The sequence below is a fragment of the Streptomyces sp. AHU1 genome, assembly GCF_045343905.1.
In the GTDB taxonomy this organism is placed as follows: Bacteria; Actinomycetota; Actinomycetes; order Streptomycetales; family Streptomycetaceae; genus Streptomyces; species Streptomyces triticiradicis.
Window position 1 is genome coordinate 5,248,346 of sequence record NZ_CP174283.1, and the last position, 456,777, is coordinate 5,705,122.

Genomic DNA, 456,777 nt, shown 5'->3' on the forward strand with positions numbered 1-456,777 from the left:
CGATCAATTGGGTGGCGAAGCATCCCCGAGCATCAGGTATCGTTTACGTCGTTGCCAGGGAGCACCGCGAAAGCGAGGCTCAGAGGCAGCAAACCCGGCGGTGTGCCCGAGCGGCCAAAGGGAGCAGACTGTAAATCTGCCGGCTTCGCCTTCCCAGGTTCGAATCCTGGCGCCGCCACATGAAGGTAGACCCCCTCCGATCTGCGGAAACGTAGATCGGAGGGGGTCTCTTTTTGTTCGAGCCGTCGTGGGCGGAGTGTGGGCGCGTCTCGACTCGTTCCGCCCCTGAGTCGAGCCGAGCCGGGTGGCCGGGGCGGGGCATGATCGCGACGGATAGGCTGCCGCCTCTTGCAACGGCATCCTTCCGAAGAGGTGTGAATGAAGACAGGCAGACGAACCGTCGCGGTGGCCACGCTCGTGGGGGCGCTGGGGTTCTCGGTGCTGAACGCGCCGGCCGCCCGGGCGGCGGACACCGGTGTCACCGTGTCGGACATCGTCATCAACAACGGCAAGCCGATCGTCGTCGGCACGTCGAAGGAGGTGGAGCCGCCCATCAGGTTCAACATCGCGCTGCCTTCCGGGTACAGCACCGCCGATCCCTCGCGCTACACCGCGTACCCCTTCCTCTACCGCGGCAGCATCAACACGGCGGCCGACACCGGAGAGAACTTCATCCAGCCGGGTAGCTACACCTGCTACGAGATCGACTCCAAGCACGCCCGCTGCGAGGGCAACCTCTACATCGACCCGCACCCGAGCCAGGAGCACGTCGACTCCAACAGTGACGCCACGACCTGGAAGGTCGGCGTCTCGCTGCGGCTGTGGAAGGCCGACGGCGGCCTCAAGGCCGAGGAGCGGGAGACGCGGTCCACGACCGCCCAGCTCAAGCGCGCGGCCAAGGCCACCACCAACGCCTCGCCGGAGCCGGTCACCAAGGGCAGGACGATCACCGTCACGGGCACGGTGACCCGGGCCAACTGGAGCACGAAGAAGTACGACGCCTACAGCGGCCGTACGGTCAGCCTCCAGTTCCGGGCCAAGGGCGCCGACACCTTCAAGACGGTCAAGAAGGCCACCACCAGCAGCACCGGGGGCCTGAAGACCACGGTCACCGCCTCGGTCGACGGCTCCTACCGCTGGGTGTACTACGGCAACTCGACGACCGGCGCCGCCACCAGCGCGGCCGACTACGTCGACGTGCGCTGACGCCTTGGGCGCGGGGCCGGGACCTCGCCGTCCTCGGCCCCGGCCCACGGAAAACGATCCGGCGACCGGAAATTCCAGGCCGAAAATAGCTGGTTCCGAGTCGGGCGATGTCGGCAGGTTTTCTCCCGTGATCAGGGCTCCCGAATGTCCTCGCTCGTGAAAGGGTAAATTGGGAATCGCGCGGCGTCGTCCGCGCGGGTACCGAAGGAGGACCATGTTCGGGGGAATGGCGGGTTTCATCGCGGCCGGAATCGCGATCGCGATCTGCGTGGCCGGTGATCGGGCCGCGAAGAGGCGGGAGAGGGTGTTCCGGGACAGGTACGGATCCTTCGAGGGGTTCCGCGGCCAGGTCGACCCGGAACGCATCCGTGGGGTCCGCAGGCGGAGCGGCGACGTCGCGGCCATCAAGGCGGTCCGCGAGGAGCACCCCTGCGTCTCTCTCCTGACGGCGAAGCGCTACGTGGACGAACTGCCCGTCTGAGAGCGGGAGTCGCGGTCGGACGGACCTCGGACCCGGTGTCGGTATCGATGTCGGTGACGGTCCTGGTGCCGGTGACGGTCCCGGCGATCGGTTCGGCCGGTCGGCGCGACACCGGTCCGGTGGACGAGCGGTCCAAGACGGCATTCGTGTCCTGATCCCGCTGACCACGGCAGGGCGGTGCTGATTCCGGCCGGTGTTCGGCGATCGTCCTGAGCCGGTGTCTCGCGCGCGGCCGCCCCGGAATCCGGGGCGGCCGCGCGCTTTTCCGTTCCGCTCCGTTCCGCTTTGTTCCGCTCCGTTTTCGTGCGTCGAATTCGCCGTGTGGGAAACGCTCCACCCGGTGGCGGCCGGAGCAATGCGGTGAATCATTTCTCGTCGTCGGCTCGTCGGCTCGTCGGCTCGTCTGTCGACGGCGACGGACGGGAGCAGGACCCCGGGCCCGCGGGGCACACTGATCCCATGTCATCGCGTCGCAGGAACTGCCCCGAGTGCCGTCGGGAGATCGCCGTCGTCGCGGGGCGGTTCGCCCGGCACGATCCCCCTGGCGCGCGAGGGAGCGCACGGGGGAGCGGGGAACTGGTCTCGTGTTCCGGTTCACGCCGGGAGGCGTTCATCGGGGCGGCGCAGCCCACGCTGGACGGGTACGCCGTCCCCGAGTTCCCCGGCCAGCTCCCGCTCTTCTGAACCGGACCAGGGGCGGATCGAGCAGGGGCGAACCGACTACTAGTTGCCCGCCACCGACTTCACCGCGACCGAGATCGGTGTCGAGCCGCTGATGGCCTCCAGGGTCAGACCGGTCGTCGCCGGTGTGTCGACCAGTTCCGCGAGGATCGCAGCGACGTCGTCGCGGGGGATCATGCCGCGGCCGGTCGAGGCCTCCAGACGTACGAGACCGGTTCCGGCGTCGTCGATCAGGCTGCCGGGACGCAGGATCGTCCAGTCCAGACCCGCGCGACCGCGCACGTACTCGTCGGCCTCGCCCTTGGCGCGCAGGTACGCGTCGAAGACGTCGTCGCCCGGGTGGGCCGGGTCCGCGCCCATGGAGGAGACGACCACGTGCCGGCGTACGCCCGCGCGCTCGGCCGCGTCCGCGAACAGGATCGCGGCGCCCTTGTCCACCGTCTGCTTGCGGTCCGCACCGCTGCCCGGCCCCGCGCCCGCCGCGAAGACGGCCGCGTCCGCGCCCTGCAGATGCGCGGCGACCTCCTCCACCGACGCCGACTCCAGATCGCACAGGACCGGCTCGGCGCCGGCCGCCCGCAGATCGTCCCCCTGTTCGGCACGGCGGATGATCCCCGCGACCTCGTCCCCGCGCGCGGAGAGCAGCCGCTCCAGCCGCAGCGCGATCTGACCATGACCACCAGCGATGACAATGCGCATGTCTCCGACCGTACGCCCGGACGGCCGCGTTCGCGCGCAACCCTGTGGGCAACTCGTGAGTCACATGGGTGATCACTGTGAATGCGTGGGTGACCGCCGCGAGAACGCGTCGGAACGAGTGAACACGCGAACGAGGGAACGCCGTGCGGGTCCGTGCGGCGTCGTGGAGGAGACCATCATCACCGTCATACGCAAGACAGCCACCGCGGTCGGCTGCACCGCTGTCCTCCTCACCGCGGCGGCCGCCTGCGGCACGGTCCAGAACCTCACCGCCGGGCAGAAGGTGGACCACGCCGTGGACCGCCTCGGCGAACAGAAGTCTCTCGCCTTCCAGTTGGACCTGGACGCCGACGCGGACGCGATCAACGCTCTCGCGGCCGAGGACGGTTCCGACGAATCGCTTCCGCCGGAGGCCGCGAAGTTCATCAGCGCGCTGCGTGTCGACGTCTCCGTCAAGTCCAGGAAGAAGCTGGCGGATTCGGGCGAGAAGGACCTCATCGGGACGAGCGTGAAGATCACGGGGACCGGCGGTGTCCTGGCCGAGTACCGGGTCATCGGCGATTTCATGTACTACCGCAGCAACATGAAGGCCGTCGGTGAGGCGATGGGCGTTCCCATGCCGTCGGCCGACGATCTCCCCCCGAGCCAGAAGGAGTTCAAGAAGCTCCTCGAGGGCGACTGGGTGAAGGTCGACATCAAGGAGCTGGAGTGGAAGTCCACCGGGGGTGCCTCGAAGGGGACCGCCGATTCCGGGGACGTCGACGCGAAGACCCAGAAGAAGGCTCTCGACGCCGTACGGGCCGTCATCGGCCGTGAGGTCCAGTTCCGGACCAAGGGCGGTGCCGACGGGACCGAGCACGTCATCGCCACGGGCAACTTCCGCGACCTGATCACCGGTGTCGTCGACAAGCTCCGTCCGCTGCAGGACGACCTCCCGGCAGGCGCGGAACTCCCCACCGCCAAGGACCTCAAGGACGCGCCGGACAAGAAGGTCGCCGTTGACTTCACCCTGAAGAACGGCGACCTCTGGCAGATCAGGACGGACCTGGCCGTCCTCTCCGACAGCCCGGGGAAGACCAAGCTGCCCCTCGTCCTGAAGTTCTCCGAGGCGGGTGACGTCAGCGCGCCGTCCGGAGCCACCGAGTTCCCCGTGGACAAGGTTCCCGGGGGGAGCCCGCTGGGTCGCGCGTTCGTGGGCGGCGGGTTCTAGACCGCCGACGCCCGCCGCCGACGCCGGCCGCTGACGCCCGCCGCTGACGCCCGCCGCCGGCCTCGGCAGCCGCCCGCGGGACGACGTGGCACGCGGGCCGCCCCGGCCGCCTTCACGCGCGCGTGGAGCGTTCTCGCCTCACGCGCGCGTGGCCGCCGTGGTGCCCGCCCCGGCTAGGACGGCTCTTCCCGTCCCTGCCGGGGCAGTTCCAGCCCGGACTCGGCCGCCGAGTCGCAGTACTCCCGCACCGCGCTGGTCCGCGCCACCACGCGCCCGCGGTGGATCACGACCCGGCTGTACGCGAGGGACAGGACCCCCGAAAGCCGGTCCCCGCGCACGGCGAGCAACTCGGCCGGGAACCCCGCCTCCACCCGCACCTCGGGCAGTCCGAGGGCGGCCCTGGCGGTACGGCTCACCATGTCGTACGCGTCCTCGGGGCGCAGCCCGCACCGGGAGGCCAGCAGGTACGCGGCCTCCAGGGGGTCCCCGCGTCCCACCGGGTTGGACACGTCGCGCAGGGCACCGCTGCCCGCCGTGACCCGTACCCCGGCCGCCCGCAACAGCCGTACGGGAGCGGTGCCGCGCCGGTCGGCCGAGCCGCAGCCGCCCTGCGGGAGGCACACCACCGTCACCCCGGCCGCGGCGAGCCGGTCCGCGGCGCGGGAGGCCACCTCGGAAGGCAGTCGGCCGAGGCCGCCGCACGGGCCGAGGGTCACCCCGGGCCGCAGCCCGCCCGCCATGGCGGCGAGCCGGGCGAGCCGGGCGGGATCGGCGGCGTCCGTGTGCAGGTCGACCGGACAGCCGTGTTCGGAGGCGAGTTCCAGGACGGCCTCGACGTACCCGGTCGGATCGGGGTCCGCGTCCGGGCAGCCGCCCACCACGGAAGCGCCCATCTTCAGGGCGTCCCGCAGCATCGCGAGCCCGTCGGCACCGGCCGCCCCGGTCAGCACCCGGGGCATCGCCACCGTCGCCAGTTCGACGAGCCCCCGCAAGGACCGCCGAGCCTCGAGCACCGCGGTCAGCGCGTCCAGTCCCTGCACGTCGCCGACGCGCACATGGGACCGCAAAGCGGTGGCGCCGTGCCCGAGTTGGAGCAGTGCCGCCTCTGTGGCCCGGCGCTGGACCGCCCGGTCGTCGTACGCGAGGGGCCCCTGGCCGTCGGCCGCCAGGGCCGTGTCGCCGTGCGCGTGGACCTCGGCCGGGGCCGGCAGGAGGAGGTAGCCGTCGAGGTCCACCTTCGCGGCGCGAGCCCCCGAGGCACCCGCCGCCAGGCTTCCCGCGGTGCCGACCGCCTCGATACGGCCGCCACCCAGCCGCACGTCCACGGTCCGGCCGTCGGTGAGCCGCGCCCCGCACAGCAGGAGAGCGGCCGTGTCGGTCTGTCCCGGGGCGGAATGACCCGAGGCGGAATGGGGCGGCTGCTGCTGGCTGTCGGGCATCGCACTCCTGTGGCTCGGGGACGGCTGCGGGAGGGACGACTGCGGAGCGTGGGGGCACAAGATCACGCAGCGTGAGTCGAGCCTAGGGCGGAGACCCGTCGACGTCAGGGAGGAGCGCAATAGTCGTACCGGCGTGGTCCGTCGACCGGTCGGGGACCGGCCACCTTCGGGACCGGTCCCCGACCGGCCGTCCCGGATCACCGTCCGGGACCGGCCGTCCCGGGCCACCGTCCAGGACCGGCCCGCGCCCACCCGCCCGTCTCCGGCCCGTCCCGCTCGCATGCCCGCCCTCGACCTCTCCCGCCCCGGTCGCGGCGCCTCGGCCGCCGCCGCGTCCAGGCGGCCCCGCACAGGGCGTGACGGAGCCCGGCCGCCCCTCGCGGGCCCACGACCGCACCCGGTCACCCCGAGCCGACCGCGATCGCGCCACAGGCGGCCGGAGAGCCCTCGCCCCGCGTGGTTCAAGGGCCCCGAGGGGCGGGTGAAGGCTCCGGGAACACCCGGGGAAACGTCGGAGATCAGGCCGGGGCGGGTGCCGCGAAACGGATTTGGGCGATCGGCGGAGGACCGTGTAATGTCTTCATCGCTCGCCCCAATAGCTCAGTCGGCAGAGCGTCTCCATGGTAAGGAGAAGGTCTACGGTTCGATTCCGTATTGGGGCTCTGGTGTGAAAGGTTCCCGTCGCAAGACGGGGCCCGATCGCATCTCAGCGGTGTAGCTCAGTCGGTAGAGCAAGCGGCTCATAATCGCTGTGTCACCGGTTCAAGTCCGGTCACCGCTACAGACAGTAGCCGATTGTGGGGTCGGTCCTTCGATCGGCTACTCTTCTATGCGTTAATGTCCCATCCGTTCGTCAAGGAGCACTCCTGTGGCTGCCACCGACGTCCGCCCGAAGATCACGCTGGCCTGCGTGGAGTGCAAGGAGCGGAACTACATCACCAAGAAGAACCGGCGTAACAACCCGGACCGACTGGAGATGAAGAAGCACTGCCCGCGTTGCAACGCGCACACCGCGCACCGCGAAACGCGATAATTCAGGCTCGTACACGAGGCCGTCCCCCTCACGGGGGGCGGCCTCGTGTCGTTGTGGAACCGGTGCCCGGTGCCCGGCGTGTATCCGGCGCATAGGCGGTACCGGAGTTTTCGAGCGAAGATGGGCCGTCCGGTCAGAACGGCCGGTCCCGTTGCGGCAGCCGTGACGACCGTCGCCATGAGGCGACCGGCACGGTGAAGGCATCCGGCGCGGTGAAGAGGCCGGGCGCAGCGAGGACGACAGCGCAGCGAAAACAACCAGGAGGTGCCGAGCCCATGGCGCTCGACCAGTCCTTCGTGGGGCGGTCCTACCCGCCCACCGACCCCTACGAGGTCGGTCGGGAGAAGATCCGCGAGTTCGCGGAGGCCGTGGGGGACAGCAACCCTGCGTACACGGACCCCGAGGCCGCACGTGCTCTCGGTCACCCGGATGTGATCGCCCCGCCCACCTTTGTGTTCGCCATCACGTTCAAGGCCGCGGGCCAGGTCATCCAGGACCCGCAGCTGGGTCTCGACTACAGCCGCGTGGTGCACGGCGACCAGAAGTTCGCGTACACCCGCCCGGTGCGCGCGGGCGACCGGCTCACGGTCACCTCGACCATCGAGTCGATCAAGTCCCTCGCGGGCAACGACATCCTGGACGTCCGTGGCGAGGTCCACGACGAGGCGGGCGAGCACGTCGTGACGGCTGTCACGAAGCTCGTGGCCCGCGCGGCGGAGGTGGGCTGACATGGCGGCGAAGATCTCTTACGCGGACGTCGAGGTCGGCACCGAGCTGCCGGCCCAGACGTTCTCCGTGACGCGCGCCACGCTCGTGCAGTACGCGGGGGCCTCCGGGGACTTCAACCCGATCCACTGGAACGAGAAGTTCGCGGTCGAGGTGGGCCTTCCCGACGTCATCGCGCACGGCATGTTCACCATGGCCGAGGCGATCCGTGTGGTGACCGACTGGGCGGGTGACCCGGGCGCCGTCGTCGAGTACGGCGTCCGCTTCACCAAGCCCGTGGTCGTCCCGAACGACGACAAGGGCGCCACCGTCGAGGTCAGCGGCAAGGTCGCCGCCAAGCTCGACGACAACACCGTCCGCGTGGACCTCACGGCGACCAGCGCCGGACAGAAGGTGCTGGGCATGTCGCGAGCGGTCGTACGACTGGCCTGACCTCGGGGTTCGGGGGCGTCCCCGACCGTGGGATCCAGAAGCGTTCCTGACCTCGGGGTCCGGAAGCGTCCGGGGCTGCCGGGCGTCCGCGCTTCGGCCGTCCGGTAAGGGGTGCCCGTCCATGACGGGCGCCCCTTACGCGTTTCCGGCCCCCGCTCACCCTTGACGTAGTTAGTGATTGAGTACTAACTTGGCCGCATGGTCAGGATGAGTGCGGAGGAGAGGCGCGAGAGCGTCGTCCGTGCGGCGATGAGCGAGTTCGCCCGCGGTGGCTACCACGGCACGTCCACCGAGGCGATCGCCCGGCGCGTGGGTGTCTCGCAGCCGTATCTCTTCAGGCTCTTCCCGGGCAAGAAGGCGATCTTCCTGGCGGCCGCCGAGCGCTGCATGGAGCTGGCCCGGCAGACGATGGTGGGGGCCGCCGAAGGACTGGAGGGCGAGGAAGCCCTGCACGCCATGGCCAACGCCTACGTCAAGGTCATCTCGGAGCACCCGGAGCGGCTGCTCATGCAGATGCAGACGTACGTCGCGGTCGCGGCGGCCGAGGAGGAGGGCGATCACGAGTTCGGCGAGACGGTCCGGGCCGGCTGGATGCGGCTCTGGGACGCCGTCCACGTGCCGCTCGGGGCCGACCCCGACGAGACGTCGACCTTCATGGCGTACGGGATGCTCATCAACTGCATGGTGGCGATGGGGTTCCCGCCCGAGCACCGGGTCTGGGAAGGGCTCTACCCGTCGGCGCGGATCACGGGCCGGCTGGAGAAGTAGCGCGAGAGGGCGCGAGAGGGAATGCGGAGCTCCGCGCCTTTTCGTGCCCGCAGAAGTTAGTCATCAATAACTAACGTCAATGGCGATCACATCACGCTCAGGGGGAGCGATGTCTCAGCGAACGACGAAGGCAACGGCAAAGGCAACGGCAAAGACAGCGGATGCGGCACCGGAACCGACCCCGCGTCGCGGTGGAGCCGGGTGGGCCCTCCTCATCACGAGCGTCGCCGGATTCATGGCGGCCCTCGACAATCTCGTCGTCACCACCGCCCTGCCCTCCATCCGCGAGGATCTCGGGGGAGCCCTGGGCGACCTGGAATGGACCGTGAGCGCCTACACGCTCACCTTCGCCGTCCTGCTGATGTTCGGTGCGGCGCTCGGTGACCGGTTCGGTCGCCGCAGGCTCTTCATGGTCGGTCTGACCGTCTTCACCGGGGCCTCCGCCGCCGCGGCCATGGCCCCCGGCATCGACTCCCTGATCGCCGCCCGCGCGGTCCAGGGCGTCGGCGCGGCGATCATGATGCCGCTCACCCTGACCCTGCTGACGGCCGCGGTCCCCGCCGCCAAGCGCGGGATGGCGTACGGGATCTGGGGCGCCGTCAACGGGCTCGCGGTCGCGTCGGGCCCCCTCATCGGCGGCAGCCTCACCGAACACGTCTCCTGGCACTGGATCTTCTGGCTGAACGTTCCGCTGGGTCTCGCGGTGCTCCCGCTCGCCCGGCTGCGCCTGTCCGAGTCGTTCGGCGCCGGTGCCCGGCTCGACTTCCCCGGCACGCTGCTCGCCAGCGGCGGTCTCTTCGGGATCGTCTACGGACTGGTCCGCGGTCCCTCCGACGGCTGGACCGGCGCGCTCGTCCTGACCGGTCTGATCGCCGGTACCGCCCTGCTCGCCGGCTTCGTCGTCCACGGCACCCGGGCGAAGAACCCGATGCTCCCGATGCGTCTCTTCCGCTCCCGCGCCTTCGCCGGGATCAACGCGGCCAGCCTGCTGATGTTCCTCGGGATGTTCGGCTCGATCTTCCTGCTCAGCCAGTACATGCAGGGCGTGCTCGGCTACTCGCCGACCGAGGCGGGACTGCGGATGCTCCCCTGGACCGGCATGCCGATGCTCGTCGCGCCCGTCGCCGGCTACCTGTCCGACCGCGTGGGCGGGCGTCCCGTCGTCGCCACCGGGCTCTTCCTCCAGGCCGCCGGGCTCGCGTACTACGCCTTCGTGGTCGCCGCCGACGCCTCGTACTCCTCCCAGCTGCCCGCGCTGATCATCAGCGGTATCGGGATGTCGCTCTACTTCGCCCCGGCCTCCAACCTGGTCATGTCCAGCGTCCGGCCGCAGGAGCAGGGCATCGCCTCCGGCGCCAACAACGCGCTGCGCGAGGTGGGCGGCGCGCTCGGCATCGCGGTGATGTCCTCGATCTTCTCGGCGCAGGGCGGCTACGCGACCGCCGAGACCTTCATCGACGGACTGCGGCCCGCGCTCGTGGTCGGTGCCTTCGTCGTGGCCCTCGCGGGGATCGCGGCCCTGGTCGTCCCGTCCGCGCGGCGCACGGCGCACACCGGGACGCCCGAGGACCCGGAGCGCGTCCTGGACGCCGGCCCGACGGCCGCACTGGAGACCACTTCTCCGGAGAGCGCCCCTGCCGGAACCGCCCGCCTGGAAGCCGCCTCCCGCTGACGCGCGGAACGAGGACGGCGGCACCCGGCCCGGCCCCGGGATCCCCCGGCCGTCCGGTCGGACCACCGGGAGAGCCGCCCCGGCCGAGCGCCCGGGCACGGACGGTCCCGCCCCCTTTGGGCGGGACCGTCCGCACGTCCGGAGCGCACCGGTGGCCGGGCGCCCCCGCCCCTTCTCGTACTCTTGGGCCCGTGCAGGAACTCCACGATGCCCCGCTCGCCCCGCTGACCACCTTCCGGCTCGGTGGCCCGGCCGCCCGGCTGATCACCGCCACGACCGACGCCGAGGTGATCGCCGCCGTGCGCGAGGCCGACGACGCCGGTACGCCGCTGCTGCTCATCGGCGGCGGATCGAACCTCGTCATCGGCGACAAGGGCTTCGACGGGACCGCCCTGCGCATCGCCACGAAGGGCTTCTCCCTCGACGGTACGAACCTGGAGCTGGCCGCGGGCGAGGTGTGGACCGACGCGGTCGCGCGCACCGTGGAGGCCGGGCTCGCCGGGATCGAGTGCCTCGCCGGCATCCCCGGGTCCGCCGGTGCGACGCCGATCCAGAACGTGGGCGCGTACGGCCAGGAAGTGTCGTCGACGATCACCGAAGTGATCGCCTACGACCGGAAGACGCGCGAGACGGTCACGCTGACCAATGCCGAGTGCGCGTTCTCGTACCGCCACAGCCGTTTCAAGGCCGACCCCGAGCGCCATGTGGTGCTCCGGGTGCGCTTCGGCCTGGAGGACGCGCAGGGACTGTCGGCGCCGCTCAAGTACCCGGAGACGGCCCGCGCGCTCGGTGTGGAGGCCGGGGACCGCGTGCCCCTCGACGCCGCCCGCGAGACCGTCCTGAAGCTGCGTGCGGGGAAGGGCATGGTGCTCGACCCCGAGGACCACGACACCTGGTCGGCCGGGTCGTTCTTCACCAACCCGATCCTCACGGACGAGGCGTTCGCCGCGTTCCACGCGCGCGTGCGGGAGCGGCTCGGCGCCGACGCCGTGCCCCCGGCGTACGCGGCGGGCGACGGCCACACCAAGACGTCGGCGGCCTGGCTCATCGACAAGGCCGGCTTCACCAAGGGCTACGGCACCGGCCCGGCCCGCATCTCCACCAAGCACACCCTCGCCCTGACCAACCGGGGCGCGGCGACCACCGAGGACCTGCTCGCGCTGGCCCGCGAGGTCGTCGCCGGGGTCCACGAGGCCTTCGGGATCACGCTCGTCAACGAGCCGGTGACGGTGAACGCGAGCCTCTGAGCGGCTTATGGGCGCGCCCTAGGCCCTGTCGTCAAATTCCCGCCTGCCCCGCGACGCCCGGCACGCACTCTCGCCGCACCGGGCGAAAGCCCAAGTACGTCCAGTACGAGGACTTCCGCCCGGCACGCCGAGAGCACGCACCGGACGCCGCAGGGCCGCCCTTCGGGCGACGACGGGAATTTGACGACAGGGCCTAGTAGGCGACCCCCACCCCCTGCTTCACGGTCGCCGGATCGTCGATCATCGCGAGCATCGCGTGGGCCACGTCGGCGCGCGCGATGAAGCGGCCCCGGGGCGGGGAGCCTCCGACGACCGTGCGGTACGAGCCGGTCAGCGGCTTGTTCTGGAGCCGGGGCGGCCGCACCGCGGTCCAGTCCGTGGCGCTGGCCGCCAGCGCGCCCTCCATCTCCCGCAGGTCGGCGTAGACGTCCTTCAGCAGCGCGGAGATCAGCCGCAGCATCGCGCGGTCGAGAAGGGTGTCGTCCTGCGCGGCGGGTCCGACCGGGGCCGCGCTGACGACCAGCAGCCGCCGGGTCTGTTCCGCCTCCATGGCGGCCAGCACCGTACGGGTGAGCCGGGCCGCGACCCCGGCGTCCTTGCGGCTGCGCGCGCCGAGGCCGGACAGGACCGCGTCCCGGCCCGCGACGGCGGGGCGCAGCGGTCCCGGGTCGGTGAGATCCGCGCGCACGACCTCCAGGCCCGCGCCCGTGACGGTGAACCGCGCGGGATCGCGGACGACCGCCGTGACCTGATGGCCCGCGCCCAGGGCCTGGCGGACGATCTCCTGGCCGATGCCTCCGGTGGCACCCAGAACGGTGAGTTTCATGACCTGCTCCGCAACGCATGAGAGGGGAGATGGGGGGACGGAGGACGGAACGCCGGGAAGGCCGTCGATCCGTCCGGCCCCCGTTCGACCGGCTTCCGTCCGGGTGGGTGAGTGTTCACTCACCCCTGCTTCTTCTAGAGTGAGTAAGTACTCACCCACTCGTCAACCCCAAAGGGCGGGTCATGGAATCCTTGGGCCCCATGCAGCAGAAATCCGCCACGGAGACCACGCCGTCCGAGCCGTCGAAGCCGACCCGGATCCGCATCCTCGACGCGGCGCACGAGCTCATGCTCACGCTCGGCCTCTCCCGGACCACCACCAAGGAGATCGCCAGGGCGGCCGGCTGCTCCGAGGCGGCGCTCTACAAGTACTTCGCGAGCAAGGAGGAGCTGTTCATCCGGGTCCTCCACGAGCGGCTGCCCCGGCTGGGCCCCCTCCTGGAGCGGCTGACGGCCGAGCCGCGGGAGCACTCCCTGGAGGAGAACCTCACGCAGATCGCCCGCCAGGCGGCCCTCTTCTACGAACAGAGCTTCCCGATCGCCGCCTCGCTGTACGCGGACCCGCAGCTCAAGCGCCGCCACGACGAGACCGTGCGGGCCATGGGCGCGGGGCCGCATATGCCGATCCGGGGCGTCGCCGCCTATCTGCTGGCGGAGCAGCGGGCCGGGCGCGTCCAGCCGGACGCCGACACCTACGCGGCGGCCTCCCTGCTCCTCGGGGCCTGTGCGCAGCGCGCCTTCGCCTACGACGCCACCGAGGAGGGCACGCCGCCGCCCCTGGACACCTTCGCCCCGGCGCTGGCCCGCACCCTGCTCGCAGGGATCGCGCCCCGGGACACGGGTGCCGCGGCCGCCGGCGCGCGGTAGGCAGGCCGGACCGGTCGGCGGGGTCGGCGGGGGCGGGCTGCCCTCAGGCGGCCAGCCAGTCGTCGACGCCGGCCAGCAGCTTTCTCCGGACGTCCTCGGGCGCGGCCGAGGCGCGGACGGACTGCCGGGCCAGCTCGGCCAGCTCCTGGTCCGTGAAGGCGTGGTGGCGGCGGGCGATCTCGTACTGGGCGGCGAGCCGGGAGCCGAAGAGCAGCGGGTCGTCGGCGCCGAGGGCCATCGGCACCCCGGCTTCGAACAGAGTGCGCAGGGGGACGTCGGCGTGCTTCTCGTAGACGCCCAGGGCGACGTTCGAGGTGGGGCAGACCTCGCAGGTCACCCCGCGGTCCGCGAGGCGCTTCAGCAGCCGCGGGTCCTCGGCGGCCCGCACCCCGTGGCCGATCCGGGAGGCGTGCAGGTCGTCCAGGCAGTCGCGGACCGAGGCGGGGCCGGTCAGCTCGCCGCCGTGGGGGGCGGACAGCAGCCCGCCCTCGCGCGCGATGGCGAAGGCCCGGTCGAAGTCGCGCGCCATGCCCCGCCGCTCGTCGTTGGAGAGCCCGAAACCGACGATCCCCCGGTCCGCGTACCGCACGGCGAGCCGGGCCAGTGTGCGGGCGTCCAGGGGGTGCTTCATCCGGTTGGCGGCCACCAGGACGCGCATTCCGAGCCCGGTGTCCCGCACGGTCGAGTCGACCGCGTCCAGGATGACCTCCAGGGCCGGGATCAGACCGCCCAGGCGCGGGGCGTACGACGTCGGGTCGACCTGGATCTCCAGCCAGCCCGAGCCGTCCTTCAGGTCCTCCTCGGCGGCCTCGCGCACCAGCCGCTGGATGTCCTCGGGCTCCCTCAGGCAGGACCGCGCCGCGTCGTACAGGCGCTGGAAGCGGAACCAGCCGCGTTCGTCGGTCGCCCGCAGTTTCGGCGGTTCCCCGCTGGTCAGCGCCTCGGTCAGCGTCTCGGGCAGCCGTACGCCGTACTTGTCGGCGAGCTCCAGAACGGTGCCGGGCCGCATCGACCCGGTGAAGTGCAGGTGCAGATGGGCCTTCGGAAGTTGACTGACATCACGTACGCGCTCCATCCAGAGATCCTGCCGCACCCGGACGCCGTGCCGGTAGGGCTTTCCCTGATCGGGCGCTTGCTCGAACGGACGAACGGGGGCCGGCCACTCCGCGGAGAGTGGCCGGCCCCCGTACGCGCGCGTGGAGCGCGGTGACGTCACCGGTGCCCCGGAGGGCGGGCGAGGACGCCGGAGGTCAGTCCGTGGCCTCGGCCAGCAGCTTCTGGATCCGGCTGACGCCCTCGACGAGGTCCTCGTCACCGAGCGCGTACGACAGCCGCAGGTAGCCCGGCGTGCCGAAGGCCTCACCCGGGACGACCGCGACCTCGGCCTCCTCCAGGATGAGCGCGGCCAGCTCGACGGTGTCCGCGGGGCGCTTGCCGCGGATCTCCTTGCCGAGCAGTTCCTTGACCGAGGGGTACGCGTAGAAGGCGCCCTCGGGCTCGGGGCAGAGCACGCCGTCGATCTCGTTCAGCATGCGCACGATGGTCTTGCGGCGGCGGTCGAAGGCCTCGCGCATCTTCGCGACGGCCTCGAGGTCGCCGGAGACGGCGGCGAGCGCGGCGACCTGGGCCACGTTCGAGACGTTCGAGGTGGCGTGCGACTGGAGGTTGGTCGCGGCCTTGATCACGTCCTTCGGGCCGATGACCCAGCCCACGCGCCAGCCGGTCATCGCGTACGTCTTGGCGACGCCGTTGACGACGATGCACTTGTCGCGCAGCTCGGGGACCACCACGGGCAGCGAGTGGAACTCGGCGTCGCCGTAGACCAGGTGCTCGTAGATCTCGTCGGTCAGGACCCACAGGCCCTTCTCGGCGGCCCAGCGGCCGATCTCCTCGATCTGCTCGCGGGTGTAGACCGCGCCCGTCGGGTTGGACGGGGAGACGAAGAGCAGCACCTTGGTGTTCTCGGTGCGGGCGGCCTCCAGCTGCTCCACCGAGACGCGGTAGCCGGTGGTCTCGTCGGCGACGACCTCCACCGGGACGCCGCCGGCCAGGCGGATGGACTCCGGGTAGGTCGTCCAGTACGGCGCCGGGACGATGACCTCGTCGCCCGGGTCGAGGATCGCGGCGAAGGCCTCGTAGATGGCCTGCTTGCCGCCGTTGGTGACGAGGACCTCGGCGGCCTCCACCTCGAAGCCGGAGTCGCGCAGCGTCTTCGCGGCGATCGCGGCCTTCAGCTCGGGAAGCCCGCCGGCCGGCGTGTAGCGGTGGTACTTGGGGTTCGAGCAGGCCTCGATGGCGGCCTGGACGATGTAGTCCGGGGTCGGGAAGTCGGGCTCACCGGCGCCGAAGCCGATCACCGGACGTCCGGCGGCCTTGAGGGCCTTGGCCTTGGCGTCCACGGCGAGGGTGGCGGATTCGGAGATCGCGCCGACTCGGGCGGAGACCCGGCGCTCAGTGGGAGGGGTTGCAGGGCTCATGACCCCTATCGTTTCAGACCGGAATCGCCCCCGGCACATTGGTTTCACGGACTGGGCGAGGGCAGAACATCCGTACGGATCCGTGCGGTCCACCAGTGGATCTTCAGTGCGGCGGGCCCCTGCCGACACTTTCTGTTCGACGCCCGGCTCCGGACCACGTACACTCTCACCTCGTTGGCCTTCACCGGCCGCGCCCCACCGGTGCACACCGAGCACCCGGTCGGATGCGGTACGTTGGGGAAGACAAAGGGTCGTAGCTCAATTGGTAGAGCACCGGTCTCCAAAACCGGCGGTTGGGGGTTCAAGTCCCTCCGGCCCTGCTACACACACCGCCAGGATGTGTGCGCATGTACGTACTGCAATGCACCGCCGTGCGGCTCCACCGGGCGCGGCACGGTCACGACCCGGGAATCAGGTGAGGACGAGTGACGGACGCCGTGGGCTCCATCGACATGCCTGATGCCGAGGCGCCGGAGTCCAAGAAGAAGGCCCGCAAGGGCGGTAAGCGTGCCAAGAAGGGCCCGCTGAAGCGCCTCGCCACCTTCTACCGCCAGATCATCGCGGAACTCCGCAAGGTCGTCTGGCCGACTCGCCATCAGCTGACGACTTACACCACAGTGGTGATTGTGTTCGTCGTCATCATGATCGGCCTGGTGACCGTGATTGACTATGGGCTCAACCACGCCGCCAAGTACGTCTTCGGCTGAGCCGAGAGCGAAGGGCGCCGACATCGGCGCCCCTTTCGCGCGTTCCACCCCCATGTATCCAGGAAGAAGCAGCCACCGTGTCTGACCCGAACCTGAACGATGCCTCCGAGTCGGTCGAGTCCGTTGACGACGAGCTCGAGACCGTCGAGGGAGCGGACGTCGAGGACGAGTTCGAGGCTGCCGATGCCGCCGCCGGCGAGAGCGCCGAGGACGAGGCACTGCACGTCGAGGACGAGTCCGGTGAGGACGACGAGGACGCGGCCGCCGAGGCCGAGGCCGAAGAAGAGGCCGAGCCCGTCGACCCCGTGACCGCCCTGCGCGAGGAACTGCGTCTGCTCCCCGGCGAGTGGTACGTCATCCACACCTACGCCGGTTACGAGAACCGCGTGAAGACCAACCTCGAGCAGCGTGCCGTCTCGCTGAACGTCGAGGACTTCATCTTCCAGGCCGAGGTGCCGCAGGAAGAGGTCGCGCAGATCAAGAACGGCGAGCGCAAGACGATCAAGCAGAACAAGCTCCCGGGCTACGTCCTGGTCCGCATGGACCTGACGAACGAGTCCTGGGGTGTCGTCCGCAACACGCCCGGCGTCACCGGCTTCGTGGGCAACGCCTACGACCCGTACCCGCTGACCCTGGACGAGATCGTCAAGATGCTCGCCCCGGAGGCCGAGGAGAAGGCCGCCCGCGAGGCCGCCGAGGCCGAGGGCAAGCCCGCTCCGCAGCGCAAGGTCGAGGTCCAGGTGCTGGACTTCGAGGTCGGCGACTCGGTCACCGTCACCGACGGCCCGTTCGCCACGCTGCAGGCCACCATCAACGAGATCAACGCCGACTCGAAGAAGGTCAAGGGCCTCGTCGAGATCTTCGGCCGCGAGACCCCGGTCGAGCTCTCCTTCGACCAGATCCAGAAGAACTAGCACCTTCTGGACGTACGTCTTCCGATCAGGTCAGACGGGCTGTCACAGCCGGTCTGACCTGCTCGGTTTTTAGCCGCGCACAGATACCCGTTATCGTTGTGCGGTATGCCTCCATCCGGATCATTTCCTCGGTTGTGGGGCAGCCGTCCGGGGCGACTCGGACGTAGGAAGGCGAAAACGAAAGAGGACCCGGAATGCCTCCCAAGAAGAAGAAGGTCACGGGGCTCATCAAGCTCCAGATCAACGCCGGTGCGGCGAACCCGGCCCCGCCGGTCGGCCCCGCGCTCGGTCAGCACGGCGTCAACATCATGGAGTTCTGCAAGGCCTACAACGCGGCGACCGAGTCGCAGCGTGGCTGGGTCATCCCGGTGGAGATCACGGTCTACGAGGACCGCTCCTTCACCTTCGTGACCAAGACTCCGCCGGCCGCCAAGATGATCCTCAAGGCCGCGGGTGTCGAGAAGGGCTCCGGCGAGCCGCACAAGACCAAGGTCGCCAAGATCACCGAGGCGCAGGTCCGCGAGATCGCCACGACCAAGATGCCCGACCTCAACGCCAACGACCTGGACGCCGCCGCGAAGATCATCGCCGGCACCGCCCGTTCCATGGGCATCACGGTCGAGGGCTGACACCCACCTTCGTAGGAACCCTGCGGCCGCGGCCGCACGTGGCGGGGCCTGCTCGGCCCGTACCACGACTCCTCAGAACACACCAGGAGCAGTAGTGAGCAAGCGCAGCAAGTCCCTCCGGGCTGCGGACGCCAAGGTCGACCGGGACAAGCTCTACGCCCCGCTCGAGGCCGTCCGTCTCGCCAAGGAGACCTCCACCAGCAAGTTCGACGGCACCGTCGAGGTCGCCTTCCGCCTGGGTGTCGACCCGCGCAAGGCCGACCAGATGGTCCGTGGCACCGTGAACCTGCCGCACGGCACCGGCAAGACCGCCCGGGTCCTGGTCTTCGCGACCGGTGACCGTGCTGCGGCCGCGGAGGCCGCGGGCGCCGACATCGTCGGCTCCGACGAACTGATCGACGAGGTCGCGAAGGGCCGTCTGGACTTCGACGCCGTCGTCGCCACCCCGGACCTCATGGGCAAGGTCGGCCGCCTCGGCCGCGTGCTCGGTCCCCGTGGTCTCATGCCGAACCCCAAGACCGGCACCGTGACCCCCGACGTCGCCAAGGCTGTCACCGACATCAAGGGCGGCAAGATCGAGTTCCGCGTCGACAAGCACTCGAACCTGCACTTCATCATCGGCAAGGTGTCCTTCGACGACACCAAGCTGGTGGAGAACTACGGTGCGGCGCTCGACGAGATCCTCCGTCTGAAGCCGTCGGCCGCCAAGGGCCGCTACGTCAAGAAGGCCGCGATCAGCACCACGATCGGCCCCGGCATTCCTGTCGACCCGAACCGCACCCGCAACCTCCTCGTCGAGGAGGACCCGGCCGCCGTCTGAGCCCTTCGCTCACCCCGGTGACCGCGTCGCGCACGCGTATCTGAGCGGGCCCCGCAACCTTTCGAGGTGCGGGGCCCGTCCTCATGTGCGGAGGCCTTCGCGGACGCTGTCCGGAACCTTCCCGGGGCGGCCGCCCCGGCCGGAAATCCGGGTACGAGTGTCAGTGGGGCGCGCTAGCGTGCGGTTCACAGATTTCACATAGGGGTGGGACGAATGAACAGCACCATGGTGCGCCGTGTGACTCTCTCGATCGCGTTAACGACCGTGCTGGCGGGGGTGGCGGCCTGCAACTCCTCGGGTTCCTCCGGGAGTTCGGGCAGCGGCGACAAGGCGGGCCACAAGAGCGCCACACGCGTCAGCCCCATCGCGGCCCTGCGCTCCGCGGAGAGGTCCACCGACGGCGCCGACTCCGCGCGGATCGAGTCCACGACGACCCTGGGCACGCTGATGTCCATGAAGTCGGGCGGCGTCATGGCCTGGGGCGACGGCTTCACCGGCGACATGAAGATCACGTACACCGGCGGCACGATGGCCGACACGATGCGCCAGACGGGCAGCGACTCCATGGAGGCCCGCTACCTGTCCGACGCCTACTACGCGAAGATGGGCGACGCCTTCGCCCGGCAGGCGGGCGGCAAGCACTGGATCCGGTACGGGTACGACGACCTGGCGAAGTTCGGGGGCGGCTCCGGCGCGCTCCTGAAGGACCAGATGCAGAACAGCTCGCCGAACCAGTCGGTGAAGCTCCTGCTGGCGTCCGGTGACGTCAAGAAGGTCGGCGAGGAGACGGTCCGAGGCAAGAGGACCACGCACTACGCGGGCACGGTGGACGTGAGCGACCTCGCGGCCCGCAGCTCCCACCTCACCGCGAGCCAACTGGCCGACATGAAGAAGCAGTTCACCACGGCCGGCATCACGACGGAGGACGTGGACATCTGGGTCGACGCCGAGGACCTGCTCATCAAGGCGGTCTCCGAGGCGGCGATGACCAGCGGCACGATGTCCTCCACGACGTACTACAGCGACTACGGGGTGAAGGTCTCCGCCGAAGCGCCCCCGGCCGGTGACACCACGGACTTCAAGGACCTCCTGTCGAAGCAGGGCGTGACACCGGGCAGCGGCGACACGGCGACCGGCTCCAGCACCGGCTCTGCCTCCTGAGCCTCCGCCGCCCCTCCCCGGGCATCCCCGAAGTCCGTCTCGAGCAGCTGAGTTGCGTGAAAACCCAGGTGATCGTCCGGGCCCCCTGGGCTACGCTCGCGCCGAATCTGTGAATCGAGCACCTGTTCCTTGGGGGGAACCTTGAAGCTTTCTGTGAGCAACTCGGTACGGCACCGGGCGACCGGGGCGGCACTCGCGGCACTGGTCCTCGGCGGGGGCGCGGTGGGCTGTACGAAGGGCGCGCAGGAGGAGTCGCCCGCGCTCACGCCCGCCGCGGCCGTGGCGAAGGCGGCGAAGAAGACCGGCGACATCACCTCCTTCCGCTACCGGATGTCCGGCAAGGTCCCGATGGAGGGCCGGATCAGCGCCGAGGCGGCGATGAGCGTGAAGCCGCTGGCCATGAGCATGAAGATGACGGGCGGGAAGCAGGCGTCCACCGGCCCGTTCGAGATCCGGCTCGTGGGCAAGGCGATGTACGTCGACGGCGGCACCCGGACCGCCAAGGACATGGACGGCAAGCGCTGGATGAAATTTGACATGTCCGTGCTGGGTGCGAAGGGGCAGCCGAACACGGGCCAGGCCGGTGACTGGCAGGCGGACAAGAACCCGGCGACCGAGTCGGCCTTCCTCGACGGCTCCAAGGACCTGAAGAAGGTCGGGGCCGAGACCGTCGACGGCGTGAAGACCACGCACTACAAGGGGACGGTCCCCTTCGACGAGTACCGCAAGTCCCTCAAGAGCCAGGACAAGACCACCCGCGAGAAGCGGGAGAAGGCCCTCGACCAGTACGAGAAGATGGGCATCGACAAGGTCACGATGGACATGTGGATCGACGGCGACGACCGCGCCAAGCAGCTCCGCATGCGGGGGGCCGCCCACTACGGTCCGCTCGACCTGACCATCACCTTCCTGGACTACAACAAGCCCGTGACCGTGACCGCCCCGCCGGCCAAGGACACCGTCGACCTCGCCGAGATGATGAAGGGTGTCCAGCAGCAGGGCTGACCGCCGCCGGAGCCGCGGGCGCGGCCGGCGGCCGGGCCGTTCGGCCGGATTTGCTTGACGCCGTCCCCTTCACGTACTCTCCTCGAGAAGCCAAAGACCGCTGGTCGTTGCCCCGCGCTCGCAAGAGGGTGTGGTGACCGAAGGATCCGCTGAACTGCGGACGACCCGCGCAGGTGATCGTGGATGTGTTCCCGGAGTCCGTACGCCCAGCGTGCGGAGGAATCCGGTCGAGCTACGCCCCGTGCGCCTGCGCCGGGGCGTTTTGTTTTGTCGGCCCCTTCTGAGCGGTCCTCATCACCCGGAAGGAGGCCACGCTTATGGCAAGGCCCGACAAGGCTGCCGCGGTAGCCGAGCTCGCGGACCAGTTCCGCAGCTCGAACGCCGCCGTGCTGACCGAGTACCGGGGTCTCACCGTGGCGCAGCTCAAGACGCTGCGTCGTTCGCTCGGTGAAGACGCCCAGTACGCCGTGGTGAAGAACACGCTGACCAAGATCGCGGCCAACGAGGCCGGGATCTCCACGCTCGACGACCTGTTCAACGGTCCGACGGCGGTCGCCTTCATCTCCGGTGACCCGGTGGTGTCGGCGAAGGGTCTTCGTGACTTCGCCAAGGACAACCCGAACCTCGTCATCAAGGGCGGTGTCCTTGACGGCAAGGCGCTGTCCGCCGACGAGATCAAGAAGCTTGCGGACCTCGAGTCCCGCGAGGTTCTGCTCGCCAAGCTGGCGGGTGCCTTCAAGGGCAAGCAGACCCAGACTGCTCGCCTCTTCCAGGCCCTGCCCTCGAAGTTCGTCCGCACCGCGGAGGCGCTTCGTGTCAAGCAGGCCGAGCAGGGCGGTGCCGAGTAATTCGGCTCGCGCATTGACCGCCGCCTGAGGCGACGGTCGTAGCGGGCCGAACGTACGCCCGCCTCACCAGTACATCCGGCACCTGCCGAATTAGTGGAAGGACGCCATCATGGCGAAGCTGTCCCAGGAAGAGCTGCTCGAGCAGTTCGAGAACCTCACCCTCATCGAGCTCGCCGAGTTCGTGAAGGCCTTCGAGGAGAAGTTCGACGTCACCGCCGCCGCGGCCGTCGCCGTTGCCGCCGGTCCGGCCCAGGGTGGTGGCGAGACCGCCGCCGCCGAGGAGCAGGACGAGTTCGACGTCATCCTCACGGGTGCCGGCGAGAAGAAGATCCAGGTCATCAAGGTCGTGCGCGAGCTCACCTCCCTGGGTCTCAAGGAGGCCAAGGACCTCGTCGACGGCGCCCCGAAGCCCGTCCTCGAGAAGGTCGCCAAGGACGCCGCGGACAAGGCCGCCGAGGCCCTCAAGGGCGCCGGCGCCTCCGTCGAGGTCAAGTAACTCGACGAGTCCCCCGAGGACTCCTGCGAAGCCGGCGCAGTCGCTCCCGTAGCGCTGTAACGCTGACGCACTGAAGAGCGATCACCCAACTGGGTGGTCGCTCTTCGGCGTTCAGGGGATCCTTCCGGGGGCCTGAAGCGGCAGCCTTGCGCTGTGGGCCGCGACGAGTATGGTGATCTTCGTTGTGCCTCCGGCCACCCTGTGACAGGCAGAGGGACGGGTTGCAAGACGGGCCGCACGTGACGATCGCGGCACTTGCTTTGGGCATGGGGGGCCTTGACGAACCGCACGCAGCGCGCAATTCTCAGGACGCGTCGTCACAACGATCCGTATCCGAGGCATGGATCGCTGACGGAGAGGGCAGTATCGATGTGCATTGAGGGCGTGGCTTGCCACAGGTGTTGAGAACAGTGAGAGTCTCAAAAAACAGGGACTGGACATCAGTGAGCCGAGTGGCTACACTGACCCTTTGCGCTGCCTGTTAGCTGCCTCCTGCCCGTCACCAGGGGCATGCCCGTGTTTGAGCATCGACTGTTGGACCACCTCTGACCTGGCCTTTATCGGCCGGATCGGGAACGGCCCGACGCCATGTCCGACATGGGACCGGTACGCGCGTAGTGAGTCCGAGCCCTCGGAAGGACCCCCTCTTGGCCGCCTCGCGCACTGCCTCGACCGCGAATACGAACAACGGCGCCAGCACCGCCCCGCTGCGCATCTCCTTTGCAAAGATCAAGGAGCCCCTCGAGGTTCCGAACCTTCTTGCGCTGCAGACCGAGAGCTTCGACTGGCTGCTCGGCAACGACGCGTGGAAGGCTCGTGTCGAGGCGGCTCTGGACAGCGGACAGGACGTCCCCACCAAGTCCGGTCTGGAGGAGATCTTCGAGGAGATCTCCCCGATCGAGGACTTCAGCGGGTCGATGTCCCTGACGTTCCGCGACCACCGTTTCGAGCCGCCGAAGAACTCCATCGACGAGTGCAAGGACCGCGACTTCACGTACGCGGCCCCGCTCTTCGTCACCGCCGAGTTCACCAACAACGAGACCGGCGAGATCAAGTCCCAGACGGTCTTCATGGGCGACTTCCCGCTCATGACCAACAAGGGCACCTTCGTCATCAACGGCACCGAGCGTGTCGTCGTGTCGCAGCTGGTCCGCTCGCCGGGTGTCTACTTCGACTCCTCCATCGACAAGACGTCCGACAAGGACATCTTCTCGGCCAAGGTCATCCCCTCCCGGGGTGCCTGGCTGGAGATGGAGATCGACAAGCGCGACATGGTCGGTGTCCGCATCGACCGCAAGCGCAAGCAGTCCGTCACCGTCCTCCTGAAGGCTCTCGGCTGGACCACCGAGCAGATCCTCGAGGAGTTCGGCGAGTACGAGTCCATGCGCGCCACCCTGGAGAAGGACCACACCCAGGGCCAGGACGACGCGCTGCTGGACATCTACCGCAAGCTGCGTCCGGGCGAGCCGCCGACGCGCGAGGCCGCGCAGACGCTTCTGGAGAACCTCTACTTCAACCCGAAGCGCTACGACCTCGCCAAGGTCGGCCGTTACAAGGTCAACAAGAAGCTGGGCGGCGACGCCCCGCTCGACGCCGGCATCCTGACCGTCGAGGACATCATCTCGACGATCAAGTACCTGGTGAAGCTGCACGCGGGCGAGACCGAGACGGTCGGCGACAACGGCACCTCGATCGTCGTCGAGACCGACGACATCGACCACTTCGGCAACCGTCGTCTGCGCAACGTCGGCGAGCTCATCCAGAACCAGGTCCGCACGGGTCTGGCTCGTATGGAGCGCGTCGTGCGCGAGCGCATGACGACCCAGGACGTCGAGGCGATCACGCCGCAGACGCTGATCAACATCCGGCCGGTCGTCGCCTCCATCAAGGAGTTCTTCGGCACCAGCCAGCTGTCGCAGTTCATGGACCAGAACAACCCGCTGTCGGGTCTCACCCACAAGCGCCGTCTGTCGGCCCTTGGCCCGGGTGGTCTCTCCCGTGAGCGGGCCGGCTTCGAGGTCCGTGACGTGCACCCGTCGCACTACGGCCGCATGTGCCCGATCGAGACCCCTGAAGGCCCGAACATCGGTCTGATCGGCTCGCTCGCCTCCTACGGCCGCGTGAACGCGTTCGGTTTCGTCGAGACGCCCTACCGCCGGGTCACCGACGGTGTCGTCACCGACGAGGTCGACTACCTCACGGCCGACGAGGAGGACCGCTTCGTCATCGCGCAGGCCAACGCGCCGCTGACGGACGAGCTCCGCTTCGAGGAGTCCCGCGTCCTGGTCCGCCGTCGTGGCGGCGAGGTCGACTACGTCCCCGGCGACGACGTCGACTACATGGACGTCTCCCCGCGCCAGATGGTGTCGGTCGCGACCGCGATGATCCCGTTCCTGGAGCACGACGACGCCAACCGTGCCCTCATGGGCGCGAACATGATGCGCCAGGCCGTGCCCCTCATCAAGTCCGAGGCGCCGCTGGTCGGCACCGGCATGGAGTACCGCTGCGCGGTCGACGCCGGTGACGTCCTGAAGTCGGAGAAGGACGGTGTGGTCCAGGAGGTCTCCGCGGACTACATCACCACCGCCAACGACGACGGCACGTACACCACGTACCGCCTGCACAAGTTCTCCCGGTCGAACCAGGGCACCTCCGTCAACCAGAAGGTTGTCGTGGACGAGGGCGCCCGCGTGATCGAGGGCCAGGTCCTGGCCGACGGTCCCGCGACCGAGGACGGCGAGATGGCCCTCGGCAAGAACCTGCTCGTGGCGTTCATGCCGTGGGAGGGTCACAACTACGAGGACGCGATCATCCTGTCGCAGCGCCTCGTGCAGGACGACGTCCTCTCCTCGATCCACATCGAGGAGCACGAGGTCGACGCCCGTGACACCAAGCTCGGCCCCGAGGAGATCACCCGGGACATCCCGAACGTCTCCGAGGAGGTCCTCGCCGACCTCGACGAGCGCGGCATCATCCGTATCGGTGCCGAGGTCGTCGCCGGCGACATCCTCGTCGGCAAGGTCACGCCCAAGGGTGAGACCGAGCTGACGCCCGAGGAGCGCCTGCTGCGCGCGATCTTCGGTGAGAAGGCCCGTGAGGTCCGTGACACCTCGCTGAAGGTCCCGCACGGCGAGATCGGCAAGGTCATCGGCGTCCGCGTCTTCGACCGCGAAGAGGGCGACGAGCTGCCCCCGGGCGTGAACCAGCTCGTCCGCGTCTACGTCGCGCAGAAGCGCAAGATCACCGACGGTGACAAGCTCGCTGGCCGCCACGGCAACAAGGGTGTCATCTCGAAGATCCTGCCGATCGAGGACATGCCGTTCCTGGAGGACGGCACCCCGGTCGACATCATCCTCAACCCGCTCGGTGTCCCGTCCCGAATGAACCCGGGACAGGTGCTGGAGATCCACCTCGGCTGGCTCGCCAGCCGCGGCTGGGACGTCTCCGGCCTCGCGGACGACTGGGCCAAGCGCCTCCAGGCCATCGGTGCCGACCAGGTCCCGCCGCGGACGAACGTCGCCACCCCGGTCTTCGACGGTGCGCGCGAGGACGAGCTCGCGGGTCTGTTCGAGCACACCCTGCCCAACCGCGACGGTGACCGCCTGGTCCTCCCGTCCGGCAAGGCGAGGCTGTTCGACGGCCGCTCCGGCGAGCCGTTCCCGGACCCGATCTCGGTCGGGTACATGTACATCCTCAAGCTGCACCACCTGGTCGACGACAAGCTGCACGCCCGCTCGACCGGTCCGTACTCGATGATCACCCAGCAGCCGCTGGGTGGTAAGGCTCAGTTCGGTGGCCAGCGCTTCGGTGAGATGGAGGTGTGGGCGCTGGAGGCGTACGGCGCCGCTTACGCCCTCCAGGAGCTGCTGACGATCAAGTCCGACGACGTGACCGGCCGCGTGAAGGTCTACGAGGCCATCGTCAAGGGCGAGAACATCCCCGAGCCCGGCATCCCCGAGTCCTTCAAGGTGCTCATCAAGGAGATGCAGTCCCTGTGCCTCAACGTGGAGGTGCTGTCCTCGGACGGCATGTCCATCGAGATGCGCGACACCGACGAGGACGTCTTCCGCGCGGCGGAGGAGCTCGGCATCGACCTGTCCCGGCGCGAGCCGAGCAGCGTCGAAGAGGTCTGACGGGAGTCCGGCCGGGCCTTGGCACCTGTGGAAAAGGTGACCAGGGCCCGCCGGCCCCAGGACCCCCGTATCAGACCCCTAAGACTTACAACCCTGAGAGGGATTGACGCATAGTGCTCGACGTCAACTTCTTCGATGAGCTCCGGATCGGTCTGGCCACCGCTGACGACATCCGTCAGTGGAGCCACGGCGAGGTCAAGAAGCCCGAGACCATCAACTACCGCACCCTCAAGCCCGAAAAGGACGGACTCTTCTGCGAGAAGATCTTCGGTCCGACCCGGGACTGGGAGTGCTACTGCGGCAAGTACAAGCGTGTCCGCTTCAAGGGCATCATCTGTGAGCGCTGTGGCGTCGAGGTCACTCGCGCCAAGGTGCGCCGTGAGCGGATGGGCCACATCGAGCTGGCCGCTCCCGTCACCCACATCTGGTACTTCAAGGGCGTTCCGTCGCGTCTGGGCTACCTGCTCGACCTCGCCCCGAAGGACCTCGAGAAGGTCATCTACTTCGCCGCGTACATGATCACGTACGTGGACGAGGAGCGCCGTACGCGCGACCTGCCCTCGCTGGAGGCCCACGTCTCCGTCGAGCGCCAGCAGGTCGAGAACCGCCGCGACGCCGACCTGGAGGCCCGCGCCAAGAAGCTCGAGACCGACCTGGCCGAGCTGGAGGCCGAGGGCGCCAAGGCCGACGTGCGCCGCAAGGTGCGCGAGGGCGCCGAGCGCGAGATGAAGCAGCTGCGCGACCGCGCGCAGCGCGAGATCGACCGTCTCGACGAGGTGTGGACCCGCTTCAAGAACCTCAAGGTCCAGGACCTGGAGGGCGACGAGCTCCTCTACCGCGAGCTGCGTGACCGCTTCGGCACGTACTTCGACGGTTCGATGGGTGCCGCGGCGCTGCAGAAGCGCCTGGAGTCCTTCGACCTCGACGAGGAGGCCGAGCGCCTCCGCGAGATCATCCGCACCGGCAAGGGCCAGAAGAAGACCCGCGCGCTCAAGCGCCTCAAGGTCGTCTCCGCGTTCCTGCAGACCAGCAACAGCCCCAAGGGCATGGTGCTCGACTGCGTGCCGGTCATCCCGCCGGACCTCCGTCCGATGGTGCAGCTCGACGGTGGCCGCTTCGCGACCTCCGACCTGAACGACCTGTACCGCCGCGTGATCAACCGCAACAACCGCCTGAAGCGGCTTCTCGACCTCGGCGCGCCCGAGATCATCGTGAACAACGAGAAGCGCATGCTCCAGGAGGCCGTCGACGCGCTCTTCGACAACGGCCGTCGTGGTCGCCCGGTGACGGGCCCCGGCAACCGTCCGCTGAAGTCGCTGTCCGACATGCTCAAGGGCAAGCAGGGTCGATTCCGTCAGAACCTGCTCGGCAAGCGCGTGGACTACTCCGCGCGTTCCGTCATCGTCGTCGGTCCGCAGCTGAAGCTGCACCAGTGCGGTCTGCCCAAGGCCATGGCGCTGGAGCTCTTCAAGCCGTTCGTGATGAAGCGCCTGGTCGACCTGAACCACGCGCAGAACATCAAGAGCGCCAAGCGGATGGTCGAGCGCGGCCGCACGGTCGTGTACGACGTCCTCGAAGAGGTCATCGCCGAGCACCCGGTCCTGCTGAACCGTGCGCCCACGCTGCACCGCCTCGGCATCCAGGCCTTCGAGCCGCAGCTCGTCGAGGGCAAGGCCATCCAGATCCACCCGCTCGTCTGCACCGCGTTCAACGCGGACTTCGACGGTGACCAGATGGCCGTGCACCTGCCGCTGTCCGCGGAGGCGCAGGCCGAGGCCCGCATCCTGATGCTGTCCTCGAACAACATCCTCAAGCCCGCCGACGGCCGCCCGGTCACGATGCCGACCCAGGACATGGTCCTCGGTCTGTTCTTCCTGACCACCGACGGCGAGCTGCGTGACGTCAAGGGCGAGGAGCGCTCCTTCGCGTCCGTCGCCGAGGCGATCATGGCGTTCGACGCCGGCGAGCTCTCGCTGCAGTCGCGCGTGGACATCCGCTTCCCGGTGGGCACCATCCCGCCGCGCGGCTGGACCCCGCCGGCGCAGGAGGAGGGCGAGCCGGAGTGGCAGCAGGGTGACACCTTCCGCCTGCGGACGACCCTGGGCCGCGCGCTCTTCAACGAGCTGCTGCCCGAGGACTACCCGTTCGTCGACTACGAGGTGGGCAAGAAGCAGCTCTCCGAGATCGTCAACGACCTCGCCGAGCGCTACCCCAAGGTCATCGTGGCGGCGACGCTCGACAACCTGAAGTCCGCGGGCTTCTACTGGGCGACCCGTTCCGGTGTCACCGTGGCCATCTCCGACATCGTCGTTCCCGACGCCAAGCGCGGGATCGTCAAGGGCTACGAGGACCTGGACGAGAAGGTCCAGAAGCAGTACGAGCGTGGTCTGATCACCAAGGAAGAGCGCACTCAGGAGCTCATCGCGATCTGGACCAAGGCGACCAACGAGGTCGCCGAGGCGATGAACGAGAACTTCCCGAAGACCAACCCGGTCTCGATGATGGTGAACTCGGGCGCCCGAGGCAACATGATGCAGATGCGTCAGATCGCCGGTATGCGTGGTCTGGTGTCGAACGCCAAGAACGAGACCATCCCGCGTCCCATCAAGGCCTCGTTCCGTGAGGGCCTGTCCGTGCTGGAGTACTTCATCTCCACGCACGGTGCCCGTAAGGGTCTGGCGGACACCGCCCTGCGTACCGCCGACTCGGGTTACCTCACCCGTCGTCTGGTGGACGTCTCGCAGGACGTCATCATCCGCGAGGAGGACTGCGGCACCGACCGCGGTCTGCGTCTGGCCATCGCCCAGCGCGGCGAGGACGGCGTGCTGCGCAAGACGGAGAACGTCGAGACCAGCGTGTACGCCCGTGCGCTGGCCGAGGACATCACCGTCGACGGCAAGGTGCTGGCCCCGGCCAACACCGACCTCGGCGACGTCCTCATCGACGAGCTGGTCCGCCACGGCATCGAGGAGGTCAAGACCCGTTCGGTCCTGACCTGTGAGTCCGCCGTCGGCACCTGCGCCATGTGCTACGGCCGCTCGCTGGCCACCGGCAAGCTGGTCGACATCGGTGAGGCGGTCGGCATCATCGCCGCCCAGTCCATCGGTGAGCCCGGTACCCAGCTGACGATGCGTACCTTCCACACCGGTGGTGTGGCCGGTGACGACATCACCCAGGGTCTGCCCCGTGTCGTCGAGCTCTTCGAGGCCCGTACCCCGAAGGGTGTCGCCCCGATCTCCGAGGCCTCCGGCCGCGTGCGGATCGAGGAGACCGAGAAGACCAAGAAGATCGTCGTCACCCCGGACGACGGCAGCGACGAGACGGCGTTCCCGATCTCGAAGCGCGCCCGTCTCCTGGTGTCCGAGGGCGAGCACGTCGAGGTGGGCCAGAAGCTCACCGTGGGTGCCACCAACCCGCACGACGTGCTGCGCATCCTGGGCCAGCGTGCCGTCCAGGTCCACCTGGTCGGCGAGGTCCAGAAGGTCTACAACTCGCAGGGCGTGTCGATCCACGACAAGCACATCGAGATCATCATCCGGCAGATGCTGCGCCGTGTGACGATCATCGAGTCGGGCGACGCGGAGCTGCTGCCCGGCGAGCTGGTCGAGCGCTCGAAGTTCGAGACCGAGAACCGTCGTGTGGTCCAGGAGGGTGGTCACCCGGCTTCGGGTCGTCCGCAGCTCATGGGTATCACCAAGGCCTCGCTGGCGACGGAGTCCTGGCTGTCGGCCGCCTCCTTCCAGGAGACGACCCGAGTCCTGACGGACGCGGCGATCAACGCCAAGTCCGACAGCCTCATCGGCCTCAAGGAGAACGTCATCATCGGTAAGCTCATCCCGGCCGGTACGGGTCTGTCCCGCTACCGCAACATCCGGGTCGAGCCGACCGAAGAGGCCAAGGCCGCGATGTACTCGGCCGTCGGCTACGACGACATCGACTACTCGCCGTTCGGCACGGGCTCCGGCCAGGCCGTCCCGCTGGAGGACTACGACTACGGTCCGTACAACCAGTAAGCGGTAGTACGAAGGGCGGTCACCCCCGATCGGGGGTGACCGCCCTTCGGCGTTCCCGGTCTCAGCGCGGGAGCTGGAGGTACGGCTCCAGGGCGCGCAGCCGGGTGTAGTTGTCGGGGTGGGTGGACAGCAGTCTGGCGAGTCCGGTGGGCTCATGGAGCTTCTTGCCCTGGGCGGCGGCGGCCGACTTCGCCGCGTCCTCCTCGGCCTGGAAGTGGCGCAGGACCTCGGCCATCTCGGGCGCGAAGCCGAGGGCGGCGGACTGCTGGTCGGCGCGCAGTTCGCCGAGGCGGCCCGCCCAGGCGAGGAGGTAGGGCGCCACGACCAGGGGGACGGTGATGTACCAGGCGACGAGGAAACCGGCGACCACGAACATCCCCATGAAGAGGATCAGCAGCCCGGTCGCGGCCGCGGAGAAGACCCCGGCGACGGCGAGCGCGATCCTGGCCATCCCGCGGGTGAAGGCCCAGGCGAGCCGGCCGGGCAGCGAGTACCAGTAGCCGAGGAGACCGGCCCAGGCGTGACCGCCGGTGTGGTGGCCGAGCTCGTGGGCGAGCACGGCGGCCAGGTTGCTGCTGGGGATCTTGTTGAGGGAGTAGGTGGTGACGCCGACGACGTGGCCGGCGACCGCGACCGCGTTCAGGTCGTCGCTGTTCTCCACCATCAGCTCGTAGGTGTTCGCCTCGATCCCGGCCCGTGCGGTGACCTCGCGCCAGATCGGCTCCAGCCGGGCGCGTTCCTCGGCCAGCGGCTCCCGCAGTTTGAGCACGTGCCGGGCGAAGCGCAGCTCGGTGGGCCGGTGGAAGACGAGCGCTCCGGAGGCCACCCAGGCCACGACGACCAGCCAGCCCACGACCGTGCCGCAGATCCCCAGCGCGAGGGCCGACACCACGGCGAGGCTCACCAGGGCGCCGGGGATCTGCGTGGCCAGCTGCCCGATGGCGGTGGCGTCGGCGCCCCGCTGATGGCTCGCCAGATGGACGCGTGAGCCCTGGTGGCGGTAGTCGAGGTCGTCGGGCGCGACGGCGGGCCGCGGGATGAACGGCTTCGGCTCCGGCTGCTGCCCCGCGGACCGCGGGTCGGCTCCCTGGTACTGCGGACCAGGGCCCGCCGCCCCGGGGTACTGCGGCCCGGGACCGCCGGGTCCGGGGTTCCCGGGGTACTGGGGGGCCTGGTTCCCCGCCCCCGGGTACTGGGGGGCCTGGCCGGCCGTTCCCGGGTACGGCGGCGCGGTGCTTCCGGCCGCCGCCCCGGGGTACTGCGGCCCCGGCCCGCCGGGCCCGGGACTCCCGGGGTACTGAGGGGGAGCGGCCGCGGCCCCCGGGTACTGCGGTGCGGGGCTTCCGGCTCCCGGGTACTGCGGCGCCGCACCCGCCCCCGCTCCCGGGTACTGGGGCACGGCACTTGCGGCCGCCGTTCCCGGGTACTGCGGTGCGGGGCTTCCGGCTCCCGGCCCCGGGTACTGCGGTCCCGGTCCGCCGGGGCCGGGTCCCCCGGGGTACTGCGGCGGGGGAGCGGAGGCTCCGGGGTATTCGGGCGGCGGGGTCGCGGCTCCCGGGTACGGGGGCCCGGGGTACGAGGGCTCGTGGGCCGGGCCTGGAGGCTGGGACATGACGGCTCCTTACGGTGCGGCTGGTGGCTGTGCGGGGGTGGTCACGCGGGCTCGCCGTCCGGCAGGGCGGGAGGCACGGCGGCCCGGGCGCCGTCGGGGAGGCCGGGCACCGGGGGCACGGCCGGGGCGGGCCCGGCCGCCGGGTAGGGCGTCGTGGAGGGCGGTCCGTACGGGGCCGGGGGACTGCCGGGCTGTCCGGGCACCACGGGGGACCCGGCGCCCGCACCGCCGGTGTACGGCGGCCGGTCGCCCGCGTGAGGGGGCTGCCCGGCGTACGGCGCCTGCCCGCCCGTGTCACCCGTGCCGCCCGCGTACGAGGGCTGCCCGGCGTACGGCGCCTGCCCGCCCGTGTCACCCGTGCCGCCCGCGTACGAGGGCTGCCCGCCCGCATACGGGGGCTGTCCGGCGTACGGGGGCGGGCCCGCGTACGGGGGCTGTCCCATGTACGGCGGCTGGGGAGAGGGGCCGGGATAGGGGGACTGGCCCGGATACGGCCGCTGGGGCGGCGTCTGCGGCTGTCCGGGCGCCGCCCCGGCGGGCAGCGCCCCCTGCGCCGGAGGCGTCTGCTGCTGGATCAGCTCGTCGACGGCCCGCAGGGTCGAACGCGCCGACTCCGCCTTCTGGAAGTCCTCCATGCTGTCCCCGGCGATGGCCTGCAGTTGGCCCCTGATGATGGACAGCTGGTCCTTCTGGATGGACCCGACGACCATTTTGGTGTCCTCGGGGTGCTGGGACAGGTGCAGGGCCCAGGCGGCGACGCCTCCGTGCTGGAGGTGGTACTGGTAGAAGTTGATCTTCTCGGCGATCAGATGGTGGTCCTGCTGCTGGCGCAGCATCTCCAGCTCGTGCTGCTGCCGGGCCAGCCGGAGCCGGAACTCGTGCTCGGGGTCGAGCATGTCGGACTCGTAGCGCAGGCTCCGCTGCCGCCGCCGGTGCGCGATGGCCTCGTCGTCCAGCCGCAGCCGTACGGCGCAGGTCACGGCGAGCCCGATGCCCGCCGCGAAACCGCCCTCCTCCACGGCCCGCTGGACCGCGCGCTCGGCGGCCGGGCTGTCCTCGATGGAGAAGGCGCGGCTCACCGGCCGCGCGAGCTGGTGCAGCTCACGGGTGAGCCGCGTCGGCACGTCGCGCTCGCCGCTCGCCACGTACGCGATCGGGTCCGCGACCCGCCAGGTCAGATCGGCCGTGGCGCCGAAGGAGAACGCGTCGTCGTCGCTCGGCATCTCCAGCGCGAGCTGGACGGGGTGGCTGCCCATGTCCACCTCGTAGACGGAGGTGTAGCGGCGGGTGGCCGCGTCCGAGCGGCTGGGCCGGTGCGGCGGGATGTAGACGTCGTACTCACCCTTCGTGGTGGCGAAGACCAGGGCGTGGTCGATCGCGGTGACCGCGCGGCGGACGGTGTAGTCGAAGCGCGCGATCGGCCGCACGGTGAGCACCGGGTCGATGAGCGCGGTGTGCCGGTTGGCGTCCTGCTGCCACTCCGGCTGACGGCGGAACTCCGCCATGGTTCAACTCCTCGATGGATCTCTCGACGGATCTGGGGTGGAGGGGGTCAGGAGGCCGAGCAGGCGGTCGGCCACGGGTGGGCGCGGGCCGCCGTCCGGGGCGCGCAGGTTGACCAGTTCGTGGCTCAGCCGTTTGCGGTCGTCTGCGGTGACGACCAGCGCGGGCAGCAGCAGTTCCAGGGCCTGCGCGACGTCCGCCCGGCGTTCGGCCAGCCGTACCCAGGTCTGCAGGGCGGTCAGGGCGCCACGGGTGTGTCCGCGGTCGCCGAGCGCGGTCCGCCAGAGGGTGGCCAGGTCGCGGGCCGAGTCCAGCTCGTACATGCCGGTGTCGGCGTACCACTCGACGAGCGCGCCCTCCTCCGCGTTGTCGCAGGCGCGCACGAACGCGGCCAGCGCGAGCGCCCGGACCGAGGCCGTGTCGTGGTGGAGCAGGCGCACCAGCTCGGAGAGCATCTCGCCGCGCCGCGCGCCCACCGAGAGGAGCAGGGCCGTGGAGTCGACCAGGTTGTTCGACTCGGTCCTGTTGCTGCCTCCGGCACGGGCGCGGGCGGCGAGCGCGCTCAGCGCCGGGCCCGCGAGGTCGGGGCGCAGCGGGGTGAGCAGGCCGAAGGCGCGGATCGCGGTCCAGCGGCGGCCCCAGTGGGTGTCCGTGCACCACTGGGTGAGCAGGCGCAGGACGACGGGCGCGTCGAGGAGCTGGGCGAGCGTGAGGGTGTTCGCGGCGGTGACGCGGGGACCGAAGGCCTTGGACACCGCCCAGCCGTCGATCAGCAGCGCCATCGCCGAGGGCAGGTCGGCGCGGGCCAGCAGCGCGGTGGCAGCGGCGGCCCGGGTCCGGACGACCGGACGGCTGTCGCGGGCCAGGTCCCTGAGCCAGGCGACCAGCGCGGGACGGGCCGACGGATGGCCCGTCCAGACCTCGCCGAGCAGCACCCGGGGGGTGTTCTCCTTCTTGAAGCGGGCCGTGAACTGCGGGACCGGTCCCCAGTCGGTGTCCTCGTTGCGTAACTCGCCCTCGGCGCGTGCCCGCTCCAGCCTGGTCTCGGCGGGCAGTCCGAACACCGGGATCTCCGGCGGCTGCTCGGGGTGCTGGAGCCGCTGGAAGTGCACGTACAGCTTGTCGGCGAGTTCGGCGGCGAGCACGTAGGGCGCCTGGTCGAAGACGGCGAGCGAGATGAGGAAGGCCTTGTCGCGCAGGGTGGACTCGGGGTCGCCGAGCCACTCCCGGCACTGCTGTTCGACCGCCGCGTGCCCGAAGTCGGCGAGGCGGGCCGCCGCCTGTTCGCCGCCGTCGTAACGGGCGACCTCGACGGCGAACCGGGCCACCTCGGCGGGGCGGTGGGCGCCGCGCGCGAGGAAGTCGCGGACGGGGCCGAGGGCGAGCAGGCCGGAGCCGTCCTCGGTGTCCTTCCGCAGGTCGGCCAGGTGGGCGCGCAGTACCGCGGCCGCTTCCGGGGGCTCCCAGACGCAGGGGGTGACCCCCAGCAGGAAGGGGGAGTTCTCCAGGGTCACGACCAGGTAGCCGTCGTTCTTCGCGAGCCGGTCGCGGGCCGCGTACAGATGGGTGTCGCGCAGCGGACGGTTGCGGCTCAGCGGCAGGTCGCGCAGGACGTGGCCGCCGGGTGCGGTGAGCTGGACGCCCAGGTTCGCCGGGCCGGTCTCGGCGGACAGCGCGTGCACGGCGGGCACGCCCAGGTGGTGCAGGAGCATGAGGGCCGCGGAGTGGCGGCCGGTGGAGTGGGCGCCGGCGAGGACCAGGACGCGCTCGTCGCGCAGCCGGGCCAGGGCGGCGGCGAAGGAGGGGCCCTCGACGAAGACCGCGGCGAGCGCGTCGAGCCGCTGCCGGGGGATCTCGCCGGAGACGTACGCCGCCGACGCGGAGGCCGCGTGGTGGTGGATCTCCGTCTTGCCGCCCATGAACACATCACGGGCCGAGCCGCCCGCCGACACCCCGTGCTGGGCCCCGCCGACCAGGCTGCCGCCGAAGGAGGCGGCCTCGCTGAAGATGAACCCCGGGGTGTGCGCGACGAGTTCGCGCTGTGCGGCCCTGGCCTCCTGGGTCTCCTCCTCGGGCCCGCCCGCCTCGGTGCCCGCCTCCGGATCCGGGTGCGGTCCGGGCGGCCGGGGCGCGTCCGGCGGCGGTACGTCGTCGAAGCCGTCCCGTGCGGGCGCTGGCGCCGTCACGCGGGCTCACCCCCGCTCCTGCCCAGGTGGACGTCCCCGGTGACCTGCCCGCCGGACACCCCGTGCTGGTCCCCCGCGACGAGGCTCCCGCCGAAGCTGGGGGATCCGGAGCCGAAGTTGAAGACGACGCCCGCGGGCGGCGCGGCGGTCGCCGCGGGCTGCCGCGCGGGCTCCTCGGCCGACTCGGACCTCTCGGCCGACTCGGATCCCTCGGGCTGCCCGGCCGGTTCGGACCCCTCGGGCTGCTCGGCCGACTCGGACCTCTCGGGCTGCTCGGATCGGGCGGACTCGCGCGGTTCGCGCGGCCCGGAGGCGGCAGCCGCCGATTCGGCCGCCCTCGATCCGGCCGCCCCCGGCGCCGGGCTCTCCCCCGAGCAGTCCGGCGCCGGGGCTCCCCCTCTTTCACCGTGGTCGTCCGCCCCGCGCGGAACCGGGCCGTGCAGCCAGGCCCGCAGGGGTCCGTTCTTGCTGTCCACCGTCACCGGGTGGAAGCCGTCCGCCGGGATGCCCGGGTGGTCGTGCCGCACGATCCCGGAGTGCACGTTCTCCGAGACGCACAGGGCGAAGTCGTCCGGCCGCTCCCGCAGGGCCGCGCGCAGCAGGTGGGCGTCGAGGAGCCGGCAGGCGTGGTTGAGGTCGGAGCCGACCCAGCCGTCGCGCTCGTCGACGGCGACGTATCCGGTGGCGACGACACCGCGCAGCCGGATCTGGGCCGAGCTGGACGCCGTCCGGTTGACCGAGCGGAGCAGCTCGGGCACCTCGGCGAGCAGGGTGCGCAGCAGTGCCGTGACGGAGGCGTTGGCGTCGATCAGCTCCATCACCGAGTCGCCGCGGTCCGCCCGCAGGCGCAGCCGTTCGTCGATGCCGGCGCTCTCCAGCGCGCGGTCCGTGATGTCGTACAGCATCCGGCGCAGATAGGCCTGTTCCACGTCGTCCCGGTCGCTGTACTTCTCGATGTCCAGCAGGAGGATCGTCCGGCTCACGGGATCGGTCATGGTCGCCTTTCGGTGGGGGACTCGCCTGGCAAGCAGGTTGGCGTCACCGGTGGGGCGGGTGTGAGGGCGGATGTCCCACTCGGAGTGTGACCGTGTGCACAGAAGCGGTCCGCCGTCACGGGAGCCCCGGCGGTCGGCGACCGCCCGTCGGGCCACAGAGCCGTGGGCGTGACCCGGCACGGGCGGTCGGCGCGGGGAGGGGGCGTGGGCCTGCGGCGCGACGGACCGCCGCCGGGCGAAGTCGTGAGAGTGACCCGGCACGGGCAGGTGGTGCGGGGCGTGAGCGTGCCTCGGGGCCGGCTGTCGGTGCGGGGAGCGGAGTCGTGGCCGCGCCCGGGCGGGAGCCGTCGGTTCATCCCCGGGCGATCCGCCGCAGGACGTCCATGCGCAGGATCACCATCGTCCGGCGCCCCGTCAGCACCGCGTCCCGCTCGCGGAGTTCCTTCAGGAGCCGCTGGACCATCTCCCGGGACGCCCCCACCGAACCCGCCAGCTCCTGCTTGCTCAGCGGGACGGAGAGCTCGATGCCCTCCTCGGTGCGGCGGCCGTTCGTGCGGGCCAGGTCGAGCAGGAGCGCCGCGAAGCGCTCGCGGACGCTCATGGAGGCGAACTCCAGGCGGCGGCGGTCGGCGGCGCGGGTGCGGTCGGAGGTGAGGCCGAGGAGGGCGAAGGAGACCGCGGGGGAGCGGGCGAGGAAGTCCCGGAAGTGTTCGCGCACGAGGGCGACGGTGCGGACCGGTTCCAGGGCCGTCACCGTCGCGGAGCGCGGCCGGCCGGTGAGGGCGGCGGACTCCCCGACGATGTCGCCGGGGCCGCGCAGCGCGAGCAGTGCCTCGTAGCCGTTGGCGGCGGCCGCCGTCACCTTCGTCCAGCCGTGCGTCACGATCAGCACGTGCGACGAGGGCTCGCTCTGGCGCAGGAGCACCGTCCGGGTCGTGAAGGACAGCTCGCGGCCGAGGGAGAGCAGCGCGGAGCGGTCCTCGCTCTCCAGTCGCGCCAGGAACGGCACCCGGTCGTCCAGGCTCTCGTCCCCGCCTAAGGATCCAGCCGTCACGAGTCCATCCCCCGTCCCCCGATCGGCCCCGTCGGCCGACGCACGGTGACCGATGCGCGGCAACGGGTCAACGTACTCACCCAGTGTGTGCGCCGCGGACGAATCACGGACTTTCATCGCGGAACCGGTGACAAGCTGCGCCAAGTGTGAAGTACCCCGAGAATGGATCGGGAGAAGTCCGGCGTGTCGGGCACCACGGCATTTGTTTTGACCGAAGTCCGTGAGGTAGGTACGCTCATACCTTGTGCCTGGGGTGTGCCCTGGCTCTCGTGCGTGCCTTCAGACCGCAAGGGGAGCCGTAAGCGGTCACCGCGATCTGCGCCCTTTTCGCCTTGCGGCGAGGGGTCTGCAGCATTCGACACACCCGACCGCGTGGGTCGGTGGCGTTCCAGGTTAGCTTCACCATTCGGCACACAGAAACCGGAGAAGTAGTGCCTACGATCCAGCAGCTGGTCCGGAAGGGCCGGCAGGACAAGGTCGAGAAGAACAAGACGCCCGCACTCGAGGGTTCGCCCCAGCGTCGCGGCGTCTGCACGCGTGTGTTCACGACCACCCCGAAGAAGCCGAACTCGGCCCTGCGTAAGGTCGCGCGTGTGCGTCTGACCAGCGGCATCGAGGTCACGGCCTACATTCCGGGTGAGGGACACAACCTGCAGGAGCACTCCATCGTGCTCGTGCGCGGCGGCCGTGTGAAGGACCTGCCGGGTGTTCGTTACAAGATCATCCGCGGCTCCCTCGACACCCAGGGTGTCAAGAACCGCAAGCAGGCCCGCAGCCGCTACGGCGCCAAGAAGGAGAAGTAAGAATGCCTCGTAAGGGCCCCGCCCCGAAGCGCCCGGTCATCATCGACCCGGTCTACGGCTCTCCTCTGGTGACCTCCCTCATCAACAAGGTGCTGCTGAACGGCAAGCGCTCCACCGCCGAGCGCATCGTCTACGGCGCCATGGAGGGTCTGCGTGAGAAGACGGGCAACGACCCGATCATCACGCTGAAGCGCGCGCTGGAGAACATCAAGCCGACCCTCGAGGTCAAGTCCCGCCGTGTCGGTGGTGCGACGTACCAGGTTCCGATCGAGGTCAAGCCCGGTCGTGCCAACACGCTCGCGCTGCGCTGGCTCGTCGGTTACTCCCGCGCACGTCGCGAGAAGACCATGACCGAGCGTCTGCTCAACGAGCTTCTCGACGCCTCCAACGGCCTCGGTGCCGCTGTGAAGAAGCGCGAGGACACCCACAAGATGGCCGAGTCCAACAAGGCCTTCGCGCACTACCGCTGGTAGTCGCTACCCCCATCGAGACCGAGAGAAGACTGAAGCCTCATGGCTACCACTTCACTTGACCTGGCCAGGGTCCGCAACATCGGGATCATGGCCCACATCGACGCGGGCAAGACGACCACCACCGAGCGGATCCTCTTCTACACCGGCGTCAGCTACAAGATCGGTGAGGTCCACGACGGCGCTGCCACCATGGACTGGATGGAGCAGGAGCAGGAGCGTGGCATCACGATCACCTCTGCTGCCACCACCTGTCACTGGCCGCTCGAGGACAACGACTACACGATCAACATCATCGACACCCCCGGGCACGTCGACTTCACGGTCGAGGTGGAGCGTTCGCTCCGCGTGCTCGACGGTGCCGTCACGGTGTTCGACGGTGTCGCGGGTGTCGAGCCGCAGTCCGAGACGGTGTGGCGTCAGGCCGACCGTTACGGCGTGCCGCGCATCTGCTTCGTGAACAAGCTGGACCGCACCGGCGCCGAGTTCCACCGCTGCGTGGACATGATCGAGAACCGCCTCGGCGCGGTCCCGATCGTCATGCAGCTCCCGATCGGTGCCGAGATGGACTTCAAGGGCGTTGTGGACCTGGTCCGCATGAAGGCGCTCGTGTGGTCCGCCGAGGCGGCCAAGGGCGAGATGTACGACGTCGTCGACATCCCGGCCACGCACACCGAGGCCGCCGAGGAGTGGCGCGGCAAGCTGGTCGAGACCGTCGCGGAGAACGACGAAGAGATCATGGAGCTGTACCTGGAGGGCCAGGAGCCCACCGAGGAGCAGCTGTACGCCGCGATCCGTCGCATCACCATCGCGTCCGGCAAGTCCGACGGCGTCACGGTCACCCCGGTGTTCTGTGGCACCGCGTTCAAGAACAAGGGCGTTCAGCCCCTGCTCGACGCGGTCGTGCGCTACCTCCCCACTCCGCTTGACGTCGAGGCCATCGAGGGCCACGCCGTCAACAACCCGGAGGAGGTCGTCAAGCGCAAGCCGTCCGACGAGGAGCCGCTGTCCGCGCTGGCGTTCAAGATCATGAGCGACCCGCACCTCGGCAAGCTCACCTTCGTCCGGGTCTACTCGGGCCGCCTGGAGTCCGGCACCGCCGTGCTGAACTCCGTCAAGGGCAAGAAGGAGCGCATCGGCAAGATCTACCGCATGCACGCGAACAAGCGTGAGGAGATCGAGTCGGTGGGCGCCGGCGACATCGTCGCCGTCATGGGCCTGAAGCAGACCACCACCGGTGAGACGCTGTCCGACGACAAGAGCCCGGTGATCCTGGAGTCCATGGACTTCCCGGCTCCGGTCATCCAGGTCGCCATCGAGCCCAAGTCCAAGGGTGACCAGGAGAAGCTGGGTGTCGCCATCCAGCGTCTCGCGGAGGAGGACCCCTCCTTCCAGGTTCACTCGGACGAGGAGACCGGCCAGACCATCATCGGTGGTATGGGCGAGCTGCACCTCGAGGTGCTGGTCGACCGTATGCGCCGTGAGTTCAAGGTCGAGGCCAACGTCGGCAAGCCGCAGGTCGCGTACCGCGAGACGATCCGTCAGGCCGTCGAGCGTCACGACTACACGCACAAGAAGCAGACCGGTGGTACCGGTCAGTTCGCCAAGGTGCAGATCGCGATCGAGCCGATCGAGGGCGGCGACGCCTCGTACGAGTTCGTGAACAAGGTCACCGGTGGCCGCATCCCGAAGGAGTACATCCCTTCGGTCGACGCGGGTGCGCAGGAGGCCATGCAGTTCGGCATCCTGGCCGGCTACGAGATGACGGGCGTCCGCGTCATTCTTCTCGACGGTGGCTACCACGAGGTCGACTCCTCCGAGCTCGCCTTCAAGATCGCCGGTTCGCAGGCCTTCAAGGAGGCCGCGCGCAAGGCCAAGCCCGTGCTCCTCGAGCCGATGATGGCCGTCGAGGTCACCACGCCCGAGGACTACATGGGTGAGGTCATCGGCGACATCAACTCCCGCCGTGGCCAGATCCAGGCCATGGAGGAGCGCATGGGCGCCCGGATCGTCAAGGGTCTGGTCCCGCTCTCGGAGATGTTCGGCTACGTCGGAGACCTCCGCAGCAAGACGTCGGGTCGCGCGAGCTACTCGATGCAGTTCGACTCCTACGCCGAGGTTCCGCGGAACGTCGCCGAGGAGATCATCGCGAAGGCCAAGGGCGAGTAACACACCTCGTTTACACGCTTTAGGCTTGACACCGACCGCCGGGGTTTTACCGGCAAGGGACAACCCCGGCGGGCGGCACCCCAGCAAAGATCACCTGGCGCCGATGAGTAAGGCGTACAGAACCACTCCGTAGGAGGACCCCAGTGGCGAAGGCGAAGTTCGAGCGGACTAAGCCGCACGTCAACATCGGCACCATCGGTCACATCGACCACGGTAAGACGACCCTCACGGCCGCCATTACCAAGGTGCTGCACGACGCGTACCCGGACCTGAACGAGGCCTCGGCCTTCGACCAGATCGACAAGGCTCCCGAGGAGCGCCAGCGCGGTATCACGATCTCGATCGCGCACGTCGAGTACCAGACGGAGGGCCGTCACTACGCCCACGTCGACTGCCCCGGTCACGCTGACTACATCAAGAACATGATCACGGGTGCGGCGCAGATGGACGGCGCCATCCTCGTTGTCGCCGCCACCGACGGCCCGATGCCGCAGACCAAGGAGCACGTGCTCCTGGCCCGCCAGGTCGGCGTTCCGTACATCGTCGTCGCCCTGAACAAGGCCGACATGGTGGACGACGAGGAGATCCTGGAGCTCGTCGAGCTCGAGGTCCGTGAGCTCCTCTCCGAGTACGAGTTCCCGGGCGACGACCTGCCGGTCGTCAAGGTCTCGGCGCTCAAGGCGCTCGAGGGCGACAAGGAGTGGGGCCAGACCGTTCTGGACCTCATGGCCGCCGTCGACGAGTCCATCCCGACCCCGGCTCGTGACGTCGACAAGCCGTTCCTCATGCCCGTCGAGGACGTCTTCACGATCACCGGTCGCGGTACGGTCGTCACCGGCCGTATCGAGCGTGGTGTCCTGAAGGTCAACGAGACCGTCGACATCATCGGCATCAAGACCGAGAAGACCACCACCACGGTCACCGGCATCGAGATGTTCCGCAAGCTGCTCGACGAGGGCCAGGCCGGTGAGAACGTCGGTCTGCTCCTCCGTGGCATCAAGCGCGAGGACGTCGAGCGCGGCCAGGTCATCATCAAGCCGGGTTCGGTCACCCCGCACACCGAGTTCGAGGCCCAGGCCTACATCCTGTCCAAGGACGAGGGTGGCCGCCACACGCCGTTCTTCAACAACTACCGTCCGCAGTTCTACTTCCGTACGACGGACGTGACGGGCGTTGTGACCCTCCCCGAGGGCACCGAGATGGTCATGCCGGGCGACAACACCGAGATGTCCGTCCAGCTCATCCAGCCGGTCGCCATGGAAGAGGGCCTGAAGTTCGCCATCCGTGAGGGTGGCCGGACCGTGGGCGCCGGCCAGGTCACCAAGATCACGAAGTGACCTTGTGCCTGACCCGGTAGCTTCAGCCTGAGCTGAGCTCCACGAAGGGGCCCGTACGACTTCGGTCGTACGGGCCCCTTTCGCATGCCCACCCCTCCCGGGCAGCGGTCGTACATGTATACGAAGTGTGAACCCCCTGGTGGCGGCGGGGTGATTCCCGCAGGTGAAACGATTCTTGGCGGATGTCGAAAGAATCACGTAACGCGTCCGTAATGGAGGAGGAAGACTGTAGGGACGGTCTCCCGCCTCCGGACGGGGGCCGACTGCTCCGTGCACGAATGCCGCCGGAACCGACCTGTCGAACCGAACCCGGTCGGCCGTTCCGGCACCCCCGTCTGAAGGGACCCCAGGTGACCCGTCCTGACACGAAGAGCCGTATCGCCTCCTTGCTGGCCGACATCGAGCGGCGCAATCCGGCGCAGCCCGAGTTCCTCCAGGCCGCGCACGAGGTGCTCGAGACCCTGGCCCCGGTCCTGACGCAGCGCCCGGAGTTCGGGGACGCGGCCCTCGTCGAGCGCCTGGTGGAGCCCGAGCGGCAGATCGTCTTCCGTGTCCCGTGGCAGGACGACCACGGCAAGGTCCAGGTCAACCGGGGCTACCGCGTGGAGTTCAACAGCGCGCTCGGCCCGTACAAGGGCGGTCTGCGCTTCCACCCGTCGGTGAACCTCGGCATCGTGAAGTTCCTCGGCTTCGAGCAGATCTTCAAGAACGCCCTGACCGGTCTCGGCATCGGCGGCGGCAAGGGCGGCAGCGACTTCGACCCGCGCGGGAAGTCGGACTCCGAGGTCATGCGGTTCTGCCAGTCGTTCATGACGGAGCTGTACCGGCACATCGGTGAGCACACGGACGTGCCGGCGGGCGACATCGGCGTGGGCGGCCGGGAGATCGGCTACATGTTCGGCCAGTACCGCCGCATCACCAACCGCTGGGAGGCCGGTGTCCTGACCGGCAAGGGCACGCACTGGGGCGGCTCGCTGATCCGGCCCGAGGCGACCGGCTACGGCAACGTCCTGTTCGCCGCCGCCATGCTGCGGGAGCGCGGCGAGGACCTGGAGGGCCAGACCGCGGTCGTCTCCGGCTCCGGGAACGTCGCGACCTACACCATCGAGAAGCTCGCCGCCCTCGGCGCCAACGCGGTGACCTGTTCCGACTCGACCGGCTACGTCGTCGACGACAAGGGCATCGACCTCGAACTGCTCAAGCAGGTCAAGGAGGTCGAGCGCGGCCGGGTCTCCGACTACGCGGCACGGCGCGGCGCGTCGGCGCGGTTCGTCGCGGGCGGCAGCGTCTGGGACGTTCCGGGCGATGTCGCGCTGCCCTCGGCCACGCAGAACGAGCTGGACGCGACCGCGGCGGCCACCCTGATCGGCAACGGCGTCAAGGCGGTCTCCGAGGGCGCCAACATGCCCACCACCCCCGAGGCGGTCCGCCTCTTCCAGAAGGCGGGCGTCGCCTTCGGCCCCGGCAAGGCGGCCAACGCCGGCGGTGTCGCGGTCAGCGCGCTGGAGATGAGCCAGAACCACGCCCGCACCTCGTGGTCGCGCGAGCGGGTCGAGGACGAGCTGACGGGCATCATGAACGGCATCCACGCCATCTGCCACGAGACCGCCGAACGCTACGGCGTCCCGGGCGACTACGTCAGCGGCGCGAACATCGCGGGCTTCGAGCGGGTCGCTTCCGCGATGCTGGAGCAGGGCGTGATCTGACGGATCCGGACTCCGGAAAGGGCCCGTACGGCATCGGCCGGTACGGGCCCTTTCCGTGTCCCGCGCGGGTTCAGGCGGCCTCGGGCACGGGCTGGGGCCCGATCGCCATGACGGCGAGGACCGTCAGACGCATGACGGCGCCGCCCGCCAGGGCCGTCAGGAAGCCGTCCACGTGGACGCCGTAGTCCATCTGGGAGCCGATCCACGAAACGAGGAGCCAGAGCAGCGTGTCCTGGACGATCCCGATCGCGGCGAGGACGAGCAGCGCGACCGGGGGAGCGGTGCGGACGGAGCTCGGGTAGCAGTGGATCAGCTGGTTCACGACGAGGAAGACGGCACCACACAGGATCAGTTCCCACGGGGAGTCGTCGAGGACCAGCGAGATGCCGGGCAGCGCGGCGACGGCGAGGGCCGCTCCGAGATACGTGCCCACTATGCGTCTTCGTCTGTACATGAACCGGATCATGAAACGGGCCCGGCGGCCTGACAAGCCCTTGACGGGCAGGGGAAGCGGAAGCCTTCTTGTACGTTCCGCGGCTTCGGAGGGCGGGCCGAGGCCGGGTCAGGTGCTCGGGTGGAGCGGCAGGTCCGTCGTGGAGATGGTCCGGTCGGCGATGGTCACGTCCTCGCCGTGGACGAAGTCCTTACGGGGCGCGTACCGGGGGCCGTCCGGGGGGATGGTGTCATGGCACACTCCGCCCAGACGGTCTTGCGTGGGGGCGGTCCTGGTGTCACGCCCCAGCGGTCCGCGAACGCGTCCACCAGGAGCAGGCCGCGGCCCGACTCGATGTCGGCCTCCGGCGCGCAGAGCCGGGGAAGCCGGTCACCCATGGTGTCCGTCACCTCGATGCGGAGGGTGTCGCCGACGACGTACAGCGTGAGGCGGAAGTCCCGTCCCGGTACGCGGCCGTGCGTCGCCGCGTTGTTCGCGAGCTCCGCGACGATCTGGTCGGCCGGGCTCAACGGGATTCCCCAGGAGCGGAGTTGTTCGGTCGCGAGCAGCCTGGCCAGACGGGCACCGCGTGACGTGGGGGACAGCAGCACGCTGAAGTTGCGGACGGGCTCGACGCGTTGGGCTTCGCACCCGGCGGTTTCCTGATTCACGTCACTCAGCGTGGCCGACGTTGCCTACTGTGAGCTGCGATGACATCGGTACGTACCGGGACTGTCCGGTCGTTGTCCTGATCTGTCCCGGCTGTCCCGGGTGCCGTACGAGGACGGTTCGCGTTGGAGGTGGGTGGGTGTGAGCAGCGAGAGTGCGGACGAGCCGGGGTGGGACGTCAGCCCCGAGGACGAGGTCGCCCCGGTCGTCGAGGCGACCGGCCGCCAGGTCAGGCTCTGGCGGGAGGCGGCCGGGATGCGGGTGGTCGAGTTCGGGCGGGCCATCGGGTACGGGGAGGACCTGGTCCGCAAGGTGGAGCGCGGCGCCCGGATCCCCCGGGCGGACTTCCTGGACCGCGCGGACGACGTCCTGAACGCCGGCGGGCGTCTCCGGGCCTTCAAGGAGGACATGGAGAAGGCCCGGTACCCGAAGAAGGTGCGCGAGCTGAAGATGCTGGAGGAGCGGGCGGTCGAGTTGCTCCTGTACAGCAACCACAACATTCATGGGTTGTTGCAGACGGAGGAGTACGCGCGGGCGCTCTTCGGTACGTGGCGGCCCACGCTGTCACGGGACGAGCTGGAGCGCGCAGTGGCCGCGCGTATGGCCAGGGGGTCGATTTTCACCCGATCACCCGTACCTGAACTCAGCTTCGTACAGGAAGAGGTGACCCTGCGCCGTCCCGTGGGAGGCGAGTTGGTGCACCGCTGTCAGCTCGAACATCTGCTGGAGATGGCAGAGTTGGCACAGGTCGAGTTCCAGGTGATGCCCACTGCGCGTGCTGAACACCCCGGCGCGGCTGGGCGGATCCAGGTGTTGAAGTTCGGAGACGGCACGGCAGTGGGGCGGACCGACGACGAGTTCAATGGGCGTCCGGTCTCCGACCCGAGACAGCTCAGGATTCTCGAACTGAGGTACGGCATCATCAGGGCCCAAGCTCTCTCGCCGGGGGAGTCGCTGGCCTTCATCGAGCAACTGCTGGGAGAGACATGACCCACGTGACCTCCCCCGAGGACGCCTCGGGGCTGATGTGGTCCAAGAGCAGCTACAGCGACAGCAGTAACCCCAGTGACTGCGTCGAGATAGCCCCCACCCCCACCGCGATCCACGTCCGTGACTCCAAGAACCCGGGTGGTGCCCGCCTGGCGATGGCCCCCGCGGCCTGGGCGGCGTTCGTCGCCTTCGCGGCTCAGGGCTGATCGGGGGAGCGGAGATCCACCCGCAGAGCCACGCCCGTACCGTCTTCGCGGCCCTCGGCGGAGTCGTCGAGATCGGCGCGGTGAACCACACCCGCACCTGGGATCTGGCCGATGTCTCGGTGGGGGACTTCCTGGCTCCCAGGGGCGAGGAGGTCGCGCGGATCATGGCGGCGGTCCGGGCGATCGGCCGGTTCGACGACCCCGTCATGGCCGTCGCGGACGAGCTGGGGTATCTGCGCGAGCACCCGGTGACCCCGGAGTTCCTGCTGCTCTGGTCGGCGGGTGTCGCCTGGGTCCCGGAGTCGGCGGAGGACCCCGCGTACCTGAGGGACCCGGAGGTGGTGCGCCGGATGTGCCGCATGGGCGCCGACCTCCAACTGGCCGAGCTGCTGGACGCCTTGGTGACCGCCGGAGTCGCGGCAGGGGTGGACGCCGGGGAGGGTGGGCGCCTGGCCGCCGAGGTCGTGCGCATCGCCTGTGACCTCGTGGGCGATGCCGGCCGCAGCACTCCGGAGGGCGTGTTCCGGACGTGGCGGGTGGCGAACCTGCCCGACGTCCTGCGCCCGGACGCCGGTGCGCCGGAGCACGGCAAGGCGGGTTACAGGGCGTACGACGCGGAACTGGAGCGGCTGCTCGCGCCCGGGTGAGACCCGCCCCGCCCCCGGGAACGGTCACTGCATGTTCTGGACGTGCGGATGGTCGTACGACGCCACGCACACATAGATCTGCAGGTTGTAGCCCCGGCCGATGGTGAGCTTCGTGGCGCAGGCCGGGCCGAGGAAGTGCAGGCCGTCGTAGTCGGCGTCCTCCAGGGGGCGCCAGCTGCCGCTGCCGCCGTCCCATTCGGAGCCGTCGATCGTCAGCAGCGGGCGGACGTCCGAGCCGCACGCGGAGCAGGACATCGGGAACGGGTCGCTGAAGCTCCAGGGCGCGTGGCCGCCGAGCTTGCAGCCGGGGGCGACGCTGAGGTCGTACTGGTAGCCGACGACGTTCTCCTCGCCCTCGCCCTCGCCCTCGTCCTCGTCGTCCAGGTCCTGCTCGTCCTCCCAGGCGTGGATCCGGTCCGCCAGTTCCTCGGGCAGCTCGTGCGGGGCCGGGTACTCGGTGACCGTCTCGGGGTGGAGGAGACAGGGCTCGGGCAGGTAGTCGTCGTTGCCGATCACCGAGGGCTCGGGGGCCGAGGGGAGCGGGTCGGTGACGTCGGCGGAGGACCGCCAGTACAGCTCCACGGCGGGGAGGTAGTCCTCGTCGTGGTCGAACGGGCACCAGAGGACCTGCAGCAGGTCCGTGCCGGCCGGGCGGGGCAGCTCCGGGACGTCGGCCGCGTAGAGCTGGGCCACGGGGACGAGCGGGACCGGGCCGTCCTGCGGTATCCGCCTCTCGTCGTCGGCGCGGTCGACGATCTCCCGCTCCTCGGGGGTGAGCAGGTCGGCTCCCTCCGCGCGCGGCCGGGTCCAGGCCTCGGCGAGGATGCGCCGCTGCCGCCGTACGTCACCGGGGACCACACCGAGATGCGCGGGCGCGTCGTGGTCCGGGCAGGTGGGCCAGGGCTCGTCGGCGGGCCACAGCAGCGGACCGCCGATCGAACTGTCCTTGACCGTAGGGGTACTTGGGCGCGGATGCAGCCGGACGGCGGTGCGGGCCAGGGGCGCGAGCTCGGGGAAGAGGGAGGTGACGTCGAGGGGGCGCGGGGGAGTGGTGCGGGACATGGGGGCGAGGCTACGGGCCCACCGGCGGTCGCGATCGAGGGAGACGAGCCGGAACCCGATCGGACGGGGGCGCCGGAGGCGGAGTGGGTGATCGCTCCCGGGCGGTCCCCGGGGCGCTTCCGGGCAGGTCGGACGCCGTTCGGGCGGGCGTCGGGGTTCGGGTGCGGCGCGGGCGGGGCGGACCGCCCGGAAGGGACTCTTCGGGCAAGTCCCCCGTTCCCGTCGGGCCGGGTTTGATCTGCGTCACCTTAGGGGTACGATCCTCGGCTCGATTGGCCAGGGGGGCGTCCGGTATGGCAGACTAACGGGGTTGCTCGGTCGAGTGCCGATGCTGCGCGCCTCCCGTCGGGAGGACTGGAAGCGAGTCCCACAGTACTCGTCGCCCAACCTGTCGCGAGGCAGCACTGGGGCGGACGTACGGGAATCTTCCGGGAAGTGTCAGCGGGGTGCAGGCCAGGCGCCCGGTGGGTGTTCTCGCTCCCGGTCATGCGGTTGCTCTAGGGCTGAGCCGTGTCCCTGGTAGGGAAATCCGTGACGGATATCCCTGTCGCCAGGAGCGCGACACACCCGACCGCGTGGGTCGGAGAACGAGGCGCGAACCCCCGAGTGCCAGAGCGTTTAAATCGAGACAAAGGACTACTGAGTAGCCATGGCGGGACAGAAGATCCGCATCCGGCTCAAGGCCTACGACCACGAGGTCATCGACTCCTCGGCGAAGAAGATCGTCGAGACGGTGACCCGCACTGGTGCGTCGGTCGCGGGCCCGGTGCCGCTGCCCACTGAGAAGAACGTGTACTGCGTCATCAAGTCGCCGCACAAGTACAAGGACTCTCGCGAGCACTTCGAGATGCGCACCCACAAGCGCCTCATCGACATCCTCGACCCCACGCCCAAGACCGTTGACTCTCTGATGCGACTCGACCTCCCGGCCGGTGTCGACATCGAGATCAAGCTCTAGGGATCGGTGATCTGAGAATGGCTAAGCAGATCAAGGGCATCCTCGGCGAGAAGCTCGGCATGACGCAGGTGTGGGACGAGAACAACCGTGTTGTTCCGGTCACCGTCGTCAAGGCCGGCCCGAACGTCGTGACCCAGGTTCGTACGAACGACGTCGACGGCTACGAGTCCGTCCAGATCGCGTTCGGCGAGATCGACCCGCGCAAGGTGAACAAGCCCCTCAAGGGCCACTTCGCGAAGGCCGACGTCACCCCCCGCCGCCACCTCGTCGAGATCCGTACCGCTGACGCCAGCGAGTACACCCTCGGCCAGGAGATCACCGCTGAGGTGTTCGAGGCCGGCATCAAGGTGGACGTGACCGGCAAGAGCAAGGGCAAGGGCTTCGCCGGTGTCATGAAGCGTCACAACTTCAAGGGCCTCGGCGCCGGACACGGCACCCAGCGCAAGCACCGCTCCCCCGGTTCCATCGGTGGCTGCGCCACCCCGGGCCGTGTGTTCAAGGGCCTCCGCATGGCGGGTCGCATGGGCAACGAGCGGGTCACCACCCAGAACCTGACCGTTCACGCCGTTGACGCGGAGAAGGGCCTGCTCCTCATCAAGGGCGCGGTTCCTGGTCCGAACGGCGGCCTCGTCCTGGTCCGCACCGCGGCCAAGGGGGCCTGAGGACTATGACCACCATTGACATTCTGTCGCCCTCCGGCGACAACGCCGGGACCGTCGAGCTCCCGGCCGAGATCTTCGACGTCGAGAAGATCAGCATTCCGCTGCTTCACCAGGTCGTCGTCGCGCAGCTGGCCGCCGCCCGTCAGGGCACGCACAAGGTCAAGCGTCGTGGCGAGGTCCGCGGTGGCGGTAAGAAGCCTTACCGCCAGAAGGGCACCGGCCGCGCGCGCCAGGGTTCGACCCGTGCGCCGCAGTTCGCCGGCGGTGGCGTCGTCCACGGCCCCACCCCGCGTGACTACTCGCAGCGGACCCCGAAGAAGATGAAGGCCGCGGCCCTGCGCCACGCCCTCACCGACCGGGCCCGTAACGCTCGCATCCACGTCATCACCGGCGTGATCGAGGGCGAGACCCCCTCCACCAAGGCCGCCAAGAGCTTCCTCGGCAAGGTCAGCGAGCGCAAGAACGTGCTCCTGGTCATCGAGCGCTCCGACGAGGCCGCGCTGCTCTCCGCGCGCAACCTGCCCCAGGTCCACATCCTGGAGCCGGGCCAGCTGAACACGTACGACGTTCTCGTCTCGGACGACGTGGTCTTCACCCAGGCCGCTTTCGAGTCCTTCGTGTCTGGCCCCCAGGCCGCTGACACCGAAGGGAGCGAAGCCTGATGGCTACGCGTCACCCGAGCATTGCCTCCAAGGCGGCCAAGGCCGCCAAGGCCGCGCGCGTCGCCAAGGCGAAGCGCCACGAGGCCGAGGGCAAGAACACCGTCGAGACCCCGCTGAGCAAGTCCTTCACGGACCCCCGTGACGTGCTCCTCAAGCCGGTCGTCTCGGAGAAGAGCTACGCGCTGCTCGACGAGGGCAAGTACACCTTCGTCGTGGACCCGCGGGCCAACAAGACCCAGATCAAGCAGGCCGTCCAGGCGGTCTTCTCGGTCAAGGTCACCGGGGTCAACACGATCAACCGTCAGGGCAAGCGCAAGCGGACCAAGACGGGCTTCGGCAAGCGTGCTGACAGCAAGCGCGCGATCGTGACCCTCGCTGAGGGCGACCGTATCGACATCTTCGGCCAGGCCTCCTAACGGAGCGCCCTGGTCCGAATATCGGACGAGGACTGAGAAATGGGAATCCGCAAGTACAAGCCGACTACGCCGGGCCGTCGTGGCTCCAGCGTCGCCGACTTCGTCGAGGTCACGCGGTCCACGCCGGAGAAGTCGCTGGTCCGCCCGCTGCACAGCAAGGGCGGCCGTAACAACGCCGGTCGTGTGACCGTTCGCCACCAGGGTGGCGGACACAAGCGCGCCTACCGCGTGATCGACTTCCGTCGTCACGACAAGGACGGCGTGCCGGCGAAGGTCGCGCACATCGAGTACGACCCCAACCGCACCGCGCGCATCGCGCTGCTTCACTACGCGGACGGCGAGAAGCGCTACATCCTCGCCCCCCGCAACCTGTCGCAGGGTGACCGCGTCGAGAACGGTCCCGGGGCCGACATCAAGCCGGGCAACAACCTGGCGATCCGCAACATCCCGGTCGGTACCACGATCCACGCGATCGAGATCCGTCCCGGTGGCGGCGCCAAGTTCGCCCGCTCCGCCGGTGCCTCGGTGCAGCTGCTCGCGAAGGAGGGCTCCATGGCCCACCTCCGCATGCCTTCCGGTGAGATCCGCCTGGTCGACCAGCGCTGCCGCGCCACGGTCGGCGAGGTCGGCAACGCCGAGCAGAGCAACATCAACTGGGGTAAGGCCGGCCGCAAGCGCTGGCTGGGCGTCCGCCCGACCGTCCGCGGTGTGGCGATGAACCCGGTTGACCACCCGCACGGTGGTGGTGAGGGCAAGACCTCCGGTGGTCGTCACCCGGTCTCGCCGTGGGGTCAGAAGGAGGGTCGTACTCGTTCGCCGAAGAAGGCTTCGAACAAGTACATCGTCCGCCGCCGCAAGACGAACAAGAAGCGCTAGGAGCGGGTTTAGATGCCGCGCAGTCTCAAGAAGGGACCCTTCGTCGACGGCCACCTCGTCAAGAAGGTGGACGCCCAGAACGAAGCCGGTACCAAGAACGTCATCAAGACCTGGTCCCGTCGCTCGATGATCATCCCGGCCATGCTCGGCCACACGATCGCGGTGCACAACGGCAAGACCCACATTCCGGTGTTTGTCACCGAGTCGATGGTCGGCCACAAGCTCGGCGAGTTCTCGCCGACGCGCACCTTCCGGGGTCACGTCAAGGACGACCGGAAGTCGAAGCGCCGCTAGTAGCGGGGTGGAATGACCATGACAGACACTGGAAGGACAACCATGGAAGCCAGGGCCCAGGCGCGGTACATCCGCGTTACGCCCATGAAGGCCCGCCGCGTGGTGGACCTTATCCGTGGCATGGATGCCACGGAGGCTCAGGCGGTCCTGCGTTTCGCCCCGCAGGCCGCGAGCGTGCCGGTCGGCAAGGTGCTTGACAGCGCCATTGCCAACGCCGCGCACAACTACGACCACACCGACGCCGACAGCCTCTACATCTCCGAGGCGTACGTCGACGAGGGTCCGACCCTGAAGCGGTTCCGTCCGCGCGCCCAGGGCCGTGCCTACCGGATCCGCAAGCGGACCAGCCACATCACCGTGGTCGTCAGCAGCAAGGAAGGAACCCGGTAATGGGCCAGAAGGTTAACCCGCATGGGTTCCGGCTCGGCATCACCACGGACTTCAAGTCCCGCTGGTACGCCGACAAGCTGTACAAGGACTACGTCAAGGAAGACGTCGCCATCCGTCGGATGATGACGTCCGGCATGGAGCGCGCCGGCATCTCGAAGGTTGAGATCGAGCGCACCCGTGACCGCGTGCGTGTGGACATCCACACCGCCCGTCCCGGCATCGTCATCGGCCGTCGTGGCGCCGAGGCCGACCGCATCCGCGGCGACCTCGAGAAGCTCACGGGCAAGCAGGTCCAGCTGAACATCCTCGAGGTCAAGAACCCCGAGACGGACGCTCAGCTGGTTGCTCAGGCCGTCGCCGAGCAGCTCTCCTCCCGCGTCTCCTTCCGTCGGGCCATGCGCAAGAGCATGCAGTCCGCCATGAAGGCCGGCGCCAAGGGCATCAAGATCCAGTGCGGTGGCCGCCTCGGTGGCGCCGAGATGTCCCGCTCGGAGTTCTACCGCGAGGGCCGTGTGCCCCTGCACACGCTCCGCGCGAACGTGGACTACGGCTTCTTCGAGGCCAAGACGACCTTCGGCCGCATCGGCGTGAAGGTCTGGATCTACAAGGGCGACGTCAAGAACATCGCCGAGGTCCGCGCCGAGAACGCTGCTGCCCGCGCGGGCAACCGCCCGGCCCGTGGCGGCGCCGACCGCCCGGCCGGCCGTGGTGGCCGCGGTGGCGAGCGTGGCGGTCGCGGTCGTAAGCCGCAGCAGGCTCCGGCTGCCGAGGCCCCCAAGGCCGAGGCTCCCGCCGCCGCTCCGGCTGAGAGCACCGGAACGGAGGCCTGACCGACATGCTGATCCCCCGTAGGGTCAAGCACCGCAAGCAGCACCACCCGAAGCGCCGTGGTATGGCCAAGGGCGGTACGACTGTTGCGTTCGGCGAGTACGGCATTCAGGCCCTCACGCCGGCGTACGTGACCAACCGCCAGATCGAGGCGGCTCGTATCGCGATGACCCGCCACATCAAGCGTGGCGGCAAGGTCTGGATCAACATCTACCCGGACCGCCCGCTCACGAAGAAGCCTGCCGAGACCCGCATGGGTTCCGGTAAGGGTTCCCCGGAGTGGTGGATCGCGAACGTGCACCCGGGCCGGGTCATGTTCGAACTGTCCTACCCCAACGAGAAGATCGCCCGTGAGGCCCTCACTCGCGCAGCCCACAAGCTGCCGATGAAGTGCCGGATCGTCAAGCGCGAGGCAGGTGAAGCGTGATGTCGGCCGGTACCAAGGCGTCCGAGCTGCGCGAACTGGGTGACGAGGAGCTTCTCGCGAAGCTCCGCGAAGCCAAGGAAGAGCTGTTCAACCTCCGCTTCCAGGCGGCGACCGGTCAGCTCGAGAACCACGGTCGGCTGAAGGCCGTCCGCAAGGACATCGCGCGGATCTACACCCTGATGCGTGAGCGCGAGCTGGGCATCGAGACGGTGGAGAGCGCCTGATGAGCGAGAGCAACGTGACTGAGCAGAAGACCGAGCGCGGCTTCCGCAAGACCCGTGAGGGTCTGGTCGTCAGCGACAAGATGGACAAGACCGTCGTCGTCGCCGTCGAGGACCGCGTCAAGCACGCGCTGTACGGCAAGGTCATCCGCCGTACGAGCAAGCTCAAGGCCCACGACGAGCAGAACGCCGCCGGCGTCGGCGACCGCGTCCTCCTCATGGAGACCCGGCCGCTGTCCGCGACGAAGCGCTGGCGCATCGTCGAGATCCTCGAGAAGGCCAAGTAATTACCTGAGGGGTTTCCCTCAGGTTCGTTCCGCCAGGCTCGGGGCGGGACCGTCCTAGACGGCCCCGCCCCGGGAACCGGCAGACAATCAGGAGATAGACGTGATCCAGCAGGAGTCGCGACTGCGTGTCGCCGACAACACTGGTGCGAAGGAAATCCTTTGCATCCGTGTGCTCGGTGGCTCCGGTCGCCGCTACGCGGGCATCGGTGACGTCATCGTCGCCACCGTCAAGGACGCGATCCCCGGCGGCAACGTGAAGAAGGGTGACGTCGTCAAGGCCGTCATCGTTCGCACCGTCAAGGAGCGCCGCCGTCCGGACGGCTCGTACATCCGCTTCGACGAGAACGCCGCCGTCATTCTGAAGAACGACGGCGACCCTCGTGGCACCCGTATCTTCGGCCCCGTCGGCCGTGAGCTGCGCGAGAAGAAGTTCATGAAGATCATCTCGCTCGCGCCGGAGGTGCTGTAAGCATGAAGATCAAGAAGGGCGACCTGGTCCAGGTCATCACCGGTAAGGACAAGGGCAAGCAGGGCAAGGTCATCGCGGCCTTCCCCCGCGAGGACCGCGTCCTGGTCGAGGGTGTCAACCGGGTCAAGAAGCACACGAAGGCCGGCCCCACCGCCAAGGGTTCGCAGGCCGGCGGCATCGTCACGACCGAGGCGCCCGTCCACGTCTCCAACGTCCAGCTGGTCGTTGAGAAGGACGGCAACAAGGTCGTCACGCGCGTCGGTTACCGCTTCGACGAAGAGGGCAACAAGATCCGCGTTGCCAAGCGGACGGGTGAGGACATCTGATGGCTACCACCACTCCGCGTCTCAAGACGAAGTACCGCGAGGAGATCGCGGCGAAGCTGCAGGAAGAGTTCTCCTACGAGAACGTCATGCAGACGCCGGGCCTCGTGAAGATCGTGGTCAACATGGGTGTCGGCGACGCCGCCCGTGACTCGAAGCTCATGGACGGTGCCGTCCGTGACCTCACCACGATCACCGGTCAGAAGCCGGCCATCACCAAGGCCCGCAAGTCCATCGCGCAGTTCAAGCTGCGTGAGGGTCAGCCGATCGGTGCCCACGTCACGCTCCGTGGCGACCGCATGTGGGAGTTCCTGGACCGCACCCTGTCGCTCGCGCTCCCGCGCATCCGCGACTTCCGTGGTCTGTCCCCCAAGCAGTTCGACGGCCGTGGCAACTACACCTTCGGTCTCACGGAGCAGGTCATGTTCCACGAGATCGACCAGGACAAGATCGACCGTACCCGGGGCATGGACATCACCGTGGTGACCACGGCGACCAACGACGCTGAGGGCCGTGCCCTTCTCCGTCACCTCGGCTTCCCCTTCAAGGAGGCGTAAGCGAGATGGCGAAGAAGGCTCTGATTGCCAAGGCTGCTCGTAAGCCCAAGTTCGGTGTGCGTGGCTACACGCGCTGCCAGCGCTGCGGTCGTCCGCACTCCGTGTACCGCAAGTTCGGCCTGTGCCGCGTGTGCCTTCGTGAGATGGCTCACCGTGGCGAGCTGCCGGGCGTGACCAAGAGCTCCTGGTAGTCCCCGTAATTCTGGGATTCCAGGGCTCTCGGTAAGCAACGGGCTCTGTCGGGTGCCCAGCTCTCCATGGCTTAGGCTAGGAGGGTTGGGCGCCTGACGCCCACACGACTTACTACGCCGTAGGTCCCCGCACCGCACCCGTCCCGCCCATGAGTGGGGAGAGGGATGGCGCATACAGGAAACCCCGGCGAGAGAGGCCGAAGGCCAATTCATGACCATGACTGATCCGATCGCAGACATGCTTACGCGTCTGCGTAACGCGAACTCGGCGTACCACGACACCGTGGGTATGCCGCACAGCAAGATCAAGTCGCACATCGCGGAGATCCTCCAGCAGGAGGGCTTCATCACGGGCTGGAAGGTCGAGGACGCCGAGGTCGGCAAGAACCTCGTTCTCGAGCTGAAGTTCGGCCCGAACCGTGAGCGCTCCATCGCGGGCATCAAGCGGATCTCCAAGCCCGGTCTCCGGGTTTACGCGAAGTCCACCAACCTGCCCAAGGTGCTGGGCGGCCTCGGCGTGGCGATCATCTCCACGTCGCACGGGCTCCTCACCGACAAGCAGGCCGGCAAGAAGGGCGTAGGCGGAGAAGTCCTCGCCTACGTCTGGTAGCGGAAGGGAACGGAGGAAACAGCTATGTCGCGTATTGGCAAGCTCCCCATCACGGTTCCCGCCGGCGTGGACGTCACCATCGACGGCCAGACGGTTTCGGTCAAGGGCCCCAAGGGCTCGCTGACCCACACCGTCGTGGCGCCGATCGAGATCGCCAAGGGTGAGGACGGCGTTCTGAACGTCACCCGCCCCAACGACGAGCGTCAGAGCAAGGCCCTCCACGGCCTGTCCCGCACGCTGGTGGCGAACATGATCACCGGCGTGACCGAGGGTTACGTGAAGAAGCTCGAGATCAGCGGTGTCGGTTACCGCGTCCTGGCGAAGGGCTCCGACCTGGAGTTCTCGCTCGGTTACAGCCACTCGATCACTGTCGAGGCCCCCGAGGGCATCACCTTCAAGGTGGAGACCCCGACCCGTTTCTCGGTCGAGGGCATCGACAAGCAGAAGGTCGGCGAGGTTGCGGCCAACATCCGCAAGCTGCGCAAGCCCGACCCGTACAAGGCCAAGGGCGTCAAGTACGAAGGCGAAGTCATCCGCCGCAAGGTCGGAAAGGCGGGTAAGTAAGCCATGGCATACGGTGTCAAGATTGCTAAGGGCGACGCTTACAAGCGTGCTGCCATCAAGCGTCGTCACATCCGCATCCGTAAGCACATCTCGGGTACGGCTGAGCGTCCGCGCCTGGTCGTGACGCGCTCCAACCGCCACATCGTGGCCCAGGTCATCGACGACGTTAAGGGTCACACCCTCGCGTCGGCGTCGACCCTGGACACCACGATCCGTGGTGGCGAGGGCGACAAGTCCGCGCAGGCCAAGTCGGTCGGCGCCCTGGTCGCCGAGCGCGCCAAGGCCGCCGGTGTCGAGGCTGTCGTATTCGACCGTGGTGGAAACCAGTACGCCGGGCGCATCGCCGCCCTGGCGGACGCCGCCCGCGAAGCCGGGCTCAAGTTCTGAGCCGCTTCCGTAGCTAGCGGAAAGAGAGAGGTAATCCAATGGCTGGACCCCAGCGCCGTGGAAGCGGTGCCGGTGGCGGCGAGCGGCGGGACCGGAAGGGCCGTGACGGCGGCGCTGCTGCCGCCGAGAAGACCGCGTACGTTGAGCGCGTCGTCGCGATCAACCGCGTCGCCAAGGTTGTGAAGGGTGGTCGTCGCTTCAGCTTCACCGCGCTGGTCGTGGTGGGCGATGGTGACGGCACCGTCGGTGTCGGTTACGGCAAGGCCAAGGAGGTGCCGGCCGCGATCGCCAAGGGTGTTGAAGAGGCCAAGAAGCACTTCTTCAAGGTCCCCCGTATCCAGGGCACCATCCCGCACCCGATCACGGGCGAGAAGGCCGCGGGCGTCGTCCTGCTCAAGCCTGCTTCCCCCGGTACCGGTGTTATCGCCGGTGGTCCCGTGCGTGCAGTGCTCGAGTGCGCCGGCGTTCACGACATCCTGTCGAAGTCGCTCGGTTCTTCGAACGCGATCAACATCGTGCACGCGACCGTGGCGGCCCTCAAGGGCCTGCAGCGTCCCGAGGAGATCGCGGCCCGCCGTGGTCTGCCCCTCGAGGACGTCGCCCCCGCGGCTCTGCTTCGTGCGCGTGCAGGGGCGGGTGCGTAATGGCTCGCCTCAAGGTCACGCAGACGAAGTCGTACATCGGCAGCAAGCAGAACCACCGTGACACCCTGCGCTCCCTTGGTCTCAAGGGCATCAACACGCAGGTCGTCAAGGAGGACCGCCCCGAGTTCCGCGGAATGGTTCACACCGTCCGCCACCTCGTGACGGTCGAGGAGGTCGACTGATCATGGCGGAGAACAACCCGCTCAAGATCCACAACCTCCGTCCCGCCCCGGGCGCCAAGACCGCCAAGACCCGTGTGGGTCGTGGTGAGGCGTCGAAGGGTAAGACGGCCGGTCGTGGTACCAAGGGCACGAAGGCCCGCTACCAGGTTCCGGAGCGCTTCGAGGGTGGCCAGATGCCCCTCCACATGCGCCTCCCGAAGCTGAAGGGCTTCAAGAACCCGTTCAAGACCGAGTTCCAGGTCGTGAACCTCGACAAGCTGGCCGCGCTGTACCCGGAGGGTGGCGAGGTCACCGTCGAGGGTCTCGTCGCCAAGGGTGCCGTTCGCAAGAACAGCCTCGTCAAGGTCCTCGGCCAGGGCGAGATCTCCGTGGCGCTGCAGGTGACGGTCGACGCCGTCTCCGGCTCCGCCAAGGAGAAGATCACCGCCGCCGGCGGTACCGTCACCGAGCTCGTCTGATTTCAGCAGGCGTCTCGATGACCTGAACGATCCCGACCGGGGGTGCCCACAAAAGGGGCATCCCCGGTTGGTCGTTCCTAGGGGGGCAGTGTCGCCGGTAAGGTGGCCTGCACTGTTAATTTTCGCCCGGTGTGCCTCACGGGAACTCCGGGCGGTCTTTGGCTGTTGGTTAGCTGTCAGTCATCCGTCGAACCTCAAGACCGTCACCCTCAGGCGCAGTAGCGCGGGGGTCGCAGGAGGCACCGTGCTCACCGCGTTCGCCCGGGCGTTCAGGACGCCCGACCTGCGCAAGAAGCTGCTCTTCACGCTCGGCATCATCGTGGTCTACCGGGTCGGTACCCACATCCCGATTCCCGGCGTGGACTACAAGAACGTCCAGACGTGCATCGACGCGGCCAATTCCGACCGCGGGCTGTTCAGTCTGATCAACATGTTCAGTGGCGGCGCGCTGCTCCAGATCACCGTCTTCGCGCTCGGCATCATGCCGTACATCACCGCGAGCATCATCCTGCAGCTGCTGACGGTGGTGATCCCGCGACTGGAGGCCCTCAAGAAGGAGGGCTCGGCCGGTACGGCGAAGATCACGCAGTACACCCGCTACCTGACGGTCGCCCTGGCGATCCTCCAGGGCACCGGCCTGGTCGCGACCGCCCGCAGCGGGGCGCTGTTCGGTACCTGCCCGGTCGGCAACCAGATCGTGCCGGACCAGTCGATCTTCACCACCATCACGATGGTCGTCACGATGACGGCCGGCACCTGTGTCGTCATGTGGCTCGGTGAGCTGATCACCGACCGCGGCATCGGCAACGGCATGTCGATCCTGATGTTCATCTCGATCGCCGCGACCTTCCCGAGCGCCCTGTGGACGGTCAAGGTCCAGGGCAAGCTGGCCGGCGGCTGGATCGAGTTCGGCACGGTCATCGCGGTCGGTCTGGCCATGGTCGCCCTGGTGGTCTTCGTCGAGCAGGCGCAGCGCCGGATTCCGGTCCAGTACGCGAAGCGCATGATCGGTCGCCGTTCCTACGGCGGAACCTCGACCTACATTCCGCTGAAGGTCAACCAGGCAGGTGTGATTCCTGTCATCTTCGCGTCGTCGCTGCTCTACATTCCGAGCCTGATCGCCCAGTTCTCGAAGGGCAACTCCGGATGGAAAACCTGGGTCACACAGAACCTGACCAAGGGTGACCACCCGATTTACATCACCTTGTACTTCCTTCTGATCGTGTTCTTCGCGTTCTTCTACGTGGCGATCTCGTTCAACCCCGAGGAAGTCGCCGACAACATGAAGAAGTATGGTGGCTTCATCCCGGGCATCCGGGCTGGCCGGCCGACCGCTGAGTACCTCAGCTACGTACTCAACCGGATCACCTGGCCGGGTTCGCTGTATCTGGGGCTGATCGCTCTCGTGCCGACGGTGGCGTTGGTTGGTTTCGGGGCAAACCAGAACTTCCCGTTCGGTGGCACCAGCATCCTCATCATCGTGGGTGTGGGCCTCGAGACGGTGAAGCAGATCGAGAGTCAGCTTCAGCAGCGCAATTACGAAGGGTTCCTCCGCTGATGCGAATCGTCCTCGTCGGGCCGCCCGGTGCCGGGAAGGGAACGCAGGCCGCGTTCCTCGCCAAGAATCTGGCGATCCCGCACATCTCAACGGGCGACCTGTTCCGTGCCAACATCTCTCAGCAGACGGAACTCGGCAAGCTGGCGAAGTCCTACATGGACAAGGGCGAACTGGTACCGGACGAGGTCACCATCGCCATGGCCAAGGACCGCATGGAGCAGCCCGACGCGGCGAACGGCTTCCTGCTCGACGGCTTCCCGCGCAACGTCTCGCAGGCCGAGGCGCTGGACGAGATGCTGAGCACCGAGGGCATGAAGCTGGACGCGGTGCTGGACCTGGAGGTTCCCGAGGAAGAGGTCGTCAAGCGGATCGCCGGCCGGCGCATCTGCCGCAACGACTCCTCGCACGTCTTCCACGTGTCGTACAAGGCGCCGAAGCAGGAAGGCGTCTGCGACATCTGCGGCGGCGAGCTGTACCAGCGTGACGACGACTCCGAGGAGACGGTCCGCACGCGGCTGGAGGTCTACCACACGCAGACCGAGCCGATCATCGACTACTACAAGGCCCAGGGCCTGGTCGTCACGATCCCGGCGCTCGGCAAGGTGGAAGAGGTCACGGCGCGCGCGATGGAGGCGTTGGCCCGCGAGGACGCCTAGTCCGTGCGGTCCGCCCCGTGGTACGCGCGTACCGCGGGGAGCGTGAAGATCTACGTCGCATCGGCCGCGGCACCCTCACCGGGTGCCGCGGCCGACGTGCGAGCCGGGCAGGGCACGGGCCCTGTCCGGGACGGGGTCCCCCGACCCCGGGCGGGGTGGGTCGAGTCCCCCGTATCGTTGGAAAAGTCCGTAGTTCCGGTCCAGAAAGGCCGCAGCCACCATGGTGCAGATCAAGACCCCCGAGCAGATCGCCAAGATGCGTGAGGCGGGGCTGGTCGTCGCGGCGATCCATGCGGCCACGCGGGAAGCCGCGGTGCCCGGCGCGACCACCCGGGACCTGGACGAGGTCGCGCGCAAGGTGCTCGAGGAGCACGGCGCCAAGTCGAACTTCCTCGGCTACGGCGGTTTCCCCGCGACCATCTGCACCTCGGCCAACGAGGTCGTCGTCCACGGCATCCCGGACGACAAGACCGTCCTGAAGGACGGCGACATCATCTCCATCGACTGCGGCGCGGTCGTGGACGGCTGGCACGGCGACGCCGCGTTCACCGCGTTCGTGGGCTCGGGCCACGCCCCGGAACTGATCGAGCTCTCCCGGGTGACCGAGGAGTCGATGTGGGCGGGCATCGCGGCCATGAAGGTGGGCAACCGCCTGGTCGACATCTCCCGGGCGATCGAGACCTACATCCGCCGCCAGCCCAAGCCGGGCGGCGGCAAGTACGGGATCGTCGAGGACTACGGCGGCCACGGCATCGGCACCGAGATGCACATGGACCCGCACCTGCTGAACTACGTCGAGCGCAAGCGGGGGAAGGGGCCGAAGCTGGTTCCCGGTCTGTGCCTCGCGATCGAGCCGATGGTGTCGCTCGGCACACCGCGGACCGAGGTGCTGGAGGACGACTGGACCGTGGTCACCACGGACGGCACCTGGTCCTCGCACTGGGAGCACTCGGTGGCGCTGACCGCGGAGGGACCGCTGGTCCTCACGGCCCCCGACGGCGGCCGGGCGAAGCTCGCCGAGTACGGGATCACTGCGGCGCCCGACCCGCTCGCGGGCTGAGGCGCCGCCGGCGCGGAAGTGCGCTGCGGCGTGTGACCTTCGCCGCGGAAGCGTCGCGGCGAAGGTCACAGGCGGCGAGTTCACAGGATCGCAAGATCACTTAATATCGATCTCGCGTTCGATATTGCACGGTGCATTTCCGTCCGTCCCATTCCCTGTCGGCCTCGCGAATCGGCCAGCCCCGCCCCTCGCGCATACCGCGCCGACGGGTGGGGCATCGTCATGAGTGGCGGGGGAGGGCGGCGGCGAATTCGTCTTTCCGGGAGCCCTGACGTAGACTGACTCGTCGGCTCTCGTGCACCCGCATGTCTGCATGCGCTCGCACGAAGTCGATCAAGGTAGTCGATTCGAAGGGCGAAGCGTGGCCAAGAAGCAAGGTGCCATCGAGATCGAGGGCACTGTCGTCGAGTCTCTTCCGAACGCCATGTTCAAGGTCGAGCTCCAGAACGGCCACCAGGTCCTGGCACACATCAGCGGCAAGATGCGTATGCACTACATCCGCATCCTCCCTGACGACCGGGTCGTGGTGGAGCTGTCTCCGTACGACCTGACGCGTGGCCGGATCGTCTACCGCTACAAGTAGATCTTGCCCTGCTCCGTGTTCCCGGTCCCGGGACGCGGGGGGTGGCACTGACCCGGAGAACCTCACCTAATGAAGGTCAAGCCGAGCGTCAAGAAGATCTGCGACAAGTGCAGGGTGATCCGCCGTCACGGTCGGGTCATGGTCATCTGCGAAAACCCGCGCCACAAGCAGCGCCAGGGCTGACGCACGACCGCACCTTCTGCACCCGCAGATATTTCGCGCGACGCAAGCAGTACATGTTCATACGCAGGATCCAGGGCTGAGTCTCATCAGGCCTGACACCCCCGGTCGGAGGCCGGGGACCCGGTTCGTACCGAATGCTCGATCCATCGGATCAGAGGACGACGGCGGGCGGGATCCGGTTCTGCGGAAGACCTCCGAACGACAACTGGAGCCATTGAATGGCACGCGTTTCCGGTGTTGACATCCCGCGCGAAAAGCGTGTGGAGGTCGCCCTCACCTACGTGTTCGGCATCGGCCGGACCCTTTCCCAGCAGACGCTGGCCGAGACTGGCGTGAACCCCAACACGCGCGTTCGTGACCTCTCCGAGGAGGAGCTGGTCAAGATCCGCGAGTACGTGGACGCCAACATCAAGACCGAGGGTGACCTCCGTCGCGAGATTCAGGCCGACATCCGCCGCAAGGTGGAGATCGGTTGCTACCAGGGTCTGCGCCACCGTCGTGGCCTGCCCGTCCACGGTCAGCGCACCAGCACGAACGCTCGTACCCGCAAGGGCCCGCGTCGCGCCATCGCCGGTAAGAAGAAGCCGGGCAAGAAGTAGTCCTCAGCGGACAACGCTTCATCAGCGGTCTTCGCTGTAGGACCGACCACCTCCCCGTAGGAGAAACAGATGCCCCCCAAGGGTCGTCAGGGCGCCGCCAAGAAGGTGCGCCGCAAGGAAAAGAAGAACGTCGCTCACGGCCACGCGCACATCAAGAGCACGTTCAACAACACGATCGTCTCGATCACGGACCCCTCGGGCAACGTGATCTCCTGGGCCTCCGCCGGCCACGTCGGCTTCAAGGGCTCGCGCAAGTCCACCCCCTTCGCCGCGCAGATGGCCGCCGAGTCGGCCGCCCGCCGCGCGCAGGAGCACGGCATGCGCAAGGTCGACGTCTTCGTCAAGGGTCCCGGCTCCGGCCGTGAGACCGCGATCCGCTCCCTCCAGGCCACCGGCCTCGAGGTCGGCTCGATCCAGGACGTCACCCCCACCCCGCACAACGGCTGCCGTCCGCCGAAGCGCCGCCGCGTCTGACGCACGGCCGCTCGGTCGTCGATCTCGACGGCCCTGTGCTGGTTAGAAGGTTTTCGGGCGGTACGGCTCCGTAAAAGGGCCGTATCGCCCGTACCCTTGCTGTACCCGGCCTCCTCGGAGGCCCGGTTCTGTCGGGCGTCAAATAGCGGGCGTCCACGAATGAAGGATCTGATCACCACATGCTGATCGCTCAGCGTCCCTCGTTGACCGAAGAGGTCGTCGACGAATTCCGCTCCCGGTTCGTGATCGAGCCGCTGGAGCCGGGCTTCGGCTACACCCTCGGCAACTCCCTGCGCCGCACCCTCCTCTCGTCGATCCCCGGCGCTGCTGTCACCAGCATCCGCATCGACGGTGTCCTGCACGAGTTCACCACCGTGCCGGGCGTCAAGGAGGACGTCACCGACCTGATCCTCAACATCAAGCAGCTGGTCGTCTCCTCGGAGCACGACGAGCCGGTCGTGATGTACCTGCGCAAGCAGGGCCCGGGTCTGGTCACCGCCGCCGACATCGCGCCCCCGGCCGGTGTCGAGGTCCACAACCCCGACCTCGTCCTCGCCACGCTCAACGGCAAGGGCAAGCTGGAGATGGAGCTGACCGTCGAGCGCGGTCGCGGCTACGTCTCCGCCGTTCAGAACAAGCAGGTCGGTCAGGAGATCGGGCGCATCCCGGTCGACTCGATCTACTCGCCGGTGCTGAAGGTCACGTACAAGGTCGAGGCGACCCGTGTCGAGCAGCGCACCGACTTCGACAAGCTGATCGTCGACGTCGAGACCAAGCAGGCCATGCGTCCCCGTGACGCCATGGCGTCGGCCGGCAAGACCCTGGTCGAGCTGTTCGGTCTGGCCCGCGAGCTCAACATCGACGCCGAGGGCATCGACATGGGCCCGTCCCCCACGGACGCCGCCCTCGCCGCCGACCTCGCGCTGCCGATCGAGGAGCTGGAGCTCACGGTCCGCTCGTACAACTGCCTCAAGCGTGAGGGCATCCACTCCGTGGGTGAGCTCGTCGCCCGCTCCGAGGCCGACCTCCTGGACATCCGCAACTTCGGTGCGAAGTCCATCGACGAGGTCAAGGCGAAGCTGGCCGGCATGGGCCTGGCCCTCAAGGACAGCCCGCCCGGATTCGACCCGACCGCCGCCGCCGACGCCTTCGGCGCCGACGACGACGCGGACGCGGGCTTCGTCGAGACCGAGCAGTACTGATCGCCTCCGGCGGGACAGCCGTCTTCGGGCGGTGGTCCCGCCGGGTTCGATCTCGGCTGCCGGCCGGCTGTGGCTGGTCGCGCACCTGCGACGGAGTCGCATGTCGACTCCGTCCCGCGCCCCTTCGGGGCGCGGGTCCTCCGGCGCCTTGAAAAAGGTGCCGGATCTTCGACGGGCAATCGCCCGCTCGGACACTGACCCCGGTACCTGATACGGCCGGGGCAGACACCTAGGAGAAACACCATGCCGAAGCCCACCAAGGGTGCCCGTCTGGGCGGCAGCGCCGCGCACGAGAAGCTGCTCCTCGCGAACCTCGCGAAGTCGCTCTTCGAGCACGGCCGCATCACCACCACCGAGGCCAAGGCCCGCCGCCTGCGTCCCTACGCGGAGCGTCTGGTCACCAAGGCGAAGAAGGGCGACCTTCACAACCGCCGTCAGGTGCTCTCGGTGATCACGGACAAGAGCGTCGTGCACACGCTCTTCACCGAGATCGGCCCGCGCTACGAGAACCGCCCGGGTGGTTACACCCGTATCACCAAGATCGGTAACCGCCGTGGCGACAACGCGCCCATGGCCGTCATCGAGCTGGTGGAGGCCCTGACCGTGGCCCAGCAGGCCACCGGTGAGGCCGAGGCCGCCACCAAGCGTGCCGCCAAGGACGCCGAGGCTCCGGCCAAGGTCGAGGAGACCAAGGTCGAGGACGCCGCCGAGGCTCCCGCCGAGGAGTCGAAGGACGCCTGAGGCACTGCCTTGCTGTGAGCGGGTCCGTCCCTTTCGGGGCGGGCCCGCTCTCGCGTTTTCCGGGGAGGAGCCCGGGCTTGAGAGGATCTAGGTGTGAGTGACGAAGCGGAGCCCGGGTACGTCCGGGTGCGGTTGGACCTGTCGTACGACGGGACCGAGTTCTCCGGGTGGGCGCGGCAGGCCTCCGGACGCAGGACCGTGCAGGGCGAGATCGAGGACGCGCTGCGGACGGTGACGCGGACGAGGGACACCACGTACGAGCTGACCGTGGCCGGGCGGACGGACGCCGGGGTGCACGCGCGCGGCCAGGTGGCCCATGTCGACCTGCCCGAGGAACTGTGGGCCGAGCACCGGGAGAAGCTGCTGAAGCGGCTGGCCGGACGGCTGTCGAAGGACGTGCGGGTGTGGTCGCTCACCGAGGCGCCGGCCGGCTTCAACGCGCGGTTCTCGGCGATCTGGCGGCGCTACGCCTATCGCGTGACCGACGAACCGGGCGGTGTCGACCCGCTGCTGCGCAGTCATGTCCTGTGGCACGACTGGCCGTTGGACGTGGACGCCATGAACCGGGCCGCCGAACGGCTGCTGGGGGAGCACGACTTCGCCGCCTACTGCAAGAAGCGCGAGGGCGCCACGACCATCCGCACGCTCCAGCAACTGAGCCTGGTGCGGGGCGAGGACGGCGTCATCACGGCCACCGTGCGAGCCGACGCCTTCTGCCACAACATGGTGCGGTCGCTGATCGGGGCCCTGCTGTTCGTGGGGGACGGGCACCGCGGGCCCGACTGGCCGGGCGAGGTGCTCGCCGCCGGAGTGCGGGACTCGGCCGTTCACGTCGTACGGCCGCACGGGCTGACGCTGGAGGAAGTCGGTTATCCGGCCGACGAGTTGCTGGCCGCGCGGAACAAGGAGGCGCGGAACAAGCGGACGTTGCCGGGGGCGGCCGGGTGCGAGACCTGCTGACGCCCGTGCGCCGGGGCGGGACCGCGGGCGACGGGGCGGTCTGAGCGACCGTCAACTCCCCTGTGCGGGAGTCCGGTCGGGGATCCGCCGGGTGTCGTGGAGGACCACGGCCGGTCCGGAGGGGCAGGGGCAGGGGCAGGGGTAGGGGCGGGGCGGCGGCCGGTGATGTCGGCCGCCGCCCGGAACCGCTACTGGTTGGCCGCGGCCGAGGCCTGGGCCTGGCCCCGCCGGCTGATCTGGCGGAACGCGAACTCCGCGAGGTCGTCGCCGGTCGTGAACACCGCGGTGTCCTTCGTCGTCACGTCCTTGCCGTTGGTGAAACCGGCGAGGGTGAAGTAGCCGTACCGGCCGTAGGCGTTGCGGGTCGAACGGCAGACGGCCGAGTTGCAGAACGCCTTGATGCCGTTGCCGGCGAGCGAGGCGATGATGCTCTTGTCGTTCGTCTCGGCCTTGGCCTTGCTCGCCTGCGCCTCGGTGTCGAAGACCGCGACGCCGACCGTCACCGCCACCCCGTCCTTGACGTAGGTGACGCGCATGAAGCGGGTGCAGCCGTTCTTGGTGAGGACCGGCGGCAGCGTGTCCTTCGCGGCCGAGGCGCAGTTCTTCGTGTCGGCCGTCGGGCCCTTGCGGTACACGCGGTTGCCCATGGTGAGCTGCGTGCCGGGGAAGAGGATGTCCGGGCTCAGCGGCGCGGTGTCCTTCTGCGCGCTGGCTATGAACTGCTTCGGGTCCAGCGGCGGCGGAGCCGAGGTCGGCTCGAAGGACGGTGCCGGTGTCGTGGCACCGGGGATGTCCGCGCTGGCGGGCAGTTTGGACGGCTGGTTCGCGGCCTCGTTGTTCCCGTTCGCGCCCGCGACGCCCATGGCCACGGCAGCACCGACCCCGATGGTGGCCAGCGCCCCGCCCACGATGAACAGCACTTTGCGGCGCTTGTTGCGCGTTTCGGAAGCCTCCGCCATGGCGGCCCAGTCGGGATTCCCGGTGGAACGCTGGTTGTTCCACTGAGGCGTTTGCTGAGACCCCGGCTTCCAGGGGTCCCACGGGGGCTGCCCCTGCCCACCCTGCCCATAACTCATGCGCCGCATCTTAGACGGGGGTTGGGGGGTGCCGGTCAGGTCCACCGGGCACTTGATTTCCTAGTGTGATCTGAGTGCGCGAGGGCAAAAGTGACATCTCCGGGTGGTTGGTGCGTAGGGCCTCCCGGCGTGCGTGAGCGGCCTCGGGGGCGGTGCTCGCGGCGGTGCCGCGGGCGTCGCTCCCGGCGCGGCTGCCCCGGGGTGCTCGGACCCGCCGGGCTCGTGCACGGTTCCGCGTCCTTCGGGCGCGTGGTCCCGCCCGGCGACGGGACCGCGACCGTCGCCGCGGCCTCGCCCTGAAGCCGCTGCTCGCGTCCGGGGTGCCCCTCTCCCTCCCCTCCCTCCCTCTCCTTCTCCTTCTCCTTCTCCCTCTCTTCCTCTCTTCCTCTCCTTCTTCTGCGCGCTCCGCCGACGCCCGGTCCTGCGGTGTTCGTCACACGGAGGCCGTCGTTCCGGCGGGGTGTCGGCGAGGGGTCACGGCGGCTTCGTCCGCCTCCACGGGGCCTCTTCCGGAGGTCGTGCCGCCCCGGGTCCGGAAGCGGCGATCCGGCGCTCCTGCCGGGACTGCTCTACCCTGTGTGTACCGACTGCATCGGTGGCGCTCCGGCGTCGCCGTCATCTGCCGCTCGTCGGTCCGGACCACTCGCCGCCCAGCGGCGGGGGGCGACGGGCCGCGAGGGCGTGGGCGCTCGCGTTTTGACCCTTGCGGGCCACCGCGGGTAAGCTTGCAGTTCGTTATGTGTATTGGCTTGCTCATTCTCACGTGAGGGGCCCTTACACCGGTCCACCGGGGCCGATGACCAGCGACCAGCACGCGGTATGCGTCACCGCAGTGCGGTCAGGGCTGTCGTGATCGTCCGTGGTGGCCATGTCAGGACCCACTCACTGAAGAAGCGAAGGCTACGACCGTGCGTACGTACAGCCCCAAGCCCGGCGACATCACTCGCCAGTGGTACGTCATCGACGCCCAGGATGTCGTCCTGGGCCGTCTGGCGACCACCGCCGCGAACATTCTGCGGGGCAAGCACAAGCCGATCTACGCGCCCCACGTCGACGCTGGTGACTTCGTCATCATCATCAACGCCGACAAGGTGCACCTCTCCGGCAACAAGAAGACCCAGAAGCTGGCGTACCGCCACTCCGGTTACCCGGGTGGTCTGCGCTCCGTCCGTTACGACGAGCTGCTGGCGAAGAACCCCGAGAAGGCCGTCGAGAAGGCCATCAAGGGCATGGTTCCCAAGAACTCCCTGGGCCGTCAGGTGCTCTCGAAGCTGAAGGTCTACGCGGGCGAGAACCACCCGCACGCTGCGCAGCAGCCGGTCCCGTTCGAGATCACCCAGGTCGCGCAGTAGTTCCGGCCACCCCCTAAGACGAAAAAGAATCTGAGGAGAATCGTGGCCGAGACCACCGTTGAGCAGCCGGTCGACGAGACTGAGCTCGTCGACATCGAGAACTACACCACCGAGTCCGAGGTCCCCCTCGAGGGCGAGTACACCTCGGAGTCGCTCGCGGGCCGCTTCGGCGACCCGCAGCCGGCCGCCGGCCTGGGCCGTCGCAAGAACGCCATCGCCCGCGTCCGGATCGTCCCGGGCACCGGCAAGTGGAAGATCAACGGTCGCACCCTTGAGGACTACTTCCCCAACAAGGTGCACCAGCAGGAAGTCAACGAGCCCTTCAAGGTGCTCGAGCTCGACGGCCGCTACGACGTCATCGCCCGCATCGCGGGTGGCGGTGTCTCCGGTCAGGCCGGTGCCCTGCGCCTCGGCGTGGCCCGTGCGCTGAACGAGGCCGACGTGGACAACAACCGCGGCGCCCTCAAGAAGGCCGGCTTCCTCAAGCGCGACGACCGTGCGGTCGAGCGCAAGAAGGCCGGTCTCAAGAAGGCCCGTAAGGCCCCGCAGTACAGCAAGCGTTAATCTTCGCTGCTTGCTTCTGCGCGTCAGTACGCGTAGCTCCGAACGCCCCGGCGGCACGTCATTGTGCTGCCGGGGCGTTCGTTTATCACAATGGTTGGGCGTATAACGGCACAAGGTGCTCATAGGCTCATGGGATCGGATGACTCCGTATCCTCGGGGGACTTCCGTACTCTGCAGCTTTCTCAGGAGGACAAGTGGGACGACTCTTCGGCACGGACGGCGTGCGTGGTGTCGCCAACGCGGATCTGACGGCCGAGCTCGCCATGGGGCTCTCCGTGGCGGCGGCGCACGTACTCGCCGAGGCGGGCACGTTCGAAGGTCACCGGCCCGTGGCGGTGGTCGGGCGGGATCCGCGCGCGTCCGGGGAGTTCCTGGAGGCCGCCGTGGTCGCCGGCCTCGCCAGCGCCGGTGTGGACGTCCTGCGCGTCGGCGTGCTGCCGACCCCGGCGGTCGCCCACCTCACCGGGGCGCTCGGCGCCGACCTCGGCGTGATGCTCTCGGCCAGCCACAACGCCATGCCCGACAACGGCATCAAGTTCTTCGCCCGTGGCGGCCACAAGCTCGCCGACGAGCTGGAGGACCGGATCGAGGGCGTCTACGAGGAGCACCGCACCGGCGCTCCCTGGGACCGCCCGACCGGCTCCGGCGTCGGCCGGGTGAACTCCTACGAGCAGGGCTTCGACCAGTACGTCGCCCACCTCATCGGTGTTCTCCCCCACCGCCTCGACGGTCTGAAGGTCGTCCTCGACGAGGCGCACGGCGCCGCCGCCCGGGTCTCCCCGGCGGCCTTCGAGCAGGCCGGTGCCGAGATCGTCACCATCGGTGCGGAGCCGGACGGGCTCAACATCAACGACGGCTGCGGCTCCACCCACCTGGAGCTGCTCAAGGCCGCCGTCGTCGAGCACGGCGCCGACCTCGGCATCGCGCACGACGGCGACGCCGACCGCTGCCTCGCCGTGGACCACACCGGCCAGGAGATCGACGGCGACCAGATACTGGCCGTTCTCGCGCTGGCGATGCGGGAGCGTTCCGTACTGCGCGCCGACACCGTTGTCGCGACGGTCATGTCCAACCTGGGCTTCAAGCTCGCCATGGAGCGCGAGGGCGTCGCGCTCGTCCAGACGGCGGTCGGCGACCGCTACGTCCTGGAGGAGATGAAGCGGCACGGCTACGCGCTCGGCGGCGAGCAGTCCGGGCACGTCATCGTCCTGGACCACGCCACCACCGGCGACGGCACGCTCACCGGCCTGCTGCTCGCCGCCCGGGTCGCCCAGACCGGCCGTACGCTCCAGGACCTCGCCTCGGTCATGGAACGGCTGCCGCAGGTCCTGATCAACGTCCCCGACGTCGACAGGACGCGGGTGAAGACCTCGGCCGAGCTCGCCGCCGCGGTCGCCGACGCCGAGCAGGAGCTCGGCACCACCGGACGGGTGCTGCTGCGCCCCTCCGGCACCGAGCCGCTCGTCCGCGTCATGGTCGAGGCCGCCGACATCGACCACGCCCGGTCGGTGGCCGCGCGCCTCGCCGACGCCGTGAAGTCGGCGCTCGGCTAGTCCTTGTACGCGGTCGTGAGGCCCGGCACCCTCGGGGTGCCGGGCCTCACGACCGCGCGGGGACGGACGGCTCACGGCGCCGTCCTCCCGCCGGACCGCCTCCGCTACGCGGGCCGCGGCTCGCGCCGCGTCGCCCAGAACCACTTCTGGGCCATGAGCGTGAGCGTGCCGGCGAGAACGATGCCGAGCAGGTTGAACAGCAACTGCTTGGTGGAGCCCCACGTCTGGCTCATGTCGCCGTAGCTCAGGGCCACCGCGGCGTTCGCGGCGGCCGGGACCGTCGTCACGGAGATCGCGACACCGACCAGGGCCCCGGACTTCGCCGAGGTCAGGGACAGCACGCCGGCGGTGCCGGCGAGCACCGCGACGACGAAGGAGAACCAGTCCGGGGCGTAGACGAACCCCGTGTTGGGGCGCGGCCCCTCCAGCTGCGCCTCGCTGAACAGGCCCACCCCGTCCATGAACAGGCTGAAGAGCACCGTCACCGCCATGGCGATCGCGAAGCCGGCCAGCAGTGCCGTCAGGGAGCGCAGGGCGAGGCGTCCGCCACGTTGCACGATCGCCGTGCACAGACCGGCCAGCGGGCCGAACTCCGGCCCCACGGCCATGGCGCCCACGATCAGTACCGCGTTGTCGAGCACCACACCGCAGGCCGCGATCATCGTGGCGATCGTGATGAACGCGACGTAGGTGACCGACAGCGTCGACTCCTCGTGCGTGGCCTCCTCCAGGTGCTCCCACAGCACCGCGTCGACACCCTCGCCCGGGGCTTCCTCCTCGGCCTCGTCGGCCCGTTTCGACAGGGACAGGTCGATGTCCTCGACCGCGATCGAGCCCGTGCGGTCGATGCCCCTCTCGCGCAGGCCGCGGATGAGTTCGTCACCCGCCTCGCGGGCGACGTCGCACATGACGACGTCGCCCGCCGGGTTGCGGGCGGCGCCGGGAAGGACGACGAGGTGCGTGGTGCCGACCGTCTCCTCGATCAGGCGTACGACGTCATCGGTCCGGTCGGCGGGAGTGATCAGGCGCAGGTGCAGCATGGCCGCAGGGTAGCCGTCACGTACGAGGAGGCGTCCGCCGGACTACAGCTTGCGCAGGCTCAGGCGTTGCACCTTGTGGTCCGCGCCCTTGCGCACGACGAGGGTCGCCCGGCCGCGGGTGGGGGCCACGTTCTCCAGCAGGTTCGGCTTGTTGATGGTGCGCCAGGTCGTGCGGGCGTAGTCGAGGGCCTCCTCCTCGGAGACCTGGGTGTACTTGCGGAAGTACGAGTCGGGCTTCTGGAAGGCCGTCGCGCGCAGCTTGCGGAAGCGGTTCAGGTACCAGCGCTCGATGTCCTCGGGGCGGGCGTCGACGTACACGCTGAAGTCGAAGTAGTCCGCGAGGCCGACCCGGGTGCGGCCGTCCTTGCCGGGCAGCGCGGGCTGCAGCACGTTCAGGCCCTCGACGATGAGGATGTCGGGGCGGCGGACGGTGAGCCGCTCGCCGGGCACGATGTCGTAGATCAGGTGCGAGTAGACGGGCGCCGTCACCTCGTCCTTGCCCGCCTTGATGTCCGCGACGAACCGGGTCAGGGCCCGGCGGTCGTACGACTCGGGGAAGCCCTTGCGGGACATCAGCCCGCGCGCCTCCAGCTCCTTGGTGGGGAGCAGGAAGCCGTCCGTGGTGACCAGCTCGACGCGGGGGTGCTCGGGCCAGCGGGAGAGCAGGGCCTGGAGCAGTCGGGCGACGGTGGACTTGCCGACGGCCACGGAACCGGCGACGCCTATGACGAACGGGGTGCCGGACTGCGAGCCCTTCTCACCCAGGAAGGTGTTCAGGGCGCCCCGGAGCCCGTCGGTGGCGCCGATGTACAGGTTCAGCAGCCGTGACAGCGGCAGATAGATGTCCCGGACCTCGTCGAGGTCGATGACATCGCCCAGACCGCGCAGCTTCTCGACCTCCGCGGCGTTCAGCGGGAGCGGCGTCTTCTCACGCAGCGCGCTCCACTCGGCACGGGTGAGGTCGACGTAGGGAGTCGCCTCCGGCTTCGGCCGGTGGGCGCTCCGCGGCGACAGGGAGACCGGAGAGATCACAGTCCATTGTTAACGGAATTTGAACGGGGCGGCGGGTGGGGTGTGTCACGTCGCCCCGTTCGACCTGCGTCGTGCGGTGTGTCAGTCGTTGATGAGGGACACCTGGCGCGAGCCCTGGAGGACGGTGCCGAACTGCGGTATGCCGTGCGTGTCCACTCCGACCTGGCCGGGCTCGATCAGGGCGGCCCTGGTGGTGCCGATCGTCTTCCCCCCGCCGGGCGCCGTAGTGGAGGGCAGCACGGTGACCGTTCCGTCGCCGTTGGCCGCCCACGGGGCGCCGGCGAGCAGATCGGTCCCGCCGTCGTGGTCGAGGTCGGACATCAGCACGGCGGTGCCGAACTGCTGTCCGCCGTTCGGGGCGCCAGGGACCCCGTGGTTGCCCTGGTAGAAGTACTGCGGCGCCGTGGTGGTGTCGACACCGGCCGAGGTCCCGCGCAGCACGGTGACCGTGCCCAGGTGGTAGCGCATGGTGCCCCAGAGCCGCATGTTCTCGTCCGGGGCGCCGATGGCGAGGTCCTGCCTGCCGTCGCCGTCGACGTCCCCGAGGGCGACCGACGCCCCGAACTTGTCCCAGTCCTCGGAGTCCCCCGGAACGGTGCCGGACTCCTGGGTGATCGTCTGGACGCGGGACGAGGGGCCGGCGGCCGAGCCGTAGGCGACCAGGACCTTGCCGCCGATGGGCCCGTCGGCGGTGGTGCGGCCCCAGTACACACCGGTGACGACGTCCCCGTAGCCGTCCCCGTCGATGTCGCCGATGGCACCGCTGACGCCACCGGGCATCCGCTGGGCGACGGTGCGCGACGGACCGGCCGAGGTGCCCGGCACGTAGTAGTTGACGTTGTAGTACTTGTGGTCGGTGGCGGAGGGGGTGCGGTACAGCCCGTCGACCACCAGGTCCGCGCGGCCGTCCTTGTTCACGTCCCCGGCGGTGAGGTTGATGATCCCCGCGTCCGGCGCGCCGTGCAGCGGCAGGGAGCGCTTGGACACCGCACCGGCCCTCCCGCTCTTCGCGATGCCCGCGCGGAAGGTGTAGAGGGTGGACGAGCTGGTGCCGACGGCCAGGTCGGTCCTGCCGTCCCCGTCGAAGTCGCCCGCGGCGAGCGAGGCACCGAACCGGTCGTGTTCGGCGGGTGCGGGGTCGGGCACGGTGGAGCCGCCGACCAGGCCCCTCGCCGAACCCCAGAGGATCTGCACCACCCCGCCGTTGGTGTCCCTGCCCACGTCCTCCAGCGGACTGGAGACCGCGAGGTCGCTGTAACCGTCCGAGTCGAAGTCCCCGGACGCGGTCGCCGCACCGAAGAGGTCCCCGTTCTCGGCGGCGCCGGGGACACCGGGCGAGTCCTGGTCGAAGGTGGTGTGGTTCGCGGCCGAGACGCCGTGCGCGGATCCGTAGAGCGCGGTGACGGACCCGACCCGCCACTTCCCCTGCCGCCACGCGGCGGGCGCGGTGACCGCCGCGTCCCCGAAACCGTCACCGTTGAAGTCGGTCTTGACCGGCTTCGCGACGGCCGGTGCCGCGGCCGCGGTGCCGGTCAGAGCGCCCGTCAGCCCGCCGGCCAGGGCGGCGGCGACTGCGGCTGCTAGGACCGTGCGATGACTGCGCTTCATCCGTGTGTCTCCTGATGTTCGGTCAAGAACTGTCGCGGAGGAGACCGCCGTGGGGTACGGAGGGTTGTACGAGCCGTGGGAATCGGCGAGCGAAACCGGGCGGAGATTTCCGATTCCGGGCACGGAGAGGCCCGTTGGGACACTCGTCTGCCCGTAGGCTGCCGCGCATGTGCGGAATCGTGGGTTATGTGGGGTCGCAGCCGGCGCTCGACGTGGTGATGGCCGGACTGAAGCGGCTCGAGTACCGGGGGTACGACTCGGCGGGTGTCGCCGTCGTCGCGGACGGGGGACTCGCCGTCGCGAAGAAGGCCGGGAAACTGGTCAACCTGGAGAAGGAACTGGCCGCCCGGCCGCTGCCGGCCGGGACGACGGGGATCGGGCACACCCGCTGGGCCACCCACGGAGGCCCCACGGACGCCAACGCCCATCCGCACCTCGACAACGCGGGCCGGGTCGCCGTCGTCCACAACGGCATCATCGAGAACTTCGCCGTGCTGCGCGCCGAGCTGGCCGGGCGGGGGCACGACCTGCTCTCCGAGACGGACACCGAGGTGGTCGCCCACCTGCTCGCCGAGGAGTACTCCTCGTGCGCGGACCTGGCGGAGGCGATGCGGCTGGTGTGCCGGCGCCTGGAGGGCGCGTTCACGCTGGTCGCGGTGGACGCCGACGAACCGGACGTGGTCGTCGGCGCGCGCCGCAACTCACCGCTGGTGGTCGGTGTCGGGGAGGGCGAGGCCTTCCTCGCCTCGGACGTCGCCGCGTTCATCGCCCACACCCGCTCGGCGATCGAACTGGGGCAGGACCAGGTGGTCGAGCTGCGCCGCGACGGAGTGACCGTCACCGGGTTCGACGGCGATCCCGCCGAGGTCCGCTCGTACCACGTCGACTGGGACGCGTCGGCGGCGGAGAAGGGCGGCTACGACTACTTCATGCTCAAGGAGATCGCCGAGCAGCCCAAGGCGGTCGCCGACACCCTGCTGGGGCGGATCGACGCGGCCGGCTCGCTGACCCTGGACGAGGTCCGCATCGGCGCCGCAGAACTGCGCGAGGTCGACAAGGTCGTCATCGTCGCCTGCGGTACGGCCTTCCACGCGGGCCTGATCGCCAAGTACGCCATCGAGCACTGGACGCGCATCCCGTGCGAGGTGGAACTGGCCAGCGAGTTCCGCTACCGGGACCCGATCCTGGACCGGCAGACGCTCGTCGTCGCGATCTCGCAGTCCGGCGAGACCATGGACACGCTGATGGCGCTGCGGCACGCCCGCGAGCAGGGCGCCAGGGTGCTGGCGATCTGCAACACCAACGGTTCGACGATCCCGCGCGAGTCCGACGCGGTCCTGTACACGCACGCCGGCCCCGAGGTCGCCGTCGCCTCCACCAAGGCGTTCCTCACCCAGCTCGTGGCCTGCTACCTGGTGGCGCTGTACCTGGGCCAGGTGCGCGGCACCAAGTGGGGCGACGAGATCCGGGACGTCGTCCGGGAGCTGTCGCGCATCTCCCGCGAGGTCGAGCGGGTCCTGGAGACCATGGAGCCGGTACGGGAGCTCGCGCGCTCCCTCGCGGACAAGGACACCGTGCTGTTCCTCGGCCGGCACGTGGGCTATCCGGTCGCGCTGGAGGGCGCCCTGAAGCTCAAGGAGCTGGCGTACATGCACGCCGAGGGCTTCGCGGCGGGGGAGCTCAAGCACGGTCCGATCGCGCTGATCGAGGAGGACATGCCGGTCGTGGTCGTGGCCCCGTCGCCGCGCGGGCGCTCGGTCCTGCACGACAAGATCGTCTCCAACATCCAGGAGATCCGGGCCAGGGGCGCCCGCACGATCGTCGTCGCGGAGGAGGGCGACGAGGCGGTCGTCCCGTACGCCGACCACCTGATCCGCATCCCGGCCACCCCCACCCTGCTCCAGCCGCTGGTGTCGACGGTCCCGCTCCAGGTGTTCGCCTGCGAACTGGCCACGGCCCGCGGCAACGAGGTGGACCAGCCGCGCAACCTGGCCAAGTCGGTGACGGTGGAGTGAGCGGCACGGTCCTGTGAGACCCCGGGGCGGCCCCGCCCTCTAGGCCCTGTCGTCAAATTCCCGTCGTCCGCCCGAAGGGCGGGCCCTGCGGCGTCAGGTGCGTGCTCTCGGCGTGCCGGGCGCAGGCCCTCGTACTGGATGTACTTGGGTCTTCGCCCGGTGCGTCGAGTGGGGGTGCCCCCTGCTCGAAGAGCTCGGGGGAGCGTGCATGGCGTCGCGGGGCAGACGGGAATTTGACGACAGGGCCTAGGGTGCGGACATGAGCATCATCGGGGTCGGTATCGACGTGGCCGAGATCGACCGGTTCCGGGCGTCGCTGGAGCGGACGCCCGGACTGGCCGAACGCCTTTTCGTGGAGAGCGAGTTGCTGCTGCCGAGCGGCGAACGGAGGGGCATCGCCTCGCTCGCGGCCCGCTTCGCGGCGAAGGAGGCGCTGGCCAAGGCGCTGGGCGCCCCGGCGGGGCTGTACTGGACGGACGCCGAGGTCTACGTGGAGGACAGCGGGCAGCCGCGGCTGCGCGTGAAGGGCACGGTGGCGGCCCGCGCGGCCGAACTGGGCGTCTCCTCCTGGCACGTGTCGCTCAGTCACGACGCCGGGGTGGCCTCGGCGGTGGTGGTGGCGGAGGGGTAGCCGGGGGCGTTCCCGCCGGGCCGGGATCGCAGGGGCGTCCGGTGCGGGGGCGCGCACCGGGTGGCCCGGTGGGGGAGACTCGACGGCATGCGTACTGCGTACAGCGTGGAGACCGTGAGGGCCGCCGAGCGGGAGCTGATGGCACGGCTCCCCGAGGGGGCGTTGATGCAGCGGGCGGCCGCGGGGCTCGCCGCCGCCTGCGCGGACCTGCTGGGCCGGGTGTACGGCCGCCGGGTGGTGCTGCTGGTGGGCAGCGGGGACAACGGCGGTGACGCCCTGTACGCCGGGGCGCGGCTCGCCCGGCGCGGGGCCGGCGTCACCGCGGTGCTGCTCGCCCCCGGGAGGACCCATCCGGGGGGACTGGCGGCGCTGCTGCGCGCCGGGGGCACCTCGGCCTCCCCCTCCGCCGCCGAACCCCTCCTGCGGCGGGCCGACCTCGTGCTCGACGGCATCGTCGGGATCGGCGGCAAGGGCGGTCTGCGCCCCGAGGCCGCGCGACTCGCCGGCCTCGCGGACGCGTCCCGGGCCGCCGTCGTCGCCGTCGACCTCCCGAGCGGGGTCGAGGCCGACACCGGCGAGGTCCTCGGCGCCGCCGTCCGCGCCGACCTCACCGTCACCTTCGGCACCCACAAGCCGGGGCTGCTCATCGAACCGGCGCGCGGGTACGCCGGTTCCGTACGCCTCGTCGACATCGGTCTCGACCTGCCGGAGCCGGCCGATCTGGAGGCGCTCCAGCACACCGACGTCGCGGCCCGGCTGCCCTTCCCGGGCGCGGAGAGCGACAAGTACCGGCGCGGTGTCGTCGGGATCGCCGCCGGGTCCGCCCGCTACCCGGGGGCCGCGGTGCTCGCCGTGGCCGGGGCGCTGCGCGGCGGGGCCGGGGCGGTGCGCTACGTCGGGCCCGCCGCGGACGCCGTCATCGCCCGCTTCCCCGAGACGCTGGTGTCCGACACGGGGCCCTCGAAGGCGGGCCGGGTGCAGGCCTGGGTGGTGGGACCCGGTGCCGGGGACGACGCCTCGGCGGTCGCGGAGGTGCTGGACGCGGACGTGCCGGTGCTGGTGGACGCGGACGGGCTGCGGCTCGCCGACCGGGAGGCCGTGCGGGCCCGTACCGCGCCGACGCTGATGACCCCGCACGCCGGGGAGGCCGCCGCGCTGCTCGGGGTCGCCCGGGAGGCGGTCGAGGAGGCCCGGCTGGCCTCCGTGCGGGAGCTGGCCGGGCTGTACGGGGCGACGGTCCTGCTCAAGGGCGCGACGACCCTGGTCGCCGGTCCCACGGGCGGTGCGGTACGGGTGAACGCCACCGGGACGGCGTGGCTGGCCACCGCGGGGAGCGGGGACGTGCTGTCGGGTCTGGCGGGGTCGCTGCTCGCCTCGGGGCTCTCCGCGCTCGACGCGGGGAGCGTCGCCGCGTACCTGCACGGGCTCGCCGGGCGCTTCGCGGCGGACGGCGCGCCCGCCGGCGCCCACGACGTGGCCGCCGCGATCCCGGAGGCCTGGCGAGACACCCTCACCTGACCGACCCCACCCCACCAGGCCCCGACCCCGACCCACTCGGCTCGGTGGTCCGGCCCACCCGGCCCGACGGTCCGGCCGTCCGGCCTGTCCGGTTCGGCAGCCCGGTCTGCCCGGCCGGATCCGGGCCCGTGCGGCTCGGCCCGACAGGTCCGGTTCGCCTGGTTCCCGGGGGTGGCCCCCGCCGGTCCCTCCGGTTCGCGGGGCCTTCGGGACCGGTGCCGGAGGCGTTGCCCAGATCGGGGGACCCTTTGCGTGTGGCGTGGCCCGGGGGCGGGTGACGTTGCGTATGTCTGTTCGTGTGACGAGCAGACGAAGCATGGGCCGGGGGATCGCGGTGCTGCTGGCGGTGGTGACGGCCGTGCCCGTGGGGACGGTGGCAGCCGCCTCCACGCCGCTGCCACCCGCCTCCGGGCGGGTCGCCGAACCGTGGCCCGGCGAGGCGAGAGGACCCGGTCCGTCCTGGCCCGGTGGCGCCCCGGGCGGCCGGACGCTGTCGGAGGTCACGGAGGCCATGGGCGTGCCCGCCGCGGGGCGGAGCCCGCGCGGCACCCCCGAGGGCATGGACACTCCGGTCGGGTTCGGGCGCGTCGGTCCTGGAGGGGCTGGGGCCGGACGGGTCACGTCCGGCCGGGTCGGGCATGGCCGGGTCGGGCATGGTCGGATCGAGTCGGGTCGGGCCGGGGCTGGTCCAGGTGGGCCTGGACGGGTCGGGTCCGGGCCGGGCGAGTCCGGACGGGTCGGGGCTGGACGGGTCGGGTCCGGGCCGGGCGAGTCCGGACGGGTCGGGGCTGGACGCGTTGGGTCCGGGCCGGGAACGTCTGGTCGGGGTGAGTCCGGGCGGGGTGGGCCTGGTCGGTCCGGGGCCGGGTGGAGTGGGTCCGGTGCTGGTGGCCCGGGGCGGGGCGGGTCAGGGGTGGGCGCGACTGCGGCGGGTACGGCCGGGCGGGGCGGTGGCCCGGGGCGCGGCGGGTCCGGGGTGAGTGCGGCTGCGTCGGGTACGGCCGGGCGTGGTGGGTCCGGGGTGGGCGAGTCCGGGTCTGGTGAGGGTGTGCCGGGCGCGTCCGGGCGAGGAGGGGCCGGTCGGTCCGGGGCGGTGTGCGGGGGGCGTGGGGGGAGGTATCAGCGGCAGGTCGAGCGGTGGCTGAAGCTGAGGGCGGACGGGAAGCAGTCGGCGGCCGACTGCCGGGCCATCCGCGCCTTCCAGAGGAAGCACGGCGTCGAGCCCGCCACGGGGACCGCCGGAGCGGCGACCTGGGCCCGCATGCGGATGCTGTCGGCCCACGGCGCCCCGGGCACCCGCGCACCCCGCGGCTGCCCGGCCCGCTCCTACCGGGTCGCCTGCGTCGACCTCGACCGCCAGCGCACCTGGGTGCAGCAGCGGGGCCGGATCCTGTTCGGCCCCGTGCCGATGCGCAGCGGCGGGGTCAGGCACCCCACCCGCACCGGCTGGTTCAGGATCTTCTGGAGGCACCGCCACCACTGGTCGACCCTGTACGGCAGCCCCATGCCGTACGCCCAGTTCTTCAGCGGCGGACAGGCCTTCCACGCCGTCCGCGGCAGCATCCGTACGGTCGGCGGCTCGATGGGCTGCGTGAACCTGCGGCCCGCCGACGCCCGCGGACTCTGGAAGGTGCTCAGGACGGGCGACCGCGTCTACGTGTGGGGCCGAAGGCCCCGCCGCTAGAGGCCGGGCGCCGACCCGGGCGCCGACCCGGGCGCCCACCCCGGGCCGGTTCCCGGGCCCGTCCCGGGGACCGGTGCCGGAAGGCCGCCGCGCGCCTCTGAGAGACTGGGGCGCGATGACAGAGACAGCACACCCACGGACCGCGCCCCTGCGCGCCCGCGCCGAGATCGATCTGGCCGCCCTGCGGGCCAACGTGCGGACCCTGCGCGCCCACGCGCCGACCGCGGCCCTGATGGCCGTGGTCAAGTCCGACGCGTACGGCCACGGCGCGGTCCAGTGCGCCCGCGCCGCGCGCGAGGCGGGCGCCACCTGGCTCGGCACGGCCACCCCGGAGGAGGCGCTCGCCCTGCGGGCCGCCGGTCTGCCGGGCCGCGTCATGTGCTGGCTCTGGACCCCGGGCGGCCCCTGGGCCGAGGCGATCGAGGCCGACATCGACGTGTCGGTCAGCGGGATGTGGGCGCTGCGGGAGGCCGTGGCGGCCGCCGAGGCCGTCGGGACGCGTGCCAGGGTGCAGCTCAAGGCCGACACCGGCCTCGGGCGCGCCGGCTGCCAGCCCGCCGACTGGGCGGAGCTCGTGGCCGGGGCCCTCGCCGCCGAGGCGCGCGGCCTGATCACCGTCACCGGACTGTGGTCCCACTTCGCCTGCGCCGACGAGCCGGGCCACCCCTCGATCCAGGCCCAGCTCGCGCTCTTCCGCGAGATGGTCGCGTACGCCGAGGAACAGGGCGTCCGCCCCGAGGTGCGGCACATCGCCAACTCGCCCGCGACCCTGACCCTCCCCGAGAGCCACTTCGATCTCGTGCGGACCGGGATCGCGGTCTACGGGATCTCGCCGAGCCCCGAGATCGGCACCCCCGCCGACTTCGGACTGCGCCCGGTGATGACGCTGAGCGCGTCGCTCGCGCTGGTCAAGCACGTACCGGCCGGCCACGGCGTGAGCTACGGCCATCACTACGTCACCCCGGGCGAGACCACCCTCGGCCTCGTCCCCGTCGGCTACGCGGACGGTGTCCCGCGGCACGCCTCGGGCACCGGCCCCGTCCTGGTCGGCGGCAAGTGGCGCACCGTCGCGGGCCGGGTCGCCATGGACCAGTTCGTCGTCGACCTCGGCGGCGACGAGCCGGAGCCCGGCGCCCCCGCGGTCCTGTTCGGGCCCGGCGACGGAGGTGAGCCCACCGCCGAGGACTGGGCGCGCGCGGCGGGCACGATCGCGTACGAAATCGTGACCCGCATCGGAACCCGCGTTCCGCGCGTCTACGTGAAAGTGAAAGAGGAACAAGGCGGGTAACACCCCTTAGCCGAACAGGCGCGCGGGGCCCGGCGAGCGAGGATCGGCGGGCGGCACACGGCGGACCAGGCCGTACCGGCGCGCGCACAGCCCAGAGCCGACAGCGGACAGCCGAGAGCCGGAGCGAAGAGGAGCGGTACGTGAGCGAGACCAGTGCGGAGGCCGTCGTGAGCGCGGCCTCGGCCGCCTCCTCCGCCGGGAACTGGCGCAAGGCCGGCGTCGCGGGTGCCGCGATAGGCGTGGTCGCGGCGGGCGCCGCGGCCGGAGTCGCCATCGAACGGCTCACGGTCGGGCGCGGCATGCGCAAGAAGGCGCGCCTCGCCCTCGACTCGACCGGCCCGTACGGCACCCTGCGCGGTACGCCCGGCAAGGCCTTCTCGGACGACGGCACCGAGCTGTACTACGAGGTCGACGAGGCCGAACCGGAGGCCTCGCTCGCCCCGCGCCGGCGCCGGCTCTTCGGCCGCAAGGCCCCCGCCCCCGTCACCGTCGTCTTCAGCCACGGCTACTGCCTGAGCCAGGACTCCTGGCACTTCCAGCGCGCCGCGCTGCGCGGTGTCGTGCGCACGGTGCACTGGGACCAGCGCAGCCACGGGCGCTCCGGGCGGGGCGTGGCCCAGCTGGAGGACCGCAAGCCGGTCACCATCGACCAGCTCGGCCGCGACCTGCTGGCCGTCATCGAGGCGGCGGTGCCCGAGGGCCCGATCGTGCTCGTGGGGCACTCCATGGGCGGCATGACCGTCATGGCGCTCGCCGAGCAGTTCCCCGAGCTGATCCGCGACCGGGTCGTCGGCGTCGCCCTGGTCGGCACGTCGTCGGGGCGGCTCGGCGAGGTCAACTTCGGGCTGCCCGTCGCGGGCGTCGCCGCCGTGCGGCGCGTGCTCCCCGGGGTGCTGAAGGCGCTCGGGCAGCAGGCGGCCCTGGTGGAGCGGGGACGGCGGGCCACGGCCGACCTGTTCGCCGGGATCATCAAGCGGTACTCGTTCGCGAGCCGGGACGTCGATCCGGCCGTCGTGCGGTTCGCCGAACGGATGATCGAGGGAACGCCGATCGACGTGGTCGCCGAGTTCTACCCGGCGTTCACCGAGCACGACAAGACCGCCGCGCTGGCCCGTTTCGCCGAGCTGCCCGTCCTCGTCCTCGCCGGGGTCAAGGACCTGGTGACGCCGAGCGAGCACAGCGAGGCGATCGCCGATCTGCTGCCGGACGCCGAGCTGGTCCTCGTCCCCGACGCGGGACACCTGGTCATGCTGGAGCACCCCGAGGTCGTCATAGACCGCCTCGCGGACCTCCTCGTGCGGGCGGGAGCCGTGCCGGCAGGGGCTACCGTGGGCCCTTATGGAAGCACCAGCAGCAGCGCACAACCCGGCTGAGCCCGCCCAGGACGGCGTCGGCGCGCAGATCACCGTCAACTCTCCTGAACAGATGCAGGAGTTGGGCCGCAGACTGGCCAAGCTGCTGCGCGCGGGCGACCTCGTGATGCTGAACGGCGAGCTCGGCGCGGGCAAGACCACGCTGACCCGCGGACTCGGCGAGGGGCTCGGCGTCCGCGGCGCCGTCACCTCGCCGACCTTCGTCATCGCCCGTGTGCACCCCTCCCTCGGCGACGGTCCTCCGCTCGTGCACGTGGACGCGTACCGCCTCGGCGGCGGGCTCGACGAGATGGAGGACCTCGACCTCGACGTCTCGCTCTCCGACTCCGTGATCGTCGTGGAGTGGGGCGAGGGCAAGGTCGAGGAGCTGACCGACGACCGCCTGCACGTGGTCATCCACCGGGCCGTCGGCGACACCACCGACGAGGTGCGGCACGTGACGGTGACGGGGCTGGGGCGGCGCTGGGCCTCCGCCGACCTGACGGTGCTCGCGGCCTGAGCGGGGCGGGCGCGCACCGCTCGCGCATGGCGCACACCGCTCGTACGTTCGGCCAACGTTTCCGACAGGCCGTCGGCAAAACATTGCGTTCGGCGTCCCGGCCGTGGTCACATGGACATCAGTACGTGGTTAGGTCTACCTAACCACGCCTGCCCCCGAAGCCCGAGGAGGCGTCCATGTCGGCATCAGAGTCGGCTGCAGTGCCGGCTTCAGAGCATGACGTGCCGGCCGCGCCGCGCGCGGTGGCCGGGGTGTCGATGCGGGAGCTGCTGGCGGCGTGCGCCGCGGCCGAGGCGGTCTCCAGGCCGCCCCTCGCGCCTCTGCGCGAACCCGGCGCGGAGCGCCCGTCCAGGGCCGCCTGACGCCGGGGCGGGGCCGCCCGCGACGGGCGCCGCGGGGCGCTCCCGCCTGATTCACGACTGCCGGATCACGATCGCCGGATCACGATCACCGGCGCACGGCTATCGGACGACGACGACCTTCGCGCCCACGGTGGCGAAGGCCCACATCGCGTCGCCGTCGGCGCGCGAGGAGCGGATGCCGCCGAGCTTCTTCTCGGGGTCGGGAGCCTCCGTGGAGCCGTTCACCGCGGCGCTGAAGCCGATGGCGATGCCGTCGGACAGCGTGAACCGCACGATGTGCTCGATCTGCGTCCCGTCGGACCCGGGGGCCGAGCCCGTCCGCGACGTGACGGCGTAGGTGCCGGCGGCCGGGTCGACCGTGCCCGGGGTGACCGCGAAGGTGCGCTTCACCTTGCCGCCCGCGCCGACGAGCCACACCCGGTCGGCGCCGAGCGAGTAGACGACCCGCACACCGGTGCCGGACGGGGCCGGCAGCGCGTTCGGGTCCTTCTTGGCCTTGGGTGCCTTGGGCGCCTTCGGTGCGGAGGACTTGGCCGGCACGCTCACGCTCGGCTTGTCGCCCAGGGTGTCCGGAACGTTCGCGGATGCCTGGAAGGCGAGGAAGCCGACTGCGGCGAGCGCCGCCACGGTGAGCCCGGCCACGATTCCCGAGCTGCTCCTAGCCACCTTGTGTGTCCACCTCTCGACCTTCGTACGTCCTTGCTGTTGACGGTAGCAGCCGGGGGACGGGAGTCCCGGGCGGCCTTGCTCCGGGCTCCGGCGCCGTACGCTGTTCGCGTGCTCTTGCTCGCTCTGGATACCGCCACCCCCGCCGTGACCGTCGCCCTGCACGACGGCACGTCCGTCATCGCCTCGTCGAGCCAGGTGGACGCGCGCCGGCACGGAGAGCTGCTGCTGCCGGCCGTGGACCGGGTGCTCGCCGAGGCAGGCCTCAGGCTGGACGCCGTCACCGGCATCGTCGTGGGCGTCGGCCCCGGCCCGTACACGGGGCTGCGCGTCGGCCTCATGACCGCGGACACCTTCTCGCTCGCGCTCGGCGTGCCCGTGCACGGCGTGTGCACCCTCGACGGGCTCGCGTACGCGGCCGACGTGGAGGGACCGTTCGTCGTCGCCACGGACGCCCGCCGCAAGGAGGTCTACTGGGCCCGGTACGCCGACCGCCGCACCCGGCTGTCGGAGCCCGCCGTGGACCGCCCCGCCGAGATCGACGGGGAGGTCGCCGCGCTGCCCGCCGTCGGCGCGGGCGCCCTCCTTTACCCCGACACCTTCGCGGACGCCCGCGCGCCCGAGAACGTCTCGGCCGCGGCCCTGGCCTCCCTGGCCGCCGAGAGGCTGGCCGCCGACGAGGAGCTGGAGCCGCCCAGACCGCTGTACCTGCGCCGCCCGGACGCGCAGGTGCCCAAGAACTACAAGGTGGTCACCCCCAAGTGACCGTCGTGCTGCGCGAGATGCGCTGGTGGGACATCGATCCCGTCCTGGAGCTGGAGAAGGAACTGTTCCCCGTGGACGCCTGGTCCCGGGGCATGTTCTGGTCCGAACTGGCCCACGCCCGCGGGCCCGAGGCGACCCGCCGCTACCTGGTCGCCTGCGACGGCGACCGGCTCGTCGGGTACGCCGGGCTCGCCGCCTCGGGGGACCTGGGCGACGTGCAGACGATCGCGGTGCGGCGGGACCAGTGGGGCACCGGCCTCGGGGGCCGGCTGCTCACCGAACTGCTGCGGGCCGCGACCGACTTCGACTGCGCCGAGGTGATGCTGGAGTGCCGCGTGGACAACGTCCGCGCGCAGAAGCTCTACGAGCGCTTCGGCTTCGAGCCCATCGGCTTCCGGCGCGGCTACTACCAGCCGGGGAACGTGGACGCCCTGGTGATGCGCCTGCAGGACCCATCGACCTCCGTACAAGGAACAGAGACCCATGGCTGACGAACCGCTCGTCCTCGGCATCGAGACCTCCTGCGACGAGACCGGCGTCGGCATCGTCCGCGGCCACACCCTGCTCGCCGACGCCATCGCGTCGAGCGTCGACGAGCACGCGCGCTTCGGCGGGGTCGTGCCCGAGGTCGCGTCCCGGGCGCACCTGGAGGCGATGGTCCCGACGATCGAGCGGGCGCTGAAGGAGGCGGGGGTCTCGGCCAGGGACCTGGACGGCATCGCGGTCACCGCGGGGCCCGGACTCGCCGGGGCGCTGCTCGTCGGGGTCTCGGCCGCGAAGGCGTACGCGTACGCGCTCGGCAAGCCGCTGTACGGCGTGAACCACCTCGCCTCCCACATCTGCGTGGACCAGCTGGAGCACGGCGCGCTGCCGGAGCCGACGATGGCCCTGCTGGTGTCCGGCGGCCACTCCTCGCTGCTGCTGTCCACCGACATCACCTCCGACGTACGGCCGATGGGCGCGACCATCGACGACGCGGCGGGCGAGGCCTTCGACAAGATCGCGCGGGTGCTGAACCTCGGCTTCCCCGGCGGTCCGGTCATCGACCGGTACGCCAAGGAGGGCGACCCGGACGCCATCACGTTCCCGCGCGGTCTCACCGGACCGCGCGACCCCGCCTACGACTTCTCCTTCTCCGGGCTGAAGACCGCCGTGGCCCGCTGGATCGAGGCCAAGCGGGCGGCGGGGGAGGAGGTGCCGGTGCGCGACGTGGCCGCGTCCTTCCAGGAGGCCGTGGTGGACGTGCTCACCCGCAAGGCCGTCCGCGCGTGCAAGGACGAGGGCGTCGACCACCTCATGATCGGCGGTGGCGTGGCCGCGAACTCGCGGCTGCGGGCGCTCGCCCAGGAGCGCTGCGAGGCCGCCGGCATCCGGCTGCGGGTGCCGCGTCCCAAGCTGTGCACGGACAACGGCGCGATGGTCGCGGCGCTGGGCGCCGAGATGGTCGCCCGGAACCGGGCCGCCTCCGACTGGGACCTGTCGGCGGACTCGTCGCTGCCGGTGACGGACCCGCACGTGCCGGGGAACGGACACGCGCACACGCACGATCACGTGCACGAGACCGCGAAGGAGAACCTGTACCCGTGACCGTCGCGCTGATGTGGGAGGCACGGGCCGTCGCCGGCCGGGGCGAGGACCTGCTCGCCTGGGTACGGGGGCAGGAGGTCCCCGGGGAGCCGGTGCGGCAGGAGGTCCTGCGGGCGCCCCAGGACCGGGTCCTCGTCATCACCTGGTGGGACGCGGAGTACCACGCCGAGCTTCCCGAACTGCCGGATCCGGACGGGGACCTGGTGTCCCGGCCGGTGCACAGGTGGCGTTTCGAGCAGGTGGACCGATGAGGGCGGCCGGGGTCCCGTCCCGGTGACCCGGGCCCGCGCCGGACGCGCGGACCCGGCCCACCGGTGCCCGGCCCACGGGGGCCGGGCCCTCCTCCCCCCGGATCAGGACACCTGCCGGATCAGGACACCCGCTCGACCTCGGTCTCGCAGCGCAGGTGCCGGTCCGTGCCCGGCCGGCGCACCGGGCCCGTCAGGTTCAGCCGGGCCGTGTGCCGTACGTCCGCGCTGGAGGCGGCGAGCCGCAGCTCCAGGGCGCCCGGTTCGACGATCCGGGTGCCGGTGCGGTCGGTGAACGCCGCGAGGTCCGCGTGGAAGCGGAAGGTCACCCGGCCGGCCTCACCCGGCGCCAGCTCCAGGCGCCGGTAGCCGATCAGCCGCACGTCCGGACGGGTCACCGAGGCCACCGGGTCGTGCAGGTAGAGCTGGACGACCTCGGCGCCCGCGCGCCCACCGGTGTTGCGGACGGTCACCGACACGTCGTACGAACCGTCGGTGCCGATCTCCGCCTCGGGCAGCTCGGCCGACTCCCAGGCGAACGACGTGTACGAGCGGCCGTGGCCGAACGGGTACAGCGGCGTCGGGTCCAGGTTGCTGACCTCGTTCTGCAGGCCCAGCGGCGGCTGGAGGTAGGTCCACGGCTGGCCGCCCGCCTCGCGCGGCACGCTCACCGGCAGCCTGCCGGACGGACCGACCCGGCCGGACAGCACGCCCGCCACCGCGGGGCCGCCCTCCTCGCCCGGGAAGAACGCCTGGACGACACCGCCGAGGCGGTCCGCCCAGCGGCCCAGGGCGTAGGGGCGGCCGGTGAGCAGTACCAGGACCACCGGGACCCCCGTGGCGACCAGGGCGTCGAGCAGTTCGCCCTGCACGCCCGGCAGGCCGAGGTCGGCCACGTCGCAGCCCTCGCCGGAGGTGCCCCGGCCGAACAGCCCGGCACGGTCGCCGAGCACCGCCACGCACACGTCGGCCTCCGCGGCCCGTGCCACCGCCTCCTCGAAACCGGACCGGTCCGGCTCCGAGACCCCGCAGCCCTCGGAGAACGTCACCTTGGCGTCCGGCAGTTCGGCGCGCAGCGCGTCGAGCACGGTCGGGATGTCCACCCCGGTGGGCACCTCGGGGTGGTGCGTGAGCACGTGCGAGGGGAACGAGTAGCAGCCGAGCATCGCCAGGGGGTCGTCCGCGCGCGGGCCGACCACCGCGATCCGGGTGTCCGGGGCCAGCGGGAGCACGCCGTCCGCGTTGTCCAGCAGGACCACCGACTCCTCGGCGAGCCTGCGGGCGAGCGCCCGGTTGCCCGCGGAGTCCAGGTCGACGGGGCGGCCGGTCTCCGGCCGCCAGTCCTCGTCCAGCAGGCCGAGCTCGCACTTCTGGAGCAGCACCCGGCGGGCCGCCCGGTCGACCAGCGACTCGGGGACGGTGCCCGCGCGGACGGCGGCCACCAGCGGCTCGCCGTAGCACTTCAGCGTGGGCAGCTCGACGTCGATGCCGGCCTCCAGCGCCTTGTGCGCCGCCTCGGCCTCGCTGCCGGCCACCCGGTGCAGGCTCTGGAGGAAGCCGACGCCGAAGTAGTCCGAGACCACCGTGCCGGTGAAGCCCCACGCGTCGCGCAGCAGCTCGGTCAGCAGGTACGGGTCGGCCGACGCGGGGACGCCGTCGATGTCGTTGTAGGCGGCCATCACCGAACGGGCGCCGCCCTCGCGCAGCGCCATCTCGAACGGCGGCAGCGTGATGTCGGAGAGTTCGCGCCCGCCCGCCCGCACCGGCGCCAGGTTCCGGGCTCCGGCCGAGGCCGCGTACCCGGCGAAGTGCTTGAGCGTGGCCACGATCCCGGCCGACTCCAGGCCGCGTACGTAGGCGGTGGCGACGGTGGCGACCAGGTACGGGTCCTCGCCGATCGTCTCCTCCACCCGGCCCCAGCGCAGGTCGCGGACCACGTCCAGGACCGGGGCCAGGCCCTGGTGGACGCCGACCGAGCGCAGGTCGTCGCCGATGCGCCGGCCCAGCTCCTCCACCAGCTCCGGGTCGAAGGCGGCGCCCCAGGCCAGCGGGACCGGGTAGGCCGTCGCCCGCCAGGCGGTGAAGCCCGCCAGGCACTCCTCGTGGGCGATGGCGGGGATGCCGAAGCGGCCTGCCTCGGCGATCCGGCGCTGGGCGCGGGCCAGTGCCTGCGCGCCCAGCGCCGGGTCCACGGGGGCGGTGCCGAAGGAGCGGGTGAGCTGGCCGAGCCCGCGGGTGACCAGCTCGTCCCAGTCGTGGTCGGAGGCCATCTCGCTCTGGAGCGGGGCGACTCCGCCGCCGTCCGTGTCGGCGCCCACCCACACGCCGTAGAGCTGGGCGGTCTTCTCCTCCAGGGTCATCCGGGAGAGCAGGTCGTCGACCCGGGCCGCGGCGGGCAGGGCGGGGTCGCGCCAGGGAGCGGTGGTCATGGAACTCCTGTCGGGGAAAGGGGGGTTAGGGCCTGTCGTTTGGATCAGGTTGCAGGGCATCGACGGGACTGCTCAGCTCCGCTGAGCGGGGTCTGGTGCGTGCAGATGCAAGGCGGAGGAGGGAGTCAACGCGGAGCGTTGGCGACCGACGACAACGCCGCAGATGTGCGTGCCAGACCCCGCGTCTGCGAACTGATCCGAACGGCAGGTCCTAAGCCGCCCCTGGTCGTACACGTTCACTTGCCGCCCACACCCATGAGGCCGCCGACCAGCGCGCGGCGCGCCACCAGGTACACGACGAAGATCGGGACGCCGGAGAGGACGACGGAGGCGAGGATCGCGGGGATGTTCACGCCGAACTCGCTCACGTAGTCGAACAGGCCGAGGGTCAGTACCCGGGGCCCGTCGGACTGGGTGAAGATCAGCGGGAAGAGGAGGCCGTTCCAGGCCTGCAGCGCCGAGAAGATGACGACGGTGCTGATGCCGCCCTTGGACATCGGGATGACGAGCTGGAACAGCATCCGGGTGGTGGAGGCGCCGTCCAGCGCCATCGCCTCGTACATCTCCTCCGAGATGTCCCGCAGCGTGCCGGTGAGGATCAGCACCGACACCGGCATGGCGAACGCGGCGGTCGGCAGGACGATCGCGAGCAGGCTGTCGTAGAGGTCCAGCTTGACGATCATCAGGTAGAGCGGCACCACGACGGCCTGTGCGGGGATCGCCACGCCCAGCAGGAACAGCCGGAACGCGGCCCCCGACCAGACGCTCCGGGTCCGTACGGCCACGTAGGACAGCGGGACGCACAGCACCAGGACGATCAGGACGACCCCGGCCGCCGCGAGCAGGGTGTTCCACAGCAGGTGGCCGAAGCCGTTGTGCAGGACGGTGCCGTAGTTGTCCAGGGTCGGATGGGACGGCGGCTTCAGGGCGTTGTGCCCCAGCGCCTCGTCCTGGTGGGTGAGCGAGGCCGAGATCATCGCGTAGATCGGGATGATCACGACGGCCAGCCAGATCAGCGTTCCGGCGCCGGCGAGCGGGTTGGCGCGCCGGGTCCAGTGCGTGCGGCGGGGCGCGGGCCGCTCGGCGGCCGGTGCGGGGTCCGTCTTCACGGGACGGGGCAGTGTGTCGTGTGACATGCCGTCACATCCCTTCCCGGGTGCTGCGCATCGCGCCGAAGCCGGACAGCTTCACCATCAGCAGGGACAGCGCGGTCGCCGCGAGCACCAGGAAGGAGGCGACGGCGCTCGCGTAGCCGAAGTCGTAGCTCTTGAAGCCCGCCTGGTACATCAGGTACGGCAGGATCGCCGTGTCGGTGCCCGGACCGCCCTGGGTGAGGATCAGGACCGTCTCGAAGTACGTCAGCGAACCGACGATCATCAGCACGCTCGACGTCGTCGCGGTGTTGCGGAGCTGCGGGAGCGTGATCGAGAAGAACTGGCGATAGCGGCCGGCGCCGTCGATCGCGGCCGCCTGGTAGAGCACTTCGGGGATCTGCCGTGCCCCGCCCTGGTAGATCAGGGTGTGGAAGGGGATGAACTGCCAGCCGCCGACGAACACGATCGCGAGGAACGCGCCGCTGGTCGTGCCGAGGGTGTCCTTGTGGATGATGCCGAAGTTCGGGTCGAGCAGCGCGTAGAACAGCAGCGAGATCGCCGTCGACGACAGCAGGAACGGTACGAAGAAGACCGCCGAGAGCACCGCGCGGTTGCGCTGGCGGCCCGCCGCCCACACGCCCAGCAGGAGCGAGACCACCGTCTGGAACGCCCAGCTCACCACGGTCAGCGAGACGGTGACCGTCAGCGACTGGGTCAGCCGGTCGTCGCCCAGCAGCTTGCGCCAGTTGGCCAGACCGGCCGGCTCCGGGTCGCCCAGGCCGTTCCACTTGGTGAACGACAGGTAGAAGGCCAGGGCCATCGGGGCGAGGGCGAAGAACGCGAAGAACAGGACGCCGGGGACGGCCAGCGCCGCGCTCGGGCGGCCGGTCCTGTTGTGTCCGCCGGAGCGGGGGCGGCCCGCGTCGCCGCGCGGACCGCCCTTGAGCTGTGTGGGGCTCACTTCAGCTCCTTGAGTGCCGACACGAACTGCGTCGGCGAGGACTTGCCCACGAACAGCTTGTTGACCTCGGTGAGCATCGGCGTCGCCACGTTCGGGTCGACCGCCTGGTCCCAGCTCAGCGTGAACGCCGGGGCCTTCTGCACCATCTCGTACTGGAACTTGGCGAACTCCGGGTTCGGCGAGGCGTCCAGGAGGGTCGCCGCGTTCGAGGTCGCCGGGACGTCGCCGTTGGCGATGAGTTCCTTGGTGTACGCCAGGGAGGCGGAGTCCCGCAGGAAGGCGATCGCCGCGTCCTTGTTGGAGGTGTGGGCGTTCACCGACCAGTAGTTGGTGGGGTTGCCGACCACGTTGCGGATGTCGCCGGCGCCGCCCTCGATCTGCGGGAAGGCGCACCAGCCCAGGTTCTTCTTGGCGAAGTCGGGGAACTTGCCGAGCTGCGTGGAGTACTCCCACGAACCCATCAGGTGCATCGCCGCCTTGCCCTTGGCGAAGACCGCGGGCGCTCCGCCGTTGCCGTAGCCCACCGAGCTGTAGCCCTTGCCGAAGGCGCCGTCGTCGATCAGCTCCTTGACCGTCTGGGCGGCCTTGAGGACGGCCGGGTCGCCCCAGGCGGAGGCGTCACCGTTCTTGATCTTCTCGAAGACCTGGGGGCCGCCGATCCGGTCGACCAGGTACTCCAGCCACATCAGTTCGGGCCAGATGTCCGCGCCGCCCAGCGCGAACGGGGTGATCTTCGCCTTCTTCAGCTTGGCGTTGATGTCCAGCAACTGGTCCCAGGTGGTGGGCGGCTGGAACTTGTGCTCCTCGAAGACCGTCTTGTTGTAGAAGAGGATCACGGGCTGCATGCCGCGCATGGGCACGCCGTAGTTCTTGCCGTCCAGCCCGCCCGCCGCCAGCACCGACGGCAGGAAGCCGCTCTTGAGCACCGGGTCGGACGCGATGACGTCGGTCAGGTCGACCAGTTGGCCGGCCTCGCGGTAGGCCTTGATGGAGCCGCCGCCCCAGTTGAAGAACACGTCGGGGGCGTTGGGCGAGCCCATCGCCGTGCGCAGCTTGGCCGGGTAGTCGGTCGCGGGCACCTTCTGCAGCTTGATGCTGCCCTTGGCCTTCTTCGCCGCGGCCGACGCGTTGAACCGGTTGACGGACTTGACCTGGATCTTCGCCGCGTCGTCGCCGTAGACGAACGCGGTGAGCGTCCCGTCGGCGCCGGAACCGCCGCTGGAGCCGCAGGCGGTGAGCCCGCCGACAGAGGCCAGTGCGGCCGTGCCCGCGCCGAGGAACCAACGTCTGCTGTAGGACTCCATGGACGGCACCTCTCGGTCAGCGCGAGGGATCGCCGATGATCTCTCGCGAATGTTTCGAGTTATATTTCGAATGTTCCGGGAAGGTAAGACGATCCGATGGGTCCGTCAAGGGGTCGCGCAGAGATACGATCGCCGCCATGAAGCCTGGGAAGTCCGCAGAACCACAGACGGCGACGCTGGCCGAGATCGCTCGGGAGGCCGGCGTGTCGGCTCCGACTGTTTCGAAAGTCCTCAACGGCCGCGCCGATGTCGCCCCCGCGACCCGCTCCCGCGTCGAGGAGCTGCTGCACGCCTACGGCTACCGGCGCCGCCGGGCCGAGGCTTCCCGCTCGCCGCTGATCGACCTGGTCTTCCACGAGCTGGAGAGCGCCTGGGCGATGGAGGTCATCCGGGGCGTGGAGAACGTCGCCAGGGAGGCCGGCCTCAGCGTCGTGCTCTCCGAGTCGGCCGGGCGGCTCACCCCCGGCCGGACCTGGGCCGACCAGGTCGCCGCCCGCCGCCCGCACGGCGTGGTCCTCGTCCTGTCGGGCCTCGACGGCTCCCAGCGCGCCCTGCTGAACAGCAGGTCCATCCCGTTCGTGGTGATGGACCCGGCGGGCGACCCCGGCGTCGACGTGCCCTCCATCGGCGCCACCAACTGGCAGGGCGGCCTCGCCGCCACCCGCCACCTCGTCGAACTCGGCCACACCCGGATCGGCGCCATCAGCGGGCCGTCCCGGATGATGTGCAGCCGGGCCCGGGTCGACGGCTACCGCGCTGCGCTGGAGACGGCCGGGCTGCCCGTCGACCCCTCGCTGATCGTCGCCGGCGACTTCCACCACGAGGCCGGGTACCGGATCGGGCTCGACCTGCTGCGCCGCCCCGACCGGCCCACGGCCGTCTTCGCCGGCAACGACCTCCAGGCGCTCGGCCTCTACGAGGCGGCCCGTGAGCTGGGGCTGCGCATTCCCGAGGACCTGAGCGTCGTCGGCTTCGACGACCTGCCGGTGGCGCGCTGGGTGGGGCCGCCGCTGACGACCGTGCGGCAGCCGCTGACGGAGATGGCCGAGGCGGCGGCGAAGCTGGTGCTCGACCTGAGCCGCCAGGAGAGGCCCTCGGCCGGGACGCGGATGGAGCTCGCCACGAGCCTGGTCGTCCGCAGCAGCACGGGGGCGCCTCCGGCGGGGGCCAGCTGACGTCGTGGGGTCTGTCCGGTGGGTGGGTCGGGGCCGTGCCGGTACATCCGCCCGCATCCGAACGGATCCCACCGGGGTTGTGAAGTGCGGGCAGGTTCTGATCCGTCCGGCCTGCGGGCATTCGATGTACCGGCACGTCCCCTCCCGTGCGTCGCCGGGTGCGGGTGCTTCGTGGTGGCCGTTCCAGCCCCGGTCGGCGAAAGTTTCAGCCCCTCCGGCGTTTGAGGAGCGGGGGTCTGGGGGCGGAGCCCCCGGGTTCGGGTCGGGTAGGGGCGGAGGGGGCGAAAAAGCAGGGGGTGGGGTCACCAGGGGGGCAGGTCGGTCCTGCGGGGCGGGGGAGGGCGTATTGACGGGTGGGGCGTCCGCCTCCACACTCCTGCGAAGTCAATCGGTTGTACGGCCGAAACTTTCGGAGGCACCCGCCATGAGAACCTCCCGAACCCGCTCCTTCAGAATCCGTCCCTTACGCCGCCGCGTCGCCGCCCTGCTCGCCGGGGCCGCGGCGGTGGCCGCCCTGCTCGCGGCCGGTACGACGGCGCACGCCGCCGGCACCCCGCTGCGCGACCTCGCCGCCGCCAAGGGCAAGGTCATCGGCACCGCCGTCACCGGCTCCAAGCTGACCGGCACGTACGGCGACATCGCCGGGGGCCAGTTCAACTCGCTGACCCCGGGCAACGCGATGAAGTGGGGCAGCGTCGAGCCCACCCGGGGCAGTTTCAACTGGGCCGAGGCCGACCAGATCGTCGCGTTCGCGCAGGCCCACGACCAGCAGGTGCGCGGCCACACCCTGGTCTGGCACAGCCAGAACCCGAGCTGGCTGACCGACGGCACCTGGACCACTGCCGAGCTGAGCGGTCTGCTCCAGGACCACATCACCACCGAAGTCACCCGCTACAAGGGGAAACTGGCCGCCTGGGACGTGGTCAACGAACCCTTCAACGAGGACGGCACCTACCGCTCGACCCTCTGGTACAACGGCCTCGGCGCCGACTACATCGCCCAGGCGCTGACCTGGGCGCACGCCGCCGACCCGAGCGCCAAGCTCTACATCAACGACTACAACGTCGAGGGCGTCAACGCCAAGAGCACCGCCCTGTACAACCTGGTCAAGTCCCTGAAGGCGCGCGGCGTCCCGATCGACGGCGTCGGCCTGCAGGCCCACCTCATCCTCGGCCAGGTCCCCGGCACCCTCCAGCAGAACATCCAGCGCTTCGCCGACCTCGGCGTCGACGTCGCGGTCACGGAGCTGGACGTCCGGATGCAGCTCCCCTCCGACAGCACCGATCTGGCGCAGCAGGCCGCCGACTACAAGGCGGTGTTCGACGCCTGCGTCGCCGTGACCCGCTGCTACGGCGTGACCGTCTGGGGCTTCACCGACTCCGACTCCTGGATCCCGGACGTCTTCTCGGGCTACGGCGCGGCGACACCGTACGACGAGAACTACGCGCCCAAACCGGCGTACGACGCCATCGCGGCCTCGCTCGGCGGGACCACCACACCGCCGCCCACCGGCGCGTGCACGGCGACGTACAGCGTGCAGAGCCAGTGGAACACCGGGTTCACGGGGCAGGTGCGCATCGCGTGCTCCGGGGCCGCGCTCTCCTCGTGGAAGGTGAACTGGGCGTACGGCGCGGGCCAGCGGATCACCCAGGCCTGGAACGCGACCTGCACCCAGAGCGGCGCGGCGGTGAGCTGCGCCAACGCCTCCTACAACGGGTCCGTCCCGGACGGCGGTTCGGTGACGTTGGGGTTCAACGCCTCCTGGAGCGGCAGCAATCCGGTGCCCACGGTGACGCTGGGCTGAGACGGGCCGGGGCACCGTGAGGCGCTGAGTCCGCACTGAGAACGATGAGATTCTCCGAAGAAAACCGTTCCGCGCCTCTTTCCCTAACAGTCCCCTAATAATGCGGTCCTACGTTCCTGACCGTGATCGGACACGACGAGAGCGGCGACGAGGTCGGACGGCGGGGCCGGCGGCCGAAGGTGCTGAAGGCCGCCGGTCTCGCCCTGGCGGGACTGCTGGTGCTGGGCACCGGGACCGCGGGCTGGGCGTACTGGCATCTGAACCGGAACATCAGGAGCGTCGACATCGACAGCGCGCTCGGCGACGATCGCCCGGCGAAGGCGGTGGCGACGCCCTCGTCCCCGGCGTCCGCCTCCGCCTCGGCGTCCCCGGCGCCGCTGCCGACCGAGGCCCTCAACATCCTGGTCCTCGGCTCCGACTCGCGCAGCGGCACGGCGAACGCGAAGCTCGGCGGCGGGGACAGTTCCGGCGCGCGCTCCGACACGGCGATGGTCGTGCACATCGACGCGGGACGCACCCGGGCCACGGTCGTCAGCATCCCGCGGGACACGCTCGTCACCCGTCCGTCCTGCCCGCTGCCGTCCGGGGGCTCGACGGCGGTGGCGTACGGCGCGATGTTCAACAGCGCCTACGCGGTGGGCGGACCGGTGTGCGCGGTGAAGACGGCCGAGTCGGTCACGGGCGTCCGGATGGACCACTACATCGAGATCGACTTCTCGGGCTTCGCGAAGCTGGTGAACGCCCTCGGCGGGGTCACCGTCACCACCGATCAGGACATCGACGACGACAGGAGCCACCTGCACCTGGCCGCGGGCACCCACCACCTGAACGGCAAGCAGGCCCTGGCCCTGGCCCGCACCCGCCACGGCATAGGCGACGGCAGCGACCTGGGCCGCATAGGCCTGCAGCAGAAGCTGGTCAAGGCGCTGCTGGCGCGGATCGCCACCACCGACCTGCTCACCGACCCGGCCAGGCTCTACGGCGTCGCGAACGCGGTGACCGGCAGCCTGACGACGGACACCGGGCTGGACTCGCTCGCCGAACTGTCGGGACTCGGCCGGAGCCTGGAGGGCCTGTCCTCGGACGACGTGAGGACGGTGATGATGCCGGTGACCACGGCGCCGTCCGACCCCAACCGGGTGGTCGCGGACGAGCCGGAGGCGAGTGACCTGTGGGACTCGCTCGGATGACCGGATGACCGGATGAACGGGGCGCGGTCCGCGGGGAGAGCCGTCCGGCCCCGTCCCGGGAAAGTTCTCGAAGAAATCCGGGGAGGGTGTCGAAACCGGTGTCCGCCGTTCGACGCACAGGTGAGAGGCGGGGAGAAGCCCCGCCGCCGAGGCGCCGAAGACACCACAGGCACCACAGACACGAGGAGTCACCATGCCCCGCTACCTCTCCCTGGTCCAGATCGACGAGCGCACCGCGCCCGCCGAAGGTCCCAGCCCCGAACTGATGCAGCGGATGGGCGAGCTCATCGAGGAGATCACCAAGGCCGGCGTCATGCTCCAGACCGAGGGCCTCACCCCCAGCGCGCAGGGCAAGCGCGTCCACTACGCGGGCGGGGAGCTGTCCGTCACCGACGGGCCCTTCACCGAGTCCAAGGAGGTCGTCGGCGGCTACGCGATCATGCAGTGCAAGGACATGGCCGAGGCCGTGGAGTGGACCAAGCGGTTCCTGAAGGTCCACGAGGAGCACTGGACGGTCACCTGCGAGGTGCGGGAGATCGCCGAGGGCTGAGCGGGCTCCTTGGCCGGACGCCGCGGTGGGTGTCTCATGGTGGGTTGTGGAACAGCAGCCCGCACCAGCACCCGCCGGCGGCGTCGACACCGCCGTCGAGACCATCTTCCGCATCGAGTCCCCCCGCATCATCGCGAGCGCGGCCCGGATCGTCCGTGACGTCGGCATCGCCGAGGAACTGGCGCAGGACGCCCTGGTCGCGGCGTTGGAGCAGTGGCCGCGCGACGGCGTGCCGGACAACCCGGGCGCCTGGCTGACGGCCGCGGCCAAGCACCGGGCGATCGACCTCGTACGCCGCCGCGAGAACTACGCGCGCAAGCTGGAGGAGGTCGGGCGGGACCTCTCGCTGTCCGCGCCGTACCACGTCGACGAACCCGCCGACCCGGACGACATCGACGACGACCTGCTCCGGCTGGTCTTCACCGCCTGCCACCCCGTCCTGTCCGCCGAGGCCCGCATCGCGCTCACTCTGCGGCTCCTCGGCGGCCTGACGACGTCCGAGATCGCCCGCGCCTTCCTCGTCCCGGAGGCGACGGTCGCCCAGCGCATCGTGCGGGCCAAGCGGACGCTGGCGACGAAGGGGGTCGCCTTCGAGGTCCCCTACGGGCCCGAGCGCGAAGCCCGGCTCGGATCCGTGCTGGAGGTCATCTACCTCGTCTTCAACGAGGGGTACGCGGCCACGGCGGGCGACGACCTGCTGCGTCCCGCGCTGTGCGAGGACGCGCTGCGGCTGGCCCGGGTGCTCGCCGAACTGATGCCCAAGGAGAGCGAGGTGCACGCGCTCGCCGCCCTGCTGGAACTCCAGGAGTCCCGGGCGGCCGCCCGCACCGGACCCGGCGGCGAGCCCGTGCTCCTCAAGGACCAGCAGCGCCGGCGCTGGAACCGCATGCTGATCGGCCGCGGCTTCACCGCGCTGGGCCGCGCCGACGCCGTGGCCACCGGCGGCCCGGGGCCGTACGCCCTCCAGGCCGCCATCGCCGCCTGCCACGCGCGGGCCCACACCTACGAGGACACCGACTGGCACCAGATCGCCGCCCTGTACGGCCTGCTGGCGGCCCGCGCCCCCTCCCCGGTCGTCGAACTCAACCGCGCCGTGGCCGTCTCCATGGCCGAGGGCCCGGAACCCGCCCTGGAGATCGTCGACGCCCTCGTCGGTGAACCCGCCCTGCGCGGATACCACTTGCTGCCGAGCGTGCGTGGCGACCTGCTCGCCCGGCTCGGACGCACGGAGCAGGCGCGCGCGGAGTTCGAACGGGCCGCCGCGCTGGCGCGCAACGAGCGGGAGCGGGAACTGCTGGAGGAGCGGGCGCGTGAGCTGCGCGGTCGTGAGGCTCCCGGCCGGTGACTCCGTGGGGACGCCGTCTCAGAGCGTCCGCAGCAGGCAGTCGACGAAGACGGCGGCCACCCCCGTGGCCAGGGCGCCGGCGAAGAGCCGGCGCCTGAGGCAGTCATAGCGGTGCTGGTACTCCCGGCGGAGCTGCAACGCACGCTCGGCCGTGCGGGTGATCATCGTCCGGGAGAGGGCGAGCTGACGACCGGTGAAGAGGTCGACCACCTCTTCCCGCTGGGCGGTCGTCAGCCAGTCGAGCTGATCGGCGAAGGACTCGGCCTCCGCGTGGGCCCGCTCGATCTCCCCCTGCCACAGCAGGTAGCCCTCCATCCTGGCGATGCCGTCCCGGACCGAACCGCCGTCCAGCGGCTTCTCGGCGCTCACGGCGGACCCCTCAGCCCTGTGGTCCGGAGGGTCGGCCGGACCGCCCCTCGGGGCCGGGCTTCCTCATGCCCAGCTCCTGGTGGCTCTCCACGCTGCCGAGCGCGGCGATCTGCGGGTGGTGCAGGTCGAAGGCCGGGGATTCACTGCGGATCCGCGGCAGGGTGAGGAAGTTGTGCCGCGGCGGCGGGCAGGAGGTCGCCCACTCCAGCGAACGGCCGTAGCCCCACGGGTCGTCGACCTCGACCTTCTTGCCGTACTTGGCCGTCTTCCACACGTTGTAGAGGAACGGCAGGATCGACAGGCCGAGCAGGAACGCGCTGATCGTCGAGACCGTGTTCAGCGCGGTGAAGCCGTCGGCCGCGAGGTAGTCGGCGTAACGGCGGGGCATGCCCTCGGCACCCAGCCAGTGCTGCACCAGGAACGTGCCGTGGAAGCCCACGAACAGGGTCCAGAAGGTGACCTTGCCGAGACGCTCGTCGAGCATCTTGCCGGTCATCTTCGGCCACCAGAAGTGGAAGCCGGAGAACATCGCGAAGACGACCGTGCCGAACACCACGTAGTGGAAGTGCGCCACCACGAAGTACGAGTCCGAGACGTGGAAGTCCATCGGCGGCGAGGCCAGGATGACGCCGGTCAGACCACCGAAGAGGAAGGTGACCAGGAAGCCGACGGCCCAGAGCATCGGTGTCTCGAAGGACAGCGAGCCCTTCCACATCGTTCCGATCCAGTTGAAGAACTTCACGCCGGTCGGCACGGCGATGAGGAACGTCATGAAGGAGAAGAACGGGAGCAGCACGCCACCGGTGACGTACATGTGGTGCGCCCACACCGTGATGGACAGGCCCGAGATCGCGATGGTCGCGCCGATCAGGCCCATGTAGCCGAACATCGGCTTGCGCGAGAACACCGGGATCACCTCGGAGACGATCCCGAAGAACGGCAGCGCGATGATGTACACCTCCGGATGGCCGAAGAACCAGAAGAGGTGTTGCCACAGCAGGGCTCCGCCGTTGGCCGCGTCGAACACGTGCGCACCGAACTTGCGGTCCACCTCCAGGGTGAAGAGGGCCGCCGCCAGGACCGGGAAGGCGAACAGGACCAGGACGCCGGTCAGCAGCACGTTCCAGCAGAAGATCGGCATGCGGAACATCGTCATGCCGGGAGCGCGCATGCAGATGATCGTGGTGATGAAGTTGACCGAGCCGAGGATCGTGCCGAAGCCGGAGAAGGCCAGACCCATGATTCCCATGTCGGCGCCGATGGTCGGCGTGTGGTACGCGTCCGACAGGGGCACGTACATGAACCAGCCGAAGTCGGGGGCGCCCTGCGGGGTGAGGAAGCTGGCCGCCGCGAGCGTCGAGCCGAAGAGGTACAGCCAGTAGGCCAGCATGTTCAGCCGCGGGAACGCCACGTCGGGCGCCCCGATCTGCAGCGGCATGATCCAGTTGGCGAAACCGGCGAACAACGGCGTCGCGAACATCAGCAGCATGACCAGGCCGTGCATCGTGAACGCCTGGTTGTACTGCTCGTTCGACAGGATCTGCAGACCCGGGCGGGCCAGCTCGGCGCGCATGAGCAGCGCCATGATGCCGCCGACCACGAAGAACGCGAACGACGACACCAGATAGAGCGTGCCGATCGTCTTGTGGTCGGTGGTGGTGAGCCACTTGACCACGACGCTGCCGGGCCGCTTGCGCCGCACCGGCAGTTCGTCCTCGTACGATTCGTCAACCGCTGCGGCGGCGGCATGGGGCCCTTTGGGGATGCTCACGGTTCGTTCGTCTCCGAGTTTTCCGGTCCGGACCGGTCTGCTCAAGGCCCGACGGGTCGACGCCGAAGCCGGGACGGCGGCTTCGTTCCGACGCAACGCTACGGAAATTCAGGCGGATATCCACTGGAAGTGGACGCTTTCGCCGAATTTCACCCGTTCACTCGGTTTTTGGTGTCGGTCCGCCGCCGGACCGTGCCTCGCTCAGAACGCGTCGCCGGCGGTGGCCGGCCGCGCGGGTGCCCCCACCAGCATGGTCGGGGCTCCCGCCACCCGGGTGAGGAACACGGTCGCGGAGTGCGGGCCCTGCGGCTTCACCTTGCGGCGCAGTTCCTCCGGTTCGACGGCCGACCCGCGCTTCTTCACGGTCAGGACGCCGACCTCCCGCTCCCGGAGCAGGGCCTTCAACTTCTTCACGTTGAAGGGGAGTCGATCGGTGATCTCGTACGCGGCGGCGTACGGGGTGGGGCGCAGCTCGTCCGCGGTGACGTAGGCGATCGTCTCGTCGACCAGTCCGCCGTCCAGGTCCTCGGCCACCTCGGCGACCAGGTGCGCGCGGATGACGGCGCCGTCCGGCTCGTACAGATAGCGTCCGACCGTCCTGACCGCCGGATCCGGCAGGCCGCGGCCGCGCAGCTCGCGCGGGCCCGGCAGCAGGGTGGCGCGCACCAGGCCCGGCTCCGTGCCGAACCAGAGCACCGCCTCCTTCACGTCCCCGCCGTCCGAGATCCACTCGGCCTCCGCCTCGGCGGGGACCGCCTCGTGCGGGATGCCGGGAGCGATCTTCAGCGCGGCGACCGGGGACTTGAGGGCCGCCGCGACCGCCCAGGACAGCGGCGGCGAGTAGGCCTCCGGGTCGAAGATCCGGCCCCGGCCGCCCCGGCGCGCGGGGTCCACGAAGACGGCGTCGTACGAGGCGGTGTCCACCTCGGTGACGTCCGCCTCGCGCACCTCGATCAGGTCCGCGAGCCCCAGCGCGTCGGCGTTCGCGCGGGCGGCGGCGGCCGTCAGCGGGTCGCGGTCGACGGCCAGGACGCGGATTCCGGCGCGGGCCAGCGCGATGGCGTCGCCGCCGATGCCGCAGCACAGGTCGGCGACGGAACGGACTCCCAGCACGCGCAGCCGCTCGGCGCGGTGCACGGCCACGCTCGTACGGGTGGACTGCTCGACCCCGTTCGGGGTGAAGAACATCCGTCCGGCGTCCTCGGCCCCGAACTTCGCCACCGCCCGCTGCCGCAGCCGCGCCTGTCCGAGGGCCGCGGAGACCAGTTCGGCGGGGTGCTTGCGGCGCAGTCGGGTGGCGACGGCCAGTTCCTGCGCCGGTTCGGTGGCGCGGACCTCGTCGAGCAGGGCGCGGCCCTCGGCGGTGAGGAGGGGGGCGAAGGAGACGTCGTTCACCCGGCCATTGTGGGCCAGTCGGTGGACGGTGTGCTTCCGGCGGCGGTGTCGAGGCCCTGGCGAGGCCGGTGAGCTGGGAGGATCCGGCTCCATGCGACCCGTACGACAAAATGATAAAACCGGCGCAAACGGGGCTGGTGCGCGTCGGGGGGTCGGCGTGCTCGCCCTCGTCCTCCTCACCTCCGGCTGCGCCGGGACCGGAGCGGCTCCCGCCGAGGGGTGCGCGGTCGCATGCCCGGAGGGCTCCCCGTGAGGGCGAGGGTGTCGGCCGCCGGGCTGCTCGTGGCGCTCCTGCTCGGCGGCTGCGCGCAGTCCGTCGACCCCATCGAGCGCCTCGGCAAGAAGGCGGCCCAGCGGGTCCACCCGACGGAGTCGGTGTACCGCCGCTGGGGTCTCTCCACCCCGCTCGCGCCGGCGCCGGAAGTCCCCGCCCGGGCCACCGCGCGCACCGCCGACACGGAACTGCCGCCCGTCGTCGACCAGGTGCGCACCCGCGACAAGGTGGTCTTCCTGACGTACGACGACGGGGCGGAGCGCGATCCCCGGTTCGCCGACATGGTCCGTGAACTGCGCCTGCCGGTCAGCGTGTTCCTCACGGACCGGGTCGCCGGGCCCGGGTACGGGCGCTTCGCCCGGCTGCGCGCGGTCGGCGCGAGCGTCCAGAACCACACCCTCGACCACGCCGTCCTGCGCGGTCTGCCCTACGCCGGCCAGCGTGCCGAGATCTGCGGACAACAGGACAAGCTCGCCCGGCGCTTCGGCGTCCGGCCCCGGCTGCTGCGGCCCCCGTACGGCAGGTACGACGAGACCACCCTGCGCGCCGCCGCCGACTGCGGGGTCACCGCGCTCGTCCTCGGCAGGACGGCCGACGCGCACCGGCTCCGTCCGGGTGACATCCTCTCCGGCCCGGGCGAACCCGGCCTCACGGACGCCACGCTCGGGCTGCTCCGGAGGATCCAGCGCGAGGGCTTCACCGTGGCGCGACTGGAGAACTACCTCTAGGGACACCGGCCGGAGAGCGGTCCCCGGACGCGCCCGTCCGGGGCGGTCCGGGGCCTTCCGGGCCACGCCACGCCGGACGGCTTTGGCACTCCGCTTGACCGAGTGCTAATCACAGTCATAGTCTCAGGTCTGGCACTCCCCCCTGGAGAGTGCCAACAGCGACGGGCAGGTCCGGCACCCGCGACGACGGATCGACCTGGTCGCCACCTCAGACAGTTAACCCCGTGAGATCTCCGAAGGGGGAGGTCGGATCGTGACGACCGCCAGCTCCAAGGTTGCCATCAAGCCGCTCGAGGACCGCATCGTGGTCCAGCCGCTCGACGCCGAGCAGACCACGGCCTCCGGCCTGGTCATTCCCGACACGGCGAAGGAGAAGCCCCAGGAGGGCGTCGTCCTGGCCGTGGGCCCGGGCCGCATCGAGGACGGCAAGCGTGTCGAGCTCGACGTCGCCGTCGGCGACATCGTTCTCTACAGCAAGTACGGCGGCACCGAGGTGAAGTACAACGGCGAGGAGTACCTCGTCCTCTCGGCTCGCGACGTGCTCGCGATCATCGAGAAGTAATTCACCCGGTAAGGGAGTTCGGGACCTTCCCCCGGACGACCCCGCACCAAGCATCGCAGTGAACTGCGCCCCTGGCCCCCGCGACCATCAACAGCCGGGCGCCGGGGGCGCAGTTCGTTTCTCCATCATTTTCCGAGAGGGCTGAACCGCTCCCATGGCGAAGATCCTGAAGTTCGACGAGGACGCCCGTCGCGCCCTTGAGCGCGGCGTCAACAAGCTTGCCGACACGGTGAAGGTGACGATCGGCCCCAAGGGCCGCAACGTCGTCATCGACAAGAAGTTCGGCGCTCCCACCATCACCAACGACGGTGTGACCATCGCCCGTGAGGTCGAGGTCGAGGACGCGTTCGAGAACCTCGGCGCCCAGCTGGTGAAGGAGGTGGCGACCAAGACCAACGACATCGCGGGTGACGGTACGACCACCGCCACCGTGCTCGCCCAGGCGCTCGTGCGCGAGGGCCTGCGCAACGTCGCCGCGGGTGCCTCCCCGGCGCTGCTGAAGAAGGGCATCGACGCGGCCGTCAAGGCGGTCTCCGACGAGCTCCTCGCCACCGCGCGCCCGATCGACGAGAAGTCCGACATCGCCGCCGTCGCCGGTCTGTCCGCCCAGGACCCGCAGGTCGGCGAGCTCATCGCCGAGGCGATGGACAAGGTCGGCAAGGACGGTGTCATCACCGTCGAGGAGTCCAACACCTTCGGCCTGGAGCTCGACTTCACCGAGGGCATGGCCTTCGACAAGGGCTACCTGTCCCCGTACATGGTGTCCGACCAGGAGCGTATGGAGGCCGTCCTCGACGACCCGTACATCCTCATCCACCAGGGCAAGATCAGCTCCATCCAGGACCTGCTGCCGTTGCTGGAGAAGGTCATCCAGTCGAACGCCTCCAAGCCGCTGCTGATCATCGCCGAGGACGTCGAGGGCGAGGCCCTGTCGACCCTGGTCGTGAACAAGATCCGCGGCACGTTCAACGCCGTCGCCGTGAAGGCCCCCGGCTTCGGTGACCGCCGCAAGGCCATGCTCGGCGACATCGCCACCCTCACCGGTGGTCAGGTCATCGCCGAGGAGGTCGGCCTCAAGCTCGACCAGGTCGGTCTGGACGTGCTCGGCAGCGCCCGCCGCGTGACCATCACCAAGGACGACACCACCATCGTCGACGGTGCCGGCAGCGCGGACGAGGTCGCCGGCCGCGTCAACCAGATCAAGGCCGAGATCGAGAACACGGACTCCGACTGGGACCGCGAGAAGCTCCAGGAGCGCCTCGCGAAGCTGGCCGGCGGCGTGTGCGTGATCAAGGTCGGCGCCGCCACCGAGGTGGAGCTGAAGGAGAAGAAGCACCGTCTGGAGGACGCCATCTCCGCGACCCGCGCCGCGGTCGAGGAGGGCATCGTCTCCGGTGGTGGCTCCGCGCTCGTCCACGCCGTCAAGGTCCTCGAGGGCAACCTCGACAAGACCGGCGACGAGGCCACGGGTGTCGCGGTCGTCCGCCGCGCCGCCGTCGAGCCGCTGCGCTGGATCGCCGAGAACGCCGGCCTGGAGGGCTACGTCATCACCTCCAAGGTCGCTGACCTCGACAAGGGCCAGGGCTTCAACGCCGCCACCGGTGAGTACGGCGACCTGGTCAAGGCCGGCGTCATCGACCCGGTGAAGGTCACCCGCTCCGCCCTGGAGAACGCCGCCTCCATCGCCTCCCTGCTCCTCACGACCGAGACCCTGGTCGTCGAGAAGCCGGCCGAGGAAGAGGCCGACGCCGGTCACGGCGGTCACGGCCACTCCCACTGACGCACACCGGAGCCGGCGCCGAGCCCCTGCCCGGGGCCCCGGCGCCGAACCGGCCCGCGTGACGTCGCCCCGCCGTTCCCACGGCGGGGCGAAGTGCTGTCCGGCGGACGCCGCCCGATGCGTTCTCGACGTCCGCGTCGCCGCGCCCGCCGTCAGGGCTTGTGCCGCAGCAGGAACCTGACGGGTTCCGCGAGCGCGGCCCTGGCCCCTTCCTCGTCCGCCAGCCGCGCCGCGAGGGTGGCCTCCGCCAGGCGCTGGGGAAGGGACTCGGCGAACTTCAGGCCGCGTACGGCTTGGACGTCGACCTCAGGCAGGGTGAGTCCTGCCTCGGTGTCCGCCACAGCCGCCCGCCAGGTCTGGGGAGTCAGGTCGTCGCGCAGCCGGATGAAGCGGTCGTCGATCTGCCGGTGCCTCAGGTCGACGGAGGAAAGGGACGCGGCGAGCGTGGCGTTCGCCCGGTGCCCGGCCCAGGTCCACCACCGCACGTCACCGTCGTCCCGCCGCGTGATGACGGTTCCGGCCGGGTGCACCACGTCCAGATGCGTCACCCGCGCTTCCGCGAGCCTCGCCTGCGCACGGCGGGTGAGGAGCACCGGAGGATCGCTGCCGAGCAGCACCTCACGGGCGGCCCGGGTCAGTACGTAGGAACGGACACGGACCGCCCCGAACCCGCTCCATTTGGCTCGCCCGCCCTCGTCCACGGGTTCCACGAAGCAGCGCCTGCGCCGCCAGTCGATGTACGTCACCAGCCAACTGCGGCCCGCCAGAAGCAGTTTCCGGGGGCCGTCGACGTCCTCGGTGAGCAGGTCCGGGTCCGTACGGCCGATCTCGGTGCGACCGCTGAGCACGGTGAACTCGGGGGGCGCGGTGAACGACGCCGTCAGGTTCATGAAGTGCCGGTGGCCGAAGCGGCGTTCGGCCTCGGGCCCGATGAACAGCGTGCCACTGTCCCGCTCCAGGTAACCCTGCTCCAACAGATGCCTCACGATGGGCTCGGCAGCGCTCCCGAACTGTCCGAGGCCGCCCCACCACTCCTGCCAGAGGTTCTCGCCGACCCGGTGCTCCTGAAGACACAGGGCGAGGATCTGCTGGGCGACGAGGTGACGCGGTTCGGGCGGCGCGGTGACCGGCTCCACCCAGCCGCGTGACCAGGCCAGCAACAAGGCGGCGGTGGACAGGAACCCCGTGTCGGTGAGGGCCAGGAACAGACAGTTGCGCGTGGTGCCGGGCCGCCGTCCGGTGCGTCCGAGGCGTTGCAGGAACGAGGCCACCGTGGCCGGTGCGTCGAGCTGGATCACCCGATCCAGGTCCCCGACGTCGATGCCCAGTTCCAGCGTGCTGGTCGAGACGATCACGCAGTCCCGGGCTTCGGCGAAGGCCTCCTCGGCGCGCCGCCGTTCGTCGGTGGAGAGCGAGGCGTGGGAGAGGAATGTGGTGACACCGCGGAGCCGGAGCTGCTCGCCCAGCTCCTCGACGGTGCGTCGGGTCTCGCAGAACACCAGGCGCTTCTCGCCCCGGTGCAGAGCGGAGATGACCGTTGCCGCGTTGGCGACGGAACCGACGTAGTCCAGCTCGATGTCGCCCGGTGGCGCGCTCGCTCCTGCCGTGGACGGGGTGGTCTCGGGGCCGGGGAGTGACACACCGGGCGCGATGACCTGCCCCGGTCGTCGCCCGCGGCCGGAGCCCTGGAGCCAGTCGAGCAGTTCGTGCGGATTGCCGACGGTGGCGGACAGACCGACCCGCTGAACCGGCCGCTCCACGATCTTCTGGAGCCGCTCCAGTACGGCGAGCAGATGCCAGCCGCGGTCGTCGCCCGCGAAGGCGTGTACCTCGTCGATCACCACGCTGTGCACGCCGGAGAAGAACGTCCGGTGGTCCACATTCGTACTGACCAGCATGGCCTCCAGCGACTCGGGCGTGGTGAGCAGCAGATCCGGACGCTGGGTGAGGATACGGCGGCGGCGCGTCGAGGCGATGTCGCCGTGCCACAGTTCCGCCGTCCGTCCCACCCAGCCCGCGTACGTCTCCAAGCGGGGGTGCAGGTTGTTGAGGAGGGCTTTCAGCGGGGTCACGTACAGGATGCCGGTGCCCTTCCACCCGTGCCGCTGGGCGCGGGTGAGCAAGGGGAAGGCGGCGGCCTCGGTCTTGCCTCCGGCGGTGGGTGCCAGCAGTACGGCGTCCTGCCCGGACAGCAGTGGACCGATCGCCTCCTCCTGGAGCGGCCGCAGGGAGCGCCAGCCCAGAGAGTTGACGATGTGATGGGTGAGGATCGGATCGAGCAGGTCCAGCGCGTCGGCGCTCACGGCAGCTCCAGTTCCCCGTTGCTCGTGCTCACGGCAGTTCCAGCTCCACGTCACCGGCGTTCGCGGCCGCGTTGCGCTCCACCTCGTCGAGTTCCGAGGCGTTCACCGTGAGCGTGTAGTGGACGCGGGGGTCGAAGTCGTCGAACGTGTCGATCCGGTCGAGGACGTCGGCCACCAGTTTCCGCAGGTACAACCGTGGAGCGATGCCGGCCTTGCCGCCGAGTGAACCGGTGACCGCCCGCGCCAGGTCGTCGAGGTAGGTGTCGTCGGCACGGGCGGCGATCCGATCGGGGTTCTTGGCCGTGGCCTCGTACACCCCGCGCACGTTGCGGCCCAGTCGGCCGAGGGACGCCAGGTCGAATCCGGGAAGCCGCAGCTGGACCGCGCGCGGGGAGTCGAAGCGCGGGTCGGTCGTGAAGTCGGTGGCCAGCCGCTGGGCGAGTGGCGCCAGACGCTGCACACCTTGCTGACCGTCGTAGAAGGCGGGGGTTCCGGTGACGACGAGGAACAGGCCGGGGAACCGCCCCGCGTCGATCTCGTCGAGGAGCTGGCGCAGCGCGTTCAGGGACTTCTCGCGTACGTCACCGCGCACCCGCTGGAGTGTCTCGACCTCGTCCAGGACCAGCAGCAGCCCGGGGTGCCCGCAGTCGCGCAGCACGGTCAGCAGCCCCTGGAGGAATCCGAGCGCTGCGAAGTGGTCGAGGTCACCGCGTACTCCGGCGGCGCGCTTGGCGGACGCCGCCACGGACCTCTGTCCGCCGAGCCACGCGATCAGCGCTTCGGCGTGGGCGGAGTCACCGGCGGCCACCGCCTCGCGGTAGCCGCGCAGCGCGGCGGAGAATGCGGGGGTCGTGCGGGCCACGTCCGTGAGCCGCAGCTCCAGGAGCTCGTCCACGGCTCGGGCGAGCTGGGCCTCGTCGTTCTCGTCGACGTCTCCCGAGTCGAGGACCTCCTCCTCCAGCGCGTAGAACCAGGAGTCGATCACGGCACGCAGAGCGGAAGGCGGATGCGTGGACGTCGTCAGCCGTTCCGTGAGCCGCCGGTAGACGGTCTCCAGACGGTGCAGCGGGGTCTCCGTCTCGGAGATCTGCACTTCGCTGACGGCCATGCCGCGGCGCTTCGCCCGCTCGGCCAGCCAACGGGCGAAGAACGTCTTGCCCGAGCCGTACTCGCCGCGCAGCGCGTGGAAGGCGGAGCCGCCGCGGGCGACGGTGGCGAGGTCGTCGTCGAGGGCGTCCGCGAACCGGTCCAGGCCGACGGCGAACAGCCCGAGCCCCTGCTGCGGCACGGTGCCGCGGCGCAGTGCGTCGATGACGTCCCGGGCACGGGCTGGACTGATGTCGGGGGCTGCGGGGCCGGCCGGGGTGTTCACGAGGGGGCGCCTTCCGGGAACTGTTGCCGCAGGAGTTCCCTGTCGAGGTGGACGGTGCGTCCGGACTCCACCAGTTGGAGGACGGGGTAGCCGTCGATGTTGAGCAGCCGTTCGAGCATGGTGACGAACCGCTGGGGGTTGCGCTCCGACTTGCCGGTGGCGGCCTGGGCGGCCGAGGCGACGGCGGCCGGGGAGAGTTTGCCGCCGGCCGCGAGCAGGGCGTCGAGCGCGGCGGCGACGGCCGTGTTGTTGGGCGCGTTCCGCACGAACTCGCGCTGCGTCTCGTACGGCTTGCTGCGCACCGTCTGCTCGCCGTGCGTGCCGTGCCCCTTCTGCGGGAACAGCCCTTCGGCCTGGGGCGGTGGTTTGCGGCTGCCCTTGCCACGGGGCGTCGAAGCGGTCTCCTGGGGTTCCGCCGCCTCGGTACCGCCCCGCCACCACCCGGGGGCGGTGTCCTCGCCGGGCAGTGCCGTCCACCCGGCGGGGATCTCGCTGTCGGACGGGACGAACGCGAGGACGGGCACGGTGACCTCGGCGAGGGAGGCCCCGCCGTGGTACCCGGCCTGACGGGCGGTGTACCGCAGGTCGTCGCGCCAGGCGGCGGTGATGCGCCCGCCATCGGCCCGGACCCGTGGTCCGGCGAGTTCCACCTCTCCGGGCTGGGCGGGCCCGGTGCGCCAGCGGGCGCCCTGGACGCCGTCCGCCGCGGTGGGACCGGCCTCGCGCGGGCTGCGGTCCAGGACGTGCCCGTGGTCCGAGACGAGCAGGACCGGCCGACCTTGGTTGCGGGCGGCGCCCAGCAGGTCGGCCAGCTTGGCGATGTCCCCTATGCGCCAGCGGGCGCGCCCGTTCTCGCGTCCGTCGTCGAGTGCGTCGTCGATCGTGTTGACGATCACGCCGACGATCGCCTTCTGGTCGGCGAGTGCGTCGAGGAGTTCGGGCGCGAGCCGGTGTCCGGCCGTCCCTTCGTAGCCGCCCTTGTGGAAGAGCACCGCCTCGCGGCGCCGCTTCTTCCAGAAGGACGTGAACCCGGTGCGCTCCACGTCCTGCCCGCCCTCGGCGGCGCCTCCGCTCAGCAGCGAGGCCCGGCTGATCTTGGTGAGGGTGGGCAGCATGGCGACGGCGGCGAGCCGGCCGGGACGGCTTCCCGCCGGTGCGGTGGGGACGACCTCGGTCCAGGCGCGCCGGTCGAGCCCGGCGGCCAGGTCGACGGCGACGTCGGCGCTCATTCCGTCGAGGACGAGGACGAGCGGTCGGCCGCCGTCCCGGGCGAGCGGCGCGGCGGCTTCGGCGAGCACGTCCTCGATGAGCAGGGCGCCGTGCGGCGCCTGCTGGGAGGCGGCCTCCGCCCAGGTGGCCAGGGTCGCCGCGAACTGCTCGTCCAGCTGTCGGCGCCGGTCCCGGACCCGGCCGATCAGCCGGTGGTAGGCCTCTCCGATCTCGCTGTCGCGCGAGGCGTCGCCCTCGGCGAGGATCCCGGTCGCCAGGTCCACCCAGCCGGTGGATTCGACGTGGTGGCGTACGCCCTTGCCGACCGACTCCGGGGTGAACTCCGGGGAGTCCAGCCAGCGCAGCAGGCGTACGGCGGTGCGGGCGCGTTCGGTGGAGTCCGCGAGCAGCTTGTCGAGCTGGTGGTCGGCGAGGTCGCGCAGTGCGGTCTGGGCGGGACCGGGCCGGCCGTCGAGCGAGGAGGCGAGGGTCCGCAGCCGTGTCCGGTACCCGGAGGGCAGCAGCCGGTCCCCTGCGAGCAGCCCGGTCAGGCGCGCGGTCCCGGCGAGCTGGTCGGCGCGTTCCAGCACGGTCAGGACGCGGACGCGGGCTTCCGCGCCCGCGCTCCCGCCCGCTTCCGCCTGCGCGATCCACCGGGTGAGGACACCGGTGGCGGCCGTCGCGTACGGGGCGAGTGCGTCGAACGAGCCGAGCGCCCGGCCGAAGAGCGTGCCGAGCGCGAAGCCCGCGTCGGCGGCGGCCGGGCAGCCGAGGGCGGCCGAGGCGAGCGCGCCGAGCGGCAGCGCGTCGGTGCCACGGCCGTCCGCAGCCAGCGCCAGCAGGGTGGGCGCGGCGGGTCCGGTCACTTCCGCCAGCCAGGCGGTGAGGCCCGCCCGTTCCTGTTCGCCCAGTTCGGCGAAGCGCCTCGGGCCGGTGGAGGTACGGCTCCAGTCGAACAACGTGTCGGCGTCCAGGTCCAGCGAGTCCTCACGGGTGTCGCCGAGCCCGGTACGGGCGGCGAGCAGTGCCCGCACCGCCCGGTCACGGGTGAGGACGGAGCCGGCCCGGGGCCAGCCGCCCGTGGGTTCGGCCTCCAGGAGCGCGTCCAGCAGCCAGGTCTCGCGCACCATCCGGGTGTCCAGGTCGCCGGTTCCGAACAGCTGCCTGACGATGTCGGCCCGTTCGACGGCCAGCGGCCGACGGCGTACGGCGTGGCCGCGCAGGTCCCAGCCGAGCTGGTCGGCGGGGACCTTGCCGGTGACGACGAGGACGCTGTCCCCGCCCGGGTCGGTGTCGGTGGTGTGGCGCCGCCAGGCGTCGGCGATGCCGAGCGGTGAGTCCTGATCGGTGACGTGCACGCGACGGGCGGTGCCCTCCACCTGGACGGTGAACTCCCGTTCCGTGTCGCCGCCCGCCCACACCGCGTCGACCAGCACGAGCCGCCGCCCTTCGGCGTACGGCAGCTCGGCCTCCAGCAGTACCTCGATGGCACGCCGTCCGGCGGCGGGCCGGGCCGCCATCAGCGGGTCCCTTCGCCGGAGTCGTCGGAGGCGGTGGGCTCGCCGGACCCGACCGGCCTCCAGCTGAGCTCGACGGTGGCGTCGGGATGAGCGGCGAGGAAGGCACGGATGTCGTCCCGGACGCCCGCCAGTTCGCCGGCCAGCCGCTCCTCCAGCGGAGTCGCTCCGGTGACGGCGATGAGCCGTCGCCCGGCCCGGGGGGTCAGGGCTTCGCCGCCCGCCGTTCCGGCCTCCTCGACGGGAGCGGGCTCGGTCTGCGAGTGAGTCGCACCGGTCGGGGGCTGCGGATGCCGGGTCGCCACCTCCGGCTCGGTCACCCGTACGTCCTGCGCTCCCGGAGCCGGCTCCTGTCGCTGCACGAACACGCTCTCCACCTGGAGCGCCGCGTTGATGATCGCGTTGGCCCGCTCGCCGGCCGCGTCGAGCACCGGCACCAGCGACCGCTCGAACTCCGAGGCACGCGCGGCCAGCGCGATCTCGTCGAAGAGCCGCCGGGCCCGGTCGCCCACGCCGTCCTCACGGGTGATCAGCCCGCGTACGTTGGTGAGAGCCGGCCAGGCGGCGTCGTCCAGGGCCTGGAGGACCTCGCCCGCACTGCCCATGGCGGTGTTCAGGTCCCGCTCGGTCGCCGTGTAGGAGGCGGAGGCCAGCTCGCGCACCAGCGCGGTGGCGTCGCTGCCGTGCCGGGTCAGCCGGGCGAGCAGACCGGCGGCCTCGCGCAGGATCGCGGTACGGGGCGCGGCCTCGCCCTCACCGTCGAGGCCGAGCAGCGCGGAGTGCCGCTCCAGCGAGGCCCGCACCCCGGCGACGTCCTTCTCCCAGGCCTCCGCCTTGGTTCGGAGGTCCTCGGCGAGCCGGTTGACGTTGCGCGCGTACATGTTCGGCTTGGCGGAGACGCCGAACAGCCGGGCCGCCCGGTCGCGTGCCGCCGCGTACTGCTCCTCGCTGGGCAGCGGCTGCGAGCGCAGCGACCAGCCGGGGCCGATCTCGTGCAGGGCGGGTGCCTCCCGCTCCGGTCCGCCCTGGTACGCCCAGGCCCGGTCGTCGAGCAGCGCGTAGGCCGCGATGAGGAGGTTCCCGGTGAGTTTGTCGAGGCCGCCGTAGCCGAGGTCCTGGGAGATCCAGAGGCGGATGTCCTCGACGGCGAGGTCGCCGCGCTGCTTGTGCGCGGAGGCGGCCTGGTTGATGCGGGAGCGCCAGTCCTGTCGCATGACCAGCGGACCGTCGTGGACGGTGCCGAGCTCCAGCGGCTCCACGATCCGCTTGACGGTCTTCAGGTGGTGGCTGTCGACGTTCTGGGCCCGTCCGCCGTCGTCCATGGCCCGGGTGATCCACTCCAGGGCGGTGCGCAGCTCGGCGGGTGTCACCGCCTTGCGCTGTCCCTTGCCGTCCGGGCCGAAGTCGGGGTGCTTGGCGTACAGGGCGGAGAACATGCCGTCGGCCAGGTGCTGCACGTTCTTCTCGAAGCCCTTGCCGCCTTCCTCGCGGGGGTGCGCGAACTCCGGCTGGAGCGAGAGCACGTGCCGTCCGTCCGGCACCTCGGGGCCCGGGTTGGAGTCGGTCGGCTGCGCCAGCCCGTACACCTCGGCGAGCGCTCCGGTGAGCTGGTCGGTGAGGGTGTCGCGGGCCACCTCGAGCTGCCGCTTGACCTTGGCGCGGTCGTCGGGCGGGAAGTTCCCGGTGTAGTCGGCGAGCCGGTCGCGCTCCAGCAGGAAGCCGATCCGCATCAGCCGGCCGAGCTGGGCCCTGCGCTGGTCGGAAAAGAAGTCGGTGAGCCACACCAGGGTCGGCGCGGTCACCCCGTCCTTCTTCAGCTGCTCGACGCGGTGGAAGTCGTCGCTCGGGTAGTGGTCGCCGTCGTCGAAGGGGTAGTCGACGACGAACCGCACGTTGCCCGCGGTGGAGGGCGTGAACTGCTCGTCGGGCAGGTCCGCGCGGTCCCGTACGTTGCCGAAGACGAACTCGGCGACCCGCCGGGTACCGCGCCAGACGATCTCCTTCTCGGCGACGAACTGGCCGTCGCGCACGCCGACGGCCTCCCACAGCCGGTCGCGCAGCCACACCCGGCGCACGCCCGCCTTGTCCTCCTCGGCGACGGCGTCGAGCAGCGGCTCGATGTCCAGGTCGGACAGGTGCAGCGAGAACACCGGGTCGGCCTCGCCGTCCGAGCGCACCTCGGACGGGAACGCGGCCTGGAGGTCCCGCATCCGCCGTACGACGACGTCACCGGCGGGCACGGTCCGGGAGCGCACCGAGCCGTGGTTCAGCCCGGCGAGCCGTGCGCCCGTCAGTCGCCGCAGTGCGGGCACGTCCGGCGCGAGCGCTCCGAGCAGCAGGGTCTTCACGAACCGGTCGTCGGCCTGGAAGTCCGCGTGCTCGTCCGAGCCGTACTTCTCCAGCAGGTGGGCGCGCGCCTTGGCGTGGAACTTCACGGCGGCCTCGGACTCGCGCTTCAGCTTGTCGGTGAAGGCGGCGCCGGTGCCGTCGAGGAGCACGTCCCACAGATCGCCCAGCGGGATCAGCCGTCCGACGGCGGCACCCGCGTTCCGCTCCAGCAGCAGCTGGACGAGCTTCAGACCGGTCCGCTCGCGCTGGAGGGCGCCGGAGAGGGCGACGAGGACGTTGAGCAGCGCCGGGGACAGCGGGTAGACGGCCCGGAAGTCGGTCCAGTCGGCGTGGGTGGCACCGCCGCCGTCCAGCAGGATGTCCTTGACCTGCTGGTTGGACCGGTCGATCCCGCCGAACGCGTTCTCCAGCACCGCCTCCTTGCCGGGGAGCGGCTTCAGCACCCGCTCCTTGATGATCTCCGGCAGGTTGCGGTCCTCCAGGTCGACCGTGTCGAACCGCTCGTTGAGGTATTCGAGGGCCTGCTCCATCGCCTTGACGTCGGCGCCGAGCACGTCGGAGCCGACGAGCTGGGACAGGTCGCGCTGGCGGGAGATGAACGACACGATCGGCACGGGCCGGTCGGCGTCCCCCGACTCGATCAGCTTCACCAGCTTCTGGATCTCGCTGTTGACGAAGGTCCGGTCCCGCATGTGCGCCTGGAGCCACAGCACCAGCTCGTCGAGGAACAGCACCACACCGTCGTACTCCAGCGCGCGGGCGTGCCGGCTGATCGCGGCCAGCCCGTTCTCCAGCGGTACGTACTTGGCGGCGTCCCCGCGGGCGCTCTCCGCGTACGACCGCATCGGCCCGGTGAGCAGCGCGGACACCAGCCGCTCGCGCCGCGGGTCCCCGGCGGGCGCGTCGAAGGCGTCGTCCAGCTCACTGGAGGTCCAGGTCCCGCCGGCGCCGATGACCTGGAGCTCTTCGTCATCGTCGTCGTCCCCGGCCGTGGCGCCGCCGCTCTCCGCGGGAAGCAGCCGGACGAACGCGTCGTCGCCGAGCTGCTCCCGCATCCGCCGGGCGTCGGCGAGCATCGCGTCGGAGCGGAACACGGTCGGCGTGGGCGCGTCCGGGTGCTGCTCGCGTACGGCCCGTACGTATCCGCCGAGCAGCGCCTCGTCCAGGTTGGCCGCGCCCACCAGGTGGTAGGGCACCATGAGGAACCGCTTGCCGCGCAGCCACTCGTCGTGCTCGGCGATGACCTCGCGCAGCCGCGGCTTGGCCCGCGCCGAGGCGTCCCCGTTGAGCACGGCGTGCAGCACGGTCAGGAAGTGGCTCTTACCCGCACCGAAGGAACCGTGCAGGTAGGCCGCGTACGAGGTGTTCTTGCGGACCGCGCCGCGCACCAGCTTCAGGGCCTTGCCGAACTCCTCCTGGAGCTGCGGCGTGACGACGTACTCCTCGACCCGTCCGGCCGTGTCGCCCTTGAACCCCTGGGACAGCTCGACCTTGAAGTCGCCGGCGTACACGTCCTCCTTGATGTCGAGGACGTCCTTCAGTACGACGGTGTCGCCACCCCTGGCCATCGGCTGCTCCCGCTCCCCTTGGTGTCCCTCACAACTTCTCCTCATCCTGCCAGGTCACCCCGGGGCGCCGGAGGGGGCCGACGGGATCGGGCAGTGCCGATCGGAGGAGATCAGGTCCGGACCTTGCCCGAAGGAGTGACGGCGGGTGCGGGGCGGAGGGCCGGGCCGGTCGCGACGAGGGCCCACACGGTCTTGCCGGGACCGCCGGGCCGTTCGGTGACGCCCCACTCCTCGGCCAGCGCCCCGACGAGAACGAGCCCGCGCCCGCGGTCCGCGAGGGGCGTTCGGCCGTCCGCCGCGGGGAGCGGCAGCCGTTCCCCGCGTACGTCGCTCACCTCCACCCGGACGAGCCCCTCGCCGTCCTGCCGGTGGAGGCGCAGTTCGGCGTCCCGGCCGGGGACCCTGCCGTGGGTGACGGCGTTCGCGGCCAGCTCGGCGACGACCAGCTCGACGGTGTCGTGCACCGGGCTGCCGTAGGCCCAGCCCCAGAGGTCCATCTGGTGCGATGCGAGACGGCGGGCCAGACGGGCGCCGCGCGGGGTGGGGCTGAAGCGGAGGACGAAGGTGGTCATGACCCGAAGATCCCGCCCCTGGGAGGTCTCCGACCAGGTGTGACGGTCCTACGGACACCTTCTGTAGGGGTGGCCCCGGGGTTTGTGGGGGTTGTGGGTGCCGACTCGTGGAAGGGACACCCGGGCGGTGGCATCGGCCGGGCACACATCGGTGCTCCGGACTCGCCGTGCTGCGGCCTGCGCCGCACCCGCAGGTGTACTACGCCATCGGCGACGCGGCGATGCGGCTGCGATGGCGTCGAAGCGCGCCGCTGACGGGAGCCGGGGCGTGCCGACGAGGTCGGTGGGATTCTCCGACGGGAGGGGAGGCGCCGAGGCGGCGGCTGCGCGGTCCGGGCGTTCACGCCACCTCTGGGACGGTCCTGTAACGAGCAGGCCACAGGACCGCATATGTCCGGTATTCCGCAGTGGTCACTGTTGCTCCTGTGTCACCATCAACTTTCCTTTGTCACGGGAAGGTTGGTTATATGGCGGGCTGGACCAATGATCACAAAGTGAAGATCTTTGTCGGTGTCATTGGGGCGCTGGCAGTGATCATCGCCGCGGTCGTCACCGGTCTCATGAAGTCGGACGGCACCAGGGTGGACCAGAAGACCGGCCGGGACGGCACCGTCTGCATCGGATCGAAGTGCTAGGCAGTGGGGATCGTGTGGGACGGCGGGGAATCGTCCGCGCGGCGGCGTTGGTGACGCTGTCGGTGCTCGCGGTCACTTCGTGCAAGGACGTCACGATCAACCAGGAGGCCGGCGGTGACGCCGAGGCCTGTGTTCAGGGCTCCACGTGTCCTGAGGACGACTCGGCGGACGCCCCGTCCACCCCGTCCGCCCCGTCCGCAGAGAGCTCCTCGGAGACGTCTCCCCCCGACGTGGAGAAGCCGGGAGGCGGCGGCACGGGCGGCACGGCCCCTGACAGGGGGAGCGGGAGCGGTGGCGGTGCGGACGGCGGTGCCGGACGGGAGGAGGGCGGCACCGGGTCCGTGGAGGGGGGATCCGTCCCGGTCAGCGTCGAGTTGTCGGGCGGGAACCTCCCGGAGGGCCTGCGGGATTCCGCGGACGGCTGCGTGACGGGCACCTGCACGACATGGAACTCCAAGGACGTGACCGTCGGAGGGAAGTCGTTCGGCACCGCATTCGTCGTCGGGTGCACGATCGCCTGCGGGGAGAACGAGAGCGGGTATTTCCAGGTGAAGCTGGCGGGCAATTACTCGAAACTCGATGCGACGTTCGGGATCGCCGCCAATTCCCCGGGAAACGACAAGACGGAGACGCTGAGGGTGAACCTGGTCAACCAGGGCACAGGGAAGGTCCTGTACTCGGAGACGCTCGAGTACGGCAGGAGCTACACGCTCAAGGGCCTCGACGTCTCGAACGTCGGGCTGCTGAGAATGTCCTTCGACGGGGCGCTCGGCAGGGCCTATGGGGCAGTGGGCGCCCCGGTGGTCCGCAGGTGACCGAGGCGGGGGGCGTGCGAGCCTGGAAACGAGCGGCCCGTGGTTCCGTTCTCCTGTGCGTGCTGGTGTCCGTGACCGCGGGCTGCGGGGCCACCAACAACATCAGTCAACATGCCGGACGGGACGGCAAGGTCTGTGTGAACGCCGACTGCCCCGAGGGCCCGGAGCAGTCCCGGACGCCGGAGACTCCCACGGACTCGCCTTCGGCTCGGACGAGCCCCGACGATTCCGCTTCGGAGGGCACGAGCGACCAGGACCAAGGAGCCACTGCTCGCTCCGATCCCGGCGGCGACGTGGAGGAACCGACGGCCGAAGTCCGGACCGACGTGCAGGTGCGCTACCTGACTGATGACGGGCCCATCGGGGGATACGGGAACGATGAGAGAGAGGACGCCGTGCTGCTCGGTGATGTCCCGTTCCAGAAGAGCATCGTCTTCTCGCCGGGGGTCTTCGGCAAAGAGGTCAAGCCCCTTTCCTTCAACGTTCCTGCCGGCCTGACCGTCTTCAAGGCGAAAGTCGGGCTGGACAAGGACACCCTGCCCGACTACGAGGCGGTGGTCGGCATCACTCGACGCGACGGATCGACGGTCAAGAGCCTCACCCTTCGAACGGGCGAGGTGCTCGACGTGACGGAGGACGTGACCGGGGCCGGTGCGATCACGATCGACGTCTCCATCGTGAAGTGGGCGCCGGACGCGATCAACAGCAGACCGGGTGTCGTCGTGGGCGACGGCAGGTTCGTGAAGTAGTTGCGGTGTGCGTCCGGCCTGGGCACCGGTCCGTGCGGTGGTGGCATCTCGGGCGGCGGCACCGCCGGGCACATATCGGTTCTCCGGACTGGTACCGGATTCTTGTACCAGTTGAGTGGTACCGTGATTCCGTACCACTTCTTGGGAGGACGAGTCCATGGCCATCACCGCCAGCGAGGCCCGAGCCAGGCTGTTTCCGCTCATCCAGCAGGTCAACGACGATCACGAGCCGGTCGAGATCACCTCCAAGGGCGGCAACGCCATACTGATGTCGGCCGACGACTTCCGCTCCTGGCAGGAGACCATCTATCTGCTCCGCAGCCCTGCCAACGCCGCCCGCCTCATGGCGGCCGTCACCGAGGACAAGGCCGCCGAGACACCGTTGATCACCAGGTCCATGGATGAGCTGGCGGCCATGGCGGAGGACGGGGAGTGAGGGACGTACGGTTCCGTCCGACCGGATGGGAGGACCTCCTCTACTGGCAGTCCGCCGACAAGAAGCTGTTCGGCAAGCTGGTCCGCCTGATCGGGGAGATCCAGCGCGACCCCTTCACGGGGATCGGTAAACCCGAACCGCTGAAGGGCGAACTGTCGGGGTACTGGTCGCGCCGGATCGACGACGAGCACCGGCTGGTCTACCGGGCCACCGAGAAGGAAATCGTGATCATCAAGGCTCGGTACCACTACTGACGGGCCGTCCCGCGAAGGCGCGTGTTCGCCGTACGTCGGGAGCCGGGCGGTGGGTACTTTACGTGACGGTAGCTGTTCGTCTGGTAGCGCAACCATTGTTGCGCTAGTGTGGAGATCTATTCCCCTGCTCGTCGCGGCGAGCAGGCGCGAGGCCCACCAAGGATTCGGTGGGCCTCTGCTTTTTGCTGCGGGAGTGCCCCTCAGGCCCACTCCTTGGGTCGGCGCACCTCCTTGCCGTCACCCAGGAGCACCGGATCGGGCAACTGCGAGGCGCGTACGACGCCTTCCCGGATCGGCTTCATGAACGCCGGCTGGAGCCGGCTGAGCCAGTGGCTCGGCTTGTCGAACGGGTTGAGGATGCCGATGTCGACGCCGAGCTCCTCCTTGACCATCCGCAGCGGTTCGCACAGGTCGCTGTCGTTGCTGACGAGGACCATCAGGTCGCAGTCCTTGCGGAAGGCGTCGAGCAGCATGTGCGAGGCGATGTGGACGTCGGTCCCCTTCTCCTCCGTCTTGACCACCTCGACCGTGTTCGGGCCGCCGGGCGGTGGCTGGGCCAGCCGCATGCGCGGGGTGGTCTGCAGGAACCTCCCGTAGTGGACGGATACTTGAGGCAGCGTGCCGAGCGCCCGCAGGTAGGCGTCCTGGCGCTGTGGCCCGCCTGGATCGTCCGGGCGTGGCTTGATTCTCGCCGTGAAGTACCGCACCCGTTTGATCTGTTGACCCGCCGGGACGAGCTTGGCGCACAGGGAGACCGGGTCGAGCCACTTGAGCTCGGGGTTCTTCTTGAGGCGGCCGTAGTAGAGGTTGAAGCCGTCGATGTAGACGTTGGTAGTCATGCGATTACGGTACGGCAGCTACGAGTTGAAGTGCGGTCAGCCGGAGCAGCGCGGGCAGAGCGTCTCGTCGTGGACCGGCCGGAACAGGGTCGCTTGTACGTGCCTGCCCTCGCACTCGCGCAGGGCGGCCAGCCGTGGGGAGAGGCTGGTGACGGCTGGGGCGTGCTGTTGCGGGGCATGCGGGGGAGCGTCGGGAGGAGCGACGGGCGTGGGCGCGGGTGGGGGCGGTACGTCCCGGAGGAGGTGGCGGAGCAGGCCGCCGGGGCGGTGGACGGGGGTGCCGTCGTCGGGGAGGTTGCGGAGGATGTGGGTGCGGATGGCGGCGGGCGGGTGGCCGGCCTCCAGCCAGTGGGAGGTGAGGCGGGCCAGCTCGGCGTGCATGGGGCGGGGGACGTGGCGGAGGGCGGGGTCCAGGTCGCGGTAGGAGGCGGCGAGGGTGCGGGCCTCTTCGAGGTGGGGGTTCGGAGGGACTGGACCGGGCCTGCCGTCCTCGTCGCCCTCGCGGTTCTCATGGCCCTCGTGACCTTCAGGGCTTCCGCGGTCTACCTGGGCCTGCGGGGCTTTCGGGGCTGGCGAGGGGTGCGCGGCTTCGGAGGCTTCGGCGGGTGCGGGGGCATCGGGTGTCTCCTCGGGGGGTTTGGGGGGACGGTTGCGGGTGTTCCCATGGGTGTCGCCATAGGGAAGACCGTCGGCGGGCCGACCGGTCCGTGCACCGACCACCGGATTGCGGGCACTCGGTGCGACCTGGGGCGACACGGGCATCTGTGCGAGGAGCTTAGCGGCCTCGGCGGGGCTCAACGGCACGTTGGAGACAAGCTGTTGGGTCGTCCAGTGACCGCCGGGTCCTTGGACGCGCCGCTCGTGCACGAATCCCTCGTCCTTCAGCTGGCGCTTGGCGCGGGTGAACGCGGTTGCTCCGATACGGGCGCGTTCGGCGGTGCGCGAGAGGGGCTCGCGCGCCCCCTCGGGCAGAGGAGAGCTGCCAGGTGGTGATGAGGCCGACCTTGAGCAGGTGCGGCAACCCGGAGTCGACGGTGGTCGCTCGATGGCGGCCGATGATCGGGCGGGTCGGTAGCCGGGGTGGTCACTCGCACGGGTGATGTCGGTCGATGGTGTGCCCGGTCGGGGAACGTGCTGGCTAGGTTCGCGGTCATGGCACGGTTTCGGATGTATCCGACGAGCGAGCAGGCGGATGTCATGCTCGGCCACTGCGCGCACGCCCGGTACGTCTGGAACCTCGCTGTCGAGCAGCACGCACACTGGTACCGGGGCCGCAGGGCGGCGCCCGGCTTCGCCGAGCAGTGCCGCCAGCTCACCGAGGCCCGGCGCGACAACGCATGGCTGGCCACAGGCAATGCCGATGTACAGCAGCAGGCCCTGAAGGACTTCGCCACAGCGAAGAACGCCCGCTTCGTGTCCGGGTTCGGTGAGCCGACCTGGCGCAGGAAGCACGTGCACGAGGGCTTCCGCGTCATCGGCACCGACCGCATCGGGGAGTTCGAGTCGGACGGTTCACCGAAGCTCAACACAAAGACCGGCAAGCAGGTCATGGGCCGCTCGGTTGTCGTACACAAGCTCAACCGGCGGTGGGCGCGGGTGAAGGTGCCTGGCTGCGGCTGGGTCCGCTTCCGGCTCAGCCGCAAGGGCAAGGGCTCTGAACTGCCCAAGGCGAAGACGTTCCGTGTCACCTGTCGCAACGGCCGGTGGCACATCGCGTTCGCCGTCGTCCCCGCCCCGGTCGAGGGGCCCGGCACGGGCGAGGTCATCGGCATCGACCGGGGCGTGGCCATCACGGCTGCTCTCTCGGACGGGCGGAAACTGAACTGCCCGCAGCTCACCGTCAGGGAACGCGCCCGGATCCGCAAGCACCAGCGCCGGGCCGCCCGCGCCCCCAAGGGAAGCGAGCGCAAGAGCGCCGAGTACGCTAAGGCGGCCAGGCTCAAGGCCCGCGAAGCGAACCGGCGCAAGGACTGGTGCGAGAAGACCAGCACGATGCTCGCCCGCGGCTACGACCTGGTGCGGTTCGAGAAGCTGAACATCAAGAACATGACCCGCTCGGCCAGGGGCACCGTGGCAGAACCCGGCCGGAAGGTCGCACAGAAGGCCGGCCTGAACCGTGCGATCCTCGCCCAGGGCTGGGGCCTGCTCCGCCAGCGCACCGGGCACAAGGCCCCGGGCCGCGTCGAGGACGTCCCCGCCCCCTACACCAGTCTGCGCTGCAGCCTCTGCGGTTGGATCGACAAGAACTCGCGCAAGAGCCAAGCCGAGTTCGTCTGCTCCTCCTGCGGCTTCACCTGCAACGCCGATGAGAACGCAGCGAACAATGTCGCGGCAGGACAGGGCGGGTTTCCCCGCCCCCGGCGAACAGCCGGTGCCGGAGGGGTGACAACGGCCACCGGCCGTTCGAACACCCGTGAACCCCAGCCCGTAAGGGTTGGAATCCCTCTCTTTCAAGAGGGGGAGGATGTCAATGGTGGTTCAGGCCCTCGCGAACGGTTCTAGTTGTTGCGGGGGGCGTATTTGTGCTGACCGCACTGCATGGAGAGTGCGTGAATGGACGCGTTGAGTGAAGAATGCTTTCGCCGGGTATTCACTCACACGAACCAACTTGCCTGGCTGTGCGCTTGGTTGATGCATGGGCGTCCTAGCCTGCGGCTACGGAGCGTGGAGGCGGCAGGGGGCGAGCGGGATGGACGCGGGTGCGGAACCGGACTCGGACGTCGAGTTCCTGCGGTGCTTCGGGCGCCAGGTGAAGTTGTTGCGGGAGCTGGCCGGGCTCACCCAGGCGCAGTTGGGGGAGCGGGTCGGGTACGGCGAGGCGCAGATCGCGGCGGTGGAGCAGGGGCGGCGGATCCCGAAGCCCGAGCTGATCGATGCGGTGGACCGGGCGGTGGGGGCGCGGGGGGTGCTGGCGGCCATGAAGGAGGAGGTGGCCAGGGCTCGATATCCGGGGTTCTTCCGGAAGTTCGTGAGCTACGAGGCCGAGGCAGCCGAGTTGCACGCCTACGACGCGCACTTGGTCAACGGCCTGTTGCAGTGCGAGGAGTACATGCGTGCTGTCTTCGAGATGTGGCGTCCGTTGCTGGATGCGGAAACGGTGAAGCAGCGAGTGTGTGCACGTCTGGATCGGCAGAAGTTGCTTTCGCGTCGGTCCAGGTCGCTCCTGAGCTTCGTCATCGAGGAGCACGTTCTCCTACGACCGCTCGGCGGCAGGGAAGTTCATCGAGCCCAACTGGAACACCTCCTGCTGCTGGGACATGACCGGCACATCGAAGTCCAGGTCATGCCGACAGATCGCGACGAGCATGCTGGAGTCGCCGGGCCGTTCACGTTGATCCTCACGTGCTCGGGGCGCAGGATGGCCTATACGGAGGTGCAGAGTCACAGCACCCTGTACACGGAGCCGGCGAAGGTCCAGGGGTTCGAGTCCACGTACGGCGTCCTGCGGGCGCAAGCCAGGACCCCCAAGGAATCGCTGGCCTGGATCGAGAAGCTCTTGGGAGAGTTGTGAAGGCCAACGCCGAGCGGACAGCCGGACTGACGTGGGTGAAGAGCAGCTACAGCGCAGGGGACGGCGGTCAGTGTGTTGAGGTCGCCGTAGCGGGGCCTGTCGTGTTCGTCCGCGACTCGAAGCGGCGAGACGAAACGGTTCTTGATGTGAGCGCCGACCAATGGACTCTGTTCCTGCGGATGGCCGCGCGCGGTTGATGTGAGGGAGGGGCGGTCGGTTGCCGACCGCCCCTCGTCACCTACTCGCTCTTCTTCTGCCGACCCCGCGTCTTCTTCTCGGGACGCCAGTTGGCGAGGTCGTTCTCCGACAACTCCGCATCCGCGCGGCCCGTTTCGAGGGCGGCCTGGAACTCCTCGGCGGGGTTGCCCTCCCACTCCTCGTCGTACTCGCTGTACCACTGGTGCACCCAGGGCAGGACTTCCCGCAGTCCCGCGAGCAGCGGCGCGAGCCGGGGGTCCTTCTTGTCCCAGCCGCCGTCTTCGATGCGGTTGCGGACGAGTCCGACGAGAGCGTCGGCCTGGTCGCGGTGGTTCCAGCCGGCCCAGCCGAGGAGCAGGGAGGTGTCTGATTCGACGGAGGCCCCGGGGTAGGAGATGAAGCGCTCCTTGGGCACGTCGAGCTTGCCGCGGTTGGACCAGTAGGAGTGCTTGAGGAAGTCCGCGCCGGTGTACTTCGGCGGCACCTTGATGTCGAGCCGCTGCCCGGTCCGGTCCTCCTCGCGCTGCTGCTTCCAGACCTGCTCCCACTGAGTGCGCTTGCGCAGGCCGGTGTCCTTGTAGCGGAGGGCGGCGAGGTAGGGCACGTGCTCGGCCTCGATGACGGCGGCCAGGACGGTGGCGAGGGAGGCGTCACGCTTGCCGAGGTGATCGGCGGCGTACAGCTCGGCGACGGCCTGGATGTCCTTGTCGTGGCGGAGGGCGTCGGCGAGCTGGTTGACGGTGAGGGGGCGAGGGACGGTGAACTCGCCGTTCTCCTCGAACCAGATGTCCTTGCGCTCGGCGGCGTCGAGCAGCCAGTTCCGGAGGGCGGCGGCTTCCCGTTTCTCCCAGGACTCGGTGGACCAGCGCCGCTTGAACTCGGGGCGCTCGATGAGCCGGATGTCCTTGTTGGCCTCGATGATGTCGATACGTGCCTGGACGACTTCGCGGTATGCCTCGGGCCAGTGGGCGGGGATCTCGGTGACCGGGGTGGAGCCATGGCGCGTGAACCAGGCGGTCTCGGTTTCACCAGCGGCGACCTTGCGAGCGAGAACGATCTCGAACGCACGCTGGCCGAGTGCGACTTCGGGGAAGTCAGCGGCGGTGGTACGGGCAACCCCCTCGGGGCTGAGTAGGCCGTACGCGCCGTAGACGGTCCAGTCCAGCTCCTCTTGGAGAGCGATCATCCGTGCGCGTGTCTGTTCCTGGGCGTGACGAGCTTCGTCCAGGGCTTCACGAGTGGGTACGGCAGCGTTGGTGAGCGCGGAGGGTTCATGCTCGGCCGACGTCTGGCCGAGAGTGTCGAGTTCTTGACTTAGAGCGACGGGGAGTTGCTGTGGAAGCGGGAACTCCTGCAGCTTGGTGCCGGTGAACTCGTACCGGTCGATCCAAGCTTCAGGCGTCCATCGGTTTCCGCCGCCGCTGGAATTGTCGGCGCCACCCTTGGCTTGGCTTACCTGCTTGAGCCAGAAACAAGCAGTCGAAGAATTCAGCACCCCCAGCAACTCCAGATGCCGCTCCTCGCTCGCCCCCTCTGGCAACTTGATCACCGGCGCAGAACGGTTGAACACCTTCCCGCCCCGGTCCAGCACGAAGTGGTTGTGCGTGGCCACGAACGCGAACGTGAGTGACAGCGGTGTCCGATACCGCTCGCTGACCCACCGGTACCACGTCCACCACGGCTCATCCGACTCAGCACGGGTCTGGCCGCCGAACCCCGTTGTCGAACCGAGCGTCGCTCGCATGGTCCACAGGTGGCGCCCCCAGTCGGAGCCGGACTCGTAAGGAAGGGGCTTCTGCGCAGCGTCGTACGGCACGAGGGCCGGCTCATTCGCGGCGATGTCCCAGTCGCGTACGACGTCTCCCGTGATCAGGGCACGTTTCAGCGATGCGGCATCCGGGCGTTGCGCGAACCACGACTCGGACAGGAAGAACACCTCGTCCTGTCCCGGGAAGCTGGCGAACCCAATGGCACGGTCGAGACGGTTGCCCAGAGGGGTGGTGCCGTTCCCCAGCGTCGCCATGACATCCGAAGCTCCGCCGCCGGACAGACTCCAGGGGAAATCGGCGAACGTCGAGCGCGCGGCGTCGGTGGAAGTCACCCACTCCGACTCGCTCCCAGGCCGCCCCACCTGCCCGGTGATCGCACTCCACACGAGCCCCTTCGCCGGATCCTCCGGCTGGTTCGGCTCACCCCGGACGCCGAGCACGGCGCGGATCGTATTGGCCTGCCGGGCCTGATGGTTGCGCCCGGCGAGGATCACCGTCGGGGTGCCGTGCCCCGGAATGAATGCGCCGGACGTGTCGATGACATGGGTGAGCGTGACGCCCGCGAAATCCCGCTTGCGTCCGGTGCTGGGGTCCTTGAACTCCCGGCCCCCGTGGAAGTAAGCCTCGATGAGGACCTTTCCGAACTCCCGCTTCATGAAGGAGTTCGACGTGATCTGCCCGGTGAAGCCCCCGTCCTTCTGGTCCCCCTCGGCACGAATGGCCAAATCAAAGATGCGCTGGGCGAACGGCACCGACAACGCGTACTTCCCAGCGCAAGAGAAGTAGGCCTTCCGGTAGTTCTGGCTCTCCTGGCTGTCCTTGACCGTGATGTATGGAGGGTTCCCCACCACCACGTGGTAGGTCCCACGCCCGAGCAGGTCCACCTGGCGGACGTAGTCCTCCACGTCCTCCGTCCGGTAGTAGAAGGGCTCGTCCTCCGCGAACAGGGTGTCGAGTGTCTCCGTCACCGTGTCCAGGTTCCGCCCATGCAGCAGCGAATCCGCCACAGCCACTCGAATGGGCAACCCAGGAGCCGCGCTCAACTCCCGCACCCCGCCCGCTTTCAGGGCAGCCACGAGCAACCGGAACCGCGCGATGGCCACAGCGAACGGGTTCTTGTCGGCCCCGTGCACGGACTCCAGTGCCCGCCGTACCAGCACCCATGGCTCGGTCCCGGGCTCGGCGGCGCGCCACTTCTCCAGCAGCCGCTCGAACATGCCGAGCAGGAAGTGCCCGGAGCCGCAGGCGGGGTCGATGCAGCGCAGCCCCCGTACGACCTCCTCGCCGTCGGGCCCCTCCGGGAACGTCTCGCCGTCCCAGCCGCCCGGCCGCTGCTTCCACGCCGGCGTGAGCCCGAACTCCTCCACCGCCGGTTCCAGCGTCAGGTCGAGGATGAACTCCTCCACGAACACCGGGGTCTGGAGCAGCGCGTACGTCTTGCGGGCGTGCTCGGACAGGTCCTGGTACAGGTCACCGAGGAAACGGGTGTCCAGCTCGGCGTCGGTGAAGTCGTGCACGATCTCGCCGTCGGCGCCCCGCTGACGCCAGAACGCGAGCAGCGCCGTGGCCGCCTCGTACGACGGCGTCACCTCGTACAACGGGTTGTGCGTGGAGTCGAACAGCCCCGCTACCGTCCGGTGCGACTTGGCGAGGAAATCGAAGGAGTCCAGCAGCCAGTCCCGGTCATTCCTCGCGGGGTTGTCCCGGAAGTACGCGTCGTGCCGGTCCTGTGCCTCGGCCAGCCGATCCCCCGGCCCGGACAGCCACGGGTCCGAGATCAGCCCGTTGTCCTCGCTGAACCGCACGAACACGCACGCCAGGACCCACGCGGCGGCGATCTGCACGACCCGCTCGTCACGCCACGTCTCGTACATGGCCGCCGTGCGCTCCGCCATGACGGCCTTGTCGTACTCCACCCGCAGCGCGTTCCGGAACTCCGGCTCGGCCTCGGCCCGCTCCCGGAGGTCGTCCTCAAGGAGCCGTGCCTGTGCCTGGAGATCCTTCAGCAGCCGTGTGCGATCGAGCGAGGCCCCCGTCCCCTGCGTCCCCTCAGCCGTCACGGTCACAGCCGCACCTCTCATCCTGCTCACGGCACCGCGATCACCACGGATGCGCACATTTCACGGCGAACCGCCCCAGGCTCGCCGTCCCATCCTGCCAGCCCGGCGTCAATGGCCGTAGACATCGGCCGATCGTCCCCCGCGCACTGCCCGCGCGTGACATCGGTCGCCCGCCTCCGCGGGCAGCCGGCCGCCGCGCCTCCCGGCGCGGCGAGACGTCACTCCGGGCCCTCCACATACGGCCGGGCCAGCCGGCGCAGCGGCGACGTCCTGTCCCACACGTGCCAGCGCGCCCCGCACACCGGATCGGTCGCGTACGTCACCTCGGCCGGGAAGCCGTCGGCCTTGACCCGCTCGGCCGGTGGGTCGGCGAGACGCCTGCCGCAGTGCGGACAGTGGTCCGGCGTACGCATCGGGTACATGCCCATCACTCGTGTCCCCCCCCCCGCCTCGACGGCCGCCCGCCCCCGGGAATCGGCCCTCTCGGACACCGCCCATCCGCTCACCGCGGCGGCGTCGGTGTCGCACGCCAGGACGCGCCACGCGTCGGGGGTCCAGGCGAAGACCGCGTCCTGGCCGAAGCGGCGGCCCAGGTCGCGCGCGGCGGTGTCGCTCAGACCGGTGACCGCGAGGCTCTCCTCGCGGTGCGTCCCGGACATGTCGCCGCCTATCGCGGGCCACCAGGTGAGATTGCGGTGGCGGACCTCGGCGAGCAGCAGGTGGTGGGCGTGGGCGTTGGCCTCGGGGGACGCGTCACGGCCGAGGGGGTTCCACGCGGTGATCACATGGATGGTGGCGCCGCCGGCCGGTGCGGGGAAGGAACCCCCGGCCGTGCCCGGGGAGCGCGGTTCGACGCGGACGATCCGGTCCCGGAACCGGATGTCGACGACCGCTGCCCGGTACAGGTCCCAGTTGCGGGGCGTGCCGGTTGCGTCGACGGCGTGCACAAGGCCTCCTCGGAACGAAGACCCCCTTACGGACAGTGCAGGGAGATCGGTGCTCGCCCGCGGCCGGGATCGACCGGGGCTACCAGGCCGCAAGATTTCATGATCGCGACCTCGGCGGCAAGGGTTTGTGAAGATCTTGCGGAAGGCCGGTGCCGGTGTTAGCTTCCCGCTCGGTCGTGTGATCCGGCGTCAGCCTCCTGAGGTGCTGGACGAGATCACGCCCGGGCGCGCGACGCCCGGGGTGACGACCGGCCCGCGCGAGGTGCGCGGGCGGTGCGGATCACCGGGGCGCGGCAGCGCGTTACCGGGGTCATCGGACTCCGGAAGGCTGCTCGACATGCCCGTACCGCCCCATGTGGACTCCGACGACTGTGACGGCACGCCCGGTCTCTGTTGGTGCTGCGAGCCGGACAAGGAGCGCCGTGCAGAGATCAGCAGCGGTCGGTACGACGAGTACGACCCGTACGACGGCGACGACGAAGACCGCGAAGACCACGAGGACGACGACCGGTGGATCCTCGGACTCGTGAACGCCTACCCCGGAGGGATGGGGGAGGAGCCCGCTTTCGATCTGAGCGACGAGCTCCCGCCCGGCTTCCAGGCGCACTCGATCCAGGCACTCACCCTCCTCACCGAAGTCGCCCGCAGGAGGCTGGACACGGAAGGGTGGGAGAACTTCGGTCCTTGGGGTCTGGACTGGGTCTCTTGCGAGGGGGTCGTCACCGGGCTCCGCGGCGAAGGCGAGGACGTCGACTGCTCCGGTGACGCGTCGGACCGGGAGCCGGTCGCCCTCCGGCGCCTGGCCTCGATCACGAACGATGACGCCGGACCCACGCTCCAGGTCGTCGAGACGGGCATGGGGATACGGCGCACGCCGTACCGCGAGCGCGTGTCCGGATGTCCGGGCGAGTCCCCGGACACCGACACCCTGGACGAACTGCGGGACTTCCTGGCACGGGCGACCGAGCGGTTGGGCGAGGCCGGTTACGAGACGGACGGCGAGTGGACGGTCAACTGGTCGCGCTGTCACGTCCAGTTGGACGACAACTGAGATCACGGACGACGGGCCACGACGCCCGGCGACGAGTGAGAGGTGGAGGTGTGATGGGCAACGGTACGACTCCCCGGACCGGAAAGCCGACAGTCAAAGGCGGGGCCAAGCCGAGCGCTGCCGCCGAGCGGCTCTCCAAGCGGGAAGCGGAGCTCCGGCGCAGACGCGCGTTGCTGGACGCGGAGTTCGCCCGGGACGCCGAGCGGCGGCGCAACGGACTGGGGGCCGCTCCTGTCAGGGCGGAGAAGCCGGTTCCGGCCGCACCGGGAAAGCAGGGCATGTTCGGCAAGCGGGCGAAGAAGCGCCCGACCCGCGGCCTCTCGGCGACTCCCGCCGTCCGGTCCGCCGCCCGGGCCGTCCCCGTCGCGGACAGGGGCGTGGACCGACAGCAGAAACTCCCCAGGATCGCGCCCGCGTACATGCTGTTGAGCACGACGGATCTGCAACGCGAACGGCGGATGGAGCAGACCCGGAAGCAGCAGCAGGCGGAACGGTTGCAGGCGAAACGGAGGGCGCGGGCCACCAAGAAGGCCGGGACAGCCGGAGCGGTCCCCCGCCGGGCGAAGGCGAGCGGAACGGGCTCGCAGGAGACCAAGCCTCGTACCGCGTAGAAGGCCGTGGCCGTACAACTCACGGACCTCGCACTACTGCGGCGCGCCGTAAGTCATTCGCCAGCTGCGATCGTGCGATTCCGTTGACTGACGTAGTCGGTGAGGTGGATGAGGGTGGCGGTGGCCAAGACGTGGAGGAGCCTTCGACGGTTCGCCCGGACCGCACGTCTCTCACCCACCGCCATCGCCGACCGGAAAGGGCTTTGCGGCGCGCTGCACCAGATCTGCGCGTGGCAACGGCGTCGGGACTCAGATGATCGACTTGATGGTCTTGTCCGCGTACCGCAGCGTCTCGTCGACGGCCTTGTCCATCTCGCGCAAATCATCGGGCTCTGCCGTGAGGAGAGCAGGGACGTTGATGATGCTCGCGGCGAGGAAGCATCCCGTTACGGTGAGGAACCCCTTGTACCGTTCCCGCCCCTCGTGCCCGAGTGAATCCCAGTCCCGTGGCTCTGGCGGCAGACTCACCCTCCACTTCTCAAGGGCGTGGGTGCCGTGGACTTCGACGTACTCCATGATGGCCGTGGCGCGATCCAGCACGTCGATCATCACGTCGAAGCCTTGCTGTGACTGATCCAGAGCAGCCTCCGCCGCCTCGACCTCGGTCCGGAGACGCTCCTCCTCCTTCTTGTTCCGGCGCTTCCGCAGGACGTAGAAGCCAGCGGCCGCCAGTGCTGCCGCCGGGGCGGCGACCATGCCCGTGAGCAGGAGAACTCCACCCGCCATGCCCGCACCGCCCGCGGCCAGTGTGCCTCCCCCCAGGAGGGCCAGAGTCGCGTTGGTCGCGGCAGCCCCGGCCAGCGTCGAAATAGCCGTTCCGGTGGAGGCGGTCCCGAACATCGCGGCAGCGGTGAACGCACCGTAGGCCGCGGCACCGCCGACCGCCGCCCCGGCCGCACCTCCGGCGGCGGCACCACGAATCGCGTTGGCGATCCCGGCGGACATGGCCTCGATACGTATCGCCGTAGGGGTCTCGCTCGTGCTCTCGGTCTCCTCCTCACCCGGCTTCTCCGGCTCGGGCGCCCCGCTGATGCTCTCGGCCAGTTCCACGAACCTCATGAAGAACTCGTCGCGGACGGCATCATGGGCACGGTTGAAGGCTTCCCCGTGCTCTTGGGTGATCTTCGACCGCTGGGCGACCTTCTCGTTGACCTCGGCGTGGCGTTTCTTCGTCTCCGCGACTTGGTCGCGCAGCTTCACCTGCCGTTGGCCCCGCTGACGAGCGAGAGACCTGGTTCGGGCTTCCGCCTCCTGCTTGATCTGCGCGGGTGTCAGTCGGAGCGCGAGGGCGATGGCGGCCAGACGGTGCTCCCCGGGACTCACGAGACCGCGCTCGATACGGGAGATCGAGACCGCGCCGCCCTTACCGTAATCGGCCCGCTCAGCCAACTCTTCCTGGGTCATCGAGGGTTCCTGCGCCTGGCGGTGTTCGCGGATCACGAGGCCCATCGCCTCTGCACTGAAATCATTCATCGATTCCGACCTCTTTGGCCAGCGGGCTGTGGCGGCGCCAGGAGGACCGAACCTCACGTGCCAGCGCACCACCGGAGCGGAAAGCCTGGGTGCTGTCTTCCTTGAACTGCTTGGCCGCCTTGACGACGGCCGGGTCACGACGGACTTTGTCGGCGGTCTCGATGTTCTGGGCGGCAACGAGGGCCAGTTGAGCGAGATCGAGGCGAGACATGACAGTGGGCCTTTCGTCGCTGATGGTGTCTGCGCGTGTGCAACGTAGCGTCACCTAGTGTTCAGCGTCCGCACTATGGCGAAGCTGACTGCAACGGCGACACACCCAGCGCCTGGACCGCAGGGGCTGGTGCAGTGCGTCGAAGAGTCTTTGCCGATTGCCGATTGCCGGCGACAGTGGAAGGACTTGCGGCGCGCCGTACTACATCCCTCGCTCGTGCTCTCGGACGTAGGTGTAGCCGCGGGGCAGTACGTGAGGTCCCGCCAGACCGGCTCGTGCGTGATCCTCTCGGTAGGCGGCTTTCGCTTCTGCGCTCGCCCCCTTGCCGAGGTGCCCGATGCGCATCAGATGGCCCGCCACGCGGTGAGCGCTCATCCCGTGTCCGGCGCCGGCCTCGTTCCGTAGATCCTCACGTTCCGCGGCCCGAAGCGTCGGCGCGTAGCAGAGCAGCGGAACCGGTGTCTCTCCACGCCGTGCCGGATAGCGCAGCGCGCCCGAAGCGTTGATGCTGCCCTGCTCCCATGTGAGCATTCCGCGGGAAAGGAGACGCGCGATCGCCGCGTCGATCTTTTTCCTCGCCGGAGGCTGAGGACGCGCGCGCTCGACGGTGTTACGGATCAACGCTTCCTGAGGAAGCAGGGCCCTGCCCTTCTCGTCGAGGTACCCCAGCTCCCGCAGCGCGATCAGCACGAGTTCCTCGACCCGGTCCACACGAGCGTCGAAGGCCGCCAGCTCACGGGTCATGATTCTCGGGTCGTAGGCGTAGCGCACGACCGTGCCGCCGAAGACCACGGGCGCGTCGAGCGGGGTGTAGGCCAGGCGGAGCGATTTCCAGGTGTCCCACCGCACCGAGACGTATGTCCCGGGAAGGACGAAGGGCTGCCACGTCAGTCCGGTCAGGAGCGCCTCGTCACCCTGCACCCGGAGTCTGACTCCCTTCTGCTCGTCAAGGGTCCGGATGCGGTGGCGGCCGCGCAGAAAGGTGAGCTCCAGCGGCTCTTGAGGGGCGGCTCGGTCGGCCATCTCGGGCGGAACGGGGCACGTGCCGTGCAGCAGATGCTCGGCCCGCACGGAGAACTTCCACTCGATGGTGAGACCGGTGTTGACCACCGAATGGGGAAGCCCGCCATCGAGTTCCGCCACGACGATCCGCGCGAGATCGTCCGTGACGTTCTCAAGCGGCTTCTGGTCGTGCGCCGGTGGCGATGCCTGAAGGCGTCCGTAGCAGCCGTTGCAGAGGAGTTTCTTGTGGCGCACGGCGATGGAACGCGCCGTCTTCGTCCGAGTGCACTGCGAGCAGGTGAAGAGGGCGACCGCCTCCAACCGGACGAGCTGCGCGTCTCCCCGAGGCGGGTTGATCTTGACGATGCTCTTGCCGAGAAGTCGTTCCCCGACTTTCATGACAGCCCCCGGACGCCACGCCCTTGCGGAAAAGAAGATCAGCGTATGGTTCCCGACTTGACCGGACAAGGTCTGACGATCCGCCTGCGGGAAGATCCCCTGAAACCCTGTCCAAGGAACAGGCGGCGACCTACCCTGATCAGGGAGTTCCGCCGTGATCACCGGAGACGGGGAGCGCGGCGGGAGGAGGGGAACAGCAGGTCGGGGAGGGGACGCCCGTACGCTGCCGGGGAGCGTGCCCATGCCGCGCCACCCCGCCGCGTGCCGGGCCGCGCCACCCCTGCCGGGGGAGGGCCATGAACCACTGGGTCGGCATCGTGTCACTGCGGGAGACCGCACCGCCCACGCCCGTGCACCGCATCGCCCTCGCGATCGAGGCGGCCCGCAAGCGCACGTCGTACACGCTCGGCAGTCGGCAGGTCCCGTACGAGCGCATGCGCGCGGCCCTGCGCGGGCTCGCCCAGGAGTACGCGAACCGCTACGAGTGGGACCACTGGCAGTACTGCGTCGATCTGGCCGGCGCGTTCTTCAACGGCGGCCAACCTCCGAGAGGGCTGCCCGGCTGGCTCGTCGCCGACCTGCGCTTCACCCTCGACCGGGGCGCTGTCGTGCCGAAGAAGGCGCACGAGCGGAACGCGTCCCCGCGGCAGGCGACCTTCAGCCACAGCCCGGACCGTCGCCGGCCGGAACCGCCGTCCCGCCGCAAGCCCGCACCCGTCCGTGAGACCAGGGGCGGGGACGACCGCCGGCCGTCCGCCGAACCCGTACGCCGTGCCCCCCGCCCCCACCGGCAGCTCGCCTCCCGTGACATCACGTATCCGCCGCTGGTCGCCCCACCCGCGGAACTGGTCGCCGCATCCGGCGTCGAGGTGGTCGCCGCCGTACGGCAGACCGCCGGAGACTGGGAGACCACCCCGGAGGCGACCGCATGGCTCGGGCTGGCCGCCGAGCACCGCAGCCACCTCTACGAGAGCCGCCAGGCCGAGCACGTCACCCCGCACGTCCTCGGCCTCCTGGACCGGCTCGGCGCCACCACTCTCGACGTGATCCTCCTCGACGCCTATGCGCGGTGGGCCCGGCCGCAGAAGTCCGGTGAGCAGTCGGCCGATCATGCCCGGCGGCGGCGTGCCGCGGAACTGGCCATGGGCGAATGGGCCACCGACGGCCGTCTGCCGCGTATGGGAACGGGTGAGGCACAGAAGCCGGCCCCGTCCGTGGGCGAGAGCGTCGCCCGCCAGATCCTCGGCGTGCTCAGCCTGACCGGCGCGCACGACACGGCACGTCGGCTCGTCACAGCCGTGTGGCCCGATCTCGACCGGCCGTCGGCGGAGACGGGGCCCGATCCGGTGGCCAAAGCCCAGTCGGTCTTCGGGAAAGAGGGGCTGACCTACGGCGACGACGGCGAGGAGGGGCCCGCCCACCAGAAGCTCTTCCGGGTCGTCGCCCGTACCGGTACCGGACGGAACGCTCTCGGCGTCGGGCGCTCGAAGAAGGCCGCCCGCGCTGCTGCGGCCCGCGCTCTGATGGACAAGTACCCGCAGGTGGTGAAGGCCGCCGCCCCGGCGGCCCCGCCGACCGGGGCCAGGGCCGTGCCTCCTCAGCCGTACCGTCTCCCGGACCCCGGGCACCGTGACGCCGTCACCGACCTGGCAACCACGTTCGAGCTCGGGCACCGGGCGGACGGACTGCTCGCCCAAGCACTCACGCACGCGTCCTGGACCTACGAGAACAAGGCCGCGGCCACCGCCGTCCACCAGCGGGCCAACGATCTCCTTGCCCATCACGGCTCGTTCGTCATCGATCACCTGGCGGCCCACACCAGGGCCCACACCGCGTTCGCCCGCGATCTGCGGCTGGACGAGGACGACACCCGTCTCCTCCCGTCGTCCGAGGAGGACATCGCCCGGCTCGGCGGCGTGCTGGCCGTCGGCGACGGGCTGCTGACCGGTCACGGGGAGCGAGGGGAAGGGCGTGCGGCGATCTCCGACGCGGTCCAGGCCGTGCTCGCCGCGGCCTGGCGCACCCGCGGCCCGGAACTCCTGCGGCGCCGACCCGTCGTGCTGGACGAATGGCTCACCGCGCTCGACCACCGACACGACCCGGTGACAGTGCTCAACGCCCTGACAGGCGTGTACGGCATGACGTACGAGTTCGAGGAGCAGACCTCGGGACCGGACCACCTCAAGAGCTTCACCGTCACCGCCGTCCTGCGGGACAGCCGAGGGCGGGTGCACCGGTGGACCGCCCGGCCCGACGGCCACACGGGAAAACAGGAGGCGAAGAAGGCGACCGCCCAGGAAGTCCTCGACGTCCTCGCCGCCCCTGCTTCCGACGACGCCCTCGACGCCCTCACCCTCCGCCGCCGCGACCTGCTGACCGACCTGCTCCGTGCCCAGCTCGACGGGCTCGGTGCCCCGACCGAGCGACAGCGCACCCGCATCATCGCCCGTGGTGACCTCGGCACCGATCTCCTCGCCACCGGGGACACCGAGGCGTTCCAGGCATGGGCAGGCCGTGTCCAGGGGCTGCTCACCCCCGAGGGCGGCGGGCACGTGCCCGCCGCGCTGCGCGACCTCTACCGGAAGGTCGTGGACGACACTCGGCGCGGCCCCCGCTCCCTGCTGCGGCGGATGGCCGCTGACCCGGGCACCGACGGCGCGAGCGTGGTCCGGCGGCACGCGGCCGACGCGGTACTGCGCGCCGTGAACACCGGACCGTGGGAGAAGACCGTCCGCGACATCGTCCAGGACTGGTGGCGCGACCAGGCACCCGACACCGGCGTCACGGTCCGCGACCTCATGCGCCGGGAATCCTTCGAGCCCCTGCGCGTCCAACTGGGCGCGCTGCACGAGACGCTGAAGTGGTGCGGCGAGGCCGCGGACGCGGCCGGGACCTCGGTCGACGTCGAACTGACCGTCCAGGACGGCACGCTGCACGTCTGGATCGGTCTGCACAGCGTCGACGTCAGGGCGGCCTGCGACGACTTCGCCCAACTCCTGTCCCGCACCCTGCCGTACACCGACTGCCTGGTCGACGACGACCACGTACTGCTGCGCCTGCACGGCCACCCCGACCCGAGCACCCTCTCCCCGCTCGCGGCGGCCGGAGTGGACGCCTATCTCGGATGACTGATGCCAGGCCCGTACCGGCTTCGCGGTGCCGGGGCGATCACAGGCTGGCCGGAGAAGCCGGCGCCGACGGAGGGAAGCCGACCTTCCTCACCAGCTCAGGCCTGGCGGTGCGCGGGGACGATCTGGCGCACAAGGCGCCACATTCCGGTCGACGGGTTCTCCTTGTGCTCGTCACCCGCCTTCGCCAGAGCCCGCGCGCGGTCCACGGCCTCGGGCCAGGTCTCGCGGTAGTGACTGAAGTCGAACCTGTCCGACGTCTTGCTGTAGCCGGGATGGTGGGGAAGCAGGTGTCGCAAGGCTTGCCGGAAGCCGTCGACCGACGCGCGGTGATCACGGAAGTGGAGCAGCAGCCACAGTTCGAAACACGGATTGGACAGGGCGATCTCGATATCCTCGGCACGGGCCAGCCGCAGCGCCTCGCCGAGGTGGGTGAAATCGTCCACGTCCAGCACACACCAGGTGTGGGAGTAGTGGCCTCTCGCCCGCGTACGTTCGCCCACCGCGTGCCGGACCACGGACACCGGATCCTGCGGGCAGATCTTGACCCGCACGTCGACAGCGCGATTGTCCACGGCCCTCAACAGGCCCTTCACATAATCCGGTTCGGTATTACGCGCTCCGCACACCACCAGGATCGACGGTAACTCCTCCCGATAAGCCGGTCTGCGGCGCAGCGTGGACTCATGCCTCGGAGTCTTCCGACCGTCCCGCTTCGGATCCCTCGCCATCCGTCTCCCCCCGCCCGGCGATCGCCAGCGTGAACGTGTCGTCGACCATGGGTACCGCGCCGTAACTTCCGTTCAGATAGCGCCGTTCCCGGTTCTCCTCCTGACGCGGCCGGAAGTCCGAGAGCGGATACAACGAGCTCTCCCCGAACTCGTTCTTCGTCACGAACCAGATCTGGTCGCGCTTGAGGATGTCCTCTCCTGCTCTGCGTCCCAGCAGACTCACGTCATGGCTGGTGAACAGCAGTTGGGCGCCGTGCGGATTTCGCACCGGATCCTGGAAGAGGGTGACGAGGAACGCGCTGAGCCTGGGGTGCAGACTGCTGCCCAGTTCGTCCACGACCAGCGTGCCGCCACGACGGGCCACCCCTTCGAGTGTGAATGCGTACTCGACCAGTGCCTGGGTGCCGGCGGACTCCGCGGCCAGCGGCACTTCGAACGGACCGTTCCTGCCCGCGTGCTTCAGTAACAGTTCGTGGCGTGTCCGCCGGTGCGACCTCGGCATGTCGAAGAGCATGTCCTTGCCGGCGGACGGAGGCGCGGTCCGGGAAACGTACAACTCCTCCTCGACGCTCTGCACACGGAAGTCCTCGATCCCGAGATCCGCGACGCGCAGGACATCACGCAGATGGACCGGTTCACCCTGGGTGCCGAGCCTGCGAGCGAGGTTCCTGAGCATCAGGGAACGCGACATGGGACCGCCCGACACGGTGCCGCCGAACACCAGATCGCTCCTGAACCAGCGGTACACGGGGTGGACGACCTCCATGGTCGCCTTCGACCGGGCCGCCATGGAGAGGAACAGCGCGTTGGGGGCCGTCACGTCCGCGACCGTACGCAGTTCCTTGCTCCGGTCCTGCGAGCTGCCTACGCGGAAATCGTCGCCGTCCCGCTCGAAGACCACCCGCTTACGTGCTTCCGGGTAGGCGTACAACCACTCGCTGACGACCTGCTCGTCGTCGATCTCGAACCCATAGACATAGCGCACGCCGCGTACCAGAAGGTCAGCGACATACCACGACGAGTCCGTGTTCAGAGTGTCCGAAAGGAAGGGCTGTCTGCTCATGCCCTCACCGTCCTCCGCGAGGAGATGAGAGCGGGTCACCATCTCCGCCATACAACGCAATGCGTCTATGACGTTCGACTTGCCGGCCGCGTTGGAACCGAAGATCCCCGCGACCGGTACCGCCTCCCAGGCGGTACCAGTCGGCCGGTCTCCCCCGTACACAGGCTGAAGCTGCCATTCCAGCTCGTCGCGAATGGAGCGGTGGTTGGCCACCCTGAAGTTCAAGAGCATGAGCACCCCCTTCCAAAGGCTAGTTTCACCGCACTTCGTGCAAGTGAATCGCCGGTAAAGGGAGTTGGCAAGCAATTCCAGGCAATCAGGGAGCAGAACAAGCCTCCTGGGTGCATGCCGTCACACGCCGACGGACCGCAGGTCCTTCAGGAACAGCCCGTCCAGTACCTCCCACTCCGTGACCCGGTCCACCACCTCCACCGTGCGCCCGTCCAAGGTGGGCGTGGCGCGCGGGTCCTCCACCGGCAGCAGCATCCACAGGCCGTGCGGTGTGTCGGCGGGGCGCCGAGCCGACTGCTGCACCGTGGCCAGCAGTTCACGGCCGCCCGCCTCCCAGTACCGGGCGGTCAGACCGGCCTCATGGACGAGCAGCACCGCACGAGGGCCGGACGCCTCCGCGAGCTCCACGATCCGCTGCCGCACCCGCTCGGCGGCCAGCCGCGTGTACGAGGCGAGCGCCGCGCCCAGAGTGCCGGTCGCCGCGAACTTGGCGTCCGCCTTCAGCAGGGCCTCCCAGCGCACCGACTGCTCCTCGGACAGGCTCTTGAGCGCGTCCAGGAACAGGGCGTTCAACGGTACGGCGGTAGTGTCGTACCGCTTCGCCAGCGCCTCGGCGACACCCGGCAGATCGGCGCCCTTCAGCGTCAGTGCCAGGAAGCCGCCCCGGCGGCGAGCCTCCGTGAGCCGTGCGGACAGCACCTCGCGCGGGTCCTTGCCCTCGGCGATACGGCCCTGGGCGGCGGCGTAGAGGGAACCGGTGCTGGTCAGCACGGAGGAGGACAGGTTCAGACGGCTGGCCGTACCCCCGTCGGCCCGGGGGAAGAAGCGGCGCCGCTGCTGGTCGTGGTCCAGAGGGAAGCCGGACTCGGTGAGGGCCTCGGCCAGCTCCACATAGGTCGTCTCGTCCAGTACCGACAGTCCGGGGAACCGCGCCCGGACCCGGGCGAGCAGGTCCGCGGTGGTGATGCCGGTGTCGGGACGGACCCCAGCCGGAGCCTGCGAGATGCGCAGGGCTCGGGCCAGGCTGAGGTCGAGGGGGAACAGCTCCAGCCGCGGGGAGAAGGCGACGCCACCCGCCATCGACGCCGCCAGCTCCACCAGCCGGGTGTCGGCGAGCGGGGCCATGCCCTCGGGCGCGGGCACCGCACGCAGTTCCCGGAGCACGGTGGCACGGCCGGGCAGCGGCTCGCGCCCGGCCAGATCGGCGGCCTGTTCGCCGAGCGCCGCCGCGTAGTCGGCGAGTTCGGCCGGCGTCGGGTCGTCCGTGCCCGGCTGGTCCTCCAGCGCGATGACCACCCGGCCGCCGCGCCGCTGCACGGCCAGCCGGGCCAGGGCTTCGGAGGTCGTGGTGGACTCGCTGTCGGAGCGGTCGTCGTCCCGCTTGCGGATCTCCGCCTCGACCGCTGCCCGCACCACGGCCAGGGCCTTCGCCTGTGCCTCCGCCGGCTCGCTGGCACCCGCGCCGTGCCGGGCACGCAGCTCCGACGCCAGTTCCTCGACCGTGGACACCCGGTCCCGGTCGGTCAGGATCCCCAGGAGCTCGTCACGGATCCTGCCGAGCCACGGAAGCCGCGCCCACTCGTCGACCGCGGCCTGCTGGTTCCCGGAAACGGTCGGCTGGCTGATGCCCAGCGCCTTCGCGATCACGCTCTGGGCCGGCCACGGTTCCAGCGCCTCACCGGCCTCCAGCACGCCCGGGAGCTGAAGCGTCGCACGGACGACATCGGACCGGGGCCTGGTGCGGCGCTTGCCCTCGGGCGGGGTGAGGCGCGCGGCCAGCGTGTCGATCGACTCCAGCACCTCCTCCGGCGCGTCCGGCTCCAGGGCGACCGGCTTCTTCACCGTCGCGCGACGGCGCAGCGTCTGCGTCCACTGACGGTGGCGGCGGTTCAGCTCCTTGCGGATCGCGTTGCCCGCGCCGCGGGCCCGGGAGATGTGGTGCGGCGGAATGTCCAGAAGCTGCTCGACGGTGTGTGCCTTCAGGCCCTCGGCGACCGACACCGCCCTCGGTGACAGGCCGGCCGCCGCGAGCGGAGTCTTCAGGCGTGCGGCCTCGGCGGCCTGCTCGCGGATGTCCTCCAGGTCGTCCGCGCTCGCCCCGACGGTGGCGGGCGTCGTCGCGGGCCGGGCCGCGTCGGCCTTGCGGAAGACCTGCCGCCACGCTTCCTGCAACTGCCCCAGAGTGTCGTGGCGCTGTTCGACGTCCCGGTGCAGGGCTCGCTCGAAGAACTCCTTCAGACCCTCGCTGAGGGCCTGGGGGAACAGCTCGGCCGACACGTGCAGGGACGCGTCGGCGACCATCCGCGGGTCGCCCTGGCCGTCACCCCACACGGGCCGCTCACCGGAAGCCATCTCGTGCAGGGTGACCGCGGCGGCGTACCACTCCGCGTGGTCGTCGTAGCGCGAACGGCCGGCACCACCGAGAAAGGGATCGAGGTACCCGCGGGTGCCCGCGTGCACGTCCTGGTCGGGGGCGTCGGCGAGAGAGAAGTCGAACAGCATCAACTGCCAGGAGCCGTCGTTGCGCTTGAACAGGCCGAGGTTGTCCGGCTTGATGTCCCGATGCCGCACCCCGCGTGCCGCCAGGGAGTCCAGGGCCTCGAACAGGTCGTTGCCGAACCTCTCCAACTGGTCGTACCCCAGCGGACCCTGGTCGCGCAGCCGGGAACCGAGGCTCACCGGTTCACGGTCGTCCTCCGCGCGGAAACCGCCCGCGTACTCGATCTCCAGGACCGTGTGCTGCGCCAGCTCACGAGGTTCAGCGAGCAGCTTGACGATGCGCCCGCCGCCCACCTCCTTCAGCGCCTTCGCCTCCGCGAGCAGACGGGCGTCCTTCTCCTGGTCCAGGGCGACCTTGAAGACACGGACGGGCACCTCTTCGTCCCCGGAATCGGTCCGCCGGACCAGCAGCGCGCGAGCCGTGGCGCCCGTGCCGAGTACCCGGAGCACCGTCCAGTCGTCGTCCAGCGACTGGCCGGGCTGCACGGTGAGGGGATCGGCGGCGCGTACGCCGGTCGGCTGCGGGGCTGCCGCGTCCGCCTCGGCCGAGGCCAGCAGGTTCAGGAACTCGTCCACCGACGCGAGCCGGTCCCGTACGTCCGCGGCCGTGGCACGGAAGACGAGGGTGTCGAGAGCCGCCGAGACGGAGTCGGAGACCGCGTAGGGGTGCAGACCGGTGTCGCTCTGCAGCCGCTCCAGCAGGGCGCTCCGACGATCCGCGGGCGGACGGCCGGTGAGCAGGAGATAGGTGAGCGAGCCGAGACCGAAGACATCCAGGTCGACCGGGTCGGCGAACTCCTGGTCGGTCTCCGGAGCCAGATACACCTGTGCCGTGTCCGCGATCAGCCCCCCGTCAAGAGGGGTGTCACCGAGCGACCTGTGCAAGGTCGTCTCGAAGTCACGGGCCGCCGTCTGCCAGTCGGCGATCCTGAGAACGGGCTCGCTGCCGTCCTCACGCGCCGAGACGTAGACCGACCGTGCGGACAGCGCGCGGTGGTACAGGGACCGGTTGTGCGCGTAGCGCACCGCCTCGGCGAGCTGTCGCACCAGATCGACACGCCCGGCGGGGGTGAGGTGACCACCGTAGGCGTCGAGGTAGGCGTCCAGCCGGAGGTCCGACTCGCGGTGCCGGAACAGGATCGCCGGACCGCCCTGGTGCTCGCGGATCTGTGCCGCCTGCACGATGCCGCGGTGGTTGATGCCCTGGAGCACCTGATACTCACGACGGGCGGCCCGGTCCACCTTCGCGCGCTGCTCCTCGGAGGCGGCGGCGCCGGCCAGGTATATACGGACGCGACCGCTCTCCTGCACGAGCCCGTCGTCGCGCACCGCCAGCCGGTCCTCCCAGCCGGGGCCCGCGTCGAGGGCACGGGGTTCGAGCTTCCAGTCGTCCCCGAAGCGCAGATGGGCGGTGGAGTGGCTGATGCCGATCTTCTGCATCAGCCGTTCCAGGCGCTCGCTGATCACCGGTGTGATCCGCCAGCTCTCCCGCTCCGGCGGGCGGCCCAGCAGGTCGTCCCAGATCTTCGGCAGACCGCTCGCACCGTCGTTGAGGCCGTAGACCGCGGTTCGCTGGAACTCGTCCAGACTGCTCACGAGCCCGGGATCGTGGAGGAAGACCGCCGGCTTGATGAACGGAACGTCCCGGGGAGGCAGGCCGAGCGTCCGGGCCGCCCGCTCCAACTGCCCCTTCAGCTCCTTGGCCTTGAGGTCGGTCAGATGGAGGGGGTTGCGCAAGGTGCGTACACGGTCGCTGTGGAACTGCCAGGTGTCGCCGTGGTTCACCACCCTGCCGGGGTGTCCCTTCAGCTCCAGCAGGTAGAGCCCGCCCGGCACGGCGATCAGCACGTCACACTCGTTGATCCGGCCGGACGCCGCCGTGAACTGGAACGTGGCCCACGCCCGGTAGGGCTCGGTCTTCGGCATCAGCTCGCGGAGATGGTCAAGACCGGCCTGTTCCCAGCCGAACACGGACTGTTGCGGCTGGAACCAACGCTTCCGCGGGGCGGGAGCCGTCGGCTTGGGGACAGCGGGCACCGAGCACCTCCGGAACGGCGGTAGGAGAGGGGAAGGACGCTGTCGCAGGCGTCCAAGTCCTCTCTTTACAGCAGGTCCGAAATCCTAGCCGTCTCCTGTGACAGTTGATCCGCCGCGGTGCTCGGCGAGACGGGCAGCGAGCCGACGGCCGGCGAAGCCTCCGCTTCAGGCGTCCGGGACCGGAGGCTTCGCTGCGGGTGGCTGGAACCCGGTGGGATCGATCAGTCCTCCACCCCCTCCAGCGCCCCGAGATCCGCCATCAGGCCCAGCCGGTCGTACTCCCACCAGCCCTCGGCGATCTTTCCGTTCTCGCCGCACCGGAAGATGGTCGTGCCGGTCATGGAGACCTTCTTCCCGGAGGCCGGGATCCCCATGAAGTCGCCCGTGTGCGTGCCGCTCCAGGTCCACCGTGTGCAGACGCGGTCGCCCTCGGTGATCTGGTCCTCGATGCTGAAGTCGAAGTCGAAGGCGCCGCGCCACATCTCCATCTCGCGCCGGATCGCGTCGAGTCCCATGGTGTCCTGCTCGTTGGCGGGATCGTGGTCGTGGTAGTTCTCCGCCATCAGCCCGTCGAGCGGCGGCAGCTCACCCGGAGCTCCCATCGTCTCGAAGAGCGTCCGGACGGTCGCCGCGTGGAGCCGCTCGTCGCGCACCACGTCCAGGTCCGTGAAGGTCGGCATCTCGTCGCAGAGCGCCACCATCTCCTGGAAGATCTTGTCGGTCTCGGGCAGGTTCGAGTTCCGCATCGCGTCCTCGTACGACGGGAACTCCACGATCTCTATGAAGTGCGACGAGTCGGACCGGTCCTTGGCGATGATGCCGTGCGTCGCGGTCCGCTTGCCCTTGGTCTGCTCGACCCATGTGTCCATCAGCTGGTTCATCCGGTCGAACTGGCTGGTCCTGCAGTCGATGAGCTGGACGAATGTCATGCTGCCGCCTCCGATCCCTGGGTCCCCCGGGTCCGGCTCTGCCATGCCCATTTTCCCACCGGAAGGGCGCGATGCCCTGCGCTCACGCGGTCCGCCGCCAGATCCTGGCCGGGCGGTGCGCGCGGCCCGCGCGGGCCCAGGCGGCGGGCCGGACGACATCGGCGGGCAGGTCCCCCACCCGCTGGTGCGCCAGGGAGCGCAGGACGACCAGGACGGCGGCGAGCTCCTCGGGCGTCGGTTCGCCGGACACGACGCGGATGCCGTCGGCGCCGATCATGCCGGCTGGTTCCCGTGCTTGCGGTGCGGCAGCGGCGCGCTCTTCGTGCCCAGCATCCGCAGTCCCGAGGCGAGGACGGCCCGCGTGGACTGCGGGGCGATGACGTCGTCGACGAGGCCGCGCTCGGCGGCGTAGTAAGGGTGCATGAGTGCCTCGCGGTACTCGGCCACACGCCGGCCCCGGGCCGCCTCCGGATCGTCGGCCGCGGCGATCTCGCGGCGGAAGATGACGTTCGCGGCGCCCTCCGCGCCCATCACGGCGATCTCGTTGGCGGGCCACGCGTACGACAGGTCCGCGCCGATGGAGCGCGAGTCCATGACGATGTACGCCCCGCCGTACGCCTTGCGCACGATCATCTGGATCCGGGGGACGGTCGCGTTGCAGTACGCGTACAGGAGCTTGGCGCCGTGCCGGATGATGCCGCCGTGCTCCTGGTCCACGCCGGGCAGGAAGCCGGGCACGTCGACCAGCGACACCACCGGGATGTTGAAGGCGTCGCACAGCTGCACGAACCGCGCGGCCTTTTCGCTGGCGTGGATGTCGAGCACCCCGGCCAGCACCATGGGCTGGTTGGCCACGATGCCGACGGGGCGGCCCTCGATGCGGCCGAGCGCGCAGATGACGTTGGCCGCCCAGCGCTCCTGGACCTCCAGGAACTCGCCGTCGTCCACCACCTCCTCGACCACCCGGCGCATGTCGTACGGCTGGGCCGGATCCGCGGGCACGATGTCCAGCAGCTCGGTGCAGGGCCGGTCGGCCGGGTCGTCGCAGGGCGCCTCGGGCGGTGTCTCGGTGCTGTTCTGGGGGAGCAGGGACAGCAGGTAGCGGACCTCTTCGAGGCAGGTCCGCTCGTCGTCGTGGGCGAAGTGCGCGACACCCGACGTCTCGGCGTGCACGTCCGCGCCGCCGAGCCCGTTCTGGGTGACCCGCTCGCCGGTGACGGCCTGGATGACGTCGGGGCCGGTGATGAACATCTGGGACGTCTCGCGGACCATGAAGACGAAGTCGGTCAGGGCGGGCGAGTAGGCGGCGCCGCCCGCGCACGGGCCGAGCATCACGCTGATCTGCGGAATGACCCCGCTGGCCCTCGTGTTGCGCTGGAAGATGCCGCCGTAGCCCGCGAGCGCGGTGACGCCCTCCTGGATGCGGGCGCCCGCGCCGTCGTTGAGGGACACCAGGGGGGCGCCCGCGGCGAGGGCCAGGTCCATGATCTTGTGGATCTTCTGGGCGTGGGCCTCGCCCAGCGCGCCGCCGAAGATCCGGAAGTCGTGCGCGTACACGAAGACCGTACGGCCGTGGACCGTGCCCCAGCCGCCGATCACGCCGTCCGTGTGCGGACGTTTGTCCTCCATGCCGAAGCCGGTCGCCCGGTGCCGGCGCAGTGGCTCCAGTTCGCTGAACGTGTCCGGATCCAGCAGGAGTTCTATGCGCTCCCGGGCCGTCAGCTTGCCCTTGGCGTGCTGCCGGCCGGTGGCGGCGGCGTCACCCGCGGCCACGCCCGCGCGCAGTCCCTCCAGTTCGGCGGTACGGGCCCGCAATGACGGCGGGGCGGGCGGGGCCGCGAACTCCTCTTCCAGTTCCGCCAGTTGACTGCTGCTCAGGGTCTGCACCGACATGGCCGGTCTCCTTTCGGTACGGGTCTTCGGTGGTGCCGGGTCACAGGCGCAGGCCGCGGTAGCGGCGGGGCCAGATGCCGTGACTGCCGGGGGCCAGCACGCCCGCCGGGTCGAGCGCGTCCTTGACCCGTTCGCCGAGCCGCCGGAGCGCGTGCCCGTGGAAGGCGTACGTCTCCGCGACCTGGTCCATCAGGGCCGGATGCGCGTGCCGTACGCCGAGCCCGGCCGCCGCCGCGTCCCCCACCAGGCGTTCGCACAGGGCCAGGGTGCGGGCCCGGTCGTCCGGGTCGCGGATGTCGAACGCGACCGGCACGTGGTGGTGCAGCACCCGCCGGCCCACCACGAACGAGCCCAGGTAGTCCTTGCCGGCCGCTCGCACGAGCTCCCGCACCCGCGTGTACTGCGCCAGCGCGTCCGCGCCGGTGCCCGGCAGCACGGGCGTGACGGAGAGGTGCCCGCCGCGCTCCAGCCAGCCGTCGGCCGCGTCGCCCCACAGGCCGGGTGTGTCCCGGCCGTCGTCCGGGTCGCCGAGCCGGCAGCGCGCCCCGGCGATCGGCGCCAGGGCCGTGCGCACGGCGTCCCACTGGGCGCGCACGACGGGACGGCTGCCCGCCACGGCGCCGTACGCGTTCCAGCGGCCGAGTCGCAGGTCGGCCATGACGGGGGCGTGGTCGCCGTCGGGCACCGGGCCCGGAGCGCCGGGGAGGGCCTCGCGGCACCGGCCCGCGGCCGCCGCGTCCAGGAGCAGGCTGCGCACGGTGGGCGACTCGGGGAGCGTCCCGTCGGCGCGCAGCGTCCGCAGGGCGTCGACGAGCGGGCCGAGGTCCTCCGCACGCGGAACGGAGACGGTGAAGGTGCGGCGGTGCGGGGGCGTAGTGCGGAGCCGGACGCCGAGTTTGGTGACGACCCCCAGGTTCGACGGCGCGAACATCATGTCGAAGGAGGGGCCGAAGCCGTAGGGCCACAGATGGGCGCAGCGCGAGGCGCGCAGGCCGCCCATCCCGGTGCGCACCAGGTCGCCGTCCGGCAGCACGACCTCCATCCCGCACCACAGCGCGGGCTCGTCCTCGTAGGGCGTGAGGCCGCCGGTGGCCAGGGCGTGGCCGACGACGCTGTCCCAGCCCAGGCCCACGGGATCGACCCGGTACGGCAGCCCGCGCGCGGAGAGGTGGGCGGCGAGGTCGACGAAGGTGACGCCGGGTTCGACGACGGCGTACCCGAAGGTCTCGTCGACCTCCAGCACCCGGTTCATCCGGCTGAGGTCGAGGACGACGGCGCCGGGCAGCCGGGGTGCCGCGCCGCCGAGCCCGGTGTTGCGGCCGGGCAGGGCGGGGGCGAGCGGCACCCCGAAGGTCCTGGCGACGTCCAGTACGCGCCGTACGTCGTCGACCGAGCCGGCCAGCAGCGCAGCGCTGGGGACGAAGTGTCCGGGGCCGAGCACCGGTTGCGGGTCGTCGTAGCCGAGGAGGGCGATGTCCTCCTCGGTCAGGACCCGGGAGTCGCCGAGCACCGCGCGGAACGCGGCGAGCGCCTCGGCGAACTCCCGGGGGCCGACGCCGTGCGGGAGCCGGGGACGGCCGCTCACGGATGTCACGGCCGTCCTTCCGGGGCCCGTGCGGCCTCCTCCGTGAGCCGCACAGGGGAGCGCTGCGAGGGAGTGAACGCCTGGATGTCGATGCGTTCCCAGACGCCCGAGACGGCGAACGGGTCGGTGAGGACGTACTCCTCCACCTGCTTCCGGTTCGCGGCCTCGACCATGATCAGGCTGCCGACCGCGGTGGTGCCGTCGGCGTCGACCAGGGGCCCGTAGAGGACCGGCCGTACCGGTGTGGCGTGCAGCCGGGCCGAGTGCGCGGGCCGCTGGGCGGCCCGCAGTTCGGCGGTGCCCGGCGCGTCGAGGCAGTGGATCGCCCACAGCATCTGTCTCTCCTCGGGTCGTGGGGGCAGGGGTTGCAGGGGCAGGGATCGTCGGGACAGGGATCGTCGGGACGGGAGTGCGGGGAGACGAGCGGTGGCGTGCGGCGGGCGTCAGGCCGCCCGGTCGCCGCTCATCGCCGGCGCGGCCTGGTCGCGCAGCCGGGTCAGCTCCGCGACCACGGCCTGGCGGGCCGCGATCTTCTCCTGCTTGACGCTGAACTGCTCGGGGATCACCCGGTACTCGGCGTCGATCACGCTGGCGAGCGTGTCCCCGTGGTGGATCGAGATCCGGCACTTGAAGACCGGTCCCACCGGGGTGCGGGTCAGCTCCAGCAGCTCGTACTGCAGCGTCGCGGCGAGCGGGAAGACGAAGCTGTGGAACGTGGAGCCGACCGAGCCGATGACGAACCGGGTGCGGTCCGGTCCGGTGACGTAGAACTGCTCGGTGACCACGGTCCAGAACTGCCGGGCGGCCTCCAGGAGCGTGATGGCCGGGATGTGCTGGCCGGTGAGGTGGTCCTCCAGGACCTCGACGCGCTGGTCGAGCACCAGGTCGGCGGCGAAACGGTGCTCGCCGGTCTGGCCGACCGGCCCGATCAGTACGTTCTTGGCGTCGTGCTTGTGGGTGAGCCGCTGCTGGGCCCGCTCGGGAATCCCGGGCTTGGCGACCGTGACCGCCGGCCCGAGCCGGTCGGTCAGGGCGCGTATCTCCGCCAGCTGCTCGTCGCTCAGGCCCTGTCCGATGCCGACCGCCAGGCCTTCCGGCACGTCGCCGGAGCGCAGCCGGGCCAGCAGGGCGGAGACGGGGACGGTGCCGCGGTTGACGAGGAAGTCCTCGAAGCGGTCGCCGACCGCGATGACGGCGTCGGGCGACGCGGACTGTGCCGTGGGTCGTGACATGGTCGGTCCTCCGGTAGTGGTGGTGGACGGGACGGACTCAGACGGAGGCCGCGGCCAGGTTCGCCAGCGTCTCGACGTAGGCGTCGGCCAGCGCGCCCACCGTCCGCACGTCGGAGATCACGTAGTCCTCCTCGAACGGGTCGACGCCGAACTCCGTCTCCAGCTGGATGATCAGCCGGGCCAGGAGCAGCGAGTTGAGCCCTATCCGGGCCAGGGGCTCGTCCCCGGTGAGCAGGCGCACGGGCTTGTCGGCCTCCTTCAGCAGGGCGTTGATCTGCTCGTGGACGGTCGAGGTGATGTCGGTCGTGGTCAGCATGTGATTCCTCCGTCGACGACGATGGTCTGCCCCGTGATGAACGAGGCGTCGGGTGAGATGAGGTAGAGGACGGCGTCGGCGATCTCGTGGATGTCGCCGAGCCGGCCGAGCGGCGTGCGCCGCTGGATGCGTTCCCGGTTCTGCTCCGTGACGTCGGACGTCATGTCGCTGTCGAAGAAGCCGGGGACGATCGAGTTGACCCGGATGCCGAAGGCGCCGAGCTCCCGGGCGAGGCTCCGGCTGAATCCGTCGAGCCCCGCCTTGGCGGCGGAGTAGACGGCGACACCGCGGTAGCCGCGGATGGCGTTGATGGACGAGACGTTGAGGATCTGGCCGCCGCCCTGCCGCGTCATCGAGCGGGCGCAGGCGTGCGCGAGCGTGATCGGGGCGAGCAGGTTGGCGGCGATCAGCGTCGAGGTCTGCTTCGCGGACGTGGTCAGGAACAGCTCCTGGTGCAGCACTCCCGCGTTGTTGATCAGCAGGTCCACGCGGCCGAAGCGGCGCCGCACCGTCCGTACGAACTCGCGCAGCGAGTCGGGGTCGGTGAGGTCGGCGGCCTCCCACAGGAAGCGGTCCTCCGCGGCGACCTGGAGCTCCTTGACGAACTCGTTGGCCGACCTGCTGAACGTCGCCACCCGCCAGCCGTCCGTGAGCAGCCGCTCGACGAGGAGCCGGCCGAGTCCCTTGCTGCCGCCGCTGATCACGGCGACGCGGTCGCCGGCGTCGGCCGAGGCTCCCGTCCCGGCGGCCCGCTCGCGGGCGCTCACGCCACGCTCCGGATCTTCTTGTAGCGGTCGGAGTGCAGGGGCGCGGCGGCGATCTCGACCAGGGCCGGCACCTTGTACGGCTCCAGGCGCTGCGCGCAGAACTCCCGCACCCTGCGCGTGACGTCACGCCGGTCCTCGTCCTCGACCAACTGCACGGTGGCCTTGACGACCATGCCGGTCACCGGGCTGGGCCGGCCGCTGACGGTGGCCTCGGCGATGTTGTCCAGCTGGAGCAGGACGCTCTCGACCTCGCTCGGGTAGACCTTCTCGCCGCCCACGTTGATGATCTCCGAGTTGCGGCCCAGGATCCGCACCCAGTCGCCGTCGACCTCGACGACGTCCTGTGTGTTGAAGTAGCCCTCCTCGTCGAAGGGGGCCGGGGCGTTGAGGTAGCCCAGCATCGCCATCTCCGAGCGGATCCACAGGACGTTGTCGATGATCTTGTGGTCGAACCCGGAGTCGCCGAGCTTCACCCACAGCGTGTCGTCACCCCGGGAGCGGGTGGGCAGGATGCCCAGCTCGGACAGGCCGTACGTCTGCTTCAGCCGGACCCTCGGGAGCGCCCGGGCCAGACGCTGCAGCGTCTGCAGGGGCATCGGCTCGGTGCCGTAGGTGACGAGCCGGAGGGAGTCGGTGGCGTGCCGCTCGTGGGCTCCAGAGATCAGCACCATGTTCAGGAAGGTCGGCGTGGTGGGCAGGATCTCCACCCGGTGCTCGTCGACCGCCCGGAACACGGAGTCCGGCGTGCGCTCGGCCACCGTGATCACGGTGCCGCCCTGGCTCAGCGTGTGCAGCAGGGTGTTGACGCCGCCGATGTGGTCCAGGCTGAGGAAGGAGAGGATGCGACCCGGCCGGGTCGGCGCGCCGTAGCGGCCGAGCACCTTCTCGAAGTCCAGCACCGACGCCTTGCTGCGGCCCGTCGTACCGGAGCTGAACAGGACCAGACCCGGATGCCCGGTGGCGCGCAGTTCCCCGTACAGCTCGTGCGTCGCCTCGCGTCCGGTGCGCTCGGCCCGGTGAGCACCGCCGTTCGCGTCGACCTCGATCACCACCTCCACCTGCGCGACGTCCAGGAACTCCGCGCGCTTGGCGGCCGGGATCGCACTGAGCGGAACGACGACCGCGCCGCGCTCGATCAGCGCGAGCAGGCCGGCGCAGGCCTCCGGGGAGTAGGCGCCCTCGAGCGTGACGACCTCGCCCGCGGCCACCTGGTGGCGGTCCAGGAAGCCGCGCCAGTCGTCGACGAGGCGCAGCAGCTCGTCGTAGCCGTGGGAACGGCCCTCGAAGACGACGGCCTCGGTGTCGCCAAAGGTTTTCAGCCGGTCCAGAAAAGGATGGGACATCGATTTCTCCCGTTATTCGTCCGCATTGCTCTACGGCGTTTTCAGGTCGCGTTGTTCGGGTCGCGTCGTTCGGGTCGCGAATTCCCTTGTCCTCTTTCGATGAGAAAACTCTAGGGCGGTGTTGTTCCGGGTTTCAATCTGCCTTTTCCGGGACCTCGTACGGAGTGGCCGAACCGACGTGGCCGTCCGGTCAGAATTCCTGGGCATGCCCGAACGGCTATGTGCTCGAACGGCTATGTAGCGGAAGGGGCATCGGGCACGGCACCATCGGGACAGCGATTTGCTGCCACGACCTTGTCCTGGGATGGCAGTGGCCCGCCGTGTCCGGCGGGCCCCGGTGCGCCTTTTCGCGGCGCCTTTCATCCCAGGAGAAGAAGTGATTCAGCAGATACTTCCGCCTGCCGTCGCCGTCGCCGACACCACGGCAGATCTGCTCGACTCCCCGGTGTTCCCGGAGGAGGAGCCGTATCTGGCGGACTCCGTGGAGCACCGCCGGCGTGAATTCGTGACCACCCGGCGGTGCGCCCGTACGGCGATGACCGCGCTCGGAGTGCCGCCGGCCGCGGTCGGCTCGGGTCCCAAAGGGGAGCCGGAATGGCCTGCCGGGGTGACGGGCAGCATGACGCACTGCGACGGCTACCGGGCGGCAGCCCTGTCGCACAGCCGTGAGTTCCACTCCATCGGGATCGACGCCGAGCGCCACGAGCCGCTCCCGGACGAGCTCGTCACGTACATCACCGGTCCGGACGAGCGGGCCCACCTGCGCGAACTGGAGCGCGGCCACCCCGCGGTGCACTGGGCGACCGTGTTGTTCAGCGCGAAGGAGACGGTCTACAAGGCCTGGTACCCGCTGGCCCGGCGCTGGCTCGGTTTCCGTGACGCCCGGCTCACCTTCGACCCTGACGCCGGAACGTACACGGCGCGCCTGCTGGTACCCGGGCCGGTGGTGGACGGAGTCCGTGTCGCCTGGTTCACCGGCCACTGGGCGGTGCGTGACGGGCTCGTCCTCACCGCGATCGCGGTGCGGCGCGCCCGCTGAGGGAACGGCGGCCGGCCACGACGGCGCCGCGGGGGCCGCCGGCACGTCGTGGCTCTTCCGGTGGAGCGCTCAGCGCCGGTCGGCCGCGGTCAGCAGCCGCGCGGGCGAGGCGTCCGGGGACGGCAGGTGCCCGGGGGTCGCGGGCAGGACGGGCCAGTCGAGGCGCTGGGCGTGCTCCAGCAGCACCCGGTCGCCGCCGACGACCACCGGGTTGCCCACCGCACCGAGCATGTCCAGGTCACTGGAGTGATCGCCGTAGCAGCTGCAGTCCGCGGCGGTCAGGCCGAGCTCCGCGACGGTCTCGCGCACGGCGTCGGCCTTGACCGAGCCGATCATCGGCCGTGCGACCTCGCCGGTCAGCCGGCCGCCGGCGTCCACCAGAGGTTCGGAGCACAGGATGCGGTGCGCGCCGAGATCCTCGGCGAGCGGTTCCAGACAGCCCCGGAACGACCCGGAGACGAGGACCACCAGATGGCCCGCCTTGCGGTGCCGGGTGGCCGCGGCCCAGGCCGGGACGACGACGGCGTCGGATCCTCGGCGGTACTCCCGCCACCATTCCCGTCCGGCCTCCAGCAGGGCTTCGTACGGTACGCCGGCGAAGCGCCGGTAGTAGGCCCGGTTGATCTCCGAGCGGTGCACGCCGGAGGCCGCTGCCCGGTGCACGCCGGCCATGACGGTGTCGTAGCCGCTGCCGTCGTCGCCCTGCCGGGCCATCCAGAAGCGCAGGAAGTGGAACATGCTTTTCGTGTTGACCAGGGTCTCGTCGACATCGAAGAAGGCGGCGGGAGCGATGGGGGCGTTCATGGAGAGGGTCACCAGCCGTTCGTGAGGGATGAGGCAACCGCCTGGCCGGTGGCCGACGGGACGGGGCGGACGTCGCCGCCCGGAGAGGAGTGGTGGGCGGGGCGGCCGGCGGGGTGAGCCGCCACCGGGGCGCACAGGCCCTCGCGCAGCGCGCGGACCGTCGCCAGCGTGCGGTTCGGGCAGTTGAGCTTGGCGAGGATGCTGGCGACGAGGCGCTTCACGCCGTGCTCGGAGATGTGCAGCCGACGGGCGATCTGCTTGTTGCTGAGGCCCTCGACGAGGTGCCCGAGCGCCTCGCGCTCCCGCGGTGTCAGCCGGGGCGGCGCGGGGGCGGCGGCCTGCCGGTCGCCGAGTCCGCGCCCCGCGAGCTGGAGCAGGGCGCGGGTGAGCGCGGCCGGTATGTGCACCTCGCCCTCGCCCATCGCGACGAGCACCTGCTGCAGGGTCTCGACCTGGAGACCCTCCGAGCAGAGCAGCGACGCACCGGACAGGGACGCCACCCGGTTCAGGTCCACGGAGTCCAGGTCGGGCAGGAGCAGCAGGACGCGTACGCCGTAGGCGGCCACGCGGTGCAGTACGGAGTCGGGGTCCAGGTCCGTGCCCCCGGGGGCCACGATCAGCAGGTCGGTCGCCGGGGCGCGCACGGCGTCCACGGCGGACGTGAGGTCGGCGAAGGGATGGCAGTCGGCGACCTCGCGGAGGGACCTCAGCATGCCTTCGAGTCCGTAGCGCTGCAGGTCGTCGCGGATGGAGAGAACGATGTTCAAGGACGGGGTGGCGACTGCGTCGAGAGCAGCGCGGTGCGGTGGCATGGTGGCCTTACCTCCATGGGTCCTCTGGGTCCTCGGCGGTGCCCCCGTGGGCCTTCCATGCCGCAGACGCTAGAGCCGCCGGGGCCCGTGCAGGGGGCCACTGCCTCCAAGACGGGGGGCGGGCGGACCGAAAGTGGCAATCGGATGCCTCGGTCGCCGGATCCCCTGGCCACGGACCGGGCCGGATGAGCCCCCTGACCGGGGGTGGGGCTGCGGGGGGCTGCGGCGCGGCGGCGCCGACGCGGAGCTCCGAGCGCGGCCGGGCGCGGCAAGCGGGGGAAACCGGCCCTGGAGCAGGGGCGGGCGCGCAAACCCGGGCGGGGCCGGGCCGTCGGGCGAAACCGTGCCGGGAACGACGGACGTGGCCGGAACCGCTCCCCGGCCTGCGGCCTGCGGCCTGCGGCCTGCGGCGGGCGTCCGGCGGCGGTGAGCAGCCGGGTCGTGCGGGTGCGCTGCGCCGGCGGTCGCGGGTCGGGTCCGGTGGGTGGGTCGGGGCCGTGCCGGTACATCCGCCCGCATCCGAACGGATCCCAGCGGGGTTTCCAGGTGGGCGTGGGTACTGATCCGTCCGGCCTGCGGGCATTCGATGTACCGGCACGGCCCCTCCCGCCGGATCCCGACTGCGGTGCGTCGTGGTGGCCGTTCGGCCTTTCCCGCCGGATCCCGACCGCGGTGCGTCGTGGTGGCCGTTCGGCCATTCCCGCCGGATCCCGGCCACGGGTGCGTGGTGGTCAGGGGTGGCGGGGCTTCTCGGCCGGGTCGCCGGTGCGGGGGTCCGGCCCCTGGCCCCGGCCCCGGCTCCCGCTTTCCTGTCCTCGGGTCTCGGGTCTCGGGCCTCGCGCCCCGGGCCTTGGCCTCGGACCTGGACCCCGGAGCCTCGGAACCCCGGGCCCGGGGCCCCTCCTCTCAGGCCTCGGCCCGTGCCGCGACAGCCCGCCTCGCGAACTCCACCACGTGCTCGCGCAGATCCGTCCCGGGCGCGGCCGGGTCCAGGATCAACCGCGCCATCTGCGGCACCGCGTGCGGCCACACGGCCAGGCCGATCAGGGTCAGCAGCACGGGAGCGACCTCGGCGGACGCCTCCTCGCCCAGGGCCTGGGAGAACCCCAGGGTCCCCGCGAGCGCGGCGATCTTGTCCTCGTAGTGACCGCGCCGGCTGTCCTCGCCCGGCAGCACCTCGTTGCTGTAGTGGAGGCCCTCCCACAGCAGGAGCCGCACGAGCACGGGGTTGTCGCGGTGGAAGTCGTAGACCCGCCCGACGTACTCGGCCGGATCGTCCCCGCTGTGGAGCGGCACGGCCTCGGCGACCTCGTCGAGGGCGCGACCCACGACCGCGTCGAAGAGCTTCTGCTTGTTGCCGAAGTAGCCGTAGATGCGCTCCTTGTTGACTCCCGCGCTCGCGGCGATGCGGTCGACGCGCGCGCCGGCAATCCCGTGAGCTGCGAATTCTTCCGTCGCGGCGGCGAGCAGCCGCTCTTTGGTGAGGCCCGGATCCCGTGTCATGACTCCAGGCTAGGGCGCACGCCCCCGATTGCCAACCAACTGGATGGTTGACATCCAACTGGTTGGTTGATTTAGTTCTGGTGTCGCCGGGACAGCGCACCGCGGTCCCGGCCCCAGGACTCAGCAACACCCCGCGCCGTCCGGCTGCACGGCCGGCGGAGCGGCCCAGTGACCCAGATCTTCAGCAGCGCAGACGCCGACCGGATTGGAATACGCCATGACCACCGTCGCTCCCGGCACCACCGAGGCCATCGCCGCCACCACGACGACTGCCGCCCCCGGGCCCTCGGCGCGGGTCCAGGCCGCGCCCCCGGCGGCGCTGCCCTCCATCCACACCCGGTTCCTGTTCACCTGGCTGTCGGTCTTCTCGGCCCTGACCGTCGCGCAGCTCCTGATCGGCCCCTACGTCATGGGTCTCCCGGTGCTGCTGCGCAACCTGATCGTCACCGGAGTGGTCGTCCCGGCCGTGGTCTACGCCCTGGTCCCCACGCTCCTGAAGGCGCGTGCCGCGGTGCTCGGCCGCCGCTCGTGACGTCCGCGCGCATGCCCGGGCATGCGCGCGGACCCACCGAGAAGCCATCCCCCCGACAGGCCCGGCAGTCCCCCGCTGCCGGGCCTGTTTTCGTCGGCCATCCAGTTGCTTTTTCAAGTGAATTCCGAAGGGGTTCTTTTACGCCACTTTCTGCCGAACCTCTGCCGGTTGGCTTACTCTGCACCCGGATCAGACGCTGACGGGGGTGGCTCTGGGCCACGGGGGAGGAGGGCGTTTTGAGCGAATTAACGGGCAGCCGAAGCGGTGGCAGCGCCGACCGTATCGGCGCCGGAAGTGTTTCCGTGCACCACTTCAGGTCCTACGAGGACGCGGCCGTCGCCGCCTATGCGGCGCGCTTGCGCGCCATCAGCAGCCCGCTCGTCGGCGAGCCCCGGGCATGGCAGCAATGCGAGCTGCAGGCACGTCGAATTTTCGCCGATTGTGCCGAGAGCCTCGCGCTCGGACGGACCACGGTCACCGACAGCCAGATCGCCGAGGTGGTCGACCTGGGCGCGATCCGCGTCCAGCAGAGCATCCACCTCACCCACTCGGTGCGCGCCGGTGTCATCCTCTTCGACACGGTGCTCGAATACCTGCTCAAGAGCATCGAGGACATGGGCGAGAAGGATTCCGGGCGCGTCAGCGGGTACACCGTCGCCGTCCGCGCCCTGCAGCAGGGCATCGGCCGCCGCCTCGAGGTCGGCTCGATCGCGTACGACTCCTTCATGCTCGGCCGGGTCCGTGAGGTGCACGAACAGGGCCACCGCAAACTGGCCCGCGAGATACACGACCAGGTCGGCAACTCGCTGAGCCTGGCCATGCGCCAACTGGAGCTGTACGAGGTCGAGCTGGGCCGGCAGGGCGGCGACATGCCCCCGACCGTGCAGGCCGCCCAGGCGGCCATCCTGGAGACGCTCGCGCGGACCAGGGAACTCGTCACCGAACTGCGCCGCCCGTCCGTCTCCGGCTGCCTGGAGGAGGCGATCAACCAGTTCGTGGCCTCGATGGGCGACTCGGTGGCCCCGGTCCGGGTGTGGGTGCGCGGCCTGGACGAATGGATTCCGCAGTCGGTGTCCGAGGAGCTGTTCATCATGGTCCGCGAATGCCTGCGCAACGCCTTCCGGCACGCGGAGGCGGGCAACATCGTGGTCCACATCGACATCGCGCCGCACGAGATCCAGACCGAGATCATCGACGACGGCCTCGGCTTCGACACCGCGAAGACCCGTGCGGGCGGCCGCGCCAACGGTCTGACCGGGCTGCAGGAGCGGGCCGACCTCGTCGCCGGCACCCTCCACATCGATTCGGCGCGCGGTCGCGGGACCCACGTCACCATCTGGATACCCATCAAGGAAGGCCACGGCGTCCGGTGAACGAGCACGACGAGCCCGGGGCGGGCGGCGAACACGGCGGTACCGTCCGCATCCTCGTGGCGGACGACCACACCCTGCTGCGCGAGGCCCTGTGCGATCTGCTGCGCACCGAGCCCGGATTCCAGGTGGTGGCCCAGGCGGGCAACGGCGAGGACGCAGTCCGGCTCGCCGCCGAACACCGTCCCGATGTCGTCCTGCTCGACATCGAGATGCCCCGCAACGACCCGCCGATGACCGTTCGCAGGCTCCTGGAGCGGGACCCCGGCCTGCGCATCATCGTGCTCAGCATGTACGACGGCCAGCAGCTGGTGCAGGAGCTGCTGCGGCTCGGGGTCAGCGGATACCTGCACAAGAGCGCCGGCCGCGAGACGCTGGTCTCCGCCGTACGCGACGGCGACGGCGGCAGCGGGCGCACGGTCACGGTCTCCGTCTCGCCCGCGAGCCTGCGCGCCGAACCGGCCACGCCCGAGGGCACCCTCTCCGAACGCGAGGTCGAGGTCCTCGGCCTGGTCGCACAAGCCATGAGCAACCGTCAGATCGCCGTGCGGCTCGGGATCGCCGAGGGCACCATCAAGCGCCACATGCGCAACATCTTCGCCAAGCTCGACGCCGTCTCCCGCATCGACGCCGTCAACAAGGCGGTCGAACGCCGGCTGATCCCCGCTCCGGGCCGCGTCCCCGCCGAACCCCGCTTCGGAGCCGGTTCGCGCCGCGGGTCCTGAGGGCGGCCCGGCGGCCCGGCACGTCCGTGTCCCCCGGGGAGCCCGGGGGACACGTGCGCACCAGGCCGCGGGGCGGGCGGGCCGGAACGGCGAGGACCTACGGCGTCGGCCAGACGAGCCTCGCGAAGATCGCCAGATGCACCAGGTACTGCGTCACCATGAAGGCGCGGTACGGAGCGCGCGCCCTGGCCTCGTCCCCCCGGGTCGTACGGCACAGGACCGCCACCGCGACCGCGCCGCAGAGCAGCACGGCGGCCGCCGGTCCCAGCAGCGCGGGACGGTGCGCGGCCACGGTCGCGAACCCCCCGGCCACCACGAGCGCCCCGGCGGCCGCGACGAGCCGCGCCGTCCCGTCGCCCCAGGCGGTGACCGAGCTGCGCCGCCCGGCCGCCGCGTCACCGGCCACGTGCGAGAAGTCCTTGGTGACCGCGCCCACCGCGGCCATCCACAGCGACATCGTGCACGCGACGGCGAGGTCCGGCCCGGTGGGCAGCGTCGAGCCGGCGGCCGTCCACCCCGCGGCGTAGGTCAGCAGCCCCATCAGGAGCACCGAACCGGAGGCTCCCGCGGCGGTCCGCTTCAACTGGAGCGGGGCCGCGGAGTAGGCGTATCCGAGCAGCAGGAACAGCAGGTCGTACGTGATGAGCAAGGGGCTGCCGGTCGACAGCATCACGATCACGGAGCCGGCCGCGCAGAGCCAGGTCCACACCGCCGCGGTCCCGGGCGGCAGTTCCCCCCGCGCGATGGGGCGGCCCGTCTTGTTGACCAGGTCCTCGTGCACGTCGCACACCCCGTTGATCCCGTACGTGAACAGCGTCGCGAGTGTCCAGCCGATTCCCGTCACGAACACGGACGCCCCGAGACCGGAGAACCGTCCGCCGGCCGCGAGGACCGCGCCGGCCAGGAAACGCATCAGGAAGATGAGCTGGACGCCGGGGCGTGCCTCCTCGACGAAGAGACGGAGGCCGAGGTTCTTTCGTGGAGCGTCCGAGGCACCGGTGAGGTGCGTGCGGCCGGTGCCGCCCGTCCCGCGGGCCGGGTGCCGGGCGGTGTCGAAGGCACCGGGAGGAGCGATCTCCGTGCCGGTCCGGGTGAGCTGAGCGCTGAGTCGTGCGGTGTGTACCCCCATGGCCGAGGACGCTAATGAACGCCGGACCGGGCACACATCCCCCATCGGCGGTCCTTCCGGTACTCCCTTTGGGGAAGGAGGAGTATCGGAAGGACCGCCGACGGGGGTGCCGGTCACCGGCTGGTTCACTGCTCCTGCTGCGCCCCGGTCACCGAGGGGAGATTGACCAGGAGCGCGGCCAGCAGACCGATGATCAGGCCGGTGAAGTGGACCTGCTGCGCGGCGCCGATGTAGATCCAGTAACCGAACCACATGCCGCCCGACAGGAAGAGCAGGAAGAGGCCGACGAACGCGCCCAGCGCCAGGTTGGTGTGCCGCGTGGTGGTGATGTCGGCCTGGAGGCCGCGTGCCCGGCGCACCTGCAGCGCCGCGGCCCGGGCGAGCAGGGCGACCGTGAGGATCTCGTAGACGATGACGCCGATCAGGGTGGGTGCCGCCATCGAGTCCGGCAGCGCCCGCCACTGCAGGCCGTTGCCGCGCACCGGATCGTGGACCAGGTCGGTCATGGTCAGCATGCGGCTGATCAGCGCCCGGTTGGTGCCGAAGTCGTTCAGGTTGTTCAGGGTCACCAGGCCGAGCCACAGGGTGAGCCCGCTGAGCAGGAAGGCGTTGAACGCGGCGAGGCGCGAGCGCACCGCGAGGTCGGAACGGCCCGCGGACGTGGTGGACGCGCCGCTGTGGGCCGTCCGGGCGGCAGTGAGCGCCATGGGAGTCTCCTCGGTGATCGGGACGGAGCGTGGGGAGCCGTGAAATCCCGGGCGCCTCACCAGCGGGCCGCCCGGTGCTTCCGACCCCTTCAGCCTGTCGCTCCCCGCCCGGCCCCGACAGATCCCTCTTCGACCTGCCCGTCCGGCCTCACCGCCCGGCCCCGCACGCGGCGAAGTCCGCTGCCGGAGGGCCTCCCACGCGGCGAAGTCCGTTACCGGAGGGCCTCCCACGCGGCCTACCGGGGCCCGTACTTCCGCCCGGTCCTCGACGAGATCCCGCCCAGCAGCGCGTTCGGCGTCACCTTCACCACGCCCATCAGCACCTTGTAGCGCGGGTCGGGGACGGACAGGGTCTTCCCGCGCGCCAGGTCGGCGAGCGCCGCCGCGACCAGCTTGTCGGCGTCCAGCCACATCCAGTTCGGGATGTTGTCCGTGCCCATGCCGGCCCGCTCGTGGAACTCGGTGCGCACGAAGCCGGGGGCCAGCGCCATCAGCCGTACCCCGCTGCCCGCGAGATCCTTCGCCGCGCCCTGCGTGAACTGCACGACCCACGCCTTCGACGCCCCGTACGTGCCCCGCGGCACGAACGCGGCCACCGACGCCACGTTGACGACGCCGCCCCGGCCGCGCTCCCGCATCGCCTCGGTCGCCGCCGACGTCAGCCGGAGCACCGCCTCGCAGTGCACCTTGAGCATCTTCAGCTCGTCCGCCATCGACACGTCCAGATAGCGGCCCTTGTTGCCGAAGCCGGCGTTGTTGACCAGCAGGTCGACCGGGTTCTTGCGGTCGGACAGACGGGCGGCGACCTCCTCGATGCCCTCGTCCGTCGCCAGGTCCGCCGTGAGCACCTCCGCCTCGACGCCGTGCCGGTCGTGCAGCTCGGTCGCCTGCTCCCGCAGCCGCTTCGTGTCCCGCGCCACCAGCACGAGGTCGTGCCCGTCCGCCGCCAGCCGCCGCGCGAAGGCGGCACCGATCCCCGCGGTCGATCCCGTAATCAGAGCCGTTGTCATGGCGCAAGGTTAGTGACCGGCCGCGCCCCCCGGCCCCCGGTGCCGGACACCTCCGTCCGCCCTATCCGCCGTACTTCGCCGCGTACTCCCGCGCCGCCGCCAGCGCCTCCGGGTGCAGTGCCCCGCCCGCCGCCAACAATCGCGGCAGCAGCTTCCGTTCGATCGTCGAGGCGCGGAACTGGAGGGCGACGGTGACGTCGTGGCCGGGCCGGTGCACGATCTCGACCGGGTCCCCGGCACGGATCTCGCCGGGCTCGATCACCCGCAGGTACGCGCCCGGCGCCCCCCGCCGCGTGAACCGCTTCACCCAGCGCTCCTCGCCGAGGTGCTCCTGGAAGGTGCGGCACGGGATGCGCCCGCAGGTGACCTCCAGGACGAGGCCGGAGCCCACGCGCCAGCGTTCACCGATCAGCGCGCCGGACACGTCGAGCCCCAGCGTCGTGAGGTTCTCGCCGAACACGCCGTTCGGCAGCGTCCGGCCGAGCTCGCGCTCCCAGTCGTCGAGGTCCTCGCGCGCGACCGCGTACACCGCCTGGTCGTCACCGCCGTGGTGCCGCAGGTCGCAGACCGCGTCCCCGGCGAGCCCGCTTCCGCCGGTCCCCTTGGGCCCCGGCGCCGTCACCCGGACCGGCCCGTCGACCGGCCGCTTGTCGATGCCGGTCAGACCCTCCGGCTGGTCCGTGTACTCGACGGCCCGCGCCCGGCCCAGGTTCAGTGACAGAAGCCTCATGGGACCAAGTTAGGCGATAGGGGCCAAAGCGTCGACGCGATATCGGGCGCCGTACCCAAGAAACGCTTATGCTCGGAAGGTGATCGAGGCTCGTCATCTCCGCGTCCTGCGCGCCGTCGCCACCACCGGGTCCTTCTCGGCGGCGGGACGCGAACTGGGCTGCACCCAGCCCGCCGTGAGCCAGCAGATGAAGGCCCTGGAGTCGTCCGTGGGCACCCCGCTGCTCGTCAGGACGGGGCGCGAGATGCGTCTGACCCAGGCGGGCGAGGCCCTGGTCAAGCACGCGGCGAGCATCCTGTCCGGCCTCACCGCGGCGGAGGAGGAGGTCGCCGCGATCGCCGGTCTGCGCGCGGGCCGCGTCCGCCTGGTCTCCTTCCCCAGCGGCAGCTCCACCCTCGTGCCCACGGCCCTCGCCTCGCTGCGCGCCGCCCACCCCGGCACGCGTGTCTCCCTGGAGGAGGCCGAGCCGCCCGAGTCCGTCGAGAAGCTCCGGGACGGCGACTGCGACATCGCGCTCACCTTCCGCTACGAGAGCGCTCCGGGCGTCGAGGAGTGGGACGACCTGGTCGTACGGCCCCTGCTGATGGACCGTCTGGTCGGCCTGGTGCCCGAGGGGCACCCGCTCGCGCGCGCGGAGTCCGTCGCGATCGGCGAGTTCGCGGGCGAGTCGTGGATCGCGGGCTGCCCGCGCTGCCGGGGCCAGCTCGTCGAGGTCTGCCGCGGCGCCGGTTTCGAGCCCCGCATCGACTTCGCCACCGACGACTATCCGGCGGTGGTCGGGCTCGTGGGCGCGGGGCTCGGCGTCGCCGTCCTGCCGGAGCTGGCGATCGAGTCCGTACGTCCGAAGGGGGCACGGACCGTGACGGTGGAGCCCGCGGTGCGCCGCGAGATCGTCGCCCTCACCCTCCCGGATCTCGCCGGGGTGCCGGCGGTGGCCGCGACGCTGGACCGGCTGGCACGGGCGGCGGCCCGCTAGCGCTCTGCCCGCGAGGGAGCCGGGCCGACAGGCGTATCTCTACGTACTTTCAGGACAGAAACGTTCCTTCAGCTGTTCGAGGCGGGAGTGTTTCCGGGGGCCGCCGCCGAGACCAGTCGGTTGCGTGCCCGTCCCATGAGCTCTTCGCGCTCGTCCTCGGTCAGTCCGCCCCACACGCCGTACGGTTCGCGCACCGCCAGCGCGTGTGCCGCGCACTCCGCACGGACCGGGCATCTCATGCAGACCTCTTTGGCCGAGTTCTCACGAGCGCTCCGTGCCGCACCACGCTCGCCCTCCGGGTGGAAGAAGAGCGAGCTGTCGACCCCTCGGCAGGCCGCGAGGAGCTGCCAGTCCCAGAGGTCCGCGTTCGGACCGGGAAGGCGGGAGAAATCTGCCATTGCGTGTCCCCTTGTTGCCGTTCTGGGCTGCTCTGTGCCCACCGACCGTACATCTACGATCTAAGGAGATGAAAATATGACTCATTGCGAATCTAGCCTCAGACACCGGCAAATGGGAAGAAAACAGGCTAAATGGGGCACGGCTTGTGATGAAACGTTGAGGGTCGGCGCGCATGTCTGCACCGTGTCCGTGCCCTCACGTACAGTGCCGATGACGGCCGACTGCCCCGTAACTCTTTCGAGTGACCATCGTTGAGATGGCTGAGGCGGTTGAAGGAACAAGCGCTCGGGTAGGCGGTCATATCCGCCTGCGAGTGTCGACCGCACAGGTGACGATTCGTAACAGCCTGGAGGCTCAAGGTGACGCGCATCAGCTGCGGAGGACGGTCATGACATCCGTCCTCGTCTGCGACGACTCCCCGCTTGCCCGAGAGGCGCTCCGCCGCGCGGTCGCGACCGTGCCCGGTGTCGAGCGCGTGACGACGGCGGCCAACGGCGAGGAAGTCCTCCGCCGCTGGGGGGCCGACCGTTCGGATTTGATTCTGATGGACGTACGTATGCCCGGTCTGGGCGGCGTGGAGACGGTCAGGCGGCTGCTGTCCGCCGACCCCGGTGCGCGCATCATCATGCTCACCGTGGCCGAGGACCTGGACGGGGTGGCGCTCGCCGTCGCCGCCGGGGCCCGCGGTTATCTGCACAAGGACGCCTCGCGGGCGGAGCTGCGCGCCACCGTGACGCAGGCGCTCGCCGACCCGACCTGGCGGCTCGCCCCGCGCAGACTGCGTTCGGCGGAGATGGGCGCCGCGCCCACGCTCACCGCGCGCGAGATCCAGGTCCTCGAAGGAATGAGCCACGGCCGCTCGAACGCGGAGATCGGCCGTGAGCTGTTCCTCTCCGAGGACACGGTCAAGACCCACGCCCGGCGGCTCTTCAAGAAGCTCGGCGCCTCGGACCGGGCGCACGCGGTCGCGCTCGGATTCCGGTGGGGCCTGGTCCGCTAGGGCGTGTTTCGAAAGGAGCGCCGTCCGCCCGGAGGGCGGGGCTCGCGGCGTCCGGTGCCGGGGGTACCTCCCACGCCTTTCGGGCCGTGGGGGCGCATCGCGAGGCGGAGGGTCGCCCGCGTACCGGGCGTAATCGGGTGATCCCGACACCGCGGCGAGGCGTCGTGCCGGGCGTCGCGAGCCAGGCGGGACTTTCGAAACACGCCCTGGGCGAGCCGCCTCGCGGGTATGACGGTGGGAGCACCCGTCCGCCGGACGGCGGACGGGGCCGGGCCCTCGGGGAGGGCCTCTTCGGTGTCCGATCCCCGTTTCCCGGCGGATGCCGCATCCTTGAGGTGTGGAGTTCCTTGGGGACGAGTCGGTCGAGCGGAAGGGGAGGGCGCAGGAGATGAGTTCCGGCGCACCTGCTCATAACGCTTCGGTGCACAACTACGGACGCGGTGCCACGGACAGGACGACGCCGAGGCACCATGGACCGATGCGTGAAGACGAGACGACGGGGATCGGTGCGCTCGTCCTTCGCGCGGTCGACGGCGACGGGCAGGCCACGCACGACCTGCTCGCCCACGTACATCCGCTCGCGCTGCGTTACTGCCGCGCCCGTCTGTCCCGGCTGCCGGGGGACGCGCGGCACTTCGTCGAGGACCTCGCGCAGGAGGTCTGTGTCGCGGTGCTCCTCGCGCTGCCGCGCTACAAGGACACCGGGCGCCCCTTCGAGGCGTTTGTCTTCGCGATCGCCGCGCACAAGGTCGCCGACCTCCAGCGTGCCGCCATGCGTCACCCGGGGTCCACGGCCGTCCCGTCCGACGAGATGCCGGAGCGGCCCGACGACTCTCTCGGACCCGAGGAACGCGCGCTGCTCAGCAGCGACGCCGAGTGGGCCAAGAAACTCCTGGCCAACCTCCCCGAGAACCAGCGCGAGCTGCTCCTGCTGCGGATCGCGGTGGGCCTCACGGCCGAGGAGACGGGCCAGATGCTGGGAATGTCGCCGGGTGCCGTCCGGGTGGCCCAGCACCGGGCGCTGAGCCGGCTGCGGGCCCTGGCGGAACAGTAGGAGTCCGGAGGGATCCGGGTCCGGTCGCGGTGACGTGGCCGGGGCGGACCGGCCGGAGCGGGGCGGTCCGGTCGCTCCGACGTCGGTCGCGCCCGGATGGAATGACATGTTCCGGTGTTTTCGGTCACGCCCGTCAGGGGGTGCCGCACCGGGCGAGGGGACGCCGGAGTTCTTCCCCTCCGCAAATTGCAGGCAAAAGGTGGCGGCCCCGACGGCGCCGGACCGGCCCGTGGTGACGGGGTGCGCCGCCCCTCGTCACACCGGCGGGCGCCGGTGGACGAGGGCCCGCCGGGGCGGCCCGGCCGGGCTCGGGACCCTCCTCCGGGCGCGGGTCTGAACGGGAACGACCGTGATCCCGTACGAACATACGAAGCCGAAGCCCACCCTCAACCGTGGAATGAGAGAGCCATGCTTCCCGTTAGCATGGACATCCGCACCGATCAAGGCCATTTGGGGAAGGTGTCATGACTGCCAACGTCGACGGAGTGCCCGCCAAATTCGCGACACTCGGGCTGACCTACGACGACGTGCTGCTGCTGCCGGGCGCGTCGGACATGGCGCCCGACCAGATCGACACCGCCTCGTACATCTCGAAGAACGTCCGGGTCAACATCCCGCTGCTCTCCGCCGCCATGGACAAGGTCACCGAATCGCGCATGGCGATCGCGATGGCCCGTCAGGGCGGCGTCGGTGTCCTGCACCGCAACCTGTCCATCGAGGACCAGGCCAACCAGGTCGACCTGGTGAAGCGCTCCGAGTCCGGCATGGTGACCGACCCGATCACCGTGCGCCCGGACGCCACGCTCGTCGAGGCCGACGCGATCTGCGCCAAGTTCCGCATCTCCGGTGTGCCGGTCACCGACGGCGGAGGCAAGCTGCTCGGCATCGTCACCAACCGCGACATGGCCTTCGAGACCGACCGCTCGCAGCAGGTGCGCGACGTCATGACGCCGATGCCGCTGGTCACGGGCAAGGTCGGCATCTCCGGCCACGACGCGATGCAGCTCCTGCGCCGTCACAAGATCGAGAAGCTTCCGCTGGTCGACGACGCGGGCGTCCTCAAGGGCCTCATCACCGTCAAGGACTTCGTCAAGGCCGAGAAGTACCCGAACGCCGCCAAGGACGCCGAGGGGCGTCTGCTGGTCGGCGCGGCCGTCGGTGTCGCGGGCGACGCCTTCGAGCGCGCCCAGGCGCTGATCGAGGCGGGCGTCGACTTCATCGTCGTCGACACCGCGCACGGCCACTCCCGTCTGGTCGGCGACATGGTCGCCAAGATCAAGTCGAACTCCTCGGGCGTGGACGTCATCGGCGGCAACATCGCCACGCGTGACGGCGCGCAGGCGCTGATCGACGCGGGCGTCGACGGCATCAAGGTCGGTGTCGGACCCGGTTCCATCTGCACCACCCGCGTCGTCGCCGGCATCGGCGTCCCGCAGGTCACGGCCATCTACGAAGCGTCGCTCGCCGCGAAGCAGGCCGGTGTCCCGGTCATCGGCGACGGTGGCCTCCAGTACTCCGGCGACATCGCCAAGGCCCTGGTCGCGGGCGCCGACACGGTGATGCTCGGCTCGCTGCTCGCGGGCTGCGAGGAGTCCCCGGGCGAGCTGCTCTTCATCAACGGCAAGCAGTTCAAGTCGTACCGCGGCATGGGCTCCCTGGGCGCCATGCAGTCCCGTGGCGAGCAGCGCTCCTTCTCCAAGGACCGCTACTTCCAGGAGGGCGTCGCCTCCGACGAGAAGCTCGTCCCCGAGGGCATCGAGGGCCAGGTTCCCTACCGCGGCCCGCTCGCCGCGGTCGTCCACCAGCTGGTCGGCGGTCTGCGCCAGTCGATGTTCTACGTCGGCGGCCGCACCGTGCCCGAGCTCCAGGAGCGCGGCCGGTTCGTCCGCATCACCTCGGCGGGCCTCAAGGAGAGCCACCCGCACGACATCCAGATGACGGTCGAGGCGCCGAACTACAGCCGCCTCAAGTAGTCACCCGTACAGCTGAACGGGCTCGCACGCGCGCGTGTGGAGCCCGCCACGAGGGCGGTCCCGGAGGTTCCGGGGCCGCCCTCGTCGTGGGAGTCGGGGATACTGGGAGGCGCAGAAGCGAAGAGGGAAAGGCCACAACGTGACTGAGATCGAGATCGGGCGCGGCAAGCGCGGCCGCCGGGCGTACGCCTTCGACGACATCGCCGTCGTCCCGAGCCGCCGTACGCGGGACCCGAAGGAGGTCTCGATCGCCTGGCAGATCGACGCGTACCGCTTCGAGCTGCCCTTCCTGGCCGCCCCCATGGACTCGGTCGTCTCCCCGGCCACCGCGATCCGTATCGGCGAGCTGGGCGGCCTGGGCGTCCTGAACCTGGAAGGCCTCTGGACGCGGTACGACGACCCGCAGCCGCTGCTCGACGAGGTCGTCGGACTGGACTCGGAGACCGCGACCCGCCGCCTCCAGGAGATCTACGCGGCTCCCATCAAGGAGGAGCTGATCGGGCAGCGCATCAAGGAGGTGCGCGACTCCGGGGTCGTCACCGCCGCCGCCCTCTCCCCGCAGCGCACGGCGCAGTTCTCCAAGGCCGTCGTCGACGCGGGCGTGGACATCTTCGTCATCCGCGGTACGACGGTGTCGGCCGAGCACGTCTCCGGTGCCGCCGAACCGCTGAACCTGAAGCAGTTCATCTACGAACTCGACGTCCCGGTGATCGTCGGTGGCTGCGCCACGTACACCGCGGCCCTGCACCTGATGCGCACCGGCGCCGCCGGTGTCCTGGTCGGTTTCGGCGGCGGCGCCGCGCACACCACGCGCAACGTGCTGGGCATCCAGGTCCCGATGGCCACCGCCGTCGCGGACGTCGCCGCGGCCCGCCGTGACTACATGGACGAGTCCGGCGGCCGGTACGTGCACGTCATCGCCGACGGCGGCGTGGGCTGGTCCGGCGACCTCCCCAAGGCCATCGCCTGCGGTGCCGACTCCGTGATGATGGGCTCCCCGCTCGCGCGCGCCACCGACGCGCCCGGCCGCGGCCACCACTGGGGCATGGAGGCGGTGAACGAGGAGCTGCCGCGCGGCAAGAAGGTCGACCTCGGCACCGTCGGGACCATAGAGGAGATCCTCACCGGTCCGTCGCACATCCCGGACGGCTCGATGAACATCTTCGGTGCCCTCCGCCGCGCCATGGCCACCACCGGCTACAGCGAGCTCAAGGAGTTCCAGCGCGTCGAGGTGACGGTCGCGGACTCGCAGCACAAGCGGTAGTCCTCGCGGTTCCACCGGCGCTCACGCCCGTACGTGAGAAGGGCCCCCACCGAGTCGGTGGGGGCCCTTCTCACGCGTCCGGGTCCGGTCGGCCGTTCATGAGCGAGAACGGCCGGACCGGCATCTCAGTGACCGTGCCCGGCCTTGCGGGCGCTCTGGAACGCCACGTAGGCCGCGACCGCGAAGAAGACGAAGGTCAGCGGGTCGGCCTCGTCCTTCCAAGCCGCCTGGACCACGTCGAAGTGGTCGAAGAAGACCGTGCTGAAGCTGACGCCGATCTCCTTGGCGCCGATCATGGCCTCGCCGATGAGCTGGCCGAGGTAGACCGCGGCGACGGAGACGATCACGCTGACGACCGGGAGCGTCTGGCTGCGGCCGCCGACGCGGCCCGCCGCGATGCCGACGAGGAAGCCGACACCGACGGCGGCGTAGCCGATCTCGTGCTTGGTGAGGCCGATGACCAGGCCGTACAGGATCGCGGAGACCACGCCGGCGCCGATGGAGGCGGCGAGGCCGAGCGGGAAGTTGTCGCGCGCCGGGGCGGCCGGGGCGACGGGCGCGACCGGGAAGCCCGGCTGGGGCGCGCCCTGCGGCGGGACGGGCGGCTGGCCTGCGGGTGCGGCGGGCGTGTTCGCGTACGGGTTGGCGTCGACCGGTGGACCGGACGGCGGCGTCGACTGGCTCATGTGGTTCCCCCCAGGGAAGCGGGCGCACCGAGGGGTGCGCGTGGGACGTCGCCGCACACGTGTCGGCGCCCGGGGCAGGGGCGCATAGGTGTGCGAGAGCTGCCGCAGGTTAGCAGGGGGGAACGACAGTGGGTGAGGTGTTTTCTCCGGCTCAGAGCCGGTGGGCCGCCCCCGTCGGGGTCGCTCCCCGGGTGTCCAGGAGGAGTTGGGCCTTCACGGACAGTCCTTGCAGGTCGTAGGTGCGGTGCTGCTGGAGCAGGATCGTCAGGTCGGCCTCGGCCGCGGCCTCGTAGAGGGAGTCCGCGCGCGGCACGGGCCGGCCGAGGACGCTCCAGGCCGGTACGTAGGGGTCGTGATAGCTGACGGAGGCGCCGAGTTCCATGAGCCGTACGGCGATCTCGTGGGCGGGGGAGCCCTGCTGGTCGGCGATGTCCGCCTTGTAGGTGACGCCGAGGAGGAGCACCCGCGCGGCACGGGCGGACTTGCCGTGCTCGTTGAGCAGCGCGGCGGCGCGCTGGATGACGTACCGGGGCATGTGGTCGTTGACCTGCCGGGCCAGTTCGACCATCCGCAGGGGGCGTCCGGTGGGGCCGCCGAGGTCCTGGGCGATCCCGTGCCCGCCGACTCCCGGGCCGGGCCGGAACGCCTGGAACCCGAACGGCTTGGTCTCCGCGCAGCGGATGACGTCCCACAGGTCGACGCCCAGGTCGTGGCAGAGGACGGCCATCTCGTTGACGAGCGCGATGTTGACGTGCCGGAAATTGGTCTCCAGGACCTGCACGGTCTCCGCCTCGCGGGGGCCGCGCGCGCGTACGACCTTGTCGGTGAGCCGTCCGTAGAAGGCGGCGGCCGACTCGGTGCACGCGGGGGTGAGACCGCCGATGACCTTCGGCGTTCCGGCGGGGGTGAAGTCGCGGTTGCCGGGGTCGACCCGGCTGGGCGAGTAGGCGAGATGGAAATCGCGCCCCGCGCGCAGTCCGGAACCGGTTTCGAGCAGCGGGCGCAGGAAACCCTCCGTGGTGCCGGGGTGCACGGGCGATTCCAGGATCACCGTGGTGTGCGGGCGCAGCCGGGAGGCCAGGATGCGGGCCGCCGACTCGACCTGGCCGAGGTCCAGGGCGCCGTCCGCGCCCCGTGGGGTCGGTGCGCAGATGACGGCGGTGCGTACGCGGCCCAGCTCGGCCGGGTTCGTGGCGGGCCGGAAGCCCCCCGAGAGCATCCGGCGCAGCTCCGCGGGGCTGAGGGAGCCGCCCTCGGGGCCTGTTCTGTAGCCGAGGGTGGGGATGCCGGCGGCGACGGCGGCCTGGGCCAGGGGCAGGCCGAGGTGACCGAGTCCGATGACGGCGAGGTCTGCGGGCATGGAGTGGGCCGTCCTTCCCAATAACCGATGCGGGACAGGTGCGCAAGCCCTGTGGACAGGATGGGCGAGAGCAATGTCAGACTAGGAGTAAATATGACCGATTTATGGGATTGGTTGATCAAGATTCCTCGCGCGTCGCCGAGAGTTGTCCACAGGCTCCGGACGGACGGTGGCCGATGAGGGGAGAGACGGTCAGACTTTGGGGCAGGAGGATGCGAACCGGGCGCCGCCGGACAGGAGCGGCCGGAGCGACCTACAGCGGGAGGCAGCGGTGAGGACAGCGACACTGGGGCCGGCCGAGCGTGCCGAGTCACTGGCGGGAATGGCCGAGCGTGAGCTGGACGTGCTGGTCGTGGGCGCGGGTGTGGTCGGCGCGGGCACCGCGCTGGACGCCGTGACGCGAGGTCTGTCCACCGGCCTGGTCGAGGCGCGTGACTGGGCGTCGGGCACGTCGAGCAGATCCAGCAAGCTGATCCACGGCGGCCTGCGCTATCTGGAGATGCTCGACTTCGCGCTCGTCCGCGAGGCGCTGAAGGAGCGCGGCCTGCTCCTGGAACGGCTCGCGCCGCACCTGGTGAAGCCCGTCCCGTTCCTCTATCCCCTCCAGCACAAGGGCTGGGAGCGGCTGTACGCGGGATCCGGCGTCGCGCTGTACGACGCCATGTCGATGGCCCGCGGCCACGGCCGGGGCCTGCCCACCCACCGCCATCTGAGCCGCCGACACGCCCTGCGCGTCGCACCGGCCTTGAAGAAGGACGCGCTGATCGGCGCCCTGCAGTACTACGACGCCCAGATGGACGACGCCCGTTATGTGGCGACCCTGGTGCGCACGGCCGCCTCGTACGGGGCGAAGGTCGCCAACCGCGCGCGGGTCACCGGGTTCCTGCGCGAGGGCGAGCGGGTGGTCGGGGCCAAGGTGCGCGACATCGAGGGCGGCGCCGAGTACGCGGTCCGCGCCCGGCAGATCGTCAACGCCACGGGCGTGTGGACCGACGACACCCAGGCCATGGTCGGGGAGCGGGGCCAGTTCCACGTCCGCGCGTCCAAGGGCATCCACCTGGTCGTGCCGAAGGACCGGATCAACTCCTCGACGGGGCTGATCCTGCGCACCGAGAAGTCCGTGCTGTTCGTGATCCCGTGGGGCCGCCACTGGATCATCGGCACCACGGACACCGACTGGGACCTCGACAAGGCGCACCCGGCGGCGTCCAGCGCGGACATCGACTACCTCCTGGAGCACGTGAACTCGGTGCTCTCCGTGCCGCTCTCCCGCGACGACGTCGAGGGGGTGTACGCGGGGCTGCGTCCGCTGCTGGCCGGGGAGTCGGACGCCACCAGCAAGCTGTCGCGCGAGCACACCGTGGCGCATCCGGTGCCCGGCCTCGTGGTCGTGGCCGGCGGCAAGTACACGACCTACCGGGTGATGGCCAAGGACGCGGTGGACGAGGCGGTGCACGGCCTCGACCAGCGCGTCGCCGAATGCGTCACCGAGGACATCCCGCTGCTGGGCGCCGAGGGGTACCGCGCGCTGTGGAACGCGCGGGCGCGGATCGCGGCGCGCACCGGCATACACGTGGTGCGGGTGGAGCACCTGCTGAACCGGTACGGGGCGCTCGCCGAGGAGCTCCTCGACCTCATCGCGGCGGACCCCTCCCTCGGTGAGCCCCTGCCGGCCGCCGAGGACTACCTCCGCGCCGAGATCGTCTACGCCGCCTCGCACGAGGGCGCCCGCCACCTGGACGACATCCTGACCCGGCGCACCCGCATCTCCATCGAGACCTTCGACCGGGGCACCCGCAGCGCCCGCGAGGCCGCCGAACTGGTGGCACCGGTGCTCGGTTGGGACAAGGGCCAGATCGAGCGCGAGGTCGAGCACTACGAGAAGCGGGTCGAGGCCGAGCGGGAGTCTCAGCGCCAGCCGGACGACCTGACGGCGGACGCCGCCCGGCTGGGGGCACCGGACATCGTGCAGTTCTGACCGCCGCTTCCCGCCCGTATCACCCGAACGGGTGCGGTGAGCCGGGATCCTGGCCCGGGGCCCGGCCGTTCTACGGGGTGCGGGGACGGAATTCGGCGGCGAGCGGGGCGGGTTCGAGCGCCGGGACCTGTTCGGCGGCCACGCCGAGCGATACGCAATGGGTGTTCGAGCAGGCGTGGCGGCCACGGCTGACGGGGGACGGGTGAGTGCGATGCGCGGGACCTGAGGAGGAGCCACGGGGGCGGCGCCCCGGGCCGTCCGGGTGAAGTCACCGAGGCTGCCGGTGTGGTGGGGCGGCGAGCGCGGCGTGACGCGGCGGCCGTCGTCGCCCGCGCCGCGCCAGACCGGGCGGAGGACCGTCGACGGAGCCGGACAGGGGCGGCCGGTGTTCGTCGGCGGAGTTGGACGGGGGTGGCCGGTGTTCGTCGGCGAGTTGCGGGACGACCGTCGCGATGAACGACTCGGGGACACTCCCGGCGCGGAAATGATTGGAATTAGCCATTCCGTTTCCGGTGTTCGCGACATGTGATCCGGACCCGCCGTCGGCGAGCAGGGCGACGGCGGGGAGTGCCGCCGCGGGGCGCGAGGCGGACGGGCGCGGCCTTCGAGGTCCGGGCGGCGGGTGTCCGTGCGGCGACCGGAGCCCGCCCCGGCAGGCCGTCCCGGACCATGGCGAGCGGCGCCAGGGGCACGGATATGGCCGGAAGTATCCGAGGTGTCCGGGCTGTTGGATCGCGGATCCTTCCTTGTCGCGGACCGTCATGAGGCATGTTTCCGTGCCCGGGCCGTGGCTGGATCCGGACCCCGGACCGGGTGCGGCGGACCCGTCGGGCCCTGGTCGCGGGGCGGCGGGCGGGTGCGGGGCGCGGCCGCGGGCGGTCCGCCGACGGGTTCCGGACGTCCTGCTGGCCGAGTTGTTGCGGTTCCAGGGGCCCCCAGGGCGCTGGGCACTTGTCGGGTGAGGGACAATGGAGGCTCTGTCAGGGCGGGTTGCATGAGGGGACGCATGTCGGAGGCGGAGCGGGCGGGAGAATCCCGTCAGGACAAGAGCGAACGTCTCCTCGCCGGGCGGTACCGGCTGGGGGATGTTCTCGGCCGCGGCGGCATGGGCACGGTGTGGCGCGCCGAGGACGAGACCCTGGGCCGTACGGTCGCCGTGAAGGAGCTGCGGTTCCCGTCGGCCATCGACGAGGAGGAGAAGCGCCGGCTGATCACGCGCACGCTGCGGGAGGCCAAGGCCATCGCGCGGATCCGCAACAACGGCGCCGTGACGGTTTTCGACGTGGTCGACGAGGACAACCGCCCGTGGATCGTGATGGAGCTCATCGAGGGCAAGTCCCTCGCCGAGGCCATCCGCGAGGACGGGGTGCTCACGCCCAGGCGCGCCGCCGAGGTGGGCCTGGCCATCCTCGACGTGCTGCAGGCGGCGCACCGCGAGGGCATCCTGCACCGTGACGTGAAGCCGTCGAACGTGCTGATCTCCGGCGACGACGGCCGGGTCGTGCTGACCGACTTCGGCATCGCCCAGGTGGAGGGCGACCCGTCCATCACCTCGACCGGCATGCTCGTCGGCGCGCCCTCCTACATCTCCCCGGAGCGGGCGCGCGGCCACAAGCCCGGCCCCGCCGCCGACCTGTGGTCGCTGGGCGGTCTGCTGTACGCGTCGGTGGAAGGCGTGCCGCCGTACGACAAGGGCTCCGCGATCGCGACGCTCACCGCGGTGATGACCGAGCCGGTCGAACAGCCCAAGAACGCGGGCCCGCTGGAGAACGTGATCTACGGCCTGCTCGCCAAGGACCCCGAGCAGCGGCTCGACGACGCGGGCGCGCGGGCGATGCTCACCGAGGTGCTGCGCAAGACGGAGCCCGAGGGGAACGCGCCGGAGCCGCCGGACGCGACGAAGGTCGTGGCCATGCCGCCGCTGCCGAAGGACGAGGAGCCCTCGGAGCGGCTGCGCGGAGCCCTGCGTTCGGTGCGCAAGGCCGCGACCGCGGCCGGGGCCGCCACGGCGGCGGCCACCTCGGCGGCCCGCGCCAAGACGGCCGGTGGCCCGGATTCCTCCCGGGCGGAAGGGGCCGCCAGGACGGCCTCCCCGCAGACGGGTCCGAAGTCCGCCGCGGACGCGGGCCAGGGCGGCGCCTCCGCGCCGGCCACCACCGCGAACGCGTCCGTCCCGGGACAGCCGGGCGGCTCCGACGGCAAGCGCGGCGGCTCGGGTTCCGGGTGGCCGACGGCCCCCGAGCGCCCGGCACGCCCGGCGCCGAAGGCCTCGCTGACGGATGTCGTGCCGCTGCGGACGCTGGTGATCATCGTGGTCGTCGTGGCGCTGGCCGTGGTCGGCACCGTGCTGGCCATCACCATCGGTGGCGGGGACGACGACGGCGCCAAGGGCGGCAGCGGCGGCACCAAGGCGACCGCTTCCACCGGAGCGACCTCCGGCAGCGGGAAGAGCGGCGGCGACGACAAGGGCGGCAAGAGCGGGAGCGACTCCGCCCACACCGACAGCGACGGCAAGTCGGGCTCCGACTCCGGTTCGGACGACTCCGCGAACACCTCGTCGGACCCGGACACGGACGCGAGCGCGTCCGACGGTTCGAGCGGTGACGGCAAGGAGTCGGGCTCGGGTTCCACGGCCGTGAAGACGTACAAGAGCAGTCAGGGCTTCACGATCGGGCTGCCGAAGGGGTGGAAGTACCAGTCCCAGGACGCCGCGGGAGCCCGGTTCACCGGCCCCGACGAGCAGAAGCTCCTCGTCGGCTGGACGTCGACGCCCAAGGACGACCCGGTCGCGGACTGGGAGAACCAGGAGCGCTACATGGTGCGCTCCCAGTACAAGAAGATCCACATAGAGAGCGTGAGCTACCGCGGCTGGAACACCGCGGACTGGGAGTTCACCTATGTGGACGGCGGCACGAAGTTCCACTCGATCGACCGGGGTTTCGTGGTGAACGCGCATCAGGGCTACGCGCTGATGTACACCGCCAAGGACTCCGCGTGGGACAGCGCGCTGCGCAAGAGCACGTGGGCCACGCTGACGGGGACGTTCCAGCCGAAGTCGTGACGTACCGCTCGGCGAGGTGACGTTCCGCGACGGACGATGCCCGAGATCTCGCATCCCCGCTCTGCGGGTTGCCTCGGGCACGTATCGTGAGTGGTTGCGGACCGAACGAAGCCACAACGGAACGCACGGCGAACGGAATTGACCAACCGGTCGGCTGGGGGAGCATCGTGGACGACTACGCGGGACGGGTACTCGCCGACCGCTACCGCCTGCCCCTGCCGCCGTCCGACGAGTACGAACTCGCCGAGAGCCGGGCCTTCGACACCTACAGCGGGCAGGAAGTCCTGGTGCGCCAGGTGCCGTTGCCCGAGGTGGTCGAGGCCGAGGTGCTCGACGCGGACGGGCTGCCCGACGGGTTCGTGGCCCGGGACGGCGGGGTGCGACGGGCGTCGGCCCGCACCGGCCGGCGGACCGCCGAACCGGCGGTGCTGCGCGCGATCGACGCGGCGCAGGCGGCCGCGCGGATTCCCGACCACCCCCGGCTCGACCAGGTCTTCGACGTGTTCGCCGAGGGCGGGTCGCTGTGGATCGTCAGCGAGTTGGTGCCCGCGAGACCGCTGGCCGCCCTGCTCGCGGAGAAACCGCTCACCCCCTACCGCGCCGCGGAGGTCGCCGCCGACGTCCTGACCGCGCTGCGGGTCCTGCACGCGCACGGCTGGGTGCACCGGAACATCACCGCGCGCACGGTGCTCGTCTGCGACGACGGCCGTGTCCTGCTCACCGGACTGGCGGCCGGGGCCGCCGAAGAGGCGCTGTGCGGGTACGACCCGGTGCCGGCGCCGGAGGACGACCACACGACCGGTCACGGCTTCGGCCCCCGTGCCGGACAGCCCGGTGGCGGCGGTCCGGCCGGGGCGGGCGCTCCACCGGGCGCCGCCGGAGGCGGGCAGGGCGCCGTGGGCGGCCGGGCTCCCGTCGGCGGCGCGCGCGGTGTCGCCGTGGCGGCCACGAGCGGAGCCGACGCGGAAGCGGCCCGGCGGGCGGCGATCGAGGCCCGCGCGGGGCAGGGAACGCCGGTTCCCGGGACACCGGTCCCCGGGGCACCCGTGGCGGGCAGGGGGCCGCGCGCGCTCGAAGCGGGCGGTCCGGCGGGTCCGGGCCGCCCGACGGGAGCGTCCGGGCCGGACGGCGGACCGGGGACGGGCGGGCGCGCGGAGGACGCCGGGGACGAGATCCGCGCCGCGCGCGCCGGAGCCATCGCCGCCTACCGCGCCGGAGCGCGTGCCGCCGCCCGTGTGCAGGGGGAGCGCCGGGGAGACCCGCTCGCCCTTCCGTCGCCCCGGTCCTCCGCCTCCGGCGAGCAGACCGGCCAGGACGGTCGGCACGCCGACTCCCCGCACGCTCCGGGGCCCCAGGCCTCCACCCCGTCGTCCCGCCTCCCGGGCCAGGACAGCCGGTACGGCGCTTCGTCGCACGCTCCGGGGTACCAGGCCCCCGCCCCGCCGGACCTGCCCGGTCAGGAAGGGCGGCCGCAGTCGCACGGCACACCGCCGGGGCAGATAGCCGACCCGTACGGAGTCGGCGGAACCAGCAGGTACGGAGTCCAGCCGCGCCCCGCCGGAACTTTCGGCGGGGATCAGGGCCAGACGCGTCCGACCCTCCCCTCGGCACCGGGCGGGGTGTCGGCGGGCGGTGACACGGCGTACGGCCGTTCCGCGCTCACGCCCGGGCAGGCCCCCTACGGCACCGGACAGGGCCGCCGTCCCGGCGTCCCGGCCCCCGGCGGCACCCACGTCCCCGTACCGCCCGGCGGATTCACCGACGCCGGGCACATCCGGGCGTCCGGCACCCCGCAGGGACTCGCCCCCGCCCCGCCCCCCTCCGGCCGCCCGGGCGGCGGCTGGGGTGAGCCGGCCGCCGGGGCACCGCCGCGCCGGGGCCCGGCCACCGCGCTCGCGGCCGAGCGGGCCCGGCAGGCGCGGATGGCCGTGGTCGGACCGGTCACCGAGCGCTGGGCGCCGGAGCAGGCCGGACCGGTGCACGAGAACTGGCAGCTGGCGGCCCCGATCGGTCCGGCGACCGACCTGTGGGCGCTCGGCGCGCTGCTCTTCCGCGCCGTGCAGGGACACGCCCCGTACCCGGAGGAGAACACCGCCGAGCTGGTCCAGCTGGTGTGCGCGGAGCCGCCCGCCTTCGCCGAGGAGTGCGGACCGCTGCGGCCCGTCGTCGAGTCGCTGCTGCGCCAGGACCCCACCGAGCGGCTCGACTTCGAGGAACTGCGCGGCTGGCTGCGGTCCCTGGTGCGGTCCGCGCCGGAGCCCGAGGCCGGGACGCACGTCGTGCCGGTGCCGCCCGCCGACCCGAGCCGGCTGCCGATCGTGCGGCGCCGGGGCGAACTCGTCCGCAGGCGTCGCGCCGGGCTGCCCGCCACCAGCCCGCACGCCCGCCACAAGCGGGCCAGACGGGAGAGCGCCCCGCCCCGCAGGCTGGGCCGGAACCTGGTCCTGCTGGTCCTGCTCCTGCTGGCCGCGGCGGTCGCGTACGCGGTCGTCTTCATGCCCAAGGCGGACCGGAGCGGCACCGACGAGGGACGGACCGGCAACGCCGGACAGGCCGGCCCCGTCACGCGGTCCGGCGGCGACCCGACGGAGAGCAGCGCGCCCACCTCCGACCGGACGTCGCCCGATCCCGGCAGGAGTCCCTCGGCGGGGGCCGGTTCGACCTCCTCGCACGCCACCGCCGATTCCGGCGTCGCCCAGGGGTTCACCCTGCGCAAGGACCCGGAGGGATTCCAGGTCGCGGTGGCGAGCGGCTGGACCCGCTCGCCCAGGAACGGCAGCGGCCAGGTCGTCTACTCCCAGGGCGACTTCAAGCTCATCGTCGTGCCCGGCCGGGACGGCACCGCCACGTTCGGCGGCGACCCGATGACCTACCAGCGCGAGAGCGAGAAGGAGTTGCAGCCCTTCCGGGACTCGACCTGGGCCACCTCCAGCGGGATGCGGCGGATCGACGTGGGCGGCAGGGCGATGGCCGAGGGCCAGTTCACCTGGCAGGACTCCGCGGGACACTCGCTCTACGTGCGCAACCTCGCGATCCTGATCGCCGGGCACTACCACGTGGTGCAGGTGCGCGGCCCGGACGCCGAGCGCGACGAGGTGACGCGGCTGTACGAGCAGGCGTCGTCGACGTACCAAGTCACCCGCTGAGCAACCGTCTTGTCGTCACGCGCCGTGTTCGGGCAGGTGGGAGCTGCTGAACACCGAACGGTTCCCTCCCGTACAAGGAAGCGACAACCGTCACAGTGCGGTCTCCGTACGACCCCGCTTGTTCCCTGGGTGGGCACCGCTCTTTAGTCTGACCCTGTCAAGACCATTGCGGGGAAACGTGAATCAGATGCAGGGCCTGCTCCTCGCGGGCCGCTACCGGCTTGTCGAATCCATCGGCAGCGGTGGCATGGGCCGGGTTTGGCGCGCCCATGATGAGGTGCTGCACCGCGCCGTCGCGGTCAAGGAGCTGACCGCCGCGCTGTACGTCGCCGAGAGTGAGCAGAGCGTCCTGCTGGCCCGCACCCGTGCCGAGGCCCGCGCCGCCGCGCGCATCAACCACTCCGCCGTCGTCACCGTGCACGACGTCCTCGAACACGACGGCCGCCCCTGGATCGTGATGGAGCTGGTCGAGGGCGAGTCGCTGGCCGACGCGGTGAAGGAGCGCGGCCGCATCGAGCCGCGCGAGGCCGCGCGCATCGGCCTGTGGGTGCTGCGGGCCCTGCGCGCCGCGCACGCGGCGGGCGTGCTGCACCGCGACATCAAGCCGGGCAACGTCCTGCTCGGCAGCGACGGCCGGGTGCTGCTCACCGACTTCGGCATCGCCCAGATCGACGGCGACACCACCATCACCCGCACCGGAGAGGTCGTCGGCTCGGTCGACTACCTCGCCCCGGAGCGGGTGCGCGGCCACGACCCGGGCCCGGCGTCCGACCTGTGGGCGCTCGGCGCCACGCTGTACACGGCGGTGGAGGGCAGGTCGCCGTTCCGCCGCACCTCGCCCATCGGCACCATGCAGGCCGTCGTCGAGGAGGAGCCCGCCGAACCGGTCAACGCGGGTGAGCTGGGGCCCGTCCTCGCCGCGCTGCTGCGCAAGGATCCGGCCGAGCGGCCCGGTGCGGAACAGGCCGAGCAGATGCTCGCCGAGGTGGCGGAGGGACGGCCGTCGAGCGCGCCCCGGTCGTACCCGCCGACGGTACGGACGGCGTACGACACCATGGAGCCGGGAACCGGCACCGGTACCCGCGCGCAGACGGCCGCCACCACGCCGTACCGGCCGATGACGATCGAGCCCGTCCCCGCGCCCGCGCCGCGGAAACGGCACCGGCTGCGTACGTTCGCCCTGGTCGTCACCCTCGCGGCGGCCATCGGCGGGGGCGTCGCGGTCGTGCTGCAGCAGTTCGGCACGGGCGGCGGCCCCGACGGCTCCCCCTCCGCGTCCTCGACGCGGAGCGGCGGCGCCGAGCCGAGTGACGAGCCGAGCGGCAAGGGGGCGGTTCCCGCCGGTTGGGAGCGGCACGACGACCCGGTGGGCTTCAGCATCTACCTGCCCAAGGGGTGGAAGCGGTCCGTCTCCATCGACAAGGACGGCCTCCGGCAGGTCGACTACTCGCCCGACAAGGGCAAGCACCTCGTACGGGTTGCCGTCGACACCGATCCGGACTTCAGCTCCTCGTACAAGCACATGAGTGACCTGGACGAGAACCTCGCGGGGCGGTTGCGGGACTACCGGCAACTGCTCCTCAAGGAGGAGCTCTTCCGGGACCAGCCGGGTGCCCGCTGGGAGTACACCTGGGACGCCCTGGCCAAGGACCCGCCGCACTACTTCCCCGGGCCCTACCACGCGATCGACGTCGGGTACATGAAGAGTGACGGCACCGAGTACGCCGTCTACGAGTCCTCGCCGGCTGATGAATGGACCACCACCAAGGAGCAGTTCGACCGGATCCTGCGGAGCTTCCAGGAGGGCTGATCCGGGTTCCGGCCGCCCGGAGCGTGCCGCCGGCCGTTCCGGGGCGGCCGCGTGCTTGGCCGGTCGCCGTCACGGAGGGCGTGCGTCCGGTGCGGCATGATGGGACGCATGGGGACCGAGGGGGAGAACGCCCGCGTGATCGCGGACCGTTACCGGCTGGAGGCCAGGATCGGCCGGGGCGGCATGGGCGTCGTCTGGCGCGCCACCGACCAACTCCTCGGCCGCAGGGTCGCGGTGAAGGAACTGGCCCTCGACGACTCGCTCTCGGCCGAGGAGTCCCGGCTCCAGCGCGACCGCACCCTGCGCGAGGCGCGAGCCGTCGCGCAGCTGCACCACCCGCACATCATCGTCGTCCACGACGTCGTCGAGGACGACGAACGGCCCTACATCGTCATGGAGTTGATCGACGGCGGCTCGCTGGCCGAACGGATCTCCGAGAACGGGCCGGTCGACGCGCGCGAGGCCGCCCGCATCGGCATCGACCTGCTCGGCGCGCTGCGCCGCGCGCACGAGGCGGGCGTCCTGCACCGCGACCTCAAGCCCGCCAACGTCCTCGTCGAGGCGGGCACCGACCGCATCGTGCTCACCGACTTCGGGATCGCCCAGGTCGCGGGCGCGACGACGCTCACCGAGACCGGCTCGTTCGTCGGCTCGCCCGAGTACACCGCGCCCGAACGGATGGCCGGGGCGCGGACCGGCCCCGAATCCGACCTCTGGTCGCTCGGCGCGCTGCTGTGCACGGTGCTGAGCGGGGCGTCGCCCTTCCGGCGCGACTCGCTCGGCGGCATCCTGCACGCGGTCGTCGTCGACGAGATCCGCCCGCCGGCCCAGGCCGCGCCGCTCCTGCCCGTCGTACGGGGGCTGCTGGAGCGCGATCCGGAGCGGCGGCTCGACGCGGCGGAGGCGGAGCGGATGCTGCGCGCCTTCCGGGACACCGGCCGCACCCCGCGGCTGCTGGTCCCGTACACGCCGACGCGGCGGGACATCCCCCATGTGTCCCTGCGCAGACCCGCGCCCGAGCCGTCGCCGGGCTCCGCCGCCGTGGCCGACTCCCCGCCCCGGCAGTCCACGCGCAGCCTCCTCGTGGCCGCCGCGCTGGTCGCCGCGATGGCCGGTGCGGGAGTGTCCGCGGCCGCGCTGCTGATGGGCGGCGGCGGGGACGGCAGGCCCGCCCCGTCGAGCGCGCCGGGCACGCCCCGCACCCCGAGCGCCTCCACCTCCTCCACCGCCTCCCCGGCGTCCGGTCCGCGGTCGACCCCGCCCACCGAGGCCGGACCCACCGCCGCGGTGACCGGCCACCGGACGCCGTCCGCCCGTACCGCGCCCTCGGGCTACCGCATCGCCTCCGACGCGAACGGCTTCTCGCTCGCCGTGCCCGACGGCTTCACCCGCGACCCGCAGGGGGAGCGGGTCTTCTACATGTCGTCGGGGGACACCTTCCGCATCGGCATCAAGGTGGCCGATCCCGCGCAGGGCGGTCCGCTGGGCGTGATGCGGCGCGCGGACGCCTCCGGGCCGGCCAGCAACCCCGGCTACCGCGACGGCACGGTCGCCCGGACGGTGCACGACGGACACACCGCCGCCCTCTGGGAGTTCACCTGGAACGGCTTCAGCAAGGCGGAGGGACCCCGGCACACCTACGACCTGTGCTGGGAGGAGGGCGGCCGGATGTACGACGTCTGGGTCTCCGCGCCGGTGGGCCGGGTGACGGAGGCGAAGGAGTACTTCGACGTCGCGGTGGACACGTTCGCGGTCCCGTGACGGAGGGGCCCCGCGCCCGGGAGACGACGGAGACCCGCGGCACGGGCCCTCGTGCCGGGTGACCCGAGCGATACCGGAGAAACGATCCACCGGTGATCGTCGGGCGGACAACGCCCTGATCAGCGCATTTGCTGCCAGTGATCACTGGCAGGGTGTGAGCACTCCGTGAAAGGCCATTACCGACGGGTACCCAAAGGGGGCGAGGGGGCATACCCTGCGGCTCATGACGGACTCGCAGGCCGCGGAGCAGGCCACGGAAAGCACCGGCGCCGACGAGGCGGCCGGTACCGACACGGCGGTCGGCGTGGCCGCCGCGACCGACGCGGACCTGACGTCCGCCACCGCCGCGGACACCGCACCCGCCGCAGCGGGTGTCGACGGGACGCCCGCCACCGCCGACGGGACGCCCGCCGCCGCGGATCCGGCCGGCACCGCGGGTCCGGCCGACGCGGACGAGCCCGCCGCCGAAGCGGCCGCCGCCCCCGTCGCCCTCGGCACCAACCCCCTTGTTCCCGCCCCGGCCGGCGCCCGTACCGCCGCCGACGTGGTCACCCCCGAGCTCGTCGCGCAGCTCACCAGGGGAGTGGCCGGGTCCGGGCGGACCGTCAACCACACGCCGTTCACCGGCGAGAAGCTCGCCGACGTGCCCGAGTCCACCCCGGAGGACGTCGAGAAGGCCTTCGAGCGGGCCCGCGCCGCCCAGGGCGCCTGGGCGGCCACCCCGGTCCGGCGCCGCGCCGCGGTCCTGCTGCGCTTCCACGACCTCGTGCTCGCCCGGCAGGCCGAGGTCCTGGACCTCGTCCAGCTGGAGACCGGCAAGACCCGGCTGCACGCCCACGAGGAGGTCCAGGCCGTCCTGGTCGCCGCGCGGCACTACGGACTCAAGGCCCCCTCCTACCTGCGCCCCAAGCGCCACGCGGGGGCGATGCCCACCCTGACCAAGGTCACCGAACTGCGCCACCCGCGCGGTGTCGTCGGGCAGATCGCGCCCTGGAACTATCCGCTGGAGCTGTCGGTCGGCGACGCGCTGCCGGCCTTCGTCGCGGGCAACGCGGTCGTCATGAAGCCCGACACCGAGACCTGTCTGACCGCCCTGTGGGCGCGTGACCTGCTGATCGAGGCCGGACTGCCCGCCGAGGTCTTCCAGGTCGTCATCGGCGACGGCCCGGTCGTCGGACCCGAGGTCGTCCGGCACGCCGACTACGTCTCCTTCACGGGGTCGACCCGGACCGGCCGTGAGGTCGCCCAGGGCGCGGCCGCCCGCCTGGTCGGCGTCTCCCTCGAACTCGGCGGCAAGAACGCCATGGTGGTCCTGGAGGACGCCGACATCGAGAAGGCGGCCGCCGGTGCCGTCCGCGCCTGCTTCTCCTCCGCCGGGCAGCTCTGCATCTCCATCGAGCGGCTGTACGTCCACGAGTCGATAGCCGACGCCTTCACGGAGCGGTTCGCCGCCAAGACCAGGGCCCTGCGGCTCGGCACCTCCCTCGCGTACGGGGCGGACATGGGCTCGCTGGTCGGGGAGCGGCAGCTGGAGACCGTGACGCGGCACGTCGAGGAAGCCGTCGCCAAGGGGGCCAGGGTCGTCGCCGGCGGTGTCGCCCGGCCCGACATCGGCCCGTACTTCTACGAGCCCACCATCCTCGACGGAGTGGAGGCCCCGATGGCGGTCTGCGCCGAGGAGACGTTCGGGCCCGTCGTGTCCGTCTACCGCTTCACGACCGAGGACGAGGTCGTCGAGCGCGCCAACGCCACCGCGTACGGCCTCAACTCCTCCGTCTGGACGAAGGACGGGCGGCGCGGCCGCGCGCTCGCGGCGCGGCTGCGGACCGGCACGGTCAACGTGAACGAGGGGTACGCGCCCGCGTACGGCAGCGTCCAGTCGCCGATGGGCGGCATGAAGGACTCCGGCCTCGGCCGCCGGCACGGCTCCGAGGGCATCCTCAAGTACACCGAGGCGCAGACCGTCGCCCACCAGAGGCTGCTGCCGATGGCGCCGTCCCTCGGCATGGACGACGAGAAGTACGCGGCGTTCATGAGCCGGAGCCTGAAGGTCATGAAGGCGCTCCGGCTGCGGTAGCCCGCCGTTCCCGAACGGATCCCCCCAACGGTTCTCAACGGTTCTCAGCGGTTCTGAACGGTCTCGACGAGGAGAGCGGCACGTGTCACAGGAGAGCTCTGTCCAGGAACAGCCGGACGAGGAGACGTACGACTACGACGTCGTGGTCGTCGGCTCCGGCTTCGGCGGCTCCGTCACCGCCCTGCGGCTGACGGAGAAGGGGTACCGCGTGGGTGTCCTCGAAGCCGGCCGGCGCTTCACCCGCGACACGCTCCCCAAGAACTCCTGGGACATCAAGAACTACCTCTGGGCCCCGCGGCTCGGCATGTACGGCATCCAGCGCATCCATCTGCTGGGCAACGTGATGGTGCTCGCGGGGGCGGGCGTGGGCGGCGGTTCGCTCAACTACGCCAACACCCTCTACGTGCCGCCGAAGCCGTTCTTCGAGGACCCGCAGTGGAAGGACATCACCGACTGGGAGGAGGAGCTGAAGCCGTACTACGACCAGGCCAAGCGCATGCTGGGCGTGCGGCTCAACCCGACCATGACCCCGTCGGACACGCACCTCAAGGCCGCCGCGGAACGGATGGGCGTCGGCGACACCTTCCACATGGCGCCCGTCGGCGTCTTCTTCGGCGACGGGCGGGACGCGGACGGCTCGTCCGGGGCGAAGCCCGGCGAGGAGGTCGCCGACCCCTACTTCGGGGGCGCCGGACCCTCGCGCAAGGCCTGCACCGAGTGCGGCGAGTGCATGACCGGCTGCCGCCACGGCGCCAAGAACACCCTCAACGAGAACTACCTCCACCTGGCCGAGAAGGCGGGCGCGGTCGTCCACCCCATGACGACCGTCGTGTCCGTCACCGACGACTCGCGCGGCGGCTACGCCGTCCAGACCCTCCCGACGGACGACCGGCGCAAGGGCGAGGGACGGACGTTCACCGCGTGCCGGGTCGTCCTCGCGGCCGGCACCTACGGCACGCAGACGCTGCTGCACCGCATGAAGGCCGGCGGTCAGCTGCCGTACCTGTCGAAGCGTCTGGGCGAGCTGACCCGCACCAACTCCGAGGCGCTGGTGGGCGCGCAGACCGACGACCGCCGCTACCGCAAGGCGCACGGCAAAAAGGCCGACTTCACCCGCGGGGTGGCCATCACGTCCTCGATCCACCCGGACGAGGACACCCACATCGAACCCGTCCGCTACGGCAAGGGCTCCAACGCGATGGGCGGCATGTCCATCCTCCAGGTCCCCTACGCGGAGGGCTCGTCGAGGGTGGCGGGGTGGCTCGCCAACGCGGCCCGGCACCCGCTGCTCGTGCTCCGGTCGCTCTCCAACCGCCGCTGGTCCGAACGCACCATCATCGGGCTGGTGATGCAGTCGCTCGACAACTCCCTGACGACCTATCTCAAGCCCAAGGGCGCGGGCAAGGGGCTGTTGACGGCACGCCAGGGACACGGAGCGCCCAACCCCAAGCAGATCGAGGCCGCCTCACGGGCCGCCTCCGCCCTCGCCGAGGAGATCAACGGCTTCCCGGGCAGCAACGTCGGCGAGCTGATGGGCACCCCGCTCACCGCGCACTTCCTCGGCGGCTGTCCGATCGGTGCCGGCGCCGAGGAGGGCGTCATCGACCCCTACCACCGGCTCTACGGCCACCCGGGCATCTCCGTCGTCGACGGCGCCGCCGTCTCCGCGAACCTCGGCGTCAACCCGTCGCTCACCATCACCGCGCAGGCCGAACGGGCCATGTCGTTCTGGCCCAACAAGGGCGAGGCCGATCCGCGTCCGGCGCCCGGAGCCTCGTACGAGCGTCTGAAGGCGGTGGAGCCGCACAGCCCCGCCGTCCCCGCGGACGCCTTCGGCGCGCTGCGGCTGCCGTTCCTGGGCATGCCGGCGGTACCGCCGAAGCCGTAGCCCGGGACCCGCTTTGTACGGCGAGGTCCCGTACGGCGAAGTCCCGTGCAAGGAAGTCCCGTACGGCGAAGTCCGGTACGACGAAAAGAAGGACCCGCGCCCCCCTCCGAGCGCAGGTCCTTCTCTTCGTACGGGGCCGACGTCCGCGTCAGCCGTGCGGTGCCGCGGTGTTACGCGTTCGCGCCGGACTTGCGGCGACGGACGACGACCAGCGCGCCGGCACCGGCGACGACGGCGATACCGCCGGCGAGGCCGATCATCGGCAGGGCGGAGCTGGAGCCCGTCTCGGCGAGGCTGCCGTCGACCTGCGGGGTGTTGCTCTTGTCGGCGGGCTTGTCCGAGACCGGGACCTTGCCGCCTTCCTGCGGCTTGGTGCCGTCGGTGTCCGTGCCGGCCTTGACGATCTGGAACTTGTAGGCGACCTCGCCGTAGCCGAAGCACTCCGCGTCGGCGTCGCCGTAGATGCTGGCGCCGAGGGAGAAGCCGGCGCCGACCGGGGCGTTGGAGTGCACGTTGATGCGCAGCTGGATGTCGACCTCGTAGCCGGGCTTGAGCTCGTCGGTGTAGCCGACGAAGCCGACCGCGGCCCCGTCCTCGTCGACGTTCTCCCAGACCTTGTCGGCCTCGTTGTACGCCTGGAGCTGGACCTTCTTGCTCTCGAAGAGGTTCTCGCCGGCCTCGTCGGAGGACGCGCCCGCGAAGTAGCCGAGGTCGCTCAGGGTGGAGTCGGAGTTGTTCGCGACGTTCAAGGAGAAGGTGTGCCAGCCGCTGCCCGCCGCGATCTTGCCCGGCAGGCCCGTGATGGAGATGTCGACCTTGGAGTCCGAGCACTCGGAGGGCTCGGGGTCGGGGGACTCCGACGCCGACGCGGACGCGGAGGTGCTCGGCGCGGGCGCCGACTCCGAGGCGGAGCCGCTCGGGGCCGGGGCGGACGCGGAGGCGGAGGCGGAGGTGCTCGGCGCGGGCGCCGACTCCGAGCCGCTCGGCTCGGGGGACGTCTCGGTCGGGCTCGGAGAGGCCGACTCGGTTGCGGACTCGGACACGCTCGCACTCGGGGACGGGCTTTCTTCCGCGAACGCGGCCGGCGCGACCGACAGCAACGCGAGCGGGGCTATGACAGCCGTCGCGGCCGCAGTGGCCATGGCACGGCGAAGCTTCATGAAGACCTCGGATATCCAGTGCGCCGTGAACTCGCGGCGCGATTATGGCTTTTGTGTGCGGCCCCCGTGCGTGAACGCGGTTGTGGCCGTTGGTTCTGCAGGGGAGACCCGCGAAGCCTGGGAATGGTTGTCCCGTACTTCACATAATTCTTATGTGTGCTGGGTCACATGCGGGTGCGGCTTGCGTGCGTACGTTCGAGACGCTTAGAAATGGTCCTCGTGTCTGATCAGCAGCCTGAGGAAACCAACGAGCCGACGGTTCCTGACGATGTGTGGGAACGCTTCGCGCGCGACAGCGAACGCGACATCCGCGCCTCGGCGCCGAAGGAGCCCTCCGCCCGGGCCCGCATGGTGACCGAGCGGCTGCGCCTCCAGGACGAGCGGGAGGCCGAGCAGGCCGCCCGCCGGGGCTTCCGGAAGAAGGAGGCGCGGTCGGCCGCGGGGCCCGAAGGCTGGCGGACGAATCCCGCCCGGAGTGCGGCGGAAGGCCGCGCCGCCCGGCGCCGCAAGCTGTGGGCGTTCCTCGGGGTCCCGCTCGCCGTCGTCGTGGCCGTCGTCGCGATGAAGCCGTCCCTGCTGCCCGGCGGCCTCTTCGACCGTTCGGGCGGGTCCGCGTCGGCCGGCCCCGAACTGCCCGCCGAGACCGCCGCCCCGACCACGCCGCCCTCCGCCCAGGCCTCCCGGAAACCCACCAGGGAGCGGCCGTTCGCCGGATCGCCCGCCGAACGCTGGGCCGACGGCGCCGACGCGATCGTCGTCCCGAAGGCCACCCGGGTCGGTGTCCTGACGGAGGACCAGGTGGCCACCGCGCTGCGGGGGACCAAGGACCTGCTCGTCGGGGCCAACCTCGACCCGGCGACCCTGCGCGGCGAGCGCCCCGCGGCGGCCATCGCCGTCCTCGATCCCAAGCAGCCCCACATGATCGAAAGCGTCGACCGCAAGCTGCGCGCGCCGGACGAGAAGCACGACCCGCTCACCCTGTTCAGCCGCTTCGACCCGCGCGAGGTGCGCCTGGTCGGGAACGTGGTCAAGACGCGCGGCCGGATCACGTTCGCGGCCGGCAAGGACGGGTCCGTCGCCATCCACGCCGACTACACCTTCGTCTACCCGGTCTCCTCGGCGAAGGGGAACGCGGACGAGGTGACGCGCACCATCGTGCGCCGTGTCCTCGACGTCGACTTCCTGAACCCGAGGAAATTCCGGGTCACGCCGGGCAAGGTGACGGTCCGTCGCTACGATCAGGAGATCGGCAACTCCGCCTGCTACGTCCACGACGGTTTCCTGCACCCGCTGTTCGACTCGACCGCACCCACCAGCGCGTCGCCGACCGGCCCGGCCGTCGACCCGTACGACCGCAGCCGTGACCTTCGGGACTCGCCCACAGGGGACTGCGGCGCGCTGTCCCGCACCTGACCGCGTCCGTACCCCGGCGTCCGCGTCCCGGGCACGGTGAAGGGCCCCGCGGGACGCGTGTCCGCGGGGCCCTTCACCGTGCCGGCACCGGCGTCAGGGCGGCGCCGATGCCTCGGAGCGGCGTCGGGGGAAGCACCGCCGGTCGACGGGAGCGGCCGCCGGCTCGTACGCGGCGGCGGCTGAGGGCGCGACCGCGACGACGGCCTGAACGAGTTCCGTCGGACGGCCCCGGGCGTCCCCGGGGCCGACCGTTCTCTTGCAGCGACCGGGCTGCTGTCCCCTGCCGTCCGGTCGCACGGCCTGGAGCGAGGTCCCACGACGCACGGCACGATCCGTGCGTCTCATCGCTCCAGTGAAGCCACGCGTGGTTCTTTCGGGCCCGCCCCTGGCTGACACGGACACCAGAAGAAACGAAGTCCGCGGCCCCCGGGATACGCGCCGTACGGGTGAGGGGGAATGCGTACGTGCGTACGCCGGGTGCGGTCCTCAGACGCGGCCGCGGCACAGTTCGAGCAGCGTCATCGCCAGCGCGGTGCCCGGCTTGCCGAGCGCGTCCCGGTAGTGGCCGAGGACCTCCATCTCCCGGGAGAGGTTCACCCGGCGGCCGCCGGAGGTGATCCGGGCCTCCTGGATCACGGCCGAGACGGCCATGCGTTCCTGCACGAGACCGATGATCCGGTCGTCGAGGGCGTCGATGCGCTCACGGGCGCCGGTGATCACGTCGGCGGCCTCGTCGGTGCGGGCGCCGGTCTTGTCGAGTACGTCGGCCATGGTGGGGCTCCTCTGCGGAAGGGGTGCCCCGGGGCGGCAGGGCCCGGAAACGGCAGGCGCCCCGGGCCTTGTCGGCCCGGGGCGCCTGGGAAGTCGCTTGTCAGTTGCTCAAGCAGCACGACCATGGCAGCCGGTGGGCCGGTTGCCATAGGTAAACAGGAAGGTCGTCTGCGTGAGCATGACGGCAGTATGCACGCCCGCGGCGGCGCCGGCCAAGCCGGTTCGGATCGTGAGACCGGGGGTCCGGAACCCCGCGGGGGCCGGGCCCGCCGCGGCCCCCGGTAGAATCGGCCGTACACACCCTTTTGCTCACCGCCGGAAGGCAGACCGTGCCAGAAGCGTCCCCCGCCGCCCCCGACACCGTCCTGGTCGTCGACTTCGGTGCGCAGTACGCCCAGCTCATCGCCCGTCGCGTCCGTGAGGCCCGGGTCTACAGCGAGATCGTGCCGAGCACCATGCCGGTCCAGGAGATGCTCGCCAAGAACCCCGCCGCGATCATCCTCTCCGGCGGCCCCTCGTCGGTCTACGCGGAGGGCGCCCCGCGCCTGGACCGCGAGATCTTCGAGGCGGGCGTCCCCGTCTTCGGCATGTGCTACGGCTTCCAGCTGATGGCCACGACCCTCGGCGGCACGGTCGACAACACCGGCGCCCGCGAGTACGGCCGCACCCCGCTGCACGTCTCGAAGTCCGGCTCCACCCTGTTCGAGGGCACCCCGGACGAGCAGCCCGTGTGGATGTCGCACGGCGACGCCTGCTCCGCCGCCCCCGAGGGCTTCACCGTCACGGCCTCCACGGACGTCGTCCCGGTCGCCGCCTTCGAGAACGACGAGAAGAAGCTCTACGGCGTCCAGTACCACCCCGAGGTCATGCACTCCACGCACGGCCAGCAGGTCCTGGAGCACTTCCTGTACCGCGGCGCGGGTCTCACCCCGTCCTGGACCACCGGCAACGTCATCGACGAGCAGGTCGCCCTGATCCGCGAGCAGGTCGGCACCAAGCGCGCGATCTGCGGTCTGTCCGGCGGAGTGGACTCGGCGGTCGCCGCGGCCCTCGTGCAGAAGGCCATCGGCTCCCAGCTCACCTGTGTGTACGTCGACCACGGTCTGATGCGCCAGGGCGAGACCGAGCAGGTCGAGAAGGACTTCGTCGCCGCGACCGGCGTGCAGCTGAAGGTCGTGGACGCGGAGGAGCGCTTCCTCACCGCGCTCAAGGGCGTCTCGGACCCCGAGGAGAAGCGGAAGATCATCGGGCGCGAGTTCATCCGCGTCTTCGAGCAGGCCCAGGCGGAGATCATCGCCGAGGCCGCCGAGGGCGAGGACGTCGCGTTCCTGGTCCAGGGCACCCTGTACCCGGACGTCGTCGAGTCCGGCGGCGGCACCGGCACCGCCAACATCAAGTCCCACCACAACGTGGGCGGCCTCCCCGAGGACCTGGAGTTCCAGCTCGTCGAACCGCTGCGCAAGCTGTTCAAGGACGAGGTCCGGATGGTCGGCCAGGAGCTCGGCCTGCCGGAGGAGATCGTCCAGCGCCAGCCGTTCCCCGGCCCCGGCCTCGGCATCCGCATCGTCGGCGAGGTGACCAAGGAGCGTCTGGACCTGCTCCGCTCCGCCGACGCCATCGCCCGCGAGGAGCTGACCGCCGCCGGTCTCGACCGTGAGATCTGGCAGTGCCCGGTGGTCCTGCTCGCGGACGTGCGCAGCGTCGGCGTCCAGGGCGACGGCCGCACCTACGGCCACCCGATCGTGCTCCGTCCGGTGTCCAGCGAGGACGCCATGACGGCCGACTGGTCGCGGCTGCCGTACGAGACGCTGGCGAAGATCTCGACCCGCATCACGAACGAGGTCGCCGACGTCAACCGCGTCGTGCTCGACGTGACGAGCAAGCCCCCGGGCACCATCGAGTGGGAGTAGTCCTCCCGCGGGCGGGAGCGGTGCTCCCGCCTCAGGTCCGCTTGAGCGTGCGCACCGGCGCGCCGGGCTTCCAGACCTGGACGACCAGATACGTGTCGTCCTCCACGTAGGTCCGTGTGACCTCCGTCAGTTCGGTGCGGAAGAGGTGGAACGGCTCCGGCGGTTCCACCTCTTTCACGTACGCGGCCTTGGCGGGGATGCCGTCGCCCACCTCGACGGCCCGCCCGCTGATCCGCACGTCCCCGCCGCCCATGTCCGTACCGGCACCCGGGTTCGCCTGGAGCGCGAAGCGCGGGTCGCGGCGCAGGTCGAGCGCCTTGAGCGAGTCCGGCATCATGCCGAGCCACAGCTCGCCGTCCAGGAAGCGCACCTCGATGCCGGAGGTGCGGGGCGAGCCGTCCTTGCGGAGGGTCGCGAGGACGTGGTGGGTGAAGGCGCCGAAGCGCTGTTCGACGGTGCCGGCGAGGTCCGGTTCGGCCGTGGAGAGGGCTGCCCAGTTCATGGCCCCGAGTCTGGCGCCCATACCCGACATCTCCTGTCGGGTATTGCCCGTGTCCCTCGTCCGTCCTGATTTTTTCTCCCCCCGAACACCCCTGTTCTCCTGCACTGACCCCGGGTAACTTCCGCTCGTACCGAACACGCCAGTGCTGGAGGACATATGCACGGGCCCACTCCGCCTCCGCCCCGCCCCACCGACCGGCTGCGCTTCGCCATGCCGCCGATGCACGAGTCGCTGGACGACGAACGGCGACACCGCAAGGAGCGACTGGCCGGCGCGCTGCGGCTGTTCGGACGGCTCGGCTTCGAGGACGGCGTCTCCGGGCACATCACGGCGCGCGACCCGGAGTACAGCGACTGCTTCTGGGTCAATCCCTTCGGCATGCCGTTCAAGCACGTCACCGTGAGCGATCTGGTCATGGCCAACCAGGACGGCCAGGTGATCGAGGGCCGCTACCACGTGAACCAGGCGGCGTTCACCGTGCACTCCCAGGTCCACGCGGCCCGCCCCGACGTCGTCGCCGTCGCCCACTGCCACTCCGTGCACGGCCGCGCCCTCGCCGCCCTGGGTGATCTGCTCGATCCGATCACCCAGGAGAGCTGTGCGTTCTACGAGGATCACGCACTGTACGACGCGTACACCGGAGTCTCCGTCGACGCCGAGGAGGGGCGCAGGATCGCGTCCGCGCTGGGCAGCCGCAAGGCGCTGGTGCTGCGCAACCACGGGCTGCTGACCGTCGGGAACTCGGTGGACGCGGCGGCCTGGTGGTTCCTGTCCATGGAGCGGTCCAGCCAGGTCCAGCTCACCGCGAAGGCCGCGGGCCGGCCCGTCCTCATCGATCACAAGCAGGCGGTCGCCACGCGCGAACAGCTCGGCGGCGACCTGGTGGCGTGGATCAACTACCAGCCGCTGTGGCAGGACGTCAGCCGCAGCGAACCGGATCTCCTGGGCTAGGGACTGTCCGGCGGGGGCCAGGGCCCCTCGGGTGGGGCAGGGCCTGCCGGGTGTGTCGGGTGGGGGGCAGGCTCTGCCCGGCGAGGGTCAGGGCTTGTCGGGTGGGGTCAGAGCTTGTCCGGCGGAGGTCAAGGTTTGTCCGGGTTCTCGCGGTCGGGGCGAGGCGATGTTCGATCCGCCCGTGCCGGACCGACCTGGGGCGTGAGCACGGCGCTCCGTACGGCACAATTCGCTGTCGTCACAGGAGGACCGTCGCGTGGGGGCGCGGCGGCCGGATGTTCGTGACATTCCACCTTTACGGAGTTTTTCTGGCGCGGGAAGGCGGCAGTGGGCGTGGCTGTGCAGGGGGCGGGACATGGTGCGGGGCACCGTGCCGGGCCGGGGGCCGGGGTCGGCGCCGGACGGAGCGGTGTTCCGGGCGGCGGGCCGGGCGGAGGCGTCGGCGGAAGGGCCGGCGGGGAGCCGGGCGTGCACGAGGGCGGCTGCACGTGCGGGGACTGCCCGCACGGGGCGCGTGCGGGGCACCGGCGGGCCGTCGCCGCGTTCCTCGCCAAACGTGACGCGCTGGCGTCCGGGCAGGGGCTGCCCGCCGGCGTCGCGCACTCCGCCTCCGCGTCCCGGCAGTGGGTGTCCGACGAACTCACCCAGGCCGCGGACGTCGTCGCCGAACGGGGCCGCCTGGAGGGCGAGGCGTGGCTTGGCCGGCTGTGGCGGTACACCGCGTATACCGTCTGGGCCGGCGTCGTCGTCCTCCTGCTCGTGCAGGCGCTCACCGCCATCGGGGCCGGCTGGACGGCGGCGCGGACGGCGGGGCTGCTCGCCGCGGTCGTGTCGGCCGGACTCCTGAGCGGGGCGGCCTGGCTGCACCGGGCGCGGGGCGGGGCCCTCGCGCCGGTCATCGGTGAGGACAACCGGCTCTCCACCTCCCGCGCGGTGGCGGCCGGCTGGGTGCTGCTCACGGTGTACGCGGTGCTCGTGCTGGTGGGGCAGCTGGCGGCGGTCTCGACGCCCGGCCGCCGGGACGAACTCGTCGCCGGGCTCGAACTCGCCGGGGCCGCCGGGGTCGTGACCGTCGTCGCCGTGGTCTGCGGGGTCGCGGTGCTGGTGCGGCGGGTGGTCGGACTGAGGGTGCTGGGACAGCGGCTGCAGAAGGTCCGCGCACACCGGCCGCGCGCCGCCGACCTGCTGACCGACGACGCCGGGCGGGGGAGCTTCGCCGACATCCAGTACGTCGTGATCAGCGGGGTCGCCCTGGTCTTCGCGCTGGTGCGGCTGGCCCGGAAGCCGTCGCAGTTGCCCGATCTTCCGTGGGGACTGGCCCTGCTGGTGCTGGTGTCGGCCGCGACCTATCTCGCCGGGAAGTACGCCGAGGGCGGGCGGCCGGTGATCCTCTCCGTGGTCCGGTCCCGCGAGGCGGGCGATCTGGACGCGCCCATCCGGACCGGGGACGACATCGAGATCCGGGGGGCCGGGTTCGTGCCGCCCGGGGCGGGGACCGCGGACCGGCTGTCGCGGATGGTCGTCCGGATAGGAGCGGTGCACGTGCACGTGCCGCTGGTGCCGGTGTCCGGGGGGTTCGGCAATCCCACGGACGCGGTGCTGACGGTGCCCGTGCCGGTGGATGTGGAGCCGGGGCGGGTGGAGGTGCAGGTGATCACGGCGGCGGGTGTCGAGACGAACCGGTACGAGATCGAGGTCACGGACTGAGGTCGCTCGCCTCTGGCGGTTCGCGGGTGCGGTGCGCCGACCGTCGCGGGTGCGGTGCTGGTGCCGGTGCCGTCGCGGGTTCGGCCGGTGGGTGGGTCGGGGCCGTGCCGGTGCATCAGCCCGTCGCCGTTGGGCGGAGATGTGGCCGTCGGTGGCGACGGGCATCGATGTACCGGCACGGCCCCTTCCGCCGTATCCCGGCTGCGGGTGCAGTTTTCAGCCCCGGCCGGGGAAAGTTCAGCCCCTCCGGCGTTTGAGGAGCGGGGGTCTGGGGCGGAGCCCCCGGGTGCGGGTCGGGTAGGGGCGGAGGGGGCGAAGGAAGTTTGTGCCGGAGGCAGGGAAAGGGTTCCGGGGGGTGAGTAGGGGAACCGATTCGTACGTATGGTCTGGTGAGTGGCCAACGGCACACGGGTGAGAGGTGGCGGAGAGCGATGACTCACGGTATGCGGACGGAGACTCACCCCCAGAACCTGGGGGAGCGAAGGGACTGGCGGGAGACCGCGACCCGCTACTCCCTGCTGCCCCTGCGGATCTTCCTGGGCGTCACCTTCGTCTACGCAGGCCTCGACAAACTCACGGACAGCGCCTTCATGAAGGCCTCCGGCTCGGGCTCGATCGGCGACATGATGCGCGGGGTGCGTGATTCCGCCGCCATACCGGCCCTCGTCGACCTGTCCCTGAAGAGCCCCGTCGGCTTCGGCTACGCCATCGCGTTCGGCGAGCTCGCCGTCGGGATCGGCACCCTGATCGGACTGTGGGCCCGTCTCGCCGCGCTCGGCGGCGCGCTCATCTCGCTCAGCCTGTGGCTGACCGTGAGCTGGGCCTCGGACCCGTACTACTACGGCAACGATCTCCCGTACCTGTTCTGCTGGACCCCCCTCGTGCTGGCCGGGGCGTCCTACTGGTCGCTGGACGCCGTGATCAGGCAACGACGCCGGAGCGCCTACTGAGGCCCCGAGCGGGCGAGGAACAGGTCGCTCAGGTGGTCCATGTCGATGCCGCCGCCGTGCGCGTCCAGAACCCGGGCCGTCTCGGCCAGGATCCGGTCGCGCCTGTCGGCGGGCAGGACACGGAAGCCGGAGAGTGACGCCAGGTACCCCACGTACCGATCGGTGTCGTAGTGCCGGCTCCGGCGGAAACGGGACGCGCGCAGGTCGGTGAAGCGGCCGTCGCGCCAGCACTCGTCCTCCGGCCAGGAGCCGGGTATCGCGCCCCAGTCGCCCGGCACCTCGCCGAACGAGGACGCGGGCTCACCGTGCGGCGTGTTCACCATCCCGTGCCGGCGGTCGACCTCGCTCAGGGCGGCGTGCAGCCCCGCGTCGCGGACACCCTGGAGGTTCCAGAACAGCGCCACCGCGCCGCCGGGGACGAGGGCCTCGTGGACCAGGTCCCAGCGCCGCCCGGGGTCGAGCCAGTGCCAGGACGTGGCGGCCAGGACGAGGCCGAAGCGGCGGCCGTCCGGCCGCCACTCCTCGAAGGGACCGACCCGCACCTCGACCGCCGGCCAGGAAGCGGTGTTGCGGCGCAGGACCTCGGCCATGCGCCGGTCGGGTTCGACGCACACCAGCGCGGTTCCCGACGCGGCGAACGGCACCGTGGCCTTCCCGGTGCCCGCGCCGACCTCCAGCGCCGCGCGGCCGCCCAGGGCCGCGTACGCCAGCACCTCCGTGACCAGCTCGTCCGGATATCCCGGGCGGGTGGCGTCGTACAGCTCGGCCACCTCGCCGAAGACCCGGCCGCGCGACCTGTCGACGTGCTCCCGTGCGGCCATCCGCGCCCTCCCGACCTCCCGGCAAGGGGGAACCCTACCGACAGGCCCTAGGAGTTGGACGGCTTTCGGGCCGTACGGCGTCTGCGGACGGCGTGGTTCACGGACGCCACGGCGCCCGCGAGGCACAGACCGACGACGACGACCGGGATGATCGCGAACCACTCGGTCTCCCACCAGCCGCCCGCGTCTCCGGCGTAGGCGATGCCCCCCGCGGTGAGGAAGAGGCCCACCACGAGCTTTCCGGGCTGGAACTCATGACGCGGCACGGGCCACCTCCGCCTGGCCGACGCCGACCTGGAGGTCGAGGTCCAGGGTGCCCCCGTCCTTGCTCCCCGTCGTCGGCGGCAGGGTCACCTGCTTGTGCTTGCCCGGTTCCACGTCCACGTCCTTCTTGTCGTCACCCGGCAGCTGGATGTCTCCGACACCCACCTCGACGGTCAGCCGCACGGTCACGTCCTGGGGAACGATCACCTTCAGCTGGCCCGCCCCCACCTCGGCGTTCGTCTTCACCGTCTGCCCCCGGGCGAGGTCGACACGGCTGAGGTCGAGGGTGCCCACTCCCGTGCCCAGGTCGTAGCTCGTCCTCACGTCCGCCGCGGTCGCCGGAGCCCAGGTCGTCCGCACCCAGTGCGTGCCGATGTCCTTCGGCAGGGCCGCGGAGGCCGCGAGGAGGCCCGCGGTGATCACCGCCAGGAAGACCGTTCCCGCGCCCGTGCGGCCGCGGAAGGAGCTCACGGCGATGCCCAGGCCGAACACGATGAGCGCGGCGGCCAGTCCGGCCTGGAGGCTGGTGCCGAGCGCCCGGTCGTGCCAGTTCAGGCCGGTGGTGAGGCCGCCCGCGAGGAGGGCGAGCAGGAAGATCCGTCCGCCTATGGGGCGGGGGCCGTGTCGTACGGGTTCCCGTTCCGTCCGCGGGCCGGGGCGGGAGGTGCCGCGGGCGGTGCTCGGCGCGGCGGCCACATCGTGGTCACCGGCCTCCACCGGGCCCCACATGTAACCGGTGCCGCCCACGTGCGAGCCGTCCTTGACGATCGGGTCGCGCCACCAGGAGGGATAGGAGGCAGGGACGGGCGGGGCCTTCGCCTCCGGCGGGGCGTCGGCGGCGGCCTGCGCCGCCAGGGGGTCCGGGTCCGCGGCGCCGCGGTTCTGCGACCAGTAGCCCGCGCCCGCGAGCAGCAGGGACAGGACGACGGCGAACGTCAGCACACCGCCGTTCTTGAGCATGGACAGGAACACTCCGCAGCCGACCAGCGCGAAGAGCACGGCGGTCAGGGCGGGGCCGTCGACACGGCCGGTGAGCAGCTTGCGGACCTCGTTCTCCTCCTCGTCGTCGTACGGGACGAAGAGCCAGGCGAAGCCGTAGAAGATGAGGCCGATCCCGCCGGTCGCGGCGAGCACCGCGAGCACGATCCGGAAGATCACCGGATCCATGTCGCACTGCCGGCCGAGCCCGGCGCACACCCCGCCGAGCATCTTCTGCCGACGGTCGCGCCGGAACCCGCGCGGTGCCCCGGGGGAGGTGTCGGCACCGGCGTCCGCCGGCCGTGCCGCGGCCGCTTCCCCGTGAGCGCGCGGTTCGTCACCCGGAGCGGTGCCGGGGTCCGGCTCCGTCGCCGCGTGCTGCTGATCTGTCATGCGTCCATGGTGACGGGCGGGGCGGCGCGGCGGCAGTCGGGATGACCCTGGCCGAACCCTGATATCCGCCCGGAGTCGGGGGGAGGGGGCGGCTCGAACGCCGATGCGTGAAGATCAGGGGAGTATCCGGGGCCGACCCTGATGCTCCCGTACGCCGGGCGTGTGAACATCGATGCCATGCCGGAAGCCGTAGCCATGCCCACCGACGACCCGCGGCCCCCGCGCAAGCTCTACCGAAGCAGCGACGGACGCTGGCTCGGGGGCGTGGCGCGCGGGCTCGCCGGGCACCTCGGGCTGCCCGTGGTCTGGGTGCGGCTGGTGTTCGTCGGACTGTTCATGGCGGACGGGCTGGGCGCGCTGCTGTACGCCGCGTTCTGGTTCTTCGTGCCGCTCGGGGTCGGCGGTGTCGGATCCGGCCGTACGCCCGCGTTCACCACCGAGACCTCGCCCGACGGCCGCCGCAGACTCGTGGCCCGCAAGCCGGACAAGGGCCAGATCGTCGCCCTGCTCCTCATGGTCGTCGTGGCCATGGTCTTCGTCGGCAACGTGAACCTCGGCGGCGGCACGAGGGTCTATCTGTGGCCGATGGTCCTCGTCGGCGCGGGCGTCGCCCTGGTCTGGCGCCAGGCGGACAACGCGCGGCGGGCCCGCTGGGCGGAGGTCGGCCGCCGGCGCCGCACGCTCTCGCTGCTGCGGTCCGCGGCGGGCGTGCTGCTCGTCACCGCCGGTGTCTCCGGGATCTTCGTCCTGCAGGGCTCCGCGGCCCACCTCGGCTCGGTGCTCCAGGCGGCGCTCGCGGTCCTCGTCGGCATCGCGCTGCTCGCGGGCCCCTATCTGATCCGGATGACCCAGGACCTCTCCGAGGAGCGCCTGATGCGCATCCGCGCACAGGAGCGGGCCGAAGTCGCCGCCCACGTCCACGACTCGGTGCTGCACACCCTGACCCTGATCCAGCGCAACGCGGAGAACGCGAACGAGGTGCGGCGCCTCGCCCGCGCCCAGGAACGCGATCTGCGGGCCTGGCTCTACAAGCCGGACGGCAGCGGCAAGGACGAGGACGAGGAGCCCGACACCGTCGCCGAGGCGGTCCGCGGTCATGCCGCCGAGGTCGAGGACAAGCACGGCGTTCCCATCGAGGTCGTCGTCGTGGGCGACTGCCCGCTCGACGACCGCCTGACCGCGCAGATGCAGGCGGCGAGGGAAGCGATGGTGAACGCGGCCAAGTACGGTGGCGAGGGCGGCGCCGTGCAGGTCTACGCCGAGGTCGAGGGCAGGACGGTCTTCGTGTCCGTCCGTGACCGCGGCCCCGGCTTCGACCTCGACGCGATACCCGCCGACCGCATGGGCGTCAGAGAATCGATCATCGGCCGCATGGAGCGCAACGGCGGCACGGCGCGGCTGCGCGCGGTGCCCGACGGCGGCACGGAGGTCGAACTGGAGATGGAGAGGGCGGAGAAAACGTCATGAGCGACACGAACGAGCCTGTGGAGTCCGGCGGTTCGGCCGGGGAGGCCCCCGCGGCCGGGGGTGGGCGCCGGGTGCGCGTGGTGCTCGTCGACGACCACCGCATGTTCCGTACGGGCGTCCAGGCCGAGATCGGCGAGACCGGGCGGACCGGCGTCGAAGTGGTCGGCGAGGCCGCGGACGTCGACCAGGCGGTCACGGTCATCACGGCCACCCGCCCCGAGGTCGTCCTCCTCGACGTGCACCTCCCCGGCGGCGGCGGTGTCGAAGTACTGCGCCGCTGCGCTCCGTTGATGGCCGACGCCGAGCAGCCGGTCCGTTTCCTCGCGCTGTCCGTGTCGGACGCCGCGGAGGACGTGATCGGCGTGATCCGCGGCGGCGCCCGGGGGTACGTCACCAAGACGATCACCGGCACGGACCTCGTGGACTCGATCTTCCGCGTCCAGGACGGCGACGCGGTCTTCTCCCCCCGCCTCGCCGGTTTCGTCCTCGACGCCTTCGCCTCCACCGACGCCCCGCCCGTCGACGAGGACATGGACCGCCTCACCCAGCGCGAACGCGAGGTTCTGCGCCTCATCGCCCGGGGGTACGCGTACAAGGAGATCGCCAAGCAACTGTTCATCTCCGTCAAGACGGTCGAGTCGCACGTCTCGGCGGTCCTGCGCAAGCTCCAGCTCTCGAACCGCCACGAGCTGACCCGCTGGGCGACGGCACGACGACTGGTCTGACCCCGGGCCTCAGGCGACCCGGGCGGCCCCCACGAGGGGCATCTCGGTGATCGGGGCCACCCGTACGGGCGCCGACGGGTTCGGGGCGTGGATCATCTGGCCGTTGCCGATGTAGAGGCCCACGTGTGTGACGCCCGGGTAGAAGAACACCAGGTCGCCGGGCTGGAGTTCGGAGAGGGAGACCCGCTGCCCGGTGTTGATCTGGGAGTAGGTCGTGCGGGGCAGGGAGACGCCCGCGGAGCGGTACGCGGCCTGGACGAGACCGGAACAGTCGAAGGCGTCGGGGCCGGTGGCGCCCCAGACGTAGGGGCTGCCGAGCTTCGAGCGGGCGTAGGCGATGGCGGCCGCCGCCCGGGAGTCGGGCGCCGCGACGCCGGATCCGGTCCCGGCGGCACCGGACGACGAGACCGGTGCGGGGTCGCGGGCCGCGTCGCGCGAGACGTGCTGCCGGTCGTTCGCGCCGCCCCGCTCCACGTACTGCGTGCGCTGCTCCGGAGTGAGGCGGTCGAGCAGCCGGCGTGCCGCGGTGAGCTTCTCGTTGACCGTCTTCTTCTGCCGCTTCAGCTCGGTCTGCCGCGCCTTGAGCGTCGACAGTTCGGTGTGGGCCTCCTCGCGCAACTGCTCCAGCTCGCGGAGCTGTTCGCGTACTCCGGCGATCTCCGCCGACTGCCGGGTGCCGACCCGCTCGGCGAACGCGGCCCCCTCCAGGTACCGGTCGGGGCGGTCGGAGAGCGCGAGTTGCACCACGGGGTCGAGTCCGCCGCTGCGGTACTGCGCCGCCGCCATCGAACCCAGCGCGTCCCGGGCCGAGTTGAGCCGGTCCTCCCGGCGGGCCGCCTCGTCGCGGAGCTTGCTCAGGTTCGCCTCCGCCTGGCCGGCCTTCTCCTTGGCGCCGTTGTACTTCTCGGTGGCCGCCTCCGCCTCCTGGTACAGCTTGTCGACCCGGGCCTTCACCTGGGCCGGGGACAGCTGGGGGTCGGCGTGCCCGACCCCGTCGAAGCCGGTGGCCGTGGCCGCGCCCGCGAGGGCGATGGTGATTGCCGTGCGGGCCGTGTTTCCGCCGATCGAGCGCTGTCTGGCCTTGCGGTGCGCTGCCACGAGGGCCCACATCCTTCCGTGCGACCGCCCTTGAGGTGCGGTCAAGCGGTGACACGTCCGGCGGCGGCTCACAGGGGGAGCGTGCCGCCGCCGGACCTTCTCGGCGGTGGTGCCCGACTGCCGTCCCTGGCCCGGACGGTGGTGGGGAGCCGGTCACCTGGTGGAGGACGCTAAACCTGCGAGCGCGCTGTTGGTAACGCTATGTACGGAACTATCGCCATTGGATCGCCGAGAGACCGTATGTGGTCAATTTCCTGGCTGTGCACCGTCGGCTTCGCGCGGGGTGATGACCGATGCGGTGGATTCCGGACAGTTCGCGCGGTGCCGGTGCTATGGGTGACACGCGACGGCCGGGTGGCGGGGGAGTGGCTGCGGGGGCCGCGGCGCAAGGGGGGTCCGGTGGGAAAGGGGCGCCGGGCGGGCGGGGGCAGGCGGACAGGGAGGCGGGGTGGTCCGGCGGGCGGAGGCGTCCGGGGAACCGGCCCGGCCGAGGGGTGGACCCGGCCGGGAGGGGTGTCAGGGGGTGAGGTTAGGCTCCGGCCCCATGGACGTACTCATCCATCTCTTCGTCGGCCTGCACATCATCGGCATCGCCGCGCTCCTCGGCGGCTTCTTCACCCAGATGAAGGCGATGGGCGCGGGCACCGCCCGTTTCGTCCCGGCGATGCTGCACGGCGCGCTGACCATGCTGGTGACCGGGGTCGCCCTGGTCGGGCTCAACCAGGCCGAGGGCGGCACGGTCAACACCGTCAAGATCGGTGTGAAGCTGGCCCTGCTGATCGTGATCCTCGGGCTCGTCTACGTGAAGCGGGACGACGAGACGGTGGACAAGCGCCTCTTCGGCCTGGTCGGGCTGCTGACCGTCACGAACGTCTTCATCGCCGTCCTGTGGACCTGATCGGCGCTCCTGATCGGCCCTGCGGGCCTGATCAGCGCCCCCGGTCCCGCACGGCGGACCTGAAGGCGAGGGCGGTGCCCACGACCGCCGCGAGCCACGCGGCCACCGCGATCCACAGCAGCACCTGTCCCGGCCCCTTGAGCCGGAAGACGTCCAGGGCGGCCGCGACCGCGAGCGTCGCCACCGCCGTCATCCCCATCGGGAACACGGACGACCAGCGCCGCACGTCGTACCGCGGGCGCGGCCACACCACCTCCGCGACGGCCAGCAGGACGTAGCAGGCGAGGTCGAGCACGAGCAGCGCGCCGGTCGTGGCGCGCAGGACGCCCTGGTCGTCGTTGTTCCACAGGTACTGGTCCGCGTCGCGCGCCACGACCAGTCCCGCCCCGGCCAGCGCCGAGATGCCGAGCGCCCCCGCCGCCACCCAGTGGTCCCCGGCACCCTTCCTCACCTCCCACGGGTCGAAGTGCGCGAGCGAGAGCACGTAGAGCGCGACCCCCACCCAGAACAGCGTCATCGCGGCGTGCGCGAGCCAGTCCGAGCCCGCCTCGGTGGCGATCGCCGACCCGAGGACCGAGAGCCCCTGCGTGGCCACGCAGACGAGGAACACCTCTCCCGTCGTACGGCGCCGCCAGCGCCGCATGACGGCCAGGAGCAGGACCGGCCAGAGCGCGGCCGACAGCGCGAGCAGGACTTCGGCGAGTCCCCGCCACCCCAGTACGGAGAACCGGGTGCCGAGCACGGTGGTCGCCGCGACCGCGTCGAGCCCGGCGGGCGTGCCGGCCCGCCGCGCCCATTGCTCCCGGTCGCCCACCAGTCGGGCGAGGAAGTCCGAGGCGAGCCCGATCCAGATGAGCGACGCGAGGAGCAGCGCGATCCGGGAGAGGGGCTCGTGACCGGTCAGGTGCAGCCCGATCGAGAGGATGCCGGTGGCCATGACGGCGGCCCCGGCGGCGGGCGCCCACCCCGTCCACCAGGCGCGGAGCGGAATGACGTCCGGCATGTCCGGTGTGTCTGGCATGCGCCCGATGCTAGGTATCTCCGGAGCGGTTGCGGGCGGGGCGCGCGCGGAGGGAACGAGAACGCGGGGTGCGCGTGGGGCTTCACCGGTCCCCGCGCGCACCCCCCTGAGAGCGGTGCCCTCGTCCCGGTCTACGCCGGGCGCACCACGCTGTGGATCGCCGAGGTGCCGTCGTAGTAGATCGATTCCTCGCGGACGTACGCTCCCGGCTTCGGCGCGTGGATCATCATGCCGTCGCCGATGTAGAGGCCGACGTGGCTGATGTCGCCGTAGAAGAAGACCAGGTCGCCGGGGCGGGCGTCGGAGAGGGGGACCGTCGTGCCGGCGTTCACCTGGTCGTAGGTGACGCGCGGGAGGCTGACGCCGGCGGCCTTCCAGGCGGCCTGGGTCAGGCCCGAGCAGTCGTAGGAGTCCGGGCCCGTGGCGCCCCAGACGTACGGCTTGCCGATCTGCGCGCGGGCGAACGCGAGCGCCTCGGCCGCCTTCGACGAGGACGCGGGCGTGGACGGGGAGTCCGTGGCCGTCGACCCCGTCGACCCCGTCGACCCCGACGATCCGGAGGCCGATCCGGAGGCCGTGCCGGTCGTGGTGCCGGACGAGGACTGCTCCTTGGCGGCCTTCTCGGCCGCGGCCTGCTGCCGTGCCAGCTCCGCCGCCTTGGCCGCGGCCTGCTCCTGCTTCTTCTTCTCGATCGCCGCCAGCCGCGCCTTTTCCTCGGCGTTCAGCTTCGAGAGCAGGTCGCGGGCCTCGGCGAGCTTCCGCTGCACCGTGGCCTTGGAGGTCTTGAGCTCCTTCTGCGTGGCGGTCAGCGACTCCAGGCTCCGCGTGGCCTCCGTCCGCTTCTTGGTGGTGGCGGCCTGCTCCGTGACGTAGTCGTCGACGGCCGCCTTCTGGCGGGTCGTCAGCCGGCTCATGAGCTGGGTCTGGTCGAAGTAGTCCTGCGGGTTGTCCGCGAGCAGCAGGGTCGCGGTGTCGGGTGCGGCGGCCCCGGTGCGGTACTGCGCCGCGGCGAACGAACCCAGTTCCTCGCGCGCGGAGTTGAGCTTGTCGGTGCGCCGGGCGACGTCGTCGAGCAAGGTGTCGACGCGCTTGCGCTGCTCGGCGGTCTTCTCCCGGGTCGCGTTGTACTTCTCGGTGGCGGTCTCGGCCTGGTGGTAGAGGGCGTCGACCTTCTTGGAGACCTCTTCGATGCTGGGCCTGGGCTCGGCCGAGGGGGCGGCGTTGGCCGTCTGGGAGAGCAGGGCCACGGAGGTGAGGGCCGCCGTGGCGAGGGCCGGGGTCCGTATGCCTGCGATGCGCGCACCCGAGGGGCGCGCCTTGCGGTGTGACGCCAAGAGAGGCGACTCCTTCCGTTATCCGCCTACCGAGTTAGCGGTGGGGGCACCCCCGCGCCGTTCAGGCTGTGGGGGAGGGTTCGGGCGGACGGTTCCGGAAGGTTGCCCTACGGTCCTCGCCTCGAGAGGCGGTGGACCGATTCACCCCAAGGTCGGTGGGTCCCCGGCTCCGGGGCCTCGCGGCGCACCGGACTCGGCGGAGGCCGCCCGGCCCGGCGAGGTTCGCCGGTTGCGGTCGAGCGGCCTTCCGGCACGCTAGCCAACCGGCGTGGCCCGTGTGAAGGTTGATGCGCGATATGTCCGATACATTTTCGTGACCTTCGCCGCACGTTCCGCTCCCGTCCCCGCCGCGGCACGTGTGCGGCGACGCGGGCCGGCCGTGAACCCCGAGTTCTCGGGCCGGCCGACCCGCCCTTTCCCTGGGTGACCTTCCGGGGCCACTCGGTTGCGGGGTGTGAGGTGTCGCGGTCGGAGGGGTGCCGGTTCGGGGCCGGTCCCCGGGACCCTTGTCACACTTCCGGTCGAGTTCCCGAGGCGGCGGCGGGCTGTCGGTGGGGCGGCCTAGACTCGGAGAGCGATGAGCAGCCTCTTTGACGACAGCTTCCTGGCGGCCCTCCAGCCCTCCGCGGCCCACGAGGACGAACCCCCGCCGCCGCCCGAGGACGATCACGTACCGGAGCCGGTTCCGGACGATCTGTTCGGCGGGAAGTTCGACGTGCCGCCGGACCGATGGGGGTTCCCCCGCTCGAGCGAAGCCGAGAGTGGGGGAGGGTACTACCGCGACGGCGCGCCCAGGCCCGCCGTGGACCCGGCGGCCCTGCTGGACGGGCTGAACGAGAACCAGCGCGCGGCCGTGGTGCACTCCGGCTCCCCGCTGCTCATCGTGGCCGGTGCCGGCTCCGGCAAGACGCGCGTGCTCACCCACCGCATCGCGCACCTGCTCGGCGAGCGCGGCGTCCACCCCGGCCAGATCCTGGCGATCACCTTCACCAACAAGGCCGCCGGTGAGATGAAGGAGCGCGTCGAGGCGCTCGTGGGCCCGCGCGCCAACGCGATGTGGGTGATGACCTTCCACAGCGCCTGCGTCCGCATCCTGCGCCGCGAGAGCAAGACGCTCGGCTTCACCTCGTCGTTCTCGATCTACGACGCCGCCGACTCCAAGCGTCTGATGGCGCTCGTCTGCCGTGATCTCGATCTGGACCCCAAGCGGTTCCCGCCGAAGTCGTTCAGCGCCAAGATCTCGAACCTGAAGAACGAGCTGATCGACGAGGAGGACTTCGCCGCCCGGGCCGCCGACGGGTTCGAGAAGACCCTCGCCCAGGCGTACGCGATGTACCAGTCGAGGCTGCGCGAGGCCAACGCGCTCGACTTCGACGACCTGATCATGACCACGGTCAATCTGCTGCGCGCCTTCCCGGACGTCGCCGAGCACTACCGCCGCCGCTTCCGGCACGTCCTGGTCGACGAGTACCAGGACACCAACCACGCGCAGTACGCGCTCGTCCGGGAACTCGTGGGAACCTCCGAGCCCCCCGCGGGCGGACCGTCCGGTGAGTACGGCCCGGATCCGGCGGAGCTGTGCGTCGTGGGTGACGCGGACCAGTCGATCTACGCCTTCCGCGGCGCGACCATCCGCAACATCCTCCAGTTCGAGGAGGACTACCCGGACGCGACGACGATCCTCCTGGAGCAGAACTACCGCTCCACCCAGACGATCCTGTCCGCCGCCAACGCGGTCATCGAGCGCAACGAGTCCCGCCGCCCCAAGAACCTGTGGACCAACGCGGGCGCGGGCTCGAACATCACGGGCTACGTCGCGGACACCGAGCACGACGAGGCCCAGTTCGTCGCCGACGAGATAGACCGCCTCACCGACGCGGGCGAGGCCAGGGCCGGCGACGTCGCGGTCTTCTACCGCACGAACGCCCAGTCCCGTGTCTTCGAAGAGGTCTTCATCCGCGTCGGCCTGCCCTACAAGGTCGTCGGCGGTGTCCGCTTCTACGAGCGCAAGGAGGTCCGGGACGTCCTGGCGTACCTCAGGGTGCTGTCCAACCCCGAGGACTCGGTCCCGATGCGCCGCATCCTGAACGTGCCCAAGCGCGGCATCGGCGAACGCGCCGAGGCGATGATCGACGCCCTGGCGCAGCGCGAGAGGATCAGCTTCCCGCAGGCGCTGCGCCGCGTGGACGAGGCCTACGGCATGGCCGCGCGCTCCACCAACGCGGTCAAGCGGTTCAACACGCTGATGGAGGACCTCCGTACGATCGTCGAGTCCGGCGCGGGCCCGGCCACCATCCTGGAAGCCGTCCTCGAACGCACCGGCTATCTCGCCGAGTTGCAGGCGTCGACCGACCCGCAGGACGAGACCCGGATCGAGAACCTCCAGGAACTCGCCGCCGTGGCCCTGGAGTTCGAGCAGGAGACCGGTGAGGGCGAGACCCCGCCCGGGCTCGCCGCGTTCCTGGAGCGGGTCGCGCTCGTCGCCGACTCGGACCAGATCCCGGACGAGGAGGACGGCAACGGCGTCATCACCCTGATGACCCTGCACACCGCCAAGGGCCTCGAGTTCCCCGTGGTCTTCCTGACCGGCATGGAGGACGGCGTCTTCCCGCACATGCGCGCGCTCGGGCAGGTCAAGGAGCTGGAGGAGGAGCGGCGCCTGGCGTACGTCGGCATCACGCGCGCGCGTGAGCGGCTCTACCTCACCCGGTCCTCGATGCGCAGCGCCTGGGGACAGCCCTCGTACAACCCGCCCTCCCGCTTCCTGGAGGAGATCCCGGCGGCCCATCTGGACTGGAAGCGCACGGGGGCGACGGCGTCCCGGCCGGCGGGTCCCGTCTCCGGTGTCGCGGCCTCCCTCTCGTCCACGCGTTCGCGGTCCGCGGCCTCGGGTGCCTCCGGGTTCGCCACCCGCCGCGGCGCCGGCGAGAAGCCGGTGGTCTCGCTGGCCGTCGGGGACCGGGTCACGCACGACCAGTTCGGCCTCGGCACCGTCGTCGGGGTGAAGGGGACGGGCGCGAACGCGGAGGCGACGGTCGACTTCGGGGAGCCCAAGCCGAAGCGGCTGCTGCTGCGGTACGCGCCGGTGGAGAAGCTGTAGTCCCGCGGGACCGTTCGCGGGTTCCCGGCCGTCCGGAGGCAGACGGCCGGGGGGCCCGGGGTCCTACGTGGGGTCCAGGCCGTGGCTGCGCAGCCACGGCAGGGGGTCGATCGCCGAACCGCCGGCCGGGCGGACCTCGAAGTGCAGGTGCGGGCCGGTCGAGTTGCCGGAGTTCCCGGAGAAGGCGATCTGGTCACCGGCCTTGACGGTGGTGCCGGAGGGGACCTTGTACGTGGAGAGGTGGCAGTACCACGTCTCGGTACCGTCCATCGCGGTCACGATCATCATGTTGCCGTACGCGCTGTTCCACTGCGTCCGGACGGTCCCGTCGGTCGCGGCCATCACCGGTGTCCCGTAGGAGACGGGGAAGTCGATACCCGTGTGCACGGACATCCAGTTGACGCCGGCCTGGCCGAAGTAGGCGCTGAGGCCCTGCTGTGCCACGGGAACGAAGAACTTCGGGCGCAGCCGCTCCTTGCGGGCCGCCGCCTCCGCCGCCTTCTTCTTCTCCGTCGCCTGCTGGGCCTTGAGGTCGATGCGTTCCTGGGTCCGGCTCGCCCGGTCGGCGAAGTCGTCCGCGCCCGCGGAGAGGCTCTGGAGCTGGGTGTCCAGCTTGAGGTTGGCGGCCGACGGCTTCACCGCGGTCGCTTCGGAGGCGCTGGCCGTCGTGTCCTTCGAGTCGTTCCCGCCGAGTCCGCCGAGTCCGCCGACGCCGCCCACGGAGGCGGCGGCGATCCCCGCGACCCCCATCACGCAGGCCGAGGGCACCGCGACGGTCAGCAGAGCGGAACGTTTCGCGGGACTGCGGCGCCGGGACCGGGAAGCGGTCCGCGACGCGGGACGCCGGACCGGCGTGACCTCTTCCACGCCGTCGAGCAGCGGCCTCTCGTGCCCCTCGGCGTACGGGTCGTAGGCGTCGTCGGAGCCGTCCGCGTCCGCGAGGTCCCCGTCCGCGCCGAACTCGTCCTCGTCCGGGGCGGGCCGGTCGTGAACCGCCTGGTCGAAGGTCGCGGTCGCCTGCTGGTCGAAGGGGACCGGGTCCGTCGGATCGGACGGTCCCTCGTACGTCATGTCGAGCTGCGTGAGCTCGTGGGCGTACGGCTCGGACTCCGTCCGCGGCTGCTCGTACACCTCGGTCGCCGGGTGCTCGTACGCCTCGGTCGCCGGGTGTTCGTACGCCTGGTACGCGTCCTGGCCCGAGGCGCTGTTCCACTGCGTGGCGTCGTACGCGCCCGTCCCCTGCGTCGGCACGGTCCACTGCTGGGTCCCGTCGAGCGGCTGCTCGGGCTGGACCCAGGCGTTCGCGTCCCACTGGCCCGAGGCGTCGGGGCCCGGGTACTGCGCGGGGATGTCGGCGAGCTGCTGGTAGCCGTTCGTCCAGGCCGTCGCGTCGTGGGCGCCGGTGTCGTAGCCGGTGTGCTGCCCCGCGTACGGGTCGTAACTCGGCTGCTGGCCCCCGGCGTTCCACTGCGTGGCGTCGTACGAGCCGGTGCCGGTCCCGTCCGGCAGGGTGCCGAAGAGCGGGTCACCGGTGAAGCCCGCGCCGGACCAGGTGCCTGTGGCGGCGGTGTTCGCGCCCTGGTCGAAGGCCGTGGCGGAGTAGTCGCCGTACGCGGTGAAGTCGCCGTACTGGGCTTCTTGCGCGCCGTAGAGCGCCGAGGCGGCGTCGGAAGCCGGAGCCGGGGGGGTCACGATCCCCGACGGGTGACGGTCGTTCACCAACTTCTCTTTCGCCTCGACAACAGGGGCTGGCAGAGCAGTGCGGCGACTGTACCCGGCGGTATGCGGGCGCGACAATCTTCGGCAGGTTTCCCCCTCGCTGGAAACGGGCATTCGGCCGTGTTTCGGGGGAGGACGGGAAAGGCTTTGGCCTGGCGTTCGATAAGCGTTCGAAATCTTGGAGGTGTGGAAGGGGTCCTCGGGCGGCCCTCGGACCCCTTCCGGAGCGACTCCGTGCCGTCCTCATGCCACGGTGAGGCCGCCACCGGTCCGGCTCACGGCGCGGGGCCCCGACACCTCGATGTCGAGCGCCTGCCGGATCCCGGTCGCGACGGCCGGGTGCACGGGCAGCGCGAGATGGCCGACGCCGCTCACGCGGACGTTCTGGGCGAGCAGGTCGGGATGCTCGACGCAGGCCGTCTCCAGCGGGTCCATCAGGTGGTCGAGGTCGCTCCAGAAGCTGACGAACTGCGTACGGCAGCCCGGAGCGGGACCGGTCAGTTCCTCGATCACCGCGGAGCCGGGGCGCATCTGGCGCACGATCGGGTGCGCGTTCATCAAGGGCGCGACGCGGGTGCCCGAGTGCGGGGTGCCGAGCGTGACGAGCGTGCGGACGTGGCTGTCGCCGCCGAGGCACTGCACGTAGTAGCGCGCGATCAGCCCGCCGAGGCTGTGTCCGACGATGTCCACCCGCTCGTGGCCCGTGCGCTCGCAGATCTCCTCGACGTGCCGGCCCAGCAGCTCCGCCGCCGTACGGATGTCGCACGTCAGCGGCGAGTAGTTGAGGGACTCGATGTGCTGCCTGCCGTGCTGGGCGAGGTTGCGGCGCAGCAGGAGGAAGACGGAGCGGTTGTCGATGAAGCCGTGCAGCAGGACGACCGGGGGCTTGGCCTCGGTGGGCAGCTTGGCGGCGACGTCGGGCGGGGGGAGCGGGTGTCCGGTGCGACGCTCCTGGGTGATGCCGGAGGGATAGAGGAGGAGGTGCCCGGCGAGGATCGCCAGTTCCAGGGCCGTCGCCTTCAGCAGGGCCATCGAGAGACCCGCCAGTTTCGTCGGAAACAGGCGCTGGCACAGCGGCAGAAAGGGCGACGCAGCCTCGGTGACCTTCATGGCCGACCTCCAGTCGGCACGCGGGAGGACCACTCCGTCCCCCGTGTGCCCTAGTGGAAAGCCGCGAGGTCGGCTACGGCGGCGGCCGACGGCGCGTCCACGGCGTGCGATACCGGTGACGCTGTGGAGTGCTCGGCCGAAAGGCGCGGAGATACGACGCCGACCCCGGCTCCCCGACGGTCCGCCGTGCTGGCTGCGCCGGCGTCGTGTCGTGGCGTGGAGTCGTCCCGCTTCTCCCGTGGTTCTCCTGCCCGGCCTCGCTCCCCGCTGTCGTGCCTTCGCCGATGTGCCCCAGCACCACGCCGTCCCGCTGACGACGCGGTGGTGCGGCCACCTGGTCGCGGCTCTTCTTGCGCCCGCTCCGGCCGTGGCCCGTACGCCGCAGGTCCCTGCGGCGCCAGTGCCGCGGTACGGAACCGTGCGCGGCGAACTTGTCCCAGTGTGTGATTTCCCCCTCGGTCTCCACCGCGAAACTGCCGGTTGCGGGATGCTGGCGATAACGTTCGTTCACTTCCCGGGTCGAGAGGGCCCGGGACGCCTGTGCCGCTTGGTGCGATCGGTGATCCGGTGCGGCGAGCGGAAAACTGAGCGATATGTGTCGATGGTCAGTAGTCGGCACGGTCGATGGACGCCCGTTGGTGACAATGGGTATCCAGTGCTGATCTGTCGGTGAACGATCGATCGGTCGTCGGCCGTCGTCCGCGGTGGCCGTCGCAGGCGTATGGCGGCAGTTTTCGTCGGTTGCAGGTTGAAGTAGTTCGTTCATGGAGGCAGTGATGGGTGTGGCAGCCGGTCCGATCCGCGTGGTGGTGGCAAAGCCGGGGCTCGACGGCCACGATCGTGGGGCCAAGGTGATCGCGCGGGCGCTGCGCGACGCCGGTATGGAGGTCATCTACACCGGGCTTCATCAGACCCCCGAGCAGATCGTCGACACCGCGATCCAGGAGGACGCCGACGCGATCGGCCTGTCCATCCTGTCCGGTGCCCACAACACGCTCTTCGCGGCCGTCATCGCACTCCTCAAGGAGCGCGAGGCCGAGGACATCAAGGTCTTCGGCGGCGGCATCATCCCCGAGGCGGACATCGCCCCCCTCAAGGAGAAGGGCGTCGCGGAGATCTTCACCCCGGGCGCGACGACGGTGTCCATCGTGGAGTGGGTACGGGCGAACGTCAGGCAGCCGGCCGGCGCGTGACCGGGCGCCTGCGCCACCCCGGATGACCGCTGCCGGCGCCTGAGCCTGCGCCGGCCCGCGTGACCGCCGGGGTCCGCGCTGCCCGCGCGTACACCGGTGAGCTCCGGCACCTCCGGCGCCGGAGTGGTCCGGCGCTGGAGATGTCGGGCCTCGCCAGATTTTTTGGGCGTACGGGGCCTCCGGGCACGCGGGTTCTCCGGCTCGCGCGGTTCTCCGGCTCGCGCGGCTCTCCGGTTCCCCGGCTCTCCGGTTCCCCGGCTCTCCGGGTTCGTGCGGCTCCCCGGTCCTCCGGGCCCGTCCGGGTTCTTCGCGTTCTCCGGTGCGTCCGGGGGCGGGGCGGGGAACAGGGCGTGGGGCAGGCCGGGGCGGAACCCGGTCCGGCCCGGTCCGGATGCCGTCCGTCCGGCCGACGGTGACATGGGCCGGTCAGGGCGCCGTGAGCTCGGCGGACATGGCCGCTCTCAGCCGCAGGGTCGTCACGAGCCGCTGGAAGGCCTCGGCCCAGTAGTCGCCGGCCCCGGGTGCCGCGCGCTCCGACTCGTCGGGGACCGAGGTGAGGCCTTCGAGCCGCCCCGCCTCCGCGGGGTCGAGGCAGCGCTCGGCCAGCCCCATCACCCCGCTGAAGCTCCACGGATAGCTCCCCGCGTCCCGCGCGATGTCGAGCGCGTCGACCACCGCCCGCCCGAGGCCGCCCGCCCAGGGCACCGCGCACACCCCGAGCAGCTGGAACGCCTCGGACAGCCCGTGCGTACCGATGAACCCGGCCACCCACTCGGCCCGCTCCCCGGCGCCCAGGGTGGCGAGCAGCTTGGCCCGCTCGGCGAGCGACACCGCCCCCGGCCCCCCGGCCTCCGGAGCGGAGGGCGCCCCGAGGAGCGCCCTCGACCACCCGGGATCGCGCTGCCGCACCGCCGCCCGGCACCACGCCGCGTGCAGTTCCGCCTGCCAGCCGTCCGCCACGGGCAGGGCCACCACCTCCTCCGGCGACCGCCCGCCGAGCCGCTCCCGCCAGGTCGCGAGCGGTGCCGCCTCGACCAGCTGGCCCAGCCACCAGGACCGCTCACCCCGGCCGGCCGGGGGTTTGGGCACCACCCCGTCCCGCTCCATCGCCGCGTCGCACTCGTGCGGCGCCTCGACCGTGACCACCGGCGTCCCCCGGGTGTGGTCGACGGCCACGCACGAGACCGCCCTGGCCGCCATCCTCGCGGCGAGCGCGGACCCCGGCAGGGCGGACAGCAGCTCGGCAGCCGTCGCCCGTACGTTGCGGCTGCGGTCGGCCAGGGCCCGTTCGAGGAACTCCTCGTCCTCGGCGCACAGTCCGGACCGCAGCGAGTCGAGGAACATCAGCCGGTCCTCGGCCCGCTCCGTCGCCCAGGTTGCGACGAGCAACTCGCGCCCGGCGGACGGATCCTCGGCCCGCACCGCCGACAGGAGCGCGACCCGCTCCGCGAACAGGCCTTCCTGCCAGAGCTGTCGTATCCGGCCGGGCTCCTCCGGCAGCTTGGTGGCTCCGCCCGACGAGGAGCGCAGCGCGAACCGCCACTCCGGGTTCAGCCGGGCCAGCCACAGCGCCCGCGGCCCGGCGAAGGCCAGCGCCGCGGGCCGCAGGTCCGTGCGCGCCCGGGCCGCGTCGAGGAGCGCCGGAAGTACCTGTGGGGGTGCGGCGAATCCGCGCGTGTTCGCCAGGGCCAGCCACTGGGGCAGCAGCTCCATGAGGTCGGGCGCCGTGCCCCTGCGACCTCCGCCGCCCGCGCCGGGGCGGTCCGCCAGCAGCGTGGCCAGCCGCCGGGCCGCGGCGGGCGGCAGCGCGGGCCGCGGATCCGGTGCCGCGGGCTCCGGACGGGCCGCCGCCCGCGCCGGCCGCACTCCGGCCCGCCGCCGCACGGTCTCCACGGCCGCCGCGTCCAGCAGGGCCACGGGAGCCTCTCGCCCGGGGTGCTGTCCCTGGAGCGTGCGCCGCTCCGTGCCGAGCAGCGCCACGGTGACGAGTTCCTCCCAGGAACCGCCGGCGGGAGCACCCGCCGGAGCCGGGGTCGTGTTCATGAGCGTCCTTTCCGTACGGGGCATCAGCGGCGGCCGGCCGCCGGGCCGCCGCCCGGGGCGCCGGGGGTGACGGGGGCGGCGGCGGAGGTCAGCACAGCGGTACCGCCTCACCCTCGCCCTGCGGCCACGCCGTCAGGGGAGTGAAGCCGCGGTGGCCGCACTCGCCGAAGACCGTGACCGGGGCGCCGCCGGACAGGGCGATCAGGCGCCACAGCTCGGGGCGGGACCGGGCCGAAGGGGTGAGGGGAAGGGCCGACTCGCCCTCGGCGTCCGCGAGTTGCCAGGAATCACCGTCCGGGGTCGGGACGACCCGCTCCAGGGTGACCGGGCAGGAGTCCAGCCAGGGGTCGGCGAGCAGGGCCTCTCCGTAACGGGCGGCGGCCTGGGACGTGGTCAGCCCCTTCGGCCGTATCGCCGCGGGTGCCGCGGGAGTGAACCGCTCGCCCAGCGCCGCCCGCAACTGGCCGGCGCCCGGGTACGCGGACAGCTCCGCCTCGAAGGCCAGCCCCACCGGAAGCGCCAGCTCGGGGGCCCGGCCCGCCGCTCCGTAGGAGAGGAGCAGGGCCGTGCGTCCGGACCCGGCGCCGTACAGCCAGATCCTGCGGGTCGTGAGCCGGGCGTCCGCCGTGTCGTACTGTGCGAGGACCAGCCAGTGGTCACGCACCGGCGGGCCGTCCGCGGAGCCGGGCAGCCCGACGCGGGAACGGACCGTCGCGGCCAGGTCGTCCGGCAGCCGCTCGCGCCGCAGCCAGCCCTGGTCGAGGAGGTGCAGCAGCGCGCACTCCTCCAGCAGTCGCACGGGCCAGCCCGGGCCCGACGACGGGATCGCCCCCAGCTCCCGCACGCGCGCCGCCAGACCGGGCGCCTGCGCGTCGACCATCCGGGCCGCCGTCTCCTCCCACAGTCCGTAGCCCGCCCGCTCGGCGGAGGCGAGGCCGCCGCGCAGCAGGTCCGCGAGCCGCTGCTCCAGCTCGGCCGCCCCCGCGGTGATGCGCTCGGCCCGCCGCTCGGCCCTGCGCCGCGCCGCCTCGGGATCACCCGGAGAGGCGGCTCCAGATCCCCCGCCCGCCGCGCTCCTGCCCTCCGCGCGCCTGCGCCGCCCCTCCAGCCACTGGGCGGCCCAGTCCGGCGCCTGCCCGGACGGCACCGCTCCGTCCGCGCCCGCCCAGAGCAGCAGCAGTCCCAGCGCGTGCTTGCACGGGAACTTCCGGCTCGGGCAACTGCACTTGTAAGCGGGACCCGCCGAGTCCGCGACGTCGACGACCGTCTGATACGGCTTGCTGCCGCTTCCCCTGCACAGACCCCATACCGTCCCCTCCTCGGTACTGCCCGCCTCCGACCACGGTCCGGCCGCGCCGAGCTTGCTCCCCGCCTTGCGTGACGCGGCGTCAGGCGCCAGTGCCAGCACCTGATCCGCCGTCCAGCGCACCGCCTGCTGTGTCATGCGGTCGAAGGTAGGACGCGCCACTGACAATCAAGCTTCGCGAGTGCGTTTGCACAGGTCAGAGTGCGTTGTCAGTGGTGTGGTGCACGGTGGGGACAGATCCGAACCGGCCGAGCTGGAGGGGGACCGAGGCATGTCCGTGTCCGTTGAACCGACGTCCGTTGACACACCCGCGGGAGAGAGGGGAGAGAGCCGGCCGGGCGAGGCGCTGCGACCGCACGCCGAGCACGCCTTCGCCGCCGAACTCGCCGCCCTCGCCGCGCAGGACGACCGGCCCCGCCCGGAACGCTGGCTGCTGTCGCCCTGGGCCGTGGCCACCTATCTGCTGGGCGGCACCCTGCCGGACGGCACCGTGATCACCCCCAAGTACGTGGGGCCGCGCCGCATCGTCGAGGTCGCCGTCACCACCCTCGCCACCGACCGGGCCCTGCTCCTGCTCGGTGTGCCCGGCACCGCGAAGACCTGGGTGTCCGAGCACCTGGCGGCCGCGGTCAGCGGCGACTCGACCCTGCTCGTGCAGGGCACGGCCGGCACCCCGGAGGAGGCCATCCGCTACGGCTGGAACTACGCGCAGCTGCTCGCGCACGGGCCCAGCCGGGACGCGCTCGTGCCGAGCCCGGTCATGCGGGCCATGGCCGAGGGCATGACGGCCCGCGTCGAGGAACTCACGCGCGTGCCCGCCGACGTGCAGGACAGCCTGATCACGATCCTCTCCGAGAAGACCCTGCCGATCCCGGAACTGGGCCAGGAGGTGCAGGCCGTGCGCGGGTTCAACCTGATCGCCACGGCCAACGACCGCGACCGCGGGGTCAACGAACTCTCCAGCGCCCTGCGCCGCCGTTTCAACACGGTGGTGCTGCCGCTGCCGGAGAGCGCCGACGCCGAGGTCGACATCGTCTCGCGCCGGGTCGACCAGATCGGCCGCTCCCTCGACCTGCCCTCCGTGCCCGACGGCGTCGACGAGATCCGCCGGGTCGTCACCGTCTTCCGGGAGCTGCGCGACGGGATCACCTCCGACGGCCGGACGAAGCTGAAGTCGCCCAGCGGCACGCTGTCCACGGCCGAGGCGATCTCCGTCGTCACCAACGGCCTCGCCCTGGCCGCCCACTTCGGCGACGGCGTCCTGCGGGCGAGCGACGTCGCCGCGGGCATCCTCGGCGCCGTCGTGCGCGATCCGGCGGCCGACCGCGTCATCTGGCAGGAGTACCTGGAAGCGGTCGTCCGCGAGCGGGACGGCTGGAAGGACTTCTACCGCGCCTGCCGCGAGGTGAGCGCATGAGCGCCGGGCCGCCCGCGCCCAGGGGCGGGACGGGGGGCCGGGGCCCGGGGCCGTTGCTGCTCGGCGTGCGGCACCACGGGCCCGGGTCGGCGCGGGCCGTGCGGGCGGCGCTGGAGGCGGCGGCTCCCCGGGTCGTGCTGATCGAGGGGCCGCCCGAGGCGGACGCGCTCGTCCCGCTGGCCGCCGACAAGGACATGCGGCCCCCCGTGGCGCTGCTCGCCCATGTCACGGACGAGCCCGGTCACTCGGCCTTCTGGCCGCTGGCCGAGTTCTCGCCGGAGTGGGTGGCGATCCGGTGGGCCCTGGAGCACGGGGTGGCGGCCCGTTTCATCGACCTTCCGGCGGCCCACACCCTGGCCCGGGGGACGGGGGAGACGGACCCCGGCACGGGCGAGGACCCGGGGCCGGGCGAGGACCCCGGCACGGCGGGGGATCCCGGCCCCGCCGGTGACGCCGGGCAACCGGACGCGGCCGCCGTACGGATCGACCCCCTCGCGGTGCTCGCGGAGGCGGCCGGCCACGACGATCCGGAGCGCTGGTGGGAGGACGTGGTCGAGCACCGGGCCGGTGCGGCGCACGACCCGTTCGCGCCGTTCGCCGTGCTGGAGGAGGCCATGGGGTCGCTGCGCGAGGCGTACGGGGTCGGAGGACACGACCGGGACCTGGTGCGCGAGGCGTACATGCGGCTCCAGATCCGTTCGGCGCAGCGGGAGTTCGGGGACGACGTGGCCGTGGTGTGCGGGGCCTGGCACGTGCCCGCGCTGCGGCGGCGGGCCGCCGTCGGCGCCGACCGGGCACTCCTCAAGGGTCTGCCCAAGGCCAAGGTCCAGCTGACCTGGGTGCCCTGGACGCACCGCAGGCTGTCCCGGGTCAGCGGGTACGGGGCGGGCATCGACTCGCCGGGCTGGTACGGGCATCTGTTCAGCGCCCCCGACCGCCCGGTCGAGCGGTGGCTGACCAAGGTGGCCCGGCTGCTGCGCGACGAGGACCGGGGCGTGTCCTCGGCCCACGTCATCGAGGCCGTGCGACTGGCCGGCACGCTCGCCGCGATGCGCGGCCGGCCGCTGCCGGGACTGAGCGAGACCACCGACGCCGTCCGGGCCGTCATGTGCGAGGGCTCGGACGTCCCGCTGGCGCTGGTGCACGACCGGCTCGTGGTCGGCGAGGTGCTCGGGGAGGTGCCGGAATCCGCTCCGGCCGTGCCGTTGCAGCGGGACCTCACGCAGTCGCAGCGGCGGCTCAGGCTCAAGCCCGAGGCGCTGGAGCGGGAGATCGAGCTCGACCTGCGCAAGGAGACCGACGCGGCGCGCAGCACGCTGTTGCACCGGTTGCGGCTCCTGGGCATCGCGTGGGGCGAGCCCGCAGCGTCCCGCGGCAGCACGGGAACCTTCCGCGAGACCTGGCGGCTCCGCTGGGAGCCGGAGCTTTCGGTGCGGGTCGCCGAGGCCGGGGTCTGGGGCACGACGGTCCTGGCCGCCGCGACGGCCAAGGCCGAGGCGGACGCCGTCGGCGCGCCCGCGCTCGCGGAGGTCACGGCCCTCGCCGAGCGCTGCCTGCTCGCCGGGCTGCCGGACGCGCTGCCCGTGGTGATGCGGGTGCTCGCCGACCGCGCCGCCCTCGACGCGGACGTGGGCCACCTCGCGCAGGCCCTGCCCGCGCTCGTCCGCTCCCTGCGCTACGGGGACGTACGCGGCACGGACACCCGTGCCCTCGCCGGTGTCGCGGCGGGCCTGGCCGAGCGCGTCTTCGTCGGCCTCCCCCCGGCCTGCGCGGCTCTCGACGGCGACGCCGCCGAGGAGATGCGCGGCCACGTCGACGCCGTGCACGGGGCGGTGGGACTGCTGGGGGAGACGACCGCGGGGGACGCCGGGTCCGGCGGTGTCCGCGGCCGCTGGCACTCGGTGCTGGGGGTGCTCGCCTCGCGGGACACCGTGCCGGGTGTGGTCAGGGGCCGGGCGGTCCGCCTGCTCCTGGACGAGGGGGAGCTGGCGCAGGAGGAGGCCGCGCGGCTCATGGGTCTCGTGCTGTCACCGGGGACGGAGCCCGCGGACGCGGCCGCGTGGATCGAGGGGTTCGTCGGGGGCGGCTCCGGCGGCATGCTGCTCGTGCACGACGAGCGGCTGCTCGCCCTGGTGGACACCTGGCTGACCGGGGTGTCGGCGGACGCGTTCACCGATGTGCTGCCGCTGCTGCGCCGGACGTTCTCGGCGTACGAGACGGGGGTGCGCAGGACCCTGGGCGAACTCGTCCGGCGCGGTCCGGCACCGCGCGCCCACGCCGAGGCCACCGGTTCCGGCTCGGGCATACCCGGGTTCGCCCCCGACCTCGACACCGGGCGCGCCGACGCCGTCCTGCCGTTGCTGAGCCTGCTCCTGGGGCTGGGCGATCCCGGTGAGGGCACCGGCCTCGGCGCGGACGCCGGAGCCGGCGGCGACACGGGCACCGCCGCCGGCACCAGCACCGACATCGGCACCGACACCAGAAACGATCTTGCGAGGGTGGCTCCATGACCGAGACGGCGACGGGCGCCGGGGACGAGCGGCTGCGGCGATGGCGGCTGGTGCTCGGCGGCGACGAGGCGGACGGCACCGGATGCGTTCTCTCCGGCCGGGACGCCGCCATGGACGGGGCGCTGGGCGCGCTCTACGGGAAGGGGAGCGGAGGACGGCCGGGACGGGACCGCTCGGCGGGGCTCGGGGCGTCGGCGCCCTCGGTCGCGCGCTGGCTCGGCGACATCCGGACCTACTTCCCCTCCTCCGTCGTCCAGGTGATGCAACGGGACGCCATCGACCGGCTCGGGCTCTCCGCCCTGCTCCTGGAGCCCGAGATGCTGGAGGCGGTGGAGGCCGACGTGCACCTGGTGGGCACTCTCCTCTCCCTCAACAAGGCCATGCCGGAGACGACGAAGGAGACCGCGCGGGCCGTGGTGCGCAAGGTCGTGGAGGACCTGGAGAAGAAGCTCGCCACGCGCACCCGGGCCACGCTCACCGGCGCCCTCGACCGCAGCGCCCGGATCAGCAGACCCCGCCACCACGACATCGACTGGAACCGCACGATCGCGGCGAACCTGAAGCACTACCTGCCCGAGTACCGCACGGTCGTGCCCGAGCGGCTGATCGGCTACGGGCGTGCCTCGCAGTCCGTGAAGAAGGAGGTCGTCCTCTGCATCGACCAGTCGGGGTCGATGGCGGCCTCGGTCGTCTACGCCTCCGTGTTCGGTGCCGTGCTGGCGTCGATGCGGTCCATCGCCACCCGGCTCGTCGTCTTCGACACGGCCGTCGTCGACCTCACCGACCAGCTCGACGACCCGGTCGACGTCCTCTTCGGCACCCAGCTCGGCGGCGGCACGGACATCAACCGGGCACTCGCCTACTGCCAGTCCCAGATCACCAGACCGGCCGACACGGTCGTCGTCCTCATCAGCGACCTCTACGAAGGGGGGATCCGCGACGAGATGCTGAAGCGGGTCGCGGCGATGAAGGCGTCGGGGGTGCAGTTCGTGGCGCTGCTCGCGCTGTCCGACGAGGGAGCGCCGGCCTACGACCGAGAGCACGCGGCGGCGCTCGCGGCACTCGGCGCGCCGGCGTTCGCCTGCACCCCCGACCTGTTTCCCGAGGTGATGGCGGCGGCGATCGAGAAGCGCCCGCTCCCCGTACCGGACACGGTGTGAGCGTTCCGGATCCGAGCGTGAGCGTTCCGGCTTTGATCATGAAGGCTCCCGTACCGACTGTTGATGACCTGTTTCGTCCGGTTCGGGAACCCGGACGGCCGAAAGCCGGTGGATCCACCCGACCGGCCCTCCGCGCGCCCGCCGGCCGGTCCGCCGGGGGGCGAGACCGGCCGTGCGGGGCCCTCAGTGGCTGCTCAGGGGGCCTCACGGGGCGACCCCCGGCCTGGTGAGGGCCGGTCCGGGGCCCGTTCTGTGACAGGTATCACCGCTGTGGTGTGAGCTGCGATTTAGGGTCCCGTGCCCCACGGCGATAACCTGCGAGACGGACATGCCGCGCGCTCGGACACCGTGTGCGCCACCCTTGTGACAAGCGGACGTCACGTTGCCCTTCGCGGCACGCCCACGCATCCAACGAACCGCGAGATCACTGATAGGGACGGACGCGCGTGGACCTGTTCGAGTACCAGGCGAGGGACCTCTTCGCCAAGCACGGTGTACCGGTGCTGGCCGGTGAAGTCATCGACACGCCTGAGGCGGCCCGCGAGGCGACCGAGCGTCTTGGCGGCAAGTCCGTCGTCAAGGCCCAGGTGAAGGTCGGTGGCCGCGGCAAGGCCGGCGGTGTCAAGCTCGCCGCCACCCCGGACGAGGCCGTCGCCCGCGCGACGGACATCCTCGGCATGGACATCAAGGGCCACACGGTCCACAAGGTGATGATCGCCGAGACCGCTCCGGAGATCCTGGAGGAGTACTACGTCTCCTTCCTCCTGGACCGCACCAACCGCACCTTCCTCTCCATCGCGTCCGTCGAGGGCGGCATGGAGATCGAGGAGGTGGCGGCCACCCGCCCCGAGGCCGTCGCCAAGACGCCGATCGACGCCAACGAGGGTGTCACCCCGGAGAAGGCCCGCGAGATCGTCGCGGCCGCGAAGTTCCCGGCCGAGGTCGCCGACCAGATCGCCGACATCCTGGTGACGCTGTGGGACACCTTCATCAAGGAGGACGCCCTCCTGGTCGAGGTCAACCCGCTGGCGAAGGTCGCCTCCGGCGCCGTCATCGCCCTCGACGGCAAGGTGTCGCTGGACGAGAACGCCGAGTTCCGCCAGCCCGGCCACGAGGAGCTCGTCGACCACGCGGCCGCCAACCCCCTCGAGGCCGCCGCCAAGGCCAAGAACCTCAACTACGTCAAGCTCGACGGCGAGGTCGGCATCATCGGCAACGGCGCGGGTCTCGTCATGAGCACCCTCGACGTCGTCGCCTACGCCGGTGAGAACCACGGTGGCGTCAAGCCCGCCAACTTCCTCGACATCGGCGGCGGCGCCTCCGCCGCGGTCATGGCGAACGGCCTGGAGATCATCCTCGGCGACCCGGACGTCAAGTCCGTCTTCGTCAACGTCTTCGGTGGCATCACCGCCTGCGACGAGGTCGCCAACGGCATCGTCCAGGCGCTCCAGCTGCTCGCCGACAAGGGCGAGGAAGTCACCAAGCCGCTGGTCGTGCGTCTGGACGGCAACAACGCCGAGCTGGGTCGCCAGATCCTGTCGGACGCCAACCACCCGCTGGTCCAGCGCGTGGACACCATGGACGGCGCGGCCGACAAGGCCGCCGAGCTCGCGGCTGCGAAGTAAGGGACGAGGGACTAAACAGCCATGGCTATCTTCCTCAACAAGGACAGCAAGGTCATCGTCCAGGGCATGACCGGTGCCACGGGCATGAAGCACACCAAGCTCATGCTGGCCGACGGCACGAACATCGTCGGTGGCGTGAACCCGCGCAAGGCGGGCACGTCCGTCGACATCGACGGCACCGAGATCCCCGTCTTCGGCACGGTCGCCGAGGCCATGGAGAAGACCGGCGCCAACGTGTCCGTCCTCTTCGTGCCGCCGGCCTTCGCCAAGGCCGCCGTCGTCGAGGCGATCGACGCGGAGATCCCCCTCGCGGTCGTCATCACCGAGGGCATCGCCGTCCACGACTCGGCCGCGTTCTACGCGTACGCCGTGGCGCAGGGCAACAAGACCCGCATCATCGGCCCGAACTGCCCCGGTCTCATCACCCCGGGCCAGTCCAACGCCGGCATCATCCCGGGCGACATCACGAAGCCGGGCCGCATCGGCCTGGTCTCGAAGTCCGGCACGCTGACGTACCAGATGATGTACGAGCTCCGTGACATCGGCTTCTCGTCCGCCGTCGGCATCGGTGGCGACCCGGTCATCGGCACGACGCACATCGACGCGCTCGCCGCGTTCGAGGCCGACCCCGACACCGACCTGATCGTCATGATCGGCGAGATCGGCGGCGACGCCGAGGAGCGCGCGGCCGACTTCATCAAGGCCAACGTGACGAAGCCGGTCGTCGGCTACGTCGCCGGCTTCACCGCGCCCGAGGGCAAGACCATGGGCCACGCCGGCGCCATCGTCTCCGGCTCCTCCGGCACGGCCGCCGCCAAGAAGGAGGCCCTCGAGGCCGCGGGCGTCAAGGTCGGCAAGACGCCGACCGAGACGGCCAAGCTGGCGCGCGAGATCCTCGCCGGCTGAGCCGACGCTCGACCGAACGCCGGTGGGCCCGCACCCTTTCGGGGGCGCGGGCCCACCGGCGTTCCATGTCTCCGGAGTTCCCGATTCCCGGAGTTCCGGGTTCCCTGGTCCGGACGGCAGCGGCTCTCCGGCGTCAGCGGCCTTCCGGGACCAGCCGTTCCGGGCCCCTCATCTCCTGGGACCTCAGCCGGGCGCGCAGTCTCAGCTCCGCCGCGGAGAGCGGCCCGGGGGCGACCCGGGGCGGCAGACCGCGGACGGTCTCCGCGGGCGCGAGGGGCTCCTCGTAGTGGTCCGGGGCCGTGCCCATGGTCAGGACGGTCACCCCGATCAGCAGGGCCGTGAAGGCGATCGCCGCCCGGGTCCACTGCTGGGCCCGGCGCTCGCCGTACCAGCGGACCGTGCGGGGCTTCGCCGCGCGCAGCCGCTCCGCGCTCGCGAGTTCGGCGAGCCGCCGGTGCAGGTCCTCCGGCGAGGCGAGCTCCGGCAGCCGTGCGACGAGGGCCTCGCGCGCGTGCAGCACCCGGTTGGCCGCCGCGGGCGTGCTCGCCTCCGTCTCCGCCGCGGTCTCCGGCAGCCCGAGCCCCACGCCGTCGTACAGCAGCAGGGTGCGCCGGTACACGGGCGGCAGTTCGAGGAGCGCGTCGAGCAGGGCGCGGTCGTCGGCTCCGGAGGGCGGTGCCTCCGGGTGGCGGTGACGCGGGCGCAGCCGGTGCCAGGGGGAGAGGGCGTACTCGTAGGCCGTCGCGCGCACCCATCCGGCCGGGTCGGGGTCCACGGCCACCTCGGGCCAGCGGTACCAGGCCTGCTGGAACGCCCGTTCCACGGACTCGCGGGCCAGTTCGCGCCGCCCGGTCAGCAGATAGGCCTGTCGTACGAGGGCGGGGGCGCAGAACGCGTAGAGCGCGTCGAAGGCCTGAGCGGGTGTCAGCGGTGGCTCCGGGAGGCCGGAGTCCCCGTCCCCGACGAGCAGCCGCTCCTCGGCGGGAGGTGCCCCGGCCCTGTTCCGCCCGGGCCGCCCCCCGGCTCGGACGGAACGGTTCTTTCCCGTCCCCGTCCCCGTCCCTGTCTCCGTCCCCGCTCCCACTCCCACCAGCTCGGGGGTGATGTACTCCTGAAGGGTGTTCATCTCCGTCCGGGCGAGAGCCGGATCGGTCATGAGCAGCCTCGTGTACGCGTCCCGCATTCGGCCGCGCGGGGTCGAACGGCCGCTCTCCCACGAGCGCACCGTCGCGCGGCTGACGCCGAGCCGGGTGGCCACGTCGGTCTGGGTCAGCGACCGGTTCTCGCGCAGACGCCGACGCTCCTTGGGCGTCGGCAGCGGGGCGGCGGGGCTCTGCGTCAGGTCGGGTTCCACAGAGTGCCCTTTCGTACGAAAAAGTACATAACTGCATATTGAGCGACACATCCGGGGTTCGCCCGTTACGACGGGAAAGCGTGTGTCGTTGGGAGCATGAGGGTCGTGACCCACATCACCGACCGCAGGCTCTCGTTGTCGCACCTGTTCACCCGGATGCGCGGCCGATCCCCCGGACTGGCCGCGAGCCTCCTGGGCGGCGCCCTCGCCGCGGGGCTCGGCCTCGCCTCGTTCGCCGTCCTCGTCATGGCGCTGTGGATCGGTTCGCCGTACCCGGACACGGGACCGGACGGAGCGCTGCACGTCGCCGCCGCGCTCTGGCTGCTCGCCCACGGCGTGGAGCTGATCCGCACCGACACCCTGTCAGGCCTGCCGATGCCGGTGGGCGTGACACCGCTCCTCCTGCTCGTCCTCCCGGTGTGGCTGCTGCACCGGGCCGCGCGGGAGGCGGCCGACGTCACGTCGGGGGCGTCGCCGCGCACCGCGTGGGCCGGTGTCGTGGCCGGCTATCTCCTCGCCGGCTGGGCCGCCGCGCTGTACGCCTCGGGCGGGACGCTGCGCCCCTCCTGGGCCTGGGCCGCGGTCTGCCTCCCGCTCCTCGCGGTGATCGCCGCGGGAGCGGGGGTCTGGACGGCGTACGGGCGCCCGTGGGGGCCGAGGCTGCCGCGGGGGAAGCGGGCCGTGAAGGCGCTCCCACCCGCGGGAGGGGGGCCGGTCTCCGCCGTACGCCGTCTCGTCGCCGCCGACGACCGGGTGCTCGGCGGTGCGGCGCGGGCCGCCGCGGCCGGGGCCGCGGTCCTCGTCGGGGGCGGGGCCCTGCTCGTGACGGCGTCGCTCGTGTGGCACGGGGACGCGGCCCGCGCCTCGTTCGTCCAGCTCACCGGGGTGTGGTCGGGCCGGCTCGCCGTACTGCTGCTGTGCCTGGTGCTGGTGCCGAACGCGGCGGTGTGGGGGGCGGCGTACGGGCTGGGGCCCGGTGTCGTCCTGAGCGCGGGGCACGTCGCCGGTCCGCTGACTGCGGCCGCCGCGGGGACGCGCGCGTCCGACGATCCGCTCCCCGCGCTCCCGCTGCTCGCGGCGCTGCCGCGGGCCGGGTCCGGAGAGCCGTCGGCCTGGCTGAGCGGGCTGGTGCCGCTGGCCGCCGGGGTGGCGGTGGCGTGGTTCGCGGTGAGGGCGGGGGCCGCGCGGGCGACCACGGGCCGGGAGGAGCCCTGGCCGCTCGGGCGGACGGTGCTCGTCGTCTCGATCGCCGCCGGATGGTGCGGCATCGCGCTCGGCGTGCTCGCCGGGCTGGCCGGGGGGCCGCTGGGGGTCCACGCCCTGGCCCATTTCGGGCCGGTGTGGTGGCAGGTGGGGCCCGCGGCGGCGGTGTGGACGGCGGTCGTCGGGATTCCCGTCGCGGTGGCCGTGGCCGGGTGGAGGGACCGGGGGCGCGCGGCGGCCGGGAGCACGGGTGCCCGCCGGGGCGCGCGGGGAACCGGGTGGACCCCGTGGCTGCGGACGCGCGCCCGGACGCCGTGGCGCGGGGGCTTCTCCTCGCCGCCGGTGCCGACGCCGGTTCCGCTCCAGGGGACGCGGTCCGCCGCCGGCCGGACCGGTCCCGAGGTGCTGGAGTCCGTCGTCGACAGCTTCGACCCGTACGAGGCCTACGACCCCGACGACTCCTACGACCCCTTCGAGCCGTACGACCTGCTGCCCGGGGAGGCCCCGGCGGGCGCCTGGTACGGGGACCTGCCGATGGAGACCCGCCGGGAGGCCCTGAGGAAGGCGGGCGCCCCTTCCGGGCCCGAGGACCGGGAGGACGGGGAGGACCGGGGAGGCCCCGGAGAAGAGGGGAACTCCGGCGACCCGGAACACCGGAACGGTCCGGAGCACGGGGAGACGCCCGGGAAACCCGACGGGCCGGGGCCGTGGACGGAGGGCGGGACGGAGGGCCGGGGCCCGGACACCCCGGGAGACGGTTCGCCCTACTGATGACCCGTACCGGCCCCGCCCTGGACCGACCCGGGCGGGGGCGGGTCGTCAGTCGTGGTTGCCCAGCAGCCCGCGCAGGTCCTTCGGGAGAAGGTCGTTGCAGGACTGCTTCGCGGCGTTCGTCAGGGCGTCGTCCGTGCAGGAGTAGTAGTCGCTGTAGACGAGGTGGGCGGTGAAGACCCCGGCGACCAGCACGATGGCCAGCGACGCGGTGACGATGCCGCTCACCGCCGCCGTCAGCTGCGGGCGGGCGTTCGGATCGGGCGCCGGGGCGTCCGGGTCCGGCGTCCGCGTCCGGGAACGCAGCGCGCTGCCGCCCCAGTACAGGGCGAGCGCGCCGAGCAGCAGGGCCACGTACGGCCAGCCGAAGAGGACGAAGAAGAACGCCCACATGCCGGAGAGCAGCGCGTAACGGGCGCGGCGCTGGGCCGGGTCCGTGGGGTCCCAACGCATGCCCCCGCCGGGCGTGCCGCCGGGGCCCTCGGGACCGCCTTGTCCCTGCCCCTGCCCCTGCGGCGCGCCCGGCCGGTCGCCGAAGCCGCCGCCGCTGGAGGGACCGGGCTGCCGGTCGCTCCACTGGCTGCCCCACGGGGAGTATCCGGGGCCCTGCTGTCCGTCCCCGCCGTTCTCGCCGGAGCCCTGTCCGGGCCGGCGCGGCTGCCAGGGCCGGTCGGGGGTTCCCTCCGGCGGCGGCGCGAACGGATTGTCGTCCTGGCCGGAGGGGGGAGTACCGGGCGCGTCGGGGCCCTGCTCGCCCGAGGAGCCCCCGTTTCCACCCGCCGAGCCGCCGTCGTTCCCGTCCGTGGAGCCGGGACCGCCGGTGGAGCCGTCCCCGCCGGGCCTCGGCGGGGTGGAGGAAGGGCGCCGCTCGCGCAGCAGGAGCGGAGGGAGTCGGAGACTGCGGTCCGGCATCAGGTGAGTGTCTTCCCCTTGGTGGTTCTAACAGGCGTCGTGTTCACACGGTTTCGCGCTCGCGACGCGTGCCCCGGGCCGGTCCTCCCGGGCTGACGCCTCGGGCCGGTCCGCCCCGGACCGACGCCCCGAGCTTCGCACTCCGGACTCGCGCCCCGAGCTTCGTGTCCCCGGGCACGCGCTCCGGATGGCTCCGGGGCCCGTGCCGCAGGTGGTGCCGGGGTCACGCCCCGGACATTCGTTCTCGTCCCAGGTCAACGTCCCGCGCGCACAGGGCGTTCCCCGCGCCGGGGGCGTTCCCGGGTGGATCCTCCCCAGACGCTACCTTCCGGCCTCGCCCCCGTCCCGTGGGGGCCGCCCGGTGTGCCGGTATCGTTGCTGACGGTCGGCCGCTTCGTAGACTTCCCCGTATCCCGGGGCGCGAAGCATTCGTACGACCGTACAAATGCTCCCCCGAGAAAGGGCCCCCTCGTGGCCAAGACCAAGCGCCTCGTCGTGCTGGTCTCCGGATCAGGTACGAATCTGCAGGCCCTGCTCGACGCCGTCGCGGAGGCGGGACCCGCGGCCTACGGTGCCGAGATCGTGGCCGTCGGCGCCGACCGGGACGACATCGAGGGGCTCGCGCGGGCCGAGCGCGCCGGACTCCCGACCTTCGTGTGCAAGGTCAAGGACCACGCCGGCCGGGACGACTGGGACCGGGCGCTCGCCGAGGCGACCGCCGCGTACGAGCCCGACCTCGTCGTGTCCGCCGGGTTCATGAAGATCGTGGGCAAGGAGTTCCTCGCCCGGTTCGGCGGACGGTTCGTCAACACCCATCCCGCGCTGCTGCCCAGTTTTCCCGGTGCCCACGGCGTCCGTGACGCGCTCGCGTACGGAGCCCGGGTCACCGGCTGCACCGTCCACTTCGTCGACGACGGCGTCGACACCGGACCGATCATCGCCCAGGGCGTGGTCGAGGTCCGGGACGAGGACGACGAGAGCGCTCTGCACGAGCGCATCAAGGAAGTCGAGCGAAGGCTGCTCGTCGATGTCGTGGGGCGGCTCGCCCGCAACGGCTATCGCATTGAGGGACGAAAGGTAGTTATCCAGTGACCGCCGACAGCACAGTCACGGCCGAGAGCACCGAGGGCACCAAGCGGGTCATCCGGCGCGCGCTCGTCAGCGTGTACGACAAGACCGGCCTCGAGGAGCTGGCCCGCGGGCTGCACGCCGCCGGCGTCGAGCTCGTCTCCACCGGTTCCACCGCCGCGAAGATCGCCGCGGCCGGCGTGCCCGTCACCAAGGTGGAGGAGCTGACCGGCTTCCCCGAGTGCCTGGACGGCCGGGTCAAGACCCTGCACCCCAAGGTCCACGCCGGCATCCTCGCCGACCTGCGTCTCCAGAGCCACCGCGAGCAGCTCGCCGAGCTCGGCGTCGAGCCGTTCGACCTGGTCGTCGTCAACCTCTACCCGTTCCGGGAGACGGTCGCCTCCGGGGCCACCCCCGACGAGTGCGTCGAGCAGATCGACATCGGCGGCCCCTCGATGGTCCGTGCCGCGGCCAAGAACCACCCCTCGGTCGCCGTCGTCACCAGCCCCGCCCGCTACGGCGACGTCCTCACCGCCGTCCAGGCCGGCGGCTTCGACCTGCGCACCCGCAAGCGGCTCGCCGCCGAGGCCTTCCAGCACACGGCCGCGTACGACGTCGCCGTCGCCTCCTGGTTCGCCTCCGACTACGCGCCCGTCGACGACTCCCAGTTCCCCGACTTCCTCGGCGCCACCTGGGAGCGCGCGCACACCCTGCGCTACGGCGAGAACCCGCACCAGCCCGCCGCCCTCTACACCTCCGGCACGGGTGGTCTCGCCGAGGCCGAGCAGCTGCACGGCAAGGAGATGTCGTACAACAACTACACGGACACGGACGCCGCGCGCCGTGCCGCGTACGACCACGAGGACCCCTGCGTCGCGATCATCAAGCACGCCAACCCGTGCGGGATCGCCGTCGCCTCGAACGTCGCCGAGGCGCACCGCAAGGCGCACGCCTGCGACCCGCTGTCCGCGTTCGGCGGTGTGATCGCGGTCAACCGGCCGGTCACCAAGGAGATGGCCGAGCAGGTCGCGGAGATCTTCACCGAGGTCATCGTCGCGCCCGAGTACGAGGACGGCGCCCTCGAGGCCCTCACCAAGAAGAAGAACATCCGCGTGCTGCGGGCCCACAACGCCCCGGCCGACCCGGTCGAGATCAAGCCCGTCGACGGCGGCGCGCTGCTCCAGGTCACCGACCGGCTCCAGGCCCCGGGCGACAACCCGGCGACCTGGACGCTGGCGACCGGCGACGCCCTGAGTGAGGGTGAGCTCGACGAGCTGGCCTTCGCCTGGCGCGCCTGCCGCGCGGTGAAGTCCAACGCGATCCTGCTCGCCAAGGACGGCGCCTCGGTCGGCGTCGGCATGGGCCAGGTCAACCGTGTCGACTCCGCGAAGCTCGCGGTCGAGCGGGCCGGCGCCGAGCGCGCCCGTGGCTCCTACGCCGCCTCGGACGCGTTCTTCCCGTTCCCCGACGGCCTGGAGATCCTCGCCGACGCGGGCGTCAAGGCCGTGGTCCAGCCGGGCGGTTCGGTCCGTGACGAGCTGGTCGTGGAGGCCGCGAAGAAGGCCAGCATCACCATGTACTTCACCGGTACGCGGCACTTCTTCCACTGATCCGGCGGTGAGCCGGTCCGGCGGTGAGCCGGTCCGGCAGGAAACGTGAGGGCCGTGTCCCCCCGGTACGGGGTGGGACACGGCCCTCGGCGCGAGGCGGAACGTTCAGTAGCGGGGACGGTTGAACCACGCGGAGCCGGACGGGGCGATCATCGCCGCCGCCATCACACCGCCGAAGCCGATCCACAGCAGCGCGAACACCAGCGACGCCGAGGAGCCGACGTCCGCCGCGTTGATCAGGCCGAGGAAGCCCAGCAGGGAGCCCAGGATGCCGTAGACCATGGTGGTGATCCGGATGCCCTGGCCGCCTCTGGTGAACTTGACCCCCAGCGTGATCGACAGGGCCGAGAGACCGAGGAAGATCAGCGCGATCACGAAGATGATGCCCGCGGAGGCGTGGCCGATGTCGGACAGGCCGTTGTCGCCGAAGGTGTCCTCGCCCGCGTTGGACGCGTCGTTGATCGTCGCGGCGCCGAAGATGGCGAAGATGCCGATCAGGATCTGGACGCCCGCCACGATGTAGAGCAGCACGCGCGCGGTGACCATCAGGCCCGGCATGGTCTGCGGCATCATGTTGCCGCCCGGGTAGCCGGGGTACGCGGGCTGCTGCGGGTAGCCGTAGCCCTGCGGGGGGATGTTCGGCGGGGCCTGCGGGTAGCCGTAGCCCGGGGCTCCCGGCGGGGCGGCGGGAGGCTGTTGCGGCGGCGGGCCGTAGGGGTTGTTCGGGTCGCCGAAACTCATGGCGGGTTTCCTCCGTTGCCTTGTGCGGGGACTACGCGCGGCACGGTTCGGAGGAATTTCTACAGAGCGGTCCGTCCCCCCGGTACTGCCCGCGGCACTGTATGCGCTCATCGTTCTTTAGCACACTCTTACTTGTCCAGCGGCATTCCGTATGTGTTGCCCAAGTGCAACATGAGTGATCATGGCCGGATACGGGTGAATCGGGTGCTCGGCGGCTGTCGGGAGGTGGCTGGAAGGCCGTTCCGGGGTCGTTCCGGGGCCGGGGCGGACCCGGATTGGAACCTGGGCCGCGTCATCCGGGAGGATGGGGGGCATGACCGCCCAGATTCTCGATGGCAAGGCCACCGCAGCCGCGATCAAGTCCGACCTGACCGTCCGCGTGGCGGCCCTGAAGGAGAAGGGCGTCACGCCCGGCCTCGGGACAGTCCTGGTCGGGGACGACCCCGGAAGCCAGAAGTACGTCGCGGGCAAGCACCGCGACTGTGCCCAGGTCGGCATCGCCTCCATCCAGCGCGAACTGCCCGCGACCGCCACACAGGAAGAGATCGAGGCGGTGGTCCGCGAGCTGAACGAGGACCCCGCCTGCACCGGCTACATCGTCCAGCTGCCGCTCCCCAAGGGCATCGACGAGAACCGCATCCTGGAACTGATGGACCCGGACAAGGACGCGGACGGCCTGCACCCGATGAACCTCGGGCGTCTCGTCCTCAACGAGCCCGCCCCGCTGCCCTGCACCCCCAACGGCGTCCTCACGCTCCTGCGCCGCTACGGCGTGGAGATCAAGGGGGCCGAGGTCGTGGTCGTCGGCCGCGGTGTGACCATCGGGCGCCCGATGCCGCTGCTGCTGACCCGGCGCAGCGAGAACGCCACGGTCACCCAGTGCCACACCGGCACCCGTGACCTCTCCGCGCACCTCAAGCGCGCCGACATCATCATCGCCGCCGCCGGTTCCGCGCACCTCATCAGGGCCGAGGACGTGAAGCCGGGCGCCGCCGTCCTCGACGTCGGTGTCTCGCGCAGCGCCGAGGGCAAGATCGTCGGCGATGTCCACCCGGACGTCGCCGAGGTCGCCGCCTGGATCTCCCCGAACCCGGGCGGGGTCGGCCCGATGACCCGTGCCCAGCTGCTCGTCAACGTGGTGGAAGCGGCGGAGCGCAGTGTCGGCTGACGGCGGCACCGGCAACACCGGCGAGTCCGGGGCTGGCGCGGCGCGTGGCGCCGAGTCGGCCGTGCGGGAGGCGGAGAGCGCTCTGCGTGACGCCGTCACCGGGGTGCGTGCCTCGGCCTCCGAGTCCGCGGGGGCCGCCGCTTCCGCGGGGTCGGGATCGAGGTCGCGGTCGGGTTCGGGTTCGAGTTCGGGTTTGGGTTCGGAGGGTGGTTCCGTGGCGCGGGGTTCTGACGGCCGGGGGGCCGGGGCCGCTGTGCGGACCGAGGGCGAGACCGAGGGTGAGGACGGGGCCGAGGTCGAGGTCCAGGCCGGCGCCGAGGCTGAGGCCGTCTCCGAGGCCGAGGGTGATCCGGCGGACGGGGTGACCGTCCGGGACGCGATCAGCGCGCCCGACGCCCAGGGCAAGCCGCGGCGCACCACGCGGCGCTTCCCGCTGTTCACGCGGGACACGGCACGGCCCGAGGGCGGTGGCCGGGCCGCGCCCGGGGACGCCCCGGCGCCCGCGCGTCAGTGGCCCATCCTCACCGTGCTGTCCGCCGTCGCGCTCGGTCTGCTGCTCACCGCGTTCGACGCGTTCCGCGTCGGCACGATCCTGATCGGCGCCGCGCTGCTGGCGGGTGCCCTGATGCGATGGATGCTGCCCAGTGTCGGCATGCTCGCGGTCCGCTCCCGCTTCACGGACATGCTCACCTACAGCGTCCTGGGCCTCGCCATCGTGGTGCTCGCGCTGATGGCCCAGCCCGGTCCGTGGCTGGAGATTCCTTTCCTCGACGACACCCTGCACTTCACGGTCCGCTGAACCGCGGCAGGCTCGTCCGTATGTGCCGGCATGTGCCGACGGCCCGTCCTCTCCTTCGGGGAGGGCGGGTCTTTCGTTCTCCCCTGACATCTGGGTTCGGGTTCGGGTTCGGGTTCGGGAACGACGGCGGCCCGTCCTCTCCCCCGAGTCAAGGACGGGCCGCGATCGGGCGAGTGTTCCGCCCGAGGTCAACCCTTGTGCACGGGAACGCGCTGTTCAACAGTCCGCGGTCCGCTGTGGCACGGAAGTGACCATTCCGGCACGGTGTGCGCGCTGTGTGACGGGAACCGTTCAACTCGAGCCCGTGAAGCGGTCGTTGCCGTCCCTTCCCCTTCCCCGCCGCTCTCCCGTCCGTGCCGGTGGAACACTGGACCGTGGTTCGGAGAAGTGGGGAGAGAATGCCTCGTCGGAAGGCTTTGCCGGATGAACTCGACCCCAGGGTCAAGGAGTTCGTCGATCAGCTGCGACTGCTCGTCGACCGGAGCGGGCTGAGCGTCGCGGACGTGGCCGACCGTACGGGGTACGGCAGGACGTCCTGGGAGCGCTACCTGAACGGTCTGCTGCTCGCGCCCAAGGGGGCGGTCGTCGCGCTGGCCGAGGTGACCGGGGTCGGTCCCGGGCATCTGGTGACGATGTGGGAGCTGGCCGAGCGTGCCTGGAGCCGGTCGGAGACGCGTCACGACACGACGATGGAGGCGATACGGATCTCCCGGGCGCGGGCCGCGCTGGGGGAGTTCGGGCCGCCCCCGGGGGAGGGCTCCGCGCGGCGGAGGCGGCAGAGGCGGCGGCTGACGATGTCGCTCGCCGGTGCCGTGGGGGTCCTGGTGGTCGTCGCGGCCGCGGTCTGGTTCACCCAGGGTGGGGAGAAGGGGGACGCGGGCGGTACGCCGAAGACGCCGGTGGCCTCCCCCAGTGCTCGGCCCGATCTGCCGCCCGGGGTGAAGTGCGTCGGGGCCTCGTGCGTCGGGAAGGACCCCGAGGGCATGGGCTGCAGCGGTCGACTGGCCGAGACGGTGACCAGCGTGACGGTGGGGACCACGCTGGTGGAGGTGCGGTACAGCGAGACGTGCGGGACGGCTTGGGCCCGTGCCACGCGGGCCGTGGCGGGCGACCGGGTCGAGGTGTCGGTGGGAGCCGCGGCGAAGCGGACGGCTGTGGTGGGGACGGACGCGAACACGTACACGCCGATGGTCGTGGTGAAGGGCCCTGGTGAGGCGCGGGCCTGTGTGGCGCTGAAGTCCGGTCAGAAGGGGTGCACCGCTTAGTGGGTTCGGTGCCGGTGCCGTGCCGGTGCCGTCGCGGGTGCGGTGCGCCGGCCGTCGCGGGTGCGGTGCCGGTTCGGTGGTGGGTCGGGGCCGTGCCGGTGCATCAGCCCGTCGCTGTCGGGTGAGGAGTGGGCGTCGGTGGCGACGGGCATCGATGTACCGGCACGGCCCCTTCCGCCGGATCCCGGCCGCGGGTGCGATGTGGTTGGGGCGCAGCCCCTCATCGGCGTGGTTTTCAGCCCCTCCGGCGTTTGAGGAGCGGAGCCCCAGGGGCGGGAAGGGCAGGGGCGGAGGGGGCGAAGAGGCGCTTGTGGGTGGGGGAGCCGGAAAAACTTCGGGTTCGGGGGATTGAGGTGGTTCTGAGGGGGCAGGCGGACCGTACCCCCATGGGATCCGGTGCTGTCGGGAAGGGGGGAGATCCCTTCCCCGAACCCCCCGGTACCCCCTTTGGCGGTCGCCGAGTTCACCCTCTCCCGAGCCCGGCGACCGCCTGTCCGGGGGATCTGCGGGAGATCTGTGGGGTGGGCCACACGGACCCTGACGTCCGGCGTCCCGGATGCGCGATAGCCTGACGGCGGATCTCTCTTGACGCCGAGAGATCGATCATCGGGACCTTTGATCGATCATTGCGGTGGTTGCACGGGACGATCCTGCACCCGGGGCAGGGACGCCCCACCGCCAGCTGTCATACGGAGAACGCCATGACTCGCACTCCCGTGAACGTCACCGTCACCGGCGCGGCCGGCCAGATCGGTTACGCCCTGCTCTTCCGCATCGCCTCCGGCCAGTTGCTCGGCGCGGACGTGCCGGTCAAGCTGCGCCTCCTGGAGATCACGCCGGCGCTGAAGGCCGCCGAGGGCACCGCCATGGAGCTCGACGACTGCGCCTTCCCGCTCCTTCAGGGCATCGACATCACGGACGACCCGAACGTCGCCTTCGACGGCGCCAACGTCGCCCTCCTGGTGGGCGCCCGTCCGCGCACCGCGGGCATGGAGCGCGGTGACCTGCTCTCCGCCAACGGCGGCATCTTCAAGCCGCAGGGCAAGGCCATCAACGACAACGCCGCGGACGACATCAAGGTCCTCGTCGTCGGCAACCCGGCCAACACCAACGCGCTCATCGCGCAGGCCGCCGCTCCGGACGTACCGGCCGAGCGCTTCACCGCCATGACCCGCCTCGACCACAACCGCGCGCTGACCCAGCTCGCGAAGAAGACGGGCACCACGGTCGCCGACATCAAGCGGCTGACCATCTGGGGCAACCACTCCGCCACCCAGTACCCCGACATCTTCCACGCCTCGGTCGCCGGCAAGAACGCCGCCGAGGTCGTGAACGACGAGAAGTGGCTGGCCGAGGACTTCATCCCGACCGTCGCCAAGCGCGGTGCCGCCATCATCGAGGCCCGCGGTGCCTCGTCGGCCGCCTCCGCCGCCAACGCCGCCATCGACCACGTGTACACCTGGGTCAACGGCACCGCCGAGGGCGACTGGACCTCCATGGGCATCCCGTCGGACGGTTCGTACGGTGTGCCGGAGGGTCTCATCTCCTCCTTCCCCGTCACCACGAAGGACGGCCGGTACGAGATCGTCCAGGGCCTGGACATCAACGAGTTCTCCCGTGCCCGCATCGACGCCTCCGTGCAGGAGCTCACGGAGGAGCGCGAGGCGGTCCGTGCCCTCGGCCTGATCTGATCCGACGCGGTACGCACCGATGCCCGGGCGGTGGTCACCGCCCGGGCATCGGTGCGTTCGGGGTCGGTGGTTCACCCGTTCCCGGCCGTCGTGAAGGAGGCGTACGGAAAGTACGTATCGAACGTGTGTGCTTTGTCGCCATAAAGAGGGGTGCCGATGGCGGAATCCTCACTATCGTCGTCCCGTACGGTCCGTCAGGGGGCGGGGGCGCGGCAGGGGTTCGGCGGGGAGCACGCCGGGATCGGGCCGACGGGGAGCGGGGGTGACGGGGTGGCGCAGCGATGGGACGCGGACCGTCGGCAATGGGTCGACGACGGTACGGGCCTGACGGACGGTGGGGTCCAGGACGGGGTGGACGCCGGCGGCGCTCCGCCGGCCGGGGACCAGCAGTGGTGGGCGGCCGCCACCCAGGCGGGTCCGCTGCGGCCCGGCGCCCATCCGCCCGCGGGTTCCGTGCCGCCGCCACCACCGCAATGGGCCCCGTCCCAGCAGCAGGCCCAGGCCGCCTGGTCGCACCAGCAGTCACAGCCGCAGACGTGGCCCGGCGGTGTCGTGCCGCCCGGGGGCGGTCAGGCGCGGGGGGTCGGTGACCCGCGGCGGCTGCTCCTGGTGATCGTGGCCGTGGCCGTTCTGGCGGGCGGGGTGGGCGGCGGGCTGTGGGCTTTGACCCGGGGTGACTCGGCGAGACATCCGGAGGCGCACACGTCCGGCCCCTCGGTGACCGCCACGACGACACGGCCCGACGCGGCCCCGGGCACCTCGAACACCTCCGGCGGCGAGGGCGCGTACACCGCCCCGGCCGTGACCACCGCCCCGGCGCCGTCGCCCGGGTACAGCCGCTCGGTCGATCCGCTCGGCTACACCGTGGACGTGCCGGACGGCTGGGCGCGCGAGGAGACACAGGGCAAGCTGGCGCCCGTCGTCACGTACACGGCCCCCGGCGGCGACCGCAGACTCATGGTGTTCGAGGTCAAGGAGACCTCCGTGACGGAATCCTCGGCGCAGGCCCAGTCCATCGCGGAGGGGTTCCGGGGCTACCAGTACCTGGACCGGCGGAGCGGCACCGACTGGACGGAGTTCAGCTACCGCTACGACAGCAAGCAGTACGGGACCACCCAGACCGTCGACCACCGCTTCCAGGCCGCCGACGGCATGTCGTACGCCGTCATCGTGTACTCGCCGCCGGGCACCGACATGACCGAGCAGCTCATGACGGCCGTGAACTCCTTCTGCCCGGCCGGCGCCGACTGCGCGAACCGCCCCTAACGCAGCTTCGCCGCCAGGTCCGCCAGCGTCCCGGCCGCCCGGCGCTGCAGCCCGGGGCCGAACGTGACCCGGGTGGCGCCCAGTTCGCCCAGCTCGGCCGGGGACGCCCCGTCGAGGCGGGCGAGCGCGTTCAGGGGGCCCTGGACGCCGGACCGCAGGAGCGGGAGCGCCTCGGCCGGGGCTCCGATCGGATACACGCAGTCCGCCCCCGCGGAGACGTACAGCGCGGCCCGACCGACGGCCTGCCCGGGGTCACCGTCCCCGTGGACGAACACGTCGGTGCGGGCGTTCACGAAGAGCCGGTCCGCCGCGGCGCTCCGCACTTCGGCCAGCCAGTCGGCGTGCCGGGACGCGTCCTTGAGCACCCCGCCCTCGGAGTCCTCGAGGTTGCAGCCCACGACCCCCGCCTCCAGCAGCCGTTCCACCAGCTCCCGGGGCGCCAGCCCGTAGCCGTCCTCGACGTCCGCCGACACCGGTACGTCGACCGCCCGGGCGATCCGCGCGACGGCGGCGAACATCTCGGCGGCGGGCGTCCTCCCGTCCGCGTACCCCAGCGAGGCGGCCACCCCGGCGCTGGGCGTGGCGAGCGCGGGGAACCCCGCGTCCGCGAACACCCGGGCGCTCGCCGCGTCCCAGGGCCCGGGCAGCACCAGCGGATCGCCCGGCGGGCGTCCGTGGTGCAGGGCCCGGAACCGGTCGGCCTTGTCCGGTGCGGTGCGCCGCCCGTCCACGGACGTCACTTGTGTCCGCCCGGCCGGTAGTGGCCGGGAACCATGCGGCAGGTCACGGCGAACCGGTTCCAGGCGTTGATCACCGTGATCGAGGCGATGAGCCGGGCCAGGTCGGCCTCCTCGAAGTGCCGGGCCGCGCGCTCGTACACCTCGTCCGGCACGAAACCTTCCGTGATCACGGTGACGGCCTCGGTCAGCTCGATCGCCGCGATCTCCTTCTCCGTGTAGAAGTGCCGCGACTCCTCCCACGCGCTCAGCTGGATGATCCGCTCCACGCTCTCGCCCGCCGCGAGCGCGTCCTTGGTGTGCATGTCCAGGCAGAACGCGCAGTGGTTGAGCTGCGAGGCGCGGATCTTCACCAGTTCGAGGAGCACGGGGTCCACCCCCTGCCGGGCCGCCGCGTCGAGCCTGACCATCGCCTTGTAGACGTCGGGGACGAGCTCGGCCCAGGACAGCCGGGGCGCGTGCTCGGGCGCGTACCGCGTGGCGGGGGCATCGGGTGTCGTGGCGGGGCGCGTGGTCGTGTCCTGTGTCGTCATGTGATCGACCCTATGAGGGAAGTAGTCCAGGGGTATGGTCCATTTCCATGGGGAAAACATGGGCCACTCTGGGGGTCGACCTCCATGTCGAGCCGACCGGGTCCGGCATCCGCAAGGGGCTGACGGAGGCGCTGCGCGAGGCCGTCCGCGGTGGCCGGCTGGCCCCCGGGACCCGTCTCCCGTCCTCCCGCTCGCTCGCCGCCGACCTCGGCGTCGCCCGCAACACGGTCGCCGAGTCCTACGCCGACCTCGTCGCCGAGGGCTGGCTCACCGCACGCCAGGGCTCGGGCACGCGGGTGGCCGAGCGGAGCGTCGTACGACCGGCGCGGGAGGCGGCGCCACCCCGCCGCGAACCGGCCCGGCCCGCCTACGACCTCGTGCCCGGACGCCCCGACCTCGCGTCCTTCCCGCGGGCCGCCTGGCTCAAGGCGGCCCGCCGCGCCCTGACCCGCGCCCCGCACGAGGCCTTCGGCTACGGCGATCCGCGCGGCCGCCCCGAACTGCGCACCGCCCTGGCGGGCTATCTCTCCCGTGCCCGGGGCGTCCGCGCCGACCCGGAGCGCATCGTGGTCTGCTCCGGCTTCTCGGACGGCCTCACGCTGCTCGGCGCGGTCCTGCGCCGACGGGGGCTCCGCTCGGTCGCCGTGGAGTCGTACGGGCTCGACGCGCACTGGAACCTCCTGCACCGGTCGGGTCTGCGCACGAGCCCCCTGCCGTTCGACGGGCTCGGCACCGACACGCGCGACATGACGGGCGCGCGAGCCGTGCTCCTCACCCCCGCCCACCAGTTCCCGATGGGCGTGCCGCTGCACCCGGACCGCCGGGCCGCCGTCGTCGCCTGGGCCCGCCGGACCGGCGGGCTCGTCCTGGACGACGACTACGACGGCGAGTTCCGCTACGACCGGCAGCCCGTCGGCGCGCTGCAGGGCCTGGACCCCGACCACGTGGTCCACCTGGGCACCGCCAGCAAGTCCCTGGCCCCCGCGCTGCGCCTCGGCTGGCTGGTCCTGCCGCCGTCGCTCGTGGACGAGGTGGTCTCCCTGAAGGGGGAGGGCGGCTGGTCCACCGGGGCGCTGGACCAGCTGACCCTGGCGGAGTTCATCACCTCCGGCGCCTACGACCGCCACGTCCGCGCCGCCCGGCTGCGCTACCGGCGCCGCCGGGACGCCCTCGTCGCGGCCCTCGCCGCCCGCGCCCCGGACGTGCACGCCACCGGCATCGCCGCCGGGCTGCACGCCGTGCTCCGGCTCCCGCCCGGCACCGAGGGGCCGGTCGTCCAGGCCGCCGCCTTCCAGGGGCTGGCCGTCCACGGGCTCTCCCGCCACCGCCATCCGGACGCGGTCGTCCCGCACCGGGACGCCCTGGTCGTCGGCTACGGAACCCCGCCGGACCACGCCTGGTCGGGCGCCCTGGACGCGCTGTGCCGGGCACTTCCCTGAAGGGGGCCCGCCCGCGGGGCGGGCCCTACGCCTGCTGTTCCTCCTCGGCCCCCGCGGGCGCGGACGTCTCCGCACCCGGCGCCTCCCCGAACCGCGCCAGCGCCAGGGCCCCCGCCACCGCCACCGCGAAACCGAGCACCGCCAGCCAGGCCAGCCCCTCGCGCGTGCGGTCGCCCAGCCACACCACCCCCACCAGCGCGGGCCCGATGGTCTCCCCGATGACGAGACCGGCGGTGGCCGTGGTCACCGAACCCCGTTCCAGCGCCGTGGTGAGCAGCAGGAACGCGGCGCCGCCACCGATCAGCAGCGCGTACGTCGCCGGATTGGCCAGCAGCGTCCCCGGATCGAGGTCGGCGATCAGCCGCACCGCCACCTCGACCACCCCGAAGCCGAACCCGGACCCGAGGCCCAGCGCGAGCGCCCGCCCCCGGTCGGGCAGCCGTCCGCCGACGAGCGCCAGCACCAGAACGGCCACGGACGTCCCGAGCATCGCGTACTTCAGTGCCAGGGATCCCGTGCGGTCGCCCTCCGGCCCGGACGCGAGCGCCAGCATCGCGAGTCCGCCGCACACCACCGCCACCGCGCCCCACTCGACCCGGCTCAGCCGCACGTGGAGCAGCCGCGAGGCGACCACCGCGGTGACGGCCAGGCTCGCGGCGAGGGCCGCGCCGACCGCGTAGATCGGGATCGAGCGCAGCGCGACGATCTGCAGCAGGAACCCGGCCCCGTCGAGGCCCAGTCCCGCCAGATAGCGCCACTGCCGCAGCGCCCGCAGCAGCAGTGCCGCCGCGCCGCCGACGCCGCCGCCCGCCCCGCCGGCGGCCCGTGCGGCCATCGCCTGCAGGACCGTCGCCGTACCGAAACAGACCGAGGCACCGAGGGCACACACCATTCCAAAGAGCACGAAGCGACTGTAGGGGACGGTGCGTCGTGGGGGGCCGTCGTGGACTTGTCGGACGGGATCTCTACTCTGTCCACTTCAGTCGGAAACGATCCGAAGAGAACAAACGGGGGAACGGACATGGCAGACGTACGACGGCAACTGCGCTCGGGCACGGTCGTCCTCGGGGGCATGGGACTTCTCGCGGCGGCGCTCACCGCCTGTTCCTCGGACCCCGACAAGCGCTGCGTCGACCGCGACAGCTACAACGCCGGCAAGGGCTACAAGGTCGTCTCCGACAAGAACTGCAAGTCCTCCGCGGGCTCGTCCCACAGCGGCTGGTACTACGGCGGCGACAAGAAGAGCAGCTGGGTCGAGGGCGGCTCCTTCACCAAGCCCGGCGGCTCCGGCGGTTCGGGCGGCGGCGTGCACCGCGGCGGTTTCGGCGGCGGCAAGGGCAGCTCCGGCGGCTGATCCGCGGCCCGGGGCCGGAGCGGGGGCGCCGGCCCCGGCCCGTCCGCCGAGACGCAGAACCCGCCCGCCCGCCCAGACGGAGAACCCACGCGCCATGGAACGCCGCACCATCACCCCCCGCCCCGGCTGGCAGCAGACCGTCGAGGGGCAGGGGCTGATCTACCCGCTCACCCGCCACCCCGACGACTCCCTGCGCCCCTACTGGGACGAGAGCGCCCACTACGTCTTCTCGCTGCCCGAGGTGGAGGCGCTGGAGGAGGTCGTCGGGGAACTGCACGCCATGTGCCTGACGGCGGCCGGTCACATCGTCGAGCGGGGACGCTTCGCCGACCTCGGCATCGACGACCCCCGGGTCGTGGCGGCCGTCTCCGAGGCCTGGCACCGGCGCGCCGAACTCCCCTCCGTCTACGGCCGCTTCGACCTCCGCTACGACGGGACGGGCCCGGCGAAGCTCCTGGAGTACAACGCCGACACGCCGACCTCGCTGGTCGAGGCCGCGAGCCCCCAGTGGTTCTGGATGGAGGACCGCTTCCCCGGCGCCGACCAGTGGAACTCCCTCCACGAGCGCCTCGTCGCGGCCTGGAGGAAGCAGGCCGCCCTCCTCCCGCCGGGCGGCCCGCTCTACTTCGCGCACTCCGCCGAGGACGAACTCGGCGAGGACCTGATGACGGTCGCCTACCTGAAGGAGACCGCGGAGCAGGCCGGTCTCGACACGGACTGGATCTCCATGGAGGAGATCGGCTGGGACCCCCTCTCCGGCCGCTTCGTCGACAACCGGCTCGCGTTCATCCGCAGCTGCTTCAAGCTCTACCCCTGGGAGTGGCTCACCACCGACGCGTTCGGCGGCCACGTCCTGGACACCCTCGACAACGGCGGCGGCACCGGTACGACCCTGTGGATCGAGCCCGCCTGGAAGATGCTCCTGTCCAACAAGGCCCTCCTCGCCGTCCTCTGGGAGCTCTACCCGGGCCACCCGAACCTGCTCCCCGCCCACCTCGACGGCCCCCGCGAACTGGCCCGCACGAACGGCTACGTCGCCAAGCCCCTGCTCGGCCGCGAGGGCGCCGGGGTGACGATCCACGAACCCGGCGCCGCCCCCGTCGTGCGCGACGAGGCCTGCTGCTACCAGGAGCTGGCCCCGCTCCCGTCCTTCGACGGCAACCGGACCGTCCTCGGCGCCTGGGTCGTCGGGGACGAGCCGGCGGGCCTCGGCATCCGGGAGTCCTCCGGCCCCGTCACGGACGAGTACGCCCGCTTCCTGCCCCATGTGATCCTCTAGGCCCGCCCGCGGAGCCCCGGACCCGGACCCCTACGCCCCCAGCACGGCCCGCAGCTGGGCCAGCCCCCAGTCCAGGTCCTCCTCGCTGATGACCAGCGGCGGGGCGATCCGGACGGTGACGCCGTGGGTGTCCTTGACGAGGACGCCCCGGTCCATCAGCCGCTCCGAGACCTCCCGGCCCGTGCCGTGCGCGGGGGCGATGTCGACGCCCGCCCACAGGCCGCGCCCGCGCACCGCGGTGACATGACCGGAGTCCTTCAGCAGGCCCAGCTCCCGGTGCAGACGCGCGCCCAGCTCGGCCGCCCGCGCCTGGTACTCACCCGTCCGCAGCATCGCGATCACCTCCAGGGCCACCGCGCAGGCCAGCGGGTTCCCGCCGAAGGTCGACCCGTGCTCCCCGGGCCGGAACACCCCCAGCACCTCCGCGTTCGACACCACCGCCGACACCGGCACCACCCCGCCGCCGAGCGCCTTCCCGAGGACGTACACGTCCGGCACCACACCCTCGTGCTCGCAGGCGAACGTGGTGCCGGTCCGCCCCAGCCCCGACTGGATCTCGTCCGCGACGAACAGGACGTTCCGCTCCCGCGTCAGCTCCCGCACGGCCGGCAGGTAACCGGCCGGCGGCACCAGCACCCCCGCCTCCCCCTGGATCGGCTCCAGCAGCACGGCCACCGTGTTCTCCGTGACCGCCGCCCGCATGGCCGTCAGGTCCCCGTACGGCACGATCTCGAACCCCGGGGTGTACGGGCCGAAGTCGGCCCGCGCCTCGGGGTCCGTCGAGAAACTGATGACCGTCGTCGTACGCCCGTGGAAGTTGTTGCCCGCGACCACGATCTTCGCCATCTCGGCGGGGACGCCCTTGACCTTGTACCCCCACTTCCGGGCCGTCTTCACGGCCGTCTCGACCGCCTCCGCGCCGGTGTTCATCGGCAGCACCGTCTCCATGCCGCACAGCGCGGCCAGCTCCCGGCAGAAGTCCGCGAACCGGTCGTGGTGGAAGGCCCGCGACGTCAGCGTCACCCGGTCCAGCTGCGCCTTGGCCGCCTCGATCAGCCGCCGGTTGCCGTGGCCGAAGTTCAGCGCCGAGTATCCGGCCAGCATGTCGAGGAAGCGGCGCCCCTCGACGTCCGTCATCCAGGCCCCGTCCGCCGTCGCCACGACGACCGGCAGCGGGTGGTAGTTGTGCGCGCTGTGCGCGTCGGCCGAGGCGATGAACGCCTCCGTCGTCTCCCTGGCATCCATGGTGGTCACGGGATCTCCGTTCTGGGCTGGTGACCCCTTTCCTATCGTCGCTCGCATGGTGGACCGGGGACCCCGGTGATCCGGCGCGCCCGGTACGCTGATCGACGGGGCCGTGACTGGCGCGCTGGGATGGGACCGACCATCGGGGAGCGGCACCCGCGCTGTGGCTTCCCCGGGGCGATCCCGGACCTCTGGACGGAGAAGCAGGCCGTTCTGAGGGGCCCGGAGTGTCCGGGCGAGGAGTCGTGGCAACCAAGTGCCGTGCGCCTGGGCCGACCCGTGAACGCTGAACGCAACGTCCGGAGGCCGTCATGCCAGAGCCCCTTTCCACCGAGTCCACCGCCTTCCGCAGCGCCCTCGACGTGATCCGGGCCGTGGAGCCCCGCGTCGCCGACGCCATCGGCCAGGAAGTGGCCGACCAGCGCGACATGCTCAAACTGATCGCGTCCGAGAACTACGCCTCCCCGGCCACCCTGCTGGCCATGGGCAACTGGTTCAGCGACAAGTACGCGGAGGGCACCGTCGGCCGCCGCTTCTACGCCGGCTGCCGCAACGTCGACACCGTCGAGGCCCTCGCCGCCGAGCACGCCCGCGAGCTGTTCGGCGCCGAGCACGCCTACGCCCAGCCGCACTCCGGCATCGACGCCAACCTCGTCGCCTTCTGGGCCGTCCTCGCCGCCCGCGTGGAGGCCCCGGCGCTCGCCAAGGCGGGCGTCCGCAACGTCAACGACCTCTCCGAGGCCGACTGGGCCGAACTGCGCCAGGCCTTCGGCAACCAGCGCATGCTCGGCATGTCCCTGGACGCCGGCGGCCACCTCACCCACGGGTTCAGGCCGAACATCTCGGGCAAGATGTTCGACCAGCGCTCGTACGGCACCGACCCCGCCACCGGCCTCATCGACTACGAGGCCCTGCGCGTCTCCGCCCGCGAGTTCAAGCCGCTGATCATCGTCGCCGGCTACTCCGCCTACCCCCGCCTGGTGAACTTCCGGATCATGCGGGAGATCGCCGACGAGGTCGGCGCCACCCTCATGGTCGACATGGCGCACTTCGCGGGCCTGGTCGCGGGCAAGGTCCTCACCGGCGACTTCGACCCGGTCCCGCACGCCCAGATCGTCACCACCACCACGCACAAGTCGCTCCGCGGCCCCCGCGGCGGCATGGTCCTGTGCGACGAGTCCCTCGCCGAGCAGGTCGACCGCGGCTGCCCGATGGTCCTCGGCGGCCCGCTGCCGCACGTCATGGCCGCCAAGGCCGTCGCGCTCGCCGAGGCCCGCCGCCCCGAGTTCCGCGACTACGCCCAGGCCGTCGTCGACAACTCCCGCGCCCTGGCCGAGGGACTGATGCGCCGCGGCGCCACCCTGGTCACCGGCGGCACCGACAACCACCTCAACCTGATCGACGTCGCCTCCTCCTACGGCCTCACCGGCCGGCAGGCCGAGTCCGCCCTGCTCGACTCGGGCATCGTCACCAACCGCAACGCGATCCCCGCCGACCCGAACGGCGCCTGGTACACCTCCGGCATCCGCATCGGCACCCCCGCGCTGACCACCCGTGGTCTCGGCGCGACCGAGATGGACGAGATCGCCGGTCTGATCGACCGGGTCCTTGCCGCCGCCGAGCCCGGCACCACCGCCAAGGGCGCCCCGTCCAAGGCGCAGCACGTCCTGGACACGAAGATCTCCGACGAGATCGCCCACCGCGCGAGCGACCTGCTCACCGGCTTCCCGCTCTACCCCGAGATCGACCTCGGCTGACGTACCGCACCGGGGCCGGACCCGTCCGGCCCCGGTGCGGTCAGTAGACCTCGACCAGCTCCTGGCGCGGCTCCCGCAGCGGTTCGGCGTTCACGCGCCGGGCCGTCGCGCGGCGGGCGAACCACGTGGCCCCGGCGCCCAGGGCCAGGCCCGCGGCGAGTCCGGGCACCGCCCACACCGCCGGGTCGAACTCCACCCGGACGGCGGTCGCGGTCGCCCCGGAGCCGAAGAGCCTTCCTTCCTTCACCAGCTCGCCGAACACCGAGAGCGGCGCCCGGTGCCAGTGGAAGTCGCCGCCCACCAGGTCGGGAGCCAGATCCGACCGCACCCACGGCGCGCCGTCCGCGGCGAGGAAAACCTGGTCCTGGCGCTCGATGCTGACGTCACCCCCGGGGCCCGTGGCTCCCCAGATCACCGTGACCTGGGGAGCGGGAAGGTGACCGCCCGCCCACTCGTCGGGCGCCTTCTTCGGGCCCGTGTACCGGGGCGACAGGAGCCGCCACAGCCGTCCGAAATCCGGATCGCCGCTGTGCATGGTGGTCGTCCGTCCCGTGTCACCGGCGACGGTCAGGACGATGTCCGGGCTGTCGCCCGAGGAGCTCTGCGGGGCGTTCTCGACGCTCTCCCGCACCGCCGGTGCGACCACCGGTGCGCTCGCCGCCGGGCCGGCCAGGGCGGCCGGTGCCACCGCCACCGCCGCCGCGGCGGTGGCGCCCAACGCTCCCACCACCGTGACCAGTTCGCGAAGCCCGCGCATGGAACTCCCAACCGGCCGACGCAGAGTCGGCCCGCACACCGTTGTGCCAATTCCTGGGTGCGCCGACGGACCCGCCGGGGGTTCCCCGCGACGGCGACGTCCGAACAGCGCTCCGCCCTGCCGAATCCGGTTCCCGGGCGGTCCGGCATTTCTAAGCGTCGGCGCCCCCGAAAAACACCCCCTCCAGCAGGAACGTCACCTCACCGTTGCACTTGCATGACGGTGTGTGTTCGAAAGCCGCTCAGGTGAGCGAAATGGTGACCGTCTGTGTCGATGGGGTGAAGGTTCGGAGGAGCTGATTCCCGGATCCATGGCGCGGGCTCACCCGAGTGCCGTCTCTTTCCGGCCAGTTCCGGAGCGGGCCCCGGCACCTGAGAGAATGGTGAACATGGCCTCTGACAGTCCTCGCGTGCTCTCCGGAATCCAGCCCACGGCAGGCTCGTTCCACCTCGGCAACTACCTCGGCGCCGTCCGTCAGTGGGTGGCGCTCCAGGAGTCCCACGACGCGTTCTACATGGTCGTCGACCTGCACGCGATCACGGTTCCGCAGGACCCCGCGGACCTGCGCGCCAACACCAGGCTCGCCGCCGCGCAGCTGCTCGCCGCCGGTCTCGACCCCGAGCGCTGCACGCTCTTCGTCCAGAGCCACGTCCCCGAGCACGCCCAGCTCGCCTGGGTCATGAACTGCCTCACCGGTTTCGGCGAGGCCAGCCGGATGACCCAGTTCAAGGACAAGGCGGCCCGGCAGGGCGCGGACCGCGCGAGCGTCGGCCTGTTCACGTACCCGGTCCTCCAGGTCGCGGACATCCTGCTGTACCAGGCCCACGAGGTGCCGGTCGGCGAGGACCAGCGCCAGCACGTCGAGCTCACCCGTGACCTCGCCGAGCGCTTCAACGGCCGGTTCGGCGAGACCTTCACCGTCCCGAAGCCGTACATCCTCAAGGAGACGGCGAAGATCTACGACCTCCAGGACCCGTCGATCAAGATGAGCAAGTCGGCGTCCACGCCGAAGGGCCTCATCAACCTCCTCGACGACCCGAAGGTCACCGCGAAGAAGGTCAAGAGCGCCGTCACCGACACGGACACGGTGATCCGCTACGACGCCGCGGAGAAGCCGGGCGTCTCGAACCTCCTCACCATCCACTCCACCCTCACCGGCAAGTCGATCGCCGAGCTGGAGCGGGAGTACGAGGGCAAGATGTACGGCGCCCTCAAGACGGACCTCGCCGAGATCATGGTCGAGTTCGTGACCCCGTTCCGCGAGCGCACCCAGCAGTACCTGGACGACCCCGAGACGCTCGACTCGATCCTGGCCAAGGGTGCCGAGAAGGCGCGCGCCGTCGCCGCGGAGACGCTCTCCCAGGCGTACGACCGGGTCGGGTTCCTGCCCGCCAAGCACTGACGGCCGGGGCCGCCGCCGTACGCGGGGCCGTGCCCCGTCCGTACGGCGGCACGGCCCCTACCACACCACCTTCGGCAGTCAGTACGAGACGAGCGCGACACTCCTACGACGGCCGTTTGCGGGCCGCGCCGCCGTACAGTCGAAAGCGGGGCGGGCCGAGCGATCGCCTCCGCCCGCGCAGCACCACCGAACAGCCCTGATCCTCGACAACGACAGGAGACGACGTGGGGACCGTAACGATCGGCGTGTCGATCGCGGTCCCGGAGCCTCACGGCAGCCTGCTCCAGGAGCGGCGCGCGGGCTTCGGCGACCCCGCGGCTTGCTGCATTCCCACCCACGTCACCCTGCTGCCGCCGACCGAGGTCGAGGACTCGGCGCTGCCCGCGATCGAGGCGCACCTGATGGACGTCGCCGCCGCCGGGCGCCCGTTCCCGATGCGGCTGTCCGGCACGGGCACCTTCCGCCCCCTGTCACCGGTCGTGTACGTCCGGGTGGCCGAGGGCGCCGAGGCCTGCACCTGGCTGCAGAAGCAGGTCCGGGACGCCTCGGGCCCCGTCGCCCGCGAGCTGCAGTTCCCGTACCACCCGCACGTCACCGTGGCGCACGGCATCAGCGAAGAGGCGATGGACCACGCCTTCGAGGCGCTCTCCGCGTACGAGGCCGGGTGGCCCTGCACCGGGTTCGCCCTCTACGAGCAGGGCGCCGACGGTGTGTGGCGCAAGCTCCGCGAGTTCGTCTTCGGCGGTGCCGTGGTGCCCCCGCAGGCCTCCGCGCCCGAACGGGACACCACGCTGCCGGCGGTCTAGGACCCGTCCGGTCGATCCGGGGGCCGCCGGACCTCGGACGGGCCTCAGAGCGGCAGTCGTCTGAACACCGCCCGGGGCGTGTGCCGCAGCGCCGACATGACCATCCGGAGGGCCCCCGGCACCCACACCGTCTCGGAGCGACGCCGCAGCCCCAGCTCGATCGCCTCGGCCACCGCCTCCGGAGTGGTCGACAGCGGTACCTGGGGCAGATGGGCCGTCATCCGCGTACGGACGAACCCGGGGCGCACGACCATGACGTGGGCCCCCGTGCCGTGGAGGGCGTCCCCCAGCCCCTGCGCGAAGGCGTCCAGGCCCGCCTTGCTGGAGCCGTAGATGAAGTTCGAGCGGCGGGCGCGTTCGCCCGCGACCGAGGACAGCACCACCAGGGAGCCGTGCCCCTGCGTCTGCAGCGCCCGCGCGCACACCAGGCCCGAGGAGACCGCGCCCGTGTAGTTCGTCTGCGCGACCCGGACCGCCAGGGCCGGCTCCTTCTCGTCCACGGCCTGGTCGCCGAGCACCCCGAAGGCCATCAGCACCATGTCGATGTCGCCCTCGGCGAAGACCTTGCCGAGCACGGCCTCGTGGGATTCGGGATCGAGGGCGTCGAAGGCGACGGTACGGACCTCCGCGCCGAGCCCGCGCAGCCGCTCGGCGGCCTCCTCCAGGGCGGGCGTCGGCCGTCCGGCGAGCCACACCGCGCGGGTGCGCCGGGTGATCAGCCGGCGCGCGGTGGCCAGCGCGATCTCGGACGTGCCGCCGAGCACCAACAGGGACTGGGGGATACCGAAGGCGTCCTTCATGACGGCCAGCTCCTTCAGACGGACGGGGACCTACAGGCCGAGGCGGCGGGACAGGTCCGAGGTGAAGACCCCGCGCGGGTCCAGTTCCCGGCGCAGGGACCGGAACGCGCCGAGCCGCGGATACATCGCGGCCAGCAGCTCGGGCCGCAGCCGCGCGTCCTTGGCCAGGTACACGCGTCCCCCGGCGCCCGCCACCTCCTCGTCCAGTTCGTCGAGGAAGGAGCCCAGGCCCGGCAGGCCCGCCGGGACGTCCAGGGCGAGGGTCCACCCGGGCACGGGGAAGGACAGCCAGCCCGGATCGCCCTTCCCGAAGCGCTTCAGGACGGCGAGGAAGGACGGGCAGCGGCGTTCGGAGACGCGCCGCACGATCCGGCGCAGGGTCTCCTCCCGGCCGTGCCCGACGACGAACTGGTACTGGACGAAGCCGCCGCGCCCGTAGACGCGGTTCCAGTGCGGCACCCCGTCCAGGGGGTGGAAGAAGGCCGGGATCGGCTGGAGTTCACCGGTGCGCGCGCGGGGCGCCCTGCGGTACCAGAGCTCGTTGAAGAGTCCGACCGTCGTCCGCCCGAGGAGCCCTTCCGGCACGAAGGCGGGGGCGGCCGGCAGCCGCGACGGGCGGAACGCCAGCGGGTGCCGGCGGGCCCGCGGCGGCAGCGCGTCCAGCGGTGCGTGATCGCCGCGGGTCAGCACCGAGCGGCCCGTCCCGGCCCCGCGGGCGAGGAGGTCGATCCAGGCCACCGAATAGCGGTAGCGGTGATCGCCGGAGGTGAGACGGGCCATCAGGTCGTCCAGGTCCACCGCGCGTTCGGTGTCGACGGACATCAGGGCGGTCTCCACCGGCTGGAGGCGGACGGTCGCCGTCAGGATCACGCCGGTCAGGCCCATCCCGCCCGCCGTGGCGTCGAACAGGGGGGTGCCGCGCCCGACCGGCCTGATCTCGCCGTCCGCGGTCAGCAGCTCGAAGGACAGGACGTGCCGGGCGAAGGACCCCGACACGTGGTGGTTCTTGCCGTGGATGTCCGCGCCGATCGCGCCGCCCACGGTCACATAGCGGGTCCCCGGCGTCACCGGCACGAACCAGCCGAGGGGGAGCAGGACCTCCATGAGCCGGTGCAGGGACACCCCCGCGTCGCACAGGACCGTGCCGCCGCCCGCGTCGATGGCGTGGATCCGGTCCAGGCCCGTCATGTCGAACACCGCGCCGCCCGCGTTCTGCGCGGCGTCGCCGTACGCCCGTCCGAGCCCCCGGGCGATCCCTCCCCGTGCCCCGCACTCCCGGACGGCCGCCGCCGCCTCGCCGTAGGTGCGCGGGCGGACCAGACGGGCGGTGGTCGGGGCGGTGCGACCCCAACCCGTGACGGAGACGGAGTCGGCAGGCATGACCGTGACCGTAGCGCCGCCGGGGGTGCGTAACGGGGCAATCCGCCCAGCGCTCCCGGCTCCTCACCGAAATGGGTGATTAATGGGATGTCGTACAAGATGACCGTAATTCTGCGACCACTCCCTAGAAGAGTGGCCTCACATGGACGACCTTGACGACGCGGACCGGCGCCTGCTGTCCGCGCTCCACGCCCACGGCGCGGACCCGCGCGTCGCGGCCGTCGCGCGCGCCCTGTCCTGGAGCGGGGAGCACGGCGCCCTGTGGCTCGCCGCGGGGCTCGCCGGAGCGGTCGCCGACCGCGGACGGAGCGGCGCGTGGTTGCGCGCCACGGCGCTCACCGCCGGCGCGCACCTCGCGAGCACGGTCGTGAAGCGGATCGTGCGCCGCCCGCGTCCCACGCACGTGGAGCCCCGGGTGCGCACGGCCGGACGGCATTCCTTCCCCAGCTCGCACGCGGCCTCCGCCGCCGCCGCGGCGGTCGCCTACGGGGCGCTCGGCGCGTACGCCGTCCCGCCGCTCGCCGCCGCGATGTGCCTCTCGCGCCTGGTCGTCGGCGTCCACTACCCCACGGACGTCGCCGCCGGCGCGGCCCTGGGAGCCGCGGCGGCCGGTCTCGGCGCCTGCTGGATCGGGGCCGGCCATGGCTGAGCGCACGGCGCTCCTGGAACGCCCCCCGACCCTCGCCCCGCCGCCCAGGAGCCTGACCGGGCTGCTGCGGGGCCTCGTCAGGACCGCGCGTCCCCGCCAGTGGGTGAAAAACGTGCTCGTCGTGGCCGCTCCGGCCGCCGCGGGTCGGCTCTTCACGCAGCAGGCGTTCGTTCACCTCTCGCTGGTCTTCGTCCTGTTCACGGCCTGCGCCGCCGCCGTGTACCTGGTCAACGACGCCCGGGACGCCGCCGCCGACCGAGCCCACCCCGTGAAGCGCCACCGCCCGGTCGCCGCGGGCCAGGTCCCCGTCCCGGTCGCGTACGCCGTCGGCGGCACCCTCGGAGCCCTCGCGCCCCTGGCCGCCGCCTGGCTCTGCCCGCCGGCCGTCTGCGCGCTGCTGACCGCGTACATCGGCGTGCAACTGGCGTACTGCGTCAGCCTGAAGCACGTGCTCGTCGTGGACCTCGCCGTCGTCACGACCGGGTTCCTGATGCGGGCCATGATCGGCGGGCTGGCCCTCGGCATCCCGCTCTCGCGCTGGTTCCTGATCACCACCGGCTTCGGGGCGCTGTTCATGGTCTCGGCCAAGCGCTACTCCGAAGCCGTGCAGATGGCGGGGCGGGCGGGGGCCACGCGCGCGCTGCTCACCGAGTACACGACCGGCTACCTGCGCTTCGTGTGGCAACTGGCCGCCGGTGTCTCCGTCCTCGGCTACTGCCTGTGGGCCCTGGAGGAGGGCGGGGTGCCGAGCGCCGGTGTGCTGCCGTGGCGTCAGCTGTCCATGATCGCTTTCACCCTGGCCGTCCTGCGCTACGCGGTCTTCGCCGACCGGGGAACGGCCGGGGAACCGGAGGACGTGGTCCTGCGCGACCGGCCGCTCGCCCTCATCGGCCTGGTGTGGCTGGCCATGTACGGGCTCGCCGTGGCGAACTGGTGAGCGTCACCGAGGAGCGGACCGCCGCGGGCACGGGACCGGGCGCGGTCCCCGGGGCGGGCCGCGCCCGGGAGCGGTTCCTGCGCGAGGCCCTCGGGTTCGCCGCCGTCGGCCTCCTCGCCTACGCGGTCGACCTCGGCCTCTTCGTGCTGCTCCGCGGCCCTGCGGGCCTGGACCCGCTGACCGCCAAGGCGCTGTCCTTCCTCGCTGGCTGTTCGGTGGCGTACGCCGGGAACGCGCTCGGCACCTACCGGCACGCGGCGGCCCGCGGCCCGCGCCGGTACGCGGTCTTCTTCGCGGTGAACGTCGCGGGCGCGCTCGTGCAGCTGCTGTGCCTCGCCGTCAGCCACTACGGGCTCGGGTTCACCTCCCCGCGCGCCGACACGGTCTCCGGCGCGGGGATCGGCATGGCGCTGGCCACCGTCCTGCGTTTCTGGGGTACCCGGGCACTGGTTTTCCGAGACGAGGGCAGAGTCGGATCATGGACTGGCTGAAGAAGATTCCCGGCGTGGGGCCTTGGGTCGTACGCCTGATGACCACGCACGCGTGGCGGTCGTACGAGCGGCTGGACCGCGTGAAGTGGACCCGGCTCGCCGCGGCGATGACCTTCATCAGCTTCGTGGCGCTGTTCCCGCTGCTGACCCTGGCCGCCGCGATCGGCGCCGCCACGCTGAGCGCCCAGCAGCAGAAGGACCTCCAGGACAAGCTCGCCGAGCAGGTGCCGGGCATCTCCGACCAGCTCGACATCAACGGCCTCGTCCAGAACGCCGGCGCCATCGGGCTTGTCGCGGGCGTCCTGCTGCTGATCACCGGCATCGGCTGGGTCGGCCAGATGAGGGACTGTCTGCGCGCGGTCTGGGAACTGCCCGACAGCGAGGAGAACCCCTTGCTGCGCAAGCTCAAGGACGGCGGGATCCTCGTCGGTCTCGGCGGCGCCGCACTGCTCACCATCGCGGTCTCCGGCCTCGCGTCCACGGCGATGGGCTGGTCGGCCCGGCACGTGGGCCTCGACGAGAGCGGCTGGGGGAGCACCCTGCTCCAGGTCGTCGCCTTCGCGGTGGCCGTGCTCGCCGACCTCCTGGTCCTGCTCTACATGCTCACGCTGCTGCCCGGTGTCGAGCCGCCGCGCCGCCGGCTGATCGTCGCGGTGCTGATCGGCGCCGTCGGGTTCGAACTGCTCAAGACGCTGCTCAGCGGCTACATGCGGGGCGTGGCGTCGAAGAGCATGTACGGCGCCTTCGGAGTGCCGATCGCACTGCTCCTGTGGATCAACTTCACCTCGAAGCTGCTCCTGTACTCCGCCGCCTGGACGGCGACACCCGGCGAGGGACAGGACCGGGAAGCGGCCGGCCAGGAGGCTCCGGACGAGCCGGCCGGCTCGCGGGAACCGGCCGGCTCGCGGGGCGGGAGGGGCCCGGGGGCCCCGGAGTCCCGGGGGATCAGCGGCGACGGCGCATCAGGTCCGGCAGCGGCCAGCGGCGGTTGACCAGGAAGACGCCCGCGGCGAGCAGGACGAGGAAGCCGCCCGCCACACCGAGCGCGACGCCGATGCCGCTCGAACCGCCCCTCGCCGAGGCGGCCGCCACCGGCTTCGTGGAGGCGTGCGCGGTGCCCGTGCCGGAACCCGTGCCCGTGTCGGGGGTCGCTCCGGACGACGCGTTCGCGCCCGGCCGGGCGGTGGTGTCGACGCCCTTGGGCGGGACCAGTTCACCCACCGGCTGGACCTTGCCCACGGACTGGAACCCCCAGTCGAGCAGCTGCGCGGCCTCCTTGTAGACCTCGTTGTGCTCCTTCTTCTCCGGGTTCATGACCGTGACGAGCAGCACCTTGCCGCCGCGCTCGGCGACGCCCGTGAAGGTGGCGCCCGCGTTGGTGGTGTTGCCGTTCTTCACCCCCGCGATGCCCTGGTACGGGGTGATGTCGCTGTCGCCGGACAGCAGCCGGTTGGTGTTGCGGATCTCGGAGGACGCGCGGCCGGCCGCGCCCTTCTTGCCCCCGGCCGTCGCGCCCGGGAACGTGGCCCGCACCGTCGAGCAGTACTCCCGGAAGTCCTTCTTCTGGAGCCCCGAACGGGCGAACAGCGTCAGGTCGTAGGCGGACGACACCTGGCCCCTGGCGTCGTAGCCGTCCGGGCTCACCACGTGCGTGTCGAGGGCCTGGAGGTCGTCCGCGTGCGCCTGCATGTCCTTGACCGTCTCGGGGATGCCGCCGTTCATCGCGGACAGCACGTGCACGGCGTCGTTGCCGGACTTCAGGAAGACACCGAGCCACAGGTCGTGGACGGTGTACGTCGCGTTCTCCTTTATGCCCACCAGGCTGGAGCCCTCGCCGATGCCCGCCAGCTCGGAGGGGGCCACCTTGTGCGAGGTGCTCCTCGGGAACTTGGGCAGCACCGTGTCGGCGAACAGCATCTTCAGCGTGCTCGCCGGGGGCAGCCGCCAGTGCGCGTTGTGCGCGGCCAGGACGTCGCCGGACTCCGCGTCGGCGACGATCCAGGAACGGGCGGTGATGCCCGCGGGCAGGACGGGGGCGCCGCCGCCGAGGTTCACCTGGTTGCCGGGACGGCCGAGCCGCTCACCGCCGAGGGTCGACATGTTCGCCGGGGGATTGGCCGACGGAGAGGCGCTGGGGCTCTCCGAGGGGCTCTCGTCGGCGGTGTCGGCGAACGCGGGCGCGGTGAGCGAAAGGACCGACAAAGCAGCGGAAGCGACCAACAGGGATCGCCGAATGATCATTTTCGAGACGGGCACGGTCGAAAAAGTACAGGTGTTGCGGCCGGAATTCCCATCGCCGTTCGGGGGGACCGCCTTGCCCTCTCCACCCCGGCGCCGGACCACGGCGGGCGACGGCGATACTGAAAGCATGAAGCTCAGCCGCCCCGTGTCCTGGTTCCTGCTCGCCTTCGGGGTGTGGAGCTGGGTCATTTGGGTCACTTTCGCTAAGAATCTTTGGAAAGACGCCAGTGGGCTCGCGTTCGACGACGCGGGTGATCCGACCGCGTACTTCTGGGTGCATCTGACGCTCGCCGTCGTGTCGTTTGTCCTTGGGACGGCCGTCGGGGTCATCGGGTTGCGCGGCGTACGCGCTTTGCGCCAGACGTCATAACGGGGGATACGGCGTCATGGTCATCTTGTTCGTGTCGGCGGTCCTGCTCGCCCTGGCCGTGCTCGGCGGGCTGCACGGGTACGCCTGGCGCCGGCTGGTGCGGGACACCACGAGCGGCCCGGGACCGGTCCGCCGACTGGGCGCGGCCGTCTTCGTCGCCGGGCCGCTGCTGATGGTCGCCGCCGTCGCGAGCGAGCGTGCGGGTGCCCCTTTCTGGCTCCAGCGGACGCTGGCCTGGCCCGGGTTCCTGTGGATGCCCCTGGCCCTCTACCTCGTACTGGCGCTGCTGGCCGGAGAGTTCGTGCGGCCGGTCCTGCGGTGGGCCGGGGCGCGCCGGGCCGCCGGACGGCAGGGGGCCGGGAGCGCCGTGTCCCCCGCCGTGACCGGGGGGACGGGACCGCGCGAGAACGCGCGCTCCGCCTCCGGCGCGACACCGACAGGAACAGGAGAAGGACAGCCGAGCTCCACCGGGTCGCCGGGCCCCGCCGGGCCGACGGCATCCGCCGGGCTGGCGGGGTCTGCCGGGCCGACGGCATCCGCCGGGCTGGCGGGGTCTGCCGGGCCGACGGCATCCGCCGGGCTGGCGGGGTCTGCCGGGCTGGCGGGCCCCGCCGAGCCGGAGGTTTCGCCGGAATCGGCGAAGCCGGTTGAACCCGCAGGACCTGCGGGCCCTGCCGAACCTGCGGGGCTGGCTGAACCGGTGGGATCGGCTGAACCCGAAGGGCCGGTGGGATCGGCGGGACCGGCGGAGCCGGCCGAACCCGCGGGGCCGGTTGGGTCCGCGGGCGAGGTGGGGGCGGGTGGACCGGCGGATGCCGCCTCGCTGTCGCGGCGTCTGTTCGTCTCGCGTGTCGTGGGCGGCGCGGCCGCGGCCGCCGCGGTGGGGACCGTGGGCTACGGGACGTACGGCGTGCTGCGCGGGCCCTCGGTGAAGCGGGTCACCGTGCCGCTCGCCAAACTGCCCCGGTCCGCCCACGGTTTCCGGATCGCCGTCGTGAGCGACATCCACCTCGGGCCGGTGCTCGGGCGCGGCTTCGCCCAGAAGGTCGTCGACACCATCAACTCCACCCAGCCCGATCTGATCGCCGTCGTCGGTGACCTGGTCGACGGCAGCGTGAAGAACCTCGGCCCCGCGGCCGCTCCGCTCGCCGGGCTGCGAGCCCGGCACGGGGCCTACTTCGTCACCGGGAACCACGAGTACTTCTCCGGAGCCGAGCAGTGGATCCGGGAGGTGCGGGAGCTGGGGATCCACCCCCTGGAGAACGCGCGGACCGAGCTGGCCGGCTTCGACCTCGCCGGGGTGAACGACCTGCAGGGCGAGAGCGAGGGACAGGGGCCCGACTTCGGCAAGGCGCTCGGAGACCGGGACACGACACGGGCCTGCGTGCTGCTCGCGCACCAGCCGGTGCAGATCCATGAAGCGGTACGCCACGGGGTCGATCTCCAGTTGTCCGGACACACCCACGGCGGGCAGCTGTGGCCGGGGAACCTCGTCGCGGCCGCGGCCAATCCGACGCTCGCGGGACTGGAGCGCTACGGCGACACACAGCTGTACGTCTCCCGGGGCGCGGGGGCCTGGGGGCCGCCGACCCGGGTCGGCGCGCCCTCGGACATCACGGTCGTCGAACTGGCGTCGCGCGAAGCCTGAGAATCCCCGGTGAAGCGGGACGGAAAAGATCATTCGCGTCGGACCCGAGCACTCTTCCCATTTCCCTTCCCCGGCCGAAACTCCTGTGGTTAGGTGATCCGCGTCACCGAGGAGTGGCGTGCGGGGCGCCTGGGGGAGGGCACCGATGCGATCGGTTCGCTTATGGATTCTGGCGGCGCTTCTCGTCCTGGCGGGCGTGGGCGTGGCCGGCTGGCAGCTGTTGCCGGCGAAGGAGAACGGCAACCGCACCATCACGGTGGGCACGACGGACGACGTCACCTCGCTCGACCCGGCCGGTGCCTACGACGCCGGATCCTGGGCTCTGTTCAGCAACGTCTTCCAGTCGCTGCTCACCTTCGAGCCCGGTGGCGCCAAGCCCGTTCCGGACGCCGCCAAGAACTGCGCCTTCACCGACACGGGGCTGCGCACCTACCGCTGCACGCTCCGCGACGACCTGACGTTCGCGAGCGGGCGCAAGGTGACCGCCGCGGACGTGAAGTTCTCCTTCGACCGCATCAGGCTCATCAACGACGAGGTGGGTCCCGCCTCCCTGTTCTCCACCCTGGACGGCGTGGACGCGAGCGGCCCGACCGTCACCTTCCGTCTGTCCTCGTCCGACGCGACCTTTCCGTTCAAGCTGGCCACCGGCGCCGGGTCGATCGTCGACAGCACCCGCTACCCCGGGCACAGCCTGCGCACCGACACCGGTGCCGACGGCACGGGGCCGTACGTCCTGAAGACGTACACGAAGGGCACGAAGGCCGTCCTCGCCCCCAACCCCCGCTACGAGGGTGCCGTCGACGACCCCGGCAGGCCCGTCGTGCTGCGCTACTACGCCAACTCGCAGGCACTGGAAGCGGCCTGGAAGCAGAAGCGGCTGGACGTCGTGGCCCGTCAACTGCCGCCCGCCCTGCTCGCCGGGCTCTCGCCGAGCGACCCCGCGCAGCGCGTCACGGAGGTCGACAGCGCCGAGACCCGCAACCTCGTCCTGAACGTGCGCGCGCGTTCGCCGTTCCACGACCCGCGGGTACGGCGGGCCCTCGCCTCGCTGGTCGACCGCGAGAAACTGGTCGACCGGACCTACAAGGGGACCACCGAACCGCTGTACGGGCTGATCCCGGCGGGGATCACGGGGCACGCGACCTCGTTCTTCGACGACTATCCGAAACCGGACCCCGGGAAGGCGCGGGCCCTGCTGACCGAGGCCGGGGTCTCGCTGCCCGTGCGCTTCACCTACGGGTTCGCCGAGGGGCGGGGCGCCGCGGGCGAGGAGGCGGCCGAGCTCGAGCGGCAGCTGGAGAGGGACGGGCTGTTCAAGGTGACGGCCGAGGGGTTCGAGTGGACCGACTTCCAGAAGCGGTACGCGGCGGGCGGGCTGGACGCCTGGGCGGTCGGCTGGGTCGCCGACTATCCCGACGCCGACACCTTCGGCGCGCCGCTCGTCGGCACCGGCAACAGCATGAAGAACGGCTACAGCGACAAGGACGTCGACCGTCTCATCCAGGAGACCCAGGAGGACGCCGACCGGAGCCGTACGGCGGACGCGTTCCAGCGGCTCCAGACGGACGTCGCCCGGGACGTCCCGCTGGTTCCCCTGTGGCAGCGCAAGGAGTACGTCATCAGCACCGAGGACATCAGCGGCGGCGAGTACCTGTCCGACGGGACCGGCGTCTTCCGCCTCTGGCGGCTGAGCTGGCTGTGACGACGGCCGCGGCCGTGGCCGACACGGCCGCGGGCGGCGGCCGACGGCTCTCGCCGTGACCACCGCCCGCGGGACGGGGAACCGGTACCGCTAGGGGTGCGGAGTGGATCCGTAGGCCGTCAGGAAGCGGTCCCGGAAGGAGTCCATCTTCCACACCGGCGCGTCGTGTTCGGGCTGCAGACCGTCCGTCCAGCCCCAGTCGGCGATCTTGTCGAGCACCTTCGGGTCCTTGGCGACGATCGAGACCGGCACGTCGCGGCTGGCGTGGTCGCCGCTGACCCGGGCGATCGGCTGGTGGTCGCCGAGGTAGATCAGCACGGTGTTCTTGTTGCCGTGCTTCACCAGGAAGTCGATCAGGCTCGTCACCGAGTAGGAGATCGACTTGCCGTACTCCACCTTCGACTTCGGCGAACTGGTGATGATGTCGCCGGGCCGCTTGCCGGCCTTCTCGATGGCCTTGTAGACCGACCCGTCACCGACCTGGTCGTCGGGGACCGTCTCGGGGATCGGCGCCCAGGGCTGGTGGCTGGAGGTCAGGATGATCGTCGACATCAGCGGCTTGTCGTGCTTCTTGCTGTGCACCAGGCGCTCGTACGCGGCCAGGGCGTACTGGTCGGGCATGGTCGACCAGCTGAACTTCGGGCCCTTGTAGCCGAGGTGGAAGGCGTCGTAGAGCTTGTCGATGCCGTAGAAGTTCTGCTCGGGCCAGCCCTTCTGGATGCCCGGCATGACGCCCACGGTGTCGTAGTCGCCGGTCTTCTTGAAGGCGCCGACCAGCGTCAGGTGATCGCCCGCGGTCACGGTGCGGTAGCGCTGCTGGTTGCTGATCCACAGGCCCGACAGGAACGTCGAGTGGCCGAGCCAGCTGCTGCCGCCGTAGGTCGCCGAGGTGAGCCAGCCGCTCTTCGCCGCGAAACCGGCCTGGGTCAGCTTCTCGTTCTCGGCGGTGAGCGTCGCGTCGACGCCCGGCGCCATGACCGGGTCCTCGATGGCACTGCGGCCGTAGCTCTCGATGAACGCGACGATCATGTCCTTGCCGCGCAGATCGGTGAGGAGCTGGCTGGGCGGCGTGTTCGCGAACCTGTCCTTCTTGGCGATCTTCGCGAACTCGGCCTCGTCCCGCAGCGTCTGCCGTACGGCCTCCGCCCGGTCCTGGACCACCGTCGCGGTCTGCTCGGAGGCTATGGGCATCCCGGTGTTCTGCACGCCGAGGGCCGAGCAGGTGACCCAGGCGACGGCCAGGACCAGCGTCGTACGGGTCGCCTGCTGGGTGTTCCGGGCCGCCAGGTTGCCCAGCCGCACGACCGACAGCGTCATGAGGGCCAGTACGGCGATCACGAGCACCACGACCAGGGCCGCGATGCCGAGCGCGCCGCCGTGGCCGAACGTGTCCTGGAGGTAGGACTGCGCGTCGGCGAAGAGCGACCAGTCGAGGACGACGTTGAAGCCCCGGCCGAGGTATTCGTTGAACCCGATGTCGAGGAGGTTCAGGACGGTCAGGACGCCCAGGGCGAGACCGGCGAGCACGGACAGGGCGATCCGCGGCACGCGCGGCAGGACGATCAGCAGCGCGGCGCCGATGATCGCCTCCACCGGGAGCCGCAGGAACTCGGCCGGCTGGAACTTGTCCGCCTGGCTCGGCATGAGCAGCGCGAACAGGACGAGCGCGGCGGCGAGGACGCTCGTGGTCCACGCGAGGGTACGGGCGGCGACGGGATACCGGTCCCGCCACCCGCGCCACCGGCCGCGCGCGGGCGGCTCGTCCCCCGGAGGCTCCTCCCCGTCACCGGCCCCGTCCCCGAGGGCCGTGTCCGGGGCTTCCCCGGCCGGGGCCGGGTCCGAGGTGCTGTCCGCGCCCGCGCCGGCCTCGACGGCGACGGGCTCTTCGGTCCCGGTTCCGGCCTCGGTCTCGCTCTTCGTCCCGGGTTCGGTCTCCGTCCCGGTTCCGGCCGCCGTCCCGACGGTGCCCGGAGCCGCCTCGGCGGAGCCGTCGGCCGGGGCGTCCGCTTCGGTACGGTCCTCGGCCCGGTCCTCGGTCCCGGAGGTGTCCGCCGGGTCGCCGGAGCCGATCGAGGCGGCCCCGTCGGTCTCCGGGGCCGCCCCGGCCGCTGCCTCTCCCTCACCCGAGGCGGCGGCGTCCTCATCCGTATGCGTGTCCGTGGCCGCGAGCGGCTCCGGTTCCGGCTCGTCGCGCGGAGGCGCCTCATCCGTGTTCGGCAGCTGTCGAGAGTTCGTTGTGGACGACAACCCGGCGGTCCTTCCGTGCGATGCGCGGTGGTGGCGTGAGGGGCCGATCGGAAGTGACCGATTCGCCCTCATCGTGGTGTACGGGGCCGTGGCGACCCGCGTTCAACCGCCTCGGTCAGCTTTTGTTCAAGTTCGTTTACGCAGGTCACAGTGTATGGACGAGGGTTTGTCGGTCCGTACGGCGGACGCCGGAGCACGGTCGGCCCCAGGGCGCCCGCACCGCTCCGGCAGTCGTGCCCCTCCGCGTTCCGGGCGTCCGCGCCGTCACCTCGCCGACGCGTATCCGCGCCGTACGGGCAGCGTCACCGTCACCGCCAGACCCTCGCCGGGTGCCGTCCGCACCGCGACGGTCCCCCCGTGCGCCCTCACCACGCCCTCCACGATCGCCATGCCGAGCCCGCTGCCCGCACCGCCGCCGGTCCGGAAGAAGCGGTCGAAGACGCGCGCCGCGTCCTCCTGCGCGAGCCCGGGACCCTTGTCCGCGACACACAGCCGCAGGACGCCGTCCGCGCGCTCCAGGCCGAGCCGCACGGGCACGTCGTCGGGCGTGTGGGTGCGCACGTTGCCCACGAGATTGCCCAGCACCTGCCGCAGCCCCGACTCGTCGGCCTGGACGAGCAGCGTGCCGTCGGCGTCCACGGTGACCGGGCGGCCGGGCTGCTGGGCGCGCAGGTCCTCGGCCGCGTCCCGCACGAGCCGGCTCAGGTCGACGTTCTTGAAGCGCAGTTCGGGCCGCTGGTCGAGGCGGGCCAGGGTGAGCAGCTCGTCGACCAGCCGCCCCATGCGGTCGGTCTCCGCGTTCATCCGGTCCCAGGCCCGCCTGCGCTCGGCGGGATCGGTCAGCATCCCCTTCTCGTACAGCTGGAGGTAGCCGCGTATCGCCGCCAGCGGGGTGCGCAGCTCGTGCGAGGCGTCCCCGACGAACCGGCGCAGCTGGGCGGCGCTGTCCTCGCGCGTCCGGTAGGCCGATTCGACCTGGTGCAGCATGGAGTTGAGCGCGAGCCGCAGCTGTTCGACCTCCTGGGTCGGATGGTGGCTGGAGGGGACGCGCCGGGTCAGGTCGCCCTCGGCGATGGCGGACGAGGTCTCCACCATGGCCTCCAGCGGCAGCATCCGGCGGCGCACGCTGAACATCGTCAGGCACGCGAGGAGCGCCAGCAGCAGCGTGCCCACGGCCAGATCGAGCTTGAGCGCCTTCGCGATGCCCTTGTGCAGTCCGTCGGTCGAGGCGGCGAACAGCACGTACGTCCCGTCGGCGAGCCGTGCCCCGGTCGCCCGGTAGGCGGCGCCGCGCACGGTGATGTCGCGCGGTTCGCCGGCGCGGGCGAGGGCGGCGGGGTCGTCCACGGCGGAGGCGAACGCGCGTTGGGTCCGGCTGGGCCGGAAGCCGGCCACCTCGACGGCCTCGCCGCGCCGGTCGACGGCCGCGAAGAGCGAGTCCGGCTTCGGCGACTCGTCCGCCGCGGGACCCATCCGGTCGCGCACGAAGGACAGGGCGCTCAGTAAATCGATCTGCCGCAGGGTGAGCTGCGAACCGCTCAGCGAATCGCGGGTCTTGACGAGCTGGGCGTCCACCTGGTCGAGCAGGTAGTGCCGCATGCCCATCAGGCTCACGGCGGTCGCCACCACGATGCCCAGGGCCAGCAGTCCCACGTTCGCGATCGTCAGTTTGCCGCGCAGCGAATGGACGCCGTGCCGGTGGCGCGAGGGCCGGCAGCCGGACCGGGCGGGCGGGTTCACGTGAGCCCGTATCCCACGCCCCGACGGGTCTGGATCATCGGCGGACCCAGCGGTTCGAGCTTGCGCCGCAGGTAGCTGATGTACGTCTCGACGACCGTCGACTCGGCCGGGTGCTCGTACTGCCAGACATGGCGCAGGAGTTGCTCCTTGGGCACGATCCGTCCGCCGTTGCGGACGAGGAAGCGCAGCAGCGCGTACTCCGTGGGGGTGAGCTCGACCGTGGCGCCGGCGCGGTGGACCCGGTACGTCGTCTCGTCCAGCTCCAGATCGCCGTAGCGCAGGGGCGGGCGCTGCGGCAGGACGTCGCCGGACCGGGTGCGGCGCAGGACGGCGGTGATCCGGGCGACGACCTCGTCGATGTTGAACGGCTTGGTGATGTAGTCGTCGCCGAAGCCGAGCGCGCCGACGATCTCGGCGGGCGCGTCCCGCGCGGTGAGGAAGACGACGGCCAGGTCCGGCTGCCGCAGGCGCAGTTCACGGCCGAGCGCCCGGCCGTCGCCGTCCGGGAGCATCACGTCGAGCAGCGCCGCGTCGGGGCGGGTGCGTTCGGCGAGGGCGAGCGCCTCGCGGACGCATCCCGCGGCCATCACCTCGAAGCGGTGGTAGCGCAGCGCGATGGTGAGGACGTCCGCGATGCTCGGCTCGTCCTCGACGACGAGGACGGTGGCTCCCTCGTGAGCGGTCATGTCCCCAGTATCCGCGGGGCGGTCGGCGGTCGGGCGCTTCAGAGCCTTGGAGTTCCTTGAGAGTCATGGGCGGGTCGTGTCCACCCGTGCGTGCGCTCGCGAATCCTGGGGTCCAGGACCTGGGGGACCGACCGACTAAGGAGCGTTGAACGTGGCGGCATTGGCACGGTGGTGCTATCGGCACCGGCTGGTGGTCCTGTTGCTGTGGGTGGGGGCGCTGTTCGGTCTCGGGTTCGCGGCGACCACCGCGGGCACGGACTACGCGAACGTGTTCTCCCTTCCGAACACGGACTCCAAGCGTGCGTACGACCAGATGGAGAAGGCCTTCCCGAACAGCGCGGGGGACACCGACACGGTGGTGTGGAAGGTCACCGAGGGCACGGTCAGGGACGCTTCCGTGCGCTCCCGGATCCAGCCGGTGCTGGACGAGATCGCCGAGATGAAGGGCGTGGGCCAGGTCGCGGGGCCGTACCAGGGCGAGCGGGGCGCCGCGCAGATCAGCAAGGACGGCCGGATCGCGTACGCCCAGATCACCTTCGCCGAGCAGGCGAACGCCGTGCCCAAGGACCTGGTGCAGAAGGTCGTCGACACCGCGCAGGGTGCCGAACGGGCAGGGCTGCGGGTGGAGTTGGGCGGCCAGGCGATCCAGCGGGTCCAGGAACCGCCCACCGGGCTCGCCGAGATGGTCGGCATCCTGGCCGCGGCCGTCGTCCTCTTCCTCGCCTTCGGTTCGCTCTTCGCCATGCTGCTGCCGATCGGCATCGCGATCTTCGGGGTGGGTACGGGCCTGTTCTCCACGCAGCTGCTCAGCCACGCCACGGACATCCCGGACCTGGCCCCGCTGCTGGCCACCCTGATCGGCCTCGGCGTCGGCATCGACTACGCGCTGTTCATCGTCACCCGGCACCGGCGCGGTCTCCTGCGGGGCCTGGAGCCCGAGGAGTCGGCGGTCACCGCCCTCAACACCTCGGGGCGGGCGGTGCTGTTCGCGGGCGGCACGGTGTGCATCGCGCTCGCGGGCATGCTCGTGACGAACCTCCGCTTCCTGGACGGCGTGGTCATCGGCACCTCCCTGACCGTCGTGTTCAGCGTGCTCGCGGCCACCACGCTGCTGCCCGCGCTCCTCGGCGTCCTCGGCACCCGGGTGCTCAGCCGCCGCCAGCGGCGCAAGCTGGAGGCGAACGGCCCGGAGCCGGAGCGGGCGAGCGGGGCCGCGGCCCGCTGGTCGATGAGCGTGCAGCGCCGCCCCCGTACGATCGCGGTCCTCGCGCTGGCCGTCATGGCGGTCCTCGCGATCCCCGTCCTGTCGCTGCGCCTCGGCGCCACCGACCAGGGCAACGACGACGCCAAGACGACGACCAGGCAGGCCTACGACCTGCTCGCGGAAGGCTTCGGGCCCGGCTTCAACGGCCCCCTGCAGGTGGTCGTGACCGGCGGTGACACGGACGCCCTGGCGCGGAGCATCGGCGGCACACCCGGGGTCGCCGCGGTCGCCGCGCTGCCGCCCGCGAACGGTGTGACGGTGATCCAGGTGGTCCCGACGACCTCCCCGCAGTCGAAGAGCACCGACGATCTCATCGACACCCTGCGGGACCGGGTGATCCCGGATGCCGGGGCGAGCGCCCACGTCGGCGGTGTGACCGCCGTGTCGAAGGACTTCGCCACGATCACCGGCGACCGGCTGCCCTGGTTCATCGCCACGATCATCGGTCTCGGCTTCCTGCTCCTGCTGGTCGCCTTCCGTTCCCTGGTGGTCCCGCTGACGGCCGCGCTGATGAACCTGATCGCGGCCGCCGCGTCCTTCGGCGTGCTGGTCGCGATCTTCCAGTGGGGCTGGGGCCTGGACCTGCTGGGCCTCGGCAAGGAGGGGCCGATCAACGCCTTCCTGCCCGTCATCATGCTCTCGCTGCTCTTCGGCCTCTCCATGGACTACCAGGTGTTCCTGGTGAGCCGCATGCACGAGGAATGGGTGCACACGAAGGACAACGCGCGGGCGGTGCGGGTCGGGCTGGCGGAGACCGGCCGGGTCATCAACTCGGCCGCCATGATCATGGTGTGCGTCTTCCTCGCCTTCGTCCTGAGCGGTGACGCGGGAGCGGCGATGGCGGGTGTCGGCCTCGCGGCCGCGGTCGCCCTGGACGCCTTCATCCTCCGGACGGCCCTGGTGCCCGCCGCGATGCACCTGCTCGGAAACTCCAACTGGTGGCTGCCGGCGTGGCTGGACAAGCGGCTGCCGCATCTGGCGGTGGAGCCCGCCGAGGAGCCGTCCGCGGACGCCGCTCCGGCCGGGGGCGGGGCGTCGGCCGTGCACGGTTTCGTCCGGGACGCGGAGGGCGAGGCCGTCGACGGGGCGGTCCTCACGCTGCTGTCCAAGGGCGGCCGGCAGCTGGACCGGGTGACCTCGCTGGCCGACGGTTCCTACATCGTCTCGGTCCCGGCCCCGGGGACGTACCTGCTGTCGGTGGCGGCCCGTTCGTACGGGGCGCGGGCGCAGCAGGTCGTCGTCACCGACGAGCCGCTGGTGCACGACGTGGAGCTGGCGCAGGGAGAGGTGGACGCCGACGCGGTGAACTGAGCCCGCCGGAGGCCGGACCGTCCCGGCGTGAGGGGTGCCCGCCTCGGCGGGCGCCCCTCAGTCCGTCTTCACGGCCGGCCGGGAAGAGTCCCGTTCCGTCTTCTTCGCCGGGTCCGGCAGGGCCTTGGTCATCCCCGGCAGGAAGTCCGTGAACAGCTCGTGCACCTCGTGGACGAGGGGCCGCAGCAGCCGGAACCGGGCCAGCGAGACGCCGCGCGCCGTCAGCCGCGCGCCGCGCTCGGCGAGCCGGTAGCTGCGCTCGCGGCTCTCGGTGCGGTCGAAGACCCAGTACAGGACGAGCCCCATCTGGGAGAGCCACATCAGCTCGGGCAGCACCTCGCGCAGTTCCTCCGGCACCTTGGTCTTCGCCCCGGCCAGCACCTCCTTGTGGACGCTGATGGCCTCCTGGCGCGCGTGCTCCGACTCGGGGGAGAAGGGGCTGAGCGGACTGTCCGGGTCGGCGGCGTTCTTGAAGAACTGCACGGCGAACTCGTGGTACGGCGTGGCGATGTCCAGCCACACCTTCAGCACGCCGCCCAGCCGGGCCTCCAGGTCCGTCTCGCGCTCCAGCACCTCCCGGACCGCCTCCTGGTGCTCGGCGGCGATCCGGTCGTAGAAGCCCTGGATCAGGTGCTCCTTGCCGGCGAAGTAGTAGTACGCGTTGCCGACGGAGACCCCGGCCTCCTGGGCGATGGCCCGCATCGTCGTCTTGTCGTACCCCCGCTCCTGGAAGAGCCGCATCGCGGTCTCCAGGATCAGGGCCCGGGTCTGTTCGCTCTTGGCCGGGCTCTTCGCCTCTTTGCCCGGGGACTTGGCGGGGCCGGACGGTTCGATGGGGGCGGGGCTGTCTGTCGGTGCTGGCACAGGACGAGCCTAACGACTGGGAACGGCCGGACACCCGCCGCTGCCGCAGGCGGGCGGCTCGAAGGTCCATCCGGCGACCGGGTCGTAGCTCCAGCCGTCGCCCCACTCGTACGCGCCGCCGCCCCACCGCCGCCGCGACTGCGCCTCGCGCCACTTGGCGGCGGCGAGGGTCGCGCCCCGGGCCAGCCGCGCGCCCGTGGGGGTGCTCAGCCGGTGGGCCAGCGCCCGGTACTCGCGCAGTGCCCACAGGGTGACGATCCAGGCGGCGGCTCCCTGGTAGACCTGTCCGGCGTCCCCCACGACGGTGATCTCGTCCAGGGTGGCGCGGTGGTCGAGGCGCGGGTAGCTCCGGGCGGCCTCCTCGGAGCCGGCCGGCACGAACCGCAGCGGTACGAGCTGGGCCTGCCCGGCGAGCCACTTCTTCAGGAAGGCGCACAGTGAGCAGCGCGGGTCGTAGAGGACGGTGAGCCCGAGGACCGGGACGCCCGTCGCGTCCCGGTCCCCGGTGGCCGGTGCCCCGGTCACCGCCCTCACGCCCCGGCCGTGGGGGCGGCCCAGTCCGTCGGCCGCACCGGCGGCGTCTGCTCCCGCTCCATGACGCCCCGCCGCCGGATCTTGTTGAGCGCGTAGACGTTCCCCAGGTGCATGACACCGAGCACCAGCAGGACGACGCCCAGCTTGGTCGACAGGGCCTCGAAGATCCCGCGGGCGTCGGTGATCTCGTCGCTCTGGTGCAGGTAGAGCGCGACGAAGCCCAGGTTGACGAGGTAGAAGCCCACCACCAGCAGGTGGTTGACGGCGTCGGCGAGCTTCTCGTCGCCGTGCAGGACGTCCGACAGGAAGATCCGTCCGTTGTGGCTCAGCGTGCGTGCCACCCAGATCGTCAGCGCGATGCTGACCAGCAGGTAGATGACGTACGCGACAACTGTGAGGTCCATGTCCCCACCCCTTCTTGAACGCGTTCAAAACGCTGTACGGGATGAATGTAGACCTCTTTTTGAACATGTTCAAGTCGAGTTCCCGGCCGCCGTGCCGTACCGGAACGGTCGGGGCCCGACGGCCGGTTGTCAGTGGGGGCTCGTACTGTTCGGCGGCATGGGAATGGTGACGTTCGTCGACGAGACGACCAGTGGGACGCGGGGCGCGGGCTGGGGGATCGAGATCGCGGAGGAGCGGCTCGCGGTGCGCGAGCTGATCCGGCGGCGGGTCTTCCAGGAGGTCGCCGAGTACAACGCGAGCACGCCGCCGGTCTTCCAGGGGCTCGTGCAGCCCGAGGGCACCGAGCGCGTGCTGAACGGCTACGCGCTGCGCGCACCCCGCCGGATAGACCCGGAGGCGCAGAGCGAGCTCGCGCTCAGGGCCTTCGAGGGCAACGGCTTCCTGGTGCTCGTGGGGGAGCGTCAGGTCACCGACCTCGACGAGGAGATCGAGCTGGTCCTGGGCACCGAGGTCACCTTCCTCAAGCTCGTCGCGCTGGTGGGGGGATGACGATGGCCGGCACCACGAAACTGATGGGCTGGATCCGCTCGAACGCGGCCGACGGCAACATGGGCGGGCTCGCCACCGACCTCCTGCGGGCCGCGCTGGTCAACACGGGCCAGTGGGGCGGCCGCTGGGACGAGATCCTCGGCCTGCTCGGCGCGCTCGACGCCGACCAGCGCGAGAGACTGGCCGGCGCGCTCGCGGAGGGCTATTCCACGGTCGGCAAAAGATCGGAGCCCCGCAACCACGTGCTGACCATGCTCGCCGCCATCTCCCACGGCCTCCCGGAGTACCCGCTCGCCGACGAACGGGCGGAGCAGCTCGCGGAACTCGGCCGGCAGTACACCATCTGGTACGCGACGCGGATGGACGCCGTGGCCGAGGCCGAACTGGCGGCCGGCCGGACGCTGGACCCGGCCGTCGTCGCGGCCTTCCGCCGCACCGGCATGGACGCCTACCGCCACGGAGTCTTCGCCGACCTGCTGAAGAAGATCACGGAGCCCGTGCTCAACGTCGGTGAGGAATGGGCCGAACAGGCCATGAGGGACGCCTCCACCCCCGACGGGCAGGCCCTGCTCGCCCATCTGCTGACGGCCACCGCCTCCAAGCCCTCCGCCAGGTGGGAGAAGCGTGCCCTCGCCCTCGTCGAGGCCCTCGGCCCCGACCGGGTCCGCGCCACCGCGCTGACCTGGCTCGCCCTCGTCGGCCGCCCCCGGACGTTCCCGCTGGATTCCTCTTTCTCCCTGCCGGACGTGAACAACGCCTACGACCCGTACAACGCCAACGCCCTGCGCGGCCTCGCCTGGCTGGTCTCCCTGCTGCCGCCCCACCCCGACACCGCACGGGCCCTCGGCGCGCTCGTCGAGACCTCCCTGAAGAGAGTCGCCGGAATCGGCCCGCACAACCCGAAGGTCGCCAACGCCGGTGTCATCGCGCTCTCCCGCCTCGACGGCGAGGCGGCCCTCGCCGAACTGGCCCGGCTGGCCACCCGGGTGACCTACAAGCCCACGGCCAGGATCATCGACGGCTTCCTGGAGGCGAAGGCCGGCGCCCTCGGTCTGAGCCGGGAGGAGATCGAGGAACTGGCCGTCCCGTCGTACGGGCTCACCGGCGTCGGGCAGGCACGGCGCGAGCTCGGTGAGGCCACCGCGCTCCTCGAGGTCCAGGGCGCACGCGCCGTGCTGGGCTGGCGCAACGCGAGCGGCAAGGCCGTCAAGAGCGTGCCCGCCGCCGTGCGGCGCGACCACGCCGAGGAGCTCAAGGAGCTCAAGGCGGCCGTCAAGGACATCGACAAGATGCTCTCGGCGCAGACCGAACGACTGGACCGGCAGTTCCTCGCCCGGCGCACCTGGGCGTACGGCACCTGGCGCGAGCGCTACCTCGACCACCCGCTCGTCGGCACCCTCGCCCGCCGGCTCCTGTGGACGGTCGACGGCACCCCGGCAGGCTTCGCCGACGGCGAGCTGCGCACCCTCACCGACGACCCCGTGACATCGGGCCGGGAGGTCACCCTCTGGCACCCCGTGGACCGTGAGCCCGCCGAGGTCGTCGCCTGGCGGGACTGGCTGGAGCGGCACGGGATCACCCAGCCCTTCAAGCAGGCCCACCGCGAGGTGTACCTCCTCACCGACGCCGAGCGCGCCACGGGCACGTACTCGAACCGCTTCGCCGCCCACTACGTGCGCCAGCACCAGTTCAACTCCCTGGCCGCCGTCCGGGGCTGGCGCAACAAGCTCCGCCTCTGCGTCGACGACGAGGCGCCCCCGGCCACCCGGGAGCTGCCCCGGTGGGGGCTGCGCGCCGAGTACTGGATCACCGGAGACGGCGAGTACGGCGAGGACACCACCGAGTCCGGCAGCTATCTGCGGCTGCGCACCGACCAGGTGCGCTTCTACCCGCTCGACGCCCCCGAGAACTCGGCGCACTGCTACGGCGGCGAGTACAGCATGTGGCTGGGCCCCGACGAGGACCCCGTCAAGCCGCTGCCGCTCACGGAGATCCCGCCGCTCGTCCTGTCCGAAGTCCTGCGCGACGTCGACCTGTTCGTCGGCGTCGCCAGTGTCGGCAACGACCCGACCTGGCAGGACGGCGGCCCCGGCGGCCGCTTCCAGGAGTACTGGACGTCCTACGGCTTCGGCGAGCTGACCGAGACCGCGCAGACCCGCCGCGTCCTGCTCGACCGGCTGATCCCCCGGCTGGCGATAGCCGACCGCTGCACGCTGGAGGGCCGCTTCCTGCACGTGAAGGGCGAGCGGCACACGTACAGGATCCACCTGGGCTCGGGGAACATCCTGATGAGCCCGAACGACCAGTACCTGTGCATCGTCCCGAAGTCCGCCGCGACCGCGCCCCGGGCCGGCTACCTGCCGTTCGAGGGCGACCGGATGCTGGCGGTGATCCTCAGCAAGGCGATGCTGCTCGCCGACGACCTGAAGATCACGGACCCGACGATCCTCAGCCAGCTCTGATCAGGCTGTCGGTTCGGTGCCGTCCGACGCGAGGATCTCGGCCACGTCGAGGGTGACCTTGGCGCCGATGGAGTCGGGGAGCGCGACGAGTTCGCCGGGGGCGTGGACGCGGTGGTTGCCGTATCCGCCCCCGGCCGGGTCGGTGAGCACGTGGAGGCGCCGGTGCTTCCGGTCGACGATGACGTACACGGGCACGTCGGCACCGGCGTACGCGGAGACCTTGGTGCGCAGATCGGACTGGTAGTTGCTGGAGGTGACTTCCAGGACGAGGCGGAAGCAGACGGGGTCGTAGCAGTTGTTCTCGACGAGGTGCTCTTGGAAGTCGGCGTCCACCAGAGCGAGGTCCGGGACGGCGTAGTCCTCCGCGCCGGACGGCAGCCAGAGGCCGATGCCCTGGAGCACCTGTGACTCCGCTCCGTGCAGTCCGGCTGCCAGGAACGGGAGCATGAGGTCGGTCAGCGCGCTGGCGTGGGCACCGTCGGGCGGCGGGGACACGAGGATCTGGCCTCCGATGATCTCGACGCGGTAGCCCGGGTTGCGGTCCATGAGACGGTTCGCCTCCGCGATCAGCGGACGGTCGTCGTGGGGCCGCTCGACGGATGCTGCGGACATCACGTGCCTCCTGTGGGCTGGTGTCGAGAGCATCATCGTAGGCCGGTGGGCCGCCCCGAGCCGTGATCGATGACGTTTCACCCGTTTGTGGCCCCGCACGCGAACGGGCCCCGCTCCAGGAGAGGAGCGGGGCCCTTCGGGTACGGCGGCAGGACCGTCAGATGCGGCGCGTGATCAGCGCGCGCTTGACTTCCTGGATCGCCTTGGTGACCTCGATACCGCGCGGGCAGGCGTCCGTGCAGTTGAACGTGGTGCGGCAGCGCCACACGCCGTCCTTGTCGTTGAGGATCTCCAGGCGCTGCTCCCCGGCCTCGTCACGCGAGTCGAAGATGAAGCGGTGGGCGTTCACGATGGCGGCCGGACCGAAGTACTGGCCGTCGTTCCAGAACACCGGGCAGGACGACGTGCACGCCGCGCACAGGATGCACTTGGTGGTGTCGTCGAACCGCTCGCGGTCCTCGGCCGACTGCAGACGCTCGCGCGTCGGCTCGTTGGTGTCCTTCGTGATGAGGAAGGGCATCACGTCGCGGTACGCCTGGAAGAACGGGTCCATGTCGACCACGAGGTCCTTCAGCACGGTCAGGCCCTTGATGGCCTCGATCGTGATCGGCTTCGCGGGGTTCAGGTCCTTGATCAGCGTCTTGCAGGCCAGCCGGTTCTTGCCGTTGATCCGCATGGCGTCCGAGCCGCAGATGCCGTGCGCGCAGGAGCGGCGGAACGTGAGCGTGCCGTCCTCGTCCCACTTGATCTTGTGCAGCGCGTCGAGGACGCGCTCCTTGGGGTCGATCTGGATCTGGAAGTCTTCCCAGACCGCGTCGGCCGAGACCTCCGGGTTGAACCGGCGGATGCGGAACGTGGCGGTGATGTAGGGGGAGTCGGCGAAGCCGGGCTCGGGTGCGCCCGCCGCGTCCGCCTTGTCCAGGGTGGGAGTAGCCATCAGTACTTACGCTCCATCGGCTGGTAGCGGGTCTGGACGACCGGCTTGTAGTCGAGACGGATGGACTCGGTGCCGTCCTCGCCGACCTCGCGGTACGCCATGGTGTGGCGCATGAAGTTGACGTCGTCGCGGTTCGGGTAGTCCTCGCGGTAGTGACCGCCGCGGGACTCCTTGCGGGCGAGCGCGGAGACGGCCATGACCTCGGCCAGGTCGAGCAGGTTGCCCAGCTCGATGGCCTCCAGCAGGTCCGTGTTGAACCGCTTGCCCTTGTCCTGGACCGAGACGTTCTTGTAGCGCTCGCGGAGCTCCGCGATCTTCTCCACGGCCGTCTTGATCGTCTGCTCGGTGCGGAACACCATCACGTTGGCGTCCATGCACTCCTGCAGCTCCCGGCGGATCTCGGCGACCCGCTCGGTGCCCGTGGAGCTGCGCAGGCGCTCGACCTGGTTCACGACCTGCTCGGCCGGGTTCTCCGGCAGCTCCACGAAGCCGGCCTTCGCCGAGTACTCCGCGGCCGCGATGCCGGCCCGGCGCCCGAAGACGTTGATGTCCAGGAGCGAGTTCGTGCCGAGACGGTTGGCGCCGTGCACGGAGACACAGGCGACCTCGCCGGCGGCGTACAGGCCCGGGACGACGGTGGTGTTGTCCGAGAGGACCTCACCCTCGACGTTCGTCGGGATGCCGCCCATGGCGTAGTGCGCGGTGGGCTGGATCGGGATCGGGTCCGTGTAGGGCTCGATGCCGAGGTAGGTGCGCGCGAACTCGGTGATGTCGGGCAGCTTGGCGTCCAGCTGCTCCGGCGGGAGGTGGGTGAGGTCGAGGTAGACGTGGTCGCCCTCGGGACCGCAGCCGCGGCCCTCACGGATCTCCGTGTAGATGGAGCGGGACACGACGTCACGGGACGCGAGGTCCTTCATGACCGGCGCGTACTTCTCCATGAAGCGCTCGCCGTCCTTGTTGCGGAGGATGCCGCCCTCACCGCGGGCGCCCTCCGTCAGCAGGATGCCCATGCGCCAGATGCCGGTCGGGTGGAACTGGAAGAACTCCATGTCCTCCAGCGGCAGCCCGCGACGGTAGACGGCCGCCTGGCCGTCACCCGTCAGGGTGTGCGCGTTGGAGGTCACCTTGAAGAACTTGCCGGTGCCGCCGGACGCGTAGATCACGGCCTTCGCCTGGAAGACGTGGATCTCGCCGGTCGCGAGCTCGTAGGCGACGACGCCCGCCGAGTGCTTGATCCCGTCGACCTCGACGATGAGCTGGTCGAGGACGTAGAACTCGTTGAAGAACTCCACGCCCTCCTTGACGCAGTTCTGGTACAGCGTCTGGAGGATCATGTGGCCGGTGCGGTCCGCGGCGTAGCAGGACCGGCGCACCGGGGCCTCGCCGTGGTTGCGGGAGTGACCGCCGAAGCGGCGCTGGTCGATCGTCCCGTCGGGCGTCCGGTTGAACGGCAGGCCCATCTTCTCCAGGTCGAGGACCGAGTCGATGGCCTCCTTCGCCAGGATCTCGGCGGCGTCCTGGTCGACCAGGTAGTCACCGCCCTTGACCGTGTCGAAGGTGTGCCACTCCCAGTTGTCCTCCTCCACGTTGGCGAGCGCGGCGGCCATGCCGCCCTGCGCGGCGCCCGTGTGGGAGCGGGTGGGGTAGAGCTTCGTCAGCACGGCGGTGCGGCTGCGCTTCGTCGCCTCGATGGCGGCGCGCATGCCGGCGCCACCGGCGCCGACGATGACGGTGTCGTACTTGTGGATCTTCATGAGTGGTTGCCTCAGCCCCGTGCCTAGCGGATGTTCGGGTCGAAGGTGAAGATCACCAGCGTGCCCAGCAGGATCGTGAACACCGTGGCGGTGTACAGCAGGCCCTTCAGCCACAGGCGCGTGTTCGTGCGCTCCGCGTAGTCGTTGATGACGGTACGCAGGCCGTTGGAGCCGTGCAGCATGGCCAGCCACAGCATCGCGAGGTCCCAGGCCTGCCACCACGGGCTGGCCCAGCGGCCGGCCACGAAGGCGAAGCCGATCTTGGAGACGCCGCCGTCGAGGACGAGCTGGATCAGCAGGTGGCCGAGGACCAGGACGACCAGGACGATGCCGGACAGGCGCATGAAGAGCCAGCCGTACATCTCGAAGTTGCCGCGGGTCGACTTCGGGGTCTTCTTGGTGCGCTTGCGCGGGGCCTCGATGAACGGGGCCGGGTTGTCGACGCTGTAGGCCGAGTGGTCTCCGGCGCCCTCCACGGGGCCGATGCCGGAAGCGGCGGTGTCAGTAGTGGACATCTGCGTCAGCTCCCGAAGACTTCGCGGAATGCGTGACCGAGGACGGGGTAGAGCGCCCCGAACATCAGCACGACCCAGATACCGACGACGGACCAGAGCATCTGCTTCTGGTAGCGCGGGCCCTTGGACCAGAAGTCGACGGCGATGACACGCAGACCGTTGAGCGCGTGGAAGAGGATGGCGGCCACGAGGCCGTACTCCAGCAGCGCGACGATCGGCGTCTTGTACGTGGCTACGACCTTGTCGTAGTCCTCGGGGGAGACACGGACGAGAGCAGTGTCCAGCACGTGTACGAACAGGAAGAAGAAGATGAGGACGCCGGTGACTCGATGAGCCACCCAGGACCACATTCCTTCCCGGCCGCGGTACAGCGTTCCAGCCGGCACGGAAGAACCCTCCGGGAGCGGGGATTGGGGCCGCGCCGGCTTCTCTGTCGGTCGGGCCCGGCCGGGTACGGTCCACCGGCCCCGGCCATCGTAGCGACGTGTTGTCGGAACGCTTACAGCGGCCCTATCAATGTGATCAAACTGGCAATCAATCAGGCACGTTCGGGCTATTCCGGGCGCCGGGCACGTCGGCGTGGCGCGGCTCGTGGGCGAACCGGCGGACGAGCCGGACCAGCCGGCCGCGGGCCAGTCTGCGCAGCTCGTCGGCGGTGACGACCCGTTCCTCCTCGGGATCGTTCGTCAGGCGTGCCCGGATTCCGATGAGCACCTGGTCGAGGGCCTCCCCGGGGGTGAATTCGTCCAGACAGATGACGAACACATGTCCGAATCTGCTCTCGTACGCCGCGTGCGCGGCGCTCAGCGCGGTGTGGGCGGCGGAGTACGCGTCGTCCGGGAGTGGTGTGAGCGATTCACCGGCCAGGGCTTCGGCCAGGTCGGCGGGGGTCAGGTCGTACGAGGCCTCGTCGGCCGCGGCCAGCAGGGCGCCGAGGTCCGGGTAGGGGCGGTGGTCGGCCAGGCGGCGGACCCAGCGCGGGCTGCGGCAGCAGGTGAGCAGGGCGCGGGTGACCTCCTCGGCGGGTGCGGAGTTGAACCTGTCGAGGCGGGCCGGGGACGGCGCCGCGCTCTTCTGCTCGGGGAGGGCGACCTGGCCGGGGAGGTGTGGGAGACGGTGAGACGTCAGCGTGGGTCCTCGGCGTGGGGGTGGGGATGCGCGGCGTCTCGTGAGTGCGACGTGCGCGCGATACGTGTGTTTCGGCAGGGGGAGAAGTGAAAGCTGTGCCGCTCACGCTATCGAGGTGTGTCGGGACCTGTCCGACGGATGCCCGGATTTCACCCGCACGGGAGAGTTTCGGAGCGTCTGGTGGACGGTCGGGGTGACGGCCGGGGCAGAGTGTGCGGTGGGGCGGGGAGCCGGTGCGGCGGGATGTTCCGGGGAGGTGGACGCCCCCGAGGGGGAGTACACCTGGGTGGAGGACCGGCCCGGCGGAGGCGCGGGCGTGGCGGAACGGCCGAAGCTGTGGTGGGGCGGTCCGGCGGTGGCGCGGGCGCGGCGGAATCCGCGGCGCGGGCGTGGCGGAACACGGAACGCGGAGCGTGGTGGTGAGCGGGCGGGGTGGAGCGGGGCGGGCGAGATGATCAAGGTGTGGTGAGCTTGGCGGTACGGGCGCCGCGGAGCGGCGCGGTGAAGTGAGCGCCGGGGAGCGAGCGCTGTGGAGCGGCGCCGTGACGGCGGCGCGGTGAGACGAGGGTGACGGAGTGAGTGGTGGCAGGCGGCGCGCGCCGCGGCGGCGGCGGGCGAGGCGGAGCGGGCGGGCCGGACTCGTCGCGGGCGGTCTGGCGGTCGCCGGCGCCGTCGCGGTGGCCGTGGCGGTCTGGCCCGACGGGGGCGGGGAGCCGGCCGGGGCGCGGGCGCCGTCCGCCGACCGGTCGGGGGCCGTGTCCGCCGCCAGTCCCTCGCCGACCCGGAACTATCCCCTCTCCAAGGCGCCCCGCACCATCCCCGCCGTGCGCGAGCACACCGCGGCCCGCGGTCCCGGCTGGCGCCCGGCCTCCGGTGCCCGCGTGGTCGTGAAGGACGACGGCCTCGCCGACGAGGGCAAGCTGCTCGCGGGCGAGCTCAAGCTGACCTACGGGGGGCGGGCGGCCGCCGGGCCCGGGGACGTGGAACTGGGTCTCGACAAGAGCAAGGCGGGCCCGGAGTCGTACACCCTCACCGTCGGGAACGGCCGGGTCACCGTCACCGGGCCCGCCGAGGCCGGGGTCTTCTACGGCACGCGCACCCTCAAGCAGGAGGTGCACGGCGGCGGTACGGCCCCGGAGGGCGTCGTGCGCGACCGGCCCGCGAAGCCGGTCCGCGGGTTCATGCTCGACACCGCGCGCAAGCACTTCACGGCGGCCTGGATCGAGGACCGGGTGCGCGAGCTCGGCGACCTGAAGTACAACCAGCTCGGTCTGCACTTCTCCGACGACCAGGGCTTCCGCATCCAGTCCGACACGCACCCCGAGATCGTGTCGCGGCAGCACCTGACGAAGGACGAGGTGCGCCGCATCGTCGCCCTCGCGACGAGCCGGCACATCACCGTCGTGCCCGAGATCGACTCGCCGGGCCACCTCGGCGCGGTCATCGCGGCCCACTCCGACCTCCAGCTGCGCAACGTCTCGGGCGTCCCCGTCCGCGGCGCGGTGGACATCTCGAAGCCCGGCGCGGCGAAGATCGTCGACGACCTGCTGAACGAGTACGCGGGTCTCTTCCCCGGCGCCGACTGGCACCTCGGCGGCGACGAGTACCAGGCTCTGACGGTGGCGAACCCGGCGGCCTCCTTCCCGCAGCTGGCCGCCGCGGCGAAGGACAGGTACGGGGCGGGCGCGGGCGTCACCGACCTCACGACCGGCTGGCTGAACGACCGGGCCGAGGTGGTCAAGGGCCACGGCCGCACGGCACGGGCCTGGAACGACGGCTTCTTCCGCAGCAGCGGCGTCCGGGCCGACGCCGGCCTCCGGGTGGGGTACTGGACCGGCAAGGAGATCGGGGCCCGGCAGCCGGTGGAGTACCTGAGCGCGGGCCGCCAGGTTGTCAACTACAACGACGAGTACCTGTACTACGTCCTCGGCGAACCCCAGACCTTCGTCTACCCGACCGGGCAGCGCATCTACGAGCAGTGGACCCCGCTCGTCCTGCGCGGGACCACCCCGGTCCCCGCGAAGTACGACTCCCGGATCCTCGGCGGGTCCTTCGCCGTCTGGTGCGACCTCTCGAACGCGCAGACCCAGGACCAGGTCGCGGCCGGCATCCGCATGCCGCTGCGCGCCCTGACCCAGAAGCTGTGGGACTCGCGCAAGCCGTCCGAGTCCTGGACCGGGTTCAAGGCGTTGGCGGACCGGCTGGGCTGAGCCGAGCGGGCGGTCCGGGTGCGCCCGGCGCCCGACACGTGCGGGTCCGTCCCGTTCCGCGGTCCTGCCGCACGCGCCCGGGGAGCCTCGGGCCGTTCGTCCGTGTGCCGGATGTCGAGTTCCGGCTTTTGGCCGAAAAGTTATTCCACAGATCTCTGGAACGCGCCGATGCTGTGGCACTGTGACACTCCCGCTTCGTTGCACGCAGTAAGGGGAAGTGCGGGCTCCGTAAGGCAAGGGCGCCCTGTCGAGGCATTTCGAGGGAGTCGTGATGAGTCTGGTGGAACTGGTCGCTCAGGCCGACGAGCGAGGTCTGGCGGCGAGCGGTCTGGCTTGTTTGGATCGGTGCGTGCCGCTCCTCGGCGGGGACGACGACGTCCTGCGGCCGTTGTGGGCGAGCCTGTCCGAGGTGGACCCGTGGGCCGAGTGGGGAGCGCGGCTGGAGGAAGCGCGCGCCAAGCTGGACACGGAGGACGCCGAGCCGGCCGTGACCGACGAGGACCATGCCGCCGAGCTCGCCCGCGGGATGCTCGAAGCCGTCCCCGCGAAGCCCTCCGAGGACGAGCTGCGGGTCTGGTCGGACGCCTGCTCGGTGGCGGCGCTGCAGGCGCACCGGTTCCTCGACCACGCCGACGACGCGGAGGCGTGCGTGACGGCACGCCGTGAGGGGCGCACCGAGGGCATGTCCCCGCTCGTCGCCGCCGAGCTGCGCCGCCAGGAGGTCATCCTGGAGCTGCTCGCCGAGCACGGGAAGGGCGGCCTGCGGCTCGCCCTGGACACCTCGACGGAGGGGCGGCGCGTGCTGCGGGCGGTGGTCTCGCGCAGGGCGCGCGGACGGTCCTAGAACAGACGGTCCCAGAACAAGGGACGGACAGACGAGGGCGGCGAGGGTGCGCCGGAGGCGGTACTGCTCCGGGGCACCCTCCAAACCTCGTTCCCGAGGGTTTCCTGTGAGGATCCCGGGGTGGAGATGGCGGTCCTGGGCCGGTGTCGCGAACCCCTGCCCGGACGCGTGACGAATCCGGCGGCCGCCGCGCTCTACCGGGTGTGAACGCAACTCAAGCAACGCGGCCCTCAGCTGCGACGAAGCCCGTTCGCTGGGCGGCCGACACGGTCGCGACCATGCGCGAGGGCGCCCGGCTGCGCCTCGACTACTCGGCACAGAGCCTGTGGCGCGTCGACCGCGTGATCGACGAGATACGCCGGGACGGCGCCCCCTACGCCGCCGTCGAGAGCGTGCTGCGCGGATTCGGGGCGTACGCCGGTGAGGTCGTCGCCCGTCACTCCGGCGCCGAGTGGTGGGAGTCCGGCGGGGAACACTGGCTGCGTACGCCCGACGGGCGGCTGTGGGACCCGATCGAAGAGGCCCGCCGCTGTTACGCGGGCGACGGCTCCCTGCGCCTGCTGTGCCGCGAGGCCACCCGCTGAGGGCTTCGCGGGGTCCCGCCGGCCGCGCCGGTCCCCGCCCCCCGGCGTCCTCGTCCGCCCCCGTCCCCACCGGGCCGGAGCGCCTGACGCCCTGTGACATTTCCTCGGGGTCCGGCGCTGATGACCATGGGGGTGTCGGTGCGGACGTCCGCGCCGACAGGCACATTCGGGCGAACTCGGTGCGAACGAGGACAGTGTTGGGCCAGGGAGGGGAACCCCGCCGCGCGCGGCCGTACGACGCGGAACTGGGCGTGGCCGTGGCGCGGGCGCAGGAGGGGGACGAGGTCGCCTTCGCGGCCGCGTACCGGATCGTGCAGCCCGGACTGCTGGGCTATCTGCGCGGCATCGTCGGCGACGACGCCGAGGACGTGGCGTCCGACGCCTGGCTGGAGATCGCCCGGGACCTGGGACGGTTCCGGGGGGACGGCGCGGGGTTCCGCGGCTGGACCGCGACCATCGCCCGGCACCGGGCGCTGGACCATCTGCGGCGGCTGCGGGTACGGCCCAGGGGGACCGCCCTCGAACAGGACGCGCTGGACCTGCCCGGCAGGCACAGCACGCAGGACGAGGCGCTGGAGACCCTGTCCACCGAGTACGCCCTGGAACTGGTCGCGGGACTGCCGCGCGACCAGGCCGAGGCCGTGCTCCTGCGGGTGGTCGTCGGCCTCGACGGGCCGGCCGCGGCACGCGTGCTCGGCAAACGCCCCGGAGCGGTGCGCACCTCCGCCCACCGGGGGCTGAAGCGGCTCGCGCGCCAGCTCGGCGTCGCGGGTGTGACGGATGAGGAGTCCCGGACGCTGGGGGATTCGGGGTGAGCAGTACGTCCGGAACGGCCGGCATCCCGCCGTCGTCCGGAACGGCATCGTCGTACGGCGGAAGGAAGTCGACCGGTGTACGGATGGTGCTCGGCGGACGGCCGTCGCCCTGAGGACGGCTGCCGTACGGCGGTGGACCGCCGTGCGCGGCCGGGGCGTCCCGTGGCGGAGTGCCGTTCCACGGCGGCGGGCCGGCGCGTGGGGCGAGGCCGTTGTACGGAGTGGAGCGCGGAGCGGAGTCCTGGTACGGCGCTGAGTTGCAGGGCGGAGCGGCAGACGGAGATGGAGCCGGACGTGGAACCGCACAGGGAACCGGAGGCGCGACCGGGCACGGGCGAACGGCGCGCCGGCGACGGCGCGCCCCCCGGCCCCGGCGTCGCCCCTCCGGCGGAGCCCGGAGGCGGACGGCCTCCCCTGGAGGAGCTCCTCGCCGCGGCGATGCGCGGCCGGGCGGACGACACCGCGGCACGGACACGGGCCGTGGCCGCCTTCCGGGCCGCGCGGGACGGCGGCGCGCACACCGCGCGCACCCGGCGGCGGGACGACTGGCGCCCGAAGGAGCGGAGGAGGCCGAGCCGTTCGCTGCGGGCCGCGCTCGCCGTGCTGCTGGCCGGTCTGACGCTGGGCGGCGTCGCCGTCGCGGCCATCGGGCCGGTCTCGCGCGACGACACCGGGCACCGGGACCGGGTCGCGGTCCGCCCCTCCGACGGGGTCCCGGACCGGTCCCCCGGATCCCCGCCGCCGACCGGTCCCGGTTCCCCGGCCCCGGCCGCCCCCGCGGTCCGTCCGCCGCGGGACCGGGACACCGAGGCCCACTGCCGTGCGTACGCGTCGGTGCGGGACCGGGGCGGTGCCCTGGACTCGCGGGCCTGGCGGCGGCTCGTCACGGCCGCGGGCGGCGAGGACGAGGTCGAGGCGTTCTGCGCTCGGCGACTGGCCGCGTCCACCGCCACGAAGGACGCGAAGGACGCCAAGGGCACCAAGGGCGCGGAGCGGTCGGGGAACGCGAAGGACGCGAAGGACGCGGAGAAGGCGGCGAAGTCCGGGAACGGACGGTAGGCGGCCCCGGCGGCCGGGCCGGGGTTTCGAGGGCCCGGCGGGCACCCCCGCCGATGGCAACGGCCGGGGCCGCCACCCCCCACAGGAGAGGCCCCGACCGTCGCGCGGCACGGGCCGCGCGGCGACCCGTACTCTCTACAGCGCCGGGACTGCGTTTTGTGTCACACCTCGCACGGTCACCATGTAGTTGCGTGTTGTACGAACATGGACGGGGAGCTGTTTCAGGCCGTAACGTGCCTTTCGCGCCGGTGCGGACAGAGGACGACCGCGACCACGAGGAACCGGGGACCACGGCTGCGCGGATCCCGGGACCGCGACCACGTGGGCACGAGACCGGAACCGCGCGGTGCCGAAGACCACGACCACGCGGACCTGAGACCACAAGCGTCCACCGAGGAACGCACGACAACGAGAACCCGGTCCGCGAGACGCGGTGCCGGCCGAGGCGCAAAGAGGGGCGCGGGGGTGCTGGGGGACGACGCGGAGCTGACCGCCGCGGTACTTGCCGCACAGGACGGGGACGAGACCGCGTTCCGGACTGTGTACCGAGCGGTGCACCCACGCCTGCTCGGATACGTACGGACACTGGTGGGCGAGCCGGACGCGGAGGACGTCACGTCCGAGGCCTGGCTCCAGATCGCCCGTGACCTGGAACGCTTCAGCGGGGACGCGGACCGTTTCCGCGGCTGGGCGGCGAGGATCGCCCGCAACCGGGCGCTGGACCACATACGGATGCGCGGCCGCCGTCCCGCGATAGGCGGCGACGAGACCGAGCTGACCGGCAAGGCCGCCGAGTCCGACACCGCGACCGAGGCGATGGAGGCGCTGTCCACCGGCAGCACCCTCTCGCTCATCGCGCAGCTCCCGCAGGACCAGGCGGAGGCCGTCGTCCTGCGCGTCGTGGTCGGTCTCGACGCCAAGACGGCCGCCGAGACCCTCGGCAAGCGCCCCGGAGCCGTCCGCACGGCGGCGCACCGGGGTCTGAAACGGCTCGCGGAACTGCTCGGCACCGATCCGGAATCCGTCGGCGCGCTCGACGCCGTCCCCCCGCAACGAGGTTCGCGCGTCCGCGCGGTGACGTCCGCCGGTGTGACGCATACGCGTTCGCGGGCGCAGAAGGACATGTGATGGCCGACGAGCAGTACAGGTGGCTGGACCGGGACGCCGCGGAGCGTCTGCTGAACGGGGAGCCGCTGGAAGCCGTCGACCCCGGCACGCGTGACCAGGTGGACCGCCTCGCCGAGGCCCTCGGCGCACTGGCCGCCGTACCCGATCCGAGCAGCGACGAACTCCCGGGCGAGGCAGCCGCGTTGGCGGCTTTCCGCAAGGCGCGCGCGGACGGGGACGGGGCTGTCGAGCAGCTCGGCCACCGCGGTCGCGCGCGATCCGGCGCGCATGCCGCGGACGCCGGTCTCGTACGGATCGGACGCCCCGCCGCGCACGGACGCCGGACGCGCTGGGGGCGGCCCACCCGGTTCGGGATCGCCGCGGTGCTGGCCGTCGGGATGGTGGGCGGGGTCGCCGTCGCGGCCGGAACCGGAGTGCTGCCGACGCCGTTCACCCGTGAACACCCGGGCCCCGCCGCCTCGGCCACGGCGGTACGGACCCCGGAGCGTCCGCTCGTCTCGACCTCGCCCTCACCCTCGCCCGGGATCTCCGGCGGCAACGGCCCCGTGGTGCCGGAGACCGACGGTCCGTCGGGCGAGCCGTCCAAGGAGACCTCCCCGTCCGCGGGACCCGACTACGCGAGCGGCCTGCCGACTCCCGGCTCCGCCGGGAACGCCGACCGCACCCGCGAGTGGTGGGCCCGTACGCGTTCGTACTGCCGCGACGTCCTCGACGGCAGGGACCTCGACGCGGACCGCAGGCGCCTCCTGGAGCACGTGGCGGGCGGCGGTGCCCGGGTGCGGCTGTACTGCTCGGGCGTCCTCGGCCGCGGACCGGGCGGGGACACCGGCGACGGAGCGGGCGCCGGTGGCGAACAGGGGACGGGGCAGGACTCAGGCTGGGGCGACCAGGGGGACTCGGGCGACGGTGACGGCCACCACATAGGACCGGGCGGCAACGACCCCCGGAGCGACGGTGACGGCACCCCGTCCGCGCTGCGCCGGGTGCTGACCCCGCTCCTGCCGGTTACGCCGACGTGGTCCTCGCCGTCGGGCTCAGAACCCTTCTGACCTGCACTTTCGTGTTTCGTTGAAATTTTTATCGGCTGGGTGTGACGTTTTCGGCGGCCGCGGCGCAGTACGTGGTGAGCCGACTGGTCATCGGCCGTAGCACGGAGCCGGGGTTCCCCCCGTACCCACGGCTTCGTGCAACCGGCGCGGGTGGGACACGTTCCCCCGGTCCCGCCCGCGCCCCACACTCCTTCGCCTCACCCGTCCGGGAGAGGCCCCGTCACCAGGAGACGACGACCTTGTCGCCCGTGCGGACCTGCGCGAACAGCGCCGAGACCTTGCCCTCGTCCCGGACGTTGACGCAGCCGTGCGAGGCGCCGTAGTAGCCGCGGGCCGCGAAGTCCGAGGAATAGTGCACCGCTTGGCCGCCGCTGAAGAACATCGCGTACGGCATGGATGTGTGATAGATCGTCGACACATGGTGGCGTGACTTGAAGTAGACGCTGAACACCCCTTCGCGGGTGGGCGTGTACTGCGAGCCGAACCGGACGTCCATCTTCGAGACCGTCCTGCCGTCGACCATCCAGCGCAGGGTGCGGCTCGTCTTGCTGATGCACAGCACACGGCCCGTCAGGCAGCGCGGGTCGGGCTTCGCGGCCGGCTGCCCGCCGTAGGGGTACAGCTCCCAGGCGGCCGGTTCGTGCGTCATGCGGCGCAGCCGCTGCCAGGTGACGGTGTCCAGATCGCCGGTGCGTGGCAGTCCCCGCTTGCCCTGGAACCCCTTCACGGCCGCGACCGTCCGGGCGTCGTACGTCCCCGTCGGCGGAGTGATCAGCCAGGCGACCTGGTGCAGCCGGGCCTGCGCCCTGCGGATGTCGTCGCCCCGGTCGCCCCTGGACCAGAGGACCTCGGCGGGCTCGGCCGCGGGCTCGCCGCCGTCCTTCCCCGCACCCGCGGAGCGGGACGGGCCGCCCCCGTCCTTCGAGGGGGAGGCGGCCTTGCCGTCGTCCTTCCCCCGCGCGCCGGCCGAACCCTCGACGCTCACCGGCGGCTTCCTCCCCCGTGCGTCCACGGCGTTCGCCGTGCAGCCGCTCACCACGGCGAGCGCCGCGAGCGCGGCCAGCGACCTCTTCAAGCCAGTCGTACGCATCCGGACCCCTGTCTCACCCGTCCTGTCGTGCCCATCAGGTCCCCCGTCCCGCCGTCATGTCACCTGAGATGCTCCCCGCGGGTGACCGGTTGCGAACGGGGCGGCACGGTGGAAGAGAACCATGGAACGAGCCCCCGCCCGGCGACAAGGGGCGGGAAACGGACCCGCGGACGAGTATGTGAGCAAGGTCCCGGCGCGGGTCCCTCCACCGGGTGCGCCCCGGCCGCTACAGTCCGTCGCCGGGGGCGCATTCCTGTCATCGGGCCGCTTCACGGGAGGCACAGCAATGACGCGCGAATCCGAGTCCGGACTGCCCGTCGAGCCGGTCTACGGCCCCGAGGCCCTGGAGGGCTGGGACCCGGCCGAGAAGCTCGGTGCGCCGGGCGCGTACCCCTTCACCCGTGGCGTGTACCCGTCGATGTACACGGGCCGTCCCTGGACCATGCGGCAGTACGCGGGGTTCGGCACGGCCGTGGAGTCCAACGCCCGCTACCGGCAGCTCATCGCCCACGGCACGACCGGCCTGTCCGTCGCCTTCGACCTGCCCACCCAGATGGGCCACGACTCCGACGCCCCGCTCGCGCACGGCGAGGTCGGCAAGGTCGGCGTGGCCGTCGACTCGGTCGACGACATGCGCGTCCTGTTCGGCGGGATCCCGCTGGACAAGGTCTCCACCTCGATGACGATCAACGCGCCGGCGGCCCTGCTGCTGCTCATGTACCAGCTGGTCGGCGAGGAACAGGGCGTCCCCGCCGAGCAGTTGACGGGCACGATCCAGAACGACGTCCTCAAGGAGTACATCGCCCGCGGGACGTACATCTTCCCGCCCAAGCCGTCCCTGCGGCTGATCGCGGACATCTTCAGGTACTGCGGGGCCGAGATCCCGAAGTGGAACACGATCTCGATCTCGGGCTACCACATGGCCGAGGCGGGCGCCTCGCCCGCGCAGGAGATCGCGTTCACGCTCGCCGACGGCATCGAGTACGTCCGCACCGCCGTCGCCGCCGGCATGGACGTCGACGACTTCGCCCCCCGCCTCTCCTTCTTCTTCGTCGCCCGTACGACGATCCTGGAGGAGGTCGCCAAGTTCCGTGCGGCCAGGCGCATCTGGGCCCGGGTGATGCGGGACGAGTTCGGCGCGAGGAACCCCAAGTCGCTGATGCTGCGCTTCCACACACAGACGGCGGGCGTCCAGCTCACCGCGCAGCAGCCGGAGGTGAACCTCGTCCGGGTCGCGGTCCAGGGCCTCGCCGCGGTCCTCGGCGGCACCCAGTCGCTGCACACCAACTCCTTCGACGAGGCCATCGCGCTGCCCACCGACAAATCCGCGCGACTGGCGCTGCGCACCCAGCAGGTCCTCGCCCACGAGACGGACGTGACGGCGACGGTCGACCCCTTCGCCGGCAGCTACGCCGTCGAGAGGATGACCGACGACGTCGAGGCGGCGGCCGTCGACCTCATGACCCGGGTCGAGGACCTCGGCGGCGCCGTCGAGGCCATCGAGCAGGGCTTCCAGAAGGGCGAGATCGAGCGCTCCGCCTACCGGATCGCCCAGGAGACCGACTCGGGCGAGCGCGTGGTGGTCGGCGTCAACCGCTTCCAGCTCGACGCGGAGGAGCCGTACGAGCCGCTGCGCGTCGACCCGGCCATCGAGGCCCAGCAGGCCGAACGCCTCGCCCGGCTCCGCGCCGAGCGCGACCAGGAGGCCGTCGACACCGCCCTCGCCGCCCTGAGGAAGGCCGCCGAGGGCACGGACAACGTCCTGTACCCGATGAAGGAGGCCCTGCGCGCCCGCGCCACGGTCGGCGAGGTCTGCAACGCCCTGCGCGAGATCTGGGGCACGTACGTGCCGTCGGACGCCTTCTGAACCGGGTGATTCCCTGCGCGGACTGAACGGCGGGACAGCCGGTCGTGATGTCGGGCCCCCGTGCGACACTCCCTTCCATGCTTGGTGTCATCGATCTCCCCACCTATCTCGCGGGCCTCGTCCTGATCGTCCTGCTGCCGGGACCGAACTCGCTGTACGTGCTGTCCGTCGCCGCCCGCCGGGGTGTGCGGACCGGATATACCGCCGCCGCGGGCGTGTGGTGCGGGGACACCGTGCTGATGACCCTGTCGGCCGCCGGTGTGGCCTCGCTGCTCCAGGCGAACGCCGTGCTGTTCGGCATCGTGAAGTACGCCGGTGCGGGCTATCTGACCTGGCTGGCCATCGGGATGCTGCGGGCCGCGCGCGCGATGTGGCGGGCCCGCCGGGATCCGGTCGCCGAGAGCGCGGAGACCGAGCCGGTGGCCGGTGAACGGCCGTTCCGGCGGGCGCTGGTGATCAGCCTGTTCAACCCGAAGGCGATTCTGTTCTTCGTCGCCTTCTTCGTCCAATTCGTCGATCCCGGCTATGCCTACCCGGCCCTCTCCTTCGTCGTGCTCGGCGCCTTCGCCCAGCTCGCGAGCGTGCTCTACCTGACCGCGCTGATCTTCAGCGGTACGCGCCTCGCGACGGCCTTCCGGCAGCGCAAGCGCCTCTCCGCCGGTGCCACGACCGCCGCGGGCGCCCTCTTCCTCGGCTTCGCGGTCAAGCTCACGCTCGCCAGCGCGTAGGGCCTGTCGTTTGGATCAGGCGGCATGGAGGCGCGGTGCCTTGTCGACTGGGCCGAGCGGGGCAGGGTGCGTGCAGCTGCAAGGCGGAGGAGGGCGACGACGCGGTGGGGGCACCTCCCGGCCGAAGGCTGGGGGACGTCGGCAACCGACGACAACGCCGCTGGGGGTCCCCCCTGCTCGAAGAGCTCGGGGGAGTGCGTGCCCTGCCCCGCGTACCGCCGCATGATCCAAACGACAGGCCCTAGTCGTCCGACGTACGGTCAGCCGGTGCTCAGGCCCACCGCGGCCGCGTACTCCCGCAGGTCCCGAGCGTCGGTGCCCGCCCAGCCCACGTACCCGTCGGGGCGGACGAGGAAGACCCCGGTCCCGTACCACTCGTACGACCCGATCCGCGCGGTGCGGACGCCGGGCAGCACCGGAGGTTCCGTGTCCGTGCCGACCGTGAGCAGCGTCCAGTGCGCTCCCCGGAACAGGTCGAAGAGGCGTACGCCGTCCACGGTCCCGTCGGGGGCGCGGTCGCCCGCGCGCAGCGCCTTCTCCGGCAGGTCCGTACGGGTCTCCAGCGCGAGGGAGGAGCCGCGGTAGCCGAGGCCGAGCTGACGGGTCTCCCCGCCGCGGCGGGCCTCACCGCGGTGGATCCGGGTGGACAGGCCGAGCACGTCGGCGGCGACCGGCAGGCGTTCCTCCTCGTAGGTGTCGAGGAGGGACGCGGGGGCCTCGCCGCCGAGGACCGCGGCGAGCTTCCAGCCCAGGTTGTAGGCGTCCTGGACGCTGGTGTTGAGGCCCTGGCCGCCGGCCGGCGAGTGGATGTGCGCCGCGTCCCCGGCGAGGAAGACCCGCCCGGCGCGGAAGCGGTCCGCGAGCGCCGCGCGCGGCCGGAAGTCCGAGACCCAGCGCACCTCGGTCACCGCGTCGGCGGCCAGGTGCGACCGGGCGGCGAACACCTTGCGCACGCCGTCGGGGGAGGTGTCGACCGGCGTCCCGTCCGGGAACTGCGCCACGAGCTGGAAGTCCTCGGTGCCGGCCAGCGGGCAGATCGCCATGAAGCCGCCGCCGGTGTCCTCGCGCGGCGGGAAGACGTGCCAGTTGTCGCGGTCCAGCCCGGTGATCCGCACGTCCGCGACGAGGACCGGGTCCGGGTCGACCGTCTCGCCGGTCATGGCGATCCCGAGCGCGTGCCGCACCGCGGAACGGCCGCCGTCGGCGGCGACGACGTACCGGGCGCGGACCGGCGGGCCGGAGGCGAACTCCACGGTCACCGCGTCCTCGTCCTGGGCGACCGCGACCACCTCGCGGCCGAAGGAGACCCGGCCCCCGAGCCCGGTCAGCCGGGCGTGCAGGATCTCCTGCGTACGCCACTGCGGCACCATCCACGGCGCGTTGTACGGCGAGTCCTCGGTCGGTTCGGCCGGGTCGAACATCTGGTGTTCGCCGACCCGCCGGCCGTCCTGCCAGATCATCCCGACCGGATAGTCGCCGCCCGCCGCGCGGATGTCGTCGAGGACGCCGAGGTCGTCGAGGACCTCCATGGTGCGCGGCTGGAGCCCCTTGCCGCGCGATCCCGGCGCCAGCCCCTCGCCCCGCTCGACGACGAGCGCGTCCACGCCCCGCCGCGCGAGGTCGACACCGAGGGCGAGCCCGGTCGGACCCGCGCCGACGACGAGGACGTCCACGTCCACGTTCGTGCCCTGCTTCGACGTCATGCTCGATGTCATGCTCATGGCGCTCTCCTTAACGTTGTTAAGTTCGATGGGGCGAGCATGCCCTTAACGGCGTTAAACTGTCAAGCGTGGTTACCCAGAGACCCCAGCGGTCCCCCAGGCTGGACAAGAAGCAGGTCGTCGAAACGGCCCTGCGGCTGCTCAACGAGGCGGGCCTCGACGGCCTGACCCTGCGGGCCATCGCCAAGGAGCTGAACGTCCAGGCGCCGGCGCTCTACTGGCACTTCAAGAACAAGCAGGAACTGCTCGACGAGATGGCCACGGAGATGTACCGCCGGATGGTCGACGCCCCCGGGGCGGCGGCGGGCGCCGACTGGCGGGAGCGGCTCCTCGCCGCCAACCGCGGACTGCGCGCCGCCCTGCTGAGCTACCGCGACGGCGCCAAGGTCTTCAGCGGTTCACGCTTCACGGGCACCCTGCACGCCGTCGAGATGGAGCGGACCCTGACGCTCTTCACCGAGGCGGGATTCACGCTCGCGCAGGCGGTCCGCGCGACCTCCACCGCGTACGCGTACACGATCGGCTTCGTCACCGAGGAGCAGGGCGTCCAGCCGCTGCCGGGCGAGCGCCGCGAGGGGTACGACATGGAGGAACGCGCCCGCCGCATGGCCGACTTCCCCCTGTCGGCCGCGGCGGGCGCGGAGATCTTCGAGGACTACGAACGGCACTTCGAGGAAGGGCTCGGCCTGATCGTCGCGGGCGTCGAGGCGCGCTACGGCATCGGCTGAGCGCGGGGCCCGGCTAGGACCCGCGCTGGGGGCGCGGCTTCGACAGGGCCGTGCGGAGCCTCGGGGTGAGCCGGTTCTCGACGAAGCGGTTGAGCAGCCAGGCGAGCAGCAGCATCGTGGCGACCGTGGCGAGGAAGGTGCCGTACGACGGGATGTGCAGGGTCCGGTGGTAGGCCTTGATGACGACCCAGCCCAGGTGTTCGTGGACGAGGTAGAAGGGGTACGTCAGCGCGCCCGCGACCGTCAGCCAGCGCCAGTTCGCCCAGCGTAGCCAGCCCAGCGCGATCGCGGCGACGGCGGCGTAGCCGAAGGTGACGACGAGGACGATGGCGAGGGACGAACGGTCGGAGAAGAACTGCGGGTTCGGGGCGTGCCACAGGCGCTGCACCGCGTAGTGCTGGCCGATCAGCCAGCTCACGCCGACGATGCCCCAGGCGTAGGCGTCGCGGCGGTCGCGGTGGACGAGGTACAGGCCGACGCCGCCGATGAAGTAGGGCGCGTACTCCGGCATCAGGACCATGTCGAGCAGGGGCTCGTTCACGCCCTGCGCGATGGCCGCGGCCAGGGTCCAGCCCGCGCAGAACATGATCACGCGCTGCCGGTTCGCCCCCGGCAGCACGATGCACAGCGCGAAGAGGGCGTAGAAGCGGACCTCGGCCCACAGGGTCCAGCACACGCCCAGCACCCGGTCGACGCCCAGCGGCTGCTGAAGCATCGTGAGGTTGACCAGGGTGTCGCTCGGGGAGACCGTCCTGTACGCGACGAAGGGCAGCGCGAACACGGCCGTCACGAGGAGGATCGCGGCCCAGTAGGCGGGCAGCAGCCGTGAGGCGCGGGAGGCGAAGAAGGAGCGCAGCGGCCGGCCCCAGCCGCTCATGCAGATGACGAAGCCGCTGATCACGAAGAAGACCTGCACGCCCAGGCAGCCGTAGGCGAACAGATGGTGCAGGGTGGGGAACTGATGCTTCGGCGAACTGCCCCAGGCCTGGACGACCTCGCCGTCCCGGCCGCCGTAGTGGTACCCCGCCACCATCAGGGCCGCGACGAGCCGCAGTCCGTCGAGGGCGCGCAGCCGGTTCTCCCGGCGCACCGCGGGTCGGGGGGCGGGGGGCGTCTCGGCGTGCGGCAGGACGGTACGGACCACGATGCCGGGCGACGTCCCGCGGGCCTCCTCGGGCGTGTCGATCACAAGGTTCCCCTCGATGGGACTCAGCTGGCCCACAGCACGTTAGTCCGATAGTCGGGGATACCTACGGCCTGGCGGGGCCGGTTCCCCGTCTCGCCCACGGGAGTTCATCTGTGGGTTGCCGTCGCGTTGAAGACTCTCCCGGCGGTGGGTGGTCCGGCTCCGGTCCGGTGGGTGGGTCGGGGCCGTGCCGGTGCATCAGCCCGTCGCCGTCGGACAGAGATGTGAACGTTAGTGGCGACGGGCATCGATGTACCGGCACGTCCCCTCGCGCCGAATCCCGGGTGGCGGGTGCGTGGTGGCTTGTGGGAGATCCAGCCCTGGCCCAACGTTTCAGCCCCGGCCGGGGAAATTCAGCCCCTCCGGCGTTTGAGGAGCGGGGTCCGGGGCGGAGCCCCGGGTACGGGTCGGGCAGGGGCGGAGGGGGCGAAGAAAGCTGGGGCCGGTACCCCGCGCCGGGGTGGTGGGGGCGCCGGTTGAGGGGAGCAGGGGCTTCGCCAAGAGGGGCGCAGACAAGGGAGCGGGGCCCGGTCGTGCCGACCGGGCCCCGCTCCCTGGTGTCCCGCGCGGTGAGCGCCCCTCAGCGGCCCACCGCCCGCTTCAGGGAGCGCGCCCTGCGGGCGACCCGGCGCACGGTCGCGTTGCGCGGGATGAAGGCCAGCTGGGCCGGGACCGCCCCGGGCAGGGCCAGCGAGGTCAGGCGCTTGCGCTTGAAGTAGCGCCAGGTGTCCTGGTTCAGCCGGTCCGTCAGATAGCTCTCGGCCGCCGGGCGCAGGTCCGGGTAGATCTTCGGCTGCATCGCGAAGCCGACGGCTCTCAGGAGCCGCGTCAGCTCCGCCACGTCCGTGCCGGGGCGCTGTCCGGTGACCGCCGCGCCGTCCGTCAGCTCGGGCAGCAGCGCGTCGACGATGGTCACCGGGACGCGGTTGCTGTTCTCGTACGGGGTGAGCCGGTCCAGCAGCGGGCCGGTGCCGACGCGGGCGACCGGCAGACCGTACAGCGCGGACGCCGTGAGCAGCGCGGTGGAGAAGCAGCCGACGACCAGCGCGGGACGCATCCGCTGGTAGAGCACCTCGGCGAGGACCGGAGTGTCGAGGACGGTGAGGTCCGCGCCGAGCTTCTCGGCCTCCCGCTCCAGCATCCGCGACCAGCGCGCCGGGGCCGAGGGGTGCGGCTTGAACACCACCCGGGTGTGGCCGAGCGCGAGGGCCCCCTTCAGCATCCGTACGTGGAGTTCCTCCTCCTCCTGGGCGGTGAGGATCTCCAGCGCCGAGAGGTACTGGCCGAGCAGCAGCGCCGGCTCGTCGACCGACGGCAGTTCGTCCCCGGTGTCGACGAGTTCCGCGAGCACCTTCACGAACGCGTCCGTGGGCACGATCCGCGGCTCGACGCCGAACTCGGTGAGCAGCAGCGGCTTCAGGCCCGGGACCAGGTCCAGATGGAGCAGCCGGGTCACCCGGGTGCCGACCAGGGGGTCGATCTTGTTGCGGGTGGGGCCGTAGCTCATCAGGCCGTCGGCGTACACCGTGACGGGCGCGCCCATGAAGATCTGGCAGACGCCGAGCGCCGGGTTGACCTGGATCGACTCCACGGCCAGCTCGACGTCGTCGTCGCCGAGGTTCCAGGCGAGCCGCAGGTGCCGCTCCCACAGGGGGACGTCGTCCGGCCGCGGGGCCCAGCCGCCCGGGTGGAAGGGGGAGATGGTCCCGTTCCACGAGATGACGTCGTCGAAGCGGCCGCGCAGCCGCTCGAAGCCGGGCATCTCGTCCGGGCCGGGCGTCGTCTCGGGCGTCGCCGCGTTGTTGGAGACGAGCAGGATGCGCCGGTCGGCGGGTCCGAAGCCGTCGGTGTCCAGGGCCGCGGCGAGCGTGGCCACGCCGTACAGCGTGGACGCCATGAAGATCTGGGTGGTCACGCGGCCACCCCCGCCGCGGGCGCGGGCCGTCGGCGCAGCCGGCGCAGCCGGGTGGCGCGCTGGACGTCCATCGAGTCGAGGGCCTCGTCGAGCACGTCCTGGGGCATACGGCGCAGTGCGACGGCACTCATGGACTTCAGTTTCCGTGCCACCGCCGGCTCGAACCTTTCGATGGATCCCAGGTGATGGGAAATGATCGCGCAATAGGTGCGCACGGCTTTGGGCAGGAGTTTCTCCGCGTCCCGGTCCTCGGCCGTTTCGGCCACGACCTGGTCGAACGCGCGAATGAAATCGAGTTGGCGTACGTCCCCGATCTGGGTGAGGGAGGAGGCGACGCCGCGCCGGTAGAACACCCCGAGCAGCCCCACCGTGGCGAAGGATTCGGCCTCCCGGTGCAGTTTCCAGATCCACGGCCGGTCCTCGGCCGTGCGCAGCCCGTCGGTGAAGTGGAGCAGCCCCCGGTCGACCAGCCGGCGGTGGTAGACGCCCGCCCAGGCGTAGGCGTAGTCGACGGAGGTGGACCGGTCGGCGGGGAGGATGGCGTCGCGGGGGTCCATGACGACCCCGCGGCGGCCGTGCGGGACGCGGTGGACGCTGCGGGCCCGCGCGGTGCACTGGACATGGTCCGTACGGACGAAGTCGCAGCCCAGGCCCTCGATGGAGGAGACGAGTTGTTCGTAGTACCCGGGGGCGAGCCAGTCGTCCCCGTCGAGGAACGTGAGGTACTCGCCACGCGCTCTGTCGATCCCGGTGTTGCGGGCGGTGGCCAGTCCTCCGTTCTTCTCGTGTCTGACATACACCGCACCCGGGAGCTCGCGCTCCGCGCGCGCGAGGATGTCCGGTGTCTCGTCGCGCGAGCAGTCGTCGACGAGAATGAATTCGAAGTCCTGCCGTGCGTTCGCACGCAGGCTCTTCAGGGTGTCGGGTGCATATTGCTGCACGTTGTAGAACGGCACGATGACGGAGAGCTTGACCACGCCTGTGACGTTAGGGGGCAGCCCGGCATTCGTCTTTACCGTTGGTGGGATGCAAGGTGAACGACGCGTGGCGGTACCGTGAACCGCGTCGTTTTCTCAGCCGATTCCGAGCCGATCCCCCATTCGTCGATGTGCTGTTAACCGTTTGTTGTATTCGGGTTGGGCCGCTTCTCGAAATGGCTTCCTAGCGTCTAGGGCGTGCCAGCAAGTACCACGAAGTCGCTGCGGGTGGCCGTCCTCGCGGATTCCGACACCAGGTGGAAATGGGGCTCGCTCACTGCGAAGCGCATTTCCCCGGCCGAATCGGACATCCGCCTCGACGGATTCCTCCTGCGCGGCCGTGCCACCCCGACCGCCCGCCAGCTCGAAGAGGTCGGCGTCCGCGCGGACTCCCTCCGCGAGGTCACCGCCGTCGAGTTCCTGCGCGAGATGGGCGAGGAGGACCGCGTCTACGACGTGGTCCTCCTCGCCCTGGTCGGCGGTGCCGTCCAGGCGGTCCTGCACGGCCTGTCCCGCGCCTGGGACGGACGGGCGAAGCGGCCCCTGGTCGTCACCGGCTACGTCGGCGTCGTCTACGAGAAGCTCGCCGACGGACTGCTCCTGCGGCACGGCGCGGACCTCGTCCTCGCCAACTCCCGCCAGGACGCGGACCGTTTCCGGGACGTGTACGAGGGGGTGGGCGCGGACGCCGGTTCGGTGACCGAGGTCGCGCTGCCCTTCCTCGGCGGGGCCGCGTACACCGGGCACGACCCGGCCGCGGAGCAGGAGCGCCGGCCCTACACGGTGGTCTTCGCCGCCCAGCCCTCCGTACCGGAGAACCGCAGGGACCGTACGTACCTGCTGGACCGGCTCATCGGCCACGCGCGGCTGCACCCGGACCGCGAGGTCCTGCTCAAGCTGCGCTCCAAGCCGGGCGAACACACCACGCACATCGAGGAGCTGCCGTACCAGAAGCTGGTGCAGAAGGCGGACCCGCCGGCCAACTTCCGCCTGGTGTACGGGCATATGGGCGAGGTCCTCGACCGCACCGACCTGCTCGTCACCATCAGCTCCACCGCCGCCCTGGAATCCCTGCACCGGCGCATCCCCACCGTCGTCCTGACCGACCTCGGGGTGCGCGAGGCGCTCGGCAACCACCACTTCGTGGGCTCCGGCTGCCTCGCCTCCTGGGACCAGCTCGACGCGGGACACCGGCCGGTGCCCGACCCCCGGTGGGTGGCCCGGCAGGGCGTCGCGGCTGGGGGTACCCCCTCTGGGGGAGGGTCGTACGAGACGGCCTTCGACGCGGCACGGCAGCGCATCACCGAACTCCTCGCCGCCGACCGGCTGCCGCCCCTCGCCCCCTACTACACCCCCGTCACCGCGCCCGGCTATCTGCCCGGCATCCTCGCCCGCCACCACCTCGGCCCGGACGGCAGCCCGCTGCCCGGCGCCCCGGCGGCGGACCGGGAACCCAGCCCCGTACGGCAGTTCGTGCGCAAGGCGGCCCGTGGCGCCTACCGCCACGGCGTCCAGCGCGTGGCACCGGTGATCCGGCGGATGGGCGACCTGTGAGCGCCCCGACAACGGGCGGACCACGGTCCACCGCCCCCCACGCCTTCCTCACCTCCCTCGTCAAGGAGAACAGCGCATGACCAACTCGGAAGCGGGCCAGGCCGTGCCGGTGCGCCGCGTGCTCGCGGTGATCCCCGCGCGCGGCGGCTCCAAGGGCGTGCCCGCCAAGAACCTCCTGCCCGTCGGCGGTGTGCCGCTGGTGGCCCGCGCGGTGCGCGAGTGCCGCGCCGCCCGCCTCGTGACGGACGTCGTCGTCTCCACCGACGACCAGGCCATCGCCGCGGCCGCCCGCCAGGCCGGCGCCGAGGTCGTGCTGCGCCCCGCCGCCATCGCCGGGGACACCGCCACCTCCGAGGCCGCCGTCCTGCACGCCATGGACACCCACGAGGCGCTGCACGGCTCCCCGGTCGACGTGGTGCTGCTCGTCCAGTGCACCAGCCCGTTCATCATCCGCGAGGACGTGGACGGCGTCGTGGACGCGATCGTCGCGAACGGCGCGGACACGGCGCTGACCGTGGCCCCCTTCCACGGCTTCGTGTGGCGCGACGGGGACGACGAGCCCACCGCCGCGGTGAACGCGGGGACCGGGCACGCGGCGGTCGACGGCCGCCCCGGCCTCCTGGTCGCCGACACCGCCACCAGCGGCGGCTACGGCGTCAACCACGACAAGTCCTTCCGCCCGCGCCGCCAGGACCGCCCCCAGGACCTCCTGGAGACCGGAGCCGTCTACGCCATGGAGGCCACCGGCTTCCGCGAGGCGAAGCACCGCTTCTTCGGCCGCACCGAACTCGTGCGCACCGACCCGGCCCGCGTGCTGGAGATCGACGACCCGCACGACCTCGCCCGCGCCCGGGCCCTCGCGCCGCTCTTCGACGCGAACAGGCCGGGCTCCCTCCCGACCGCCGACGACATCGACGCGGTCGTCCTCGACTTCGACGGCACCCAGACCGACGACAGGGTGCTGATCGACTCCGACGGACGGGAGTTCGTCTCCGTGCACCGCGGGGACGGACTCGGTATCGCCGCCCTCCGCAGGAGCGGGCTGACGATGCTGATCCTGTCCACGGAACAGAACCCGGTCGTCGCCGCACGGGCCCGGAAACTCAAGATCCCGGTCCTGCACGGCATCGACCGGAAAGACCTCGCGCTGAAGCAGTGGTGCGAGGAACAGGGCATCGCGCCCGAGCGCGTGCTCTACGTCGGCAACGACGTCAACGACCTCCCCTGCTTCGCCCTCGTGGGCTGGCCGGTGGCGGTCGCGAGCGCCCACGACGTCGTGCGCGGCGCCGCACGCGCGGTCACCACCGTCCCCGGCGGCGACGGCGCGATCCGAGAGATCGCCAGCTGGATCCTCGGCCCCTCTCTCGACTCCCTCGACAAGTAAGGAACTTCCCCGCCATGAGCACCAACTCCCGTCTGCGCCAGTTCGGTTCGAAGACAGCCGGACCCGGCCACCCCGTCTACGTCGTGGGTGAGATCGGCATCAACCACAACGGCGAGCTGGAGAACGCCTTCAAGCTCATCGACGCCGCCGCCGAGGCCGGCTGCGACGCCGTCAAGTTCCAGAAGCGCACCCCGGAGATCTGCACCCCGCGCGACCAGTGGGACATCGAGCGCGACACCCCCTGGGGCCGCATGACCTACATCGACTACCGCCACCGCGTGGAGTTCGGTGAGGACGAGTACCGCCAGATCGACGAGTACTCCAAGGAGAAGGGCATCGACTGGTTCGCCTCCCCGTGGGACACCGAGGCCGTCGCCTTCCTGGAGAAGTTCGACGTCCCGGCCCACAAGGTGGCCTCCGCCTCGCTGACCGACGACGAGCTGCTGCGCGCCCTGCGCGCCACCGGCCGTACCGTCATCCTCTCCACTGGCATGTCGACGCCGAAGCAGATCCGCCACGCGGTCGAGGTCCTCGGCAGCGACAACATCCTGATGTGCCACGCCACGTCGACCTACCCGGCGCAGGCCGAGGAGCTCAACCTCCGGGTCATCAACACCCTGCAGGCCGAGTACCCGAACGTCCCGATCGGCTACTCCGGCCACGAGACGGGCCTGCAGACCACGCTCGCCGCGGTCGCCCTCGGCGCCACCTTCGTCGAGCGCCACATCACCCTGGACCGCGCGATGTGGGGCTCCGACCAGGCCGCCTCCGTCGAGCCGCAGGGCCTGACCCGCCTCGTCCGCGACATCCGCACCATCGAGGCCTCCCTCGGCGACGGCGTCAAGAAGGTCTACGACTCCGAGCTCGGCCCGATGAAGAAGCTGCGCCGCGTCACGGGCGTCGTCGCCGAGGCCGAGATCGCGGCGGCCGCGGGCGAGCCCGTCTCGGTCTGAACGCCCTGAATCCCTTACGACGGGACGGTCGTACGTCGATGAGCCCCCGCGCCGGTTCCACCGGCTCCACCACTCTCGCCTTCGTCGAGAGTCCGGTACAGCTCCTGAACGTGCTGGAATGGGCGCACGCGCACGCCCACGACGGTGCGGAGCCCGGCGCGGGGTTCACCCTCGTCGTCCTGTCCCCCAACGACCCGATGACCCGCGGCCAGCTCCGCCGGATGGCGGAACTGGCCCGCGACGACGGTCACACGGTCCGCTGGGAGGAGGCGCGCGGCGGCACCACGGCCCCCTTCCACACCATCGGGGGCCTGGCCCCGCTGCTGCGCGGGGCCCGGCGGATCGTCATGGGGGACCCGTTCTCCCGCTACGTGCAGCTGCTGCTGACCATCACCAGGGCGCGCGACCTGGTCGTCGTCGACGACGGCACGGCGACGATGGAGTTCGTGGCCCAGCTCGCCCGCGGTGAACGCCTGGTGCGCTGGCACCGGCGCGGTGGCCGTCCCGGTCCCCGGGACGTGCTCTTCGCCCCCGTGTCCGCCTCGGCCCGCCGCCGGCTGACGCCCAGCGGCCGGCGCAGCGTCGAGGTCTTCTCCTCGATGCCGATCGAATCGGCGCCGGACGGCGTCACGATCACCGCCAACGACTTCTCCTGGACCCGGGACCGGTTCGGCCCGCCGCGCATCACCAAGGGCGCGGACCTGGTCGGCACCTCGCTCGTCGAGACGGGCGTGGTCGACCCGGACCGCTATCTGGACGCGGTCCGCGCGCTCGCGAGGGCGCACGGCGCGACCCGCTACTTCGCGCACCGCCGCGAGAGCGCCGACAAACTCCACCGGCTGGCCGCCGGGACGGGCCTGGAGATCGTCCGCCCCGACCTGCCGCTCGAACTGATCGCCCGGCGCGGCCCCATAGGCCGGACGATCCTGAGCTTCCCCTCGACGGTCGTCCACACCCTGCCGCTCGCCCTGGCCGGCACCGGGGTGCGCGTCGCGGTCTGCGACATCGACCCCGCCTGGCTGACGGAGAACGCCTCGCCGAGGGCCCAGGGGTTCCTGTCCGGGGTCACCGGGACGGCCCGCGACGTCCACCGCCTCTCGACGGTGTCCACGGTCTAGGCCCTGCCGCCTCCCGACGTCCTCCGCCGCCCGGGCCGGCCTTCCCGGCGGGGACGAGGAGCCCGGCGGACCGCGCCGGGCTCCTCGTCCGGAGCACATCCGAAGTGACGGAAAGTGGCGGTTCCGGCCCCAGCCGGTGGCCGCGCCGGGAGCCGGGCGCGGTCGTGTGAGACCGTGGAGACCACGAAGGGGAATGGACCCGGGCACGCCGGGCGTTCCCCGGTGCGCATCGGCGGACGCCGCCCGCCGAGTCGGATCACGGCCGGTCACCCGCACCCGTTCAAGATCCAAACGTCCGAAGAGCCGGGCGAGTTTACCCACCCCCAGAGCCGACCATGCACCGCGCGGCCAGATTTTCTTCCCCTAACGGGCTGAACTTTTGTTGATCGTGGGTTAGTTGGCCGCCCGATCGTCCTACCCTTCAGAGGGTGAACCAACTGATGTCCCGAGAGTCCGAGGTCGATCTCCCAGGGGAGCCGTTGCTCCCGGGCGCGCTGCCCGAGGCACTGCGCGCCGAACTCGTGGCGTTCCGTCGCGACTTGCACATGCATCCGGAGCTCGGAAACCAGGAGTTCCGCACCACCGCGGCGATCAAGGCGCGCCTGGAGCAGGCGGGCCTGAAGCCGCAGGTCCTCCCCATCGGTACGGGCCTCATCTGTGACATCGGGGACGCGGACGACACCCGCCCCGTGCTGGCGCTGCGCGCCGACATCGACGCGCTGCCCATCCCGGACACGAAGAGCGACTGCGCGTACCGCTCGACCGTGCCCGACCGCGCCCACGCCTGCGGCCACGACGTCCACACGACGGTCGTGCTCGGCGCCGGTCTCGTCCTCGCCGAGCTGCACGACCGGGGCCTGCTGCCCCGGCGCGTCCGGCTGATCTTCCAGCCCGCGGAGGAGGTGCTGCCCGGCGGCGCCCCGGACGTGATCGAGGCCGGCGCGCTCGAAGGAGTGGGGCGGATCATCGGCGTGCACTGCGACCCGAAGGTCGACGCCGGCCGCATCGGACTGCGGCACGGCCCCATCACCTCGGCGTGCGACCGGCTCGAAGTGGCACTCGACGGCCCGGGCGGCCACACCGCGCGCCCCCACCTCACCACCGACCTCGTCACCGCCGCCGCGCGGGTCGTGACCGATGTGCCGGCGCTCGTCGCCCGGCGTGTCGACGCCCGCAGCGGGCTCGCGGTGACCTGGGGACGCATCGAGTCGGGGCACGCCTGCAACGTGATCCCGCAGCACGCCGAGATGTCCGGGACGATCCGCTGCCTGGACCTCGAGGCCTGGCGCGCCGCGCCCGACCTCGTCCACGCGGCCATCGACGAGATCGCGAACCTCTACCGCGCCAAGTCCGAGATCAACTACATCCGGGGCGTCCCGCCGGTCGTCAACGACCCGGCCGTCACCGAGCTGCTCCGCGACGCCATGAGCGCCCGGCGCGGCCCGCACTCGATCGAGGACACCGAGCAGAGCCTCGGCGGCGAGGACTTCTCCTGGTACCTGGAGCACGTGCCCGGCGCGCTGGCCCGGCTCGGGGTGCGCCCGCCCGGCGACCGCACCACCCGCGATCTGCACCGGGGCGACTTCGACGTGGACGAGCACGCGATCACGGTCGGCGTCGAGATGTTCACCGCCGCCGCCCTCCTGGACCCGCCGCCCCCCTCCTAGGGTCACCCGACCCCCGTGGCGCGGCCGGGTGACTCCGGTCGCGCCCCGTGACCCCCCGCAGTAGCGTGGTCCGCAGTTCTTCGGCAACAGTCACTCCGTGGAGCGGTGACCACCCGTTCCGTCACGGGGGGTCCCTTCTCCGGAACCACCGCGTGACGGCCCTGGTGGCCGCCGAATCCCCGGACACGCCTTCGGCCACAGGGTTCACAAGGACGTAACAGGCCATCGGCACGAATGGATAACGGCCAGGCGGAATCCCGTTCCCTGGACGGTCTACGCGCGTTAATGTGCGCCGAACTCAGCACCCACTGCGGGGCTTTGGAGAATGGGGAACTTCAGATGCGTCGGATAGCCAGCCTGACCCGCATCGCGGTGGGGGTCGCGTCGCTCGCACTCGCCGCCACGGCCTGCGGCGGCACCAGCAGCGACAGCAACAGCAGCAGCAACAGCAGCGAGAGCGGCGGCGGCAAGGGTCTCGCCATCGCGTACGACGTCGGCGGCAAGGGCGACCAGTCCTTCAACGACGCGGCGTACGAGGGCCTGCAGAAGGCGAAGAAGGAGTTCGGCTACCAGACGGCCGACATCGAGCCCACCGACAACGAGACGGACGCCGACAAGGAGCAGCGACTGGAGTCGCTGGCCAAGCAGGGCTACAACCCCGTCATCGGCATCGGCTTCGCCTACGGTCCCGCGCTGGAGGAAGCCTCCAAGAAGTTCCCGAAGACCACCTTCGGCATCGTCGACTCGGTCGTCGAGGGCAAGAACGTGGCTTCCCTGGTCTTCGCCGAGCAGGAGTCCTCCTACCTCGCCGGTGTCGCGGCCGCCAAGGCCACCAAGAGCAACACGGTCGGCTTCATCGGAGGCGTGGACGTTCCGCTGATCCACAAGTTCGAGGCCGGTTACACGCAGGGCGTCAAGGACACCAAGCCCGGCGTGAAGGTCCTCTCGCAGTACCTGACCCAGACCGCCGCCGAGGGTGGCTTCTCCAGCCCCGACAAGGGCAAGGCCGCCGCCGAGGGCCAGATCGAGAAGGGCGCCGACGTCCTGTACGCCGCCGCCGGCCTCTCCGGCCAGGGCGTCATCGAGGCCGCCTCGAAGGCGGGCGTGTGGGCCATCGGCGTCGACTCCGACCAGTACAAGCAGGAAGCGCTGGCGGCGTACAAGGACAAGATCCTGACCTCCGCGCTCAAGGACGTCGGCGGCGCGGTCTACACGCTGTCCAAGTCGGTCCACGACGGCCAGCCGCTGACCGGCACGCAGACCTTCGACCTCAAGGTGAACGGTGTCGGCCTCTCCGAGAGCAACCCGAAGATGGGGGAGATCGCCGGTCTGAACGACGCCGTGGCCAAGGCCAAGGCCGCCATCATCGCGGGCGACATCAAGGTCAAGACCTCCTAGTGACGTGCTCCCGGTGACGTGAGCGAACGGCGGGCCCGGCCCGCCGTCGCCACGCCCGAGGGGCGGACACGGCCGGTGGAACAGCGGAACGGGCGGGCACCCAGGTGCCCGCCCGTTCCGCTGTTCCACCGGCCGTCCGACGATCACCCCGAGCCACGTTTTCTTCGCGGCCGGCGCCTCCCGGACCCGTCGGCGAGTGGCGTCGAGCACAGCCGGATAACAAGGTGGACAGAAGGGGTTTTCTAGTTGGTCTACGCGCGTTAATCTGCGGCGAAGCCAGCGCCGAAGCTGAACCGTCGGGCGCTGTACGACAGGAGCACATGTAATGCGCCGGGTTACCCGCATCGCGCTCGCAGGCACTGCGACCGCCTCCCTCGCCCTCGCTCTGTCCGCCTGTGGCGGCACCTCGACCTCCTCCTCGTCCTCCTCGGACGACAAGGGCGGCCACAAGGGCCTCGCCATCGCGTACGACGTCGGCGGCAAGGGCGACCAGTCCTTCAACGACGCCGCGTACGAGGGCCTGAAGAAGGCGAAGGACGAGTTCAAGTACGACACCGCCGACGTCGAGCCCACCGACGGCGAGACGGACGCGGACAAGGAGCAGCGCCTGGTCTCGCTGGCCAAGCAGGGCTTCAACCCGGTCATCGGCGTCGGCTTCGCCTACGGCCCGGCCGTCAAGGCCGCCGCCGCGAAGTTCCCGAAGACCACGTTCGGCATCGTCGACGACTCCTCCGTCGAGGCGAAGAACGTCGCGGACCTGGTCTTCTCCGAGCAGGAGGCCTCCTACCTCGCCGGTGTCGCGGCCGCCAAGGCCACCAAGACCGACACGGTCGGCTTCATCGGCGGTGTGGACGTTCCGCTGATCCACAAGTTCGCGGCGGGCTTCGAGCAGGGCGTCAAGGACACCAAGCCCGGCGTCAAGGTCCTCTCGCAGTACCTGACCCAGACGGCCCAGGAGGGTGGCTTCTCCAGCCCCGACAAGGGCAAGGCCGCCGCCGAGGGCCAGATCGAGAAGAAGGCCGACGTCGTCTACGCCGCGGCCGGTCTGTCCGGTCAGGGTGTCATCGAGGCCGCCTCCACCAAGAAGGTCCTGGCGATCGGCGTCGACTCGGACCAGTACCTCCAGGAGGCGCTGGCCAAGTACAAGGACTCGATCCTGACCTCCGCGACCAAGGATGTCGCCAAGGCGGTCTACACCCTGGCGAAGTCGGTCGAGGATGGTAAGCCCGAGAGCGGTATCGTTCGGGGCGATCTGAAGTCCGGTGAGGTCGGCCTGGCCGACTCCAACCCGGCCTTCAAGAACAACACCGCGATCCAGGACGCCGTCAAGGCCGCCCAGGAGAAGATCATCAGCGGTGCGATCAAGGTCAAGACCAGCTGACGAGAGTTACCTCAGGAGCAGCCAATGCGGTCCCGGGGAAGTTCGGGCGAGTTCCAGTGCCGGCCGGCACGGAGCGGAGCCCGTTCTGCCCCGGGGTCGCTTGGTAACCGCGGGGTCACGTCCGCTCGACGGGATACGAGGAGCCTGGCTCCCCGTATCCCGTTCTCGCGACACGTGACCTCTTTCGTTGCCGTAGGGGCGCTACGCGCGTAGACGACCCCCTTTCCCTCAGGAGAGTGCGCCATCAACGCGTCCAGCAGCCCTCCGGCCGGCGCGATCGACGGTCAGACGATCGCCGTCGAACTCGCCGGGATCACGAAGCGATTCCCCGGCGTCGTGGCCAACCACGACATCCACCTCAGCGTCCGCAAGGGCACCGTGCACGCCCTCGTCGGCGAGAACGGCGCCGGCAAGTCGACGCTGATGAAGATTCTCTACGGCATGCAGAAGCCGGACGAGGGCACCATCGCCGTCGACGGCGAACAGGTCAGCTTCTCCTCGCCCGGTGACGCCATCGCCCGCGGCATCGGCATGGTCCACCAGCACTTCATGCTGGCCGACAACCTCACCGTCCTGGAGAACGTCACCCTCGGCAGCGAGAAGCTGTACGGGATCGGCGCCAAGGCCCGCCGCAAGATCGTGGAGATCTCCGACCGCTACGGCCTCGGGGTCCGCCCCGACGTCCTGGTCGAGGAGCTCGGCGTCGCCGAACGGCAGCGCGTGGAGATCCTCAAGGTCCTCTTCCGCGGTGCCCGCATCCTGATCCTCGACGAGCCCACCGCCGTCCTCGTGCCCCAGGAGGTCGACGCGCTCTTCGACAACCTGCGCGAGCTCAAGGCCGAGGGCCTGTCGGTCATCTTCATCTCGCACAAGCTCGGCGAGGTCCTCTCCGTCGCCGACGACATCACGGTCATCCGCCGCGGTACGACGGTCGGCACCGCCGTTCCCTCCGAGACGACCCCGCGCCAGCTCGCCGAGCTGATGGTCGGCAGCGAGCTGCCCACGCCGGAGACCTCCGAGTCGACGGTCACCGACCAGGCCGTGGTCGAGGTCGAGGACCTGGTCGTCTTCGCCAAGGGCTCGGTGTCGATGGGCAAGGGCTCCGCGGCCCTGCTCATGGACGAGGTGGAGCGCGGCGCCGTACGGCTCGTGCTCGACCACGTCTCCTTCACCATCCACGCCGGTGAGGTGATGGGCATCGCGGGTGTCGAGGGCAACGGCCAGACCGAGCTCATCGACGCGCTGATCGGCCTGAAGGCCGCCGACTCCGGTGTCGTCCGCTTCATGGGCGAGGACATCACCGGGATGTCCACGCGCAAGCGCCGTGAGAACGGCATCGGCTACATCCCCGAGGACCGTCACCGCCACGGCCTCCTCCTGGAGGCCCCCCTCTGGGAGAACCGCATCCTCGGCCACGTCACCGAGAAGCCCAACGCCAAGGGCTTCTGGATCGACATCAAGGGTGCCCAGCAGGACACCCGCCGCATCGTCGAGCAGTACGACGTGCGCACCCCCGGCATCGACGTCACCGCGGCCTCCCTGTCCGGCGGCAACCAGCAGAAGCTGATCGTCGGCCGCGAGATGAGCCACAAGCCGAAGTTCCTGATCGCCGCCCACCCCACCCGTGGTGTGGACGTCGGCGCGCAGGCGCAGATCTGGGACCAGATCCGCGCGGCACGCCGCGAGGGACTCGCCGTTCTGCTGATCTCCGCGGACCTGGACGAGCTCATCGGCCTGTCCGACACGCTTCGGGTGATCTTCAACGGCAAGCTGGTCGCGGACGCGGACCCGGCCACCATCACCCCGGAGGAACTCGGCTCGGCCATGACCGGTGCCGCCTCCGGACACCTGGAGAACGAGGAGCTCGCCGAAGCGGCCGAGCTCGAAGAGCCCGCCGAGAACCCGGCGCCGGACGCCCCGGAAGACGAGGCCCGCTGATGAAGAAGTTCGACAAGGAGCGCGTGCTCCTCGCGGTGGCCGGACCGGTCATCGCGCTCGTCGTCGCCGTGGCGCTGACCTCGATCGTGCTGCTCGCCTCGGGCAAGAGCCCGATCGAGCCGTACACGATCATGTTCCAGCAGGCGACGTACTCCGACATCCAGGTCCTGATCGTCAACCAGGCCTCGCTGTACTACATCGCGGCGCTGGCGGTGGCCATCGGCTTCCGGATGAACCTGTTCAACATCGGTGTCGACGGCCAGTACCAGCTCGCCGCCATGATGGCCGCGGTCGTCGGCGCGCACGTCGCGCTGCCGGCCGTGCTCCAGGTCCCGCTGCTGATGATCACCGCGATCTGCACCGGCGCGTTCTGGGCCGGCATCGCCGGTGTCCTCAAGGTCACCCGAGGGGTCAGCGAGGTCGTCGCGACGATCATGCTGAACGCGATCGCGACCTCCGTCATCGCCTACCTGTGGCTGCCCGACGTCTTCGGCGTCAAGCTCGGCAACAACAACACCACCGGCGAGATGCACAAGTCCGGCTGGATCCCCGGCTTCGACATGGGTGACGCCGGCGAGATCTACGGCCTGGTCATCCTCGCCGTGCTCCTCGGCATCGGCTACTGGATCGTCCTCAACCGCACCCGCTTCGGCTTCGACCTGCGCGCCTCCGGCGCCTCCGAGTCCGCCGCCGCGGCCAGCGGTGTCGACCCCAAGCGCATGGTGCTCACCGCGATGCTCCTCTCCGGCGGCATCGCCGGTCTCGCGGGTCTGCCGATCCTGCTCGGCGACACCCACACCTACAGCCTGAACTTCCCCACCGGCATCGGCTTCCTCGGTATCGGCATCGCGCTGCTCGGCCGCAACAGCCCCGTCGGCATCGCCTTCGCCTCCCTGCTGTGGGCCTGGCTCGACAAGGCCTCGCCCGAGCTCGACTTCCACGGGTACGACAAGGAGATCGCGGTCATCATGCAGGGCCTGATCGTGATCGCGGTCGTGGTCTCCTACGAATCCGTGCGCGAGTGGGGCCTGCGCCGCCAGCAGCGCCGCGTGGGCGCCGAACTCGCCGCGGGCAACGTCCTCGGCGGCAACGACAACACCGACAAGGAGGTGGCGGGCCGATGACCACCGCAACCGACGTCAACCAGCCGACGGCGCAGCCCGCGGCTCCCGGCGGGCGCCGTATGTCGCTTCCCGTCCTCCTGCTGGTGATCGCGGGCGCCCTGGCGCTCACCTCGATCGTCCGCATCATCACGGGCGCCGACGGCATCACCAACGTCAGCCAGATGTCGACCGCGCTCGAACTGGCCGTCCCGATCGGCCTCGCCGGTCTCGGCGGTCTGTGGGCCGAACGCTCCGGCGTCGTCAACATCGGCCTCGAAGGCATGATGATCCTCGGCACCTGGTTCGGCGCCTGGGCCGGCTACCAGTGGGGTCCGTGGACCGGTGTCGTGATCGGCGTCATCGGCGGCGCCCTCGGCGGTCTGCTGCACGCGATCATCACGGTCACCTTCAACGTCAACCACATCGTCTCCGGTGTGGCCATCAACATCCTCGCGCTCGGCATCACGCGCTACCTCTCGCCGATCGCCTTCGTGGGCCACCAGGGCGGCTCGGCCAAGCAGTCCCCGCCGGTCGAATCGCTCGGACAGTTCACCGTGCCGGGGCTCTCCGACTGGCTCACCACCCTGAACAACAAGGGCTGGTTCTTCGTCTCGGACATCGCGGGCCTGCTCGGCGGTCTGGTCACCGACGTCTCCTGGCTGACCCTCATCGCCATCGCCCTGATCCCCGGCACCTGGTGGGTCCTGTGGCGCACCTCGTTCGGTCTGCGCCTGCGGTCCTGCGGCGAGAACCCGATCGCCTCCGAGTCGCTCGGCGTGAACGTATACAAGTACAAGTACATCGCCGTGATCATCTCCGGTGGTCTCGCCGGACTCGGCGGTGTCTTCCTCTCCCTGGTCGCCAACCCCTTCTACCTGGAGGGCCAGACCGCAGGCCGCGGCTACATCGGTCTCGCGGCGATGATCTTCGGCAACTGGATGCCCGGCGGCCTCGCGCTCGGCGCCGGACTGTTCGGCTACACCGACAGCCTCAACCTGCGCGGCGGCTCCGAGAACGTCCACGCCCTGCTCCTGCTCGGCGCCATCCTGCTCGCCATCGGCGCGATCTGGCTCGCGGTCAAGAAGAAGTACGTCTCGGCCGCCATCACCCTGGTCATCGGCGTCCTCGTCTTCCTCTGGTACGCCAACACCAACGAGGTGCCCACCCAGATCGTCTCCGCCACGCCGTACGTCATCACCCTGCTCGTCCTCTCGCTGTCGGCCCAGCGCCTGCGCATGCCGAAGGCGGACGGCCTGCCGTACCGGAAGGGACAGGGCAAGTGACAGCCGCCGGCGCGGACTCCGCGGACGTCGACTGGGAGGAACTGCGGGAGGTGGCCCGTACGGCGATGAGCCGCGCGTACGCCCCCTACTCGGACTACCCGGTCGGCGCCGCCGCCCGCGTCGACGACGGCCGGATCGTCTCCGGCTGCAACGTCGAGAACGCCTCCTACGGCCTCGGCCTGTGCGCCGAGTGCGGTCTGGTCTCCGAACTGCGGGCCACCGGAGGCGGCCGGCTGACGCACTTCACGTGCGTCGACGGGCAGGGCGAGGTCCTCGTCCCGTGCGGACGCTGCCGGCAGCTCCTGTTCGAGTTCGGCGGGGAGGAACTGATCCTGGAGACACCGCGCGGGCTCGTGCCCCTCTCCGAGATGCTCCCGCAGGCCTTCGGGCCCGGCCATCTCACCAAGTAATGCCCCGCGGCCCCTTCGACCGGCTGATGCCGGTCAGGGGCCGCTCATCTTCCGGAAGGAACGTCATGGACGCCGTCTCCGTCATCCGTACCAAGCGGGACCGAGCCGAACTCAGTGACCAGCAGATCGACTGGGTCATCGACGCGTACACCCGCGGCGAGGTCGCCGACTACCAGATGGCCGCCCTCAACATGGCGATCCTGCTCAACGGCATGAACCGCCGTGAGATCGCCCGCTGGACGGCCGCGATGATCGCCTCGGGCGAGCGCATGGAGTTCTCCTCCCTGTCCCGCCCGACCGCCGACAAGCACTCCACGGGCGGCGTCGGCGACAAGATCACCCTCCCGCTGGCCCCGCTCGTCGCCGCCTGCGGTGCCGCGGTGCCCCAGCTGTCCGGACGCGGCCTCGGCCACACCGGCGGCACCCTGGACAAGCTGGAGTCGATCCCCGGCTGGCGCGCGCTGCTGTCCAACGAGGAGATGCTGCACGTCCTCGACACCACCGGCGCGGTCATCTGCGCGGCCGGCGACGGACTCGCCCCGGCCGACAAGAAGCTCTACGCGCTGCGCGACGTCACCGGCACGGTCGAGGCGATCCCGCTGATCGCCTCCTCCATCATGTCCAAGAAGATCGCCGAGGGCACCGGCTCCCTGGTCCTCGACGTCAAGGTCGGCACCGGCGCCTTCATGAAGACCATCGAGGACGCCCGTGAGCTGGCCTCCACCATGGTGGGCCTCGGCACCGACCACGGGGTGAGGACGGTCGCGCTCCTCACCGACATGTCGACGCCGCTCGGCCTGACCGCGGGCAACGCCCTGGAGGTCCGCGAGTCGGTCGAGGTCCTCGCCGGCGGCGGCCCCGCCGACGTCGTCGAGCTCACCGTCGCCCTGGCGCGCGAGATGCTCGACGCGGCCGGGATCAAGGACGCCGACCCGGCGAAGGCCCTCGCCGACGGCTCCGCGATGGACGTGTGGCGCCGCATGATCGCCGCCCAGGGCGGTGACCCGGACGCCGCGCTGCCCACCGCGCGCGAGACGCACGTCGTCAGCGCCCCGTCCTCCGGCGTGCTGACCCGCCTCGACGCGTACGACATCGGGATCGCCGCCTGGCGCCTGGGCGCCGGACGCGCCCGCAAGGAGGACCCGGTGCAGGCCGGCGCGGGCGTCGAGCTGCACGCCAAGCCGGGTGACACGGTCACGGCGGGCCAGCCCCTCATGACCCTGCACACGGACACCCCGGACCGCTTCGACTACGCGCTGCAGGCCGTCGAGGGCTCGTACGACATCGCCGCCCCCGGCACGGACTTCAAGCCCACCCCGATCATCCTGGACCGCATCGCCTGACCTGCGGTTCCCTCATTCGGCCGAACGGGACCGGTGGACCTCCACCGGTCCCGTTCGGCGTGCCGGCCCCGGTGACGCCCCGACAAGGGGACCTGCGACGGGCAGGAGCGGGCGCGGGTCGACGTGATCTTCCGTGTCGGCCGCGATGAGTTACGTGCCGCCGAGCGGTCTACTGACCGTGGATTCCATCGAACCGGCCGTGCTCGTGCTGCCAGGACTCGTCACCCGGGGCGAGGTGCCCCGGCTCTGCGAGGCCGTCCGGACGCTCCTCGGGACGACCGGCGCCGGGGTCGTGGTCTGCGATGTCGCCGGACTCGGGCCGCCGGGCCTGACCGCCGTCGACGCGCTGGCCCGCATGGAACTGGCGGCCCGCCGGGCGGGAGGCCGGATACGCCTGCGCGGCCCGGACCCCGCCCTGCGCGCCCTACTCGACCTCGTCGGCCTCCGCTTCGAGACCTGCGACGGATCCGGGAGCCACGGCCTCCCCGGACCCGTCGAGGCGGAGCGGCAGCCCGAAGAGCGGGAACCAGCGGGCCGTGTCCAGGAAGAAGTGGAACCCGGAGATGCGGCCCTTTGAGATCTCCAGTGCCTGCACCGACCAGGCACCGAATCCGCGGCCGTCCTCGTCCGGCTTGTACTGGGCGAAGCCCGGCAGGCCGTTGACCTCGACCGGGACCAGGCGCGAATTGGCGCAGGCCGCGCCCAGCGTCGTCATGAAGCCGGTGATGTCCTGAGGGCCCTCCAGCCACAGGTCGAACGGCGGCATCGTCATGACCGCGTCCTCGTGCAGGAGCGCCGTCAGCGCCGTCATGTCGTACCCCTCGAAGGCCTCCACGTAGCGCTCCAGGAGCTTCTGCTGCTCCTCGTCGAGCGGGTCGGACACGGCGGCGTCCGCGCCCGCCCCGTCGCTCTCCGCGAGGGTGGCGCGGGCCCGCTGGAGCGCGCTGTTGACCGAGGCGACCGTCGTTCCGAGCAGCTCGGCGACCTCGCTCGCCCGCCACGCGAGGACCTCGCGCAGGATGAGGACCGCGCGCTGCTTGGGCGGCAGCTTCTGCAGGGCCGCCATGAAGGCCAGGCGCACGGACTCCTTGGCGACCGCCGCCTCCGCCGGATCGTCGGTCGTCGGCAGCACGCGGGCGTCCGGCACCGGCTCCAGCCAGGTGTTGTCCGGGCGCGGGGTGAGCGCGGCCCGGGCGAGGGGTGAGGGGGAGGTGAGATCCATGGGACGAGCCCTTCGATTGCCCGCGTTGAGCATGTCCAGGCACACGTTCGTCGCGATCCGGTAGAGCCAGGACCGCAGCGAGGAACGGCCCTCGAACTTGTCGTAGCTCCGCCAGGCCCGGACCATCGTGTCCTGCACCGCGTCCTCGGCCTCGAAGGACGAGCCGAGCATGCGGTAGCAGTACCCGGTCAGTTCGACCCGGTGCTTCTCCAGCCGGACGTCCAGGTCCGTCGTCGTCGCCGTACCCTCGCTCATCGCCAACACCCCTGTGGCCGTTTCCGGTTCGCGCGTCATCGCGCCGGCACTTCGGAAGCTACCGCAGCCCACTGACAATGGTGGGGGGAGCAGGGGAAACAGCAGGTCGCAGGGGGTGTTACGAAGGACGGGCCCCTGGGGACGGAGCCCGCCGGGCCCCGTCCCGCAGGGGCCCGGCGGGCTCCGTCCCCAGGTCCTCAGTGCGCGGGCGCGGGCGCGGGCACGCGGCGCGCGGCGACCCGGGCCGCGCGGGAGCCGAACAGGGTGATCGAGACGACCCCCAGCACCGCGAACAGCCCCATGGCCACCGTGCCCGCCCAGCCCCCCGCGTGGAAGGCGACCGCGCCCAGCGTGCTGCCGGCGCTGGAACCGATGTAGTACGCGGACTGGTAGAGGGCCGACGCCTGCGCCCGGCCCTCCTTCGCGGTGTGGCTCACCGACGACGACGCCACCGCGTGGCCCGCGAAGAAGCCCGCGGTGATCAGGACCAGGCCGAGCAGCACCATCGCCAGGGAACCGGCGAGGGACAGGAGCAGACCGGCGGTCGTGGTGGCGCCCGCCACGTAGAGGGACCCGCGGCGGCCCAGGCGGCCGGCCAGCCGGCCCGCCGTCGACGCCGACACCGTACCGACGAGATAGACCAGGAAGACCGAGCCGACGACGCCCTGCGGGAGCGAGAAGGGAGCCTCGCCGAGGCGGTAGCCGATGACCGTGTAGACCCCGCCGAACACCATCATGAACAGCGCGCCGATCGCGTACAGCCGGCACAGCAGCGGGTTCGCCAGATGGCCGCGCACCGTGCGGGCCAGCACCCGGGGCCGCAGCGAACCCGGGGTGAAGTGCCGCGGCGCGGGGAGCAGCAGCCGGAAGGCCACCGCGCAGACCACGGCGATCAGCCCGATCGTGCCGACGGCCACCCGCCAGCCCCACTCCTGCGCCACCCAGCCGGTGACGACCCGGCCGCTCATCCCGCCGATGCTGTTGCCCGCGACGAACAGACCGATCGCGGTGATCAGCGCCTTGGGACGGACCTCCTCCGCCAGATACGCCGTCGCCGACGCCGGAAGCCCCGCGAGCGCCGCGCCCTGGACCGCCCGCAGCACCACCAGCGCCCCGATCGACGGCGCGAAGGGGACCAGGAGGCCGACGACGACCGCCACCGCCAGGGACGCCGTCATCAACGTACGCCGCCCGAAACGCTCCGACAGCGCGCTCATCGGCAGGACGAACAGCGCGAGCCCGCCCGTCGCGGCCGACACCGTCCAGCTCGCCTCGCTCGCGCTCGCCCCGAAGTCCGAGGAGAGCAGCGGGAGCAGGGCCTGGGTGGAGTACAGGAGCGCGAAGGTCGCGACGCCCGCGAGGAAGAGCGCGAAGTTCATCCGGCGGTAGCCGGGGCCGCCGGGGGCCATGCGGGAGTCGGTGCCGGCGGTGGGGACGGAGCCGGCGAGGGGAGCGGAGACGGCGTGGGGAGCGGAGACGGCGGCGCCCGTGGTGACGGGCGCCCCGGTACTGGCGGAAGGCATGCTCCGAACCTAAGGACCCGTTTTTCATCCGTCCAATGCATGGAATCGCCATAATCGTTCCCATGGAGCATCAGCGGAGTTCAGAAGCTCGCCTGTCACCGTTCAGTGACACAGAAGACAGTGCGCACTTCGCGAGACTGCTCGCCCCGCGCCTGGCGTACTTCGCCGGCGTCGCCCGCACCGAGCACGTCACCCGGGCCGCGGAGCAGATGGGGGTCCCGCAGTCGACCCTGTCCAGGGCCATGGTCCGGCTCGAACAGGATCTGGGCGTCGACCTGTTCGCGCGCCACGGCCGGACGGTGTCGCTGACACCCGCGGGCCGCACCTTCCTCTCCTCCGTGGAACGGGCCCTCGCCGAGGTCGGGCGCGCCGCGGAGGAGGTGCGCGAGGACGCCGACCCGGCCACCGGCAAGGTCGCCTTCGGCTTTCTGCACACGATGGGCTCGGAGACCGTGCCGGGACTGATCCGCGCGTTCCGCGCCGATCATCCGCGGGTCCGCTTCAGCCTGGTGCAGAACTACGCGGAGGCCATGCTGGAGCGGCTGCGGTCGGGCGAGCTGGACCTCTGCCTCACCTCGCCCGTGCCGGACGCGCCCGACCTGGTGGGCCACCGGCTCGACGAGCAGAAGCTCCGCCTGGCCGTGCCCGCCGACCACCGGCTCGCCGCGCGCAGGCGCATCCGCCTCGCCGAGGCGGCCGACGAGACCTTCGTGACCCTGGAACCCGGCTACGGGATGCGCCGCATCACCGACGACCTGTGCCAGGAGGCGGGGTTCCGGCCGCGCATCGCCTTCGAGGGGGAGGAGGCGGAGACGCTCCGGGGCCTGGTCGCCGCCGGGCTCGGCGTCGCCCTGCTGCCACCGCCGGCCGTCGCCCGTCCGGGGGTCGTCGAACTCACGGTCACCGCCCCGCGCGCCGTGCGCGAGATCGGCGTCGCCTGGCTGGACGGCCACCCGGACACCCCTCCGGTGGCCGCCTTCAAGAAGTTCCTGCTCTCCCGCCGCGGGCGTCTCCTGCCCGACTAGGACCTGTCCGACGATTCGCGTCGTCGCCGGTCGTCGCCGGGCGGGCGGGAGTCGTCGGACAGGCCCCAGGGCCGTCCTAGGCCCTGTCGTCAAATTCCCGTCTGCCCTGCGACGCCATGCACGCTCCCCCGAGCTCTTCGAGCAGGGGGCACCCCCACTCGACGCACCGGGCGAAGACCCAAGTACATCCAGTACGAGGGCCTGCGCCCGGCACTCCCCCAACCTTCGGCCGGGGGGACCCCCAGAGCACGCACCTGACGCCGCAGGGCCCGCCCTTCGGGCGGACGACGGGAATTTGACGACAGGGCCTAGCGGCGCAACGACTGACCGAAGCCCGCCGCGAGCGGCATCCGCAGGCCGAGCGGTGGTGGTGCGGCGAAGGCGTCCTCGACCGGGCGGGAGTAGGCGCGGCCGAACAGCGAGCCCAGCACGAAGTCCTCGGCGAGGGCGAGGACTTCGTGCCGGTGCTGGTGCAGCGCGTGCCCGTCCGAGTGGACCTCGAAGCGGCAGATGCCGCGGTTGGCCTTCTTCGCGCGGGCCGCGAGCCGGAAGGACAACTCCGGGTCGGTACGGGCGTCGTTGGTGCCGTGCACGATCAGCACGCGCCGCCCTGCCAGCTGTTTCACCGGTTCGGGTGGCGCGGCGACATCGTCCTCGGGCAGCCAGGGCGCCAGCGCCAGCACGGAGTTGACGGCCGGGTGCCCGCCCGCGCGCAGGGCCGCCCGGCCGCCCATGTCGACGCCGGCCAGACACACGGGCACGTCGCCGTAGCGGCGGACGATCTCGTCCGCGGCCCAGGACGCGTCGGCCGCGAGGTGCGCCTCGCTGCCGTTCCAGCCACGGACCCGGTAGTGCACCACGTGGGTGACCAGGCCTTCCGCGCGTCCCGCGCGGCTCAGCCGGCGCCCGAGCGCGCGTACGGAGGCGGTCGCCATCATGGGTGAGGGTCTTCGGGCAGAGGTCTCCTCGCCGCCCGGCAGCAGCAGAACGACTCCGCTGACCGCCGTCGGCTCAGGACCGAGCGCCCTCCCCAGCCGGGCCCTGCGAACCGGCGTCGCATGCTGTGCCATGACAGAACAGTGTCAGAAGCGAGGGTGTACGCCACCCGTCCGCGCGGTCACCGTTACATATCGGCGGATGCGTACAACAGGAGATCTACGCGCGTAGGGGCTACAGTGCGGAAATGACGAGCCAGATCCTGAACACCCCGAGCTCGGAGCAGATCCGCCGGGCGCCCAAGGTCCTGCTGCACGATCACCTCGACGGGGGCCTGCGCCCCGGCACGATCGTCGAACTCGCCCGCGACACCGGGTACTCGAACCTCCCCGAGACCGATCCCGGCAAGCTCGGGATCTGGTTCCGCGAGGCCGCCGACTCCGGCTCGCTGGAACGCTATCTGGAGACCTTCGCCCACACCTGCGCCGTCATGCAGACCCGCGAGGCCCTGGTGCGGGTCGCCGCCGAGTGCGCCGAGGACCTCGCCGAGGACGGGGTGGTCTACGCCGAGGTGCGGTACGCGCCCGAGCAGCACCTGGAGGGCGGACTCAGCCTCGAAGAGGTCGTCGAGGCGGTCAACGAGGGCTTCCGGCAAGGGGAACGGCTGGCCCGGGAGAACGGCCACCGCATCCGGGTCGGCGCCCTGCTGACCGCGATGCGGCACGCGGCCCGCGCCCTGGAGATCGCCGAACTGGCCAACCGCTACCGCGACTCGGGCGTCGTCGGCTTCGACATCGCGGGTGCCGAGGCCGGCTTCCCGCCCACCCGGCACCTCGACGCCTTCGAGTACCTGAAGCGGGAGAACAACCACTTCACGATCCACGCCGGCGAGGCGTTCGGCCTGCCGTCCATCTGGCAGGCCCTCCAGTGGTGCGGCGCCGACCGGCTCGGGCACGGGGTGCGCATCATCGACGACATCCAGGTGCGCGAGGACGGCTCGGTGGAGCTCGGGCGGCTCGCGTCCTACGTCCGCGACAAGCGCATCCCGCTGGAGCTGTGCCCCAGCTCCAACCTCCAGACCGGCGCCGCGGACTCGTACGCGGCCCACCCCATCGGGCTGCTGCGACGCCTGCACTTCCGTGCCACGGTCAACACCGACAACAGATTGATGTCGGGTACGAGCATGAGCCAGGAATTCGAGCACCTGGTCGAGGCGTTCGGTTACTCGCTCGACGACATGCAATGGTTTTCTGTCAATGCTATGAAGTCGGCGTTCATTCCTTTCGATGAACGACTGGCCATGATCAATGACGTGATCAAGCCCGGATACGCGGAATTGAAGTCCGAATGGCTGTTCCAGCAGACGGCTTCCACCAGCGGTTCCGTGGGGGAGCAGGCCTGATCGGGGCGAACCGAAAGCGGCCGGGTCCTCACTTCTCCACCGTGATTCGGCCGCTTTTCGTTGTTTGCGGACGGCGGGAGAGCGTGTTTACGGTTCTGGGCCGCTCATATCCCCGTCTCACCCACCCCAAGGACGCATTCACGATGAAGCAGTCTGCCGCCAAGACCCTCGGTGTCGCCGCTCTCGGCGCCGCTTTCGCCGCCGTCGGCGCGGGTGCCGCGAACGCCGCCCCGGCCGTGCCGGACACCTCACCGGCGCTGGACGCCGTCACCAGGACGCTGCCCGCCGAGAAGGACGCCTCCTCGCTGCCCGGCACCGCTCAGGCGCTCGCCCAGAGCCAGGGCGCCCTCGGCATGGGCATGGCCGCCGCACAGCCCGCCGCCGCGGGTGCGTTCGCCGGCGGCCCGACCGCGCCCGCGGCCGGACTGCTCGGGGGGATGCCGGTGCAGGGACTGCCCACGCACGGTGTGCCGGTCAACGGGATCCCGCTGGGCTGACACCGTCCGTCGACGCCCTCCGTACGGCCGGACGCCGGTGGGGCACACCCTTGTCGGGTGTGCCCCACCGGCGTCCGCCGTCCGTCCGCCCGGTCGCCGCCGGGTGTCCGCCCCGTCACCAGGCGGTGCGGGAGACCTTGTCCTCGGACGGGAAGAGGATCCACAGCGCTATGTAGAGCAGGAACTGCGGGCCGGGCAGCAGACAGGACAGGAGGAAGACGACGCGCATCGTCGTGGCCGAGGTGCCGAAGCGCCGTGCCAGCGCAGCACAGACTCCGCCGATCATGCGGCCGTTCGTGGGGCGGGCAAGGGCGGTCATGGTGGCTCCTTCGCGAACCGTCGTCGAGTACCGGCGGGGCCGGCTTCGTCGTTCTCATCGGCGCCTTCACCGATGTCTTCGACGCTACGGGGACGAAGCGCGCGATACCTCGCTCTAGGGGGCGATCCCGACCCTGGGAATCGTCGGGGTCCGACCCTGAGCGTGGTCCTCCCGCAGGACGTCCGCCCGGCGCCGCGTCTCGGCCCTGCGGCGGAACCGGGCCCTCGCGACGGGCACGACCGCGAGGTGCGCGAGGGCCACGCCGAGGGAGTTCAGCATGATCGAGTCGATGTCCACGACCTGGCCCGGCACCCCGGTCTGCAGCAGCTCTATGCCCAGCGACAGCAGCACGCCGGCCGCGGTCGTCCGCAGGAGCGAGCCGAGCGGGGAGACGGCGAGCCTGCCGCCCGCCATCGGGAGCAGCACACCCAGCGGGGCGAGCAGACCGAGGCCCGCGGCGATACGCCGGGCCGCCGTCTCGGGGTCCAGCGCGAGATCGGCTCTGATGCCCGCGAAAGGCCGCAGATTGGCGGCGCTCACCCAGGGGACGTCCAGCGGACGCAGCGTGATCCAGGCGACGAGCGCCAGATGTGCGACGAGGAGGACACCTCCTGCCACACGGACGCGGGCGACGGCGCTGCCGTCCTCAGAACCTTGACGCTGCACGCCCCCCAAGACGCGGCCTCCGGCACGATCGGTTCCGCTGCGGTGGTTTTCGGCCCCGTAGCGTTACGAAGTCCGGACAGCCGTCGACATCGGGGCCGTGTCGCCCGGGGCGGCGCGCACCTCGGGGGTGCACTCGTAGCTGCGCAGGGCGGAGGGGGCGGGACCGCCCAGGACGACGCTGCCGTCGTCCCGCGCCGCGGCCGAGTCCGAGAAGGTGCAGACGATCTGGGCGAGGGCCGTCGGGGTGAGGTCCTTCGGCGAGGTGCTCAGCCGCAGCGTGTCCTCGGGATCCCCGTCGCGGGGCCCGCTCACCGTCATGCCGCCGCGGACGTCCGTCGTGTACCCGGCCTGCTCCTCGGGCGTCGACGGCGTCTCGGCGAGCTCGTCCAGCAGCGCCTGGGCCACCAGGACCCGGCGCGCCGACTCCGCCGTACCGTCCGGGATGCGCACCGACCGGTCGACCGTCACCAGCTGTTCCGAGCAGAGCAGGAACACCTGGACGGGCACACCGTGCGCGGCCTGGGTGGTGATGTCGGGGCCGGAGAGGGCGCAGGGCACCCGGGAGGGCGCCGGACCGAAGTCGGTGGGCACCTGGGTGGGACGGATGCCGCACCCCGTGAGCAGCACGCCGAGCAGCGGGACGGCCAGCCAGGGCAGCACCCCGCGCCGGGAGGGCGCGGGTGTCCGTGGGCCGGTGGGGTGTGCGGTGGTCATCCGGCGGTGCCTTCCGTGCCGTTCCCGGGCGCGGAGCCGTCACGGTCCCGCGGGTCGCCGGCGAGCAGTTCCGACGCGTCCTGGGGCAGGCGCAGCGTGAACACGGCCCCGCCCTCGGGAGAGTTCGCCGCGGTGATCTCGCCGCCGTGGATGTGCGCGTTCTCCAGGGCGATGGACAGGCCCAGACCGCTGCCCTCGGAACGCGGGCGGGACGCGCTGGCCTTGTAGAACCGGTCGAAGACGTGCGGCAGGACGTCCTCGGGGATGCCGGGACCGTGGTCCCGCACCTCGATGACCAGTTCCTCGCCCTCCACCCGCACCGACACCCGCACCGGCGAACCGCCGTGCTTGAGCGCGTTGCCGATCAGGTTCGCCAGGATCACGTCGAGGCGGCGCGGATCGAGCCGGGCCATGATGCCGCGGTCGGCGTCCAGGTCGACGGCGTCCAGCCACGCGCGCGCGTCGATGCACGCGGTGATCTGGTCGGCGATGTCCACGTCGTCGAGGACGATACGGGCGGTGCCCGCGTCGAAGCGGGTCACCTCCATCAGGTTCTCGACGAGGTCGCCCAGGCGGCGAGTCTCGCTGACGACCAGCCGTACGGCCGGCTCGATCATCGGGTCGACGCTGCCGGTCTGCGCGTCCAGTTCCTCCTCGAGGATCTCGGTGACGGCGGTGATCGCGGTGAGCGGTGTGCGCAGTTCGTGGGACATGTCGGCGACGAACCGGCGGGACGCCTCGTCCCGGGCGCTCATGTCCGCGACCCGTTTCTCCAGCGCCTCCGCCGTCCGGTTGAACGTCCGTGACAGATCGGCGAGTTCGTCCGTGCCGGAGACCCGCAGCCGGGTGTCCAGCTTGCCCTCGCCGAGCCGGCGGGCCGCGATGCCGAGGCGGTGGACCGGCTTGAGGACCGTGGTCGCGGCGGCCTGGGCGAGCAGCGCCGAGCCGATCAGCGCGAGCCCCGTCGCGATCCCCAGCGACCAGGCGAGGGAGTTGAGGTCCTTGGCCTCCGGTTCGAGCGATTTGAGCATGTAGCCGGTCGTGCTGCCGTCGATCACCCGGGCTCCGCCCACGAGGTACGACTTGTCGTGCTGGGTGATCCGCTGCCAGTACAGGTGGTACGCGGACTTGTTCGTCGAGGACAGCGGCTGCTGCTTGTTCACCGCCTTCCGGAGGGACTTGGGGACGTCCTCCAGGGTGAACGTGTCCAGCTCGGAGTTGCCGGTGATCATCTTGCCGTCGACGTCCTCGGCGGTCAGCAGCACGCTGAAGCGCTGGCTGCTGTTCGCCATCTGCCCCGCCGTGCGCTGGAGTTCGTCCTGCGCCGGGTGCACGGGCAGCATGCTCGCGTGGTTGCGCATCTCCTGCTGGAAATCGCGCAGCACCGCGTCCTGGGTGCGCGTCAGTACGGCCTCGCGGTTGAGCCAGTACGCGATGCCCGACGCGGACACGGCGGCGGTGAGCGCCACCAGCCCGAACACCACGACCAGGCGCAGCCGCAGACTGGTGAAGCGCAGACCGGACAGCAACGCCTTGCGCGCCGCGGCCCAGCCGCGGAGCTTGTCCTGCGGTTTGGTCACTGAGGGTTGTCCAGCCGGTAGCCGACGCCGCGAACGGTACGGATCAGGGTGGGCGAGGACGGCACGTCCTCCACCTTGGCGCGCAGCCGCTGCACACAGGCGTCGACCAGGCGCGAGTCGCCCAGGTAGTCGTGCTCCCACACCAGACGCAGCAACTGCTGCCGGGACAGGGCCTGTCCGGGCCTGCGGCTCAGCTCCAGGAGCAACCTCAGCTCGGTGGGCGTCAGTTGCAGGTCCTCACCGTTCTTGGTGACCGTCATCGCGGCCCGGTCGATGACCAGCGAGCCGAACGACGCCGAGTCGTTCGCCTCCCGCTCGCCGCGGCGCAGCACGGCCCGGATCCGGGCGTCGAGCACCCGGCCCTGCACCGGCTTGACGACGTAGTCGTCGGCGCCGGACTCCAGCCCGACCACGACGTCGATGTCGTCACTGCGCGCGGTCAGCAGGATGATCGGCAGCTGGTCGGTGCGCCGGATGCGCCGGCACACCTCGAATCCGTCGATGCCGGGCAGCATCACGTCCAGCACGATCAGATCCGGTCGCTGCTCGCGCAGCAGCTTCAGACCGTCCTCACCGGTGGCAGCGGTGGCCACCCGGTGTCCCTGGCGCGTCAAAGAGAGCTCCAGGGCCGTCCGGATGGCGTCGTCGTCCTCGATCAGCAACAGGGAAGGCACGGACGTCATTCTGACCCATGTCATGCTCGGGTATCGACTGTTGGAGCGCTCCCACTCGTCTCCCGGGCGCAACGAAGGCCCTCTCGGGCAGAGTCCGGGGCCCGAGTGGTCATCTGCGTAGTCGTACCGCTCTTCTCTGTGATCGCGCTGTGGCGCGCCCGGTGACGTCCCCTGTGACAGGTCTGTGACAGTCGGCGGACAAGGCCATGAAGTCGGCCCGGCAAGCTTTTCCACACAAGGCAGGACGCACGACGGAACGAACCGAAGATCCGGGACTCCACGACGGGGGGCGCGAGATGAACACGCTGCACAGCACCAGCACTAGCGCAGTTGTCACGCGGCTCCACGACGTCACCCGGGCCACGGAGAAGTCCGGCAACGTGAGCAGCGGACGGGGGTGCGCTCGCGGAGCCGGGCGTCAGCACACCGCGTACATGACGGTGGTTGACGGTTTCACGGGGGAGAACACCACGGCGGCCGCCGCCGTGGGCACGACGGGGTGGAAGGCTCACGGGGGAGCCGCGTACGGGGAGGTCACGGGGGAGCGTCGTTCCGGGACGGGGAGCGCGGAGGCCGAAGCGGCCTTCACCGCCTACGTCCAGGAGCGCCGCGCCTCCCTGTACGCAACCGCCTACCACCTGACCGGTGACCGCTTCGAGGCCGAGGACCTGCTGCAGAGCGCGCTGTTCTCGACCTACCGGGCCTGGGACCGGATCAGCGACAAGGCCGCGGTCGGGGGCTACCTCCGCCGCACCATGACGAACCTGCACATCAGCGCGTGGCGCCGCCGCAAGCTGAACGAGTACCCGACCGAGGAACTGCCGGAGACGCCCGGTGACACGGACGCGATGCGCGGCACCGAGCTGCGCGCGGTCCTGTGGCAGGCGCTGGCCCGGCTGCCCGAACTCCAGCGCACGATGCTGGTCCTCCGTTACTACGAGGGCCGCACCGACCCGGAGATCGCGGAGATCCTCGGCATCAGTGTCGGCACGGTGAAGTCCAGCATCTGGCGGTCGCTCCGCCGGATGCGCGAGGACGAGGTCCTCAGCTTCGGCCGTGACGAGGAGGAGTCCTTCGGGGAGCTCGTCGCCTGAGGGTCTGAGGAACGGGGGCCGGCTCCGGGGGGAGCCGGTGACGGGGGGAGTCGGTTCCGGGGGGAGCCGACGCCGAACGGGGTCACGGGGAAACGGGTCACGGGGGTTCGACCGTGTCACGGGGGACCACGGGGGAAACGGAAGAAGGTCCAGGCGGTCGGGGGTCCGCCTGGACCTTCTTTCGTTCGCGCGTTCTCGGGCGCACCGCCGGAGCGACGGCTTCCGGGTGCGGTTCTACGCCGCCGTCGTGGGAGCGGACGCCCGCTGTGCGGCCGCGGCGGCCGTCAGCCGGACGAGTGCCTCGTCCCGGTCGCAGGGGTGGGCGCCCAGGGCGGCCTGGCGCGCCACGATGGAGCGCTCGGCGCGCATCAGCCGCCAGCCGCGCCGCAGCAGGAAGGGGACCGACTTGCGGCCCTCCTTCAGGTCCCGCACGAAACGGCGCCGGAACGTGGTGACCGCGCCCCGGGACAGGCACAACGCGTCGGCGAGGACGCCGAGTTCGCGGCAGCGCTCGACGATCTCGGCGGCGAAGATCCCCTCCGCGATGAACAGCGGTGACCCGTCGATGCCCAGGGCCTCGGTGCCGGTGCGGGCGCTCAGGGAGATGTCGTAGACGGGGATGGTCGTACGTCCCGTACGGCACAGTTCCTCGATCGCGGCGACGGCGGTGTCCGCGTCCCACGACAGCGGGTGGTCCCAGTCGATGTCAGCGCTGCCCTCGACCTGGGGCAGCGTCGGGTCACCGGCTTCTTTGTAGAAGTCGTCGAGGCGGAGCACCGGAAGCCCGGAGGCGGCGGCGAGAAGGGACTTCCCGGAACCGGAGGGACCGCAGAGCAGTACCACGCGGGCGGGTATCGGGAGAGGGGAACCCAATGGTCTGCACCTTCTGTCACGGGTCCGGCGACGCCGCGCGTCGACGCGGCTCCCCGCCATTATCCCCGGCTTTGCCGTATGCACGGACCGATGACGGGCGGATGTGACGAGTGGCGCTGATATGCCTGTTGACCCGCAGGGGCGAATCCACCGCATTGGCCGCCCGGGGCGCGATCCCCTTCAACTACTGTGCGTGTCGCGGCAATCGCACTCCGCTCTTCACTCTCCGCTAGTCAAAGAGGAATACCTGATGGCGCGACACGCAGCTCAGCGGAACACCCTGGCCCGTACGACGGCGCGGATCGCGGCGATGGTCGGCGTGGCCGCCGCCGGTGCGGCCGCGGCCACACCGGCCTTCGCGGACACGGCCTCCGCCGTCGACACCGTGCGCACCCGGTCCGCCTCGCTCGGCCACGTCGACCCGCAGACGGGGGCGAAGGAGCTGACCGGGACCGTGGGGCACGTCACGGCCCCCGTCGAGGGCCTCAAGCCCAACCCACTGGCCGGCACCGGTGTGGACCCGCTCGACAACGGCTTGGGCACCCAGGTGGGGGACTTCAAGCCGCTCTCCTCGAAGACGCTCACCGGGCCGGTGGCGCAGGCGCAGTCGGTCGGCAGCGTCCCGGGGGTCGGCCAGGCGGCCGGACTCCTGCGCTGAGCCCCGCCGCGGGCCTCTGGGGCCCCGGACATGAGAGAGCCGCGCTCCCGTCAGGGGAAGGCGCGGCTCTCTCATGTCCGGGGCCCCGGGGACACGGATCGGGGCCCCGGCGTCTCAGGGCGTCGGCCTCCCGGGGCCGGGGCTCAGTACGACGAGCCCCCGGCGCCCAGGGAACCGGTCGGGTGCCAGACCGTCTTCGTCTCCAGGAAGGCCGTCAGACGCTCGGTCCCGGGAGTCCGCGCGTAATCCACAGCCTGTGGACGGACGACGCGCTTCAGGTTGTCCGCGGCCGCGATCTCCAGCTCCTTCGCCAGCACCTCGTCCGCGCCGGCCAGGTCGATCGCGTTGACGTCCTGGTGCGCGGCCAGCGGGGCCGCGATCTCCGCGGTCCGGCCGGACAGGATGTTCACGACACCGCCGGGCACGTCGGAGGTGGCCAGCACCTCGCCCAGCGACAGCGCCGGGAGCGGGGACTTCTCGCTGGCGATCACGATCACCGTGTTGCCGGTGGCGATCACCGGGGCGATCACCGACACCAGACCGAGGAAGGACGACTCCTGCGGTGCCAGGACCGTCACCACGCCCGTCGGCTCGGGGGAGGAGAGGTTGAAGTACGGTCCCGCGACCGGGTTGCCGCCGCCCACGACCTGGGCGATCTTGTCGGTCCAGCCCGCGTACCAGATCCAGCGGTCGATCGCCGCGTCGACGACGGCCGCCGCCTTCGCCTTCGACAGACCCTCCGCGTCGGCCACCTCGCGGACGAACTGCTCCTTGCGGCCCTCCAGCATCTCGGCGACGCGGTACAGGACCTGGCCGCGGTTGTACGCGGTCGCGCCGGACCAGCCGCCGAACGCCTTGCGCGCGGCGACGACCGCGTCACGGGCGTCCTTGCGGCTCGACTGCGGCGCGTTCGCCAGCCACTTGCCCTTGGAGTCGCTCACCTCGTACACCCGGCCGCTCTCGGAACGCGGGAACTTGCCGCCCACGTACAGCTTGTAGGTCTTGAAGACGCTCAGACGCTGCTGCTCGGACTTCTCGGCTGCACTCATTTATCGCTCGCCCTCCGGGCTAGACGGGGCGAGGTACGCCTCCAGGCCGTGACGGCCGCCCTCGCGGCCGAAGCCCGACTCCTTGTACCCGCCGAACGGCGAGGTCGGGTCGAACTTGTTGAACGTGTTGGACCAGACGACACCCGCGCGGAGCTTGTTCGCCACGGCGAGGATCCGGGAGCCCTTCTCGGACCAGACGCCCGCCGAGAGGCCGTACGCGGAGTTGTTGGCCTTGGCGACCGCCTCGTCCGGGGTGCGGAACGTCAGGACGGACAGCACCGGACCGAAGATCTCGTCACGGGCGACGGTGTGCGCCTGGGTGACGTTCGTGAAGAGCGTCGGGGCGAACCAGTAGCCCGCGGACGGGAGCTCACAGGCCGGGGACCAGCGCTCGGCACCTTCCGCCTCGCCCTGTTCGACGAGCGAGGTGATGCGAGCGAGCTGCTCGGAGGAGTTGATCGCGCCGATGTCCGTGTTCTTGTCCAGCGGGTCGCCGAGGCGCAGCGTCGACAGACGGCGCTTGAGCGAGTCGAGCAGCTCGTCGTGGATCGACTCCTGGACCAGCAGCCGCGAACCCGCGCAGCAGACCTGGCCCTGGTTGAAGAAGATGCCGCTGACGATGCCCTCGACGGCCTGGTCGATCGGGGCGTCGTCGAAGACGATGTTCGCGCCCTTGCCGCCCAGTTCGAGCGTGACCTTCTTGTGCGAGCCCGCGACCGTCCGCGCGATCTCCTTGCCCACGGCCGTGGAGCCGGTGAAGGCGACCTTGTCCACGTCCGGGTGCGCGACCAGCGCCGCGCCCGCGTCGCCGTACCCGGGAAGGATGTTGACGACACCCTTGGGCAGGCCCGCCTGGCGGCAGATGTCCGCGAAGAACAGCGCCGTCAGGGGCGTGGTCTCCGCGGGCTTGAGGACGACCGTGTTGCCGGTCGCGAGGGCCGGGGCGATCTTCCACGCCAGCATCAGCAGCGGGAAGTTCCACGGGATGACCTGGCCCGCGACGCCCAGCGGACGCGGGTTCGCGCCGAAACCGGCGTGGTCGAGCTTGTCGGCCCAGCCCGCGTAGTAGAAGAAGTGCGCGGCGACCAGGGGGAGGTCCGCGTCGCGGGTCTCCTTGATCGGCTTGCCGTTGTCCAGCGTCTCCAGGACCGCCAGCTCGCGGCTGCGCTCCTGGATGATCCGCGCGATGCGGAACAGGTACTTGGCGCGCTCGGAGCCCGGCAGCGCGGACCACTTCACGAACGCCTTGCGGGCCGCCTTCACCGCGCGGTCGACGTCCGCCTCGCCCGCCTGGGCGATCTCGGAGAGGACCTCCTCGCTGGAGGGGGAGACGGTCTTGAAGACCTTGCCCTCGGCGGCCTCGGTGAACTCACCGTCGATGAACAGGCCGTAGGAGGGGGCGATGTCGACGACGGAGCGGGACTCGGGCGCCGGTGCGTATTCGAATGCGGAAGCCATGATGGATCAGTCCACCGTCACGTAGTCGGGGCCGGAGTAGCGGCCGGTGGCCAGCTTCTGACGCTGCATCAGCAGGTCGTTCAGGAGCGAGGACGCGCCGAAGCGGAACCAGTGGTTGTCCAGCCAGTCCTCGCCCGCGGTCTCGTTCACCAGGACCAGGAACTTGACGGCGTCCTTGGTGGTGCGGATGCCGCCGGCCGGCTTCACGCCGACCTGCACGCCGGTCTGGGCGCGGAAGTCGCGGACGGCCTCCAGCATCAGCAGCGTGTTCGCGGGCGTCGCGTTCACGGCCACCTTGCCGGTGGAGGTCTTGATGAAGTCGGCTCCGGCCAGCATGCCGAGCCAGCTCGCCCGCCGGATGTTGTCGTACGTCGACAGCTCGCCGGTCTCGAAGATGACCTTCAGGCGGGCTGCGCCCGAGGCCTCCTTCACGGCGACGATCTCGTCGTACACCTTCAAGTATCTGCCCGCGAGGAACGCCCCGCGGTCGATGACCATGTCGATCTCGTCGGCGCCCGCAGCGACGGCGTCGCGGACGTCGGCCAGCTTCACGGCGAGCGCGGCGCGGCCGGCCGGGAACGCGGTCGCGACCGAGGCGACCTTCACCCCGGAGCCGGCGACGGCCTCCTTCGCGACGGCCACCATGTCGGGATAGACGCAGACCGCCGCCGTGGTGGGCGTCGTGCGGTCGGTCGGGTCCGGGAGGACCGCCTTGGCGCCGAGCGCCCGGACCTTGCCCGGGGTGTCCGCGCCTTCCAGCGTCGTCAGGTCGACCATCGAGATGGCGAGGTCGATGGCGTACGCCTTCGCGGTGGTCTTGATGGAACGGGTACCGAGCGAGGCGGCGCGCGCCTCCAGGCCGACCGCGTCGACGCCGGGCAGCCCGTGGAGGAAGCGGCGCAGCGTGCTGTCGGACGCAGTCACGTCGCCGAGTGCGTGGGCAGAGGTGGGCATGGTCACCAGACGAGCATATCTACGCGCGTAGCGGCTTGTACAGCCCCAGGGTCCCCGGGGCATTTTTTGCCCCCGGGCCGCCCCCTCGGAACCAGCCCGATCCCGGAACCCGGGGTTTCCCCGCCCCCCAAGCGTTTTTTCGCCCCCTCCGCCCCTACCCGACCCGTACCCGGGGGCGCTGCCCCCGGACCCCCGCTCCTCAAACGCCGGAGGGGCTGGATTTCGCACCCGCAGTCGGCCGCGCGCGGGAGGGGCCGTGCCGGTACATCGAATGCCCGCAGGCCGGACGGATCAGAACCCCCCCTGCGCTTCACAGCGCCGCTGGGATCCGTTCGGATGCGGGCGGATGTACCGGCGCGGCCCCGACCCCCCCACCCACCGGAGCCGAACCCGATCACCGGCCGGAGGCCCGCGCGTCGATCTGCCAGCACGCCGCCGTGAAGCGAACCTCCGCCCCGTGGACGAACGGCTCGAACGCGGCACGGACCGCCGGAACGACCCGGCCCCGGGTCGCCTCGTCCGCGTCACGCAGGGCGATCCCGACCGGCCCGAACCGGCTGAAGTACGGAGTCAGCTCCTTCTCCGGCATGACGCAGACCGCGTCGACGGGCCGGACGCCGACCCCGTCCCAGCCGCTCGCCTCCAGCAGCCGGCGCACCTTGTCCGCGTCCGCCAGCGCGAACTGCCCCGGTGCGTCGGGATCACGCGCGGGCAGGTCCGGCATGAGCGGCGCCGCGGCGCGCTCCGCCGTCGTCATGAACGGGTTCTCCGCGACGTCCCGCCAGACGACGAACCGCAGCACGGCGCCGGCCCTCACCGCCCGCCGCAGGTTGGTGAAGGCCCGCACCGGATCGGCGAAGAACATGACGCCGAAGCGGGAGACGACCGCGTCGAAGGCCGGGGGCCCGAAGACGTGGTCCTGCGCGTCGGCGCGGACGAAGGAGGCGGCCACCCCCTCCCGCTCCGCCCGGGCGCGCGCGGCCTCCACCATCGGCTCCGAGATGTCGACGCCGACGCACCGGCCCCCGGGACCGAGCCGGCGCGCGACGGCCACCGTCGTACCGCCCGTGCCGCAGCCGACATCGAGGACCCGGCCCCCCTGCCCGGCCGGGAACGCCTCGACGAGCAGCTCCTCCAGCGGCGCGAACAACGCGTCCACCATGTCCTGGGACTCGACCCAGGCGTTCCCGGCCGGGCCGTTCCAGCGCTTCGACTGCTCCTCGCCCACCGTGCCGTCCGCCCCGCGACCGGCTTCCATGACGCCTCCCGTGCTTGCCCTCGTGGTCTGGAGATGACAGCGTCCTACTTCAAGCCGACTTGAGGTCAAGAGGATGCCGGACCTGGACATCGCCGAAGTGGCACGCCGCGCCGAAGTGCCGGCTTCGACCCTGCGGTACTACGAGGAGAAGGGGCTCATCGCCCCGACGGGCAGGCGCGGCCTGCGACGGCAGTACGACCCCGCCGTGCTGGAACGGCTGGCGCTGATCGCGATCGGGCGTTCCGCCGGGTTCTCGCTGGACGAGATCGCCCGGATGTTCGCGCCGGACGGGCGCCCGCGCATCGAGCCCCGGACCCTTCTCGACAAGGCCGACGAACTGGACCGGACGATCCGCGAGCTCGCGGTCCTGCGCGACTCCCTGCGGCACACCGCCGCCTGCCCGGCGCCGAGCCACATGGAATGCCCGACGTTCCGCCGGATGCTCGAGGACGTCGTGTCCGGCGCGCTCGCGGTGCCCGGGAGGCGGGCGCGGCGAGGTTTTTCGCGATCGTAGCGAGACCTCGCCGAGCTCAAGTGATCCGCACGCGTCGGGCACAATCGGGACCATGACGACCCCCGACCACCAGTCACCCCTTCCGGACGCCTCGCGACCCGAGGCCAGGGACCGGATCTACCGGTCGCCCGCCGGTATCGCGGGCGGCGTCCTCCTGCTCCTCATCGTGGGCTGGCTCGGCCTCGACGCGCTGATCTCCGGACACGGCCGCACCCCTTGGCTGGCGCTCGCCGGGCTGATCCTCATCGTCCCGGTCGTGATCGCCTTCACCCTGCGTCCCGCCGTCTACGCCAACGAGGACCGGCTGCGCATCCGCAACCCGCTGCGCGTGATCGTGCTCCCCTGGGGCAAGGTCGCCTCGCTGCGCTCGCACTACTCGAACGAGGTGGTCGACACCTCGGGCACGAAGTACCAGCTGTGGTCGGTGCCGGTGTCGCTGCGCGCCCGCAAGAAGGCGTCCAGGCAGCCGGTGCAGGGGCAGGCCGGCCGCGGCGGCGACGGCCGCCCGTCGTCCCTGGGCCGCGGGTCCGCCTTCGGCCGGGGTGCCGCCGCCGACGCGCCGTCCCGCGCCGAGACCGACCGGGTCATGGACGAACTGCGGGAGCTGGCCGAGGCCAGGGCCGCCGCGGACGGCGCGCAGGGCGAGGTCACGGTGCGCTGGGCGTACGAGGTGATGGGCCCGGCGCTCGCCGGCGCCGTCGTCCTGGCGATCCTGCTGATCACGGGCTGAGCCCGTCCGCCCCGGAACCGGCCGCCTCTCTGGAACCGACCGCCTCCTCCGGAACCGGCCGCCCCTCCGGAACCGACCGAGGCGGAACGCATGACCGGCGACAGTTCCTACGCGAGTCGTCCGGAATACCTTCCGGACTTCATGAACGACCCGCACGACGACGACGGCCGACAGGTCGTGAAATTGAATCTCGCCGAGAACCGTGAACTGGCGGCGGCGACCCTGAGCAGGTTTCCGGCGGCCTCCGGGGACGTGATCGACTTCGAATCCGCTGCGTACCGAGAACGTCTCCGGTGGGACGACGAGGAGCACTGGGCGGGGATGGCGGCGGAATTGCTCTCCCCGTACGTGCGGCGGGGGGAGCGGGTCGCGGTCGTCCGGGGGAACCATGTGATGCCCGTCGTCACGATGCCCGCGGACGTCGCGGTGCGGCACGCGCGGGACATCCTGGACGCCGGGCCGCACTTCTGGATCCATCCGCTCGGGCACCCCGTTCTCATCGAATGCCTGATGGACGGGCAGGTGACCGTCGCCGCCATCCCGGAGGGTTAGATTCCCCCAGTCCTTCGGGGCCGTTCCTCGCGCACCGGTGCCCGCACACCCCGGCGCCCTCCGAACCGTGGCTGACGCTTCGTTATGCTCATGCGGCTGTGCCGAGTCCAGCTGTTTCACATGTCCATAAACGAACCCGATGCTGCCTTTCGGGCCTTTTGTAGGGGCGTAAGTTTTGCATAGAACTGTGCGAGTCCGCTTTTCACGTATGGTTTTGGCCCTGGTGATGTCCCTGGGCGTCGCTCTCGGTTCCGGCGCGCCGAGCCACGCGACGAATGCGCTGTCCAACAACGCCGTCTTCAACAATCCGAACGACGCGACGGACAAATACGCGATCCAGAACTACCTGACAGGTCTGATCGACGGGACCCCGGCGGGCGCGACGATCCGTCTTTCCTTCTACGCCTTCAACTCGCAGGCCTATTACGACGCCCTGGTGAACGCGTACCGGCGTGGCGTCAACGTCAAGATCGTCGCGGACGACTACGCGCCGTCGTCCGGCGTCCAGAAGACGACCGCCGACCTGAAGAGCGTGCTGGGGGACGACCCCGCCGCCGGTTCGTACGTCCTGCTGTGCCACGGCGGCTGCATCGAGCACAACACCGCCGGCGACATCATCAACCACAACAAGTTCTACCTGTTCACCAGCACGTCCGGCAGTTCCGACGTGGTGGTCCAGTCGTCAGCCAACATGATCTCCACGACCTCGGGCGTGAACGGCGGCATCAACGCCTGGAACAACGCGCTGACCGTGGTCGACCAGCCCGACATCTACCAGGCCTACATCGACCGCTTCACGGCGCTGAAGGCGGCCCAGATGTCCGGTGCGGCGTCGAGCGTCGACTACACGACGGTGGCGGCCACCAACGCGACGACGGGCACCAGCGCGAAGGCGTACTTCTTCCCCCAGCAGGACACGAGCAAGAACGTCATCCTCGACATCCTCGGCAATGTGGACTGCTCGAACGGGGGCAGCGTGCACATGGCCATGTACGACATCAAGGACGTGGCCGTCGCCCAGAAGCTGAAGAGCCTCGACGACGCCGGTTGCACCGTGCACGCCGTCTACACCGACCAGGGCACGTCCGACGACAGCGCGGTCACCGCGCTCAGCGCCTGCGGTCCGCACAACGGCGTGGCCGTCTACCGGTTCGACAAGACGGCCCCTCCCGCCGCCATGGTGCACTCGAAGTACCTTCTGGTCGACGCCGGGTACCTGGGTTCCGCGCAGCAGATCATCTGGACGGGCAGCGTCAACTACACCTCCCAGTCGCTGCACGCCAACGACGAGTCGCTGCTGAAGTACAGCGGGACACCGAGCGTGTACAACGCGTACGAGTCGAACAACACCACGCTCGAACAGCTCGGTGCCTACAGCCGCGCGGGAACCTGCTGAGGGTCCGCGGACGAACGGCGCCCGGCCCGCCCGCGACCGCGGGCGGGCCGGGCGCCGTTCGCGGAGGGCGGGGAAACAGCCGGCGGGGCCGGCGCCGACGTGGGATCAGGGCGCGCTCGGCCACACCAGGACCATGTACGCGCCGCAGTACGCCGAACCCAGCACCGCGGCCGTCAGGAACAGGGTGCGGAAGCGGCGTGAGGCGCGGGTCAGGTGGAGGGCCACGGGGAGCAGCAGCGGGAAGCCGGGGAGCAGGAAGCGGGCGCGCGGGAAGTAGACGCCGCCGCTGCCGAGGACGATCAGCAGCAGGACCCCGGTGAAGACCAGCAGCGGGAGCGGCTGGCGGTCCCCCGTGCAGAGCGCGTACAGCGCCACCGCCGCCAGCAGGGTCACGGTCACCATCACCAGGAACAGCTCGGGCGAGGAGTTCTGCGCCAGCACCTCCCGCAGTCGGCGCACGGTCTCCGCACCGCCGTCCCAGTCGTTGTGCCACAGCCGCTGCACGGCGAAGTAGCCGTCCCAGCGGCCCAGTCTGAAGCCCACCCAGCCCACGTACGCGAGCCAGCCCGCCGGAGCCAGGGCGGCCGCCGCGAGCGCCCGGACCGTGAAGCCGCGGCGCAGCGACAGCAGCGCGGTCACGGTCACGGCGGCGGCCACCGCGACACCGGTGGGCCGGGTCAGCCCAGCCAGCGCCGCCAGCGAGGCCGCCCACAGCGGCCGGCCGGTGAGCACCGCGTACAGCGCCCACGCGGCGAACGCGGTGAACAGCGACTCCGTGTAGCCCATCCACTGGACCAGGCCCACGGGCAGGGCCGCCCACAGCACGGTCAGCAGCACACCCGCGCGACGGCCGTGCAGGTGGCTGCCCACCGCGTGGACGCCCCAGGCGGCGGCGAAGGAGCACACGACCGAGATCGCCAGCCCGGTCGAGGCGCGCGAGCCGGGCGTCAGGGCCGCGACCGCCTTGACGAGGACCGGGTAGAGCGGGAAGAAGGCCAGGTTGTTCGCGTCGAACGCGGTGCCCAGATGGCGCGCGTACCCGTGGTCGGCGATGCCGAGGTACCAGTTCGCGTCCCATTGGGCCGCCAGGATCGGCCAGACGCCGTGATGTCTGCGGTGGGCCCAGAGCGCGAGGGCGAGCAGACCGGTGAGGCGGACGGCCGCGTAGGCGAGGAGGGCGGGGGCCGCGTGCCGCAGGGGGGCGCGGACCACGGCGAGGAGACCGGCCGCGCCGGGCGCGCGCCGGGCGGCCGGGACGCCGGGGACGGTCCCGCCCGGGGCGCTCCGGGGCGGGGCGGACGTCGGCCGGGAATCGGTCGAGGGCACGCGGCGGCTCCTGGGACTCGATGGTGCGCTGCCGGTAACCGTTCCTCGGTCGTCCGGTGGCGCACGGGAGCGCTGCGTCAAGTGCCGTGCGGAAATCACCCTTAAGGAGGGTGGGTGCGCGTGTCAGGGCCCCGGTGCGGCGGACGCGCCGCCGCACCGGGGCCCTGGACGGAGGCGGTCAGATGCCGGCCGCGGCCGACAGGTCCCGCTTGATCGCCGTCAGCAGTTCCGCGGCCTTCGCGTGGGCCTCCGGGAGACCGTCGTGGCCGCCGACGGGCACCACGACCTCCAGGTAGCACTTCAGCTTGGGCTCGGTGCCGCTCGGCCGGACGATGACCCGGGCGCCGTCCAGCGTGTAGCGCAGGCCGTCCGTGGGCGGCAGCTTGTCCGTCCCCCGCGTCAGGTCCTCGGCCTTCGTGATGGCCAGGCCCGCGAGCTCCGTGGGCGGCTGCTCGCGCAGCCGGCGCATGGCGTTCGCGATGACCGAGAGGTCCTCCACCCGCACCGAGAGCTGGTCGGTGGCGTGCAGCCCGTACGCGACGGCGATGTCGTCGAGGAGGTCGAGCAGGGTCCGGCCCCGCTCCTTGAGCTCCGAGGCCAGCTCGGTGATCAGGAGGGCGGCGGTGATGCCGTCCTTGTCGCGCACGCCCTCGGGGTCGACGCAGTAGCCGAGCGCCTCCTCGTAGCCGAACCGCAGGCCCTCCACGCGGGCGATCCACTTGAAGCCGGTGAGGGTCTCCTCGTACGGCAGGCCCGCGCCCTCGGCGATCCGGCCGAGCAGCGAGGAGGAGACGATCGACTCGGCGAAGACGCCGCGCGCGCCCCGTCGCACCAGGTGCTCGGCGAGCAGCGCGCCGACCTCGTCGCCGCGCAGCATGCGCCAGTCGGCGCCGTCCCTCACGGCCACGGCGCACCGGTCGGCGTCCGGGTCGTTGGCGATGACCAGGTCGGGTTCCGCCGCGCGGGCCGCCGCGAAGGCGAGGTCCATCGCGCCGGGCTCCTCCGGGTTGGGGAAGGCGACGGTCGGGAAGTCCGGGTCGGGCTCCGCCTGCTCGGCGACGAGCACCGGCTCCGGGAAGCCGGCGCGCGCGAAGGCGGCGAGCAGCACGTCCTTGCCGACGCCGTGCATGGCCGTGTAGACGGTGCGGGCGGTGCGCGGCGAGCCCTCGGCGAGGACGGCGTCCGTACGGGCCAGATAGGCGTCCAGGACGTCCTCGCCCAGGGTCTCCCAGCCGGAGTCGGGGCGGGGCACGTCGGCGAGCGCGCGGACCGCGGCGATCTCGGCGGCGATCTCCGCGTCGGCCGGCGGGACGATCTGGGAGCCGTCGCCGAGGTAGACCTTGTAGCCGTTGTCGCGGGGCGGGTTGTGGCTGGCGGTGACCTCCACGCCCGCGACCGCGCCGAGGTGCCTTATGGCGTAGGCGAGGACGGGGGTGGGCAGCGGCCGGGGCAGGACGGCGGCGCGCAGGCCCGCGCCCGTCATCACGGCCGCGGTGTCGCGGGCGAAGTCCGCGGACTTGTGGCGGGCGTCGTAGCCGATCACCACGAGTCCGCCGGTCCGCCCCTTGGCCTTGAGATACGCGGCGAGTCCGGCCGCGGCCCGGATGACCACGCTGCGGTTCATCCGCATCGGTCCGGCGCCGAGTTCACCGCGCAGGCCCGCGGTGCCGAACTGGAGCGTCCCGCTGAAGCGGGCGGTCAGCTCGGTGACGTCCCCCGCCTCCACGAGCTTGGCGAGTTCGTCACGGGTCTCCGCGTCGGGGTCCTCGGCCAGCCACGCCTCGGCCCGCGCGACGATGTCGTCCTGCACCTGGGGTGCACCTCTCTTCGGTCGTACGGCTTCCGTGTGCCCGGGTCGTTCCGCCCCCGGCACCGGGGGCACGCGACCCTGTCGCCTACAGACGATCCAGCACCTGGGTCAGGAGTTCCCCCATGCGCGCGGCCGAGTCGCGGCCCGCCTGGAGGACTTCCTCGTGGTTGAGGGGCTCGCCCGTCATGCCGGCGGCGAGGTTGGTGACGAGGGAGATGCCGAGCACCTCGGCGCCCGCCTCGCGCGCGGCGATGGCCTCGAGGGTCGTCGACATGCCCACCAGGTCGGCGCCGATGACACGGGCCATCCGGATCTCGGCGGGGGTCTCGTAGTGCGGGCCGGGGAACTGGGCGTAGACGCCCTCCTCCAGCGTGGGGTCGACCTCCTTGCACAGCGCGCGCAGCCGCGGCGAGTACAGGTCGGTGAGGTCGACGAAGTTCGCGCCGACGATCGGCGAGGTGGCCGTCAGGTTGATGTGGTCGCTGATCAGCACGGGCTGACCGGGGCGCATGCCCTCGCGCAGACCGCCGCAGCCGTTGGTGAGGACGATGGTCTTGCAGCCGGCGGCGACGGCGGTACGGACGCCGTGCGCGACGGCGGCGACACCGCGGCCCTCGTAGTAGTGGGTGCGGCCGAGGAAGACCAGGGCGCGCTTGTCGCCGATCCGGTACGAGCGGATCCTGCCGCCGTGCCCCTCGACGGCCGGTGCCGGGAAGCCGGGCAGCTCGGTGACCGGGAAGTCGGCCTCGGGGGTGCCGAGGGCGTCCACGGCGGGAGCCCAGCCGGAGCCCATCACGAGGGCGACGTCGTGGGTCTCGGCGCCCGTCAGCTCACGCAGGCGCGTGGCGGCGGCGTCGGCGGCGGCGTGGGGGTCGCCCTGGATGTCGTCCGGAAGAAGAGATGCGTTCACGCGCAAGAGCGTAGCCGGTCTGGGCCTACGCGCGTAGATGACGGGGCTCACGGTCTTGCGATCGTTGTCTTGTCGTTTCCGACAAATGGGTGAGACCGAGGCCACGGCGAGGGCGCGTCATGACGGGCCGGGACGGGCGGGCGGGTGGGAGACGCGCCGCGGAGCGGCGGGGTGACGAGGGCACCCTTGCCACGGAGCGAGACGGGTGGGCCGGTGGGAAAACCGCCGCGGAGCGGCACGGATTCCGCCGCGGAGCGGCGGGGCGCGCCGGTAGGGGCGGGGCTCAGCAGGGCCGCTTGCGCAGCTCCATGACGTAGTCGTGCGGCGCCCCCGCCGACTCGGCGGCGTCCGCGACCTCGCCCAGGTAACGCGCCGAGGGCAGTCCTCCCTCGTACCCGTTCAGTACGTACACCCACGCGGCTTCCTCGCCCTCCAGTGTGTGCACACGTACACGTATCCGCCGGTAGATGTCGAGGCCGACACCCTCCCAGCGGTCCATGGAGTCCTCGTCCGGCGGTGCGATGTCGTACAGCGCCACGAAGACCTGGGACCCCGGCGCCTCGACGATCGTCGCGAGCGCCCCCTCCCAGCCCATGTGCTCGCCGCCGAAGGTCAGCCGCCAGCCGTTCAGCCAGCCCGTGGCGCGCAGCGGCGAGTGCGGGGCGCGGCGCGTCATGAGCCGGGAATCGAGATTGCCGGCGTACGCGGCGTAGAGCGACATGGGGTCGAGGGTACGGCAGCGGCACGTACGCCTCTCGCGTAACAAAGTGGTGCGGATGCCCCGGTCCCGGGGCCCCTGGGCGGAAGCACCTTGAAGCGTGCGGGACAATGGAGTACGTGACTCGGATCGTGATCATCGGTGGCGGACCCGGCGGATATGAAGCGGCGCTGGTGGCCGCGCAGCTCGGCGCGGAGGTGACCGTCGTCGACTGCGACGGTCTGGGCGGGGCGTCGGTGCTCACCGACTGCGTGCCGTCGAAGACTCTCATCGCCACGGCCGAGGTGATGACGACCTTCGACTCCTCCTACGAGGAGCTGGGGATCATCGTCGCCGACGACACCCCTCCGCTGGAGCAGGCGGCCAAGGTGGTCGGCGTCGACCTCGGCAAGGTCAACCGGCGTGTGAAGCGCCTCGCGCTCGCCCAGTCGCACGACATCACCGCCTCGGTGACCCGCGCCGGCGCCCGGGTCCTGCGCGGCCGCGGACGGCTGGAGGGCATGCAGGCCCTGGACGGCTCCCGCAAGGTCGTCGTGAGCGCCGCGGACGGCACCGAGGAGACCCTCACCGCCGACGCCGTGCTCATCGCCACCGGCGGGCACCCGCGCGAGCTGCCCGACGCACAGCCCGACGGCGAGCGCATCCTGAACTGGACCCAGGTCTACGACCTCGACGAGCTGCCCGAGGAACTCATCGTGGTCGGCTCCGGCGTCACCGGCGCCGAGTTCGCCGGCGCCTACCAGGCGCTCGGCTCCCGCGTCACCCTCGTCTCCAGCCGCGACCGCGTGCTGCCGGGCGAGGACCCGGACGCCGCCGCGGTCCTGGAGGACGTCTTCCGCCGCCGCGGCATGAACGTCATGGCCCGCTCCCGCGCCGAGTCCGCCAAGCGGGTCGGCGACCGGGTCGAGGTCACGCTCGCCGACGGCCGGGTCATCAGCGGCACGCACTGCCTGATGGCCGTCGGCGCGATCCCCAACAGCGCGGGCATGGGCCTGGAGGAGGCCGGGGTCAGGCTCCGCGACTCCGGGCACATCTGGACCGACAAGGTCTCGCGCACGACCGCCCCGGGCGTGTACGCGGCCGGTGACGTGACCGGCGTCTTCGCCCTCGCGTCCGTCGCCGCCATGCAGGGCCGCATCGCGATGTACCACTTCCTCGGCGACGCGGTGGCCCCGCTGAACCTGAAGACGGTCTCCTCGAACGTCTTCACCGACCCCGAGATCGCCACCGTCGGCTACACCCAGGCGGACGTCGACGCGGGCAAGATCGACGCCCGGGTCGTGAAGCTGCCGCTGCTGCGCAACCCGCGCGCCAAGATGCAGGGCATCCGCGACGGCTTCGTCAAGATCTTCTGCCGTCCCGGCACCGGCATCGTGGTCGGCGGTGTGGTCGTCTCCCCGCGCGCCTCGGAGCTGATCCACCCCATCTCGATCGCGGTCGACAACAATCTGACGGTCGAACAGATCGCGAACGCGTTCACCGTGTACCCCTCCCTGTCCGGCTCGATCGCCGAGGTGGCACGGCAGCTGCACACCCGGAAGACCGCGGGCGAGGGCTGACGACCTGGGCCGACTCCCCGCCGGTCACGGGGAGTCGGTGACCGCGCGCGGGGCGGGGGCGGCGCGAGTGGACACGTATACCACTCGACACCATGCCATGCGAACAACTTCTGTTATTCGGCGCAAACTGCTGAAAGCAGACGGTCGTTGGGGTTACTGTCAGTTTCGTGTTCGCTGCAGAACGTCGCCAATTGATCCTCGAAATGGTGCGAGCGAACGGGGCCGTGTCGCTCCGTGAGCTCGCCCGCGTCGTCCAGACCTCCGAAGTGACCGTACGGCGGGACGTGCGCGCGCTGGAGGCAGAAGGACTCCTCGACCGCCGGCACGGCGGTGCGGTATTGCCGGGCGGTTTCACGCGGGAGTCCGGCTTTCCGCAGAAATCGCATCTCGCGACCGCCGAGAAGACGGCCATCGCCGATCTCGCCGCGGGTCTCGTCGAAGAGGGCGAGGCCATCGTGGTGGGGGCGGGTACCACCACGCAGGAGCTGGCCCGCCGGCTCGCGCGGGTGCCCGGTCTGACCGTCGTCACCAACTCCCTGTTGGTGGCCCAGGCGTTGGCCCACGCCAACCGCGTGGAGGTCGTGATGACCGGCGGCACCCTGCGCGGTTCCAACTACGCCCTGGTCGGCTCGGGCGCGGAGCAGTCCCTGCAGGGGCTGCGCGTCTCCCGGGCGTTCCTGTCCGGGAGCGGTCTGACCGCCGAGCGGGGACTCTCCACGTCCAACATGCTCTCGGCGTCCGTGGACCGCGCCCTCGTCCAGGCCGCCGCGGAGGTCGTGGTCCTCGCCGACCACACCAAGCTCGGGACGGACACCATGTTCCAGACCGTGCCGACCGACCTCATCACCCGCCTGGTCACGGACGAACCGCCCGCCCACGACGACCGTGCGGCCACCGAACTGCAGGCCCTGGCCGATCAGGGCGTACAGATCGCGGTGGCGGGGTCGTCGGCGTCGGGCGGTACGGGAGGGGATCCGCTCCCGGCGGGGCGCCAGCCGCGTCGGGACGTACCGCTCCCGGGCCCGCGCCGCGGCCAGGTGGTCCCGGGCTCGGGACCGCAACTACGGAGCGCGACGGTGATGGGGGACCAGCCCCCGGCCGAAAGGGCACGGGTGGCCGATCTCCGACGCCGCTGAGCGGTGCCGGGCCGTGACGCCGATGGCCGGATCACCCGTCCGGCCGTCCGACCGGGCCGGTTCACGACGGCAGGCGGCCGAGCCGGGCCGGTGCACGAGCCCGGGTTCCTCGCCCGGCCGTGCCGGATCGGCTCACGGAATCGAGCCGTCGGACGGGTCGGCTCGCGGATTCGGGCCGTCCAGCCGGTTCGGCTCACGACGTCCGGCCGTCCAGCCGGACGGATCGCGGCATCGGGCCGCTGGCCAGGTGGTCAACAGCCAGGTGGTCAACGGCATCGGGCCGTCCAGCCGGGTCGGCCCACGGCTTCGGACCGCGAGCCGGGACGGGTCACGGTTTCAGGCCGCGCAGGGTCAGGTTCAGCAGGCGGTCGGCCAGCGCGGGGTCGTCCGCGGTCTCCTCCGCCGCCAGCGCGATGGCGTTGGTCAGCTGGAGGAGATCACCGATCGAGACGTCGGGGCGTACGGCCCCCGACTCCTGGGCGCGGAGCAGCAGGGCGCTGCCCGCCTCACGCATCGGGCCACTGCACCGGGCGAGGTGTGAACCCTCGTCCCGCGAGGCCGACATGAGGGCGCGCGCGAGCCCTCGGTACTCACCCGCGTGCGTGACGATCTCGCGCAGCCACTCCACCAGGGCGGTGCAGGGCTGCGGGGCGTCGAGCAACTCACGCGAGCGGGCCAGCAGATCGCTCACGGCCTCCTCGAAGACCGCGCTCATCAAGGCGTGCCGATTCGGGAAGTGCCGGTACAGCGTGCCGATTCCGACTCCCGCGCGCCGGGCCACGTCCTCCAGGGACGCGTCCGTGCCGTGCTCGGCGAACGCGGAGCGCGCCTCGGCGAGCAGCCGCCCGTGATTGCGCCGGGCGTCCGCGCGCATCACGCGCGGCGCTCCCGGAACCCTGGCGGCCCCGGACGTCCCGGCCGACTCCCTCGCGGTCGCGCCCACCATGGCCTCCACCTGCCCTCTCCCACCGCCCGGCTGCGCTCCAGGATGCCACCGGCGGCTTCCGGGCGGACGCCCACGGGTTCCGCGCCGACGGCTCGAAGCATCGTGGACGGTTGCGCGGACGGGGAGCCGAGCGCCGTCGGGGACGGGATCCCCCCGCACGGGAAAGCGCCCGGCGGACCGCAGGGGCGGTCCGCCGGGCGCTTCCGACGGGACGGGACGGACGCGTCGTCCGTCCGTGGTGCTCAGTCCTTGATCTCGCAGATGGGGGCGCCGGAGGTGACGGAGGCGCCGACCTCCGCGCTCAGGCCCTTGATGGTGCCGGAGCGGTGCGCGTTCAGGGGCTGTTCCATCTTCATGGCCTCCAGGACGACGATCAGATCGCCCTCCTTGACCTCCTGGCCCTCCTCGACGGCCACCTTGACGATGGTGCCCTGCATCGGGGAGGCGAGGGTGTCGCCCGAGGCGACCGGGCCGGACTTCTTCGCGGCCCGGCGCTTGGGCTTGGCGCCCGCGGCCAGACCGGTACGGGCCAGCGACATGCCCAGCGAGACGGGCAGCGAGACCTCGAGGCGCTTGCCGCCGACCTCGACGACCACCGTCTCGCGGCCGGGCTCGTCCTCGGTCTCGGCGTCGGCCGGGGCGGCGAACGGCTTGATCTCGTTGACGAACTCGGTCTCGATCCAGCGGGTGTGGACCGTGAACGGGTCCTCCGAGCCGGTGAGCTCGGGGGCGAACGCCGGGTCCTCGACCACCGCGCGGTGGAAGGGGATCGCCGTGGCCATGCCCTCGACGTTGAACTCGGCGAGCGCGCGGGCGGCGCGCTGGAGGGCCTGCTTGCGGGTGGCGCCGGTGACGATCAGCTTGGCGAGCAGGGAGTCCCAGGCCGGGCCGATGACGCTGCCGGACTCGACGCCCGCGTCCAGGCGGACACCGGGGCCGGTCGGCGGCGCGAAGGCCGTGACCGTGCCGGGGGCGGGCAGGAAGTTGCGGCCCGGGTCCTCGCCGTTGATGCGGAACTCGATGGAGTGGCCACGCAGTTCCGGGTCGCCGTAGCCCAGTTCCTCACCGTCGGCGATGCGGAACATCTCGCGCACCAGGTCGATGCCGGCGACCTCCTCGGTGACCGGGTGCTCGACCTGCAGGCGGGTGTTGACCTCCAGGAAGGAGATCGTGCCGTCCATGCCGACCAGGAACTCGACCGTGCCGGCGCCGACGTAGCCGGCCTCCTTCAGGATCGCCTTGGAGGACGAGTACAGCTCCGCCACCTGCGCCTCGGAGAGGAACGGGGCGGGGGCTTCCTCGACCAGCTTCTGGTGGCGGCGCTGCAGCGAGCAGTCACGCGTGGACACGACGACCACGTTGCCGTGCTGGTCGGCCAGGCACTGGGTCTCCACGTGCCGGGGCTTGTCGAGGTAGCGCTCCACGAAGCACTCGCCCCGGCCGAAGGCCGCGACCGCCTCGCGCACCGCCGACTCGTACAGCTCCGGCACCTCTTCCAGGGTCCGGGCGACCTTCAGACCGCGACCGCCGCCACCGAACGCGGCCTTGATCGCGATCGGCAGACCGTGCTGCTCGGCGAACGCGACGACCTCCTCCGCACCCGAGACCGGGTCCGGGGTGCCGGCCACCAGCGGCGCACCCGCGCGCTGCGCGATGTGCCGGGCGGCGACCTTGTCGCCCAGGTCGCGGATCGCCTGCGGCGGCGGGCCGATCCAGATCAGCCCCGCGTCGAGAACGGCCTGGGCGAAGTCCGCGTTCTCCGAAAGGAAGCCGTAACCCGGATGGATGGCATCCGCGCCCGAGTCCTTGGCGGCCTGCAGCACCTTGGCGAAGTCCAGGTAACTGGAGGCCGGGGTGTCACCGCCCAGCGCGAACGCCTCGTCCGCCGCACGGACATGCAGAGCGTCCCGGTCCGGTTCCGCATACACGGCAACGCTCGCGATCCCGGCATCCCGACATGCTCGGGCCACGCGGACAGCGATTTCGCCACGGTTGGCGATGAGCACCTTGCGCACGATGGCTCCCTCCTTGAAAACAAGCCGAGTTTAGGGACAGCCAACACGACGTTTCGAGCTGTCCCCAGTGGTGAGCTTGCCCACACGGAGCGTGATACGAGGCTCGCCCTACCCTCGAAATCCCTTGTCGTGCCAAGGCACGTGGGAATCCTTCCCTGAACCCTAGCCCTCAGGTGTGGCCAAGGTCTCTGTGACTCCGTGCTGCGGCCCACAACGATTCTTTGTCGAGTCCCTACGAATGGCCCAACGATTCTTTGCCCTCGACGGAACCCTTGTCCCTGGGTTTACCCGTTAGTAGCGTTCGGGATGTCTGGAACGTACTTGGGGTAACAGCACGGAAGTGGGTGGGGCCGGTGGTGCGCAGACCGCTGGTGTGGATGGCGGCGATCGTGCTCTTCGTGGAGGCGGTGGGCATCGCCCTCCTCAACTGGTTCCTCGGCATGGTCGTCGACCGCCAGGACATGTCGATGGCGGGACTCGACTCCGACCTTATGGCGCGGTCGTCGAAGATCGGTGGAGTGGTCTTCGGCCTCTACTTCCTGGCGTGTGCCGTGTCCACCCTGCTGGTCGCGCTCCGCCGGCGCCCGCCCGGTCTTTTCGGGCGTGTCCTGCTGATCAGCGCAGCCGTGGCGCACGCCCTGCTCGGCGCCTTCACGGTGGGGCTGGTGGGCTGGGGAGCCTTTACCTTCATGATGGTCGTCTTCGCGTTGATCGTGTTCACCCTTCTGGCGTACGACCCCCGGGAGACCGGTCCCGTCGACGCCGCGCCGGAGACCGGCGGAACGGGTGACGACGAGGGGGGCGCCGCCGAGGCGGGCGGCACCGTACCCGCCGGGAGCGCCGACGCGGCGGGCCCGGACTCGGGCGAGGACACCACCGCGGGGAAGGTCGACCTCGGCAAGGGTGCCGACACGAAGGGCGTCGAGGCGATGGACGCCGTCGAGGAGGAGCCCGCGGTCGCCGTGGCCGCCTCGGCCTCCTGACGGCGCCTCGATCCCCTTCCCGGCCCTCCTGTCGCCCTCGGACGTCCGGGCGCGTCGGTACCCGGGTGCCGACGCGCCCAGGCGTGTCGGCACCCGGACGCCCGGGGCGGGGGCTCTCATGCCTCCCGGGGGGCCCACAACTCCGTGATGCCGACGCCCAGTTCGGCGAGCAGCCTGCGTACCAGCGGCAGCGAGATGCCGATGACGTTGCCGTGGTCGCCGTCGATGCCCTCGATGAAGGGGGCCGAGCGGCCGTCCAGGGTGAACGCGCCCGCCACGTGCAGGGGTTCGCCCGAGGCGACGTACGCGGCGATCTCCGCGTCGGTCGGTTCGCCGAAGTGGACCAGGGTCGAGGCGATCGCGGACTCCCACCGCTTCTGCGCGGTGTCCCAGACGCAGTGCCCCGTCTGGAGCGTGCCCGTCCGGCCGCGCATCGCCTTCCAGCGCGCGGTGGCCTCCTCGGCGTCCGCGGGCTTGCCGAGGGCCTGGCCGTCCAGGTCCAGCACGGAGTCGCAGCCGATCACCAGGGCGCCCTGGACCTCGGGACGCGCCGCCACGACGGAGGTCTTCGCCTCGGCCAGCGCGAGGGCGAGTTCGGCGGGGGTGGGCGCGGTGACGGCGTCCTCGTCGAACCCGCTCACGATCACCTCGGGGGTGAGTCCGGCCTGCCGCAGCAGATTGAGCCGGGCGGGGGACTGCGAGGCGAGGACGAGACGGCGGCGCGGCTGATCGGTCATGCAACCAGGGTATCGGCGCCGATCCGCCCCCGCCCGGGCCACCGGGAAGGTTCAGCGGATGCCCGCCAGGACCATCCAGATCACCATGGCCACCGCCAGGAGAACACCCAGGCGTCGCAACATGTCCTGCATATCGCGAAGATCCTCGGGGGGTTCGTTCTCGGGGTCGGACCACAGCATGCTCCCGATCGTGCGACGACGGGGCGGCCGGGCGCCTGAGTACGCGTACTCAACTTGCGGACGTCCTGTGAAACGGAGATCCCCCCGGGACGGGGGTCCACGGGGGGATCGGGGGGCGTCGCGCGCCGGCGGGGGACTAACCCGGCCAGTAGCTGCGGCCCCACGCCGTCGGGCCCGGCTGCGGGAGCCGGTGCGCGGCGATGCGGGCGGGGTCGGACCAGGAGTCGCGCGGCCCGGACGCGCCGGACGGGGCGGACGCCCCCGCCGCGGCGCGCGCTCGGACCACCGCCAGTGCGGCGGCCAGCTCCTCCGGGGTCGGATTGCCCCGTACGACCTTGATCGTCATGTCTGCTCCCAGGATCCGGGTCTGCGGGGTCTAGAGCGGGATGTTGCCGTGCTTCTTCGGAGGCAGTGATGCCCGCTTCGTACGCAGCTGACGCAGACCGCGCACGACGTGGGAGCGGGTCTGGGACGGCATGATCACGCCGTCGATGTAACCGCGCTCGGCCGCCGTGTACGGGTTCAGCAGCGTGTCCTCGTACTCCTGGATCAGCCGGGCCCGGGTGGCGTCCTGGTCCTCGGCCGCCGCGATGGTGCGGCGGTGCAGGATGTTCACCGCGCCCTGCGCGCCCATGACCGCGATCTGCGCGGTGGGCCAGGCGAGGTTGAGGTCGGCGCCCAGGTGCTTGGAGCCCATGACGTCGTACGCGCCGCCGAAGGCCTTGCGGGTGATGACCGTGATCAGCGGGACGGTCGCCTCGGCGTACGCGTAGATCAGCTTGGCGCCGCGGCGGATGATGCCGGTGTGCTCCTGGTCGACGCCGGGGAGGAAGCCGGGCACGTCCACGAAGGTCAGGACGGGCACGTTGAACGCGTCGCAGGTCCGCACGAACCGCGCGGCCTTCTCGCTCGCGTCGATGTCCAGGCAGCCGGCGAACTGCATCGGCTGGTTGGCGACGATGCCGACCGGGTGGCCCTCGACCCGACCGAAGCCGGTGAGGATGTTCGGCGCGAACAGCGGCTGCGTCTCGAAGAACTCGGCGTCGTCCAGGACGTGTTCGATCACCGCGTGCATGTCGTACGGCTGGTTCGCGCTGTCCGGCACGATCGTGTCCAGCTCGCGGTCCTCGTCCGTGAGGGCGAGGTCCGCCTCCTCCGGGAACACCGGGGGCTCGCTGAGGTTGTTGGACGGCAGGTACGACAGCAGCTGCTTGACGTACTCGATGGCGTCCTTCTCGTCGCCCGCCATGTGATGGGCCACGCCCGACACGGCGTTGTGCGTGCGGGCGCCGCCCAGCTCCTCGAAGCCGACGTCCTCACCGGTCACCGTCTTGATGACGTCGGGACCGGTGATGAACATGTGCGAGGTCTGATCGACCATCACCGTGAAGTCGGTGATGGCGGGGGAGTACACCGCGCCGCCCGCGCAGGGACCGACGACCAGGCTGATCTGCGGGATGACGCCCGAGGCGTGCGTGTTGCGGCGGAAGATCTCGCCGTACATGCCGAGGGCGCTGACGCCCTCCTGGATCCGGGCGCCGCCCGAGTCGTTGATGCCGATGACCGGGCAGCCGGTCTTCAGCGCGAAGTCCATCACCTTCATGATCTTCTGGCCGAAGACCTCGCCGAGGGCGCCGCCGAAGACGGTGAAGTCCTGGGAGAACACGGCGACCGGGCGGCCGTCGACCGTGCCGTAGCCGGTGACCACACCGTCGCCGTAGGGGCGGTTCTTCTCCAGGCCGAAGTCGGTCGACCGGTGCCGCGCGAACTCGTCGAACTCGACGAAGGAGGCGTCGTCCATCAGCAGTTCGATGCGCTCACGAGCCGTCAACTTGCCCTTGGCGTGCTGCTTTTCGACGGCGCGCTCCGAGCCGGCGTGCGTCGCTTCCTGGATGCGGCGCTGCAGATCCGCGAGCTTGCCCGCGGTGGTGTGGATGTCGGGGTGGTGCAGCTCTTCCGGCTCGGACATCGGGTTGCGGCTCCCTGCCTGATCTAAGGGGACGTGAGGGTGACTGCTCGGAAAACGCGGTGCTCAGAAGCGGTGCTCAGAAGGGGGGCTTGCTACTCATCCGTAGCGTAGTGGCGGCCCTACCGATCGGCAGTGCGGCGTTTACCACACCTAGGCTGGGTTGCATGACGCCGCGAGATGCAGCAGACGCGAACGACAACCGGTGGTCCGACCTGGACCGTCCGCCGCTGAACGGGGCCGCCCTGCGCAGGGCGCTGGTCCGTGACGGCGGCCTGTGGTGCGACGTGGAGGTGGTGGAGAGGACGGGGTCGACCAACACCGATCTGGCCGCCGTCGTCACGGGCGAGAAGGGGGCCGACGAGGGCGCGGTCCTCGTCGCCGAGGAACAGAACGCGGGGCGGGGCCGCCTGGACCGCCGGTGGACGGCACCGGCCCGCTCCGGCCTCTTCTTCTCCGTGGTGCTCAAGCCCGCCCCGGTCCCCGTCGAGCGCTGGGGCTGGCTGCCGTTGCTCACCGGCGTGGCCGTCGCGACGGCCCTCTCGCGCTCCGCCGGGGTCGACACGGCACTCAAGTGGCCCAACGACCTGCTGGTGACCGTGGACGGCGAGGAACGCAAGGCCGGCGGCATCCTCGCCGAGCGCGCGGGGAACGACGCGGTCGTGGTCGGCGTGGGCATCAACGTCTCCCTGCGCGCCGACGAACTGCCCGTGCCGGGCGCCGGATCGCTGGCGCTGGCGGGTGCGACGACCACGGACCGTGACACCGTGCTGCGGGCCGTGCTGCGCTCCCTGGAGGAGTGGTACGGGCGCTGGCGGGACGCGGGCGGCGATCCCGTCGCCTCCGGTCTCCAGGAGGCGTACGCGGCCGGCTGCGCGACGCTCGGGCGCGACGTGCGGGCCGAGCTGCCCGGGGACCGGACGGTCGTCGGGGAGGCGGTGGCCCTGGACGGGGACGGGCGGCTCGTCATCGCGACGGCGGACGGCGCCCGGGAGCCGGTGGGGGCCGGGGACGTGGTGCACCTGCGTCCCGCGTGAGACGACGGGCCGGCGGCCCGTCGGTCCGACGGGCGCGGCGCGGCGGGTGGTGTGAGGGTGTGGTCCGGTGGGCGGTGGGACGGCACGGGCCGGGCAGTGGTCCAGTCCTTCGGCACCGTCTCCGGCCCAGGTCCCGCCATCGGGAGTGAGCCAGCGCACACCTGCCGTAGAGTTGAGCGCGGTCGAACCTGACCACGGCAGATCGGAAGGGCAGCAGGAGTGACCGTCGACGACACCGGCTCCGGCACGGGTACCCATCCCGCCCCCGACGGCGAGCCGGGCCGTACCGCCGGGCCGGTCACGGACGGCGAGGCCCGGCAGGACGCCCGCCCCGACGCCGGGACCGGCATCCACCCGCAGGACCGCTCGGGCCACCGCCCCGAAGACGGCCCGGACGCGGGAGGCGGCGGCCGCGGGAACGGCCGTTTCGACGTGGAGAGCGGCGGCGACGGCACCGACGCACGGCCGGACGCCCGGCCCGCGGCGCGGCACGAGGCGAACGGCCGGGTGGACCCCCAGGCCGAGCCGGACTCCGGGGAGAACCCGCTCGCCCTGCGTCTGGAGGGGCTGATCCTCGGCGCCGAACGGCGCTACACCCCGTTCCAGGCGGCCCGCAGCGCGGGTGTCTCCATGGAGCTGGCCTCCCGTTTCTGGCGCGCGATGGGCTTCGCGGACATCGGCCAGGCCAAGGCGCTGACCGAGGCGGACGTGCTCGCCCTGCGCCGCCTCGCCGGTCTCGTCGAGGCGGGCCTGCTCAGCGAGGCCATGGCCGTCCAGGTCGCCCGCTCCACCGGGCAGACCACCGCCCGACTGGCCGAATGGCAGATCGATTCCTTTCTGGAGGGCCTGACCGAGCCCCCGGAACCGGGCATGACGCGCACCGAGGTGACGTACCCCCTGATCGAGCTGCTCCTGCCCGAACTGGAGGAGTTCCTCGTCTACGTCTGGCGCCGCCAGCTCGCCGCGGCCACCGGCCGGGTCGTGCAGGCGGCGGACGACGAGGAGATGGTCGACCGCCGTCTCGCCGTCGGCTTCGCCGACCTGGTCGGCTTCACCCGGCTGACGCGCCGCATGGAGGAGGAGGAGCTCGGCGAACTCGTCGAGGCCTTCGAGACCACCGCGGCCGACCTGGTGGCGGCCCACGGGGGCCGGCTCATCAAGACCCTCGGCGACGAGGTCCTCTACTCCGCGGACGACGCCGGTGTCGCCGCCGAGATCGCGCTGCGGCTCATCGAGACGATGGCCAACGACGAGACGATGCCGGAGCTGCGCGTCGGCATCGCCTTCGGCACGGTGACCACCCGGATGGGCGACGTGTTCGGCACGACCGTGAACCTGGCGAGCCGCCTCACGTCCATAGCCCCGCGCGACGCCGTCCTCGTCGACGGTGCCTTCGCCGAGGAGCTGACCCGCACCGGTGACGCGCCCGCCTCGGAGGCGGAGGCCGCCGAGGCCGCGGCCGCCGCGGAGAAGGAGGGCGAGGAGCCCCCCTCGTACCGCTTCGCGCTCCAGCCGATGTGGCAGCGGCCCGTTCGCGGGCTCGGCGTCATCGAGCCGTGGCTGCTGGCCCGCCGCGCCGACGAGTCGTAGCACCTCCGGGTCATTGCCCGTCGTCGTCGCCGGGTGACAGCAGCCCGTCCACGCAGATTCCCACGATCGGTACGCACACGTCCGGAGGCCGGTGGGACGGCGCCGGTGCGGTCGGGGCCGGGGTGTGCCGCGGTGACTCGGCGGACGGGGTGGCCGTCGGCGTCGACCGCGCGGGCGGCGGTGTCGTCGCGGGGGCCGTGGGGATGCCGGTGGTGCCCGGTGCCGTGGTGGCGGGGGCCTCGCCGCGCGCCGCCGAGGCCGTGGCGGCCGTGGCGGCCGGTGTCGGGACCGGTCCCGGGAACCGGCTCGTGTCCGAGGTCGGGGCGGGGCTCGTCCCGCCCATCGCGGGGCTCGCCGGGGCGGCTCCGGCCCGGGTGGACGAGGGCATGGCCGCGACGGTGGGGACGGCGTCGCCCGCCGCGTCGTCGTCCGTGGCCGTCACGACCGGCTCGGCCTCCGCGGTCCCCCCGCCCGAGCCCCCGGTCACCGCGTCCGGCGTCATCCGGGCGAGGCTCAGCACCCCCGCGGCGAGCGCGAGTCCGCCCACGGCGAAGAGCACCCGGCGCCGGCGGGGCTTGCGGTGCCGGCCCCGGACGGCACCGAGCCGGAGGGGCGCGGTCTCGTCGTCGCCGGGTACGTACGCGGGCCGGCGCCCGTCGGCCGGACGCGGTGCCGGAACGATCCCGCGCCCCCCGGCGCCGGTCCCCCTCGCACCCCGCACCCCCTCACGCGCCGTGCCCCCGGCTTCCGCCCCCCGCGCGCTCTCGGTGCCTCCGACGGCACGCACCTCGCCCCCGGCCCCCGCCGCGGTGGCACCCTTTCGGGCCTGAGCTCCGGCTGCCGCCCCGCGCCCGCCCACGGTGTCCCCGGCTTCCGCCTCTGGGGCCCCTGTCGCGGTGGCGGTCTTCCGGGCCTGAGTTCCGGTTTCCGCCCCGCGTCCGCCCGCGGTGTCCCCGGCTTCCGCTTCCGGGGCGCCTGTCGCGGTGGCGGTCTTCCGGGCTTCCGTCCCGCGTCTGCCCGCCAGGTCTCCGGCGGCGCGTGCCGCGGCTCCTGCCTCCGTCGCCCGGAGGCCCGCCATGGTGGCGGCCTTTCGGGCCTGAGTTCCGGTTTCCGTCCCGCGCCCGCCCGCGGTGTCTCCGGCTTCCGCCTCCGGGGCGTCCGTCGCGGTGGCGGTCTTCCGGGCTTCCGTCCCGGTTTCCGTCCCGCCTCTGCCCGCCAGGTCTCCGGCGGCGCGTGCCGCGGCTCCTGCCTCCGTCGCCCGGAGGCCCGCCATGGTGGCGGCCTTTCGGGCCTGAGCTCCGGTTTCCGCCCCGCGCCCGCCCGCCAGGTCTCCGGCGGCTCCGCGTGCCTCGCCCCCGGCTCCCGTCCCCTCGGTGCCCGCCGCGTCCCCGGTGGCACGCGCTGTGCCGTCGGCCTCCGTTCCCCGGGCGCCCGCCTTTCGGGCTTCCGCCGCCTGGACGCCCGTTGTGACGGCGGGCGTCTTCGTTCCGGGTGCGCTCGCCGCGTCTCCGGCGGCTCCGCGTGCCTCGCCCCCGGTTCCTGCCCCGCGTGCGCTCGCCAGGTCTCCGGCCGCGTGGGCCGTGGGTCCGGCTTCCGCCGCCCGGGTGCCCGTCGCGACGGTGATCGTCGGCGCCTCGGCCCGCGCCTTCGGGAGGTGCGCGCTCGACGGGTCTCCGGCGGCGCGTGCCGTGCTGGTGGCTTCCGTTCCCCGGCCGCGTGCCGCGGCCGCGATCGTTCCCGTCGTGGCGGGGGTGGCCCAGACCTTCGCGGCCCTGTCCGGCGCGGTCCCGGCCTTCCCCGCGGCGGCCGGTGCGGGCCCGGCCTTCCCCGCGGCGGCCGGTGCGGTCCCGGCCTTCCCCGCGGCGGCCGGTGCGGGCCCGGGCGCGCCGGTCCGCGGGGACGGGGCGCCGGTCGCGGCGCCGCTCTTTCTCCTGGCGACCGCCGTGTCGGCGTCCGCCCTCTTCCTGGCGGCCACCAGGATGGCGCCCATCCGGACGGTGAGCGTTTTCACGGTGGGCGCGTCCAGGGCGTCCGGCTCGGAGGCGCCGGGCGGCGTGGGGGCGGGCATCGCCCTGTTGAGCGGTGTGACGCGGATCCACCCGTCGTCCGCCGACGCGGTGCCGGCCGGTGCGGAGGCCGCCGCCGTGGAGCCGGACCGTCCGCCCGGCGAGGTGCCCGGCCCGTCGTCCTCGGACGTCCGCTGGGCCGGCGGTCGCGTGAGTGCGGTTCGCGGGCCCGGCCGGGTGCCGGCGGCCTGCGGTGTCTCGCGGTTCGTCATGGTCGTCCCTCCCCGGTGATCCGGTGTCCCTGATGCGCTGCGGCGGTGCGCAGGTTATGCACGGCCGAAGGGCGAAAAAACGAAGTTGGGTGACATGTCACTCGAACGAGGAAGTACGGCCCGAGGGCACGGGTTTCGCGGGACGGCCTCGGCTGCGATGATCGGGATGTCGATTGTTAACCCGCGTTAACCGGGAGGGTGTCATGGCGCAGCAGGAGGCGGACCAGGTGGTGGAGCCGGGCGAGCGGAGGTTCGGGGAGTTCGTCGCCGTACGGCGGCACGGGTACGTCGCCGAGCTCGTCCTCGACCGGCCCAAGGCGATGAACGCCGTGTCCACGGACATGGCGCGTTCGATCGCCGGTGCCTGCGACGCGCTCGCGGCGGACCGGGACGCGCGCGTGGTCGTGCTGACCTCCACCCATGAGCGCGCCTTCTGCGTGGGCGCCGACCTGAAGGAGCGCAACTCCTTCACCGACGCCGAGCTGGTGCGGCAACGGCCCCTCGCGCGGGCCGCGTACACCGGGGTGCTGGAACTGCCGATGCCGACCGTCGCCGCCGTCCACGGCTTCGCGCTGGGCGGCGGGTTCGAGCTGGCGCTGTCCTGCGACCTGATCGTGGCCGACCGGTCGGCGGTCGTCGGGCTGCCCGAGGTGTCCGTCGGCGTGATCCCCGGAGGCGGCGGCACGCAGCTGCTGCCGCGCCGGGTCGGGGCCGCACGCGCCGCCGAGCTCATCTTCTCGGCGCGGCGTCTGGAGGTCGCAGAGGCGCGGGAGTTGGGTCTCGTGGACGAGCTGGTGGAGGCCGGGCAGGACCGGGCGGAAGCGCTCGCCCTGGCCGCCCGTATCGCCGCGAACTCCCCGGTCGGGCTGCGCGCCGCCAAGCGCGCCCTGCGTCTCGGTCACGGACTCGACCTGCGGGCCGGCCTGGAGGTCGAGGACGCGGCCTGGCGGTCCGTCGCCTTCTCCGGCGACCGGGCGGAAGGGGTCGCCGCGTTCAACGAGAAGCGCAAGCCGGAGTGGCCGGGGGAGTAGACCCCGGGATCCGGACGCGCGGCCGTACCCCTGTTCGCCCCACTGACGTCCCAAATATGGGCAAAACTACCTAGCCTGGGGTGATGGGTGAGGACAGTCGGCTGAGGGCCGTGGTGACGCTGGCGCAGGGGATGGCGGCGGCGCACACCCCGCGGGAGTCGTGGCGGGCCGCGGCGCTCGGCGCGTGCCACGCGCTGGCCGGGAGCTTCGCCGCGCTCTCCGTGTGGGAGCGCGAACTCGGCCGGCTGCGGGTGCTGGCCAACGTGGGCGACCGCGCCCCGGACGAGGACGAGTTCCCCGACGGGGAGGCCTATCCGGTGCACCAGTTCCCGGAGATCACCGAGTTCCTGCACGAGCGCTGGGCGGGCGGCGGCGAGCCCAACGCCTGGGTCGAGACCGCCGACGGCCCGGCGGCCGGTTTCGCCGGGTACTGCCACCAGCGCGTGGCCGCGCTGCGCCGGCGCGGCCGCGGCTGCTGCGTCGTCGCGCCGATCGTGCTGAACGGCCGGGCCTGGGGCGAGCTCTACGTGGCCCGGCCGGCCGGGGTGGACGTCTTCGGCCCGGCCGACGCCGACTTCGCGACCGTCCTCGCCTCCGTCGTCGCCGCCGGGATAGCCCAGACCGAGCGGCTGGAGGAGGCCAGGCGGCTGGCCTACACCGACTCCCTGACCGGACTCGCCAACCGCCGCGCCGTGGACGTACGGCTCGACGAGGCCGTCGAGCGGCACAAGGAGGACGGGGCCGTGGTCAGCCTCGTCGTCTGCGACCTCAACGGGCTCAAGCGCGTCAACGACACCCTGGGGCACGCCGTCGGCGACCGGCTCCTCGAACGGTTCGGGTCGGTGCTCTCGCTGTGCGGGGCCATGCTCCCGGGCACCCTCGCGGCACGTCTGGGCGGCGACGAGTTCTGTCTGCTGGCGGTGGGCCCGCCGACGGACGACGTGGTCCGCATCGCCGACGAACTCTGCCTCCGCGCGGCCGAGTTGGAGTTCGGAGAGGGCGTGGCGTGCGGGATCGCCTCGACCGGGGACCCGATCGGCCCCGTACGGTCGGCGCGCCGGCTGTTCCGGCTGGCGGACGCGGCCCAGTACCGCGCGAAGGCCGTCCGGGCCACGAAGCCCGTGGTCGCCGGACGCGAGGGCCCCGACGATCCCGTCGTACGCCTCGCGGACGCGCCGCCGCCCGCCGAGGGCGAACGCCGAAGGTTCCGCGGTCGGCGCGACCGGCCCCGCACGTGACGGCGGCGCGACCGGCCCCGCGCATGACGGCGGCGGTGCCACCGGCCGGTTCGTGACGCGGCTCGGGCCGCCGCTGTGACGTACGACGGAGTAAGGGGCCAACCCGCCGCCCACTAGTGACATCATCGAATTCACTGCGTACGCTCCTGAATATGGATATGCACACTGTGGTGGTGGGGACGTCCGGGGTGACCGCGTCCGACGTTCTCGCCGTGGCGCGCGGCGGCGCCCGGATCGAGCTCTCCGACGAGGCGGTGGCGGCCCTCGCCGCGGCCCGCGGGATCGTGGACGCGCTGGCCGCGAAGCCGGAACCCGTCTACGGCGTCTCCACCGGTTTCGGCGCCCTGGCGACCCGGCACATCAGCCCGGAGCTGCGCGCCCAGCTGCAGCGCAACATCGTCCGCTCGCACGCCGCCGGCATGGGTCCGCGCGTCGAGCGCGAGGTCGTCCGCGCGCTGATGTTCCTGCGCCTCAAGACCGTCTGCTCCGGTCACACCGGCGTGCGGCCCGAGGTCGCGCAGACCATGGCGGACGTCCTGAACGCGGGCATCACCCCGGTCGTCCACGAGTACGGCTCGCTCGGCTGCTCCGGCGACCTGGCGCCGCTGTCCCACTGCGCCCTGACCCTGATGGGCGAGGGGGACGCCGAAGGCCCCGACGGAGTCGTGCGGCCCGCGGGCGAACTGCTCGCCGAGGCCGGCATCACCCCCGTCGAACTGCGCGAGAAGGAGGGCCTCGCCCTCCTCAACGGCACCGACGGCATGCTCGGCATGCTGGTCATGGCCCTCGCCGACCTGGAGACGCTGTACAAGTCGGCCGACGTCGCCGCCGCGCTCTCCCTGGAGGCGCTCCTCGGCACGGACAAGGTCCTCGCCCCCGAGCTGCACGCCATCCGCCCGCACCCCGGCCAGAGCGCCAGCGCCGCCAACATGCTGGCCGTGCTGAAGGGTTCGGAGCTCACCGGCCACCACCAGGACGACGCCCCGCGCGTCCAGGACGCCTACTCCGTGCGCTGCGCCCCGCAGGTCGCGGGCGCCGGCCGGGACACCCTCGCGCACGCCCGCACGGTCGCCGAGCGGGAGCTGGCCTCCGCCGTCGACAACCCGGTCGTGCTGCCCGACGGCCGCGTCGAGTCGAACGGCAACTTCCACGGCGCCCCGGTCGCCTACGTCCTCGACTTCCTCGCCATCGCCGCCGCCGACCTCGGCTCGATCGCCGAGCGCCGCACCGACCGGCTGCTCGACAAGAACCGTTCGCACGGGCTGCCGCCGTTCCTCGCGGACGACGCCGGCGTCGACTCGGGCCTGATGATCGCCCAGTACACGCAGGCCGCGCTGGTCAGCGAGATGAAGCGGCTCGCCGTACCGGCGTCCGCGGACTCCATCCCGTCCTCCGCCATGCAGGAGGACCACGTCTCCATGGGCTGGTCGGCCGCGCGCAAGCTGCGCACCTCCGTGGACAACCTGACCCGCGTCGTGGCGATCGAGCTGTACGCCGCCACCCGCGCGATCGAACTGCGCGAGGGCCTGACCCCGGCCCCGGCCTCGCGGGCGGTCATCGACGCGGTCCGCGCGGCCGGCGTCCAGGGCCCCGGCCCGGACCGCTTCCTCGCCCCCGACCTGGAGGCGGCGGACGCGTTCGTGCGCGCGGGCGGTGTGGTGACCGCGGTGGAGCCGGTGACCGGCCCGCTCGCCTAGGAGAGTCCGTCGTATGTGGGCCGGGCCTGTGTCCCGGCCCACATATCTCTCCTCGCCCCGTGGCCTCAGGGTGTGCTACTGTCTCATTGATACGTTTTTGGTACCCATTTACTTTGTGCGCCTGATCGGAATCCTCCGCAGGCGCGTTTTGTTTTACCGGCATCTCCGGCATTACCCGGTGCATCTCCGGATGGGGCCCCTACCTGTTCAGGAGAACAACATGGCTACTGGCACCGTGAAGTGGTTCAACTCGGAAAAGGGCTTCGGCTTCATCGAGCAGGACGGCGGCGGCCCCGACGTCTTCGCCCACTACTCGAACATCGCGAGCTCCGGCTTCCGTGAGCTCATCGAGGGCCAGAAGGTCTCCTTCGATGTCACGCAGGGCCAGAAGGGCCTGCAGGCGGAGAACATCGTCACCGCCTAGTTCGACGCGCTTTTCCAGAGCCGGGTCCCGCGCCTTCGGGTGCGGGACCCGGCTCAGCGCTGTGACGGCTCATGCAGTCGGTGAGCGCTGTGTGTGCAGTCCGTGGGGCCCAGGAAGGAAACCAGATCCAGCATGACTCGATCCGAACGTCCCGTCCGTAAGCGGCCGGCGAACGCACGCGCCGCTCAGACCGGCGGCTCCGCGAGGGGCACGGGCCGGGGCGCCGGTCGCGCCGGTGCCCGCAAGGCCGCGCCGCCGCCGCAGGAGTTCTCCCTGCCCGAGACGGTCACACCGGCGCTGCCCGCGGTCGACTCCTTCGACGCGCTGGACATGCCGGCCGCCCTGACGAAGACCCTCGCGGCCCGGGGCGTCACCGAACCCTTCCCGATCCAGGGCGCCACCCTGCCCAACTCCCTCGCCGGGCGCGACGTGCTCGGCCGGGGACGCACCGGCTCCGGCAAGACGCTCGCCTTCGGGCTCGCGCTCCTCGCCCGCACCGCCGGCCGCCGTGCCGAGCCGCGCAGCCCGCTCGCGCTCGTCCTCGTCCCCACCCGCGAACTCGCCCAGCAGGTCGACGACGCGCTCACCCCGTACGCCACCGCCGTCAACCTGCGCGTGGCCACGGCCGTGGGCGGCATGTCGATCGGCCGGCAGGCCGGCACGCTGCGCCGGGGCGCCGAGGTGCTCGTGGCCACCCCGGGCCGGCTCAAGGACCTCATCGAGCGGGGCGACTGCGACCTCGGCCAGGTCGCGATCACCGTGCTGGACGAGGCCGACCAGATGGCCGACATGGGCTTCATGCCCCAGGTCACCGCACTGCTCAAGCAGGTCGAACCGGACGGCCAGCGGCTGCTCTTCTCGGCCACGCTCGACAAGAACATCGACCGGCTCGTCAAGATGTTCCTCACCGACCCCGTGGTGCACTCCGTCGACCCGTCCGCGGGCGCGGTGACGACCATGGAGCACCACGTGCTGCACGTCGCCGACGAGACCGACAAGAAGGCGGTCGCGCTGCGGATCGCCGCCCGCGACGGCCGGGTGATCCTCTTCGTCGACACCAAGCGTGGCGCCGACCGCTTCACCAAGCGGCTGCTCGCCAGCGGTGTCCGGGCCTCCGCCCTGCACGGCGGGCGCAGCCAGCCGCAGCGCAACCGCACCCTCGACCAGTTCAAGAACGGTCAGGTCACCGCGCTCGTGGCCACCAACGTGGCGGCCCGGGGCATCCACATCGACGACCTCGACCTCGTGGTCAACGTCGATCCGCCGACCGACCACAAGGACTACCTCCACCGCGGCGGCCGCACGGCCCGCGCCGGGGAGTCCGGCAGCGTCGTCACCCTGGTGCTCCCCGAGCAGAAGCGCGAGATGACCCGGCTGATGGCGGACGCCGGCATCACGCCGCGCACCGCCCGCGTCACGTCGAGCGACGAGGAACTCGCCCGCCTCACCGGCGCCCGCGAGCCCTCCGGCGTCCCGGTCGTCATCGAGGTCCCGCAGCCCGTCGTCGAGGCGCCGAAGGCACGGACCCGGACGCGGCGCGCCACCGGCGGCGGCGCGCCGCGTCCGGCGGCCACCGGCGGCGACACGGCCGGACGCACGGGCACCGCGCCGGACGGCCGGGCCCGCAGGCAGCGCGGCGGACGTCCGGGCACGGGCGCGGGCGCGGGAGCCGCGACGGGCGGCACCACCACCGGACGCCGCACGGGCACCGGGGGAGCGACCGCGGGCCGGCGCGGCGAGACCGGCGGCGGCGCCGGCCGTCGCACGGAAGCCGGAGGCACGGCCGCGGGCCGTCGTACGGAAGCCGGCGGTGGCGCCGGACGCCGGACGGACGCGGGGAGCGCGGCCGCGGGCCGGCGCGCCGAGGGCCGTCGTACGGACGCCTCCGCCGGCGCGGGCCGGCGTGGCGAGGCCGGTGGTGGCGCGGGTTCGGCTCGCTCCGGCGGCCAGGGGCGCGCTCCGCGGCGCGGCGGTCAGAACGGCGGCCAGGGCGGCGGCGGACGCAGGGCCGCCTGACCGGACCGGTTCTCGGCTCCACCGGCCCCGTGTCCCCGGGCGACCGCCCGGGGACACGGGGCCGGTGCGCGTGCCTCCCGGGCCGGCGCGTGAACGACCGCGTCCCGCGGCTCCAGGCGCATGCCTCGCGGCCCCCGGATCCATGCGGCCCCGTGGCCCTCGGGTCCGTGCGGCCCCGTGAACAGGGCCGTCCGCCGCGGGGGTTCAGACGTCGCCGAGGAACCCCGGGTCCACGCCGTCCAGTTTCAGGGCGAAGTCCCGGTGCAGGCCGAGGATCTCGGCCAGCGGCACCGCGCGGCGGCTGGTCGACTGGAGATCGCGCCGGGCCTCGGCCGACCAGAGGAACGGCACCACGGACAGTCCCTGCGTGCCCGTCAGGGCGCCGGACTCGGCCCGCCAGCCGGGCCAGCGCAGAGTGTCGTAGAAGGTGTCCGTGCCCTCGGTGAGGAGCCACTGGAGCCAGGCCCCGTGGCCCACTTCGAGCGCCTCCCACTTCAGCGAGTCCGGCGCGAAGTACACGACCTCGCCGGGGTGACCGGGACGCCCCGCGGACTTCGGGTCGGCGCCGTTGAGGGCGAACACCCCGCCCAGCACGTCGTGGCCGACGACGAGTCCGCCGTCCCGCGGGCGCCAGTCGGGATCGAAGCGCTCGGGGAACCCGTTGACCTCGGCCAGCGAGGGCAGGTCCGTCGATCCGCCCGGGATCCCTGTCGGCGGTTCCTCCCCGGCCGGACTGCCGTAGATCCGCAGCCATCCGCTGTCCAGCACCACACCGCCGCAGTTGAGCACCATCCCGCCCAGCCAGGACCGCGCGGTGATCTGGAGCTGGTGCAGGCTCGCGCGGCCCAGGACGGGGTCCACCGGGGGGACTTCCATGGACACCCGGCTGGCGGCGAGCGCCTCGGACAGCAGCGGCCAGGCCGGGTCCTCGACGTCGGTCAGCTCGCTCGGCTCTCGCATGGCTTCCCCGGGGGTTGTCGGACGCGCGGTCGGTGCGCTCAGTAGGCGATCGTGCGTTCCCGGCGCACGGAGTACGTCACGAATCCGGCGCCCAGGGCGAGGAAGAGGGTTCCGCCGACGAGGTACGGCGTGGTGTCCACGGCGCCGGTGTCCGCGAGCCGGGTCCCGTCGTCACCGGAGAACGTGCGCGTCCCGTCGTCCTCGGAGAACGTGCGCGTCCCGTCGTCCCCGGAGAGCGTGCGCGTTCCGGTGCCGTCCGCGTCGGCGGACGACCGCCTCGTCGCGGTGACGGTCGGTGTCGACGTCGGCGCCGTCGTGCTCGGAGCGGGTACGTCCTGGGTCGCGTTGGCGGACGGGACGAACCACAGGGCACCCAGGAGGGTCCCCGCTGCGGTGGCGGTCAGCAACGATCGACGTGCGGCGGACACGAAATATCGATCCCCTTGTGACGCTTACGAATTGGCTGTGCGGTGCGATGCTAATGAAAGGCGCGGGTCGCGGGAAAGTCGCGCATGCCGTGGGCCGTACGCTCCCTCCCATGAGTACCCCTGAGACTTCACGATTTGTCCGGCTCCGTGTCGAAATCGTGCTGGAGATCGACGACGCCGACGCCGTCACGCGGGCCGCGCTGGACCGGATCAGCGACGACGCGGACATGCCGGCCGATGAAAGGACGCACGCCGAGGGCGCAGTGACGGAAGACACTGCGGAGGCCCTCGCCTATCTCGTCGACCCGTTCGACCTGGTCAGCGAGGTGCCCGGCGTCGAGCTCGCGCAGGCCTCCTGGAGCAGCGAGCCCGTTGACTATGATCCCGATTCGCCGGATTGGGGTGTCGACGAGGATGATGCCGACGAGGACGACGAGGAAGGCGCGCGCGGCTGACGCGGTCCGGGGGCATGACCCCGGTCGGCGACCGCCGTCCGGGGCTCCTCGTCCCGGTGACGCACTGCCGCTCCCGCACCACTCCCGTACACGGCTCGGGGCCGCGTTCTCGAACGCGGCGGACGTGGCGTGGACCACACTTCCGTGTGAAGTGGAACGGGGGGAACCAGTTGAGGCGTTGAGTTTGTTTATGGGCCTCCCGAGGCCCTTTTCGGGAATCGGCAACGATGGAGAAGCGTGTGATGACGAACAGTAGGCGGCGCAAGCGTCTGATGGCTGCGTCCGCACTGCTCGGCGGGGTGCTGGTGCTCTCTGCGTGCAGCGGGGGCGGGGACAAGGCCAGCGGCTCGGACGGTGGCGACTCCTCGTCGCAGGCCAAGGTCGACGAGGCGGCGGCCAAGAAGACGTCCGAGGCCCAGATCAAGATCACGCCCAAGGACGGCTCGAACAACGCCTCGATCAACAACGGCACCACCGTCACGGTCGCCAAGGGCTCGCTCACGTCCGTCACGATGAAGACCGCGTCCGGCACCGCCGTCGCCGGTCAGATATCGGCGGACAAGAAGAGCTGGAAGCCCCTGAACCGGCTCGAGCGCGCCACCACGTACAAGATCGCTGCCGAGGCCGCCGACTCCGAGGGCCGCACGGCCCACGAGAACGCGTCGTTCACCACGGTCTCCCCGGCCAACAGCTTCATCGGCAACTTCACGCCCGAGGACGGTTCCACCGTCGGTGTCGGCATGCCGGTCTCGATCAACTTCGACAAGGCGATCACCGACAAGGCCGCGGTGCAGAAGGGGATCACCGTCTCCTCCAGCAGCGGCCAGGAGGTCGTCGGGCACTGGTTCAGCGCCAACCGCCTGGACTTCCGTCCCGAGAAGTACTGGACCGGCGGCTCCACCGTCACCCTCAAGCTGGACCTCGACGGTGTCGAGGGCGCGAGCGGTGTCTACGGAGTGCAGCAGAAGACGGTCACCTTCAAGATCGGCCGCAACCAGGTCTCCATCGTCGACGCCAAGGCCAAGACGATGCAGGTCACCCAGGACGGCAAGGTCGTCAAGACCATCCCCATCTCCGCGGGCGCTCCCGAGAACAAGACGTACCAGGGCCAGATGGTGATCTCCGAGAAGTTCAAGGAGACCCGGATGGACGGCTCGACGGTCGGCTTCACGGACGACAAGGGCAAGGGCGAGTACGACATCAAGGACGTGCCGCACGCGATGCGCCTGTCGAACTCCGGCACCTTCATCCACGGCAACTACTGGGGTGCGAAGTCCATCTTCGGCTCCGTCAACACCAGCCACGGCTGCGTGGGTCTGTCCGACACGAAGGGCGCCAACGACCCGAACACGCCCGCCGCGTGGTTCTTCACCAACTCGCTGATCGGTGACGTGGTGGTCGTCAAGAACACCGGCGACAAGACCATCGCCCCGGACAACGGCCTCAACGGCTGGAACCTGGACTGGGCGGCCTGGAAGGCCGGTTCGGCAGTCTGAGACCGAGGCACGGCCTGACGGCCGGCCTAGGCACGAACGAACACCGATGCGGCGGTGGCCCCCACGGGCCGCCGCCGCATCGGCGTCTCCCAAGGCTTTCTGGGCCCGGCCACAGCCTTCTCATGGTTCTCTTATTTCGGCCTTATTCCTTCATCACGCGCCGTAACTAGCTTGCGGCGCATGTTCTTCACCTACCTGAGGCGCGAACTGCGCCGCCGCAGAAAGGCGGCCCTCGTCGTCGCCTCCGGGCTCGCCCTGGGCATCGCCCTGGTCATCGTGGTCAGCTCCGTGTCCTCGGGCATGGAGAAGGCCCAGGGCAAGGTTCTGCAGTCGCTGTACGGGCTCGGGACGGACATGACGGTCACCAAGGCCGCCGCCGCCCAGAACACCAGCGACCGCCCCCGCTTCAACTTCGACGCGAACGACAGCGATTCCGACAAGGAACAGAGCAGCGACCGCGTCATGGTCCAGGGCTTCCAGACCCTGGCCTCCTCGACCGTCTCCAAGGTCGACGCGCAGAAGGGCGTCGCGGACTCCGTCGGCGGTCTGAGCCTCCAGGTCATCCGCATCAACGGCCAGTTCACCCGCGGTCAGTTCAAGCAGGACCCGAGCAGCGGCGGCGGCCGGCAGGGCGGTCCCGGCGGCGGCCAGGGAGCCCCGCAGGGCCGCGTCGAGGGCGGCGGCGCCAACTTCGACGTCAACAACTACTCGGTCTACGGCACCGACGTCACCAAGCCGGCCCTCGGCCCGCTGACCTCGTCGAAGATCACCAGCGGTCGTACGTTCAAGACCTCCGAGACGAACGCGAAGGTCGTCGTCGCGGACAAGTCGTACGCCAAGGAGAAGAAGCTCAAGCTCGGTGGCACCGTCACCGTCAAGGGCGTCAAGTTCAAGATCATCGGCATCGCGACCCCCGACAGCGGCGACGCGGCGGCCAACCTCTACATCCCGCTGAAGCAGGCGCAGACGCTCAGCGACTCCAAGAACAAGGTCACGACGATCTACGTCAAGGCCTCGGACTCGCAGCAGATCGCCGGCGTCAAGAGCACCATCCAGAAGAACATCTCGGGCACGACGGTCACCACCTCCGCCGACCTCGCGGACACGGTCTCCGGCTCCCTGTCCACCGCCTCGAACCTCGCCTCGAACGTCGGCAAGTGGCTGTCGATCGCGGTGCTCGTGGCCGCGTTCCTGGTCGCCGGTCTGCTCACCTCCTCCGCCGTCTCCCGTCGCGTGCGCGAGTTCGGCACCCTCAAGGCGCTCGGCTGGAAGTCGGGCCGGGTGACCCGCCAGGTGGTCGGCGAGGCCATCGTCAACGGCCTGGTCGGCGGCGTCCTCGGCATCGCCCTCGGCCTCGCGGGCGCCTACGTCGTCACCGAGATCAGCCCCAGCCTCACGGCAGAGGTGGCGAGCGCGGGCCGTGGCGGTCCGGGCGGAGGCGGCGGCTTCGGCGGCGGTGGCTTCGGCGGCCCGGCCCGGCAGAGCGCCTCCAAGGCCCTCGACGTCGCGCTCACCGCGCCCGTCAGCGTCGACACCATCGTCATCGCGGTGGGCCTGGCCGTGGCCGGCGGCCTGATCGCCGGTGCCTTCGGCGGCTGGCGCGCCTCCCGGCTGCGCCCCGCCGACGCCCTGCGCCGCGTCGAATGAGCCCCGCCCCTCACGTACTTACGTATCCCAGGAGTAACACCATGTACGAACTCAGAGGCGTCACCAAGCGCTATGCGCGGGGCAAGGAAACGATCGACGCGCTCGCCGGGATCGACCTGACGATCGGCGACGGCGACCGGCTCGTCATCCAGGGCCCCACCGGCGGCGGCAAGTCCACCCTGCTCCAGATGCTCGGCGGGCTCGACCGTCCCACCGCGGGCAGCGTCGAACTCGACGGCGTCGACATGGCGAAGCTGTCCGAGGCGAAGCTCACCAAGGTGCGCAGCGAGAACATCGGCTTCGTCTTCCAGAGCTTCAACCTGATCCCCACGCTCACCGCCCAGGAGAACGTCGAGACCGCGCTCGTACCGCTGCGGGTCAAGGCGAAGGAACGGCGTGAGCGGGCCGCCGCGGCCCTGGAGTCCGTGGGGCTCGCCGAACGCCTCGGACACCTGCCCGCCGAACTGTCGGGCGGCCAGCAGCAGCGTGTGGCGATCGCCCGCGCCCTGGTCAAGCAGCCCAAGGTGCTGCTCGCCGACGAGCCCACCGGCAACCTCGACGAGGGCATGCGCGACGAGATCATGGACGTGCTCGACACCATGTGGAAGGAGCACGGGCTGACCTTCATCATGGTCACGCACGACTCCGCGATCGCGAAGAAGGCCCCCCGCCTCGCGACGATCCGCAAGGGGAAGATCACCGTCAAGGAGAACGCGGGGGCGTAGTACCCCTCTCCCGCGCTGAGCGCACGGCAGCGGGCCCGGGTGGCGGCACGGGAATGAGCCCGCAGCGAAAGGGCCACCGGAGAGCGAGCCTCCGGTGGCCCTTCCGTGTTTGTGTGGGGTCATGACCGTCTCGACAGTCGAATACATCCGGTACCGCATCCCCGAGGAACGGTCGGCCGAGTTCCTGGCCGCCTACACCCGCGCGGCCGTCCAGCTGGCCGCGGCCCCCCAGTGCGTCGACTACGAACTCGCACGCTGCGAGGAGGACTTCGAGCACTTCGTCCTGAGGATCACCTGGACCTCGACCGAGGACCACATCGAGGGCTTCCGCACCTCCGAGCTCTTCCCGGACTTCCTCGCCGAGATCCGCCCGTACATCCCGAACATCGAGGAGATGCGCCACTACAAGCCCACGTCGGTGCGTGGCCAGGGCGCCTCCGTCCCCACGCTCTACGCCTGGGCGGGCGGCGCCGAGGCCTTCGCCCGCCTCACCGAGGCGTTCTACGACAAGGTCCTCAAGGACGACCTCCTCGCGCCGCTGTTCGCGGACCTCGCGCCCGAACACGCCGCCCACGTCGCCCTCTGGCTCGGCGAGGTCTTCGGCGGACCGCCCGCGTACTCCGAGACCCAGGGCGGCCACGGCCACATGGTCGCCAAGCACCTCGGCAAGGGCATCACGGAGCCGCAGCGCCGCCGCTGGGTCAATCTGCTCCAGGACGCCGCCGACGACGCGGGACTGCCCACCGACGCCGAGTTCCGCTCCGCCTTCCTCGCCTACGCCGAGTGGGGCACGAGGCTGGCCGTGTACTTCTCCGGCCCGGACGCGGCACCGCCGGCGGAGCAGCCCGTACCGAAGTGGACGTGGGGAGCCGCGCCGCCGTACCGGCCCTGAACCCGGGAGGCGGACCGGGGGGAACGGATCACCGGGGCGACGGCGAGCCCGCGCGGGTGGCGTCCGTTCCCCACGACGCCAGCAGCCGCAATGCCTCGGCCGAGGCCGACCCCGGCTCCGCGTGATACGTGACCAGCGCCAGCTCGCTGTCGCCGGCCAGCCGGAACGACTCGAACTGCAGCGCCAGGTCGCCCACCAGCGGATGCCGCAGCAGCTTCACCCCGTGGTTCTTCTCCTTCACGTCGTGCGTCGCCCACAGCCGCCGGAAGTCCTCGCTCTTCACCGACAGCTCCCCGACCAGCGCGGCCAGCTGCGGATCGTCCGGATGACAGCCCGCGTCCATGCGCAGCAGACAGACGATGTCGATCGCCTTCTGCTCCCACTCCACGAACAGCTCCCGGTACTCGGGCTTCAGGAAGGCCATGCGCGCCCAGTTCCGCTCCTGGGGCGGCAGCTCCGACCAGTCCCCGAAGACCGCCGCGGCCATCCGGTTCCACACGAGCACGTCGGAGCGCCGCCCGCTGATGTACGCCGGGACGCCGTCGAACGCGTCGAGGAGCTGGCGCAGGGAGCCGCGCACCTGCTGCGGCCGGGCCGTCTGCCGCTTCTTGTGCTGCTTGGGCTTCGCGAGGTGCGTGAGGTGGTTGTGCTCGGCGTCCGTCAGCCGCAGCGCCCGCGCGATCGCGTCCAGCACCTCCGCCGACACATTGCGTCCATGGCCCTGTTCGAGGCGCGTGTAGTAGGCGACGGACACCCCGGCCAGCTGGGCCAGCTCCTCGCGGCGCAGTCCGGGCACCCGGCGGTGCCGTCCGAAGTCGGGCATCCCGACGTCCTCCGGCTTCAGCCGGGCACGGCGGCTGCGCAGGAACTCGCTCAGCTCGGCGCGCCGGTCGAGAGGGCGGGCCGCCTCACCGGCGGGCCCCGTGGAGGGCTGTTCATCCATACAGCCAGTATCGACGGTCGTACGACGAGGAGCCTGACCCCGCCAGTGGTAGGACCAGCGAACGTACGCAGAACCGTGGCCTGGGTGAACCCCACGGGACCGGGCAGGCTGGACGCCGTGCCCGGCACAAGAGAGCCGGGCACGGACCACCCCCCTTCCGAGGAGAACCCCGGCATGACCACTGTCGTTGCGTACGCCGCTCCCGCCGCCAAGGCTCCGCTGGAGCGCACCACCATCGAGCGGCGCGAGGTCAGGGAGCACGACGTCCTGATCGACATCAAGTTCGCCGGCATCTGCCACTCCGACATCCACCAGGCCCGCGAGGGCTGGGGGAAGGCCATCTTCCCGATGGTGCCGGGCCACGAGATCGCCGGCATCGTCGCCGAGGTCGGCTCCGGCGTCACCAAGTTCAAGGTCGGCGACCGCGTGGGCGTCGGCTGCCTGGTCGACTCCTGCCGCGAGTGCGACAACTGCGAGGCCGGCCTGGAGCAGTACTGCACCGGCGGCGGTGTCGGCACGTACAACGCCGTCGGCAAGGACGGAGAGCCCACCTACGGCGGCTACTCCCAGAAGATCGTCGTCGACGAGAACTACACCCTGCGCATCCCGGACGGCATCTCCCTCGACGTCGCCGCGCCGCTGCTCTGCGCCGGCATCACCACGTACTCCCCGCTCAAGCACTGGAACGCCGGCCCCGGCAAGAAGGTCGCCGTCCTCGGCATGGGCGGTCTCGGCCACATGGGCGTCAAGATCGCCCACGCCCTCGGCGCCGAGGTCACGGTCCTCTCCCAGTCGCTGCGCAAGAAGGACGACGGCCTGAAGCTCGGCGCCGACCACTACTACGCCACCAGCGACCCGGAGACCTTCAAGGAGCTGCGCGGCACGTTCGACCTGATCCTGTCCACCGTCTCCGCCCCGCTGGACCTGGACGCCTACCTCGCCCTGCTGCGCACGGACGGCGCGTTCGTGAACGTGGGCGCGCCCGAGGAGCCGGTCCGGCTCAACCTGTTCTCGGTGATCGGCGGCCGCAAGACCCTCGCGGGCTCCGGCATCGGCGGCATCCGGGAGACCCAGGAGATGCTGGACTTCTGCGCCGCGCACGGCTTCGGCGCCGAGATCGAGCTGATCGGGGCGTCCGAGATCAACGAGGCGTACGAGCGGGTGCTGGCGAGCGACGTCCGCTACCGCTTCGTGATCGACGCGGCCACGATCCGGTAGGCCGCCGACGCACGGCTCACAGGAGCGCCGCCGCGGGTCGTACGACCCGCGGCGGCGCTCCTTCTCGTCGGCGTCTCCTCGTCGGCGTCTTCCCGTCAGCGTCCGACCTCCGCCCCGGCGTAGACGTTGTCCGGGGTGACGATCCTGGTGACGGCGTTGGCGACCAGCGTGGACGGTTCCTGGCCCTGCACCGTGATGTCGGTGTTGATCATGATGACCAGGGTGGCCTTCTTCGAGGGCAGATGGACGGTGACGGTCTCGTACCCCGGCAGGGAGCCGTTGTGCCCGATCCAGCCGTTGGCGTCGAAGATCCCGAGGCCGTACGACAGCCCCGGGAAGCCGGTCGGCAGCGTCTTCAGGCGCTGCGCCTGGGTCCCGGGGCTGAGCAGGGTGCCGGTGGCGACGACCTCGGCCCAGTGCCGCAGGTCGCGCAGGTCCGAGATCATCGCCCCGGCAGCCCAGGCCCAGCTGGGGTTCCAGTCGGTGGCGTCCTCGACGGCACCGCCCAGGGTCTGGTCGGTGTAGCCGTGCGGGTGCGGCCGCGGGAACTCGGCCCCCTTCGGGAACAGCGTGTGCCGCAGCCCGGCGGGACGCAGGACCCGCCGGTGGATGAAGTCGCGCAGCCCCTGCCCGCCGGCCTTCTCGACGACCAGGCCCAGCAGGACGAGGTTGGTGTTGGAGTACTCGAACCGCGCGCCCGGCGCGAAGGTGTTCCGGTGCTTGAAGCCGTACGCGAGCAGTTCGCGCGGGGTGAAGGACCGCTGCGGATCGCTCAGCAGGTCGTGCTGGAAGTCCGCGTCGGAGGTGTACGGGAACAGGCCACTGCGCATCTCGGCGAGCTGGCGCAGGGTGATGTTCCGGCCGTCGGGGACCCCGGGGACGTAGCGCGAGATCGGGTCGTCGAGCCGGACCCGGTGCCGGTCCACGAGTTCGAGCAGCGCGGTGACGGTGAAGGTCTTGGTCTCGCTGCCGATCCGGACGTAGGAGCCGACGGACATCGGCTCGCGGGTGGCGGTGTCCGCGACACCGGTCGCGCGCACGTAGCTCCCCTTGCCGGGCATCCACAGTCCGACGACGACACCGGGAATGCCCGCCTGCCGCCGGACGTCCTCGACGGCCTTGTCCAGCCGGGCGCTCAGCCGGGGGTCCAGATCGCCGCGCGCGTCGCCGTACCCCGTGTCCCCGCCGCGTCCGGCCGCGGCCGTCGCGTGGACGCGGCCCGCGCCCTCCGCGGGAACCGCCCCGGCGGGGACCGCTGCCATCGGGGCCAGCACGGACGCCGCGAGCAGTGCCGCGGCGAACGGACGGCGGTGGGGGGTACGTCGCATGGGGCGCCTCTTCCAGATCAGCTCGGGTCCAGGTGCAGGCGCCCAGGTCAGGGGGACGCGGGGACACGAGGACGCGGGGACACGGGGGACATGGGGGACATGGGGACACGGGGAACAGACGGCAACACCACCATCCGCGCCCCCGGGGAGGGCTCCGGTCCGATCAGCGTTCCGGCAAGTCCACCCGATCGGAGTCCCGCGGCACGGAGGCAGGCGGTACGGTCCGCAACCATCGGGCGTGTTCGTGGGTCTGCGGTACGTCAGGAGCGACCAGGACCGGCGCGGGGTCCGGGACCGGAGCGGGACGAGTGGGATGAGCGGACGGACGAACCGCGGGGAACGGCTCCGGGAGAGGGTGCCGGCCGGGGGTCTGCTGCTCGTGGTCGCCGGTCTGTTCGCCGCGGGCGCCGTCGTCACCTGGCTCGCGGTGACGCACCTCGCCTACGCCTCGGGCCTGGCGGGCACCTCCGGTCACCTCGAGGTCGAGGCCTGCACGTGGAGCAGGAGCGGAGGGCACCGGTACCCGCACTGCCACGGCGTCTTCCGTTCCGACGACGGGACCGTGGTGGACCCCGGTGCCACGATCGACAGCCGCCTGTCCGTCGGCAGCACGGTCGGTCTGCGGCGGACGGCCTCCGGCGGCTACGAACGGACCGGCGCCGGCGCCCTGTTCGGATGGCTGGCGGTCTCCCTGCTCGGCCTGGCGGTACTGGTCCTGGGCGCCACGACCGCCGGCGTCCTGGCAGGCGCCCGCGGCAGCCCCCGCAAGCTGACGCTGCTGCTGGCCGGGCTGCTCGCCGCGATGCTGATCAGCGCGTTCGTCGGCGGAGTGGCGGGGATCGCCGGGGCGTACGGAGGAGGTCCATGAACATCCGAACGGGCAGGTCCCCGGCTGCGAGGAGCACTCCTGTGATGACCGTCGAGAAGTTTCTCGTCAATCCGGAGGTCCTGCGGTCTCTGTACGGCCGCATTCCCCCGTTGACGGAAATTCGGGTACGGTCGATCAACCTGAACTGGCGCGGACCCACGGTGACGCTACGCGTCGACTTGCCTTCTTATCCTGAGCCGGCGCCGCAGGAATGGACCGACGCGGGACTCGACACTGTGCAGTGTCAATTCCAGTTCCTGGCGGCGGAGGGGATCTCTCTCGCCGATTGGAATCCACCGGCTCTGGGCGGCCTGGAGATGGCTCCGTACGGAACCGGGCGGCGTATGCGGGTGACCTTCAAGGGGGAGGGTCTTTCACTGGAATTCGATTGCAGTGAATCCGTGCACGTCGGCCACGTGAGTGCGTTCAGAATCTCGGAGAACGGGCTCGACGACGGCAGGCACCTGTTCGTGAGCAAGATCGACGCTCGACGGCACGGTTCTCTTCCCGGCACCCAGGACAGGACGTTCTATGAGCGCTGATTGGTCACGGCTCCTCGCCTCCCCCGAATATCTGGGGAAACTGTACGGAAGCACACCGCCCTCGGTCGGCTCGTGCGATCCGTTCTCCGTGCACATCGACGAACGTGAGAACTCGGTGACCCTGGGGTTCGATACGCGGGTCATGCCGGTGCACGCCCCTGACGAATGGCGGGAGAAGAGATTCAACGCCTTCGAGTTCCACCTGGTCTTCGAAGGAGTGGGCGGACTCCGGGTCACCGGCTGGGACGCCGCTGCCGCGGGGAGGATCGGCATGACCGTCCGGGAGGAGAACTTCGAGGTGACCCTCGGGTCGCCCGAGTCGGGAATCGCGTTCCACGCCTCCACGGCCCGGTTGGCCAGGACCCACGCGTATCTCGCCTCGGGCGGCTGAGGGGCGAGCGGGGTGACGTCGTGGATGGAGACCGTCCACTCGTCGGCGTGGCGTCGCGCGGCCTCGCCGTTCACGGACCTTTCCAGCAGTTTCAAGAGCTCGACCGGACTGATTGGGCAGAGCCCCTCACCAGCCGAGTTGGTCGTCTCCCAGCACGGTGCTGCCGAGGTGTGCGGCGAGTTTCTCCGCCCGTGGAAGATCGCCCCATTTGCCGACGTGAACGAAGACGGTGTGGTGGTCGGCCGGCTGAGACAAGCTGACATCGTCGCCGTTGAAAACAACCTCCACGCCGTCGTACCCGGCGACGCCGGGCCGCTCCGCCTCGGCGTCGTCCGGCCATCTGCCGCCCCAGCCGATCGATGCCATTCCCTTCCCGACGGCTCGCACGAACCGCTCCTCCACGATGCCTGGTTGAACGTAGTGCAGGACCTCCAGAGGCAGTTCCGGCTCCAGCTCGGAGTCCTCCGCGGTGGTGATCGTCAAGTCGAAGTCCGCGTAGTCGTGTGTCACGGGGTCCATCGGGGATCGACGTAGTCGAACCTGGCGTCGGGAAGCACTGCCGCCATCCGCCGCGTGTCCTCGACAGTCAACACCTCGGCCATCAGGATCACCTCGTCGTCGCACTCCTCCAGCAGAGCTTTCAGGCGCAGTGCCTGCGTCCATGCCTCGACGGCGTCACTGGTGCGGAAGACGGGATACGCCCGCGAGTCACCCATGCGCCCACTCTCACACGAGGCAAAAAAGCGCTGCAATCGGGTTCTGCCGGGGCGCCCTGTCGGCTTCGGCAGCCTGAGGGTCCACATCCTCGGCTCTCTGACGTCCGCAGCCTTGCGGTCACATCGGTGCCTCGGGTGCGGCATTGCCGAGATGTCGCTTCACGTGCCGGACGCCACTTGGTCCGTACGGGAAACTGCCTGCCGCCTGCGGCCGGCGTGCTCCGTCGGATCGGGCAACGGGTCGAAAATCAGTGGTCACCCGAGCTGACCGGGCCCACGCTGTACGCCATGGAAGAACCGCAACGTCAGATCCGCGCAGCCCACACGGACTCCACGATCACCGTCTACCAGGCGTACCGCCCGGAGATCGGCGGACCCGCCGCCCGCAAGGGCCGTTTCCCCGCCGCGTGGAAGCCCGACCGTATGACGTGGATCAAGCCCAGCTTCATGTGGATGATGTACCGCTCCGGCTGGGGCCTGAAGGAGGGTCAGGAGACCGTCCTCGCCGTCGAGATCACCCGCGACGGCTTCGACTGGGCGCTGCGCAACGCGTGCCTGTCGCATTACGTGCGTGGCCTGCACCCCGATCGGGTCACCTGGCAGCGTGACCTCAAGCGCGCACCGGCCCGTGTGCAGTGGGATCCCGAACGTGATCTGCACCTGCGCCCCCTGCCGTACCGCTCGCTGCAACTCGGCCTCTCGGGTGAGGCCTCGGCGCGCTACGCGGACGAGTGGATCGTTTCCATCAACGACGTGACCCCGCTCGCCCACGAGATCCACGCACTCGTCAGGGACGGCGAACTGGACTCGGCCACCCGACTGCTCCCCCAGGAGCAGGTATATCCCGCCGGTGAAGAACTGCTGGCCCACCTGTGTGCCTGACCGGCGATCCGGGCGCAACCGTCGGCACCACCCACGGGTCACATGGCGGCAAAGGTCCGTGAACGCTGCTCGACGACTCACGTCGAGCCTGGCTCACAGACCTCTTGAGACTGTTGGCCTGCGGCAGCCAGGGCACCGGAAGCCGATGTCCGGTCTCGTCCTGGGCAGCTCTTGGAAGATGAGAGGGCCGGTGGGGTCGCTACAAAGCGTCGAACGGGGGAACGATACGGACGATGATGATGAGTGGCTCGCGCGGGGCCACGAGGAAGTAGAACCATCCGCCGGCAGCGTCCATGCGACGCAGACCACCCGGTCTCGGGCCGTTGCCGAGATCACTGACGTCGATTCCCGTACCGGCGAGCTCGACGAGTTGGGCGGCCAGGCGTTCGACTTCCGCCACGACGTGGGCTGGGAGGCCGCCTGCCACGTGGTCGTGATCAGGGTCGTACTCCCAGTGCCAGTCCGCGCTCACCGGGTCGAGAGACCGACGGCCGTGTGAGCTTCGTCGAGAAGTCGTCCGATCGCGGCGGCGGCCTGTCGTGCCTGCGTGGCGTCGCCCGCTTCGGCGGTGTTCTCCCAGCGGAGGAAATCCGCTGCCAGGCCGGGCTGGCGTTGGATGTGGACGTAGACGGCCCACTGGGTGATGAACCGCCGGAGAGGGGCGAGATCGGAGCCCTGCCGGGACTGGTCGGCCGCCTGGTCCAGCTCGCGCGTGAAGGCGGGGAGCGAGGCAGGTGCGATCTGACTGATGGCCTGCCGTAGTGCGGCGACCGTTGCAGGCGGCTGAGGAATGAGCGGTTGCTCAGCGGCTGGGGTGGTCATGGATGCTCCCATGGGCGCGATTCTGTCCCACGCCTCAGCCTAGCGGGCAGGAGCACTTTCGCTCCGCTCGAACGGGTGAGGGAGAAGCGATTCAGCTGTCGCCCGGACCGGCCCGGGGGCGGGAGGCCGGGTGGGCCCGTTGCTCGTTCCCGCAGGTGGGCGATGAGCTCGTCCTGGCCCGAACAGGGGTCTTCCTGGGGGAGCAGTCGGGTGGTCGAGCCCAAGTCACCGCCTCTGACGAGGGCGTGGATCTCATGGGTGAGTGGGTGACGTCCTCGATCGCGACGATCCATTCGTCCGCGTAACGTCGCGCGGCTTCACCCGAGAGGCCGAGTTGCAGGGACCGGTACGGCAGGGGCTGCAGCCGCAGGTCCCGCTCGGGGTCCCACCGCACCCGTGTGGGCGCTCGCTTCAGTTCCCGCTGCCAGGTTGCCTGGTTCTCGTGCACCCCTCGTACGTAGTGCGACAGGCACGCGTTGCGCAGTGCCCACTCGACCCCGTCGCGGCTGGTCTCGACGGCCAGGACGGTCTCCTGGCCCTCCTTCGTGCCCCAGCCGCAGCGGTACATCATCCACAGGAACGAGGGCTTGATCCGTGTCATCCGGTCCCGCTCCCACGTGACGGGGAAGCGGCCCTCGCGGGCGGCGGGGCCGCCGATCTGCGGGCGGTACGCCTGGTGGACGGTGACCGTGGATTCCGTGTGGAGCGCGCGGATCCGGCGTCGCGGTTGTTCCATGAGGTACGGGACGGGGTCCCCCGGCGTGTTTCTCCGAAGGGTTTTCGCGTGCCCGCGCCCCGACGGCCGGCTGCCGGCGCCGGGTGCCCGGCGGATGCCGGGCCGGCGTCGGCTCCCCGTCGGTGTCAGTGCGACAGCGTCGCCGGGCTGCCGCCGTTCGCCTCGTATCCGGCCACCGCCAGGGCGCGGTATATCGCGTAGTCCGCGGCCGGGTCCTGGCTCAGGGTCCAGGGCAGGGCACCGACGTGGCCGTCCACGTGCACCAGCTGGTTCATCGCCTCGGACCAGCGCTCGCCGCGGACCAGGAAGCAGATCAGCAGGTGGCGGACGTGGGCGAGCATCGGGTCGTCGGGGCGGGCCGCGTGGACCGCGTACAGCGCGCCGTGGACCGCCTTGGTCACGACCTCGCTCTGGTAGAAGCTCTGGACCAGGTTCACCTCGGGAAGGTGCTCGAAGACCGCGAAGAGCGGCATCGCCGCGAGGAGGGAGCCCTGCGGCGCGCGGGCCGCGGCCGACTCCGCGAAGGCGTACGCCGTCTCCCGCGAGCCGTGCCACTTCTCGCACCAGTAGTGCAGGGCCGCCAGATGCGCGCCCATGTGGGAGGGCGCGCGGTCCAGGATCTTCAGCCAGAGCTTCTCGAACTCCGTCTGGGAGTAGCCGAGTCCACGGGCCACCGACAGCTCGATGATGTACGGGATCGGGTCACCGGGGGACAGCAGCGCCGCGTCGCCGCACGCGGACCGCGCCTCCTCCATGATGATCCGGAAGTCGTCGGTCCCCGGCGTCGACGTCCGCCAGGCCTGCTGCACCAGGAACTCGGCGTGCACCGCGGCGCCGCCCGCGTCCTTGGGGGCCTCGGCGCGCCACACCCGCAGCCACTGCCCGCCCGGCGTCTCGCTGACCCCGCCGGGGCGCTGCTGGAGCTCCAGCGACGCGGCACCCGCGAAGGCCTGCACCCGCTGCCAGCGGGTCTCGCCCTCGGTCTCGGTGCCGGCGAGCAGCTGCGAGGCCGCGCGGTAGTCCTGGGTCCGCTGCACCACGTCCAGGACGTCCAGCAGGTCCGCGTCCGGGCCGGGCATGCGGATGTCCAGCTCCTCCTGGCGCAGGAAGCCGTAGTCCGCCGGGTCCGCCGCGTCGGGGTCGCCGGGCGTGACCAGCTGAATACCGGAGCTCCTGCGCCGGAACACCGGCAGCAGGACCATGCTGAACATGGCCAGCGCCATCAGGACCCAGAGAATCACCATGGCTCAAGCGAACCAGACGGGTCCGACAATTGGCCAACCCGGTCCCCTCATGCCTGTCACGTTCTCGTGAAGCCGTTCTCCGCCGCCAGGGCGTACGCCGTCATGAACCCCGGCGGAGCACTACGCTCGGGACTCATGAGCGACAGGCACATCAGTCAGCATTTCGAGACGATCGCGATCCACGCGGGCAACACCGCCGACCCCCTCACCGGAGCGGTCGTCCCGCCGATCTACCAGGTCTCGACCTACAAGCAGGACGGCGTCGGCGGTCTGCGCGGCGGCTACGAGTACAGCCGCAGCGCCAACCCCACCAGGACCGCCCTGGAGGAGAACCTCGCGGCTCTGGAGGGCGGTCGCCGCGGCCTCGCGTTCGCGTCGGGACTGGCGGCCGAGGACTGCCTGTTGCGTACGCTGCTCAGCCCCGGTGACCACGTGGTGATCCCCAACGACGCGTACGGCGGCACCTTCCGGCTGTTCGCCAAGGTCGTCTCCCGCTGGGGCGTGGAGTGGTCGGTGGCCGACACCAGCGACCCCGAGTCGGTACGGGCCGCGCTGACCCCGAAGACCAAGGTGATCTGGGTCGAGACGCCCTCCAACCCCCTCCTCGGCATCACGGACATCGCCGTGGTCGCGCAGATCGCGCGTGAGGCGGGCGCCCGGCTCGTCGTCGACAACACCTTCGCGACCCCCTACCTCCAGCAGCCGCTCGCGCTCGGCGCGGACGTCGTCGTGCACTCCCTGACCAAGTACATGGGCGGTCACTCGGACGTCGTGGGCGGTGCCCTGATCACCGGCGACCAGGAACTCGGCGAGGAGCTGGCGTACCACCAGAACGCGATGGGCGCGGTCGCCGGGCCCTTCGACTCCTGGCTGGTGCTGCGCGGCACCAAGACGCTCTCCGTGCGCATGGACCGGCACAGCGAGAACGCGGGCCGGATCGCCGAGATGCTCACCCGGCACGCGCGCGTGACGAGCGTCCTGTACCCGGGCCTCCCGGAGCACCCCGGTCACGAGATCGCCGCCAAGCAGATGAAGGCGTTCGGCGGCATGGTCTCCTTCCGGGTCGAGGGCGGCGAGGAGGCGGCCGTCGAGGTCTGCAACCGCGCCAAGGTGTTCACGCTCGGGGAGTCGCTGGGCGGGGTGGAGTCCCTGATCGAGCACCCGGGACGCATGACGCACGCCTCGGCCGCCGGTTCGGCGCTGGAGGTCCCCGCCGACCTCGTCCGCATCTCCGTGGGCATCGAGAACATCGAGGACCTGCTCCAGGACCTGCAGCAGGCCCTGGGCTGACCGGGAGGCGCCCCGCGGCTCCGCGCCCTCGCCGTCCGCGGCTTCTCGCCGTCCGGGGTCCCGCGCCCTCGGTGTCCGCGGCTTCTCGCCGTCCGGGGTCCCGCGCCTTCGCCCTCCGCGGTCCGACGCCCTCGCCCTCCGCGGGCCGGCTCGCGGACGCGGACGGCGAGGGCCGGTCACCAGCCCGTCAGCGGTGGGGTCGTCTCCGACGGCGGCTCCACCCACGGACGGACCGTCGCCGCCCAGACGGTGAAGACGACGGCCGCGGTGAGCAGCACCAGCCACAGCAGCCGCCGGGCCGCCTTCCTGCGGCGCAGCATGCGCCCTCCGCGGCGTACGGCCGCGCCGTACAGGTCGGGCGGCACCGGGGGCGGGGGTTCCCGCTCCAGGATCCGCCGTACGGCCGCCTCGCGCTCCGACAGGTTCATGATGGTGCCACCTCCACCCTGGCCGGCACCGGGCCGCGGGGCGGGTGCAGCAGCGTCGCCATGGCGCGGGCGCAGATCGCCCGTACCCGTTCCGCGGGGAGGCCGAGCAGGGCGGCCGCCTGCTCCTCGGCGACCCCCTCGTACAGCCTGAGGACGAGGATCAGCCGTTCCTGGGGCGTGAGCCGGGCCAGGCCGTGGTCCGGACAGGCGCGCCGGCGCCCGAAGCCCCCGTACTGGTACCAGGCGGCGCGCTGGAAGCGCACGGCCAGTTGCCGGCGGGTGCTGTCGTAGGGGTCCTCGCCGTGCAGCCGGTCCCAGGAGGCGTACGTATGGGCGAGGGCCAGCGTCAGCAGCCGCCGCGCGCGCGGGTTGGCGTCCCGGGGCTCCGCGGTGAGCAGCGTGGCGGTGTGCAGCAGCCGGCCCGCCGCGCCCGCCACGAACGACTCGAAGTCCCGGGCCCGGCGGACGCCTTGGGAGGCACGCCGTTCTCGCACCGTGCCTCCCGCCTGAGGGTGACCATGAGGAGGGGCCCGCGGCCGCGTACGACCCGTCACACCGTGTGCGACGGGGGCCCGGTCTCATATGAGGCCAGACGACGCCTTCCGGTCAAGGGTCCGGCGCGCACGTGCGTGAACACGTGCGTGAACACGTGCGTGAAGGGGCGCCGGTGCTCCGGGGGCACCGGGTGCGGCGCGCCGGACCCCGCGCGGCTCAGGAGGCCGGCTCGGACTCCGGCGCCGGCATGCCCTGGGTCGCCTGGCGGGCGGAGAGCGCGCCGTTGAAGCGGGTGAGGAGCGCGCAGAACACCTCGCGCTCCTCGGGTGCCCAATCGTGTGTCAGCTCGGCCATCAACTGACGCCGGGAGACGCGCACTTCGTCGAGCCGGGACTGGCCGCGCGGGGACAGCTGGAGCACCACGGCACGTCCGTCCTCGGGGTGCGAGGTGCGCTTGACGAGTCCGGTGTCGACCAGCGGGGCGACCTGCCGGGTGACGGTCGAGGAGTCGATGCCCATGCTCGCCGCGAGCGCCTTGACGCCCATCGGGCCTTCCTTGTCCAGGCGGTTGAGCAGCAGGTAGGCGGCCCGGTCCATGGAGTTGCGCACCTGCCCCACCCCGCCGAGCCGGGTCTGTTCCGCACGGCGCGCGAAGACCGCGACCTCGTGCTGAAGGGCTTCGAGAAGACCGGTGTCACCGACGGTCGTCATGTCCATCGACATCTCTGGTGTAGTGGGCATGGCCGGGGGCTCAATTCATGCGTGGGGAGCTGGGTTGGGGGACAGGTTACGCGGCCGGGGCGCGGGCCGTACCGGCGCTGCGCAAACCGGGTCTCGGAGGGTGGTCACCACGGAAGCGCGCCCGCGTGAACTGCGAGACTGGCGGTCATGAGCTACAGCACGGCTGACTCCTTTCCCAGTGTGACCCTCGACGACGTGCGCGGCGCGCAGAAGATGCTCTCGGGTGTGGCACGGGTGACCGCGATGGAGGGCAGCAGGTACCTGTCCCGGCTGGTGGGCGCGCCGGTGCAGTTCAAGTGCGAGAACCTCCAGCGGACGGGATCGTTCAAGCTGCGCGGCGCGTACGTGCGGATCGCGGGCCTGCTCCCGGAGGAGCGCGCCGCGGGTGTCGTCGCGGCGAGCGCGGGCAACCACGCGCAGGGCGTCGCGCTCGCGTCCTCGCTGCTCGGTGTGCGGTCCACCGTGTTCATGCCGAACGGCGCCCCGCTGCCGAAGGTCGCGGCCACCCGCGAGTACGGCGCCGAGGTGAGGCTGCACGGGCAGGTGGTCGACGAGACCCTGGCCGCGGCGCAGGAGTACGCGCGGCGCACGGGCGCCGTGTTCATCCACCCCTTCGACCATCCCGACATCATCGCGGGCCAGGGCACGGTGGGCCTGGAGATCCTGGAGCAGTGCCCGGAGGCGCGCACGATCGTCCTGGGGATCGGCGGCGGCGGGCTCGCGGCGGGCGTGGCCCTCGCGGTGAAGTCGCTGCGCCCGGACATCCGGATCGTCGGGGTGCAGGCGGAGGGCGCGGCGGCCTACCCGCCCTCGCTCGCGGCCGGGCGGCCGCTGTCGATCGACAACCCGGTCACGATGGCCGACGGCATCAAGGTCGGCCGTCCCGGCGACGTGCCGTTCCGCCTGGTCGAGGAGCTGGTCGACGAGGTCCGTACGGTCTCCGAGAACGATCTGTCCAGCGCGCTGCTGCTGTGCCTGGAGCGCGCCAAGCTGGTCGTCGAACCGGCCGGCGCCAGCTCCGTCGCGGCGCTGCTGCGCGATCCCGGCTCCTTCGAGGGCCCGGTGGTGGCGCTGCTGTCGGGCGGGAACGTGGATCCGCTGCTGATGCAGCGCATCCTGCGGCACGGCATGGCGGCGGGCGGCCGCTATCTGGCGGTCACGCTGCGGCTCACCGACCGGCCCGGCGCCCTCGCCACGCTCCTCGGGGTGCTGTCGGTGGCGGACGCCAACGTCCTCGACGTGAGCCACGTGCGGACCGATCCGCGGCTCGGGCTCACCGAGGTGGAGGTCGAGCTGCACCTGGAGACGAAGGGGCACGAGCACTGCGCCGAGGTGAACCTGGCGCTGCGCGAGGCGGGGTACACGGTCATCGACTGAGGCCGCGGCCGCCCGGGGAGTCCGGCCGCCGTCCTCGGAAAAATCCATTGAGCGACGCGATACATCGCGTTACGGTGGGCGTTCGGATCGGCGCCGACGGGCCGGAGCGATGACTTTCTCGTCGTACACCAGTCTCCAGTACGCGCATCCGAAATCGCGCGCACATCCGAAAATCCCCAACGACGTGGAGAACACTCATGCCGGGCGCCATATACGCCGAAGGCCTGGTGAAGACCTTCGGTGACGTAAGGGCTCTGGACGGCGTCGACCTCGATGTCCCGGAAGGAACCGTGCTCGGCCTGCTCGGGCCGAACGGCGCGGGCAAGACGACCGCGGTCCGCTGTCTGACCACCCTGCTGCGCCCCGACAGCGGCAGGGCCGTCGTCGCGGGTGTCGACGTGCTCAAGGACCCCGACGCGGTACGGCGCAGGGTCGGCCTCTCCGGGCAGTTCGCGGCGGTCGACGAGTACCTGACCGGCCGCGAGAACCTCCAGATGGTCGGACAGCTCTACCAGATGCGGGCGAAGGCCGCGAAGGTCCGCGCGGACGAACTGCTGGAGCAGTTCAACCTCGCCGACGCCGCCGACCGCACCGCGAAGACGTACTCGGGCGGCATGCGCCGCCGCCTCGACCTCGCGGCGGCCCTGGTGGTGTCGCCCCCGGTGATGTTCATGGACGAACCCACCACCGGCCTCGACCCGCGCAACCGCCAGCAGCTGTGGGACGTCATCAAGCGGCTCGTCTCCGGCGGTACGACGCTGCTGCTGACCACCCAGTACCTCGAAGAGGCCGACCACCTCGCGCACGACATCTGCGTGGTCGACCACGGCCGCGTCATCGCCCGCGGCACCGCCGACCAGCTCAAGGCGCAGACCGGCGGCGAGCGCGTCGAGGTCGTCGTGCACGAGCGCGAGCACATCGCGACCGCCTCCGAGGTGCTGCGCGGCTTCGGCAAGGGCGAGGCGACGGTCGAGGAGCACACCCGCAAGCTCACCGTGCCCGTCACCGGCGGCGCGAAGCTCCTCGCGGAGGTGATCCGCGAGCTGGACGGCCGTGGCATCGAGATCGACGACATCGGCCTGCGCCGTCCCACCCTCGACGACGTCTTCCTCTCGCTCACCGGTCACGTGGCCGAGGAGAAGGCCGAGGGGGACGGCGGGCCGGCGGACGCCCGGACGGGCAGGAACAGGAAGGAGACCGCCAAGTGAGCGCCGTCGGCGACGCCGTGCGGATCACGGCACCCTCGAACCCGGTCTACCAGTCGATCCGGGACTCCCTGGTCATCGCACGCAGGAACCTGATCCGCATGAGCCGGATCCCCGAGATGGTCATTTTCGGGCTGATCCAGCCGATCATGTTCGTGGTTCTGTTCACGTACGTCTTCGGCGGATCCATGAAGATCGGCGGCAGCACCAGCGCCACCGCCTACACCAACTTCCTGATGGCCGGCATCTTCGCCCAGACGGTCACCTTCGCCACCGCGGGGGCCGGCGCGGGCATCGCCGACGACATGCACAAGGGCCTCATCGACCGCTTCCGGTCGCTGCCCATGGCGCGGGGCGCGGTGCTCACCGGCCGCACCCTGGCCGACCTCGTGCAGACCGCGCTGACCCTGCTGGTCCTCGCGCTGGTGGCCCTGATGGTCGGCTGGCGGGTCGGCTCGTACGGCAGCACCAACGCGTTCCGCGTCCTCGGGGCCTTCGGGCTGCTGCTCCTGCTCGGGTACGCGTTCACCTGGATCGGCGCGCTCATCGGCCTGTCCGTGCGGACGCCCGAGGCGGCCACCTCCGGCGGGCTGATCTGGCTCTTCCCGGTCACGTTCATCTCGAACGCGTTCGTGGACACCAGCAACATGACCCCCTGGCTGCGCCACGTCGCGGACTGGAACCCGTTCAGCGCCACCGTGCAGGCGTGCCGGGTGCTGTTCGCCAACCCGGGGCAGTCGACGTCCGACGCCTGGCCCATGCAGCACCCCGTCTGGGCCTCGGTGATCTACTCGGTCCTGATCGTGGTGATCTTCCGGACGCTCGCCGTCCGAAAGTACCGCTCGGCGACGGCGTGACCCGCCGTCCGGCGACCGCGTGACGCGTCGCCCGGCGACGGCGTGACGCGGCCGCGCGGATCGACGCGGACATGACGATGCCCCCGGCGTGCTGCCGGGGGCATCGTCGTCGCCTGTCCGGGACTCAGCCCCGGTGCGGTTCGGCCTTGAGGATCTTCACCGAGGCGAGCTTGCCGTTCGGCAGCTCGTACTGGGCGTCCTCGCCGACCTTCTTGCCGTTCACTCCGGCGCCCAGGGGGGACTGCGGAGAGTACGTCTCGATGTCGGAGCTCGCGTATTCGCGGGAACCGAGCAGGAACTCCAGGGTGTCGTCCTCGTCGCCGTCGAAGGCGATGGTCACGACCATGCCCGGTGCGACCACACCGTCCGCCGCGGGAGCCTCGCCGACCTTGGCGTTCTCCAGGAGCTGGGTCAGCTGGCGCACACGGAGCTCCTGCTTGCCCTGCTCTTCCTTGGCCGCGTGGTACCCGCCGTTCTCGCGCAGGTCGCCCTCCTCGCGCGCGGCCGCGATCTTGGCGGCGATCTCCGTGCGCGCAGGACCAGACAGGTACTCCAGCTCGGCCCTGAGCTGGTTGTACGCCTCCTGGGTCAGCCAGGTGACGTTCTCGCTGGTCTGGGTCACAGGTGCTCCTCGTAGGTACTGGGAATACAAAGCATCGCCCTACCCTGAAGCATGTTCTCTCACGGGTGGGCGAAACCACGAGCCTAACAATTCAGCGGCTCGGAGGGGAGGACATAAGGCATCAGAATTTCATCGACGCAGGTCAGACGCCGGTCGCCCGGAGTGATGGGACCTGTGCCGATGCCGTCCGGCCCGAGTCGGCGGTGCCGCTCAGCCCGAATGGCAGCCGAGGAGTTCCGCCGTGGAACCCCGGGCCGTCGTACGCAGGGTAACCACCTTGTCGAGGCGGGACGAGTGCTGGTCGAAGCGGAAGTCCGCGCGGCCCACCTCGGCGCCGTCCGCGCTCTGCGACCGCAGCGTGCAGTAACCCTTCGTACCCGCGTTCTTGTGCACCTCCAGGTGCACCTCGACCGCGCTGTCCGAGACGGCGTCGAAGGTGATCACCTGTGCGCTGATCTCGGCTCCGGCGACGTAGTCGTAGCCGAACCAGCCGACCAGGCCGATCAGGGCGACGCCCAGGACACCGCCGACGATCTTGAGCTTCCGGTCGGCACGCTCGTCGGCGGAGCGGCCGTACCGGCCCTCGGGCAGCTGCGCGCTCGCCGTGCTCATGATCGTCCTCTCGGCCGGTATCCGCGGGACGGACCCCGGAATTATTCGCCCCCCGATTCCGTCACTATAGAAGCCGCCCAGAGCGCGGAATCACGCCGGGCGCCGACAGCCGACCCGCTCAGGCGACAGCCGACCGACCGAGGATTGAGTCTTGACTGACCAGCTGCGACTGATGGCCGTGCACGCCCACCCCGACGACGAGTCGAGCAAGGGTGCGGCGACCATGGCGAAGTACGTGTCCGAGGGGGTGGACGTGCTGGTCGTGACCTGCACGGGCGGGGAGCGCGGCTCCATCCTCAACCCCAAGCTCCAGGGCGACAAGTACATCGAGGAGAACATCCACGAGGTACGCAAGAAGGAGATGGACGAGGCCCGCGAGATCCTCGGCGTCAAGCAGGAGTGGCTCGGCTTCGTCGACTCGGGCCTGCCCGAGGGCGACCCGCTGCCGCCGCTGCCCGAGGGCTGCTTCGCCCTGGAGGACATCGACAAGGCGGCCGGCGAGCTGGTCAAGCAGATCCGCTCGTTCCGCCCGCAGGTGATCACCACGTACGACGAGAACGGTGGCTACCCGCACCCCGACCACATCATGACCCACAAGATCACGATGGTGGCGTTCGAGGGCGCGACGGACACCGAGAAGTACCCCGAGTCCGAGTTCGGTCCGGCGTTCCAGCCGCAGAAGCTCTACTACAACCAGGGCTTCAACCGCCCGCGCACCGAGGCGCTGCACAACGCGCTTCTCGAACGCGGGATGGAGTCGCCGTACGGGGACTGGCTGAAGCGCTGGAGCGAGTTCGAGCGCGCCGAGCGCACGCTGACCACGCACGTCCCGTGCGCGGACTTCTTCGAGATCCGTGACAAGGCGCTGATCGCGCACGCCACGCAGATCGACCCGGACGGCGGCTGGTTCAAGGTCCCCATGGAGATCCAGCGGGAGGTCTGGCCGACCGAGGAGTACGAGCTCGCCAAGTCCCTCGTGGACACATCCCTCCCCGAGGACGACCTCTTTGCGGGCATCCGCGACAATGCCTGACATGAGCGCAAGCCTGGCACTGACGCACCTCGTCCCCCTCGCCAAGGAGGTCGACGAGAACAAGGTCACCCCCGGCGTCCTCGGCTTCATCGTCTTCGCGGTGATGGCCCTGGCCGTCTGGGGTCTGATGAAGTCCATGAACCGTCACATGGGCAAGGTCTCCTTCGAGCAGGACCCCGAGGGCGGGCCGGAGGGCCCGGGCGGCACGGACCGTTCCGCCTCCGGCGGCCGGCCCAGCCCGGCGAAGGGCTGAGCGGACACCGCACCCCGGCCGAGCGGACACCGCACCCCGCGGGATCCGTGACCCCCGCGGGGCCCGGTCCCCGCCGGGGTCCGGTTCCTCCTCACGTCGTCACCGGTACGCCCATCACGTCGCGGGCGTGCCGGCCCGGCACCATGCCCAGACGCCAGGCCTGCCAGCCCGCGTCCAGGTCCACTCCCCGCTCCAGCAGCAGCTGGTACGCCTCGATGAAGTCGTCCAGCCGCCCGTCGCGGGTGGCGTGGCCCGCGCGCGCGAGCTGCGACAGTTCCTCCAGGGCCACCGCGGCTCCCACCTCGTGGCCGCCCGGTGCCGCGTAGGGGAGCAGGGTGCAGCGCAGGAAGCGGGCCCAGTCCTCCCCGCGGCGGTCGCCGTACGAGGCGAACAGGCCGACGGCCTCGTCGCACAGGGACAGCGCCTGCTGGGTGCGGGCGTTCCCGGCGTCGACGACGGCGAGCTCCAGGCAGGTCCACGCCTCGCCGTGAGCCACCCCGATGCGCTGGAAGTCCGCGCGGGCGTCGACGAAGAGCTGGCGGGCGAAGCCCGAGTTCCGCAGGGAGCCCGTCTGCGCGGCGCGCTGGTCGCGGGTCACGCGGGCCGAGTGGTGGCGGGCGCAGGCCAGCCCGTAGACGTCCCGCATGCGGGAGAACATCGTCCGGGAGCGTTCCAGCTCACGGACCGCCCGGTCCAGGTCGCCGGTCTCCTCCAGGGCCTGGCCCAGGTAGTAGACCGTCCAGGCCTCGCCGCGCGCGTCCTCGTTCTCGCGGTGCCGGGAGGCCGCTTGGCGCAGCCCGTCGACCGCGGCGGACGGGTCGCCCTCGACGAGCCGGGCGCGGGCCAGCTGGGTGAGCGCCCAGGCCTCGCCGCGGGCGTCGCGCGTACGGCCGTACAGGTCGAGCGCCTCACGCAGCTCCCGCTCGGCGCGCGGCACGTCGCCCATCCGCAGACCCAGCTGGCCGAGCTGGAAGTGGGCCCAGGCCTCGCCGTGCACCGAGCCGCTCTCGCGGTGCAGGACCAGGGCCTCGGTGAGCAGGCCGAGGGCCTGGCCGAGCCGGGACCTGTCACGCTCCACCGCCGCGAGCGCGTGCATCGTCCAGGCGCGGTCGGCCGCCAGCTCGGGCGAGGCCTGCAGGTCCATGGCTTCCTGGAGCTTGGCCGCCGCCTCGACGAGACCGCCCTGGTGGTGCAGCGTGATGCCGAGGGAGCACAGGGCCCTCGCGGCCCCCGCGTCGTGATGGGCCTCGAAGTACAGGTCCACCACCGCGGCCAGGGTCGTCCGCGCCTTGTCCAGCTCGCCGAGCTGGCGGGCCGCGATACCGGTGCGCCACTGCACCGAGCGGACCAGGAGCCCCTGGTCGACGGCCTGCGTCAGTTCACTGATCTCGCCCAGCCGGTACAGGTCGCCGCGCAGCAGGCAGTAGTCGCACAGGGCGCCCAGGAGGTGGAGCACCGCCGCCTGGTCCACCCCCTCCGCGTGTCGGAGGGCGGCCGTGATGAAGCTCGACTCGTCGTCCAGCCAGCGCAGCGCGGCGTCCAGGGAGGTGAAGCCGTGCGGTCCGAACTGGTCGGCGCGCGTCGACGTCTTGCCGTCCACCAGGCGGATCACCGAGTCGGCGAGCTCCGCGTAGTTCACGATCAGGCGTTCCTGCGCCGCCGTGCGCTCCGAGGCCTCCTCCTCGTCGAGCAGCCGGGCCGCGGCGAAGGCCCGCACGAGGTCGTGCAGGCGGTAGCGGCTGCCGCGCACGTGGTCGATCAGGCCCGCCCGGGACAGGGCGGTCAGATGACGGACGGCCTCGGGTTCGTCCGTCGCGAGGAGCGCCGCCGCCGCTGCCGCGCCCAGCGAGGCCCGGCCGGCCAGGGCCAGCCGGCGCAGCAGCCGGCGTGCCGGGTCCGACTGGTCCGTGTAGCGCAGCCACAGCACCCGTTCGACGGGTTCCACGGGGCCGTAGGCCGCGAGGTCGCCCGCGAGGGCGCGCGGGGTGCGGGGGCCGAGCGAGGAACCCGCGATCCGCAGGGCCAGCGGCAGGCCGCCGCACAGCTCCCGTATCCGCTCGGCGGATTCGGCGTCGTAGGGGCCGGACGCGTCCTGGGCGGCCGCGGTCAGCAGCTCCTCGGAGCCCACTGCGTCCAGTGCCTCAACGGGGAGCTGGTGCACCCAGGCGGAGAGGCCGTCGGTCAGGTCGAGGGGCTCCCGCGCGGTGACCAGGACCAGGCTCTCGGAGCGCTCGGGGACCAGGGTGCGCACCTGCTCGGCGTCGCTCGCGTCGTCCAGCACGATCGTCACGGGCAGGCCCGTCAGATGCTGGTGGTACAGCTCGCTCAGCCGTTTGACCTGCTGGTCCTGTGAGGAGCGCTCGCGGAAGAGGAGCTGTTCGCGCGGGGCGCCCAGCCGGTTCAGCAGGTGCAGCAGCGCGTCGCGGGTGGTGAGCGGCGGATCGTCCGGGCTGCCGCCCCGCAGGTCGACCACGCAGGCGCCGCGGAACTGGTCCTTGAGGGCGTGCGCCGCCCGGACCGCCAGCGTGCTGCGGCCGGATCCGGGCGCGCCGTGCAGCACCACGACCGTCGGTCTCGTCTCCGTGCTCGCCCGGGCCGCGTGAACCCACCGGGCGATCCGTGACAGTTCGCTCCGGCGCCCGGTGAACGGGCCTTCCTGGTCCGGCAGTTGACCGAAGGACTGTTCGAGCACGCTGCGCCGCCGGGCCGCCGCGCTCTTGTCGGTGCGGCGCAGCTGGGGCGCGCCCTTCTTGGCGCCGGTGGTGGCGCTGAGCACCCGCTGCTGGTCGAGGAAGGGGCGGACGCCCCGCACGTCCAGGGCCGTCAGCCACTGCAGACGCAGCTGCTCGGGGCCTCCGGGCTGTCCCAGGACTCCGGCGCGGCGGCTCGCGGCGGGCACGTGCGAGGCCGTCACCTTGAGGACGGTGGCCGCCGCGCCCGCCACGGCCACGGTCGCTCCGGTGCCCACGGCCGTGCCCGCGCCGGTGCCGAGGGCCAGGTCGCAGGCGACGGCCGCGAGCGCGCCGACCGCGGCCACCAGCAGGGGAGTCCCGGAGCCCTCGCGCGCGAACCGCTGCCCGAAGGTCTGCCGCCCCGCCTCGGACTCGTCCAGCGCCCGTGTGTACGCCGTGTACTCCTCGGCGGCCGTCTCCGCCATCGCGTCGAGCGAGGCCCGCGCCCGCGACAGCAGGGCGCCCCCGTCCGTACGCCCGCCTGAGCGGCGCACCTCCTCCTCGACGGCCCGGACCAACAACTGCTCGGCCTCCGCCCGATGGCCGTCCCGCATGTCACGTCCCCCTCCGACGGCAACTCCCTTGCCTACGAGTGTCCTTCGGCCGGGGCACGAGCGCGAGGGGGCGGTCGATCATTCGGACAGAGCAGTGTATGGAAGACGGGACCGGCGCAAGGCCTCGGGGAGCTGAGGCCATCGCCGTACCCTCGTGGCACGTGGGCATGGGTCTGCCGTGTGCGTAAGGATGAACCATGGCCAACCGACTTGCGCATGCGACATCCCCGTACCTGCTTCAGCACGCGGACAATCCCGTCGACTGGTGGCAGTGGGAGCCCGCCGCTTTCGAGGAGGCACGAAGGCGCGATGTTCCCGTCTTCTTGAGCGTGGGCTACAGCGCTTGCCACTGGTGTCATGTTCTCGCTCACGAGAGCTTCGAGGACGAGACGACGGCGGCTTACATGAACGAGCACTTCGTCAATATCAAGGTGGACCGTGAAGAACGGCCCGACGTCGATGCTGTCTACATGGAGGCGGTACAGGCCGCGACCGGACAGGGCGGCTGGCCCATGTCCGTGTTCATGACCGCCCAAGGGGAGCCCTTCTACTTCGGCACGTACTTCCCGCCCGAGCCCCGTCACGGGTCACCGTCCTTCCGCCAGGTGCTCGAAGGAGTTCACAGCGCATGGGCGAGCCGACGTGACGAGGTCGGGGAAGTCGCCGAGAAGATCACTCGTGACCTGGCGAGGAGGGAACTGGATCACGGAGCGGGCGGCCTTCCCGGGGAGGGCGAGCTTTCGCAGGCACTGCTGGCGATCACTCGGGACTACGACCCGGCCAGCGGCTGGCTGGGCGGCGGGGACACCAAGTTTCCGCCGAGCATGGTGATCGAATTCCTGCTGCGGCATCACGCCCGGACACAGTCCGAGGCGGCTCTGGAGATGGCCGAGGGAATCTGCGACGCCATGGCACGCTCGAGTCTCTTCGACCAGTTGGGCGGAGGCTTCCACCGCTATGTCCTGCGGCAGCGACCGGGTGGGCCTCTGATCCCCCACTTCGAAAAGATGCTCTACGACAACGCGCTGCTCTGCCGCGCCTACGCCCATCTGTGGCGTTCCACCGGGTCCGAACTCGCCCGGCGGGTCGCGCTGGAGACCGCGGACTTCATGGTGCGTGAACTGCGCACGGGCGAGGGCGGGTTCGCCTCCGCGCTCGACGCCGACAGCGACGACGGCACCGGCCGCCACGTCGAGGGCGCGTACTACGTCTGGACGCCGGAGCAGCTGCGCGAGGTGCTCGGGGACGCGGACGCCGAACTCGCCGCGCAGCACTTCGGGGTGACCGAGGAGGGCACCTTCGAGGAGGGCGCCTCCGTGCTCCAGCTGCCGCAGCGGGAAGGGGTCTTCGACGCCGGCAGGATCGCCTCCGTGCGGGAGCGGCTGCTCGCCGCGCGGGCCTCCCGGCCCGCCCCCGGGCGCGACGACAAGGTGGTCGCCGCCTGGAACGGGCTCGCGGTGGCCGCCCTCGCGGAGACCGGCGCCTACTTCGACCGCCCCGACCTGGTGGAGGCCGCGATCGGCGCCGCCGACCTGCTCGTACGGCTGCACATGGACGACCGGGCGCGGCTGGTGCGTACCAGCAAGGACGGCCTGGCGGGCGCCCACGCGGGGGTGCTGGAGGACTACGCGGACGTCGCCGAGGGCTTCCTCGCGCTGACGGCCGTGACCGGGGAAGGGGTCTGGCTGGAGTTCGCCGGGTTCCTGCTCGACCACGTCCTCGCCCAGTTCACGGACGCGGAGTCCGGCGCGCTGTACGACACGGCGGCCGACGCGGAGCGGCTGATCCGCCGGCCGCAGGACCCCACCGACAACGCCACGCCCTCGGGGTGGAGCGCGGCGGCCGGGGCGCTGCTGTCGTACGGCGCGCAGACCGGTGCGGAGCCCCACCGCACCGCCGCCGAGCGGGCGCTGGGCGTCGTGAAGGCGCTGGGGCCCCGGGCGCCCCGCTTCATCGGATGGGGGCTCGCGGTGGCGGAGGCGCTGCTGGACGGTCCCCGGGAGGTCGCGGTGGTGGGCGAGGAGGGCGATCCGGCCGCGGCGGCCCTGCGGCGGGCGGCGCTTCTGGGCACGGCCCCGGGCGCCGTCGTGGCCGTGGGGACGCCGGGGAGCGACGAACTGCCGCTGCTCGCCGACCGCCCGCTGGTGGACGGGAAACCGGCCGCGTACGTCTGCCGTAACTTCGTGTGTGATGTCCCGACGACCGATCCTGACCGACTTCGTACGGCTCTGAACGGCCGAAACGCATAACCATCAACCGGGCAAAGGTCTCCAGGGTGCGGATTGTTCAGCAAGCCGACCGAGTGTGACGAAACGTGTTCTTCATTAGTACAACCCGCACCCTTCACAGATTGCCCATAGTGTCGACATAGTGACGCAACGACAGTGACGTGCTGTCGCGACCGGGGGTTTCGGGGGATCTGGGGGGATCTGTTGCTCACGTCTGTCTTCATTGCTGCCGTTTCACTGGCGCTCTTCTGGATGGCCGCTTTCACCCTGTGGTGGCAGATGCACGCGTGGCGTACGCCCGAAGTGCTGGCCTCCACCCGCTTCGGCAATCCGGACGGAGGCGAGAGCCTGTCCTTCTCGTTGCTGCTTCCCGCGCGGCACGAGCAGGCGGTGCTCGACCACACCGTCCGGCGGCTGCTGGAGTCCGGCCACACGGACTTCGAGATCATCGTCATCGTGGGGCACGACGACCCGGAGACCACCGAGGTGGCCCGGAGCGCGGCGGCGCGCGACCCGCGGGTGCGGGTCGTCGTCGACCACCACGAGAGGAAGAACAAGCCGAAGGCCATGAACACGGCCCTGCCGCACTGCCGCGGCGACGTGGTCGGGGTCTTCGACGCCGAGGACCAGGTGCATCCCGAGCTGCTCGCCCACGTCGACCACGCGTTCCGCACGACGGACGCGGACGTCGTCCAGGGCGGGGTGCAGCTCATCAACTTCCACTCCAGCTGGTACAGCCTGCGCAACTGCCTGGAGTACTTCTTCTGGTTCCGCTCGCGTCTCCACCTGCACGCGCAGAAAGGGTTCATCCCGCTCGGTGGCAACACCGTCTTCGTGACGACGAAGGTCCTGCGGGAGGCCGGCGGCTGGGACCCCGACTGCCTCGCGGAGGACTGCGATCTCGGCGTACGGCTGTCCAGCGTCGGCAAGAAGGTCGTCGTCGCGTACGACTCCGGCATGGTGACCAAGGAGGAGACGCCCGGCTCGCTGATGTCGCTGCTTCGACAGCGCACCCGCTGGAACCAGGGCTTCCTGCAGGTCTACCGCAAGCGCGACTGGAAGCAGCTGCCCACCTTCGGACAGCGGCTGCTCGCCCGCTACACGCTCATGACGCCGTATCTCCAGGCGGTCTCCGGGGTGATCATCCCGCTCAACGTGGCGGTCGCGCTCTTCCTCGACGTGCCCGTCGGGATCGCCTTCGTCACCTTCCTGCCGGCCGTGACCGCCCTGGTCACCTTCGTCTTCGAGCTCGTCGGGCTGCACGACTTCGGCAAGCAGTACGGACTGCGCGTCCGCGCCGTGCACTACCTGAAGCTCGTCCTCGGCGGGCCCTTCTACCAGGTGCTGCTCGCGGGCGCCGCTGTACGTGCCGTCTGGCGTGAGCGGCAGGGCCGCAACGACTGGGAGCTGACCAGTCACGCCGGCGCGCATCTCGCCGTGACGAGCCGAGAGGACGTTCCCGCGTGACCTCGACCCTTCCCGCGGCGGCCCCGTCCACGGCCCCCGCGCAGCAGCCTCCCGCGCCCGGAAACGGCCCGGCACGGCCTTCCGTCCCGCGTTTTCGCGGCTCGCGCCCCGATCTGATCCTGTGCGCGGCGCTGCTCACGGCGATCCTCCTCGTCCAGGGGTGGAACATCGCCGCCTATCCGGCCCTCAGCGACGACGAGGGCACCTACCTCGCCCAGGCCTGGGCCGTCCAGCAGGGCGACGGCCTCGCCCACTACACGTACTGGTACGACCATCCGCCGCTCGGCTGGATCCAGATAGCCCTGCTGACCTGGATCCCGGCGCACATCAGCCCGGACCTGATGACGGTCGGCCCGATGCGCCTCGCGATGCTCGTGGTCAGCGCGGCCAGCACGGTCCTGCTGTACGTCCTCGCGCGCCGGCTCTCGCTGCCGCGCTGGGCGGCCGGGCTCACGATGGTCCTCTTCGGGCTGTCCCCGCTCTCGGTCGTGCTCCAGCGGGAGATCTTCCTCGACAACATCGCGGTGACGTGGACGCTGCTCGCGTTCTGTCTGGCCGCGTCGCCGAGCCGTCATCTGTGGCACCACTTCGGCGCGGGCCTCGCGGCCGCCGCCGCCGTGCTGACCAAGGAGACGATGCTGGTCGTCCTGCCCGCGCTGTTCGTCACGATGTGGCGGCACAGCCATCGCGACACCCGCAAGTTCGCGCTCACCGGCGCCGTCACGGCCTGCGTGCTGATCGGCGCCGCGTATCCGCTCTTCGCCCTGCTCAAGGGCGAGCTGTTCCCCGGTGGCGGACACGTCTCGCTCTGGGAGGGCATCACCTACCAGATGAGCCGCCCCGGTTCCGGATTCATCCTGGAACGCGGCACCGGCTCGTACGGTGTCCTGCATTCCTGGCTGTACTACGACCGCGTGCTGCCGCTCGGCGGACTCGCCGGCGCGCTGCTGCTCCTGGTCACCTTCCGCTGGTCGGTGACGGCCCGCGCGCTGGCCGGACCCGCGCTCGCGGTGGCTATCCTCGCCCTGGTGGCACTGCGCCCGAGCGGCTACCTCCCCGCCATGTACGTCATCCAGGCGCTCCCCTTCCTCGCCCTCGTCCTCGCCGGGGGCGCCGCGAGCGTCGCCCACGCCGTGCTGCGCAGACGGCGGACGAAGGAGGAACGCACGTACGTGACCTGGGGGCGGCGCGGACTGGCCGCGGTGCTGCTGGTCGCCGCGGGCGCCTGGGTCGTGCCCCGCTGGTACGACGGTGACCGCACCGCGGTGACGGCCGACGCCAACACCCCCTACCGGGCGGCCTCTTCATGGCTGCGGACCGAGGTGGAGGACCCCGAGGACACCCGGGTCCTGGTCGACGACGGGCTCTGGCTCGACCTCGTGCACGACGGCTACCGGCCGGGCCTGGGCGCCATCTGGTTCTACAAGGCCGACCTCGACCCCGCCGTCACGAGGACGATGCCCCGGGGCTGGAAGGACCTCGACTACGTGGTCGCCTCCCCGACCGTACGGCGCGACGCGGCCGACCTGCCGAACGTGAGGGCCGCGATCGAGCACTCCACGCCCGTCGCCACCTTCGGCACCGGCGAGGACCGCATCGAGATCCGGCGGATCGACGGCACCGGCGACACCCGCGACATCAACGACACCACCACCACGGCCCGTTCCGGAGGCGGTCGATGAGCAGTTTCGAGAGCACTGTCCCGGGCGGGCTGGGCGAACCGGCGGTACGCGCCGTCGAGGTCCCGGAGCCCGGTGCCGTCACCATCGTCGTACCGACCTTCAACGAGTCGGCGAACATACGGCGGTTGCTGCGCCAGATCACCGAATCGGTGCCGGCGCGGCTGCCCTGCGAGGTCGTCTTCGTGGACGACTCCACGGACGACACCCCCGAGGTGATCACCGAGGCCGCGCGGGACTGCCCGTTCCCGGTGAGCGTGCTGCACCGCGAGGTGCCCGAGGGCGGGCTCGGCGGCGCGGTGGTGGAGGGGCTGAAGGCGGCGAGTTCCCAGTGGATCGTCGTCATGGACGGGGACTGCCAGCATCCGCCGTCCCTCGTACCGGAGTTGATCGCCTCGGGGGAACGCACGCACGCGGGCCTCGTGGTCGCCAGCCGGTACATCAAGGGCGGCAGCAGGCAAGGGCTCGCGGGCGGCTACCGGATCGCGGTGTCGCGGGGTGCGACCTGGCTGACCAAGGCGCTCTTCCCGCGCCGGCTGCGCGGCATCAGCGACCCGATGAGCGGGTTCTTCGCGATCCGGCGCAGCGCGGTCACCGCCGAGGTGCTGCGGCCGCTCGGCTACAAGATCCTGCTCGAGCTGGCCGTGCGCAGCCGCCCCCGCCGGGTCACCGAGGTGCCCTTCGTCTTCCAGGACCGTTTCGCGGGCGAGTCCAAGTCGTCCGCGGCGGAGGGCCTGCGGTTCCTGCGCCATCTCGTCGGGCTGCGCACCGCCTCGCCGGTGGCCCGCATGACGGCCTTCGGGCTGATCGGCGCCACCGGCTTCGTGCCGAACCTGCTCGGCCTCTACGCGCTGACCGCCGCCGGACTGCACTACGTACCGGCGGAGGTCCTCGCCAACCAGCTCGGCGTGGCCTGGAACTTCCTGCTCATCGAGCACCTGCTGTTCCGGGAACGCCGACGGCACCGCAAGGGGTGGGACCGGGCGGGCCGGTTCGCGCTGCTCGCCAACGCCGACCTGGTGCTGCGCATCCCGCTGATCGCGCTCTTCGTCCGCCACCTCGGGATGGGCGCGCTGTCCGCCACGGCCCTGGCCCTGGTGACGACCTTCGTCCTGCGCTTCGCCGGGACCGAGGCGCTGGTGTACCTGCCGCGCCGCGGCCGCGGGAGCGGGAGCCGTACGGCGAGGAGGACCAGGTGAGATTCAGGGTGAGACCTCGACGCGGAACCGCGCTCCTGGCCGTGACGGCCCTCGCCGCCGGGCTGCTGCTGGTGTCGCCGCAGCCCGCGTCCGCCGCCAACCTCGTCACCAACCCGGGCTTCGAGACCGACGGAACCGACGGCATGCCGTCCTGCTGGGAGAAGTCCGGCTGGGGCGACAACGACTTCACCTTCGCGACCGTGTCCGACGCCCACTCGGGAACCAAGGCCATGAAGGTCACGCTGACCCGCCGGGTCGACGGCGACCGCAAGGCGCTGATCACCGAGTCCACCGCGTGCGCGCCGGTGGTCACCGCGGGCAGGCAGTACGACCTCGGGCTGTACTACAGGACGACGACCCCCGACGCGGCGATCACGCTCTTCCGGCACGACACCACGGCCGGCTGGCAGTACTGGACCGACCTCAAGACCCTGGACATGGCGGCGGCCTGGACGCCGGCGACGGTGCGCACCCCGGTCGTCCCGACGGGCACCGACCGCATCACCTGGGGTGTCTCGGTGTACGGCACGGGCTCGGCGACCACCGACGACTACACGATGGAGCAGGTCTCCGACCCGGTTCCGCCGGCCACCTGCACGGGCACGGCCGACGAGTGCGCGAACGGGAGGTGGACGGTCCTGCCCACGCAGAACCCGGTCCGTTCCATGCACTCCGTCGTCCTGAACAACGGCAAGGTGCTCTTGATCGCGGGCTCCGGGAACAGCGAGGAGAACTTCGACGCGGGCACGTTCACCTCGGCGGTGTACGACCCGGCGACCGGCTCGTACGAGGTGGTCCCCACGCCCAAGGACATGTTCTGCGCCGGGCACGTCCAGCTCGCCGACGGGCGCGTGCTGGTGATGAGCGGCAACAAGGCGTTCCCGGTCGTGGGTGGGCACGGGTACGAGGGGTACAGGGAGTCGTACGTCTTCGACCCGGTCACCGAGACGTACAGCAGGACGAACGACCTGAACGACGGCCACTGGTATCCCTCGGCGACCGAGCTCGGCAACGGGGACGTCATCTCGTTCGGCGGGCTGCGCGAGGACTCCTCCGGTTCGGTGACCGCCGAGCGCTGGTCGAACGCGCAGCAGCGGTGGCTGCCGCTGGGGCAGGTCAACCAGACGTGGTCGTTCTGGGGTCTGTACCCGTCGATGATCCTGATGCAGGACGGGCGGCTGTTCTACTCGGGCAGCCATGTCTTCGGCAACGGCACCCCGGGCACCGGCTCCGCGATCTACGACTACGACGCCAACACCACGACCGCGGTGCCCGGCCTGCGGAACAAGGACGAACGCGACCAGTCCGCGAGCGTGCTGCTGCCCCCGGCGCAGGACCAGAAGGTCCTCACCCTCGGCGGCGGCAACATCGACTCGAACCCGGCGGCGGGCCGGCTCACCGACGTCATCGACCTCAAGGCGGCGAGCCCGGCGTACACCACGGGCCCGCCGATCCCGCAGGGCACGGTGGACCTCGGCAACGGCAAGGTGGCCGAGACCGGCGCCCAGGGCAAGATGTACGTCTCCGCCGTCCTGCTGCCCGACGGCAAGGTCCTGGAGACGGGCGGCGCCCTGCACAACCGGGCCGACCCCGTCTTCGAGACGTCGATCTTCGACCCGGCGACCTCCGCCTTCGACCCGGTGGCCGCCGACCCGGAGGCCCGCGGCTACCACTCCTCCGCGTTCCTGCTGCCCGACGGCCGGGTGATGGCCACCGGCGACAACCCGGGCAACGGCACCTGGAACCACGACGTGTCGATCTACACCCCGCCGTACCTCCTCAAGGGCACCCGCCCGTCGATCACCTCGGTGATCGACAGCGAGTGGGTCTACGGGGACACGCAGCGCATCACCGTCGACCGGCCCGTCGTGAAGGCCGAGCTGATCCGGCCCGCCGCGGTCACGCACTCCTCCGACCCCAACCAGCGGTTCGTGGACCTGCCGCTGAGCGTGGACGGGAACAACGTCGACCTGAACGTGACGAGCAACCCGAACCTGGCGCCGCCCGGCTGGTACATGCTCTTCGCGGTCGACGCCAACGGCGTTCCCTCGGTGGCCAGGTGGGTGCACCTCCAGGGCCCGTCCGCGCTCGCCGCGGACACCGCCTCGGCGCACGTCCACTCCTTCGCGGACTCGCTGCCGGGAGCGGTCCGGGGGCCGGAACGGAAGCGGACCTCGCAGAAGGTGTCCACGACCGTCTCCGGCTGCGACCGCCACTACGGCACGGTCGGCGTCTGCGTCCCGACGGCCTTCCCGGAGGGGGTGAAGCCGACGACGGTCTCCCGCTGCGCCTGGCTGAAGAGGAACGACTACGGACGGCTCGGGGTCAACGGGAAGGACGACCCGCTCGGCCTCGACCCCGACAGGGACGGGGTGGCCTGCGGGGCGAAGGACCTGATCAGGCGTTAGGCGCGGCCCGGCGGCCCCGGCGGCCCGCCCGTCAGGTCCCGAACTCCGCGAGGGCGCGTTCCACGACGGTCTCCAGCCGGTCGTGGTGCGCGCCCTTCCAGTAGGCGCGCCCGCAGTCGGCGCACTGGGCGAAGACGTCGTACGACCGCTCGGTGCCGCTCTCCAGCTGGTCGGCGACCTGCTCCTTGGTGGCCTTCGCGAGCAGGCCGTTGCACGCGGTGCAGCGCGTCCAGGGCTTCAGCTCGGGCGCGAACCGGCCCAGCACGTCCCGGAGCTGGTCGTCGGGGCGGGTGCTGTAGACGAAGCCGCCCGCCCACAGCTCGCGGCGCCGCAGCAGCCCGCGGTCGCGGCTGAGCAGGACCCGCCGCTCGGCCGCCGAACGGGCGGCGAGCGCCGGGTCGCCGATGTCGGTGGACTCGTAGGCCGTGTCGATGCCCAGCAGGCGCATCCGGCGGGCGAGGGTGCCGAGGTGGACGTCGAGGAGGAAGCGCAGCGGCGCGCCCGGCACCCGCTGCGGGCGTTCGACCGCGTCGACCCGTACGGACTCGCCGGCCGCCGGAATGTGCGAGAAGGGCACCTCGTGCCCGTCCACGACCAGGGCGCCGACCTCCGTCAGCGGGACGCCCAGCGACTCGACGACATGGCCGAGGGTGGAGGAGCCGTCGGTGCCGACCGGGGTGATCCCGGAGCGGCGGGCGTGCGGGACGAACAGCCCCAGTCCGGGGGCGAATTCGATGTGGATCTCCGGTCCGTTCACGCGGCCAGGATGTCACGCGGGGGGCGGCGCGGTCCTCCGGGTTTCGCGGAGCCGGGCCGCGCTCCAGGACGTTCACGGCACGCCCGACGGGATCGGCGCCGTCGGGCGGGGGCCGCGAAGCAAGGGTGACTTCTGAAAAACACCCGCTGTCAATCCACTGTCGCCTTCAAACGGTGGGTGGTGTCGTCGTGGTGGACGGGCGAGGAGGCCGAAAACGCGCGGTGGCCGCGGCTGGGGAGCCGCGGCCACGGGGAGGGTGGGTGTCGGTGGAGGGGGTCAGCCGTGCTGGTAGGCCACCAGGGAGATGCCGACGTAGTGCGTGATGAACGCCGCGAGGGTCAGGGAGTGGAAGACCTCGTGGAACCCGAACCAGCGCGGTGACGGGTTGGGCTTCTTGATTCCGTAGATCACCCCGCCCGCGCTGTAGAGCAGTCCGCCGACGATCACCAGGACGAGGACGGCGATGCCGCCCGTGCGCATGAAGTCGGGCAGGAAGAAGACGGCCGCCCAGCCCATCGCGATGTAGCAGGGTGTGTAGAGCCAGCGCGGGGCGCCGACCCAGAACACCCGGAAGACGATCCCCGCCGCGGCGGCGGCCCAGATGCTCCACAGCAGCCACCGGCCCTTGGTGTCCGGCAGCAGGAGCAGGGTCAGCGGCGTGTAGGTGCCGGCGATGATCAGGAAGATGTTCGCGTGGTCGAGCCTGCGCAGGACGCCGTCCATCCGCGGACTCCAGTCGCCGCGGTGGTACAGGGCGCTCACGCCGAACAGGAGGCAGGCCGTCAGGGCGAAGATCCCGCAGGCGATACGCCCGCGGGGCGAGTCCGCCAGGGCGGTGAGGACCAGTCCGGAGACGAGGGCGGCCGGGAACATGCCCAGGTGCAGCCAGCCGCGGAGCTTGGGCTTGATCTCTTCCGACAGGGAGTGCGCGACAGACATCGGGCCGGCGGCCGGCGAGTCCGTGGGCGCGTCGGGGACGGGCGCAGTCATGGCCGAATCGTACCTACGGAACCGTAAGTTACGTGTCAGTCCGGCGCGGGTGGACCGCGATAGTGGCCATGATCTCACGGCATCGGGGGGCGCCGCCGGGGTACCCGCGGTGAACCCGGGGTGAGCGGGCGGAAACCCGTCGGCGAGTGGCGATGCTCACTCCGCTCAGGTGTGAGGTCCTCTGGACATATGCGCGGCCCAGTCGGATCATCAAATGAGTGCGGTCGGCACCGGATGAGCGCCAGAGGTCCAACCACCGAGAAGCATCCGGGTCGCAGCCCCCACGGGGCACAACAACAAAACCCCTCATTTAGGAGCAATCGTGGCGCGCGACATCGCGGCTCCCGTCCCGACCAACCACAAGGAACTGATCTCGTGGGTCAACGAGATCGCCGAACTGACCGAGCCGGACAGTGTGGTCTGGTGCGACGGATCCGAGGCCGAGTACGAGCGACTGAGCGAGGAGCTCGTCCGCAAGGGCACCTTCAAGAAGCTCGACCCGATCAAGCGCCCCAACTCCTACTACGCCGCCTCCGACCCGACCGATGTCGCGCGGGTCGAGGACCGGACGTTCATCTGCTCCGAGAAGGAGGAGGACGCGGGCCCGACCAACCACTGGAAGGCCCCCGCCGAGATGCGGGAGATCTTCTCCGGTGAACAGGGTGTCTTCCGCGGTTCGATGCGCGGCCGCACGATGTACGTCGTCCCGTTCTGCATGGGCCCGCTCGGCTCGGACCTCTCCGCGATCGGCGTCGAGATCACCGACTCCGCCTACGTCGCCGTGTCCATGCGCACCATGACCCGCATGGGGCAGCCCGTCCTGGACGAACTCGGCACCGACGGGTTCTTCGTGCGTGCCGTGCACACGCTCGGAGCCCCGCTGGCCGAGGGCGAGGCCGACGTGCCATGGCCGTGCAACTCCACGAAGTACATCTCGCACTTCCCCGAGACCCGTGAGATCTGGTCGTACGGCTCCGGCTACGGCGGCAACGCGCTCCTCGGCAAGAAGTGCTACGCCCTGCGCATAGCCTCCGTGATGGCGCGCGACGAGGGCTGGCTCGCCGAGCACATGCTGATCCTCAAGCTGACGCCGCCGCAGGGCGAGTCGAAGTACGTCGCCGCCGCCTTCCCGAGCGCCTGCGGCAAGACCAACCTCGCCATGCTGGAGCCCACGATCTCCGGCTGGACGGTCGAGACCATCGGCGACGACATCGCCTGGATGCGGTTCGGCGAGGACGGCCGCCTCTACGCGATCAACCCCGAGGCCGGCTTCTTCGGCGTCGCGCCCGGCACCGGTGAGCACACCAACGCCAACGCGATGAAGACGCTGTGGGGCAACTCCGTCTTCACCAACGTCGCGCTCACCGACGACAACGACATCTGGTGGGAGGGCATGACGGAGGAGACTCCGGCACACCTGACCGACTGGAAGGGCAACGACTGGACGCCGGAGTCCGCCACGCCCGCCGCGCACCCCAACGCCCGCTTCACGGTGCCCGCCTCGCAGTGCCCGATCATCGCGCCCGAGTGGGAGGACCCGAAGGGCGTGCCGATCTCGGCGATCCTCTTCGGCGGCCGCCGCGCCACCGCCGTCCCGCTGGTGACGGAGTCCTTCGACTGGAACCACGGCGTGTTCCTCGGCGCGAACGTCGCCTCCGAGAAGACCGCCGCCGCCGAGGGCAAGGTCGGCGAGCTGCGCCGCGACCCCTTCGCCATGCTGCCGTTCTGCGGCTACAACATGGGCGACTACATGGGGCACTGGGTCGACGTCGCCAAGGACAAGGACCAGACGAAGCTCCCGAAGATCTACTACGTGAACTGGTTCCGCAAGAACGACGCGGGCAAGTTCGTGTGGCCCGGCTTCGGCGAGAACAGCCGCGTCCTGAAGTGGATCGTCGACCGCCTCGACGGCAGGGCCGAGGGCGTCGAGACCCCGATCGGCGTCCTGCCGACCCGGGAGTCCCTCGACACCGACGGTCTCGAACTGGCCGAGTCCGACCTCGACTTCCTGCTCACGGTCGACAAGGAGGTCTGGCGCGAGGAGGCCGCGCTGGTCCCCGAGCACCTCAACACCTTCGGCGAGCACACGCCGAAGGAGCTGTGGGACGAGTACCGCGCTCTGGTGCAGCGCCTGGGCTGACGCCCCAACGACTCCGCGGCCGACCCGAGTTGCCCTGACCTGCGACTGTTGCGGCGGTCGGCCGCGGTGACCGCACCCGCCGGGGTCCCGCACATCCGTGCGGGACCCCGGCTTTTTCGTACTCCGCACCCCTCCCGTGACAGAACGGCTGAAAAAGCGGGGATTTCGAGGGACACTCCTGACATCTCGCAGTCGACCGTTCCTAGGGACTGAGCGGTAGGGAGTCCTGTTGCCAGAACCCGTGCTCAGCCGAACGCCCCGGACGGTGCTGGGCGTTCTGGTCACCCGCGTTCGCTCCGCGTCCGGGCGGCACGGATCGTGTCCGTGGTCCGGGGATGCGGGGGCGGGTTTCCTCACGTCCTGGGGTTTCCGGTCGGGCCTGGACGGTCCGATGCCCGTACCCATCGCTCTGGTGGGTACGGGGCGGTGCCGTCCGACGCCTGATCGGATGCCCCAGGGCGCGTCTTCCGATGGCCACGGCGGCAGCGTCGTGGCGGGTGGTCTTCCTGGTTTTGCTGGTGAGGGGTTTCTGCCAGTGCTGAGCGCCCCAGCGGGAGGTGTAGGCGGGGTCGACCGCGACCAGGGGAATGCCGAGCTCGGTCGCCATGGACATCAGGCGGGCGCGGAGCCGGGCCACGGGCATGCCGGAGATCAGCTTGCGGAACTTCTTGCGTCGGCCGTGTTTCTCCCGGCTGGTCTCGGCGGTGAAGTCCAGATCCTCGACCGCAATGGCCAACCGATGGCGCCGGGCCCAGTGCAGCAGGCGGGTCAGGGCGTGGCGCACCTGGGCGTCTCGGTGATCGGCGGTGCCGGACAGGTCGTAGTCGAAGCGGCGCGGGGCGCCGACCGGGTTGCCGTGCACGTCCAGCCGCCAGGCCGCCGTGGGGGTTCCCCCGCGCGAGCGAAGCCGAGCGTGGGGGAGGTCCGCGTTCGTGTCCACCCCGACCATGCCTCCGGCCCGCACGGCATCCAAGGGAACGGCCTGGACGGGTGGGAGGGTCCAGGAGGCGGTCAGGTACCAGCGCTGGCGCTGGGGGTCTTCGTGGATGCGGTATGCCACCGCCCGGTTCGCCGCGATGCGGTCGGCCCACTGCTCGCCCCGGTGCGTGAACGACACTCGTGCCGACAAGACATAGCGACCGCGTGCGGCATTGGCGAGGTGGGTCAGCGGCGCCGGAAGGTTGATGCTCACTTCACCGTCGGGGCTGACGCGGATCGTGTCGTTGCCGTACCGCTTGCCCGACTCGCCGTCCGCCTGCAGGAACCGGCGCGCCGCCTCCCATCGCACACGCCACGCTTCCTCGGTGAGCTGTGCCTCGTTCAGGTGGTGGCGGGTGTTGAGCTGCTGTTTCCCGCCCCGCACCACCCGCACCCGCCCGGCCGCCCAGTCCGCCCGCGCCCGCTCCAGCCGGTCCTCCAGCACCCGCAGGCGACGGGCCTTGGCATGCCACTCCCGCCTGCTGCGGTAACCGCCCGGAGCCCGCTTCGGACCCTTCTCCCCGAGGGGGAGAGACAGCCGGTGCCGGATCGTGCTCACCCCGGCTTCCAGCTGCCGGATGTGCGCGTGCTGGCCGCGCCGGGTCAGCGCCCACACGTCATGCGTGGCCTTCGTCAACGAACCCGCCCACCGCGACGACGACAGCCCGGTCAGCTCCCGCTTGCGCGACGCCCACGACTCGTTGCCGTGCTCCAGGCCGACCGCGCACCGCAACTTGAGGTCCCCGGACGCCAGCGTGCCGAGGTGGTCGCCGATCAGCCGCAGCACCGTCTCGTCCCGGTTGGTGAGGCCCTTGAGCCGGTCCCGGACCGCGACACCCGACGGACCGGGCACCACGAACGACGCCGCCAACTTCCGCAACCCACCCAACCCGCTCACCCCCAGCCCAACAGTCCGGCCCGAACACCCAGTCACCCCAGCCAACGCTCACCATTCGCAAAGGTCACGCATTCGATATGGGAACACCCGTTCCTGCTTGTGTCATGCGTGGGGGGCGTCATCAGTGCTCACTCACCGCCAGAACACGCTTGCATGCGGTCAACAAGAAGTAGCCTTCAGTCAGGAAACGAGGTGGGCGGGGTGCGTACGCCTGTCAGCGATCCCATGAAGATCGGTCCGTACCGCATCGTGGGCCGGCTCGGCTCCGGTGGCATGGGGTGGGTGTACCTCGGCCGCTCGCCCTCCGGGCGTGAGGTCGCGGTCAAGGTGGTGCGGCCCGAACTGGCCGCGGAGGGGGAGTTCCGGGAGCGTTTCGCGCGCGAGGTCGCGGCGGCCCGCGTGGTCAGCGGTGCCTACACCGCGGCCGTGGTCGACGCCGACACCGAGGCCGAACTGCCGTGGCTGGCCACCCTGTACGTGCCCGGCCCCTCGCTCGCCGAGGCGGTCCGCACCGACGGACCCCTGCCCGAGCCGCAGGTGAGGCGGCTCGGCGCGGGCCTGGTCGAGGCGCTCCAGGCCATCCACGCCGCACGCGTGGTGCACCGGGACCTCAAGCCAGCCAACGTGCTCCTCGCCTCGGACGGACCGCGCGTCATCGACTTCGGGATCTCCCGCGTGGACGGCGCCCCGGGCCTGACCCAGGTCGGCGTCGTCGTCGGCACCCCGCCCTTCATGTCGCCCGAGCAGATCAGGGGCGCCACGGTGGGCCCGCCGAGCGACGTCTTCTCCCTCGGCGGGGTCCTGGTGTACGCGCTCACCGGGCGGCCGCCGCACGGCAGCGGAGAGGCCGTCCGCTACCGCGTCGCCTTCGAGGAGCCCGAACTCGACGGCATCACGGGGCCGATGCGGGATCTGATCGCGCGCTGTCTGGCCAAGCGCCCCGAGGACCGGCCCCGGCTGGACCGGCTGATGGCGGGACTGCTGGAACAGGAGCCCCGGGAGGCCGTCTGGCCGCCGCCCACGGTCGCCCACACCATCGAGGCGCGCACCCAGGACCTGGTGAAGCGCCGCAGGGAGAGCACCAGCGTGTCCGTACCCTCCTGTCTGCTGTCGCACGCCCAGGCGCTGCTCGACGCCGGGCTGACCGACGCGATGGTCGCCGAGGCGGTGGTCCGTGGCGGCGCCTGACTCCTTTCCCGGCCGCGGCCACGAGGTCCTCGAAATCGGAACGCACTGGCGGCAGCTGGTGCAGAACTGGGTGACCAGACGGAATTTCCACACGGCGACCGACACCGTTTCCGTCTCCATGCGGTTCGACCTCGAGGAAACGGGCCGGATGGTCACCGTCCGGTTCATGACGACCAAGAGGCTGCTGGTGGCTTTCGCGACCGACGGGCATTTCCTGCGCAAGGACCAACTGGCGCTCGCCGCCGCCGCGTCGAACGCGTGGAACACCGAACAGCTCCGTCCCATGCTGTCCGTGTGGGACGTACGGGGACCGCGCCCCTGTCTCGCGGGAGTGTGCGACCTTCCCCTGACCTGTCGCATGACGCAAACGGATTTCGATGCTTTGGCCAGTGATTGGGTGGAACGGGCGAGACAAATGTTCGCCAGATGCCATCAGGTGTTCGAGTTGTAGAAGTGAAGTCCGCCGCATTACCCAAACCCTTACGGACGACCGCCGGTTTCCGCCACTATGGGCGAGTGCCTTTCAGGGCCACGGGGGTGTTTTTTCGCAGGGCCACGGGGGGTCTTTTTCATGCGGCGGCTTTCTTTCCTCATGCTTTCCGGACTCCTGGCCGCGCTCACCCCGGCGGGGCCCGCCGCGGCCCGCGAGCCGTGCGGGCCGGCCTTCGAGCAGTACCTCGGCTGCTGGTCCGACGCGATCGGCGAGGGAACGGTCCGCGTCACCCTCGACCGGAGCCTGCCGTTCGACGGCAGGGCCGAGAACGGCAAGGACTTCGAACAGAGGCTGTCGGTCCAGAGCGGCAGGCTCCTGGTCGAGGTGCCCTCGGGCGTCCACACCGGCACGGGCGGAACGGCACTCCTCGTGTTGGCGGACAGCAGGAGCAGGCTCGTCGCGCCCGACGCCTTCATCGACCAGCTGAAGCCCGAGGCCGTGACCGAGCTGGCCGACCGCGGGGTCTGCAACCCCGACAACCTCAGGGATCTGTGCTCCCGCCTCGGCAAGAAGGGCCGGCTGACCGGACGCGACCTGATCGACGCCCACATGGCCGCGGACCTCTCCCGGCACGCGTACACCGTCACCGGCCCGGGAAACGGCTCCTCCGCGGCCTCGGCCCCCACCGGTGGGACCCCCACCGGCAAGCGGGAGCAGAACCGAAAACAGGACCAGAAGCCCGAGACCGTCGACGACTCCGGCTGGGACACCGCCACCCAGGTGCTCGCCGTCCTGTGCGCCGTGCTCGTCCTCCTGCTCGGCCTGCTGCTGTTCCTGATCCGCCGCTCCGCCCGGTCCGTCGCCGTCGGGAGCCTCTCCCGGCACTCGCTCGCCGCCCCGGGCGTCGGCGCCGTACCGGAGGCCACGACACCCCGGCCGCGCACCCGTCCCCGTCCCCCCGCCTCCGACGAGCCTGCCGCCCGTCCCCGTGCCCACATGCCCGACGAGGCCACCACCCGCCTCCGGACCACCCCGTCGCCCCGCGGCCACGGACGGCGGGTCGGCAACGTACCGGGCCCCGCCCGGTCCGCCGTCGTCCGCACCGAACTGCACCCGCAGGGCTACGTCGAGGTGGACGACGTGCTGTACCGGGCGGTGTGGGCCGAACCGGACCGCCCGCCGCCCGCACCCGGCGGACTCGTCGACGTCACCGAGGCGGGGGAGCGGGACTCCGACGTCCTCTACGCGTTCCCGCCGACCGCCGGACGGCACGCCAGGGCCGCCCGTCCCTGAGACCAGGAGAGAACCCCATGCACAGCGACCACCCGCCCACCCTGCCGGCGGAATACGCCGACATCGAGTTCGAGAACAACGCGCAGCGGCTGCCGCTCGTCCTGTGCCTCGACATCTCCAGCTCCATGGCGGGGCAGCCCATCCAGACGCTCAACAACGCGCTCGCGGAGTGGACCCGGGAACTGCACGACGACGTCAGCCTCAGCTACAGCGTCGAGGTCGCCGTGGTCACCTTCGGCGGCCAGGGCGTCGCCGCCTGGCGCGGACCCCAGCTCCTGCCCCTCGGCGCCCCGGTGAGCCCCTTCGTGCCGGCGCACATGTTCCGCCCGCCGCAGCTCGCCGCCGCCGGGGTCACCCTGATGACCGAGGCCCTCGAACTGTCGATGAACATCGTCGCCGCCCGCAAGGCCGAACTGCGCGCCTCCGGACTCCAGTACTACCGGCCGCAGATCTGCCTCGTCACCGACGGACTGCCCACCGACGCCACGGGCCACCTCACCGACTCCTGGCACCGGCTGATCCCGGTGCTCGCCGACGAACAGCAGGCCCGCCGCTTCCGGTTGTACGCGATCGGCGTCGGCGGCATCACGGACCGGGGCGAGCAGGTGCTCCGGTCGTTCGCGCCGAAGTTCAACGCCCGGCTGCAGGGATTCCCGTTCCGCGAGCTGCTCCAGATGATGTCCGCGAGCGCCAACGCCGAGCAGAAGGGCGCGGGTGACGAGGTCTTCGAGAAGATCTTCAGCCAGTTCAAGACGCAGCGCCCGGCCTGGGAATCGTGACCGATGACCCGATGGGACTCCTGAGTGATGACCGCAGTCGACGAGCGCCGGACGCCGTGGCGGATCCACGGAATGAGCGTCGAGGGGTACCGGCACCGCCGCCAGGGCCTGCCCTGCCAGGACGCCTGCGCGCACACGGTGACGGAGTCCGTGGCGGTCCTCGCCGTCGCGGACGGCGCGGGCAGCCGGCCGCGTTCCGAGGAGGGCTCGCGGCTCGCGGTGGAGCTGGCCACCGAGCACTTCGCGCGCCGGGCCGCCGCCGTGGCGGACCGCCGTGACGGCAAGGCCGTGCGCGAGCTGCTGCGGGACGCCTTCCACGACGTCCGGGAGGTGTTCCTGGACCGCACGGGCCCCGACGCGGCGGACTTCGCGACCACGCTCACCGTGGTCGTGCTCGCGCGGGGCTGGCTCGGCCATCTGTCCCTGGGGGACGGCTTCGTCGTCCTGCGGGCCGGTACGGAGGACGGTGAGCGGCAGTTCCACCTGCTGCCGCAGCCGGCCGCGGCCAGCGAGTACAGCAACGAGACGGTCTTCCTCACCTCGCCCGACGCGGCCCGCTGGGTGCACACCGACTGCGTGTCCGACGAGGGGGTCGACGGGGTGCTGCTGTCCACCGACGGACTGGCGCAGGCCGCGCTCAACCGGTCCGCCGGCGGAGCGCTGTCCCCGAACGGCTCCTTCGCCGAGGCCGTTTTCCGCTCCCTCGACGTCCCGGGTCCGGTGACCGCGAGCGCCCACGAGGGCCTCGGGACCCTGCTCCGGTCGGACCGGCTCACCGCGCTCAACGCCGACGACAAGACCCTCCTGCGGGCCGTGCTCAAGGCGCGGCCGTGAGCGGCCGCACGGTGTTCCTGGACGGCAAGCCGGTCACCCTCGCCGAGCTGCCCCTCAAGGGCGGCGGCCAGGCGGCCGTCTTCCCCGTCGTCGGCGACGACGGCATCGTCGTCAAGCTGTACCGCGAGGCGCCGGGGCCCAAGGAGGAGCTGCGGCTGAAGCGGATGCTGACCATGTCCCCGCTCGTGACCCGCCCCACCGACGCCTCCCAGCCGCCCGAGCTGGCCTGGCCGACCGCTCTCGCCCGCGGCGCCCAGGGCGAGTTCCTCGGCTACGCCATGCGCCGCTTCGGCGAACCCCAGCACGTCCAGCTGATCGGCCTGTTCACCCGCGCCCAGCGCCTCAAGCTGTTCGGCGACCGGGCCGACTGGCGCTTCCTGCTCGGCGTCGCCTGGAACCTCGCCTTCATGACCGCCCGCATGCACTACGACGACCTCGTCATCGGCGACTTCTCCAGCAGCAACGTCGTCGTCGACGCCAACGGCTTCGTCACCTTCCTCGACTGCGACTCCATCGCCTTCAACGACCCGGTGACCGGGGAACTCTTCCCCTGCCTGATGCACACCACCGACTACTCGTCCCCCGAGCGGCAGGCCGGCGGTCCCGCCACCCGCGCCACCGACGAGTTCGCCCTCGCGGTCCTCGTCTACCAGCTGCTGACGGCCGGGAACCACCCCTTCGGCGGCGTCCCGCACGACAGCGCCTCCGAGTCGACCGTCAAGGACAACATCGCCGCCAGCATCTCCTACGTCGTGCGCCCCGAGCGGGTCATCATGCCGCGCGGCACCATCGATCCCTCCGTGCTCCCGCCCGAACTCCTCGCGCTGGCCCGCACCGCCTTCGGCCCCGGGGTGCACGACCCCGCCACACGGCCCTCCGCGGAGGCGTGGCTGCGCGCCCTGGACAAGGAGCGCGCGCTGGTACGGGTCTGCCCGGCCCGCCCGCTGCACGCGTTCGGCTCGCACCTGACCGCGTGCCCCTGGTGCACCCGGGCGGCGCTCACCGGGCACGACGTGTTCAACGTCCCGGTGGCGGTCCCGGGACCCGGCGCGCCGCAGCCGGGGCCGCCCGTGCCGGCGCCGGGCGAGCCGTGGCCCACGGGACTGAAGGTGGCGCTGCTGATCCTGGCGGTCGTGATCCTGGCGGTGATCGTGGCGAACGCCTGAGCCGCCGGAACCGCGGGCGGCCCGGGCCGTCGTGAGCAGCCCGCGGTCACTGGGAGCGGCCGCGGTCCTCCAGATAGCGCGTGTGGGACTCCTGGCGACGCGCCTCCGTCTCCCGCAGCGCCGCCGCGAGCCGGTCCGACTCCTCCTGCAGCACGGTGAGCTGACGCTCCAGATGGCGTTCGGGCGGTTCGGTGCCGGGGGCCAGCCGGGTCCACCAACGGGTGCGGACGAAGGTGTCGACCGCCTCGGGGATGTCCTGCCGCACGGCACGGGAGAGGGCGTGCACGCCCTCGGGATCCTGGGCGAGGATCTCGGCGACCCAGCCCGGGTCGAGCAGGGCGGTGAGCACCTCGGTCAGCTCGGTGAGCCGGCCGGCCGCCGCCGGGGGCAGCTCGACGCCGTCCAGGTACTCCCGCAGCTTGCCGAAGTCGACGCGCAGTTCGGCCAGTTGGGCGGAGGGGTCCGGGAAGTCGGGCGGGGCGGGGCGTTCCGGCGGTGCGATCAGCGCGCCCGCGCCGTACAGACCCGCGACGACGACCGGCCAGTACGGGCCCGCCAGTCCGGTGAAGGTCAGCGCGAGTCCGGCGATCCCGCACGCGCTGCCGGTGAGGTTCTTGCGCGATTCGAGGAAGCCGAGGAGCTTACTGGTAGCCACGGATCTCCTCGAAGGCGCCGTCCAGCGAGCCCTTCCGGGCGTCGAAGAGACGGCCGCCGGTCAGGTCGGCGATGTGCTGGAGCTCGTCGCGGTCGGAGTCGCCGAACAGGATGGGGAAGACCGGGATCTCCCGCTGCCCGCCGGGCAGCCGGCCGTAGAAGCCGTCGAAGTCGGAGGGGCTCGCGCCCTTGGTGTTCTCGCCGTCCGTCATCAGCACGATCGAGGTGAACGTGTCGTCGTCGGAGCCCAGGTGCTCGTACGCCTTCTCCAGCGAGGTGTAGATCGCGGTGTCGCCGTCGGCGCTCAGCGACCGGGTGTCCTCGCGGATGGCGTCGAGCCCGGCCTTCGGGTCCTCCGGGCGGACCACGTGGGTGCGGACGCTCTTGACCCGGGAGTCGAACGGCATGAGCGTCACCTCCTCGCGGTCGCGGAAGTCGCCGGTCAGATCGCCGAGGGACTTCTTGAGCCGGTCGAGGCGGTCGCCCTCCATCGAGCCCGAGGTGTCGAGGACGTACACCGTCCGGGACGGCCGGCGCAGCTCGTTCTCGTAGGAGTCGAGGAGCCGGTCGGCGACGGACCTGCTTCCGGGGAAGGGGAGTTCACGCCGTCGTCCGGTGTCGAGTCCGGCCGCCGGGGGGACGGAGGCGACGATCGGCCGGCGGTGCGTCCGCTCGGTGATCAGCTTCTGGGCGGCGGGCGCGCGCAGCGCCTCGGCGAGGCGCCGGACGTCGTCGCGGGTGTCCTTGGAGGAGGCGGCGAGGGAGGAGAGCGGGTAGTCGGCCGTCACGACGCCGTCGCGCGGGCGGATGACCGTCAGTCCCTTCACGCCCTTGAGGACGGACTCGTAGTTGAGCAGGGCGTCCACGGTGCCGCGGCGCCGGTAGGCGGTGGCGAGCCAGCCCGACGAACCCGATGTGAGCTTCTGTCCCTCGAAGAACTCGCGCAGTCGCGGTGTCGCCTCGGCGACGTCCGCGTCCGTGAGCGCCGACTGGGCGCCGGACAGTGCGGAGGCCACCGAGACCAGCGTGGAGAAGCCGGAGTTGGAGCGCGCCGGGTCGGTCATGCCGTACGTGAGCCTTCCGTCCGCGACGGCCTGCTCCACCTGCTTCCAGGTGACGTCGTCCGGTGTCCAGCCGAGGGCCCGTACGGTGGCGGGCTTGACGCCGATGGCCACCGGGCTCGACATGACGGGCGTCTCCGAGACGACCTTCTTCGCCGCTTCGGGACGCAGGTGCAGGTAGTCGTCGGAGGAGAGCCACAGGGCGTCGTACCGGTGGTCCGAGGCGCCCCGCGCGATCAGGTCCACGGCGGCGAGGGTGCCCATGTAGGTGGGCCGGACCGTGATGCCGGTGTCCTTCCGGATCTGTTCGAGCACCGGCTCCATGTCGCCGAGTTCGTTGGAGGCGAGGACGCGCAGGGTGCCGGGCCGCGGCTTCCCGTCGTCCCCGGACTTCGCGTCCTCGTGGGCCGTGCAGGCCGTGACGGCGAGCAGGGCCGCGACGGCACCGGCCGCGAGGCGGAGGGTTCTCATCCGTTCCCGCCTTCCAGGGCGCTCCGGGTGCGGCTGCGCTCCAGATGGGCTCCGGCGCTCTGGAGCTCGGAGGTCAGGGACTCCACCGTCGCGGCCATCGTCTCGGTCGCCCGGGCCTTGTACGTGTCGATGGCGTCGAGGGTGCGGTAGATCTCCTGGAAGGCGGTGCGCAGGGTCTCGGCGCCGACGGCCGGGTCGGCGGCGATGCGCTGGATCTCCCCGCTCTGGGTGGAGAGCATCTCGGCGTTGCCGCGGATCAGGTCCTCCGTCGTGCCGCGCAGGGCGTTGACCTGCTCGACGACCTTGCGCTGGTTGTCGAGCGCCGAGGCGAGCATGACGGAGATGCGCAGCGCGGAGACCGTGGTGGTGGCCGCGCGGTCGACGCCCTTGATGAGTTCGTCGTTGTTGCGCCGGACCACGTCCATCGCCAGATAGCCCTGGGCGCACACCGCGAGCTGGGTGAGCAGGTCCTGGTGCTTCTGCCGGACCGGGAAGAGGACGTCGGAGCGGAGCGTGTCGGCCCCCGCGGGGTCGGCGGCGTCGACGCCCGCGATGTGGTTCTCCACCGCGGTGTCCAGGGCCTGGGTGAGCACCACGTACTCCTGGAGCTTGCCCATCGTCTCCCAGAGGCGCACGCGTTCGGTCTGGAGTGCCGCGTTGTCCCGGCGCAGTTCGTCCTGCCCGCCGCGCAGCGAACCGACGATCCTGTTCAACGTGCCTTGCGCCGACGCGTACTTGGCGACGTGGTCGCGCAGCTTGTTGCCGCCCGGCAGCCGGGACAGGAACTTCCTGCCCTTGCTCGCGGACAGGTCGCGCGGGTCCAGGTCCTCGACCACGCGCCGGAGTTCGACGAGCGAGCCCGCGACGTGCGACTGCGCGTCCTCGCCCTTGGAGGGCAGGCTGCGGATCGTCCGCTCCAGCATGCGGTTGGACTGGGCGGCGGCGCCGCGCATCTCGCTCGCGCCCAGACCGGCGATCTCCCCGACCTTGCCGGCGAACTCGGGGGAGCGGGCGTCCAGGACGGCGAGTCCGTCGACGTACTCCGCGGCCCTGCGCGCCATTTCGTCCTGCACCCCCGGGTCGACGGGGACGAGCCCGCCCGCCTTCTCGCGGGGCACGGGGGCCACGGCCTCGGGCGGCGTGAGGGTGAACGTCTCTTCTGTGCTCATGTGTGCTCTTCCCCCTGGTTCCCGGCCCGGCGCGCCATCTCGTGCAGCACCTTGTAGGCGGGCACGGGCGCCTGCCGGACGCCGGTCAGCTTCTGGTTGAGATAGGTGGCACGGTCGGCGGTGGCCGCCGTGAACTCGTCGGTCGCGCCCTGCGGCCGGAACCCGTGCCGCACGGCCAGCTTGCGCAACACCGGGTCGGTGCTGAGGAGTTCACCCAGCGCGCGGCCCTCGGGCGTGAGCGGCACGACCGTGTGGTCGCTGTTGGCGGTGGTGTCCGGGTAGAGGACCGTGAGGTCTCCGGCGTCGTGGCCCTGGGCGAGCAGCGCGGCGACCTGTGACTCGTAGACGAGGACGAGCGGGTTGCTGGCGCCGCTGACGAAGTCGCCGAACGCGGCGTCGGTGCTGGGCTGCTGGGCGCCCTGGACGCTGATGAGCCGGTGCATCAGGGACGCCGTGCGGCCGACGGCGGCCTCGTCGGAGGCGACGCGCCCGCCGTCGGCGACGTAGGACGCGGCGGCGAGGTAGAGGGCGCCCGAGTTGGAGGTCTCCGGGTCGGTGCTGGCGATGTACAGCGTGCCGGTCAGCTCACCGTGGGCCGTGGCGCCCTTGAGCTGCTGCCAGGTCCGCTCGTGCCCGGCCGCGTCGAGGTAGGCGGCCATCTTCAGGGTGCCGGTGTTCTTGTCGAGGGTGGCCAGCCCGTTGGCGGCGAGGACCTGGGCCGCGCTGCGGTGGGCCACCACGACGAGCGGCGAGTAGAAGGGCCGGGGCAGCGGCCTGCGGACGTGGTACTTGTCCGCGAGTTCGTCGGCCGGCGCCTGGCTGGAGGGGAAGGCGAAGTCGTACTCCTTGAGGTCGAGGCCGTCCATGGCCCAGGACCCGGAGGTCTCCGTCTTCACGGTGTAGCCCTTGGCGGCGAGGGCCTTCACCACATCCGGATCCGAGAAGAACTCCGCCTTCTCCGAACCGATCATTCCGTGCACGGTCTTCGTTGCCGTGCCCTTGTCCTGACCAGTGCGGCCCGCGACGACGGCTGCTGCCACTCCGCCGATCAACAGGACCGCCAGGACGATTCCCGCGATGCGTCTCACGCCTGGAGCGTGCACCTCGGAATCCAACGTTCCCGGTCTCGGTGGGTGAACGCGGGGTGACCACCGGGTCCCGGTACGCAACCGGAGGAGGGGGTGCCGCTACGCGGGCGGCGCGGAGGCCCCGCGGGGTGGACGCGGTGGGTGTGGCGCCCGGTCCGCGCGCGCTTCGAAGGCGCGCGGACCGGGGCCGTACGGGGCCTCGGGCCCGGGGCCCGAGGGGTTCGGCCGGGTGGCCGGGGTCCGGCTCGCGGGCCGGGGGTCAGCGGGTCGCCAGCTCGCGGGATTCGGCGGCCGAGGCGTGGGCGTCCATGCGCTCGGCGGACAGGATCGCCGCGGCCGTGTCGGCGCGGGAGGCCGCGACGACCAGGGCGCGGCCCGCGAGGGCGTGGGCCCGCCGGTGGAGGGTCGCGAGGCGGGACGGGTCGGGCGCCTCGGCGGCCGGGGCGCGCAGCGGGGCGCCGCCGCGCAGCCGGGTCACCTGCTCGGTGAGCCGCTCCGCGCCGGCGTCCAGCTCGGCGGACGGGGCGAGCGCGCGGATCTCGTCCGTGACGGCGAGCAGTGCTGCGAGGTGGCCGGCGAGCTGGATGTCCAGCTCCTCCTCGCGCGACCGGTGGGGGAAGTCGGAGGAGGGGGCGCCGGCCATCGTGTGGACCGACTTGGTGCGGATCGGTTCGTACATGGGATGGCCTCCTGTGCCTGACAGGAAGCCATCCTAGCTTGGATTTCGTCTAAAGTTGAGCTGGTTCGCATATTGGGAGGTGGCGTGCACGCAGGGTGAGCGCGGGACGCGTCCCGGCGGGCGTCACGGCTGGCTGTAGCCGTCCAGGAACGAGCCGATCCGGGTCACCGCGTCCGTCAGATCCGCGACCGTCGGCAGGGTGACCACCCGGAAGTGGTCCGGCTCGGGCCAGTTGAAGCCCGTCCCCTGGACGACCATGATCTTCTCGGCCCGCAGCAGGTCGAGCACCATCTGCCGGTCGTCCTTGACCTTGAAGACCTTCGGGTCCAGGCGCGGGAAGAGGTACAGCGCCCCCTTGGGCTTCACGCAGGTCACGCCCGGGATCTGCGTCAGCAGCTCGTGCGCGACGTCCCGCTGTTCCTTCAGGCGCCCGCCCGGCAGGACCAGGTCGTCGATCGTCTGGCGCCCGCTGAGGGCCGCCACCACTCCGTGCTGCCCCGGCATGTTCGCGCACAGCCGCATGTTCGCGAGGATCGTCAGACCCTCTATGTAGGAGGCGGCACCCGCGCGCGGTCCCGAGACCGACATCCACCCGACGCGGTAGCCCGCCACCCGGTACGCCTTCGACATGCCGTTGAAGGTGAGGGTGAGCAGATCGGGGGCGATCTTGGCGGTCGCGGTGTGCGTGGCGCCGTCGTAGAGGATCTTGTCGTAGATCTCGTCGGAGCAGACCAGCAGGTTGTGCCGCCGGGCGATGTCCGTCAGCCCCCGGAGCATCGCGTCGTCGTAGACCGCGCCGGTCGGGTTGTTCGGGTTGATGATGACGATCGCCTTGGTGCGGTCGGTGATCTTCCGCTCCACGTCCGCGAGGTCGGGCATCCAGTCGGACTGCTCGTCGCAGCGGTAGTGCACGGCGGTGCCGCCGGACAGGGAGACCGCCGCGGTCCACAAGGGGTAGTCCGGGGCCGGTACGAGCACCTCGTCGCCGTCGTCCAGCAGTGCCTGCATCGCCATCACGATGAGCTCGGAGACGCCGTTGCCGATGAAGACGTGATCGACGTCCGTCTCGATGCCGAGGGTCTGGTTGTGCATCACGACCGCGCGACGGGCGGCGAGCAGGCCCTTGGCGTCGCCGTAGCCGTGCGCCGAGGAGACGTTGCGGAGGATGTCCTCGAGGATCTCGGGCGGACACTCGAACCCGAAGGCGGCCGGGTTGCCCGTGTTGAGCTTGAGGATGCGGTGTCCGGCCGCTTCGAGCCGCATCGCCTCCTCAAGAACCGGACCCCGGATCTCGTAGCAGACGTTGGCGAGCTTCGTGGACTGGATCACCTGCATATCCGTGAGCTTACGACCGCCCGACGCGCGTCGGGGGGTGTTTTTCACCACCTTGCTTTCGGACAGGGTGCCCGGCCGTTCATGGTCGGGGTGAATGCCCGCCTCCCACGGAGAGGGGCAGGGGAGGCCGAATCGCGGCCAGGGCGGTTCGGTGTCTCGGGAGGGGCGGTGGTGAGGCCGGTCTCGAGCAGGTGCAGCAACCCGGAGTGGACGGCGGCCAGCGGCCGGGCGTGTCGGCGGCAGGGGTGGTCACTCGCACGGGTGGTGTCGGTCGATGGTGTGGGCGGTCGGGGAACGTGCTGGCTAGGTTCGCGGTCATGGCACGGTTTCGGATGCATCCGACGAGTGAGCAGGCGGGCGTCATGCTCGGCCACTGCGCGCACGCCCGGTACGTCTGGAATCTGGCCGTCGAGCAGCACGCGTACTGGTACCGGGGTCGCAGGGCGGCGCCCGGTTTTGCCGAGCAGTGCCGTCAGCTCACCGAGGCCCGGCGTGACAACGCATGGCTGGCCGCCGGAAACGCGGACGTGCAGCAGCAGGCACTGAGGGACTTCGCCACGGCGAAGAACGCCGTGTTCGCCTCCGGGTTCGGTGAGCCGACCTGGCGCAGGAAGCACGTGCACGAGGGCTTTCGCGTCATCGGCACCGACCGGGTTCCGGAGTTCGAGGCGGACGGCTCACCGAAGCTCAACGCGAAGACCGGAAAGCAGGTCATGGGCCGGTCCGTGGTGGTGCAGAAGCTCAACCGGCGGTGGGCGCGGGTGAAGGTGCCCGGCTGCGGCTGGGTCCGGTTCCGGCTCAGCCGCAACGGCAAGGGCGCTGAACTGCCCAAGGCCAAGACCTTCCGCGTCACCTTCCGCAACGGCCGGTGGCACATCGCGTTCGCGGTCATCCCTGCGCCAATCGATGGGCCCGGCACGGGTGAGGTCATCGGCATCGACCGGGGCGTGAAGATCACCGCCGCCCTCTCCGACGGGCGGAAACTGAACTGCCCGCAGCTCACCGTCAAAGAACGCGCCCGGATCCGCAAACACCAGCGCCGTGCCGTCCGTGCCCCGAAGGGCAGTGAGCGCAAGGCCGCCGAGTACGCGAGGGTGGCCCGTATCAAGGCTCGTGAGGCGGACCGGCGCAGGGACTGGTGCGAGAAGACCAGCACGATGCTCGCCCGCGGCTACGACCTGGTGCGGTTCGAGAAGCTGAACATCAAGAGCATGACCGCCTCCGCGAAGGGGACGGTCGAACAGCCCGGCAGGAAGGTCGCGCAGAAGGCCGGGTTGAACCGGGCGATCCTCGCCCAGGGCTGGGGCCTGCTGCGGCGACGCACCGGGCACAAGGCCCCGGGCCGGGTCGAGGACGTGCCCGCCCCCTACACATCCCTGCGCTGCAGCAGCTGTGGCTGGATCGACAAGAACTCGCGCAAGAGCCAAGCCGAGTTCTGCTGTTCCTCCTGCGGCTTCACCTGCAACGCCGACACCAACGCAGCAGTCAACGTCGCGGCAGGGCAGGGCGGGATCCCCCGCCCCCGGCGAACAGCCGGTGCCGGAGGGGTGACAACGGCCACCGGCCGTTCGAACACCCGTGAACCTTGACCCGTGCGGGTCGGAATCCCCCTCTTTCAGGAGGGGGAGGATGTCAAGTGAGACGTGTCGGTTCCGGCAATTTTGTCCTCCGGGCTGCACCGGAGGCCCTGGTGGCCCCTACAATGCGCGATCATGTCCTGGCAGTCCGGAGACCCCGAAGCCCGGCCGACGGTGTACCTCCCGCAGAGCGACGGTGAGACGCCCTTGGCCTACGAGACGTACGCCGATCCCGCCGAGGCGCACGGCTGGCAGAAGGCGTACACGGACGGTGGGGACACCAGCGTCCTGCCCGTCGTGGCCGACGGCCCGGGGGGACGGCAGGAGCGGCGGTCGCGCCGCAGGCGGACCCGCGACAACAAACTGCCCCGGCGGCTGGCCGTGGCCGGGGGCGCCGCGGGCGTCGTCGCGCTCGGCCTGGCCTTCTCCGGGGTGTTCGACTCCGGCGCGGCCGGGGGAGCGGGCGGCACGCCCCAGCACACGACCCGGCCGGTGCACCTCCCCACCGGACCCGCCCAGGCGGACGACGACCCCACCGCGACCTCCTCCGCGCAGCCCCTCCAGGACCCGTCGGCCACCGCGTCGGCGCCCTCCGCCGGTGCGCTCACCGCCTCCCCGGGCGCGAGCGCGAGCGCCTCCGCGCCGAAGGGCGCTTCCACCGCCCCCGCGCGCTCCGCGCTGGCCACCACCGCGGCCCCTTCGACCGCCCCGACCGCCTCGGCGACGAGCGGACGCGGCCGCGGGAACGGCCACGGGCGCGGCGGCTGGTCGAACTAGTCCCTGGCCCTGGTGAGCCGGCCCCGCCGAGAGGGGGGCCGGGCACGAAGCTCTCGCCGTCGAACGGCGAGCCGGTGACCGGACCGGGGGACGGCCCGCCGGGCACCGGCCGGGCCCCCGAGGGCAGGCCGAACCGTTCCGCGACTCGCGCGCCGTGACCCCGCTCGCCCTCGCGCGGCCCGGTGGATCCCCGGCCGGCCGTTCGCCCGGCCCGCGGGGGAGTCCTGGCCGCCCCCGGTGAACCACCTGCTCGCCCACGGCCTTCTCGTACCGGAGCCGGAGCCGGAGCCGGGGCCGGGGCTAGAGCCGGGGCCGGGGCTGGAGCCGGACCGGCGGCCGGGCCCGCCGCTCGCCCGATCGGAGGCCGGAGGGACGCCTGCCCGCCGGGTTCCCGGACCGGCGCTCGCCTGGTCGGAGGCGTCCGTCCGCCGGGTTTCCGGCCCGGTGCTCGCCCGGCCGGAAGGTATCCGCCCGCCTGGTCGGAGGCGTCCGCTCGCCGGGGCCCGGTCCGCCGTTCGCCCGGTCGGAGGGGTGTCTGCCCGTCAGGTTCCCGGCCCGCGCTCGGAGTGAAGGCCTCCGCGAGCGGCGCGTCGTTCTTCCGCCGCGCGGAGGAGGCGTACGAGGTGTCCGTCGATCGGCGCCGCGGCGGGCGGTGTCCGCCCCGTCGGACGCCGCCCGTCCGCCGTCCACCGCGCCGTCAGGCCGGAAACCGCTCCTTGTTCACTTTCCCCTCCCCCATCACAATGCGCATGACAAGAGACGGCCGGAAGACCTCCGGCCGGCGGAAGGCCGCCGGACGACCTCCGGCGGCCCCAAGTCGCAAGAGGGGACCCCCACATGAGAAAGCCTCTCGTCGCCGTTCTGTTCGCCCTGGTACTGGCCGGGGCGGTCGCGGCACCCGCGGTCGCGGCACCCGCTCCCCACGCCGTACCCGCGTCCCGTCCGGCTCCCGCGCGCGTGTCGGCCCCGGCCGTCACGGCGGACACCGGGGCGGCGCCCACCCTCCAGGCCGTCAGCCTCGCCGGGACCGTCGCGCTCAGCAACTGCTCCGGTTCGGTCATCCGCTTCCCGGGCTCGGCGGACTCCGACCCGGCGCTCGTGCTCTCCAACGGGCACTGCCTGGAGACCGGTTTCCCGGACCCCGGCGAGGTGATCGTCGGTCAGTCGTCCAGCCGGACCTTCGGTCTGCTGAACTCGGCGGGCACCCGGGTCGCGACCCTGCGCGCGAGCAAGGTCGCGTACTCGACCATGACCGACACGGACATCACGATCTACCAGCTCACCAGCACGTACGCGACCATCAAGAACTCGTACGGCATCAGCGCGCTGACCGTGCAGGACACGCACCCGGTCGCCGGCACCGCCATCACCGTGGCCTCCGGCTACTGGAAGCGTCTCTACAACTGCAGCATCGACGGGTTCGTGTACCGCCTCAAGGAGGGGGACTGGACCTGGAAGGACTCGGTCCGCTACACCTCCGCCTGCCAGACGATCGGCGGCACCTCGGGCTCGCCGGTCGTCGACCGGTCCACCGGCAAGGTCGTCGCCGTCAACAACACCGGCAACGAGGACGGCGAGCGGTGCACGGTGAACAACCCGTGCGAGGTCGACGCGAACGGCACCGTCACCGTCCGCCAGGGCATCAACTACGCCGAGGAGACCTACCAGATCCCGGCCTGCTTCACGACGGGCAACAAGCTCGACCTGAGCCTGAGCGGGTGCGTCCTGCCCAAGCCGTAACACCGCGGGAGGGCGGGCGGTCACGCCGTGCGGCGGACCGCCCGTCCCGCCAGCACGTCCGTCCTGCGCCCGTCCTCGACGACGAAACGGCCGTCGATCAGGACGTGCGGGATGCCGGTCGGCAGGGTGCGCGGCGCCGCGAAGGTCGAGCCCGCCGCGACCGTCGCCGGGTCGAAGAGCACCAGGTCGGCGCGGTACCCCTCGCGGACCAGGCCGCGGTCGGGCAGCCGCAGCCGGGCGGCCGGGCGGCCGGTGAGGCGCGCGACGCACTCCTCCAGCGTCAGGACGCCCAACTCCCTTACGTAGTGGCCGAGATAGTGCGGGAAGGTGCCGTAGGCGCGCGGGTGGGGCTTGTCGCCGTGCAGGATGCCGTCCGAGCCGCCGGTGTGCACCCGGTGCCGCATGATCGTCCGGACGTTCTCCTCGTGGCCGACGTGCTGCAGGATCGTGGGGCCGAGCCGGTCCTCGACCAGCAGTCGCCGGGCGACGGTCCAGGGTTCCTCGCCGCGCAGGCCGGCCGACTCCCGGACGGTCCGGCCGACGTACGGGCCGAGTCCGGGGTCGTTCACCCCCGAGATCTCGATCGTCTCCCAGTCGACGGGCACGCCGTGGCAGCCGTCCGCGCCCACGGCCTCCAGGTGGTGCCGGACGCGCTCGGCGGTGTCGTCGTCCCGCAGCCGCGCGAGCACCGCCTCCGGTCCGCCCTCGTTCGCCCAGCTCGGCAGCAGCGCCGCGAGGGTGGTGCACCCCGGGGTGTACGGATAGGTGTCGAGGGTGATGTCGGCGCCCTCCGCCAGCGCCTCGTCCAGCAGCGCGAGGAGATCCGGTGCCTTCCCCTCGTTCACCGAGAAGTTCATGGTGGCATGGGCGAGGTGGAGCGGACAGCCGGCTTCGCGGGCGAGGGTCACCATCTCCTGGTACGCCTCCAGGGCGCCCGCCCCGTACGAGCGGTGGTGCGGGCACCAGTAGCCGCCGTGCTCCGCCACCACCCGGCACAGCGCGGTCAGTTCGGCGTCCCGGGCGTACATCCCCGGCGTGTACGTCAGCCCCGAGGACATGCCGACCGCGCCCTCGCGCAGTCCGTCCGCCACCAGTCGCCGCATCCGGTCCAGCTCCCGGGGGGTCGCCTCGCGGTCCTCCCAGCCGACGGCGAGCATGCGGACGGTGCCCTGGGGGACGAGGTAGGCGGCGTTGACCGCGATGCCCTCGCCGCCGAAGCCGTGGTCGAGACGGTCCAGGTACTCGCCCACGGAACGCCAGTCGAAGTCGACGTCGTCGCCGTGGCCGTTCCAGCCGGCGATCGTCCGGCGGACCTCGGCGAGCGTCCGGTCGTCGGCCGGCGCGTACGACAGGCCGTCCTGGCCGATCACTTCGAGGGTCACGCCCTGGGCGGCCTTCGCGCTGTGGTCCGGGTCCCGCAGCAGCGCGAGGTCGCTGTGCGCGTGCATGTCGATGAAGCCGGGGGCGAGGACGAGGCCCTCGGCGTCCATCTCCCGGGTGCCGCGCGGCCGTTGGCATCCGGCCGCCGCGGCCTCCTTGACGATCGCGACGATCCGGCCGCCCTTGACGGCCACGTCCGCGCGGTACGTCGGCGCGCCGCTGCCGTCGGCGACGTCCACGTCCTGGATGACCAGATCGGCGAGGTCCATGGGGCGTCTCCCGTGTCGTGCGGAACGGTTCTCCGGAAAGTTCTCCGAACGGTTCTCCAGAAGACGGTTCCCTAGAAGAACGTACGGATGTAGTCGACCACCGTGCCGTCCGCCTCGACCAGTGGGATCAGTTGCCACTTGTCGAAGGACGTGCACGGATGGGACAGGCCCATGCCGACCCAGTCGCCGACCTCCAGGTCCGTACCGGGAGCCGTCCGCAGCCAGGCGTGCTGGTCGGAGAGCCCGCTCACCTCGATGCCGGCCGCCGGACGCTCGGCACCGCCGCGGCGCACGACCTGGGCGAGGGGCAGGTCGAGGTCGTGGGCCGCGTCCCGCTTGCCGGCGTTGGTGAAGGCCTGCTCGGGGGAGGGCCGCGAGACGACCTGCGACCAGAGGCGGAACGCCGGGTGCAGGGCACCCTCCCCCGGGACGCGGGTGAAGGGGGTGAGCCTGCGGTAGTGGCCGTCGTCGTGCGAGACGTAGGCGCCCGAACGCAGCAGTCTCAGGACGGGGAGCGACAGCTCGGGGATCTCCGCGAAGACGTCGGCGACCGCGTCGAACCAGGCGCTGCCGCCCGCGCTGACGACGATCCTGCCGGCGTCCTCGAACCGCCCGGCGCCGTCGAAGGCCGCCGCGAGCGCGGTCAGCCGCCGCAGCCAGGCGTGCACCCGTTCCGGGTCCGCGTCCGGCACCTCGCCCTCGTACCCGGCGACGCCCACCAGCCGGAGCGTCCCGGCCGCCGCCACCGCGTCGGCGACGGCCGCGCACTCCTCCTCCGTCCGCGCTCCGGTACGGGCACCCGCGCCCGCGGCGAGTTCGACGACGACGTCCACCGGGCGGACGCTCCCGCGCAGCGCGGCGTCCATCAGCTCCACCCCGCGCACCGAGTCGACGTAACAGACGAACTCGAAGTCCGGGTCCCCGGCCAGCTCGGCGGCGATCCAGCCGAGGGCCGCCGGGTCGACGAGTTCGTTCGCGAGGAAGATCCGGTCGATGCCGAACTCCCGCGCCACCCGCACCTGGTGGGGGACCGCGAGGGTGATGCCCCAGGCGCCGTGCTCGATCTGCCGCCAGAAGAGCTGGGGCGCCATGGACGTCTTGCCGTGCGGGGCGAAGGCGAGGCCGTGCCGGGTGGCGTACGTCTCCATGAGTTCGAGGTTGTGGGCCAGGCGCTCGGCGGAGAGGGCGAGGACGGGGGTGGTGAAACCACCGGTGAAGAGGTTGCGGCGCTGGGCGGCCAGCTCGCCGACGCTCAGACCGTCGGCGTCCGGGGGCAGCCCCTTGAAACGGTGGTCGACGCGCTCCGCCGCGAGAGCGGCCAGTGGTGCGGCGGCGGTGTCGGCGCTCATGGGGTCTCCTCGGCCTGTTCGATCATGTTGCATCATGTGCAACGCTCGTTGCGCATGTCGTTTTCAGCTGTCTAACATCCCAGCCGACGCAGGGTCAACGGTGCCGTTCGCCGCCGTCGGCCGTCAGAGCGAGGAGCCCCGACCACTGTGAGCAGCAACGGACCCGCGGGTGCCGCGTCCCCCGGCAGCGACACCAGTACCGGCGACGGCACCGCTGTCGGCACCGGCAACGACACCGGCACCGGCACCGTCGACGTGGTGGCGCTCGGCGAGTCCATGATCACCTTCCTGCCCGCCCGGGCCGGGCGCCTCGCCGACGTGCCGTCGTTCGAACGGGGCATCGGAGGGGCCGAGTCGAACGTGGCGTGCGTGCTCGCCCGCGCCGGTCACTCCGTCCGCTGGGTCGGCAGGGTCGGCGCCGACGGGTTCGGCGACCACCTGGTGGAGGCGATCGCCGCGTACGGCGTCGACACCTCCGCCGTGCGCCGGGACCCCGGCCGGCCCACCGGCGTCTACTTCCGCACCGCGGGGGACCGGGCGACCGGCTCCCACGAAGTCGCCTACTACCGGGCCGGATCCGCCGCCTCGGCCATGACCACGCGGAACACGGACCTCGCCGCCGCCCGCTCGGGCCGCGTGCTCCACCTGTCCGGCATCACCGCCGCGCTCTCCGACGGCTGTCTGGCCCTGATGCGCGAGCTGACCGCACCCCGGACCGGCCGCCCCCTCGTCTCCTTCGACGTCAACCACCGTCCCGGCCTGTGGCGCGACCGGCCGGAGGGACCGCGCGTCCTGCTCGACCTCGCGCGCGGCGCCGACATCGTCTTCGTCGGCGAGGACGAGGCCCACGAGGCCTGGGGGCTGCGCGGAGCCCACGCGATCCGCGAGGCACTGCCCGAACCGGACGTCCTGGTGGTCAAGGACGGCAGCCGGGGAGCCGTCGTGTTCGCCAAGGACAGGGCCGTCGGCGCCAGGGATGCGGCCGCCGGGGGCGGAGGCGAGGCGCCGGGGAACGCCACCCGCGCGGACGGCGGAACCGCCGGGGGGCCGGGGGACGGCGGCGGGGCCACCGAGGGTGCGGCCGGGCGCGCCGGGGGCGGCACCGGGCGCGCGCAGGACACCACCGGGGGCGACACCGGGCGTGCCGAGGCCGCGGCCGGTGCCGCCGTCTTCGTCCCCGCCCTCAGGGTCGACGTCGTCGCGGCCGTCGGTGCCGGGGACGCCTTCGCCGCCGGGTTCCTCTCCGCCACCCTGCGCGGCCTCCCCGCCCGCGACCGGCTGCGGCACGGCCATCTGACGGCCGCCGCCGCGCTCACCGTCCCGGGCGACCTCGCCGACCCGCCCGCCCGGGGGCACGCCGACCGGCTCGCCGCTCTCGACGACCGTGCCTGGGAGACACTTCGTCTCGGCCCCGGCTGGACCGAAGCCGACGCACGGGCCGCGGAGGAGGTACGTACGCCATGAGCCAGACCGTCGACCGAGCGCTGAGCATCCTGCCGCTGCTCGCCGAGGGCCCCGCCGACCTCGGACAGGTCGCCGACCGCCTCGGCGTCCACAAGTCCACGGCCCTGCGCCTGCTGCGCACCCTGAACGAACACGGCCTGGTCTACCGCCAGTCCGACCAGCGCTACCGGCTCGGCGCCCGGCTCTTCGCCCTCGCCCAGGAGGCCGTCGAGAACCTCGACGTCCGCGAGATCGCCCACCCCCACCTCGTCCGCCTCAACGAGAGCTGCGGACACACCGTCCACCTCGCCGTGTACGAGGAGAACGAGGTGCTCTACATCGACAAGGTGGAGAGCCGCTATCCGGTGCGCATGTACTCGCGGATAGGGAAACCCGTCGCCATCACCGTCGCGGCGGTCGCCAAACTGCTCCTCGCCGACCTGCCCGAGGCCGAGCGCCGCGCCGTCGCCGACCGGCTCGACTACCCCCTGTACACGGCCCGTTCGACCCCCAACGCCCCCGCCTTCCTGAAGGAACTGGCCACGGTGCGCGAACAGGGCTGGGCCACCGACCTCGGAGGCCACGAGGAGTCCATCAACTGCGTCGCCGCCCCCGTCCGCGGCGCCGACGGACGCGTCGCCGCCGCCATGTCGGTCTCCGCGCCCAACGTCGTCGTCACCGCCGAGGAACTCCTCACCCTGCTCCCGCTGGTGCGCCGCACGGCCGACGCCATCAGCCGCGACTTCTCCGGCAGAGCCCCCACGAAGGAAGACCCGAAGGAATGAGCACCGCATGACCGACAAGATCGCCCTCGTCCCCGCGACCCACACCACCCCGCCCGCCCGGTTCTCGCACGGTGTGCGCAAGGGGAACATCCTCCAGGTCGCCGGACAGGTCGGCTTCCTGCCCGCCGAGGAGGGCAAGCCCCCGACGCCCGCCGGCCCGACCCTGCGCGAGCAGACCCTCCAGACGCTCGCCAACGTCAAGGCCATCCTCGAGGAGGGCGGCTCCGGCTGGGACGACGCGATGATGATCCGCGTCTACCTCACGGACACCGGCCACTTCGCCGAGATGAACGAGATCTACGACCAGTACTTCGAGGAGCAGGGTCTCACCGCGCCCCCCGCCGCCCGCACGACGGTCTACGTCGGCCTGCCGGCCGGACTCCTCGTCGAGATCGACGTCCTCGCCGTCCTCGGCTGACGTCCCTTCCGGGCCCGCGCCCGGGCGACTCCCGCGCGATCCGGGCGACTTCCGCGCGATCCGCGCACCTCCCGCACACCGTACGACGTCACGGTGCGGCACCCGCTCACCCCGGGGTGCCGCACCGCGATCCGCCCTGCCCGAAAGCCCCCACGGACCGACGAGAAAGAGGCTCCCCGACCATGTCGTCGTACCCCCTCGCAGCGACAGCCCCGGCCCCGGAGACGCCACCCCACACCGGTGGTCTCCTGCTCCTCCTCGACGGCACGGCCGGACTGCTCACGGTCGCCGCCCTCGGCATCGCCCTCCTCCTCTTCCTGATCATCAAGGTCAGGCTCCAGCCGTTCGTCGCCCTGCTGGCCGTCTCCATAGCCGTCGGCCTCGCCGCCGGACTCCCGGTCACGGAGCTGTTCGGCACGGTCCAGCGCTCCACCGCGGTGTCGGTCGTCGAGTCCGGCATGGGCGGCATCCTCGGCCATGTCGCGATCATCATCGGCCTCGGCACGATGCTCGGGGCGATCCTCGAAGTCAGCGGCGGCGCCGAGGTGCTGGCCTCCCGGCTGCTCGGCCTCTTCGGGGAGAAGCGGGCCCCGCTCGCCATGGGCCTGACCGGCCTGATCTTCGGCATCCCGGTCTTCTTCGACGTCGGCATCTTCGTCCTCGCGCCGATCGTCTACGCCGCCGCCAAGCGGTCCGGCAAGTCGATCCTCCTCTACTGTCTGCCGCTGCTCGCCGGTCTGTCGATGACCCACGCCTTCCTGCCGCCGCACCCCGGTCCGGTCGCCGCCGCGGGACTGCTGCACGTCCAGCTCGGCTGGGTGATCCTCATGGGCATCGTCTGCGGCCTCCCCGCCGTGCTGGCGGCCTGGGCCTGGTCGGCCTGGATCGGCAGGCGCGTCTTCGTCCCCGTGCCGCAGGACATGGTCGAGGCAGCGGCCGAGGCCAGACGGGCCGTCATCGAGGAACAGCGCCGTGCGGGCGCTCCCTCGCCGGACGCCTCTTCGCCGAACGCCTCCTCGCAGGAAGCCTCTTCGCAGGACGCCTCTTCGCCGGGTGGGGCCGACGGCCCGGCGGACGGGGCCGGCACCCAGGAGAAGCCGGTGCCGCTCGCCACGGTCCTCGGCATCATCGGCACGCCCCTGGTGCTCATCCTCGCGGCCACCTTCTCCTCGGTCGCCCTCGACCCCTCCACCCTCCGTTCGGTCGTCGAGTTCTTCGGCAGCCCGTTCGTCGCGCTCACCATCGCCCTGCTCCTCGCCTACTACCTGCTCGGCATCCGGCGCGGCTGGTCCCGCAAGTCCCTGGAGACGGTGTCGACTTCGTCCCTCAAGCCGGTCGGCAACATCCTGCTCGTGGTCGGTGCGGGCGGGATCTTCGGCGCCGTGCTGAAGGCCAGCGGGGTCGCCCAGGCACTGTCGGACACCTTCGACGGCGTCGGCCTCCCGGTGATCGTCCTGGCCTATCTGATCTCCCTGGTCCTGCGGGTCGCCCAGGGCTCGGCGACGGTCGCGATCGTCACCACCGCCGGCATCGTCGCGCCGCTGCTCACCGAGGGCCATCACTCCCAGGCCTTCGTCGCCCTGGTCATCATGGCGATCTCGGCCGGTTCGATCTTCGCCTCGCACGTCAACGACGGCGGTTTCTGGATGGTGGCCAAGTACTTCGGCATCAGCGAGCGCGACACCCTCAGGACCTGGACCGTCCTGGAGTCGGTGCTGTCCGTCGCCGGGTTCGCCGTGGCCGCCGTGATGAGTCTCTTCGTGTAACAGTGGCATCGCCAATTCGAGGCCGGCTGTGCCCCGCACAGGATCTTCGACCATACTTCGCGCTGTGGAGCAGCGCATAGGTTCGAAGAGTCAGCCCCTGGACGCCGCCGCGGTCAACCCGGCGTACATCCCCGGGCTCACGTCCCCCGTGCCGGCGGAGCCGAAGGACGCGGTCGCGGAGACCGAGGAGACCGTCTCCGACGAGACCGTCTCCTCGGTCTCCGACGAGACCGCCTCCGAGGAGACCGCCTCCGAGGAGGCGCCCGCGGCCGAGGCCCCGGAGGAGGCCGAGTCCGAGGAGGAGGCCCCCGCCCCCGACGGTCCCGTCTTCGAGGCCTCCGACCGGCGTGCCTCGATCAGGGCCGACCACAGCGGCGTTGTGCTGCGCCTGGACGACCAGGAGGCGGAGTTCCGCTGGGACGAGATCGGCGCCGTCGAGACGGAGACGCCGCGTTTCGGCAAGCGGTTCACCATCACCGTGCACACGCCGGAGCGCCGCTGGTACCCGATAGAGATCGAGGCGAACGCCCGGGCCCGCTTCAAGGAGTGGGAGGAGCAGCTCGACGCCGTCCTGGACGCCTACTTCGAGGACGGCGAGGACGACGAGGACGGCACCGGGGCCGAGGCCGAGGTCGAGACAGCGGCCGAGTCCGAGTCCGAGGCGAAGTCCGAGTCCGGGGGCAAGAGCCTGAGCAAGGACGGCGAGGACGGCGAGGACGACCAGGACGACGAGGGCGGCAAGGCCGAGTCCGAGAAGCCGTAAGCGGTGAGGGGATCCGCGCGCCCGTCAGGAAGGGCACGCGGATCCCCGGTCACCGGCCGGCGCGGCCGGAGCGTCGCGGCCTAGGAGCAGTACTGGGCCGCCTTGCCGATGGACCGGTACATGCAGTCGGCGTTCTCCAGGAGTTGGAGCACCGCGTCCCGGTTGCGGGAGGTCTCCCGCTCGATGACCTCGTCGGGCGGGTAGAAGCCGCCGCCGGAGCTGGACGTCGGGTACATCTCGAAGGTGTAGTCGAAGATCTTCTGGGTGCCCCAGAGGTAGTCGTCGATCGAGCCGTCCGTGATGTACAGGTCGCTGGCCTGCTCGGCCGTGTACCCGTTGCTGGCGGCCATCTTCTGCCCGATCGCCTTGAAGGCGGCGGCGTCGTCCGCCGTCATCCCGGTGGCCGTGTCGGCGGTGGTGTACCCGAACGGCCACAGCACGAGCTCGCTGTAGGTGTGGAAGTCGATCCCGGCGGTGATCTGCTGCTTGCCGCCGACGACCCGGCCGCGCACGAAGTCCGCGACCACCTTCACCTCGGGCGCCGATTCGGCCGACGCGCCGCGGTAGGTCTCGGAGGACTTGGAGGACGAGGAGCCGCCGCAGCAGCCCCACTTGTAGTTCCAGTTCCGGTTGAGGTCCGTGCCGACGTACGAGGACCCGGAGTTGGGCTGGCGGTTCTTGCGCCAGGAGCGGTAGGAGCCGCTCGCGATGTCGTACTCGCCGCCGTCCGGGTTGAGGTCCGGGACGATCCAGATCTCACGGTTGTTCACCATGTTCGTGACCCGGGAGTCGCTGCCGTACCCGGCCCCGAGCTCGCGCAGCAGGTACAGCGCCATCTCCACGGTGAGGTGCTCGCGGGCGTGCTGGTGGAAGGTGAGCAGGACCTCGGGCTCGCTCTCGTCGGTGGCCACGTTGTCGCTGACCTTGATGGCGACGATGTCCCGGCCCTGGTAGGACTTTCCGATCACCCGCTTGCTCATGATGCTCGGATAGGCCGCGAGCCGCTGGTCGATCTCCGTGTTCATCTCGGCGTAGTTGTGGTACTTCGCGTCCGCCGTCGGGAAGTCGAAGAGGCGTACGCCGTCGGCCGCGGAGGAGCGGTCGGGCGCCGAGCCCAGCGGCGTGACGTCGTAGCCCTGCCGGCGCAGCGTGGCGATCTGGTCCGCGCGGCCGGAGACGACCACGGTCTCCTCGTCGGCCTCGTCCACCGTGACCCCCGACCGCTGGATCTCCGTACGGGACGCGGAGGTCGAGCTCTGGTGGATCTCGTACTGCCTGATGTCGTCGGACGACGGCGTGAGGGCCCTGGCCCCGCTCGCCGTGGCGTCGGTGGCGGTGGCGGTCAGGGGAGCCGCGAGGGCGAGCGCCGCGAGGACCGCGAGGGCGGCGGTGCGCCGGCCGCCTCTGCCCTTGCCGTCGGCGCTGCCACGTGGGCGAATTCGCATGGAGTCTCCTTGTTTCTCCGGAAATTCCGGGATCTCCGGAATTGTGGGGGAGCGGAGCTGGGGGATGGCTCAAGGTGACGTGCCTGGTGCGGGTGTGGCGCTCATGGTGGGGGTTATGGCATGAGCAGGTCAATAGAAGACAAAGGGCCGTCGGCGGGAATCGGCCGCCCGGGACGGCACCGGCCCCGTTCGCCGCGACTGCGGCGAACGGGGCCGGAAGGGGGACCGCCGGGGAAGGGGGCGGTGGGAGGGCTACAGGGCGTGCACGTGCGGGCCCACCGCGTTCGACCAGGCGTTGCCCGCCGAGGCGTCCCAGTTCGTCGACCAGGTCATCGCGCCGCGCAGGCCCGGGTAGGCCTTGGAGGGCTTGAACGAACCGCAGTTGGTGAGCTTGGTCAGGCAGTCGAGGGCGTTGTTCACGATCGTCGGGGAGACGTAGCCGCTGCCCGCGCCGCTGGTGGAGGCGGGGAGGCCGAGGCCGACCTGGGAGGCGTCGAGACCGCCCTGGAGCTGGATGCAGGCGAGCGCCGTCAGGAAGTCGACCGAGCCCTGCGAGTAGACCTTGCCGTCGCAGCCGAGCATCGAGCCGCTGTTGTAGTACTGCATGTTGACGACGGTGAGGATGTCCTTGATGTTCAGCGCCGTCTGGAAGTAGGAGTTCGACGTGGACTGCATGTCGATGGTCTGCGGGGCCATGGTGATGACCAGGGACGAGCCCGCCTTCGCGGACAGGGACCGCAGCGCCTGGGACATGTAGGTCGCGTTGAGGCCGTTCTCCAGGTCGATGTCGACGCCGTCGAAGCCGTACGTCTGCATCAGGGAGTAGACGGAGTTGGCGAAGTTCGTGGCCGAGGCGGAGTCGCTCACCGAGACGGTGCCGTTCTGGCCGCCGATGGAGATGATGACCTTCTTGCCCGCGGCCTGCTTGGCCTTGATGTCGGCCTTGAACTGGTCGACGGTGTAGCCGCCGAGTCCGGCCGAGTCGAGCGTGAAGCCCACCGCGCCCGGCGTGCTCGTGGCGTCGGCGAAGGCGACGGCGATGATGTCGTACTGCGACTGCACGGCGGAGAGCTTCTGCACGGTCGCGCCGTTGTTGAAGTTCTGCCAGTAGCCCGTCACCGCGTGCGCGGGCACGGTGCCCCCGCCGCCCCCGCCACCGCCGGACGCGGCCGTCGTCCCGGTCACGGCCGAGGACTTCGCCGACTCACCGGCCGAGTTGGTCGCGCTGACCTGGAACGAGTACGCCGTGGAGGCGCTGAGCCCCGAGACGGTCGCGGAGGTCCCGCTCACCGACTGGACCTTGGAGCCGCCCTGGTACACGTTGTAGCCGGTCGCGCCCGACACCGTGTTCCAGGCCAGGGAGACGGACGAGGAGGTCGTGCCGGACACCGCGAGACCGCCGGGGGTCGCCGGGACGGTCGGGGCCGGGTCGCCGCCACCGCCGCCGTCGGGGCCGAACACGGAGAAGTCGTCGGCGAGGTAGGCGGGCTGTCCGTACCAGCCGTGCGACCAGACCGACACCGACGTCGTCGAGGCGCCGGTGGTAAAGGTGGTCGACAGCTGCGTCCAGGTGGTGTTGGGCGTCCAGGTCGAGACGTCCGTGGTCCCCGTGCCGCTCACCCCGAGGTAGGTGTAGGACCCCTGCACCCAGGCGCTCAGCGTGTACGTCGAGTTGGGCTTCACGGCGACGGACTGCGAGCACTGGGCGAAGTCCTGCCCCGCGGGCGTGGCCTTCAGCGCGGCCGCGCCGCCGTGCACCGGCGAGGAGACCGTCGTGCCGCTGCCCGCCGAACAGGTCCAGTTGCTCAGCCCGGACTCGAAGCCGCCGTTCTTCACGTTGTTGACGTCGGCGGCCTGGGCCTGGCCGGCCAGACCGGTGAGGGAGAGGACGGACGCGGCGACGGCGGTGGCGAGGGCTCCCGCCCATCTCCGTCCGGGCATACGGGTGACGCGGTCCACTGGGTCCTCCAGGAAGAGGTGGGGGAGGGGAGGGGGAACGGAACGGTGGCCACCGTCGGTGGATACAAGTTGGTCCAGACCAATCGGGTTGTCAAGCCCCGGGTCACATCAAGTCCCTTATGCGGGCGCCCAGTTGTTTTGAGACGTCTCACTCTCCGTTGATCACGCCCGCACCTTCGGTGAGATGATCTCGGAGATTCTGTGTTGAGCGGGCCATGCCGTGGATATGGTGCTGATGCAAGAGGGCGTCACAGTGGCGATCCGCGGCCGTACGGGAAACGTCCGTGACGCTCTATGGCGACAAAGGGGCGATCTGAGGCGGTGGTTGACCACCCCGCCGCAGCGAACGGGGTGTGTGCAGCGTGCCGACCGCGATAGCCGTCACCAGTCCCGATCTGGTGCTCCCGCCGCACGACCGGGGGACCCCGCCGGCGGTCGTCCAGCCGCTCGGCACCCTGGAGGACTCCCTCACCGGGATGCACGCGCTCATCGAGCAGCACGGGTACGTCATCTCCCTCTACTCGACCGGTGCCGACAGCGCCGTCACCCGGCGGCTGCACACCGTCCGCTCCGTCCTGGAGAGCGACCGCATCGCGCTGCTCGGCATCGACCTGCCACCGCTCGGAATCGCCCTGCTGGCCCAGCAGTTACGCCAGCTTTCGGTCTGCGACTTCAGCCCCGGCGTGCTCGCCTCCTCCGCCCGGCTGCTCGCCCACTACATCTACGCCGGAGCCCTGCTCGGCTCGGTGGCCAAGCTCGACCGGGTCCCGGTCTCCCTCAAGTCGCACGCCAAGTCGTGGGTGCCGGGCGCCCAGTTCGCCGTACTCGCCAATCCGCGGGCCGAACTGGTCCGCGTCGGCCAGGGAGAACTGCCGGGGCCGGAGTTCGGGACCCGGCTGCTCTCGGCCGCCGGACAGCCGCCCTCCGACTGGGTCACCTCGACCCTCGCGCCCGCCTGGCAGGTCCAGGGCGCCGCGACCGTCCCGCTGCCCGGGGAATCGGTCCGCTGGTGGGGCACGAACCGGCTCGTGGAATTCGCCGCCGGACTGCACGACGTCTCGGTCCTCTACCAGCTCGTCTCGTCCGTCCGGCGGGACGCGTGCCACTGGTGCGGCCTCGAACTCATCGGTGACCGCTGCGGTTTCTGCGCCGCCCCGCTGTCCCAGCCTTCCGCCGAGGAGCTTTCGGCCACCACCGTCCGGGCAGCCTCTCCGGTGCGCGCCGCCCTGCCCCGAGGCGCCACATAGGCCCCCGGCGCATCGAACCGCGCGTCAGACACGACCGAACGACGCACCAGGCACCAGCGAACAGCACATCAGGCACCACCGCCCGACCCAGCCGTCCCCGTAGATCGAGGTTGTCCTGAACATGCTGCATCATCCCGGAGGTCACCCCCCGGATCCCCGGCAGGAACGACAGCCCGGTCCACTCCCCGGTACCGCCCCACGAGGTGAGATTCAGTGAACTCGCGCCAGCGCCGCGGCGTCATCCTGCTGGTCCTCTCGGTCCTGTGCGCCCTCGGCGCCTTCGCCGGAGTCCTCTCGGTGATCCGCGACGTGAACTCCAAGGTCGGCCCGGAGGTCACGGCGTACCGCCTGAAGAGCGACATCGCGCCCTACAAGGAACTGTCGGCCGACCAGTTCGAGAAGATCTCCATGCCCGAGCGGTGGCTGTCGTCCACCGCCGTCACCGACCTCTCCCGGATCCGCGGGAAGATCGCCGTCACCCGGCTGGAGAAGGGCTCCCTGCTCCAGGCCGACATGATCGTCGCCAAGCCGGAACTGGCCGCCGGGCAGCAGGAGATCGCCATCATGATCGACGCGTCGACCGGTGTCGCGGGCAAGATCGACCCCGGCTCCCGGGTCAACATCTACGCCACCTTCAAGGCCGAGAACGACAAGGGCCGCGACCAGTCCAAGGTGATCGTCGAGAACGCCCGTGTCATCGACGTCGGCAAGCTCACCGCCCTCGAACCCGACCAGTCCAGCGCCGACCGGCGCAACAGCGCCGCCCAGGCCGTCCCGATCACCTTCGCGCTCGGCACCGCCGACGCCCAACGCGTCGCGTACGCCGAGTCGTTCGCCGAACACGTCCGGCTCGCCCTGGTCGCCGGCGGCTCCGACACGTCCGTGGCGCCCGGCGACCGTACGTACACCCTCGACGAGGACAAGTAGGAGGCCGCGCATGAGGTCCATGCCCACCGGGCGGTGCCCGGGGCCGCGTACGAGGCCGGCACGCGCGACGCGGACGCGGCCGTCGCGGGACCCCCGGTCCGGAACGCGGCGACGGGTCCCCGAGGCGCTGGGCACGGGGACCGGCGCGCGGTACGCGAGCGAGGAGCTTCGCCGATGACCATCCGTATCCTTCCCGCCGTCGGCGACATCGACTCGGCCCGCGCGCTCACCACCCTGCTGAGCCAGCTCGCCGACACCGAACCCGCCCCGCCCGTACCCGACTCGACCGCACTCCTCGACACCCTCGCGCGCCTCGCCGCCGAGTCCCTCGACGAGCTCCCCGAAGTGGTCCTCGTCCACGAACGCATCGGCCCGGTACCGGCGTTGGACCTGATCCGCGACCTGGTGATGCGCTTCCCCGCGGTCGGTGTCGTCCTCATCACCGCCGACACCAGCACCGGCGTCCTCACCGCCGCCATGGACTCCGGCGCCCGCGGCATCGTCGGCCTCCCCCTCGGCTACGACGCCCTCGCCGAACGCGTCCAGGCCGCCGCCGCCTGGTCCGCCGGAATGCGCCGCCATCTGCACAGCGGCGCGCCCGAGCTGTACACGGGCCCCGGCGGCACCGTCGTCACCGTGACCGGCGCGAAGGGCGGCGTCGGCGCGACCGTCACGGCGGTCCAGCTCGCCCTCGCCGCGAAGGCCTCCGGCCGCAGCGTGGCACTGCTCGACCTGGACCTGCAGTCCGGGGACGTGGCCTCGTACCTCGACGTGCAGTTCCGCCGGTCGGTGGCCGACCTCGCCGCCATCACCGACATCAACCCGCGCGTCCTCCAGGACGCCGTCTACACCCACGACAGCGGCATCGCCCTGCTGCTGGCCCCCTCCGAGGGCGAACGCGGCGAGGAGGTCACCGACCGGGTGGCCCGCCAGATCCTCGGCGCGCTGCGCTCCCGCCACGACGTCGTGGTCGTCGACTGCGGCTCCCAGATGAACTCGGCCACCGCCGCGGCCGTCGAGATGGCCGACCGGGCCCTGCTGCTCGTCACCCCCGACGTCATCGCCGTACGCGCCGCCAAACGCATGGTCCGCATGTGGGACCGCCTCCAGATCCGCAAGGCGGAGGAAACCACCACGGTCGTGAACCGCTTCGCCCGCGGTACGGAGATCCAGCCGTCCCTCGTCGAACGCGTCACCGGCACCAAGGTCGCCCGTTCCACGGTCCCCGCCGCCTTCAAGGAACTCCAGTCGGTCGTCGACGCGGGGCGGCTGCAGGACCTGGACGCCCGCTCGACCGTCAAGCAGGCACTGTGGGCGCTCGCCGGCGACCTGGGTCTCGTGGTCCCCCAGGAGGGCGGGGGCGGCGGCAGGCGCCGCAAGGCGTCCGCGTCGGACCGGGGCGCGCTCTCGCTGCGCGGCCGGAACGCCGACCGGGGAGCGGTCACCCTCGAGTTCGCCGGGATGTTCCCGCTGCTGCTGGTCGTCATGACGATCCTGTGGCAGTGCGTGCTGTACGGCTACTCGTACTCGCTGGCCGGGAACGCGGCGGACGAGGCCGCGCGGGCCGCCACCGCGGCCTACGCGGTCCACGGCGACGTCGCGGGCGCCTGCGCCACCGCCGGGAGCAAGCACCTGCCGGGCTCCTGGAAGGACGCCGGCATCGCCTGCGGCGCCGACGGCCAGGTCATGACGGCCACCGTCGACGTCGACGTCCCCCTGTTCTTCCCGGGCTTCGACGCGGGCTTCCACGTGAAGGGCAAGGCGGGCGCGGCGCTGGAGGGGGGCGACGGATGAGGACGCACCCGCGGACGGCATCCGGCGGAAGGGGACGTGCCGGTACATCACATGTCCGTCGCTCACGTTCGGATCGGCCGACGCTTCACACCACACCGACGTCTGATCCAGCGGCGACGGACGGATGTACCGGCACGTCCCCGACCCACGACGCACCCACGTCCGCGCCCGCACCCACGTCCGCGCCCGCACCCACGTCCGCGCCCGCACCCACGTCCGCGCCCGCACCCACGTCCGCGCCCGCACCCGCACCCGCGAGCAGGCTCCGCGACGACCGGGGCGTCTCCATCCTGGAGTTCGTCGGGTTCCTGCCGATCCTGCTGATCGTCGGGATGGCGGCCATCCAGCTCGGACTCATCGGGTACGGCGTCAACCAGGCCGGCTCCGGGGCACGGGCCGCCGCACGAGCAGCCTCGCAACAGGGCGGTCCCGCGGCAGGGGTGGCCGCGGGCCGTGCCGCCGTGAGCGGGTGGCTCGACCCGCGGGTCACACCGGAAAAGGGGGCCGAGACCACCACCGCGACGGTCCAGGTCCACGTCCCCGGCGTCATCCCCCTCTTCGGCGGCTACGACGTCACCCGCCACGCCACCATGCCCACCGACGACTGACCGGGAGGAGCCGACACCATGAGCCTGCGTTCCCGCATCGCCACCCCCGACGAGGGCGGACCCGCCCGTGAGGACGGACACCTCGTCGCCGTCTACCGCGCCAAACTCCTGGAGGAGATCGACCTCGCCGAGATGTCGAGCCTGGCCGCGGCCGAACGCCGGGTCCGCCTCGAACGCGTCCTCGGCCACATCATCAGCCGCGAGGGCCCGGTCCTCTCCACCGCCGAGCGCTCCCAGCTGATCCGCCGGGTCGTCGACGAGGCGCTCGGACTCGGTGTCCTCGAACCGCTCCTCGCCGATGCCTCCATCACCGAGATCATGGTCAACGGCCCGGACTCGATCTTCGTCGAGCGGTCCGGCCGCGTCGAACAGCTGCCGCTGCGCTTCGCCTCCAACGAGCAGCTCATGCAGACCATCGAACGCATCGTCTCGACGGTCAACCGCCGCGTCGACGAGTCCAACCCCATGGTCGACGCCCGCCTGCCCACCGGCGAGCGCGTCAACGTCATCATCCCGCCGCTCGCCCTGACCGGCCCCACCCTCACGATCCGCCGCTTCCCCCGCGCCTACACGCTCCCGGAGCTCATCGGCCTCGGCTCCCTCGACGAGCAGACGCTCATGCTGCTCGCCGCCTTCGTCCGGGCCCGCTTCAACGTCATCGTCAGCGGCGGCACCGGCAGCGGCAAGACCACCCTGCTCAACGCGCTCTCCGGCCTGATCCCCGCGCACGAGCGCATCATCACCATCGAGGACTCCGCCGAGCTCCAGCTCCAGCAGGAGCACGTCATCCGCCTCGAATCACGCCCCCCGAACGTGGAGGGCAAGGGCCAGATCACCATCCGCGACCTGGTCCGCAACTCCCTGCGCATGCGCCCCGACCGCATCATCGTCGGCGAGGTCCGCGGCGGCGAGACCCTCGACATGCTCCAGGCCATGTCGACCGGCCACGACGGCTCGCTCGCCACCGTCCACGCCAACTCCGCCGAGGACGCCCTCATGCGCCTGCAGACCCTCGGCTCGATGTCCGAGGTCCAGATCCCCTTCGAGGCGCTCAAGGACCAGATCAACTCCGCCGTCGACGTCGTCGTCCAGCTCTCCCGGCACGCAGACGGCTCCCGCAAGGTCACGGAGGTCGCGCTGCTCGTCTCGCACGGCCGCGAACAGTTCCGCGTCACCCCCGTCACCCGCTTCGTGCCCCGCCCGGTCGGCCCCGACCGCGTCGTGCGGGGCCACTTCGAGCACCTTCCGCTCCCGCGCCCGGTCGCGGAGAAGCTGTACGTCGCCAACGAGCCGCTGCCGCCCGCCTTCGGCGTCGCCGAGGCCATCGACGTACTCGACACGAGGCAGGCGATCGGATGACACCCGTGCCGTCCACCTCCGCGACCCCCACCTCCGAAGGGAGGCAGCCGTGAACGACCCCGCCCTCCTCGCCCTCGGCGGGACGATCCTCGGCGGCACGCTCGCCGTCGCGGGCGTGCACACCTACGCCTCGGGCCGCGCCCAGCGACGGGAGCTCCTCGACCGCCTCTCCGGCGGTGGCCTCGCGCACACGGCGGACGGCAGGACACGCCGCTTCACGGGCGTCGACCGCAGGCTGCGCCGCACCCGCCTCGGCCGCACGATCCACCTGCGCCTGACGGCCACGGGGCTCGACCTCACGGCGGGCGAGTTCTTCACCTACGTGACCGCCGTGGTCGTCGCCCTGTGGCTGATCGCCGCGGCCACCCTGGCCCCCTTCTTCGGCCCGATCGCCGCCCTCCTCGGCGTCTGGAGCGCGGCCGTCTTCCTCAACTGGCAGCGCCAGAAACGCATCGAGGCGTTCATCAACCAACTCCCTGACGTGGCACGCCTGCTGGCGAACGCGACGGCGGCCGGCCTCGCCCTGCGCACGGCGCTCGCCATGGCCGCGGAGGAGCTGGAGGCCCCGGCCGGCGAGGAACTGGCGCATGTGGCCGACCAGTTGATGCTGGGCCGCACGATCGACGACGCCCTCGGGGAACTCTCCGAACGTCTTCCCTCCCGCGAGCTGATCGTCCTCGTCACCACCCTCGTCCTGGCCAACAAGGCGGGCGGCTCCGTCGTCAGCTCCCTGCGCAACCTCACCCAGACCCTGGAGGACCGCAAGGAGACCCGCCGCGAGGTCCGCACCATGCTCTCCGAGGTCAACGCGACCGCCTTCACGGTCCCCTTCCTCGGCATCGGCTCGCTGGTGATGATCAACTCCTCGAACGAGGGAGCGCTCGCCCGCGTCACCGGCTCCGCGCTCGGCCAGGGCCTCGTCCTGCTCTCCCTCGGCCTCTACACCGTGGGCTTCTTCGTCATCCGCCGGCTCGGCAAGATCGAAGTGTGAGGGAGGGGTCACCGTGCTTCCGCTGCTGCTCGCCGTCCTGATGGGGGCGGCCGTCGCGGGCGTCCTCCTGGGCGTCCGGATGATCCGCTCCGAGGTCAAACTGCCCAGCGACCTCCAGCTCGCCCTGGAGGTCGGCGGCACCCGTGTCTCGGCGGCGGACTCGGCCGTCGACCGCCTCGGCATGCGCTTCGCGCCGACCGTCCTGCGTCTGATGGGCCCCCGGCGCGTGGACGCCAAACGCCGACGCATCGACATGGCGGGCAACCCCGGCGGTCTGACCCTGAACCGCTACGCGGCCCGCCGCGCGGTCTACGGCGTCTTCGGCGTCGTCCTCGGCCTGGTCTTCCTCTCCAACGGGCAGCTCCTCTTCGCCGTGCTCACCCTGGCCTTCGGGCTGGTCGCCGCCGACGCCCTCATCTGGCAGGCCGTCCGGGAACGCAAGGAGATCATCGACCGCACCCTGCCCGACTTCCTCGACGTCCTCGCGGTCGTCGTCTCCGCGGGCCTCGGCTTCCGCCAGGCCCTGGACCGCGTCTCGGAGAAGTACGAGGGACCCTGGGCGGACGAACTGCGCATCACCCTGCGCCAGATGGACATGGGCGTCAGCCGCCGCCAGGCCTTCGACGAACTCCGCAGGCGCAACTCCTCCGAGCAGGTGGCCCAGTTCGTCTCGGCGCTCCAGCAGGGCGAGGAACTCGGCTCCCCGATCGCCGAGACCCTCATCCAGCTGGCCACCGACATGCGCCGCACGGACGCCCAGAACGCCCGCCGCCGCGCCGCCAAGACCATTCCCAAGGCCACGATGGTCACCCTGGTGTTCATGCTCCCGGCGACGATGATCCTCATCGCGACCGGCATGTTCCTGGGCTCGGGCACCGACTTCGGCTCGATCCTGGGGCGCTGATGAAGAGCCTCACGAGGGCCCGGGGTCACGCGGTCCGCGAGCAACTGCGCCGGACCCTCCGGCTCGTGCGAAGCCGGGCGCACCGGTCCCTGTCGTTCGCACGCGGCCGCGAACGGGGCACCGGCTACCTCGCGGACGACGCCCCCGCACCCGGCGGCATCCGCCTCCAGCTCAACGCCCTGCAGGCGCTGTGCCGCCAGGCCTTCGCCGTCCGCCTCGCGGCCATCGCGGTCGGCGCGCCCTTCGCGATGACGAACGCCACGGGCGGCCTCCCGCGCTACGCGGTCCTCGCCGCGGCCGTCCTCGGCGTCATGGGCTCCTACGCCATGCTCCGGGACTGGGACCGCTTCGGACCCCGCCTGCTCGCCCACCCGACCCTGATGGGCCTGGACCTCACCTTCGGCGCGGTCCTGCTCCTGACCGCGTCCCCCGCCTCCCCGCTCGCCTACGCCACGGTCTGCACCCCGCTCCTGTCGGGCCTGCTGTACGGCTGGCGCGGCGCGGGCGTCTTCACCGGGTTCCAGCTCACCGTGCTGCTCATGGTGTTCAGGGCCTGGGAACACCGGCCGGGAGCGGGCTCCAACACCCTGCTCATCGCGGGCTTCTGCGTCGGCGCGGGCATCATTGGAGTCACCCTGCGCAATCTGCTGTTCCGCTTCGGCACGGCGGGGCAGGCCCTGGCCGAGGCGACCAGCAGACTCGCCGTCGCGGAGGCCGTGGAATCCGAACGGGCCCGGCTGGCACGCGAGATGCACGACTCCGTCGCCAAGACGCTGTACGGCCTCGCGCTGGCCGCGGACGCCCTGGCCGCCTCCGCGGACGGCGCGGACCCGGGGGAACTCAAACGCCAGGCGACGGTCGTGGCGGCCGCCGCACGCCTGGCCGCCACCGAGTCCCGCACCCTCCTGACGGACCTGAGGCGGCACACCGACCTGACCGAGCCGGACATCGACCTCCTCCCCGAACTCGGCTCCATGACGGCCGACTTCGAGGCCCGCACCGGCATCGCTCCGGTCGTACGGCACCGGGGCGCGCGTCCGGTCCTGCCCAGCACCGCCGCCCACCACGTCCTCGCGATCGTCTCCGAGGCCCTGGAGAACGCCCACCGCCACGCGGGCGCGAGCACGGTGACGGTCGAACTCGACGTTTCGGCAAACGAGTTCTCCCTTCTCGTCCGCGACGACGGAGTGGGCCTGCCGGTGCCGACGACCCCCGCCGCGCTGGCCGCCTGGACGAGATCCGGCCATTTCGGCCTGCTCGGCATGACGGAGCGGGCCGCGTGCGTCGGCGGCCTCGTCACGCTGGACCGGCCCCGCGAAGGGGGCACCGAGGTCCGGCTGGCCCTCCCGCTCCCGTCGGTCGCCCTTCCCGCTCCCCCCACTTCCCAAGAGGAGGCCGCACATGCCTGACCAGGCACTTCCCGGCCCGTCCCTGCGCGTCCTCGTGGCCGACGACAACCCGGTCGTACGGGCCGGCCTGACCGCGCTGCTGGACGCGCACCCCGACATCGCGGTCGTCGCGACGGCGCGGGACGGCGCGGAGGCCCTGGACCGCGCCGCCCTCCTCACCCCGGACGTGGTCCTCCTCGACGTCCGGATGCCCGGCACGGACGGCCTCACCGCACTGCCCGGGCTGTGCGCGATCGCCCCCGTGATGATGCTGACGTACAGCAGCGAACCCGAGGTCGTGGCGGAAGCCCTGCGCAAGGGCGCCTCCGGCTACCTCGTCCATGGCGAGTTCACGGCGGCCGAACTGATCGCCTCCGTACGGGAGATGCGCCGGGGACGCCCGACTGTCCCGGATTCACTCGGAGGTTCGTACCAACCGCTCTCATTCTCTTCGCATCTGCAATCTGCTGTGGCACAGTCTTCGAGGGCTCGGCCCTTGCCGGTGGGGGGACTTCACCGTCATGCCGCCCATCAGTCCGAGTTCGGCTTGAGTGCGAGGGAGGTGGAGGTGATGGACCTCATCGCGGCGGGCATGAACAACCGTCAGATCGCCGCCACCTGCTTCATCACGGAGAAGACCGTCAAGAACCACATCAATCGCATCTTCGCGAAGCTGCACAGTTCCTCGCGCAGCGAGGCGATCGCCCACTGGCTGGGCACGGCGCACGAGGGGTGGAGCCGATGACTCCGCCCCGCGCTCCCCACCGGCGAAGTTGGGCCCCTGGGCCCACTCGCCGTAGGCGACTTCTCACGTACGGTGCTCGGGTCGTTGGTTGCGTCGGCAGGGAGGGCAGTCCTGATGAACAGGTTCACGGCATGGACCCGAAAGGTGATCTCCCGGACGCGGGGCGCCCACCGGGACACGGGGGCGGGCTTCGTGGAGTACGCGGGCCTGATGATCATCATCGCGGGGATCTTCACGTTGATCGACCAGTTGGGTCTCGACGGCACGATCTCCGGGGCGATCGGCGACGCAGTGGACCGGGTGGTCGGCGGCGGCTGACCTCACCACTCCTCTGCGGCGATCAAGGGCAGACTCTCCCGATCTACATCTGGCTGACGGGGATTCTGCTCTTCGCCGCTTTCGTCTTCTTCGTCTTCGCCCAAGCAGCGTCCGCCCGCAATGGAGCTCAATCCGCGGCGGACGCTGCTGCGTTGGCGGCCGCACAGGACTCCCGCGACGAGCTCATAGCAGGGCTGACGGGAGCCGTCGGCACGGACGACCACTGGCTGGACTGGCTCGACGGCGACAAGTTCGCCGACAAGTTCCACGGCGCGGGGGCATCCGCCGCCGCCGGCCGGCTGGCCGGCGAGAACGACTCGACGGTGACGAGCGGACCCCAACCCACCGTCGTGAACGGATTTCCCGGCTATCGCGTGGCGATCCAGACCCGTTACACGGTCGGAGCTTCCATCCTCCCGGGCACGGAGAACCGCCACGCCGAGGCGCACGCGACGGCGATCATCGAGCCGCGCTGCACCTTCGCCGCAGATGCGGATCCCAAGAAGTCCGTGGAGTTGGACTGTGCCGGGCACAGTGTGGACATCGATCCCGAACATTTCAATTCGGACGACCTTCCCGACGCGTCCGTGCTGTTCTCTGTGCATCTGGCCGAGTGAGAGGAAGCCGTACCGATGGATCTCCGGCACACCATGAAGGGCCGCAGGGCCATGGCCGCGGTGACGATCACGACTGGGCTGCTTTTCATGGTGGCTGGCTGTGGGGGGAGCGGTGACGACACCAAGGCAAAGGACAGTTCCTCCGCCCCTGCTTCCAGCCCGGGCAAGGACGACGGCGGGAGCAAGCAGTCGCCGACCGCTTCCGCGGACAGAGTGCTGGCGACGGCGAAGGACGGTGACATCACCGTCACCATCACTTCCGCCGAGCGCGACCAAGGTGGCTTCGTGACGGTGTCAGGTCAAGTGACGAATGGCGGCAGCGGCTCGTGGCTGGGAGCCGACTGGCAGAGCAACGAGACCGAGTTGGCGAGCAACGGCGGCTCTCTGTCGGGCGCGAGCCTCGTCGACGAAAAGGGGAAGAAGAAGTACCTCGTCCTCCGTGACACATCGGGACGCTGCCTCTGCACGAAGTTCTCGCGGCTCAGGCCGGGCGACTCGGCAGCCTGGTTCGCACAGTTCCCGGCCCCGCCGGACGGTACGGACTCGGTCAACTTCCAAGTTGGCTCCCTGCCCCCCACCTCCATCACTCTCTCCGAGGGCTGACCCATGGCCCTCCCACCCCGCGCCCCCGCAACTCGCCGCGCAACCGCGACCACGTTCACGGCCCTCGCCGTGCTGATCACCCTCGGTCTCCCGGGGCCCGCCCATGCCGACGGTGACGACCCGAGTGCCCCGCCCGGCAGCGTCACCACCTCCCCGCCCCCCGACGTCGACGCCAACAGTCCCGGGCTCAAGCTCGCCGACGGCGCGACCCTGGCGCCCGCCAAGGTGCTGGACATCAAGTCGGTCGTGGAGGACCTCGGCGGTGAGGAGCGCAGGGAGGACACCAACTCGGACGTCTCGTTCGCGCTCCAGGCGGAGGTCCTCTTCCCCAAGGACAGCTCGAAGCTCAACCCGGACTCCCAGTCCCGTATCCAGGCGATCGCGGACGAGATCAAGGCCCAGCACGCCACGACCGTCCGCGTCTTCGGATTCACCGACAACCTCGGCTCGTACGCGCACGGCCTGACCCTCTCCAAGAAACGCGCGGAGCAGGTGCACGACCGGCTGGCCGCCGCGCTCGGCTCCGCGGAGTCGGGCATCACCTTCGAGGTGCGGGGCTACAGCGAGGACTATCCGATCGCCGACAACACCTCGGAACAGGGCCGCCGCAAGAACCGCCGGGTGGAGGTGACCTTCCCGAGGGGCGCCGCCGACGGGAACAACGCCTGACGAGCGCGTCACCTTCTCCCGGGCCCGGCCTCCTGGCAGCATTCCCCCGACGAACGGGTCGCGCACGAGGTCGATGGAGTCCGCCATGAGGAAGATCGTGTTGATGATGTCGGTGTCCCTCGACGGATTCATCGAGGGCCCGAACCGCGAGATCGACTGGCACCGGGTCGACGCCGAGCTCCACCAGCACTTCAACAACCTGATCAGGGGCTTCGGCGCGCTGATGTCCGGACGGGTGACCTACGAGCTGATGGCCTCCTACTGGCCGACGGCCGACAAGGACCCGGACGCGAGCCCGGAGGAGGTCGAGTTCGCCGGGATCTGGCGGAACATCCCCAAGGTGGTGTTCTCGCGGACGCTGGAGCGCGGCACCGGGCACACCACGGTCGTACGGGAGGTCGTGCCCGAGGAGATCATGGCGCTGAAGGCGCAGGAGGGCGGCGACCTCGCGCTCGGCGGCGCCGATCTCGCCGCGGAGTTCCTGAGGATGGGCCTCGTCGACGAGATCAGGCTGTACGTGCACCCCGTCCTCATCGGGGCCGGCAAACCGCTGTTCCCCGAGGCCGAGGCCCCGACCGACCTGCGTCTCGTCGAGTCGCGGACCTTCGGCAACGGCGTCGCCCTCCTGCGCTACGAGCGCGACACATCCGGTGCCGGGGGCGCGTAAAGCGGTTGTCCCCGGCGGACGGCCTGGGTAGGAAGGCGGCATGACCTCACTCGGTGTTGTCTTCCGGCCCCAACTGCCCCCCGAGCGACTGCGCGCCCTGGCGCGCGAGGCGGAGGAGGCGGGTCTCGAGGAGCTGTGGCTGTGGGAGGACTGCTTCCTCGAAGGGGGCATCTCCTCCGCCGCGGCGGCGCTCGCCTGGACCGAACGCCTGCGGGTGGGCGTCGGGCTGCTGCCCGTCCCGCTGCGGAACGTCGCCGTCACCGCGATGGAGGCCGCCACCCTGCACCGGCTGTTCCCGGGGCGGGCCGCCGTCGCGGTCGGCCACGGCGTCCAGGACTGGATGGGCCAGGTCGGGGCGCGGGCCGAGTCGCCCATGACCTTGCTGCGTGAGCATCTCGACGCCCTGCGCGCGCTGCTGCGCGGTGAGCGCGTGACCACCGAGGGGCGGTACGTGAGACTCGACGGCGTCGCCCTCGACTGGCCGCCCGCCGAGGCGCCCGAGGTCCTCACCGGCGCCACCGGGCCCCGTACGCTCCGCCTCGCCGGAGAGGCCGCCGACGGCACGGTCCTCACCGCCTCGACCACCGTCGACGGGGTGCGGCGGGCCCGGCGGCTCATCGACGAGGGACGGCTGGCGGCCGGCCGGACCGAGGAGCGTCACCGGGTGGTCGTCTATCTGCACGCGGCCACCGGGTCCGGCGCCGCGGCCCGGCTGCGTGCCGAGATCGAGGCCGACGGCGGGAGCGCCACCTCGGACCTCGGGGTCGCGGGCGACGCGGGTGCCGTCGCCAAGGCCGTCCAGCGCCTGGTGGAGGCCGGAGCCGACACGGTGGTCCTCCAGCCCACCGCCGACGAGCCGGACCCCGAGGGATTCGTCCGCTTCGCGGCCGAGCAGGTGCGCCCGCTGCTTCCCTAGACCTCTGGTTCCACCGGATCGCCGGATCGCCGGATCGCCGGATCGCCGGCACCCGAAGGCCCCGACCCCCATCCCTCGGCCTCACCCCCGACCCCCGACTCCCGCCCTCGGCCGCCCGCCCCCAGCCCTCCAGGCCATGATCCACGCCCGCCCGAACAGATTGACCGAAAATCTCCCGATGGGGGATGCTCGGCGTGAGATGTCTGTCTGGATGGCGGACGCGGGGGCGGTGGCCGGGGCGTGCCGTGTGCGGAGGATCCGCGTGGGGTGTCCACATCGTTATCCGACGGCTGTCGCCAGGAATGTTCGGCTCACGTAAGTTCAGACCAAGGTAATTCGCGTCAGCAAAGCTGCGCGTGTGGCACCGCGCAGAGGAGGGGGCTGCGCGGTGCCGCCTTGCTCCGTGACGTGACGTCAGGTGTGCTGGACCGTGATCCGCGCGCCGCGCCGCACGCCCCACCGTTCCATCGCCCCGGCCTCCGCCTCCAGGACCTGCCGGGCCCGCGGCCGCGGCAGCCCCAGCCGGCCCGGACGCATCGTGCGCACCGCCAGGACCCGCGACGACCGGTCCAGATAGGCGACGTCGATCGCGAACCGCATCCCCAGCGTGTGCACCGAGTTCGCCGGTGTCAGCAGCAGCGCGCCCTCGATGCCCGGGCGCCCGAGCAGTCCCCGCCGCCGGGCGCGTGCCGTGGTGGCGAGCTCCAGGGGTACCGGCTCGGACGTCTCCTCCGTCGTGAACGTGGTCATGGGTGCGAAATTAGCGGTGGGGTCAAGCGGGAGGGCGCCACGCGGATCACTCGCCCGGAGTACGCGTGGACAAGCCGGCGCCACATCCCGAGACGGGGTGCGGACCCATTGGATCTCTGCTGATCCCTGGCGATTCCCTTTGAATCAGCCATGATTCGGCCATGATCACACCCGGAATCGATGGTTCCATGCGCGTCATGGTGTCGCCGGACGACTCCGGAGAGTAGTTGTGGCACGCGGATGCACGCAGCATCACTTACGAAGGGTTATGGTGGAAACCCCCCCTCGGGCCGGTCCGTCTCCCCCCCACGGACCGGCCCGTTTTTCGTGCCCGGGACGGTCCGTCCGGCGGGCGCCCCCGTGCGCCCCTCGGGCGGGCCGCCCCGTACGGCGGGGATCTCGGTGACTCAGCGCCGCTGGGCCCAGATGTTCGTGCCCGGCGTCGACACCGCGAACGTGTCGATCTCCTGCAGCTCCTCGTCCGTGAGCTCCGGGCCCGACAGCGCCTCCAGGTTCTCCTCCAGCTGCCGCACGCTGGACGCGCCGATGAGGGCGGAGGTCATCCGCTGGTCGCGCAGTACCCAGCTGAGCGCGAGCTGGGCGAGCGACTGGCCGCGCCGGGCCGCGATGCCGTTCAGCCCGTTCAGACGGCGCACGACCTCGTCGCTCAGCAGGCCGGGGTCCAGCGACTTGCCCTGGGTGGCGCGCGAGCCCTCCGGGACGCCCTGGAGGTACTTGCCCGTCAGCAGCCCCTGCGCGAGCGGCGCGAAGGAGATGCAGCCCATGCCGGCCGCCTCCAGCGTGTCGAGCAGGCCGTCGTCCTCCGTCCAGCGGTTGAGCATCGAGTACGAAGGCTGGTGGATGAGCGGACGGACGCCCATGCCGGTGAGGATCCGGGCCGCCTCCGCCGTCTGCTCGCCGCTGTAGGAGGAGACGCCGACGTACAGCGCCTTGCCCTGCTGGACGGCGGACGCGAGCGCGCCCATCGTCTCCTCCAGCGGGGTGTCCGGGTCGAAGCGGTGCGAGTAGAAGATGTCGACGTGGTCCAGGCCCATCCGCTTCAGCGACTGGTCCAGGGAGGACAGCAGGTACTTGCGGCTGCCCCACTCGCCGTACGGGCCGGGCCACATGTCGTAGCCCGCCTTGGTCGAGATGACCAGTTCGTCACGGTAGGAGGCGAAATCCTGCTCCAGCAGCTTGCCGAAGTTGAGTTCCGCCGAGCCGGGCGGCGGCCCGTAGTTGTTGGCGAGGTCGAAGTGGGTGACGCCGAGGTCGAAGGCGCGGCGCAGGATCGCGCGCTGGGAGTCCAGCGAGCGGTCGTCGCCGAAGTTGTGCCACAGGCCGAGCGAGATCGCGGGCAGCTTGAGGCCGCTGTGACCGGTACGCCGGTATTCCATCGAGTCGTACCGTTCCGTTGCGGCCCGGTACGGAGTGGGGTCGTTCATGAGGACGAACCTATGCCAGGGTGCACGGGCCCCTCGGGAGCCTCGCGTTTCGCGGGGGTAGGCTTCGCCCCGGGGGACCGTCATACGGACAGGGGCTGTGCTCGGGCGCGGCTGTCCGGTCCGCGATCCGCACGGAGGGGCTGACAACACGTGACCTTGCGCGACAACCTGCGCCGTCTGCTGGTCAGGTTCTATGCACGCAGGGTGGAAGGCCACCTCGACCACGACCAGGTGCCCAAGCACATCGGGGTCATCATGGACGGCAACCGCCGCTGGGCGAAGGCCGCCGGCTCCACCACCGCCCAGGGCCATCGGGCCGGAGCAGACAAGATCGAGGAGTTCCTCGGCTGGTGCTCCGAGACCGATGTCGAGGTCGTCACCCTGTGGCTGCTTTCCACCGACAACTTCGACCGCCCGCAGGAGGAGCTCGGTCCGCTCCTCGGCATCATCGAGGGCGTCGTCCGCACCCTGGCCGCCGACGGCCGTTGGCGGGTGCACCACGTCGGGACGCGGGACATCCTGCCCTCCCCGATGCAGTCCGCCCTCAAGGAGGCCGAGGAGGCCACCGCGCACGTCGAGGGGATAGTCGTCAACGTCGCCATCGGCTACGGCGGACGCCAGGAGATCGCCGACGCCGTGCGTTCGATGATCCTCGACGCGGCCGACAAGGGGACCTCGATGGAGGACCTCGCGGACCGCGTCGACGTCGACCTCATCGGCAAGCACCTCTACACCGGTGACCAGCCCGACCCCGACCTGGTGATCCGCACCAGCGGTGAACAGCGGCTGTCCGGATTCATGCTCTGGCAGACCGCTCACTCCGAGTACTACTTCTGCGAGGTCTTCTGGCCGGCCTTCCGCAAGGTCGACTTCCTGCGCGCCCTGCGCGACTACGCGGCGCGACACCGTCGTTACGGAGGCTGAATAAAGGGGTAGCCCGGGCCGTCCGGGGTACCCGGCGGGGACACCCGTCACCGGGAGTTAACGAACGCGCCGTCATATGCCCTGGCATGGCTTGGCTCGTTGAAGGGCATAAGCCTTGCAGGTCGACGCCCGAACCACGGGTGTCGTATCTCAGCGGGCGGCACGGGGCCGCCCGCCCGGGAGGCCCTTTGCACCAGCCCGACCGTGCGGTCAGCACGGACGAAGCGGAGGGCCGGTTTTCGGCCCGTGCATCGGAGCCGGAAACCGGTCCAGCTCTCCTTCGTCGCTCCCCGACCTCATCCGAGGGGGTACGTCCTTCCGTGGTGACCAGCACAAAGCGCCGCAAGCCAGACCGGCGCACCTATGTTCTCGACACCAGCGTCCTGCTGGCCGACCCGAATGCCGTGAGCCGCTTCGACGAGCACGAGGTAGTGCTCCCGATCGTCGTGGTCACGGAACTGGAGGCCAAGCGGCACCATCCCGAACTCGGCTACTTCGCCCGGCAGGCACTGCGCCTGCTCGACGAGTTCCGGGTCCGGTACGGCCGCCTCGACTCCCCGATCCCCGTCGGGGACCTCGGCGGGACGGTACGCGTCGAGCTCAACCACTCGGACCCCAGCGTCCTGCCCAGCGGGTACCGCCTGGGGGACAACGACTCCCGCATCCTCGCGGTCGCCCGCAACCTGCAGGCCGAGGGATACGACGTCACCGTCGTCTCGAAGGACCTGCCGCTCAGGATCAAGGCGTCCTCCGTGGGTCTCCTCGCCGAGGAGTACCGCGCGGAGCTCGCCATCACGGGCTCCTCCGGCTGGACCGGAATGTCCGAACTGAACCTGGCGGGCGAACAGGTGGACATCCTCTTCGAGGAGGGGCACGTCCATGTGCCCGAAGCGGCCCACCTGCCCGTGCACACGGGGCTGACGATCCAGTCGGAGCGCGGCAAGGCCCTCGGCCGTGTCACCGCCGACGGCAACGTCCGGCTCGTGCGCGGCGATCGTGAGGCGTTCGGCATCAAGGGCCGCAGCGCGGAGCAGCGCATCGCGCTCGACCTGCTGCTCGACCCGGACGTCGGGATCGTGTCGATGGGCGGCCGGGCCGGCACCGGCAAGTCCGCGCTCGCGCTCTGCGCGGGCCTGGAGGCCGTCCTCGAACGCCGCCAGCACCAGAAGGTGATGGTCTTCCGGCCGCTGTACGCGGTGGGCGGGCAGGAGCTCGGCTATCTGCCCGGCTCCGAGTCCGAGAAGATGAGCCCCTGGGCCCAGGCGGTCTTCGACACGCTGTCCGCGGTCACCAGCCGCGAGGTCATCGAGGAGGTCACCGCGCGCGGCATGCTGGAGGTCCTGCCGCTCACGCACATCCGCGGCCGCTCGCTCCACGACGCGTTCGTGATCGTGGACGAGGCCCAGTCCCTGGAACGGAACGTCCTGTTGACCGTTCTGTCCCGTATCGGTGCCAATTCGAGGGTCGTTCTGACCCATGACGTGGCACAAAGGGACAATCTGCGCGTCGGGCGGTACGACGGAGTGGTCGCCGTCGTCGAGAAGTTGAAGGGCCATCCGCTCTTCGCGCACGTCACGCTGAATCGTTCCGAGAGGTCCCAGATCGCGGCACTCGTGACCGAAATGCTGGAGGACGGGCAGATCTGATCCGAGCTGTCCCCACCTGGTCAAAGGGTGGTGCATACACGCTGGTTGGCGCCGTCCGGCAAGGCGAAAGAGCCTAGCCGGGCGGCGCCTTGCTGCGCTGGGATTTCCTCGAAACGACTACGGCAAACGGGGTGTGAGCTTTCACACGCGACACGAAATTGCCTTGCGGAGCCGGGTTACGGCTAGAGTCTCACTCCTGTCAGGCCCCGCATACGACACAGCTGTATCCCCAGCGGTACGGCAACACCGGAACCTCAGAACTCCATAGAGCCGTCGTATGCCGCCCGCGCACCACGTGGCGCTCCCCCGGCGGGAGTTGCCCACCGGGCCCGTGCTTCCCCGTGACCCCGCAGTTGGGAGGCCAGCGCCGAGGGGCACGATTGCGTCCGCGAGGGTCACCTAAACGGGCGATGCTGGAAGGAAACCGTGTGAGCCGGATTTCGGTCCGGGGATTCGCAGTGGCTTCGGCCACCGCGGTCACCGCTGTCGGAAGCGTGGTCGGAGTTGCCTCGGGCAGCGTCGCCCAGCCCTCGAACGATGCCGAGGCGACGGCGAGCGACTCGACTCTCCTCGCTGACATACCTGCGGGCCAGCAGGCCCAGGTGCAGACCGCGTCCCTGACGCAGCAGGCCGATGCCCAGGCCATCGCCGCCGACGCGAGCGCCAAGAAGGACGCGGAGGCAGCCGCCCGCAAGCAGGCCGCCGACGACGCCGTGGCGAAGCAGAAGGCCGCGGAGAAGGCGGCGCAGGCGGAGAAGGACGCCAAGGAGCGCGAGGCAGCCGAGAAGGCGGCCAGCCGCTCCGCGACGCGGGACGCCTCCAGCTTCTCGGTCCAGTCCTCGTACACCGTCGCCCAGATCCAGGCGATGGCGGCCCAGATGGTGCCGAGCGGTCAGTTCCAGTGCTTCAGCAACATCGTGAACCACGAGTCCAGCTGGAACTACCACGCCGTCAACGCCTCCTCGGGTGCCTATGGCCTCTTCCAGGCCCTGCCCGCGGGCAAGTACGCGTCCGCCGGCTCCGACTGGCAGACGAACCCGGCCACGCAGATCAAGTGGGGCCTCAACTACATGAACGGCCGGTACGGCAGCCCCTGTGAGGCATGGTCGTTCTGGCAGGCCAACCACTGGTACTGAGTTCCACGCCGTACACCGGCGGCTCAACCCTGCGAAGCCCCTCCCCGTCCTAGGGGGAGGGGCTTCGGCCATGTACGGTCGGACCCGACGACTCCAGGGGGGAGTGGTGGGGAGCAGCGGGGGAAAAGGACGCATCATGTCGCGTGTACCAGGATGGCTCGGCCGGATCGGCGCCGGACTCACCGAACTCGGCGAGAAGCTGGACGAACGCCGTGCCGAGGTCGAGTTGGAGTCGCAGCGCTCCCTCGACGACGGGGACGGCCCCGACGGGCGCGCCCCCCTCGATGCGTCCGGCACCCGCCCGGAGGCTCCCGGGCCCTCCGGAACCCCCCACGACACGGTGGCGGACGCCGAGGCCTCCGCGCTCCCGATCCAGCGCCCGTCCGAGGAGCGGGCCGCGGCGCACGCGTACGCGCCGGCCCATCACCGTCCCGACCCCGCCCTCGCCGTGCCGTGGGGAGTGCGCGTCGCCGCCGAGGCGGGCTGGCGGCTGCTCGTCCTCGCGGGCACCGTCTGGGTGCTGATGCGGGTCATCAGCGCCGTGCAGCTCGTCGTGCTGGCCTTCGTGGCCGCGCTGCTCATCACCGCGCTGCTGCAGCCCACGGTGGCCCGGCTGACGCGTCACCGGGTGCCGCGCGGGCTCGCCACCGCGCTCACCGCGATCCTCGGCTTCGTCATCATGGGGCTGGTCGGCTGGTTCGTGGTCTGGCAGGTCCAGGAGAACGTCGACAACCTCTCCAACCAGATCCAGGACGGCATCGACGAGCTGCGCAAGTGGCTCCTCAAGGGGCCGTTCCACGTGACCGACAAGCAGATCAACGAGATCGCGAAGAACCTGCGCGAGGCGATCGGCGCGAACACGGACCAGATCACGTCGGCGGGTCTGCAGGGCGTGACGGTGATCGTGGAGGCCCTCACGGGCATCCTGCTCACGATGTTCTCGACCCTCTTCCTGCTCTACGACGGCAAGCGGATCTGGGAGTGGTCGCTCAAGCTCGTCCCGGCCGCCGCCCGGACCGGGGTCGCGGGCGCGGGCCCGCGCGCGTGGCGCACGCTCACCGCCTACGTCCGCGGCACGGTGATCGTCGCGCTGATCGACGCGATCTTCATCGGTTTGGGCATCTACTTCCTCAAGGTGCCCATGGCCGTCCCGCTGGCCGTCTTCATCTTCCTCGGGGCGTTCATCCCGCTGGTGGGCGCGGTGATCTCCGGGGCGCTGGCGGTGGTGGTCGCGCTGGTGACCCAGGGCGTCTTCACCGCCGTGATGACCCTCGTCGTGGTCCTCGCCGTCCAGCAGATCGAGGGCCACATCCTGCAGCCCTTCATCCTGGGCCGCGCGGTCCGTGTCCACCCCCTCGCGGTGGTCCTCTCGGTCGCCGCGGGCGGCATGGTCGCCGGCATCGGCGGGGCGGTCGTCGCGGTCCCGCTGGTCGCGGTGACCAACACGGTGGTCGTGTACCTGCGTTCGTACGCGGGCGAAGCGGATCCGCGCCACGCCCCGGAGCCCCGCGGCGCCACCGCGATGGACGCGTCCCCGGCTCCCGAGCGGGCGTCGTAGGCCGTAGCGGCCTCCGGACGACGCACAGGGCCCCGCCCACCGTGAGGTGAGCGGGGCCCTGTGCGTCCGGGCCGGTCTCGGGCCGCCCGGGGTGCGCGAGGACTACTCGGCGAGGACCGCCTCGGCGTCCAGCGTGGCGCCGACGGCCTGGAGCACGGCGGCGATCTTGACCGCCTCCTGGATCGTCTCCCGGTCGACGCCCGCCTTGCGGAGCACCTGCTCGTGGGAGTCGAGGCACTGGCCGCAGCCGTTGATCGCGGAGACGGCGAGCGACCACAGCTCGAAGTCGACCTTCTCCACACCCGGGTTGCCGATGACGTTCATCCGCAGACCGGCGCGCATCGTCGCGTACTCCGGGTCCGACAGGAGGTGCCGGGTCCGGTAGAAGACGTTGTTCATCGCCATGATCGCGGCGGCCGACTTCGCGGCGGTGTACGCCTCCGGCGAGAGCTGTGCCTTCGCCTCGGGCTCCAGCTCACGCAGCACGCGCGGGGAACGCGAGGCGATGGCGCAGGCCAGCACCGTCCCCCACAGCTGCTGCTGCGGGAGGTCGCTGTTGCCGATCACCGAACCGAGGTTCAGGCGCAGGTCCTTGGCGTAGTCCGGTATGGCGGACTTCAGTTCGTCGAGAGCCATGGAAGGTCACTCACCGGCCAGCAGGGCGACCGGGTCGAGGGTGCTCTCGCCCTTGGTCCAGTTGCACGGGCAGAGCTCGTCCGTCTGGAGGGCGTCCAGGACCCGCAGGACCTCCTTGGGGTTACGGCCGACGGAGCCAGCGGTCACCATGGAGAACTGGATCTCGTTGTTCTGGTCGACGATGAAGACGGCGCGCTTGGCGAAGCCGTCCTCGCCCTCGATGCCGAGGTCACGCATGAGCTCGTGCTTCGAGTCGGCCATCATCGGGAAGGGCAGGTCACGCAGGTCGTCGTGGTCCTTGCGCCAGGCGTGGTGCACGAACTCGGAGTCGCCGGAGAAGCCGAGGACCTGCGCGTCACGGTCGGCGAACTCGTCGTTCAGCTTGCCGAAGGCCGCGATCTCGGTCGGGCACACGAAGGTGAAGTCCTTGGGCCACGCGAAGACGATCTTCCACTTGCCCTCGTAGGTCTTGTGGTCGATCTGCTGGAACTCCTGGCCCTTCTCCAGCGAGACGCAGGCGGTCAGGTCGAACGCGGGGAACTTGTCACCGACAGTGAGCACGAACTCTCCTAGCAACTGGGGATAGCCCTTTTTGAGGGCATTTCCCCGGGGGATGGACGACCTAGATCGTGGCACAGGCGGTATTGATCCGTGAAATAGCTACACTTGGTCGCGTTGATCGAGTACGGCTATCAGTGGCAGTCGGTGAACCGGCCCGGAACGAGAGACGAGGCCATGGCGAGCCCCACCGGAAGGGCCGGCGGCAAGAGCGGCGCGCGCCGCAGCCCCAGCCTCGCGCAGCTGCGCGCCTTCACCGCCGTGGCCGAACACCTGCACTTCCGTGACGCGGCCGCCGCGATCGGCATGAGCCAGCCCGCGCTGTCCGGCGCCGTCTCCGCCCTGGAGGAGATCCTCGGGGTGACCCTGCTGGAGCGTACGACCCGCAAAGTGCTCCTGTCGCCCGCCGGTGAGCGTCTCGCCGTACGCGCCAGGGCCGTGCTGGACGAGGTCGGCGCGCTGATGGAGGAGGCGGAGGCCGTGCGCGCGCCGTTCACCGGGGCGCTGCGCCTCGGTGTTATTCCCACCGTCGCCCCCTACCTCCTGCCGACCGTCCTGCGTCTCGTCCACGACCGCTACCCCGACCTCGACCTCCAGGTGCACGAGGAGCAGACGGCCAGCCTGCTGGAGGGGCTCGTGGTCGGCCGGCTCGACCTGCTGCTGCTCGCGGTCCCCCTCGGTGTGCCCGGTGTCGTCGAACTCCCGCTGTTCGACGAGGACTTCGTGCTGGTGACCCCGCTCGGCCACCGGCTCGGCGGCCGGGAGGGCATTTCGCGCGCGGCCCTGCGGGAGCTGCGCCTGCTGCTGCTCGACGAGGGCCACTGCCTGCGCGACCAGGCCCTGGACATCTGCCGGGAGGCCGGGCGCGCGGACGCCCCCGTGACCACCACCGCCGCGGGCCTGTCGACCCTCGTCCAACTGGTCGCCGGCGGTCTCGGGGTGACCCTGCTGCCCCGCACCGCCGTCAAGGTGGAGACGACCCGCAGCAACCAGCTCCTCACCGGGTACTTCGCCGATCCGGCGCCCACCCGGCGGATCGCGCTCGCGATGCGGTCCGGCGCCGCGCGGAGCACGGAGTACCGGGAACTGGCGGAGGCGCTGCGCGAGGCACTGCGTCCCCTGCCCGTACGGGTGTTGGACGCGGAAGCCTGAACCGCCGTGCATAGTCGGTCATTCGAGGACCGATAAAGTCCGACGGCTGCCGGGATATTTCAACTTCCGTCAGGTAGCGCGACTCTCGCTGGGGTCTCCGCCCCGGCTGATACACATACCTCCTCAGGGTGACTCGTCAGGCGTCTGTGCGAAGTGCCGGAAGTTCCAAGGGGAGTGATGTCGGGCGTTCGGGATTCCCTTGGCAGGGTCGGATACGACCTGCTGTCGCGCGCGCTCGGCGAATGCCGGAGCACACGGGCGACGGGAAAACTGCGGGTGTCCGGAAAACCCGGGGGAGTCTTCCATCTCCGTGACGGCTGCGTCGTCGCCGTCGAGAGCCCCGGCGCCCCGGGCGCGGAGGCGCGGCTGCTGCGCTCCGGCCGGGTCAGCGGCGAGCAGTGGGCCGAACTGCTCCGCGAGGCCGGCGGCACCCGGTGGCCCGAGGCCGGGCTGATCGCGCACGGTTACGCGGGGGCCGCACAGCTCCGGGTCGTCTGCATGATGGCGATGCAGGACGCGGCCTTCGCCGTCGTGGCCGGTGACGTGGAGGCGTGCGACCCGCTCGACGCCGCCTTCGAGCCGTACGCCCCGGTCGCCCTCGGGGAGAACCCCGGGCGCCTGCTCCAGGACGCGGCGAGGAAGCTCGCGGCCGTCGCCGCTCTGCCCCGGCCCGTACGCCCGGACCGGGAACGCCCTGTTCCCGCGGCGGTTCCGGACGAGATACGCGAGCGGCTCCCGCCGCCGCAGAAGGAGTTGCTGGCCCACGCCGACGGCCGTCGGACCGCCCGTGACATCGCCTTCGCGACCGGTCTCGGCGCCTACACCGTCACGGTGGGGATGGCCCGCATGCTCGGCGAGGGGCTGCTGGAACTGCCGGAGGAGTCCGGCTCCGCACCCCGCGTCACCGTACGGGACCTGCCGACCGGAGCGCTCCGGCAGCGGCCGGCCGGCGCCCCGCCCTCCCTGGACCCCGAGGTGTTCTCCGCCCTGTCCTCCGCCTTGTCCTCCGCGGTGGCCGCCGGGGAGTCCCCGCCGCCGGAGCCCCGGCCGGACCCCCTGCCGCGGTCCGAGGACACCGCTCCCGCCCTGCCCCGCAGGGAGCCCGGAGCCAACGCCCCGTCGCTGCCGCGCCGTGAACCCGGAGCGAGCGGAATCACCGAAAGCCTCGCCCCCGAAAGGGCCGGGGCGAGCTGGAAAGGATTCCTCCGTCTGCGGCACCGGATCTGGACCCCGGACTCCGGTACGTGAAACCGAATACCTGCCATCGATCGAATGCGCACAACCACCAGGGAGTTCAATACATGAATCACGAGGAACTGGCCAGGGAAATGAGGGAACTCCGGGAACGGGTGCCCGGAATCACCGATACGGCGGTGGCGGCCGCCGACGGAATGCTCATCGCGGCCGACACCGCCGACATCATCGACCCGGAGAGCCTCGCCGCGATCGCCGCCGCGGGCCTCGGCATCGCGCGCCGCGCGACCGCGGTGACCGGCCGGGGCGCGTTCCGCCAGACCGTGACCTACGGCAGCCAGGGCCTCGCGGCCTTCTACGCGGTCGGCGACACCGCGCTGATGATCGTCCTCGGTGACGAGGGCATCGACCTCGAACGGCTCCACGAGCAGGCGCGTCCGGCCCTCGGCCGCATCGGAGCGATCCTCACCGGGGCCGGCCCCGACCCGCTCGCCGGGTCCCCGGCCGATCCCGGCCCGCTCACCGGAACTCCCACCGCACCCGACGCGCTCGTCGGAGCCGTGAACGACACCGCGACCGAAGGGGTATGACGACATGGCCACCAAGCGAATGACGCCGGGGTTCTCCGACCAGATCATGGGCCTGGTCAAGTCACTGCGCACCGACGCCCCCGACTGCCTCGCCTCCGGGGCGGTCGACATGTCGACCGGGATGCTGCTGAGCTACGAGACCGTCGACAACCATCCGCCGGAGGTCCTGGACCTGCTCGCGGGCGCGACGCTCGACCTGTTCCAGGGGCGCACGGTCCAGATGATCGAGGACGTCTTCAAGGAGCGCCGGGGCATCGAGTCCGACGCGCACTTCTTCCAGGAGATCCTGGTCAACAGCGACAACCTCACCCATCTGTTCATCCGCATGAGCGACCAGCAGGACGTGGTCGCCGTGGTCGTCTGCCGCAAGTCGGTCAACGTGGGCATGCTCTTCGCGCAGGTCCGCCGCGTGGTGAAGGAGTACAGCCTCTGAGCGCGGACCGGTGGCCCTCCCGGGCGGGGAGGGCCACCGGCGACGGCACCGGCCGCGGACGGCGTCCCGCCGCCCGTACGCCCGTCCGGCGCCCTACTCCGTGCGCAGTCCGTCCGGCCGCATCAGCCGCACCAGCGGCGGCAGGCTGAGCAGGGTCACCAGGAGCACGACCCCGGCTCCGACGCCGGTCATCGACAGCACGCTCACCCAGTCCACGCTCACCGAGGTCCCCGTCATCTTGAGCAGGACGGTGCCGAGGGTGAGCCCCACGACCGCCGCGAGGCCGAGCCCCAGCGCGATCGGGATCGCGGTCTGCCACAGCACCGACATGCTCAGCGTGCGGCGGCGGGTGCCGAAGGCGACCAGCGCCGACAGCAGCTTCCTGCGCTCGCGCAGCTGCTCCAGCTGGGAGACCAGCAGGCTCACGCCGATCAGCGCCAGCACACAGGCGGCGCCCACGAACAGACCGGTGCGGATGGAGGTGAACCGGCCGGACTCCACGGTGGCCGACCAGGTCATCGGCTGGACGAGCGGATCGATCCGGGCCGTCGTGTTGCGCACGTACTCCTGCGCGTCCCGGACGGAGGGGTCGAGGCCGAGGAAGACGTGCCCGCGGACGGTCTTCGCGCCCTGCGCGGGCAGCGCCGTCGGGGTGAACAGGAAGCCGCCGCGCTTCACGCCGGTCATGTCGAGGCGCGTCTGCGCCTGCTTCAGCCCCCGTGGCACGGTCCAGGCGACCGGGGTGCTCTCGGTGTCCTCCTCGCCGTCGGCGGGGTCGAGGAACAGGGTCCGGAAGCCGGCCAGCTTCTGCATGTTGTCGTCGTAGTCGGAACCCTGCAGCGCGAAGACGTCGCCCTCGTGGCACGACGGCAGCGTCGCCACCTCGCGCAGCGCCGCGCAGTCGCCCACGGTCATCTGGGCGTTCAGGTCGGCGGACATCCGCCGCTCGCCGAGATTCCCCTCGGACAGCGCGACGACCTTCCGCACCCCCTTGGTGGCGCCGAGCTCCCGGGTGACCCGCGCCATGGGGACGCCGTCCGGTACGGACACCTCCATCTGGGCCCGGGTGACGTCCTGGCCGGTCGCCTTCGTGTAGTCCGCGTCCACCCCGGTGAACAGCATCTGCAGCGCGATGGCCCCGGCCACCGCCACGGCGATGCCGTTGACCATGCGGGCCGCCGAGCCGCTGCTCAACTGGAGCCTGCGCACCGCGAGCTGCCAGGCGACCCCGCCCGAGTTCAGCCGCGCGACGACCGCCTCCACCACCCAGGGCAGCAGCGCGGTGACCCCCACGAGCAGCAACAGCACACCGCAGGTGACCATGTACTGGTTGAAGTCCCCGTTCTCCCGGCCCTGGCCGAGCATCGGGTACAGCAGGGCGAGCCCGCCGGCCGGCAGCAGCAGTCGCCACCACAGCCGGCGGCGCGCGGGCCTGGCCGTGCGCACCACACCGAGCGGCTCGATGACCACACCGCGCAGCGCGAACAGGGTCACCAGCACGGCGGCCACCGGGACGGCCACCGCGACCAGTACGGCGAGCGCGGGGGAGGGGTTGAGGTAGCTCGGGAAGACGCTCACCCGGAACACCTCCGCGGTGCCCGCGATCTGACGTCCGGCCAGGAAGAAGAGCGTGCCGAGGACCAGCCCGAGCAGTGCTCCCGCGAGTGCCTCGCCGGCCGCGATCCGCCGTACCATCCGGCTGTCGGAGCCGATCAGCCGCAGCGCCGCCAGCCGCCGGTCGCGCCGCTCGCCGCCGAACCGCACGGCCGTGGCGACGAACACGGCGACCGGCATCAGCAGGACGGCGAACACGACGAGGACGAGCAGCAGCAGCACCGGGTCGGCGGCCTCCGCGGCGAACGGGTGGGGCTCGCCGAACGCGCTGATGCGGGCCACGTTCGGCGGGTCGATCTTCGCGTCGAGGCCGTCGGCGCCCGCGTAGTAGGCGAGTTCGCGCGAACCGATCAGGCCGCTCTCGCCGATGGTCCCGGTGATCCGGTACGGAAGCCGCTTGCGCAGCAGTGCGCCGTCGTCGGATGCGAGCAGCTCCTTCAGCGCGGGGGAGACGACCATCTCGCCCGGCGCCGGGAACGTCCGCAGGCCCGGCGGCAGCGGTGCCCGCGGTCCGTCCGGCTGCATCAGCCGGCCGCGCACGTCGTCGCCGTGATAGGTGCTGTCGAGGTCCGCGATCACCAGGGTGTCGTCGGCCGGAGGCTTCGGGGTGTAGTCGTAGGTGTAGTCCCGCCGCGCCTGCTCACGCTCGTGCCGCGCGCTCAGCACGTTCGGCAACGCTGTGGTGAGCAGCAGCAGCGCCACCCCCAGGCCCACGCCGACGGCCGTGAGCAGGGTCCGGATCCAGCCCTCGCGCCCGCCGGTGAAGGCGAAGCGGACCCCCATGGCCAGGTCCCTGGACCAGCCCCAGGACCTCGACCCCTCCGGGGCGCCGGGGCGTTCCCGCCGCACGCTCATACGACCCGCTCCATGTCCCTGGACCTGCCGTCCCGTACGACGACCTCGCGGTCCGAGTACGCGGCCACGCGCGCCTCGTGCGTGACGAGCACGACGGCGGCGTTCGTCGAGCGGGCCGCGTCGGTCAGCAGCTCCATCACGCGCTCGCCGTTGAGGGAGTCGAGCGCGCCGGTCGGTTCGTCGGCGAACAGCACCCGGGGGCTGGTGACCAGCGAACGGGCGACGGCCACCCGCTGTCCCTGGCCGCCGGAGACCTCGCCCGGCCGCTTGCCCCTGAGGTCGTCGACCTCGAGCCGCTCCATCCACGACAGCGCGATGCGCTCGGCCTCCTTGCGGCCGGTGCCGTTCAGCCGCAGCGGCAGCGCGACGTTCTCGACGCAGCTCAGCTCCGGCACGAGCTGGCCGAACTGGAAGACGAACCCGAACTCGGAACGGCGCAGCGCACTGCGCTGGGAGTCGTTCATCGTCGCCATCTCGCGGCCGTCGTACGTGATCGAGCCGGAGTCGGGCGTGACGATGCCGGCGAGGCAGTGGAGCAGGGTGGACTTGCCGGAGCCGGAGGGGCCCATCACGGCGACGACCTCACCGGGATGTATGGAGAACGCGGCACCGTCCAGCGCGGTGGTCGGCCCGTACGTCTTGCGCAGCTCCGCGGCGGTGAGCAGGGAGCCCGGGGGAGGGGTGGGCGAGGTCATCGGGCCGTCACCGCCTCGGCGAGCCTGTCGAGGCGCGCGGCCGTCAGTTCCAGCCATCGCAGATCGGCCTCCAGGTGGAAGAGGGCGTGGTCGCAGATCAGCTGATCGGCGAGGTCGCCCTTGCGCTTGCGTTCGGTCAGCATGCGCATCATCCGCAGGTGCTCCGAACGCTGGGTGTCGAGGAGCTCGCTCGCGTCCCGGCGGGTCAGCAGGGCGAGGACGACCTTCGTGTACAGGGTCGACTGGAGGTAGGGCTCGGGCTTCTCCGGCGTCGCGAGCCAGCGCTGCACGTCGGTGACGCCGGCCTCGGTGATCGCGTACCGCTTGCGCTCGGGCCCGTCGCCCGCCTCGATCCCGTCGATCTCGACGAGCCCGTTCTTCAGCAGCCGTGACATCGTCGAGTAGACCTGGCCGTAGTGCAGGGGCCGGTCGTGACCGAATTTCTCGTCGAAGGCCCGCTTCAGGTCGTAACCGTGGCGCGGCCCGGACTCCAGGAGCCCTAGAAGGGTGTGACCGATGGACATGCACAGCACTCTACACACGGCGTATACACCGCGTGTATACGCGCCGTGTACAGGTCGCGGAAAGGACCGCCCGGACGGCGGGAACCGGCTGGTCACGCCCGATTGTCACGGTTCTGGAACCGTCCGCCCGGCGGCGCCGGATCGGCCCCGGCTCCTGTCCCTCTCGTTCCTCTTCCCTCTTCCCTCTCGCCCCTCCGGGCCTTCCGTGGCGATGGGGGAGAAAGGGGGGAGAGGGGAGAGGGCGGGCGGCGCGTGGGGCGGCGCCGGGGGGCGGTCCGGGAAGGCCGGGCGGCGGCGCGA

The 456,777-nt window shown here is 71.3% G+C and carries 410 protein-coding genes, 4 tRNA genes and 3 pseudogenes; 256 read left to right on the forward strand and 161 right to left on the reverse strand.

Annotated elements, in window-relative coordinates; translation table 11 throughout:
* The first annotated feature begins 96 nt into the window (after positions 1-96).
* The 4 genes from ACICHK_RS23475 (at position 97) to ACICHK_RS23490 (ending at position 2,371) form a co-directional block, all read left to right on the forward strand.
* A tRNA-Tyr gene (locus ACICHK_RS23475) sits at positions 97-178 on the forward strand.
* 200 nt (positions 179-378) lie between these two features.
* Positions 379-1,206 (forward strand): hypothetical protein, encoded by an 828-nt coding sequence (locus ACICHK_RS23480; protein ID WP_406838438.1) that lies wholly within the window; start codon positions 379-381, stop codon positions 1,204-1,206.
* Positions 1,207-1,420: 214 nt separating this feature from the next.
* Entirely contained in the window at positions 1,421-1,687 is a 267-nt protein-coding gene (locus tag ACICHK_RS23485) for a hypothetical protein (protein ID WP_406838439.1), read from the forward strand.
* 459 nt (positions 1,688-2,146) lie between these two features.
* Positions 2,147-2,371 (forward strand): hypothetical protein, encoded by a 225-nt coding sequence (locus ACICHK_RS23490; protein WP_151473527.1) that lies wholly within the window; start codon positions 2,147-2,149, stop codon positions 2,369-2,371.
* 39 nt (positions 2,372-2,410) lie between these two features.
* Here the strand turns inward: ACICHK_RS23490 and ACICHK_RS23495 are convergent, their stop codons facing one another.
* The gene (locus ACICHK_RS23495) at positions 2,411-3,067 is read right to left on the reverse strand and encodes an SDR family oxidoreductase (RefSeq protein WP_151473526.1); all 657 of its coding nucleotides are present in this window, start codon (positions 3,065-3,067) and stop codon (positions 2,411-2,413) included.
* A gap of 163 nt (positions 3,068-3,230) precedes the next feature.
* On the opposite strand from ACICHK_RS23495, the gene ACICHK_RS23500 reads away from it, so the two are divergent.
* A complete protein-coding gene (locus tag ACICHK_RS23500) occupies positions 3,231-4,277 on the forward strand; it encodes a hypothetical protein (protein ID WP_406838440.1) in 1,047 nt (348 codons plus the stop codon).
* A 173-nt stretch (positions 4,278-4,450) separates the two neighbouring features.
* Here the strand turns inward: ACICHK_RS23500 and ACICHK_RS23505 are convergent, their stop codons facing one another.
* Positions 4,451-5,716 carry an amidohydrolase family protein gene (locus ACICHK_RS23505; RefSeq protein ID WP_406838441.1) on the reverse strand — a complete coding sequence of 422 codons (1,266 nt, stop codon included), beginning with the start codon at positions 5,714-5,716 and terminating at the stop codon, positions 4,451-4,453.
* A 589-nt stretch (positions 5,717-6,305) separates the two neighbouring features.
* Here ACICHK_RS23505 and ACICHK_RS23510 point away from each other — a divergent pair.
* From ACICHK_RS23510 to ACICHK_RS23545, 8 genes are all read left to right on the forward strand, one after another.
* Positions 6,306-6,378: transfer RNA gene (locus ACICHK_RS23510), tRNA-Thr, on the forward strand.
* Between the two features lie 46 nt (positions 6,379-6,424).
* Positions 6,425-6,497: transfer RNA gene (locus ACICHK_RS23515), tRNA-Met, on the forward strand.
* A gap of 87 nt (positions 6,498-6,584) precedes the next feature.
* Complete coding sequence (gene rpmG, locus ACICHK_RS23520; RefSeq protein ID WP_003948671.1) at positions 6,585-6,749, forward strand: 50S ribosomal protein L33; 165 nt, start codon at positions 6,585-6,587, stop codon at positions 6,747-6,749.
* A gap of 275 nt (positions 6,750-7,024) precedes the next feature.
* Positions 7,025-7,477, forward strand: coding sequence for a MaoC family dehydratase N-terminal domain-containing protein (locus ACICHK_RS23525; protein WP_406838442.1), 453 nt, complete (start codon positions 7,025-7,027; stop codon positions 7,475-7,477).
* A gap of 1 nt (position 7,478) precedes the next feature.
* Complete coding sequence (locus tag ACICHK_RS23530) at positions 7,479-7,907, forward strand: MaoC family dehydratase (protein WP_103549151.1); 429 nt, start codon at positions 7,479-7,481, stop codon at positions 7,905-7,907.
* 198 nt (positions 7,908-8,105) lie between these two features.
* Complete coding sequence (locus ACICHK_RS23535) at positions 8,106-8,675, forward strand: TetR/AcrR family transcriptional regulator (RefSeq protein WP_406838443.1); 570 nt, start codon at positions 8,106-8,108, stop codon at positions 8,673-8,675.
* Positions 8,676-8,784: 109 nt separating this feature from the next.
* On the forward strand, positions 8,785-10,347 hold the full coding sequence (locus tag ACICHK_RS23540) for a DHA2 family efflux MFS transporter permease subunit (protein WP_406838444.1): 1,563 nt from the start codon (positions 8,785-8,787) through the stop codon (positions 10,345-10,347).
* Between the two features lie 191 nt (positions 10,348-10,538).
* Positions 10,539-11,594 (forward strand): UDP-N-acetylmuramate dehydrogenase, encoded by a 1,056-nt coding sequence (locus ACICHK_RS23545; protein WP_406838445.1) that lies wholly within the window; start codon positions 10,539-10,541, stop codon positions 11,592-11,594.
* A gap of 193 nt (positions 11,595-11,787) precedes the next feature.
* On the opposite strand, the gene ACICHK_RS23550 is transcribed toward ACICHK_RS23545, so the two are convergent.
* On the reverse strand, positions 11,788-12,420 hold the full coding sequence (locus ACICHK_RS23550) for an NAD(P)-dependent oxidoreductase (RefSeq protein WP_406838446.1): 633 nt from the start codon (positions 12,418-12,420) through the stop codon (positions 11,788-11,790).
* Positions 12,421-12,620: 200 nt separating this feature from the next.
* Here ACICHK_RS23550 and ACICHK_RS23555 point away from each other — a divergent pair, with 200 nt between their 5' ends.
* Positions 12,621-13,286 carry a TetR/AcrR family transcriptional regulator gene (locus tag ACICHK_RS23555; protein WP_406838447.1) on the forward strand — a complete coding sequence of 222 codons (666 nt, stop codon included), beginning with the start codon at positions 12,621-12,623 and terminating at the stop codon, positions 13,284-13,286.
* Positions 13,287-13,329: 43 nt separating this feature from the next.
* On the opposite strand, the gene ACICHK_RS23560 is transcribed toward ACICHK_RS23555, so the two are convergent.
* On the reverse strand, positions 13,330-14,361 hold the full coding sequence (locus tag ACICHK_RS23560; RefSeq protein WP_406838448.1) for an adenosine deaminase: 1,032 nt from the start codon (positions 14,359-14,361) through the stop codon (positions 13,330-13,332).
* 175 nt (positions 14,362-14,536) lie between these two features.
* Positions 14,537-15,763: a pyridoxal phosphate-dependent aminotransferase gene (locus tag ACICHK_RS23565; protein ID WP_151473518.1), complete on the reverse strand. Its 1,227-nt coding sequence runs from the start codon at positions 15,761-15,763 to the stop codon at positions 14,537-14,539.
* Between the two features lie 247 nt (positions 15,764-16,010).
* On the opposite strand from ACICHK_RS23565, the gene ACICHK_RS23570 reads away from it, so the two are divergent.
* The 11 genes from ACICHK_RS23570 to ACICHK_RS23620 all read left to right on the forward strand — a co-directional run bounded on the left by ACICHK_RS23570 (position 16,011) and on the right by ACICHK_RS23620 (position 30,489).
* Positions 16,011-16,083, forward strand: a tRNA-Trp gene (locus tag ACICHK_RS23570).
* 105 nt (positions 16,084-16,188) lie between these two features.
* The gene (gene secE / locus ACICHK_RS23575) at positions 16,189-16,470 is read left to right on the forward strand and encodes a preprotein translocase subunit SecE (protein WP_151473517.1); all 282 of its coding nucleotides are present in this window, start codon (positions 16,189-16,191) and stop codon (positions 16,468-16,470) included.
* A gap of 77 nt (positions 16,471-16,547) precedes the next feature.
* A complete protein-coding gene (nusG, locus tag ACICHK_RS23580) occupies positions 16,548-17,384 on the forward strand; it encodes a transcription termination/antitermination protein NusG (protein ID WP_151473516.1) in 837 nt (278 codons plus the stop codon).
* 194 nt (positions 17,385-17,578) lie between these two features.
* On the forward strand, positions 17,579-18,013 hold the full coding sequence (gene rplK, locus ACICHK_RS23585; protein WP_037627044.1) for a 50S ribosomal protein L11: 435 nt from the start codon (positions 17,579-17,581) through the stop codon (positions 18,011-18,013).
* Positions 18,014-18,107: 94 nt separating this feature from the next.
* Positions 18,108-18,833, forward strand: coding sequence for a 50S ribosomal protein L1 (gene rplA, locus ACICHK_RS23590; RefSeq protein ID WP_151473515.1), 726 nt, complete (start codon positions 18,108-18,110; stop codon positions 18,831-18,833).
* Positions 18,834-19,046: 213 nt separating this feature from the next.
* Complete coding sequence (locus ACICHK_RS23595; protein WP_406838449.1) at positions 19,047-19,994, forward strand: hypothetical protein; 948 nt, start codon at positions 19,047-19,049, stop codon at positions 19,992-19,994.
* Between the two features lie 153 nt (positions 19,995-20,147).
* Positions 20,148-20,999, forward strand: coding sequence for a DUF1396 domain-containing protein (locus ACICHK_RS23600; RefSeq protein WP_406841299.1), 852 nt, complete (start codon positions 20,148-20,150; stop codon positions 20,997-20,999).
* 317 nt (positions 21,000-21,316) lie between these two features.
* A complete protein-coding gene (gene rplJ, locus ACICHK_RS23605; RefSeq protein WP_406838450.1) occupies positions 21,317-21,847 on the forward strand; it encodes a 50S ribosomal protein L10 in 531 nt (176 codons plus the stop codon).
* Positions 21,848-21,956: 109 nt separating this feature from the next.
* Positions 21,957-22,343, forward strand: coding sequence for a 50S ribosomal protein L7/L12 (gene rplL / locus ACICHK_RS23610; protein ID WP_406838451.1), 387 nt, complete (start codon positions 21,957-21,959; stop codon positions 22,341-22,343).
* A 647-nt stretch (positions 22,344-22,990) separates the two neighbouring features.
* Positions 22,991-26,476, forward strand: coding sequence for a DNA-directed RNA polymerase subunit beta (gene rpoB / locus ACICHK_RS23615; RefSeq protein WP_037627035.1), 3,486 nt, complete (start codon positions 22,991-22,993; stop codon positions 26,474-26,476).
* A gap of 113 nt (positions 26,477-26,589) precedes the next feature.
* The gene (locus ACICHK_RS23620; protein WP_151473512.1) at positions 26,590-30,489 is read left to right on the forward strand and encodes a DNA-directed RNA polymerase subunit beta'; all 3,900 of its coding nucleotides are present in this window, start codon (positions 26,590-26,592) and stop codon (positions 30,487-30,489) included.
* A 61-nt stretch (positions 30,490-30,550) separates the two neighbouring features.
* Here ACICHK_RS23620 and ACICHK_RS23625 read toward each other — a convergent pair whose 3' ends face one another.
* The 5 genes from ACICHK_RS23625 to ACICHK_RS23645 all read right to left on the reverse strand — a co-directional run bounded on the left by ACICHK_RS23625 (position 30,551) and on the right by ACICHK_RS23645 (position 37,839).
* Positions 30,551-32,101, reverse strand: coding sequence for a M48 family metalloprotease (locus ACICHK_RS23625; protein WP_406838452.1), 1,551 nt, complete (start codon positions 32,099-32,101; stop codon positions 30,551-30,553).
* Positions 32,102-32,142: 41 nt separating this feature from the next.
* Positions 32,143-33,606 carry a PE-PGRS family protein gene (locus ACICHK_RS23630; RefSeq protein WP_406838453.1) on the reverse strand — a complete coding sequence of 488 codons (1,464 nt, stop codon included), beginning with the start codon at positions 33,604-33,606 and terminating at the stop codon, positions 32,143-32,145.
* A gap of 3 nt (positions 33,607-33,609) precedes the next feature.
* Positions 33,610-35,790, reverse strand: a complete 2,181-nt coding sequence (locus ACICHK_RS23635; protein WP_406838454.1) for a hypothetical protein — start codon at positions 35,788-35,790, stop codon at positions 33,610-33,612.
* Positions 35,787-36,785 (reverse strand): hypothetical protein, encoded by a 999-nt coding sequence (locus ACICHK_RS23640; protein ID WP_406838455.1) that lies wholly within the window; start codon positions 36,783-36,785, stop codon positions 35,787-35,789. The genes ACICHK_RS23635 and ACICHK_RS23640 overlap by 4 nt, the downstream gene beginning before the upstream one ends.
* Before the next feature lie 352 nt (positions 36,786-37,137).
* Positions 37,138-37,839 carry a Crp/Fnr family transcriptional regulator gene (locus ACICHK_RS23645; protein WP_225860902.1) on the reverse strand — a complete coding sequence of 234 codons (702 nt, stop codon included), beginning with the start codon at positions 37,837-37,839 and terminating at the stop codon, positions 37,138-37,140.
* Positions 37,840-38,270: 431 nt separating this feature from the next.
* On the opposite strand from ACICHK_RS23645, the gene rpsL reads away from it, so the two are divergent.
* The 5 genes from rpsL (at position 38,271) to gdhA (ending at position 44,324) form a co-directional block, all read left to right on the forward strand.
* On the forward strand, positions 38,271-38,642 hold the full coding sequence (rpsL, locus tag ACICHK_RS23650; RefSeq protein WP_003948652.1) for a 30S ribosomal protein S12: 372 nt from the start codon (positions 38,271-38,273) through the stop codon (positions 38,640-38,642).
* Positions 38,643-38,644: 2 nt separating this feature from the next.
* Positions 38,645-39,115, forward strand: a complete 471-nt coding sequence (gene rpsG / locus ACICHK_RS23655) for a 30S ribosomal protein S7 (RefSeq protein ID WP_003992340.1) — start codon at positions 38,645-38,647, stop codon at positions 39,113-39,115.
* Between the two features lie 39 nt (positions 39,116-39,154).
* Positions 39,155-41,281 carry an elongation factor G gene (fusA, locus tag ACICHK_RS23660; RefSeq protein WP_103549170.1) on the forward strand — a complete coding sequence of 709 codons (2,127 nt, stop codon included), beginning with the start codon at positions 39,155-39,157 and terminating at the stop codon, positions 41,279-41,281.
* Positions 41,282-41,424: 143 nt separating this feature from the next.
* Positions 41,425-42,618, forward strand: a complete 1,194-nt coding sequence (gene tuf / locus ACICHK_RS23665) for an elongation factor Tu (protein ID WP_406838456.1) — start codon at positions 41,425-41,427, stop codon at positions 42,616-42,618.
* Between the two features lie 350 nt (positions 42,619-42,968).
* Positions 42,969-44,324, forward strand: coding sequence for an NADP-specific glutamate dehydrogenase (gene gdhA, locus ACICHK_RS23670; protein ID WP_406838457.1), 1,356 nt, complete (start codon positions 42,969-42,971; stop codon positions 44,322-44,324).
* Between the two features lie 70 nt (positions 44,325-44,394).
* Here the strand turns inward: gdhA and ACICHK_RS23675 are convergent, their stop codons facing one another.
* A complete protein-coding gene (locus tag ACICHK_RS23675) occupies positions 44,395-44,778 on the reverse strand; it encodes a hypothetical protein (RefSeq protein ID WP_406838458.1) in 384 nt (127 codons plus the stop codon).
* A 164-nt stretch (positions 44,779-44,942) separates the two neighbouring features.
* Positions 44,943-45,428 carry an ATP-binding protein gene (locus ACICHK_RS23680; protein WP_406838459.1) on the reverse strand — a complete coding sequence of 162 codons (486 nt, stop codon included), beginning with the start codon at positions 45,426-45,428 and terminating at the stop codon, positions 44,943-44,945.
* 139 nt (positions 45,429-45,567) lie between these two features.
* Between ACICHK_RS23680 and ACICHK_RS23685 the strand changes: the two genes are divergently transcribed.
* From ACICHK_RS23685 to ACICHK_RS23695, 3 genes are all read left to right on the forward strand, one after another.
* The gene (locus tag ACICHK_RS23685; protein WP_406838460.1) at positions 45,568-46,416 is read left to right on the forward strand and encodes a helix-turn-helix domain-containing protein; all 849 of its coding nucleotides are present in this window, start codon (positions 45,568-45,570) and stop codon (positions 46,414-46,416) included.
* Complete coding sequence (locus tag ACICHK_RS23690) at positions 46,413-46,622, forward strand: DUF397 domain-containing protein (protein ID WP_406838461.1); 210 nt, start codon at positions 46,413-46,415, stop codon at positions 46,620-46,622. The genes ACICHK_RS23685 and ACICHK_RS23690 overlap by 4 nt, the downstream gene beginning before the upstream one ends.
* 80 nt (positions 46,623-46,702) lie before the next feature.
* A complete protein-coding gene (locus ACICHK_RS23695) occupies positions 46,703-47,269 on the forward strand; it encodes a hypothetical protein (protein WP_406838462.1) in 567 nt (188 codons plus the stop codon).
* A 24-nt stretch (positions 47,270-47,293) separates the two neighbouring features.
* Here ACICHK_RS23695 and ACICHK_RS23700 read toward each other — a convergent pair whose 3' ends face one another.
* Positions 47,294-48,331 carry a hypothetical protein gene (locus tag ACICHK_RS23700; protein ID WP_406838463.1) on the reverse strand — a complete coding sequence of 346 codons (1,038 nt, stop codon included), beginning with the start codon at positions 48,329-48,331 and terminating at the stop codon, positions 47,294-47,296.
* Positions 48,332-48,980: 649 nt separating this feature from the next.
* On the opposite strand from ACICHK_RS23700, the gene rpsJ reads away from it, so the two are divergent.
* From rpsJ to truA, 31 genes are all read left to right on the forward strand, one after another.
* Positions 48,981-49,289 (forward strand): 30S ribosomal protein S10, encoded by a 309-nt coding sequence (gene rpsJ, locus ACICHK_RS23705; RefSeq protein ID WP_003948644.1) that lies wholly within the window; start codon positions 48,981-48,983, stop codon positions 49,287-49,289.
* A 17-nt stretch (positions 49,290-49,306) separates the two neighbouring features.
* Positions 49,307-49,951 carry a 50S ribosomal protein L3 gene (gene rplC / locus ACICHK_RS23710; RefSeq protein WP_020135811.1) on the forward strand — a complete coding sequence of 215 codons (645 nt, stop codon included), beginning with the start codon at positions 49,307-49,309 and terminating at the stop codon, positions 49,949-49,951.
* Positions 49,952-49,956: 5 nt separating this feature from the next.
* Positions 49,957-50,613, forward strand: coding sequence for a 50S ribosomal protein L4 (rplD, locus tag ACICHK_RS23715; RefSeq protein WP_103549183.1), 657 nt, complete (start codon positions 49,957-49,959; stop codon positions 50,611-50,613).
* Positions 50,613-51,029, forward strand: a complete 417-nt coding sequence (gene rplW / locus ACICHK_RS23720) for a 50S ribosomal protein L23 (protein ID WP_037626998.1) — start codon at positions 50,613-50,615, stop codon at positions 51,027-51,029. Before rplD ends, rplW begins: the two co-directional genes overlap by 1 nt.
* A gap of 39 nt (positions 51,030-51,068) precedes the next feature.
* A complete protein-coding gene (gene rplB, locus ACICHK_RS23725) occupies positions 51,069-51,905 on the forward strand; it encodes a 50S ribosomal protein L2 (protein ID WP_151473497.1) in 837 nt (278 codons plus the stop codon).
* Positions 51,906-51,917: 12 nt separating this feature from the next.
* Positions 51,918-52,199, forward strand: coding sequence for a 30S ribosomal protein S19 (gene rpsS / locus ACICHK_RS23730; protein ID WP_015035577.1), 282 nt, complete (start codon positions 51,918-51,920; stop codon positions 52,197-52,199).
* 42 nt (positions 52,200-52,241) lie between these two features.
* On the forward strand, positions 52,242-52,589 hold the full coding sequence (rplV, locus tag ACICHK_RS23735) for a 50S ribosomal protein L22 (protein ID WP_019329637.1): 348 nt from the start codon (positions 52,242-52,244) through the stop codon (positions 52,587-52,589).
* Positions 52,589-53,419, forward strand: coding sequence for a 30S ribosomal protein S3 (gene rpsC / locus ACICHK_RS23740; protein ID WP_037747976.1), 831 nt, complete (start codon positions 52,589-52,591; stop codon positions 53,417-53,419). The genes rplV and rpsC overlap by 1 nt, the downstream gene beginning before the upstream one ends.
* A gap of 5 nt (positions 53,420-53,424) precedes the next feature.
* The gene (rplP, locus tag ACICHK_RS23745; RefSeq protein WP_007443989.1) at positions 53,425-53,844 is read left to right on the forward strand and encodes a 50S ribosomal protein L16; all 420 of its coding nucleotides are present in this window, start codon (positions 53,425-53,427) and stop codon (positions 53,842-53,844) included.
* Positions 53,844-54,068, forward strand: coding sequence for a 50S ribosomal protein L29 (gene rpmC / locus ACICHK_RS23750; RefSeq protein ID WP_003998824.1), 225 nt, complete (start codon positions 53,844-53,846; stop codon positions 54,066-54,068). The genes rplP and rpmC overlap by 1 nt, the downstream gene beginning before the upstream one ends.
* The gene (gene rpsQ, locus ACICHK_RS23755) at positions 54,068-54,352 is read left to right on the forward strand and encodes a 30S ribosomal protein S17 (protein WP_103549185.1); all 285 of its coding nucleotides are present in this window, start codon (positions 54,068-54,070) and stop codon (positions 54,350-54,352) included. The genes rpmC and rpsQ overlap by 1 nt, the downstream gene beginning before the upstream one ends.
* Positions 54,353-54,452: 100 nt before the next feature.
* Entirely contained in the window at positions 54,453-54,821 is a 369-nt protein-coding gene (rplN, locus tag ACICHK_RS23760) for a 50S ribosomal protein L14 (RefSeq protein ID WP_003998823.1), read from the forward strand.
* A 2-nt stretch (positions 54,822-54,823) separates the two neighbouring features.
* Complete coding sequence (gene rplX / locus ACICHK_RS23765) at positions 54,824-55,147, forward strand: 50S ribosomal protein L24 (protein WP_037626986.1); 324 nt, start codon at positions 54,824-54,826, stop codon at positions 55,145-55,147.
* Positions 55,144-55,701 (forward strand): 50S ribosomal protein L5, encoded by a 558-nt coding sequence (gene rplE, locus ACICHK_RS23770; RefSeq protein WP_103549186.1) that lies wholly within the window; start codon positions 55,144-55,146, stop codon positions 55,699-55,701. Before rplX ends, rplE begins: the two co-directional genes overlap by 4 nt.
* Positions 55,702-55,706: 5 nt before the next feature.
* Positions 55,707-55,892, forward strand: coding sequence for a type Z 30S ribosomal protein S14 (locus ACICHK_RS23775; protein ID WP_003948630.1), 186 nt, complete (start codon positions 55,707-55,709; stop codon positions 55,890-55,892).
* Between the two features lie 211 nt (positions 55,893-56,103).
* Positions 56,104-56,502 carry a 30S ribosomal protein S8 gene (gene rpsH, locus ACICHK_RS23780; protein WP_010986352.1) on the forward strand — a complete coding sequence of 133 codons (399 nt, stop codon included), beginning with the start codon at positions 56,104-56,106 and terminating at the stop codon, positions 56,500-56,502.
* Between the two features lie 24 nt (positions 56,503-56,526).
* A complete protein-coding gene (rplF, locus tag ACICHK_RS23785; protein ID WP_151473496.1) occupies positions 56,527-57,066 on the forward strand; it encodes a 50S ribosomal protein L6 in 540 nt (179 codons plus the stop codon).
* Between the two features lie 3 nt (positions 57,067-57,069).
* Positions 57,070-57,453, forward strand: coding sequence for a 50S ribosomal protein L18 (rplR, locus tag ACICHK_RS23790; protein WP_103549188.1), 384 nt, complete (start codon positions 57,070-57,072; stop codon positions 57,451-57,453).
* 38 nt (positions 57,454-57,491) lie between these two features.
* Complete coding sequence (gene rpsE / locus ACICHK_RS23795; RefSeq protein ID WP_006376045.1) at positions 57,492-58,097, forward strand: 30S ribosomal protein S5; 606 nt, start codon at positions 57,492-57,494, stop codon at positions 58,095-58,097.
* Positions 58,097-58,279 (forward strand): 50S ribosomal protein L30, encoded by a 183-nt coding sequence (gene rpmD, locus ACICHK_RS23800; protein WP_055553514.1) that lies wholly within the window; start codon positions 58,097-58,099, stop codon positions 58,277-58,279. Before rpsE ends, rpmD begins: the two co-directional genes overlap by 1 nt.
* Before the next feature lie 2 nt (positions 58,280-58,281).
* On the forward strand, positions 58,282-58,737 hold the full coding sequence (gene rplO, locus ACICHK_RS23805; RefSeq protein ID WP_003974249.1) for a 50S ribosomal protein L15: 456 nt from the start codon (positions 58,282-58,284) through the stop codon (positions 58,735-58,737).
* Positions 58,738-58,981: 244 nt separating this feature from the next.
* Positions 58,982-60,295 carry a preprotein translocase subunit SecY gene (secY, locus tag ACICHK_RS23810; protein WP_151473495.1) on the forward strand — a complete coding sequence of 438 codons (1,314 nt, stop codon included), beginning with the start codon at positions 58,982-58,984 and terminating at the stop codon, positions 60,293-60,295.
* Complete coding sequence (locus ACICHK_RS23815) at positions 60,295-60,951, forward strand: adenylate kinase (protein ID WP_406838464.1); 657 nt, start codon at positions 60,295-60,297, stop codon at positions 60,949-60,951. Before secY ends, ACICHK_RS23815 begins: the two co-directional genes overlap by 1 nt.
* Before the next feature lie 220 nt (positions 60,952-61,171).
* Entirely contained in the window at positions 61,172-62,011 is an 840-nt protein-coding gene (map, locus tag ACICHK_RS23820; protein ID WP_406838465.1) for a type I methionyl aminopeptidase, read from the forward strand.
* 361 nt (positions 62,012-62,372) lie between these two features.
* Positions 62,373-62,594 (forward strand): translation initiation factor IF-1, encoded by a 222-nt coding sequence (gene infA, locus ACICHK_RS23825; RefSeq protein WP_003948620.1) that lies wholly within the window; start codon positions 62,373-62,375, stop codon positions 62,592-62,594.
* A 69-nt stretch (positions 62,595-62,663) separates the two neighbouring features.
* The gene (gene rpmJ, locus ACICHK_RS23830) at positions 62,664-62,777 is read left to right on the forward strand and encodes a 50S ribosomal protein L36 (RefSeq protein WP_003998809.1); all 114 of its coding nucleotides are present in this window, start codon (positions 62,664-62,666) and stop codon (positions 62,775-62,777) included.
* 218 nt (positions 62,778-62,995) lie between these two features.
* Positions 62,996-63,376, forward strand: coding sequence for a 30S ribosomal protein S13 (gene rpsM / locus ACICHK_RS23835; protein ID WP_060901485.1), 381 nt, complete (start codon positions 62,996-62,998; stop codon positions 63,374-63,376).
* A 69-nt stretch (positions 63,377-63,445) separates the two neighbouring features.
* Positions 63,446-63,850 (forward strand): 30S ribosomal protein S11, encoded by a 405-nt coding sequence (gene rpsK, locus ACICHK_RS23840; RefSeq protein WP_003956432.1) that lies wholly within the window; start codon positions 63,446-63,448, stop codon positions 63,848-63,850.
* Positions 63,851-64,029: 179 nt separating this feature from the next.
* Positions 64,030-65,052 carry a DNA-directed RNA polymerase subunit alpha gene (locus ACICHK_RS23845; protein ID WP_003966937.1) on the forward strand — a complete coding sequence of 341 codons (1,023 nt, stop codon included), beginning with the start codon at positions 64,030-64,032 and terminating at the stop codon, positions 65,050-65,052.
* A 243-nt stretch (positions 65,053-65,295) separates the two neighbouring features.
* Positions 65,296-65,793 (forward strand): 50S ribosomal protein L17, encoded by a 498-nt coding sequence (rplQ, locus tag ACICHK_RS23850; RefSeq protein ID WP_151473492.1) that lies wholly within the window; start codon positions 65,296-65,298, stop codon positions 65,791-65,793.
* Between the two features lie 93 nt (positions 65,794-65,886).
* Positions 65,887-66,753 carry a tRNA pseudouridine(38-40) synthase TruA gene (gene truA, locus ACICHK_RS23855; RefSeq protein ID WP_151473491.1) on the forward strand — a complete coding sequence of 289 codons (867 nt, stop codon included), beginning with the start codon at positions 65,887-65,889 and terminating at the stop codon, positions 66,751-66,753.
* Positions 66,754-66,941: 188 nt separating this feature from the next.
* On the opposite strand, the gene ACICHK_RS23860 is transcribed toward truA, so the two are convergent.
* Entirely contained in the window at positions 66,942-67,829 is an 888-nt protein-coding gene (locus ACICHK_RS23860; RefSeq protein ID WP_406838466.1) for a hypothetical protein, read from the reverse strand.
* A gap of 908 nt (positions 67,830-68,737) precedes the next feature.
* Here ACICHK_RS23860 and rplM point away from each other — a divergent pair.
* The 3 genes from rplM (at position 68,738) to glmM (ending at position 71,298) form a co-directional block, all read left to right on the forward strand.
* A complete protein-coding gene (gene rplM, locus ACICHK_RS23865) occupies positions 68,738-69,181 on the forward strand; it encodes a 50S ribosomal protein L13 (protein WP_095936057.1) in 444 nt (147 codons plus the stop codon).
* A 42-nt stretch (positions 69,182-69,223) separates the two neighbouring features.
* Positions 69,224-69,745, forward strand: coding sequence for a 30S ribosomal protein S9 (rpsI, locus tag ACICHK_RS23870; RefSeq protein WP_151473489.1), 522 nt, complete (start codon positions 69,224-69,226; stop codon positions 69,743-69,745).
* Positions 69,746-69,939: 194 nt separating this feature from the next.
* Positions 69,940-71,298 carry a phosphoglucosamine mutase gene (glmM, locus tag ACICHK_RS23875; RefSeq protein WP_406838467.1) on the forward strand — a complete coding sequence of 453 codons (1,359 nt, stop codon included), beginning with the start codon at positions 69,940-69,942 and terminating at the stop codon, positions 71,296-71,298.
* Between the two features lie 104 nt (positions 71,299-71,402).
* Here glmM and ACICHK_RS23880 read toward each other — a convergent pair whose 3' ends face one another.
* The 3 genes from ACICHK_RS23880 to ACICHK_RS23890 all read right to left on the reverse strand — a co-directional run bounded on the left by ACICHK_RS23880 (position 71,403) and on the right by ACICHK_RS23890 (position 74,978).
* Positions 71,403-72,338, reverse strand: a complete 936-nt coding sequence (locus ACICHK_RS23880) for a DUF389 domain-containing protein (protein WP_406838468.1) — start codon at positions 72,336-72,338, stop codon at positions 71,403-71,405.
* A 42-nt stretch (positions 72,339-72,380) separates the two neighbouring features.
* Complete coding sequence (gene coaA / locus ACICHK_RS23885) at positions 72,381-73,370, reverse strand: type I pantothenate kinase (RefSeq protein ID WP_151469231.1); 990 nt, start codon at positions 73,368-73,370, stop codon at positions 72,381-72,383.
* Between the two features lie 81 nt (positions 73,371-73,451).
* On the reverse strand, positions 73,452-74,978 hold the full coding sequence (locus tag ACICHK_RS23890) for an FG-GAP and VCBS repeat-containing protein (RefSeq protein ID WP_406838469.1): 1,527 nt from the start codon (positions 74,976-74,978) through the stop codon (positions 73,452-73,454).
* 167 nt (positions 74,979-75,145) lie between these two features.
* On the opposite strand from ACICHK_RS23890, the gene glmS reads away from it, so the two are divergent.
* From glmS to ACICHK_RS23930, 8 genes are all read left to right on the forward strand, one after another.
* Complete coding sequence (glmS, locus tag ACICHK_RS23895; protein ID WP_406838470.1) at positions 75,146-76,993, forward strand: glutamine--fructose-6-phosphate transaminase (isomerizing); 1,848 nt, start codon at positions 75,146-75,148, stop codon at positions 76,991-76,993.
* 259 nt (positions 76,994-77,252) lie between these two features.
* On the forward strand, positions 77,253-77,624 hold the full coding sequence (locus ACICHK_RS23900) for a holo-ACP synthase (protein WP_406838471.1): 372 nt from the start codon (positions 77,253-77,255) through the stop codon (positions 77,622-77,624).
* Positions 77,625-77,711: 87 nt separating this feature from the next.
* A complete protein-coding gene (locus ACICHK_RS23905; protein ID WP_406838472.1) occupies positions 77,712-79,142 on the forward strand; it encodes an NAD(P)H-hydrate dehydratase in 1,431 nt (476 codons plus the stop codon).
* A gap of 1,093 nt (positions 79,143-80,235) precedes the next feature.
* The gene (locus ACICHK_RS23910) at positions 80,236-80,826 is read left to right on the forward strand and encodes a L,D-transpeptidase family protein (RefSeq protein ID WP_406838473.1); all 591 of its coding nucleotides are present in this window, start codon (positions 80,236-80,238) and stop codon (positions 80,824-80,826) included.
* A 115-nt stretch (positions 80,827-80,941) separates the two neighbouring features.
* Positions 80,942-82,114, forward strand: coding sequence for an alanine racemase (gene alr, locus ACICHK_RS23915; RefSeq protein ID WP_406838474.1), 1,173 nt, complete (start codon positions 80,942-80,944; stop codon positions 82,112-82,114).
* Positions 82,115-82,254: 140 nt separating this feature from the next.
* Positions 82,255-83,487 carry an alpha/beta fold hydrolase gene (locus ACICHK_RS23920; protein ID WP_406838475.1) on the forward strand — a complete coding sequence of 411 codons (1,233 nt, stop codon included), beginning with the start codon at positions 82,255-82,257 and terminating at the stop codon, positions 83,485-83,487.
* On the forward strand, positions 83,453-83,986 hold the full coding sequence (gene tsaE / locus ACICHK_RS23925; RefSeq protein WP_103549205.1) for a tRNA (adenosine(37)-N6)-threonylcarbamoyltransferase complex ATPase subunit type 1 TsaE: 534 nt from the start codon (positions 83,453-83,455) through the stop codon (positions 83,984-83,986). Before ACICHK_RS23920 ends, tsaE begins: the two co-directional genes overlap by 35 nt.
* Positions 83,987-84,162: 176 nt before the next feature.
* The gene (locus ACICHK_RS23930) at positions 84,163-84,348 is read left to right on the forward strand and encodes a hypothetical protein (protein ID WP_151469223.1); all 186 of its coding nucleotides are present in this window, start codon (positions 84,163-84,165) and stop codon (positions 84,346-84,348) included.
* A gap of 99 nt (positions 84,349-84,447) precedes the next feature.
* Here the strand turns inward: ACICHK_RS23930 and ACICHK_RS23935 are convergent, their stop codons facing one another.
* On the reverse strand, positions 84,448-85,014 hold the full coding sequence (locus ACICHK_RS23935) for a hypothetical protein (protein ID WP_406838476.1): 567 nt from the start codon (positions 85,012-85,014) through the stop codon (positions 84,448-84,450).
* A gap of 111 nt (positions 85,015-85,125) precedes the next feature.
* On the opposite strand from ACICHK_RS23935, the gene tsaB reads away from it, so the two are divergent.
* From tsaB to ACICHK_RS23955, 4 genes are read left to right on the forward strand one after another with little or no spacing between them, the layout of a single operon-like run.
* On the forward strand, positions 85,126-85,779 hold the full coding sequence (tsaB, locus tag ACICHK_RS23940; protein ID WP_406838477.1) for a tRNA (adenosine(37)-N6)-threonylcarbamoyltransferase complex dimerization subunit type 1 TsaB: 654 nt from the start codon (positions 85,126-85,128) through the stop codon (positions 85,777-85,779).
* 17 nt (positions 85,780-85,796) lie between these two features.
* Complete coding sequence (gene rimI / locus ACICHK_RS23945) at positions 85,797-86,270, forward strand: ribosomal protein S18-alanine N-acetyltransferase (protein WP_406841300.1); 474 nt, start codon at positions 85,797-85,799, stop codon at positions 86,268-86,270.
* Positions 86,263-87,366 carry a tRNA (adenosine(37)-N6)-threonylcarbamoyltransferase complex transferase subunit TsaD gene (gene tsaD / locus ACICHK_RS23950; RefSeq protein WP_406838478.1) on the forward strand — a complete coding sequence of 368 codons (1,104 nt, stop codon included), beginning with the start codon at positions 86,263-86,265 and terminating at the stop codon, positions 87,364-87,366. The genes rimI and tsaD overlap by 8 nt, the downstream gene beginning before the upstream one ends.
* The gene (locus ACICHK_RS23955) at positions 87,363-87,617 is read left to right on the forward strand and encodes a hypothetical protein (protein ID WP_406838479.1); all 255 of its coding nucleotides are present in this window, start codon (positions 87,363-87,365) and stop codon (positions 87,615-87,617) included. The genes tsaD and ACICHK_RS23955 overlap by 4 nt, the downstream gene beginning before the upstream one ends.
* Positions 87,618-87,736: 119 nt before the next feature.
* On the opposite strand, the gene ACICHK_RS23960 is transcribed toward ACICHK_RS23955, so the two are convergent.
* From ACICHK_RS23960 to ACICHK_RS23975, 4 genes are all read right to left on the reverse strand, one after another.
* Entirely contained in the window at positions 87,737-90,043 is a 2,307-nt protein-coding gene (locus ACICHK_RS23960; RefSeq protein WP_406838480.1) for a glycoside hydrolase family 3 N-terminal domain-containing protein, read from the reverse strand.
* A 236-nt stretch (positions 90,044-90,279) separates the two neighbouring features.
* Positions 90,280-91,179: a carbohydrate ABC transporter permease gene (locus tag ACICHK_RS23965; protein WP_406838481.1), complete on the reverse strand. Its 900-nt coding sequence runs from the start codon at positions 91,177-91,179 to the stop codon at positions 90,280-90,282.
* A 4-nt stretch (positions 91,180-91,183) separates the two neighbouring features.
* Positions 91,184-92,098, reverse strand: coding sequence for a carbohydrate ABC transporter permease (locus tag ACICHK_RS23970; protein WP_406838482.1), 915 nt, complete (start codon positions 92,096-92,098; stop codon positions 91,184-91,186).
* Complete coding sequence (locus ACICHK_RS23975) at positions 92,095-93,402, reverse strand: ABC transporter substrate-binding protein (RefSeq protein ID WP_406838483.1); 1,308 nt, start codon at positions 93,400-93,402, stop codon at positions 92,095-92,097. Before ACICHK_RS23975 ends, ACICHK_RS23970 begins: the two co-directional genes overlap by 4 nt.
* 137 nt (positions 93,403-93,539) lie before the next feature.
* Here ACICHK_RS23975 and ACICHK_RS23980 point away from each other — a divergent pair, with 137 nt between their 5' ends.
* The 5 genes from ACICHK_RS23980 (at position 93,540) to ACICHK_RS24000 (ending at position 99,466) form a co-directional block, all read left to right on the forward strand.
* Positions 93,540-94,577 carry a LacI family DNA-binding transcriptional regulator gene (locus ACICHK_RS23980; protein WP_406838484.1) on the forward strand — a complete coding sequence of 346 codons (1,038 nt, stop codon included), beginning with the start codon at positions 93,540-93,542 and terminating at the stop codon, positions 94,575-94,577.
* A 424-nt stretch (positions 94,578-95,001) separates the two neighbouring features.
* Positions 95,002-96,381 (forward strand): endo-1,4-beta-xylanase, encoded by a 1,380-nt coding sequence (locus ACICHK_RS23985; RefSeq protein WP_406838485.1) that lies wholly within the window; start codon positions 95,002-95,004, stop codon positions 96,379-96,381.
* 122 nt (positions 96,382-96,503) lie between these two features.
* Complete coding sequence (locus tag ACICHK_RS23990; RefSeq protein ID WP_406838486.1) at positions 96,504-97,571, forward strand: LCP family protein; 1,068 nt, start codon at positions 96,504-96,506, stop codon at positions 97,569-97,571.
* Positions 97,572-97,764: 193 nt separating this feature from the next.
* Complete coding sequence (locus ACICHK_RS23995; protein ID WP_151469210.1) at positions 97,765-98,121, forward strand: YciI family protein; 357 nt, start codon at positions 97,765-97,767, stop codon at positions 98,119-98,121.
* 46 nt (positions 98,122-98,167) lie between these two features.
* Positions 98,168-99,466, forward strand: a complete 1,299-nt coding sequence (locus ACICHK_RS24000) for an RNA polymerase sigma factor (protein ID WP_406838487.1) — start codon at positions 98,168-98,170, stop codon at positions 99,464-99,466.
* 18 nt (positions 99,467-99,484) lie between these two features.
* On the opposite strand, the gene ACICHK_RS24005 is transcribed toward ACICHK_RS24000, so the two are convergent.
* From ACICHK_RS24005 to ACICHK_RS24015, 3 genes are all read right to left on the reverse strand, one after another.
* Positions 99,485-99,835, reverse strand: a complete 351-nt coding sequence (locus ACICHK_RS24005; RefSeq protein WP_151469208.1) for a hypothetical protein — start codon at positions 99,833-99,835, stop codon at positions 99,485-99,487.
* 10 nt (positions 99,836-99,845) lie between these two features.
* Positions 99,846-101,606, reverse strand: coding sequence for a cytochrome c oxidase subunit I (ctaD, locus tag ACICHK_RS24010; RefSeq protein ID WP_406838488.1), 1,761 nt, complete (start codon positions 101,604-101,606; stop codon positions 99,846-99,848).
* 201 nt (positions 101,607-101,807) lie between these two features.
* Entirely contained in the window at positions 101,808-103,001 is a 1,194-nt protein-coding gene (locus ACICHK_RS24015) for a THUMP-like domain-containing protein (protein WP_406838489.1), read from the reverse strand.
* Positions 103,002-103,250: 249 nt separating this feature from the next.
* On the opposite strand from ACICHK_RS24015, the gene ACICHK_RS24020 reads away from it, so the two are divergent.
* The 3 genes from ACICHK_RS24020 (at position 103,251) to groL (ending at position 106,345) form a co-directional block, all read left to right on the forward strand.
* Positions 103,251-104,003: a polysaccharide deacetylase family protein gene (locus tag ACICHK_RS24020; protein WP_406838490.1), complete on the forward strand. Its 753-nt coding sequence runs from the start codon at positions 103,251-103,253 to the stop codon at positions 104,001-104,003.
* A gap of 253 nt (positions 104,004-104,256) precedes the next feature.
* Entirely contained in the window at positions 104,257-104,565 is a 309-nt protein-coding gene (groES, locus tag ACICHK_RS24025; RefSeq protein WP_037626893.1) for a co-chaperone GroES, read from the forward strand.
* Between the two features lie 154 nt (positions 104,566-104,719).
* The gene (groL, locus tag ACICHK_RS24030) at positions 104,720-106,345 is read left to right on the forward strand and encodes a chaperonin GroEL (RefSeq protein WP_406838491.1); all 1,626 of its coding nucleotides are present in this window, start codon (positions 104,720-104,722) and stop codon (positions 106,343-106,345) included.
* Between the two features lie 152 nt (positions 106,346-106,497).
* On the opposite strand, the gene ACICHK_RS24035 is transcribed toward groL, so the two are convergent.
* The 5 genes from ACICHK_RS24035 to ACICHK_RS24055 all read right to left on the reverse strand — a co-directional run bounded on the left by ACICHK_RS24035 (position 106,498) and on the right by ACICHK_RS24055 (position 117,235).
* Entirely contained in the window at positions 106,498-108,648 is a 2,151-nt protein-coding gene (locus ACICHK_RS24035) for a DEAD/DEAH box helicase (RefSeq protein ID WP_406838492.1), read from the reverse strand.
* A gap of 28 nt (positions 108,649-108,676) precedes the next feature.
* On the reverse strand, positions 108,677-110,020 hold the full coding sequence (gene brxD, locus ACICHK_RS24040) for a BREX system ATP-binding protein BrxD (RefSeq protein WP_406838493.1): 1,344 nt from the start codon (positions 110,018-110,020) through the stop codon (positions 108,677-108,679).
* The gene (gene pglZ / locus ACICHK_RS24045; RefSeq protein WP_406838494.1) at positions 110,017-112,749 is read right to left on the reverse strand and encodes a BREX-2 system phosphatase PglZ; all 2,733 of its coding nucleotides are present in this window, start codon (positions 112,747-112,749) and stop codon (positions 110,017-110,019) included. The genes brxD and pglZ overlap by 4 nt, the downstream gene beginning before the upstream one ends.
* The gene (locus ACICHK_RS24050) at positions 112,749-116,663 is read right to left on the reverse strand and encodes a hypothetical protein (protein ID WP_406838495.1); all 3,915 of its coding nucleotides are present in this window, start codon (positions 116,661-116,663) and stop codon (positions 112,749-112,751) included. Before ACICHK_RS24050 ends, pglZ begins: the two co-directional genes overlap by 1 nt.
* Positions 116,664-116,773: 110 nt before the next feature.
* Positions 116,774-117,235: an ATP-binding protein gene (locus tag ACICHK_RS24055; protein WP_406838496.1), complete on the reverse strand. Its 462-nt coding sequence runs from the start codon at positions 117,233-117,235 to the stop codon at positions 116,774-116,776.
* Positions 117,236-117,729: 494 nt separating this feature from the next.
* Between ACICHK_RS24055 and ACICHK_RS24060 the strand changes: the two genes are divergently transcribed.
* The 5 genes from ACICHK_RS24060 (at position 117,730) to ACICHK_RS24080 (ending at position 120,124) form a co-directional block, all read left to right on the forward strand.
* Complete coding sequence (locus ACICHK_RS24060; protein WP_406838497.1) at positions 117,730-117,870, forward strand: hypothetical protein; 141 nt, start codon at positions 117,730-117,732, stop codon at positions 117,868-117,870.
* Positions 117,871-117,884: 14 nt separating this feature from the next.
* Entirely contained in the window at positions 117,885-118,685 is an 801-nt protein-coding gene (locus ACICHK_RS24065) for a hypothetical protein (RefSeq protein WP_406838498.1), read from the forward strand.
* 14 nt (positions 118,686-118,699) lie between these two features.
* A complete protein-coding gene (locus tag ACICHK_RS24070) occupies positions 118,700-119,434 on the forward strand; it encodes a hypothetical protein (protein WP_406838499.1) in 735 nt (244 codons plus the stop codon).
* Between the two features lie 157 nt (positions 119,435-119,591).
* Positions 119,592-119,870: a type II toxin-antitoxin system Phd/YefM family antitoxin gene (locus ACICHK_RS24075; protein WP_406838500.1), complete on the forward strand. Its 279-nt coding sequence runs from the start codon at positions 119,592-119,594 to the stop codon at positions 119,868-119,870.
* Positions 119,867-120,124, forward strand: coding sequence for a Txe/YoeB family addiction module toxin (locus ACICHK_RS24080; protein WP_406838501.1), 258 nt, complete (start codon positions 119,867-119,869; stop codon positions 120,122-120,124). Before ACICHK_RS24075 ends, ACICHK_RS24080 begins: the two co-directional genes overlap by 4 nt.
* A gap of 200 nt (positions 120,125-120,324) precedes the next feature.
* Here ACICHK_RS24080 and ACICHK_RS24085 read toward each other — a convergent pair whose 3' ends face one another.
* Entirely contained in the window at positions 120,325-120,963 is a 639-nt protein-coding gene (locus tag ACICHK_RS24085) for an NYN domain-containing protein (protein ID WP_406838502.1), read from the reverse strand.
* A 36-nt stretch (positions 120,964-120,999) separates the two neighbouring features.
* Positions 121,000-121,830, reverse strand: coding sequence for a hypothetical protein (locus ACICHK_RS24090; RefSeq protein ID WP_406838503.1), 831 nt, complete (start codon positions 121,828-121,830; stop codon positions 121,000-121,002).
* A gap of 285 nt (positions 121,831-122,115) precedes the next feature.
* Here ACICHK_RS24090 and ACICHK_RS24095 point away from each other — a divergent pair, with 285 nt between their 5' ends.
* From ACICHK_RS24095 to ACICHK_RS24105, 3 genes are all read left to right on the forward strand, one after another.
* A complete protein-coding gene (locus ACICHK_RS24095) occupies positions 122,116-123,465 on the forward strand; it encodes an RNA-guided endonuclease InsQ/TnpB family protein (RefSeq protein ID WP_406838504.1) in 1,350 nt (449 codons plus the stop codon).
* Between the two features lie 187 nt (positions 123,466-123,652).
* Positions 123,653-124,474, forward strand: a complete 822-nt coding sequence (locus ACICHK_RS24100) for a Scr1 family TA system antitoxin-like transcriptional regulator (protein WP_406838505.1) — start codon at positions 123,653-123,655, stop codon at positions 124,472-124,474.
* Between the two features lie 35 nt (positions 124,475-124,509).
* Positions 124,510-124,671 carry a DUF397 domain-containing protein gene (locus tag ACICHK_RS24105; protein ID WP_406841301.1) on the forward strand — a complete coding sequence of 54 codons (162 nt, stop codon included), beginning with the start codon at positions 124,510-124,512 and terminating at the stop codon, positions 124,669-124,671.
* A 41-nt stretch (positions 124,672-124,712) separates the two neighbouring features.
* Here ACICHK_RS24105 and pglX read toward each other — a convergent pair whose 3' ends face one another.
* Both pglX and ACICHK_RS24115 read right to left on the reverse strand, forming a co-directional pair.
* Positions 124,713-128,507: a BREX-2 system adenine-specific DNA-methyltransferase PglX gene (gene pglX, locus ACICHK_RS24110; RefSeq protein ID WP_406838506.1), complete on the reverse strand. Its 3,795-nt coding sequence runs from the start codon at positions 128,505-128,507 to the stop codon at positions 124,713-124,715.
* Between the two features lie 212 nt (positions 128,508-128,719).
* Entirely contained in the window at positions 128,720-129,448 is a 729-nt protein-coding gene (locus ACICHK_RS24115) for a DUF3293 domain-containing protein (RefSeq protein ID WP_406838507.1), read from the reverse strand.
* Positions 129,449-129,785: 337 nt separating this feature from the next.
* Here ACICHK_RS24115 and ACICHK_RS24120 point away from each other — a divergent pair, with 337 nt between their 5' ends.
* Complete coding sequence (locus tag ACICHK_RS24120; RefSeq protein WP_406838508.1) at positions 129,786-130,499, forward strand: hypothetical protein; 714 nt, start codon at positions 129,786-129,788, stop codon at positions 130,497-130,499.
* Positions 130,500-130,552: 53 nt separating this feature from the next.
* Positions 130,553-131,110, forward strand: a complete 558-nt coding sequence (locus ACICHK_RS24125; protein ID WP_406838509.1) for a hypothetical protein — start codon at positions 130,553-130,555, stop codon at positions 131,108-131,110.
* A gap of 249 nt (positions 131,111-131,359) precedes the next feature.
* Here the strand turns inward: ACICHK_RS24125 and ACICHK_RS24130 are convergent, their stop codons facing one another.
* The 3 genes from ACICHK_RS24130 to ACICHK_RS24140 all read right to left on the reverse strand — a co-directional run bounded on the left by ACICHK_RS24130 (position 131,360) and on the right by ACICHK_RS24140 (position 134,357).
* A complete protein-coding gene (locus tag ACICHK_RS24130) occupies positions 131,360-132,583 on the reverse strand; it encodes a helix-turn-helix domain-containing protein (RefSeq protein ID WP_406838510.1) in 1,224 nt (407 codons plus the stop codon).
* The gene (locus ACICHK_RS24135) at positions 132,576-132,794 is read right to left on the reverse strand and encodes a hypothetical protein (RefSeq protein WP_406838511.1); all 219 of its coding nucleotides are present in this window, start codon (positions 132,792-132,794) and stop codon (positions 132,576-132,578) included. The genes ACICHK_RS24130 and ACICHK_RS24135 overlap by 8 nt, the downstream gene beginning before the upstream one ends.
* 201 nt (positions 132,795-132,995) lie before the next feature.
* Entirely contained in the window at positions 132,996-134,357 is a 1,362-nt protein-coding gene (locus tag ACICHK_RS24140) for a hypothetical protein (RefSeq protein ID WP_406838512.1), read from the reverse strand.
* A 134-nt stretch (positions 134,358-134,491) separates the two neighbouring features.
* On the opposite strand from ACICHK_RS24140, the gene ACICHK_RS24145 reads away from it, so the two are divergent.
* A complete protein-coding gene (locus tag ACICHK_RS24145; protein WP_406838513.1) occupies positions 134,492-137,323 on the forward strand; it encodes a hypothetical protein in 2,832 nt (943 codons plus the stop codon).
* 98 nt (positions 137,324-137,421) lie between these two features.
* On the opposite strand, the gene ACICHK_RS24150 is transcribed toward ACICHK_RS24145, so the two are convergent.
* The 12 genes from ACICHK_RS24150 to ACICHK_RS24205 all read right to left on the reverse strand — a co-directional run bounded on the left by ACICHK_RS24150 (position 137,422) and on the right by ACICHK_RS24205 (position 151,949).
* Positions 137,422-138,054, reverse strand: a complete 633-nt coding sequence (locus ACICHK_RS24150; RefSeq protein ID WP_406838514.1) for an RloB family protein — start codon at positions 138,052-138,054, stop codon at positions 137,422-137,424.
* Positions 138,008-139,348 (reverse strand): ATP/GTP-binding protein, encoded by a 1,341-nt coding sequence (locus tag ACICHK_RS24155; protein WP_406838515.1) that lies wholly within the window; start codon positions 139,346-139,348, stop codon positions 138,008-138,010. Before ACICHK_RS24155 ends, ACICHK_RS24150 begins: the two co-directional genes overlap by 47 nt.
* Positions 139,349-139,468: 120 nt before the next feature.
* Entirely contained in the window at positions 139,469-143,884 is a 4,416-nt protein-coding gene (gene pglW / locus ACICHK_RS24160; RefSeq protein WP_406838516.1) for a BREX system serine/threonine kinase PglW, read from the reverse strand.
* 221 nt (positions 143,885-144,105) lie between these two features.
* Entirely contained in the window at positions 144,106-144,813 is a 708-nt protein-coding gene (locus ACICHK_RS24165) for an ester cyclase (RefSeq protein ID WP_406838517.1), read from the reverse strand.
* Between the two features lie 82 nt (positions 144,814-144,895).
* Positions 144,896-145,090 carry an acyl-CoA carboxylase subunit epsilon gene (locus ACICHK_RS24170; protein WP_406838518.1) on the reverse strand — a complete coding sequence of 65 codons (195 nt, stop codon included), beginning with the start codon at positions 145,088-145,090 and terminating at the stop codon, positions 144,896-144,898.
* Positions 145,087-146,706 carry an acyl-CoA carboxylase subunit beta gene (locus ACICHK_RS24175; protein WP_406838519.1) on the reverse strand — a complete coding sequence of 540 codons (1,620 nt, stop codon included), beginning with the start codon at positions 146,704-146,706 and terminating at the stop codon, positions 145,087-145,089. The genes ACICHK_RS24170 and ACICHK_RS24175 overlap by 4 nt, the downstream gene beginning before the upstream one ends.
* A gap of 40 nt (positions 146,707-146,746) precedes the next feature.
* Complete coding sequence (locus tag ACICHK_RS24180; protein WP_406838520.1) at positions 146,747-148,300, reverse strand: FAD-binding oxidoreductase; 1,554 nt, start codon at positions 148,298-148,300, stop codon at positions 146,747-146,749.
* Positions 148,297-148,626, reverse strand: coding sequence for a YciI family protein (locus ACICHK_RS24185; RefSeq protein WP_406838521.1), 330 nt, complete (start codon positions 148,624-148,626; stop codon positions 148,297-148,299). Before ACICHK_RS24185 ends, ACICHK_RS24180 begins: the two co-directional genes overlap by 4 nt.
* Positions 148,627-148,734: 108 nt before the next feature.
* Positions 148,735-149,523 (reverse strand): AfsA-related hotdog domain-containing protein, encoded by a 789-nt coding sequence (locus ACICHK_RS24190; RefSeq protein ID WP_406838522.1) that lies wholly within the window; start codon positions 149,521-149,523, stop codon positions 148,735-148,737.
* A gap of 37 nt (positions 149,524-149,560) precedes the next feature.
* Complete coding sequence (locus ACICHK_RS24195) at positions 149,561-149,839, reverse strand: acyl carrier protein (protein ID WP_151469196.1); 279 nt, start codon at positions 149,837-149,839, stop codon at positions 149,561-149,563.
* Positions 149,833-150,606 (reverse strand): SDR family NAD(P)-dependent oxidoreductase, encoded by a 774-nt coding sequence (locus ACICHK_RS24200; protein ID WP_406838523.1) that lies wholly within the window; start codon positions 150,604-150,606, stop codon positions 149,833-149,835. The genes ACICHK_RS24195 and ACICHK_RS24200 overlap by 7 nt, the downstream gene beginning before the upstream one ends.
* Positions 150,603-151,949 carry a class I adenylate-forming enzyme family protein gene (locus tag ACICHK_RS24205; protein ID WP_406838524.1) on the reverse strand — a complete coding sequence of 449 codons (1,347 nt, stop codon included), beginning with the start codon at positions 151,947-151,949 and terminating at the stop codon, positions 150,603-150,605. Before ACICHK_RS24205 ends, ACICHK_RS24200 begins: the two co-directional genes overlap by 4 nt.
* Before the next feature lie 376 nt (positions 151,950-152,325).
* On the opposite strand from ACICHK_RS24205, the gene ACICHK_RS24210 reads away from it, so the two are divergent.
* Positions 152,326-152,988 (forward strand): 4'-phosphopantetheinyl transferase, encoded by a 663-nt coding sequence (locus ACICHK_RS24210; protein WP_151469193.1) that lies wholly within the window; start codon positions 152,326-152,328, stop codon positions 152,986-152,988.
* A 69-nt stretch (positions 152,989-153,057) separates the two neighbouring features.
* On the opposite strand, the gene ACICHK_RS24215 is transcribed toward ACICHK_RS24210, so the two are convergent.
* From ACICHK_RS24215 to ACICHK_RS24225, 3 genes are all read right to left on the reverse strand, one after another.
* Positions 153,058-153,804, reverse strand: a complete 747-nt coding sequence (locus ACICHK_RS24215; RefSeq protein WP_225860477.1) for an HAD family phosphatase — start codon at positions 153,802-153,804, stop codon at positions 153,058-153,060.
* A complete protein-coding gene (locus tag ACICHK_RS24220; protein ID WP_406838525.1) occupies positions 153,801-154,604 on the reverse strand; it encodes a response regulator transcription factor in 804 nt (267 codons plus the stop codon). Before ACICHK_RS24220 ends, ACICHK_RS24215 begins: the two co-directional genes overlap by 4 nt.
* A 906-nt stretch (positions 154,605-155,510) precedes the next feature.
* Entirely contained in the window at positions 155,511-156,107 is a 597-nt protein-coding gene (locus ACICHK_RS24225; protein WP_406838526.1) for a TetR family transcriptional regulator, read from the reverse strand.
* A 217-nt stretch (positions 156,108-156,324) separates the two neighbouring features.
* Here ACICHK_RS24225 and ACICHK_RS24230 point away from each other — a divergent pair, with 217 nt between their 5' ends.
* The 3 genes from ACICHK_RS24230 (at position 156,325) to ACICHK_RS24240 (ending at position 158,734) form a co-directional block, all read left to right on the forward strand.
* Entirely contained in the window at positions 156,325-156,639 is a 315-nt protein-coding gene (locus ACICHK_RS24230; protein WP_406838527.1) for a hypothetical protein, read from the forward strand.
* Between the two features lie 302 nt (positions 156,640-156,941).
* On the forward strand, positions 156,942-158,012 hold the full coding sequence (locus ACICHK_RS24235) for a sensor histidine kinase (RefSeq protein WP_406838528.1): 1,071 nt from the start codon (positions 156,942-156,944) through the stop codon (positions 158,010-158,012).
* Positions 158,009-158,734 (forward strand): response regulator, encoded by a 726-nt coding sequence (locus ACICHK_RS24240; RefSeq protein WP_406838529.1) that lies wholly within the window; start codon positions 158,009-158,011, stop codon positions 158,732-158,734. The genes ACICHK_RS24235 and ACICHK_RS24240 overlap by 4 nt, the downstream gene beginning before the upstream one ends.
* A gap of 97 nt (positions 158,735-158,831) precedes the next feature.
* Here the strand turns inward: ACICHK_RS24240 and ACICHK_RS24245 are convergent, their stop codons facing one another.
* The 4 genes from ACICHK_RS24245 to ACICHK_RS24260 form a co-directional block, all read right to left on the reverse strand.
* Positions 158,832-159,863 (reverse strand): UbiA family prenyltransferase, encoded by a 1,032-nt coding sequence (locus ACICHK_RS24245; RefSeq protein ID WP_406838530.1) that lies wholly within the window; start codon positions 159,861-159,863, stop codon positions 158,832-158,834.
* A gap of 125 nt (positions 159,864-159,988) precedes the next feature.
* On the reverse strand, positions 159,989-160,570 hold the full coding sequence (locus ACICHK_RS24250; RefSeq protein WP_406838531.1) for a DUF2165 family protein: 582 nt from the start codon (positions 160,568-160,570) through the stop codon (positions 159,989-159,991).
* 236 nt (positions 160,571-160,806) lie between these two features.
* On the reverse strand, positions 160,807-161,580 hold the full coding sequence (locus tag ACICHK_RS24255; protein ID WP_151469186.1) for an SDR family oxidoreductase: 774 nt from the start codon (positions 161,578-161,580) through the stop codon (positions 160,807-160,809).
* A 61-nt stretch (positions 161,581-161,641) separates the two neighbouring features.
* On the reverse strand, positions 161,642-162,310 hold the full coding sequence (locus ACICHK_RS24260) for an MOSC domain-containing protein (protein ID WP_406838532.1): 669 nt from the start codon (positions 162,308-162,310) through the stop codon (positions 161,642-161,644).
* 79 nt (positions 162,311-162,389) lie between these two features.
* Between ACICHK_RS24260 and ACICHK_RS24265 the strand changes: the two genes are divergently transcribed.
* Positions 162,390-163,286, forward strand: a complete 897-nt coding sequence (locus ACICHK_RS24265; protein ID WP_406838533.1) for a LysR family transcriptional regulator — start codon at positions 162,390-162,392, stop codon at positions 163,284-163,286.
* Positions 163,287-163,354: 68 nt separating this feature from the next.
* Here ACICHK_RS24265 and ACICHK_RS24270 read toward each other — a convergent pair whose 3' ends face one another.
* Entirely contained in the window at positions 163,355-163,684 is a 330-nt protein-coding gene (locus ACICHK_RS24270; protein ID WP_151469183.1) for a WhiB family transcriptional regulator, read from the reverse strand.
* A gap of 389 nt (positions 163,685-164,073) precedes the next feature.
* On the opposite strand from ACICHK_RS24270, the gene ACICHK_RS24275 reads away from it, so the two are divergent.
* The 4 genes from ACICHK_RS24275 to ACICHK_RS24290 all read left to right on the forward strand — a co-directional run bounded on the left by ACICHK_RS24275 (position 164,074) and on the right by ACICHK_RS24290 (position 168,976).
* Positions 164,074-164,685 carry a response regulator transcription factor gene (locus ACICHK_RS24275; protein WP_003948568.1) on the forward strand — a complete coding sequence of 204 codons (612 nt, stop codon included), beginning with the start codon at positions 164,074-164,076 and terminating at the stop codon, positions 164,683-164,685.
* A gap of 478 nt (positions 164,686-165,163) precedes the next feature.
* A complete protein-coding gene (locus tag ACICHK_RS24280) occupies positions 165,164-165,739 on the forward strand; it encodes a sigma-70 family RNA polymerase sigma factor (RefSeq protein WP_151469182.1) in 576 nt (191 codons plus the stop codon).
* A gap of 464 nt (positions 165,740-166,203) precedes the next feature.
* A complete protein-coding gene (gene guaB, locus ACICHK_RS24285) occupies positions 166,204-167,712 on the forward strand; it encodes an IMP dehydrogenase (RefSeq protein WP_406838534.1) in 1,509 nt (502 codons plus the stop codon).
* A 139-nt stretch (positions 167,713-167,851) separates the two neighbouring features.
* Positions 167,852-168,976, forward strand: coding sequence for a GuaB3 family IMP dehydrogenase-related protein (locus ACICHK_RS24290; RefSeq protein ID WP_151469180.1), 1,125 nt, complete (start codon positions 167,852-167,854; stop codon positions 168,974-168,976).
* Between the two features lie 125 nt (positions 168,977-169,101).
* Here the strand turns inward: ACICHK_RS24290 and ACICHK_RS24295 are convergent, their stop codons facing one another.
* Both ACICHK_RS24295 and ACICHK_RS24300 read right to left on the reverse strand, forming a co-directional pair.
* Positions 169,102-169,662 (reverse strand): hypothetical protein, encoded by a 561-nt coding sequence (locus tag ACICHK_RS24295; RefSeq protein ID WP_406838535.1) that lies wholly within the window; start codon positions 169,660-169,662, stop codon positions 169,102-169,104.
* Between the two features lie 151 nt (positions 169,663-169,813).
* Positions 169,814-171,022 (reverse strand): nucleotide sugar dehydrogenase, encoded by a 1,209-nt coding sequence (locus ACICHK_RS24300; RefSeq protein ID WP_151469177.1) that lies wholly within the window; start codon positions 171,020-171,022, stop codon positions 169,814-169,816.
* Positions 171,023-171,293: 271 nt separating this feature from the next.
* Between ACICHK_RS24300 and ACICHK_RS24305 the strand changes: the two genes are divergently transcribed.
* The 7 genes from ACICHK_RS24305 to ACICHK_RS24335 all read left to right on the forward strand — a co-directional run bounded on the left by ACICHK_RS24305 (position 171,294) and on the right by ACICHK_RS24335 (position 186,743).
* Positions 171,294-173,000, forward strand: a complete 1,707-nt coding sequence (locus tag ACICHK_RS24305; RefSeq protein ID WP_406838536.1) for a glycerol-3-phosphate dehydrogenase/oxidase — start codon at positions 171,294-171,296, stop codon at positions 172,998-173,000.
* Positions 173,001-174,006: 1,006 nt separating this feature from the next.
* Positions 174,007-176,061 carry a serine/threonine-protein kinase gene (locus tag ACICHK_RS24310; RefSeq protein WP_406838537.1) on the forward strand — a complete coding sequence of 685 codons (2,055 nt, stop codon included), beginning with the start codon at positions 174,007-174,009 and terminating at the stop codon, positions 176,059-176,061.
* A 167-nt stretch (positions 176,062-176,228) separates the two neighbouring features.
* Complete coding sequence (locus ACICHK_RS24315) at positions 176,229-179,207, forward strand: protein kinase (RefSeq protein WP_406838538.1); 2,979 nt, start codon at positions 176,229-176,231, stop codon at positions 179,205-179,207.
* A 187-nt stretch (positions 179,208-179,394) separates the two neighbouring features.
* A complete protein-coding gene (locus ACICHK_RS24320) occupies positions 179,395-181,017 on the forward strand; it encodes a protein kinase domain-containing protein (protein WP_406841302.1) in 1,623 nt (540 codons plus the stop codon).
* A 108-nt stretch (positions 181,018-181,125) separates the two neighbouring features.
* The gene (locus ACICHK_RS24325; RefSeq protein ID WP_406838539.1) at positions 181,126-182,778 is read left to right on the forward strand and encodes a protein kinase domain-containing protein; all 1,653 of its coding nucleotides are present in this window, start codon (positions 181,126-181,128) and stop codon (positions 182,776-182,778) included.
* A 223-nt stretch (positions 182,779-183,001) separates the two neighbouring features.
* A complete protein-coding gene (locus tag ACICHK_RS24330) occupies positions 183,002-184,855 on the forward strand; it encodes a succinic semialdehyde dehydrogenase (RefSeq protein ID WP_406838540.1) in 1,854 nt (617 codons plus the stop codon).
* 82 nt (positions 184,856-184,937) lie between these two features.
* The gene (locus ACICHK_RS24335; RefSeq protein ID WP_406838541.1) at positions 184,938-186,743 is read left to right on the forward strand and encodes a GMC oxidoreductase; all 1,806 of its coding nucleotides are present in this window, start codon (positions 184,938-184,940) and stop codon (positions 186,741-186,743) included.
* A gap of 170 nt (positions 186,744-186,913) precedes the next feature.
* Here the strand turns inward: ACICHK_RS24335 and ACICHK_RS24340 are convergent, their stop codons facing one another.
* Complete coding sequence (locus ACICHK_RS24340) at positions 186,914-187,786, reverse strand: LAETG motif-containing sortase-dependent surface protein (RefSeq protein WP_406838542.1); 873 nt, start codon at positions 187,784-187,786, stop codon at positions 186,914-186,916.
* 327 nt (positions 187,787-188,113) lie between these two features.
* On the opposite strand from ACICHK_RS24340, the gene ACICHK_RS24345 reads away from it, so the two are divergent.
* A complete protein-coding gene (locus ACICHK_RS24345) occupies positions 188,114-189,316 on the forward strand; it encodes a hypothetical protein (RefSeq protein WP_406838543.1) in 1,203 nt (400 codons plus the stop codon).
* A 486-nt stretch (positions 189,317-189,802) separates the two neighbouring features.
* On the opposite strand, the gene ACICHK_RS24350 is transcribed toward ACICHK_RS24345, so the two are convergent.
* Complete coding sequence (locus tag ACICHK_RS24350) at positions 189,803-190,087, reverse strand: chorismate mutase (RefSeq protein ID WP_406838544.1); 285 nt, start codon at positions 190,085-190,087, stop codon at positions 189,803-189,805.
* A gap of 329 nt (positions 190,088-190,416) precedes the next feature.
* Here ACICHK_RS24350 and guaA point away from each other — a divergent pair, with 329 nt between their 5' ends.
* Entirely contained in the window at positions 190,417-191,997 is a 1,581-nt protein-coding gene (gene guaA, locus ACICHK_RS24355) for a glutamine-hydrolyzing GMP synthase (RefSeq protein WP_151469167.1), read from the forward strand.
* 31 nt (positions 191,998-192,028) lie between these two features.
* On the opposite strand, the gene ACICHK_RS24360 is transcribed toward guaA, so the two are convergent.
* A complete protein-coding gene (locus tag ACICHK_RS24360) occupies positions 192,029-192,499 on the reverse strand; it encodes a pyridoxamine 5'-phosphate oxidase family protein (RefSeq protein WP_406838545.1) in 471 nt (156 codons plus the stop codon).
* A gap of 156 nt (positions 192,500-192,655) precedes the next feature.
* On the opposite strand from ACICHK_RS24360, the gene ACICHK_RS24365 reads away from it, so the two are divergent.
* The 3 genes from ACICHK_RS24365 (at position 192,656) to ACICHK_RS24375 (ending at position 196,107) form a co-directional block, all read left to right on the forward strand.
* A complete protein-coding gene (locus tag ACICHK_RS24365; RefSeq protein WP_406838546.1) occupies positions 192,656-193,450 on the forward strand; it encodes a class II aldolase/adducin family protein in 795 nt (264 codons plus the stop codon).
* Positions 193,451-193,918: 468 nt separating this feature from the next.
* Complete coding sequence (locus tag ACICHK_RS24370) at positions 193,919-195,157, forward strand: hypothetical protein (protein ID WP_406838547.1); 1,239 nt, start codon at positions 193,919-193,921, stop codon at positions 195,155-195,157.
* Between the two features lie 431 nt (positions 195,158-195,588).
* Positions 195,589-196,107, forward strand: a complete 519-nt coding sequence (locus tag ACICHK_RS24375) for a DoxX family protein (RefSeq protein WP_406838548.1) — start codon at positions 195,589-195,591, stop codon at positions 196,105-196,107.
* Here the strand turns inward: ACICHK_RS24375 and ACICHK_RS24380 are convergent.
* Genes ACICHK_RS24380 through ACICHK_RS24390 form a run of 3 tightly spaced genes read right to left on the reverse strand, consistent with a single transcriptional unit; the run spans position 196,101 to position 198,563 of the window.
* Positions 196,101-196,928 (reverse strand): class I SAM-dependent methyltransferase, encoded by an 828-nt coding sequence (locus tag ACICHK_RS24380; protein WP_406838549.1) that lies wholly within the window; start codon positions 196,926-196,928, stop codon positions 196,101-196,103. The genes ACICHK_RS24375 and ACICHK_RS24380 overlap by 7 nt on opposite strands.
* A 47-nt stretch (positions 196,929-196,975) precedes the next feature.
* Positions 196,976-197,194 (reverse strand): hypothetical protein, encoded by a 219-nt coding sequence (locus ACICHK_RS24385; RefSeq protein WP_406838550.1) that lies wholly within the window; start codon positions 197,192-197,194, stop codon positions 196,976-196,978.
* On the reverse strand, positions 197,181-198,563 hold the full coding sequence (locus ACICHK_RS24390; protein WP_406838551.1) for a PspC domain-containing protein: 1,383 nt from the start codon (positions 198,561-198,563) through the stop codon (positions 197,181-197,183). Before ACICHK_RS24390 ends, ACICHK_RS24385 begins: the two co-directional genes overlap by 14 nt.
* 177 nt (positions 198,564-198,740) lie before the next feature.
* Between ACICHK_RS24390 and ACICHK_RS24395 the strand changes: the two genes are divergently transcribed.
* A complete protein-coding gene (locus tag ACICHK_RS24395) occupies positions 198,741-200,030 on the forward strand; it encodes a PspC domain-containing protein (protein WP_406838552.1) in 1,290 nt (429 codons plus the stop codon).
* The gene (locus ACICHK_RS24400; protein WP_406838553.1) at positions 200,027-200,755 is read left to right on the forward strand and encodes a LuxR C-terminal-related transcriptional regulator; all 729 of its coding nucleotides are present in this window, start codon (positions 200,027-200,029) and stop codon (positions 200,753-200,755) included. The genes ACICHK_RS24395 and ACICHK_RS24400 overlap by 4 nt, the downstream gene beginning before the upstream one ends.
* Positions 200,756-200,764: 9 nt before the next feature.
* Here the strand turns inward: ACICHK_RS24400 and ACICHK_RS24405 are convergent, their stop codons facing one another.
* Positions 200,765-201,853, reverse strand: a complete 1,089-nt coding sequence (locus ACICHK_RS24405) for a C40 family peptidase (RefSeq protein WP_151469159.1) — start codon at positions 201,851-201,853, stop codon at positions 200,765-200,767.
* Positions 201,854-202,397: 544 nt separating this feature from the next.
* On the opposite strand from ACICHK_RS24405, the gene ACICHK_RS24410 reads away from it, so the two are divergent.
* Positions 202,398-202,751, forward strand: coding sequence for a hypothetical protein (locus ACICHK_RS24410; protein ID WP_151469158.1), 354 nt, complete (start codon positions 202,398-202,400; stop codon positions 202,749-202,751).
* A gap of 31 nt (positions 202,752-202,782) precedes the next feature.
* On the opposite strand, the gene ACICHK_RS24415 is transcribed toward ACICHK_RS24410, so the two are convergent.
* Positions 202,783-203,772 carry a tellurite resistance/C4-dicarboxylate transporter family protein gene (locus ACICHK_RS24415; RefSeq protein WP_406838554.1) on the reverse strand — a complete coding sequence of 330 codons (990 nt, stop codon included), beginning with the start codon at positions 203,770-203,772 and terminating at the stop codon, positions 202,783-202,785.
* Between the two features lie 131 nt (positions 203,773-203,903).
* Positions 203,904-205,106, reverse strand: a complete 1,203-nt coding sequence (locus ACICHK_RS24420; RefSeq protein ID WP_406838555.1) for an NlpC/P60 family protein — start codon at positions 205,104-205,106, stop codon at positions 203,904-203,906.
* 577 nt (positions 205,107-205,683) lie between these two features.
* On the opposite strand from ACICHK_RS24420, the gene pcrA reads away from it, so the two are divergent.
* Complete coding sequence (gene pcrA / locus ACICHK_RS24425; RefSeq protein WP_406838556.1) at positions 205,684-208,206, forward strand: DNA helicase PcrA; 2,523 nt, start codon at positions 205,684-205,686, stop codon at positions 208,204-208,206.
* A 63-nt stretch (positions 208,207-208,269) separates the two neighbouring features.
* Here the strand turns inward: pcrA and ACICHK_RS24430 are convergent, their stop codons facing one another.
* Both ACICHK_RS24430 and ACICHK_RS24435 read right to left on the reverse strand, forming a co-directional pair.
* Positions 208,270-210,039: a peptidoglycan DD-metalloendopeptidase family protein gene (locus ACICHK_RS24430; RefSeq protein WP_406838557.1), complete on the reverse strand. Its 1,770-nt coding sequence runs from the start codon at positions 210,037-210,039 to the stop codon at positions 208,270-208,272.
* A gap of 129 nt (positions 210,040-210,168) precedes the next feature.
* Complete coding sequence (locus tag ACICHK_RS24435) at positions 210,169-211,035, reverse strand: esterase/lipase family protein (protein ID WP_406838558.1); 867 nt, start codon at positions 211,033-211,035, stop codon at positions 210,169-210,171.
* 776 nt (positions 211,036-211,811) lie between these two features.
* On the opposite strand from ACICHK_RS24435, the gene ACICHK_RS24440 reads away from it, so the two are divergent.
* Positions 211,812-212,228, forward strand: a complete 417-nt coding sequence (locus tag ACICHK_RS24440; RefSeq protein WP_151469153.1) for a cobalamin B12-binding domain-containing protein — start codon at positions 211,812-211,814, stop codon at positions 212,226-212,228.
* Positions 212,229-212,654: 426 nt separating this feature from the next.
* Here ACICHK_RS24440 and ACICHK_RS24445 read toward each other — a convergent pair whose 3' ends face one another.
* Together ACICHK_RS24445 and ACICHK_RS24450 are read right to left on the reverse strand one after the other, a co-directional pair.
* Positions 212,655-214,271 carry a DUF5691 domain-containing protein gene (locus ACICHK_RS24445; RefSeq protein ID WP_406838559.1) on the reverse strand — a complete coding sequence of 539 codons (1,617 nt, stop codon included), beginning with the start codon at positions 214,269-214,271 and terminating at the stop codon, positions 212,655-212,657.
* Positions 214,272-214,359: 88 nt separating this feature from the next.
* The gene (locus ACICHK_RS24450; RefSeq protein ID WP_406838560.1) at positions 214,360-215,715 is read right to left on the reverse strand and encodes an SWIM zinc finger family protein; all 1,356 of its coding nucleotides are present in this window, start codon (positions 215,713-215,715) and stop codon (positions 214,360-214,362) included.
* Positions 215,716-215,848: 133 nt separating this feature from the next.
* Here ACICHK_RS24450 and ACICHK_RS24455 point away from each other — a divergent pair, with 133 nt between their 5' ends.
* The 5 genes from ACICHK_RS24455 (at position 215,849) to sucD (ending at position 223,195) form a co-directional block, all read left to right on the forward strand.
* Complete coding sequence (locus ACICHK_RS24455) at positions 215,849-216,994, forward strand: AAA family ATPase (RefSeq protein WP_103552816.1); 1,146 nt, start codon at positions 215,849-215,851, stop codon at positions 216,992-216,994.
* Positions 216,991-219,504 (forward strand): DUF5682 family protein, encoded by a 2,514-nt coding sequence (locus ACICHK_RS24460; protein WP_406838561.1) that lies wholly within the window; start codon positions 216,991-216,993, stop codon positions 219,502-219,504. Before ACICHK_RS24455 ends, ACICHK_RS24460 begins: the two co-directional genes overlap by 4 nt.
* Positions 219,501-220,664 (forward strand): VWA domain-containing protein, encoded by a 1,164-nt coding sequence (locus ACICHK_RS24465; protein ID WP_406838562.1) that lies wholly within the window; start codon positions 219,501-219,503, stop codon positions 220,662-220,664. The genes ACICHK_RS24460 and ACICHK_RS24465 overlap by 4 nt, the downstream gene beginning before the upstream one ends.
* 446 nt (positions 220,665-221,110) lie before the next feature.
* Positions 221,111-222,289, forward strand: a complete 1,179-nt coding sequence (gene sucC, locus ACICHK_RS24470) for an ADP-forming succinate--CoA ligase subunit beta (RefSeq protein ID WP_406838563.1) — start codon at positions 221,111-221,113, stop codon at positions 222,287-222,289.
* Positions 222,290-222,310: 21 nt separating this feature from the next.
* Positions 222,311-223,195 (forward strand): succinate--CoA ligase subunit alpha, encoded by an 885-nt coding sequence (sucD, locus tag ACICHK_RS24475; protein ID WP_103552813.1) that lies wholly within the window; start codon positions 222,311-222,313, stop codon positions 223,193-223,195.
* 133 nt (positions 223,196-223,328) lie between these two features.
* Here the strand turns inward: sucD and ACICHK_RS24480 are convergent, their stop codons facing one another.
* Positions 223,329-224,537 carry a sigma factor-like helix-turn-helix DNA-binding protein gene (locus ACICHK_RS24480; RefSeq protein WP_406841303.1) on the reverse strand — a complete coding sequence of 403 codons (1,209 nt, stop codon included), beginning with the start codon at positions 224,535-224,537 and terminating at the stop codon, positions 223,329-223,331.
* A gap of 108 nt (positions 224,538-224,645) precedes the next feature.
* Here ACICHK_RS24480 and ACICHK_RS24485 point away from each other — a divergent pair, with 108 nt between their 5' ends.
* The gene (locus tag ACICHK_RS24485; RefSeq protein ID WP_406838564.1) at positions 224,646-226,523 is read left to right on the forward strand and encodes a DUF6350 family protein; all 1,878 of its coding nucleotides are present in this window, start codon (positions 224,646-224,648) and stop codon (positions 226,521-226,523) included.
* Positions 226,524-226,571: 48 nt separating this feature from the next.
* Here the strand turns inward: ACICHK_RS24485 and ACICHK_RS24490 are convergent, their stop codons facing one another.
* Complete coding sequence (locus ACICHK_RS24490) at positions 226,572-227,435, reverse strand: hypothetical protein (RefSeq protein WP_406838565.1); 864 nt, start codon at positions 227,433-227,435, stop codon at positions 226,572-226,574.
* A gap of 471 nt (positions 227,436-227,906) precedes the next feature.
* Here ACICHK_RS24490 and purN point away from each other — a divergent pair, with 471 nt between their 5' ends.
* Positions 227,907-228,527, forward strand: coding sequence for a phosphoribosylglycinamide formyltransferase (gene purN / locus ACICHK_RS24495; protein WP_406838566.1), 621 nt, complete (start codon positions 227,907-227,909; stop codon positions 228,525-228,527).
* Positions 228,524-230,113 (forward strand): bifunctional phosphoribosylaminoimidazolecarboxamide formyltransferase/IMP cyclohydrolase, encoded by a 1,590-nt coding sequence (gene purH / locus ACICHK_RS24500; protein ID WP_406838567.1) that lies wholly within the window; start codon positions 228,524-228,526, stop codon positions 230,111-230,113. The genes purN and purH overlap by 4 nt, the downstream gene beginning before the upstream one ends.
* A 105-nt stretch (positions 230,114-230,218) precedes the next feature.
* Here purH and ACICHK_RS24505 read toward each other — a convergent pair whose 3' ends face one another.
* On the reverse strand, positions 230,219-230,854 hold the full coding sequence (locus tag ACICHK_RS24505) for a hypothetical protein (RefSeq protein ID WP_406838568.1): 636 nt from the start codon (positions 230,852-230,854) through the stop codon (positions 230,219-230,221).
* A gap of 313 nt (positions 230,855-231,167) precedes the next feature.
* Here ACICHK_RS24505 and ACICHK_RS24510 point away from each other — a divergent pair, with 313 nt between their 5' ends.
* The 5 genes from ACICHK_RS24510 (at position 231,168) to ACICHK_RS24530 (ending at position 237,043) form a co-directional block, all read left to right on the forward strand.
* Complete coding sequence (locus ACICHK_RS24510; protein ID WP_103552807.1) at positions 231,168-232,022, forward strand: bifunctional methylenetetrahydrofolate dehydrogenase/methenyltetrahydrofolate cyclohydrolase; 855 nt, start codon at positions 231,168-231,170, stop codon at positions 232,020-232,022.
* 361 nt (positions 232,023-232,383) lie between these two features.
* Positions 232,384-232,821: a DUF3017 domain-containing protein gene (locus ACICHK_RS24515; protein WP_406841304.1), complete on the forward strand. Its 438-nt coding sequence runs from the start codon at positions 232,384-232,386 to the stop codon at positions 232,819-232,821.
* A 398-nt stretch (positions 232,822-233,219) separates the two neighbouring features.
* Positions 233,220-234,086, forward strand: a complete 867-nt coding sequence (locus ACICHK_RS24520; protein ID WP_406838569.1) for a DUF2690 domain-containing protein — start codon at positions 233,220-233,222, stop codon at positions 234,084-234,086.
* A gap of 701 nt (positions 234,087-234,787) precedes the next feature.
* Entirely contained in the window at positions 234,788-235,777 is a 990-nt protein-coding gene (locus ACICHK_RS24525) for a malate dehydrogenase (RefSeq protein ID WP_406838570.1), read from the forward strand.
* Between the two features lie 270 nt (positions 235,778-236,047).
* On the forward strand, positions 236,048-237,043 hold the full coding sequence (locus ACICHK_RS24530) for a hypothetical protein (RefSeq protein ID WP_406838571.1): 996 nt from the start codon (positions 236,048-236,050) through the stop codon (positions 237,041-237,043).
* On the opposite strand, the gene ACICHK_RS24535 is transcribed toward ACICHK_RS24530, so the two are convergent.
* The gene (locus ACICHK_RS24535; protein ID WP_406838572.1) at positions 237,040-237,783 is read right to left on the reverse strand and encodes an isocitrate lyase/phosphoenolpyruvate mutase family protein; all 744 of its coding nucleotides are present in this window, start codon (positions 237,781-237,783) and stop codon (positions 237,040-237,042) included. The genes ACICHK_RS24530 and ACICHK_RS24535 overlap by 4 nt on opposite strands.
* Positions 237,780-238,313 (reverse strand): carboxymuconolactone decarboxylase family protein, encoded by a 534-nt coding sequence (locus tag ACICHK_RS24540; RefSeq protein WP_151469141.1) that lies wholly within the window; start codon positions 238,311-238,313, stop codon positions 237,780-237,782. Before ACICHK_RS24540 ends, ACICHK_RS24535 begins: the two co-directional genes overlap by 4 nt.
* 47 nt (positions 238,314-238,360) lie before the next feature.
* Between ACICHK_RS24540 and ACICHK_RS24545 the strand changes: the two genes are divergently transcribed.
* Positions 238,361-239,752: a PLP-dependent aminotransferase family protein gene (locus ACICHK_RS24545; protein ID WP_406838573.1), complete on the forward strand. Its 1,392-nt coding sequence runs from the start codon at positions 238,361-238,363 to the stop codon at positions 239,750-239,752.
* Between the two features lie 25 nt (positions 239,753-239,777).
* Here the strand turns inward: ACICHK_RS24545 and ACICHK_RS24550 are convergent, their stop codons facing one another.
* Entirely contained in the window at positions 239,778-240,644 is an 867-nt protein-coding gene (locus tag ACICHK_RS24550) for a hypothetical protein (RefSeq protein ID WP_406841305.1), read from the reverse strand.
* Positions 240,645-240,773: 129 nt separating this feature from the next.
* On the opposite strand from ACICHK_RS24550, the gene ACICHK_RS24555 reads away from it, so the two are divergent.
* Both ACICHK_RS24555 and ACICHK_RS24560 read left to right on the forward strand, forming a co-directional pair.
* The gene (locus tag ACICHK_RS24555; protein WP_406838574.1) at positions 240,774-241,106 is read left to right on the forward strand and encodes a hypothetical protein; all 333 of its coding nucleotides are present in this window, start codon (positions 240,774-240,776) and stop codon (positions 241,104-241,106) included.
* Positions 241,107-241,200: 94 nt separating this feature from the next.
* Entirely contained in the window at positions 241,201-242,385 is a 1,185-nt protein-coding gene (locus ACICHK_RS24560) for a glutathionylspermidine synthase family protein (protein WP_406838575.1), read from the forward strand.
* Between the two features lie 30 nt (positions 242,386-242,415).
* Here the strand turns inward: ACICHK_RS24560 and rocD are convergent, their stop codons facing one another.
* Entirely contained in the window at positions 242,416-243,630 is a 1,215-nt protein-coding gene (gene rocD, locus ACICHK_RS24565) for an ornithine--oxo-acid transaminase (RefSeq protein WP_406841306.1), read from the reverse strand.
* Positions 243,631-243,941: 311 nt separating this feature from the next.
* Here rocD and ACICHK_RS24570 point away from each other — a divergent pair, with 311 nt between their 5' ends.
* On the forward strand, positions 243,942-245,387 hold the full coding sequence (locus tag ACICHK_RS24570) for a glycine hydroxymethyltransferase (protein WP_406838576.1): 1,446 nt from the start codon (positions 243,942-243,944) through the stop codon (positions 245,385-245,387).
* Between the two features lie 40 nt (positions 245,388-245,427).
* Here ACICHK_RS24570 and ACICHK_RS24575 read toward each other — a convergent pair whose 3' ends face one another.
* On the reverse strand, positions 245,428-246,144 hold the full coding sequence (locus ACICHK_RS24575; protein WP_406838577.1) for a hypothetical protein: 717 nt from the start codon (positions 246,142-246,144) through the stop codon (positions 245,428-245,430).
* Between the two features lie 388 nt (positions 246,145-246,532).
* Between ACICHK_RS24575 and trpS the strand changes: the two genes are divergently transcribed.
* Complete coding sequence (trpS, locus tag ACICHK_RS24580; RefSeq protein ID WP_406838578.1) at positions 246,533-247,546, forward strand: tryptophan--tRNA ligase; 1,014 nt, start codon at positions 246,533-246,535, stop codon at positions 247,544-247,546.
* A gap of 224 nt (positions 247,547-247,770) precedes the next feature.
* A complete protein-coding gene (locus ACICHK_RS24585) occupies positions 247,771-248,352 on the forward strand; it encodes a 2'-5' RNA ligase family protein (RefSeq protein WP_406838579.1) in 582 nt (193 codons plus the stop codon).
* Positions 248,353-248,396: 44 nt separating this feature from the next.
* Here the strand turns inward: ACICHK_RS24585 and ACICHK_RS24590 are convergent, their stop codons facing one another.
* Both ACICHK_RS24590 and ACICHK_RS24595 read right to left on the reverse strand, forming a co-directional pair.
* Entirely contained in the window at positions 248,397-249,152 is a 756-nt protein-coding gene (locus ACICHK_RS24590) for a decaprenylphospho-beta-D-erythro-pentofuranosid-2-ulose 2-reductase (RefSeq protein ID WP_406838580.1), read from the reverse strand.
* A gap of 30 nt (positions 249,153-249,182) precedes the next feature.
* Complete coding sequence (locus ACICHK_RS24595) at positions 249,183-250,532, reverse strand: FAD-binding protein (protein ID WP_406838581.1); 1,350 nt, start codon at positions 250,530-250,532, stop codon at positions 249,183-249,185.
* A gap of 142 nt (positions 250,533-250,674) precedes the next feature.
* Between ACICHK_RS24595 and ACICHK_RS24600 the strand changes: the two genes are divergently transcribed.
* From ACICHK_RS24600 to ACICHK_RS24615, 4 genes are all read left to right on the forward strand, one after another.
* Positions 250,675-251,181, forward strand: a complete 507-nt coding sequence (locus ACICHK_RS24600; RefSeq protein WP_406838582.1) for a phosphatase PAP2 family protein — start codon at positions 250,675-250,677, stop codon at positions 251,179-251,181.
* A complete protein-coding gene (locus tag ACICHK_RS24605) occupies positions 251,174-252,118 on the forward strand; it encodes a decaprenyl-phosphate phosphoribosyltransferase (protein ID WP_406838583.1) in 945 nt (314 codons plus the stop codon). Before ACICHK_RS24600 ends, ACICHK_RS24605 begins: the two co-directional genes overlap by 8 nt.
* Before the next feature lie 77 nt (positions 252,119-252,195).
* Positions 252,196-252,609, forward strand: a complete 414-nt coding sequence (locus ACICHK_RS24610; RefSeq protein ID WP_406841307.1) for a GtrA family protein — start codon at positions 252,196-252,198, stop codon at positions 252,607-252,609.
* Positions 252,597-253,601 carry a YihY/virulence factor BrkB family protein gene (locus ACICHK_RS24615; RefSeq protein WP_406838584.1) on the forward strand — a complete coding sequence of 335 codons (1,005 nt, stop codon included), beginning with the start codon at positions 252,597-252,599 and terminating at the stop codon, positions 253,599-253,601. The genes ACICHK_RS24610 and ACICHK_RS24615 overlap by 13 nt, the downstream gene beginning before the upstream one ends.
* Here the strand turns inward: ACICHK_RS24615 and ACICHK_RS24620 are convergent.
* Complete coding sequence (locus ACICHK_RS24620; protein ID WP_406838585.1) at positions 253,555-254,850, reverse strand: D-alanyl-D-alanine carboxypeptidase family protein; 1,296 nt, start codon at positions 254,848-254,850, stop codon at positions 253,555-253,557. The genes ACICHK_RS24615 and ACICHK_RS24620 overlap by 47 nt on opposite strands.
* A gap of 127 nt (positions 254,851-254,977) precedes the next feature.
* On the opposite strand from ACICHK_RS24620, the gene ACICHK_RS24625 reads away from it, so the two are divergent.
* The 3 genes from ACICHK_RS24625 to ACICHK_RS24635 all read left to right on the forward strand — a co-directional run bounded on the left by ACICHK_RS24625 (position 254,978) and on the right by ACICHK_RS24635 (position 258,570).
* The gene (locus ACICHK_RS24625; protein ID WP_225860467.1) at positions 254,978-255,220 is read left to right on the forward strand and encodes an SCO4848 family membrane protein; all 243 of its coding nucleotides are present in this window, start codon (positions 254,978-254,980) and stop codon (positions 255,218-255,220) included.
* 16 nt (positions 255,221-255,236) lie between these two features.
* Entirely contained in the window at positions 255,237-256,868 is a 1,632-nt protein-coding gene (locus ACICHK_RS24630; RefSeq protein ID WP_406838586.1) for a metallophosphoesterase, read from the forward strand.
* A 145-nt stretch (positions 256,869-257,013) separates the two neighbouring features.
* The gene (locus ACICHK_RS24635) at positions 257,014-258,570 is read left to right on the forward strand and encodes an ABC transporter substrate-binding protein (RefSeq protein ID WP_406838587.1); all 1,557 of its coding nucleotides are present in this window, start codon (positions 257,014-257,016) and stop codon (positions 258,568-258,570) included.
* Between the two features lie 90 nt (positions 258,571-258,660).
* On the opposite strand, the gene ACICHK_RS24640 is transcribed toward ACICHK_RS24635, so the two are convergent.
* The 3 genes from ACICHK_RS24640 to ACICHK_RS24650 form a co-directional block, all read right to left on the reverse strand.
* On the reverse strand, positions 258,661-260,817 hold the full coding sequence (locus tag ACICHK_RS24640) for a sulfatase-like hydrolase/transferase (protein WP_406838588.1): 2,157 nt from the start codon (positions 260,815-260,817) through the stop codon (positions 258,661-258,663).
* Positions 260,818-261,081: 264 nt separating this feature from the next.
* Positions 261,082-262,557: a sensor histidine kinase gene (locus tag ACICHK_RS24645; RefSeq protein ID WP_406838589.1), complete on the reverse strand. Its 1,476-nt coding sequence runs from the start codon at positions 262,555-262,557 to the stop codon at positions 261,082-261,084.
* The gene (locus ACICHK_RS24650) at positions 262,554-263,243 is read right to left on the reverse strand and encodes a response regulator transcription factor (RefSeq protein WP_406838590.1); all 690 of its coding nucleotides are present in this window, start codon (positions 263,241-263,243) and stop codon (positions 262,554-262,556) included. Before ACICHK_RS24650 ends, ACICHK_RS24645 begins: the two co-directional genes overlap by 4 nt.
* Positions 263,244-263,403: 160 nt before the next feature.
* On the opposite strand from ACICHK_RS24650, the gene ACICHK_RS24655 reads away from it, so the two are divergent.
* Positions 263,404-265,818, forward strand: a complete 2,415-nt coding sequence (locus ACICHK_RS24655) for an MMPL family transporter (RefSeq protein WP_406841308.1) — start codon at positions 263,404-263,406, stop codon at positions 265,816-265,818.
* 57 nt (positions 265,819-265,875) lie between these two features.
* Here ACICHK_RS24655 and ACICHK_RS24660 read toward each other — a convergent pair whose 3' ends face one another.
* The 3 genes from ACICHK_RS24660 to ACICHK_RS24670 all read right to left on the reverse strand — a co-directional run bounded on the left by ACICHK_RS24660 (position 265,876) and on the right by ACICHK_RS24670 (position 267,620).
* Positions 265,876-266,559 (reverse strand): TetR/AcrR family transcriptional regulator, encoded by a 684-nt coding sequence (locus ACICHK_RS24660; RefSeq protein ID WP_406841309.1) that lies wholly within the window; start codon positions 266,557-266,559, stop codon positions 265,876-265,878.
* Positions 266,560-266,691: 132 nt separating this feature from the next.
* The gene (locus ACICHK_RS24665) at positions 266,692-267,207 is read right to left on the reverse strand and encodes a thiol-disulfide oxidoreductase DCC family protein (RefSeq protein WP_406838591.1); all 516 of its coding nucleotides are present in this window, start codon (positions 267,205-267,207) and stop codon (positions 266,692-266,694) included.
* Between the two features lie 5 nt (positions 267,208-267,212).
* The gene (locus tag ACICHK_RS24670) at positions 267,213-267,620 is read right to left on the reverse strand and encodes a hypothetical protein (protein ID WP_406838592.1); all 408 of its coding nucleotides are present in this window, start codon (positions 267,618-267,620) and stop codon (positions 267,213-267,215) included.
* 157 nt (positions 267,621-267,777) lie between these two features.
* Here ACICHK_RS24670 and ACICHK_RS24675 point away from each other — a divergent pair, with 157 nt between their 5' ends.
* Both ACICHK_RS24675 and ACICHK_RS24680 read left to right on the forward strand, forming a co-directional pair.
* On the forward strand, positions 267,778-268,170 hold the full coding sequence (locus ACICHK_RS24675; protein ID WP_406838593.1) for a hypothetical protein: 393 nt from the start codon (positions 267,778-267,780) through the stop codon (positions 268,168-268,170).
* Entirely contained in the window at positions 268,167-270,632 is a 2,466-nt protein-coding gene (locus ACICHK_RS24680) for a DUF4132 domain-containing protein (RefSeq protein WP_406838594.1), read from the forward strand. Before ACICHK_RS24675 ends, ACICHK_RS24680 begins: the two co-directional genes overlap by 4 nt.
* On the opposite strand, the gene ACICHK_RS24685 is transcribed toward ACICHK_RS24680, so the two are convergent.
* The 6 genes from ACICHK_RS24685 to ACICHK_RS24710 form a co-directional block, all read right to left on the reverse strand.
* Entirely contained in the window at positions 270,633-271,244 is a 612-nt protein-coding gene (locus tag ACICHK_RS24685; protein WP_406838595.1) for a Uma2 family endonuclease, read from the reverse strand. It lies immediately after the preceding gene.
* Positions 271,245-271,401: 157 nt separating this feature from the next.
* Positions 271,402-272,181 carry a succinate dehydrogenase iron-sulfur subunit gene (locus tag ACICHK_RS24690; protein WP_151469121.1) on the reverse strand — a complete coding sequence of 260 codons (780 nt, stop codon included), beginning with the start codon at positions 272,179-272,181 and terminating at the stop codon, positions 271,402-271,404.
* Complete coding sequence (gene sdhA, locus ACICHK_RS24695) at positions 272,181-273,935, reverse strand: succinate dehydrogenase flavoprotein subunit (protein WP_406838596.1); 1,755 nt, start codon at positions 273,933-273,935, stop codon at positions 272,181-272,183. Before sdhA ends, ACICHK_RS24690 begins: the two co-directional genes overlap by 1 nt.
* Before the next feature lie 23 nt (positions 273,936-273,958).
* Positions 273,959-274,450, reverse strand: a complete 492-nt coding sequence (locus ACICHK_RS24700) for a succinate dehydrogenase hydrophobic membrane anchor subunit (protein ID WP_151469119.1) — start codon at positions 274,448-274,450, stop codon at positions 273,959-273,961.
* A gap of 5 nt (positions 274,451-274,455) precedes the next feature.
* Positions 274,456-274,836 carry a succinate dehydrogenase, cytochrome b556 subunit gene (gene sdhC / locus ACICHK_RS24705; RefSeq protein ID WP_078943667.1) on the reverse strand — a complete coding sequence of 127 codons (381 nt, stop codon included), beginning with the start codon at positions 274,834-274,836 and terminating at the stop codon, positions 274,456-274,458.
* A gap of 148 nt (positions 274,837-274,984) precedes the next feature.
* On the reverse strand, positions 274,985-275,578 hold the full coding sequence (locus ACICHK_RS24710) for a 2-oxo-4-hydroxy-4-carboxy-5-ureidoimidazoline decarboxylase (RefSeq protein WP_406841311.1): 594 nt from the start codon (positions 275,576-275,578) through the stop codon (positions 274,985-274,987).
* Between the two features lie 256 nt (positions 275,579-275,834).
* Between ACICHK_RS24710 and ACICHK_RS24715 the strand changes: the two genes are divergently transcribed.
* The 8 genes from ACICHK_RS24715 to ACICHK_RS24750 all read left to right on the forward strand — a co-directional run bounded on the left by ACICHK_RS24715 (position 275,835) and on the right by ACICHK_RS24750 (position 283,267).
* The gene (locus tag ACICHK_RS24715) at positions 275,835-276,047 is read left to right on the forward strand and encodes a hypothetical protein (protein WP_406838597.1); all 213 of its coding nucleotides are present in this window, start codon (positions 275,835-275,837) and stop codon (positions 276,045-276,047) included.
* 106 nt (positions 276,048-276,153) lie between these two features.
* On the forward strand, positions 276,154-277,788 hold the full coding sequence (locus ACICHK_RS24720; protein ID WP_406838598.1) for a family 20 glycosylhydrolase: 1,635 nt from the start codon (positions 276,154-276,156) through the stop codon (positions 277,786-277,788).
* A gap of 271 nt (positions 277,789-278,059) precedes the next feature.
* Positions 278,060-278,632 (forward strand): hypothetical protein, encoded by a 573-nt coding sequence (locus tag ACICHK_RS24725; RefSeq protein WP_406838599.1) that lies wholly within the window; start codon positions 278,060-278,062, stop codon positions 278,630-278,632.
* Between the two features lie 203 nt (positions 278,633-278,835).
* Positions 278,836-279,216: a hypothetical protein gene (locus ACICHK_RS24730; RefSeq protein WP_151469114.1), complete on the forward strand. Its 381-nt coding sequence runs from the start codon at positions 278,836-278,838 to the stop codon at positions 279,214-279,216.
* A gap of 197 nt (positions 279,217-279,413) precedes the next feature.
* Positions 279,414-280,031: an RNA polymerase sigma factor gene (locus tag ACICHK_RS24735; RefSeq protein WP_151469113.1), complete on the forward strand. Its 618-nt coding sequence runs from the start codon at positions 279,414-279,416 to the stop codon at positions 280,029-280,031.
* Positions 280,032-280,325: 294 nt separating this feature from the next.
* Positions 280,326-281,090, forward strand: coding sequence for a hypothetical protein (locus ACICHK_RS24740; RefSeq protein ID WP_406838600.1), 765 nt, complete (start codon positions 280,326-280,328; stop codon positions 281,088-281,090).
* A gap of 465 nt (positions 281,091-281,555) precedes the next feature.
* Positions 281,556-282,218: an RNA polymerase sigma factor gene (locus tag ACICHK_RS24745; RefSeq protein WP_151469111.1), complete on the forward strand. Its 663-nt coding sequence runs from the start codon at positions 281,556-281,558 to the stop codon at positions 282,216-282,218.
* Positions 282,218-283,267: a hypothetical protein gene (locus ACICHK_RS24750; RefSeq protein WP_406838601.1), complete on the forward strand. Its 1,050-nt coding sequence runs from the start codon at positions 282,218-282,220 to the stop codon at positions 283,265-283,267. The genes ACICHK_RS24745 and ACICHK_RS24750 overlap by 1 nt, the downstream gene beginning before the upstream one ends.
* Positions 283,268-283,487: 220 nt before the next feature.
* Here ACICHK_RS24750 and ACICHK_RS24755 read toward each other — a convergent pair whose 3' ends face one another.
* Positions 283,488-284,357: a L,D-transpeptidase family protein gene (locus tag ACICHK_RS24755; RefSeq protein WP_406838602.1), complete on the reverse strand. Its 870-nt coding sequence runs from the start codon at positions 284,355-284,357 to the stop codon at positions 283,488-283,490.
* Positions 284,358-284,643: 286 nt separating this feature from the next.
* Here ACICHK_RS24755 and ACICHK_RS24760 point away from each other — a divergent pair, with 286 nt between their 5' ends.
* Positions 284,644-286,224 (forward strand): methylmalonyl-CoA mutase, encoded by a 1,581-nt coding sequence (locus ACICHK_RS24760; protein ID WP_406838603.1) that lies wholly within the window; start codon positions 284,644-284,646, stop codon positions 286,222-286,224.
* A 77-nt stretch (positions 286,225-286,301) separates the two neighbouring features.
* On the forward strand, positions 286,302-286,952 hold the full coding sequence (gene leuE, locus ACICHK_RS24765; RefSeq protein WP_406838604.1) for a leucine efflux protein LeuE: 651 nt from the start codon (positions 286,302-286,304) through the stop codon (positions 286,950-286,952).
* Positions 286,953-287,212: 260 nt separating this feature from the next.
* On the opposite strand, the gene ACICHK_RS24770 is transcribed toward leuE, so the two are convergent.
* Complete coding sequence (locus tag ACICHK_RS24770; protein ID WP_406838605.1) at positions 287,213-288,673, reverse strand: FAD-dependent oxidoreductase; 1,461 nt, start codon at positions 288,671-288,673, stop codon at positions 287,213-287,215.
* Between the two features lie 68 nt (positions 288,674-288,741).
* Here ACICHK_RS24770 and ACICHK_RS24775 point away from each other — a divergent pair, with 68 nt between their 5' ends.
* Positions 288,742-289,401, forward strand: a complete 660-nt coding sequence (locus ACICHK_RS24775; RefSeq protein ID WP_406838606.1) for a TetR/AcrR family transcriptional regulator C-terminal domain-containing protein — start codon at positions 288,742-288,744, stop codon at positions 289,399-289,401.
* A gap of 13 nt (positions 289,402-289,414) precedes the next feature.
* Here ACICHK_RS24775 and ACICHK_RS24780 read toward each other — a convergent pair whose 3' ends face one another.
* From ACICHK_RS24780 to ACICHK_RS24790, 3 genes are all read right to left on the reverse strand, one after another.
* Positions 289,415-290,590: an acyltransferase family protein gene (locus tag ACICHK_RS24780; RefSeq protein WP_406838607.1), complete on the reverse strand. Its 1,176-nt coding sequence runs from the start codon at positions 290,588-290,590 to the stop codon at positions 289,415-289,417.
* A gap of 577 nt (positions 290,591-291,167) precedes the next feature.
* Positions 291,168-292,502, reverse strand: coding sequence for an alpha-2,8-polysialyltransferase family protein (locus ACICHK_RS24785; protein WP_151469104.1), 1,335 nt, complete (start codon positions 292,500-292,502; stop codon positions 291,168-291,170).
* Complete coding sequence (locus ACICHK_RS24790; RefSeq protein WP_406838608.1) at positions 292,499-293,479, reverse strand: glycosyltransferase family 2 protein; 981 nt, start codon at positions 293,477-293,479, stop codon at positions 292,499-292,501. The genes ACICHK_RS24785 and ACICHK_RS24790 overlap by 4 nt, the downstream gene beginning before the upstream one ends.
* Positions 293,480-293,677: 198 nt before the next feature.
* Here ACICHK_RS24790 and ACICHK_RS24795 point away from each other — a divergent pair, with 198 nt between their 5' ends.
* From ACICHK_RS24795 to ACICHK_RS24855, 13 genes and pseudogenes are all read left to right on the forward strand, one after another.
* A complete protein-coding gene (locus tag ACICHK_RS24795) occupies positions 293,678-295,033 on the forward strand; it encodes a DUF6716 putative glycosyltransferase (RefSeq protein WP_406838609.1) in 1,356 nt (451 codons plus the stop codon).
* 76 nt (positions 295,034-295,109) lie between these two features.
* Positions 295,110-296,417, forward strand: coding sequence for a cytidylyltransferase domain-containing protein (locus ACICHK_RS24800; RefSeq protein ID WP_406838610.1), 1,308 nt, complete (start codon positions 295,110-295,112; stop codon positions 296,415-296,417).
* A gap of 14 nt (positions 296,418-296,431) precedes the next feature.
* Positions 296,432-297,370, forward strand: a complete 939-nt coding sequence (locus tag ACICHK_RS24805) for an N-acetylneuraminate synthase family protein (RefSeq protein WP_406838611.1) — start codon at positions 296,432-296,434, stop codon at positions 297,368-297,370.
* A gap of 38 nt (positions 297,371-297,408) precedes the next feature.
* On the forward strand, positions 297,409-298,488 hold the full coding sequence (locus ACICHK_RS24810; protein ID WP_406838612.1) for a hypothetical protein: 1,080 nt from the start codon (positions 297,409-297,411) through the stop codon (positions 298,486-298,488).
* 440 nt (positions 298,489-298,928) lie between these two features.
* Positions 298,929-300,155 carry a M20 family metallopeptidase gene (locus tag ACICHK_RS24815; protein WP_406841312.1) on the forward strand — a complete coding sequence of 409 codons (1,227 nt, stop codon included), beginning with the start codon at positions 298,929-298,931 and terminating at the stop codon, positions 300,153-300,155.
* Positions 300,156-300,494: 339 nt separating this feature from the next.
* A complete protein-coding gene (locus ACICHK_RS24820) occupies positions 300,495-301,553 on the forward strand; it encodes a BMP family protein (protein ID WP_406838613.1) in 1,059 nt (352 codons plus the stop codon).
* A gap of 325 nt (positions 301,554-301,878) precedes the next feature.
* Positions 301,879-302,934 carry a BMP family protein gene (locus ACICHK_RS24825; RefSeq protein WP_151469097.1) on the forward strand — a complete coding sequence of 352 codons (1,056 nt, stop codon included), beginning with the start codon at positions 301,879-301,881 and terminating at the stop codon, positions 302,932-302,934.
* Positions 302,935-303,210: 276 nt separating this feature from the next.
* Entirely contained in the window at positions 303,211-304,872 is a 1,662-nt protein-coding gene (locus ACICHK_RS24830; RefSeq protein WP_406841313.1) for an ABC transporter ATP-binding protein, read from the forward strand.
* Positions 304,872-305,996, forward strand: coding sequence for an ABC transporter permease (locus ACICHK_RS24835; protein WP_406838614.1), 1,125 nt, complete (start codon positions 304,872-304,874; stop codon positions 305,994-305,996). Before ACICHK_RS24830 ends, ACICHK_RS24835 begins: the two co-directional genes overlap by 1 nt.
* A complete protein-coding gene (locus ACICHK_RS24840; RefSeq protein ID WP_151469094.1) occupies positions 305,993-307,258 on the forward strand; it encodes an ABC transporter permease in 1,266 nt (421 codons plus the stop codon). Before ACICHK_RS24835 ends, ACICHK_RS24840 begins: the two co-directional genes overlap by 4 nt.
* Positions 307,255-307,668 (forward strand): cytidine deaminase, encoded by a 414-nt coding sequence (locus ACICHK_RS24845; RefSeq protein ID WP_151469093.1) that lies wholly within the window; start codon positions 307,255-307,257, stop codon positions 307,666-307,668. Before ACICHK_RS24840 ends, ACICHK_RS24845 begins: the two co-directional genes overlap by 4 nt.
* Positions 307,669-307,733: 65 nt before the next feature.
* Positions 307,734-309,011: a thymidine phosphorylase gene (locus tag ACICHK_RS24850; RefSeq protein ID WP_406838615.1), complete on the forward strand. Its 1,278-nt coding sequence runs from the start codon at positions 307,734-307,736 to the stop codon at positions 309,009-309,011.
* A 145-nt stretch (positions 309,012-309,156) separates the two neighbouring features.
* Positions 309,157-309,396, forward strand: a pseudogene (locus ACICHK_RS24855) (hypothetical protein); the annotation flags it as partial.
* Between the two features lie 39 nt (positions 309,397-309,435).
* Here ACICHK_RS24855 and ACICHK_RS24860 read toward each other — a convergent pair.
* On the reverse strand, positions 309,436-310,488 hold the full coding sequence (locus tag ACICHK_RS24860; RefSeq protein ID WP_406838616.1) for a sigma-70 family RNA polymerase sigma factor: 1,053 nt from the start codon (positions 310,486-310,488) through the stop codon (positions 309,436-309,438).
* 197 nt (positions 310,489-310,685) lie between these two features.
* Positions 310,686-312,011, reverse strand: a complete 1,326-nt coding sequence (locus ACICHK_RS24865; RefSeq protein ID WP_406838617.1) for an MFS transporter — start codon at positions 312,009-312,011, stop codon at positions 310,686-310,688.
* A 62-nt stretch (positions 312,012-312,073) separates the two neighbouring features.
* Here ACICHK_RS24865 and ACICHK_RS24870 point away from each other — a divergent pair, with 62 nt between their 5' ends.
* Positions 312,074-313,036: a LysR family transcriptional regulator gene (locus tag ACICHK_RS24870; protein WP_406838618.1), complete on the forward strand. Its 963-nt coding sequence runs from the start codon at positions 312,074-312,076 to the stop codon at positions 313,034-313,036.
* 308 nt (positions 313,037-313,344) lie between these two features.
* Here ACICHK_RS24870 and ACICHK_RS24875 read toward each other — a convergent pair whose 3' ends face one another.
* Positions 313,345-314,106 (reverse strand): alpha/beta hydrolase, encoded by a 762-nt coding sequence (locus ACICHK_RS24875; protein WP_406838619.1) that lies wholly within the window; start codon positions 314,104-314,106, stop codon positions 313,345-313,347.
* Between the two features lie 113 nt (positions 314,107-314,219).
* Between ACICHK_RS24875 and ACICHK_RS24880 the strand changes: the two genes are divergently transcribed.
* Together ACICHK_RS24880 and ACICHK_RS24885 are read left to right on the forward strand one after the other, a co-directional pair.
* On the forward strand, positions 314,220-315,374 hold the full coding sequence (locus ACICHK_RS24880; protein WP_406838620.1) for an adenosine deaminase: 1,155 nt from the start codon (positions 314,220-314,222) through the stop codon (positions 315,372-315,374).
* Between the two features lie 143 nt (positions 315,375-315,517).
* Positions 315,518-315,871, forward strand: coding sequence for an ATP-binding protein (locus ACICHK_RS24885; RefSeq protein ID WP_406838621.1), 354 nt, complete (start codon positions 315,518-315,520; stop codon positions 315,869-315,871).
* Positions 315,872-315,986: 115 nt separating this feature from the next.
* On the opposite strand, the gene ACICHK_RS24890 is transcribed toward ACICHK_RS24885, so the two are convergent.
* From ACICHK_RS24890 to afsQ1, 5 genes are all read right to left on the reverse strand, one after another.
* On the reverse strand, positions 315,987-316,190 hold the full coding sequence (locus tag ACICHK_RS24890) for a PspC domain-containing protein (RefSeq protein ID WP_103550199.1): 204 nt from the start codon (positions 316,188-316,190) through the stop codon (positions 315,987-315,989).
* A 114-nt stretch (positions 316,191-316,304) separates the two neighbouring features.
* Positions 316,305-316,856, reverse strand: coding sequence for a VanZ family protein (locus ACICHK_RS24895; protein ID WP_151469084.1), 552 nt, complete (start codon positions 316,854-316,856; stop codon positions 316,305-316,307).
* 63 nt (positions 316,857-316,919) lie between these two features.
* The gene (locus tag ACICHK_RS24900; RefSeq protein ID WP_225860463.1) at positions 316,920-317,570 is read right to left on the reverse strand and encodes a hypothetical protein; all 651 of its coding nucleotides are present in this window, start codon (positions 317,568-317,570) and stop codon (positions 316,920-316,922) included.
* On the reverse strand, positions 317,567-319,150 hold the full coding sequence (locus ACICHK_RS24905) for an ATP-binding protein (RefSeq protein WP_406838622.1): 1,584 nt from the start codon (positions 319,148-319,150) through the stop codon (positions 317,567-317,569). Before ACICHK_RS24905 ends, ACICHK_RS24900 begins: the two co-directional genes overlap by 4 nt.
* Positions 319,147-319,824, reverse strand: a complete 678-nt coding sequence (afsQ1, locus tag ACICHK_RS24910; protein ID WP_037625670.1) for a two-component system response regulator AfsQ1 — start codon at positions 319,822-319,824, stop codon at positions 319,147-319,149. Before afsQ1 ends, ACICHK_RS24905 begins: the two co-directional genes overlap by 4 nt.
* Positions 319,825-320,120: 296 nt before the next feature.
* Between afsQ1 and ACICHK_RS24915 the strand changes: the two genes are divergently transcribed.
* The gene (locus ACICHK_RS24915; RefSeq protein WP_406838623.1) at positions 320,121-320,918 is read left to right on the forward strand and encodes a SigE family RNA polymerase sigma factor; all 798 of its coding nucleotides are present in this window, start codon (positions 320,121-320,123) and stop codon (positions 320,916-320,918) included.
* A 234-nt stretch (positions 320,919-321,152) separates the two neighbouring features.
* Here ACICHK_RS24915 and ACICHK_RS24920 read toward each other — a convergent pair whose 3' ends face one another.
* Entirely contained in the window at positions 321,153-321,791 is a 639-nt protein-coding gene (locus ACICHK_RS24920; RefSeq protein ID WP_406838624.1) for a uridine kinase, read from the reverse strand.
* A gap of 250 nt (positions 321,792-322,041) precedes the next feature.
* On the opposite strand from ACICHK_RS24920, the gene ACICHK_RS24925 reads away from it, so the two are divergent.
* A complete protein-coding gene (locus tag ACICHK_RS24925; RefSeq protein WP_406838625.1) occupies positions 322,042-322,449 on the forward strand; it encodes a hypothetical protein in 408 nt (135 codons plus the stop codon).
* Between the two features lie 143 nt (positions 322,450-322,592).
* Here the strand turns inward: ACICHK_RS24925 and ACICHK_RS24930 are convergent, their stop codons facing one another.
* The 4 genes from ACICHK_RS24930 to ACICHK_RS24945 form a co-directional block, all read right to left on the reverse strand.
* Positions 322,593-323,498 carry an aldehyde dehydrogenase family protein gene (locus ACICHK_RS24930; RefSeq protein WP_406838626.1) on the reverse strand — a complete coding sequence of 302 codons (906 nt, stop codon included), beginning with the start codon at positions 323,496-323,498 and terminating at the stop codon, positions 322,593-322,595.
* Positions 323,499-324,956, reverse strand: coding sequence for an aldehyde dehydrogenase family protein (locus tag ACICHK_RS24935; protein WP_406838627.1), 1,458 nt, complete (start codon positions 324,954-324,956; stop codon positions 323,499-323,501).
* 6 nt (positions 324,957-324,962) lie between these two features.
* On the reverse strand, positions 324,963-325,910 hold the full coding sequence (gene deoC, locus ACICHK_RS24940) for a deoxyribose-phosphate aldolase (RefSeq protein WP_406841314.1): 948 nt from the start codon (positions 325,908-325,910) through the stop codon (positions 324,963-324,965).
* Positions 325,911-326,304: 394 nt separating this feature from the next.
* Positions 326,305-327,168, reverse strand: a complete 864-nt coding sequence (locus ACICHK_RS24945) for a class I SAM-dependent methyltransferase (RefSeq protein ID WP_406838628.1) — start codon at positions 327,166-327,168, stop codon at positions 326,305-326,307.
* Positions 327,169-327,241: 73 nt separating this feature from the next.
* Here ACICHK_RS24945 and ACICHK_RS24950 point away from each other — a divergent pair, with 73 nt between their 5' ends.
* The 4 genes from ACICHK_RS24950 to ACICHK_RS24965 all read left to right on the forward strand — a co-directional run bounded on the left by ACICHK_RS24950 (position 327,242) and on the right by ACICHK_RS24965 (position 330,360).
* On the forward strand, positions 327,242-327,682 hold the full coding sequence (locus ACICHK_RS24950; RefSeq protein WP_406838629.1) for a helix-turn-helix domain-containing protein: 441 nt from the start codon (positions 327,242-327,244) through the stop codon (positions 327,680-327,682).
* 52 nt (positions 327,683-327,734) lie between these two features.
* Positions 327,735-328,412, forward strand: coding sequence for a PH domain-containing protein (locus ACICHK_RS24955; protein WP_406838630.1), 678 nt, complete (start codon positions 327,735-327,737; stop codon positions 328,410-328,412).
* 90 nt (positions 328,413-328,502) lie between these two features.
* The gene (locus ACICHK_RS24960) at positions 328,503-328,964 is read left to right on the forward strand and encodes a hypothetical protein (protein WP_406838631.1); all 462 of its coding nucleotides are present in this window, start codon (positions 328,503-328,505) and stop codon (positions 328,962-328,964) included.
* Positions 328,965-329,172: 208 nt separating this feature from the next.
* Positions 329,173-330,360: a phospholipase D-like domain-containing protein gene (locus ACICHK_RS24965; protein WP_151469075.1), complete on the forward strand. Its 1,188-nt coding sequence runs from the start codon at positions 329,173-329,175 to the stop codon at positions 330,358-330,360.
* A 105-nt stretch (positions 330,361-330,465) separates the two neighbouring features.
* Here the strand turns inward: ACICHK_RS24965 and ACICHK_RS24970 are convergent, their stop codons facing one another.
* The 4 genes from ACICHK_RS24970 to ACICHK_RS24985 form a co-directional block, all read right to left on the reverse strand.
* A complete protein-coding gene (locus ACICHK_RS24970) occupies positions 330,466-331,686 on the reverse strand; it encodes a hypothetical protein (protein WP_406838632.1) in 1,221 nt (406 codons plus the stop codon).
* Between the two features lie 178 nt (positions 331,687-331,864).
* On the reverse strand, positions 331,865-333,496 hold the full coding sequence (locus ACICHK_RS24975) for a phospho-sugar mutase (RefSeq protein ID WP_406838633.1): 1,632 nt from the start codon (positions 333,494-333,496) through the stop codon (positions 331,865-331,867).
* Between the two features lie 85 nt (positions 333,497-333,581).
* On the reverse strand, positions 333,582-334,406 hold the full coding sequence (locus tag ACICHK_RS24980; RefSeq protein WP_103554657.1) for a purine-nucleoside phosphorylase: 825 nt from the start codon (positions 334,404-334,406) through the stop codon (positions 333,582-333,584).
* Positions 334,407-334,689: 283 nt separating this feature from the next.
* A complete protein-coding gene (locus tag ACICHK_RS24985; RefSeq protein WP_151469073.1) occupies positions 334,690-335,127 on the reverse strand; it encodes a gamma-glutamylcyclotransferase in 438 nt (145 codons plus the stop codon).
* 107 nt (positions 335,128-335,234) lie between these two features.
* Here ACICHK_RS24985 and ACICHK_RS24990 point away from each other — a divergent pair, with 107 nt between their 5' ends.
* Together ACICHK_RS24990 and ACICHK_RS24995 are read left to right on the forward strand one after the other, a co-directional pair.
* Positions 335,235-336,683, forward strand: a complete 1,449-nt coding sequence (locus tag ACICHK_RS24990) for an NAD(P)H-quinone dehydrogenase (protein ID WP_151469072.1) — start codon at positions 335,235-335,237, stop codon at positions 336,681-336,683.
* 167 nt (positions 336,684-336,850) lie between these two features.
* Positions 336,851-337,819 (forward strand): DeoR/GlpR family DNA-binding transcription regulator, encoded by a 969-nt coding sequence (locus ACICHK_RS24995; RefSeq protein WP_151469071.1) that lies wholly within the window; start codon positions 336,851-336,853, stop codon positions 337,817-337,819.
* A gap of 328 nt (positions 337,820-338,147) precedes the next feature.
* Here the strand turns inward: ACICHK_RS24995 and ACICHK_RS25000 are convergent, their stop codons facing one another.
* Together ACICHK_RS25000 and ACICHK_RS25005 are read right to left on the reverse strand one after the other, a co-directional pair.
* Positions 338,148-338,693 carry a TetR/AcrR family transcriptional regulator gene (locus ACICHK_RS25000; RefSeq protein ID WP_151469237.1) on the reverse strand — a complete coding sequence of 182 codons (546 nt, stop codon included), beginning with the start codon at positions 338,691-338,693 and terminating at the stop codon, positions 338,148-338,150.
* Positions 338,694-339,007: 314 nt separating this feature from the next.
* The gene (locus tag ACICHK_RS25005) at positions 339,008-340,780 is read right to left on the reverse strand and encodes a biotin carboxylase N-terminal domain-containing protein (protein ID WP_151469070.1); all 1,773 of its coding nucleotides are present in this window, start codon (positions 340,778-340,780) and stop codon (positions 339,008-339,010) included.
* Between the two features lie 353 nt (positions 340,781-341,133).
* On the opposite strand from ACICHK_RS25005, the gene ACICHK_RS25010 reads away from it, so the two are divergent.
* Positions 341,134-341,763: a hypothetical protein gene (locus ACICHK_RS25010; protein WP_406838634.1), complete on the forward strand. Its 630-nt coding sequence runs from the start codon at positions 341,134-341,136 to the stop codon at positions 341,761-341,763.
* A 116-nt stretch (positions 341,764-341,879) separates the two neighbouring features.
* Here the strand turns inward: ACICHK_RS25010 and ACICHK_RS25015 are convergent, their stop codons facing one another.
* The 4 genes from ACICHK_RS25015 to ACICHK_RS25030 all read right to left on the reverse strand — a co-directional run bounded on the left by ACICHK_RS25015 (position 341,880) and on the right by ACICHK_RS25030 (position 344,649).
* The gene (locus tag ACICHK_RS25015; RefSeq protein WP_151469069.1) at positions 341,880-342,500 is read right to left on the reverse strand and encodes a nucleoside triphosphate pyrophosphatase; all 621 of its coding nucleotides are present in this window, start codon (positions 342,498-342,500) and stop codon (positions 341,880-341,882) included.
* Between the two features lie 51 nt (positions 342,501-342,551).
* Positions 342,552-342,680 (reverse strand): morphogenic membrane protein MmpB, encoded by a 129-nt coding sequence (gene mmpB, locus ACICHK_RS25020; RefSeq protein WP_263974358.1) that lies wholly within the window; start codon positions 342,678-342,680, stop codon positions 342,552-342,554.
* 136 nt (positions 342,681-342,816) lie between these two features.
* On the reverse strand, positions 342,817-343,026 hold the full coding sequence (locus tag ACICHK_RS25025; protein ID WP_151469066.1) for an acyl-CoA carboxylase epsilon subunit: 210 nt from the start codon (positions 343,024-343,026) through the stop codon (positions 342,817-342,819).
* 30 nt (positions 343,027-343,056) lie between these two features.
* A complete protein-coding gene (locus ACICHK_RS25030) occupies positions 343,057-344,649 on the reverse strand; it encodes an acyl-CoA carboxylase subunit beta (RefSeq protein WP_151469065.1) in 1,593 nt (530 codons plus the stop codon).
* A gap of 164 nt (positions 344,650-344,813) precedes the next feature.
* On the opposite strand from ACICHK_RS25030, the gene ACICHK_RS25035 reads away from it, so the two are divergent.
* The gene (locus ACICHK_RS25035) at positions 344,814-345,683 is read left to right on the forward strand and encodes a biotin--[acetyl-CoA-carboxylase] ligase (protein ID WP_406838635.1); all 870 of its coding nucleotides are present in this window, start codon (positions 344,814-344,816) and stop codon (positions 345,681-345,683) included.
* A 219-nt stretch (positions 345,684-345,902) separates the two neighbouring features.
* Positions 345,903-347,273: an adenylate/guanylate cyclase domain-containing protein gene (locus ACICHK_RS25040; RefSeq protein ID WP_406838636.1), complete on the forward strand. Its 1,371-nt coding sequence runs from the start codon at positions 345,903-345,905 to the stop codon at positions 347,271-347,273.
* Positions 347,274-347,283: 10 nt separating this feature from the next.
* On the opposite strand, the gene ACICHK_RS25045 is transcribed toward ACICHK_RS25040, so the two are convergent.
* On the reverse strand, positions 347,284-348,060 hold the full coding sequence (locus ACICHK_RS25045) for a hypothetical protein (RefSeq protein ID WP_406838637.1): 777 nt from the start codon (positions 348,058-348,060) through the stop codon (positions 347,284-347,286).
* Between the two features lie 817 nt (positions 348,061-348,877).
* Between ACICHK_RS25045 and ACICHK_RS25050 the strand changes: the two genes are divergently transcribed.
* From ACICHK_RS25050 to ACICHK_RS25075, 6 genes are all read left to right on the forward strand, one after another.
* The gene (locus tag ACICHK_RS25050; RefSeq protein WP_406838638.1) at positions 348,878-349,570 is read left to right on the forward strand and encodes a hypothetical protein; all 693 of its coding nucleotides are present in this window, start codon (positions 348,878-348,880) and stop codon (positions 349,568-349,570) included.
* A 184-nt stretch (positions 349,571-349,754) separates the two neighbouring features.
* Positions 349,755-350,582: an enoyl-CoA hydratase/isomerase family protein gene (locus ACICHK_RS25055; RefSeq protein WP_406838639.1), complete on the forward strand. Its 828-nt coding sequence runs from the start codon at positions 349,755-349,757 to the stop codon at positions 350,580-350,582.
* An 83-nt stretch (positions 350,583-350,665) separates the two neighbouring features.
* Positions 350,666-351,820 (forward strand): sensor domain-containing diguanylate cyclase, encoded by a 1,155-nt coding sequence (locus ACICHK_RS25060; protein ID WP_151469061.1) that lies wholly within the window; start codon positions 350,666-350,668, stop codon positions 351,818-351,820.
* A 158-nt stretch (positions 351,821-351,978) separates the two neighbouring features.
* Entirely contained in the window at positions 351,979-353,517 is a 1,539-nt protein-coding gene (hutH, locus tag ACICHK_RS25065; protein WP_406841315.1) for a histidine ammonia-lyase, read from the forward strand.
* Positions 353,518-353,737: 220 nt separating this feature from the next.
* On the forward strand, positions 353,738-353,941 hold the full coding sequence (locus ACICHK_RS25070) for a cold-shock protein (RefSeq protein ID WP_406838640.1): 204 nt from the start codon (positions 353,738-353,740) through the stop codon (positions 353,939-353,941).
* 132 nt (positions 353,942-354,073) lie between these two features.
* Complete coding sequence (locus tag ACICHK_RS25075) at positions 354,074-355,957, forward strand: DEAD/DEAH box helicase (protein WP_406838641.1); 1,884 nt, start codon at positions 354,074-354,076, stop codon at positions 355,955-355,957.
* Positions 355,958-356,161: 204 nt separating this feature from the next.
* Here the strand turns inward: ACICHK_RS25075 and ACICHK_RS25080 are convergent, their stop codons facing one another.
* A complete protein-coding gene (locus tag ACICHK_RS25080) occupies positions 356,162-356,917 on the reverse strand; it encodes a DUF2625 family protein (protein ID WP_406838642.1) in 756 nt (251 codons plus the stop codon).
* A gap of 38 nt (positions 356,918-356,955) precedes the next feature.
* On the reverse strand, positions 356,956-357,345 hold the full coding sequence (locus ACICHK_RS25085) for a hypothetical protein (RefSeq protein WP_406838643.1): 390 nt from the start codon (positions 357,343-357,345) through the stop codon (positions 356,956-356,958).
* A 110-nt stretch (positions 357,346-357,455) separates the two neighbouring features.
* Between ACICHK_RS25085 and ACICHK_RS25090 the strand changes: the two genes are divergently transcribed.
* The 5 genes from ACICHK_RS25090 to ACICHK_RS25110 all read left to right on the forward strand — a co-directional run bounded on the left by ACICHK_RS25090 (position 357,456) and on the right by ACICHK_RS25110 (position 362,560).
* Positions 357,456-357,800 (forward strand): hypothetical protein, encoded by a 345-nt coding sequence (locus ACICHK_RS25090; RefSeq protein WP_406838644.1) that lies wholly within the window; start codon positions 357,456-357,458, stop codon positions 357,798-357,800.
* 242 nt (positions 357,801-358,042) lie between these two features.
* Positions 358,043-359,296, forward strand: coding sequence for an Ig-like domain-containing protein (locus ACICHK_RS25095; protein WP_406838645.1), 1,254 nt, complete (start codon positions 358,043-358,045; stop codon positions 359,294-359,296).
* A 180-nt stretch (positions 359,297-359,476) separates the two neighbouring features.
* Positions 359,477-360,943, forward strand: a complete 1,467-nt coding sequence (locus tag ACICHK_RS25100) for an ABC transporter permease (protein ID WP_406838646.1) — start codon at positions 359,477-359,479, stop codon at positions 360,941-360,943.
* 41 nt (positions 360,944-360,984) lie between these two features.
* Entirely contained in the window at positions 360,985-361,668 is a 684-nt protein-coding gene (locus tag ACICHK_RS25105) for an ABC transporter ATP-binding protein (RefSeq protein ID WP_406838647.1), read from the forward strand.
* 121 nt (positions 361,669-361,789) lie between these two features.
* Positions 361,790-362,560, forward strand: coding sequence for a group II truncated hemoglobin (locus tag ACICHK_RS25110; protein ID WP_406838648.1), 771 nt, complete (start codon positions 361,790-361,792; stop codon positions 362,558-362,560).
* A 28-nt stretch (positions 362,561-362,588) separates the two neighbouring features.
* On the opposite strand, the gene ACICHK_RS25115 is transcribed toward ACICHK_RS25110, so the two are convergent.
* Positions 362,589-363,503 (reverse strand): helix-turn-helix domain-containing protein, encoded by a 915-nt coding sequence (locus ACICHK_RS25115; protein WP_406838649.1) that lies wholly within the window; start codon positions 363,501-363,503, stop codon positions 362,589-362,591.
* A gap of 174 nt (positions 363,504-363,677) precedes the next feature.
* Here ACICHK_RS25115 and ACICHK_RS25120 point away from each other — a divergent pair, with 174 nt between their 5' ends.
* Positions 363,678-364,721 carry an NAD(P)-dependent alcohol dehydrogenase gene (locus ACICHK_RS25120; protein WP_406838650.1) on the forward strand — a complete coding sequence of 348 codons (1,044 nt, stop codon included), beginning with the start codon at positions 363,678-363,680 and terminating at the stop codon, positions 364,719-364,721.
* Positions 364,722-364,816: 95 nt separating this feature from the next.
* Here ACICHK_RS25120 and ACICHK_RS25125 read toward each other — a convergent pair whose 3' ends face one another.
* Positions 364,817-366,049 (reverse strand): serine hydrolase domain-containing protein, encoded by a 1,233-nt coding sequence (locus ACICHK_RS25125; RefSeq protein WP_406838651.1) that lies wholly within the window; start codon positions 366,047-366,049, stop codon positions 364,817-364,819.
* 313 nt (positions 366,050-366,362) lie between these two features.
* Here ACICHK_RS25125 and ACICHK_RS25130 point away from each other — a divergent pair, with 313 nt between their 5' ends.
* The 3 genes from ACICHK_RS25130 to ACICHK_RS25140 are packed head-to-tail and all read left to right on the forward strand — an operon-like array spanning position 366,363 to position 367,850.
* Complete coding sequence (locus ACICHK_RS25130) at positions 366,363-366,917, forward strand: hypothetical protein (RefSeq protein WP_406838652.1); 555 nt, start codon at positions 366,363-366,365, stop codon at positions 366,915-366,917.
* A 44-nt stretch (positions 366,918-366,961) separates the two neighbouring features.
* Positions 366,962-367,459 carry an Imm50 family immunity protein gene (locus ACICHK_RS25135; RefSeq protein ID WP_406838653.1) on the forward strand — a complete coding sequence of 166 codons (498 nt, stop codon included), beginning with the start codon at positions 366,962-366,964 and terminating at the stop codon, positions 367,457-367,459.
* The gene (locus tag ACICHK_RS25140) at positions 367,449-367,850 is read left to right on the forward strand and encodes an Imm50 family immunity protein (protein WP_406838654.1); all 402 of its coding nucleotides are present in this window, start codon (positions 367,449-367,451) and stop codon (positions 367,848-367,850) included. The genes ACICHK_RS25135 and ACICHK_RS25140 overlap by 11 nt, the downstream gene beginning before the upstream one ends.
* 126 nt (positions 367,851-367,976) lie before the next feature.
* On the opposite strand, the gene ACICHK_RS25145 is transcribed toward ACICHK_RS25140, so the two are convergent.
* Complete coding sequence (locus tag ACICHK_RS25145; RefSeq protein ID WP_406838655.1) at positions 367,977-368,360, reverse strand: hypothetical protein; 384 nt, start codon at positions 368,358-368,360, stop codon at positions 367,977-367,979.
* A complete protein-coding gene (locus tag ACICHK_RS25150; RefSeq protein ID WP_406838656.1) occupies positions 368,357-368,566 on the reverse strand; it encodes a hypothetical protein in 210 nt (69 codons plus the stop codon). Before ACICHK_RS25150 ends, ACICHK_RS25145 begins: the two co-directional genes overlap by 4 nt.
* Positions 368,567-368,854: 288 nt before the next feature.
* On the opposite strand from ACICHK_RS25150, the gene ACICHK_RS25155 reads away from it, so the two are divergent.
* Positions 368,855-369,448 (forward strand): DUF4291 domain-containing protein, encoded by a 594-nt coding sequence (locus tag ACICHK_RS25155; RefSeq protein WP_406838657.1) that lies wholly within the window; start codon positions 368,855-368,857, stop codon positions 369,446-369,448.
* A gap of 199 nt (positions 369,449-369,647) precedes the next feature.
* Here the strand turns inward: ACICHK_RS25155 and ACICHK_RS25160 are convergent, their stop codons facing one another.
* The 4 genes and pseudogenes from ACICHK_RS25160 to ACICHK_RS25175 form a co-directional block, all read right to left on the reverse strand.
* A complete protein-coding gene (locus ACICHK_RS25160) occupies positions 369,648-369,920 on the reverse strand; it encodes a hypothetical protein (RefSeq protein ID WP_355210700.1) in 273 nt (90 codons plus the stop codon).
* Entirely contained in the window at positions 369,917-370,270 is a 354-nt protein-coding gene (locus ACICHK_RS25165; RefSeq protein ID WP_406838658.1) for a DUF6247 family protein, read from the reverse strand. Before ACICHK_RS25165 ends, ACICHK_RS25160 begins: the two co-directional genes overlap by 4 nt.
* 149 nt (positions 370,271-370,419) lie before the next feature.
* Positions 370,420-371,006 (reverse strand): annotated as a pseudogene (locus ACICHK_RS25170) (DUF4291 domain-containing protein); the annotation flags it as partial.
* 125 nt (positions 371,007-371,131) lie between these two features.
* On the reverse strand, positions 371,132-372,250 hold the full coding sequence (locus tag ACICHK_RS25175; RefSeq protein ID WP_406838659.1) for a hypothetical protein: 1,119 nt from the start codon (positions 372,248-372,250) through the stop codon (positions 371,132-371,134).
* Positions 372,251-372,385: 135 nt separating this feature from the next.
* Here ACICHK_RS25175 and ACICHK_RS25180 point away from each other — a divergent pair, with 135 nt between their 5' ends.
* Positions 372,386-373,540 (forward strand): cystathionine gamma-synthase, encoded by a 1,155-nt coding sequence (locus ACICHK_RS25180; RefSeq protein WP_406838660.1) that lies wholly within the window; start codon positions 372,386-372,388, stop codon positions 373,538-373,540.
* A gap of 176 nt (positions 373,541-373,716) precedes the next feature.
* Here ACICHK_RS25180 and ACICHK_RS25185 read toward each other — a convergent pair whose 3' ends face one another.
* The 3 genes from ACICHK_RS25185 to ACICHK_RS25195 form a co-directional block, all read right to left on the reverse strand.
* Positions 373,717-373,968 carry a hypothetical protein gene (locus ACICHK_RS25185; RefSeq protein WP_406838661.1) on the reverse strand — a complete coding sequence of 84 codons (252 nt, stop codon included), beginning with the start codon at positions 373,966-373,968 and terminating at the stop codon, positions 373,717-373,719.
* The gene (locus ACICHK_RS25190; protein ID WP_406838662.1) at positions 373,965-374,462 is read right to left on the reverse strand and encodes a sigma factor-like helix-turn-helix DNA-binding protein; all 498 of its coding nucleotides are present in this window, start codon (positions 374,460-374,462) and stop codon (positions 373,965-373,967) included. The genes ACICHK_RS25185 and ACICHK_RS25190 overlap by 4 nt, the downstream gene beginning before the upstream one ends.
* Before the next feature lie 217 nt (positions 374,463-374,679).
* Complete coding sequence (locus ACICHK_RS25195; protein ID WP_406841316.1) at positions 374,680-375,186, reverse strand: MarR family winged helix-turn-helix transcriptional regulator; 507 nt, start codon at positions 375,184-375,186, stop codon at positions 374,680-374,682.
* A 165-nt stretch (positions 375,187-375,351) separates the two neighbouring features.
* Here ACICHK_RS25195 and ilvA point away from each other — a divergent pair, with 165 nt between their 5' ends.
* The 3 genes from ilvA (at position 375,352) to ACICHK_RS25210 (ending at position 378,643) form a co-directional block, all read left to right on the forward strand.
* A complete protein-coding gene (gene ilvA / locus ACICHK_RS25200) occupies positions 375,352-376,581 on the forward strand; it encodes a threonine ammonia-lyase (RefSeq protein WP_406838663.1) in 1,230 nt (409 codons plus the stop codon).
* Positions 376,582-376,778: 197 nt separating this feature from the next.
* Entirely contained in the window at positions 376,779-377,789 is a 1,011-nt protein-coding gene (locus tag ACICHK_RS25205) for an ATP-binding cassette domain-containing protein (RefSeq protein ID WP_406838664.1), read from the forward strand.
* Positions 377,786-378,643, forward strand: coding sequence for an ABC transporter permease (locus ACICHK_RS25210; RefSeq protein ID WP_406838665.1), 858 nt, complete (start codon positions 377,786-377,788; stop codon positions 378,641-378,643). The genes ACICHK_RS25205 and ACICHK_RS25210 overlap by 4 nt, the downstream gene beginning before the upstream one ends.
* Positions 378,644-378,767: 124 nt before the next feature.
* Here ACICHK_RS25210 and greA read toward each other — a convergent pair whose 3' ends face one another.
* Positions 378,768-379,265, reverse strand: coding sequence for a transcription elongation factor GreA (greA, locus tag ACICHK_RS25215; RefSeq protein WP_151469970.1), 498 nt, complete (start codon positions 379,263-379,265; stop codon positions 378,768-378,770).
* A gap of 210 nt (positions 379,266-379,475) precedes the next feature.
* Entirely contained in the window at positions 379,476-379,877 is a 402-nt protein-coding gene (locus ACICHK_RS25220; protein ID WP_406838666.1) for a DUF4307 domain-containing protein, read from the reverse strand.
* Between the two features lie 151 nt (positions 379,878-380,028).
* On the opposite strand from ACICHK_RS25220, the gene mca reads away from it, so the two are divergent.
* Together mca and ACICHK_RS25230 are read left to right on the forward strand one after the other, a co-directional pair.
* Positions 380,029-380,910: a mycothiol conjugate amidase Mca gene (gene mca / locus ACICHK_RS25225; protein ID WP_406838667.1), complete on the forward strand. Its 882-nt coding sequence runs from the start codon at positions 380,029-380,031 to the stop codon at positions 380,908-380,910.
* Positions 380,903-381,163, forward strand: coding sequence for a hypothetical protein (locus tag ACICHK_RS25230; RefSeq protein ID WP_406838668.1), 261 nt, complete (start codon positions 380,903-380,905; stop codon positions 381,161-381,163). The genes mca and ACICHK_RS25230 overlap by 8 nt, the downstream gene beginning before the upstream one ends.
* 91 nt (positions 381,164-381,254) lie before the next feature.
* On the opposite strand, the gene ACICHK_RS25235 is transcribed toward ACICHK_RS25230, so the two are convergent.
* Positions 381,255-384,449, reverse strand: coding sequence for a tetratricopeptide repeat protein (locus tag ACICHK_RS25235; RefSeq protein WP_406838669.1), 3,195 nt, complete (start codon positions 384,447-384,449; stop codon positions 381,255-381,257).
* Positions 384,450-384,646: 197 nt separating this feature from the next.
* Here ACICHK_RS25235 and ACICHK_RS25240 point away from each other — a divergent pair, with 197 nt between their 5' ends.
* The 5 genes from ACICHK_RS25240 (at position 384,647) to ACICHK_RS25260 (ending at position 393,430) form a co-directional block, all read left to right on the forward strand.
* On the forward strand, positions 384,647-386,698 hold the full coding sequence (locus tag ACICHK_RS25240) for a thioredoxin domain-containing protein (protein WP_406838670.1): 2,052 nt from the start codon (positions 384,647-384,649) through the stop codon (positions 386,696-386,698).
* A 183-nt stretch (positions 386,699-386,881) separates the two neighbouring features.
* Entirely contained in the window at positions 386,882-388,144 is a 1,263-nt protein-coding gene (locus ACICHK_RS25245) for a glycosyltransferase (protein WP_406838671.1), read from the forward strand.
* Entirely contained in the window at positions 388,141-389,826 is a 1,686-nt protein-coding gene (locus ACICHK_RS25250) for an ArnT family glycosyltransferase (protein ID WP_406838672.1), read from the forward strand. The genes ACICHK_RS25245 and ACICHK_RS25250 overlap by 4 nt, the downstream gene beginning before the upstream one ends.
* A complete protein-coding gene (locus ACICHK_RS25255) occupies positions 389,823-391,022 on the forward strand; it encodes a glycosyltransferase (protein ID WP_406838673.1) in 1,200 nt (399 codons plus the stop codon). Before ACICHK_RS25250 ends, ACICHK_RS25255 begins: the two co-directional genes overlap by 4 nt.
* Positions 391,023-391,165: 143 nt before the next feature.
* A complete protein-coding gene (locus tag ACICHK_RS25260; protein ID WP_406841317.1) occupies positions 391,166-393,430 on the forward strand; it encodes a galactose oxidase-like domain-containing protein in 2,265 nt (754 codons plus the stop codon).
* 31 nt (positions 393,431-393,461) lie between these two features.
* On the opposite strand, the gene ACICHK_RS25265 is transcribed toward ACICHK_RS25260, so the two are convergent.
* Both ACICHK_RS25265 and ACICHK_RS25270 read right to left on the reverse strand, forming a co-directional pair.
* The gene (locus tag ACICHK_RS25265; RefSeq protein WP_406838674.1) at positions 393,462-394,187 is read right to left on the reverse strand and encodes a Mut7-C RNAse domain-containing protein; all 726 of its coding nucleotides are present in this window, start codon (positions 394,185-394,187) and stop codon (positions 393,462-393,464) included.
* Positions 394,188-394,463: 276 nt separating this feature from the next.
* On the reverse strand, positions 394,464-395,177 hold the full coding sequence (locus ACICHK_RS25270; RefSeq protein WP_406838675.1) for a hemolysin III family protein: 714 nt from the start codon (positions 395,175-395,177) through the stop codon (positions 394,464-394,466).
* Between the two features lie 322 nt (positions 395,178-395,499).
* Here ACICHK_RS25270 and ACICHK_RS25275 point away from each other — a divergent pair, with 322 nt between their 5' ends.
* Positions 395,500-397,317, forward strand: a complete 1,818-nt coding sequence (locus ACICHK_RS25275; protein ID WP_151469956.1) for a phosphoenolpyruvate carboxykinase (GTP) — start codon at positions 395,500-395,502, stop codon at positions 397,315-397,317.
* Positions 397,318-397,519: 202 nt separating this feature from the next.
* Here the strand turns inward: ACICHK_RS25275 and ACICHK_RS25280 are convergent, their stop codons facing one another.
* Positions 397,520-399,184: an IS200/IS605 family accessory protein TnpB-related protein gene (locus ACICHK_RS25280; protein WP_406838676.1), complete on the reverse strand. Its 1,665-nt coding sequence runs from the start codon at positions 399,182-399,184 to the stop codon at positions 397,520-397,522.
* A 210-nt stretch (positions 399,185-399,394) separates the two neighbouring features.
* Between ACICHK_RS25280 and ACICHK_RS25285 the strand changes: the two genes are divergently transcribed.
* The 6 genes from ACICHK_RS25285 (at position 399,395) to ACICHK_RS25310 (ending at position 404,886) form a co-directional block, all read left to right on the forward strand.
* Positions 399,395-400,381 (forward strand): serine/threonine-protein kinase, encoded by a 987-nt coding sequence (locus ACICHK_RS25285; RefSeq protein WP_406838677.1) that lies wholly within the window; start codon positions 399,395-399,397, stop codon positions 400,379-400,381.
* The gene (locus ACICHK_RS25290; RefSeq protein WP_151469954.1) at positions 400,368-400,832 is read left to right on the forward strand and encodes a hypothetical protein; all 465 of its coding nucleotides are present in this window, start codon (positions 400,368-400,370) and stop codon (positions 400,830-400,832) included. The genes ACICHK_RS25285 and ACICHK_RS25290 overlap by 14 nt, the downstream gene beginning before the upstream one ends.
* Before the next feature lie 141 nt (positions 400,833-400,973).
* Positions 400,974-402,107: a hypothetical protein gene (locus ACICHK_RS25295; protein WP_406838678.1), complete on the forward strand. Its 1,134-nt coding sequence runs from the start codon at positions 400,974-400,976 to the stop codon at positions 402,105-402,107.
* 17 nt (positions 402,108-402,124) lie between these two features.
* Entirely contained in the window at positions 402,125-402,886 is a 762-nt protein-coding gene (locus ACICHK_RS25300; protein WP_151469952.1) for a hypothetical protein, read from the forward strand.
* Positions 402,887-402,913: 27 nt separating this feature from the next.
* Entirely contained in the window at positions 402,914-403,720 is an 807-nt protein-coding gene (locus ACICHK_RS25305; protein WP_406838679.1) for a PP2C family serine/threonine-protein phosphatase, read from the forward strand.
* A complete protein-coding gene (locus ACICHK_RS25310) occupies positions 403,717-404,886 on the forward strand; it encodes a hypothetical protein (protein WP_406838680.1) in 1,170 nt (389 codons plus the stop codon). The genes ACICHK_RS25305 and ACICHK_RS25310 overlap by 4 nt, the downstream gene beginning before the upstream one ends.
* 46 nt (positions 404,887-404,932) lie before the next feature.
* On the opposite strand, the gene ACICHK_RS25315 is transcribed toward ACICHK_RS25310, so the two are convergent.
* The 6 genes from ACICHK_RS25315 to ACICHK_RS25340 form a co-directional block, all read right to left on the reverse strand.
* Positions 404,933-405,541 (reverse strand): hypothetical protein, encoded by a 609-nt coding sequence (locus ACICHK_RS25315; protein ID WP_406838681.1) that lies wholly within the window; start codon positions 405,539-405,541, stop codon positions 404,933-404,935.
* Positions 405,528-407,072 carry a substrate-binding and vWA domain-containing protein gene (locus ACICHK_RS25320; RefSeq protein ID WP_406838682.1) on the reverse strand — a complete coding sequence of 515 codons (1,545 nt, stop codon included), beginning with the start codon at positions 407,070-407,072 and terminating at the stop codon, positions 405,528-405,530. Before ACICHK_RS25320 ends, ACICHK_RS25315 begins: the two co-directional genes overlap by 14 nt.
* Complete coding sequence (locus ACICHK_RS25325) at positions 407,069-408,241, reverse strand: toxic anion resistance protein (protein WP_406838683.1); 1,173 nt, start codon at positions 408,239-408,241, stop codon at positions 407,069-407,071. The genes ACICHK_RS25320 and ACICHK_RS25325 overlap by 4 nt, the downstream gene beginning before the upstream one ends.
* On the reverse strand, positions 408,238-409,329 hold the full coding sequence (locus ACICHK_RS25330) for a hypothetical protein (RefSeq protein WP_406838684.1): 1,092 nt from the start codon (positions 409,327-409,329) through the stop codon (positions 408,238-408,240). Before ACICHK_RS25330 ends, ACICHK_RS25325 begins: the two co-directional genes overlap by 4 nt.
* A gap of 259 nt (positions 409,330-409,588) precedes the next feature.
* The gene (locus tag ACICHK_RS25335; RefSeq protein WP_406838685.1) at positions 409,589-410,008 is read right to left on the reverse strand and encodes a hypothetical protein; all 420 of its coding nucleotides are present in this window, start codon (positions 410,006-410,008) and stop codon (positions 409,589-409,591) included.
* Between the two features lie 123 nt (positions 410,009-410,131).
* Positions 410,132-411,343, reverse strand: coding sequence for a pyridoxal phosphate-dependent aminotransferase (locus tag ACICHK_RS25340; RefSeq protein ID WP_151469947.1), 1,212 nt, complete (start codon positions 411,341-411,343; stop codon positions 410,132-410,134).
* Positions 411,344-411,660: 317 nt separating this feature from the next.
* On the opposite strand from ACICHK_RS25340, the gene ACICHK_RS25345 reads away from it, so the two are divergent.
* The 3 genes from ACICHK_RS25345 to ACICHK_RS25355 all read left to right on the forward strand — a co-directional run bounded on the left by ACICHK_RS25345 (position 411,661) and on the right by ACICHK_RS25355 (position 415,437).
* Positions 411,661-412,932 carry an RNA-guided endonuclease InsQ/TnpB family protein gene (locus ACICHK_RS25345; RefSeq protein WP_406838686.1) on the forward strand — a complete coding sequence of 424 codons (1,272 nt, stop codon included), beginning with the start codon at positions 411,661-411,663 and terminating at the stop codon, positions 412,930-412,932.
* 123 nt (positions 412,933-413,055) lie between these two features.
* Entirely contained in the window at positions 413,056-413,697 is a 642-nt protein-coding gene (locus ACICHK_RS25350) for a hypothetical protein (RefSeq protein WP_406838687.1), read from the forward strand.
* Between the two features lie 837 nt (positions 413,698-414,534).
* Positions 414,535-415,437 (forward strand): serine protease, encoded by a 903-nt coding sequence (locus ACICHK_RS25355; RefSeq protein ID WP_406838688.1) that lies wholly within the window; start codon positions 414,535-414,537, stop codon positions 415,435-415,437.
* Positions 415,438-415,457: 20 nt separating this feature from the next.
* Here ACICHK_RS25355 and ACICHK_RS25360 read toward each other — a convergent pair whose 3' ends face one another.
* On the reverse strand, positions 415,458-417,086 hold the full coding sequence (locus tag ACICHK_RS25360; RefSeq protein ID WP_406838689.1) for an amidohydrolase family protein: 1,629 nt from the start codon (positions 417,084-417,086) through the stop codon (positions 415,458-415,460).
* A 71-nt stretch (positions 417,087-417,157) separates the two neighbouring features.
* Positions 417,158-418,435 (reverse strand): alanine racemase, encoded by a 1,278-nt coding sequence (locus ACICHK_RS25365; RefSeq protein WP_406838690.1) that lies wholly within the window; start codon positions 418,433-418,435, stop codon positions 417,158-417,160.
* Positions 418,436-418,711: 276 nt separating this feature from the next.
* Here ACICHK_RS25365 and ACICHK_RS25370 point away from each other — a divergent pair, with 276 nt between their 5' ends.
* From ACICHK_RS25370 to ACICHK_RS25390, 5 genes are all read left to right on the forward strand, one after another.
* A complete protein-coding gene (locus ACICHK_RS25370) occupies positions 418,712-419,899 on the forward strand; it encodes a sugar kinase (protein WP_406841318.1) in 1,188 nt (395 codons plus the stop codon).
* Positions 419,896-420,663, forward strand: a complete 768-nt coding sequence (locus tag ACICHK_RS25375; RefSeq protein ID WP_406838691.1) for an IclR family transcriptional regulator — start codon at positions 419,896-419,898, stop codon at positions 420,661-420,663. The genes ACICHK_RS25370 and ACICHK_RS25375 overlap by 4 nt, the downstream gene beginning before the upstream one ends.
* 7 nt (positions 420,664-420,670) lie before the next feature.
* On the forward strand, positions 420,671-421,081 hold the full coding sequence (locus tag ACICHK_RS25380) for a RidA family protein (protein ID WP_406838692.1): 411 nt from the start codon (positions 420,671-420,673) through the stop codon (positions 421,079-421,081).
* Positions 421,082-421,263: 182 nt separating this feature from the next.
* Positions 421,264-422,847 (forward strand): GntP family permease, encoded by a 1,584-nt coding sequence (locus tag ACICHK_RS25385; protein WP_406838693.1) that lies wholly within the window; start codon positions 421,264-421,266, stop codon positions 422,845-422,847.
* A 64-nt stretch (positions 422,848-422,911) separates the two neighbouring features.
* Complete coding sequence (locus ACICHK_RS25390; RefSeq protein ID WP_406838694.1) at positions 422,912-423,610, forward strand: hypothetical protein; 699 nt, start codon at positions 422,912-422,914, stop codon at positions 423,608-423,610.
* Between the two features lie 80 nt (positions 423,611-423,690).
* On the opposite strand, the gene ACICHK_RS25395 is transcribed toward ACICHK_RS25390, so the two are convergent.
* Entirely contained in the window at positions 423,691-425,055 is a 1,365-nt protein-coding gene (locus ACICHK_RS25395) for a M14 family metallopeptidase (RefSeq protein ID WP_151469938.1), read from the reverse strand.
* Between the two features lie 252 nt (positions 425,056-425,307).
* Positions 425,308-426,996 carry a chitinase gene (locus tag ACICHK_RS25400; RefSeq protein ID WP_406841319.1) on the reverse strand — a complete coding sequence of 563 codons (1,689 nt, stop codon included), beginning with the start codon at positions 426,994-426,996 and terminating at the stop codon, positions 425,308-425,310.
* Between the two features lie 380 nt (positions 426,997-427,376).
* Between ACICHK_RS25400 and ACICHK_RS25405 the strand changes: the two genes are divergently transcribed.
* From ACICHK_RS25405 to ACICHK_RS25415, 3 genes are all read left to right on the forward strand, one after another.
* Positions 427,377-428,261, forward strand: a complete 885-nt coding sequence (locus ACICHK_RS25405; RefSeq protein WP_406838695.1) for a hypothetical protein — start codon at positions 427,377-427,379, stop codon at positions 428,259-428,261.
* Positions 428,262-428,474: 213 nt separating this feature from the next.
* Positions 428,475-429,188 (forward strand): Flp pilus assembly protein CpaB, encoded by a 714-nt coding sequence (cpaB, locus tag ACICHK_RS25410; protein WP_406838696.1) that lies wholly within the window; start codon positions 428,475-428,477, stop codon positions 429,186-429,188.
* Positions 429,189-429,362: 174 nt separating this feature from the next.
* Positions 429,363-430,982, forward strand: coding sequence for a CpaE family protein (locus tag ACICHK_RS25415; protein WP_406838697.1), 1,620 nt, complete (start codon positions 429,363-429,365; stop codon positions 430,980-430,982).
* Between the two features lie 85 nt (positions 430,983-431,067).
* Here ACICHK_RS25415 and ACICHK_RS25420 read toward each other — a convergent pair whose 3' ends face one another.
* Positions 431,068-431,325, reverse strand: a complete 258-nt coding sequence (locus ACICHK_RS25420) for a hypothetical protein (protein WP_406838698.1) — start codon at positions 431,323-431,325, stop codon at positions 431,068-431,070.
* On the opposite strand from ACICHK_RS25420, the gene ACICHK_RS25425 reads away from it, so the two are divergent.
* From ACICHK_RS25425 to ACICHK_RS25480, 12 genes are all read left to right on the forward strand, one after another.
* Complete coding sequence (locus tag ACICHK_RS25425) at positions 431,315-431,590, forward strand: hypothetical protein (protein WP_406838699.1); 276 nt, start codon at positions 431,315-431,317, stop codon at positions 431,588-431,590. The genes ACICHK_RS25420 and ACICHK_RS25425 overlap by 11 nt on opposite strands.
* An 18-nt stretch (positions 431,591-431,608) precedes the next feature.
* Entirely contained in the window at positions 431,609-432,949 is a 1,341-nt protein-coding gene (locus ACICHK_RS25430; RefSeq protein WP_151469932.1) for a CpaF family protein, read from the forward strand.
* Between the two features lie 49 nt (positions 432,950-432,998).
* Entirely contained in the window at positions 432,999-433,940 is a 942-nt protein-coding gene (locus tag ACICHK_RS25435) for a type II secretion system F family protein (RefSeq protein WP_151469931.1), read from the forward strand.
* A gap of 13 nt (positions 433,941-433,953) precedes the next feature.
* Positions 433,954-434,844 carry a DUF5936 domain-containing protein gene (locus ACICHK_RS25440; RefSeq protein WP_406838700.1) on the forward strand — a complete coding sequence of 297 codons (891 nt, stop codon included), beginning with the start codon at positions 433,954-433,956 and terminating at the stop codon, positions 434,842-434,844.
* Positions 434,844-436,253, forward strand: coding sequence for a sensor histidine kinase (locus ACICHK_RS25445; protein ID WP_406838701.1), 1,410 nt, complete (start codon positions 434,844-434,846; stop codon positions 436,251-436,253). Before ACICHK_RS25440 ends, ACICHK_RS25445 begins: the two co-directional genes overlap by 1 nt.
* On the forward strand, positions 436,246-436,977 hold the full coding sequence (locus tag ACICHK_RS25450; protein WP_406838702.1) for a response regulator: 732 nt from the start codon (positions 436,246-436,248) through the stop codon (positions 436,975-436,977). Before ACICHK_RS25445 ends, ACICHK_RS25450 begins: the two co-directional genes overlap by 8 nt.
* A 114-nt stretch (positions 436,978-437,091) precedes the next feature.
* Positions 437,092-437,295, forward strand: a complete 204-nt coding sequence (locus tag ACICHK_RS25455; protein ID WP_406838703.1) for a hypothetical protein — start codon at positions 437,092-437,094, stop codon at positions 437,293-437,295.
* Positions 437,296-437,360: 65 nt separating this feature from the next.
* Positions 437,361-437,912: a pilus assembly protein TadG-related protein gene (locus tag ACICHK_RS25460; RefSeq protein ID WP_406841320.1), complete on the forward strand. Its 552-nt coding sequence runs from the start codon at positions 437,361-437,363 to the stop codon at positions 437,910-437,912.
* Positions 437,913-437,927: 15 nt separating this feature from the next.
* Positions 437,928-438,515 carry a hypothetical protein gene (locus tag ACICHK_RS25465; RefSeq protein ID WP_406838704.1) on the forward strand — a complete coding sequence of 196 codons (588 nt, stop codon included), beginning with the start codon at positions 437,928-437,930 and terminating at the stop codon, positions 438,513-438,515.
* A gap of 3 nt (positions 438,516-438,518) precedes the next feature.
* Entirely contained in the window at positions 438,519-439,184 is a 666-nt protein-coding gene (locus ACICHK_RS25470; RefSeq protein WP_406838705.1) for an OmpA family protein, read from the forward strand.
* 85 nt (positions 439,185-439,269) lie between these two features.
* Complete coding sequence (locus ACICHK_RS25475; protein ID WP_406838706.1) at positions 439,270-439,851, forward strand: dihydrofolate reductase family protein; 582 nt, start codon at positions 439,270-439,272, stop codon at positions 439,849-439,851.
* A 40-nt stretch (positions 439,852-439,891) separates the two neighbouring features.
* Positions 439,892-440,767: an LLM class flavin-dependent oxidoreductase gene (locus ACICHK_RS25480; RefSeq protein WP_406838707.1), complete on the forward strand. Its 876-nt coding sequence runs from the start codon at positions 439,892-439,894 to the stop codon at positions 440,765-440,767.
* Positions 440,768-441,181: 414 nt separating this feature from the next.
* On the opposite strand, the gene ACICHK_RS25485 is transcribed toward ACICHK_RS25480, so the two are convergent.
* Entirely contained in the window at positions 441,182-441,517 is a 336-nt protein-coding gene (locus ACICHK_RS25485; RefSeq protein ID WP_406838708.1) for a DUF192 domain-containing protein, read from the reverse strand.
* A 407-nt stretch (positions 441,518-441,924) separates the two neighbouring features.
* Positions 441,925-442,962, reverse strand: coding sequence for an L-glyceraldehyde 3-phosphate reductase (mgrA, locus tag ACICHK_RS25490; RefSeq protein WP_406838709.1), 1,038 nt, complete (start codon positions 442,960-442,962; stop codon positions 441,925-441,927).
* Between the two features lie 150 nt (positions 442,963-443,112).
* Here mgrA and ACICHK_RS25495 point away from each other — a divergent pair, with 150 nt between their 5' ends.
* The 4 genes from ACICHK_RS25495 to ACICHK_RS25510 all read left to right on the forward strand — a co-directional run bounded on the left by ACICHK_RS25495 (position 443,113) and on the right by ACICHK_RS25510 (position 448,226).
* Positions 443,113-443,886, forward strand: a complete 774-nt coding sequence (locus tag ACICHK_RS25495; protein WP_151469922.1) for an isoprenyl transferase — start codon at positions 443,113-443,115, stop codon at positions 443,884-443,886.
* 320 nt (positions 443,887-444,206) lie between these two features.
* Entirely contained in the window at positions 444,207-445,532 is a 1,326-nt protein-coding gene (locus ACICHK_RS25500) for a PhoH family protein (protein ID WP_151469921.1), read from the forward strand.
* A 428-nt stretch (positions 445,533-445,960) separates the two neighbouring features.
* Positions 445,961-446,668 (forward strand): lytic transglycosylase domain-containing protein, encoded by a 708-nt coding sequence (locus ACICHK_RS25505; protein WP_406838710.1) that lies wholly within the window; start codon positions 445,961-445,963, stop codon positions 446,666-446,668.
* A 136-nt stretch (positions 446,669-446,804) separates the two neighbouring features.
* On the forward strand, positions 446,805-448,226 hold the full coding sequence (locus ACICHK_RS25510; protein WP_406838711.1) for an AI-2E family transporter: 1,422 nt from the start codon (positions 446,805-446,807) through the stop codon (positions 448,224-448,226).
* Positions 448,227-448,328: 102 nt separating this feature from the next.
* On the opposite strand, the gene ACICHK_RS25515 is transcribed toward ACICHK_RS25510, so the two are convergent.
* Together ACICHK_RS25515 and ACICHK_RS25520 are read right to left on the reverse strand one after the other, a co-directional pair.
* A complete protein-coding gene (locus tag ACICHK_RS25515) occupies positions 448,329-448,862 on the reverse strand; it encodes an alkyl hydroperoxide reductase (RefSeq protein ID WP_103553789.1) in 534 nt (177 codons plus the stop codon).
* 6 nt (positions 448,863-448,868) lie between these two features.
* A complete protein-coding gene (locus ACICHK_RS25520; protein ID WP_103553788.1) occupies positions 448,869-449,423 on the reverse strand; it encodes a peroxiredoxin in 555 nt (184 codons plus the stop codon).
* A gap of 174 nt (positions 449,424-449,597) precedes the next feature.
* Here ACICHK_RS25520 and ACICHK_RS25525 point away from each other — a divergent pair, with 174 nt between their 5' ends.
* The 4 genes and pseudogenes from ACICHK_RS25525 (at position 449,598) to ACICHK_RS25540 (ending at position 452,789) form a co-directional block, all read left to right on the forward strand.
* Positions 449,598-450,572 (forward strand): LysR substrate-binding domain-containing protein, encoded by a 975-nt coding sequence (locus ACICHK_RS25525; protein ID WP_406841321.1) that lies wholly within the window; start codon positions 449,598-449,600, stop codon positions 450,570-450,572.
* 276 nt (positions 450,573-450,848) lie between these two features.
* Complete coding sequence (locus ACICHK_RS25530; RefSeq protein ID WP_406838712.1) at positions 450,849-451,820, forward strand: MarR family transcriptional regulator; 972 nt, start codon at positions 450,849-450,851, stop codon at positions 451,818-451,820.
* Positions 451,821-451,873: 53 nt separating this feature from the next.
* A pseudogene (locus ACICHK_RS25535) lies at positions 451,874-452,236 on the forward strand (roadblock/LC7 domain-containing protein); the annotation flags it as partial.
* A 124-nt stretch (positions 452,237-452,360) separates the two neighbouring features.
* A complete protein-coding gene (locus tag ACICHK_RS25540) occupies positions 452,361-452,789 on the forward strand; it encodes a hypothetical protein (protein WP_151469917.1) in 429 nt (142 codons plus the stop codon).
* 93 nt (positions 452,790-452,882) lie between these two features.
* Here ACICHK_RS25540 and ACICHK_RS25545 read toward each other — a convergent pair whose 3' ends face one another.
* From ACICHK_RS25545 to ACICHK_RS25555, 3 genes are read right to left on the reverse strand one after another with little or no spacing between them, the layout of a single operon-like run.
* Complete coding sequence (locus ACICHK_RS25545) at positions 452,883-455,258, reverse strand: ABC transporter permease (protein WP_406838713.1); 2,376 nt, start codon at positions 455,256-455,258, stop codon at positions 452,883-452,885.
* Positions 455,255-455,953: an ABC transporter ATP-binding protein gene (locus ACICHK_RS25550; RefSeq protein ID WP_406838714.1), complete on the reverse strand. Its 699-nt coding sequence runs from the start codon at positions 455,951-455,953 to the stop codon at positions 455,255-455,257. Before ACICHK_RS25550 ends, ACICHK_RS25545 begins: the two co-directional genes overlap by 4 nt.
* The gene (locus ACICHK_RS25555; protein WP_406838715.1) at positions 455,950-456,477 is read right to left on the reverse strand and encodes a PadR family transcriptional regulator; all 528 of its coding nucleotides are present in this window, start codon (positions 456,475-456,477) and stop codon (positions 455,950-455,952) included. Before ACICHK_RS25555 ends, ACICHK_RS25550 begins: the two co-directional genes overlap by 4 nt.
* Positions 456,478-456,777: the final 300 nt, after the last annotated feature.

Bases quoted from the DNA above. Each gene is read 5' to 3' on its own strand.
- ACICHK_RS23480 (WP_406838438.1), top strand. From the start codon at position 379: ATGAAGACAGGCAGACGAACCGTCGCGGTGGCCACGCTCGTGGGGGCG.
- ACICHK_RS23485 (WP_406838439.1), top strand. From the start codon at position 1,421: ATGTTCGGGGGAATGGCGGGTTTCATCGCGGCCGGAATCGCGATCGCG.
- ACICHK_RS23490 (WP_151473527.1), top strand. From the start codon at position 2,147: ATGTCATCGCGTCGCAGGAACTGCCCCGAGTGCCGTCGGGAGATCGCC.
- ACICHK_RS23495 (WP_151473526.1), bottom strand. From the start codon at position 3,067: ATGCGCATTGTCATCGCTGGTGGTCATGGTCAGATCGCGCTGCGGCTG.
- ACICHK_RS23505 (WP_406838441.1), bottom strand. From the start codon at position 5,716: ATGCCCGACAGCCAGCAGCAGCCGCCCCATTCCGCCTCGGGTCATTCC.
- ACICHK_RS23525 (WP_406838442.1), top strand. From the start codon at position 7,025: ATGGCGCTCGACCAGTCCTTCGTGGGGCGGTCCTACCCGCCCACCGAC.
- ACICHK_RS23530 (WP_103549151.1), top strand. From the start codon at position 7,479: ATGGCGGCGAAGATCTCTTACGCGGACGTCGAGGTCGGCACCGAGCTG.
- ACICHK_RS23535 (WP_406838443.1), top strand. From the start codon at position 8,106: ATGGTCAGGATGAGTGCGGAGGAGAGGCGCGAGAGCGTCGTCCGTGCG.
- ACICHK_RS23540 (WP_406838444.1), top strand. From the start codon at position 8,785: ATGTCTCAGCGAACGACGAAGGCAACGGCAAAGGCAACGGCAAAGACA.
- ACICHK_RS23550 (WP_406838446.1), bottom strand. From the start codon at position 12,420: ATGAAACTCACCGTTCTGGGTGCCACCGGAGGCATCGGCCAGGAGATC.
- ACICHK_RS23555 (WP_406838447.1), top strand. From the start codon at position 12,621: ATGCAGCAGAAATCCGCCACGGAGACCACGCCGTCCGAGCCGTCGAAG.
- ACICHK_RS23560 (WP_406838448.1), bottom strand. From the start codon at position 14,361: ATGGAGCGCGTACGTGATGTCAGTCAACTTCCGAAGGCCCATCTGCAC.
- ACICHK_RS23565 (WP_151473518.1), bottom strand. From the start codon at position 15,763: ATGAGCCCTGCAACCCCTCCCACTGAGCGCCGGGTCTCCGCCCGAGTC.
- rplK (WP_037627044.1), top strand. From the start codon at position 17,579: ATGCCTCCCAAGAAGAAGAAGGTCACGGGGCTCATCAAGCTCCAGATC.
- ACICHK_RS23595 (WP_406838449.1), top strand. From the start codon at position 19,047: ATGAACAGCACCATGGTGCGCCGTGTGACTCTCTCGATCGCGTTAACG.
- rplJ (WP_406838450.1), top strand. From the start codon at position 21,317: ATGGCAAGGCCCGACAAGGCTGCCGCGGTAGCCGAGCTCGCGGACCAG.
- rplL (WP_406838451.1), top strand. From the start codon at position 21,957: ATGGCGAAGCTGTCCCAGGAAGAGCTGCTCGAGCAGTTCGAGAACCTC.
- ACICHK_RS23625 (WP_406838452.1), bottom strand. From the start codon at position 32,101: ATGTCCCAGCCTCCAGGCCCGGCCCACGAGCCCTCGTACCCCGGGCCC.
- ACICHK_RS23630 (WP_406838453.1), bottom strand. From the start codon at position 33,606: ATGGCGGAGTTCCGCCGTCAGCCGGAGTGGCAGCAGGACGCCAACCGG.
- ACICHK_RS23640 (WP_406838455.1), bottom strand. From the start codon at position 36,785: ATGACCGATCCCGTGAGCCGGACGATCCTCCTGCTGGACATCGAGAAG.
- rpsG (WP_003992340.1), top strand. From the start codon at position 38,645: ATGCCTCGTAAGGGCCCCGCCCCGAAGCGCCCGGTCATCATCGACCCG.
- fusA (WP_103549170.1), top strand. From the start codon at position 39,155: ATGGCTACCACTTCACTTGACCTGGCCAGGGTCCGCAACATCGGGATC.
- ACICHK_RS23675 (WP_406838458.1), bottom strand. From the start codon at position 44,778: ATGTACAGACGAAGACGCATAGTGGGCACGTATCTCGGAGCGGCCCTC.
- ACICHK_RS23690 (WP_406838461.1), top strand. From the start codon at position 46,413: ATGACCCACGTGACCTCCCCCGAGGACGCCTCGGGGCTGATGTGGTCC.
- ACICHK_RS23700 (WP_406838463.1), bottom strand. From the start codon at position 48,331: ATGTCCCGCACCACTCCCCCGCGCCCCCTCGACGTCACCTCCCTCTTC.
- rpsJ (WP_003948644.1), top strand. From the start codon at position 48,981: ATGGCGGGACAGAAGATCCGCATCCGGCTCAAGGCCTACGACCACGAG.
- rplC (WP_020135811.1), top strand. From the start codon at position 49,307: ATGGCTAAGCAGATCAAGGGCATCCTCGGCGAGAAGCTCGGCATGACG.
- rplD (WP_103549183.1), top strand. From the start codon at position 49,957: ATGACCACCATTGACATTCTGTCGCCCTCCGGCGACAACGCCGGGACC.
- rplW (WP_037626998.1), top strand. From the start codon at position 50,613: ATGGCTACGCGTCACCCGAGCATTGCCTCCAAGGCGGCCAAGGCCGCC.
- rplB (WP_151473497.1), top strand. From the start codon at position 51,069: ATGGGAATCCGCAAGTACAAGCCGACTACGCCGGGCCGTCGTGGCTCC.
- rpsS (WP_015035577.1), top strand. From the start codon at position 51,918: ATGCCGCGCAGTCTCAAGAAGGGACCCTTCGTCGACGGCCACCTCGTC.
- rplV (WP_019329637.1), top strand. From the start codon at position 52,242: ATGGAAGCCAGGGCCCAGGCGCGGTACATCCGCGTTACGCCCATGAAG.
- rpsC (WP_037747976.1), top strand. From the start codon at position 52,589: ATGGGCCAGAAGGTTAACCCGCATGGGTTCCGGCTCGGCATCACCACG.
- rplP (WP_007443989.1), top strand. From the start codon at position 53,425: ATGCTGATCCCCCGTAGGGTCAAGCACCGCAAGCAGCACCACCCGAAG.
- rpmC (WP_003998824.1), top strand. From the start codon at position 53,844: ATGTCGGCCGGTACCAAGGCGTCCGAGCTGCGCGAACTGGGTGACGAG.
- rpsQ (WP_103549185.1), top strand. From the start codon at position 54,068: ATGAGCGAGAGCAACGTGACTGAGCAGAAGACCGAGCGCGGCTTCCGC.
- rplX (WP_037626986.1), top strand. From the start codon at position 54,824: ATGAAGATCAAGAAGGGCGACCTGGTCCAGGTCATCACCGGTAAGGAC.
- ACICHK_RS23775 (WP_003948630.1), top strand. From the start codon at position 55,707: ATGGCGAAGAAGGCTCTGATTGCCAAGGCTGCTCGTAAGCCCAAGTTC.
- rpsH (WP_010986352.1), top strand. From the start codon at position 56,104: ATGACCATGACTGATCCGATCGCAGACATGCTTACGCGTCTGCGTAAC.
- rplF (WP_151473496.1), top strand. From the start codon at position 56,527: ATGTCGCGTATTGGCAAGCTCCCCATCACGGTTCCCGCCGGCGTGGAC.
- rplR (WP_103549188.1), top strand. From the start codon at position 57,070: ATGGCATACGGTGTCAAGATTGCTAAGGGCGACGCTTACAAGCGTGCT.
- rpsE (WP_006376045.1), top strand. From the start codon at position 57,492: ATGGCTGGACCCCAGCGCCGTGGAAGCGGTGCCGGTGGCGGCGAGCGG.
- rpmD (WP_055553514.1), top strand. From the start codon at position 58,097: ATGGCTCGCCTCAAGGTCACGCAGACGAAGTCGTACATCGGCAGCAAG.
- rplO (WP_003974249.1), top strand. From the start codon at position 58,282: ATGGCGGAGAACAACCCGCTCAAGATCCACAACCTCCGTCCCGCCCCG.
- ACICHK_RS23815 (WP_406838464.1), top strand. From the start codon at position 60,295: ATGCGAATCGTCCTCGTCGGGCCGCCCGGTGCCGGGAAGGGAACGCAG.
- map (WP_406838465.1), top strand. From the start codon at position 61,172: ATGGTGCAGATCAAGACCCCCGAGCAGATCGCCAAGATGCGTGAGGCG.
- rpmJ (WP_003998809.1), top strand. From the start codon at position 62,664: ATGAAGGTCAAGCCGAGCGTCAAGAAGATCTGCGACAAGTGCAGGGTG.
- rpsM (WP_060901485.1), top strand. From the start codon at position 62,996: ATGGCACGCGTTTCCGGTGTTGACATCCCGCGCGAAAAGCGTGTGGAG.
- rpsK (WP_003956432.1), top strand. From the start codon at position 63,446: ATGCCCCCCAAGGGTCGTCAGGGCGCCGCCAAGAAGGTGCGCCGCAAG.
- ACICHK_RS23845 (WP_003966937.1), top strand. From the start codon at position 64,030: ATGCTGATCGCTCAGCGTCCCTCGTTGACCGAAGAGGTCGTCGACGAA.
- rplQ (WP_151473492.1), top strand. From the start codon at position 65,296: ATGCCGAAGCCCACCAAGGGTGCCCGTCTGGGCGGCAGCGCCGCGCAC.
- ACICHK_RS23860 (WP_406838466.1), bottom strand. From the start codon at position 67,829: ATGAGTTATGGGCAGGGTGGGCAGGGGCAGCCCCCGTGGGACCCCTGG.
- ACICHK_RS23880 (WP_406838468.1), bottom strand. From the start codon at position 72,338: ATGCTGCACCTGCGCCTGATCACTCCCGCCGACCGGACCGATGACGTC.
- ACICHK_RS23890 (WP_406838469.1), bottom strand. From the start codon at position 74,978: ATGAAGCGCAGTCATCGCACGGTCCTAGCAGCCGCAGTCGCCGCCGCC.
- glmS (WP_406838470.1), top strand. From the start codon at position 75,146: ATGTGCGGAATCGTGGGTTATGTGGGGTCGCAGCCGGCGCTCGACGTG.
- ACICHK_RS23900 (WP_406838471.1), top strand. From the start codon at position 77,253: ATGAGCATCATCGGGGTCGGTATCGACGTGGCCGAGATCGACCGGTTC.
- ACICHK_RS23905 (WP_406838472.1), top strand. From the start codon at position 77,712: ATGCGTACTGCGTACAGCGTGGAGACCGTGAGGGCCGCCGAGCGGGAG.
- alr (WP_406838474.1), top strand. From the start codon at position 80,942: ATGACAGAGACAGCACACCCACGGACCGCGCCCCTGCGCGCCCGCGCC.
- tsaE (WP_103549205.1), top strand. From the start codon at position 83,453: ATGGAAGCACCAGCAGCAGCGCACAACCCGGCTGAGCCCGCCCAGGAC.
- ACICHK_RS23930 (WP_151469223.1), top strand. From the start codon at position 84,163: ATGTCGGCATCAGAGTCGGCTGCAGTGCCGGCTTCAGAGCATGACGTG.
- rimI (WP_406841300.1), top strand. From the start codon at position 85,797: ATGCGCTGGTGGGACATCGATCCCGTCCTGGAGCTGGAGAAGGAACTG.
- tsaD (WP_406838478.1), top strand. From the start codon at position 86,263: ATGGCTGACGAACCGCTCGTCCTCGGCATCGAGACCTCCTGCGACGAG.
- ACICHK_RS23960 (WP_406838480.1), bottom strand. From the start codon at position 90,043: ATGACCACCGCTCCCTGGCGCGACCCCGCCCTGCCCGCCGCGGCCCGG.
- ACICHK_RS23965 (WP_406838481.1), bottom strand. From the start codon at position 91,179: ATGTCACACGACACACTGCCCCGTCCCGTGAAGACGGACCCCGCACCG.
- ACICHK_RS23975 (WP_406838483.1), bottom strand. From the start codon at position 93,402: ATGGAGTCCTACAGCAGACGTTGGTTCCTCGGCGCGGGCACGGCCGCA.
- ACICHK_RS23980 (WP_406838484.1), top strand. From the start codon at position 93,540: ATGAAGCCTGGGAAGTCCGCAGAACCACAGACGGCGACGCTGGCCGAG.
- ACICHK_RS23985 (WP_406838485.1), top strand. From the start codon at position 95,002: ATGAGAACCTCCCGAACCCGCTCCTTCAGAATCCGTCCCTTACGCCGC.
- ACICHK_RS23995 (WP_151469210.1), top strand. From the start codon at position 97,765: ATGCCCCGCTACCTCTCCCTGGTCCAGATCGACGAGCGCACCGCGCCC.
- groL (WP_406838491.1), top strand. From the start codon at position 104,720: ATGGCGAAGATCCTGAAGTTCGACGAGGACGCCCGTCGCGCCCTTGAG.
- pglZ (WP_406838494.1), bottom strand. From the start codon at position 112,749: ATGGCGGCCCGGCCCGCCGCCGGACGGCGTGCCATCGAGGTACTGCTG.
- ACICHK_RS24050 (WP_406838495.1), bottom strand. From the start codon at position 116,663: ATGGCCAGGGGTGGCGACACCGTCGTACTGAAGGACGTCCTCGACATC.
- ACICHK_RS24055 (WP_406838496.1), bottom strand. From the start codon at position 117,235: ATGACCACCTTCGTCCTCCGCTTCAGCCCCACCCCGCGCGGCGCCCGT.
- ACICHK_RS24075 (WP_406838500.1), top strand. From the start codon at position 119,592: ATGGCCATCACCGCCAGCGAGGCCCGAGCCAGGCTGTTTCCGCTCATC.
- ACICHK_RS24085 (WP_406838502.1), bottom strand. From the start codon at position 120,963: ATGACTACCAACGTCTACATCGACGGCTTCAACCTCTACTACGGCCGC.
- ACICHK_RS24095 (WP_406838504.1), top strand. From the start codon at position 122,116: ATGGCACGGTTTCGGATGTATCCGACGAGCGAGCAGGCGGATGTCATG.
- ACICHK_RS24100 (WP_406838505.1), top strand. From the start codon at position 123,653: ATGGACGCGGGTGCGGAACCGGACTCGGACGTCGAGTTCCTGCGGTGC.
- ACICHK_RS24120 (WP_406838508.1), top strand. From the start codon at position 129,786: ATGCCCGTACCGCCCCATGTGGACTCCGACGACTGTGACGGCACGCCC.
- ACICHK_RS24125 (WP_406838509.1), top strand. From the start codon at position 130,553: ATGGGCAACGGTACGACTCCCCGGACCGGAAAGCCGACAGTCAAAGGC.
- ACICHK_RS24130 (WP_406838510.1), bottom strand. From the start codon at position 132,583: ATGAATGATTTCAGTGCAGAGGCGATGGGCCTCGTGATCCGCGAACAC.
- ACICHK_RS24135 (WP_406838511.1), bottom strand. From the start codon at position 132,794: ATGTCTCGCCTCGATCTCGCTCAACTGGCCCTCGTTGCCGCCCAGAAC.
- ACICHK_RS24145 (WP_406838513.1), top strand. From the start codon at position 134,492: ATGAACCACTGGGTCGGCATCGTGTCACTGCGGGAGACCGCACCGCCC.
- ACICHK_RS24150 (WP_406838514.1), bottom strand. From the start codon at position 138,054: ATGGCGAGGGATCCGAAGCGGGACGGTCGGAAGACTCCGAGGCATGAG.
- ACICHK_RS24155 (WP_406838515.1), bottom strand. From the start codon at position 139,348: ATGCTCTTGAACTTCAGGGTGGCCAACCACCGCTCCATTCGCGACGAG.
- ACICHK_RS24165 (WP_406838517.1), bottom strand. From the start codon at position 144,813: ATGACATTCGTCCAGCTCATCGACTGCAGGACCAGCCAGTTCGACCGG.
- ACICHK_RS24170 (WP_406838518.1), bottom strand. From the start codon at position 145,090: ATGATCGGCGCCGACGGCATCCGCGTCGTGTCCGGCGAACCGACGCCC.
- ACICHK_RS24175 (WP_406838519.1), bottom strand. From the start codon at position 146,706: ATGTCGGTGCAGACCCTGAGCAGCAGTCAACTGGCGGAACTGGAAGAG.
- ACICHK_RS24185 (WP_406838521.1), bottom strand. From the start codon at position 148,626: ATGCTGTGGGCGATCCACTGCCTCGACGCGCCGGGCACCGCCGAACTG.
- ACICHK_RS24190 (WP_406838522.1), bottom strand. From the start codon at position 149,523: ATGTCACGACCCACGGCACAGTCCGCGTCGCCCGACGCCGTCATCGCG.
- ACICHK_RS24195 (WP_151469196.1), bottom strand. From the start codon at position 149,839: ATGCTGACCACGACCGACATCACCTCGACCGTCCACGAGCAGATCAAC.
- ACICHK_RS24205 (WP_406838524.1), bottom strand. From the start codon at position 151,949: ATGTCCCATCCTTTTCTGGACCGGCTGAAAACCTTTGGCGACACCGAG.
- ACICHK_RS24220 (WP_406838525.1), bottom strand. From the start codon at position 154,604: ATGCCACCGCACCGCGCTGCTCTCGACGCAGTCGCCACCCCGTCCTTG.
- ACICHK_RS24225 (WP_406838526.1), bottom strand. From the start codon at position 156,107: ATGACACGGGATCCGGGCCTCACCAAAGAGCGGCTGCTCGCCGCCGCG.
- ACICHK_RS24230 (WP_406838527.1), top strand. From the start codon at position 156,325: ATGACCACCGTCGCTCCCGGCACCACCGAGGCCATCGCCGCCACCACG.
- ACICHK_RS24245 (WP_406838530.1), bottom strand. From the start codon at position 159,863: ATGGGGGTACACACCGCACGACTCAGCGCTCAGCTCACCCGGACCGGC.
- ACICHK_RS24250 (WP_406838531.1), bottom strand. From the start codon at position 160,570: ATGGCGCTCACTGCCGCCCGGACGGCCCACAGCGGCGCGTCCACCACG.
- ACICHK_RS24255 (WP_151469186.1), bottom strand. From the start codon at position 161,580: ATGACAACGGCTCTGATTACGGGATCGACCGCGGGGATCGGTGCCGCC.
- ACICHK_RS24260 (WP_406838532.1), bottom strand. From the start codon at position 162,310: ATGAGGCTTCTGTCACTGAACCTGGGCCGGGCGCGGGCCGTCGAGTAC.
- ACICHK_RS24270 (WP_151469183.1), bottom strand. From the start codon at position 163,684: ATGGCAGATTTCTCCCGCCTTCCCGGTCCGAACGCGGACCTCTGGGAC.
- ACICHK_RS24275 (WP_003948568.1), top strand. From the start codon at position 164,074: ATGACATCCGTCCTCGTCTGCGACGACTCCCCGCTTGCCCGAGAGGCG.
- ACICHK_RS24280 (WP_151469182.1), top strand. From the start codon at position 165,164: ATGCGTGAAGACGAGACGACGGGGATCGGTGCGCTCGTCCTTCGCGCG.
- guaB (WP_406838534.1), top strand. From the start codon at position 166,204: ATGACTGCCAACGTCGACGGAGTGCCCGCCAAATTCGCGACACTCGGG.
- ACICHK_RS24295 (WP_406838535.1), bottom strand. From the start codon at position 169,662: ATGAGCCAGTCGACGCCGCCGTCCGGTCCACCGGTCGACGCCAACCCG.
- ACICHK_RS24300 (WP_151469177.1), bottom strand. From the start codon at position 171,022: ATGCCCGCAGACCTCGCCGTCATCGGACTCGGTCACCTCGGCCTGCCC.
- ACICHK_RS24310 (WP_406838537.1), top strand. From the start codon at position 174,007: ATGTCGGAGGCGGAGCGGGCGGGAGAATCCCGTCAGGACAAGAGCGAA.
- ACICHK_RS24320 (WP_406841302.1), top strand. From the start codon at position 179,395: ATGCAGGGCCTGCTCCTCGCGGGCCGCTACCGGCTTGTCGAATCCATC.
- ACICHK_RS24325 (WP_406838539.1), top strand. From the start codon at position 181,126: ATGGGGACCGAGGGGGAGAACGCCCGCGTGATCGCGGACCGTTACCGG.
- ACICHK_RS24330 (WP_406838540.1), top strand. From the start codon at position 183,002: ATGACGGACTCGCAGGCCGCGGAGCAGGCCACGGAAAGCACCGGCGCC.
- ACICHK_RS24345 (WP_406838543.1), top strand. From the start codon at position 188,114: ATGGTCCTCGTGTCTGATCAGCAGCCTGAGGAAACCAACGAGCCGACG.
- ACICHK_RS24350 (WP_406838544.1), bottom strand. From the start codon at position 190,087: ATGGCCGACGTACTCGACAAGACCGGCGCCCGCACCGACGAGGCCGCC.
- ACICHK_RS24360 (WP_406838545.1), bottom strand. From the start codon at position 192,499: ATGAACTGGGCAGCCCTCTCCACGGCCGAACCGGACCTCGCCGGCACC.
- ACICHK_RS24365 (WP_406838546.1), top strand. From the start codon at position 192,656: ATGCACGGGCCCACTCCGCCTCCGCCCCGCCCCACCGACCGGCTGCGC.
- ACICHK_RS24375 (WP_406838548.1), top strand. From the start codon at position 195,589: ATGACTCACGGTATGCGGACGGAGACTCACCCCCAGAACCTGGGGGAG.
- ACICHK_RS24380 (WP_406838549.1), bottom strand. From the start codon at position 196,928: ATGGCCGCACGGGAGCACGTCGACAGGTCGCGCGGCCGGGTCTTCGGC.
- ACICHK_RS24390 (WP_406838551.1), bottom strand. From the start codon at position 198,563: ATGACAGATCAGCAGCACGCGGCGACGGAGCCGGACCCCGGCACCGCT.
- ACICHK_RS24395 (WP_406838552.1), top strand. From the start codon at position 198,741: ATGCCGGAAGCCGTAGCCATGCCCACCGACGACCCGCGGCCCCCGCGC.
- ACICHK_RS24400 (WP_406838553.1), top strand. From the start codon at position 200,027: ATGAGCGACACGAACGAGCCTGTGGAGTCCGGCGGTTCGGCCGGGGAG.
- ACICHK_RS24410 (WP_151469158.1), top strand. From the start codon at position 202,398: ATGGACGTACTCATCCATCTCTTCGTCGGCCTGCACATCATCGGCATC.
- ACICHK_RS24415 (WP_406838554.1), bottom strand. From the start codon at position 203,772: ATGCCAGACACACCGGACATGCCGGACGTCATTCCGCTCCGCGCCTGG.
- pcrA (WP_406838556.1), top strand. From the start codon at position 205,684: ATGAGCAGCCTCTTTGACGACAGCTTCCTGGCGGCCCTCCAGCCCTCC.
- ACICHK_RS24430 (WP_406838557.1), bottom strand. From the start codon at position 210,039: ATGCCCGTTTCCAGCGAGGGGGAAACCTGCCGAAGATTGTCGCGCCCG.
- ACICHK_RS24435 (WP_406838558.1), bottom strand. From the start codon at position 211,035: ATGAAGGTCACCGAGGCTGCGTCGCCCTTTCTGCCGCTGTGCCAGCGC.
- ACICHK_RS24440 (WP_151469153.1), top strand. From the start codon at position 211,812: ATGGGTGTGGCAGCCGGTCCGATCCGCGTGGTGGTGGCAAAGCCGGGG.
- ACICHK_RS24445 (WP_406838559.1), bottom strand. From the start codon at position 214,271: ATGAACACGACCCCGGCTCCGGCGGGTGCTCCCGCCGGCGGTTCCTGG.
- ACICHK_RS24450 (WP_406838560.1), bottom strand. From the start codon at position 215,715: ATGACACAGCAGGCGGTGCGCTGGACGGCGGATCAGGTGCTGGCACTG.
- ACICHK_RS24455 (WP_103552816.1), top strand. From the start codon at position 215,849: ATGTCCGTGTCCGTTGAACCGACGTCCGTTGACACACCCGCGGGAGAG.
- ACICHK_RS24460 (WP_406838561.1), top strand. From the start codon at position 216,991: ATGAGCGCCGGGCCGCCCGCGCCCAGGGGCGGGACGGGGGGCCGGGGC.
- ACICHK_RS24465 (WP_406838562.1), top strand. From the start codon at position 219,501: ATGACCGAGACGGCGACGGGCGCCGGGGACGAGCGGCTGCGGCGATGG.
- sucD (WP_103552813.1), top strand. From the start codon at position 222,311: ATGGCTATCTTCCTCAACAAGGACAGCAAGGTCATCGTCCAGGGCATG.
- ACICHK_RS24485 (WP_406838564.1), top strand. From the start codon at position 224,646: ATGAGGGTCGTGACCCACATCACCGACCGCAGGCTCTCGTTGTCGCAC.
- ACICHK_RS24490 (WP_406838565.1), bottom strand. From the start codon at position 227,435: ATGCCGGACCGCAGTCTCCGACTCCCTCCGCTCCTGCTGCGCGAGCGG.
- ACICHK_RS24505 (WP_406838568.1), bottom strand. From the start codon at position 230,854: ATGAGTTTCGGCGACCCGAACAACCCCTACGGCCCGCCGCCGCAACAG.
- ACICHK_RS24510 (WP_103552807.1), top strand. From the start codon at position 231,168: ATGACCGCCCAGATTCTCGATGGCAAGGCCACCGCAGCCGCGATCAAG.
- ACICHK_RS24520 (WP_406838569.1), top strand. From the start codon at position 233,220: ATGCCTCGTCGGAAGGCTTTGCCGGATGAACTCGACCCCAGGGTCAAG.
- ACICHK_RS24525 (WP_406838570.1), top strand. From the start codon at position 234,788: ATGACTCGCACTCCCGTGAACGTCACCGTCACCGGCGCGGCCGGCCAG.
- ACICHK_RS24540 (WP_151469141.1), bottom strand. From the start codon at position 238,313: ATGACGACACAGGACACGACCACGCGCCCCGCCACGACACCCGATGCC.
- ACICHK_RS24545 (WP_406838573.1), top strand. From the start codon at position 238,361: ATGGGGAAAACATGGGCCACTCTGGGGGTCGACCTCCATGTCGAGCCG.
- ACICHK_RS24550 (WP_406841305.1), bottom strand. From the start codon at position 240,644: ATGGTGTGTGCCCTCGGTGCCTCGGTCTGTTTCGGTACGGCGACGGTC.
- ACICHK_RS24555 (WP_406838574.1), top strand. From the start codon at position 240,774: ATGGCAGACGTACGACGGCAACTGCGCTCGGGCACGGTCGTCCTCGGG.
- ACICHK_RS24560 (WP_406838575.1), top strand. From the start codon at position 241,201: ATGGAACGCCGCACCATCACCCCCCGCCCCGGCTGGCAGCAGACCGTC.
- rocD (WP_406841306.1), bottom strand. From the start codon at position 243,630: ATGGATGCCAGGGAGACGACGGAGGCGTTCATCGCCTCGGCCGACGCG.
- ACICHK_RS24570 (WP_406838576.1), top strand. From the start codon at position 243,942: ATGCCAGAGCCCCTTTCCACCGAGTCCACCGCCTTCCGCAGCGCCCTC.
- ACICHK_RS24575 (WP_406838577.1), bottom strand. From the start codon at position 246,144: ATGCGCGGGCTTCGCGAACTGGTCACGGTGGTGGGAGCGTTGGGCGCC.
- trpS (WP_406838578.1), top strand. From the start codon at position 246,533: ATGGCCTCTGACAGTCCTCGCGTGCTCTCCGGAATCCAGCCCACGGCA.
- ACICHK_RS24590 (WP_406838580.1), bottom strand. From the start codon at position 249,152: ATGAAGGACGCCTTCGGTATCCCCCAGTCCCTGTTGGTGCTCGGCGGC.
- ACICHK_RS24595 (WP_406838581.1), bottom strand. From the start codon at position 250,532: ATGCCTGCCGACTCCGTCTCCGTCACGGGTTGGGGTCGCACCGCCCCG.
- ACICHK_RS24600 (WP_406838582.1), top strand. From the start codon at position 250,675: ATGGACGACCTTGACGACGCGGACCGGCGCCTGCTGTCCGCGCTCCAC.
- ACICHK_RS24605 (WP_406838583.1), top strand. From the start codon at position 251,174: ATGGCTGAGCGCACGGCGCTCCTGGAACGCCCCCCGACCCTCGCCCCG.
- ACICHK_RS24615 (WP_406838584.1), top strand. From the start codon at position 252,597: ATGGACTGGCTGAAGAAGATTCCCGGCGTGGGGCCTTGGGTCGTACGC.
- ACICHK_RS24620 (WP_406838585.1), bottom strand. From the start codon at position 254,850: ATGATCATTCGGCGATCCCTGTTGGTCGCTTCCGCTGCTTTGTCGGTC.
- ACICHK_RS24625 (WP_225860467.1), top strand. From the start codon at position 254,978: ATGAAGCTCAGCCGCCCCGTGTCCTGGTTCCTGCTCGCCTTCGGGGTG.
- ACICHK_RS24630 (WP_406838586.1), top strand. From the start codon at position 255,237: ATGGTCATCTTGTTCGTGTCGGCGGTCCTGCTCGCCCTGGCCGTGCTC.
- ACICHK_RS24635 (WP_406838587.1), top strand. From the start codon at position 257,014: ATGCGATCGGTTCGCTTATGGATTCTGGCGGCGCTTCTCGTCCTGGCG.
- ACICHK_RS24650 (WP_406838590.1), bottom strand. From the start codon at position 263,243: ATGACCGCTCACGAGGGAGCCACCGTCCTCGTCGTCGAGGACGAGCCG.
- ACICHK_RS24660 (WP_406841309.1), bottom strand. From the start codon at position 266,559: ATGCGGCTCTTCCAGGAGCGGGGGTACGACAAGACGACGATGCGGGCC.
- ACICHK_RS24670 (WP_406838592.1), bottom strand. From the start codon at position 267,620: ATGGACCTCACAGTTGTCGCGTACGTCATCTACCTGCTGGTCAGCATC.
- ACICHK_RS24675 (WP_406838593.1), top strand. From the start codon at position 267,778: ATGGGAATGGTGACGTTCGTCGACGAGACGACCAGTGGGACGCGGGGC.
- ACICHK_RS24680 (WP_406838594.1), top strand. From the start codon at position 268,167: ATGACGATGGCCGGCACCACGAAACTGATGGGCTGGATCCGCTCGAAC.
- ACICHK_RS24685 (WP_406838595.1), bottom strand. From the start codon at position 271,244: ATGTCCGCAGCATCCGTCGAGCGGCCCCACGACGACCGTCCGCTGATC.
- ACICHK_RS24690 (WP_151469121.1), bottom strand. From the start codon at position 272,181: ATGGCTACTCCCACCCTGGACAAGGCGGACGCGGCGGGCGCACCCGAG.
- sdhA (WP_406838596.1), bottom strand. From the start codon at position 273,935: ATGAAGATCCACAAGTACGACACCGTCATCGTCGGCGCCGGTGGCGCC.
- ACICHK_RS24700 (WP_151469119.1), bottom strand. From the start codon at position 274,450: ATGTCCACTACTGACACCGCCGCTTCCGGCATCGGCCCCGTGGAGGGC.
- ACICHK_RS24725 (WP_406838599.1), top strand. From the start codon at position 278,060: ATGAGTCTGGTGGAACTGGTCGCTCAGGCCGACGAGCGAGGTCTGGCG.
- ACICHK_RS24750 (WP_406838601.1), top strand. From the start codon at position 282,218: ATGGCCGACGAGCAGTACAGGTGGCTGGACCGGGACGCCGCGGAGCGT.
- ACICHK_RS24755 (WP_406838602.1), bottom strand. From the start codon at position 284,357: ATGCGTACGACTGGCTTGAAGAGGTCGCTGGCCGCGCTCGCGGCGCTC.
- ACICHK_RS24760 (WP_406838603.1), top strand. From the start codon at position 284,644: ATGACGCGCGAATCCGAGTCCGGACTGCCCGTCGAGCCGGTCTACGGC.
- leuE (WP_406838604.1), top strand. From the start codon at position 286,302: ATGCTTGGTGTCATCGATCTCCCCACCTATCTCGCGGGCCTCGTCCTG.
- ACICHK_RS24770 (WP_406838605.1), bottom strand. From the start codon at position 288,673: ATGAGCATGACATCGAGCATGACGTCGAAGCAGGGCACGAACGTGGAC.
- ACICHK_RS24800 (WP_406838610.1), top strand. From the start codon at position 295,110: ATGACCAACTCGGAAGCGGGCCAGGCCGTGCCGGTGCGCCGCGTGCTC.
- ACICHK_RS24805 (WP_406838611.1), top strand. From the start codon at position 296,432: ATGAGCACCAACTCCCGTCTGCGCCAGTTCGGTTCGAAGACAGCCGGA.
- ACICHK_RS24810 (WP_406838612.1), top strand. From the start codon at position 297,409: ATGAGCCCCCGCGCCGGTTCCACCGGCTCCACCACTCTCGCCTTCGTC.
- ACICHK_RS24815 (WP_406841312.1), top strand. From the start codon at position 298,929: ATGTCCCGAGAGTCCGAGGTCGATCTCCCAGGGGAGCCGTTGCTCCCG.
- ACICHK_RS24820 (WP_406838613.1), top strand. From the start codon at position 300,495: ATGCGTCGGATAGCCAGCCTGACCCGCATCGCGGTGGGGGTCGCGTCG.
- ACICHK_RS24825 (WP_151469097.1), top strand. From the start codon at position 301,879: ATGCGCCGGGTTACCCGCATCGCGCTCGCAGGCACTGCGACCGCCTCC.
- ACICHK_RS24835 (WP_406838614.1), top strand. From the start codon at position 304,872: ATGAAGAAGTTCGACAAGGAGCGCGTGCTCCTCGCGGTGGCCGGACCG.
- ACICHK_RS24840 (WP_151469094.1), top strand. From the start codon at position 305,993: ATGACCACCGCAACCGACGTCAACCAGCCGACGGCGCAGCCCGCGGCT.
- ACICHK_RS24850 (WP_406838615.1), top strand. From the start codon at position 307,734: ATGGACGCCGTCTCCGTCATCCGTACCAAGCGGGACCGAGCCGAACTC.
- ACICHK_RS24860 (WP_406838616.1), bottom strand. From the start codon at position 310,488: ATGAGCGAGGGTACGGCGACGACGACGGACCTGGACGTCCGGCTGGAG.
- ACICHK_RS24865 (WP_406838617.1), bottom strand. From the start codon at position 312,011: ATGCCTTCCGCCAGTACCGGGGCGCCCGTCACCACGGGCGCCGCCGTC.
- ACICHK_RS24870 (WP_406838618.1), top strand. From the start codon at position 312,074: ATGGAGCATCAGCGGAGTTCAGAAGCTCGCCTGTCACCGTTCAGTGAC.
- ACICHK_RS24875 (WP_406838619.1), bottom strand. From the start codon at position 314,106: ATGGCACAGCATGCGACGCCGGTTCGCAGGGCCCGGCTGGGGAGGGCG.
- ACICHK_RS24880 (WP_406838620.1), top strand. From the start codon at position 314,220: ATGACGAGCCAGATCCTGAACACCCCGAGCTCGGAGCAGATCCGCCGG.
- ACICHK_RS24885 (WP_406838621.1), top strand. From the start codon at position 315,518: ATGAAGCAGTCTGCCGCCAAGACCCTCGGTGTCGCCGCTCTCGGCGCC.
- ACICHK_RS24890 (WP_103550199.1), bottom strand. From the start codon at position 316,190: ATGACCGCCCTTGCCCGCCCCACGAACGGCCGCATGATCGGCGGAGTC.
- ACICHK_RS24900 (WP_225860463.1), bottom strand. From the start codon at position 317,570: ATGACCACCGCACACCCCACCGGCCCACGGACACCCGCGCCCTCCCGG.
- ACICHK_RS24915 (WP_406838623.1), top strand. From the start codon at position 320,121: ATGAACACGCTGCACAGCACCAGCACTAGCGCAGTTGTCACGCGGCTC.
- ACICHK_RS24925 (WP_406838625.1), top strand. From the start codon at position 322,042: ATGGCGCGACACGCAGCTCAGCGGAACACCCTGGCCCGTACGACGGCG.
- ACICHK_RS24930 (WP_406838626.1), bottom strand. From the start codon at position 323,498: ATGAGTGCAGCCGAGAAGTCCGAGCAGCAGCGTCTGAGCGTCTTCAAG.
- ACICHK_RS24935 (WP_406838627.1), bottom strand. From the start codon at position 324,956: ATGGCTTCCGCATTCGAATACGCACCGGCGCCCGAGTCCCGCTCCGTC.
- deoC (WP_406841314.1), bottom strand. From the start codon at position 325,910: ATGCCCACCTCTGCCCACGCACTCGGCGACGTGACTGCGTCCGACAGC.
- ACICHK_RS24945 (WP_406838628.1), bottom strand. From the start codon at position 327,168: ATGGAAGCCGGTCGCGGGGCGGACGGCACGGTGGGCGAGGAGCAGTCG.
- ACICHK_RS24950 (WP_406838629.1), top strand. From the start codon at position 327,242: ATGCCGGACCTGGACATCGCCGAAGTGGCACGCCGCGCCGAAGTGCCG.
- ACICHK_RS24955 (WP_406838630.1), top strand. From the start codon at position 327,735: ATGACGACCCCCGACCACCAGTCACCCCTTCCGGACGCCTCGCGACCC.
- ACICHK_RS24960 (WP_406838631.1), top strand. From the start codon at position 328,503: ATGACCGGCGACAGTTCCTACGCGAGTCGTCCGGAATACCTTCCGGAC.
- ACICHK_RS24965 (WP_151469075.1), top strand. From the start codon at position 329,173: ATGGTTTTGGCCCTGGTGATGTCCCTGGGCGTCGCTCTCGGTTCCGGC.
- ACICHK_RS24985 (WP_151469073.1), bottom strand. From the start codon at position 335,127: ATGTCGCTCTACGCCGCGTACGCCGGCAATCTCGATTCCCGGCTCATG.
- ACICHK_RS24990 (WP_151469072.1), top strand. From the start codon at position 335,235: ATGGAGTACGTGACTCGGATCGTGATCATCGGTGGCGGACCCGGCGGA.
- ACICHK_RS25000 (WP_151469237.1), bottom strand. From the start codon at position 338,693: ATGCGCGCGGACGCCCGGCGCAATCACGGGCGGCTGCTCGCCGAGGCG.
- ACICHK_RS25015 (WP_151469069.1), bottom strand. From the start codon at position 342,500: ATGACCGATCAGCCGCGCCGCCGTCTCGTCCTCGCCTCGCAGTCCCCC.
- mmpB (WP_263974358.1), bottom strand. From the start codon at position 342,680: ATGCTGTGGTCCGACCCCGAGAACGAACCCCCCGAGGATCTTCGCGAT.
- ACICHK_RS25025 (WP_151469066.1), bottom strand. From the start codon at position 343,026: ATGACGATCAAGGTCGTACGGGGCAATCCGACCCCGGAGGAGCTGGCC.
- ACICHK_RS25030 (WP_151469065.1), bottom strand. From the start codon at position 344,649: ATGTCCGAGCCGGAAGAGCTGCACCACCCCGACATCCACACCACCGCG.
- ACICHK_RS25035 (WP_406838635.1), top strand. From the start codon at position 344,814: ATGACGCCGCGAGATGCAGCAGACGCGAACGACAACCGGTGGTCCGAC.
- ACICHK_RS25055 (WP_406838639.1), top strand. From the start codon at position 349,755: ATGGCGCAGCAGGAGGCGGACCAGGTGGTGGAGCCGGGCGAGCGGAGG.
- ACICHK_RS25060 (WP_151469061.1), top strand. From the start codon at position 350,666: ATGGGTGAGGACAGTCGGCTGAGGGCCGTGGTGACGCTGGCGCAGGGG.
- hutH (WP_406841315.1), top strand. From the start codon at position 351,979: ATGCACACTGTGGTGGTGGGGACGTCCGGGGTGACCGCGTCCGACGTT.
- ACICHK_RS25070 (WP_406838640.1), top strand. From the start codon at position 353,738: ATGGCTACTGGCACCGTGAAGTGGTTCAACTCGGAAAAGGGCTTCGGC.
- ACICHK_RS25075 (WP_406838641.1), top strand. From the start codon at position 354,074: ATGACTCGATCCGAACGTCCCGTCCGTAAGCGGCCGGCGAACGCACGC.
- ACICHK_RS25080 (WP_406838642.1), bottom strand. From the start codon at position 356,917: ATGCGAGAGCCGAGCGAGCTGACCGACGTCGAGGACCCGGCCTGGCCG.
- ACICHK_RS25090 (WP_406838644.1), top strand. From the start codon at position 357,456: ATGAGTACCCCTGAGACTTCACGATTTGTCCGGCTCCGTGTCGAAATC.
- ACICHK_RS25095 (WP_406838645.1), top strand. From the start codon at position 358,043: ATGACGAACAGTAGGCGGCGCAAGCGTCTGATGGCTGCGTCCGCACTG.
- ACICHK_RS25100 (WP_406838646.1), top strand. From the start codon at position 359,477: ATGTTCTTCACCTACCTGAGGCGCGAACTGCGCCGCCGCAGAAAGGCG.
- ACICHK_RS25105 (WP_406838647.1), top strand. From the start codon at position 360,985: ATGTACGAACTCAGAGGCGTCACCAAGCGCTATGCGCGGGGCAAGGAA.
- ACICHK_RS25110 (WP_406838648.1), top strand. From the start codon at position 361,790: ATGACCGTCTCGACAGTCGAATACATCCGGTACCGCATCCCCGAGGAA.
- ACICHK_RS25115 (WP_406838649.1), bottom strand. From the start codon at position 363,503: ATGGATGAACAGCCCTCCACGGGGCCCGCCGGTGAGGCGGCCCGCCCT.
- ACICHK_RS25120 (WP_406838650.1), top strand. From the start codon at position 363,678: ATGACCACTGTCGTTGCGTACGCCGCTCCCGCCGCCAAGGCTCCGCTG.
- ACICHK_RS25125 (WP_406838651.1), bottom strand. From the start codon at position 366,049: ATGCGACGTACCCCCCACCGCCGTCCGTTCGCCGCGGCACTGCTCGCG.
- ACICHK_RS25130 (WP_406838652.1), top strand. From the start codon at position 366,363: ATGAGCGGACGGACGAACCGCGGGGAACGGCTCCGGGAGAGGGTGCCG.
- ACICHK_RS25135 (WP_406838653.1), top strand. From the start codon at position 366,962: ATGACCGTCGAGAAGTTTCTCGTCAATCCGGAGGTCCTGCGGTCTCTG.
- ACICHK_RS25140 (WP_406838654.1), top strand. From the start codon at position 367,449: ATGAGCGCTGATTGGTCACGGCTCCTCGCCTCCCCCGAATATCTGGGG.
- ACICHK_RS25150 (WP_406838656.1), bottom strand. From the start codon at position 368,566: ATGGGTGACTCGCGGGCGTATCCCGTCTTCCGCACCAGTGACGCCGTC.
- ACICHK_RS25155 (WP_406838657.1), top strand. From the start codon at position 368,855: ATGGAAGAACCGCAACGTCAGATCCGCGCAGCCCACACGGACTCCACG.
- ACICHK_RS25165 (WP_406838658.1), bottom strand. From the start codon at position 370,270: ATGACCACCCCAGCCGCTGAGCAACCGCTCATTCCTCAGCCGCCTGCA.
- ACICHK_RS25175 (WP_406838659.1), bottom strand. From the start codon at position 372,250: ATGGTGATTCTCTGGGTCCTGATGGCGCTGGCCATGTTCAGCATGGTC.
- ACICHK_RS25180 (WP_406838660.1), top strand. From the start codon at position 372,386: ATGAGCGACAGGCACATCAGTCAGCATTTCGAGACGATCGCGATCCAC.
- ACICHK_RS25185 (WP_406838661.1), bottom strand. From the start codon at position 373,968: ATGAACCTGTCGGAGCGCGAGGCGGCCGTACGGCGGATCCTGGAGCGG.
- ACICHK_RS25195 (WP_406841316.1), bottom strand. From the start codon at position 375,186: ATGTCGATGGACATGACGACCGTCGGTGACACCGGTCTTCTCGAAGCC.
- ilvA (WP_406838663.1), top strand. From the start codon at position 375,352: ATGAGCTACAGCACGGCTGACTCCTTTCCCAGTGTGACCCTCGACGAC.
- ACICHK_RS25205 (WP_406838664.1), top strand. From the start codon at position 376,779: ATGCCGGGCGCCATATACGCCGAAGGCCTGGTGAAGACCTTCGGTGAC.
- ACICHK_RS25220 (WP_406838666.1), bottom strand. From the start codon at position 379,877: ATGAGCACGGCGAGCGCGCAGCTGCCCGAGGGCCGGTACGGCCGCTCC.
- ACICHK_RS25230 (WP_406838668.1), top strand. From the start codon at position 380,903: ATGCCTGACATGAGCGCAAGCCTGGCACTGACGCACCTCGTCCCCCTC.
- ACICHK_RS25235 (WP_406838669.1), bottom strand. From the start codon at position 384,449: ATGCGGGACGGCCATCGGGCGGAGGCCGAGCAGTTGTTGGTCCGGGCC.
- ACICHK_RS25240 (WP_406838670.1), top strand. From the start codon at position 384,647: ATGGCCAACCGACTTGCGCATGCGACATCCCCGTACCTGCTTCAGCAC.
- ACICHK_RS25255 (WP_406838673.1), top strand. From the start codon at position 389,823: ATGAGCAGTTTCGAGAGCACTGTCCCGGGCGGGCTGGGCGAACCGGCG.
- ACICHK_RS25260 (WP_406841317.1), top strand. From the start codon at position 391,166: ATGCCGTCCTGCTGGGAGAAGTCCGGCTGGGGCGACAACGACTTCACC.
- ACICHK_RS25270 (WP_406838675.1), bottom strand. From the start codon at position 395,177: ATGACTGCGCCCGTCCCCGACGCGCCCACGGACTCGCCGGCCGCCGGC.
- ACICHK_RS25295 (WP_406838678.1), top strand. From the start codon at position 400,974: ATGCTTTCCGGACTCCTGGCCGCGCTCACCCCGGCGGGGCCCGCCGCG.
- ACICHK_RS25300 (WP_151469952.1), top strand. From the start codon at position 402,125: ATGCACAGCGACCACCCGCCCACCCTGCCGGCGGAATACGCCGACATC.
- ACICHK_RS25305 (WP_406838679.1), top strand. From the start codon at position 402,914: ATGACCGCAGTCGACGAGCGCCGGACGCCGTGGCGGATCCACGGAATG.
- ACICHK_RS25320 (WP_406838682.1), bottom strand. From the start codon at position 407,072: ATGAGAACCCTCCGCCTCGCGGCCGGTGCCGTCGCGGCCCTGCTCGCC.
- ACICHK_RS25325 (WP_406838683.1), bottom strand. From the start codon at position 408,241: ATGAGCACAGAAGAGACGTTCACCCTCACGCCGCCCGAGGCCGTGGCC.
- ACICHK_RS25335 (WP_406838685.1), bottom strand. From the start codon at position 410,008: ATGTACGAACCGATCCGCACCAAGTCGGTCCACACGATGGCCGGCGCC.
- ACICHK_RS25340 (WP_151469947.1), bottom strand. From the start codon at position 411,343: ATGCAGGTGATCCAGTCCACGAAGCTCGCCAACGTCTGCTACGAGATC.
- ACICHK_RS25345 (WP_406838686.1), top strand. From the start codon at position 411,661: ATGGCACGGTTTCGGATGCATCCGACGAGTGAGCAGGCGGGCGTCATG.
- ACICHK_RS25350 (WP_406838687.1), top strand. From the start codon at position 413,056: ATGTCCTGGCAGTCCGGAGACCCCGAAGCCCGGCCGACGGTGTACCTC.
- ACICHK_RS25355 (WP_406838688.1), top strand. From the start codon at position 414,535: ATGAGAAAGCCTCTCGTCGCCGTTCTGTTCGCCCTGGTACTGGCCGGG.
- ACICHK_RS25360 (WP_406838689.1), bottom strand. From the start codon at position 417,086: ATGGACCTCGCCGATCTGGTCATCCAGGACGTGGACGTCGCCGACGGC.
- ACICHK_RS25365 (WP_406838690.1), bottom strand. From the start codon at position 418,435: ATGAGCGCCGACACCGCCGCCGCACCACTGGCCGCTCTCGCGGCGGAG.
- ACICHK_RS25370 (WP_406841318.1), top strand. From the start codon at position 418,712: ATGATCACCTTCCTGCCCGCCCGGGCCGGGCGCCTCGCCGACGTGCCG.
- ACICHK_RS25375 (WP_406838691.1), top strand. From the start codon at position 419,896: ATGAGCCAGACCGTCGACCGAGCGCTGAGCATCCTGCCGCTGCTCGCC.
- ACICHK_RS25380 (WP_406838692.1), top strand. From the start codon at position 420,671: ATGACCGACAAGATCGCCCTCGTCCCCGCGACCCACACCACCCCGCCC.
- ACICHK_RS25385 (WP_406838693.1), top strand. From the start codon at position 421,264: ATGTCGTCGTACCCCCTCGCAGCGACAGCCCCGGCCCCGGAGACGCCA.
- ACICHK_RS25395 (WP_151469938.1), bottom strand. From the start codon at position 425,055: ATGCGAATTCGCCCACGTGGCAGCGCCGACGGCAAGGGCAGAGGCGGC.
- ACICHK_RS25400 (WP_406841319.1), bottom strand. From the start codon at position 426,996: ATGCCCGGACGGAGATGGGCGGGAGCCCTCGCCACCGCCGTCGCCGCG.
- ACICHK_RS25415 (WP_406838697.1), top strand. From the start codon at position 429,363: ATGACCATCCGTATCCTTCCCGCCGTCGGCGACATCGACTCGGCCCGC.
- ACICHK_RS25425 (WP_406838699.1), top strand. From the start codon at position 431,315: ATGGCGGCCATCCAGCTCGGACTCATCGGGTACGGCGTCAACCAGGCC.
- ACICHK_RS25420 (WP_406838698.1), bottom strand. From the start codon at position 431,325: ATGGCCGCCATCCCGACGATCAGCAGGATCGGCAGGAACCCGACGAAC.
- ACICHK_RS25430 (WP_151469932.1), top strand. From the start codon at position 431,609: ATGAGCCTGCGTTCCCGCATCGCCACCCCCGACGAGGGCGGACCCGCC.
- ACICHK_RS25445 (WP_406838701.1), top strand. From the start codon at position 434,844: ATGAAGAGCCTCACGAGGGCCCGGGGTCACGCGGTCCGCGAGCAACTG.
- ACICHK_RS25450 (WP_406838702.1), top strand. From the start codon at position 436,246: ATGCCTGACCAGGCACTTCCCGGCCCGTCCCTGCGCGTCCTCGTGGCC.
- ACICHK_RS25455 (WP_406838703.1), top strand. From the start codon at position 437,092: ATGAACAGGTTCACGGCATGGACCCGAAAGGTGATCTCCCGGACGCGG.
- ACICHK_RS25465 (WP_406838704.1), top strand. From the start codon at position 437,928: ATGGATCTCCGGCACACCATGAAGGGCCGCAGGGCCATGGCCGCGGTG.
- ACICHK_RS25470 (WP_406838705.1), top strand. From the start codon at position 438,519: ATGGCCCTCCCACCCCGCGCCCCCGCAACTCGCCGCGCAACCGCGACC.
- ACICHK_RS25475 (WP_406838706.1), top strand. From the start codon at position 439,270: ATGAGGAAGATCGTGTTGATGATGTCGGTGTCCCTCGACGGATTCATC.
- ACICHK_RS25480 (WP_406838707.1), top strand. From the start codon at position 439,892: ATGACCTCACTCGGTGTTGTCTTCCGGCCCCAACTGCCCCCCGAGCGA.
- ACICHK_RS25485 (WP_406838708.1), bottom strand. From the start codon at position 441,517: ATGACCACGTTCACGACGGAGGAGACGTCCGAGCCGGTACCCCTGGAG.
- mgrA (WP_406838709.1), bottom strand. From the start codon at position 442,962: ATGAACGACCCCACTCCGTACCGGGCCGCAACGGAACGGTACGACTCG.
- ACICHK_RS25510 (WP_406838711.1), top strand. From the start codon at position 446,805: ATGTCGCGTGTACCAGGATGGCTCGGCCGGATCGGCGCCGGACTCACC.
- ACICHK_RS25515 (WP_103553789.1), bottom strand. From the start codon at position 448,862: ATGGCTCTCGACGAACTGAAGTCCGCCATACCGGACTACGCCAAGGAC.
- ACICHK_RS25525 (WP_406841321.1), top strand. From the start codon at position 449,598: ATGGCGAGCCCCACCGGAAGGGCCGGCGGCAAGAGCGGCGCGCGCCGC.
- ACICHK_RS25540 (WP_151469917.1), top strand. From the start codon at position 452,361: ATGGCCACCAAGCGAATGACGCCGGGGTTCTCCGACCAGATCATGGGC.
- ACICHK_RS25545 (WP_406838713.1), bottom strand. From the start codon at position 455,258: ATGAGCGTGCGGCGGGAACGCCCCGGCGCCCCGGAGGGGTCGAGGTCC.
- ACICHK_RS25550 (WP_406838714.1), bottom strand. From the start codon at position 455,953: ATGACCTCGCCCACCCCTCCCCCGGGCTCCCTGCTCACCGCCGCGGAG.
- ACICHK_RS25555 (WP_406838715.1), bottom strand. From the start codon at position 456,477: ATGTCCATCGGTCACACCCTTCTAGGGCTCCTGGAGTCCGGGCCGCGC.